This is a genomic window from Streptomyces sp. P9-2 (assembly GCF_051903975.1).
Classification (GTDB): domain Bacteria; phylum Actinomycetota; class Actinomycetes; order Streptomycetales; family Streptomycetaceae; genus Streptomyces; species Streptomyces cellulosae.
The window spans coordinates 3906592-4348246 of record NZ_CP192633.1 but is presented as its reverse complement, the minus strand read 5'-3'; the positions used below and the strand labels follow the sequence as shown (position 1 = coordinate 4348246).

414 protein-coding genes, 7 tRNA genes, 3 rRNA genes, 2 pseudogenes and 2 riboswitches (2 of these 428 running past the window's edge) are annotated in these 441655 nt (G+C 72.7%); of the genes and pseudogenes, 171 read left to right on the top strand and 255 right to left on the bottom strand.

Going from position 1 to position 441655, the window contains the following annotated elements; genetic code table 11:
- From ACQY0Z_RS20015 to ACQY0Z_RS20005, 3 genes are all read left to right on the top strand, one after another.
- Positions 1-883 carry the 3' portion of a M56 family metallopeptidase gene (locus tag ACQY0Z_RS20015; protein WP_189904766.1) on the top strand. Its footprint begins 53 nt before the window's first position, so the window shows 883 of its 936 coding nt (coding positions 54-936); its start codon lies beyond the left edge, outside the window; the stop codon is at positions 881-883.
- Positions 884-1807: 924 nt separating this feature from the next.
- The gene (locus ACQY0Z_RS20010; protein WP_189904767.1) at positions 1808-2611 is read left to right on the top strand and encodes a phosphatase PAP2 family protein; all 804 of its coding nucleotides are present in this window, start codon (positions 1808-1810) and stop codon (positions 2609-2611) included.
- Between the two features lie 86 nt (positions 2612-2697).
- Positions 2698-3375: a TetR/AcrR family transcriptional regulator gene (locus ACQY0Z_RS20005; RefSeq protein WP_347225040.1), complete on the top strand. Its 678-nt coding sequence runs from the start codon at positions 2698-2700 to the stop codon at positions 3373-3375.
- Here the strand turns inward: ACQY0Z_RS20005 and ACQY0Z_RS20000 are convergent.
- Positions 3363-4865, bottom strand: a complete 1503-nt coding sequence (locus tag ACQY0Z_RS20000) for an LVIVD repeat-containing protein (RefSeq protein ID WP_189904769.1) — start codon at positions 4863-4865, stop codon at positions 3363-3365. The two genes, ACQY0Z_RS20005 and ACQY0Z_RS20000, sit on opposite strands and share 13 nt — an antisense overlap.
- A 208-nt stretch (positions 4866-5073) precedes the next feature.
- Between ACQY0Z_RS20000 and ACQY0Z_RS19995 the strand changes: the two genes are divergently transcribed.
- Positions 5074-5736 carry a DUF305 domain-containing protein gene (locus tag ACQY0Z_RS19995; protein ID WP_189904898.1) on the top strand — a complete coding sequence of 221 codons (663 nt, stop codon included), beginning with the start codon at positions 5074-5076 and terminating at the stop codon, positions 5734-5736.
- 48 nt (positions 5737-5784) lie between these two features.
- Here ACQY0Z_RS19995 and ACQY0Z_RS19990 read toward each other — a convergent pair whose 3' ends face one another.
- Positions 5785-6264, bottom strand: coding sequence for a DUF6214 family protein (locus ACQY0Z_RS19990; RefSeq protein ID WP_189904770.1), 480 nt, complete (start codon positions 6262-6264; stop codon positions 5785-5787).
- A 203-nt stretch (positions 6265-6467) separates the two neighbouring features.
- On the opposite strand from ACQY0Z_RS19990, the gene ACQY0Z_RS19985 reads away from it, so the two are divergent.
- The gene (locus ACQY0Z_RS19985; protein WP_439812598.1) at positions 6468-7820 is read left to right on the top strand and encodes an FAD-dependent oxidoreductase; all 1353 of its coding nucleotides are present in this window, start codon (positions 6468-6470) and stop codon (positions 7818-7820) included.
- An 18-nt stretch (positions 7821-7838) separates the two neighbouring features.
- Here the strand turns inward: ACQY0Z_RS19985 and ACQY0Z_RS19980 are convergent, their stop codons facing one another.
- Positions 7839-8189, bottom strand: coding sequence for an ArsR/SmtB family transcription factor (locus ACQY0Z_RS19980; RefSeq protein ID WP_189904772.1), 351 nt, complete (start codon positions 8187-8189; stop codon positions 7839-7841).
- A 124-nt stretch (positions 8190-8313) separates the two neighbouring features.
- Between ACQY0Z_RS19980 and ACQY0Z_RS19975 the strand changes: the two genes are divergently transcribed.
- Both ACQY0Z_RS19975 and ACQY0Z_RS19970 read left to right on the top strand, forming a co-directional pair.
- A complete protein-coding gene (locus ACQY0Z_RS19975; protein ID WP_254585137.1) occupies positions 8314-9393 on the top strand; it encodes an NADH:flavin oxidoreductase/NADH oxidase in 1080 nt (359 codons plus the stop codon).
- A gap of 276 nt (positions 9394-9669) precedes the next feature.
- Positions 9670-10473, top strand: a complete 804-nt coding sequence (locus tag ACQY0Z_RS19970; RefSeq protein WP_439812597.1) for a pectate lyase — start codon at positions 9670-9672, stop codon at positions 10471-10473.
- Positions 10474-10554: 81 nt separating this feature from the next.
- Here the strand turns inward: ACQY0Z_RS19970 and ACQY0Z_RS19965 are convergent, their stop codons facing one another.
- On the bottom strand, positions 10555-11319 hold the full coding sequence (locus tag ACQY0Z_RS19965; RefSeq protein WP_439812596.1) for a PaaX family transcriptional regulator C-terminal domain-containing protein: 765 nt from the start codon (positions 11317-11319) through the stop codon (positions 10555-10557).
- Between the two features lie 114 nt (positions 11320-11433).
- On the opposite strand from ACQY0Z_RS19965, the gene ACQY0Z_RS19960 reads away from it, so the two are divergent.
- The 7 genes and pseudogenes from ACQY0Z_RS19960 to ACQY0Z_RS19930 all read left to right on the top strand — a co-directional run bounded on the left by ACQY0Z_RS19960 (position 11434) and on the right by ACQY0Z_RS19930 (position 18599).
- Entirely contained in the window at positions 11434-11961 is a 528-nt protein-coding gene (locus tag ACQY0Z_RS19960; protein ID WP_439812595.1) for a PadR family transcriptional regulator, read from the top strand.
- Between the two features lie 70 nt (positions 11962-12031).
- Positions 12032-12789, top strand: a pseudogene (locus tag ACQY0Z_RS19955) (hypothetical protein).
- Between the two features lie 62 nt (positions 12790-12851).
- Complete coding sequence (locus tag ACQY0Z_RS19950) at positions 12852-14540, top strand: acyl-CoA dehydrogenase family protein (protein WP_439812594.1); 1689 nt, start codon at positions 12852-12854, stop codon at positions 14538-14540.
- A gap of 129 nt (positions 14541-14669) precedes the next feature.
- The gene (locus tag ACQY0Z_RS19945) at positions 14670-15824 is read left to right on the top strand and encodes a WD40/YVTN/BNR-like repeat-containing protein (protein ID WP_430541729.1); all 1155 of its coding nucleotides are present in this window, start codon (positions 14670-14672) and stop codon (positions 15822-15824) included.
- A gap of 85 nt (positions 15825-15909) precedes the next feature.
- Positions 15910-16587: a uracil-DNA glycosylase gene (locus ACQY0Z_RS19940; protein ID WP_189904782.1), complete on the top strand. Its 678-nt coding sequence runs from the start codon at positions 15910-15912 to the stop codon at positions 16585-16587.
- Complete coding sequence (locus ACQY0Z_RS19935; protein ID WP_439812593.1) at positions 16584-17591, top strand: N-acetylglucosamine kinase; 1008 nt, start codon at positions 16584-16586, stop codon at positions 17589-17591. Before ACQY0Z_RS19940 ends, ACQY0Z_RS19935 begins: the two co-directional genes overlap by 4 nt.
- Before the next feature lie 84 nt (positions 17592-17675).
- Positions 17676-18599, top strand: a complete 924-nt coding sequence (locus ACQY0Z_RS19930; protein ID WP_189904786.1) for a sirohydrochlorin chelatase — start codon at positions 17676-17678, stop codon at positions 18597-18599.
- Positions 18600-19360: 761 nt separating this feature from the next.
- Here ACQY0Z_RS19930 and ACQY0Z_RS19925 read toward each other — a convergent pair.
- Entirely contained in the window at positions 19361-20848 is a 1488-nt protein-coding gene (locus ACQY0Z_RS19925; RefSeq protein WP_254585143.1) for an FUSC family protein, read from the bottom strand.
- A 204-nt stretch (positions 20849-21052) separates the two neighbouring features.
- Between ACQY0Z_RS19925 and ACQY0Z_RS19920 the strand changes: the two genes are divergently transcribed.
- The 3 genes from ACQY0Z_RS19920 (at position 21053) to ACQY0Z_RS19910 (ending at position 23137) form a co-directional block, all read left to right on the top strand.
- The gene (locus ACQY0Z_RS19920) at positions 21053-21529 is read left to right on the top strand and encodes an Lrp/AsnC family transcriptional regulator (protein ID WP_254585144.1); all 477 of its coding nucleotides are present in this window, start codon (positions 21053-21055) and stop codon (positions 21527-21529) included.
- A 19-nt stretch (positions 21530-21548) separates the two neighbouring features.
- The gene (locus ACQY0Z_RS19915) at positions 21549-22244 is read left to right on the top strand and encodes an HAD family hydrolase (RefSeq protein ID WP_347225048.1); all 696 of its coding nucleotides are present in this window, start codon (positions 21549-21551) and stop codon (positions 22242-22244) included.
- Positions 22245-22387: 143 nt separating this feature from the next.
- Positions 22388-23137, top strand: a complete 750-nt coding sequence (locus tag ACQY0Z_RS19910) for a DUF4142 domain-containing protein (RefSeq protein ID WP_189904790.1) — start codon at positions 22388-22390, stop codon at positions 23135-23137.
- Positions 23138-23158: 21 nt separating this feature from the next.
- Here ACQY0Z_RS19910 and ACQY0Z_RS19905 read toward each other — a convergent pair whose 3' ends face one another.
- Positions 23159-23962, bottom strand: a complete 804-nt coding sequence (locus tag ACQY0Z_RS19905) for a LysR family transcriptional regulator substrate-binding protein (protein ID WP_439812592.1) — start codon at positions 23960-23962, stop codon at positions 23159-23161.
- A gap of 37 nt (positions 23963-23999) precedes the next feature.
- Between ACQY0Z_RS19905 and ACQY0Z_RS19900 the strand changes: the two genes are divergently transcribed.
- Together ACQY0Z_RS19900 and ACQY0Z_RS19895 are read left to right on the top strand one after the other, a co-directional pair.
- Entirely contained in the window at positions 24000-24422 is a 423-nt protein-coding gene (locus tag ACQY0Z_RS19900; protein ID WP_189904902.1) for a DUF5997 family protein, read from the top strand.
- A gap of 186 nt (positions 24423-24608) precedes the next feature.
- Positions 24609-25097 (top strand): hypothetical protein, encoded by a 489-nt coding sequence (locus tag ACQY0Z_RS19895; protein WP_254585146.1) that lies wholly within the window; start codon positions 24609-24611, stop codon positions 25095-25097.
- Here the strand turns inward: ACQY0Z_RS19895 and ACQY0Z_RS19890 are convergent.
- On the bottom strand, positions 25063-25488 hold the full coding sequence (locus ACQY0Z_RS19890; RefSeq protein WP_381728254.1) for a hypothetical protein: 426 nt from the start codon (positions 25486-25488) through the stop codon (positions 25063-25065). The genes ACQY0Z_RS19895 and ACQY0Z_RS19890 overlap by 35 nt on opposite strands.
- 157 nt (positions 25489-25645) lie before the next feature.
- Between ACQY0Z_RS19890 and ACQY0Z_RS19885 the strand changes: the two genes are divergently transcribed.
- The gene (locus tag ACQY0Z_RS19885; protein ID WP_439812591.1) at positions 25646-26719 is read left to right on the top strand and encodes a MerR family transcriptional regulator; all 1074 of its coding nucleotides are present in this window, start codon (positions 25646-25648) and stop codon (positions 26717-26719) included.
- A gap of 85 nt (positions 26720-26804) precedes the next feature.
- Here ACQY0Z_RS19885 and ACQY0Z_RS19880 read toward each other — a convergent pair whose 3' ends face one another.
- Positions 26805-28052, bottom strand: a complete 1248-nt coding sequence (locus tag ACQY0Z_RS19880; protein WP_189904798.1) for a cation:proton antiporter — start codon at positions 28050-28052, stop codon at positions 26805-26807.
- 4 nt (positions 28053-28056) lie between these two features.
- Positions 28057-28527, bottom strand: coding sequence for a cation:proton antiporter regulatory subunit (locus tag ACQY0Z_RS19875; RefSeq protein WP_189904800.1), 471 nt, complete (start codon positions 28525-28527; stop codon positions 28057-28059).
- A 305-nt stretch (positions 28528-28832) separates the two neighbouring features.
- Between ACQY0Z_RS19875 and ACQY0Z_RS19870 the strand changes: the two genes are divergently transcribed.
- From ACQY0Z_RS19870 to ACQY0Z_RS19850, 5 genes are all read left to right on the top strand, one after another.
- A complete protein-coding gene (locus ACQY0Z_RS19870; protein WP_189904802.1) occupies positions 28833-29666 on the top strand; it encodes a universal stress protein in 834 nt (277 codons plus the stop codon).
- Between the two features lie 223 nt (positions 29667-29889).
- The gene (locus ACQY0Z_RS19865) at positions 29890-30768 is read left to right on the top strand and encodes a carbon-nitrogen hydrolase family protein (protein ID WP_347225051.1); all 879 of its coding nucleotides are present in this window, start codon (positions 29890-29892) and stop codon (positions 30766-30768) included.
- A gap of 27 nt (positions 30769-30795) precedes the next feature.
- Complete coding sequence (locus ACQY0Z_RS19860; RefSeq protein WP_189904805.1) at positions 30796-31716, top strand: polysaccharide deacetylase family protein; 921 nt, start codon at positions 30796-30798, stop codon at positions 31714-31716.
- Positions 31717-31847: 131 nt separating this feature from the next.
- Positions 31848-33476: a GAF domain-containing sensor histidine kinase gene (locus ACQY0Z_RS19855; RefSeq protein WP_254585149.1), complete on the top strand. Its 1629-nt coding sequence runs from the start codon at positions 31848-31850 to the stop codon at positions 33474-33476.
- Positions 33473-34099, top strand: coding sequence for a response regulator (locus ACQY0Z_RS19850; protein WP_189904809.1), 627 nt, complete (start codon positions 33473-33475; stop codon positions 34097-34099). Before ACQY0Z_RS19855 ends, ACQY0Z_RS19850 begins: the two co-directional genes overlap by 4 nt.
- A gap of 137 nt (positions 34100-34236) precedes the next feature.
- Here the strand turns inward: ACQY0Z_RS19850 and ACQY0Z_RS19845 are convergent, their stop codons facing one another.
- Positions 34237-34659 carry a secondary thiamine-phosphate synthase enzyme YjbQ gene (locus tag ACQY0Z_RS19845; RefSeq protein WP_189904811.1) on the bottom strand — a complete coding sequence of 141 codons (423 nt, stop codon included), beginning with the start codon at positions 34657-34659 and terminating at the stop codon, positions 34237-34239.
- A 91-nt stretch (positions 34660-34750) separates the two neighbouring features.
- On the opposite strand from ACQY0Z_RS19845, the gene ACQY0Z_RS19840 reads away from it, so the two are divergent.
- Positions 34751-35827, top strand: coding sequence for an NAD(P)-binding domain-containing protein (locus ACQY0Z_RS19840; protein ID WP_439812590.1), 1077 nt, complete (start codon positions 34751-34753; stop codon positions 35825-35827).
- Between the two features lie 7 nt (positions 35828-35834).
- Here ACQY0Z_RS19840 and mltG (ACQY0Z_RS19835) read toward each other — a convergent pair whose 3' ends face one another.
- Both mltG (ACQY0Z_RS19835) and ACQY0Z_RS19830 read right to left on the bottom strand, forming a co-directional pair.
- Positions 35835-36692 carry an endolytic transglycosylase MltG gene (gene mltG / locus ACQY0Z_RS19835; RefSeq protein WP_189904815.1) on the bottom strand — a complete coding sequence of 286 codons (858 nt, stop codon included), beginning with the start codon at positions 36690-36692 and terminating at the stop codon, positions 35835-35837.
- Positions 36693-36735: 43 nt separating this feature from the next.
- Positions 36736-38538 carry an ABC transporter ATP-binding protein gene (locus ACQY0Z_RS19830; RefSeq protein WP_254585188.1) on the bottom strand — a complete coding sequence of 601 codons (1803 nt, stop codon included), beginning with the start codon at positions 38536-38538 and terminating at the stop codon, positions 36736-36738.
- Between the two features lie 106 nt (positions 38539-38644).
- Between ACQY0Z_RS19830 and ACQY0Z_RS19825 the strand changes: the two genes are divergently transcribed.
- From ACQY0Z_RS19825 to ACQY0Z_RS19805, 5 genes are all read left to right on the top strand, one after another.
- Positions 38645-39133: a MarR family winged helix-turn-helix transcriptional regulator gene (locus tag ACQY0Z_RS19825; RefSeq protein ID WP_381724840.1), complete on the top strand. Its 489-nt coding sequence runs from the start codon at positions 38645-38647 to the stop codon at positions 39131-39133.
- 213 nt (positions 39134-39346) lie between these two features.
- Positions 39347-41191, top strand: a complete 1845-nt coding sequence (locus ACQY0Z_RS19820; protein ID WP_254585153.1) for an ABC transporter transmembrane domain-containing protein — start codon at positions 39347-39349, stop codon at positions 41189-41191.
- Positions 41188-42969 (top strand): ABC transporter ATP-binding protein, encoded by a 1782-nt coding sequence (locus ACQY0Z_RS19815; protein ID WP_189904821.1) that lies wholly within the window; start codon positions 41188-41190, stop codon positions 42967-42969. The genes ACQY0Z_RS19820 and ACQY0Z_RS19815 overlap by 4 nt, the downstream gene beginning before the upstream one ends.
- Before the next feature lie 992 nt (positions 42970-43961).
- Positions 43962-44432: a DUF5709 domain-containing protein gene (locus ACQY0Z_RS19810; protein WP_189904823.1), complete on the top strand. Its 471-nt coding sequence runs from the start codon at positions 43962-43964 to the stop codon at positions 44430-44432.
- A gap of 50 nt (positions 44433-44482) precedes the next feature.
- Positions 44483-44755, top strand: a complete 273-nt coding sequence (locus ACQY0Z_RS19805) for a type B 50S ribosomal protein L31 (protein ID WP_189904826.1) — start codon at positions 44483-44485, stop codon at positions 44753-44755.
- Positions 44756-44772: 17 nt separating this feature from the next.
- On the opposite strand, the gene ACQY0Z_RS19800 is transcribed toward ACQY0Z_RS19805, so the two are convergent.
- Positions 44773-45567, bottom strand: coding sequence for a metal-dependent hydrolase (locus ACQY0Z_RS19800; protein ID WP_189904828.1), 795 nt, complete (start codon positions 45565-45567; stop codon positions 44773-44775).
- Positions 45568-45652: 85 nt separating this feature from the next.
- On the opposite strand from ACQY0Z_RS19800, the gene ACQY0Z_RS19795 reads away from it, so the two are divergent.
- Both ACQY0Z_RS19795 and ACQY0Z_RS19790 read left to right on the top strand, forming a co-directional pair.
- Positions 45653-48226, top strand: a complete 2574-nt coding sequence (locus ACQY0Z_RS19795; protein WP_189904830.1) for a DUF3516 domain-containing protein — start codon at positions 45653-45655, stop codon at positions 48224-48226.
- Positions 48227-48245: 19 nt separating this feature from the next.
- The gene (locus ACQY0Z_RS19790) at positions 48246-49112 is read left to right on the top strand and encodes an acyl-CoA thioesterase (RefSeq protein ID WP_439812589.1); all 867 of its coding nucleotides are present in this window, start codon (positions 48246-48248) and stop codon (positions 49110-49112) included.
- A gap of 63 nt (positions 49113-49175) precedes the next feature.
- On the opposite strand, the gene ACQY0Z_RS19785 is transcribed toward ACQY0Z_RS19790, so the two are convergent.
- Positions 49176-50309, bottom strand: a complete 1134-nt coding sequence (locus ACQY0Z_RS19785; protein ID WP_439812588.1) for a DUF6397 family protein — start codon at positions 50307-50309, stop codon at positions 49176-49178.
- 139 nt (positions 50310-50448) lie between these two features.
- A complete protein-coding gene (locus tag ACQY0Z_RS19780; protein WP_189904836.1) occupies positions 50449-50859 on the bottom strand; it encodes a roadblock/LC7 domain-containing protein in 411 nt (136 codons plus the stop codon).
- Positions 50860-50974: 115 nt separating this feature from the next.
- On the opposite strand from ACQY0Z_RS19780, the pseudogene ACQY0Z_RS19775 reads away from it, so the two are divergent.
- A pseudogene (locus ACQY0Z_RS19775) lies at positions 50975-51401 on the top strand (PPOX class F420-dependent oxidoreductase).
- A gap of 48 nt (positions 51402-51449) precedes the next feature.
- On the opposite strand, the gene ACQY0Z_RS19770 reads toward ACQY0Z_RS19775, so the two are convergent.
- From ACQY0Z_RS19770 to ACQY0Z_RS19750, 5 genes are all read right to left on the bottom strand, one after another.
- Complete coding sequence (locus tag ACQY0Z_RS19770; RefSeq protein WP_254585158.1) at positions 51450-52055, bottom strand: GTP-binding protein; 606 nt, start codon at positions 52053-52055, stop codon at positions 51450-51452.
- A gap of 86 nt (positions 52056-52141) precedes the next feature.
- Positions 52142-52552: a DUF742 domain-containing protein gene (locus ACQY0Z_RS19765; RefSeq protein ID WP_189904840.1), complete on the bottom strand. Its 411-nt coding sequence runs from the start codon at positions 52550-52552 to the stop codon at positions 52142-52144.
- Positions 52553-52574: 22 nt separating this feature from the next.
- Positions 52575-53009: a roadblock/LC7 domain-containing protein gene (locus tag ACQY0Z_RS19760; protein ID WP_254585159.1), complete on the bottom strand. Its 435-nt coding sequence runs from the start codon at positions 53007-53009 to the stop codon at positions 52575-52577.
- Positions 53006-55807, bottom strand: a complete 2802-nt coding sequence (locus tag ACQY0Z_RS19755; protein WP_439812587.1) for a nitrate- and nitrite sensing domain-containing protein — start codon at positions 55805-55807, stop codon at positions 53006-53008. Before ACQY0Z_RS19755 ends, ACQY0Z_RS19760 begins: the two co-directional genes overlap by 4 nt.
- Positions 55808-55967: 160 nt before the next feature.
- Complete coding sequence (locus tag ACQY0Z_RS19750; protein WP_254585161.1) at positions 55968-56741, bottom strand: MHYT domain-containing protein; 774 nt, start codon at positions 56739-56741, stop codon at positions 55968-55970.
- A gap of 149 nt (positions 56742-56890) precedes the next feature.
- On the opposite strand from ACQY0Z_RS19750, the gene ACQY0Z_RS19745 reads away from it, so the two are divergent.
- Together ACQY0Z_RS19745 and ACQY0Z_RS19740 are read left to right on the top strand one after the other, a co-directional pair.
- Positions 56891-57490 carry a class I SAM-dependent methyltransferase gene (locus ACQY0Z_RS19745; RefSeq protein WP_347225060.1) on the top strand — a complete coding sequence of 200 codons (600 nt, stop codon included), beginning with the start codon at positions 56891-56893 and terminating at the stop codon, positions 57488-57490.
- Between the two features lie 178 nt (positions 57491-57668).
- Positions 57669-58511, top strand: coding sequence for a hypothetical protein (locus ACQY0Z_RS19740; RefSeq protein ID WP_189904848.1), 843 nt, complete (start codon positions 57669-57671; stop codon positions 58509-58511).
- 207 nt (positions 58512-58718) lie between these two features.
- Here ACQY0Z_RS19740 and ACQY0Z_RS19735 read toward each other — a convergent pair whose 3' ends face one another.
- From ACQY0Z_RS19735 to xylA, 3 genes are all read right to left on the bottom strand, one after another.
- A complete protein-coding gene (locus ACQY0Z_RS19735) occupies positions 58719-58901 on the bottom strand; it encodes a hypothetical protein (RefSeq protein ID WP_037638333.1) in 183 nt (60 codons plus the stop codon).
- 192 nt (positions 58902-59093) lie between these two features.
- A complete protein-coding gene (locus tag ACQY0Z_RS19730) occupies positions 59094-59498 on the bottom strand; it encodes a hypothetical protein (RefSeq protein WP_439812586.1) in 405 nt (134 codons plus the stop codon).
- Between the two features lie 405 nt (positions 59499-59903).
- Positions 59904-61070 (bottom strand): xylose isomerase, encoded by a 1167-nt coding sequence (gene xylA, locus ACQY0Z_RS19725; protein WP_439812585.1) that lies wholly within the window; start codon positions 61068-61070, stop codon positions 59904-59906.
- A gap of 114 nt (positions 61071-61184) precedes the next feature.
- Between xylA and xylB the strand changes: the two genes are divergently transcribed.
- A complete protein-coding gene (xylB, locus tag ACQY0Z_RS19720) occupies positions 61185-62630 on the top strand; it encodes a xylulokinase (protein ID WP_439812584.1) in 1446 nt (481 codons plus the stop codon).
- A gap of 97 nt (positions 62631-62727) precedes the next feature.
- A complete protein-coding gene (locus tag ACQY0Z_RS19715) occupies positions 62728-63936 on the top strand; it encodes an ROK family transcriptional regulator (protein ID WP_189904854.1) in 1209 nt (402 codons plus the stop codon).
- A gap of 28 nt (positions 63937-63964) precedes the next feature.
- On the opposite strand, the gene ACQY0Z_RS19710 is transcribed toward ACQY0Z_RS19715, so the two are convergent.
- The 7 genes from ACQY0Z_RS19710 to ACQY0Z_RS19680 form a co-directional block, all read right to left on the bottom strand.
- Positions 63965-64771 carry an MBL fold metallo-hydrolase gene (locus ACQY0Z_RS19710; protein ID WP_439812583.1) on the bottom strand — a complete coding sequence of 269 codons (807 nt, stop codon included), beginning with the start codon at positions 64769-64771 and terminating at the stop codon, positions 63965-63967.
- A 177-nt stretch (positions 64772-64948) separates the two neighbouring features.
- Positions 64949-65143: a hypothetical protein gene (locus ACQY0Z_RS19705; protein WP_189904856.1), complete on the bottom strand. Its 195-nt coding sequence runs from the start codon at positions 65141-65143 to the stop codon at positions 64949-64951.
- 102 nt (positions 65144-65245) lie between these two features.
- Positions 65246-66109 carry a phosphatidylinositol-specific phospholipase C/glycerophosphodiester phosphodiesterase family protein gene (locus ACQY0Z_RS19700; RefSeq protein WP_189904858.1) on the bottom strand — a complete coding sequence of 288 codons (864 nt, stop codon included), beginning with the start codon at positions 66107-66109 and terminating at the stop codon, positions 65246-65248.
- A 170-nt stretch (positions 66110-66279) separates the two neighbouring features.
- Positions 66280-67356, bottom strand: coding sequence for an acyl-CoA dehydrogenase family protein (locus tag ACQY0Z_RS19695; protein WP_254585168.1), 1077 nt, complete (start codon positions 67354-67356; stop codon positions 66280-66282).
- Positions 67353-68534, bottom strand: a complete 1182-nt coding sequence (locus ACQY0Z_RS19690; protein ID WP_439812582.1) for an acyl-CoA dehydrogenase family protein — start codon at positions 68532-68534, stop codon at positions 67353-67355. The genes ACQY0Z_RS19695 and ACQY0Z_RS19690 overlap by 4 nt, the downstream gene beginning before the upstream one ends.
- The gene (locus ACQY0Z_RS19685; RefSeq protein WP_189904863.1) at positions 68531-69508 is read right to left on the bottom strand and encodes an NADPH:quinone oxidoreductase family protein; all 978 of its coding nucleotides are present in this window, start codon (positions 69506-69508) and stop codon (positions 68531-68533) included. The genes ACQY0Z_RS19690 and ACQY0Z_RS19685 overlap by 4 nt, the downstream gene beginning before the upstream one ends.
- Before the next feature lie 115 nt (positions 69509-69623).
- Entirely contained in the window at positions 69624-70196 is a 573-nt protein-coding gene (locus ACQY0Z_RS19680) for a helix-turn-helix domain-containing protein (protein WP_019524714.1), read from the bottom strand.
- 78 nt (positions 70197-70274) lie between these two features.
- On the opposite strand from ACQY0Z_RS19680, the gene ACQY0Z_RS19675 reads away from it, so the two are divergent.
- The 5 genes from ACQY0Z_RS19675 (at position 70275) to ACQY0Z_RS19655 (ending at position 75123) form a co-directional block, all read left to right on the top strand.
- Positions 70275-71231 (top strand): NAD(P)/FAD-dependent oxidoreductase, encoded by a 957-nt coding sequence (locus ACQY0Z_RS19675; protein ID WP_189904865.1) that lies wholly within the window; start codon positions 70275-70277, stop codon positions 71229-71231.
- Positions 71232-71377: 146 nt separating this feature from the next.
- Positions 71378-72916, top strand: coding sequence for an ATP-dependent DNA ligase (locus ACQY0Z_RS19670; RefSeq protein ID WP_189904867.1), 1539 nt, complete (start codon positions 71378-71380; stop codon positions 72914-72916).
- Complete coding sequence (locus ACQY0Z_RS19665; RefSeq protein WP_381724867.1) at positions 72913-73377, top strand: NUDIX domain-containing protein; 465 nt, start codon at positions 72913-72915, stop codon at positions 73375-73377. Before ACQY0Z_RS19670 ends, ACQY0Z_RS19665 begins: the two co-directional genes overlap by 4 nt.
- A gap of 98 nt (positions 73378-73475) precedes the next feature.
- A complete protein-coding gene (locus ACQY0Z_RS19660) occupies positions 73476-74861 on the top strand; it encodes an NADP-dependent succinic semialdehyde dehydrogenase (protein ID WP_439812581.1) in 1386 nt (461 codons plus the stop codon).
- 25 nt (positions 74862-74886) lie between these two features.
- Positions 74887-75123, top strand: coding sequence for a DUF6213 family protein (locus ACQY0Z_RS19655; protein WP_026243794.1), 237 nt, complete (start codon positions 74887-74889; stop codon positions 75121-75123).
- A 4-nt stretch (positions 75124-75127) separates the two neighbouring features.
- Here the strand turns inward: ACQY0Z_RS19655 and ACQY0Z_RS19650 are convergent, their stop codons facing one another.
- Together ACQY0Z_RS19650 and ACQY0Z_RS19645 are read right to left on the bottom strand one after the other, a co-directional pair.
- Positions 75128-75790 (bottom strand): transcriptional regulator, encoded by a 663-nt coding sequence (locus ACQY0Z_RS19650; RefSeq protein ID WP_189904871.1) that lies wholly within the window; start codon positions 75788-75790, stop codon positions 75128-75130.
- Between the two features lie 90 nt (positions 75791-75880).
- The gene (locus ACQY0Z_RS19645) at positions 75881-77107 is read right to left on the bottom strand and encodes an acyl-CoA dehydrogenase family protein (protein WP_347225068.1); all 1227 of its coding nucleotides are present in this window, start codon (positions 77105-77107) and stop codon (positions 75881-75883) included.
- Between the two features lie 171 nt (positions 77108-77278).
- Between ACQY0Z_RS19645 and ACQY0Z_RS19640 the strand changes: the two genes are divergently transcribed.
- Complete coding sequence (locus ACQY0Z_RS19640; RefSeq protein ID WP_189904875.1) at positions 77279-77920, top strand: TetR family transcriptional regulator; 642 nt, start codon at positions 77279-77281, stop codon at positions 77918-77920.
- A gap of 19 nt (positions 77921-77939) precedes the next feature.
- Here the strand turns inward: ACQY0Z_RS19640 and def are convergent, their stop codons facing one another.
- On the bottom strand, positions 77940-78485 hold the full coding sequence (gene def, locus ACQY0Z_RS19635) for a peptide deformylase (RefSeq protein WP_381724871.1): 546 nt from the start codon (positions 78483-78485) through the stop codon (positions 77940-77942).
- A 146-nt stretch (positions 78486-78631) separates the two neighbouring features.
- On the opposite strand from def, the gene ACQY0Z_RS19630 reads away from it, so the two are divergent.
- From ACQY0Z_RS19630 to ACQY0Z_RS19610, 5 genes are all read left to right on the top strand, one after another.
- The gene (locus tag ACQY0Z_RS19630) at positions 78632-79870 is read left to right on the top strand and encodes a Mur ligase family protein (RefSeq protein ID WP_019524724.1); all 1239 of its coding nucleotides are present in this window, start codon (positions 78632-78634) and stop codon (positions 79868-79870) included.
- A gap of 24 nt (positions 79871-79894) precedes the next feature.
- Positions 79895-80623, top strand: coding sequence for a type 1 glutamine amidotransferase (locus ACQY0Z_RS19625; protein WP_189904879.1), 729 nt, complete (start codon positions 79895-79897; stop codon positions 80621-80623).
- Positions 80624-80834: 211 nt separating this feature from the next.
- The gene (locus ACQY0Z_RS19620; protein ID WP_189904882.1) at positions 80835-81860 is read left to right on the top strand and encodes a 6-phosphofructokinase; all 1026 of its coding nucleotides are present in this window, start codon (positions 80835-80837) and stop codon (positions 81858-81860) included.
- 140 nt (positions 81861-82000) lie between these two features.
- Entirely contained in the window at positions 82001-82954 is a 954-nt protein-coding gene (locus ACQY0Z_RS19615) for a cytochrome c oxidase assembly protein (RefSeq protein ID WP_189904884.1), read from the top strand.
- 85 nt (positions 82955-83039) lie between these two features.
- Positions 83040-83216 carry a hypothetical protein gene (locus ACQY0Z_RS19610; protein WP_189904886.1) on the top strand — a complete coding sequence of 59 codons (177 nt, stop codon included), beginning with the start codon at positions 83040-83042 and terminating at the stop codon, positions 83214-83216.
- A 24-nt stretch (positions 83217-83240) separates the two neighbouring features.
- Here the strand turns inward: ACQY0Z_RS19610 and ACQY0Z_RS19605 are convergent, their stop codons facing one another.
- The 4 genes from ACQY0Z_RS19605 to ACQY0Z_RS19590 are packed head-to-tail and all read right to left on the bottom strand — an operon-like array spanning position 83241 to position 87361.
- Positions 83241-84446, bottom strand: coding sequence for a sensor histidine kinase (locus tag ACQY0Z_RS19605; RefSeq protein ID WP_189904888.1), 1206 nt, complete (start codon positions 84444-84446; stop codon positions 83241-83243).
- Positions 84443-86155: a sodium/solute symporter gene (locus tag ACQY0Z_RS19600; protein WP_189904890.1), complete on the bottom strand. Its 1713-nt coding sequence runs from the start codon at positions 86153-86155 to the stop codon at positions 84443-84445. The genes ACQY0Z_RS19605 and ACQY0Z_RS19600 overlap by 4 nt, the downstream gene beginning before the upstream one ends.
- A gap of 21 nt (positions 86156-86176) precedes the next feature.
- Entirely contained in the window at positions 86177-86572 is a 396-nt protein-coding gene (locus ACQY0Z_RS19595) for a hypothetical protein (protein ID WP_189904892.1), read from the bottom strand.
- 18 nt (positions 86573-86590) lie between these two features.
- Positions 86591-87361, bottom strand: coding sequence for a LytR/AlgR family response regulator transcription factor (locus ACQY0Z_RS19590; RefSeq protein ID WP_019524732.1), 771 nt, complete (start codon positions 87359-87361; stop codon positions 86591-86593).
- Between the two features lie 133 nt (positions 87362-87494).
- Between ACQY0Z_RS19590 and ACQY0Z_RS19585 the strand changes: the two genes are divergently transcribed.
- The 5 genes from ACQY0Z_RS19585 (at position 87495) to ACQY0Z_RS19565 (ending at position 94060) form a co-directional block, all read left to right on the top strand.
- Positions 87495-87998 carry an Lrp/AsnC family transcriptional regulator gene (locus tag ACQY0Z_RS19585; RefSeq protein WP_189906808.1) on the top strand — a complete coding sequence of 168 codons (504 nt, stop codon included), beginning with the start codon at positions 87495-87497 and terminating at the stop codon, positions 87996-87998.
- A 123-nt stretch (positions 87999-88121) separates the two neighbouring features.
- Positions 88122-88934 carry a dimethylargininase gene (gene ddaH / locus ACQY0Z_RS19580; protein WP_254585177.1) on the top strand — a complete coding sequence of 271 codons (813 nt, stop codon included), beginning with the start codon at positions 88122-88124 and terminating at the stop codon, positions 88932-88934.
- The gene (gene rocD / locus ACQY0Z_RS19575; RefSeq protein ID WP_254585178.1) at positions 88931-90157 is read left to right on the top strand and encodes an ornithine--oxo-acid transaminase; all 1227 of its coding nucleotides are present in this window, start codon (positions 88931-88933) and stop codon (positions 90155-90157) included. Before ddaH ends, rocD begins: the two co-directional genes overlap by 4 nt.
- 189 nt (positions 90158-90346) lie before the next feature.
- Positions 90347-92824: a SpoIIE family protein phosphatase gene (locus ACQY0Z_RS19570; RefSeq protein ID WP_254585179.1), complete on the top strand. Its 2478-nt coding sequence runs from the start codon at positions 90347-90349 to the stop codon at positions 92822-92824.
- A 9-nt stretch (positions 92825-92833) separates the two neighbouring features.
- Positions 92834-94060 carry a PP2C family protein-serine/threonine phosphatase gene (locus ACQY0Z_RS19565; RefSeq protein ID WP_381724879.1) on the top strand — a complete coding sequence of 409 codons (1227 nt, stop codon included), beginning with the start codon at positions 92834-92836 and terminating at the stop codon, positions 94058-94060.
- A gap of 12 nt (positions 94061-94072) precedes the next feature.
- Here ACQY0Z_RS19565 and ACQY0Z_RS19560 read toward each other — a convergent pair whose 3' ends face one another.
- Entirely contained in the window at positions 94073-94528 is a 456-nt protein-coding gene (locus ACQY0Z_RS19560; protein WP_189906798.1) for an RpiB/LacA/LacB family sugar-phosphate isomerase, read from the bottom strand.
- A 197-nt stretch (positions 94529-94725) separates the two neighbouring features.
- Between ACQY0Z_RS19560 and ACQY0Z_RS19555 the strand changes: the two genes are divergently transcribed.
- A complete protein-coding gene (locus tag ACQY0Z_RS19555; protein ID WP_189906812.1) occupies positions 94726-95451 on the top strand; it encodes a lysophospholipid acyltransferase family protein in 726 nt (241 codons plus the stop codon).
- A gap of 76 nt (positions 95452-95527) precedes the next feature.
- On the opposite strand, the gene ACQY0Z_RS19550 is transcribed toward ACQY0Z_RS19555, so the two are convergent.
- The 8 genes from ACQY0Z_RS19550 to ACQY0Z_RS19515 form a co-directional block, all read right to left on the bottom strand.
- Positions 95528-97147 (bottom strand): alpha/beta hydrolase, encoded by a 1620-nt coding sequence (locus tag ACQY0Z_RS19550; RefSeq protein WP_439812580.1) that lies wholly within the window; start codon positions 97145-97147, stop codon positions 95528-95530.
- A 102-nt stretch (positions 97148-97249) separates the two neighbouring features.
- Positions 97250-98038, bottom strand: a complete 789-nt coding sequence (locus ACQY0Z_RS19545; RefSeq protein WP_439812579.1) for an urease accessory protein UreD — start codon at positions 98036-98038, stop codon at positions 97250-97252.
- Positions 98026-98709, bottom strand: coding sequence for an urease accessory protein UreG (ureG, locus tag ACQY0Z_RS19540; protein ID WP_439812578.1), 684 nt, complete (start codon positions 98707-98709; stop codon positions 98026-98028). Before ureG ends, ACQY0Z_RS19545 begins: the two co-directional genes overlap by 13 nt.
- Positions 98710-98927: 218 nt before the next feature.
- Positions 98928-99602 (bottom strand): urease accessory protein UreF, encoded by a 675-nt coding sequence (locus tag ACQY0Z_RS19535; protein ID WP_189906790.1) that lies wholly within the window; start codon positions 99600-99602, stop codon positions 98928-98930.
- Entirely contained in the window at positions 99602-101323 is a 1722-nt protein-coding gene (locus ACQY0Z_RS19530) for an urease subunit alpha (RefSeq protein ID WP_347225078.1), read from the bottom strand. Before ACQY0Z_RS19530 ends, ACQY0Z_RS19535 begins: the two co-directional genes overlap by 1 nt.
- The gene (locus tag ACQY0Z_RS19525) at positions 101316-101627 is read right to left on the bottom strand and encodes an urease subunit beta (RefSeq protein WP_254585185.1); all 312 of its coding nucleotides are present in this window, start codon (positions 101625-101627) and stop codon (positions 101316-101318) included. The genes ACQY0Z_RS19530 and ACQY0Z_RS19525 overlap by 8 nt, the downstream gene beginning before the upstream one ends.
- A gap of 13 nt (positions 101628-101640) precedes the next feature.
- Positions 101641-101943, bottom strand: coding sequence for an urease subunit gamma (locus tag ACQY0Z_RS19520; RefSeq protein WP_189906778.1), 303 nt, complete (start codon positions 101941-101943; stop codon positions 101641-101643).
- 142 nt (positions 101944-102085) lie between these two features.
- A complete protein-coding gene (locus ACQY0Z_RS19515) occupies positions 102086-102706 on the bottom strand; it encodes a TetR/AcrR family transcriptional regulator (protein ID WP_254585186.1) in 621 nt (206 codons plus the stop codon).
- A 105-nt stretch (positions 102707-102811) separates the two neighbouring features.
- Here ACQY0Z_RS19515 and ACQY0Z_RS19510 point away from each other — a divergent pair, with 105 nt between their 5' ends.
- Positions 102812-103813, top strand: a complete 1002-nt coding sequence (locus ACQY0Z_RS19510; protein WP_439812577.1) for an ABC transporter permease — start codon at positions 102812-102814, stop codon at positions 103811-103813.
- 184 nt (positions 103814-103997) lie between these two features.
- Here ACQY0Z_RS19510 and ACQY0Z_RS19505 read toward each other — a convergent pair whose 3' ends face one another.
- Positions 103998-104270, bottom strand: a complete 273-nt coding sequence (locus ACQY0Z_RS19505) for a type II toxin-antitoxin system Phd/YefM family antitoxin (RefSeq protein ID WP_189906771.1) — start codon at positions 104268-104270, stop codon at positions 103998-104000.
- Positions 104271-104336: 66 nt separating this feature from the next.
- On the opposite strand from ACQY0Z_RS19505, the gene ACQY0Z_RS19500 reads away from it, so the two are divergent.
- The 3 genes from ACQY0Z_RS19500 (at position 104337) to ACQY0Z_RS19490 (ending at position 106264) form a co-directional block, all read left to right on the top strand.
- Positions 104337-104930 (top strand): ATP-dependent Clp protease proteolytic subunit, encoded by a 594-nt coding sequence (locus ACQY0Z_RS19500; RefSeq protein ID WP_254588254.1) that lies wholly within the window; start codon positions 104337-104339, stop codon positions 104928-104930.
- A gap of 7 nt (positions 104931-104937) precedes the next feature.
- Positions 104938-105243 carry a hypothetical protein gene (locus ACQY0Z_RS19495; RefSeq protein ID WP_019524750.1) on the top strand — a complete coding sequence of 102 codons (306 nt, stop codon included), beginning with the start codon at positions 104938-104940 and terminating at the stop codon, positions 105241-105243.
- A 547-nt stretch (positions 105244-105790) separates the two neighbouring features.
- The gene (locus ACQY0Z_RS19490; RefSeq protein WP_189906768.1) at positions 105791-106264 is read left to right on the top strand and encodes a C40 family peptidase; all 474 of its coding nucleotides are present in this window, start codon (positions 105791-105793) and stop codon (positions 106262-106264) included.
- Positions 106265-106437: 173 nt separating this feature from the next.
- Here ACQY0Z_RS19490 and ACQY0Z_RS19485 read toward each other — a convergent pair whose 3' ends face one another.
- Positions 106438-106923 (bottom strand): ATP-binding protein, encoded by a 486-nt coding sequence (locus ACQY0Z_RS19485; RefSeq protein ID WP_381724894.1) that lies wholly within the window; start codon positions 106921-106923, stop codon positions 106438-106440.
- Positions 106924-107135: 212 nt separating this feature from the next.
- Between ACQY0Z_RS19485 and ACQY0Z_RS19480 the strand changes: the two genes are divergently transcribed.
- On the top strand, positions 107136-107996 hold the full coding sequence (locus ACQY0Z_RS19480; RefSeq protein WP_189906764.1) for a helix-turn-helix domain-containing protein: 861 nt from the start codon (positions 107136-107138) through the stop codon (positions 107994-107996).
- Between the two features lie 9 nt (positions 107997-108005).
- Positions 108006-108230, top strand: a complete 225-nt coding sequence (locus ACQY0Z_RS19475; RefSeq protein WP_189906762.1) for a DUF397 domain-containing protein — start codon at positions 108006-108008, stop codon at positions 108228-108230.
- Between the two features lie 88 nt (positions 108231-108318).
- On the opposite strand, the gene ACQY0Z_RS19470 is transcribed toward ACQY0Z_RS19475, so the two are convergent.
- Entirely contained in the window at positions 108319-109446 is a 1128-nt protein-coding gene (locus ACQY0Z_RS19470; protein ID WP_189906759.1) for an 8-amino-7-oxononanoate synthase, read from the bottom strand.
- 147 nt (positions 109447-109593) lie between these two features.
- Here ACQY0Z_RS19470 and bioB point away from each other — a divergent pair, with 147 nt between their 5' ends.
- The 4 genes from bioB to ACQY0Z_RS19450 are packed head-to-tail and all read left to right on the top strand — an operon-like array spanning position 109594 to position 113587.
- Entirely contained in the window at positions 109594-110820 is a 1227-nt protein-coding gene (bioB, locus tag ACQY0Z_RS19465; RefSeq protein WP_189906757.1) for a biotin synthase BioB, read from the top strand.
- A complete protein-coding gene (locus ACQY0Z_RS19460) occupies positions 110813-112099 on the top strand; it encodes an adenosylmethionine--8-amino-7-oxononanoate transaminase (protein ID WP_189906755.1) in 1287 nt (428 codons plus the stop codon). Before bioB ends, ACQY0Z_RS19460 begins: the two co-directional genes overlap by 8 nt.
- Position 112100: 1 nt before the next feature.
- Positions 112101-112829, top strand: coding sequence for a dethiobiotin synthase (gene bioD, locus ACQY0Z_RS19455; RefSeq protein ID WP_189906753.1), 729 nt, complete (start codon positions 112101-112103; stop codon positions 112827-112829).
- Between the two features lie 56 nt (positions 112830-112885).
- Positions 112886-113587 carry a class I SAM-dependent methyltransferase gene (locus ACQY0Z_RS19450; RefSeq protein WP_254588260.1) on the top strand — a complete coding sequence of 234 codons (702 nt, stop codon included), beginning with the start codon at positions 112886-112888 and terminating at the stop codon, positions 113585-113587.
- Here ACQY0Z_RS19450 and ACQY0Z_RS19445 read toward each other — a convergent pair whose 3' ends face one another.
- The gene (locus tag ACQY0Z_RS19445; protein ID WP_189906748.1) at positions 113588-113962 is read right to left on the bottom strand and encodes a fic family toxin-antitoxin system, toxin component; all 375 of its coding nucleotides are present in this window, start codon (positions 113960-113962) and stop codon (positions 113588-113590) included.
- Between the two features lie 3 nt (positions 113963-113965).
- Entirely contained in the window at positions 113966-114205 is a 240-nt protein-coding gene (locus ACQY0Z_RS19440; RefSeq protein WP_189906746.1) for a toxin-antitoxin system HicB family antitoxin, read from the bottom strand.
- 58 nt (positions 114206-114263) lie between these two features.
- On the opposite strand from ACQY0Z_RS19440, the gene ACQY0Z_RS19435 reads away from it, so the two are divergent.
- The 7 genes from ACQY0Z_RS19435 (at position 114264) to mug (ending at position 121089) form a co-directional block, all read left to right on the top strand.
- Positions 114264-114554 (top strand): hypothetical protein, encoded by a 291-nt coding sequence (locus tag ACQY0Z_RS19435; RefSeq protein ID WP_189906814.1) that lies wholly within the window; start codon positions 114264-114266, stop codon positions 114552-114554.
- A gap of 613 nt (positions 114555-115167) precedes the next feature.
- Complete coding sequence (locus ACQY0Z_RS19430; protein ID WP_189905084.1) at positions 115168-115605, top strand: GNAT family N-acetyltransferase; 438 nt, start codon at positions 115168-115170, stop codon at positions 115603-115605.
- Positions 115606-115764: 159 nt separating this feature from the next.
- Complete coding sequence (locus tag ACQY0Z_RS19425) at positions 115765-117156, top strand: hemolysin family protein (RefSeq protein WP_254588445.1); 1392 nt, start codon at positions 115765-115767, stop codon at positions 117154-117156.
- Positions 117153-118166, top strand: a complete 1014-nt coding sequence (locus ACQY0Z_RS19420; protein ID WP_189905080.1) for a hemolysin family protein — start codon at positions 117153-117155, stop codon at positions 118164-118166. Before ACQY0Z_RS19425 ends, ACQY0Z_RS19420 begins: the two co-directional genes overlap by 4 nt.
- A gap of 70 nt (positions 118167-118236) precedes the next feature.
- Positions 118237-119028 carry an SGNH/GDSL hydrolase family protein gene (locus tag ACQY0Z_RS19415; RefSeq protein WP_254588446.1) on the top strand — a complete coding sequence of 264 codons (792 nt, stop codon included), beginning with the start codon at positions 118237-118239 and terminating at the stop codon, positions 119026-119028.
- 73 nt (positions 119029-119101) lie between these two features.
- Positions 119102-120544 (top strand): adenylosuccinate lyase, encoded by a 1443-nt coding sequence (gene purB, locus ACQY0Z_RS19410; RefSeq protein ID WP_347225086.1) that lies wholly within the window; start codon positions 119102-119104, stop codon positions 120542-120544.
- A gap of 44 nt (positions 120545-120588) precedes the next feature.
- Positions 120589-121089, top strand: coding sequence for a G/U mismatch-specific DNA glycosylase (gene mug, locus ACQY0Z_RS19405; protein ID WP_254588448.1), 501 nt, complete (start codon positions 120589-120591; stop codon positions 121087-121089).
- A gap of 19 nt (positions 121090-121108) precedes the next feature.
- Here the strand turns inward: mug and ACQY0Z_RS19400 are convergent, their stop codons facing one another.
- The 3 genes from ACQY0Z_RS19400 to ACQY0Z_RS19390 are packed head-to-tail and all read right to left on the bottom strand — an operon-like array spanning position 121109 to position 123250.
- Positions 121109-121546 (bottom strand): hypothetical protein, encoded by a 438-nt coding sequence (locus ACQY0Z_RS19400; protein ID WP_254588449.1) that lies wholly within the window; start codon positions 121544-121546, stop codon positions 121109-121111.
- Between the two features lie 55 nt (positions 121547-121601).
- On the bottom strand, positions 121602-122327 hold the full coding sequence (locus ACQY0Z_RS19395) for an ABC transporter permease (RefSeq protein ID WP_254588450.1): 726 nt from the start codon (positions 122325-122327) through the stop codon (positions 121602-121604).
- Positions 122328-122329: 2 nt separating this feature from the next.
- A complete protein-coding gene (locus ACQY0Z_RS19390) occupies positions 122330-123250 on the bottom strand; it encodes an ABC transporter ATP-binding protein (RefSeq protein ID WP_254588451.1) in 921 nt (306 codons plus the stop codon).
- A gap of 108 nt (positions 123251-123358) precedes the next feature.
- Between ACQY0Z_RS19390 and ACQY0Z_RS19385 the strand changes: the two genes are divergently transcribed.
- From ACQY0Z_RS19385 to ACQY0Z_RS19375, 3 genes are all read left to right on the top strand, one after another.
- On the top strand, positions 123359-124516 hold the full coding sequence (locus ACQY0Z_RS19385; protein WP_439812576.1) for a sensor histidine kinase: 1158 nt from the start codon (positions 123359-123361) through the stop codon (positions 124514-124516).
- Positions 124517-124530: 14 nt separating this feature from the next.
- Positions 124531-125193, top strand: coding sequence for a response regulator (locus ACQY0Z_RS19380; RefSeq protein WP_254588116.1), 663 nt, complete (start codon positions 124531-124533; stop codon positions 125191-125193).
- Between the two features lie 110 nt (positions 125194-125303).
- Positions 125304-126461: an ROK family transcriptional regulator gene (locus tag ACQY0Z_RS19375; RefSeq protein ID WP_189905062.1), complete on the top strand. Its 1158-nt coding sequence runs from the start codon at positions 125304-125306 to the stop codon at positions 126459-126461.
- A 78-nt stretch (positions 126462-126539) separates the two neighbouring features.
- Here ACQY0Z_RS19375 and ACQY0Z_RS19370 read toward each other — a convergent pair whose 3' ends face one another.
- Both ACQY0Z_RS19370 and ACQY0Z_RS19365 read right to left on the bottom strand, forming a co-directional pair.
- On the bottom strand, positions 126540-127301 hold the full coding sequence (locus tag ACQY0Z_RS19370) for a GntR family transcriptional regulator (RefSeq protein ID WP_254588117.1): 762 nt from the start codon (positions 127299-127301) through the stop codon (positions 126540-126542).
- Positions 127302-127478: 177 nt separating this feature from the next.
- Positions 127479-128366 carry an RNA polymerase sigma-70 factor gene (locus ACQY0Z_RS19365; RefSeq protein ID WP_439812575.1) on the bottom strand — a complete coding sequence of 296 codons (888 nt, stop codon included), beginning with the start codon at positions 128364-128366 and terminating at the stop codon, positions 127479-127481.
- Between the two features lie 141 nt (positions 128367-128507).
- On the opposite strand from ACQY0Z_RS19365, the gene ACQY0Z_RS19360 reads away from it, so the two are divergent.
- The 3 genes from ACQY0Z_RS19360 (at position 128508) to ACQY0Z_RS19350 (ending at position 132384) form a co-directional block, all read left to right on the top strand.
- Complete coding sequence (locus tag ACQY0Z_RS19360; RefSeq protein ID WP_189905055.1) at positions 128508-129344, top strand: alpha/beta fold hydrolase; 837 nt, start codon at positions 128508-128510, stop codon at positions 129342-129344.
- Between the two features lie 132 nt (positions 129345-129476).
- Positions 129477-131027 (top strand): alkaline phosphatase D family protein, encoded by a 1551-nt coding sequence (locus ACQY0Z_RS19355; protein ID WP_347225089.1) that lies wholly within the window; start codon positions 129477-129479, stop codon positions 131025-131027.
- Positions 131028-131124: 97 nt separating this feature from the next.
- On the top strand, positions 131125-132384 hold the full coding sequence (locus tag ACQY0Z_RS19350) for a GNAT family N-acetyltransferase (protein WP_189905052.1): 1260 nt from the start codon (positions 131125-131127) through the stop codon (positions 132382-132384).
- 67 nt (positions 132385-132451) lie between these two features.
- On the opposite strand, the gene ACQY0Z_RS19345 is transcribed toward ACQY0Z_RS19350, so the two are convergent.
- Positions 132452-133627 (bottom strand): trans-sulfuration enzyme family protein, encoded by a 1176-nt coding sequence (locus ACQY0Z_RS19345; protein ID WP_439812574.1) that lies wholly within the window; start codon positions 133625-133627, stop codon positions 132452-132454.
- A gap of 72 nt (positions 133628-133699) precedes the next feature.
- On the opposite strand from ACQY0Z_RS19345, the gene ACQY0Z_RS19340 reads away from it, so the two are divergent.
- Both ACQY0Z_RS19340 and ACQY0Z_RS19335 read left to right on the top strand, forming a co-directional pair.
- Positions 133700-134191, top strand: coding sequence for an Lrp/AsnC family transcriptional regulator (locus ACQY0Z_RS19340; protein ID WP_347225092.1), 492 nt, complete (start codon positions 133700-133702; stop codon positions 134189-134191).
- Positions 134192-134223: 32 nt separating this feature from the next.
- On the top strand, positions 134224-135912 hold the full coding sequence (locus ACQY0Z_RS19335) for a DUF885 domain-containing protein (RefSeq protein WP_347225093.1): 1689 nt from the start codon (positions 134224-134226) through the stop codon (positions 135910-135912).
- 58 nt (positions 135913-135970) lie between these two features.
- Here the strand turns inward: ACQY0Z_RS19335 and ACQY0Z_RS19330 are convergent, their stop codons facing one another.
- The 3 genes from ACQY0Z_RS19330 to ACQY0Z_RS19320 form a co-directional block, all read right to left on the bottom strand.
- Positions 135971-136816 (bottom strand): SDR family oxidoreductase, encoded by an 846-nt coding sequence (locus tag ACQY0Z_RS19330; protein WP_189905045.1) that lies wholly within the window; start codon positions 136814-136816, stop codon positions 135971-135973.
- 140 nt (positions 136817-136956) lie between these two features.
- Positions 136957-137469, bottom strand: coding sequence for an Imm21 family immunity protein (locus tag ACQY0Z_RS19325; RefSeq protein WP_254586779.1), 513 nt, complete (start codon positions 137467-137469; stop codon positions 136957-136959).
- Positions 137470-137514: 45 nt separating this feature from the next.
- Positions 137515-137991: a rhodanese-like domain-containing protein gene (locus ACQY0Z_RS19320; RefSeq protein ID WP_439812573.1), complete on the bottom strand. Its 477-nt coding sequence runs from the start codon at positions 137989-137991 to the stop codon at positions 137515-137517.
- A gap of 94 nt (positions 137992-138085) precedes the next feature.
- Here ACQY0Z_RS19320 and ACQY0Z_RS19315 point away from each other — a divergent pair, with 94 nt between their 5' ends.
- Positions 138086-138532, top strand: coding sequence for an AsnC family transcriptional regulator (locus ACQY0Z_RS19315; RefSeq protein WP_189905039.1), 447 nt, complete (start codon positions 138086-138088; stop codon positions 138530-138532).
- 13 nt (positions 138533-138545) lie between these two features.
- On the opposite strand, the gene ACQY0Z_RS19310 is transcribed toward ACQY0Z_RS19315, so the two are convergent.
- The 5 genes from ACQY0Z_RS19310 to ACQY0Z_RS19290 form a co-directional block, all read right to left on the bottom strand.
- Positions 138546-141536: an AAA family ATPase gene (locus tag ACQY0Z_RS19310; RefSeq protein WP_439812572.1), complete on the bottom strand. Its 2991-nt coding sequence runs from the start codon at positions 141534-141536 to the stop codon at positions 138546-138548.
- Complete coding sequence (locus ACQY0Z_RS19305; RefSeq protein WP_439812571.1) at positions 141533-142696, bottom strand: exonuclease SbcCD subunit D; 1164 nt, start codon at positions 142694-142696, stop codon at positions 141533-141535. The genes ACQY0Z_RS19310 and ACQY0Z_RS19305 overlap by 4 nt, the downstream gene beginning before the upstream one ends.
- A 118-nt stretch (positions 142697-142814) precedes the next feature.
- On the bottom strand, positions 142815-143441 hold the full coding sequence (locus ACQY0Z_RS19300) for a YigZ family protein (RefSeq protein WP_381729679.1): 627 nt from the start codon (positions 143439-143441) through the stop codon (positions 142815-142817).
- 23 nt (positions 143442-143464) lie between these two features.
- On the bottom strand, positions 143465-144004 hold the full coding sequence (locus ACQY0Z_RS19295; RefSeq protein ID WP_347225096.1) for a SixA phosphatase family protein: 540 nt from the start codon (positions 144002-144004) through the stop codon (positions 143465-143467).
- A complete protein-coding gene (locus ACQY0Z_RS19290; RefSeq protein WP_254586777.1) occupies positions 144001-144723 on the bottom strand; it encodes a hypothetical protein in 723 nt (240 codons plus the stop codon). The genes ACQY0Z_RS19295 and ACQY0Z_RS19290 overlap by 4 nt, the downstream gene beginning before the upstream one ends.
- A gap of 183 nt (positions 144724-144906) precedes the next feature.
- Here ACQY0Z_RS19290 and ACQY0Z_RS19285 point away from each other — a divergent pair, with 183 nt between their 5' ends.
- Positions 144907-145314 carry a CoA-binding protein gene (locus tag ACQY0Z_RS19285; RefSeq protein WP_019524811.1) on the top strand — a complete coding sequence of 136 codons (408 nt, stop codon included), beginning with the start codon at positions 144907-144909 and terminating at the stop codon, positions 145312-145314.
- 49 nt (positions 145315-145363) lie between these two features.
- The gene (locus ACQY0Z_RS19280; protein WP_254586775.1) at positions 145364-146584 is read left to right on the top strand and encodes a 4-hydroxybenzoate 3-monooxygenase; all 1221 of its coding nucleotides are present in this window, start codon (positions 145364-145366) and stop codon (positions 146582-146584) included.
- Between the two features lie 27 nt (positions 146585-146611).
- Here the strand turns inward: ACQY0Z_RS19280 and ACQY0Z_RS19275 are convergent, their stop codons facing one another.
- The 3 genes from ACQY0Z_RS19275 to ACQY0Z_RS19265 all read right to left on the bottom strand — a co-directional run bounded on the left by ACQY0Z_RS19275 (position 146612) and on the right by ACQY0Z_RS19265 (position 148689).
- Positions 146612-147175 carry a YbaK/EbsC family protein gene (locus ACQY0Z_RS19275; RefSeq protein WP_347225097.1) on the bottom strand — a complete coding sequence of 188 codons (564 nt, stop codon included), beginning with the start codon at positions 147173-147175 and terminating at the stop codon, positions 146612-146614.
- Between the two features lie 43 nt (positions 147176-147218).
- Complete coding sequence (locus tag ACQY0Z_RS19270) at positions 147219-147791, bottom strand: helix-turn-helix domain-containing protein (RefSeq protein WP_189905026.1); 573 nt, start codon at positions 147789-147791, stop codon at positions 147219-147221.
- Between the two features lie 85 nt (positions 147792-147876).
- Positions 147877-148689, bottom strand: coding sequence for an acyltransferase (locus ACQY0Z_RS19265; RefSeq protein ID WP_189905023.1), 813 nt, complete (start codon positions 148687-148689; stop codon positions 147877-147879).
- 106 nt (positions 148690-148795) lie between these two features.
- On the opposite strand from ACQY0Z_RS19265, the gene ACQY0Z_RS19260 reads away from it, so the two are divergent.
- Positions 148796-149326 carry a gamma carbonic anhydrase family protein gene (locus ACQY0Z_RS19260; protein WP_254586774.1) on the top strand — a complete coding sequence of 177 codons (531 nt, stop codon included), beginning with the start codon at positions 148796-148798 and terminating at the stop codon, positions 149324-149326.
- Between the two features lie 126 nt (positions 149327-149452).
- Here the strand turns inward: ACQY0Z_RS19260 and ACQY0Z_RS19255 are convergent, their stop codons facing one another.
- Positions 149453-150100, bottom strand: a complete 648-nt coding sequence (locus ACQY0Z_RS19255) for a DedA family protein (RefSeq protein WP_254586773.1) — start codon at positions 150098-150100, stop codon at positions 149453-149455.
- Between the two features lie 210 nt (positions 150101-150310).
- Here ACQY0Z_RS19255 and ACQY0Z_RS19250 point away from each other — a divergent pair, with 210 nt between their 5' ends.
- From ACQY0Z_RS19250 to ACQY0Z_RS19240, 3 genes are all read left to right on the top strand, one after another.
- Positions 150311-150775: a cyclic nucleotide-binding domain-containing protein gene (locus ACQY0Z_RS19250; protein ID WP_189905017.1), complete on the top strand. Its 465-nt coding sequence runs from the start codon at positions 150311-150313 to the stop codon at positions 150773-150775.
- 105 nt (positions 150776-150880) lie between these two features.
- Entirely contained in the window at positions 150881-151891 is a 1011-nt protein-coding gene (locus ACQY0Z_RS19245) for a hypothetical protein (RefSeq protein ID WP_189905015.1), read from the top strand.
- A gap of 73 nt (positions 151892-151964) precedes the next feature.
- Positions 151965-153251: an MFS transporter gene (locus tag ACQY0Z_RS19240; protein ID WP_189905013.1), complete on the top strand. Its 1287-nt coding sequence runs from the start codon at positions 151965-151967 to the stop codon at positions 153249-153251.
- 368 nt (positions 153252-153619) lie between these two features.
- Here ACQY0Z_RS19240 and ACQY0Z_RS19235 read toward each other — a convergent pair whose 3' ends face one another.
- From ACQY0Z_RS19235 to ACQY0Z_RS19225, 3 genes are all read right to left on the bottom strand, one after another.
- Positions 153620-154465 carry a fused MFS/spermidine synthase gene (locus ACQY0Z_RS19235; protein ID WP_189905011.1) on the bottom strand — a complete coding sequence of 282 codons (846 nt, stop codon included), beginning with the start codon at positions 154463-154465 and terminating at the stop codon, positions 153620-153622.
- A gap of 51 nt (positions 154466-154516) precedes the next feature.
- A complete protein-coding gene (gene tuf, locus ACQY0Z_RS19230; protein ID WP_254586772.1) occupies positions 154517-155686 on the bottom strand; it encodes an elongation factor Tu in 1170 nt (389 codons plus the stop codon).
- Between the two features lie 300 nt (positions 155687-155986).
- Positions 155987-156715, bottom strand: a complete 729-nt coding sequence (locus ACQY0Z_RS19225) for a DNA alkylation repair protein (RefSeq protein ID WP_189905007.1) — start codon at positions 156713-156715, stop codon at positions 155987-155989.
- A 49-nt stretch (positions 156716-156764) separates the two neighbouring features.
- Between ACQY0Z_RS19225 and ACQY0Z_RS19220 the strand changes: the two genes are divergently transcribed.
- Positions 156765-157553: a TVP38/TMEM64 family protein gene (locus tag ACQY0Z_RS19220; protein WP_189905005.1), complete on the top strand. Its 789-nt coding sequence runs from the start codon at positions 156765-156767 to the stop codon at positions 157551-157553.
- Between the two features lie 531 nt (positions 157554-158084).
- Here ACQY0Z_RS19220 and ACQY0Z_RS19215 read toward each other — a convergent pair.
- Entirely contained in the window at positions 158085-159254 is a 1170-nt protein-coding gene (locus ACQY0Z_RS19215; RefSeq protein ID WP_439812570.1) for a thiolase family protein, read from the bottom strand.
- Between the two features lie 138 nt (positions 159255-159392).
- On the opposite strand from ACQY0Z_RS19215, the gene ACQY0Z_RS19210 reads away from it, so the two are divergent.
- The 3 genes from ACQY0Z_RS19210 (at position 159393) to ACQY0Z_RS19200 (ending at position 161245) form a co-directional block, all read left to right on the top strand.
- Positions 159393-159863: a winged helix-turn-helix transcriptional regulator gene (locus ACQY0Z_RS19210; RefSeq protein ID WP_189905001.1), complete on the top strand. Its 471-nt coding sequence runs from the start codon at positions 159393-159395 to the stop codon at positions 159861-159863.
- 179 nt (positions 159864-160042) lie between these two features.
- Complete coding sequence (locus ACQY0Z_RS19205; RefSeq protein WP_189904999.1) at positions 160043-160918, top strand: undecaprenyl-diphosphate phosphatase; 876 nt, start codon at positions 160043-160045, stop codon at positions 160916-160918.
- Positions 160919-161065: 147 nt separating this feature from the next.
- The gene (locus ACQY0Z_RS19200; RefSeq protein WP_063823437.1) at positions 161066-161245 is read left to right on the top strand and encodes a hypothetical protein; all 180 of its coding nucleotides are present in this window, start codon (positions 161066-161068) and stop codon (positions 161243-161245) included.
- A 37-nt stretch (positions 161246-161282) separates the two neighbouring features.
- Here ACQY0Z_RS19200 and ACQY0Z_RS19195 read toward each other — a convergent pair whose 3' ends face one another.
- Entirely contained in the window at positions 161283-162023 is a 741-nt protein-coding gene (locus ACQY0Z_RS19195; protein WP_189904996.1) for an SDR family NAD(P)-dependent oxidoreductase, read from the bottom strand.
- 160 nt (positions 162024-162183) lie between these two features.
- Between ACQY0Z_RS19195 and ACQY0Z_RS19190 the strand changes: the two genes are divergently transcribed.
- Together ACQY0Z_RS19190 and lnt are read left to right on the top strand one after the other, a co-directional pair.
- The gene (locus tag ACQY0Z_RS19190; RefSeq protein WP_254586770.1) at positions 162184-162672 is read left to right on the top strand and encodes a nuclear transport factor 2 family protein; all 489 of its coding nucleotides are present in this window, start codon (positions 162184-162186) and stop codon (positions 162670-162672) included.
- A 50-nt stretch (positions 162673-162722) separates the two neighbouring features.
- Positions 162723-164291 carry an apolipoprotein N-acyltransferase gene (gene lnt / locus ACQY0Z_RS19185; RefSeq protein WP_347225100.1) on the top strand — a complete coding sequence of 523 codons (1569 nt, stop codon included), beginning with the start codon at positions 162723-162725 and terminating at the stop codon, positions 164289-164291.
- Here the strand turns inward: lnt and ACQY0Z_RS19180 are convergent.
- Together ACQY0Z_RS19180 and ACQY0Z_RS19175 are read right to left on the bottom strand one after the other, a co-directional pair.
- On the bottom strand, positions 164215-165120 hold the full coding sequence (locus ACQY0Z_RS19180; protein WP_439812569.1) for a Gfo/Idh/MocA family protein: 906 nt from the start codon (positions 165118-165120) through the stop codon (positions 164215-164217). The two genes, lnt and ACQY0Z_RS19180, sit on opposite strands and share 77 nt — an antisense overlap.
- A 332-nt stretch (positions 165121-165452) precedes the next feature.
- The gene (locus tag ACQY0Z_RS19175) at positions 165453-166313 is read right to left on the bottom strand and encodes a DUF3626 domain-containing protein (protein ID WP_347225101.1); all 861 of its coding nucleotides are present in this window, start codon (positions 166311-166313) and stop codon (positions 165453-165455) included.
- A 118-nt stretch (positions 166314-166431) separates the two neighbouring features.
- On the opposite strand from ACQY0Z_RS19175, the gene ACQY0Z_RS19170 reads away from it, so the two are divergent.
- On the top strand, positions 166432-166944 hold the full coding sequence (locus tag ACQY0Z_RS19170; RefSeq protein WP_189904986.1) for a DinB family protein: 513 nt from the start codon (positions 166432-166434) through the stop codon (positions 166942-166944).
- Positions 166945-167090: 146 nt separating this feature from the next.
- Positions 167091-167564, top strand: a complete 474-nt coding sequence (locus ACQY0Z_RS19165; RefSeq protein WP_254586780.1) for a hypothetical protein — start codon at positions 167091-167093, stop codon at positions 167562-167564.
- Positions 167565-167577: 13 nt separating this feature from the next.
- Here the strand turns inward: ACQY0Z_RS19165 and ACQY0Z_RS19160 are convergent, their stop codons facing one another.
- The 5 genes from ACQY0Z_RS19160 to fabG all read right to left on the bottom strand — a co-directional run bounded on the left by ACQY0Z_RS19160 (position 167578) and on the right by fabG (position 172414).
- Positions 167578-168087: a hypothetical protein gene (locus tag ACQY0Z_RS19160; RefSeq protein WP_189904983.1), complete on the bottom strand. Its 510-nt coding sequence runs from the start codon at positions 168085-168087 to the stop codon at positions 167578-167580.
- A 154-nt stretch (positions 168088-168241) separates the two neighbouring features.
- The gene (ung, locus tag ACQY0Z_RS19155; RefSeq protein ID WP_026244003.1) at positions 168242-168925 is read right to left on the bottom strand and encodes a uracil-DNA glycosylase; all 684 of its coding nucleotides are present in this window, start codon (positions 168923-168925) and stop codon (positions 168242-168244) included.
- A gap of 91 nt (positions 168926-169016) precedes the next feature.
- On the bottom strand, positions 169017-170603 hold the full coding sequence (locus tag ACQY0Z_RS19150) for an ABC transporter substrate-binding protein (protein ID WP_254586767.1): 1587 nt from the start codon (positions 170601-170603) through the stop codon (positions 169017-169019).
- 279 nt (positions 170604-170882) lie between these two features.
- Positions 170883-171641 (bottom strand): SDR family oxidoreductase, encoded by a 759-nt coding sequence (locus tag ACQY0Z_RS19145; RefSeq protein ID WP_189904980.1) that lies wholly within the window; start codon positions 171639-171641, stop codon positions 170883-170885.
- Positions 171642-171652: 11 nt separating this feature from the next.
- A complete protein-coding gene (fabG, locus tag ACQY0Z_RS19140) occupies positions 171653-172414 on the bottom strand; it encodes a 3-oxoacyl-ACP reductase FabG (protein ID WP_347225102.1) in 762 nt (253 codons plus the stop codon).
- Between the two features lie 275 nt (positions 172415-172689).
- Here fabG and ACQY0Z_RS19135 point away from each other — a divergent pair, with 275 nt between their 5' ends.
- Positions 172690-173256, top strand: a complete 567-nt coding sequence (locus ACQY0Z_RS19135; RefSeq protein WP_439812568.1) for an excalibur calcium-binding protein — start codon at positions 172690-172692, stop codon at positions 173254-173256.
- 743 nt (positions 173257-173999) lie between these two features.
- On the opposite strand, the gene ACQY0Z_RS19130 is transcribed toward ACQY0Z_RS19135, so the two are convergent.
- Both ACQY0Z_RS19130 and ACQY0Z_RS19125 read right to left on the bottom strand, forming a co-directional pair.
- Positions 174000-174383, bottom strand: coding sequence for a DUF3037 domain-containing protein (locus ACQY0Z_RS19130; protein ID WP_254588316.1), 384 nt, complete (start codon positions 174381-174383; stop codon positions 174000-174002).
- Entirely contained in the window at positions 174380-175144 is a 765-nt protein-coding gene (locus tag ACQY0Z_RS19125; protein WP_189904975.1) for a HipA family kinase, read from the bottom strand. Before ACQY0Z_RS19125 ends, ACQY0Z_RS19130 begins: the two co-directional genes overlap by 4 nt.
- A 201-nt stretch (positions 175145-175345) precedes the next feature.
- Here ACQY0Z_RS19125 and ACQY0Z_RS19120 point away from each other — a divergent pair, with 201 nt between their 5' ends.
- A complete protein-coding gene (locus ACQY0Z_RS19120; RefSeq protein WP_189904974.1) occupies positions 175346-175840 on the top strand; it encodes a Rieske (2Fe-2S) protein in 495 nt (164 codons plus the stop codon).
- 71 nt (positions 175841-175911) lie between these two features.
- On the top strand, positions 175912-176382 hold the full coding sequence (locus ACQY0Z_RS19115) for a pyridoxamine 5'-phosphate oxidase family protein (RefSeq protein WP_189904973.1): 471 nt from the start codon (positions 175912-175914) through the stop codon (positions 176380-176382).
- Here the strand turns inward: ACQY0Z_RS19115 and ACQY0Z_RS19110 are convergent.
- Entirely contained in the window at positions 176357-177340 is a 984-nt protein-coding gene (locus tag ACQY0Z_RS19110; RefSeq protein ID WP_189904972.1) for a LysR family transcriptional regulator, read from the bottom strand. The genes ACQY0Z_RS19115 and ACQY0Z_RS19110 overlap by 26 nt on opposite strands.
- Positions 177341-177415: 75 nt before the next feature.
- Between ACQY0Z_RS19110 and ACQY0Z_RS19105 the strand changes: the two genes are divergently transcribed.
- Positions 177416-178369 carry a DMT family transporter gene (locus ACQY0Z_RS19105; RefSeq protein ID WP_347225106.1) on the top strand — a complete coding sequence of 318 codons (954 nt, stop codon included), beginning with the start codon at positions 177416-177418 and terminating at the stop codon, positions 178367-178369.
- Positions 178370-178409: 40 nt separating this feature from the next.
- On the opposite strand, the gene ACQY0Z_RS19100 is transcribed toward ACQY0Z_RS19105, so the two are convergent.
- Positions 178410-179747, bottom strand: coding sequence for an aminotransferase class I/II-fold pyridoxal phosphate-dependent enzyme (locus ACQY0Z_RS19100; RefSeq protein ID WP_189904970.1), 1338 nt, complete (start codon positions 179745-179747; stop codon positions 178410-178412).
- Positions 179748-179782: 35 nt separating this feature from the next.
- On the opposite strand from ACQY0Z_RS19100, the gene ACQY0Z_RS19095 reads away from it, so the two are divergent.
- Together ACQY0Z_RS19095 and ACQY0Z_RS19090 are read left to right on the top strand one after the other, a co-directional pair.
- Complete coding sequence (locus ACQY0Z_RS19095) at positions 179783-180466, top strand: pyridoxamine 5'-phosphate oxidase family protein (RefSeq protein ID WP_189904969.1); 684 nt, start codon at positions 179783-179785, stop codon at positions 180464-180466.
- Positions 180466-181101, top strand: coding sequence for an FMN-binding negative transcriptional regulator (locus ACQY0Z_RS19090; protein ID WP_189904967.1), 636 nt, complete (start codon positions 180466-180468; stop codon positions 181099-181101). Before ACQY0Z_RS19095 ends, ACQY0Z_RS19090 begins: the two co-directional genes overlap by 1 nt.
- A gap of 45 nt (positions 181102-181146) precedes the next feature.
- Here the strand turns inward: ACQY0Z_RS19090 and ACQY0Z_RS19085 are convergent, their stop codons facing one another.
- The 4 genes from ACQY0Z_RS19085 to ACQY0Z_RS19070 form a co-directional block, all read right to left on the bottom strand.
- The gene (locus ACQY0Z_RS19085; RefSeq protein WP_189904965.1) at positions 181147-182112 is read right to left on the bottom strand and encodes a DMT family transporter; all 966 of its coding nucleotides are present in this window, start codon (positions 182110-182112) and stop codon (positions 181147-181149) included.
- A gap of 221 nt (positions 182113-182333) precedes the next feature.
- On the bottom strand, positions 182334-183305 hold the full coding sequence (locus tag ACQY0Z_RS19080) for an EamA family transporter (protein ID WP_254588319.1): 972 nt from the start codon (positions 183303-183305) through the stop codon (positions 182334-182336).
- Positions 183306-183476: 171 nt separating this feature from the next.
- A complete protein-coding gene (locus ACQY0Z_RS19075; RefSeq protein WP_189904961.1) occupies positions 183477-184016 on the bottom strand; it encodes a Clp protease N-terminal domain-containing protein in 540 nt (179 codons plus the stop codon).
- A gap of 187 nt (positions 184017-184203) precedes the next feature.
- The gene (locus ACQY0Z_RS19070; RefSeq protein WP_254588550.1) at positions 184204-184845 is read right to left on the bottom strand and encodes a PadR family transcriptional regulator; all 642 of its coding nucleotides are present in this window, start codon (positions 184843-184845) and stop codon (positions 184204-184206) included.
- Between the two features lie 162 nt (positions 184846-185007).
- Here ACQY0Z_RS19070 and ACQY0Z_RS19065 point away from each other — a divergent pair, with 162 nt between their 5' ends.
- Complete coding sequence (locus ACQY0Z_RS19065; RefSeq protein ID WP_189904956.1) at positions 185008-185817, top strand: PhzF family phenazine biosynthesis protein; 810 nt, start codon at positions 185008-185010, stop codon at positions 185815-185817.
- 76 nt (positions 185818-185893) lie between these two features.
- Here ACQY0Z_RS19065 and ACQY0Z_RS19060 read toward each other — a convergent pair whose 3' ends face one another.
- Positions 185894-186697, bottom strand: coding sequence for a CPBP family intramembrane glutamic endopeptidase (locus ACQY0Z_RS19060; protein WP_254588551.1), 804 nt, complete (start codon positions 186695-186697; stop codon positions 185894-185896).
- A 100-nt stretch (positions 186698-186797) separates the two neighbouring features.
- The gene (locus tag ACQY0Z_RS19055; RefSeq protein WP_189904952.1) at positions 186798-188318 is read right to left on the bottom strand and encodes a glutamate-cysteine ligase family protein; all 1521 of its coding nucleotides are present in this window, start codon (positions 188316-188318) and stop codon (positions 186798-186800) included.
- Positions 188319-188883: 565 nt separating this feature from the next.
- Between ACQY0Z_RS19055 and ACQY0Z_RS19050 the strand changes: the two genes are divergently transcribed.
- The 7 genes from ACQY0Z_RS19050 (at position 188884) to ACQY0Z_RS19020 (ending at position 194525) form a co-directional block, all read left to right on the top strand.
- A complete protein-coding gene (locus tag ACQY0Z_RS19050; RefSeq protein WP_189904950.1) occupies positions 188884-189468 on the top strand; it encodes a hypothetical protein in 585 nt (194 codons plus the stop codon).
- A 329-nt stretch (positions 189469-189797) separates the two neighbouring features.
- Positions 189798-189998, top strand: a complete 201-nt coding sequence (locus ACQY0Z_RS19045) for a DUF5999 family protein (protein WP_026244008.1) — start codon at positions 189798-189800, stop codon at positions 189996-189998.
- A gap of 240 nt (positions 189999-190238) precedes the next feature.
- Positions 190239-191264 carry a LacI family DNA-binding transcriptional regulator gene (locus ACQY0Z_RS19040; protein WP_439812567.1) on the top strand — a complete coding sequence of 342 codons (1026 nt, stop codon included), beginning with the start codon at positions 190239-190241 and terminating at the stop codon, positions 191262-191264.
- A gap of 41 nt (positions 191265-191305) precedes the next feature.
- The gene (locus tag ACQY0Z_RS19035; RefSeq protein WP_189904946.1) at positions 191306-191701 is read left to right on the top strand and encodes a TOBE domain-containing protein; all 396 of its coding nucleotides are present in this window, start codon (positions 191306-191308) and stop codon (positions 191699-191701) included.
- Between the two features lie 158 nt (positions 191702-191859).
- On the top strand, positions 191860-192633 hold the full coding sequence (gene modA / locus ACQY0Z_RS19030; RefSeq protein ID WP_254587665.1) for a molybdate ABC transporter substrate-binding protein: 774 nt from the start codon (positions 191860-191862) through the stop codon (positions 192631-192633).
- Positions 192630-193463, top strand: coding sequence for a molybdate ABC transporter permease subunit (gene modB, locus ACQY0Z_RS19025; RefSeq protein WP_189904942.1), 834 nt, complete (start codon positions 192630-192632; stop codon positions 193461-193463). The genes modA and modB overlap by 4 nt, the downstream gene beginning before the upstream one ends.
- 3 nt (positions 193464-193466) lie before the next feature.
- On the top strand, positions 193467-194525 hold the full coding sequence (locus ACQY0Z_RS19020; RefSeq protein ID WP_189904932.1) for an ABC transporter ATP-binding protein: 1059 nt from the start codon (positions 193467-193469) through the stop codon (positions 194523-194525).
- 69 nt (positions 194526-194594) lie between these two features.
- Here the strand turns inward: ACQY0Z_RS19020 and gcvP are convergent, their stop codons facing one another.
- Positions 194595-197480, bottom strand: a complete 2886-nt coding sequence (gene gcvP / locus ACQY0Z_RS19015) for an aminomethyl-transferring glycine dehydrogenase (RefSeq protein WP_254587664.1) — start codon at positions 197478-197480, stop codon at positions 194595-194597.
- Between the two features lie 174 nt (positions 197481-197654).
- Positions 197655-197750: riboswitch (glycine riboswitch) on the bottom strand.
- 113 nt (positions 197751-197863) lie between these two features.
- On the opposite strand from gcvP, the gene ACQY0Z_RS19010 reads away from it, so the two are divergent.
- Positions 197864-198238 (top strand): PRC-barrel domain-containing protein, encoded by a 375-nt coding sequence (locus tag ACQY0Z_RS19010; protein ID WP_189904927.1) that lies wholly within the window; start codon positions 197864-197866, stop codon positions 198236-198238.
- A gap of 676 nt (positions 198239-198914) precedes the next feature.
- Here the strand turns inward: ACQY0Z_RS19010 and ACQY0Z_RS19005 are convergent.
- The 13 genes from ACQY0Z_RS19005 to ACQY0Z_RS18945 all read right to left on the bottom strand — a co-directional run bounded on the left by ACQY0Z_RS19005 (position 198915) and on the right by ACQY0Z_RS18945 (position 214535).
- Positions 198915-200315, bottom strand: a complete 1401-nt coding sequence (locus tag ACQY0Z_RS19005) for a DNA polymerase IV (RefSeq protein ID WP_189904925.1) — start codon at positions 200313-200315, stop codon at positions 198915-198917.
- A gap of 64 nt (positions 200316-200379) precedes the next feature.
- A complete protein-coding gene (locus tag ACQY0Z_RS19000; protein ID WP_189904924.1) occupies positions 200380-201063 on the bottom strand; it encodes a MerR family transcriptional regulator in 684 nt (227 codons plus the stop codon).
- 219 nt (positions 201064-201282) lie between these two features.
- On the bottom strand, positions 201283-201756 hold the full coding sequence (locus ACQY0Z_RS18995; RefSeq protein WP_004934251.1) for a bifunctional nuclease family protein: 474 nt from the start codon (positions 201754-201756) through the stop codon (positions 201283-201285).
- Between the two features lie 120 nt (positions 201757-201876).
- Complete coding sequence (gene ftsR, locus ACQY0Z_RS18990; protein WP_254587663.1) at positions 201877-202620, bottom strand: transcriptional regulator FtsR; 744 nt, start codon at positions 202618-202620, stop codon at positions 201877-201879.
- A gap of 40 nt (positions 202621-202660) precedes the next feature.
- The gene (locus tag ACQY0Z_RS18985) at positions 202661-203587 is read right to left on the bottom strand and encodes an FHA domain-containing protein (protein WP_254587662.1); all 927 of its coding nucleotides are present in this window, start codon (positions 203585-203587) and stop codon (positions 202661-202663) included.
- A gap of 61 nt (positions 203588-203648) precedes the next feature.
- Positions 203649-204692 carry a DUF881 domain-containing protein gene (locus tag ACQY0Z_RS18980; protein WP_439812566.1) on the bottom strand — a complete coding sequence of 348 codons (1044 nt, stop codon included), beginning with the start codon at positions 204690-204692 and terminating at the stop codon, positions 203649-203651.
- A gap of 5 nt (positions 204693-204697) precedes the next feature.
- A complete protein-coding gene (locus ACQY0Z_RS18975; protein ID WP_006134295.1) occupies positions 204698-205030 on the bottom strand; it encodes a small basic family protein in 333 nt (110 codons plus the stop codon).
- A complete protein-coding gene (locus ACQY0Z_RS18970; protein ID WP_189904916.1) occupies positions 205027-205929 on the bottom strand; it encodes a DUF881 domain-containing protein in 903 nt (300 codons plus the stop codon). Before ACQY0Z_RS18970 ends, ACQY0Z_RS18975 begins: the two co-directional genes overlap by 4 nt.
- 111 nt (positions 205930-206040) lie before the next feature.
- Positions 206041-208536, bottom strand: a complete 2496-nt coding sequence (locus ACQY0Z_RS18965) for a mannose-1-phosphate guanyltransferase (RefSeq protein ID WP_189904913.1) — start codon at positions 208534-208536, stop codon at positions 206041-206043.
- Positions 208537-208650: 114 nt separating this feature from the next.
- Positions 208651-209259, bottom strand: coding sequence for a CDP-alcohol phosphatidyltransferase family protein (locus ACQY0Z_RS18960; protein ID WP_189904911.1), 609 nt, complete (start codon positions 209257-209259; stop codon positions 208651-208653).
- Positions 209260-209367: 108 nt separating this feature from the next.
- Positions 209368-209484, bottom strand: a 5S ribosomal RNA gene (rrf, locus tag ACQY0Z_RS18955).
- A gap of 89 nt (positions 209485-209573) precedes the next feature.
- Positions 209574-212699 (bottom strand): 23S ribosomal RNA (locus ACQY0Z_RS18950).
- Between the two features lie 308 nt (positions 212700-213007).
- Positions 213008-214535: ribosomal RNA gene (locus ACQY0Z_RS18945) — 16S ribosomal RNA — on the bottom strand.
- The 16S, 23S and 5S rRNA genes sit together here, the layout of an rRNA operon.
- A gap of 567 nt (positions 214536-215102) precedes the next feature.
- Here ACQY0Z_RS18945 and ACQY0Z_RS18940 point away from each other — a divergent pair.
- Positions 215103-215552, top strand: a complete 450-nt coding sequence (locus ACQY0Z_RS18940; protein ID WP_189905913.1) for a PTS sugar transporter subunit IIA — start codon at positions 215103-215105, stop codon at positions 215550-215552.
- Between the two features lie 94 nt (positions 215553-215646).
- Positions 215647-217317 (top strand): phosphoenolpyruvate--protein phosphotransferase, encoded by a 1671-nt coding sequence (ptsP, locus tag ACQY0Z_RS18935; RefSeq protein ID WP_254586877.1) that lies wholly within the window; start codon positions 215647-215649, stop codon positions 217315-217317.
- 88 nt (positions 217318-217405) lie between these two features.
- Here ptsP and ACQY0Z_RS18930 read toward each other — a convergent pair whose 3' ends face one another.
- Positions 217406-218296, bottom strand: a complete 891-nt coding sequence (locus tag ACQY0Z_RS18930; protein ID WP_254586876.1) for a hypothetical protein — start codon at positions 218294-218296, stop codon at positions 217406-217408.
- 89 nt (positions 218297-218385) lie between these two features.
- The gene (locus ACQY0Z_RS18925) at positions 218386-220353 is read right to left on the bottom strand and encodes an acetoacetate--CoA ligase (protein ID WP_439812565.1); all 1968 of its coding nucleotides are present in this window, start codon (positions 220351-220353) and stop codon (positions 218386-218388) included.
- Positions 220354-220566: 213 nt separating this feature from the next.
- Here ACQY0Z_RS18925 and ACQY0Z_RS18920 point away from each other — a divergent pair, with 213 nt between their 5' ends.
- Complete coding sequence (locus ACQY0Z_RS18920) at positions 220567-222687, top strand: glycoside hydrolase family 31 protein (protein WP_439812564.1); 2121 nt, start codon at positions 220567-220569, stop codon at positions 222685-222687.
- Here the strand turns inward: ACQY0Z_RS18920 and ACQY0Z_RS18915 are convergent.
- Positions 222678-223208 (bottom strand): NUDIX domain-containing protein, encoded by a 531-nt coding sequence (locus ACQY0Z_RS18915; protein WP_189905923.1) that lies wholly within the window; start codon positions 223206-223208, stop codon positions 222678-222680. The two genes, ACQY0Z_RS18920 and ACQY0Z_RS18915, sit on opposite strands and share 10 nt — an antisense overlap.
- A gap of 48 nt (positions 223209-223256) precedes the next feature.
- Positions 223257-224066, bottom strand: a complete 810-nt coding sequence (locus ACQY0Z_RS18910; RefSeq protein ID WP_439812563.1) for a M15 family metallopeptidase — start codon at positions 224064-224066, stop codon at positions 223257-223259.
- Positions 224067-224393: 327 nt separating this feature from the next.
- Between ACQY0Z_RS18910 and ACQY0Z_RS18905 the strand changes: the two genes are divergently transcribed.
- A complete protein-coding gene (locus tag ACQY0Z_RS18905) occupies positions 224394-225119 on the top strand; it encodes an MIP/aquaporin family protein (protein ID WP_189905927.1) in 726 nt (241 codons plus the stop codon).
- A 27-nt stretch (positions 225120-225146) separates the two neighbouring features.
- Positions 225147-226658, top strand: a complete 1512-nt coding sequence (glpK, locus tag ACQY0Z_RS18900) for a glycerol kinase GlpK (protein ID WP_189905929.1) — start codon at positions 225147-225149, stop codon at positions 226656-226658.
- Positions 226659-226741: 83 nt separating this feature from the next.
- Here glpK and ACQY0Z_RS18895 read toward each other — a convergent pair whose 3' ends face one another.
- From ACQY0Z_RS18895 to ACQY0Z_RS18875, 5 genes are read right to left on the bottom strand one after another with little or no spacing between them, the layout of a single operon-like run.
- A complete protein-coding gene (locus ACQY0Z_RS18895) occupies positions 226742-227347 on the bottom strand; it encodes a GTP-binding protein (RefSeq protein WP_254586872.1) in 606 nt (201 codons plus the stop codon).
- A complete protein-coding gene (locus tag ACQY0Z_RS18890; RefSeq protein WP_439812562.1) occupies positions 227328-230972 on the bottom strand; it encodes a hydantoinase B/oxoprolinase family protein in 3645 nt (1214 codons plus the stop codon). Before ACQY0Z_RS18890 ends, ACQY0Z_RS18895 begins: the two co-directional genes overlap by 20 nt.
- Positions 230973-230996: 24 nt before the next feature.
- Positions 230997-231392 carry a DUF742 domain-containing protein gene (locus ACQY0Z_RS18885; protein ID WP_189905934.1) on the bottom strand — a complete coding sequence of 132 codons (396 nt, stop codon included), beginning with the start codon at positions 231390-231392 and terminating at the stop codon, positions 230997-230999.
- 9 nt (positions 231393-231401) lie between these two features.
- On the bottom strand, positions 231402-231833 hold the full coding sequence (locus ACQY0Z_RS18880; RefSeq protein WP_006136686.1) for a roadblock/LC7 domain-containing protein: 432 nt from the start codon (positions 231831-231833) through the stop codon (positions 231402-231404).
- Positions 231830-234760 (bottom strand): nitrate- and nitrite sensing domain-containing protein, encoded by a 2931-nt coding sequence (locus ACQY0Z_RS18875; protein WP_254586870.1) that lies wholly within the window; start codon positions 234758-234760, stop codon positions 231830-231832. The genes ACQY0Z_RS18880 and ACQY0Z_RS18875 overlap by 4 nt, the downstream gene beginning before the upstream one ends.
- A 418-nt stretch (positions 234761-235178) precedes the next feature.
- Here ACQY0Z_RS18875 and ACQY0Z_RS18870 point away from each other — a divergent pair, with 418 nt between their 5' ends.
- Positions 235179-235724, top strand: a complete 546-nt coding sequence (locus tag ACQY0Z_RS18870) for a hypothetical protein (protein WP_439812561.1) — start codon at positions 235179-235181, stop codon at positions 235722-235724.
- Between the two features lie 106 nt (positions 235725-235830).
- Entirely contained in the window at positions 235831-236625 is a 795-nt protein-coding gene (locus ACQY0Z_RS18865; protein ID WP_189905940.1) for an IclR family transcriptional regulator, read from the top strand.
- 98 nt (positions 236626-236723) lie between these two features.
- Here the strand turns inward: ACQY0Z_RS18865 and ACQY0Z_RS18860 are convergent, their stop codons facing one another.
- From ACQY0Z_RS18860 to ACQY0Z_RS18845, 4 genes are all read right to left on the bottom strand, one after another.
- Positions 236724-241349 carry a hypothetical protein gene (locus ACQY0Z_RS18860; protein ID WP_439812560.1) on the bottom strand — a complete coding sequence of 1542 codons (4626 nt, stop codon included), beginning with the start codon at positions 241347-241349 and terminating at the stop codon, positions 236724-236726.
- Between the two features lie 33 nt (positions 241350-241382).
- Entirely contained in the window at positions 241383-242264 is an 882-nt protein-coding gene (locus tag ACQY0Z_RS18855; protein WP_189905944.1) for a hypothetical protein, read from the bottom strand.
- A 79-nt stretch (positions 242265-242343) separates the two neighbouring features.
- Positions 242344-243870, bottom strand: coding sequence for a hypothetical protein (locus tag ACQY0Z_RS18850; RefSeq protein WP_347225700.1), 1527 nt, complete (start codon positions 243868-243870; stop codon positions 242344-242346).
- Positions 243871-243972: 102 nt separating this feature from the next.
- Positions 243973-244668, bottom strand: a complete 696-nt coding sequence (locus ACQY0Z_RS18845; RefSeq protein WP_254586866.1) for a GntR family transcriptional regulator — start codon at positions 244666-244668, stop codon at positions 243973-243975.
- A 134-nt stretch (positions 244669-244802) separates the two neighbouring features.
- Between ACQY0Z_RS18845 and ACQY0Z_RS18840 the strand changes: the two genes are divergently transcribed.
- The 5 genes from ACQY0Z_RS18840 to ACQY0Z_RS18820 are packed head-to-tail and all read left to right on the top strand — an operon-like array spanning position 244803 to position 249261.
- Positions 244803-246125: an MFS transporter gene (locus ACQY0Z_RS18840; protein WP_189905950.1), complete on the top strand. Its 1323-nt coding sequence runs from the start codon at positions 244803-244805 to the stop codon at positions 246123-246125.
- Positions 246122-246967, top strand: a complete 846-nt coding sequence (locus tag ACQY0Z_RS18835) for a putative hydro-lyase (RefSeq protein ID WP_439812559.1) — start codon at positions 246122-246124, stop codon at positions 246965-246967. Before ACQY0Z_RS18840 ends, ACQY0Z_RS18835 begins: the two co-directional genes overlap by 4 nt.
- Before the next feature lie 34 nt (positions 246968-247001).
- On the top strand, positions 247002-247760 hold the full coding sequence (locus tag ACQY0Z_RS18830; RefSeq protein WP_254586865.1) for a LamB/YcsF family protein: 759 nt from the start codon (positions 247002-247004) through the stop codon (positions 247758-247760).
- Entirely contained in the window at positions 247757-248386 is a 630-nt protein-coding gene (locus ACQY0Z_RS18825) for a 5-oxoprolinase subunit B family protein (RefSeq protein WP_254586864.1), read from the top strand. The genes ACQY0Z_RS18830 and ACQY0Z_RS18825 overlap by 4 nt, the downstream gene beginning before the upstream one ends.
- Positions 248383-249261, top strand: a complete 879-nt coding sequence (locus ACQY0Z_RS18820) for a biotin-dependent carboxyltransferase family protein (protein ID WP_189905959.1) — start codon at positions 248383-248385, stop codon at positions 249259-249261. Before ACQY0Z_RS18825 ends, ACQY0Z_RS18820 begins: the two co-directional genes overlap by 4 nt.
- A 175-nt stretch (positions 249262-249436) precedes the next feature.
- Here ACQY0Z_RS18820 and ACQY0Z_RS18815 read toward each other — a convergent pair whose 3' ends face one another.
- Positions 249437-250855: a HEAT repeat domain-containing protein gene (locus ACQY0Z_RS18815; RefSeq protein WP_189905961.1), complete on the bottom strand. Its 1419-nt coding sequence runs from the start codon at positions 250853-250855 to the stop codon at positions 249437-249439.
- Between the two features lie 300 nt (positions 250856-251155).
- Positions 251156-251548, bottom strand: a complete 393-nt coding sequence (locus ACQY0Z_RS18810; protein WP_189905963.1) for an ankyrin repeat domain-containing protein — start codon at positions 251546-251548, stop codon at positions 251156-251158.
- A gap of 258 nt (positions 251549-251806) precedes the next feature.
- On the opposite strand from ACQY0Z_RS18810, the gene ACQY0Z_RS18805 reads away from it, so the two are divergent.
- On the top strand, positions 251807-252001 hold the full coding sequence (locus tag ACQY0Z_RS18805) for a hypothetical protein (RefSeq protein ID WP_006136669.1): 195 nt from the start codon (positions 251807-251809) through the stop codon (positions 251999-252001).
- 49 nt (positions 252002-252050) lie between these two features.
- Complete coding sequence (locus ACQY0Z_RS18800; protein WP_189905965.1) at positions 252051-253718, top strand: hypothetical protein; 1668 nt, start codon at positions 252051-252053, stop codon at positions 253716-253718.
- A 454-nt stretch (positions 253719-254172) separates the two neighbouring features.
- Here ACQY0Z_RS18800 and ACQY0Z_RS18795 read toward each other — a convergent pair whose 3' ends face one another.
- Positions 254173-255672 carry a PLP-dependent aminotransferase family protein gene (locus tag ACQY0Z_RS18795; RefSeq protein ID WP_439812558.1) on the bottom strand — a complete coding sequence of 500 codons (1500 nt, stop codon included), beginning with the start codon at positions 255670-255672 and terminating at the stop codon, positions 254173-254175.
- Between the two features lie 99 nt (positions 255673-255771).
- Between ACQY0Z_RS18795 and ACQY0Z_RS18790 the strand changes: the two genes are divergently transcribed.
- The 4 genes from ACQY0Z_RS18790 to ACQY0Z_RS18775 all read left to right on the top strand — a co-directional run bounded on the left by ACQY0Z_RS18790 (position 255772) and on the right by ACQY0Z_RS18775 (position 259255).
- Positions 255772-256437, top strand: a complete 666-nt coding sequence (locus tag ACQY0Z_RS18790) for a hypothetical protein (protein ID WP_189905969.1) — start codon at positions 255772-255774, stop codon at positions 256435-256437.
- Positions 256434-257201 carry a glycerophosphodiester phosphodiesterase gene (locus ACQY0Z_RS18785; RefSeq protein WP_189905971.1) on the top strand — a complete coding sequence of 256 codons (768 nt, stop codon included), beginning with the start codon at positions 256434-256436 and terminating at the stop codon, positions 257199-257201. Before ACQY0Z_RS18790 ends, ACQY0Z_RS18785 begins: the two co-directional genes overlap by 4 nt.
- A gap of 53 nt (positions 257202-257254) precedes the next feature.
- Positions 257255-258601: an MFS transporter gene (locus ACQY0Z_RS18780; protein WP_189905972.1), complete on the top strand. Its 1347-nt coding sequence runs from the start codon at positions 257255-257257 to the stop codon at positions 258599-258601.
- A 279-nt stretch (positions 258602-258880) separates the two neighbouring features.
- Positions 258881-259255 (top strand): RNA polymerase-binding protein RbpA, encoded by a 375-nt coding sequence (locus ACQY0Z_RS18775; protein WP_003977404.1) that lies wholly within the window; start codon positions 258881-258883, stop codon positions 259253-259255.
- A gap of 108 nt (positions 259256-259363) precedes the next feature.
- On the opposite strand, the gene fxsA is transcribed toward ACQY0Z_RS18775, so the two are convergent.
- From fxsA to ACQY0Z_RS18755, 4 genes are all read right to left on the bottom strand, one after another.
- A complete protein-coding gene (fxsA, locus tag ACQY0Z_RS18770) occupies positions 259364-259942 on the bottom strand; it encodes an FxsA family membrane protein (protein WP_347225693.1) in 579 nt (192 codons plus the stop codon).
- A 67-nt stretch (positions 259943-260009) separates the two neighbouring features.
- Complete coding sequence (locus ACQY0Z_RS18765; protein WP_189905976.1) at positions 260010-260882, bottom strand: polyprenol monophosphomannose synthase; 873 nt, start codon at positions 260880-260882, stop codon at positions 260010-260012.
- A 539-nt stretch (positions 260883-261421) separates the two neighbouring features.
- On the bottom strand, positions 261422-263035 hold the full coding sequence (locus ACQY0Z_RS18760) for an amidohydrolase family protein (RefSeq protein ID WP_189905978.1): 1614 nt from the start codon (positions 263033-263035) through the stop codon (positions 261422-261424).
- Between the two features lie 524 nt (positions 263036-263559).
- Positions 263560-264000, bottom strand: a complete 441-nt coding sequence (locus ACQY0Z_RS18755) for an Lrp/AsnC family transcriptional regulator (protein ID WP_030867874.1) — start codon at positions 263998-264000, stop codon at positions 263560-263562.
- Positions 264001-264214: 214 nt separating this feature from the next.
- Here ACQY0Z_RS18755 and ACQY0Z_RS18750 point away from each other — a divergent pair, with 214 nt between their 5' ends.
- Positions 264215-264649: a hypothetical protein gene (locus ACQY0Z_RS18750; RefSeq protein ID WP_019523697.1), complete on the top strand. Its 435-nt coding sequence runs from the start codon at positions 264215-264217 to the stop codon at positions 264647-264649.
- A gap of 141 nt (positions 264650-264790) precedes the next feature.
- Positions 264791-265045 (top strand): hypothetical protein, encoded by a 255-nt coding sequence (locus tag ACQY0Z_RS18745; RefSeq protein WP_189905980.1) that lies wholly within the window; start codon positions 264791-264793, stop codon positions 265043-265045.
- On the opposite strand, the gene ACQY0Z_RS18740 is transcribed toward ACQY0Z_RS18745, so the two are convergent.
- Complete coding sequence (locus ACQY0Z_RS18740; protein WP_189905982.1) at positions 265008-266180, bottom strand: acyl-CoA dehydrogenase family protein; 1173 nt, start codon at positions 266178-266180, stop codon at positions 265008-265010. The genes ACQY0Z_RS18745 and ACQY0Z_RS18740 overlap by 38 nt on opposite strands.
- A gap of 333 nt (positions 266181-266513) precedes the next feature.
- On the opposite strand from ACQY0Z_RS18740, the gene ACQY0Z_RS18735 reads away from it, so the two are divergent.
- A complete protein-coding gene (locus ACQY0Z_RS18735; protein WP_439812557.1) occupies positions 266514-267752 on the top strand; it encodes a glycoside hydrolase family 18 protein in 1239 nt (412 codons plus the stop codon).
- Positions 267753-267836: 84 nt separating this feature from the next.
- Here ACQY0Z_RS18735 and ACQY0Z_RS18730 read toward each other — a convergent pair whose 3' ends face one another.
- The 3 genes from ACQY0Z_RS18730 to ACQY0Z_RS18720 all read right to left on the bottom strand — a co-directional run bounded on the left by ACQY0Z_RS18730 (position 267837) and on the right by ACQY0Z_RS18720 (position 270242).
- Positions 267837-268493, bottom strand: a complete 657-nt coding sequence (locus tag ACQY0Z_RS18730) for a TetR/AcrR family transcriptional regulator (protein ID WP_189905986.1) — start codon at positions 268491-268493, stop codon at positions 267837-267839.
- 91 nt (positions 268494-268584) lie between these two features.
- Positions 268585-268725, bottom strand: coding sequence for an SCO1431 family membrane protein (locus ACQY0Z_RS18725; RefSeq protein WP_381728801.1), 141 nt, complete (start codon positions 268723-268725; stop codon positions 268585-268587).
- 143 nt (positions 268726-268868) lie between these two features.
- Positions 268869-270242: a peptidase C39 family protein gene (locus ACQY0Z_RS18720; protein ID WP_439812556.1), complete on the bottom strand. Its 1374-nt coding sequence runs from the start codon at positions 270240-270242 to the stop codon at positions 268869-268871.
- 294 nt (positions 270243-270536) lie between these two features.
- Between ACQY0Z_RS18720 and ACQY0Z_RS18715 the strand changes: the two genes are divergently transcribed.
- Positions 270537-271094, top strand: coding sequence for a uridine kinase family protein (locus ACQY0Z_RS18715; RefSeq protein WP_381730085.1), 558 nt, complete (start codon positions 270537-270539; stop codon positions 271092-271094).
- Positions 271095-271545: 451 nt separating this feature from the next.
- Complete coding sequence (locus tag ACQY0Z_RS18710; protein ID WP_439812555.1) at positions 271546-273411, top strand: AAA family ATPase; 1866 nt, start codon at positions 271546-271548, stop codon at positions 273409-273411.
- A gap of 38 nt (positions 273412-273449) precedes the next feature.
- On the opposite strand, the gene ACQY0Z_RS18705 is transcribed toward ACQY0Z_RS18710, so the two are convergent.
- The 9 genes from ACQY0Z_RS18705 to ACQY0Z_RS18665 all read right to left on the bottom strand — a co-directional run bounded on the left by ACQY0Z_RS18705 (position 273450) and on the right by ACQY0Z_RS18665 (position 280888).
- Entirely contained in the window at positions 273450-274526 is a 1077-nt protein-coding gene (locus ACQY0Z_RS18705) for a hemolysin family protein (protein WP_189901218.1), read from the bottom strand.
- Complete coding sequence (locus ACQY0Z_RS18700; protein ID WP_254586284.1) at positions 274523-275854, bottom strand: hemolysin family protein; 1332 nt, start codon at positions 275852-275854, stop codon at positions 274523-274525. The genes ACQY0Z_RS18705 and ACQY0Z_RS18700 overlap by 4 nt, the downstream gene beginning before the upstream one ends.
- A 255-nt stretch (positions 275855-276109) precedes the next feature.
- Positions 276110-276571, bottom strand: a complete 462-nt coding sequence (locus tag ACQY0Z_RS18695) for a PH domain-containing protein (RefSeq protein ID WP_189901221.1) — start codon at positions 276569-276571, stop codon at positions 276110-276112.
- Between the two features lie 19 nt (positions 276572-276590).
- The gene (gene hisG / locus ACQY0Z_RS18690) at positions 276591-277439 is read right to left on the bottom strand and encodes an ATP phosphoribosyltransferase (protein WP_019523709.1); all 849 of its coding nucleotides are present in this window, start codon (positions 277437-277439) and stop codon (positions 276591-276593) included.
- A gap of 46 nt (positions 277440-277485) precedes the next feature.
- Entirely contained in the window at positions 277486-277758 is a 273-nt protein-coding gene (locus ACQY0Z_RS18685) for a phosphoribosyl-ATP diphosphatase (RefSeq protein ID WP_189901222.1), read from the bottom strand.
- A gap of 34 nt (positions 277759-277792) precedes the next feature.
- Positions 277793-278278, bottom strand: coding sequence for a 6,7-dimethyl-8-ribityllumazine synthase (gene ribH, locus ACQY0Z_RS18680; protein ID WP_189901224.1), 486 nt, complete (start codon positions 278276-278278; stop codon positions 277793-277795).
- A gap of 20 nt (positions 278279-278298) precedes the next feature.
- The gene (locus ACQY0Z_RS18675; RefSeq protein WP_254586283.1) at positions 278299-279639 is read right to left on the bottom strand and encodes a bifunctional 3,4-dihydroxy-2-butanone-4-phosphate synthase/GTP cyclohydrolase II; all 1341 of its coding nucleotides are present in this window, start codon (positions 279637-279639) and stop codon (positions 278299-278301) included.
- Positions 279636-280277, bottom strand: a complete 642-nt coding sequence (locus ACQY0Z_RS18670; RefSeq protein WP_254586282.1) for a nicotinamide mononucleotide transporter family protein — start codon at positions 280275-280277, stop codon at positions 279636-279638. Before ACQY0Z_RS18670 ends, ACQY0Z_RS18675 begins: the two co-directional genes overlap by 4 nt.
- A complete protein-coding gene (locus ACQY0Z_RS18665) occupies positions 280274-280888 on the bottom strand; it encodes a riboflavin synthase (protein WP_019523713.1) in 615 nt (204 codons plus the stop codon). Before ACQY0Z_RS18665 ends, ACQY0Z_RS18670 begins: the two co-directional genes overlap by 4 nt.
- A 143-nt stretch (positions 280889-281031) precedes the next feature.
- Positions 281032-281162: riboswitch (FMN riboswitch) on the bottom strand.
- Between the two features lie 413 nt (positions 281163-281575).
- On the opposite strand from ACQY0Z_RS18665, the gene ACQY0Z_RS18660 reads away from it, so the two are divergent.
- The gene (locus ACQY0Z_RS18660) at positions 281576-282334 is read left to right on the top strand and encodes an SDR family oxidoreductase (protein WP_439812554.1); all 759 of its coding nucleotides are present in this window, start codon (positions 281576-281578) and stop codon (positions 282332-282334) included.
- Between the two features lie 589 nt (positions 282335-282923).
- Here the strand turns inward: ACQY0Z_RS18660 and ACQY0Z_RS18655 are convergent.
- A complete protein-coding gene (locus ACQY0Z_RS18655; RefSeq protein ID WP_254586280.1) occupies positions 282924-284111 on the bottom strand; it encodes an ROK family transcriptional regulator in 1188 nt (395 codons plus the stop codon).
- 154 nt (positions 284112-284265) lie between these two features.
- Here ACQY0Z_RS18655 and ACQY0Z_RS18650 point away from each other — a divergent pair, with 154 nt between their 5' ends.
- A complete protein-coding gene (locus tag ACQY0Z_RS18650; protein ID WP_189901233.1) occupies positions 284266-285471 on the top strand; it encodes an MFS transporter in 1206 nt (401 codons plus the stop codon).
- Here the strand turns inward: ACQY0Z_RS18650 and ACQY0Z_RS18645 are convergent.
- On the bottom strand, positions 285431-285892 hold the full coding sequence (locus ACQY0Z_RS18645; RefSeq protein ID WP_381728129.1) for an acyl-CoA thioesterase: 462 nt from the start codon (positions 285890-285892) through the stop codon (positions 285431-285433). The two genes, ACQY0Z_RS18650 and ACQY0Z_RS18645, sit on opposite strands and share 41 nt — an antisense overlap.
- A gap of 174 nt (positions 285893-286066) precedes the next feature.
- On the opposite strand from ACQY0Z_RS18645, the gene ACQY0Z_RS18640 reads away from it, so the two are divergent.
- On the top strand, positions 286067-287470 hold the full coding sequence (locus ACQY0Z_RS18640; RefSeq protein ID WP_254586279.1) for a uracil-xanthine permease family protein: 1404 nt from the start codon (positions 286067-286069) through the stop codon (positions 287468-287470).
- On the opposite strand, the gene ACQY0Z_RS18635 is transcribed toward ACQY0Z_RS18640, so the two are convergent.
- Positions 287452-288555 (bottom strand): glycoside hydrolase family 6 protein, encoded by a 1104-nt coding sequence (locus ACQY0Z_RS18635; protein WP_381728131.1) that lies wholly within the window; start codon positions 288553-288555, stop codon positions 287452-287454. The genes ACQY0Z_RS18640 and ACQY0Z_RS18635 overlap by 19 nt on opposite strands.
- A 174-nt stretch (positions 288556-288729) precedes the next feature.
- Here ACQY0Z_RS18635 and ACQY0Z_RS18630 point away from each other — a divergent pair, with 174 nt between their 5' ends.
- Positions 288730-289416: a DUF5995 family protein gene (locus ACQY0Z_RS18630; protein WP_189901241.1), complete on the top strand. Its 687-nt coding sequence runs from the start codon at positions 288730-288732 to the stop codon at positions 289414-289416.
- A gap of 2 nt (positions 289417-289418) precedes the next feature.
- On the opposite strand, the gene ACQY0Z_RS18625 is transcribed toward ACQY0Z_RS18630, so the two are convergent.
- From ACQY0Z_RS18625 to fmt, 14 genes are all read right to left on the bottom strand, one after another.
- On the bottom strand, positions 289419-291116 hold the full coding sequence (locus ACQY0Z_RS18625; RefSeq protein WP_189901243.1) for a flavin monoamine oxidase family protein: 1698 nt from the start codon (positions 291114-291116) through the stop codon (positions 289419-289421).
- Positions 291117-291155: 39 nt separating this feature from the next.
- Entirely contained in the window at positions 291156-291944 is a 789-nt protein-coding gene (locus tag ACQY0Z_RS18620; RefSeq protein WP_347225686.1) for a carbon-nitrogen hydrolase family protein, read from the bottom strand.
- A gap of 618 nt (positions 291945-292562) precedes the next feature.
- Positions 292563-293777: an MFS transporter gene (locus tag ACQY0Z_RS18615; RefSeq protein ID WP_439812553.1), complete on the bottom strand. Its 1215-nt coding sequence runs from the start codon at positions 293775-293777 to the stop codon at positions 292563-292565.
- A 112-nt stretch (positions 293778-293889) separates the two neighbouring features.
- Positions 293890-296076: a bifunctional polysaccharide deacetylase/glycosyltransferase family 2 protein gene (locus tag ACQY0Z_RS18610; RefSeq protein ID WP_439812552.1), complete on the bottom strand. Its 2187-nt coding sequence runs from the start codon at positions 296074-296076 to the stop codon at positions 293890-293892.
- Positions 296076-296804, bottom strand: coding sequence for a hypothetical protein (locus ACQY0Z_RS18605; protein WP_439812551.1), 729 nt, complete (start codon positions 296802-296804; stop codon positions 296076-296078). Before ACQY0Z_RS18605 ends, ACQY0Z_RS18610 begins: the two co-directional genes overlap by 1 nt.
- Positions 296805-296883: 79 nt before the next feature.
- Positions 296884-297336: an Lrp/AsnC family transcriptional regulator gene (locus ACQY0Z_RS18600; protein ID WP_019523726.1), complete on the bottom strand. Its 453-nt coding sequence runs from the start codon at positions 297334-297336 to the stop codon at positions 296884-296886.
- Between the two features lie 10 nt (positions 297337-297346).
- Positions 297347-298825: an amino acid permease gene (locus ACQY0Z_RS18595; protein WP_439812550.1), complete on the bottom strand. Its 1479-nt coding sequence runs from the start codon at positions 298823-298825 to the stop codon at positions 297347-297349.
- A 245-nt stretch (positions 298826-299070) separates the two neighbouring features.
- Positions 299071-300513 carry a GuaB1 family IMP dehydrogenase-related protein gene (locus tag ACQY0Z_RS18590; RefSeq protein ID WP_439813371.1) on the bottom strand — a complete coding sequence of 481 codons (1443 nt, stop codon included), beginning with the start codon at positions 300511-300513 and terminating at the stop codon, positions 299071-299073.
- A 92-nt stretch (positions 300514-300605) separates the two neighbouring features.
- Positions 300606-300974: a barstar family protein gene (locus ACQY0Z_RS18585; RefSeq protein WP_189901253.1), complete on the bottom strand. Its 369-nt coding sequence runs from the start codon at positions 300972-300974 to the stop codon at positions 300606-300608.
- Complete coding sequence (locus ACQY0Z_RS18580) at positions 300971-301375, bottom strand: ribonuclease domain-containing protein (protein WP_347225680.1); 405 nt, start codon at positions 301373-301375, stop codon at positions 300971-300973. Before ACQY0Z_RS18580 ends, ACQY0Z_RS18585 begins: the two co-directional genes overlap by 4 nt.
- A 40-nt stretch (positions 301376-301415) precedes the next feature.
- Positions 301416-302459 (bottom strand): sugar-binding transcriptional regulator, encoded by a 1044-nt coding sequence (locus ACQY0Z_RS18575; RefSeq protein WP_019523731.1) that lies wholly within the window; start codon positions 302457-302459, stop codon positions 301416-301418.
- A gap of 78 nt (positions 302460-302537) precedes the next feature.
- A complete protein-coding gene (gene rpe / locus ACQY0Z_RS18570; RefSeq protein ID WP_347225679.1) occupies positions 302538-303224 on the bottom strand; it encodes a ribulose-phosphate 3-epimerase in 687 nt (228 codons plus the stop codon).
- 275 nt (positions 303225-303499) lie between these two features.
- A complete protein-coding gene (locus tag ACQY0Z_RS18565; RefSeq protein ID WP_189901258.1) occupies positions 303500-304927 on the bottom strand; it encodes a transcription antitermination factor NusB in 1428 nt (475 codons plus the stop codon).
- A 73-nt stretch (positions 304928-305000) separates the two neighbouring features.
- The gene (gene fmt / locus ACQY0Z_RS18560) at positions 305001-305933 is read right to left on the bottom strand and encodes a methionyl-tRNA formyltransferase (protein WP_189901260.1); all 933 of its coding nucleotides are present in this window, start codon (positions 305931-305933) and stop codon (positions 305001-305003) included.
- 294 nt (positions 305934-306227) lie between these two features.
- On the opposite strand from fmt, the gene ACQY0Z_RS18555 reads away from it, so the two are divergent.
- Positions 306228-306779, top strand: a complete 552-nt coding sequence (locus tag ACQY0Z_RS18555) for a hypothetical protein (protein ID WP_189901262.1) — start codon at positions 306228-306230, stop codon at positions 306777-306779.
- A gap of 298 nt (positions 306780-307077) precedes the next feature.
- On the opposite strand, the gene ACQY0Z_RS18550 is transcribed toward ACQY0Z_RS18555, so the two are convergent.
- From ACQY0Z_RS18550 to pyrR, 14 genes are all read right to left on the bottom strand, one after another.
- Complete coding sequence (locus ACQY0Z_RS18550; protein WP_189901263.1) at positions 307078-309225, bottom strand: primosomal protein N'; 2148 nt, start codon at positions 309223-309225, stop codon at positions 307078-307080.
- 436 nt (positions 309226-309661) lie between these two features.
- Positions 309662-310870 (bottom strand): methionine adenosyltransferase, encoded by a 1209-nt coding sequence (gene metK / locus ACQY0Z_RS18545; RefSeq protein ID WP_189901265.1) that lies wholly within the window; start codon positions 310868-310870, stop codon positions 309662-309664.
- Positions 310871-311107: 237 nt separating this feature from the next.
- Positions 311108-312310, bottom strand: a complete 1203-nt coding sequence (gene coaBC, locus ACQY0Z_RS18540) for a bifunctional phosphopantothenoylcysteine decarboxylase/phosphopantothenate--cysteine ligase CoaBC (protein WP_347225678.1) — start codon at positions 312308-312310, stop codon at positions 311108-311110.
- Positions 312311-312432: 122 nt separating this feature from the next.
- The gene (gene rpoZ / locus ACQY0Z_RS18535) at positions 312433-312705 is read right to left on the bottom strand and encodes a DNA-directed RNA polymerase subunit omega (RefSeq protein WP_006131222.1); all 273 of its coding nucleotides are present in this window, start codon (positions 312703-312705) and stop codon (positions 312433-312435) included.
- Between the two features lie 62 nt (positions 312706-312767).
- Entirely contained in the window at positions 312768-313361 is a 594-nt protein-coding gene (gene gmk / locus ACQY0Z_RS18530; protein ID WP_189901268.1) for a guanylate kinase, read from the bottom strand.
- A 60-nt stretch (positions 313362-313421) separates the two neighbouring features.
- Complete coding sequence (locus tag ACQY0Z_RS18525; protein WP_189901270.1) at positions 313422-313745, bottom strand: integration host factor; 324 nt, start codon at positions 313743-313745, stop codon at positions 313422-313424.
- Positions 313746-314003: 258 nt separating this feature from the next.
- Entirely contained in the window at positions 314004-314849 is an 846-nt protein-coding gene (gene pyrF, locus ACQY0Z_RS18520; RefSeq protein ID WP_189901272.1) for an orotidine-5'-phosphate decarboxylase, read from the bottom strand.
- A complete protein-coding gene (locus tag ACQY0Z_RS18515; RefSeq protein ID WP_439812549.1) occupies positions 314846-315952 on the bottom strand; it encodes a quinone-dependent dihydroorotate dehydrogenase in 1107 nt (368 codons plus the stop codon). The genes pyrF and ACQY0Z_RS18515 overlap by 4 nt, the downstream gene beginning before the upstream one ends.
- Before the next feature lie 48 nt (positions 315953-316000).
- Positions 316001-319315, bottom strand: a complete 3315-nt coding sequence (gene carB, locus ACQY0Z_RS18510; protein WP_254587031.1) for a carbamoyl-phosphate synthase large subunit — start codon at positions 319313-319315, stop codon at positions 316001-316003.
- Positions 319308-320450, bottom strand: a complete 1143-nt coding sequence (gene carA, locus ACQY0Z_RS18505; RefSeq protein ID WP_189901277.1) for a glutamine-hydrolyzing carbamoyl-phosphate synthase small subunit — start codon at positions 320448-320450, stop codon at positions 319308-319310. Before carA ends, carB begins: the two co-directional genes overlap by 8 nt.
- Positions 320447-321007, bottom strand: coding sequence for a PH-like domain-containing protein (locus tag ACQY0Z_RS18500; RefSeq protein WP_189901279.1), 561 nt, complete (start codon positions 321005-321007; stop codon positions 320447-320449). The genes carA and ACQY0Z_RS18500 overlap by 4 nt, the downstream gene beginning before the upstream one ends.
- Positions 321004-322290: a dihydroorotase gene (locus ACQY0Z_RS18495; RefSeq protein WP_381727604.1), complete on the bottom strand. Its 1287-nt coding sequence runs from the start codon at positions 322288-322290 to the stop codon at positions 321004-321006. The genes ACQY0Z_RS18500 and ACQY0Z_RS18495 overlap by 4 nt, the downstream gene beginning before the upstream one ends.
- 2 nt (positions 322291-322292) lie before the next feature.
- A complete protein-coding gene (locus ACQY0Z_RS18490) occupies positions 322293-323291 on the bottom strand; it encodes an aspartate carbamoyltransferase catalytic subunit (RefSeq protein ID WP_439812548.1) in 999 nt (332 codons plus the stop codon).
- Between the two features lie 106 nt (positions 323292-323397).
- On the bottom strand, positions 323398-323982 hold the full coding sequence (gene pyrR, locus ACQY0Z_RS18485) for a bifunctional pyr operon transcriptional regulator/uracil phosphoribosyltransferase PyrR (RefSeq protein ID WP_189901285.1): 585 nt from the start codon (positions 323980-323982) through the stop codon (positions 323398-323400).
- A 262-nt stretch (positions 323983-324244) separates the two neighbouring features.
- On the opposite strand from pyrR, the gene bldD reads away from it, so the two are divergent.
- On the top strand, positions 324245-324748 hold the full coding sequence (gene bldD, locus ACQY0Z_RS18480) for a transcriptional regulator BldD (RefSeq protein ID WP_006131213.1): 504 nt from the start codon (positions 324245-324247) through the stop codon (positions 324746-324748).
- A gap of 154 nt (positions 324749-324902) precedes the next feature.
- Here the strand turns inward: bldD and nusB are convergent, their stop codons facing one another.
- The 19 genes from nusB to ACQY0Z_RS18385 form a co-directional block, all read right to left on the bottom strand.
- Entirely contained in the window at positions 324903-325337 is a 435-nt protein-coding gene (nusB, locus tag ACQY0Z_RS18475) for a transcription antitermination factor NusB (RefSeq protein WP_189901287.1), read from the bottom strand.
- Between the two features lie 2 nt (positions 325338-325339).
- Positions 325340-325906, bottom strand: coding sequence for an elongation factor P (efp, locus tag ACQY0Z_RS18470; RefSeq protein ID WP_006131211.1), 567 nt, complete (start codon positions 325904-325906; stop codon positions 325340-325342).
- Positions 325907-325976: 70 nt separating this feature from the next.
- Positions 325977-327083, bottom strand: coding sequence for an aminopeptidase P family protein (locus ACQY0Z_RS18465; RefSeq protein ID WP_189901289.1), 1107 nt, complete (start codon positions 327081-327083; stop codon positions 325977-325979).
- 103 nt (positions 327084-327186) lie between these two features.
- Positions 327187-328032 (bottom strand): Pro-rich N-terminal domain-containing protein, encoded by an 846-nt coding sequence (locus tag ACQY0Z_RS18460; protein WP_189901291.1) that lies wholly within the window; start codon positions 328030-328032, stop codon positions 327187-327189.
- Positions 328033-328163: 131 nt separating this feature from the next.
- Positions 328164-329312, bottom strand: a complete 1149-nt coding sequence (aroB, locus tag ACQY0Z_RS18455) for a 3-dehydroquinate synthase (protein ID WP_254586545.1) — start codon at positions 329310-329312, stop codon at positions 328164-328166.
- A complete protein-coding gene (locus ACQY0Z_RS18450; protein ID WP_254586544.1) occupies positions 329309-329821 on the bottom strand; it encodes a shikimate kinase in 513 nt (170 codons plus the stop codon). Before ACQY0Z_RS18450 ends, aroB begins: the two co-directional genes overlap by 4 nt.
- Positions 329818-331002 (bottom strand): chorismate synthase, encoded by a 1185-nt coding sequence (aroC, locus tag ACQY0Z_RS18445; protein ID WP_439812547.1) that lies wholly within the window; start codon positions 331000-331002, stop codon positions 329818-329820. The genes ACQY0Z_RS18450 and aroC overlap by 4 nt, the downstream gene beginning before the upstream one ends.
- A 181-nt stretch (positions 331003-331183) precedes the next feature.
- Positions 331184-331519 carry a hypothetical protein gene (locus ACQY0Z_RS18440; RefSeq protein ID WP_254586543.1) on the bottom strand — a complete coding sequence of 112 codons (336 nt, stop codon included), beginning with the start codon at positions 331517-331519 and terminating at the stop codon, positions 331184-331186.
- Between the two features lie 53 nt (positions 331520-331572).
- On the bottom strand, positions 331573-332400 hold the full coding sequence (locus ACQY0Z_RS18435; RefSeq protein ID WP_189901295.1) for a shikimate dehydrogenase: 828 nt from the start codon (positions 332398-332400) through the stop codon (positions 331573-331575).
- Positions 332400-334127, bottom strand: a complete 1728-nt coding sequence (mltG, locus tag ACQY0Z_RS18430) for an endolytic transglycosylase MltG (protein WP_254586542.1) — start codon at positions 334125-334127, stop codon at positions 332400-332402. The genes ACQY0Z_RS18435 and mltG (ACQY0Z_RS18430) overlap by 1 nt, the downstream gene beginning before the upstream one ends.
- 127 nt (positions 334128-334254) lie before the next feature.
- Positions 334255-334719 (bottom strand): Holliday junction resolvase RuvX, encoded by a 465-nt coding sequence (gene ruvX / locus ACQY0Z_RS18425; RefSeq protein ID WP_026243667.1) that lies wholly within the window; start codon positions 334717-334719, stop codon positions 334255-334257.
- A 35-nt stretch (positions 334720-334754) separates the two neighbouring features.
- A complete protein-coding gene (gene alaS / locus ACQY0Z_RS18420) occupies positions 334755-337427 on the bottom strand; it encodes an alanine--tRNA ligase (protein ID WP_189901296.1) in 2673 nt (890 codons plus the stop codon).
- Entirely contained in the window at positions 337427-337795 is a 369-nt protein-coding gene (locus ACQY0Z_RS18415; RefSeq protein ID WP_019523759.1) for a hypothetical protein, read from the bottom strand. Before ACQY0Z_RS18415 ends, alaS begins: the two co-directional genes overlap by 1 nt.
- 7 nt (positions 337796-337802) lie before the next feature.
- Entirely contained in the window at positions 337803-338255 is a 453-nt protein-coding gene (locus ACQY0Z_RS18410; protein ID WP_086020138.1) for a DUF948 domain-containing protein, read from the bottom strand.
- A 209-nt stretch (positions 338256-338464) separates the two neighbouring features.
- On the bottom strand, positions 338465-339079 hold the full coding sequence (rpsD, locus tag ACQY0Z_RS18405) for a 30S ribosomal protein S4 (protein ID WP_439812546.1): 615 nt from the start codon (positions 339077-339079) through the stop codon (positions 338465-338467).
- A gap of 302 nt (positions 339080-339381) precedes the next feature.
- Positions 339382-340737, bottom strand: a complete 1356-nt coding sequence (locus ACQY0Z_RS18400) for a replication-associated recombination protein A (protein ID WP_028960950.1) — start codon at positions 340735-340737, stop codon at positions 339382-339384.
- Between the two features lie 42 nt (positions 340738-340779).
- Complete coding sequence (locus ACQY0Z_RS18395; protein WP_189901301.1) at positions 340780-341448, bottom strand: vitamin K epoxide reductase family protein; 669 nt, start codon at positions 341446-341448, stop codon at positions 340780-340782.
- 265 nt (positions 341449-341713) lie between these two features.
- Positions 341714-342976, bottom strand: coding sequence for a histidine--tRNA ligase (hisS, locus tag ACQY0Z_RS18390; RefSeq protein WP_189901302.1), 1263 nt, complete (start codon positions 342974-342976; stop codon positions 341714-341716).
- 11 nt (positions 342977-342987) lie between these two features.
- Complete coding sequence (locus tag ACQY0Z_RS18385; RefSeq protein ID WP_026243669.1) at positions 342988-343698, bottom strand: MBL fold metallo-hydrolase; 711 nt, start codon at positions 343696-343698, stop codon at positions 342988-342990.
- Between the two features lie 183 nt (positions 343699-343881).
- Between ACQY0Z_RS18385 and ACQY0Z_RS18380 the strand changes: the two genes are divergently transcribed.
- Entirely contained in the window at positions 343882-344703 is an 822-nt protein-coding gene (locus tag ACQY0Z_RS18380; RefSeq protein WP_439812545.1) for a peptidylprolyl isomerase, read from the top strand.
- A 137-nt stretch (positions 344704-344840) separates the two neighbouring features.
- Entirely contained in the window at positions 344841-346070 is a 1230-nt protein-coding gene (locus ACQY0Z_RS18375; protein ID WP_189901306.1) for a DUF349 domain-containing protein, read from the top strand.
- A gap of 72 nt (positions 346071-346142) precedes the next feature.
- Here ACQY0Z_RS18375 and relA read toward each other — a convergent pair whose 3' ends face one another.
- From relA to pgsA, 15 genes are all read right to left on the bottom strand, one after another.
- On the bottom strand, positions 346143-348668 hold the full coding sequence (gene relA / locus ACQY0Z_RS18370) for a GTP pyrophosphokinase (RefSeq protein ID WP_347225672.1): 2526 nt from the start codon (positions 348666-348668) through the stop codon (positions 346143-346145).
- A 194-nt stretch (positions 348669-348862) separates the two neighbouring features.
- Positions 348863-349411 carry an adenine phosphoribosyltransferase gene (locus ACQY0Z_RS18365; RefSeq protein ID WP_254586537.1) on the bottom strand — a complete coding sequence of 183 codons (549 nt, stop codon included), beginning with the start codon at positions 349409-349411 and terminating at the stop codon, positions 348863-348865.
- Positions 349408-350520: a protein translocase subunit SecF gene (gene secF / locus ACQY0Z_RS18360; protein WP_254586536.1), complete on the bottom strand. Its 1113-nt coding sequence runs from the start codon at positions 350518-350520 to the stop codon at positions 349408-349410. Before secF ends, ACQY0Z_RS18365 begins: the two co-directional genes overlap by 4 nt.
- Positions 350521-350523: 3 nt before the next feature.
- Positions 350524-352320 (bottom strand): protein translocase subunit SecD, encoded by a 1797-nt coding sequence (secD, locus tag ACQY0Z_RS18355; RefSeq protein WP_439812544.1) that lies wholly within the window; start codon positions 352318-352320, stop codon positions 350524-350526.
- Between the two features lie 135 nt (positions 352321-352455).
- Positions 352456-352926: a preprotein translocase subunit YajC gene (gene yajC, locus ACQY0Z_RS18350; protein WP_439812543.1), complete on the bottom strand. Its 471-nt coding sequence runs from the start codon at positions 352924-352926 to the stop codon at positions 352456-352458.
- A 165-nt stretch (positions 352927-353091) separates the two neighbouring features.
- The gene (gene ruvB / locus ACQY0Z_RS18345; protein WP_189901313.1) at positions 353092-354162 is read right to left on the bottom strand and encodes a Holliday junction branch migration DNA helicase RuvB; all 1071 of its coding nucleotides are present in this window, start codon (positions 354160-354162) and stop codon (positions 353092-353094) included.
- 61 nt (positions 354163-354223) lie between these two features.
- Positions 354224-354829: a Holliday junction branch migration protein RuvA gene (ruvA, locus tag ACQY0Z_RS18340; RefSeq protein ID WP_254586534.1), complete on the bottom strand. Its 606-nt coding sequence runs from the start codon at positions 354827-354829 to the stop codon at positions 354224-354226.
- Positions 354826-355404 (bottom strand): crossover junction endodeoxyribonuclease RuvC, encoded by a 579-nt coding sequence (gene ruvC, locus ACQY0Z_RS18335; protein ID WP_189901317.1) that lies wholly within the window; start codon positions 355402-355404, stop codon positions 354826-354828. The genes ruvA and ruvC overlap by 4 nt, the downstream gene beginning before the upstream one ends.
- Positions 355405-355510: 106 nt before the next feature.
- On the bottom strand, positions 355511-356263 hold the full coding sequence (locus ACQY0Z_RS18330; protein WP_189901319.1) for a YebC/PmpR family DNA-binding transcriptional regulator: 753 nt from the start codon (positions 356261-356263) through the stop codon (positions 355511-355513).
- A 48-nt stretch (positions 356264-356311) separates the two neighbouring features.
- Positions 356312-356917: a pyridoxal 5'-phosphate synthase glutaminase subunit PdxT gene (gene pdxT / locus ACQY0Z_RS18325; RefSeq protein ID WP_189901321.1), complete on the bottom strand. Its 606-nt coding sequence runs from the start codon at positions 356915-356917 to the stop codon at positions 356312-356314.
- The gene (pdxS, locus tag ACQY0Z_RS18320) at positions 356917-357828 is read right to left on the bottom strand and encodes a pyridoxal 5'-phosphate synthase lyase subunit PdxS (protein ID WP_439812542.1); all 912 of its coding nucleotides are present in this window, start codon (positions 357826-357828) and stop codon (positions 356917-356919) included. The genes pdxT and pdxS overlap by 1 nt, the downstream gene beginning before the upstream one ends.
- A 143-nt stretch (positions 357829-357971) precedes the next feature.
- Positions 357972-358514 (bottom strand): hypothetical protein, encoded by a 543-nt coding sequence (locus ACQY0Z_RS18315; RefSeq protein ID WP_189901323.1) that lies wholly within the window; start codon positions 358512-358514, stop codon positions 357972-357974.
- A gap of 151 nt (positions 358515-358665) precedes the next feature.
- Positions 358666-359829 (bottom strand): glycosyltransferase family 4 protein, encoded by a 1164-nt coding sequence (locus ACQY0Z_RS18310; protein WP_189901325.1) that lies wholly within the window; start codon positions 359827-359829, stop codon positions 358666-358668.
- A complete protein-coding gene (locus ACQY0Z_RS18305; protein WP_189901326.1) occupies positions 359826-360755 on the bottom strand; it encodes a phosphatidylinositol mannoside acyltransferase in 930 nt (309 codons plus the stop codon). Before ACQY0Z_RS18305 ends, ACQY0Z_RS18310 begins: the two co-directional genes overlap by 4 nt.
- The gene (gene pgsA / locus ACQY0Z_RS18300) at positions 360752-361480 is read right to left on the bottom strand and encodes a phosphatidylinositol phosphate synthase (RefSeq protein WP_189901537.1); all 729 of its coding nucleotides are present in this window, start codon (positions 361478-361480) and stop codon (positions 360752-360754) included. The genes ACQY0Z_RS18305 and pgsA overlap by 4 nt, the downstream gene beginning before the upstream one ends.
- Before the next feature lie 255 nt (positions 361481-361735).
- On the opposite strand from pgsA, the gene ACQY0Z_RS18295 reads away from it, so the two are divergent.
- Complete coding sequence (locus ACQY0Z_RS18295) at positions 361736-363934, top strand: elongation factor G-like protein EF-G2 (RefSeq protein WP_189901328.1); 2199 nt, start codon at positions 361736-361738, stop codon at positions 363932-363934.
- Positions 363935-364151: 217 nt separating this feature from the next.
- Positions 364152-365807: a hypothetical protein gene (locus ACQY0Z_RS18290; protein ID WP_189901330.1), complete on the top strand. Its 1656-nt coding sequence runs from the start codon at positions 364152-364154 to the stop codon at positions 365805-365807.
- Between the two features lie 58 nt (positions 365808-365865).
- Here the strand turns inward: ACQY0Z_RS18290 and ACQY0Z_RS18285 are convergent, their stop codons facing one another.
- The 4 genes from ACQY0Z_RS18285 to ACQY0Z_RS18270 all read right to left on the bottom strand — a co-directional run bounded on the left by ACQY0Z_RS18285 (position 365866) and on the right by ACQY0Z_RS18270 (position 370425).
- A complete protein-coding gene (locus tag ACQY0Z_RS18285) occupies positions 365866-366414 on the bottom strand; it encodes an HIT family protein (protein WP_026243670.1) in 549 nt (182 codons plus the stop codon).
- Positions 366415-366568: 154 nt separating this feature from the next.
- Positions 366569-368545: a threonine--tRNA ligase gene (thrS, locus tag ACQY0Z_RS18280; protein ID WP_254586531.1), complete on the bottom strand. Its 1977-nt coding sequence runs from the start codon at positions 368543-368545 to the stop codon at positions 366569-366571.
- A gap of 93 nt (positions 368546-368638) precedes the next feature.
- Positions 368639-369862, bottom strand: a complete 1224-nt coding sequence (locus tag ACQY0Z_RS18275) for a hypothetical protein (RefSeq protein ID WP_439812541.1) — start codon at positions 369860-369862, stop codon at positions 368639-368641.
- Complete coding sequence (locus ACQY0Z_RS18270; protein ID WP_019523789.1) at positions 369859-370425, bottom strand: DUF4365 domain-containing protein; 567 nt, start codon at positions 370423-370425, stop codon at positions 369859-369861. Before ACQY0Z_RS18270 ends, ACQY0Z_RS18275 begins: the two co-directional genes overlap by 4 nt.
- A gap of 169 nt (positions 370426-370594) precedes the next feature.
- Here ACQY0Z_RS18270 and ACQY0Z_RS18265 point away from each other — a divergent pair, with 169 nt between their 5' ends.
- The gene (locus ACQY0Z_RS18265; protein ID WP_189901337.1) at positions 370595-371320 is read left to right on the top strand and encodes an exonuclease domain-containing protein; all 726 of its coding nucleotides are present in this window, start codon (positions 370595-370597) and stop codon (positions 371318-371320) included.
- Between the two features lie 138 nt (positions 371321-371458).
- Here ACQY0Z_RS18265 and ACQY0Z_RS18260 read toward each other — a convergent pair.
- From ACQY0Z_RS18260 to ACQY0Z_RS18220, 9 genes are all read right to left on the bottom strand, one after another.
- Positions 371459-371530, bottom strand: a tRNA-Val gene (locus ACQY0Z_RS18260).
- A 39-nt stretch (positions 371531-371569) separates the two neighbouring features.
- A complete protein-coding gene (locus ACQY0Z_RS18255; protein WP_189901339.1) occupies positions 371570-372019 on the bottom strand; it encodes an SRPBCC family protein in 450 nt (149 codons plus the stop codon).
- A gap of 35 nt (positions 372020-372054) precedes the next feature.
- The gene (locus tag ACQY0Z_RS18250; RefSeq protein WP_439812540.1) at positions 372055-374790 is read right to left on the bottom strand and encodes an exo-rhamnogalacturonan lyase family protein; all 2736 of its coding nucleotides are present in this window, start codon (positions 374788-374790) and stop codon (positions 372055-372057) included.
- Between the two features lie 100 nt (positions 374791-374890).
- On the bottom strand, positions 374891-375469 hold the full coding sequence (locus tag ACQY0Z_RS18245; RefSeq protein WP_189901343.1) for a hypothetical protein: 579 nt from the start codon (positions 375467-375469) through the stop codon (positions 374891-374893).
- Positions 375470-375480: 11 nt separating this feature from the next.
- A complete protein-coding gene (locus ACQY0Z_RS18240; RefSeq protein WP_189901345.1) occupies positions 375481-376371 on the bottom strand; it encodes a carbohydrate ABC transporter permease in 891 nt (296 codons plus the stop codon).
- Positions 376368-377369 carry a carbohydrate ABC transporter permease gene (locus ACQY0Z_RS18235; protein WP_439812539.1) on the bottom strand — a complete coding sequence of 334 codons (1002 nt, stop codon included), beginning with the start codon at positions 377367-377369 and terminating at the stop codon, positions 376368-376370. Before ACQY0Z_RS18235 ends, ACQY0Z_RS18240 begins: the two co-directional genes overlap by 4 nt.
- A complete protein-coding gene (locus ACQY0Z_RS18230; protein WP_439812538.1) occupies positions 377369-378658 on the bottom strand; it encodes an ABC transporter substrate-binding protein in 1290 nt (429 codons plus the stop codon). The genes ACQY0Z_RS18235 and ACQY0Z_RS18230 overlap by 1 nt, the downstream gene beginning before the upstream one ends.
- Positions 378659-379015: 357 nt before the next feature.
- A tRNA-Val gene (locus ACQY0Z_RS18225) sits at positions 379016-379087 on the bottom strand.
- Between the two features lie 105 nt (positions 379088-379192).
- On the bottom strand, positions 379193-379651 hold the full coding sequence (locus ACQY0Z_RS18220) for a TIGR02611 family protein (RefSeq protein WP_189901350.1): 459 nt from the start codon (positions 379649-379651) through the stop codon (positions 379193-379195).
- A 191-nt stretch (positions 379652-379842) separates the two neighbouring features.
- Between ACQY0Z_RS18220 and ACQY0Z_RS18215 the strand changes: the two genes are divergently transcribed.
- Together ACQY0Z_RS18215 and ACQY0Z_RS18210 are read left to right on the top strand one after the other, a co-directional pair.
- Positions 379843-380256 carry an SsgA family sporulation/cell division regulator gene (locus ACQY0Z_RS18215; protein WP_004002642.1) on the top strand — a complete coding sequence of 138 codons (414 nt, stop codon included), beginning with the start codon at positions 379843-379845 and terminating at the stop codon, positions 380254-380256.
- Between the two features lie 476 nt (positions 380257-380732).
- Entirely contained in the window at positions 380733-381293 is a 561-nt protein-coding gene (locus ACQY0Z_RS18210; RefSeq protein WP_189901352.1) for a CGNR zinc finger domain-containing protein, read from the top strand.
- Positions 381294-381377: 84 nt separating this feature from the next.
- Here ACQY0Z_RS18210 and ACQY0Z_RS18205 read toward each other — a convergent pair whose 3' ends face one another.
- Both ACQY0Z_RS18205 and ACQY0Z_RS18200 read right to left on the bottom strand, forming a co-directional pair.
- Positions 381378-381530 carry a hypothetical protein gene (locus ACQY0Z_RS18205; RefSeq protein ID WP_019523797.1) on the bottom strand — a complete coding sequence of 51 codons (153 nt, stop codon included), beginning with the start codon at positions 381528-381530 and terminating at the stop codon, positions 381378-381380.
- Between the two features lie 108 nt (positions 381531-381638).
- Positions 381639-382085: a hypothetical protein gene (locus tag ACQY0Z_RS18200; RefSeq protein ID WP_381727453.1), complete on the bottom strand. Its 447-nt coding sequence runs from the start codon at positions 382083-382085 to the stop codon at positions 381639-381641.
- A gap of 217 nt (positions 382086-382302) precedes the next feature.
- Here ACQY0Z_RS18200 and ACQY0Z_RS18195 point away from each other — a divergent pair, with 217 nt between their 5' ends.
- Positions 382303-382818 (top strand): DsbA family protein, encoded by a 516-nt coding sequence (locus ACQY0Z_RS18195; protein ID WP_439812537.1) that lies wholly within the window; start codon positions 382303-382305, stop codon positions 382816-382818.
- A 27-nt stretch (positions 382819-382845) separates the two neighbouring features.
- On the opposite strand, the gene ACQY0Z_RS18190 is transcribed toward ACQY0Z_RS18195, so the two are convergent.
- From ACQY0Z_RS18190 to ACQY0Z_RS18180, 3 genes are read right to left on the bottom strand one after another with little or no spacing between them, the layout of a single operon-like run.
- Positions 382846-383670: a GNAT family N-acetyltransferase gene (locus ACQY0Z_RS18190; RefSeq protein WP_254587261.1), complete on the bottom strand. Its 825-nt coding sequence runs from the start codon at positions 383668-383670 to the stop codon at positions 382846-382848.
- Between the two features lie 52 nt (positions 383671-383722).
- Positions 383723-384544 (bottom strand): aminotransferase class IV, encoded by an 822-nt coding sequence (locus ACQY0Z_RS18185; protein WP_189901359.1) that lies wholly within the window; start codon positions 384542-384544, stop codon positions 383723-383725.
- Positions 384541-385593 (bottom strand): chorismate-binding protein, encoded by a 1053-nt coding sequence (locus ACQY0Z_RS18180; RefSeq protein WP_189901361.1) that lies wholly within the window; start codon positions 385591-385593, stop codon positions 384541-384543. Before ACQY0Z_RS18180 ends, ACQY0Z_RS18185 begins: the two co-directional genes overlap by 4 nt.
- 153 nt (positions 385594-385746) lie before the next feature.
- On the opposite strand from ACQY0Z_RS18180, the gene ACQY0Z_RS18175 reads away from it, so the two are divergent.
- The 5 genes from ACQY0Z_RS18175 to ACQY0Z_RS18155 all read left to right on the top strand — a co-directional run bounded on the left by ACQY0Z_RS18175 (position 385747) and on the right by ACQY0Z_RS18155 (position 386230).
- A tRNA-Gly gene (locus ACQY0Z_RS18175) sits at positions 385747-385819 on the top strand.
- Positions 385820-385856: 37 nt separating this feature from the next.
- Positions 385857-385930, top strand: a tRNA-Cys gene (locus ACQY0Z_RS18170).
- 1 nt (position 385931) lies between these two features.
- Positions 385932-386003 (top strand) — tRNA-Val (locus ACQY0Z_RS18165).
- Between the two features lie 40 nt (positions 386004-386043).
- A tRNA-Val gene (locus ACQY0Z_RS18160) sits at positions 386044-386115 on the top strand.
- Between the two features lie 43 nt (positions 386116-386158).
- A tRNA-Val gene (locus tag ACQY0Z_RS18155) sits at positions 386159-386230 on the top strand.
- Between the two features lie 49 nt (positions 386231-386279).
- Here ACQY0Z_RS18155 and ACQY0Z_RS18150 read toward each other — a convergent pair.
- The 4 genes from ACQY0Z_RS18150 to ACQY0Z_RS18135 all read right to left on the bottom strand — a co-directional run bounded on the left by ACQY0Z_RS18150 (position 386280) and on the right by ACQY0Z_RS18135 (position 388682).
- Positions 386280-386576, bottom strand: a complete 297-nt coding sequence (locus ACQY0Z_RS18150) for a zf-TFIIB domain-containing protein (protein ID WP_189901364.1) — start codon at positions 386574-386576, stop codon at positions 386280-386282.
- A 101-nt stretch (positions 386577-386677) separates the two neighbouring features.
- Positions 386678-387604 carry a phosphotransferase family protein gene (locus ACQY0Z_RS18145; protein WP_439812536.1) on the bottom strand — a complete coding sequence of 309 codons (927 nt, stop codon included), beginning with the start codon at positions 387602-387604 and terminating at the stop codon, positions 386678-386680.
- Positions 387605-388028: 424 nt separating this feature from the next.
- Positions 388029-388208: a hypothetical protein gene (locus tag ACQY0Z_RS18140; protein WP_019527115.1), complete on the bottom strand. Its 180-nt coding sequence runs from the start codon at positions 388206-388208 to the stop codon at positions 388029-388031.
- Positions 388209-388406: 198 nt separating this feature from the next.
- Entirely contained in the window at positions 388407-388682 is a 276-nt protein-coding gene (locus tag ACQY0Z_RS18135) for a hypothetical protein (protein WP_093768330.1), read from the bottom strand.
- A 204-nt stretch (positions 388683-388886) separates the two neighbouring features.
- Here ACQY0Z_RS18135 and ACQY0Z_RS18130 point away from each other — a divergent pair, with 204 nt between their 5' ends.
- Complete coding sequence (locus ACQY0Z_RS18130) at positions 388887-390161, top strand: serine/threonine-protein kinase (protein ID WP_189901367.1); 1275 nt, start codon at positions 388887-388889, stop codon at positions 390159-390161.
- A gap of 225 nt (positions 390162-390386) precedes the next feature.
- On the opposite strand, the gene ACQY0Z_RS18125 is transcribed toward ACQY0Z_RS18130, so the two are convergent.
- The 10 genes from ACQY0Z_RS18125 to ACQY0Z_RS18080 all read right to left on the bottom strand — a co-directional run bounded on the left by ACQY0Z_RS18125 (position 390387) and on the right by ACQY0Z_RS18080 (position 403876).
- A complete protein-coding gene (locus ACQY0Z_RS18125; protein WP_439812535.1) occupies positions 390387-391694 on the bottom strand; it encodes an eCIS core domain-containing protein in 1308 nt (435 codons plus the stop codon).
- A 118-nt stretch (positions 391695-391812) separates the two neighbouring features.
- A complete protein-coding gene (locus ACQY0Z_RS18120; RefSeq protein ID WP_381727448.1) occupies positions 391813-392631 on the bottom strand; it encodes a TrmH family RNA methyltransferase in 819 nt (272 codons plus the stop codon).
- Position 392632: 1 nt separating this feature from the next.
- Positions 392633-393868, bottom strand: coding sequence for a uroporphyrinogen-III C-methyltransferase (gene cobA, locus ACQY0Z_RS18115; protein WP_189901375.1), 1236 nt, complete (start codon positions 393866-393868; stop codon positions 392633-392635).
- Between the two features lie 210 nt (positions 393869-394078).
- A complete protein-coding gene (cobT, locus tag ACQY0Z_RS18110) occupies positions 394079-397681 on the bottom strand; it encodes a nicotinate-nucleotide--dimethylbenzimidazole phosphoribosyltransferase (RefSeq protein ID WP_439812534.1) in 3603 nt (1200 codons plus the stop codon).
- 369 nt (positions 397682-398050) lie between these two features.
- On the bottom strand, positions 398051-399262 hold the full coding sequence (gene cbiE / locus ACQY0Z_RS18105) for a precorrin-6y C5,15-methyltransferase (decarboxylating) subunit CbiE (RefSeq protein WP_254587960.1): 1212 nt from the start codon (positions 399260-399262) through the stop codon (positions 398051-398053).
- Positions 399263-399389: 127 nt separating this feature from the next.
- Positions 399390-400028: a GNAT family N-acetyltransferase gene (locus tag ACQY0Z_RS18100; protein ID WP_439812533.1), complete on the bottom strand. Its 639-nt coding sequence runs from the start codon at positions 400026-400028 to the stop codon at positions 399390-399392.
- A gap of 129 nt (positions 400029-400157) precedes the next feature.
- Entirely contained in the window at positions 400158-400985 is an 828-nt protein-coding gene (locus ACQY0Z_RS18095) for a MetQ/NlpA family ABC transporter substrate-binding protein (RefSeq protein ID WP_254587959.1), read from the bottom strand.
- Between the two features lie 78 nt (positions 400986-401063).
- On the bottom strand, positions 401064-401801 hold the full coding sequence (locus ACQY0Z_RS18090) for a methionine ABC transporter permease (protein ID WP_439812532.1): 738 nt from the start codon (positions 401799-401801) through the stop codon (positions 401064-401066).
- Positions 401798-402835: a methionine ABC transporter ATP-binding protein gene (locus ACQY0Z_RS18085; protein WP_189901387.1), complete on the bottom strand. Its 1038-nt coding sequence runs from the start codon at positions 402833-402835 to the stop codon at positions 401798-401800. Before ACQY0Z_RS18085 ends, ACQY0Z_RS18090 begins: the two co-directional genes overlap by 4 nt.
- Before the next feature lie 390 nt (positions 402836-403225).
- Complete coding sequence (locus tag ACQY0Z_RS18080; RefSeq protein WP_439812531.1) at positions 403226-403876, bottom strand: HAD family hydrolase; 651 nt, start codon at positions 403874-403876, stop codon at positions 403226-403228.
- A 94-nt stretch (positions 403877-403970) separates the two neighbouring features.
- Here ACQY0Z_RS18080 and ACQY0Z_RS18075 point away from each other — a divergent pair, with 94 nt between their 5' ends.
- Complete coding sequence (locus tag ACQY0Z_RS18075) at positions 403971-404330, top strand: hypothetical protein (protein WP_019527127.1); 360 nt, start codon at positions 403971-403973, stop codon at positions 404328-404330.
- A 1-nt stretch (position 404331) separates the two neighbouring features.
- The gene (locus ACQY0Z_RS18070; protein WP_189901391.1) at positions 404332-404760 is read left to right on the top strand and encodes a hypothetical protein; all 429 of its coding nucleotides are present in this window, start codon (positions 404332-404334) and stop codon (positions 404758-404760) included.
- Between the two features lie 30 nt (positions 404761-404790).
- Here the strand turns inward: ACQY0Z_RS18070 and ACQY0Z_RS18065 are convergent, their stop codons facing one another.
- From ACQY0Z_RS18065 to ACQY0Z_RS18055, 3 genes are all read right to left on the bottom strand, one after another.
- Positions 404791-405288, bottom strand: a complete 498-nt coding sequence (locus ACQY0Z_RS18065; protein WP_189901540.1) for a GNAT family N-acetyltransferase — start codon at positions 405286-405288, stop codon at positions 404791-404793.
- 57 nt (positions 405289-405345) lie between these two features.
- The gene (locus ACQY0Z_RS18060) at positions 405346-405858 is read right to left on the bottom strand and encodes a sigma-70 family RNA polymerase sigma factor (protein ID WP_439812530.1); all 513 of its coding nucleotides are present in this window, start codon (positions 405856-405858) and stop codon (positions 405346-405348) included.
- Positions 405859-405933: 75 nt separating this feature from the next.
- Positions 405934-407112: a glycerophosphodiester phosphodiesterase gene (locus ACQY0Z_RS18055; RefSeq protein WP_189901394.1), complete on the bottom strand. Its 1179-nt coding sequence runs from the start codon at positions 407110-407112 to the stop codon at positions 405934-405936.
- Between the two features lie 413 nt (positions 407113-407525).
- On the opposite strand from ACQY0Z_RS18055, the gene ACQY0Z_RS18050 reads away from it, so the two are divergent.
- The gene (locus ACQY0Z_RS18050; protein ID WP_137210160.1) at positions 407526-408200 is read left to right on the top strand and encodes a lysophospholipid acyltransferase family protein; all 675 of its coding nucleotides are present in this window, start codon (positions 407526-407528) and stop codon (positions 408198-408200) included.
- 59 nt (positions 408201-408259) lie between these two features.
- Here the strand turns inward: ACQY0Z_RS18050 and ACQY0Z_RS18045 are convergent, their stop codons facing one another.
- The 5 genes from ACQY0Z_RS18045 to ACQY0Z_RS18025 form a co-directional block, all read right to left on the bottom strand.
- Positions 408260-409786, bottom strand: a complete 1527-nt coding sequence (locus ACQY0Z_RS18045) for an MFS transporter (protein WP_381727440.1) — start codon at positions 409784-409786, stop codon at positions 408260-408262.
- Positions 409783-410352: a TetR/AcrR family transcriptional regulator gene (locus ACQY0Z_RS18040; protein WP_347225998.1), complete on the bottom strand. Its 570-nt coding sequence runs from the start codon at positions 410350-410352 to the stop codon at positions 409783-409785. The genes ACQY0Z_RS18045 and ACQY0Z_RS18040 overlap by 4 nt, the downstream gene beginning before the upstream one ends.
- A gap of 100 nt (positions 410353-410452) precedes the next feature.
- Positions 410453-411430: an aldo/keto reductase gene (locus ACQY0Z_RS18035; protein ID WP_189901400.1), complete on the bottom strand. Its 978-nt coding sequence runs from the start codon at positions 411428-411430 to the stop codon at positions 410453-410455.
- Positions 411431-411882: 452 nt separating this feature from the next.
- Positions 411883-413313 (bottom strand): argininosuccinate lyase, encoded by a 1431-nt coding sequence (argH, locus tag ACQY0Z_RS18030; RefSeq protein ID WP_254586049.1) that lies wholly within the window; start codon positions 413311-413313, stop codon positions 411883-411885.
- A 103-nt stretch (positions 413314-413416) separates the two neighbouring features.
- Positions 413417-414610, bottom strand: coding sequence for an argininosuccinate synthase (locus ACQY0Z_RS18025; RefSeq protein WP_189901404.1), 1194 nt, complete (start codon positions 414608-414610; stop codon positions 413417-413419).
- 213 nt (positions 414611-414823) lie between these two features.
- Here ACQY0Z_RS18025 and ACQY0Z_RS18020 point away from each other — a divergent pair, with 213 nt between their 5' ends.
- The 6 genes from ACQY0Z_RS18020 to ACQY0Z_RS17995 all read left to right on the top strand — a co-directional run bounded on the left by ACQY0Z_RS18020 (position 414824) and on the right by ACQY0Z_RS17995 (position 420194).
- Positions 414824-415660: a hypothetical protein gene (locus ACQY0Z_RS18020; RefSeq protein WP_439812529.1), complete on the top strand. Its 837-nt coding sequence runs from the start codon at positions 414824-414826 to the stop codon at positions 415658-415660.
- A gap of 153 nt (positions 415661-415813) precedes the next feature.
- The gene (locus ACQY0Z_RS18015) at positions 415814-416401 is read left to right on the top strand and encodes a pyridoxamine 5'-phosphate oxidase family protein (protein WP_254586051.1); all 588 of its coding nucleotides are present in this window, start codon (positions 415814-415816) and stop codon (positions 416399-416401) included.
- Positions 416402-416404: 3 nt separating this feature from the next.
- Entirely contained in the window at positions 416405-417109 is a 705-nt protein-coding gene (locus ACQY0Z_RS18010; RefSeq protein WP_439812528.1) for a L,D-transpeptidase family protein, read from the top strand.
- Positions 417110-417197: 88 nt separating this feature from the next.
- Entirely contained in the window at positions 417198-418580 is a 1383-nt protein-coding gene (locus ACQY0Z_RS18005) for a ferredoxin reductase family protein (protein ID WP_189901410.1), read from the top strand.
- A 53-nt stretch (positions 418581-418633) separates the two neighbouring features.
- Complete coding sequence (locus ACQY0Z_RS18000; protein WP_439812527.1) at positions 418634-419401, top strand: FMN-binding protein; 768 nt, start codon at positions 418634-418636, stop codon at positions 419399-419401.
- A gap of 55 nt (positions 419402-419456) precedes the next feature.
- Positions 419457-420194, top strand: coding sequence for an FAD:protein FMN transferase (locus tag ACQY0Z_RS17995; RefSeq protein ID WP_439813370.1), 738 nt, complete (start codon positions 419457-419459; stop codon positions 420192-420194).
- Between the two features lie 82 nt (positions 420195-420276).
- Here ACQY0Z_RS17995 and ACQY0Z_RS17990 read toward each other — a convergent pair whose 3' ends face one another.
- The 6 genes from ACQY0Z_RS17990 to ACQY0Z_RS17965 all read right to left on the bottom strand — a co-directional run bounded on the left by ACQY0Z_RS17990 (position 420277) and on the right by ACQY0Z_RS17965 (position 427154).
- Positions 420277-420852: an arginine repressor gene (locus ACQY0Z_RS17990; RefSeq protein ID WP_189901414.1), complete on the bottom strand. Its 576-nt coding sequence runs from the start codon at positions 420850-420852 to the stop codon at positions 420277-420279.
- 7 nt (positions 420853-420859) lie between these two features.
- The gene (locus ACQY0Z_RS17985; RefSeq protein ID WP_439812526.1) at positions 420860-422065 is read right to left on the bottom strand and encodes an acetylornithine transaminase; all 1206 of its coding nucleotides are present in this window, start codon (positions 422063-422065) and stop codon (positions 420860-420862) included.
- Complete coding sequence (argB, locus tag ACQY0Z_RS17980) at positions 422062-422964, bottom strand: acetylglutamate kinase (protein WP_028961817.1); 903 nt, start codon at positions 422962-422964, stop codon at positions 422062-422064. The genes ACQY0Z_RS17985 and argB overlap by 4 nt, the downstream gene beginning before the upstream one ends.
- Positions 422961-424112, bottom strand: a complete 1152-nt coding sequence (argJ, locus tag ACQY0Z_RS17975; protein WP_189901418.1) for a bifunctional glutamate N-acetyltransferase/amino-acid acetyltransferase ArgJ — start codon at positions 424110-424112, stop codon at positions 422961-422963. The genes argB and argJ overlap by 4 nt, the downstream gene beginning before the upstream one ends.
- Before the next feature lie 112 nt (positions 424113-424224).
- On the bottom strand, positions 424225-425253 hold the full coding sequence (gene argC / locus ACQY0Z_RS17970; RefSeq protein ID WP_439812525.1) for an N-acetyl-gamma-glutamyl-phosphate reductase: 1029 nt from the start codon (positions 425251-425253) through the stop codon (positions 424225-424227).
- Between the two features lie 119 nt (positions 425254-425372).
- Positions 425373-427154 (bottom strand): PucR family transcriptional regulator, encoded by a 1782-nt coding sequence (locus ACQY0Z_RS17965; protein WP_439812524.1) that lies wholly within the window; start codon positions 427152-427154, stop codon positions 425373-425375.
- 318 nt (positions 427155-427472) lie between these two features.
- Between ACQY0Z_RS17965 and trxA the strand changes: the two genes are divergently transcribed.
- The 7 genes from trxA to ACQY0Z_RS17930 all read left to right on the top strand — a co-directional run bounded on the left by trxA (position 427473) and on the right by ACQY0Z_RS17930 (position 433798).
- Positions 427473-427931 carry a thioredoxin gene (gene trxA, locus ACQY0Z_RS17960; RefSeq protein ID WP_020700181.1) on the top strand — a complete coding sequence of 153 codons (459 nt, stop codon included), beginning with the start codon at positions 427473-427475 and terminating at the stop codon, positions 427929-427931.
- A gap of 6 nt (positions 427932-427937) precedes the next feature.
- On the top strand, positions 427938-428198 hold the full coding sequence (locus tag ACQY0Z_RS17955) for a UBP-type zinc finger domain-containing protein (protein WP_189901423.1): 261 nt from the start codon (positions 427938-427940) through the stop codon (positions 428196-428198).
- On the top strand, positions 428198-429970 hold the full coding sequence (locus ACQY0Z_RS17950; RefSeq protein ID WP_189901425.1) for an FAD-dependent oxidoreductase: 1773 nt from the start codon (positions 428198-428200) through the stop codon (positions 429968-429970). Before ACQY0Z_RS17955 ends, ACQY0Z_RS17950 begins: the two co-directional genes overlap by 1 nt.
- A 43-nt stretch (positions 429971-430013) precedes the next feature.
- Positions 430014-430511 carry an Hsp20/alpha crystallin family protein gene (locus tag ACQY0Z_RS17945; protein ID WP_189901427.1) on the top strand — a complete coding sequence of 166 codons (498 nt, stop codon included), beginning with the start codon at positions 430014-430016 and terminating at the stop codon, positions 430509-430511.
- A gap of 469 nt (positions 430512-430980) precedes the next feature.
- Positions 430981-432885, top strand: coding sequence for an MFS transporter (locus ACQY0Z_RS17940; RefSeq protein WP_347225992.1), 1905 nt, complete (start codon positions 430981-430983; stop codon positions 432883-432885).
- Between the two features lie 44 nt (positions 432886-432929).
- Positions 432930-433322: a DUF2267 domain-containing protein gene (locus ACQY0Z_RS17935; protein WP_254586059.1), complete on the top strand. Its 393-nt coding sequence runs from the start codon at positions 432930-432932 to the stop codon at positions 433320-433322.
- Between the two features lie 47 nt (positions 433323-433369).
- A complete protein-coding gene (locus tag ACQY0Z_RS17930; protein ID WP_254586060.1) occupies positions 433370-433798 on the top strand; it encodes a DUF2267 domain-containing protein in 429 nt (142 codons plus the stop codon).
- A 24-nt stretch (positions 433799-433822) separates the two neighbouring features.
- Here ACQY0Z_RS17930 and ACQY0Z_RS17925 read toward each other — a convergent pair whose 3' ends face one another.
- The 3 genes from ACQY0Z_RS17925 to ACQY0Z_RS17915 form a co-directional block, all read right to left on the bottom strand.
- Positions 433823-435016 carry a PP2C family protein-serine/threonine phosphatase gene (locus tag ACQY0Z_RS17925; RefSeq protein ID WP_439812523.1) on the bottom strand — a complete coding sequence of 398 codons (1194 nt, stop codon included), beginning with the start codon at positions 435014-435016 and terminating at the stop codon, positions 433823-433825.
- Between the two features lie 24 nt (positions 435017-435040).
- Positions 435041-435490 (bottom strand): DUF1931 family protein, encoded by a 450-nt coding sequence (locus ACQY0Z_RS17920; protein ID WP_189901435.1) that lies wholly within the window; start codon positions 435488-435490, stop codon positions 435041-435043.
- 203 nt (positions 435491-435693) lie between these two features.
- On the bottom strand, positions 435694-438183 hold the full coding sequence (locus ACQY0Z_RS17915) for an alpha-L-arabinofuranosidase C-terminal domain-containing protein (RefSeq protein ID WP_439812522.1): 2490 nt from the start codon (positions 438181-438183) through the stop codon (positions 435694-435696).
- Positions 438184-438336: 153 nt separating this feature from the next.
- Between ACQY0Z_RS17915 and ACQY0Z_RS17910 the strand changes: the two genes are divergently transcribed.
- Positions 438337-438786, top strand: coding sequence for a DUF6314 family protein (locus ACQY0Z_RS17910; protein WP_254586063.1), 450 nt, complete (start codon positions 438337-438339; stop codon positions 438784-438786).
- 2 nt (positions 438787-438788) lie between these two features.
- Here the strand turns inward: ACQY0Z_RS17910 and ACQY0Z_RS17905 are convergent, their stop codons facing one another.
- From ACQY0Z_RS17905 to ACQY0Z_RS17895, 3 genes are all read right to left on the bottom strand, one after another.
- Positions 438789-439382: a histidine phosphatase family protein gene (locus ACQY0Z_RS17905; protein WP_254586064.1), complete on the bottom strand. Its 594-nt coding sequence runs from the start codon at positions 439380-439382 to the stop codon at positions 438789-438791.
- Between the two features lie 133 nt (positions 439383-439515).
- Positions 439516-439959, bottom strand: a complete 444-nt coding sequence (locus ACQY0Z_RS17900; protein ID WP_254586065.1) for a GNAT family N-acetyltransferase — start codon at positions 439957-439959, stop codon at positions 439516-439518.
- Between the two features lie 40 nt (positions 439960-439999).
- The gene (locus ACQY0Z_RS17895; RefSeq protein WP_189901444.1) at positions 440000-441436 is read right to left on the bottom strand and encodes a PLP-dependent aminotransferase family protein; all 1437 of its coding nucleotides are present in this window, start codon (positions 441434-441436) and stop codon (positions 440000-440002) included.
- Between ACQY0Z_RS17895 and ACQY0Z_RS17890 the strand changes: the two genes are divergently transcribed.
- Positions 441435-441655, top strand: partial view of a DMT family transporter gene (locus ACQY0Z_RS17890; protein ID WP_189901446.1) — the 5' portion only. It continues 697 nt past the right edge of the window; 221 of the gene's 918 nt are visible here — the first part of the coding sequence; its start codon is at positions 441435-441437; its stop codon lies off the right edge, out of view. The genes ACQY0Z_RS17895 and ACQY0Z_RS17890 overlap by 2 nt on opposite strands.

The following is a 441655-nucleotide window of genomic DNA, read 5'->3' as shown; positions in this document are numbered from 1 at the left end:
TCCCCGGCTGCTCGCGCGGGCGGACTGGCCGGACCGTGAACCGGTGGTGGCCCTGTGGGCCTGGCAGTGCGTGATCGCGGCGGTGCTGCTGTGCTGCGCCCTGTCGATGACGTTCAGCGCGGCGGCGGCCTGGCGGGCGGTCGGCGGGCATGTGTTCACCGGTGCGCCGGTCGCGGTCGTGGAGGCGTACACGCTGGGCACGGCGGGCCTGTGGGCGCATGTCACCGCGGTGGTGCTGGCGTGCGGCGGGCTGTGGAGCGGGGCGATGCTGGTCCGGGAGATCGCGCGGGCCCGTGCCCGGCGCCGGGCACGCCGCGCGGAACTGAGGCGCCGTGCCCCGCTGCTGCCCGGCGAGGAGCCCGGCTCCGATCGGCTCGTGGTGCTGGAGGGCGACCGTCCGGACGCCTGGTGGCTGCCCGGCACCCCGCCCCGACTGGTGGTGACGACAGCCGCGTTGCGGCGTCTGAAGGGACGGCAGCTGGACGCCGTGCTGGCACACGAGCGCGGTCACGCGCGCGCCCGGCACGACTGGCTGCTGCACTGCTCGTCGGCGCTGGCGGACGGCTTCCCGCAGGTGCCGGTGTTCTCCGCGTTCCGCGACGAGATGCACCGGCTGGTGGAACTGGCCGCCGATGACACGGCGTCCCGCCGTTTCGGCCGGCTCACCACCGCCCTGGCCCTGGTCGAACTGAACGAGGACCGCGGGGTGTTCGGCCCCTGCCCCGCCGCACACGCGCACGTCCCGGCCCGGGTGCACCGCCTGCTCACCCCGGGCGACCGGCTCCCGCCGAGCCGCCGCCTACGCCTGACCGCCACGGCGTCCCTGGTGCCGGCACTCCCCGTCGTGGTGGCGTTCCTGCCGGGCCTCAGGGCACTGGGGTAGGCCCCCTCACGGCCGGACCGTCGTGGCATCCTCACCGGCGTCACGGACACCGGGCCGGCCCGCCCCAGCGGCTGCGGCCGGCGCCGGTCGCCGCACCCTCGGTCCCCCTACGGGTGCGGTGCTTCGGGGCGACGCGCCGGCCAACGTCTCCCGGACCCGACGCCGCCCGCGACTGGCGCCCGTCGCCGCGCCCGCGATTTCCCTACCGGAGCCGTGTGCCAGGACGCACGGCACGCTGGCCGATGTCACCCAGACCCCGACGACCGCAGCTCGCGTCCCGTCGCCACGCCCACGGTTCTCCGTACCGGAGCCGTATGCGGGGCTCACGGCGCACCGGCGAACATCTCCCGGACCCGACCACCGCGGTCCGCGTCCGTCGCCACACCCACGGTTCTCCGTACCGGAGCGTGTGCCGGGGCGCAGGCGCGGAGGCGAACGTCTGCCCGATCCCGGCGCTCGGCTCCCCACAACTCGGCTGCGGCCGACCGCCATCGCGGCGGTAGCGGCGCTTTCCGCCGTCGCGGCGCGCCACCCCCGTGGAGCGCGGCTATGGCGTAAGCCCCGCCCACCAGGCACGCCTCCCGGCGCAAGTGCACCGAGTGCCCGTCGCTGTCACCTTCGGGGACCGGCACTCCCCACACTCCCGGCGTGTCCCCAGGACAACAGGCCCCGGGCGGTCTCGCCCCCCGCCGTCCAGGCTCCCCTCCCGACACGGCCGTAACGGCCACCGATCTCCGGCAATCGGCACCCCGCCCCCACCGGTCACAATCAACCGGCACCGCATCACCCGCCCCGTCACTCGCCGCCCTCCCCCTGGCGTTCCCTCCCCGATCGCGGGCACTGGGTCAGCGACAGCTCCCACACGGCAGAACCGGGCGCGCCGGGTACTGGCCCGACGTGCCCCCGGTCGGCGAGGATCAGCCCATGCGCACCCCCCATGCCCCCGCACCGCCCGCGCCCCCCGAACCCCGTACGCCGGACCGGCCGGCGCTGGCGCCGACCATGCTGCTCGGTGTCGCCTCCGCACTGCTCCTCGCACTGGTGGCCGCCGAGTGGCGGCCGCTGCTGGACCTGGACGGCGGCATCTCCCGGACCACGCACCGCTGGGCGGTGGCGGAGGACGGGCTGACGCAGACGGCCCGCGTCCTGACGGACTGGGTGTGGGACCCGTGGACGATGCGTCTGCTGTGCGCGGTGGCCGTGATCCTGCTGCTCCGACGGCCGGCCGCGCGGTGGACCGCGGGGTGGCTGGTCGTGGTGGTGGCTCTTGCCACGGCCGTGCAGCAGGGGCTGAAGGCGGCGCTCGGACGGGAGCGCCCGGTGTGGACCGACCCGGTGGACTCGGCGCACTACGCCGCCTTCCCCTCGGGACACGCCATGACCGCGACGGTCGTCCTGGGGCTGCTGCTGTGGCTGCTGCACCGCCACGGCGTGGGCCCCCTGCTGTGGCGTACGGCGCTGGTGGCAGCGGTGATCTCGGTGACCGGTGTCGGTCTCACCCGGGTCTGGCTCGGCGTGCACTGGCCGACGGACGTGCTCGGCGGCTGGCTGTTCGGCACGCTGACGGTGCTCGCGGCGGTCGCGGCGCACCGGCGGCTGCGTCCGGCGGACGGAGCCGCGACGCCGGGCAGGTCAGGCGAGGCGCGCCGCCCGTCGACCCCGTCGCACCCGTCGTCCCCCTCGCCCGAACCGTCCACCTCGGACGATCCCCCGCGTCGCCCGAGGTGAACGGCAGCCCGAAAAGGACCCGCCGGGGGCCCTTCCAGGTGCGCTGAGTATAGTTGGCTGGCAGCCAGTCAACGCAGGAGTCCAGCATGTCCCCGCGCAGCGCCCTGGTCAATGAAGAGTTGCGTCGGCGTTCCAAGGAGCGGCTGCTGCACGCGGCGGTCGAACTGGTCGACGAGCGCGGGTACGAGGCGACGACGCTGGGCGACATAGCCGACCGGGCGGGCTCGGCGCGGGGGCTGGTGTCGTACTACTTCCCGGGGAAGCGCCAGCTCGTGCAGTCCGCCGTGCACCGGCTGATGCACCGCAGCCTGGAGGAGGCGCTGGAGCGGGAGCCGCGCACCGACGACGGCAGGGAGCGGATGGCGCGGGCGATCGACGCGATCCTGGGCCTGGCGCGGGACCGGCCGGTGCTGATGCGCCAGCACATGGCGGGGCTGCTGCAGGCGGAGGGATTTCTGCCGTGTCCCGAGCAGCGGCGGCTGGCCGAGCTGCTGAGCGACACGGTCGCCCGGCACGGCTCCCAGGACGTCGAGTCGGACTATCCGATGCTGCGGGCGCTGCTGATGGGCGCCGTCTACGCGGCGGTGATGCCGGGGGCGCCGATGTCCGTGCCGGTGCTGCGCGCCGAACTGTTCAAGCGCTACCGGCTGGACTGGGAGATGGGTGTCCCGCCGGACCCCGAGGGGACCGGCGGGACGAAGGAGAAGGACCGGACGGACATGGCCCGGTTCTTCGCGACGGGCCACGAGACTCAGTCGAAGTAGTCCGGCTGCGTCTGCACGTTGAGCTCCTTCACGTGGACCTTGCGGGCCGGGTCCGTGCGCTTGTCGTCGATCTTCAGGACGTCGAGGCCCTTGGCGATGTCGTTGGAGTAGATGTAGCCGTTGTAGTAGTACGCCGACCACGAACCGGCCACGTTGAGCTGGTCGGTGGTGAGCGGACCACGCTCGAAGTAGGCGATCTCCTTCGGCTTGGACGAGTTGGTGAAGTCCCACACCGAGACGCCGCCCTGGTACCAGGCCTGGACCATCAGGTCACGGCCGCGGACCGGGATCAGCGAGCCGTTGTGGGCCACGCAGTTCTCGGTGTCCGCCTGGTGGCGGGGGATCTTGAAGTAGCTGCGGAAGACCAGCTTGCTGCGCTCGCCCTTGCCGACGATGTCGTAGATGCCGTCCGCGCCGCGGTTGGGGCCGATCTCCGCGCTGCAGGTGGCCGCGCCGCCGCCGCCCAGCTCGTCGGTGAAGACGACCTTGTCGGCCTTCTGGTTGAACGTCGCCGAGTGCCAGAACGCGAAGTTCACGTTGTCCTGGACGCGGTCGATCACCCGCGGACGCTCGGGGTTCTTGATGGAGAACAGGATGCCGTCGCCCATGCACGCGCCGGCGGCCAGGTCCTTCGAGGGCAGCACGGTGATGTCGTGGCAGCCGGTGGTCTTGGAGACGCCCGGGTTGGTGGGCGCGCCCGGGTTGCCGCCGCCGTCCGGGCCCTCACCCGGGAACAGCACGGGGAACCCGACCACGGCGGCCTTGTGCGGGGCCTTGCGCGGGACCTTGATCACGGAGATGCCGTCGTGCGGCGGCTGGCAGTCCGGGTAGGCCGCGTTGGGCGAGTAGGACGAGACGTAGATGTAGACGTTCTTGCGGTCGGGCACCAGCGTGTGGGTGTGCGAGCCGCAGGCGGTCTCGACCGCGGCGACGTAGCGCGGGTTGCGCTTGTCGCTGATGTCGAAGACCTTCATGCCCTCCCAGGAGGACTTCTCGGTGGCGGGCTGCGTGGTGCTGTTGCAGCTGCTGTCGCTGCGCGAGGAGTCCGTCGACAGGAACAGCAGGTTGCCGGAGACGGAGATGTCGTTCTGCGATCCGGGACACAGCACCTGAGCCACCGTCTTGGGCTTCTTCGGGTTGCTGATGTCGAAGATGCGGAAGCCGTCGTAGTTGCCGGCGAACGCGTACGTCCCCTGGAAGGCGAGGTCCGAGTTGAAGCCGGACAGCACGTCCTTGGGGATGTTGGTGACGTGTTCGATGTTTGCGGAGTGGACGATCTCGTCCTGGCCGGGTATCTCGCCGCTCCTGATGGCGGCGCGCGCCTCGGCCTGGTCGCTGCGGGACACTTCCTTCGAGGCGGCGGGCGAGTCCCCCGGGTCCGGGATCGCCGCGGCGGGCGCGGCGGTGAGCAGCGCGGCCAGCAGGCCGCCGGCGGCTGCTGCAACTCCCAGCCGTCTCCGCCGGGTTCGGGAAACGCTCAACAGGATCACTGTTTTCCTCCCTGGTTCCGTTCACGTCGGAACGGTGTGGCACCGGCAGTATCGTCTTCGACATGCACATACCAACAGGGGCTCCACACCATCGCAACAAAGTTTTTTGATCGAAGTTGCGCGGAAGCGTGCTAGGACGGTCATCGACACTCACGAGGTGTTCCGCACCACTGCCGAGCGGGAATACCGCCAGTCACAGGAGGTCCATGTGCACAACCGCCGCGTGCCACGCCTGTCCGCCGTCGCCGCCGGGCTGACCGCGCTGGCCGTACTCGGGCTCGTGGGCTGCGACTCCGGCGGCGACGACGCCAAGTCCGCCCCCGCGAGCGGCCCTTCGGTGATCGCGCCCGGAGCGCCCGGGGAGGAGAACCGCACCCTGTCGGCCGAAGAGGCCCAGAAGGAGCGCAAGGAGGACGACTCCCCCAACGCCGCGGACGTGTCGTACGCGCGGATGATGATCCAGCACCACGCACAGGCACTGGAGATGACCGAACTGGTGCCGGGGCGCGCCGAGTCGCCGAAGGTGGTCAAGCTGGCCGAGCGCATCGCCGCCGCGCAGAAGCCCGAGATCGGCTCGATGAAGGGATGGCTGCGCACGCACGGCAAGTCCGAGGAGGACGCCGGCCACGGGCACGACCACGCGACGATGCCGGGCATGGCGACCGAGGCGCAGCTGCGGCAGCTGCGGGCGGCCGAGGGCAAGGCGTTCGACCAGCTGTTCCTCACGCTGATGATCACGCACCACCAGGGCGCGATCACCATGGCCACCGAGGTGAAGGGCCAGGGGAACAACATCCAGATCGAGGAGATGGCGGACGACGTGGTCGCGCAGCAGACCAGCGAGATCAACCGGATGCGCGACCTGCTGTGACGTTCCGTCCGTTTCCGGCTGCGGCGTACCGCCTGGGCGGCGGTCCGGTCAGGGGCGCTCCGCCCGGCGGGCGTGGCGCGGGGAGAGCAGCCCCGCGTCGCGCGTCCGCCCGATGAGACGGAGCGCCCCGCGCCGGCTGTAGCCGGTCCGGTCCATCACGGCGAGCACCGGGTCGGCGCCCCGCTCCTGCGCGGCCCGGTAGGCCTGGGCCACGACGGGCCACTCGGCCCGCCCGCCCGAGGGCTCCTCCCTCTGATGTGTGCCGCCGGTGTCCTCCCCCGCACCTTGCTCCGGCTCGGGCCCGGCGCCGCAGGCCCGCGCCAGCGGACCCTCGATCCAGTCGGCGAACACGGCCAGGTCCTCCAGGGCCAGCGCGGGGCGGGCCTGGACGTCCTCCAGACAGACCCAGCCGTCGCCCACGGACGCCAGCGCCTCGACCGTGGCCCCGTCGCGGAAGGCCAGCCGCACATGGAGCCACCGGGTGGAGCGCTCGCCCTCCCGCACCTCCCACGCGGGCCACACGGACACCGCACCCTCCGCAGGAGAGCGATCGGAAAGTTGAAGAAAAGATGCCTCGAGCACACAGGCAACGTAACGGGATGATCAGTTTCCCTCCGTAGGAACACGCACCCCGGACGGCGGACGGCACCCTGTCAGCGGAGCGCGGGCGGTGCCATGCTGGAAGACGCCGGCGGTGTTCCGCCGGTCCCCCTCGGGGTGAGGAGTTCCCCGTGCTGCGTGTCGCCGTCGTCGGAAGCGGACCCAGCGGGTGCTACACCGCCCAGCATCTCGTCCAGCTCGATCCCGGGGTGCGGGTCGACGTCCTCGACCGCCTGCCCTGCCCCTACGGCCTGGTGCGCTACGGCGTCGCCCCGGACCACGAGAAGATCAAGTCCCTGCAGGGCAGTCTGCGCACGGTGCTGGAGCACGAGCGGGTGCGGTTCCTCGGCGCCGTGCCGGTCGGGCCGGGCGGGGTGCCGGCGGCCCGGCTGCGGGAGCTGTACCACGCGGTGGTGTACTGCGTGGGCGCCGCCACGGACCGGCATCTGGGCGTCCCGGGCGAGGACCTTCCGGGGAGCTGGTCGGCGACCGAGTTCGTGTCCTGGTACAGCGCGCACCCGGACGCGTCCGACGCCGGGTTCCTGCGCGGGGTGCGGTCGGCGGTGGTGGTCGGCGTGGGGAACGTCGCCGTGGACGTGACGCGCATGCTGGCGCGCGGGGCGGGCGAACTGCGCCCCACCGACGTGCCGCACGCGGCGCTGACCGCCCTCGCGGCGAGCGAGGTCACGGAGATCCACATGGTGGGCCGCCGCGGACCGTCGCAGGCGCGCTTCACCACCAAGGAGCTGCGCGAACTGGGCACCCTGCCGGGCACCGCCGTCCACGTCGATCCGGCCGAGGCGGCGCTCGACCCGGCGTTCGCCGACCCGTCCGGCCTGCCTCCGCCCCGGCGCCGCAACGTCGAGGTGCTGCGCGACTGGACGGCGCCGCCGCGCCCGGACGCCGGGCGCCTGATCCGTCTGCGGTTCTTCCTCCGCCCGGCCGAACTGCTCGCCGCCGACGGCCGGGTGGGCGCCGTGCGCTTCGAACGGACGGCGCCGGACGGCGCGGGCGGGGTCACGGGGACGGGCCGCTTCGAGGAGGTCGAGGGCCAGTTGGTGCTCCGCTCGGTCGGGTACCGGGGCGTGCCTCTGGAGGGGCTGCCGTTCGACGCGGCGACGGGCACGGTGCCGCATCTCGCGGGACGGGTGCTGCGCGGGGGCGCCGCCGCGCCGGGCGAGTACGTCGCAGGCTGGATCAAGCGCGGCCCGACGGGCGTCATCGGCACCAACCGCTCCTGCGCGAAGGAAACGGTGACGTCCCTGCTCGAGGACGCCCCGTCCCTCACCACGCGCCCCCTCCCCGACGACCCGCTCCCGGCCCTGCGCGCGGAGGGCGTGGACCCGGTCCCGTGGCAGGGCTGGGAGTCCATCGAACAAGCGGAGTCCCGCCTGGGCGCGTCCCTCGGCAGGGGTGTGGTCAAGCTCCCGGACTGGGAGTCACTGCTGGGTGCGGCGCGGAGCGGGGTGGTTCGTCGGCCGTAGCAGCGCCGCCTGCGCCCTTCAGGCCCCGTCCCGTGCCGCCTGGCCTCGCGCCGCGGTGAGGAGCGCGTCCAGGAGGCCCGGGAACAGGGCGTCCAGGTCCTCGCGGCGGAGGCCGTTCATCTTGGCGGTGCCCTCGTACACCTGCTGGATCACGCCGCTCTCGCGCAGCACGCGGAAGTGGTGCGTGGTGGTGGACTTGGTGACCGGGAGGTCGAAGCGGGAGCAGGACAACGCCGCCTCGGCTTCGGCGAGTTCGCTGACGATGCGCATCCGGACGGGGTCGGACAGCGCGTGCAGCACTGACTCCAGCCGGATCTCGTCCCGCGCGGGGTGCGGCAGGACGCGGGGGCTGGGAGGGGCGGTCGTCACGGCGGCTCCATGGTGCTCCGGGAACCGTCATTGTACGAGAACCATCGTAGTTTGACATCCCCCGTACTACGATGTCTATCGTACGAGCCGCACCCCCGTCGTCCCCCTCCGAACGGAGTCCACCGTGAGCACGCTCTTCGAGCCGTACACCCTGCGCGCCCTGACGATCCCCAACCGTGTGTGGATGGCGCCGATGTGCCAGTACTCGGCCGCGCCGGAGGGCCCGGAGGCCGGCGTGCCGAACGACTGGCACTTCGCGCACTACGGCGCCCGCGCCACCGGCGGCACGGGGCTGATCCTCGTCGAGGCCACGGCGGTGTCGCCGGAGGGCCGCATCTCGCCGTACGACCTCGGGATCTGGAACGACACCCAGGTCGAGGCGTTCCGCCGGATCACCCGCTTCCTCTCCGCGCAGGGCACCGTGCCGGGCGTCCAGCTGGCGCACGCCGGACGCAAGGCGGCGACCGACCAGCCGTGGAAGGGCGGGGCGCCGGTCGACAAGGACGGCCTCGGCTGGCAGCCGGTCGCGCCCAGCGCGGTCCCGTTCAGCGAGCGCCACCAGGTGCCGGACGAGCTGAGCACGGAGGAGATCCGGGAGATCGTCGGCCAGTTCCGCGCGGCCGCCCGCCGCGCCCTCGCCGCCGGTTTCGAGGTCGCCGAGGTCCACGGCGCGCATGGCTACCTGATCAACGAGTTCCTCTCGCCGCACTCCAACCACCGCACCGACGCCTACGGCGGTTCGTACGAGAACCGCACGCGGTTCGCGTTCGAGGTGGTGGACGCCGTGCGCGAGGTGTGGCCGGACGACAAGCCGCTGTTCTTCCGTGTCTCCGCGACGGACTGGCTGGACGCGGACGGCTGGACTGCGGACGACACCGTCCGTCTCGCCGCCGACCTGCACGAGCGGGGCATCGACCTGATCGACGTCTCCACCGGCGGCAACTCCCCCGGCGTCCGCATCCCCGTCGGCCCCGGCTACCAGGTGCCGTTCGCCGCGCGGGTGCGCCGGGAGACGCCGATGCCGGTCGCGGCCGTGGGTCTGATCACGGACCCCGGGCAGGCGGAGAAGATTCTCGCCAACGGCGAGGCGGACGCCGTCCTGCTGGGCCGTGAGCTGCTGCGCAACCCCTCCTGGGCCCGCCAGGCCGCCCGCGAACTGGACGCCGAGGTCCGCGTGCCGGACCAGTACCACCTCTCCGTCTGACCTGCTCACCCCTCCCCCGTGTCGCGCCGGCGGCCCGGAATCCCGTACCGGGGTTCCGGGCCGCCGGCGTCTGTCGTTCCCGGTGTTCCTGGCCGAATGCGGACCACGCGAAGCGTTGACCAGAAAGCGCTTTCCCTCTACGTTCCGTTCATCGACATGACCGGGTCGTGACCGTTGAACGAATTCGGCCCGCATGTCGCGCAGAAACATGAACGTGGTTCATCCACATGGCTTGCCACTGGCTCGACACCCCCACACCACGACAGAAGGAACGACATGACATCCGCGACACGACCGCGCACCCCACGGCGCACACTGACGGGCGCGCTCGCCACCCTCGGCCTCTCGGTTGGCATGATCCTGACGACCGCGGCACCGTCCGCGCAGGCCGCCACCTGGCCGACCCCCAACGGCAGTCAGGGCGTCTCCTCCACCATCTCCGTGTCCGGCACCAAGGACTACGGCATGAAGCGCCTCTACGGCACCGGCGACCTGGGCTCCGGCAGCCAGGACGAGGATCAGGGCCCGATCCTGAAGCTGTCCGACGGCGCGGTCCTCAAGAACGTGATCATCGGCGCCCCGGCCGCCGACGGCATCCACTGCGAGGGCTCCTGCACCCTGCAGAACGTCTGGTGGGAGGACGTCGGCGAGGACGCGGCCACGTTCAAGGGCAAGTCGTCCGGGGCGGTGTACACCGTCAGCGGCGGCGGCGCGAAGGAGGCCAGTGACAAGGTCTTCCAGTTCAACGGCGCGGGCACGCTGAACGTGTCCAACTTCGCCGTCCAGAACTTCGGCACCTTCGTCCGCTCCTGCGGCAACTGCTCCTCGCAGTACAAGCGGACGATCAACCTCAACTCCATCGAGGTGACCTGGAAGGGCGGTCGTATCGCCGGCATCAACACCAACTACGGCGACAGCGCGACCCTGCGGAACATCACGATCGTCGGCGACAGCAGCAAGAAGATCGTGCCGTGCCAGAAGTACATCGGCAACAACACCGGCAAGGAGCCCAGCAGCAACGGCTCCGGCCCCGACGGGACGTACTGCAAGTACAACTCGTCCGACATCACTTACCGGTAGCCCCCCACGGGCAGCGGTCGTACGGGACGTCCGCGTGGCGTCCCGTACGACCGCCGGCCTTCTCCGGGGCCGCCCGCGCGGTCAGCTCCCGCCCACCAGCGAGCGGACCTCGCCCTCCAGCTTTCGCCGGTACTCCGCGTACGCGGCCCGCAGTGCGTCGCCCGGCCAGTGCGCGGGGAGCAGGGAGGGCGGCAGCACGGGGTCGGCGAGCAGATGGCGCACCACGGCCGCGAAAAGGGTCAGCCGCTCGGCCGGACGCCCGCTGCGTCCCACCTGCCCGAGCAGCGCGCGTGCCTCGTCCGCCCAGGCGTCCAACGGCCACAGGCGCGCGGCCAGTTCGGCGGCGGGGCGTGCGGGGCGGGTCGTACCGCGTTCGGCCACCTCGTCCAGAGCGGCGGGCAGGGGGCGGTCCAGGTTGGCGGGGCGCAGCCACACCCCTTCGCGCAGCTCGGCGAGGCGCAGTGTGGTCAACCGGGTGCGCAGCTCCGCCCGTTCGGCGGGGCCGCGTCCGGTCGCGGTGACGACCACCAGCTCCCAGTCCCCGTCCCACGGGCGGGTGCGCGGCTGGACCGACTCGTCCTGGCGGCGCTGGCGTTCCAGCAGGCGGTCGCTGAGGCGGTAACCGGTGTCCGTGCGGCGCAGGTCCCCTGCGGCCACCATCCGGCTCAGCGCCGCCCGCAGTGTCGACCCGCCGAGGTCGAAACTCTCCACCAGCCGTCCGAGCTCCCGCGCCGGCAGCTCCGGCGGGTGCGTGCCCAGCAGCAGGCTGAGGACGACCGACCGCGCGGACAGCGGACGCAGCCGCGGCCCGTCCGGTGCCGGCTCCGCCGGGTCGTCGCTCCGCATGAGCCGTACTTTAGGCCCCCGGTCAGGACCGGTTCCCCTCAGGTGATCCCGCACGCTGCCGCGCCGTTCACGTACGGCCGTCAAATAGTCCATTCGGACTGACAGAGTTCGACCATGCCTCGTCGTGCTCTCGACAATCCGATCGTCCTGCCCGTGCTGGGCCTGCTGCTGGAACAGCCCACGCACCCGCACCAGATGCTCGCCGAGCTGCGCAGACGCAGCGACGCGCACGCCGCCGCGATCACGCGCGGCACTCTCCGCAACACCGTCGCCGCGCTGACGGAGGGCGACTGGCTCGCCCCGCTGGAACGGCAGCGGTCGGGCAACCGCCCGGAGCGGACCGTGTACGCGCTCACGGACGCGGGACGCGAGGAGCTGGTGCGCCGGCTGGACTCCCGGATCCGCACGCCCAAGCGTGGGTTCTCCCGGTTCCTGGGCGCGGTCGCCCGTCTCGGCGCCCTCGGCCGGGACGGCTCGGTGGAGGCGCTGACCGAGCGCGGGCGGCGGCTGCGGGAGCGCACGGCGGAGGACGAGCGGCAACTCGGGAACGCCTGGCGGCGGGCGTCCCGCGCATGCACGTCATCGAGGCCGAGTACGCGCCGAGCCTGGAGCGCGCCGAGACCGCGTGGGTCGACTCGGTGATCGAGGAGCTGCGGAGCGGGGCATCGGCGTCGCCCACGGGGGCCGCGCGTGCGCGGGAGAAGGACGCGTGATGTCGCAGCGCCTGTTGTTCGGTGTGTATCCGGGTGGGGTCACCGGTGACGACTCCGGGGGCCTGGCGAGCGGGCCGCCCGACGCTCCGGAGCGGGTGACGGAGGCCCTGGGTCTCCTGCAAGGGCGGCCGGGGCGGCCGTCCCTGGTCCGCGCCTACACCGCGTTCGACGACAGCACGAGTCCCGGAGGGCCGCATCCGACGGCCGCACCGGAGGACGCGGCGCGGTACACCGTACGGGGGGCGACGTCTGGACCTGGTGGCGCAGTACCAGTCATCGGGCGGGGACGTCGACGGCTACTGCCGGTTCCTGCGCGAACTGGTCGACCGGTACGGCGCGGTGACAAGCACCCTCCAGGTGACGGAGGAGCCCGACGACACCACCAACCCTGTCCCCGACGTCTTCCGGCCCGTCGCCGCGGCCGACCTCCCGTCCGCCGTCGAGGGGCTGCTGCGTCATCACCGCGACGCTGGCGCCCGCCGGCCTTGGGCATCTGCCGCCGCACATCACCGAGCACGGCTGGCCCACCGGCGAGGAACGCCCTCCGCACCGGCAGGCCGAGGTCGTCGACACCGTGGTGTCGGCCGTCGCAGAGCCGGCGGAGGAGCTGCGGCTGAGCGGTTACACGCACGTCGCGCTGCGGGACGCCGCCAGCTCCCGGCCGGGGCTGTTCCACCGCTTCGGGCCCACCACGGACGACCACACACCCAAGCCCGTCTTCGAGACGTACAGGGCGCTGATCGACCGGCACGGCTGAACGCGCGCGTGGCGACGTGTTGCACTATTGCCGCGCCTGCAGAAATAGTGCAACACTCAGCCATGACCATCACGCGCGCTGACGAGCTGCAGCAGACCCCGTACGCACTCGGCGCCCTCGGCGGCGCCACCCACGACGTCACCAACCAGCCTCCTTTCCCGTCCCCGTACGACGCCTCGGACGACGTCGCCCTGCTCGAAGGGGTGCGGCGGGAGGGCGCCGGCTGGGCCGAGGAGGACCTGCGGCGGCTGGGACGGCTGGCGGGCAGTGAGGAGGCGCAGGAGTGGGCCGACCAGGCCAACCGTCACGAGCCCGGACTGCGCACCCACGACCGGTACGGGCACCGCGTCGACGAGGTCGACTTCCACCCGAGCTGGCACCACCTCATGCGCACCGCCGTCGCGGAGGGGCTGGCCGGCGCACCCTGGGCGGACGACCGGCCCGGCGCGCACGTCGCCCGCACCGCCGGCGGACTCGTCTGGGGCCACACCGACGCCGGACACGGCTGCCCCACGTCGATGACGTACGCGGCGATCCCCGCCCTGCGCAAGCAGCCCGAACTGGCGAAGATCTACGAGCCGCTGCTGACCAGCCGTGAGTACGACCCCGGGCTGCGCGTGCCGACGGAGAAGCGCGGGCTGCTGGCCGGCATGGGGATGACCGAGAAGCAGGGCGGCTCCGACGTCCGCACCAACACCACCGCCGCGACGCCGACGGCCGAGCCCGGCGTGTACACCCTGCGCGGCCACAAGTGGTTCACCTCGGCGCCGATGTGCGACGTGTTCCTGGTGCTCGCGCAGACGCCGGGCGGTCTGTCCTGCTTCCTCGTGCCGCGCGTCCTGCCCGACGGCACCCGCAACACCTTCCGCATCCAGCGCCTCAAGGAGAAACTGGGCAACCGTTCCAACGCCTCCTCCGAGCCGGAGTTCGACGGGACGGTCGCCTGGCTGGTCGGGCCCGAGGGGCAGGGTGTGAAGACCATCATCGAGATGGTCAACTGCACGCGCCTCGACTGCGTGATGATGTCGGCGGCGCTGATGCGCAAGACACTCGTCGAGGCGGGCCACCACGCCCGTCACCGCAGCGCCTTCGGGGCGCGCCTGCTCGACCAGCCGCTGATGCGCAACGTGCTGGCCGACCTCGCGCTGGAGTCCGAGGCCGCGACGACGCTCACCCTGCGGCTGGCGGGTGCGGCGGACCGCGCGGTGCGCGGGGACGCCGGGGAGGCCGCGTTCCGGCGGATCGCGACGGCGGTCGGCAAGTACTGGGTCACCAAGCGGGGCCCCGCCTTCACCGCCGAGGCGCTGGAGTGCCTGGGCGGCAACGGGTACGTCGAGGACTCGGGGATGCCCCGCCACTACCGGGAGGCGCCGCTGCTCTCCATCTGGGAGGGCTCGGGCAACGTCAACGCCCTGGACGTGCTCCGGGCGCTCGGCCGTGACCGGGCGACCGCGCAGACGCTGTTCGACGAGCTGGCGCTGACGCGCGGGGCGGACGCCCGGCTGGACGCGGCCGTGGCCGGGCTCAAGGACCAGCTGGCCGAGGGGTCGCAGGTGACGGCCCGCCGGCTGGTGGAGCGGATGGCGCTGACGCTGCAGGCGTCCCTGCTCGTGCGGCACGCCCCGGCCGCGGTCGCCGACGCGTTCTGCGCGACGCGGCTCGGCGGCGACTGGGGGCACGCCTTCGGCACGCTGCCGGCGGGGGCGGGGCTGGACGCGATTCTGGAGCGGGCGCTGCCCGGGCGGGAGTAAGGCGGGGGTTCCTGGCGCGGGTGACGCGGGGGCTTTTCGCCGAGCGGGCGGACGGTCGTCGGATCGTCCGCCCCGGACCCGCCGCACCGCCGTGACCTGCGGTCATGCAGCGTTCGACCGTGACTGTCAGTGGTGGGGTGCACACTGACCGGTGTCCTGATCGAGGACGTCGAAGACGATGTCACGGAGGTGATCGGCATGACCGAGGTACTGCTGGCCGTGGGCACCCGCAAGGGCCTGTTCATCGGGCGCCGGCGAGGCGGCTCCTGGGAGTTCGACGAGTCCCCCTACTTCAAGGCGCAGGCCGTGTACTCGGTCGCGATCGACACCCGGGGGCGGAGCCCCCGGCTGCTGGCCGGCGGGGACAGCGCGCACTGGGGGCCGTCGGTGTTCCACTCCGACGACCTGGGCCGCACCTGGACCGAACCGGCCCGGCCCGCCGTCAAGTTCCCACCCGACACCGGAGCTTCGCTGGAGCGGGTCTGGCAGCTGCACCCGGCCGCGGCCGAGCCGGACGTGGTGTACGCGGGCACGGAGCCGGCAGCACTGTACCGCTCGGAGGACCGCGGGGAGTCCTTCGAGCTGGTCAGGCCGCTGTGGGAGCATCCGACGCGCTCCAAGTGGGTGCCGGGCGGCGGCGGTGAGGGCCTGCACACCGTGCTGACCGACGCGCGCGACCCCCGGGCGGTGACGGTGGCCGTCTCCACCGCGGGTGTGTTCCGCACCCTGGACGGCGGCGCGAGCTGGGAGCCGGCCAACCGCGGGGTGTCCGCGGTGTTCCTGCCGGACCCGGACCCGGAGTTCGGGCAGTGCGTGCACAAGGTCGCCCGGGACGCGGCGGACCCGGACCGGCTGTATCTGCAGAACCACTGGGGGGTCTACCGCAGCGACGACGCCGGCACGCGGTGGACGGACATCGGCGAGGGGCTGCCCTCGACGTTCGGGTTCGCGATGGTGACGCATCCCCACCGCGGCGACACGGCGTACGTCTTCCCGATCAACGCCGACGCCGACCGGGTCCCGGCGGACCGGCGATGTCGTGTGTACCGGACCGGGGACGCGGGGCGCAGCTGGGAGCCGCTGTCGGCGGGGCTGCCGCAGGAGGACCACTACGGCACGGTGCTGCGCGACGCGATGTGCAGCGACGACGCCGACCCCGCGGGCGTCTACTTCGGCAACCGCAACGGCGAGGTGTACGCGTCCGCGAACGACGGTGACAGCTGGAAGCAGTTGGCCGCGCATCTGCCGGACGTGCTGTGCGTGCGGGCGGCGGTCGTCGGATGAGGGCCCGGACGGGGGCCGTGCGGATCCCGCCGGGTTCGGGCCACGGGTTGATAGCCGCTGTCGTCGCGGCAGTAGGGTGACGCCCGTGGCACCACGACCCTTGAACGAGATCGTCGAAGCGGGCTGGGCGCAGGCCCTCGAACCGGTGGCGGGGCGGATCGCCGCGATGGGGGACTTCCTCCGCGCGGAGATCGCCGCGGGACGCACCTACCTCCCGGCGGGGGCGAACGTCCTGCGGGCCTTCCAGCAGCCCTTCGACGAGGTACGCGTCCTGATCGTCGGACAGGACCCGTACCCCACGCCGGGGCACGCGGTGGGCCTGAGCTTCTCCGTCGCCCCCGACGTGCGCCCGCTGCCCGGCAGCCTGATCAACATCTACCGCGAGCTGAACAGCGACCTGGGCCTGCCCCAGCCGTCGAACGGCGACCTGACCCCGTGGACCGAACAGGGCGTGCTGCTGCTCAACAGGGCGCTGACGACCGCCCCGCGCAAGCCGGGCGCCCACCGCGGCAAGGGCTGGGAGGAGGTCACCGAGCAGGCGATACGCGCGCTGGCCGCACGCGGCAAGCCGCTGGTCTCCATCCTGTGGGGACGGGACGCCCGCAACTGCCGTCCCATGCTGGGTGATCTGCCGGCCGTGGAGTCGGCGCACCCGTCGCCCATGTCGGCGGACCGCGGGTTCTTCGGCTCGCGTCCGTTCAGCCGGGCCAACGACCTGTTGATCCGTCAGGGCGGGCAGCCGGTGGACTGGCGCCTGCCGTGACCGGGGCCGGCTACCTCGCCGTGGACTCCGGGGGGTCCGGGCTGCGGGCCGTCGTCGGGGCGCCCGGGCGCGGTCCGCTGGCCCGGGCCTCCTCGGACGTGCCGGTGCGCACGGGCGAGCGGGGGATCGACCCGGCGCACTTCCTCGAGCAACTGGTGCCGATGGCACGGGCGTTGTGCGCCGAAGTGGGGCTGGAGCGGCTGGACACGGCCGCGATCGGGGCGGCGGGGATGGCCAGCCTGGGCGACGCCCTGCGCGCGGAGCTGCCGGACGCGCTGGCCCAGGAACTGGGCGTCGTACGGGCGGCGTTGGCGGCCGACGCGGTCACGGCGTACGTGGGCGCGCTCGGGCCGCGGCGCGGTGCGGTGATCGCGGCGGGCACCGGCCTGATCACGATCGGCACGGACCTGGCCGGGTGGCGGCGGGCGGACGGCTGGGGGCATCTGCTCGGCGACTGCGGCGGAGGCGCCTGGATCGGGCGGGCCGGGCTCGAGGCAGCGCTGCGCGCACACGACGGGCGGGCCGGGGGTTCGGCGCGGCTGCTGGCGGACGCGGAGGAGATGTTCGGTCCGGTGAGCGGGCTGCCGGGGCAGGTGTACCCGCGCGCGGACCGGACGGCGGTGCTCGCCTCGTTCGCCCCGCGCGTGGGCGCGTGCGCGGAGGACGGGGACCCGGTGGCCCTGGGGATCGTGCGGGAGGCGGCCCGGCACATGGCGGACTCGGCGGCCGCGGTGTGCCCGGCGGAGGGGGCGCCGGCGGTCGGCTGCACCGGCGGGCTTCTCGGGCTCGGCGAGGTGCTGCTGGCGCCTTTGGAGGAGCGGCTGGCGGAGCTGCTGCCCCACGCGCGGCGGGTGCCCGCCGAGGGCGGTCCGCTCGACGGGGCGGTGCGGCTCGCCGAGGATCTTTCCGCTGGTCCGCTCGCTCTTCCGAGTGACGGGAGGATGCTGTGCGTGACGAGCACGGGGGGAACGGGCGTCACCCTCACGGCCGACACCCGTACGTAACTCATCCGACAAAACCGGACGGATACCGCTCACCTGCACCCTCCCCGAACAGGAGCCCCCCGGAAGCCACTAACATGCGGCAACATGAGCACCCCCACTGGGCCCGCGTCCGGCCTGCCCGTACGAATGCCGCGCCCCCGCCAGCCCGGACGGCACCGCCGTCCCGAACCCCTGGTGGCTCCCGAGGACGCGCCCGCGCTCGTCCTCGCCGTGCCGGGTACGCCCAGTAGTGCCACCCGCTCGCTCGCCGACGAGGTCGTGAGCATCGCACGGTCCGAGCTGCCCGGTCTCGACGCCCGGATCGGCTACCTCGACGGGGACAACGAGGAGTTCCCCTCGCTGGCCTCCGTCCTCGCGCACGCGGCCGAGGAGCGCACCGCCCGCTACGAGCAGGCGCGTGCCGCCGGTTCCGACGTCAAGGAGCCCGACGGCCCCGTCGCCGTCGTCGTTCCGCTGCTCGCCGGCCCGGACAGCGCGCTGCTGCGCCAGGTCCGCCAGGCCGTCATGGACAGCCGCGTCGCCGCCGAGCTGACCGACGTCCTCGGCCCGCACCCGCTGCTCGCCGAGGCGCTGCACGTGCGGCTCTCCGAGGCCGGCCTGGCCCGCGCGGACCGCGCCCGCCTGTTCACCGTGGCGACCGCCGCGGACGGCATCATCCTGGCCTCCGTGGGCGGCGACGAGGCGGTGCAGGCGGCCGGCATCACCGGCATGCTGCTCGCCGCGCGCCTCGCCGTGCCGGTGATGGCCGCGGCGCTCGACCAGGAGGGCTCCATCGCCTCCGTGGCCGAGCAGCTGCGCAACGCCGGTTCGCAGCAGCTGGCGCTGGCGCCGTACCTGATCGGCCCGGAGATCGACGCGTCGCTCGTCGAGGAGGCCGCGAAGGAGGCGGACTGCCCGGCGTCCGAGCCGCTCGGCCCCTACCCGGCGATCGGCAAGCTGGCCCTGGCCAAGTACACGACCGCCCTGGGGATCGCCCCCCAGCAGCCCCAGAGCACCCCGGCCCGCTGACGCGGCCGCCTCATCCGCAGGACGCCTGAAGGGCCCGCCCCGGTTAACCGGGGCGGGCCCTTTGGCGTGGGGGGTCACGCGGCCGGGCAGGGGGCGCCCTCCTAGCCGTCACTGGTCTGTGCGGCCAGCCGTCGGCGGCGTCGGCACGGGTTCGCCGGGACCGCGACGGATACCGGCGGGGACGCATCGGGATCGTGCGAACCGCCCATCGGCCATCCCCGGTTCTCCGGCGGGCGGCACCGTCGGAGGAGGGGGCGCCGGAGCGCCGGCACAGCGCCCTGAACCCGGCCGGGCCGGCCGGCTTGCGCGACGGGCCGCTGGGAACGGCCCCCCACCCCGCCAGAGCTGCGGCGCACGGAGCCGCCCGGCAAGGGCACGCCGAGTCCACCGGCCGACACGGCGTAACGACCGCGGGGCTGGATGGGCCAACGGGTAGTGCGCCCGGCCCACCCGATTCCCACGCCTCATGCGGCCGACCCGGCTGCGCTCAGCACCCGGCGGCGCGGGAGGGGGAGCCGCCCCTGCCGGCTCACGGGCCCGTGGGGTGAGGTGCGGCGCCCCGGCCTCGGGATGGGCGGGTGGCGCGGGCCGGCGCCGGACGGCCGCGGCGACATGGCTCGCCCTCCGACGGGCGGCACCGTCGGTCGAGGGGCGCCGCGTGCCCGCGTACGGGGGCCGGCCGGCGTGGATGGGCGGGTGCGAGCCGGCGGCTGACCGAGCCGCATCCCGCGCCCCCGCTCAGCCGGCGGCCACGCCACCCCTCACGCGCCCACCAGCGGCGAGCCCGACGGCGTCCGCAGGGGCGTGGACAGTTCCGCGAGCGTGCGCTCCAAGGTGTGGAGGTGGGCCAGGGCCGGTTCCGTGGCGGAGGGCGCCGTGCGCAGTTCGATGTCCCGGCCCGTCGTGAGGGCCTCCACCGCCGCCTCGACGCGCCAGCAGGCCGCGGCCAGGCGGGCGTCGTGGGAGGCCTCCGGGTCGGCGGCGACGGCGACCAGGCCGCGGATCTCGCGGGCGCAGTCGTCGAGGAGGGCAAGCACCCGGCGGGCCCGCCGCTTGCGGCCGAGCATCGGGTTCAGCGGGTGGACGAGGGGCGCCACGGAGAGGCGTACCCGGGCGAGGAGCTGCTCCAGTTCCGTGACCATGGGCGCCGGGTCCGCGTCGGGGTCGCCGGCCAGCCGTGCGGCCGTCTGCGCCGTGCAGGCGTGCACACAGCGCAGCGCCCGCTGGATCCAGGCGTCGGTGACGCTGTGCGTGGACACGGGCAGCACGAAGACCACCGCGAGCGCCGCGCCGAGCGCGCCGACGCCGGTCTCCGCCATCCGCAGGGCCAGCAGGGACGGGGTGAGCACGCCCAGCAGGCCGTAGAGCATGGCGGCGAGCACCGTCACCCAGAGCATCATCCAGGTGTACGAGAGGGCCGCCGTGTAGAAGATGCCGAAGACCGAGACGGCGACGACCAGCACGGTGAGCGCCGCGTCACCGTGCGCGGGAAGGGCGACGAACAGGGCGAGACCGGCTCCGATGATCGTGCCCAGCACACGGCGGAAGCCGCGCACCAGGGTCTCGCCGCGCGAGGTGGTGTTGACGAACGCCCACCACGTCGCGCCGACGGCCCAGTACCAGCGCTCCCCGGACACCAGCTGCCCCACGAGCAGGGCGAACCCGGCGCCGGCCGTCGCCTGCACGGCCTGACGGGTGGTGATGCGGGCGAGCCCGGTGCCGCCGGGAGGCGCGGGCACGGCCACCGGGGGCAGCCGCCGCTCGTAGCACCACAGGCCGAACCGCACCGCGCCCGCGGTCGCCACGGACAGCAGCACGGAGGCGGACAGCTCGAGAAGCTGTCCGGTGCGGGCGTGCAGGAACTGCGCCGCGAAGAAGAGCATGAAGGCGAAGATGCCGAGGGCGTGCCCGCGCGGCCCCCAGCGCCTGGCGTACACGCCGAGCCCGACCACGGCGAGGAAGGCGGCGTCGCGGGCCACGGGGTGGTCCTGGAGCGCCGCGGCGACGGCCAGCACGGGCAGGCCGACGGCGGGCATGAGTGCCGTGGTGACGGCCTGCCCGCGGACGGTGGCGTCGGTGACGGTGAACAGGGCGAGGAGCGCGGCGAGTCCACCGGTGATCGCACCGGTGAGGGAGTGCCCGGCGAGCCCGCAGGCGACGACGGCCAGCCCGATCCCGAGCACGGCCCGCGTCGCGAACCGCAGCCGGATCCGTCCCGGATCCGGAGCCATGAACACCTTCTTCAGCACCTACCGCCCCCTGGCATCTCGTACGACCTGTGTCGTGGCATGAAAAAGGCGCCGCGGGTCCCGCAGCGCCATCGACGCACCCATATCAGCATCCTTGCCGCCAGTGGCTCAACCGAGGCTCACTGGAGTGAGCCATTGGTACAGTCATGACGGCATCCCCTGGGCCATCGCCGTGCCAATGGCCGACTCCGGAGCGACGACCTCGTGGCCGTGGACGAACTCGACACCCGCATCCTGCGGCTGCTGCTGGAGCAGCCCCGCACCTCCGTGCGCGAGTACGCGCGCATCCTCGGCGTGGCGCGCGGCACGCTCCAGGCGCGGCTCGACCGCATGGAGCGCGACGGTGTGATCACCGGCGTCGGCCCCGCCCTCTCCCCCGCCGCGCTGGGCCACCCGGTGCTGGCGTTCGTGCACATCGAGGTCACCCAGGGACACCTGGACGAGGTGGGGGACGCCCTCGCCGCGGTGCCGGAGATCGTGGAGGCGTTCTCCATCACGGGCGGCGGCGACCTGCTGACCCGGGTGGTGGCCCGCGACAACGCCCATCTGGAGGACGTGATCCAGAAGTTGATCGGGTTGCCCGGCGTGGTCCGCACCCGTACGGAGGTGGCGCTGCGGGAGCGGGTGCCGCACCGGCTGCTGCCGCTGGTGGAGTCGATCGGCCGGTCGGCGCGCGCCTAGCCCCTGCCATGCTGGTCACATGAGCGCACTCGACACCCTCTCGGTCGTCTTCGATCTCGACGGAACACTCGTGGACAGCGAGCCGAACTACTACGAGGCCGGGCGCCGCACGCTCGTCGAGTACGGCGTCCCGGACTTCTCGTGGAAGGAGCACGAGCGGTACGTCGGGATCAGCACCCGGGAGACGATCGCGGACTGGCGCCGCCGGTACCGCCTGTCCGCGTCGGTGGACGAACTGGTCGCGGTGAAGAACCACCACTACCTGGAGCTGGCCCGGACGAAGACGACGGTGTTCCCCGAGATGCGCGCGTTCGTCGAGCGGCTGGCGGACGAGGGCGTCCCGATGGCCGTGGCGTCGGGGTCCTCGGCGGAGGCGATCGACCTGATCCTGGCCGGCACCGGCCTGGACGCGCATCTGCGCACCGTCGTGTCGGCCGACGAGGTCGCGCACGGCAAGCCGGCCCCGGACGTGTTCCTGGAGGCGGCCCGGCGGCTCGGCGCGGACCCGGCGGACTGCGTGGTGGTCGAGGACGCGGCGCCGGGAGCTGCCGCCGCGCACGCGGCCGGGATGCGCTGCATCGCCGTCCCGTACGTCGCCGCGCAGGCCGACGCGCCGGAGTTCGCCACGGCGGGCCTGCTGCTGCGGGGCGGCCAGCCGGAGTTCACGGCGCGGGCCGCCTGGGAGTGGCTGACCGGGACCGCCCGCCGGGGCTGACCTGCACCGGACGGGGAACCGCCGCACGCCGTGCACCGAGCCCGCTTCCCGAAGCCGCCGAAAATTCTTTCAAGAACGGTGATTGTTACGCGCTCCGCGTCCGTACTTCCTGGTGTTGGGCCGTTCTTAACCCAGGAGGCACGATGCGCATCTCGCGCAGCACGGCAGGAACCGCGTTCGTGGGCGGAGCCATGATTCTGACCCTCACCGCGCTCGCCTATCCCACCATGCTGGGCGTACAGACCACATCCACCCAACAGGACCGGGTGGTGGCCAACACGAACTACGGACCCCTGACGGAGGCTGACCGTGACTTCGTGGTGAAGGTGCGTGCGGCCGGACTGTGGGAGCACCCGCTGGGGCTGCTGGCGATGGAGCGCGGTACGACGCCGGAGATGAAGGAGGCGGGCGAGCACCTGGTGGTCGGGCACGGCCGGCTGGACGCCAGCTGCCGCAAGATCTCCCTGGAGCTCGGCATCACCCTGCCGAACCAGGCGTCGCCCCAGCAGCAGGGGTTCGTGGAGACGGTGAAGGCCACCAGCGGCAAGGAGTTCGACTCCACGGCGGTCAACATCATGCGCGTGACGCACGGGCAGATCTTCCCCGCGATCGCCAAGATCCGCGCGAACACCCGCAACACGCTGATCCGGCAGCTGGCGGACCAGGCCAACGACACCGTGCTGGACCACATCACGGTGCTGGAGAAGACGGGTCTGGTCAATCATGAACAGGTGAACTTCCAGCAGACCAGCCCGCCGAAGCTGCCGAACGAGCAGGTGACGCCGCCGGCGCCGCAGGCGGGCGCGCCGGTGCTCGCCCTGCCGATCCCCAAGGAACTGGAGGACCTCAACACGGCCTCCCCGGCGCCGTCGCCGTCCGGCACGGTGCGCTGACGCGCGTCCGCGGACCGCGGTTCAGGACCTGCGGCGGGGCTTGCCCCGTCGCGGCTTCTTCGCCGTTCCGCCGCCGCTCTTCGCCGTCCCGCCGCCGGTTGCCCGCCGGGCACGGCCCGCGGCACCGGCGGACGGCTGCCGGCGGCGTCCGCCGTCACCCTGGCCAGGCTGGGCCTTCTTCTGGTTGGCCTGCTTCTCCCGCACGGGCTGCGGGCGGCGGCCGCGCGTGCTGTTGACGGTCCGGCCGCGCACGATGCCGATGAAGTCCTCGACCAGGTCCGTGGTCGCCGCCTCCGGCCAGGCCAGACCCACGCTCGAGGCGGGGCCGTCCTCCAGGGGGCGGTGGGTGAGGTCCTTGCGGTGGTGCAGCCGGGCCAGCGACAGGGGCACCACGAGCACACCGATCCCGGCCGCGACCAGCTCGATCGCGTCGGCGGTGGTGGCCGGGCGTTCCAGCGCGGGGCGGCCGGGCAGGGTCTCCCAGGCGAGCACGTCGTCGAAGGGGTGCAGCACGATGTCGTCCGCGAGGTCCTCGACGGTGACGGTGTCGGCGGCCGTGACCAGGTGGTCCTTGGGGACCACGACGACGGTCTGCTCGGTGTAGAGGGGGATGGCGCTGAGCACCGTCCGGTCGACGGGGAGCCGGACGAGCCCCGCGTCGGCCTCGCCGTCCAGCAGCATCCCGTGCGCCGGCTGGGCGGGCGCCTGGGTGAGGGTCAGCGGGACGTCGGGCTGCCGCTCGTTCCACACGCGCACCCACTTGTCGGGCATCACACCGGGGACGTACACGAGGCGGAACGAGGGGGACACTTCCGGGCCGGTCACCTGGCCAGGTTACCGGCCGCGGTCGGCGGCCGTGCACATGCTCGATACCCTGGACGCCATGACGCAGCACCAGAGCACCCAGACGATGAAGCCCGCGACCGCGGCGAAGAAACTGGGTGTGTACCTCGAGGCCACCCCCGCCGAGTTCCGGGAGGGCGTGGTCTCGCGCGCGGAACTGAACGCGCTCCAGGCGGATCCTCCGCAGTGGCTGCGGGACCTGCGGCGCGACGGCCCGCACCCCCGCCCGGTGGTCGCCGCCAAGCTGGGCGTCTCGATCTCCGGTCTGGCCCGTAACGGCGTGACCGAACCGCTCACCACCGAGCAGATCGAGGCGCTGAAGGAGGAGCGTCCCGAGTGGCTGGAGCGGGAGCGCGCCACCCAGGCCGAGGTCCGCAAGGAGGCGGCCCGGCTGAAGCAGCGGGAACGCGAGAGCGCGGAGAGCGCGAAGAACGGCGATTGAGGTCGCCCCTCCGACCGCACAGACACCCCCGGCCGGGTCTCCGGTCCGGGGGTGTTCCGCGTGCGATTCCGTATGTCGGGGAATCGGGCGCCGTCCCACCCCTTCCGGAGAACAGATATATGCACCACCATGTGGCGCTATCGCACGCGCCCGTGGCGGCGCGCCCGACCGTGCCCGGGGTGGGACATGCACGACACCAGGTGGAAGCAGGCCGTCGAATGGCTGGCCGCGGCGGCCACGGACCCGCAGGAGTGCAAACGCCAGTGGGACCACGGCCAGGGCACGGCGCTGCTCGCGGCCGGACGGTACTGGGACGTGCTGAGCGTCCCCGACCGCCTTGGGCTGCTGGCCCTGGACCTGCTGTGGAGCGATCCGCTGGAGTTGCCCGGTCCGACGCTGGTGGACGTCACCGCCCGCCGGGTGGGCTTCTTCCTGCCGCCCGACCCGGACAGCGAGTGGGTGGGGTTCGGGGTACGGCACGTGGGACGCGGGTCGTGGATCGCGGTGCCGCCGCCGTACCGGCCCTCCGGGCGGCTGGAGTGGCTGGTCCCGCCGGACGGCACCGGCACGCTGCACGCGGCGGAGCCGCTGGAACGGGCGCTGCGACGGGCGACGGGCACGCTGGCGGTGCTGGCGCCGGTCAGTGCGGAGGCGGCGGCTCCGGACTGTTGGTGAGGTTCGGTTCGGGCGACTCCTGGGGCGCGGCTTCCTCGGTCGCCGCCTCGGGCTCTTCCTCAGGCGTCTCGCCGGACGGAACGGCCTCGGCCGTCTCCTGGGAGGCCGCCTCCTCCGAGCCCCCGTCTGTCGCCCCCTCCGGAGCCAGCAGGGGAACAGGAACACGGAAGGGTACGGCAGGCGCCGGACGGTGGTCGCCCGCCGTCACCACGGCGAAGGACGCCCACAGCCCCTCCCGGTGCCCCGGGACGGTGTGCCCCTTCGCCCGCCACTCCGCGACGAGTTCCGCGTAGATCGGTGTGTTCGTCACATGGCCGCCGGTCAGTTGCGCGTACGGCCGGCTCGCGGCGCCGTGCCCGAGAAGGCGCCGCGCCGTCTCAGTGCTGTCCATGCCGGAGCAACGCGCCGCCGCGCGCCGGTGGTACGCCGTGGGCTCCACCTCCGCCCGCGGGGGTGACATCGTCACCCGGTCGGCCGTACGCGTCGGAGAGGCGGGGTTTGACCCTCGACCTGGTCGAGGCGGCAGGGTCCGGGGAGTGGAGAGCGAGATGCGCAGCATTGGTGAGATGGCCCGCGAGAGCGGGCTGGGCGTCAGCGCCCTGCGGTTCTACGACCGTGCCGGGGTCCTGGTCCCCGACCAGGTCGACCCGGTCACGGGCTACCGCTGGTACGCCCCGGAGCAGCTCGGTGAGGCACGGGTGCTGGCCCGGCTGCGCCGTGCGGGCATGCCGCTGGCGGACGTCCGGCTGGTGCTGGCGGGCTGGACGGCCGCCGACACCGATCTCGTACGGCGGCTTCTGGAGGCGCATCTGCGCCGGCTGGACGAGGGGCTGTCGGCCGCTCGCGTCGAGTTCTCCGCGCTTCGTGACCTTCTCGACGACAGGGAGAACCTCCTCATGAGCTCACTCCGTTCCGCCGCCCGGCTGTCCGTGTCCGGTCCCGGTCTGGCCGCCGCGCTCGACGCGGTCCGTTTCGCGGCCGGGACCGACCCGGGGCTGCCGGTGCTGGCCGGTGTCCATCTCGACGCCGAGGGCGACGCGCTGCACGTGGTGGCGACCGACCGCTACCGGATGGCGGTGGCCCGCACCGCGGCCGGCGGAAACGGGGGCGGCCGGGTGCAGGCGACCGTGCCGCTGCCGCTCGCCGACGCGATGCGGGTGCTGCTGGACGGCGAGGACGAGGCGCGTCTCGCCGTGGAGGACGGGCGCGTGACCCTGGAGGCCGGTGACCGGCAGACGGGCGGCCGGTGTCTGGAGCAGGACTTCCCGGACTACCTTCGCCTGGTGCGGCTGCCCGCCGGGCGCCGTGCCGAGGTGGACGTGCCCGCGTTCACGGAGGCGGTGCGCACGGGTCCGGTGCGGCTGCACGAGGACGGAGGTACGAAGGCCGAGCTGACGGTGCTCGAGGTGTCGGGGGACGGCCGGGTCGCGCCGGTTCCGGAGAGCGCCGAAGGCCCGGACCTCGTCGCGGTGAACCGGGCGTTCCTGCTGGACGCGCTCGCCGCGCCGGCCGGTGACCGGCTGGTTCTGGAGTTCGGCGCCCCGACGGCCCCGCTCGTGATCCGCCGGCCCGGCGACGCGCACACGTTCTCGCTGCTGATGCCGGTGCGGCTGACCGACTGAGACACGGCCCCGGTAAGCACGACGGCCCGGGCGGCTCCCTCGTGGGGGGGGCTGTCCGGGCCGTACGTGTACAGGCGGCTGGGGGTCAGCGGTCGCGGCCGCTGTCCTCCATCGGCTCCAGCGTCTCCGCGGCGGGCGTGGAGCGCTGGGCGAGCAGGGTGTCGGGCGCGGGCGTCCGCCGTCCGGCCAGCCACATCGCGATCGGCTCGGTGTAGCGGGCGGTGAGCGGACCGATGATCACCAGGACCAGGACGTACGCGGTGGCCAGCGGGCCGAGCTGGGGCTCGATGCCGGCGGTGACGGCGAGTCCGGCGATGACGATGGAGAACTCGCCGCGCGCCACCAGGGTGCCGCCCGCCCGCCAGCGGCCCTTGGCGGAGATGCCGGCGCGGCGGGCCGCCCACCAGCCGGTGGCGATCTTCGTCAGGGCGGTGACGACGGCCAGGCCGAGCGCCGGGAGGATGACCGGCGGGATGGACTGCGGGTCGGTGTGCAGGCCGAAGAAGACGAAGAACACCGCGGCGAACAGGTCGCGCAGCGGGGCGAGCAGGTTGTGCGCACCTTCCGCGACCTCGCCGGACAGGGCGATGCCGACGAGGAAGGCGCCGACGGCGGCCGACACCTGGAGCTGCTGGGCGAGGCCGGCGACCAGCAGGGTCAGGCCGAGCACGACGAGCAGCAGCTTCTCCGGGTCGTCGCTGGACACGAAGCGGGAGATCACGCGGCCGTAGCGGACTGCGACGAAGAGCACGAGGCCGGCGACGCCCAGCGCGATGGCGAGGGTGACGCTGCCCGCGGCGAGGCTGACGCCGGCCAGCAGGGCGGTGATGATCGGCAGGTAGACGGCCATCGCCAGGTCCTCGAGCACGAGGATGCTGAGGATGACCGGGGTCTCCCTGTTGCCGAGCCGGCCGAGGTCGCCGAGGACCTTGGCGATGACGCCGGAGGAGGAGATCCAGGTGACGCCCGCGAGCACCACGGCGGCGACCGGGCCCCAGCCCATGAGCAGGGCGAGGGCGGCGCCGGGCAGGGCGTTGAGCGTCATGTCGACGAGACCGGCCGGGTACTGCGTCTTCAGGTTGGAGACGAGGTCGCTGGCCGTGTACTCGAGGCCGAGCATGAGGAGCAGCAGGATGACGCCGATCTCGGCGCCGATCGCGACGAACTCCTCGCTGGCGCCGAGCGGCAGCAGGCCGCCCTCGCCGAACGCGAGGCCGGCCAGCAGGTAGAGGGGGATGGGCGAGAACTGGAGGCGTCCGGCGAGGCGGCCCAGCAGGCCGAGACCGAGGATGATCGCGCCGAACTCGATGAGGAAGATCGCGGAAGAGTGCACGCGCTCACTCCCGCCCGAGGATCTCGGCGGCGGCGTCGATTCCCTCGCGGGTGCCGATGACGATCAGGGTGTCCCCGCCGGCGAGCCGGAAGTCCGGCGCGGGCGACGGGATCGCCTCCGCGCGGCGCAGGACGGCCACGATGGACGCGCCCGTGTCGGTGCGCATCCGGGTCTCGCCCAGGAGGCGGCCGTTCCAGTGGGAGACCGAGGACAGTTCGATGCGTTCGGCGACCAGCCCCAGGTCGGTGGTGTGCAGCAGGTTGGGGCTGTGGTGGGCCGGCATCAGCGCGTCGATGAGCGCGGCCGACTCGGCGACGCTGAGCCGCAGGGAGCGGGCGCAGGCGTCCGGGTCGTCGGAGCGGTAGACGTTGACCGTCCGGGTGCCGTCGCGGTGCGCGATGACGGACAGGTGCTCGTGCTCACGCGTGGTGAGGTCGTATTTGACACCGATGCCCGGCAACGGTGTCGCGCTCATCCGTGGAGCAGGCACAGCCCGTCCCCTTCCCGTCTTCTTTTCGAGTCGTCCGATGTGCGGGGCCGAACGGACCGTCGTACGGCACCGGGTGGCAACCCTCACTGCCGTAATGGTGCCATCCCGCCATTCGGCCGGAACATGGGTGTTGCCACGGATGGACAGGTTCCGGCGCCGTCCCGAGGATCGTCGAGGCCATCGTGTCGTCGCAGGTCAGCGGGGTGCACCGGACAAAGCGTGGGAATCGGGCGCGTAGTGGCGCTCCCGCGTGGGTACTCGGTGGCACCTTCCGGGGACGGGAGTGTGTGGTGGACGACACGGTGATCGTGGGAGTGGACGGCTCCTCCTCCAGCCTCGCGGCCGCCGACGTGGCGGCCGAGGAGGCGCGGCTGCGCGGGGCCCGGCTGCGGATCGTGCACGCGTTCGCCCGGCCGTCGGATCTGGATCCGATGATCCACGGGGTGCTGGCCGAGACGGAGCAGCGGCTCCATGAGCGGTTCCCCGGGCTGGAGATCACGCGGACCGTGGTGTCCGGTGACGCGCTGACGGTACTGCGGACCGAGTCGCGGCACGCGGTGCTGACCGTGCTGGGGCGGCGTGGCCGGAGCCTCTTCGGCGATCTGCTGCTGGGTTCGACGACCATGCAGCTGGCGACGCATGGGCACGGTCCGCTGATGGTGGTGCGCGGGCGGCCCGACCCGCAGGGCCCCGTGCTGCTGGCCGCGGACGGCTCACCGGCCGGGAACGCCGCCGCGTCCTTCGCGTTCACGGAGGCCGAACTGCGCGGGGCGCCGCTGACGGCCATGCACGTCTGGAACACCTGGAGCGAGCCCACGCCGTACGAGGAACCGGGTGATCCGTTGAGCGTGGTGGTGGACCTCGACCAGCTGGAAGTGCGTCACCGGCGGCTGCTGGAGGACGTGATGAAGCCCTGGATGGCCGCGCACCCGGACGTCATCGTCCAGCCGCGCCTCGAACGGGGCCGCGTCCGCCAGGCGCTGCTGGAGGCGACGGGCGAGGCGCAGCTGGTGGTGGCCGGGGCGCGCGGCCACGGCGGGGTGACCGGCATGCTGCTCGGCTCGGTCAGCCAGGCGCTGCTGCACCACGCGGAGTGTCCGGTGACGGTGGTCCGGGCGCTGTGAGCTGAGAGCACGTCAGCCCCGGGGACGGCTCGGTGCATCCGGCGCGGCCGCACGCGCTGGACCTCAGCGGCACCTGCCCGTTCGGGTAGTCATCACCCACCCTTACGGTGAGTGATCTTTGACCACCCGTCGTGACGGATCTGTAGAACACTGCCCAGACACCGTCGACGACGCCGGCTTCTCTCTCCAGCGTCGTTTCCACGTTCGACGAGGGGATTCACCCATGCCTGACACCGTCTCCATCGCGGCGATCAACTTTCTGGTCCGTCCGGTGCACGACTTCGACGAATTCGCCCAGCACGTACGTGGGCTGCTCGATCAGGCCGAGGGTGCCGATCTGGTCCTGCTGCCCGAACTGTTCACAGTGGAGCTCTTCACGACCGAACCGACGTGGCGTACGGACGACATCGCCGACCTGACCAGGATCGACGCCTACACCGACGACTACCGCGCCCTCTTCACCGAGGAGGCGCGCCGCCGCGGCCAGCACATCGCCGCCGGTTCGCACCTCATGAAGCGCGGCGATCGCCACCTCAACGTGGCCGGCCTGTTCACCCCCGAAGGCACCGTCCACGAGCACGAGAAGACGCACATCTTCCCGGGCGAGGCGGCATGGTCCACCTCCGAGGGCGACGAGCTGAAGGCGATCGACCTGCCGTTCGCCAAGGTCGGCTTCGCCGTCTGCTACGAGGCGGAGATCCCGGAGGTCTCCTCCAGCCTCGCCGAGCAGGGCGCGGAGATCATCCTGTGCCCCTCGTACACCTTCACCGAGCACGGCTTCTGGCGGGTACGCCACTGCGCCGCCTCCCGGGCGATCGAGAACCAGGTGTACTTCGTGCACTGCTCGACCGGCGGTTCGCCCGGCGCTCCCCTGCCGAACGGCTGGACCCGCAGTTCCATCCTCGGCCCGTGTGACCAGCCCTGGGCCGCCAACGGTGTCATCGCCGAGGCCGGGGAGAACACCGAGACCCTCGCACGGGGCGTCGTCGACCTCGACGCGCTGCGCCGGAACCGTGAGGACGGCGCCGCGACGACGTTTCGTGACCGCCGTCGCCGGGCCGGTACGTACGCCGAGTGGCCCTCTCACATCAAGACCGCCTGACCCCGACCTCCTCGGAAGGAATACTCCATGGGACATCTGCAACTTCCCCCGGGCAAGAAGATCGCCGTCAACCTGGGCACGGACTTCGACGCACAGTGTCTGTGGCTGGGCGGCTTCAACAAGCCCAGCCCGTCGTACATGTCACGCGGTGAGTACGGCGCCGAGGTCGGGGTGCCGCGACTGCTGGAGCTGTACCGGCGCTTCGACGTCAAGAGCACGTTCTTCACCCCCGGTCACTCGGTGGACACCTTCCCCGAGCGCTGCCGGGAGATCGCCGACGACGGCCATGAATTCGGCCACCACGGGTACTTCCACGAGAATCCGACACTGATCAGCAGGGACACCGAGAAGCGGCTGATCGACCTCGCGTTCAAGACGTACAAGAATGTGCTGGGAATCCGCCCCACCGGGTACCGGTCGCCGTACTGGGACTACAGCGAGAACACCCTCGACCTGATCGAGGAATTCGGCTTCGACTACGACACCAGCCTCATGGGCCGCGACGTGGTGCCGTACCGGCCGCGCCGCTGGGAAATCAACTGGGAGACGGGCAACCGGGCGGGCAAGGCCAGCAAGGTGCTGGAGATCCCGGTCAACTGGTACCTCGACGATTTTCCCCCGCTGGGCTATGTCACGGGCGGGCAGACCGGCATGCAGGACTCGGACACCATCTACAAGCGGTGGAAGGACATCTTCGATTACGCCTACGACCGCGTACCGAACCCGGTCTACGCCACCTGCGTGCACCCGCAGATCATCGGCCAGCCGCACCACATGATGTGGTACGAGCGCCTGGTCGAGTACATCGCCGGCAAGGAGGGCGTCTGGTTCGCCACGTGCGCCGAGATCGCGGCGTGCTGGGTGGACGACGACCGGGACCGCGAGCTGATGAACGCCGAGGACATCCGCGGCGTTTCCCCCAAGCCCGCCGACTACCCGATCGCCTGACGCCGCCTCCGGCCATCGAGCCCCTGACCCCCTCCGGCTGCCCGACCGCGTCGGCCGGGCAGCCGGAGGCCGTGGGGTACGGTCGAAGGGGTAACTGTCCAGGTGAATGACCTCGTCAGGGCGGAGTTGTTATGAGCTGGACCCGGTCGTCGTACGCGTGGGACGCGGGGCGCAGCACCGCCATCCACGACGCGCTCGGCCCGCTCGTCGCGGACATTCGCAGTCTGCTCGGCGCCGGGACCGGACTGGTCGTCTACGAGCCCAGCTCCGGCCCGCCGCTGCTGCTGGCGTCGGACGTCACCGACGACTCCGCCGACGACCCGCTCCTGCCCAACGAACCACTGCGGCTGCCCCCCGGCTTCCCCCACGGCCGGCTCGAGGTGATCTCCGACCTGGAGATCCACTCGGCCCTGCGCGACCGAGTCGTGAAACTCGGGTCGGCGGTGGCCGTTCCCTGGCGGGACGCGTTCGGCACGGGCTCACTCGTCGTCGGGAACACTGCCGGCGCTTTCACTCCGGAAGCCGCCGACCTGCGGTCCTGCCGACGAGACGCCGTCCGGCGGGTGCGGGCCGCGCTCCGCAGAGCGCGGCAAGCGGGCGGCACCCTGGTCGAGAACGATCTGAACCAGGCCTTGCGCCATATCGCGGAATCGACCGCGAGCAGTCCCGACGCCGGCACCGTGCTGGCCTCGGTGCTCGTCGCCGCACGGAATCTGTTCGACTGCGAGGTCGCCTACCTGTCCATTCCCGAATACGACGGCGTGACCTTTGCTTTCGACCAGGTGCTGAACATCCAGACTCCCGCCTTCCGGCATCTGCGCATCAAACACGGCCAGGGGCTGGGTGGACTCGCGCGCGAACTGCGATCGTCGGTGCGCTCACTCGACTACGCACGGGACCCCCGGCTGCGTGCCGCCCCGGTGGACGAAACCGCACGCGAGGGAATCGTCTCCGCGATGGCCGCCCCCCTGCTGGTGGACGACCAGATCAAGGGTGTCGTTTATGTCGGGAACCGACGTCTGAAGCCCTTCACCGAAACCGATGAGACCTTGCTCGCGGAATTCGCGGGCTACTCCTCTCTCGGACTGAAGAGGCGAGAGGCCGACGAATACCGAGACAGTGTGATCCAGCGCAAGGAGCGCGAGCGCCTGGCCCACGACCTTCACGACTCGGTCGTACGCGGTCTGCTGCGCATAGGTTTCGAGGCGGAAGCGGCACAGCACAACTGCCAGGACGACGCACTGCGCCGCAGGATGGCTGTGATCGGCAGTGCGGCCGAGGAGTGCATGGGCATGCTCCGACACCACCTCTCCGTGCTCATCGGCGACGCGGAGTACGGGCAGCCCAGCACGGGCGCCGAGGTGCTGGGCCAGATCGCGTCGGTGCGCCGCGGGCCCGGCATCGACCGTACGACCGAACTCTGCGGACCATGTCCGGACGCCCTGATCCCGCCGCCGGCCGCGAAGGCCCTCGTCCACGTCGGCCAGGAGGCGCTGACCAACGCCGAGATCCATTCGGGCTGCCGTCGTGCCCACACCGCGCTGGAGATCGACGCCGAGTCGTTCGAACTGCGGGTGGTCGACGACGGCGGCGGTCTCGATCCCACTGCCCTGGACCAGGTACTCGCCCCGACCTCGCCGCATCTGGGGTTCCGGTCGATGCGGACGGCGGTGACCCGGCTCGGTGGCAGGCTCACCGTCGAATCCGGTTCGCTCGGCGGACTCCAGGTGCGCGCCGTCCTGCCGCGGGGCCGGCTGTGATCAGATTCGCCGTGGTCGACGACCACATGATCGTGCACGACGGGTTGCAGGCGATGGCCTCCCGCGCCGACGACCTGGAGTTCGTCGGCGCGGCGGAGACTCCTGACGACGCGCTGGGCCTCCTCGAAGAGACACGGCCCGACGTCCTCGTACTGGACCTGCGGCTCAACGGTGAAAGCAGCACCGAACTGTGCGCGACCGTGCGCCGACGGCACCCGGATGTCATCGTGCTGATGTTCAGCGCCTACGGGAACACCGAATTGCTGACGCAGGCGATCCGCGCCGGCGCGGCTGGATATGTCCTCAAGGACACCAACACCGGCCGAATGCCCGAGATCCTGCGTGAACTCGTGCGAGCAGGCAGCTACTTCGACCCGAGAATCGCCGGCAGCCTGCTGCTCACCTCGATCTCGAACCCGTCGGAACCGGTCTCCTTCTCCGAGCGCGAACTGGCGATCATCCGGCTCATCGCCCGAGGGGCGAACAACCACGACATCGGTGAGGCGCTGAGCGTCAGCCCGCACACGGTCAAGTTCCACATCTCCACGATGTTCAAGCGGCACGGGGTGCATCGGCGAGCGGAACTCGTGAGGCTGGCGATGGACTTGCAGCTCCTGGACTGACCGGATGAGACCCCCGCGCCACTGCGGCTCACTGCACGGTGGCCGAGTGATGGCATGACTCACGACAGACGAGGTAGCGGTCGGCACGTCCTCGCGTGCCGCTCGACGTGGCGGTCTACGCGCCAGGACGATCTAGCTCAGCCGAGGAAGCTCAGCCGTACCTGACGGCTGACATTGTCCTTGTTGGTGTCGACGACGCACACCGACTGCCAGGTCCCCAGTTCCAGGCGACCGTTGATCACGGGGAGCGTCGCGTGCGGGGAGACGAAGGCGGGGAGGACGTGGTCGCGGCCGTGGCCGGGGCTGCCGTGGCGGTGCTGCCAGCGGTCGTCGGCGGGCAGCAGGGTGTGCAGCGCGGACAGCAGGTCGTCGTCGCTGCCGGCGCCGGTCTCGATGATCGCGATGCCGGCCGTGGCGTGCGGTACGAACACGTTGAGCAGGCCGTCCCGGCCGGACGCGGTGTCCCGCAGGAAGGCCTCGCAGTCGCCGGTGATGTCGACGACCCGCTCGGTGGAGCCGGTGGTGAGGTTCAGGACTCGGGTGGTGAAGGCGTCGGACATGCGCCCATCCTGACGCACACGGCGTGCTTCTCGCGTGTCCCGGTGGCGCGCGTCCGGGAAGATCCACCGCCTCCGGCGTGTTGGTGGAAGCGTGAACAATGTGCGCGAGGTCGAGGTGGTCGTCGTCGGCGCCGGTCAGGCCGGGCTTTCGAGCGCCTATCACCTGCGGCGGACCGGCTACGAGTCCGACCGCGACTTCGTGGTGCTGGACCACTCCCCCGCCCCCGGCGGCGCCTGGCAGTTCCGCTGGCCCTCGCTGACGTACGGCAAGGTGCACGGGATGCACGCGCTGCCCGGGATGGAGCTGACGGACGCCGATCCGCTGCGGCCCTCCTCCGAGGTGATCGGCGCCTACTTCGACCGCTACGAGCGGACGTTCGACCTGCGGGTGCGCCGCCCCGTGGACGTGCACGCCGTGCGGGAGGGGTCCGGCGGGCGGCTGCTTGTGGAGACCTCGCACGGCACCTGGGCGACCCGCGCGCTGATCAACGCGACCGGCACCTGGGACCGTCCCTTCTGGCCGCGATACCCCGGCCAGGAGACGTTCCGCGGACGGCAGCTGCACACCGCGCGGTACCCGGGGCCCAAGGCGTTCGCGGGGCTGCGGGTGGTCGTGGTGGGCGGCGGCGCGTCCGGCACGCAGCATCTGCTGGAGATCGCGCCGTACGCGGCGGCCACCACCTGGGTGACCCGCCGGCCGCCCGTCTGGCGGGAGGAACCCTTCGACGAGAACGCGGGCCGCCAGGCCGTCGCCCTCGTCGAGGAGCGTGTGCGGCAGGGGCTGCCACCGCGCAGTGTGGTCTCCGTGACGGGGCTGCCGTTGAACGACGCGATACAGCGGGGGCTCGCGGACGGTGTGCTCGACCGCGAGCCGATGTTCGACCGGATCGAGCCCGACGGTGTGGTGTGGGACGACGGGCGCCGGGTCGCCGCAGACGTCATCCTGTGGGCGACCGGCTTCCGGCCCGTGATCGACCATCTCGCGCCGCTGCGGCTGCGGGAGCCGGGCGGCGGGATCCGTGTGGAGGGCACCCGGGCGGTCGCCGACCCGCGGATCCACCTGGTCGGCTACGGTCCCTCGGCGAGCACGATCGGCGCCAACCGGGCCGGACGGGCCGCCGTACGGGACATCAGGCGGCTGCCGGCCGAGGAGCCCGCCGCCGCCTGAACGGCGGTCATGTCGCCGACGGCTGCGCGGACCTGCCCTCGGTCTTCTTCCGTTCGGCCTCCGCCTCCGCCACGTCGCGCTGGTGCTCCGCGAGGTCCGCGGTGAAGCGCGTCTCCCCCGGCCGGACCGTGACGAAGTACAGCCAGTCGCCCGGGGTGGGGTTGATCGCCGCGCGCAGGGCGTCCTCGCCGGGGTTGTCGATGGGGGTCGGCGGCAGCCCCATGCGCCGGTAGGAGTTGTACGGGCTGTCCACCTCGGTGTCGGCGGGGGTGGCGCGCGCCTTGCTGCGGTTGAGGGCGTAGTCGACGGTGGAGTCCATCTGCAGCGGCATGCCGCGCTCCAGCCGGTTGAAGATCACCCGGGCCACCTTGCCCATGTCGGCCTTGGTGGCCGCCTCGGCCTGGACGATGCTGGCGACGGTGACCGCCTGGTAGACGTTCATCGCGTTGCGCTGCGCGCCGGCGGCGACGGGGGCGCCGTTGAACTTCTTGTTGGCCGTGTCGACCATGCCGGCCAGCAGCTTCTGCGGGGTGGCGTTCTCCGGGAGCGGATACGTGTCCGGGAACAGGTAGCCCTCGGGGTTGCCCTCGGCCTCGTTCGGCAGCTTCAGGTCGGCCTTGGCGAGGGACTTCTTGGTGGTGCCCGGGGGCAGGTCGAGGGTCTTGTCGATGGCGGCGTAGACCTGGTTCGCCCGCCACCCCGCCGGGACGACGAGGGCCTCGGGGCGGGGCTCCTCCTCATCGGCCATGATCAGCAGCGGCACCGCCACGGCGGTGCCGGCCACGACGGCCCCCAGCGTCGCCAGGGCGAGACGGCCGCGGCGCGTCAGTCGGATCGAGTTCCGTGACGGAGTGTTCGTCTGCATGCGGGCACGGTAACCCGCATATCGCCATAAACCCGGCATATTTTCAGCTTGTCGGCTCCAGTCGGGCGTCCCGTCGCACGAGGGCCGCATACCGGCCCTCACGCTCCAGGAGCTCCTCGTGGGTCCCGCGTTCCACAACGCGGCCGCCGTCCAGGACTACGATCTGGTCGGCGCCGCGGACAGTGGAGAGCCGGTGGGCGATGGTGATGGTGGTGCGGTCGGCCGACAGCGCGTCGATCGCGGCCTGCACCGCCGCCTCCGTACGGGTGTCCAGCGCGCTGGTCGCCTCGTCGAGGACGAGCACCGGAGGGTCGCGCAGGATGGTCCGGGCGATGGCCAGGCGCTGCTTCTCGCCGCCGGAGAAGCGGTGGCCGCGCTCGCCGACGACGGTGTCGTAGCCGTCGGGCAGGGCAGCGACGTGGTCGTGGATCTGCGCGGCCTCCGCCGCCGCGCGCAGCTCCTCGTCGGTGGCGTCGGGCTTGGCGAAGCGCAGGTTGTCGGCGACCGACGCGTGGAAGAGGTACGTCTCCTGGGAGACGACGCCGACCGCGCGGGCGAGGGTGTCGAAGTCGAGGTCGCGCACGTCCACCCCGTCGAGGGTGACCCGACCGCCCGTGACGTCGTACAGCCGCGGCACAAGGTGACCGAGCGTGGACTTGCCGGCGCCCGTCGGGCCGACCACGGCGAGGCTGCCTCCGGGCGGGACGGTGATGTCGATGCCGTCGAGGACCGGGCCGCCCTTGCCGTCGTAGCCGAACGACACGTTCTCGAAGCGGACCTCGCCCTTCACCCGGTCCAGGCGCACCGGGTCCTCGCGCTCGGTGATGTCGACCGGCAGGTCGAGGTACTCGAAGATGCGCTGGAAGAGGGCGAGCGAGGTCTGGATCTGGACACCGGTCGACAGCAGGCTCACCGCGGGGCGGAACAGGCCCTGCTGGAGCGAGACGAACGCGACGATGGTGCCGATCGACACCCCCGGGCCGCCCGAGTGCAGGGCGAGACCGGCCGTCCAGTAGATGACCGCCGGCATCGCGGCCATGACGATCGTGATGACCGCCATCCGCCAGCGGCCCGCCATGTTCGACCGCACCTCCAGGTCGACGAGCCGCTCGGACTCGTCGGCGAATGCGGCGGTCAGCGAGTCGGAGCGGCCCATCGTGCGGCCGAGCAGGATGCCGCTGACCGACAACGACTCGGTGACCGTCGCCGCCATCGCGGCCATCTGCTTCTGGCGCCGCGTGGTGATCTTCTTGCGTTCGTTGCCGACGCGGCGGCTGATCCACACGAAGACCGGCAGCAGCGCCAGCGACACGACCGTCAGGCGCCAGTCGAGCGCGAGCATCGCCACGATCGTCGCGACCACGCTGGTGAGGTTGGAGACCAGCGAGGTCGCCGTGGAGGTGACGGTGGCCTGCATGCCTCCGATGTCGTTGGCGATGCGGGACTGCACCTCGCCGGTGCGGGTCCGGGTGAAGAAGGCGAGCGACATGCGCTGCAGACGCCCGTAGACAGCGGTGCGCAGGTCGTGCATGACGCGCTGGCCCACGGTCGTGGAGATCAGGGTCTGCAGCACGCCGAAGACGCTGGTGAGCACGGCGCTGAGGATCATGCCGAGCACCAGCAGGCTGAGCAGACCGGTGCGGCCCTCGGGCAGGGCGACGTCGAGGATCGCCTTCAGCAGGAACGGCGAGGCGACCGACACGAGCGACGACGCCCCGACGAGCAGTCCGACGATCGCGAGGCGGCCCCGGTAGGGACGGAAGAGGCGCAGGATGCGACGCACCTGCCGGGGTTCCTGCTCGGCTCCGGCGGGCGGCGTCCATGCGGGTGCGTGATCGGGGTGCATGGTCTCCTCGGGGTACGGCGTGGACGCGGACGTCGGTGACCGGACGGTGATCAGCATTCATTGTTACCTGTACTCACAATGAACGGCATCCTGATAATGTTCCCGCATGACCGCGCCCGACCCCGACGGCCTGCTGGCCGAGCAGCTGCTCCGCCTCACCCGCCGGGTGCACCGCATCCAGAAGCGGTATCTGGAGCGGCGCGAACTCGGCATCACTCCTGCCCAGTCCCGGCTGCTGCGCACCCTCGCGCACTACAGCTCACCGCCCCGCATGGCCGATCTCGCGGAGCGGCTGGAGGTGGTGCCCCGGGCGGTGACCACGCTGGTGGACGGTCTCGAGGCGCACGGCAAGGTGCGCAGGGTCCCGGATCCGGCCAACCGCCGTGTGATCCGCATCGAGCTGACCGACGAGGGCCGCGAGGCGCTCCGCGAACTGCGCGCGGCACGGCGGGCGGCCGCGGCGGAGATCCTCGCCCCGCTGGGAGAGCGGGAGCGGGAGCAGCTCGGGGAGCTGCTGAACACCCTGGTCGACGGGCCGGCGGGCCCGCCCTGCGAGGAGAGGCCGGGCGGGGGGCCGGGACCGGTGGAGGGCTGACGGTCCCGCCGGGGGGCTGACGGTCCCGGCGGTGGAGGGCTGACGGTCCCGGACTGCCGGGGCACAGAGAGGCCCGAGGCAGGGCCGGTGAGTGCCCGGGGCGTGGCCGGGAAAAACCGGTTGCCCGTGGACGCGTGACGGAGTCAACCTGTCACGGTTTGCTGCCGCCGTCCGAGGACGTCCGCGGCCCCTGCTCCGAGCCACTGGGACGCCATGCAGATTCACGACCTTCCGTACCCCGATCCGGGCGTGCCCGACGCCCGCTCGGGTCCTCGATTCCTGTGGTGGCTCTTCCGCAACCAGCTGGGCGGACAGCTGAAGGCGCTGGCCTGGGGCCTGCTGCACTTCGTGTCCGTGGCCTCGCTGCCGTTCTGCGTCGGCGTCGCCGTCCAGGCCGCGGTCGACCGCTCCGGCGGACGGCTCGCGCTGGCGGGCGGACTGATGGCGGTGGCCGGTGCGGGCGTCGCGGTCGGCGACACCTTCCTGCACCGCGCCGCCGTCACCAACTGGATCACCGCCGCCGCCCGGGTGCAGCAGCTGCTGGGCCGTAAGGCCGCCGTGCTGGGCTCCGCTCTGACGCGGCGGGTGGCCGCGGGCGAGGTCGTCGCGGTCTCCACCGGTGACGTGGAGAAGATCGGCTGGTTCGTGGAGGCGCTGTCGCGGTTCACCGCCGCCGCGGTCACCATCGTCGTCGTCACCGTCGGCCTCCTCGCCTACCAGCCCGCCCTGGGTGTCGTCGTCGCCGTGGGACTGCCCGTGCTGGCGCTCGCGGTGCTGCCGCTGCTGCCCAAGGCCACCCGGCGGGCGGACGTCCAGCGTGAGAAGGCGGGGCGGGCCACCGAACTGGCCTCCGACACCGTCGCCGGACTGCGGGTGCTGCGCGGGATCGGCGGCGAGGACCTGTTCCTCGACCGCTACCGCCACGCCTCGCAGGAGGTCCGCCACGCGGCCGTGCGCAGTGCCCGGATGTGGTCGCTGATCGCGGCCGTCCAGGTGCTGCTGCCGGGACTGCTGCTGATCACGGTGGTCTGGTACGGCGTCCGTCTGGCCCGCGACGGCCGGATCGACGTCGGCGAACTGGTCACCGTGTACAGCTCGGTGATGCTCCTGACGTTTCCTCTGCGTCATTTCGAGGAGATCGCGATGGCCTACTCCTTCTCGCGTCCCTCGGCCAGGCGGGCCGCACGGGTGCTGTCGCTGGAGCGCGCCATGGACACCGCCGGCACGCGCGCCGCCGGGACTCCGGCGGGCGACCTGTACGACCCGGAGACGGGCCTGCTCGCCCCGTCCGGGCTGCTCACCGCCGTGGTGTGCGGCGACCCGGACGCGGCGGGACGGCTGGCCGAACGGCTCGGCGGGCACGCCGCGCAGGAGGGCACCTCGGTGCTGCTCGGCGGGGTGCCCCTGGACGAACTGCCGCTGGACAGCGCCCGTACGGCCGTACTGGTGCAGGACAAGGACCCGGTGCTGCTCTCCGGCACGCTGCGGGAGCTGCTGGACGTGCCCGCGTCCGGGGCGGTGGACCCGGGGGCGGCGCTGGAGGCCGCGCAGTGCCAGGACGTGCTGGCCGCGCTGGTACAGGGGTCGGTGGGCGCCGAGGACCCGATGGACGCCCGCATCACCGAACGCGGCCGGTCGCTGTCCGGCGGACAGCGCCAGCGGCTGGCGCTGGCCCGGTCGCTGGTCACGGACCCGGAGGTGCTGGTCCTGGACGAACCGACCTCGGCCGTCGACTCGCACACCGAGGCGCGCATCGCCCAGGGCGTGCGCGGCCTGCGGTCGGGGCGCACCACCGTGGTGTTCACCTCGTCCCCGCTGCTGCTGGACCGCGCCGACCGGGTGGTGCTCCTGCACGAGGGCACGGTCGTCGCGGTGGGCGGACACCGGGAGCTGGTGCGCACCGAGCCCCGCTACCGGGCCGTGGTGACCCGCGAGACGGAGGAGGAGACGGCGTCGGCCGCCGCGCTCCTCGACGGCGACGGCGGGCGGCGTACGGACGAGGTCCCGGACGGCCTCGAAGAACTGGAAGAGCTCGAAGAGATCGAGGAGACGGCATGATCGGCGTCGCGCCACCGGCGTACGACCCGGCGGCCCCGACGGCGGCCGGCACGCTGCCGGTGGGCGCGCCCGCGACCGTACGCGCCTACGTGGCCGAGCTGCTGCGCCGGCACCGGCGGGCCTTCCTGCTGCTGGTCGCCGTCAACACGGTGGCGGTGATCGCCTCGATGGTGGGCCCGTACCTGCTGGGCGGGCTCGTGGAGCGGGTGTCGTCCGGGCAGCGGGAGCTGCACCTCGAACTCACGGCGGCGCTGTTCGTGGCCGCCCTGATGGTCCACGCGGGGTTCGTGCGGCAGGTGCGGCTGCGCGGGGCGGTGCTCGGCGAGCGGATGCTGGCGGACCTGCGCGAGGACTTCCTGGTGCGGTCGGTCGGACTGCCGCCGGGCGTGCTGGAACGGGCCGGCACCGGTGACCTGCTGTCGCGCATCACCACCGACATCGACCGGCTCGGCAACGCCATGCGCGAGGCCGTGCCCCAGCTGGCGATCGGCGTGGTGTGGGCGGCCCTGCTGCTCGGCGGCCTGGTCGTCACCGCCCCGGAACTGGCGCCGGCGGTGCTGGTCGCGGTGCCGCTGCTGGTGGCGGGGTGCCGCTGGTACTTCCGGCGGGCGCCGGGCGCGTACCGCTCGGAGGCGGCCGGGTACGCGGCGGTGGCCGCCGCGCTCGCCGAGACCGTGGACGCGGGGCGGACGGTGGAGGCGCACCGCCTCGGTCCGCGCCGCGTGGCGCTGACGGACCAGCGGGTGCGGGAGTGGACGGCCTGGGAGCGGTACACGCTGTGGCTGCGGTCGGTGCTGTTCCCTGTCGTCAACATCACCCATGTCACGGTCCTCGGGTCGGTCCTGATGATCGGCGGGGTGTTCGTGCTGCAGGGGTGGATCGGCGTCGGCCAGCTGACGACGGCCGCGCTGATCGCGCAGATGCTGGTCGACCCGGTCGGGCTGATCCTGCGCTGGTACGACGAACTGCAGGTCGCGCAGGTGTCGCTGGCCCGGCTGGTCGGCGTGCGGGACATCGAGCCCGACGCCGGGGACCCGGACGTGACGCCCGAGGGGCGGCGGGTGCGGGCGGACACCGTGCACTTCGGCTACCTGGAGGGCGTGGACGTCCTGCGCAAGGTGTCCCTCGAGGTGCCGCCGGGGACCCGGATGGCCCTGGTGGGTCCCTCGGGCGCGGGCAAGTCCACGCTGGGCCGGCTGCTCGCGGGGATCTACGCGCCCCGGGAGGGACGCGTGACGCTCGGCGACGCGGAACTGTCCCGCATGACCGCGGAACGGGTCCGCTCCCACGTCGCCCTCGTCAACCAGGAGCACCACGTCTTCGTCGGCTCCCTCCGCGACAACCTGCGGCTCGCCCGCACCGACGCGGAGGACGACGAGCTGTGGGCGGCGCTCGGCGCGGTCGACGCGGACGCGTGGGCGCGGGCGCTGGAGGACGGCCTGGGCACGGAGGTCGGCTCGGGCGGGTTCGCGCTCACCCCGGCACAGGCTCAGCAGATCGCGCTGGCCCGGCTGGTGCTGGCCGACCCGCACACGCTGGTCCTCGACGAGGCGACCTCGCTGCTCGACCCGCGCGCGGCACGTCACCTGGAGCGCAGTCTGGCCCGCGTCCTCGACGGCCGCACCGTCGTCGCCATCGCCCACCGCCTGCACACGGCCCACGACGCGGACGTCATCGCCGTCGTCGAGAACGGCCGCATCAGCGAACTGGGCAGCCACGAGGAGCTGGTCGCGGCGGACGGGGCGTACGCGGCGCTGTGGCGGAGCTGGCACGGGTGACCGAGGCCCGCGCCTCGGGGCTGTCCTGGGGCGCGGGAGCCCGTGGGGTGGCGTCGGGCAGGCAGCCCGGTGCTGCGGGGCAAGGTGCCCCGCAACCCGGCACCCTCGGGGCACTTCGCCCCGAGCCCGGTGCCTGGGACGGGTGTGCCACCGCAGCTCGGCGTCCTCGGGGAGGTGCCTCCACTGTTCGATGTGCTCGGATCAGGGTGTCCCGCGGCCAAGACCGCCCGCCTCCCGGGGCCGGGGTGCGCCACGCCGCGCCTCGGGGCGGGTGCCCCGCATTCCGGCCCCCTCGGGGCAGGATGCCGCAGCCCGGTGCCCAGGGACGGGCGCGCCTCCGCGGCCCGGCGTCCTCCGGGAAATGCCTCCGCAGGCCGATGACCCCGGAGCGGGGTGTCCCGCGGCCAAGACCGCCCGCCTCCCGGGACCGAGGTGCGCCACGCCGCGCCTCGGGGCGGGTGCCCCGCATTCCGGCCCCCTCGGGGCAGGATGCCGCAGCCCGGTGCCCAGGGACGGGCGCGCCTCCGCGGCCCGGCGTCCTCCGGGAAATGCCTCCGCAAGCCGATGACCCCGGAGCGGGGTGTCCCGCGGCCAAGACCGCCCGCCTCCCGGGACCGAGGTGCGGCGCCGCACCGCCGTCGGCGGGTGCATCCCCGCGCGCCTCGCGTGGCTCGTCGACGGGTCGGCCCCCCACCCCGCCCGACAGGCTCGGTGTGTCTCGCAGGGGCGGCCCCCCCGGGGGGCGAAGGCGCTCGCGGCTCGGCGCCCCGAACAGGAGGCGTGCGCGCCCAGGACAGCGCGGGCCGGCGTCCCGCGGTCACCGCGTGTGGCGTTGCGGGGTCGGGAGATCCGGTGGAAGGCTGGAAGCAGGCATCGGCTACGGGAGCGTATGGGGCCCGGTGATCGGGTCCTGGCGGGTCCGGTGCCCGTGGAGCCGGCCCGGTGCGGGCCACGGCGGGCGTCGCGGCCCGCCCCACCCCCTGGAGGTGTCCGTGAACAGCGGTGACGGTTGGGGAGACGACGTCTACCAGCCCGACGCGTCCGAGATCCAGGACGACGCCGGACTGCTGGACGCCGAGGACACGCTGGAGACCGACGGTGTCGCCGACCCCCTCGACCGGGGCTGGTCCCCTCCCGAGCGGCCCTGGGCGGTGGAGCACTACGGGGTGACCGCCGCCGAACAGCACGAGGGCGAGACCCTGGACCAGCGGCTGGCCGAAGAACTGCCGGACCTGCCCGTGCCGGACGGCGACGACCTCGGTGATTCCACCGGCACCGACGGGGAACTCCTGGACAACGAGGTCGGCGCGGAACGCTCCGGCCGGCTCGTCGCCCCCGACGAAGGGGCGCACGAGGACGAGGAGGAGGCGCTGGTCGCCTACGACGTCGGCATCGACGGCGGCGCCGCCTCCGCCGAGGAGGCCGCCGTGCACATCGTCGACGAGGACAGCCTGCCAGGCTGACCCTGCCGTGCCCGCCGCGGACGCGGAACCCAGTCGCCCGAGGAGCCCCTATGCAGAAGGACAAGCACCCCGACTACCACCCGGTCGTCTTCCGTGACCGGGCCGCCGGATACGCCTTCCTCACCCGGTCCACCGCGTCCAGCGAGCAGACCATCGAGTGGGACGACGGCGAGACCTATCCGGTGGTGGACGTGGAGATCTCCTCGGAGAGCCACCCGTTCTACACGGGCAAGGCCAGGACCGTGGACACAGAGGGCCGCGTCGCCCGCTTCCAGCGCCGTTACGGCGGTGAAGGCGGCGAGGGCGGCGGGAGCAGCAGCTAGACCCCTGGACCCGCCGTCTATATGACGTTGAGCGCCGCCGCGCAGCCCACCCCGCCCAGCAGCATGAACGCCGGCATCAGCACCTTCAGCTCCACCCAGCTGCCGGCGCGGAACCGCAGCGCCTTCGGCGGGCCGATCGGGTACCAGCGCTTGCGGCCCACGGGTATGGGCCACAGGACCGGGCAGCCGGAGACGGTCAGCGCGTCCCCGATGTCGTGAACGATCGCGCCGAGCACGATGGGCAGGCCGAGCCACAGGTATTCCTGGCCGGGCTCGGTGAACAGCCAGGCGGCGCCGTTGCCCGGCTGGTCGAGGATGCCCGCGATGATCCAGGCGCTGGTCGCCGCCAGCAGCCACACCAGCACGTCGCTGCTGGAGCCGCGCGTCGCCCGCCACAGCAGGCCCTCGATCGCCAGCACCATGTGCACGAAGAGGATGAAGAGGACCGCCCAGCGGCCGCCGGTGATCGCCAGGACCGAGGTGCCGCCGCCGATGAGGACCGCCCACAGCCAGGTGTGGGTGAGGGTGCGGTGGCCGCCCGAGCGGCGGGGGTCGGCCGGTTTCTTCGTCGCCTTGTAGACCGCGTAGGACAGCTTGTCGACGATCTCGCACAGCCAGCGGGAGACGGGGCCGAAGGACCGCGAGATGGTGGCGGCCTTGTGGTCCAGGTCCGGGGCGAGCGCGGCGCCGGCGCAGATCAGCGCACCGGCCAGCAGCACGGGCCAGGGCATCGGGCTTCCGGCCGCGGCCGCCGCCGCCCCGACCCCGAGCCAGGCCGCGGCGCCCGACAGTGAGTGTGCTGGTCCCATCATGACCTCTGCCCGCCCCATTCCTCTTTCGCCGCCGCCCAGTTGACCGGGGACGTTGACGCTGCGCCGGCGACACAGCGTAGCGGTAGTGATCTTCGAGCCGACAGCCGATTCCCGCATCGGGCGAGTGGGCAGGCAAGATGGGGTGGTGACCCTCATCGATCAGCTGCCGAAGACCGCCGACCCCGACGCCCTGTACGAAGCCTTCGAGTCGTGGGCGCAGGAGCGCGGTCTCACTCTCTATCCGCACCAGGAAGAGGCGCTGATCGAGGTGGTGTCGGGGGCGAACGTGATCGTCTCGACGCCCACCGGCTCCGGCAAGAGCATGATCGCCGCGGGCGCGCACTTCGCGGCGCTGGCGCGGGACGAGGTCACCTTCTACACGGCCCCCATCAAGGCGCTGGTCTCGGAGAAGTTCTTCGAACTCTGCAAGATCTTCGGTACCGAGAACGTCGGCATGCTCACCGGCGACGCGTCCGTGAACGCCGACGCCCCGGTGATCTGCTGCACCGCCGAGGTGCTCGCCTCGATCGCGCTGCGCGACGGCAAGGACGCCGACGTCGGCCAGGTCGTGATGGACGAGTTCCACTTCTACGCCGAGCCGGACCGCGGCTGGGCCTGGCAGATTCCGATCCTGGAGTTGCCGCAGGCACAGTTCGTGCTGATGTCGGCGACGCTGGGCGACGTCTCCTTCTTCGAGAAGGACCTCACTCGTCGCACCGACCGGCCCACCGCCGTGGTCCGCTCGGCGACCCGGCCCGTGCCGCTGTCGTACGAGTACCGGTACACGCCGCTCACCGAGACGCTGACCGATCTGCTCGATGCCCGGCAGGCGCCGGTGTACATCGTGCACTTCACCCAGGCTCAGGCCGTGGAGCGGGCTCAGGCGCTGATGAGCATCAACATGTGCACGCGGGAGGAGAAGGACAAGATCGCCGAGCTGATCGGCAACTTCCGCTTCACCACCAAGTTCGGCCGGAACCTGTCCCGTTACGTGCGGCACGGCATCGGTGTGCACCACGCCGGCATGCTGCCCAAGTACCGGCGCCTCGTGGAGAAGCTGGCGCAGGCCGGTCTGCTGAAGGTCATCTGCGGCACCGACACCCTCGGTGTGGGCGTCAACGTCCCCATCCGCACGGTGCTGTTCACCGCGCTCACCAAGTACGACGGCAACCGGGTGCGCACACTGCGGGCGCGCGAGTTCCACCAGATCGCGGGGCGTGCCGGGCGGGCCGGCTTCGACACCGAGGGCTTCGTGGTGGCGCAGGCGCCGGAGCACGTCATCGAGAACGAGAAGGCGCTGGCGAAGGCGGGCGACGACCCGAAGAAGCGCCGCAAGGTGGTGCGCAAGAAGGCTCCCGAGGGCTTCGTCGCGTGGAGCGAGCAGACCTTCGAGAAGCTCATCGGGTCCGAGCCGGAGCCGCTGAACTCCCGCTTCCGCGTCACCCACACCATGCTGCTGTCGGTCATCGCCCGGCCCGGCAACGCCTTCGAGGCGATGCGCCGCCTCCTCGAGGACAACCACGAGCCGCGCAAGCAGCAGCTCCGCCACATCCGCCGCGCGATCGCCATCTACCGGTCGCTGCTGGACGGCGGCATCGTCGAGAAGCTCGACGAGCCGGACGCGGAGGGACGTATCGTGCGCCTCACCGTCGACCTCCAGCAGGACTTCGCGCTGAACCAGCCCCTGTCCACGTTCGCGCTGGCCGCGTTCGAGCTGCTGGACCCCGAATCGCCGTCGTACGCGCTGGACATGGTGTCCGTGGTGGAGTCCACGCTGGACGACCCGCGGCAGATCCTCGCCGCCCAGCAGAACAAGGCGCGCGGCGAGGCGGTCGCCGCGATGAAGGCCGACGGGGTCGAGTACGAGGAGCGCATGGAGCGCCTCCAGGACATCACCTACCCGAAGCCGCTGGAGGAGCTGCTCTTCCACGCGTACAACACGTACCGCAAGTCCCACCCGTGGGTCGGCGACCATCCGCTGTCTCCGAAGTCCGTGGTCCGGGACATGTACGAGCGGGCGCTGTCCTTCACGGAGCTGGTGTCCCACTACGAACTGGCCCGCACCGAGGGCATCGTGCTGCGCTACCTCGCCAGCGCCTACAAGGCGCTGGAGCACACCATCCCCGACGACCTGAAGTCCGAGGACCTGGAGGACCTGATCGCCTGGCTGGGCGAGACGGTGCGCCAGGTCGACTCCAGCCTGCTGGACGAGTGGGAGCAGCTGGCGAACCCGGAGGAGATGACCGCCGAGGAGGCCCAGGAGAAGGCCGACCAGGTCAAGCCGGTCACCGCCAACGCCCGCGCCTTCCGCGTCCTCGTCCGCAACGCCATGTTCCGCCGCGTGGAACTCGCCGCCCTCGACCGGGTGGACGAACTCGGCGAGATGGACGGCGAGTCCGGCTGGGACGCCGACGCGTGGGGCGAGGCCATGGACAAGTACTGGGACGAGTACGAGGAGCTCGGCACCGGTCCCGACGCCCGCGGCCCCAAGCTGCTCATCATCGACGAGCAGCCGGAGAACGGGCTGTGGAAGGTCCGCCAGATCTTCGACGACCCGAACGACGACCACGACTGGGGCATCAGCGCCGAGGTCGATCTGACCGCCTCCGACGCGGAGGGCCGTGCCGTCGTGCGGGTCACCGACGTCGGCCAGCTGTGAGCACAGGAGAGACGCACCCATGACGAACCCGGCCGAGAGCCTCGTCGACCTGCTCGACCTCGAGCAGATCGAGGTCGACATCTTCCGCGGCCGCAGCCCGCAGGAGTCCCTGCAGCGGGTCTTCGGCGGGCAGGTCGCCGGCCAGGCGCTGGTCGCCGCGGGCCGGACCACGGACGGTGACCGCCCGGTGCACTCGCTGCACGCGTACTTCCTGCGCCCGGGCCGGCCCGGGGTGCCGATCGTGTACCAGGTGGAGCGCGTGCGGGACGGCAGGTCCTTCACGACCCGCCGGGTCGCCGCCGTGCAGCAGGGCCGCACGATCTTCAATCTAACCGCCTCCTTCCACAAGCCTGAACAGGGGAGCTTCGAGCGCCAGTTGCCGCCGGCCCGCGAGGTCCCGGACCCCGAGTCGCTGCCGACGGTGGCGTTCGAGATCCGGGAGCATCTGGGCGCGCTGCCGGAGCAGTTGGAGCGGATGGCGCGCCGCCAGCCCTTCGACATCCGCTACGTCGACCGGCTGCGCTGGAAGCCGGACGAGATCGAGGGCGCGGAGCCGCGCAGCGCGGTGTGGATGCGCGCGGTCGGGCCGCTCGGGGACGACCCTCTGGTGCACACCTGCGCGCTGACCTACGCCAGCGACATGACGCTGCTGGACGCGGTGCGGATCCCGGTGGAGCCGCTGTGGGGTCCGCGCGGGTTCGACATGGCGTCGCTGGACCACGCGATGTGGTTCCACCGGCCGTTCCGCGCGGACGAGTGGTTCCTGTACGACCAGGAGTCGCCCATCGCCACGGGCGGCCGCGGGCTGGCCCGCGGCCGGATCTACGACCGGGAGGGGCGCATGCTGGTCTCGGTCGTGCAGGAAGGGCTCTTCCGGGCGCTGTAGGTTTCACGGCGCGGGGGCACCGGTCCCGCCCTGCCCGAAGTGACCAATCAGGCCCCGCCCGCTTCACGGACGCCCCGCGCTCCGCACGGTTCGGTGGCGCCAGCGCGCCAGCAGACCCCGGCGTCCGGCGCGATCCGTGGCGGCCGGCGTGTCCGGGCGGGCCGGGGCGGCCGGCCGTGCGGGCGGGGCTCCCAGCACCGGCCGACGGGACGCGGGTGGCTCGACCGCGGACGCCGTCCGGTGCGAGGGGAACGGCCGGGACGTGGACGGCCGGGACGAGGACGGCCGGGACGAGAACGGCCGGGACGAGAACGGCCGGGACGAGAACGGCCGGCACGTGGACGGCCGGGACGTGGACGGCCGGGGCGCCGGACGGTGGCCCCGGGCCTCGTCCACGAGCCGGGCCAGGTCGGCCCGTAGCCAGGCGATCTCGTCCGGGTCACGCGCGGTCATGAGGTCCGCCGCGATCTGCGCCCCCGGCGAGTCGGGGTTCCCGCCCCCGGGCGGACGGCGGCGGAACCCGTTGACATGGGACCGCTCGTAGGGGTCCCGCACCACCTGCGCCACATGCAGCGGGTCGAGGAACGACGCGACCGCACCCGCGCGGGCCCAGGGTTCCTCGGCCTCCCGGAGCAGGAAACCCAGGTGTCTGCTGCGCCAGTTGCGGGGCCGCAGGTCGATCCCGGAGTCCAGCAGGCCGCGCAGCCCTTCGGACATGCGCCCGGTCAGCAGCGCCGCGTTCTTCTCGTCGTCGCCGAACAGCCTCAGCTCGTCGGCGAGATAGAGCCAGACCACGGCGCGGTAGCGGTTGAGGTGGAACGCCACCGGAACGACCAGACCCAGCCTCGCCAGCCTCGTGAAGCGGGTCTTCGCCACCCCCAGCAGGGCGGAGCCCTCCGCGGTCCCCACGGCGTGCACGCTGCGGCGCAGCGCCTCGGGGAAGTCCGGTCCGGCGCGCAGCCGTTCGATCTCGGCCCTCGCGATCCGCCGCTCCCCCGCCGTCCTGCCGGGCTCCGTGCGGATGCGGCCGAGTCGCACGGCCAGGTCGAACTCGGTACGCCGCAGTCCGAGTTCGCGGGCCGCGCGGCCGGTGGTGATCCAGGTGTCGTCCTTCGCCACGACCGGGCGGTGGGCACCCGTGTCGAAAACGGTGACCGTGCGCTGCGTCGTGGTGGCGGTCGTCGTCTGCCGGGACATGCTCGTCTCCCCCGTGGGTCCGGTGGGCCGGCGCCGGTTGCGCCCGCTCCGGGAAAAACGGTAGCCGCTCCGTCACACTCCGTGTTCAGCCTGTGGACAACTTCCGCCACACCCTCCACCCGCACGGCGAATCCGCAGGTCAAACACCCATACCCGGATCCGGCCGGCGGCGGGTGTCGACATCCAGATGCTCGCCGACCCGGTTGACGAGCAGCGTCATCTCGTAGGCGATGTGCCCGATGTCGGCCTCGGCGCCGCTGAGGACGCACAGACAGCTACCGGAGCCGGCGGCGGTCACGAAGAGGACCGCCTCGTCGAACTCCACCATCGTCTGGCGCACCCCGCCCGCGCCGAAGTGCCGCCCCGAACCCTTGGCGAGGCTGTGCAGCCCGGACGAGACGGCGGCCAGGTGCTCGGCGTCCTCGCGGCGCAGGCCCGTGCTCGCCCCCGTCACCAGGCCGTCGTTCGAGAGGATCAGCGCGTGCCGTACGTGTTCGACGCGCTGGGTCAGGTCGTCCAGCAGCCAGTCGAGTCCCTGGTTCTGCCCCATGTCGTATGTCTCCCCCTGTTGTCCCCGTGTACCCCGTGTGTCGTCCCCTCCGGTCGGGAGGGTCTCTGCGCCAGCCTTCCCCACGACCGGGCGGCGGGCAAGGAATATGAGAGCCATGGGACAGAAGATGACCGAGGAAGAGTGGCGGGCGTTTCGTCCCGCACGGCACCCCCACCGGGAAACTGGCCACCGTCCGGGCCGACGGGCGTCGCATCCGGCGCCGGTCTGGTTCGTGCTCGACGGGGACTACGTGGTGTTCGACACCGGCGCGGCGACCGTGAAGGGGCGCAACCTGGCCCGTGACGGGCGGATCACCCTCCGCGTGGACGACGACCGGCCGCCCTTCGCGTACGTGACCTGGAAGGCCGGGCGCGTCTCTCGGAGGAGCCCGGGGAGCTGCGGCACTGGGCCGCCCGGATCGGCGGGCGGTACTGGGCGAGGACCGCGCGGAGGAGTTCGGCGCCCGTAACGGCATGCCGGGCGAGCTGCTGGTCCGTGTGCGGATCGACAAGGTGCTGGCCGAAAAGGGCGTGGCGGACTGACACCCGGCTGGGAGCCGGACAAGGCGCGACGGACGGACCCCGCCGCGCTCATCCCACCGAGTCGAGCAGCCGGGCGGTGTGCATCCTCCCGGCGTACTCGACGAGCCGGATGAGCACCTCCTTGCCCGAGTCGCGCTCTCGGGCGTCGCACAGCACCACGGGCGTCCCAGGGTCGAGGTCGAGCGCGCGGCACACGTCGCGCGCGTCGTGCTGCCGGGCGCCCGCGAAGCAGTTGACGGCGACGACGAACGGGATCTTCCGGTGCTCGAAGTAGTCGACCGCCGGGAAGCAGTCCTCCAGCCGCCGGGTGTCCGCCAGCACGACCGCGCCGAGCGCGCCCTGCGCCAGTTCGTCCCACAGGAACCAGAAGCGGTCCTGGCCCGGGGTGCCGAAGAGGTACAGGGAGAGCCCGGAGCGGATGGTGATGCGGCCGAAATCCATGGCGACGGTCGTGGTGACCTTGTGGTCGACGCCGTCGGTGTCGTCCACCGTCCGCCCGGCCTCGCTGAGCATCTCCTCGGTGCGCAGCGGCCGGATCTCGCTGACCGCGCCCACCAGCGTGGTCTTCCCCACGCCGAAACCGCCGGCGACCAGGATCTTCAGCGCCAGAGCCGTCGTCTCGCCGGCGGGGGCGTCGGGGTGTTCGGGGACCATCGTTCGCTCTTTTCGTGAGGGTGTTCCAGACGCTCTTTCGTCAGAGTCGTGAGTGCGGCTCGGAGCCGGGTCACGGCACCGGCGCGCTACAGCGCCCGCAGCCCCGCGATCACCTCGCGGAGCACCCGTTCGTCGGGCAACTGGGCGGGCGGCACGGGCCGGCTGACGGTGACCCAGCCGCGTTCCAGCAGGTCGCCGAGGAGCACCCGGACGACGCCGACGGGCAGGTCGGCGCCTGCCGCGAGTTCGGCGACGGACTGGGTCTCCGGGCGGCAGAGGTCGATCAGCGCGCGGTGCTCGGGTCCGAGCGCGGGGTCGTCACCGGCGGGCGCGGCGGGGTCCAGGCTGACCAGGGCGATCAGGTCGAAGCGCACACCGGAGGGGCCGGGTGCGGTGCGTCCGCCGGTCACGGCGTAGGGCCGGACCAGGGGGCCGGCCTCGTGGTCGTACCACTGGCTGCCCGGCTCGCGCGGGGCGCCGGTCGTGTCGTCGGTCATCTGCTCGGACCGCTTTCCCGTCTCATCCGGCCGGCGGCCGTGCGGCGACGCGCGGCGCGGTGTCCAGGTGCTCGCCCACGCGCCGGACGAGCCGTGCCATCTCGTAGGCCACGAGGCCGATGTCGGCGGTGACGGAGGTGAGCACCGCGAGGCAGGAACCCTCCCCCGCGGAGGCCACGAACAGGAAGCCGTCGTCCATCTCGACCATGGTCTGGCGTACGCCCCCGGCCCCGAAGTGCCGCCCCGCTCCCTTGGCGAGGCTGTGGAACCCGGAGGCGACGGCGGCGAGGTGCTCGGCGTCCTCGCGGCCGAGGCCGCCTGAGGCGCCCATGGCGAGTCCGTCGCCGGACAGCACCACGGCGTGCCGTACGTCGGTGACGCGGAGCACCAGGTCGTCGAGCAGCCAGTCGAGTTCGCCGGAGCGCCGGCCCGTACCGGTGCGCGGTTCCTGGATCATGCGGGGTCTCCTTCGGTGCTGGGCCTCGCCGTGCCGCGGGCGGCGCCGGGCGGCCGGCCGCCGCCGCGCGTCCAGCCGTCGCGGTAGGCCGCCATGCGGTCCCGTACGAGTTCGGGGGTGCGGTCGTCGTCCCGGGTCTCGCCCCGTGCGGGCCGCGGTGTGTCCGGCCGGCCGTCGCGGAGCTGGGGCGCCAGGCTGGCCTGGCGTACCCGGCGGGGCAGGTCGTCGGAGCCGGTGGGCTCCTCCGTGCGGTGCAGGCGCAAGGTGGCGGCTCCCTGGGGACTCCGGGGGTCGGCGCCCGCGTCTACATCTACGTCGGCGCCGGTGCCCGTGCCGGTGCGTGAAACGACGTGCGGTACGGGGCGGGGTGCCGGATGCGGCGCTGCGCGCGGCTCGGACCGGGGTTCCCGGTGCGGTACGGCGTGTGATGCCGGAGGCGCCACGGCGTCCGGCGCGCGTCGCGGCTCGGGCCCGGATCGCGGTCCAGGCGCGGACCGGGGCCCCGGCTCGGATTGCGGTCCCGGCCCCGATCGCGGTCCCGGCCCGGAGCTCGGTCCCGGCGCGGGTCCGGGTTCGGGTGGCAGGTCGGCGACGGGGGCCACCAGGGCGCGCCGGGTGTCGGCGGCGGCGACCGCGCGAGGCTGCCGCGGCACCTGGACAGGACCGGGGTGCGGGGCGCGGGCGGGTTCGCGCGCCTCCCGGCCGTCCGCGGCGGGTGCCTCGGCCGGCGTGCCGGGACGTTCCTGCTCGGCGCGCTCGTCGAGCAGCGCGGTGGGGAGCAGGACGACCGCGGTGGTGCCGCCGTACGGCGAGGTCTTGAGGTGCACCTTGACGGCGTGGCGGGCGGCGAGCCGGCTCACCACGAAGAGGCCGAGTCGGTCGCTGTCGAACAGGTCGAGCGCCTCGGACTCGGTGATGCGGCGGTTGGCCTCGGCGAGTGCGTCCTTGCCCATGCCGAGGCCGCGGTCCTCGACCTCGACGGCGTAGCCGTTGCCGACGGGTTCGCCCGTGACGCGCACCCGGGTGTGGGGCGGGGAGAACTGCGCCGCGTTCTCGATGATCTCCGCGAGGAGGTGGGTGAGGTCGGCGACGGCCGCGCCCGCGACCGACGTCTCGGCGAGCTGCCGTACCTCCACGCGCGCGTAGTCCTCCACCTCGGAGACGGCCGCGCGCACCACGTCGGTCAGTGGCACGGGCTTGCGCCAGGCGCGGCCGGGGGCGGCGCCGGAGAGGATGATCAGGCTCTCCGCGTGGCGGCGCATGCGGGTGGTGAGGTGGTCCAGGCGGAAGAGGTCGCTCAGCTCGTCCGGGTCGTCGGAACGGCGTTCCATGCTGTCGAGCAGGCTGAGCTGACGGTGCACCAGAACCTGGCTGCGCCGGGCGAGGTTGACGAAGACGCCGCTGATCCCGCCGGCCAGTTCGGCGCGTTCCACGGCGGCGCGCAGGGCGGCCCGGTGGACGGTGCCGAGGGCCTGGGCGACCTGGCCGGTCTCGTCCTGGGCGGGCGGTCCGTGCGGGGCCTCCGCCCGGATGTCGATCTCCCCGCCTCCGCGTAGTTTCCGCATGGCCTCGGGGAGTTTGCGGTGGGCGATGTCGAGGGCGTCGTCGCGCAGGGCGACCAGTTCGATCACCAGACCGCGTCCGATACGCACCGAGATCACGAGCGAGGCCGCGGCGGCGAGGAGGCCGAACAGCACAGCGGCCCCGGCCGGTCCGAACAGACCCCGCTCCACGGGGTCGGCGCGTCCGGCGACCGACGCCGCCGCGAGCCGTTCCACGGTGCGCAGTTCGTCCCTCACGCGCGCGTGGGCGGCGTCCCAGGTGGCGCGGGGGACGGCTTCCGCGGCCCGTGCCCCTGGGTCGGCGTCGAGGATCTTGTCCTCCGCCGTGTACAGGACGGCGTAGGGGCGGCTGTCGGCGACGGTGGTCCACGCGGTGCGGGCCGCTCCGGGCAGGTCGGGCGCGGCGGAGACGGTGAGGGTGCGGCGCAGTTCGACCGCGCCGGTGAACAGGCGCAGGCGGTCGCCGCCGAGGCTGCCGTGCAGCCGGGCCGCGGCGAGGATCGCGTCCTCCTGGGCGAGGGCCTCTCCCGCGCGGGAGAACTCGAGCAGTACGCGCGCGTCGGCGCCGAGTTCGGCGTCCTGGACGCCGGTGAGGGCGCCGCCCACGCGGAAGGCGCCGTCGATGGCGGCGGTGTACCGCTCGTACGTGCGGGCCCAGCCCGCACGGCCTTCGCGGACCTCGTCGCGCAGGGGGCGCAGCCGTTCGGCGGCGGTGACGAAGGCGTCGAGCCGCTCGGCAACCGCGTGGGGCAGCGCCTGCCCGTCGGCGACGGTGCGGTCGTCGCCGAGCCGCAGCCGGGCCACGGCCCCGTCGGTGACCTGCGCCAGACGGGTGAACTCGGCGTCCCCCACGGCCGCTTTGTCGGACGCGCGGCGCACGGCGGCCGCCCGTTCGGCCTGGAGAGCGGTGACCGCCTCGGCGACCGGGGTGCGTACGGCGGAGTCGGCGCGCTGCACCTGGCGCAGCCGGGAGACGTCCTGGGCGGTGGTGACGGTGGCGTACCCCCACAGGGCGAGCAGGGAGACGACCGGCACCATCAGCAGGCAGATGATCTTGGCGCGGACGGTCCGGGGACCGGACGGGCCGCGCAGACGCGGTACGCCCGCACCGCCCGGGCCCGCCGGAGGCATCGGTCCCTCGTCGGCGGGCGGTCCGGCGTGGGCGCGCCGGCCGCGGACGGGCGGCGGGGACGGCGCCTCGGCGCGGGCGCTCGGGGTCCTCCGGGGTGTGCGCATGGACTCCTCGCTCGTAGGGGCGTGCGGGCGGCGGCGGTCAGTGGGCGGGACGCTCCGCCGGCCGCCGGGCAGCGGCGGTCAGTGGGCGGGACGCTCCGCCGGCCGCCGGGCAGCGGCGGTCAGTGAGCGGGACGTTCCGCCGGCCGCCGGGCAGCGGCGGTCAGTGGGCAGGGCGCTCGGCCGGCCGCCGGGCGGAGGCGGACGTGTGGCGTTCCCCGGCCGCCGGGGACAGCGCCACGAAGGCGGACGTGATGAAGAGGTAGGCGCCGAGGCCGACGGCGAGCGGGAAGACGAACGACATCGCGCTCGCCCCGGGCAGCGGCTCGCCGGACGGCGTGACCCGCACGCTGACCGCGTACATGCCCGTGTAGTGCATGCTGCTGACGGCCGCGCCCATGATCAGGCTGGCGACGGTGACGGCGGCCGGGGAGTGGATGGCGAGGGCCGCCCACAGCGCGGCCGTGGCGGCGACGACGGCGATGAGGACGGACAGCGCGACGCGCACGGGGTCGTAGCTCACCTCGCCGTGCAGCCGGACCGCCGCCATGCCCAGGTAGTGCATGCCGGCGACGCCGAACCCGGTGGTGAGCCCGCCGAGCAGCAGGGCCTGGACCCGGTCGGGGTGACGGCCGACGGCGAACACGCCCGCGCAGACGAACAGCATGGCGACCACCAGGCTCAGCAGGGTGAGCGGCACGTCGTAGCGGATGTCGGTGCCGCTCACGCCGAAGCCGAGCATGGCCGTGAAGTGCATGGTCCAGATGCCGGTGGCGATCGCGGAGGCGGCGGTGAGCAGCCAGTTGCGCCGCACGCGGCCGGTGGCGGCGAGCGCGCGGACGGTGCAGCGCAGCCCGAGGGCGGCGCCTGTGCAGGCCATCGCGTACGACAGCACGGGCGTGAGCCACCCGAGGGTGGCGTGGTCCAGATGTCCCATGACCCGGGGACGCTAGGGGGCGCAGGCGCGTGGAGGGGGCGCGTTTCGAAAGCGGCGCAAAGTTGGCGCACCGGTGGCGTGGTGCGACCGCATCGCGCTCGAACATGCGCACACGATGTCGCCGGTTCCGGTGAGGGATCATGCGGTGCATGAGCGACGACCACACACATGTGCAGGAGTTCTTCGGCGCCCGCGCCGCCGGCTGGGACCGCCGCTTCCCCGACGACGATCCCGCCTACGCCGCCGCGGTCGCCGAGCTCGGGCTGCGCGAGGGCGGCCGGGTGCTGGACGCGGGCTGCGGCACGGGGCGGGCGCTGCCCGCGCTGCGCGCGGCGGTGGGACCGTCCGGGGTCGTGCTGGGCGCGGATCTGACGCCGGAGATGCTGCGGGAGGCCGCGCGGGCGGGCCGGGACCGGGACGGGACGCTGCTGCTGACGGACGTGGCGGCGCTGCCGTTGCGGTCGTCCTCGCTGGACGCGGTGTTCGCGGCCGGGCTGATCGCGCATCTGCCGCACCCGGCCGAGGATCTGCGGGAGATCCGGCGCGTGGTGCGGCCGGGCGGGGTGCTCGCCCTGTTCCACCCGATCGGACGGGCCGCCCTCGCCGCACGCCAGGGGCGCGAACTCACCCCCGACGACCTGCGCGCCGAGCCGAACCTGCGGGCGCTGCTCACGGCCGCGGGCTGGCGCATGACGTCGTACGTCGACGAGGACACGCGGTTCCTGGCGCTGGCGGTGCGGGACGCCTGAGGCGGGTCCGGTGTGTGCGGGGCTCTCGTGCAGGGTCCGCGAACAGGCCCGCGCACAGGGTCGATTCGCCCCGTCCGACCGGAAACCTGCAGCTCCGGGCGCGGGTGCGGGGTCGTGACAACGGGCGCGGGGTCGGCATATGGTGCGCGCCGACGGACGAACCGATGGGGAGGCTGGGATGGCCGGGACGGACCAGGAAGCCGTCGCCGCCGACGACGACGCGCTCTATGTGCTGACGGCGGCGCTGCTGACGCCCGCGAAGTTCCCCAGCGTGCTGGGCGACGACTACCCCGAGGCGTGCGCGGCGCTCGGCCTTCCGCCTGTGGCCGACGGCTACGGGCTGGTGCTCGGCCAGGACGGGGAAGGCGCCCGGTGGACCGTGGTCGTCGACGACGTCTCGCTGGTCGCGGTCGCGATCGCGTCCTGGGACTGCGGCATGGAGCACGACCTGTCGCCGGACGAGCGCACGGTCGTCGCCGCGCTGCCCGGCTGGCCCCTCGCGGTGGCCGTGGCCGCGCCGAACGTGCCCGCGCCGCACGACCCCTCCCCCGACGTGGCGGACATGCCGCCGCTGACGCCGCCGGACGCGGAGGTGTGGGGGCCGGCCCAGCGGCGGCTGGGGGCCGATGAAATCGCCTTGCAGTGGGCTACCTGGCGGGAGCAGGTGGACGACTCGGCGTTCCCTGCGCCGGACTCCGCGGCGTCGGCGGCCGACAAGGGTGACGGCGAGGGCGGGGCTGCCCCGGCGGGCGGGCACAGCGGGATCCGCCGGGTGCTGGCCGAGGCGCGCGCCTACATCGACTCGCCGCCGCCGCTGGGGCGGGTTCGGTCGTCCTTCGCACCGGGCGGTGCGCGGACGCTGCGCGCGGACGGGCCCGGGTGGTCGCTGGTGGCGCGGACCGACGACATCGCCTTCGTCCTGCTCGACGACGAACCCGGCGAGGTGCTTCCGGTGGGGAGGGGGCCGGAACTGCCGGGGCTGCTGAAGGGGCTGGACGAGATGGCCGTACGGCCGCTGTGAGGCGCGGGATGGGGCAGGACGCCCTCCCCTTCGGGCCCAGCTCGGTCGGCTGTACGACCGCCCGGGCGCGGTGTGCGCCCCGCTACGGCCCTTCCGAGCCGGTGTGTCCTCGGCGCACGGCGGGACGCGCGGTGCCGCCCGCGCCTCGGACGTCCGGTGCCTCGGGCGCTCGCCCCTTCCTCGGGGCGGGCCAGCCCGTACTCCTCCTCAGCGGCCCAGCTCCTTGCGGGTGGCCCGGCGCAGGCGTCGCCTCTGGGACGGGTCCAGGGCGAGGTAGGCGGCTGCCGGGACTCCCAGGATGATCAGGAGCGCGGCCCACCAGGGCAGCCATATCAACAGGATGAGCCCGACCGCCACACCCCCTGCGGCGATCTTCGCGTTCTTCGACATCTGCGTCGCCTCCTTCGCGGCCACTGCCGCTCTCTGACGTGAAAACGGGTCCGCGTCTGCGGCGGTTCCAGGCCGCCACCCTGAGACGTCCCTGAGATACGCCCCCTAAGGTCTCGGGCGGCGCACGACCTCCTCCCTCACCATGGTGACCCACCTCACAGCGCAGGGGTACCCACGGGACGCCTTCGGGCCTCAGGAGGCGTCCACGCCCTCCAGCCCCGGCAACAGCGACTCCAGCCCGCTGGGCAGCGCGGTGGGCAGACCGCTCGGGAAGTCGCTGGGCAGCGCGGTCGGGAAGCCCGAGGGCAGTTCCGTGGGGAAGTCCGAGGGCAGCAGCCCGGTCGGGAACTCCGACGGAAGGTCCAGCGAGGGGCCGCCGGTGGCGGTCTCGGCGGGCTCCGTGTCGGGACCGTCCTCGTCCGACGTGACGAGCACGGCGATGGTGACGACCAGGGCCGCCACGATGACCGCGAGCACCAGGATCACCAGGCGGCGCCGTCCGGGACCGCCTCCGCCGTCGGGCGGACGGGACGAGGACTCGTCGCCGTAGGGAGGCGGGCCGGGCGGCTGCTGGGGCGGTTCGGGTGGCGTGGCCATGAACACATCGTCGCCGCGGGGGCGCGGCCGCGCGAGAAGACGGCGGTGAAGCCGCCCGCCAGTCGTGGCACGCGGGGGCGCACATCAGGCGCGCGGGGGTGTTTATGCCCCGGGTCGGGTGCGGGTCGTTATGGGCCGCTCGCGCAGTTCCCCGCGCCCCTGAGCGTGCCGCGACGAGCACGCCCCCAAAAGGACACGAGGAACTGCGCGCCAAACCCCCACCCCGCCGCGGACGGCACGACCACCCGCCCGGAACCGCCCAAGGGACTCAGCACCGCGCCCCTGAGCGTGCAACGGCGAACGCGCCCCACAGGGGCGCGGGGAACTGCGCGCCCGGCCCCCATCCCGCCGCGGAGCCGCGACGACAGCCGGGGCCCGCCCGCAGAAGAGCGGGCCCCGAGGGGGTCAGCCCCTCGCCCCCAGCAAGTGGTCCATCGCCAGCTGGTCCAGCCGCTCGAAGGCCATGCCCCGGGCCGCCGCCGCGTCCGGGTCGAAGTCCTCGAAGGCCGAGCGGTCGGCCAGCAGGGACTGGAGGCCGTCGCCCGCCGTCGGCTGGGCGAGCTCGTCCAGGCGGGCCGCGCGCAGCGCCTCCTGCACCTCCGGGTCCGCGCGGAAGGCGGCCGCGCGCTCCTTGAGGATCAGGTAGTTCCGCATGCAGCCGGCCGCGGAGGCCCACACGCCGTCGAAGTCCTCGGTCCGCGGCGGCTTGAAGTCGAAGTGGCGCGGGCCCTCGTAGCCCGCCGACTCCAGCAGGTCGACCAGCCAGAACGCGGCGCGCAGGTCGCCCGCGCCGAAGCGGAGGTCCTGGTCGTACTTGATGCCGGACTGGCCGTTGAGGTCGATGTGGAACAGCTTGCCCGCCCACAGCGCCTGGGCGATGCCGTGCGGGAAGTTGAGCCCGGCCATCTGCTCGTGGCCGACCTCCGGGTTGACGCCGTACAGCTCCGGGCGCTCGAGGCGCTCGATGAAGGCGAGGGCGTGGCCGATGGTCGGCAGGAGGATGTCGCCGCGGGGCTCGTTCGGCTTGGGCTCGATGGCGAAGCGGATGTCGTAGCCCTGGGAGGTGACGTACTCGCCGAGGAGGTCGAAGGCCTCCTTCATGCGGTCCAGCGCGACCCGGACGTCCTTGGCGGCGCCGGACTCGGCGCCCTCGCGGCCGCCCCAGGCGACGTAGGTCTGGGCGCCGAGCTCGACCGCGAGGTCGATGTTGCGGATGGTCTTGCGCAGGGCGTAACGCCGCACGTCACGGTCGTTCGCGGTGAAGCCGCCGTCCTTGAACACCGGGTGGGTGAACAGGTTGGTGGTCGCCATCGGGACCTTCATGCCGGTCTCGTCCAGCGCCTGGCGGAACCGCTTGATGTGCTCGGCGCGCTCGCTGTCGCTCGAGCCGAAGGGGATGAGGTCGTCGTCGTGGAACGTCACGCCGTGCGCGCCGAGCTCGGCGAGGCGGCGGACGGACTCGACCGGGTCGGGGGCGCCGCGGGTGGCGTCGCCGAAGGGGTCCCGTCCCTGCCAGCCGACGGTCCACAGGCCGAACGTGAACTTGTCCTCGGGGGTGGGCTGGTAGCTCATGCCGCGGCTCCTTGCTCGCTGAGACTATTTCGTCATGGCGGTTTACAAATTAGTATGCAGGAACATTTCTGGGAAGAGACACACCCCGCCGGTGCGCGGAAGAGGGAGAGACCGATGTCAGCAGCCGAGGGTCCGCTCGTCGTCGGCGTGGACACATCCACCCAGTCCACCAAGGCCCTGGTCGTCGACGTGGCGACCGGCAGGGTCGTCGCGAGCGGCCAGGCGCCGCACACGGTGACCTCGAGCGCGGGCCGGGAGAGCGACCCGCGTCAGTGGTGGGACGCGCTGACCGAGGCGCTGCGGCAGTGCGGCGAGGCGGCGCACGAGGCCGCGGCCGTGTCGATCGGCGGCCAGCAGCACGGTCTGGTCACGCTGGACGAGCACGGCGAGCCGGTCCGCCCGGCGCTGCTGTGGAACGACGTGCGGTCCGCCCCGCAGGCGAGCCGGCTCGTGGAGGAGCTGGGCGGCGCGAAGGCGTGGGCCGAGCGGACCGGCAGCCTGCCCACCGCGTCCTTCACGGTCACCAAGTGGGCCTGGCTCGCGGAGAACGAGCCGGACGCGGTGCGCGCCACGAAGGCGGTGCGGCTCCCCCACGACTACCTGACCGAGCGGCTCACCGGCCAGGGCACCACCGACCGCGGCGACGCCTCGGGCACCGGCTGGTGGGCGTCCGCGACGGAGACGTACGACGAGGAGATCCTGGCGCACGTCGGTCTCGACCCGGCGCTGCTGCCGCGTGTGGTGCGGCCGGGCGAGGTGGCCGGCACCGTGCGCGACGGGCACGACCTGCCGTTCTCCAAGGGGACACTGGTGGCGTGCGGCACGGGCGACAACGCCGCCGCCGCGCTGGGGCTCGGGGTGCGCCCCGGCACGCCGGTGATGAGTCTCGGCACCTCGGGCACCGTGTACGCGGTGTCGGAGCACCGGCCCGCGGACCCGACCGGCACCGTGGCCGGCTTCGCCGACGCGCGCGGCGACTGGCTGCCGCTGGCCTGCACCCTCAACTGCACGCTCGCCGTGGACCGGGTCGCCGCCCTGCTCGGCCTGGACCGCGAGGCCGTCGAGCCGGGCCGGGGCGTCACGCTGCTGCCCTTCCTGGACGGCGAGCGCACCCCCAACCTCCCCCACTCCTCCGGCCTGTTGCACGGTCTGCGGCACGACACCACGGGCGGCCAGCTGCTCCAGGCCGCCTACGACGGCGCCGTGTACTCCCTGCTGGCCGCGCTCGACCTGGTCCTCGACGAGGACGCCGACCCGTCGACGCCGCTGCTGCTGATCGGCGGCGGGGCGCGCGGCACGGCCTGGCAGCAGACGGTACGGCGGCTGTCCGGGCGGCCTGTGCAGGTGCCGGAGGCGAAGGAGCTGGTCGCGCTCGGCGCGGCGGCCCAGGCGGCCGGCCTGCTGACCGGGGAGGACCCGGCCGCGGTGGCCCGGCGCTGGGGCACGGCGGAGGGGCCGGTGCTGGACGCGGTGGAGCGGGACGAGGAGACCCTGTCCCGGCTGGCCGGGGTACTCTCCGACGCGGCCCCGCTGCTGGAGCGCGCCCCGGGCAACGGCTGACGACGCCCCGGCGGGCGTCGCCCCACGGCGGCCCCGTGGCGGCCGCCGTGGACGTCCGCCGGGTGCGGACGGCACCGAACCGAGGATTGACGGAGGAATGAGCGCACCGCTGCACAAGGCCCGCCCGGCAGGTCAGGGCCGTGCCCTGCCCGACACCCAGCAGGGCATGCGCCGCCGCAACCTGTCGCGGGTGATGCACACCGTCCGGGACGAGGGGCCGCTGTCCCGGGCCGCCGTCGCCTCCCGCATCGGGCTGACCCGCGCGGCGGTGTCCACGCTGGTCGACGAACTCATCCGTACGGGGCTGCTGGAGGAGCTGGGTCCGGAGCGGCCCGGGCGGGTCGGCCGGCCCGGTTCCGCCCTCGCGGTCAGCGGGCGGGGTCCGGCCGGGATCGGCGCGGAGGTGGGCGTCGACCATCTCGCGGTGTGCGCGGTCGATCTGCGCGGGGAGGTGCGGGCGCGGGCGGTGCGGCAGGTGGCGAACCGGGACCGCTCCCCCGAGCCCGTGCTCGGCGAACTCACCGAACTGATCCACCGGGTCGTGGCCGAGGCGGACGGCGAGGGGCTGTGGCCGGCCGGACTCGCGGTCGCCGTCCCCGGCCTGGTGGCCCGCGACGCCCGCACCGTCGTCCGCGCCCCGAACCTCGGCTGGCTCGACACGGACCTCGCCCCGCTGCTCCCCGAGAAGCTGCCGCTGACGGTGGCCAACGAGGCCAACTTCGGCGCGCTGGCCGAACTGTGGCTCGGCGAGGACACCCCGCGCGACTTCCTGCACGTCTCGGCCGAGATCGGCATCGGCGCGGCGGTCGTCGTCGACGGGCGCGTGCTGCACGGCAACCGGGGCTTCGCGGGCGAGCTGGGTCACGTCCCGGTGTGGCCCGACGGCCCGTCGTGCGCCTGCGGCGGCCGGGGCTGCCTGGAGCAGTACGCGGGCGAGGAGGCGGTGCTGCGCGCGGCCGGCCTCGAACCCGGCGAGGACCGGGTGGGCCTGCTCGCGGGCCGCGCCGAACAGGGCGACGCCGCGGTACGACGCGCCCTGCACGACGCGGGCACGGCACTGGGCATCGCCCTGACCGGCGCGGTCAACCTCCTGGACCCCGAGAACGTGGTCCTGGGCGGCGCGCTGTCGGGACTCTCCCCCTGGCTGCTGCCCTCACTCCGCTCGGAACTGGCCCGCCGCACGGCGGGCCCGCCCTGCCCGGTCTCGGTCTCCACACTGGGCCCGCAGGGCCCGCTCCTCGGCGCGGCCCACTCGGTGGTCCGGGGCGTCCTGGACGACCCGGCGGCGGTGGCGGAACGGGGCTGAGGCAGGCGGGGTCGCCTGTGGGCAACCCTCAGGAGTCCCGCCGGGCGAATCTGCGGGCCTGCCCTTCGTGAATGCCGCTCGCCCACTCCCAGCCTGGCTCGGGCGTGACGACCCGTGGGTCGCCGCACTCCCGGGCGTCACGCAGGTCCTCCACGTACGCGCGGTCCAGTTCGATCCTCGCGCGTATCTCCTCGCCCCGGGCGACGGATCCGTGTCCGGGGACGAGGACGTCGGCGTCTTCCGCCACGCTTTCGAGCACTCGCAGCCCCGCGAGGTAGTCCTCGATCGGACTGCCGGTGTCGTCGAGCATGGGTACGAAGACGTCGGAGAGCATGTCGCCGGCGACGAGAACCCGGCGTTCCTCGATCCACAGCGCCGCGTGGCCAGGGGCGTGCGCCGTGTGCTCGATGATCCGCCCCTCGGGGCCGTCCCAAGGGAGCCTGGCGGTGCCGGCCGGCAGACCGGTGACGAGGCCGTACAGGGCCAGCGGTGTGTCCTCGGCGATCTCCGGCGGCAGCCCCTCGGAAACGCCTGCCCGCCAGTCGGGTTTCGACAGCAGGTCCCGCAGGACGGCCGCGCAGCGGGCCGTTCCGTAACGAGGCGCGTCGCCGAGTTCGGCGTGCCAGAGCACATGGTCCCAGTCGGGATGCGTCGAGAAGCCCGCCACCACGGGCCGGCCCAGCTCACGGAGGTCGTTCGCCAGGCAGGTCGTCTCGGGGCCGGTGATCCCGGCGTCCACGAGGAGCACGCCGTCCCCGCCGTGCACGACAACGGTGTTGTTCTGGAGCGATTCACTTCGGTGGATCAGTACACCCTCGGCGACCTGCTTCACCATGGGCAACTCGTTCGAAGGCCGCGGCCGCGTCGTGACCGGCACCGGCCGGGGCGCCGGTCCCGGCTTCTCGCCGATCACGGATTCGATCATCACACCGCGGCAGCGGCTCGGTGGGTGGAACCGAGCAACTCCTCAGCCGGCTCACGCGAGCTCGCCCCGGCCGTGAGGGCACCGCCCTCACGGCCGCAGGCTGCTGACGATGTCCGCCGTCGCCGTCAGGCCGCTGTGGATCGTGGGGGCGATGCTCGTGCTGGCCAGGTAGAAGCCCAGCAGCAGGCAGACCAGGGCGTGGGAGATCTTCAGCCCGCCGTTGCGCAGGAAGATCACCGCCAGGATCGAGAGCAGCAGCACCACAGAGATGGAAATGGCCATCGTCAACCTCCTCCGCCACACCTGTTTCGCGGCGTTCGGCCGCAAGTGTGGCGTAGCGGAGGGTTCGTCCGGGCGGCTGACCTGTCCTCCGAACGTGTGGTGTCACACCTTCCGGTGGGCGTCGAGGAACGCCTCCAGGCCCGCGAGGTCGTCGGTGTTGAGGTGGTCGACGTCCGCCGCGACCAGTTCGGTCCACAGCGCGTCCCGCGCGGGCCCTGGCACGTCCGGGGTGGCCCAGAACCGCACCCGCTGACCGCGGGCGTGGGCCGCGCCCACCAGTGTGCGCAGTTTCCGGCGTTCCGCCTCGGGGAACGCGCCGACGCCCTGCCAGGTGAAGTTCAGCGACCAGTTGTCGCTGATGAGCGGCGCGAACGAGGCCGGGGCCGGGCCGCCGAGGTCGGTGAGCCGGCCGTCGTAGAAGGCGTGCCGGACCCGCTGCGCCTCCATGGGCGCGCGGGCGGCGCGGTCTCCCGAGATGACCGCGGTGACCGGCCCGGGGTGCACCCTGCCGTGGGCGTACGTCGTGAACAGGCCCTTGTAGCGGCGCAGTCGGCGGTCGAGTTCCGCGTACGTCGACGCGCCCTCCGTCTTGAGGTCGATCAGCAGCTGGAGCGAGCCGCGGTCGCCGCGGTGGACCGTGCCGTGGTTGGCGCGGACGCGGGCGGCGAGCGGGTCCAGGTACAGCGACTCCAGGGTGCGGGCGGGGTCGAGGTCCTCGGGGTCGTGGGCGACCAGCAGTTGTCCGCCGACGAGGTAGATGTCCGCCTCGACGCTGCCGAAGCGGTGGTCGAGGGCGTCGAACAGGGGGCGGGGGTGCTCGTAGTCGTTGTGGGCGTGCGCGCGCCACAGCGGGCGCGGGCGGGGCGGGTGTTGGCCGGCGAGGGCCCGCGTCGCGGGGAGGGCGAGAGGGCTCGCGAGGGCGACGCCGAGGGCGGTGAGGGCTCCGCGACGGGTGGTGAGGGCCATGCTCTGCCTCCCTGAAGTGCCGTACGGGGTCCCCGCGAGTATGGGGTCCCGTGGCACGCAAGGAGCAGAGGCGTGCGAGGAGTTGGCCGGTTCGCCGTCGTCCGTTCACCCACGTGCGAGCGGCCCGCCCGCCCCGGACGGGGAGGACGGGCCGCCGGTGCGACATCCCGTCAGGGCGCGCGCAGATCCACCAGTTCCGCCAGCGCCTCCCGGTGGGCGCCCGCCGTGCCGTAGGCGATGGAGTCGGCCTTGGCACGCTTGAGGCGCAGCTGCACCGGGTGTTCCCAGGTCATGCCGATGCCGCCGTGCAGTTGCAGGGCCTCCTCGGCGGCGCGGACGGCGACGGGCGCCGCGTAGGCCTGCGCCACGGCGACCGACACGTCCGTGTCCTCGCCGGTCGCGAGGGCGTCGGCTGCGGCCCTCGCGGCGGCGCGCAGGCTGACGGTCTCCAGCCACAGCTGGGCGAGCCGGTGCTTGAGCGCCTGGAAGCCGCCGACGGGCCGGTTGAACTGCTTGCGGTCCTTCAGGTACCGCACGGTTTCGGTCAACGCCCACTCGGCGACGCCGAGTTGTTCCGAGGCGAGCAGTCCCGCCCCCGCGCGCAAGGCGCGGCGCACGGCGGGCTCCGCGTCGCCGACGCGGCGGCCCGGGGCGGCGTCGAGGGTGACGCGGGCGAGGGGGCGGGTCAGGTCGAGGGACGTCTGCGGGGTGACGGTGACCGCGTCGGCCGCCACCGCGTACAGCCCTCCGTCGTCCGCCGGGACGAGCAGCACGTCGGCGACGGCGGCGTCCGCGATGCCCGTCAGCTCACCGTGCAAGGAGCCGCCGTCCGCGCGAACGGCGGCGTACGCGGCGCCGGGTGCGGTGTGCAGGCCCACGGCGAGCGCGCCGATCACGCGTCCGGACGCCAGGCCCTCGAGCAGGTCCCCGCCGTCCGCGCAGGCCAACAGCGCCTCGGTCGCGACGACGGCGCTCGTCAGGTACGGCACGGGAGCGACCGCGCGCCCCAACTCCTCCAGCACGACCGCTGCTTCGCGGTGGGTCGCGCCCTGGCCGCCCCGGTCCTCGGGGACCAGCAGCCCGGCGAGGCCCATGCCGTCGGCGAGGGTCTTCCACAGGGCCGGGTCGTGCGGGGCGTCCGACTCGGCGCGGGCGAGCACGGACGTCGTGTCGCAGTGGTCGGTGAGCAGGTCCCGGACGGCGGCGCGGAGCGCCTCTTCCTCCTCCGAGTACAGAAGATCGCTCATCGGGCGAGGTCCTTCCAGGCGACGTCCTTGTCGGTGCGCGGCTCGGCCGGCAGGCCCAGGACGCGCTCGGCGACGATGTTCAGCAGGACCTCGCTGGTCCCGCCCTCGATGCTGTTGCCCTTGGAGCGCAGATAGCGGTAGCCGGCGTCGCGGCCGGTGAAGTCGACCAGTTCGGGGCGGCGCATGGTCCAGTCGTCGTACAACAGCCCCTCCTCGCCGCGCAGTTCCACCTCCAGGCCGCTGATCTCCTGGTTGAGGCGGGCGAAGGCGAGCTTCATGCCGGCGCCCTCCGGACCGGGCTGTCCGGCGACGAGCTGCTGGCGGAGGCGTTCGCCGGTGAGCCGGGCGACCTCCGCCTCGACCCACAGCTTCAGCAGCCGCTGGTGCAGGTCGTGGGTGCGCAGTTCGGGGCGTTCGCGCCACGTCCTCGCGACCGGGCCGATCATGCCGCCCTCGCGGGGCAGCCGCATGCCGCCGATGGCGACGCGCTCGTTGTTGAGGGTGGTCTGGGCGACCCGCCAGCCGTCGCCGACCTCGCCCAGGCGGCGGTCGTCCGGGATGCGGACGTCGGTGAGGAACACCTCGTTGAACTCGGCCTCGCCGGTGATCTGGCGCAGCGGCCGCACCTCGACGCCGGGGTCGGTCATGTCGCACACGAAGTACGTGATGCCCCGGTGCTTGGGCACGTCCGGGTCGGTGCGGGCGATGAGGATGGCCCAGCGGGCGAGGTGGGCGCTGGACGTCCACACCTTCTGCCCGTTGACCACCCAGTCGTCGCCCTCACGCACCGCGCGCGTGCCGAGCGCGGCCAGGTCGGAGCCGGCGCCGGGCTCGCTGAAGAGCTGGCACCAGACCTCCTCCCCGGTCCACAGCGGCCGCAGGAAGCGCGCCCTCTGCTCGTCGGTGCCGTACTGGAGGATCGTCGGAGCGGCCATGCCCAGACCGATGCCGATGCGGCGCGGGTCGTTGTCGGGGGCGCCGGCGGCCTCCAGCTCGGCGTCGACGACGGCCTGGAGGGAGCGCGGCAGGCCGAGCCCGCCGAGCCCTTCGGGGAAGTGCACCCAGGCGAGTCCGGCGTCGAAGCGGGCGCGCAGGAAGTCCAGGCGCTCCGTCCCGGCGGGCGGATGCGCCGCCAGGAACTCCCGGGTGAGGCGGCGCAGTTCGTCCGCGTCGGTCATGCTGCGGCTCCGTTCTCCAGCGACGGCAGCACGGTGACGCGGCCGGTGGTGACGCCGTCGGCGACCCGCTGCACGGCGTCGGCGGCCCCGGCGAGCGGGACGCGCTCGCTCACCAGCGGCTTGATCGCGCCCCGGGCGGCCAGCTCGGTGAGCTGCTCGTGGCAGTGCTGGACCAGCTTGGGGTTCTTCGTGTTGTACAGGCCCCAGTGCAGGCCGAGGATGGCGTAGTTCTTGATCAGGGCGTGGTTGAGGCCGGGGTTCGGGATGGTCCCGCTGGCGAAGCCGACGATCACGATGCGGCCCTCGAAGGCGACGGTCTTGGCGGACTGGGTGTACGCCTCGCCGCCGACCGGATCGAAGATCACGTCGGCGCCGCGTCCGCCGGTGGCCTCCTTGACGGCGGCGACGACGTCCTGCTCGCGGCGGTCGATCACCACGTCGCAGCCCAGTTCGCGGGCCACGGCGGCCTTGTCGGCGCCGCCGGCCACGCCGATGACGGTGGCGCCGGCCGCCTTGCCGAGCTGCACGGCGGCGCTGCCCACCCCGCCCGCGGCGGCGTGCACGAGCAGCGTCTCACCGGCCTCGAGGCGGGCTCGACGGTGCAGGGCGAACCAGGCGGTCTGGTAGCCGATGTGCAGGGCGGCGGCCTCGGCGTCGTCCAGCGCGTCCGGGGCGGGCAGCAGAGCCGCGGCGTCCGCGAGGGCGTACTCGGCGAAACCGCCGTACGGCAGGGCCGGGTTGGCGATGACGCGGCGGCCGTCCTCGGTCTCCCCGCAGATCTCCACGCCCGGCGTGAACGGCAGCGGCGGCCGCACCTGGTACTGGCCCCGGCACATCAGGGCGTCCGGGAAGTTGATGTTGGCGGCGCGCACCCGGAGCAGCACCTGCCCCTCGCCGGGGGTCGGCCGTCCGACGTCCGCGAGGCGCATCACCTCGCGCGGCTCGCCGAGTTCGTGCACTTGCCATGCCTGCATGCGGGGCCTCCACGGGACGGTGAACGTCGTCTTCGCTGACCGGGTCCCCGCATACTAAGCGGTCGCTTGCCTCAAGGGAACCGTCCAGGAACCGTCCCGTGTCCCGGACCGCACCTCACCCCCTCTTCGGCCGCGCCCGCACATGCATCCGCTCCCCCTGCGGCCCGAAGAGGCTGAGGAACTCCACCGGCCCCTCCCCCGTCGACCCGAACCAGTGCGGCACGCGGGTGTCGAACTCGGCCGCCTCCCCCGCCGCCAGCACCACGTCATGGTCGCCCAGTACCAGCCGCAGCTTCCCGGAGAGCACGTACAGCCACTCGTAGCCCTCGTGCGTGCGCGGTTCCGGCTCCAGCTTCCGCTTCGGCTCGAGCACCTTGTACGCCTGGAGCCCGCCGGGCTGCCGGGTGAGCGGCCAGTGGGTGCGGCCGCCGTGCACGATCGGCCGGGAGCGCACCCGCGGATCGCCCACCGGGGGCGCGCCGACCAGCTCGTCCAGCGACACCTGGTGGGCCTGCGCGATGGGCAGCAGCAGGTCGAGGCCGGGTTTGCGCTGCCCGGACTCCAGCCGGGACAGGGTGGACACGGAGATGCCGGTCGCCTCCGCCAGCGCCGCGAGTGTCACCTCCCGCTCCTTCCTGATCCGGCGCAGCCGGGGGCCCACTTCCGCGAGAACGTCGTCCGTCACCATGCGGACATTGCAGGTTCGGCAAACTTGTTTGTCAATTCGCCGGGTTCGGAGCGACCGTCGTCGGTGGAGGTGGTCACGATGACCGAGCAGGACCTGAACGAGCCGAGCGACAGCCGTTACGACGTGGTCGTGGTGGGCGGTGGCGCCGCGGGGCTGTCCGCCGCGCTGGTGCTGGGGCGGGCCCGGCACCGCACGCTGGTGGTCGACGCGGGCGAGCCGCGCAACGCCCCGTCGGCGCACATGCAGGGCTATCTGAGCCGGGACGGCATGCCGCCGGCGGAGTTCCTGGCGACCGGCCGGGAGGAGGTCGCGCGCTACGGCGTGGAGCTGGTCCGGGACCGGGTGACGGACGTGGCCCGGGGCGGGGACTTCACGGTGACGCTGGAGCGGGGCGGCAGGGCGCGCGCCCGGCGGATCGTCGTGGCGACGGGGCTGAAGGACGAGATGCCGGACGTGCCCGGGGTCGCCGAGCGGTTCGGGCGGGACGTGCTGCACTGCCCGTTCTGCCACGGCTGGGAGGTGCGCGACGAGCCCTTCGGGGTGCTGGCGTCGAGCGCGGCGGGCGTGCACCAGGCGCTGATGGTGTCCCGGTGGTCGAAGGACGTCAGGTTCTTCCTGCACCGGGTGGCCGAGGAGGAGCTGGCCGACCTGGACCTGCGCCGGCTGGCCGCGGCGGGCGTGGACGTGGTGCCGGGCGAGGTCGCCGGTCTGGTGGTCGAGGACGACCGGCTGACGGGCGTACGGATGGCCGACGGGACCGTGCACTCCCGGTCGGTGGTGTTCGCCGCGCCGCGTCCGGTGCCGCGGACGGGGCTGCTGGAGCGGCTGGGCGCGGAGATGGACCGGACCCCGTTCGGGACGTACCCGGTGGTCGACGGGAACGGGCTGACCAGCGTGCCGGGCGTGTGGGCGGCGGGCAACGCGATCGGGTTCAGCGAGCAGGTGGTGCACGCGGCGAGCGGCGGTTACCGCGCGGCGACGGCGATCGTCGGGGACCTGCGGATGGCGGACCTGGACGCGGCGCTGGACGGCTGACCGGCCGGTCCGGCACCCGGCGCCCCGGAGCAACGCCGATCGGCTCGGCGGCTGACCGAACGGTCCACCGCCCGGCCGCCCGGAGCAGGGCCGGTCCGGAAGAATCCGGAGGTGTGGAAAGCCCGCCTTCGTAGCACTCTGACTGCATGTTGCTGTCCCGGCTGGCCCAGGTGTCGCAGGAGGTGGCCGCCACCTCGGCGCGGTCGCGGAAGACCGCGCTGCTCGCCGAGCTGTTCCGGGAGGCCGAGCCGGACGACGTCCCGGTCGTCATCCCGTATCTGGCGGGCCGGCTGCCGCAGGGACGGATCGGGGTCGGCTGGAAGGTGCTCGGCAACCCGGTCCCGCCCGCCGACGAGCCGGCCCTGACCGTGCGTGAGGTGGACGCGCTGCTCACGCGGCTGGCGAAGGTGTCGGGGCCGGGCTCGCAGGCCGAGCGGGCCCGGCTGGTCGGCGAGCTGCTGGGCGCGTCCACCGAGGCGGAGCAGCGGTTCCTGCGGGGGCTCCTGACCGGCGAGGTGCGCCAGGGCGCCCTGGACGCGGTGGCCGTGGAGGGGCTGGCCCGGGCGACCGGCGCGGCCTCGGCGGACGTACGGCGGGCGGTGATGCTCGCCGGGTCGTTGCAGCCGGTCGCCGGGGCGCTGCTGGCGGAGGGTCCGGAGGCGCTGGGGCGGTTCCGGCTGACGGTCGGGCGTCCGGTGCAGCCGATGCTGGCGCACAGCGCCTCCTCGGTCGCGGAGGCGGTGGAGAAACTGGGCGTCTGCGCGGTCGAGGAGAAGCTCGACGGCATCCGCGTCCAGGTGCACCGCGACGGCGGCACCGTGCGGGTGCACACCCGCACCCTGGACGACATCACGGACCGGTTGCCCGAGGTGACCGAGGCGGCGCGCGCGCTGGACGTGGAGCGGTTCGTCCTCGACGGCGAGGTGATCTCCTTCGACGACACGGGTCGCCCGAGGTCCTTCCAGGAGACGGCCGGACGGGTCGGGTCCCGGGTGGACGTGGCGACGGCGGCCCGGGAGACGCCGGTCTCCCCCGTGTTCTTCGACGCGCTGTCGGTGGACGGCCGGGACCTGCTGGACCTGCCGTTCGCCGAGCGGCACGCCGAGCTGGCCCGGCTGGTGCCCGAGCCGATGCGGGTACGGCGCACGGTGGTGAACGGCCCCGGCGACCTGGAGGCGGCGGAACGGTTCCTCACCGAGACGCTGGAACGCGGCCACGAAGGCGTCGTGGTGAAGGGCCTGGAGGCCCCGTACAGCGCGGGACGGCGCGGCGCGTCCTGGCTGAAGGTCAAGCCGGTGCACACGCTGGACCTGGTGGTGCTGGCCGCCGAGTGGGGGCACGGCCGGCGCACCGGCAAGCTGTCCAACCTGCACCTGGGCGCCCGCACCGCCGACGGCGGGTTCGCGATGCTCGGCAAGACCTTCAAGGGCATGACCGACGCGATGCTGGAGTGGCAGACGAAGCGGCTGCGGGAGATCACCGTCGACGAGAGCGGCTACACGGTGACCGTGCGCCCCGAACTCGTCGTGGAGATCGCCTACGACGGCCTCCAGCGCTCCAGCCGCTACCCGGCCGGCGTCACCCTGCGCTTCGCCCGGGTCGTCCGCTACCGCGAGGACAAGCGCCCGGAGGAGGCGGACACGGTCGAGACGGTGCTCGCCGCCCACCCGGAGGTACGGCCGTGACGGCGTCCCGCAGCGCGGGCCTGCTGCTGTTCCGGCGCACCGATGAGGGCGTCGAGGTGCTGCTCGGCCACATGGGCGGCCCGTTCTTCGCGCGCCGGGACGCGGGGGCGTGGACGGTGCCGAAGGGCGAGTACGACCCCGCCGAGCCCGCCTGGGACGCGGCGCGCCGCGAGTTCGAGGAGGAGCTGGGGCTGCCCCCGCCGGAGGGTGAGGCGGTGCCGCTCGGGGAGGTCCGCCAGTCGGGCGGCAAGGTGGTCACCGCGTGGGCGGTGGAGGCCGACCTGGACCCGGCGTCCGTCGTACCCGGCACGTTCACCATGGAGTGGCCGCCCAGGTCCGGGCGTACCCAGGAGTTCCCGGAGCTGGACCGGGTCGCGTGGTTCCCCCTGGACCGGGCCCGCGAGGTGATCGTGTCGGCACAGACCGCGTTTCTGGACCGCCTGGCGGAGCACTCGCCCTAGGGGGCCGACCGACCGCAGCCCCTCCGGCCCTCCCGCGTTGCGCGGCCCATCGGCGCGCGGGAAGGTCGTAAGCGCAGCCCGTCCCATGGAGGCCAGTGATGCACATCGCCACGGTGAATCCGGCGAACGGCGAGACCGTCAAGACGTACCACCCCATGGACGAGGACGAGCTGGAGCGCCGGCTCCAGCTCGCGGAGGCCACCTTCCGCACGTACCGGACGACCAGCTTCGAGGAGCGGTCGCGTCTGATGCACCACGCCGCCCAGATCCTCGACGAGGACCAGGACGCCGTCGGCCGGATGATCACCACGGAGATGGGCAAGCCGGTCGCGCAGGCCCGCGCGGAGGCCGCGAAGTGCGCCAAGGCGATGCACTGGTACGCCGACCACGCGGCCGGGCTGCTCGCCGACGAGGAGCCCGCCGCGTCCGACGTGAAGGACTCCGGCGCCTCCCGGGTCCTGGTGCGGTACCGGCCGCTGGGCCCGGTGCTCGCGGTGATGCCGTGGAACTTCCCGCTGTGGCAGGTGGTGCGGTTCGCCGCCCCCGCCCTGATGGCGGGCAACGTCGGGCTGCTGAAGCACGCGTCGAACGTGCCGCAGACCGCCCTGTACCTGGAGGACCTGTTCCACCGCGCGGGCTTCACCGAGGGCACGTTCCAGACCCTGCTGATCGGCTCCGCCGCCGTCGACGAGCTGCTGCGCGACGACCGGATCAAGGCGGCCACGCTCACCGGCAGCGAGCCGGCCGGGCGTGCGGTCGCCTCCACGTGCGGCGAGATGATCAAGAAGACGGTGCTGGAGCTGGGCGGCAGCGACCCGTTCGTGGTGATGCCCTCGGCCGACCTGGACCGGGCCGCCGAGGTCGCGGTGACGGCCCGGACGCAGAACGCGGGCCAGTCCTGCATCGCCGCCAAGCGGTTCATCGTGCACACGGACGTCTACGACGCCTTCGCCGAGCGGTTCGTCGCCGGGATGAAGGCGCTGAAGGTCGGCGACCCGATGGACGAGGACACCGACGTCGGCCCGCTCTCCAGCGAGCAGGGCCGCCAGGACCTGGAGGAGCTCGTCGACGACGCGGTCCGGGTCGGCGCCACGGTGCTGTGCGGTGGCGAACGCCCGGACGGGCCGGGCTGGTTCTACCCGCCGACCGTGCTGGCCGGGATCGACCGGGAGATGCGCATCCACCGCGAGGAGGCGTTCGGCCCGGTCGCCACCCTGTGCCGGGCGGACGATCTGGACGAAGCGGTACTCATCGCCAACGACACACCGTTCGGGCTGAGTTCGAATGTGTGGACCCGTGACGAGGCGGAGATCGACCGGTTCGTCCGGGATCTCGAGGCGGGCGGCGTGTACGTGAACGGCATGACGGCGTCCCACCCCGCGTTCCCCTTCGGCGGGGTCAAGCGGTCGGGTTACGGGCGTGAGCTGTCCGGGCACGGAATCCGGGAGTTCTGCAACATCACCACGGTTTGGCACGGCGCGTGACGCCCGCACGGCTACGATCCCGACTGTGAACCGCGAAGTGACACTGCCTCTGATCGTCGACGACCGCGGCACCCTTCAGGTGGCGGCCGCCGACGTCAGCAAGCTGCTGCGCACGGTCGGCGGCCGGTGGGTCCGGCTCGTCGAGTCCGGCGAGGGCGGGCTCGACGAGGACACGGTCGCCGCGCTGACGATCGAACTCGCGAAGCTCGCCGACCGTATCGACGTGGCGTGCATCGCCCACAGCAGCGGCACCACCCCGTAGGACGTCAGGCCGGCCGCTGGAGGGTCCGCCAGAACAGCGCTTCGTAGCTCTGCAGCAGGTGTCCGTAGGCGCGGGCGCGGCTCTCGTCCAGGCGGCCGGCGTCCAGGGCCGCCTGGACGGCGCGTTCGGCGGCGCGGTCCAGGTGCTCGGCGGGTTCCGCGAAGAAGTCGAAGAAGGCGCAGGCCTCGTCACCGAAACCGTAGTGGGTGCGCAGGGCGCCGGCGATGGTGGCGCAGTAGCCGCCCCAGGCGGAGAAGTTGGCGGTGATCGCGAGGACGGCGTCGGCCGGGGCGGCGTTGAGGGCCAGCCAGGCGACGTAGGACGGGTAGGCCTGACAGCCCGGGAGCGGGGTGCAGGCGGCGGCGCGGGCCTCGTCGACGCCGCAGGCCGCGGCGAAGGAGGGCAGCTTCTGCCGGGCGAGCGCCTCGCCCTCGGCCAGGGCGGTGAAGTACGCGTCGGCCTCGGGTTCGTCCGAGGACCGCACGGCCAGCTGCAGGAAGGCGCGGCGGTCGGCGGGGATCACCCGCAGCTGCTCCAGGGCCAGGACGGCCAGCACCTCCCGGTCCGCCTCGCCGGAGGCGATCAGCGGCACCAGGGGGTTGGAGCGCGGGTCGGGGGCGAGCTCCGCGGTGACGGTCTTCAGCAGGTCCCGGGCGTTGCGTGTCATCGCGTCCTCCGAGGCGTCGGTCACCCCGAGGTTGGCCCGGACGCCGTGCGGGGGCAACCCGGTGGACCGGACCGCCCCCGCACGGGTGGGTCAGCGGATGGGCATGCCCGAGAGGGTGCGGGCGATCACCAGGCGCTGGATCTCGCTGGTGCCCTCGAAGATCGTGTAGATCGCGGCGTCGCGGTGCATCCGCTCGACCGGGTACTCGCGGGTGTAGCCGTTGCCGCCGAGGATCTGGATGGCCTGGGCGGTGACCTTCTTCGCCGTCTCGCTCGCGAAGAGCTTGGACATCGAGCCCTCGGCCGCGGTGAACGGCTTGCCGTTGACCGCCATCCAGGAGGCGCGCCACACCAGCAGGCGGGCCGCGTCGATCTGGGTGCGCATGTCGGCGAGCTGGAAGGCGACGCCCTGGTTGTCGATGATCGGGCGGCCGAACTGCTCACGCGTCCTGGCGTAGTCGAGGGCGACCTCGTACGCGGCGCGGGCGGTGCCCACGGCCATGGCGCCGACGGCCGGGCGGGAGGCCTCGAAGGTGGCCATGGCGGCGTTCTTCACACGCTCGCCGCCCTTCTTGGCCCTCTCGCGGGCGCGGGCGAGGCGCTCGTCCAGCTTCTCCTTGCCACCGAGCAGGCAGGAGCCGGGGACGCGCACGTCCTCGAGGACGACCTCGGCGGTGTGCGAGGCGCGGATGCCGTGCTTCTGGAACTTCTGGCCCTGGGAGAGGCCGGGGGTGTTCGGCGGGATGATGAAGGACGCGTGACCCTTGGAGCCGAGCTCGGGGTCGACGACCGCGACGACGACGTGCACGTTGGCGATGCCGCCGTTGGTCGCCCAGGTCTTGGTGCCGTTGATGACCCACTCGTCCTTGGCCTCGTCGTACACCGCGCGGGTGCGCATCGACGCCACGTCGGAGCCGGCGTCGGGCTCGGAGGAGCAGAAGGCCGCGACCTTCACGTCGTTCACGTCGCCGTACATCTGGGGGATCCAGGTGCCGATCTGCTCCTCGGTGCCGTTGGCGAGGACGCCGACGGCGGCGAGGCCGGTGCCGACGATCGACAGCGCGATGCCCGCGTCGCCCCAGAACAGCTCCTCCATGGCCATGGGGATGCCGAGACCGGTTGCGTCGAAGTACTGCTGGGCGTAGAAGTCCAGGGAGTAGATGCCGACCTTGGCCGCCTCCTGGATCACCGGCCAGGGAGTCTCCTCACGCTCGTCCCATTCGGCGGCGGCGGGGCGGATGACGTCGGCGGCGAAGCCGTGCAGCCAGTCCCGCACCTCCTTCTGTTCGTCGTTGAGCTCCATGGTGAACTCGGCCATGACCCCTCCAGCGGCGGCGCACATGCATGTTACTTGCGGTAACCCCAGTCTGTTACCAGCAAGTAGGAAAAGTCAACTCCCCAGGCAGGCCGGTATCCCGTTCGATGTCGGGGCCGTGATCAGTGTTAGTTTGCGCAGGCGTCACCGATTCAGCACGGGTGGGGAGAGCACATGGACACCACACAGCGGACCGAGCAGCAGCGGTCCGCCGACCGACGCCGGCGCGAGCTGCTGGAGGCCGCCGACCGAGTGGTGCTGCGCGACGGGCCCGGGGCCTCGATGAACGCCATCGCCGCGGAAGCCGGGATCACCAAGCCCATCCTCTACCGGCACTTCGGCGACAAGGGAGGACTCTACGCCGCGCTCGCCAAGCGCCACACCGACGCCCTGCTCGACTCGCTGCGGGCCGCGCTGGACGCGCCCGCGGAGCGGCGGGAGCGGGTCGAGGCCACCTTGGACACCTACCTGGCGGCGATCGAGGCGCGGCCCCAGGTCTACCGCTTCCTGATGCACCCGGCGGAGGGCTCGCCCAGCGAGCAGGGCTTCGACGTGGGCAAGCACTCGGCGCCGCTGCTGCGACGGATGGGCGAGGAGCTGGCCCAGGTGATCGAGGACCGTCTGGATCTCGGCCCCGGCAGCCACCAGCTGGCCCGGGTCTGGGGCCACGGCATCGTCGGCATGATGCACGCCGCCGGCGACTGGTGGCTGGGCGAACGCCCCTGTTCCCGCGCGGAGTTGGTGCGCAGCCTGGCCGACCTGCTGTGGGGCCGGCTGGCCGCGGCGGGCGACAAGGCGGGCGGCCCGGGCTTCTGACCCCGGGCCGGCGCCCGGCTCAGTCGGGGCGGTGCCAGGAGGCGCGCGCCACCCGGCGCATCAGTGTGCGGTGACGACGGCCTTCGAGGCGGTCGGCGTAGACCGTGCCGTCCAGGTGGTCGCTCTCGTGCTGGAGGCAGCGGGCGAAGAACCCGGTGCCGTGCACGGTGACCGGCTCCCCGGTCACCGTGAAGCCCTCGACCACCGCGTGGTCGTACCGCTCCGTGCCCGCCTCCAGGCCGGGCAGCGACAGACAGCCCTCGGGTCCGCGCACCACCACCCCGTCGGTCACCGCCGGCCGCGGGTTCACCACGTGCCCGAGGTGCCGTACGTCCTCGTCGTCGGGGCAGTCGAAGACGAACACCCGCAGCGGCACGCCGATCTGGTTCGCGGCCAGACCCACGCCCTGGGCGGCGTACATGGTCGCGAACAAGTCCTCCACCAGATCCGCCAGTTCCGGACCGAAGTCGGTGACCTCCCCGCACGGCGTGTGCAGGGCAGGGTCCCCGAACAGGGTGAGGGGCCGAACGCGTCCGTGGACGCCGGGGAGTGAGCCGTGTCGCATGGCCGCAAGGGTACGGTCCTAGCAGCACCGCCCGTCCCACGACGGAGCCGCGGTACTGGAGGGCGAACGGATCTCGATAGGCTGAGCCCACACCACGTGGCCGTCAGGCACAGATGCGGCGCGTACGCAAGGAGGATCGAGAACTGATGGCAGGCAACTCGGACCCGCTCACGCCGCGGGCCAAGCTGGCCGTGACCGCGGGCAAGGCGGTCGCGGCGGCATCCCGCGCCGCAGGGCGCGGCAGCGGTTCGGTGATCGGCGGCCGGGTGGCCCTGAAACTCGACCCCGAGCTTCTCCACCGGCTCGCCGCGCACCTGGACGTGACCCTCGTCTCGGCGACCAACGGCAAGACCACCACCACCCGGCTCATCGCCGAGGCGCTCAAGGCGGCCGGGCCGGTCGTCTCCAACGCGCTCGGCGCCAACATGCCGGCCGGCATCACCTCGGCCCTCGCGGCCGGCGAGGACGCCCGCTACGGCGTCATCGAGGTCGACGAGAAGTACCTGGTCGGCGTCGCGCAGGCCACCGAGCCCAAGTGCATCGCACTGCTCAACCTCTCCCGCGACCAGCTCGACCGCGCCGCGGAGACCCGCATGCTCGCGGAGGCCTGGCGCGAGGGTCTGGCCGGCTCCAAGGCCGTGATCGTGGCCAACGCCGACGACCCGCTGGTGGTGTGGGCCGCGTCGTCCTCGCCCAACGTGATCTGGGTGGCCGCCGGCCAGATGTGGAAGGACGACGCCTGGTCCTGCCCGTCCTGCGGCGGTGTGATGCAGCGCCCCGGCGACGACTGGTTCTGCGGCGAGTGCGGGTTCCGCCGCCCGACCCCGAGCTGGGCGCTCTCCGGCGACCACGTGCTCGACCCGCACGGCTCCGCCTGGCCGATCCACCTCCAGCTGCCGGGCCGCGCCAACAAGGCCAACGCCGCGTCCTCCGCGGCCGTCGCCGCCGTCTTCGGGGTGCCGCCGCAGGTGGCCCTGGAGCGCATGTACCAGGTGCAGGCCGTGGCCGGCCGCTATGACGTCGTCCAGTTCCAGGGCCGTGACCTGCGGCTGCTGCTTGCGAAGAACCCCGCGGGCTGGCTGGAGACGTTCTCGCTGATCGACCCGCCGCCGACCCCGGTGATTTTGTCGGTGAACGCGCGCTCCGCCGACGGCACCGACACCTCCTGGCTGTGGGACGTCGACTACACCCGGCTCACCGGTCACCCGATCTGCGTCATCGGTGACCGGAAGCTGGACCTGGCGGTGCGCCTCGAGGTCGCCAACCAGCAGTTCCAGGTGTGCGAGAACCTCGACCAGGCGGTCCAGATGTCGCCGCCGGGCCGGATCGAGGTCATCGCCAACTACACCGCGTTCCAGGACCTGCGCCGCCGCGTCGGCAACTGACCACGACACCTCAGGGGACTTGAAGTGAGCGACAACCAGCTGCGGGTCGTCTGGATCTACCCGGACCTGCTCAGCACCTACGGCGACCAGGGCAACGCCCTCGTCGTCGAGCGCCGGGCGCGGCAGCGCGGCCTGGACGTGGCGCGGCTCGACGTGCGCAGCGACCAGCCGATCCCGACGTCCGGCGACATCTACCTGATCGGCGGCGGCGAGGACCGCCCGCAGCGGCTGGCCGCCGAGCGGCTGCGCCGCGACGGCGGGCTGCACCGGGCCGTGGAGAACGGCGCGATCGTCTTCTCGGTCTGCGCCGGCTACCAGATCCTCGGCCACGAGTTCATCAACGACCTCGGCCAGCGTGAGCCCGGCCTCGGCCTGCTCGACGTGGTGTCGGTGCGCGGCGAGGGCGCGCGCTGCGTGGGCGACGTCCTCGCGGACATCAACCCGCAGCTGGGCCTGCCCCCTCTGACCGGGTTCGAGAACCACCAGGGCATCACCCATCTGGGCCCCACGGCGCGCCCCTTCGCGCAGGTGCGCTTCGGCAACGGCAACGGCACCGGGGACGGCACCGAGGGCGCGTTCAACGACACCGTGTTCGGCACGTACATGCACGGTCCCGTGCTGGCGCGGAACCCGCAGATCGCGGACCTGCTGCTGAAGCTGGCGCTGGACGTCAACGCGCTGCCGCCGACCGACGACCGCTGGTACGAGGCCCTGCGCAACGAGCGCATCGCCGCCGCCCAGCAGCCCGCGTAAGGCGCGGGAACAGCACGGAACAGCACGCCCCGAGGAGGCGTCGGAAGGGCCTGACAGGGCCCGTCTGACGCCTCCTCCGCACAGGTGAGCGGCGTCGTCCAGCAGGCGGACGCGGGATGCGGCACAGGCCCCTTCAGCGGCTAGGGTGGCGGGGATCGAGCCGGACAGCGCGGTCCGGTCCCGGCCCACTTCGAGAAGGTTGTTTCGGGCTATGCGCATTGGTGTCCTCACGTCCGGCGGTGACTGCCCCGGCCTGAACGCCGTCATCCGGTCCGTCGTGCACCGCGCCGTCGTCGACCACGGCGACGAGGTCATCGGCTTCCGCGACGGGTGGAAGGGCCTCCTGGAGTGCGACTACCTCAAGCTCGACCTCGACGCGGTGAGCGGCATCCTCGCCCGCGGCGGCACCATCCTCGGCTCCTCCCGGGTGCGTCCGGAGCATCTGCGGGACGGTGTGGAGCGGGCCCGGGGCCATGTCGAGGAGCTCGGTCTCGACGCGATCATCCCCATCGGCGGTGAGGGCACCCTCAAGGCGGCCCGGCTGCTGTCCGACAACGGTCTGCCGATAGTCGGCGTGCCCAAGACCATCGACAACGACATCGCCGTCACCGACGTCACCTTCGGGTTCGACACGGCCGTCGGCGTGGCCACCGAGGCGCTGGACCGGCTGAAGACCACCGCCGAGTCGCACCAGCGCGTGCTGATCGTGGAGGTCATGGGCCGCCACACCGGCTGGATCGCGCTGCACTCCGGCATGGCGGCCGGCGCGCACGCCATCGTGGTGCCCGAGCGGCCCTTCGACATCGAGGAGCTGACCGCGAAGGTCGGCGAGCGGTTCTCGGCCGGGAAGCGGTTCGCCATCGTCGTCGCGGCGGAGGGCGCCAAGCCGAAGGCCGGGACCATGGACTTCGACGAGGGCGGCAAGGACGTCTACGGCCACGAGCGGTTCGCGGGCATCGCCCGGCAGCTCTCCCTGGAGCTGGAGGAGCGGCTCGGCAAGGAGGCCCGCCCGGTGATCCTCGGCCACGTGCAGCGCGGCGGCACGCCCACCGCGTACGACAGGGTGCTGGCCACCCGGTTCGGCTGGCACGCTGTGGAGGCGGTGCACCGCGGCGACTTCGGGCAGATGACGGCACTGCGCGGCACCGACATCGTGATGGTGTCGCTGGCGGAGGCCGTCGAGACGCTGAAGACGGTGCCCGAGGAGCGGTACGCCGAGGCGGAGTGCGTGCTCTGACACCGCTGGCGCCGCGCGTGTGAAACAGGCGCGTTGAGACCGGCTTCACAGACCCGCCCCCGGTGACGGACGTCGCCGGGGGCGGTTCTAGTCTGGTGCGGACCGATTGCGTACAACCTGGACGAAAATGGAGCCGGCGGATGGATCACAGCGGGCACGGCACGACCATGGATCTGCCGCCGTTCACGCTGGGCCGAGGGCTCGCCTGGTCGGCGGACCCGTTCTTCCTCGTCGCCTGTCTGCTGGCGCTCGCGCTGTACGGCTGGGGCGTGGTGCGGCTGGTCCGGCGCGGTGACAAGTGGCCGGTGGGACGGACGGTCGCGTTCGTCGCCGGTGTGCTGAGCATCGGGCTCGTGATGTGCACCGCGCTGAACGACTACGGCATGGTGATGTTCAGCGTGCACATGGTGCAGCACATGGTCATCAGCATGGTCTCGCCGATCCTGATCCTGCTGGGCGCCCCGGTCACCCTGGCGCTGCGGGCGCTGCCCCCGGCGTCGGTGCGCGGCACCAAGGGGCCGCGCGAGCTGCTGCTGATGCTGCTGCACAGCCGCTACATGCGGGTCGTGACGCACCCGCTGTTCACCATCCCGATGTTCATCGCGAGCCTGTACGCCCTGTACTTCACCCCGCTGTTCGACTTCCTGATGGGGTCGGCGGTCGGGCACGCGGCGATGATGGTGCACTTCCTGGCCGTGGGCCTGGTGTTCTTCTGGCCGATCATGGGCGTGGACCCGGGTCCGCACCGGCCGGGTCATCTGATGCGGATGCTGGAGCTGTTCGCGGGCATGCCGTTCCACGCGTTCTTCGGCATCGCGCTGATGATGGCCTCCACTCCCATGGTCACCACCTTCCAGGACCCGCCCGCGTCGCTGGGCGTCGACGCCCTGTCCGACCAGAACGCGGCCGGCGGCATCGCCTGGGCGTTCAGCGAGGTCCCGTCGGTGCTGGTGCTGATCGCGCTGCTGTTCCAGTGGTACGCCTCGGACCAGCGGCAGGCCCGCCGCAAGGACCGCGCGGCCGACCGGGACGGCGACAAGGAACTGGAGGCGTACAACGCCTACCTGGCCTCCCTCAACGCGCGCGGCAACTAGAACGCCTCGGGTTCCGTCCCGCACCGCCCTGCTTTCCCTGAACCGGGGCACCATGGAGGGAACGGACCTGGAGGAGGGTGTCGCGATGCCCGGTACCACGAACGGTTCCACCTCGACGAAGACCATGGGCGTGCTCACCGTCGGCGGCCTGGTGGCCGTGACGGCCTACACGGTGGCGCTCGGCAGCAACGGCTGGCTGTGGTTCATCTGGGTCGTCCTGGGCCTGCTCACCCTCGGGATGGTCGCCACCAGCAACAGCTGACCGGCACGTGTGTACGGGGTCGGCTCACCGCGGGGTGAGCCGGCCCGCCAGATGGACGCCCGGCTGGTACTTCGGCAGCCGGACGGTGATCTTCATGCCCGCGCCCGCGGCCGTCTCGATGACCAGGCCGTGGTCGTCGCCGTAGACCTGGCGGAGCCGGTCGTCGACGTTGGACAGGCCGATGCCGCCGGTGGGGCTGACCTCGCGGGCGAGGATGCGGCGCAGCAGGCCGGGGTCCATGCCGGCCCCGTCGTCCTCGATGACCACGAGCGCCTCGGCGCCCGCGTCCTGCGCGGTGATCTGGATGTGGCACTTGTCGGCCTTGCCCTCCAGGCCGTGCTTCACCGCGTTCTCCACCAGCGGCTGGAGGCACAGGAAGGGCAGCGCGACCGGCAGCACCTCGGGGGCGATCTGGAGAGTGACGGAGAGCCGGTCGCCGAAACGCGCCCGGACCAGCGCCAGGTAGTGGTCGATGGCGTGCAGCTCGTCGGCGAGGGTGGTGAAGTCGCCGTGCCTCCGGAACGAGTAGCGGGTGAAGTCGGCGAACTCCAGCAGCAGCTCACGGGCGCGCTCGGGGTCGGTGCGCACGAAGGACGCGATCACGGCGAGCGAGTTGAAGATGAAGTGCGGGGAGATCTGGGCGCGCAGGGCGCGGATCTCGGCCTCGATCAGCCGGGTGCGGGACTGGTCCAGGTCGGCCAGCTCCAGCTGGACGGAGACCCAGCGGGCGACCTCCCCCGCGGCCCTGACCAGCACCGCGGACTCGCGGGGGGCGCAGGCGACGAGCGCGCCGTGCACCCGGTCGTCGACGGTGAGCGGGGCGACCACCGCCCAGCGGACCGTGCAGTCGGGGGTGTCGCAGGTCAGCGGGAACGCCTCGCCGCGGCCGGTGTCCAGGGGGCCGGTGAGGCGCTCCATGATCTCGGTGCGGTGGTGGGCGCCGACGCCGTCCCAGACGAGCACCTGCTCGCGGTCGGTGAGGCAGAGGGCGTCGGTGCCGAGCAGGGAGCGCAGTTTGCGGGCCGCCTTGCGGGCGGTCTCCTCGGTGAGGCCGGCCCGCAGCGGGGGCGTGGCCAGCGAGGCGGTGTGCAGGGTCTCGAAGGTGGCGTGCTCGACGGGGGTGCCGAGCCCGGCGAGGCTCGTGGGACGTGCCGTGCGCCGGCCCAGCCAGAACCCGGCGGCCAGCAGGGGCAGCACGGCGACGAGCAGTCCGGCGAGGAAACCGCTCATGCGGACACCTCCGTACGCAGCTCTTCCGGCAGGTGGAAGCGGGCCAGGACCGCGGCCGTGCCGGGCGGCACCCGGCCGGGTGTGGCGAGGGAGACCAGCACCATGGTGAGGAAGCCGAGCGGCACCGACCAGAGGGCGGGCCAGGCGAGCAGCGCGTGCCAGGGCCCGGCGCCCGGGTAGCCGGCCATGGTCGCGGCCACGGCGAGGAACGCGGAGCCGCCGCCGACGAGCATCCCGGCGGCCGCGCCCGGCGGGGTGAGCCGCCGCCACCAGATGCCGAGGACGAGCAGCGGGCAGAACGAGGAGGCGGACACGGCGAAGGCGAGGCCCACGGCGTCGGCCACGGGCAGCCCGCCGACGATGATGCTCGCGGCCGTCGGGACAACCATGGCGAGCACCGTGCCGAGCCTGAAGTGGCGCACGCCCCGGGAGGGCAGCACGTCCTGGGTGATGACGCCGGCGACGGCCATGGTGAGTCCGGAGGCGGTGGACAGGAACGCGGCGAACGCTCCCCCGGCGACCAGCGCCCCCAGCAGGTCGCCGCCCGTGCCGCCGATCATCCGCCCGGGCAGCAGCAGGACGGCGGCGTCCGCGTCCCCGGTGAGGGTGAGCTCGGGGGCGTAGAGGCGGCCGAGGGCGCCGTAGACGGGGGGCAGCAGGTAGAAGGCGCCGATCAGGCCGAGGACGGCGACGGTGGTGCGGCGGGCGGCGACGCCGTGCGGGCTGGTGTAGAAGCGCACCACCACGTGCGGGAGACCCATGGTGCCGAAGAACGTGGCGAGGATCAGCCCGTACGTGGCGTACAGCGGGCGTTCCGCCCGGCTCTCGGCGCGGGACGGCGACAGGGCGTCGTCGGCGCCGTTCCCGGTGGCGGGGACCTCGGAGCCCTCGGCGAAGGTGAGGCGGGTGCCGCCGTCGATGCGGTGCGTGCCGGCGGGGAGGGCGACCTCCGCGTCCTTGTGTTCCAGGCCGTCGACGGTGCCGTCCACGGTGACGGTGAGCGGGGCGGTCAGGCGCAGGTCGACGGTGTCGTCGACGCGCACCACGCGCTGTTCGCGGAACTCGGCGGGCTCGTCGAAGGCGTGGCTGGGGGTGCCGTCGCTCTGCCAGGCGATCACCAGGAACAGGGCGGGCACCAGCAGGGCGGTCAGCTTCAGCCAGTACTGGAACGCCTGGACGAAGGTGATGCTGCGCATGCCGCCGGCGGCCACGATCACCGTGACGACGACGGCGACGACGACCCCGCCGAGCCAGTCGGGCGCGCCGGTGAGCACGGTGAGGGTGAGTCCGGCGCCCTGGAGCTGGGGCAGCAGGTAGAGCCAGCCGACGCCGACGACGAGGGTGCCGGCGAGCCGTCGTACCGCGTGCGAGGCGAGCCGGGCCTCGGCGAAGTCGGGCAGCGTGTAGGCGCCGGAGCGGCGCAAGGGCGCGGCGACGAAGAGCAGGAGCACCAGGTAGCCGGCGGTGTAGCCGACCGGGTACCAGAGCATGTCCGGGCCCTGGACGAGGACGAGGCCCGCGATGCCGAGGAAGGAGGCGGCGGAGAGGTACTCGCCGCTGATGGCGGCCGCGTTGAGGCGGGGGCCGACGGTGCGGGAGGCGACGTAGAAGTCGGAGGTGGTGCGGGATATGCGCAGGCCGAAGGCGCCGACGAGGACGGTCGCGACGGCGACGAGCGCGACGGCGGTGACGGCGTAGGCGGAGTTCACGGCGGTGCGGTTCCCGGGGTCTCAGCGGTCCTCGACGAGCCGCACGAAGTCGCGTTCGTTGCGTTCGGCGCGGCGGACGTACCAGCGGGCGAGCAGGACCAGCGGGGGGTAGAGCCCGAAGCCGAGGACGGCCCACTCCAGCCGGCGGGCGTCCGGGGCGGCGGCGAAGACCAGCGGCAGCGGGCCGACGAGCAGGGCGAGGACGGCGAACACGGTGAGCCCGGTGCGCAGCTGGATGCGCATCAGGGAGCGCACGTAGGTGTGGCCGAGGGTGGTCTGCTCGTCGATCTCGGTGCGCGGGCGGTAGTAGCCGGAGGTGTGGGGGTACCGCCCGCGCGAGCGGTGTCGAGCGTGGGGGAGGGCGCGGCGGGGCGGGCCGGTGACGACCACCCGGCGCTCGGCGGGTTCCTGGGGCATGTGCGGCTCTCCCCCCGCCTAACCGGTGGTCCGGCGCATCAGCAGGTCCCGCAGTTCGCGGGCGTGGCGCCTGCTGACCTGGAGTTCCTCGGTGCCGATCAGGACGCTGACGGAGCCGGCGTCGAGCCGCAGCTCGCCGATGTGGCGCAGGGCGACCAGGTGACGGCGGTGGATGCGGACGAAGCCGCGGGAGCGCCAGCGCTCCTCCAGGGTGGACAGCGGGATGCGCACGAGGTGGCTGCCGCGGTCGGTGTGCAGACGGGCGTAGTCGCCCTGGGCCTCGACGTGGGTGATGTCGTCGACGGCGACGAAGCGGGTGACGCCGCCCAGCTCGACGGCTATGTGGTCGGGGTCGGGCTCGTGCACGGGGATGCGCGGGGCGGGCTCCGGCGGGGCGGTGCCGCGCTGGGCGGCGGCCCGCCGTACGGCTTCGGCGAGGCGTTCCTTGCGGACGGGTTTCAGCACGTAGTCGACGGCCTTGAGGTCGAAGGCCTGGACGGCGAAGTCCTCGTGGGCGGTGACGAACACGACCAGCGGCGGCCGGGCGAAGCCGGTGAGGAGCCGGGCGAGGTCGAGTCCGTCGAGGCCGGGCATCTGGATGTCGAGGAAGACGACGTCGATGGCGTCGGGCCCGTCGGGCCCCGACTCCAGGGCGCGGTTGATGCGGCGCAGAGCCTCGGTGGCGTCGCCGGCGCCTTCCGCGCTCCCGATGCGCGGGTCGGCGTTCAGCAGGTACAGCAGCTCCTCCAGCGAGGGGCGTTCGTCGTCGACGGCGAGGGCGCGCAGCATGAAGGTGGAGTGTAGGGGGATCTCCGGATCGGGACCACGTGCCGGACCAGGCCGTTTCACCCGGTTCCGCGCCGGTCCTCCTCCTGGGGCGCATCCGGGGTGACCGTGGGGCGGCCGTGGATACAGTGCCCGCATGAACAGCAGTCCCGCGCCGTTCGACGAACTCGACCGGAAGATCGTCACCGCGCTGATGGCGAACGCCAGGACGTCCTTCGCGGAGATCGGCGCCTCCGTCGGGCTGTCGGCGACGGCCGTGAAGCGCCGGGTGGACCGGCTGCGGGAGACCGGGGTGATCACCGGGTTCACCGCGACCGTGCGGCCGTCCGCGCTGGGCTGGCGCACCGAGGCGTACGTGGAGGTGTACTGCGAGGGGGCGGCGCCGCCCCGGCGGCTGGCGGAGGTGGTGCGCAACCATCCGGAGATCGCGGCGGCGATGACGGTGACCGGGGGCGCGGACGCGCTGCTGCATGTGCGGGCGCGGGACGTGGAGCACTTCGAGGAGGTCCTGGAGCGCATCCGCCAGGAGCCGTTCATCCGGAAGACGATCAGCGTGATGGTGCTGTCGCACCTGCTGCCCGACAGTCCTGAGGCGGGAGTGACGCAGCCCGCCCCGGACGACGCACCGGACGTGCGCTGAGGCCCGGAAAGACGCAGCATTCCTGCGTGGACACGCAGGATCCGTCGCTTGTCGGCCGTAGGGCCGCGTTCCTACCGTGGACTCACCCCTAGTCGGCACCGTGTGAAGCGGAGGAACCCCTTCGTGCCCGAATCACGTGTGGCGCGCCCACGGCGTTTTCTCGTCTGCGAACCCAGATTCTTCGCCGTGCGGTACGCGATCAATCCCTGGATGCGTCCGGAGCAGCCCGTCGACGTCTCACTCGCCCGGCGGCAGTGGCTGTCGCTGGTCGACGCCTACCGCCGCCACGGCCATACCGTGGAGACCGTGGAACCGCTGCCCGGTCTGCCCGACATGGTGTTCGCCGCGAACGCGGCGGTCGTCGTGGACGGGCGTGTGTTCGGCTCCCGGTTCCACGCGCCGGAGCGGCGCCCGGAGTCGGTGCCGTACGTCGCCTGGTTCAAGGCGCACGGGTTCGACGTCCAGCATCCGGAGTCGGTGTGCGAGGGCGAGGGCGACCTGGTGCCCGCCGGGCGCTGGATCCTCGCCGGGACCGGGTTCCGCACCACGCCCGAGGCGCACCGGGAGGCGCAGGAGTTCTTCGGGGTGCCGGTGATCGGCCTGACCCTGGTGGACCCGTACTTCTACCACCTGGACACGGCGCTGTTCGTGCTGGACGAGGAGAACGTCGCGTACTACCCGGAGGCGTTCTCGCCGGGCAGCCGTGAGGTGCTGGAGCGGCTGTACCCGGACGCGGTCCTCGCCACCCGGGAGGACGCGAGGGCGTTCGGCCTGAACTCGGTCTCGGACGGCCGTCATGTGTTCATCTCGCCGGGGGCGACGGAGCTCGCCGACCGGCTCGCCGACCGCGGTTACGTCCCCGTCCCCGTCGACCTGTCCGAGTTCCGCAAGGCGGGCGGGGGCATCAAGTGCTGCACTCAGGAGATCCGCTCATGACCTCTGCCCCCCGTACGCGTTCGTCCGCCGAGCTGATCGCGGCGGAGGAGCCGGTCCTCGCGCACAACTACCATCCGCTGCCCGTGGTCGTCGCCCGCGCGGAGGGCGCCTGGGTGGAGGACGTCGAGGGCCGGCGCTACCTGGACATGCTGGCCGGCTACTCGGCGCTGAACTTCGGCCACCGGCACCCGGCGCTGATCGAGGCGGCCCACCGCCAGCTGGACCGGCTGACGCTGACCTCGCGCGCCTTCCACAACGACCGTCTCGCGGGCTTCGCGGAGCGGCTGGCCGCGCTGACCGGCCTGGACATGGTGCTGCCGATGAACACCGGTGCCGAGGCGGTGGAGAGCGGCATCAAGGTGGCCCGCAAGTGGGCCTACGACGTGAAGGGCGTCCCCGCCGACCGGGCGACGATCGTGGTGGCGGCGGACAACTTCCACGGCCGCACGACGACGATCGTCGGCTTCTCCACGGACGAGACGGCCCGCGCCGGGTTCGGCCCGTTCACCCCGGGGTTCCGGGTGGTGCCGTACAACGACCTCGCGGCGATGGAGGAGGCCGTCGACGAGACGACGGCGGCGGTGCTGATCGAGCCGATCCAGGGCGAGGCGGGCGTGGTGATCCCGGACGACGGCTATCTGGCCGGGGTGCGGGAGCTGACCCGGCGCGCCGGGTGCCTGTTCGTCGCGGACGAGATCCAGTCGGGGCTCGGCCGCACCGGGCGCACGCTGGCGGTGGAGCACGAGTCGGTGGTGCCGGACGTGGTGCTGCTCGGCAAGGCGCTGGGCGGCGGCATCGTGCCGGTGTCGGCGGTGCTGGCCCGGCGCGAGGTGCTCCAGGTGCTGCGTCCGGGTGAACACGGGTCGACGTTCGGCGGGAACCCGCTGGCGGCCGCCGTGGGCACGGCCGTGGTGGAGCTGCTGGAGACGGGCGAGTTCCAGCGGCGCGCGGCCGAGCTGGGCGTGGTGCTGCGGGAGGGACTGGAGGCGCTGGTCGGCAAGGGCGTCACCGGGTTCCGCAGCCGCGGCCTGTGGGCGGGCGTGGACGTGGACCCGGCCCTCGGCACCGGCCGGGAGGTCAGCGAGCGTCTGATGCGCGAGGGCATCCTGGTCAAGGACACGCACGGCTCGACCGTCCGGCTGGCCCCGCCGCTGACCGTCACCGCGGACGAGCTGCGGGAGGCGCTGCGCACGCTGGAGAAGGTGCTCAGCCGCCAGGTCTGACCGCCCGCTCAGCCGCCCCCGCCGGACCTTCCCGGCGGGGGCGGCGGCGTGTCCGGGACCGTGCCGGACGACGGGCGCGGTGCACCGCTGGCCCACCTCCGGGAAGCCCCCGGCCGGTCATCGGGGTGAAGATGGGGTCTAGCGGGGACATAAGGTGACAGAACACTCTCAGCGACAGAGAGGCCGTCTGTGGGCGGACAGAAGGAGCAGGGAGGAGCCCGGCAGGGGTTCGACGTGGCCGACGCCGCGCCGCTGCTGCTGGACCCGCACGGTCTGGTGACGGGCTGGACGGTGCACGCGGAGCGGCTGCTGGGCCACGGCGCGGCGGAGGCGGTGGGCCGGAAGTTCGCCGATCTGCTGGTGAACGAGGACGCCGAGCGGATGGAGGACCTGCTCGACCGGTGCCGCGCCGGCAAGGACTGGACGGGGTTGATGACGGCCGTCCGCCGGGACGGGCACCCGGTGGAGGTGGGGGTGCGGGTCACCCCGACCACGGCGCCGCAGGGCCGCCCGGCGGTGCTGGTGCTGCTGTCGGAGCTGGAGGAGGGCACGCGGGGCTGGGACATGAGCCGCGGCGTGCTGGAGCAGATCGTCGTCGGCAACCCCATCGGCATCGCCATCGTGGACACGGAGCTGCGCTACGTGTGGTCCAACGCGGCCCTGGAGCAGTGGGGCGGCGGCCAGGGCCGGACCCGTCTCGGCCTGCGGGTCGCCGACGTCCAGCCCGGCATGGACAGCGAGGCCGTCGAGGAGCGGATGCGGCACGTGCTGGAGACGGGCGAGCAGGTGGTCGGCTACGAGTACGTCGGCCGGGTGCGGTCGGCGCCGCTGCGGGAGACCGCGCACATGCTGTCGTTCACCCGCCTCGAGGACGACCGGGGCGACCCGATGGGCCTGTACTACACGGTCGTGGACGTCACCGACCGGCACCGGGCCCGGCAGCGTCTCGCCCTGCTCGACCGGGCCGGCCAGTACATCGGCCGCACCCTCGACGTGATGACCACCGCGCAGGAACTGGCCGACGTCGCTGTGCCCGGCCTCGCCGACTTCGTCACCGTGGACCTGCTGGAGACGGTGCTGCGGGGCGCCGAGCCGGCCCCGCTCACCGGGTCGGAGCGGGTGCCGCTGCGCCGCGCGGGCCACCGCTCCCTGTACGAGGACCTGCCGCGGACGGTCGTGGACAGCGGCGCGGTCGTCTCCTACCTGACGGACTCCCCGCCCGTGTGGTGCCTGACCACGGGGCGGTCCTGGCGGCAGGAGCAACTGGACCCGCTGGCCATGGAGTGGGCCGAGGGAGCGCCGGGCGGCCGGGAGTCCACGTTCCTGGAGCTGGGCCTGCAGAGCGTGATGATCGTCCCGGTCCGGGCGCGCGGCGTCACCCTGGGCCTCACCACGTTCTTCCGCCGCCGGCAGAACCCCTTCGACGCGGACGACCTGCACCTCGCCGAGGACCTGGTGTCGCGCGCCGCCGTCTGCGTGGACAACGCCCGCCGCTACACCCGCGAGCGGGACGCGGCGCTGGTGCTCCAGCGCAGCCTGCTGCCGCGCCGGCTGCCCGACCAGGACGCCGTCGAGGTGGCCGCCTGCTACCGGCCCGCCGACGAACTGACCGGGCTGGGCGGCGACTGGTACGACCTGATCCCGCTGTCCGGCGCCCGGGTCGCGCTGGTGGTCGGCGAGGTGCCGGGGCACGGCATCGACGCCGCCGCGGCCATGGGGCGGCTGCGCACGGCGGTCCGCACGCTGGCCGCGATCGACCTGCCGCCCGAGGAGGTGCTGGCGCACCTGGACGACCTGGCCCTCCGCTCGGCGCGGGACGACGGTGACGTGGAGGGTGACGACGGCGAGGGCGACAGCGACGGCGGGGGCGGTCAGGCCAACACCGTCGGCTCCGCCTGCGTGTACGTGGTGTACGACCCGGCGGACGGGCGGTGCACGATGGCCGCCGCGGGTCATCCCGCGCCCGCCGTGGTCGCGCCGGACGGCACGGTCGGCTTCGTGGACCTGCCGCAGGGTCCCGCGCTCGGGGTGGGCGGGCCGCCGTTCGAGGCGGTGGAGGTGTCCCTGGCCGAGGGCAGCACGCTGGTGCTGCACACGGACGGACTGCTGGCGCACGGCGACGACGGCGCGGATCAGGCCGGACGGGAGCGGCTGCGGCGGGCCCTGGAGGGCACGGAGCGGGAGCTGCGGCCCAGCTGCCGGGCCGTGGTCGACGCGCTGGTCCCGTCCCGTCCGGAGGACGACGTGGCGCTGCTGATGGCGCGGACCAAGCGGCTCGCGCCGGAGCAGATAGCGGCCTGGGAGCTGCCGCCCGACCCGGCGGTGGTGGCGGACGCCCGCAGGACCACCCAGGACCAGCTGTCCCGCTGGGGTCTCGACGAGGAGCTGAAGTTCACCACGGAGCTGCTGGTGAGCGAGCTGCTGACGAACGCGATCCGGCACGCCTCCGGGCGGGTGCGGCTGCGGCTGATCCGGGAGCGGACGCTGGTGTGCGAGGTGCTCGACGGCGGCGCGAGCGCCCCGCATCTGCGGCATCCGCGCGCGATGGACGAGGGCGGCCGGGGGCTGCTGCTGGTGTCGCAGCTCGCGGAGCGCTGGGGCACGCGCTTCGTGCCCGACGGGAAGATCATCTGGGCGGAGCAGCCGCTGAACACTCACCCGGAGTGAGGCGGGGCGATGGCAGGCACGACGATCGACTTCGAGGCGGTGTACCGGGCGCTGCCGGGCATGGTGGCGCTGCTGACCCCCGACCTCGTGTTCGCCGACGTCAACGAGGCGTACGTGAGCGGCACCGGGCGTTCGCGCGAGTCCCTGCTGGGCCGCTACGTGTTCGACGTGTTCCCGGAGTCGGTGAACTCCCCCGCCGCGCAGCACTCGCACCAGCTGCGGGCCTCGCTGCTGCGGGTGCTGGCCAGCGGCGAGCGCGACGCGATGGCCCTGCAGCGCTACGACGTCGAGTCCCCCGAGCACTCGGGGAACTGGCACGAGCACTACTGGTCGCCGGTGAACAGCCCGGTCCTCGGCCCTGACGGCCGGGTGCGGCTGATCGTGCACCGGGTCGAGGAGGTCACCGAGTTCGTGCGGGCCCGGGGGCTCGGCGGCGACACGGCGGGCCGGGTGCTGGAGGCCGAGCTGTACACGCGCGCCAGGGAGCTGCAGGAGCTGAACAACCGGCTGCGCGAGGCGCACGCCCGGGAGCGCGAGGTGGCCCTGGTGCTGCAGAAGGCGATGCTGCCGGCGAACCGGCAGGTGGGTCACCGGGCCGCGGTGCGCTACCGGCCGGCGGTGGGCGCGCTGAACGTGTGCGGCGACTGGTACGACCTGGTCGACCTGGTGGGCGGCCACCGTATCGGCGTGTCGGTGGGCGACGTGGTGGGGCACGGTCTGGAGGCGGCCGGGGTGATGGGCCAATTGCGCAGCGCGCTGAGCGCCGCGTCCCGGGTGGCGGACGGGCCTGCCCAGGCGCTGAACGTGCTGGGCCGGTACGCGAACGTGGTGGACGGCGCCGAGTCGGCGACGGTCGTGACGACGTTCATCGACTTCGACCGGAACAGCATCACCTACAGCAGCGCCGGCCATCCCCCGCCGGTGCTGCTGCACGACGACGGGCGGGTGGAGTTCCTGGACCGGGCGACGGACCCGCCGCTGGACGCCCGTCCGGATCCGCGGCCCCGGCCTGAGGCGTCGACGGTCTTCTCGCCCGGGGCGACCCTCGTGCTCTACACGGACGGGCTGATCGAGCGGCGGCGGGAGGACATCGACGTGGGGCTGCGGCGACTGGCGGAGTCCCTGCGCCGGCACCGGACGCTGGACCCGGAGCCGCTGGCGGACACGGTGCTGCGGGAACTGCTGCCGCCCGGCGGCGCCACGGACGACACGGCACTGGTCGTCGTACGGCTGTGACGGGACCCGCCGTCAGGCCCGGGTGCGCTCGCGGTCGAGGCGGGTGGTGCGCTCCACGTTCGCCCGGTCCTCGGGGTCGTCGCTGGGCCGCCCGGCGAACCAGGCGTCGAGGATCTCCTGGAGCACCGGGACCGAGGTGAGCCGCAGGCTCAGCGCCAGCACGTTGGCGTCGTTCCAGCGGCGGGCGCCGTCGGCGGTGTACGCGTCGGTGCACAGGGCGGCCCGGACGCCGGGCACCTTGTTGGCGGCGATCGAGGCGCCGGTGCCGGTCCAGCAGCACACCACCGCCTGGTCGGCCCTCCCCTCGGCGACGTCGCGGGCGGCGGCCTCGGAGCACACGGCCCACTGCGGGTCGTCGCCGGGGCTCAGGGCGCCGAGCGCGCGCACCTCGTGGCCGCGCTCGCGCAGGGCGTCGACCAGGGCTCGGGCGACGGGTTCGTCCATGTCGGAGGAGACGGAGATCCGCATACCGTCGAGCGTACTTGGCGGTGCGTGGACGGCGACCGGGCGGCGTGCGGGCGGCTGTCCGGCGCGGTGGGTTCCGGTTCCCGTCGAACCTGGTGCCGGTGCCCGTCACCCGGTCCTAGACTGACAGTTCACGACGTGCCGGATGACCTGCTGGAACGCGGCGATCCCGTCGTTTCCCAGAGTCGAGGAGCGTGCTTTTGTTCTACTACCTGCTCAAATATGTGCTGTTGGGCCCGCTGCTCAGACTGGTCTTCCGGCCCCGGATCGAGGGCCTGGAGCATGTCCCGTCCTCCGGCGCCGCGATCGTGGCGGGAAACCATCTGTCGTTCTCGGACCACTTCCTGATGCCGGCCGTGCTGAAGCGCCGCATCACCTTCCTCGCCAAGGCCGAGTACTTCACCGGCCCGGGTCTGAAGGGGCGGCTGACGGCGTTCTTCTTCCACAGCGCCGGCCAGATTCCCGTCGACCGCTCCGGCAAGGAGGCCGGGCAGGCGGCCATCCGCGAGGGGCTCGGGGTGCTGAGCAAGGGGGAACTGCTCGGCATCTACCCGGAGGGCACCCGCTCGCACGACGGCCGCCTCTACAAGGGCAAGGTCGGCGTGGCGGTGATGGCCCTCAAGGCGGGCGTCCCGGTGGTGCCCTGCGCGATGATCGGCACGTTCGAGGCGCAGCCGCCCGGCCGGAAGATCCCCCGCATCCACCCGGTGGTGATCCGCTTCGGCGAGCCGCTGGACTTCTCGCGCTATGAGGGCATGGAGAACGAGAAGGCGGTCCTGCGGGCGATCACGGACGAGATCATGTACGCCATCCTCTCCCTCTCCGAGCAGGAGTACGTGGACCAGTACGCGGCCGATGTGAAGGCGGCGGAGGCCGAGCGCAAGGCGGAGGAGAAGCGGCGGGCGTCGCGCCTGCCGCAGCGGTGAGCCGCGCGGGACGCGGGTGACTGGTCATGGGTGAGGGGCGGCCGGGGAGTTCCGGCCGCCCCTCACCCGCGTGCGGTCACGGCTTCGGCGTGGCGTGCGGGGCGCAGGTCACGTCGGAGCGGTCGAGCTTCCCGGTGAGCAGGTAGGTGTCGACCCGGTCGTTGACGCAGGAGTTGATCAGCCCGGTCACGCCGTGGGAGCCGGCGTCCCGCTCGGTGATCAGACGGGAGCCCTTGAGCCGCTTGTGCAGCTCGACGGCGCCGCCGTACGGGGTGGCCGCGTCACGCTCGGACTGGACGATCAGCACGGGCGGCAGACCCTTGTCGGTCTTCACGTCGACCGGGGTGCGCTGGGGTACCGGCCAGGTGGCGCAGGGCAGGTTCATCCAGGTGTTGGCCCAGGTCAGGAACGGGTGGTCGCGGTGCAGCCGGGTGGTGTCGCGGTCCCAGGTGCGCCAGTCGGCGGGCCACTTGGCGTCGGTGCACTCGACCGCGTTGTAGACGGCGTTGCCGTTCTCCGCGGCGGCGTTGCCCGCCGTGTCGGACAGGTCGGGGGCGGCGGCGTCGACCAGTGCCTGGGTGTTCCCGGCGGCGGCCTGGCTGAACACCTCGGCGACCGGGGCCCACGCGGAGTCGTAGTACGGGGCGCTCTGGAAGAAGCCGATCAGCTCCGCGGGCCCGACCACCCCGCCGAACGGCTCCTTCGCGGCCGCCGCGCGCAGCTTCAGCCACTGCTCCTGGACGGCGGCGCGGGTGGTGCCGAGGTGGTAGGCGGCGTCGTTCTTCGCGACCCAGTCCTGCCAGTCCTGCCAGCGGGTCTCGAAGGCGACGTTCTGGTCCAGGTTCGCCTGGTACCAGATCTTCTGACGGGACGGGTTGACCACGCTGTCCACGACCATGCGGCGCACGTGGTCCGGGAACAGGGTGGCGTAGACGGCGCCGAGGTAGGTGCCGTAGGAGACGCCCAGGTAGTTGAGCTTCTTCTCGCCGAGCGCCGCGCGGATGACGTCGAGGTCGCGGGCGGTGTTCGGGGTGGTCATGTGGGGCAGCATCGTGCCGCTGCGCTCGAGGCAGCCCTCGGCGTACTCGCGGGCGAGCTTGCGCTGGGCCCGCTTGTCGGCCTCGGTGCGGGGCACCGGGTCGGCCTTGGGCGCCTTCACGAACTCCTGCGGGTCGCCGCAGGAGATGGGCGCGGACCTCCCCACGCCGCGCGGGTCGAAGCCGACGAAGTCGTACGCCTTGGCGGTGTTGGCCCAGACGGGATTCTTCGAGGTGACCCGGGCCGGGAAGCGCAGGCCGGAGCCGCCGGGGCCGCCCGGGTTGTAGAGCAGCGCGCCCTGCCGTTCGGCGGGCGTGCCGGTGCTGGCGACACGGTCGACGGCGAGCTTGATCCGCTTTCCGTTCGGCTTCGCGTAGTCAAGCGGCACGGAGACCCAGCCGCACTGGATGGGCCGGGGCAGGTTCCAGTCGGCGGGGCAGTCCTGCCAGTCGATGCCGGCCTTGGCGGCCCGGGCCGCGGCGACGGCCACGCCCTGGGCCTCACGGTCCTTGCCGTGGCGGGTGTCCGCCGTCGCGCTCGCGGTGGGCGCCGCGACGGCGCCGGCTATGAGCGCGGATGCGACGAGCACGCCGGCCGAACCGAGCGCCGCCACCCGCCTCTTCGGTCTGCTGTCCCTCAAGGGGGCCTCCCCGTACATGGTTTCGATGCGTACGGAGGAGGATCCTCGTCTCCCGGAGGTCATGGGCGACAGAGGGGATACTCCTTCTTTGCCAATCCGATAAGCGGACGCGGAGTGGCGTCATGCGGACGCCGGGGCCGCTGGGGCGAAGGCGGAGGGCGCCCGGTCGAGGAGCCGGCGCAGTCGCAGGGCGTCCGGCGCCACGGCGCTGACCAGGACGGCGGGTCCGGTGAGCGGCAGGACGGCGAGACCGTCGGCGGGCACGCCGGGCGCGACCGGTTTGTCCTCGAACTCCGGGTCGACTGCGACGAGTTGCCCGACCGCGCGGTGTCCGCCCAGCACGGCGGGACCGTCCCAGCCGCCCTCCGCGCCGGGGCCGCAGTCGAGTTCCTGGTCGAGGACGGGGCGTCCGTCGACGCGCACGGTCAGCCGGGAGGTGAGCCGTCCGGGGTCCTCCCCGGTCCGGCCCAGCACGAGTTCCTCGCGGAGCACCAGACGGGCGCCGGGGGCGAGGTCGACATGGGTGTGCACGGCCAGCTCGCTGCCCGTGACGGAGATCAACGGCTCGGGCATCCACTGCAGTTCGCCTCCGGCGGCGACGGTGAGCCGCACGTCCTGGCGCGCCTGTCCCCCGTGCTGGCCCGGCAGGGCGAGCGTGGCGGCGGCCGAGCCGACCCGCAGCCGGGCGTCCGGCCCGACGTCGGCGCGGACGGTGAAGTGGTCCCCGCCGTGCGGGCCGCTCATCGCGCCGACGAGCGTGACGTGCGCGGTGGCGCCGCTCCCCCGCGTGCGCCGCACGGCGAGCGGGCCCCGGCTCTCCAGCACGGGCAGGGCGGTGCCGCCCCGGCCGTCAGCGCGGGCGCGGATCTCCGCCTCCGCCCGGACGCCCGCGGTGTTCACACCGCCCACGCGGCGAGCCGCTGCCGCACCCAGGCCGCCACCGCCGCGATCCCCTCGTCCTCACGCAGCGACTGGAACACCACGGGCAGATCGGCACGTTGTGCCTTGGCGTCCACCGCCATCCGGCCGAGGTCCGAGCCGACGTACGGGGCGAGGTCCGTCTTGTTCACGACCAGCAGGTCGGCGGTGGTCACGCCGGGGCCGCCCTTGCGCGGGATGTCGTCCCCGCCGGCCACGTCGATCACGAAGATCTGCGCGTCGACCAGCCCCTTGGAGAAGGTGGCGGTGAGGTTGTCCCCGCCGGATTCGAGGAGCACGAGGTCCAGCGGGCCGACGGAGTCCTCCAGGTCCTCGACCGCTTCGAGGTTGGCGGAGATGTCGTCACGGATCGCGGTGTGCGGGCAGGCGCCGGTCTCCACGGCGGTGATCCGCTCGGGAGGCAGCACGGCCTCCCTGAGCAGGTACTCGGCGTCCTCACGGGTGTAGATGTCGTTGGTCACGACGGCCAGCGACACCTCGTCCCGCAGCACCCGGCAGAGCGCGGCGACGGTAGCGGTCTTCCCGGACCCGACGGGCCCCCCGAGCCCGATCCGCAGGGCACGGCGCGCCCCGTCAGGTCTCCGGGCGTCACCACCGAGGGCGGCAGGGCCGGGGTGAGGGTCGATGTGATCACGATGCATGAGGCACCTCCGGACGATTGGGGTGGACATATCGGATGGGGGCCGGACAACCCCCAAGGGGCGCGGGGAACTGCGGGAACAGCCCGCACAGCGCCGCACCCAGCAACGAACCGAACCCGCAGGCCCGGCGAGCTGACGAACTCCGGGACGGCCAACCGCCTCAGGGGCGCGGGGAACTGCGCGAACAGCCCCCGCGAACCCGCACCCGCCGACGAACCTCATGACGCGAACAACCGCCCCGCCCGCCCCGCATGCGCCTCGGCATGAATCTCCAGCAGAGGCGCCGACGCCGCAGGCAGTGCGCCGGTACCTTCCCGCACGACCCGCCGCGCCGCCCGCACCGCCGCCTCCGCCACCCGGTCCGCCTCCGGCGCCAGCCGAGCCAGGACCGCCGTGGCGTCGAACGGGTCCAGGCTCAACAGCCGTACCGTCGCCGTCGCAGGACCACCGACACTCTCGTACACCGCACAGTGCGCCGCATCCTCCGCCCCGAGCCCGGCCGCCCGAGCGGCCGCCCCCAGCACCACCGGCTGGTGCGCCCCCTTGGGGAACCGACGCCCCAACGCGTCCAGTTCATCCCCGGGCCAGGCGGCCCGGACCGCCCGCAGCAACTGCCGCCCCAGCCTGCGTGCGGCCGCCCGCAACGCCGGTGACGGCGTCCGTGCGTCGGCGGCCGCGTCCAGAGCCACCGGGTCCACGCCCAGCGCTGCGGACGCGGCCAGCGCCGCCCCCACCAGCCCCGCCGTATGCAGCCGCCCCCTGCAGAACGACTCCAGACTCTCCGCACCGGTGATCCGCCCGGCGTGGACCGCGGCCTCCGCCCCGCCGGAGTGGGCATGCCCTCCGGCGGGAAAACGGCCGTCGGCCAGGACGAGCAGCGCTGCCCTGGACATCAGAAGAGGAAGTAGCGCTGGGCGAGAGGGAGTTCCTCGGCCGGCGTCGCCTCGACCAGCTCCCCGTCGATGCGTACGGCGAAGCTGTCGGGGTCGATCCGCACGTCCGGCAGGGCGTCGTTCTCCCGCATGTCCGCCTTGGTCACCGCGCGCGTGGAGTCGATGACCGCCCACCTCTTGCCCAGCCCGAGCCGGTCGGGCAGCCCCGCGTCGAGGGCGGCCTGGGCGACGAAGTTGACCGAGTTGGCCGCGGGCGCCCGCCCGGTCGCGCCGAACATGGGCCGGGGCAGCACCGGCTGCGGGGTCGGGATGGACGCGTTGGCGTCCCCCATCTGCGCATAGGCGATCTGCCCGCCCTTGATGACGAGGTGGGGCTTGACCCCGAAGAACTTCGGCTCCCACAGCGCCAGATCGGCCAGCTTGCCGCTCTCCACCGAGCCGATCTCGCCCGCCATCCCCTGCGCCACCGCCGGGTTGATGGTGTATTTGGCGACATAGCGACGGACCCGGTGGTTGTCGGCGCGCCCGTCGCCGGGCAGGGCGCCGCGCCTCCGCTTCATCACATGGGCCGTCTGCCAGGTCCGCATGATCACCTCGCCGACGCGTCCCATCGCCTGGGAGTCGGAGGAGATGACGGAGATGGCGCCGAGGTCGTGCAGCACGTCCTCGGCGCCGATGGTGGACGGCCGGATCCGCGACTCGGCGAAGGCGAGGTCCTCCGGCACGGCGGGGTTGAGGTGGTGGCACACCATCAGCATGTCGAGGTGCTCCTCGACGGTGTTGACGGTGAACGGCCGCGTCGGATTGGTGGAGCTGGGCAGTACGTTCGGCTGGGAGACCACGGTCATGATGTCCGGCGCGTGCCCGCCTCCCGCCCCCTCGGTGTGGTACGCGTGGATGCCGCGCCCGGCGATCGCGGCGAGCGTGTCGCCCACGAAACCGGCCTCGTTGAGGGTGTCGGTGTGAATGGCGACCTGGACGCCGGTCCGGTCGGCCGCGGTCAGCGCCGCGTCGATGACGGCCGGGGTGGACCCCCAGTCCTCGTGCAGCTTCAGCCCGACGGCGCCGCCCCGGATCTGCGACAACAGGGCGTCCTGCGACACGGTGTTGCCCTTGCCGAGGAGCCCGATGTTCAGCGGGTACGCCTCCATCGACTCCAGCATCCGCGCCAGATGCCAGGAGCCGGGCGTGACGGTGGTCGCCTTGGAGCCCTCGGCGGGTCCGGTGCCGCCGCCGACCAGTGTCGTGATGCCGGAGGCCAGCGCCTCGTCGGCGATCTGCGGGCAGATGAAGTGCACATGCGCGTCGATCGCCCCGGCGGTCAGGATGCGCCCGTTGCCGGCGATGACCTCGGTCTCCGGGCCGATCACCAGGTCGGGGTGGACGCCGTCCATGGTGTCGGGATTGCCGGCCTTCCCGATGCCGGTGATCCGGCCGTCGCGGATGCCGACGTCGGCCTTGACGACACCCCAGTGGTCGACGACGACCGCGCCGGTGATCACCGTGTCGGGAGCGCCCTCGGCGCGGGTGACGGTGGCCTGGCCCATCGACTCGCGGATGACCTTGCCGCCGCCGAACACCGCCTCGTCACCGGCGCGTCCGGGACCGCCCGAGCGGTCCTCCTCGATCTCGACCAGCAGATCGGTGTCGGCGAGCCGGATCCGGTCGCCGGTGGTCGGCCCGAACAGGTCGGCGTACGCCTCGCGGGAGATCTCAGGCATCGAGCGGGCCTCCCGTCTCCCCGCGCAGCCCGGGCACGATGCGCGCCCCGGCGAGCGGCACCAGGTCCACCTCGACGGGGATGCCGGGCTCGAACCGTACGGCGGTGCCGGCGGGGACGTCGAGCCGCTTGCCGCGGGCCGCCGAACGGTCGAACTCCAGGCCGGGGTTGGCCTCGGCGAAGTGGTAGTGCGAGCCGACCTGGACGGGCCGGTCGGCCGCGTTGAGGACGGTCAGCCGGGTGGTCCCGCGGCCCTCGTTGTAGACGATCGGGCCCTCGGCGAACAGGATCTCTCCGGGTGTCACGGCGCTCCTCCCGTCAGACGATGGGGTCGTGGACGGTGACGAGCTTGGTGCCGTCCGGGAAGGTGGCCTCCACCTGCACGTCCGGGATCATCTCGGGGACCCCCTCCATCACGTCGTCCCTGGTCAGCACCTTCCGCCCGGACGCCATGAGTTCGGCGACGGTCCGGCCGTCGCGGGCGCCCTCGAGGATGTGCGAGGTGATGAGCGCGACCGCCTCGGGGTGATTGAGCTTCAGACCGCGGTCGCGGCGCTTCGCCGCCACGTCGGCCGCCACATGGATGAGCAGCCTCTCCTGCTCGTGCGGGGTCAGTTGCACGGCATCCCCCTCACCGTCCTCGCTCCGGGCCGTGCGGGGCCCGGTGGCCGCGGCCACGGGAAGGATCCCCGGTGGCGTGGACCCGGAGGCTAGCCGGGCGGCGTTTCGAGGACGTTAACCGCGCGGCGGCCGGAGCAAGGGTCTACCGGCCGCGGCCGACGGTCATCAGGGCGCGGGTGCCGTGGGCGAGGACCTGCGGCGGGATGTCGCCGAACAGGGCCATCTGGGCGGCGAACCCCTGCACGAGCGCGATCATCGCTCGGGCCATCGCGTCCACGTCGGCGTCCTCGGGCAGCAGTCCGGCGTCCTTGTAGCTCTGCGCCATGCCGCCCCACGCCTGACGGATCTTCGCGTACCCGTCCGCCAGCACGGCCGTCAGCGCCGGGTTGCGCGTGGACTCGGTCCACACCTGGATCATCAGCCGCGGGAACAGCCACTCCCCCGTCTCCAGGGTCGCCGGCCGCAGCTCCCGCATCGTCGCCAGGGCGCGCGGGACCAGTACGTCGGGAGTGGGCGGCGGGCTCTCCTGGGCCGCCTGCTCCAGGGTGGCGCGCACCGTCTCGAGCACCTCGGAGGCGATGGCCGCGATCAGCTCCTCCTTGCCGCTGAAGTACCGGTAGACGGCGCCGGCGGAGAGATCCACCTCCTTCAGCACGTCCTGCATCGACGTGGCGTGGAAGCCGTTGCGGGCGAAGCAGACCGCGGCGCCGTCGAGGATCTGCCTGCGGCGGGCGTCGAGGTGTTCCTGGGATACGCGAGCCATGCCGTCAACTTAAAACGAACATTCCTTCTTGACAAGAGAGGAGGACGGCGGGACGGTGTGGTCGAGGTCAAAACGAACGATCCTTCTTTTTCAGAGGAGCCCCTCATGTCTCCCACGTCCCTGCCGACGCACCGGCGGATCGCGGCCGTCCTGGTGCTGATCCCGACCCTGGTGGCGCTGGCCCTATGGGCCTTCGCCTGGCCCGCGGCGCGTACGGCGCCGCGCGATCTGCCGCTCGGTGTGGCGGGCCCGCCCGCCGCGACGGCGCCGGTCGCACAGCAGCTGGAGCAGCGGAAGGGCGCGTTCGACCTCCATCGGTACGCCGACGAGGCCGAGGCGCGGGACGCGATCGAGGAACGTGAGGTGTACGGGGCGGTCGTGGTGAGCCCGGAGGGTCCGAAACTGCTGACCGCGTCGGCGGCGAGCCCGGCGGTGGCGCAGCTGCTCCAGCAGGCGGTCGCGCACCAGGCCGCCGCCTCCGGTCAGGAGATCGTCACGGAGGACGTGGTGCCGGCCGCGGCGAGCGATCCGCGCGGGGCGGTGCTGAACACGAGCGTGCTGCCGCTGGCGCTGGCCGGGATCGGTGCGGGGGTCGCGGTGACGCTGCTCGGGCTGCGGGGGCCGGTCGCGGCGGGTGCGCTGGTCGGGTCCGCGGCGTTGGTCGGCGGCGTCGCCGCCGGTCTCTCGCAGAGCTGGCTGGAGGCGCTTCCGGGTGACTGGTGGGCCGTGGCGGGGACGTTCGCGCTGGCCACGCTGGCGGTGAGCGGGGCTGTGGCCGGTCTGGCGGCCCTGCTGGGGCGGCCCGGGCTGGGCCTCGGCGCCCTGCCGGTCATGCTGATCGGCAACCCGTTCTCGGGCGCGGCGTCGGCCCCGGAGATGCTGCCGGAGCCGGCCGGGGTGATCGGCCAGTGGCTGCCGCCGGGGGCGGGGGTGTCGCTGCTGCGGTCGGCCGCGTTCTTCGACGGGGCGTCGGCGGTGGGGTCCGCGCTGACGCTTACGTGGTGGGCGGTGCTCGGGTTGGGGGCGGTGCTGGTGGGACACGCGGCGCGGGGGCGTACGGCGGCGGCGGAGAACACGCCCGAGCACGAACCGGCCCTGGCGGGCTGACCCGCCCTTCGTTCGACCGCGCACCTCCGCTGCAGCGGACGGGGTGCGCGGTTTCTTTGTGGGCGCGGCGCCCGCATCGCCCTCGCACAGCTCCGCGCAGCCGCGCCCACCCGTGCCGCCCTGCGGCACGACTGCCCGCGACCGGGGCGAGGCTGCGCACCTCACGCGACCGGCCCGCCGGAAATCAAGAAGGCCCCGCCCCCCGGTGTTCCGCGGCGATGCCGAAGCGGCCCGGTTCCCGGGGTGTGGACGCCACCTCGCGTACGCCCGAGACCGCGCTGACCGCCGCCCCCTCCCCCGCGACCTCCTCCAGCCGCCGCAGGTCCTCCGCGGAGACGAGGGCGACGAGCGGCTTCCCGTGGCGGGTCACGACGACCCGCTCACCGCCGTACACCACGCGGTTGATCAGGTCGGCGAGCTCGGCCCTGGCCTGGGTCACCGGAATCTCGTAAGCCATACGGCCATCATAACGTCACGTACGTCCTGTACATTTTTTACAGACGGCAGAGACAGGAGGGGCACCATGACGACGCGACCGCCCGACCGGACCCCCGATCCGTACACCCGGCTGCTGGAGGAGCGGATCGTCGTCCTGGGCACGCGGATCGACGAGACCGCGGTGAACGACGCGACGGCCCAGCTCGTGTACCTCGAGCACCACTCCCCCGACCGCGACATCTCGCTGTACGTGAACTCCCCCGGCGGCCCCTTCCACGCCATGTCCGCCCTGCACGACGCCCTGACGTACGTCACGTGCGACGTGGAGACGGTCTGCCTGGGCCGCGCGGAGGGCACGGCCGCGCTGCTGCTGGCCGCCGGCACACCCGGCAAGCGGTACGTCCTGCCCGGCTCCCGGCTGGTGCTCCGTCAGCCCGCCCTCCCCGAGCCGGTGGAGGGCAGCGCGAGCGACCTGGCGATCCGGGCCGACGAGCTGGCCCGGATCAGGGCCCGCACGGAGGAGCTGCTGGCCCGGCACACCGGCCGGCCCATGGACCGGGTGCGGGCGGACCTGGAGCGGGATCTGGTCCTGGACGCGCAGGCCGCCGTGGACTACGGCCTCGCCGACCGGATCGTGCCGCACCACCGGGCCGCCCGTACCGCGACCGGCGGGAGGTGAGCCGAGGATGCTGCCGGAACTGCCGCCGCTGCCCGCGCTGACCCGGGCGGAGGCCGAGCTGATCGACCGATACCTCGAGGTCGTCGACCTGCTGGGCCGGGTCAACCCGGCCCAGGGCGGCGACACCTACCGCGGCCTGCGCGCCGCCCAGGCGCTGGTCGGCAAGGCGGTCGCGCTGCGCGACGCGCTGACCCTGATGCACCGGCGGGGCGAGAGCGAACTGCACGCCGAGACCCTGGCCCGCGCCCTGCGGGTGCTGGACGGCGAGCGGCGTACCGCGAGGGTCACGCTGCCGCCGCAGACGGGACGTTGACCGGAGCGGGCCCGGAGCGACGGGCCCGCTCGACGACACACCCCGCGACGAGTTGAAACGGACCGAACGGCGTACCCCTGTCCGGCGTAGACGAACCTCCTTTTTTGAGGCCGTCGAACTTGCGCACCCCTCCTCTCCGGAGGGCGGAATTGACCATTCCACCCCTGGTCCTGGCCTCACACGCCCTCTTGACGGCGACTCGAACGGACGACTGTCCACCCGAACGGGTGAGTGGTGAGTAACAACACAAACCCCCCGTTCCGTTGGGAAATCGCTCACCCCATGGGTCAAGATCCCTGACTGACGACAAGACCCCGCCGCCGCGGCGGGGCGATCCGGGCGGACGCCGAGTCCTGCCGCCGCCCGGATGACCGGTCGACAGGAGTGGATCGGCAGGAGTGGAGGACCCAGGCACGACGGGTCGCCGGTACGCGCGCAGTGCGCGTCCCGAGCAGCCCTTGGGGTGAAGCCGCGTCAGCGGCCGGGCTACTTCGCCAGCCCGAATCCGACAGGTCATCCTTCACAGGCGGCTGACGAAGGGTTGCGCATGAGTGCGCTCAATCGTGTCCCGTCTCTCATGGCCCGGGCCGGCACGGCCTCGGCCCTCACCCTCGCCGCCGTGGGCGGCTCGATCGTGGTACCGGGAGCGGCCGGGGAGGCCGCGGCGGCGACCGTGGGCACCAAGGCCCTGAAGGTCGCGGCGTCCAAGAAGGGGGCGCCGTACCAGTGGGGGGCGACCGGACCGAACCGGTTCGACTGCTCGGGCCTGACGCTGTACTCGTTCAAGAAGGCGGGGAAGAAACTCCCCCGCACGGCCGCCCAGCAGTACAACAAGACGCGCCACATCTCCAAGAGCAGCCGTAAGGCCGGGGACCTGGTGTTCTTCCACTCGGGCAGCTACGTGTACCACGTCGGGATCTACGCGGGTAAGAACAAGATCTGGCACGCCCCGAAGACCGGGGACGTGGTGCGGCTGCAGAAGATCTGGACCAGCAGCGTCTGGTACGGCCGCGTGAAGTGACGGGCGGAGGCGGCGGCGCCCGCGGGAGCGCCGCCGCCGGGCCGCTACCGGCCACCCGGGCCCGGCGCCCGCGTGGCATCCCGCAGGGGCCCGGCGGGGCCGCCCTCAGGACGACGACCGCCCGGGCCCCTCACGCCGTCCACCGCCTGTGCCCGTAGGCGTGTGACGTGGCCTCAGGGCTCTGTCCGGGCCGCCGCGACGACCGTCTCCGTCGGCTCGACGGTGGCGGTCGCGGTGGCCGTGCCCGGCCACGGGAGCTCGACGGCGACCGTCTTGCCGCCCTCCCGGGTGGGACGGATCCTCAGCCGGCCGCCGCACTCCGCGGTGAGCCAGCGGATGATGACCAGGCCGCGCCCGTTGTCCTGCTGGACCGCCGCGGGCAGCCGCTTGGGAAAACGCGGGTGACTGTCCGTCACGCCGATGTGCACCAGCTCGTCGCGGACCAGGACGACGTCCACCGTGAACGTGGGCGACTGGCCGAAGGTGTGCTGCACCGCGTTGGTCGCCAGCTCGGAGACGATGAGCCGCACGGTGTCGCAGAGTTCGGCGTCCGGTGGCAGCCCCCATTCCTCCAGCGCACCGGCCACATGGGCCCGCGCGGCGGAGACCGAGGCGGGATCGCTCGGCAGAGTGACGGATGCTTCCAGATGGTCTGCCATGGCGACGTCGTCCCTTTCCCACGGGACCGCAGTCCGACACGGAGCGGTTGGTTCGAGTACGGTCCCGCACTGGTGCTTCGTCGCCAGAGTGCCATCACCACAGGGTGCCGCGCGGCGATCCACCAAGATATGCATATATCTGTCGCTCAAAGCGGTGAACTCTGCGACGGGAGACCGTATCCGGGCGGCCCGGAAGGAGTAAGGAGAAGCCCATGCAGCACGGTCCCGCGGTGCGCCGCAGGAAACTGGGCGCCGAACTGCGCCGGCTGCGCACGGCGGCCGGACTCACGAGCGGCGACGCGGCCCGGCTGGCGGGCTGGCACCAGTCGAAGGTGAGCCGGATCGAGACGGGCACGAGCGGCACGAAACCGGCCGACGTACGGTTACTCCTCGACGTCTACGGCGTGCACGACCCGCAGTTGCGGGAGTTGCTGCTGGTGCTGTCGGGCACCGGCGACGGCGACGGGCGGCACCACTGGTGGCACGCGTACCGGGGGGTTCTGCCCCCGACGTACCGGGACTTCATCAGTCTGGAGTCGCAGGCGAGCGCGATGCGCACCCTGGAGACCACGGTGGTCCCGGGGCTGCTGCAGACGCCCGCGTACGCGCGGGCGGTGACGGAGGCGGCCCTGGAGGGCGAGTCGGAGGAGCGGCTCGACGCGCTCGTGGAGGTGCGGCTGGCCCGGCAGGACGTGCTGCGCGCCGAGCCCCCGCTGGAGCTGTGGGCGGTGCTGGACGAGGCCGTGCTGCGCCGGGAGGTGGGCGGTCCCGAGGTGATGGCACGTCAGCTGAACCGGCTGGTCGAGGCGTCCCGGCTGCCCCAGGTGCGGCTGCAGGTGCTGCCGTTCAGTGCGGGCGCGCACATCGGCGTCACAGGCCCTTTCGTCATCTTTTCATTTCCGCGCACTTCTGACCTGGATGTGGTGGTGCACGACCACTTGACGACTAGTCACTACTTGGAACGGAAAGAAGACCTCCGGGCGTACTCGGAGGCCTTCGAGGCCCTGGCGAGCCACGCCCTCTCTCCCGAGGAATCGTCGGAATTCATCGCCGGCGCAGCGGCCGGCGCGTAAGGAGGCATGATGCCTGCACCGCCTCGGACCATCCCTTCCAGCCTCGCCCTGCAGGGCGTGTGGTGGCTGCGCAGCAGCTACAGCACAGGGGCGAACAACTGTGTGGAGACGGCCCGGCCGGCCGCCGGCCCGTCGGCCGGACTGCTGGCCGTGCGCGACAGCAAGGATCCGGTCGGGCCCGCGCTGCTCTTCTCGCCCGACGCCTGGGCGCGCTTCGTGACGGCGGTCCACTGATCCGGCGTCCCCGTCCATGAACGGGACGAGTCCCGTCGTCCCACCGACCATCCGTTCCTCGCGCGACGCACGGCCGTGCCCCGCCGACTCATGGCCGCGTTTCGCCGATCACCCGTACAGCGCGTTCGATCTCCGCCCCGGACAGGTCCGCCCGGGCGGTCAGTCTGAGCCGTGAGATGCCGTCGGGCACGGAAGGAGGACGGAAGCAGCCCACGGACAGACCGGCCGTCCGGCAGTCGGCCGCCCAACGCACGGCCTGCTCCGGGGAAGGAGCGCGCACGGAGACGACCGCGGCGTCCGGACGCACCGCTTCCAGACCCGCGGCCGTCAGCCGGGCGTGCAGCTCGCGTGCGACCTCGTGCGCGCGCGCCGCACGCCCGGGTTCGCGCCGCAGCAGGCGCAGGGCGGAAAGGGCCGCGCCCGCCGCCGCGGGGGCCAGACCGGTGTCGAAGATGAACGTCCGCGCCGCGTTGACCAGATGGCCGATCACCCGTTCCGGGCCCAGCACCGCGCCGCCCTGGCTGCCGAGCGACTTGGACAGCGTCGCCGTCACCACCACGTCGTCGGCGCCCGCGATGCCCGCCGCGTGCGGGGCGCCCCGGCCGCCGTCGCCCAGGACGCCGAGCCCGTGCGCGTCGTCGAGCACCAGGCCCGCGCCGTACTCCCGGCACGCCTCCGCCAGCGCGGCCAGCGGGGCCGCGTCGCCGTCCACCGAGAACACCGTGTCCGACACCGCCACCGCCGGGCCCTCGTGGCCGTCCAGCGCCTTGCGCACGGCGTCCGGGTCGCGGTGCGCCACCACCTGGGTGGTGCCCCGGGCCAGCCGGCAGCCGTCGATCAGCGACGCGTGGTTGCCCGCGTCGGAGACGACCAGCGAGCCGTGCGGGGCGAGGGCGGTGACGGCGGCCAGGTTGGCCGCGTACCCGGAGGAGAAGACCAGAGCCGCCTCGAAGCCGCAGAAGTCGGCCAGTTCGCGTTCGAGTTCCGCGTGCAGCTCGGTGGTGCCGGTGACCAGCCGGGAGCCGGTCGCGCCGCCGCCCCAGGTGCGGGCCGCCCGCGCGGCCCCCTCGGTGACCTCGGGGTGACGGGCGAGGCCCAGGTAGTCGTTGCTCGCCAGGTCGAGAAGCGGCGTGTCGGCCGGCCGGGGCCGCAGGGTGCGGACGAGCCCGGCCTGGCGGCGCAGTTCCGCCTGCTCGTCGATCCAGCCGAACGCCATGGGTCCTCCGCGGAATTTGTAGGCAGTGCACAGACATTAGCGGCAGGGCGTCCGGGCCACGGTGTGGTGATACCCACACCGCCGGACGGCTCTGTTGTACGAACTCTCCTTGGCCCGGACGGCCCCGGTAGGACAGGATCGGCTTCCATGGACCTGCTGAACACGCTGGTGGACAAGGGGCTTCGGCGCGAGACGCCGACACGGGCCGAGGCGCTGGCCGTCCTCGCGACGACCGACGACGAGCTGCTCGACGTGGTGGCGGCGGCCGGGAAGGTGCGCAGGCACTGGTTCGGCCGCCGGGTGAAACTCAACTATCTGGTGAACCTCAAGTCGGGGCTGTGCCCGGAGGACTGCTCCTACTGCTCCCAGCGGCTCGGCTCGAAGGCCGACATCCTCAAGTACACGTGGCTGAAGCCGGACGAGGCGTCCCAGGCGGCCGCCGCGGGGCTGGCCGGGGGCGCGAAGCGGGTGTGCCTGGTGGCGAGCGGCCGGGGCCCGACGGACCGGGACGTGGACCGGGTGTCCGACACCATCAAGGCGATCAAGGAGCAGAACGAGGACGTCGAGGTGTGCGCCTGTCTGGGCCTGCTCTCCGACGGCCAGGCGGAGCGGCTGCGCGAGGCGGGCGCGGACGCCTACAACCACAACCTCAACACCTCCGAGTCGACGTACGGCGAGATCACGACCACGCACACCTACGCCGACCGGGTCGACACGGTGCGCAAGGCGCACGCGGCCGGTCTGTCCGCCTGTTCCGGGCTGATCGCGGGCATGGGCGAGACCGACGAGGACCTGGTCGACGTGGTGTTCTCGCTGCGTGAGCTGGACCCGGACTCGGTGCCGGTGAACTTCCTGATCCCGTTCGAGGGGACCCCGCTCGCCAAGGAGTGGAACCTGACGCCGCAGCGCTGCCTGCGCATCCTGGCGATGGTGCGGTTCGTCTGCCCGGACGTCGAGGTGCGGATCGCGGGCGGCCGTGAAGTCCATCTGCGCACGATGCAGCCGCTCGCGCTGCACCTGGCCAACTCGATCTTCCTCGGCGACTACCTCACCAGCGAGGGCCAGGCCGGCAAGGCGGACCTGGAGATGATCGCGGACGCCGGCTTCGAGGTGGAGGGCGCCGGGGAGGTCACCCTGCCCGAGCACCGGGCGAGCGGCGGCTGCGGCTCCCACGCGGGCGGCGGGGCGTGCGGGTCCCACGACGGCGCCGGGTGCGGTTCCCACGAAGACGCCGGCTGCGGCTCGCACGAGGGCGGCGGCGTCTGCGGGTCGGCGCCCGCGCCCGCGCCCGCCGCCTCCGCCGACGAGCCGCGTCCCGACCTGGTGGCCGTGCGCCGCCGGGGCGCCGGAACGGACCTCGCGCCCAATGCCTGAGCCGGACACCTCCGTCGCCGCGCTGCTGGAGCTCGACCGGCGGCACGTGTGGCATCCGTACGGCCCCATGCCGGGGCGTCAGGAACCGCTCGTCGTCGCGTCGGCGAGCGGGGTCCGGCTGACCCTCGCCGACGGGTCGGGCGAGCTGGTCGACGGCATGTCGTCCTGGTGGTCGGCGATCCACGGCTACAACCACCCGGTGCTCAACGAGGCCGCGCGCGACCAACTGGGCCGGATGAGCCACGTGATGTTCGGCGGGCTCACGCACGAGCCCGCCGTACGGCTGGCGAAGCTCCTAGTCGACATGTCGCCCGACGGCCTCGAGCACGTGTTCCTGGCCGACTCCGGGTCGGTGTCGGTCGAGGTCGCGGTCAAGATGTGCCTGCAGTACTGGCGTTCGCTGGGCCGGCCGGAGAAGCGGCGGCTGCTGACCTGGCGGGGCGGCTACCACGGGGACACCTGGCAGCCGATGTCGGTGTGCGACCCCGAGGGCGGGATGCACGACCTGTGGTCCGGGGTGCTGCCCCGCCAGGTGTTCGCGGACGCCCCGCCCGCCGAGTACGAGGAGTCGTACGCCGACCGTCTGCGGGAGTTGATCGGGCGGCACGCGCATGAGCTGGCCGCGGTCATCGTGGAGCCGGTGGTGCAGGGCGCGGGCGGGATGCGGTTCCACTCCCCCGCGTATCTGCGGGTGCTGCGGGAGGCGTGCGACGCGCACGACGTGCTGCTGGTGTTCGACGAGATCGCGACCGGGTTCGGGCGTACGGGCGCGCTGTTCGCGGCGGAGCACGCGGCGGTGACGCCGGACGTGATGTGCGTGGGCAAGGCCCTGACCGGCGGTTACCTCACGATGGCGGCGACGCTGTGCACCTCGCGGGTGGCCGAGGGCATCTCGCGGGGCGAGGTGCCGGTGCTGGCGCACGGCCCGACGTTCATGGGCAACCCCCTGGCGGCGGCCGTGGCCTGCGCCTCGGTGGAGCTGCTGCTCGGGCAGGACTGGCTCGCGGAGGTCAAGCGGATCGAGTCCGGGCTGCGCGAGGGGCTGGCCGAGGCGGCCGGGCTGCCCGGCGTGCGGGACGTCCGCGTGCTGGGCGCGATCGGGGTGGTCCAGCTGGACCACGACGTCGACATGGCCGCGGCGACCCGGGCGGCCGTGCGGGAGGGCGTGTGGCTGCGCCCGTTCCGCGACCTGGTGTACACGATGCCGCCGTACGTCACGGGCGACGCGGACGTCGCACGGATCACCCGCGCGGTGTGCGCGGCGGCGAAGGAGGGATGACATGCCGGTGCTGGTGGTGACGGGGACGAACACCGAGGTCGGCAAGACGGTGGTGACGGCCGCGGTCGCCGCGGCGGCGCTGGCCGGCGGCCGTTCGGTGGCGGTGCTGAAGGCCGCGCAGACGGGTGTCGGCCCGGACGAGGACGGGGACGCGGCGGAGGTCGCGCGGCTCGCCGGGGCGGTCACCTCCGCCGAACTGGCCCGCTACCCCGAGCCGCTGGCCCCGGCCACCGCGGCCCGCCGGGCCGGGCGGGCGCCCGTGCATCCGCACGAGATCGCCGAACGGGCCGCCAAGCTGGCCACCGAGCACGATCTGGTGCTGGTGGAGGGCGCGGGCGGTCTGCTGGTGCGGTTCGACGCGGCCGGCGGGACGCTCGCGGACGCGGCGGAGCTGCTGCGCGCGCCGGTCCTCGTCGTCGCGTCCGCCGGGCTCGGCACCCTCAACTCCACGGAGCTGACGGTCCGGGAGCTGCGCGGGCGCGGTCTGGACCCGGCGGGTGTGGTGATCGGGAGCTGGCCCGCGGACGCCGGGCTCGCGGAGCGCTGCAACCTGCTGGACCTGCCGGACGTCACCGGGGTGCCGCTGCTGGGCGCCGTTCCGGAGGGCGCTGGACGTCTCGACCCGCCCGCCTTCCGGGCCGCCGCCCCGCACTGGCTGGCGCCCCGGCTGGACGGCGTCTGGGACGCGGATGCCTTCCACACGCGCGAGGCGCCGTCCCGTACGCGGTGATTCGCCGGGCGGGCCGACGGGGAGAATCGCCGTAGGCCCGACCCGGGGAGGTCCCCATGCAGTTGCGGTCCCTCCGCTCCGCGCAGGCGGTGCGGGATCCCGTGCACCACCCGGTCTTCGCCCGCTGGTACGCCCGTGTCAGCGTCGCCGCCGAGAGCCGCGCGGGGATGGCGGACGTACGGCGCCGGCTGCTCGGCGGTCTGTCCGGGCGGGTGATCGAGATCGGCGCGGGCAACGGCCTGAACTTCGCCCACTACCCGGGCACGGTGGCCGAGGTCGTCGCCATGGAGCCGGAGCGTGCGCTGCGCGCGCTGGCCGTGGAGGCGGCGCTGAGGGCGGACGTGCCGGTGGACGTGGCGCCGGGGGTGGCGGAGGCGCTGCCCGTGAAGAGCGAGGCGTTCGACGCGGCGGTGCTGTCGCTGGTGCTGTGCAGCGTGCGGGACGTGCCGCGGGCGCTCGCGGAGGTGCGGCGGGTGCTGCGTCCTGGCGGCGAGGTGCGGTTCTTCGAGCACGGCGCGGGCGGCGGGCGCGTCATGCACGCCACCCAGCGGGCGCTCGACCGGACGCTGTGGCCGCCGCTGGCGGGCGGCTGCCATCTGTCCCGGGACCCGGTCGCGGCGCTGCGGGAGGCGGGCTTCGAGCTGGGCCCCTACCGGCGCATGACGATCCCGGAGAACGGGCCCGCGCTGCCCCAGTCGTTCTGCTGCATCGGCACCGCGTGGCGGCCCCTCACGGACGCGGGTGCCGGCGACGGGTGATCAGGCGCACCAGCGGCGCAGTTCGGCCGCGATCGCCTCGACGTCCGCGTCGCCCGTCTTGACCAGGCGGGCCAGGTCGCGCACCTGCTCGGGCGAGGTGACGACCTTCAGTCCGCCGGCCACCAGGTAGGCGTACGCCACGGCGGAGGCGAACAACGCGTTGGAGCGCTCCAGCGCGGGGACGTGGATCAGCAGCTGGAGCAGCGCGGCGGCGCGGCTGTGCGGGGTGTCGTAGACGGGCACGTCGAATATCTCGGCGTCGTGCCGGGCGACGGCGGCGATCAGGGCGCCCCAGTCGGTGACCTGGGGGTCGCCGGGGGTCTGCTGCTCGGCGAGCATGAGCAGCCAGGCGAGGTCGATGCGTACGTGGTCCAAGGGTCAGCCGCGGCCTTCGCGCGTGCCCTCGCGGTCCCGCCCGAACTCCTCGGCGAAGACGCTCTCGTACTGCTTCATGAAGTCGGCGGCGGCCTCGACGAAGGCGCGCCCGGCCTCGCCGGTGTCCTGCCGGACGAGTTCCTCGATGTAGCGGTTGACGCTGATGCCTCGCGCCAGGGCACGCTCACGGGCCGCGCGGGCGGTGCCCTCGTCCACGCGCACGTTCAGCTGAGTCTTCGCCATACCTCGAAGCTAGCGCCGGGACGCTAGCAGCGGCAAGCTCACCGGCCCGCGACCTTACGTGCCCCGCACACCGGTGTCCGGATCCGGCACCGCCGCCGGGTACGACGACGGCGTCGACGACGTCGCCCGGGTGACGTACGCCGAGGGCGGCACGGCGGCCGCGCTGGCCGACGGCGGGATCGCCATGGACGCGGTGCTGGCGCTGGAAGGCATGACCGCCTTCGCGGTCCCGTGGGGCACCGTGGTGGCGGTGGTCGTCGGATCGGCGGTGGTGGGCGTGGCGGCGGCGCGGCTGCCGGCGCTGCGGGCGTCGCGGATGAACGTGCTGGAGGCGATCGCCCACGAGTGAGCCGCCCCTGCCGGGGCTGCGTCGCCGGGGCCCGCGTCGCCGGAGATCTGCCCCGCCGCGGGCCCCCACCCGGCCGGAGGCCCGCCCCGGCGCACACCCACCCCACCGGGGGTCCACCCCGCCGCAGGCCACCACGCCACGGGCCCACCCGGCCGGAGGCCCGCCCCGCTGGGGGTCCGCCCGCCGCAGGTCCACCCCACCGCGGGTCCGCCCGGCCGAAGGCCCACCCCAGCGCGGGCCCACCCCGCTGGGGCTCAACACGCATGCCCACCCCACCGGGGTCCCCCCGCCTGGGGAAGCCACCGCAGGCCCACCCCAACCGGGGCCCACCCGGCCGGAGGTCCGCCCCCCCCGGGGCCCACCCCGCTGTGGGCCCACCCCGCCGCAGGCCCGCCCGGCCGGGGGCCCGCACCCCCTGGCTACCCCGCTGTGGGTCCGCCCCGGCCGGACGCCGACCCCACCGCAGGCCCACCCGGGCGCAGACCCACTTCGCCGCAGGCCCGCCCGGGCCCAGACCCCCAGGCAGATCCGCCCGCCGGGGCCCACCCCGGCGGGCGGTCCGCATCGTGGAATTCCGTGATCACCCCCCTTCGGCCGTGCTGGGATCGGCCGTATGAGTGAACTCACGAGCGCACTTCGGATCCGGGCCGCCGGCCCCGGCGACCTCGACGCCGTGCTGGCCTTCTGGAGGACGGCCGCCGAGGGCACGAGCATCAGCGACGACCGGGCCGGCGTGGAGCGGCTGGTCTCCCGCGACCCCGAGGCGCTGATCCTCGCCGAGCTGGACGGTGAGCTGGCCGGCACGGTGATCGCGGGCTTCGACGGCTGGCGGTGCCATCTGTACCGCCTGGCCGTGCACCCGGGCCACCGCCGCCAGGGCGTCGCCACGGCGCTGCTGGCCGCCGCGGAGGAGCGGTTCACGGCGCTCGGCGGGCGCCGCGCGGACGCCATGGTGCTGCAGCGCAACGAGACCGCCCATCATGCGTGGGGCGCGGCGGGGTATGCGCCCGAGGAACGCTGGCGGCGCTGGGTGAAGCACCTCACCGGGTGATCCACGGCCCGCCGGCCGGTCCCTGCCCCTCCTCCGTCCCGCGAGAGCCGCCCGGCCCTCCGTGAAAGGTCGTGTCACCGCCCGTGGGCCCGCCTCCGATTGCCGCCGACACCGCGCGTCCGACCCCGTCGTGTCCGACGATGGGACGGAGGTGACCCGATGACCGAAGTGCTCCTCCTGCTGGCGGCGATCCTGCTGTCGCTGCTGTGCGGGGCGTTCGTGGCGGCCGAGTTCTCCCTCACCACGGTCGAGCGGGCCGAGCTGGAGCGGGCGGTGGAGCGCGGCGAGCGCGGCGCCGCCGGCGCGCTCAAGGCCGTACGCAGCCTGACCTTCCAGCTCTCCGGGGCGCAGCTCGGCATCACCGTCACCAACCTGGTGGTCGGCATGCTCTCCGAGCCGTCGATCGCCGCGCTGATCAGAGGCCCGCTGCGGGACCTCGGCGCCTCGGAGTCGCTGGCCCGCTCGCTGGCGCTGGTGATCGGCACCGGCCTGTCGACGGTGTTCCTGATGGTCGTCGGCGAGCTGGTGCCGAAGAACTGGGCGATCTCCTCGCCTCTCGCCGTCGCCAAGCGGGTGGGCAACGCCCAGCGCTGGTTCAGCTCCGCGTTCCGCCCGTTCATCACCCATTTGAACAACTCGGCCAACCGGATGGTGCGCCGGATCGGGCTGGAGCCCGCCGAGGAGCTGGAGTCGGCGCGCAGCCCCCAGGAGCTGGCCGCGCTGGCCCGGCACTCCGCCAAGGAGGGCGCCCTGGAGCCGGACACCGCGGAGCTGTTCGTCCGCACGCTGAACCTGGCCGACCTGACGGCGGAGAACGTGATGACGCCCCGCGTCCAGGTCATCGCCCTGGAGGAGAGCGCGACCTGTGAGGACGTCGCCAACGCGACCCGGGCGACCGGGTTGTCCCGGTTCCCCGTGTACCGCGAGACGCTGGACCGGGTCGTCGGCACGGCGCACGTGAAGGACGTGCTCGCGCTGCCCGCCGAGCGCCGTCCCGAGGTGCCCGTGTCGGAGGTGATGCGCGAACCGCTGCTGGTGCCCGAGTCGCTCACCGTCGACCGGCTCCTCGACCGGCTGTCCGGTCGCCGCACCATGGCCGTGGTCATCGACGAGTACGGCGGCACGGCGGGCGTGGCCACCCTGGAGGACATCGTGGAGGAGGTCGTCGGCGAGGTCCGCGACGAGCACGACCCGCACGAGACGCCCGACCTGGCCCGGGCGGGTGTGGACGAGGACGGCCGCGAGCTGTTCTCCGCCGACGGCTCCGCGCGCCTGGACCAGTTGGCCCGGGTGGGGCTGCGCGCCCCGGAGGGGCCGTACGAGACGCTGGCCGGGCTGGTCGCCGCCCAGCTGGGCCGGATACCGGAGACCGGGGACGCCGTGGAGGTGGCCGGCTGGCGTCTGGAGGTCGCGGACGCCTCGGGCCGCCGCGCGGCGCGCGTGCTGCTGCGGGCGCCCCTCCACGACGGGACTTCGGACGGCGACGGAAAGCCCGACGGCGACGGGACCTCGTCCGCCGACGCCCATGACGACCCGGGGACCCGCCGATGACCGCCGTGCAACTGCTGATCGGCCTGGCCACGCTGGTCGCCAACGCCTTCTTCGTCGGCGCCGAGTTCGCCCTGATCTCGGTGCGCCGCAGCCAGATCGAGCCCTACGCGGACGAGGGCGACCGGCGCGCCAAGCGGGTGCTGTGGGGGCTCGAGCACGTGTCGGCGCTGCTGGCGGCGGCGCAGCTGGGCATCACGCTGTGCACCCTGGTGCTCGGCATCGTCGCCGAGCCGGCCATCGCGCATCTGCTGGAACCGGTGTTCCACGCGGTGGGCGTCCCCGAGGGCGCCGGGCACGCGGTGTCGTTCGTGATCGCGCTGACGCTCGCCACGTATCTGCACATGCTGCTGGGCGAGATGGTGCCGAAGAACATCGCCCTCGCCGAGCCGGTGCGCAGCGCGCTGCTGCTGGGCCCGCCGCTGGTGGCGCTGTCCCGTGCGCTGCGCCCGGTGATCTTCACGATCAACGCCTTCGCCAACACGCTGCTGCGGCTGCTGCGGGTGGAGACGCGGGACGAGGTGGCCGCGTCCTTCTCGGACGCCGAGCTGGCGCAGATCGTGAAGGACTCCGGGGAGGCGGGCCTGATCGACGACCGGGCCCGTGAGCGGCTCCACGACGCGCTGGAACTGGGCCGGCGTCCGGTGCGGGACGTGGTGCTGCCGCTGGAGCGGGTGGTCTACGCGCGCGTGGGCATCACCCCGGAGGAGCTGGAGCGGCTCTCGGCGGAGTCCGGCTTCTCGCGGTTCCCGGTGGTGGACGAGCAGCGGCGGATCGTCGGCTACCTGCACGTCAAGGACGCCCTGGACGCCTCCCCCAGGGACATGCCGTTCCGGCTCCGGGACATGCGGGCGATCGCGCGGGTCCGCGAGAGCACGCCCCTGGACGACGTCCTCACCGCGATGCGCCGCAGCCGCACGCATCTGGCGGCCGTGATCGGCGACGACGGGCGGATGGCGGGGCTGGTGACGATGGAGGACGTCCTGCGGGAGCTGTTCGGACAGCGGACCTGAGGGGCTGTGCCCGTCGAACGGAAGGCGACCGACCGGCGGGTATGTGCCAGGGGCTACCATTTCTGTCGCCATGCAGACGAACCCCACCCCCAGCACCCCCGCCCACACCAGCCTCGTGGCCCTGGGTGACTCCTTCACCGAAGGCATGTCGGACCTGCTGCCCGACGGCACCTACCGCGGCTGGGCCGACCTGCTCGCGGCCCGGATGGCCGCGGTCACGCCCGGCTTCCGGTACGCCAACCTCGCGGTGCGCGGCAAGCTGATCCAGCAGATCGTCGACGAGCAGGTCGGCCGGGCGGCGGCCATGGGCGCCGACGTGATCACCCTGGTCGGCGGCCTGAACGACACCCTGCGCCCCAAGTGCGACATGGGGCGGGTGCGCGACCTCCTCACCGAGGCCGTGGAGCGGCTGGCCCCGCACTGCAAGCAGTTGGTGCTGATGCGCAGCCCGGGCCGCCAGGGACCGGTGCTGGAGCGCTTCCGCCCCCGCATGGAGGCGCTGTTCACGGTCGTCGACGAGCTGGCGGCCCGGCACGAGGCGGTGGTGGTCGACCTGTACGGCGCGCCCGCGCTCGGCGACCCACGGCTGTGGGACGTGGACCGGCTGCACCTCACCGGCGAGGGGCACCGCAGGGTCGCGGAGGCGGTGTGGCAGAGCCTCGGCTACCCGGCGGAGGACCCCGAGTGGCACCTGCCCCCGGAGGCGACGCTGCCGCCGCACTGGGTGGCGCGCCGCGCCGAGGACGTACGGTTCGCGCGGCGGCACCTGCTGCCGTGGATCGGCCGCCGGCTCACCGGCCGCTCCTCGGGCGACGGCCTGCCGCCCAAGCGCCCCGAACTGCTGCCGTACGAGACGGCGTAACGGTCCGTTCGTACGTTCCTCCAGGTCACCCCGTGGCACGGGCCTGCACGAATCGCCAGTAGACTCCCTGTACGTGACTGCTGCGCCCGCCAAGCCCCGTATCCCGAACGTCCTCGCCGGACGCTACGCCTCCGCCGAGCTCGCCACGCTCTGGTCGCCCGAGCAGAAGGTGAGGCTCGAGCGTCAGCTCTGGCTCGCCGTGCTGAAGGCGCAGAAGGACCTCGGGATCGAGGTGCCCGACACGGCGATCGCCGACTACGAGCGGGTCCTCGACACCGTGGACCTGGCCTCGATCGCCGAGCGGGAGAAGGTCACCCGCCACGACGTGAAGGCGCGGATCGAGGAGTTCAACGACCTCGCCGGGCACGAGCACGTGCACAAGGGCATGACCTCCCGCGACCTCACCGAGAACGTCGAGCAGCTGCAGATCCGGCTGTCGCTGGAGCTGATGCGCGACCGCACGGTGGCCGTGCTGGCCCGCCTCGGCAAGCTGGCCGGGGAGTACGGCGAGCTGGTCATGGCCGGCCGTTCGCACAACGTGGCCGCGCAGGCCACCACCCTCGGCAAGCGGTTCGCGACCGCCGCCGACGAGCTGCTGGTGGCGTACGGCCGCGTCGAGGAGCTGCTGGGCCGCTACCCGCTGCGCGGCATCAAGGGCCCGGTCGGCACCGCGCAGGACATGCTGGACCTGCTCGGCGGGGACGCCGGAAAGCTGGCCGAGCTGGAGAACCGGATCGCCGGCCACCTGGGCTTCTCCCAGGCGTTCACGTCGGTCGGCCAGGTCTACCCGCGGTCCCTGGACTACGAGGTCGTCACCGCGCTGGTGCAGCTGGCCGCCGCGCCGTCCTCGCTGGCGAAGACGATCCGGCTGATGGCCGGGCACGAGCTGGTCACCGAGGGCTTCAAGCCGGGCCAGGTCGGCTCGTCGGCGATGCCGCACAAGATGAACACGCGCTCCTGCGAGCGGGTCAACGGCCTGATGGTGATCCTGCGCGGCTACGCCTCGATGACGGGCGAGCTGGCGGGCGACCAGTGGAACGAGGGCGACGTGTCCTGCTCGGTGGTGCGCCGGGTCGCGCTGCCGGACGCGTTCTTCGCGCTCGACGGGCTGCTGGAGACGTTCCTGACCGTGCTCGACGAGTTCGGCGCCTTCCCTGCCGTCGTGGCCCGGGAGCTGGACCGCTACCTGCCGTTCCTCGCCACCACCAAGGTGCTGATGGGCGCGGTCCGCGCGGGCGTCGGCCGCGAGGTCGCCCACGAGGCGATCAAGGAGAACGCCGTCGCCACCGCGCTCGCCATGCGGGAGCAGGGTGCCGAGCGCAACGACCTGCTCGACAAGCTCGCCGCCGACGAGCGGCTGCCGCTCGGCCGGGACGAGCTGGAGGCGCTGATGGCGGACAAGCTGTCCTTCACCGGCGCCGCGAGCGACCAGGTCGCCACCGTGGCCGCCCGGATCGAGGAGATCGTGAAGCAGCACCCGGAGGCCGCCGGCTACACCCCTGGGGCGATCCTCTGAGGCGCTTCACCCAGGAGGAGCTGGAGGCCGCCCGCGACCGCCTCGTGCCGGACGTGGTCGCGGACGGTCTGCGGGTGCTGTTCTGCGGCATCAACCCGGGCCTGATGACGGCCGCCACGGGCCACCACTTCGCGCGCCCCGGCAACCGCTTCTGGCCCGCGCTGCACCGCTCCGGCTTCACCCCGCGGCAGCTTCCGCCGTCGGAGCAGGCGGAGCTGCTGTCGTACGGGCTGGGCATCACCAACGTGGTGGCGCGGGCGACCGCGCGGGCCGACGAGCTGACCGCCGAGGAGTACCGGGAGGGCGGGCGGAAGCTCGCGGTGAAGGTGGCCCGGCTGCGTCCGCGCTGGCTGGCCGTGCTGGGCGTGACCGCGTACCGGGCGGCGTTCGACGACCGTACGGCCACGGTGGGGCCGCAGGTGCGGACCATCGGCGAGTCCCGGGTGTGGGTGCTGCCCAATCCCAGCGGGCTGAACGCGCACTGGACACCGGCGACGCTCGCGGAGGAGTTCGCGCGGCTGCGGGAGGCGGCGGAGCAGGAGTGACCCCTGGGATCCGCGCGTCCTAGGGCGGCGCCGTCTCCGTGACCACGGCGAGGAGCTGCACGGAGCCGCTCGGGTCCCGGTCGGCGAGCGCCACCGCGACCCAGCGGCCCGTCCCGTGCACCTCCCACAGCCAGGCCATGCCCGCGTGATGACTCAACCGGGCCCACGGCTCGGGTATGTCCTCCCGCTCCGTCCGCAGCCGCACCGTCCCCAGGTTGTACGGGTCGGTGTCGCCCCAGCGGGAGGCGAGCAGTTCGTACACCGCGTCGCGGTCCTTCTCGAACTGGTCCACCGTCACCGCCCAGCCCGCCGGATCGAGGTCCGGGCGCTCTCCGGTCTCCAGCACGGCGACATGGTGGCCCGGGCCCGAGAAGCCGACGTCCGACGGGCCGTGCTCCGCCGGGAAGGGCCGGAAGCACAGCTCGTCGATGAGGGCGATGTGCCGGGCGAGGTTCATGGCTCCAGTAAACCCGCCGCCACTGACAGTTGGCGGCGGGTCAACCGGCCACCCCTCAGGCGTCCTGACGGCGCAGCCGCCACGCACCGGCCAGCAGGGCCGCGGCCGTCCAGCACGCGGTGACGGCAAGTCCCGTCCACGGGCCGAGCGTTCCGTCGGGCTCGGCGCGCAGCACCGCCTGTCCGGCGCGGTCCGGCATGAAGTCGGCGACGGCGCCGAGCGCGTCGCCGACCACGAACGACACGATCAGGATGAACGGGATGAGCACCGACAGGGTGGCCACCCCGCTGCGCAGCAGCGTCGCGAGTCCGGCCGCGAACAGCGCCATGAGCGTGAGGTAGACGGCACCGCCGCCCACACCGCGCACCGATTCGGCGGTGGTCGGACCGTCGGCCGCGTCGCCGAGTCCGGCCAGGCCCGCGAAGAGCGCCGCCAGGGACGTCACCAGGGCGACGACGAGCACGACGGCGGCGATCGCGGCCGTCTTGGCGCCGAACCACAGCCCGCGCCGCGGGACCGCCGTCAGCGACAGCCGTACGGCCGCGCCCTCCCGGTACTCGGCGGACACGGCCAGGGAGCCGAAGGCGACGGCGGCGACCTGCCCCAGAGCGGTGCCGGACAGGGCCGTGAACAGCGGGTCGGCGCCCTGGTCCTCGGGCTCCAGGCTCGCGAGCGCGGAGAACGCGGTGGTCACCGCGAACAGCGCGAACAGGGTCGCGAGCAGCGAGCGGACGGTGCGGATCTTCAGCCACTCGGAACGGAACACGGGGGCGAACGGCACGGTCAGGCCTCCTGGGGCCGGGCGGTGAACTCGGTGTCGGCGGCGGTCAGGTCCAGGTAGGCCTGTTCCAGGGTGCCCTCGTCGGCGGTGAGTTCGAGGAGCGGCACTCCTTCGGCGGAGGCGAGGCGCCCGATGTCGTCCACGCGCGCGTCGGGCACGGTCCAGTGGCCCTCGGGGTGGTGCACCGCCTGATGACCGTGGCGGGCAAGGGCGTTCTCCAGGGCGTCGGAGTCGGAGGTACGGACGCGTACGGCGGGCCGTACGCGCGCGTCGATGAACTCCCGCATGGGTGTGTCGGCCAGCAGCCGGCCCCGGCCGAGGACGACGAGGTGGTCGGCGAACGAGGCGGTCTCGTTCATCAGATGACTGGACACCAGCACGGCCCGCCCCTCGTCGGCGAGGCGCCGCAGCAGTCCGCGGATCCACACGATGCCCTCCAGGTCGAGGCCGTTGGACGGCTCGTCGAGCATCAGCACCTCCGGGTCGCCGAGCAGCGCGGCGGCGATGCCGAGGCGCTGCCGCATGCCGAGCGAGTACGTCCGCACCCGGCGGCTGGCCGCCGGGGTCAGCCCGGTCTCCTCCAGCACCTCGTCCACCCGGCGGTCCGGGATGCGGTGGGTCGCCGCCAGGACGCGCAGATGGTCGCGGCCGGTGCGAGAGCCGAGCGCGGCGTCCGCGTCGAGCAACGCGCCCACCGTGCGCAGGGGTTGGGGCAGGGACGCGTACGGCCGGCCGCCGAGGCGGGCGGAGCCGGAGGTGGGGCGGTCCAGGCCGAGCACCAGGCGCATGGTGGTGGACTTGCCGGCGCCGTTGGGGCCGAGGAAGCCGGTGACGCGGCCGGGCGGCACGGTGAAGGTGAGGTCGTCGACGGCTCGTCGGGTGCCGTACTCCTTGGTCAGGTCGCGGACGTCGATGCTGGTCATGCCCTCAGCGTGGCGGACCGGCCCTGCGCGGGGCCTCCCCCGCGGGTGGAGAGCGTCTCCCCCGGGCGGGGGAGGCGGGCTGTCCGGGGGCGCTGGCACCATGGCGGAGTGATCCGCCTGCTGCGCCCGCTGCGGAGCGGGACGACGTACACCCGCGTGCTGCACCTCTGGGTGCCCGCGCTGCCGTTCAGCGTGTGGATGTTCGTCGATCCGGACACTCCGTGGGTGCCGCTCCTGGTGCTGGTCCCGCTGGGGCTGGTCGCCACGGTGCGCAAGGGCGAGGGGGTCCAGGCCCGTTTGCTGCTGACCCCGGCCGAGGCGGATCCGGGCATCTCCGAGGAGCCGTCGGCGAACCTCCGGGACCGCGCGCGCACCTCGCTCTGGATCCTGGTGCGCGCCGTCCTGGCCGCGGCCGCCTGGTGCGCCACGGTGTGGCTGCCGGTGCTGGTTCACTCCCTGGTGCGGCTGGCCACGGGCTCGGCGCCCACCGAGGTGCCGGTGCTGGAGGACCTCCCCGGCCACTGGGCCTTCGCGCTGCTCGTCCCCGTCCCCCTGGTGCTGCTGTACGCGGCACTGGTGGGGCTCGGGTCCCTCGCGACGGCGGCGGCGCGCCGGCTGCTGGGCCCCTCACCGGCCGAACGGCTCGCCGCGCTGGAGGCGCGGACCGAACTCCTCCTGGAGCGCACGCGCATCGCCCGCGAGCTGCACGACTCGATCGGCCACGCGCTGACGGTCGCCGTCGTGCAGGCGGGCGCCGCCCGCGCCGCGAACTGCCCGGAGTTCACCGCGCGAGCCTTGGCGGCCATCGAGGAGACGGGCCGCACGGCGCTGGAGGACCTGGAACGGGTCCTGGGGGTGCTCCGCGAGTCGGAGCGGCCCGCGAGCACCCGGCCCACGCTCACCGACGCCGGCCGGCTGCTGGAGTCCGCGCGGGCGTCGGGCGCGAAGGTCGACGCCGAGGTCACCGGCCCGCTGGAGACCCTGCCGGGCCCCGTCTCCCGCGAGGGCTACCGCATCCTCCAGGAGGCGCTGACCAACGTGCTGCGGCACGCGGGCGCGGTGCCCGCCCGCGTGCGGGTGGCCGCCCGGGACGGCCTGCTGACGCTGGAGGTGCGCAACCCGCTGCCGGACGAACGGCCCTCCCCCGGCCGGGGCAGCGGCCTGCGCGGCATACGCGAGCGGGCGGCGCTGCTCGGCGGGCGCGCGCACACCGGCCCGGACGGCGACGGCGACTGGCAGGTCCGGGTCGAACTGCCCCTGGGCTGATCTACGCTGGGCGGATGCCGGTCAGAGTGCTCCTCGTCGACGACGAACCCCTGGTGCGCGCGGGGCTCCGGGCCGTGCTGGAGGCGCAGCCGGACATCGAGGTCGCCGGGGAGGCGGCCGACGGCGCGGCGGTGATCCCGCTGGTGCGGCAGCTGCGTCCTGACGTGGTCGCCATGGACGTACGGATGCCGCTGCTGGACGGCATCGAGGCCACGCGCGCGCTGCTGCGGACGGTGGCGGAGCCGCCGAAGATCCTCGTGGTGACGACGTTCGAGAACGACGAGTACGTGTACGAGGCGCTGCGCGCCGGGGCGGACGGGTTCCTGCTGAAGCGGGCCCGTCCCGCTGAGATCGTGCACGCGGTGCGGCTGATCGCGGAGGGCGAGTCGCTGCTGTTCCCCGCCTCGGTGCGGCAGCTGGCCGCGGAGTACGGCGAGGGCCGCGGGAACCGCGCGGCCCGTGCCGAGCTGGAGCGCGCCCGGCTCACCGAACGGGAGGCCGAGGTGCTCCGCTTGATGGCGCGCGGGCTGTCGAACGCGGAGATCGCCGCGCGCCTCGTGGTCGGCACGGAGACGGTGAAGTCGCATGTGAGCGCCGTGCTGGCGAAGCTGGGCGCGCGGGACAGGACGCAGGCGGTGATCACGGCGTACGAGTCGGGGTTCGTGGCGCCGGGCTGAGCGGGCCGTGTGAAAAGGCGGGCCGGCCGGGGTGCGCGCCCGGTGGTCGCCGGGGTGCGCCGCGCCGAGTACGATCCGCCCAACACGCGCACGAGCTGGGAGGACGGACGGTGGGGCGGCTGACCGGCGGGGATCCCTCGCTGCTGCGGAGGATCAACTCCGCGGTGGTGCTGCACGCGTTGCGGGCCACGGACTGCGCGACGCTGACCGAGGTGACCCGGGTGACGGGGCTGTCCCGGCCGACCGTCGAGGGCGTCGTGGAGGGGCTGATCGAGGCGGGTCTGGTCGTGGAGGCGGCGGCCGACGAGGGCGCCGCACGCCGTCAGGGGCGCCCGGCGCGGCGGTTCCGCTTCCGCGCGGAGGCGGGTCATCTGCTGGGCCTGGAGATCGGCGTGCACCGGGTGGCGGCGTTGCTGGCCGACCTGGACGGCCGGGTGATCGGCGCGCAGGTGCGGGACGTGGACGAGACGGTCGACGCGGACGAGCGTCTCGACCGGCTGCGGACTGCCGTCGCGGAGCTGCTGCGGCGGGCCGGGGTGCCGCGCGGTTCGCTGCGGGCGGTCGGCGTCGGCACACCCGGTATCGTCGACGCGGACGGCACGGTGCGGCTGGGCACGGCGCTGCCCGGCTGGACGGGGCTGAGCCTCGGCGAGCGGCTCAGCCGCTCCTTCAAGTGCCCGGTGCTGGTGGAGAACGACGCCAACGCGGCGGTGGTCGCGGAGCACTGGAAGGGCTCGGCGAAGGGCCGCGACGACGTGGTGTTCGTGCTGGCGGGCCTGAGCCCGGGGGCCGGTTCGCTGATCGGCGGGCGGCTGCACCGCGGGTACGGCGGCGCGGCCGGGGAGATCGGGGCGCTGCATCTGCTGGGGCGCGAGGCGACGCCGGAGACGCTGCTGTCGACCACGGACGAGCCGCTGCACCCGCTGGACGAGCAGGCCGTGGCGCAGGTGTTCGCGCAGGCGCGTCAGGGCGACCAGCGGGCGCTGGCGGCGATGGACCGGTTCATCCAGCGGCTGGTGCACGACGTGGCGGCGCTGGTGCTGGCGCTCGACCCGGAACTGGTCGTGATCGGGGGCTGGGCGGCCGGTCTCGACGGTGTGCTGGAGCCCCTGCGCCGCGAGTTGTCCCGCTACTGTCTGCGCCCGCCGGAGGTCACCCTGTCCCTGCTGGGCGAGGCGGCCGTGGCGACGGGCGCGGTGCGGCTGGCGCTCGACCATGTGGAGGAGCAGTTGTTCGCCGTGGAGGGCACGGTCACGGCCCGGCGGTGACGGCAGGGCCCTGACGTACGCGCGCGCCGTGGGGCGGACCCCCACGGCGCGTCGACGGTGCGTCAGGAAACCCCCGGGTCAGGACGCCTGGCGCTCGGGCCCGTGGTGTATCTCGACACCGCCGGAGTCGCCGAAGGTCAGACGGCAGGTGTCCGCGCGGTAGGTGGCCACCGAGAGCGCGGCGGTGCGGCCGCGGGCGATGTAGCGGGTGGTGACGACGAGGACGGGCGCGCCGGGCAGGCGGTCCAGCTCCCTCGCCTCGTCCGCGCCGGCCGAGCCGAGCTCCACCGCGTTCTCCTGGCGCTCCAGTTCCAGGCGCTGCAGTTCGCGCAGCACCGCGCGGGCGCGCGCCGCGCCGGACGGGGCGTCGATGCCGGACAGGTCGGGCACGGAGGCGGCCGGGATGTACAGCAGCTCGGACGCTACGGGCTGGCCGCGGGAGACACGGGAGCGGCGCACGATGTGCACGGCCTCGTCGCCGCCGATCACCAGGGGCTCGGCGAGCGCGGCGGGCGGCGCCTCGAGCCGGCAGTCCACGGCGTGCCACGCGTCGTGCGGGCCGCCGGGCCAGGCGTGCTGCTCGCTGCCGACGGAGACGCCCATACGGGGCGGGGCGACGGTGGTGCCGACGCCACGGCGGCGCTGCAGCCGGCCCTCCAGCTCGAGCTGCTCAAGGGCCTGCCGGAGCGTGGCACGCGCGACGCCGAAGCGGGCGGCCAGGTCGCGCTCGTTGGGCAGGATCTCGCCCACGGAGAACTCCGAGTCCAGCGCCTCGGTGAGCACGGTCTTCAGATGCCAGTACTTCGGCTCCGGCACCGTTTCCAGCTGCGTGGTCCCCACCCTGTCCTCCACGATCGCCGTGTCCGGCGGCGTTTTAGCGCCCTTGTTTATTAAAGGTTGTTTCACTTCTCTGCGACCATAGGGCGGCCACAGGACTTGGTCAATACCAATCGGCGGCGCGCCGCAGGGCCCCCGTGCGCGCTGCGGCGGGGCCCGCACGGATGGGGCGTGACGCGCCTACGGAAGCGCGATGAGGGCGGCGAGCTTGTCGGGGTTGCGGACCACGTAGACCGTGCGGATCCGGCCCCCGTCGGCGTCGATCTGCACGACCGTGTCGGGCTTCCCGCCGGACAGCACGAGCACGGCGGGACCGCCGTTGAGCTCGACCATGCGGACGGACACGTCCGGCAGTCCCTTGCCGGCCACCCCGACGAAGAAGCGGCCCACGTGATCGGCGCCCTCCAGCACCCGCAGCGGGGCGCGCGCCTTGCCGCCGCTGTCGCCGACGAGACGTACGTCCGGGGCGAGCAGCTCCATCAGGCCCGCCAGGTCTCCCCCGGCGGCCGCGTCCAGGAAGCGTGCGGTGAGGTCGCGGCGGCGGGCGGGGTCGACGTCGTAGCGGGGGCGCCGCTCGTCGACATGGCGGCGGGCGCGGGCGGCGAGCTGGCGTACGGCCGCCTCGCCGCGGTCGAGCATCGCCGCGATGTCGGCGTACGGATGGCCGAACGCCTCCCTGAGCACGAACACCGCGCGCTCCAGCGGGGAGAGCGTCTCCATGACGACGAGCACCGCGAGGGACACGGACTCGGCGAGCACGGCCCGGTCCGCGGTGTCCGGCACGGTGTCGCCGAAGTCGGTGACGTAGGGCTCGGGGAGCCAGGGGCCGACGTATGTCTCGCCGCGCGCCTTGATCCGCCGGAGCCGGTCGAGGGCGAGGCGGGTGGTGATCCGCACGAGGAAGCCGCGTGGTTCGCGGACGTCGGTCCGGTCGGCGGCGGACCAGCGCAGCCAGGCGTCCTGGACGACGTCCTCGGCGTCGGCCACACGGCCCAGCATGCGGTAGGCGATGCCCATGAGGACGGGGCGGTGTTCCTCGAAGAGGGCGGTCGCGGTGTCGGCGGTCACCTGGCCATCCCAGCGGACCGGTGGTGAAGTGTCCAGGCATGACGGGCTACCCGTCGGTAGCAATTGCTGACAAGCTGTCTACGGCGTCCGGTGCGACGTCCCTTTCCGCTCGTCCATGCTCGTCCGAACGAGGAGCACTCGATGTCCGCGACCGTCACCTACCAGGTCCCCTCTGCGCGAGGCCCGCAGTCCGTGACCCTCTCCTACGCGCGCGTAGGGCGCGGGGAACCGCTGCTTCTGCTGCACGGCATCGGGCATCACCGGCAGGCCTGGGACCCGGTCGTGGACATCCTGGCCACCGAGCGCGAGGTGATCGCCGTGGACCTGCCCGGCTTCGGCGCCTCGCCCGCCCTGCCCGACGGTCTCGACCACGACCTGCCCACCGTGACCACCGCCCTCGCGGGCCTGTGCGAGGCGCTGGAGCTGGACCGTCCGCACGTCGCCGGCAACTCCCTCGGCGGGCTGCTCGCCCTGGAGATGGGGCGGGCCGGGCTGGTGCGCTCGGTGACGGCGCTGTCCCCCGCGGGATTCTGGACGCAGGCCGAGCGGCGGTACGCGTTCACCGTCCTGTCCGCCATGCGGGGCATCGCGGAGCGGATGCCGGTGCGGGTGGTCGAGGGGCTGTCCCGGTCCGCGGTCGGGCGGGGCGTGCTGACCAGCACGATCTACGCCCGGCCAGGGCGGCGTTCCCCGGAGGCGGTGGTCGCCGAGACGCGGGCGCTGGCCGAGGCGACCGGGTTCGCGCGGACGCTGCGGGCGGGCGGTTCCGTGCAGTTCACGGAGGATGTGCGGGGCGTGCCGGTGACGGTGGCGTGGGGAGCGCGGGACCGGTTGCTCATCCCCCGGCAGGGGGTGCGGGCGAAGCAGATCATTCCGCGGGCGCGACTGGTTCGGCTGCCGGGGTGTGGGCATGTGCCGATGAACGACGATCCGGCGTTGGTGTCGCGGGTGTTGCTGGACGGGAGTCGTGGGGTCTGATGTTCACCGCGGGCCGGTGGGGACTTGACGCGCAGTTCCCCGCGGCCTCCTGAGGTGTGTTGTTCATCCGGAGTTCGATGAGTGGGCGTAGGTGTGGGTGTGCACACCCACCGCACCCTCGGAGGCGTACTCATGGCACACCGTCGCTCCTTGCTGAAGGGGTCCCTCGCCCTGTCGGCGGGGCTGGCCCTGCCCGCGTTCACCCGGTCGGGGCGGCCCTCCGCCGAGTGGGGCGTCCAGACCGGGGACGTCACCCGTGACTCCGCGCTGGTGTGGGTGCGGTCGGACCGGCCGGCGCGGATGATCGTCGAGACCTCGGCGACGGAGTCGTTCCGCAACGTCCGCCAGGTGCGCGGGCCGTTGATCGGTCCCGGCACCGACTTCACCGGCACGACCCGGCTGCGCGGGCTGCCGTCGGGCGAGCAGGTCCACTACCGGGTGCTGCTCGCCGACCCCGACGACCCGCGCCGTACGGGCGCGCCGGTCGCCGGGACCTTCCGCACCGTGCCGGACCGGCGGCGGGACGGGGTGCGGTTCGTGTGGTCGGGCGACCTGGCCGGGCAGGGCTGGGGCATCAACCCGGCGTTCGGCGGCTACCGCGTCTTCGACGCGATGGAGCGGCTCGACCCGGACTTCTTCCTGTTCAGCGGGGACACCGTCTACGCCGACGGGCCCATCGCGGCGACCGCCGAACTGCCGGACGGCAGCCTCTGGCGGAACGTCACCACCGAGGAGAAGTCCAAGGTCGCGGAGACCCTCGCGGAGTTCCGCGGCAACTTCCGCTACAACCTCCTGGACGAGCACCTGCGCCGGTTCAACGCCCGGGTGCCGTCGATCGTCCAGTGGGACGACCACGAGGTGCGCAACAACTGGTACCCGGGGCAGCGGATCGCGGACACGGACACCCGGTACACCGTGAAGGACGTCGACGTGCTCGCGGCCCGCGCCCGGCGGGCGTTCGGCGAGTACTACCCGGTGTCCACGCTGCGGCCCGGCGCCCGGGAGGGGCGTATCCACCGCGTGCTGCGGCAGGGGCCGCTGCTCGACGTGTTCGTGCTGGACATGCGGACGTACCGGAACGCCAACTCGCCCGGCGACCGGACCGTCGACCCGCAGGGCATCCTCGGCCGGGAGCAACTGGACTGGCTGAAGCGGGAGCTGACGCGGTCGCGGGCGGTGTGGAAGGTGATCGCCGCCGACATGCCGGTCGGGCTGGTCGTGCCCGACACCACCGAGGGGCGCCCGCATGTCGAGGCGGTGGCGCAGGGCGACCCGGGGGCGCCGCTGGGGCGGGAACTGCAGATCGCGGAGCTGCTGCGGTTCGTCAAGCACCGGAGGATCACCGGGACGGTGTGGCTGACGGCCGACGTGCACCACACCTCGGCGCAGCACTACCGGCCCGAGCGGGCCGGGTTCGGCGATTTCGAGCCGTTCTGGGAGTTCGTCTCGGGGCCGCTCAACGCGGGCGCGTTCCCGGCGACGGAGCTCGACGGGACGTTCGGTCCGGAGCGGGTGTTCCTGAAGGCGCCCGCCACCGCCAACGTCTCCCCCGCCGGTGGGTACCAGTTCTTCGGCGAGGTGGACATCGACGGCGGAAGCGGTGAACTGACCGTGCGGCTCCGGGAGATGGACGGCACGGTGCTGTTCAGGAAGACGCTGCAGCCGGGCCTCGTCGGTCAGTAACACAGCATTTCGGACAGAAGCGGGCTTTACCCGTCAGTCACAGTACGTTCGTGATCACGAAACACGATTCCTTCACAGTGACTGTATGAGTCGAGACATGTTTGACGTGACGAACGACCGTGACGGAGGGCGCACGCCCCGCCGCTGGAACCCGCTCGCCCGCGCCGCGCGCTGCGGGGAGGCCCTGCACGCATGGCGCGCACGCCGCCACGGCCACGCGCCGCCGGCGCACGATACCGGCGGCGCTCCGCCGTCGCCCGAGCCGGCGGCGGTCGAGAGCGTGCTGTGGCGGATGCGGACGACGGTGCGGGACGAGCCGGGCGCGCTGGCCGCCCTGTGCACGGCGCTGGCCGAGCGGCGGGTCGACATCCTGAGCCTGCAGACGCACCCGCTGGGCGCGCACACCGTCGACGAGTTCCTGCTGCGCGTCCCGGCCGGCACGGATCTCACCGCGGCGGTCGAGGCGGGCGGCGGTACCGACACCTGGGCCGAGCGGGCCGACGCCCACGACCTGGTGGACGGCCCGACCCGGATGCTGGGGCTGGCCGCCCGCACCGCGACGGACGCGGCCGAACTGCCGCTGGTCCTGCGCCAGTTGCTGGGGCGTTGCACGATCCGCTCCCAGCCCGCCACCGCGTTCGGCGCCGGGCCGGGGGCCGTGCCTCCGGAGGGCGTCCTGGAGGACACCGTGATCCGGCTGCGCGACCCGGAGGGCGGGGTGCTCACGGTCGAGCGGCCGTATCTGCCGTTCACGCCCACGGAGTTCGCCCGTGCGCGGGCGCTGGTGGAGCTGGACGCCCGGCTCGGCCGGCGGCTGCCTGGCGGCCGTGACCTGCTGGCGCTGTCCGAGGGCGGTCATGTCTCCGTGCGCCGCGCGGACACCGCGGACCTGGACGCGGCGCGGGCGATGCACGGGCGGTGCTCCGCCGAGACGCTGCGGCGCCGGTACCACGGCCCGGTCGGCGACGCGACGCGCTACCTCAACCATCTGCTCAGCCCCCGCTTCGGCCGTACGCTCGCCGCGCAGACCGCGTCCGGCGACATCGTCGCCCTCGGTCATCTGCTGTGGGACGGCGACGAGACCGAGGTGGCGCTGGTCGTCGAGGACGCCTGGCAGCGGCGGGGCATCGGCGCGGAACTGCTGTCCCGCCTGGTGGGCATGGCGGTCGAGGCCGGCTGCGCCCATGTCTACGCCGTGACGCAGGCGTCCAACACGGGCATGGTCGCCGCGATGCGCGGCCTGGGCCTCCCCCTCGACTACCAGATCGAGGAGGGCACGCTCGTCATCACCGCCCGACTGACCCCCGCCCCGGCGCCGCGCCCGACGGAGGCCGGCGAGAGGGCCGCCCGGTACTGACCCGCCGACGGAACACGGCCCGGCACGCGACCGCGTGCCGGGCCGTCCCCCGTTCACGGGCGGTCCGTCAGCCCTGGGCCATCGCCTCCGACCGGGCCGGCCGTTCGGACCGCGCGCCCAACGCCTGGTCCAGGTCGGACCACAGGTCGTCGACGTCCTCCAGGCCGACCGAGAGGCGGAGCAGGCGGTCGGAGACGCCCGCGTCCCTGCGGTCGTCGGCGTCGACGATGCGGTGGCTGATGGACGCCGGGTGCTGGATCAGGGAGTCCACGCTGCCGAGGCTCACCGCCGGGGTGATCAGGCGGACGCCGGCGATCACCGCGTGCGGGTCGCCGTGGACCTCGAAGGCGACCATCGCGCCGCCGATGCGCGGGTAGTGCACCTTGGCCACGCGCGGGTCCGCGGCGAGGCGCGCAGCGAGTTCGGCGGCGTTCGCGGACGCGGCCCGTACCCGGACCGGCAGCGTCGACAGGCCGCGCAGCAGCAGGTAGCCGGCCAGCGGGTGCAGCACCCCGCCGGTGGCGAACCGCACCTGCCGCAGCCGCCCGGCGAACTCCTCGTCGCAGGCCACCACGCCGGCCAGCACGTCGCCGTGCCCGCCGAGGTACTTGGTGGCGCTGTGCAGCACCAGCCGCGCCCCCTGCTCGACGGGCCGCTGGAGCACCGGCGTGGCGAAGGTGTTGTCGACGAGCAGCGGCACGGAGCCGCAGGCGTGGGCGACGGCCCGCAGGTCGATCTCGGCGAGCGTCGGGTTGGCGGGCGACTCCACCAGCACCAGGCCGGTGTCCGGGCGGAGCGCGTCGGCGACGCCGGCCGGGTCGGTCCAGGTGACCTCGGAGCCGAGCAGTCCGGCGGTCAGCAGATGGTCGCTGCACCCGTACAGCGGGCGTACGGCGACGACGTGCCGCAGGCCCATGGAGGCGCGGACCAGCAGGACGGCGCTGAGCGCGGCCATGCCGCTGGCGAAGGCGACCGCGGACCCGGTGCCCTCCAGGCGGGCGAGGGCGGTCTCGAAGCGGGCGACGGTGGGGTTGCCGAGCCGTCCGTAGACCGGCGGGCCGTCGGGTTCGGCGCCGGTGGTGGCGAAGGCGTCGATGCGGGCGGCCTCGGCCCGGCTGTCGTAGGAGGGGTAGGTGGTGGACAGGTCGATCGGCGGGGCGTGCAGTCCGAGTCCGGCGAGATCGTCGCGGCCGGCGTGCACGGCCTCGGTGGCGAGTGCTCTGGTGGTGCGTCGCGTGTCCATGCCGTTGTCCATGGCGCTCAGGGTGAACACCGGCCGGTTCTGTGCGGCAGGATCCCGTGCTACGTTCGACCGATGGTCGCATCTGTCGTACTGGATCCGGTGGACCTCCATCTGCTGCGACTGCTGCAGAACGACGCCCGGACCACCTACCGGGACCTCGCCGCGCAGGTCGGGGTCGCGCCGTCGACCTGCCTGGACCGGGTGACCAGGCTGCGCCGCTCCGGCGTGATCCTCGGGCACCGCCTGCAGCTTGACCCGGCGAAGCTCGGCCGGGGTCTCCAGGCGTTGCTGTCGGTGCAGGTGAGACCGCACCGGCGGGAGCTGGTGGGGCCGTTCGTGGAGCGGATCCGCGCGCTGCCGGAGTCGCTGACGGTGTTCCATCTGACCGGCCCCGACGACTATCTGGTACATGTCGCGGTCGCGGACATGGCGGATCTGCAGCGGCTGGTGCTGGACGAGTTCACCGCCCGCCGTGAGGTGGCGCGGGTGGAGACGCGGCTGATCTTCCAGCAGTGGGACTGCGGTCCGGTCATGCCGCCTTCGCCCTCGGCTCAATCCGCGTGACGTGCGGCGGACGTCGTACCAGGATGGTCCGCATGTCACCAACCAACAGCGCGCTTCCCCGTCAGGTCGCCGACGCCTACGTCGACGAGCTCATCGCCCTCGACCCGATCACCGGGACGTACCTCGGCGTCAAGGAGAGTTCCTCCCGGCTGCCCGATCTCTCGCCCGCCGGTCAGGAGGCGGTCGCCGATCTGCTCAGGGCGACCCTGGCGCGGCTCGACGAGGCCGAGCGGCTGCCCGGCGCGGACAGCGACGCCGAGCGGCGCTGCGGCCGGCTGCTGCGGGAGCGGCTGACCGCCGAACTCGCGGTGCACGAGGCCGACGAGCACCTGCGCGCGGTCGGCAACCTGGGCACGGTCGCGCACGCGGTGCGCGAGGTGTTCACGGTGACCCCGGCGGAGACGGAGGAGGACTGGCGGGCGATCGCGGAGCGGCTGCGCGCGGTCCCGGCCGCGCTCGCCGGGTACCGGGAGTCGCTGGCGCTGGGCCTGGAGCGCACGCTGTACGCCGGGCCGCGCCCCACGGCGACGTTCGTCGGGCAGCTCGGCGAGTGGGCGGACACCGGCGAGGGCCGCGGCTGGTTCGAGGACTTCGCCGCCGCGGGCCCGGACGCGCTGCGCGCGGAGCTGGACGAGGCCGCCCGCGCGGCGACCGCGGCCGTGGCGGAGCTGCGGAACTGGCTGCGGGACGTGTACGCCCCGGCGGTCGAGGGCGCGCCGAACACGGTGGGCCGGGAGCGCTACGCCCGCTGGTCGCGCTACTACAACGGCACCGACCTGGACCTGGACGAGGCGTACGCGTACGGCTGGTCCGAGTACTTCCGGCTGCTGGGCGAGATGAAGAAGGAGGCCGAGAAGATCCTGCCGGGCGCCGACACCCCGTGGGTGGCGCTGGCGCACCTCGACGAGCACGGCCGGCACATCGAGGGCGTGGACGAGGTCCGCGACTGGCTGCAGGGTCTGATGGACCAGGCGATCGAGGCCCTGCACGGCACTCACTTCGACCTGGCCGAGCGGGTGCGGAAGGTGGAGTCGCGGATCGCCCCGGCGGGCAGCGCGGCGGCGCCGTACTACACGCCACCGTCGGAGGACTTCTCCCGGCCGGGCTGCACCTGGCTGCCCACGATGGGCATGACCCGCTTCCCGGTGTACGACCTGGTGTCCACCTGGTACCACGAGGGCGTCCCCGGCCACCATCTCCAGCTGGCGCAGTGGGTGCACGTGGCGGAGAACCTGTCGCGCTACCAGGCGAGCGTCGGCATGGTCAGCGCCAACTGCGAGGGCTGGGCGCTGTACGCGGAGCGGCTGATGGACGAGCTGGGCTTCCTCACGGACGCGGAGCAGCGGCTCGGGTACCTGGACGCGCAGATGATGCGGGCGACCCGGGTGATCGTCGACATCGGCATGCACCTGGAGCTGGAGATCCCCGCGGACTCGCCGTTCCACCCGGGTGAGCGGTGGACGCCGGACCTGGCGCAGGAGTTCTTCGGCGCGCACAGCAGCCGCCCGGCGGACTTCGTGGAGAGCGAGCTGACCCGCTATCTGACGATCCCGGGCCAGGCCATCGGTTACAAGCTGGGCGAGCGGGCCTGGCTGCTGGGCCGGGAGAAGGCCCGCGAGCGGCACGGCGACGCGTTCGACCTGAAGGCCTGGCACATGGCCGCGCTGTCCCAGGGGTCGCTGGGCCTGGACGACCTGGTGGACGAACTGGCGGCGCTGTAGGGCGGATTCGGCGGTGGGACCGGTTCAGCTGTAAGGCCGATTCGGCGCCAGGACCGGTTCAGCGCCGGAAGCCTCCCTCGGAGTCGATGACCTGACCGGTGATCCAGCCCGCCTCGTCGGTGGCCAGCCATGCGAGGAGGCGGGCCGGGTCGTCGGGCATGCCCCAGCGTCCGGCGGGGAAGAGGGCGGCGATCGCGTCGTAGACCTCGCCGGTCAGGTAGTCGGTGTCGACGGGGCCGGGGTTGACGGTGTTCACGGTGACCGCGTGCTCGGCGAGCGCGGTGGCCAGGGAGCGGGTGATGGAGGCCAGGGCGCCCTTCTGGAGGGCGTAGGCGATCTCGCCGGGCATGCCGCCGGCGATGTCCTGCCCGGAGGTCATCATCAGCACGCGTCCGCCCGGGGTGCCCGGCGGGAGGGCGGCGCGGTGCCGGGCGTGGGCCTGGACGAGCAGCAGCACGGAGCGGGCGTCGACGGCCCAGTGCGCGTCGAGCATGGCGGCGTCGACGGTGTCGAGGTCGCCGTCGGAGCCGCTCAGGGCGTGGTTGGCTACGAGGATGTCGAGCCGCCCGCCGAGCGCCTCGACGACGCGGGTGTGCAGGGCTGCCGGTTCCGCCGGGTCACTCAGATCGCCTGGTCCGGCGAGGACGCGCGCGTCGGGGTCGCCGAGCGCCTCGCGTACGGAGGCGGTGACGTCCTCGATCCGGTCGGCGCCCCAGGGCATGGCGGCGTCGTGCTCCACGTGGTGGTGCAGATAGACGCTCGCGCCGTACGCGGCGAGCCTGCGGGCCACGGCGTGACCGATGCCGCCGCGCCGGCTCGCCCCGGTCACGAGGGCGGTGCGGCCCCGCAGCGGCAGGGGGTCACGGCGGAGTTCCTCGGGCGGGGGCGGGGGAAGCTTCGGCATGATCCCCATGATGGGCCGGGCCGGCCGTGGGGGCACGCGAATAAACCCCCCACTCGTCCTGGGCCGCTCGCGCAGTTCCCCGCGCCCCCAAGGGTGCCTCGGCGAACGCGCCCCAGCAGCGCGGGGAACCGCGCGCCGGTTCAGGGCAGCGAGCGGAGCTGCACCAGGACCAGCCAGGTCTCCGGGCCGGGGCTGACCTGCGCGGCGCGCACGGCATAGCGGCCGGGGCCGAGGGCGAGGCGGGCGTGGTCGGTGCCGGCGGCGTGGGTGCCGGGCCACGTCGCGTCGAACAGGACGACCGGGCCGGGCACCTTCCACTGTGTCTCCTGCTGCCACTGCGCGGCGGCGAGCGCGGCGGGGACGCTCGCCAGAAGGTCGTGCTCGGTGTGGCCGGCGACCCAGCGGACGAGGAGGGAGTGTTCGGGGAGATAGGCCGTCGCGGCGGGTTCGTCGCCCAGGACGAGGGCGGCGGCGTCACCGACCGGGAGGAGCCCGACGAGTCCGTCGACCTCACAGGCCCGGTCGTAGTCCGAGGCGAACTCCTCGCCGTCGGCCCCTGTCCAGAACGGCAGCACCGTCTCCGGCACCGCGACGAGCGGCCCGCCGCCCGACTCCACCCACTCGACCGTCCCCGGCTCCGCGTATCGCTCCATGGCGGAGAAACCTATCGGCTCGACGCCCTTACCGGACGGGCGGGTTCAGCATCCGCACACGGCGGAGTCCACCACGGTGGTCAGCGGGTCGGCGGCCCCGCGTTCGAGACCCCGCGGTGTCTCGTAGGCGAAGCCCTCCCGCACCCAGTACTCGAAGCCGCCGAGCATCTCCTTGACGCGGTGACCGAGTTCGGCGAGGGCGAGCGCGGCGCGGGCGGCCCCGTCGCAACCGGGTCCCCAGCAGTACGTCACGACCGGCACGGCCGGGTCGAGGAGGTCCGCGGCCCGCTCGGCGATCCGCGCGGTGGGCAGGTGCAGGGCGCCGGGCACATGGCCCTGGTCCCAGGCGTCGGCCGACCGTGAGTCCAGCAGGACGAAGCCGGGATGGTCGCCGGACGCGAGCGCGGCGGCCACGTCGGACACGTCGGTGTACAGGGCGAGGCTCGCGCGGAAGTGCGCGGCGGCCACGGCCGGGGAGGCGGGGGCGGTCCGCAGGACGGGGTTCACGGCGGTCGTCGTCATGACAGGAAAACTACGGGCGCGCACAGCCGTCCTGAAGGGGCGAATCCCGGTGCCGGCCTTGCTCCGCCGGGGATTTCCCTGCTACTTCTCGGCGATGACCGAGTATTCCCCGGACGCCACCGACTGGCGCATCCTCGACCTCCTCCAGCGGGACGGACGCGCCGGCTACGCCGAACTGGCCCGCGCCGTCTCGATGTCCGCGAGCGCCGTCACCGAGCGGGTGCGGCGGCTGGAGGAGGCCGGGATCATCCAGGGCTACGCGGCGGTGGTGGACCCGGAGCGGATCGGGCTGCCGGTCCTGGCGTTCGTCCGGCTGCGCTACCCGACCGGCAACTACAAGCCGTTCCACGACCTGGTCGCCGTCACGCCGGAGATCCTGGAGGCGCACCACGTCACGGGCGACGACTGCTTCGTCCTGAAGGTGGCCGCACGGTCGATGCGGCACCTGGAGGAGGTGTCGGGGCGGATCGGCGCGCTCGGCTCGGTGACCACCAGCGTGGTGTACTCCTCGCCGCTGCCGCGCCGTCCCGTCGGGCGGTGACCCGGACGCCCGGTCAGGTCCCCCGCTGCCGCAGCCGGGAGCCGGTGCGGTCCTTGTGGACCTCCAGTTGGGCGTGTATGCGGCGGCGCAGGTCGGGGACGTGGCTGACGATGCCGACGCTGCGGTCGCGTTCGCGCAGCGAGTCGAGGACGTCGAGGACCTCGTCGAGGGTCTGGTCGTCGAGGCTGCCGAAGCCCTCGTCGATGAAGAGCGTGTCCAGCCGCACCCCGCCCGCCTCGTCGGTCACCACGTCGGCGAGTCCGAGTGCGAGGGCGAGGGACGCGAAGAACGTCTCGCCGCCGGAGAGGGTGGCGGTGTCGCGCTCCCGGCCGGTCCAGGCGTCCACGACGTGCAGTCCGAGGCCGCTGCGGCCGCGGCCCGCGCGGTCGTCGGAGTGGACGAGGGTGTAGCGGCCGGACGACATGCGGCGCAGCCGGACCGTCGCGGCGGCGGCGACCTGCTCCAGGCGCGCGGCGAGGACGTACGACTCCAGGCGCATCCGGCGTTCGTTCTCCGCCGAGGTTCCGGCGGTGAGGGCGGCCATGCGGGCCACCCGGTCGTACTCCTCGCGCAGCGGTCCGAGACGGCGCACGGAGGCGGCGGCGCGGGCGGAGAGCCGGTCGAGCTCTGCGCAGCGGCGGGCGGCCGCGTCGCGCGCGGAGGCGGCCTCGCGGACGGCACGGTCGGCGTCCTCGGCGGCGCGCTGGGCGGCGGCGAGGTCCACGGGGGGTTGCTGGGCGGCGGCCGCCGCCCCGGGTTCGGCCAGGACGGCGCGTACGGCGGCCTCCTCGTCGTGCCAGGCGTCCAGCCGGCGCTGCAACTGCCGGTGGGCGTCGTCGTCGAGGAGGGCGTCGGCGGCGGCCCGCGGGGTGTCGAAGCCCGCGCGGAAGGCGGCGTCGGCGAGGCGGGCGTCGGCGTCCTTGAGCCGCCGGGCGGCCTCCTCGGCGGTGCGAGCGGCGCCGGCGGCCTCGGTGAGCAGCGCCGCCTCGCGTTCGAGCTGCCCGGCGCGCGCGGCGACGCTGGGGGCGTCCCCGCGCGCCTGCGCCAACTCCTGCTCAAGCGTGGCCCGTTCGAGGTCGAGGCGTTCGCGGTGGCCGACGCGGGCGGCGGCGCGGACGGCCGCGTCGCGCTGGGCGGCGGTGCGCAGTTCGTGTTCGCGTTCGGCGGCGCGCAGCTCCTCCTGGGCGGAGTGCAGCGCGGAGGCGGCCTCCCGCACGCGGGCGTACTCCCGCTCCGCCTCCTCGAGTTCACGGGCGAGCTGCTCGGCCGGGGTGTCACCGGCCCCGGCGCCCGCGGCGGCCAGCTCCTCCCGTACGGCCGCGAGCCGGCGGTCGGCCTCGGCGCGCCGCTCCTCGGCGTCCTGGTGGTCGGCGAGGGCGCGTTCCTCGGTGTCGCGGTCGACGTGTCCGGCGACCCTGCGGGCGGGGGCGGGGTGTTCGGTGGCGCCGCAGACCGCGCAGGGGGCGCCGTCGGTGAGACCGGCGGCGAGTTCGGCGGCGATGCCGTTGAGGCGCTGTTCCTTGAGGTCGAGCCAGTGCTGCCGGGCGGCGAGGGCCTGTTCCCGGGCGGCCTCGGCCTGCTCGGCGGCGGCCTCGGCGTCCCGGGTGAGCCGGTCGCGGGTGCGGGCGGCCTCGAGCCGGTGGCGGGCGGCGTCGCGCCGGGCGGCGAGCTCACCTGCGCGGGTCGCGGCCTGCTGGGCGGCCGCGATGCGGTCCTGGAGGGCGGTGCGGGTGGCCTCCCAGCCGGCGAGCCACGCCTCGGCGTCCTCGCGGACCTCCTCGTCGGCGCGCTCCTGGCGGTCCAGCCGGGCCCGCTCGTCGAGGAGTTCGGTGAGGCGGCGCTCGGCGCGGCGGGCCGACTCCAGTCCGCCCAGCTCCTCGGCGGCGCGGCGGGCCGCCGCCGCGAGCCCGTCCGGTCCGGCGTCCGCGAGGGACGTGGGGAGGAGGGCGCGGGCGCGCTGCTCGGCGGCGGACGCGCGTCGGTGCTCGGCGTCGGCGGAGTCCCGCAGCTCCAGGGCCGGGGCGACGGTCTCGGCCTTGCGGGCCCGGTCCATGCGGGCCTGGTCCTCGTCGTGGGCGCCGGACCGCTCCCGCAGCCGCTCCGCCCGCTCCCTGGCCTCGGCGAACCGGCGCTGCAGCCGGTGCCGTTCGCGCGCCTCGTCCAGGGCGCGGCCCGCCTCGGCGCGGACGGACTCGGCGGTGGCGAGGCGGCAACGGGCGGCGGTGAGCTGCTCGCGGGCGGTGCTGCGGGCGACGGCGGCCGCGGTGAGCACGGCGTCGGCGAGGCCGGGCTCCCCCGGCGACAGCTCGGGCAGCTCCATGGCGCCGCCCGCTGCCTGCTGCATGCGGTGCGCGTCGGCGAGCAGCTCGGCGTCGCCGTCGCGCACGCGGGCCTCGGCGGCGCGGCGGCGGTCGGCGAGACGCTTCTCCACCTCGGCGAAGCGGTGGGTGTCGAAGAGGCGGCCCAGCAGCTTGCCCCGGGCCTCTGCGTCGGCGCGCAGGAAGCGCGCGAAGTCGCCCTGCGGGAGCAGCACGACCTGGCAGAACTGCTCGCGGCTCATGCCGAGCAGCTGGGTGATCTCCTCGCCGATCTCCTGGTGCGAGCGGCTGAGGTCCTTCCAGGCGCCGGTGACGGCGTCGCGCTCCCGCAGCCAGGTCTGCGCCTTGTCGGTGGTGGTGCCGCTGCCGCGCTTCTTGGGGCGCTCCCACGGGGGCTGCCGGGTGACCTCCAGGCGGCGTCCGGCGACGGTGAGTTCGAGGGTGACGGAGGTGCGGGTGGCGGGCGCGGCGTGGTCGCTGCGCAGGGTGGTGCCCTGGCCGCCCTGGCGGGCGCCGGGGACGGAGCCGTAGAGGGCGTAGCAGACGGCGTCCAGCACGGAGGTCTTGCCGGCGCCGGTGGGGCCGTGCAGCAGGAACAGGCCGGCGGCGGACAGGGCGTCGAAGTCGACGCTCTGCGTGGTGCCGAACGGGCCGAAGGCGGTGATGTCCAGGCGGTGCAGTCTCACCGGGCCACCTCCCGCTGCGCCTCGTCGGCGCGGACGGCGTCGAAGGCGTCCCGCAGCACGGTGCGCTCGTGCGCGTCGGGTACGGCGCCGCGCACATGGGCGACGAAGTCCTCGGCGATCTGCTGGTCGTCACGGCCGGCGAGGCGGCGGGCGTAGGACACGTCGGGGGCGTCCGGGGGCCGGTCCGGGTCGAAGACGAGGGCCAGGGTGTGCGGGAAGCGCTCGGCGAGGCGGGCCATGGGGTCGGCGGGGCGGACCGGGTCGGTGAGGGTCGCCTCGACCCACGCCTCCTGGTGCGGGGCGAGCGCGGGGTCGGCGAGCAGCTCCTCCAGGGTGCCGCGGATGCGGGCGAGGGGGCGCGGCACGGGGCAGTCGACGCGCTCGGCGGTGACGCTGCCGTCGGCGTCCAGGTCGACCAGCCACATGGACTTGCGGTGCCCGGCCTCGGAGAAGGAGTACGGCAGGGGGGAACCGGAGTAGCGGACGCGGTCGGTGAGGGTCTGGCAGCCGTGCAGATGGCCGAGCGCCACGTAGTCGACGCCGTCGAACACGGCGGCCGGCACGGACGCGACACCGCCGACCGCGATGTCCCGTTCGCTGTCGCTGGGTTCGCCGCCGGTGACGAAGGCGTGGGCGAGGACGACGGAGCGGGTGTCGGCCGGGCGGGCGGCGAGGTCGGCGCGCACCCGGTCCATGGCGGCGGCGAGCACCGTCTCGTGCCCGGCCCGCTCCACGCCGAACTCGTCCCGCACCAGGGCGGGCTCCAGGTAGGGCAGGCCGTAGAAGGCGACGTCCCCGTGCGCGTCGGAGAGCAGCACGGGCGTGCCGCACGCGGAGGGCTCGGTACGCAGATGGATGCCGGCGCGGCCCATGAGTCCCGCGCCGACGCCGAGGCGGCGGGCCGAGTCGTGGTTCCCGGAGATCATCACCGTGGGCACGCCGAGGTCGGCCAGCCGGTGCAGCGCGTCGTCGAACAGCTCGACGGCGGACAGCGGCGGCACCGCCCGGTCGTACACGTCCCCCGACACCACCACCGCGTCCACCTCGCGCTCGCGCACCGTGGAGACGAGGTGGCCGATGAAGTCGGCCTGGGCGCCGAGCATGCCGACCCGGTGGAAGGACCGGCCGAGGTGCCAGTCGGAGGTGTGCAGGAATCTCATGGTCCCGGCAGGGTATCGGGCGCCTCCGACAGCGCGGGCGGTTGCTCCCGTATCACCCGTCACATCCCGGTGTCGTATCGCCCGTTATCGACCCGATCGCGGCGAAACGGTCAGGCCGTCAGGCGTCCCCGTAGGCCTCCCCGCCCAGTTCGAGGCGGGCGGTGCCGGAGGTGGCGTCGGCGAGCCAGGCGCGGAAGGCGTCCACGTCGGCGTCGGGGAGGCCGATCTCGATGGTGACCTCCTCGCCGTAGCGCACGTCGCGCACCTCGCGGCCGGTGGAGCGCAGGTCGTTCTGCACCTTGCCGGCCCGCTGGTGGTCGACGGTGACGGTGGCCAGCCGGAAGCGGCGCCGGGTGATCGTGCCGAGCGAGTCGAGGGCCTCGCCGACCGCGCCGCCGTAGGCACGGATGAGGCCGCCCGCGCCGAGTTTCACGCCGCCGAAGTAGCGGGTGACGACGGCGACGACGTAGCGCATGTCGCGGCGCAGCAGCATCTGCAGCATGGGGACGCCGGCGGTGCCGCCGGGCTCCCCGTCGTCGCCGGCCTTCTGGACGGAGGCGTCCGCGCCGATGACGTAGGCCCAGCAGTTGTGGGTGGCGTCGGCGTGCTCCTTGCGGACGGCGGCGATGAACTCCTGCGCCTCCTGCTCGGTGGCCGCCGGGGCGAGGGCGCACAGGAAGCGGGAGCGGTTGACCTCGGTCTCGTGCACACCCGCGCGGGCCACGGTGCGGTACTCGTCCTGCATCCGGCCAGCCTATGCCGCCAAGGTCAGCGTCTGCCGCGGGGGACGGTGACCGAGGTGAGGAGGGCGGCGCCGGGGAGCAGGGCGTGCCAGGTGGGGCCGCGCCAGGCGAGGACGGCGACGGCGGAGGTCGGGAACTTGGCGCGGACCCGGTCCAGGAGGTCGTCGAGGCCGTCGTCGGCGAGGGCGAGGACCAGGTCCTCGAGACCCGGGTTGTGACCGACGAGCAGCAGTGTCTCGACCTCGGCGGGCGTCTCGCGGATCACCTTCAGCAGGCCGGGGACGTCCGCGTGATAGAGACGCGGGTCGAACCGGACCGGCGGGGGCGTGCCCCACTGGGCGGCGGCCAGCTCCCAGGTGCGGCGGGCGCGCACGGCGGTGGAGCACAGGGCGAGGCCCGGCAGGCAGTCCATGTCGGCGAGGGCCCGCCCGGCGGCCGGCGCGTCCCTGCGGCCGCGTGCGGCGAGCGGGCGCTCGTGGTCGGCGACGCCCTCGGGGCGGGCGGACTTGGCGTGCCGCAGCACCACCAGCCGGCGCAGGGGTCCGGCCGCCGCGCGCTCGATCATGCGGGGTTTCCGAGGTCACGGGCGAGGTCGAGGCCGAGCAGCCGGTCGGCGTAGGCGTACGTCTCGAAGCGGGCGCCGTCCACCAGGCCGGGGTCCGCCTCCGCCGCACGGAGCGCGCCGAGCACCCCGGCGGTGTCCAGGTCGTCCTCCCACGCGGCGCGCAGATCCGCGCGCACCTCGTCGGGCACGGGGCGTGACGGCCGCCGCGCCCAGTCGGCGACCGCGCTCCGCCAGCGGCCCAGGGTGTCGCCGGCTCGCTCCAGCGCGTCCGCGTCGATCACCACGGGCGCATGCCTCGGGTGGATGAGCAGCGCGAGGCGCAGGGCGGCCTGGTCGGTCTCGTCCGGGGCGCTGGGGGCCGACCAGGTCACGGGCGCGACGGCGACCCGTACGCCGTCGGGTTCGGCGCCGCCCTCGTCGACGACGTGCAGCACCTGGGCCTCGCCCAGTCCGGCGGCGCCCTCGCCGTCCTCGAAGGGCCGGATGCCGAGCGCGTCGGCCGCCGCGCGCAGCTCCGCGTGCTGCCGTTCGGCGGCGAGCAGCCCCCACACCGGGGTGCCGCCGAGTTCCAGGGCGCGCACGAGCAGGTCGGCGGCCAGTAGCACCCGCAGGCCGGTGGGGTCGAGCCCGCGCGGGTGCGCCTCGACACGGGTCAGGCCCCGGCGGGCGGGGGCGGCGTCCACGAGCTCGCCGGTTCGGGCGTCGGTGATGCGCAGCACGAGGCGAGCGTAGGCGCGCGAGCGGGCGCACGCAGGTATCTCGCACGCTTTTCGCGGCGTCGCTTGCGTGGAGTCGCCCGTACTGGCAGGCACCGGCGGCAGTGCGGCGCCGGGAATCACCGTGCCGTGGGCCTGGTTGAAGGGGACACCAACATTCGTTTCAGAACCTCCGGGAGGCCGACGGTGTACGGCGACGACGCAACGGTCCGCAAGATCCTCACCGAGTCCGGTGACACCTGGGCCGTGGTCGGCCTGTCCTCCAACCGGCAGCGCGCCGCGTACGGGGTCGCGCAGGTGCTCCAGCGGTTCGGCAAGCGCGTGGTGCCGGTGCACCCCAAGGCGGAGACGGTGCACGGGGAGCAGGGGTACGCCTCGCTCGCGGACATCCCCTTCGACGTGGACGTGGTGGACGTGTTCGTCAACAGCGACCTGGCGGGCGCGGTCGCGGACGAGGCGGTCGCCAAGGGCGCCAAGGCCGTGTGGTTCCAGCTCGGCGTGGTCGACGAGGAGGCGTACGGGCGTACGCGTGCGGCGGGTGTGGACATGGTCATGGACCGCTGCCCCGCGATCGAGATCCCGCGCCTCGCCTGAGGGGCGCGCCCGCGCTTCCGGGCGGGCGGGGTGACGCCATAATGGCGCGGTGACCGAGACTCCGGTATCCCTCAACTCCCCTTCCCCGCAACGGTTTCCGGTCGTCGTGGTCGGCGCCGGGCCCGCCGGGCTCACCGTGGGGTGCGTGCTGCGGGCGGCCGGGATCGACTGCCTGGTGCTGGAGACCGGGACGCGGGAGTTCGTCGAGCAGCGGCCGCGGGCCGGGGTGATCGAGGAGCCGGTGGTGCGCGGCCTGGAGCGGCGGGGTCTCGCCGGGAACCTTCTGGAGCGGGCCCGCCGGGACACCGCCTGCGAGTTCCGTTTCGACGGCGAGCGTCACACCTTCGGCTACCACGAGCTGACGGGCCGTCACCACTGGGTGTACCCGCAGCAGTTCCTGGTCACGGACCTGGTGCGGGAGTACGCGGACGTGCGCGGCGGGGCCGTGCGGTTCGGGGTGCGGGACGTGCGGGTGCACGACCTGGAAGGGGACCGGCCGTCGGTGTCGTACGTCCGCCCGGAGAGCGGGCGGCGGGAGGTCGTCGTCTGCGAGTTCGTCGCGGGCTGCGACGGCGCGCGCGGGGTGACCAGGACGGCCGTCGCCGGGCGGGCCCGGGTGGCGCGGCACGACTACGGCATCGGCTGGCTGGCCCTGCTGGCGGAGGCGCCGCCGTCGGCCGACCGTGTGCTGTTCGGCTGCCATCCGGACGGGTTCGCCGGGCAGATGCCCCGCAGTCCCGACGTCACCCGTTACTACCTCCAGTGCCCGGCCGGGGACGACCCGGAGAACTGGCCGGACGAGCGGGTGTGGGCGGAGCTGCACCGCCGGCTGGCCGCGGCCGGGGCGGAGCCGCTGACCGAGGGGCGGCTGATCGAGAAGCGCGTGCTGGACATGCACGACTATGTCACCGAGCCGATGGCCTTCGGCCGTCTCCACCTGGCCGGGGACGCGGCGCACCTGGTCGCGCCGATCGCCGCCAAGGGCCTCAACCTGGCGCTGCACGACGCGTTCGCGCTGGCCGACGCGCTCGTCGCGTGGCTGCTGAAGGGCGACGGGAGCGGTCTGGACGGCTACTCGGAGGACTGTCTGCGGCGGGTGTGGGACTACCAGGAGTTCTCGCAGTGGGTGTCCGAGCTCTACCACGGGGGCGCGGCGGGCGATCCGTTCCGTTCGGGCACCGCCCGGGCCCGGCTGCGCCGGCTGTTCAGCTCGCCGGCCGCGGCGGCGGCCTTCGCGGAGCGGTACCTGGGGACGGCCGCGCGGTACTGACGCCCGCACGGCCCGCCCCGGCGGGGTTCAGGCGGCGGGCTTGCCCAGTCCCTCCAGCACGACCGCGCCCGGCAGTTCCGCGAACGTCTTGCCCGGCACCAGCAGCTTCCCGCGCCGCCGCCCGCTGCCGACGAGCACGTACGGCAGGTCCACGACGGCCGCGTCCACCAGCACGGGCCAGCCCTCGGGCAGCCCGACGGGCGTGATGCCGCCGTACTCCATGCCGGTCTCGCCCGTCGCCGTGTCCATCGGCGCGAAGGACGCCTTGCGGACGCCGAGGTGGCGGCGCACCACCCCGTTCACGTCGGCGCGGGTGGTGGACAGCACGACGCACGCGGCGAGCGTGGACCCGCCGCCGCGCTTGCCCGCCACCACGACGCAGTTCGCGGACCGCTCCAGCAGGTCGTGGCCGTAGTGCTCGACGAAGACGGCGGTGTCGGCCCACCGCGGGTCGGTCTCGACGTAGAGGATCTGGTCGGCGGGGACGCTGCCGCTCCAGGCGCGGACCGCGGCGGCGACGGGAGCGGTCAGCTCGTCGAGGCAGTCGGGGGCGGGGATGGCCTGGTCGAAGTTTCCGATGGGTGCGCGCATGGCGGCACGGTAGCAGCGGGCGGCGCCGCCGTCGGAGGGTGTCTCACTGCACGGGCGGCACCGACACCGTCATGTACATCCGCACCGGTTCGTCGCCCGCGTTGCCGTACGTGTGGGGCGTGTTGGCCTCGAAGGAGGCGCTGGCGCCGGCCGGCACCCGGTGCTCCTCGCCGTCGACCGTGAGGGTCAGCTCCCCGGCGGTGACGTGGACGAGTTCGACCGTGCCGGCGGGGTGCGGGTCGGACTCGCTGCTCTCGCCCGGCATCAGCAGCCACTCCCACATCTCCAGCGGGCCGGGCGCCTCGGTGCCGGCGAGCAGCCGGTTGTAGCTGCCCCCCTCGCTCTCCCACAGGCGGACCGTCTGGTCGGCGGGGACGATCCGGACCTGCGGGCCCCGCTCGTAGTCGAGCAGCGTGGGCACGCTGACGCCGAGCGCGTCGCCGATCTTGACGATCGTGCCGATGCTCGGGTTGGTGCGGGCCTGCTCGATCTGGATGAGCATGCCGCGGCTGACGCCCGCCCGGGCCGCGAGCATGTCGAGCGTGAAGCCGCGCTCGGTGCGCCAGCGCTTGACGTTGCGCGCCAGGGACCGGGTCAGCAGGTCGAGGTCCGCCACGTTCCGTCCGTTTCGACTGTCCGGATGTCGCACCCGGTGGTGCACCGCACTGTACTGCGACGACGCGGGCGGGACGGCGTGGGCCTCAGGCGCCGGGTTCCATCTCGGCCAGCCTCGGGGCGCCGGCCTGGTCCAGTTCCGCCTGGTCCAGTTCCGCGAGGCGGGCCACGCTCTCCTCGTCGAGCCGCGACAAAGCCCGCAGCTGGTCGGGCGTGACGTCGTCGGGGAGCGGCACGGGCGGGGGCGTGCGCAGCGGCGGCTGCCAGCCCTCGTCGGGCGTCCAGCGGCGTACGACCCGGGCGGGCGCGCCCGCGACCACGCAGTGGTCGGGCACCTCGCCCCGGACGACCGCGCCCGCGGCCACCACCACGTTCCGCCCGACGCGGGCGCCCGGCAGGATCACCGCGCCGGTGCCGATCCAGCAGCCGGGGCCGATCTCCACCGGCTCCATCCGCGGCCACTGCTTGCCGATGGGCTCGTGCGGGTCGTCGTAGGAGTGGTTGGTGGAGGTGACGTAGACGTACGGGCCGAAGTAGCAGTCGCTGCCGATGGTCACGGTGGTGTCGGCGATGACGTGGCTGCCGCGGCCGAGGACGACACCGTCGCCGATGCGGAGGATCGGCTCGGGGCCGAGGTCGAGGCCGGGCATCAGGCCCGCGGTGAGGGTGACCTGCTCGCCGACGATGCAGTGGGAGCCGATCCGGATCCACGGCTCGCCGAAGATCGTGCCGAGCGGGAAGGCGAGCCGGGTACCTGTTCCCATGGCGCCGAAGCGGAAGCGGCCGGGGTGGTCGGCGGTCACCGAGCCCGTGCGCTGCACCCAGGCCCAGCCCGCGTGGACCGCGCGCTGGGCGAGGCGGCGCGGCCAGGACGAGAACGTGTTCTTGCGCTTCGGCACCCGCTCACCGTAGTCCGCGGGCGTGACGGGTACGGGCCGACGCCCCTGTGATCTTCACCCCACCGGGTGGCGTACCGTTCCCCCGACGTTCGACTAGGAGGCGACGATGACGCACCAGGCTCTGATCACCGGCATCGGCGGCAGGGAGCCGCGGATCGACCAGGGGGCGTTCGTGGCGCCCACGGCGAGCGTGATCGGTGACGTGACGCTGCACGCGGAGGCGAGTGTCTGGTACGGGGCGGTGCTGCGGGGCGACGTGGAGTCGATCGCCGTGGGCGCCGGCAGCAACGTGCAGGACAACTGCACGCTGCACGCCGACCCCGGGTTCCCGGTGAGTGTGGGCGAGCGGGTGTCCATCGGGCACAACGCGGTGGTGCACGGGGCGACGGTGGAGGACGACTGTCTGATCGGGATGGGGGCGACGGTGCTGAACGGGGCGGTGATCGGGGCGGGGTCGCTGGTCGCCGCGCAGGCACTGGTGCCGCAGGGGATGCGGGTGCCGCCGGGGTCGTTGGTCGCGGGGGTCCCGGCGAAGGTGCGGAGGGAGCTGACGCGGGAGGAGCGGGAGGGGCTGACCCTCAACGGGACGATGTACGCGGAGCTGGCGAAGGCGCATCGGGATCAGCACGGGGACTGAGGCCGGTGGTGGTTGTTCGCGCAGTTCCCCGCGCCCCGGGGGGTGTTCGTCGCAGACCTTGGAAGTGCCGGTCGGGCAGCCGACCCAGGGGCGTGGGGAACTGCGCGACCGGCCCACCGCCGAGGGTCAGTCGGCCACCGGCGCCGGTGTGGGCGTGGATTCCGCGGCCGCCGCCGTCTTCTTCGCCTTCCGCTTCAGCACCAGCATCGACGTCACCCCGATCAGCACGGCCGCCACCAGCCCCAGCCAGGAGAACCTCTTCAGCCAGGACTCCGCGACGATCCCCACGTAGTAGATGACCGCCGTCGTACCGCCCGCCCACACGATGCCGCCCAGCACGTTGGCGATCAGGAACTTCCAGTACGGCATCCGCAGCACACCCGCCAGCGGGCCCGCGAAGATCCGCAGCAGGGCGACGAAGCGGCCGAAGAAGACCGCCCACATGCCCCACTTCTGGAAGGATCGCTCGGCGGTCGCGATGTGGGCCTCGCCGAAGTGGCGGGGGAACTTCGCGCCCAGCCACGCCAGCAGCGGGCGACCCCCCTTGCGCCCGATCGCGTAGCCGATCGAGTCGCCGATGATCGCGCCGGCGGTGGCGCACGCGCCGAGGATCACCGGGTCGATGTCGCCGTGCTGGGAGGCCAGCAGCGCCGAGGAGACCAGGATGATCTCGCCGGGCAGCGGGATGCCCAGGCTCTCGAGGCCGATGACGATCCCCACCAGCGCGTACACGGCGACCGCGGGTACGGTCTCGAGCCATTCCTGGACGTGCAACGCCTCTTCCTCCGGTCCGCCGATGCCGTGTGTCCGTGCGTGTGCGCCCGCTACCGGGGCACGGTCGGGAAGCCTACCGGGTCGGGGGAAGCCGTCCGTTCAGGGCCGTATGCCGTGCCGCCGGGGCCGGTCGGCCCATGCGGGCCGGGGCGCACCGGAGCGAGTCTGGGAGGAGACGAAGTCCCGCACCTCGCGACCGGGAGGCCCGCCATGTTCGCTCCCCCGTCCCCCAGCCTGCCCCGTGCCCTGCCCGCAGAGCACCGGGAGCGGCTCTTGGCCGCCGCGCGCGAGGTGTCCTTCCCGCAAGGGACCCGGCTGTTCGAGGAGGGCGGCCGGGCGGACCGGTTCTTGGTGATCAGGACCGGCACCGTGGAGCTGGACATGCGGGTGCCGGGCCGCCGTCCGGTGGTCATCGAGCGACTCGGGCACAACGAGCTGGTCGGCTGGTCGTGGCTGTTCCGTCCGCACGTCTGGCACCTGGGCGCCGAGGCGGCCACCCCGGTGCGGGCGTACGAGTTCGACGCCGCGTCCGTCCTCGCGCTGTGCGACGGGGACCCGGAGCTGGGCCGTGAGGTGACCCGCTGGGTGGGTGAGGTGGTGGCCCACCGGCTGCACTCGGCCCGGGTCCGGCTGCTCGACCTGTTCGGTCCGTACGGCGCCGGCGCGGCCGTGTGAGGGAGGCCGCCCGCGCCGTACCGGTTCTCCGCGGGCGGCGGTTGCTACGTCCCCGTCAAAGGGCAGTGACCGAATCGTGTCGGGGCGCGGCTAGGGTGGCTGCCCATGTGGCCAGGACAGCAGCCGCCCGGGGGCGAGCAGAACCCGCAGTCGAACAATCCGTACCAGCAGCCGGGGTACCAGCAGCCGAATCCGTACCAGCAACCCGGCTACCAGCAGCCGAACCCGTACCAGCAGCAGCCGCAGTGGGGCGAGCCCACCACTGTCGGCATGCCGCAGCCGGGTGGCGGCGGCGGTAACGGGAACCGTACGAAGTTGGTGGCGATCATCGCGGCGACGGCGGTGGTCGTGGCCGCGGGCGTGACCGGCTTCCTGGTGCTCGGCGGTGACAAGGACGACGAGGCGGACGGCAAGGAGCCCGCCAAGCCGTCCGCGACCGCGTCCAAGGATGCCTCCGCAGATCCGACCCCGTCGAGCTCGGGGGGCAACCCGCGCGGCGGTGAGGGCGAGAAGGCGACGATCCCTGGCTGGCAGGTCGTCGTGAACACCCGCTTCGGCACCAAGTTCGACGTCCCTGCCGACTGGGAGATCGAGTCGCCGGGCACCTCCGTGGGCTTCGAATGGGAGGAGAAGGACGGTGAGATGGGCCGCACCACCGTCACCGCTCCCGCGTATCTGAAGTCCAAGTGGTGCACCGACGACGAGAACAAGGACGGCCGCACCGAGGACACCGCGCTGGTCACCGCCGGCACCCGCGGTGAGAACGGCGCGAAGGACACCAAGGAGGCGGCCGAGACCCGCGTGCCGTGGTGGATCTTCGGCGGTTACACGCAGCCCGACAAGAAGAGCGTGAAGTTCGACGCGCCGAAGCCGTACACCACGAAGTCCGGCATCAGCGGGCACGTGGCCACGGCGCACTCGGAGGGCACGCCGCAGAAGGGGAAGTGCGACAGCGAGGGCAAGGCGATCACGTTCGGGTTCAAGAACGGCGCGGGCGACTTCGTCACCTGGAACCTGTTCGGCGCGGCGGGCGTGAAGGACGAGATTCCCGAGGCGACCGTGCAGAAGATCCTCAGCACGGTGCGGCTGACCGAGGAACCTCCGACGGAGTCGTGACGGTCCGGGCCCGCAGGTGAGCGGGCCCGGAACCCATTTGGCAAGTCGGCCTTCTCCCGGCGATAGTCACCAGGTGCCGACCTCCGCCGAGCGCCGCCGTCCCGCCTGGGCCGGCCGCAACTACACGCTGCTGACCGCCTCCGCCGTGGTGACCAATCTGGGCAGCCACGGTGCGCTGATCGCCTCCGCGTTCGCCGTGCTGGGCGCGGGTGGCGACGGCGGGGACGTGGGCCTGGTGGCCGCCGCCCGCACCTTGCCGCTCGTGCTGTTCCTGCTGATCGGCGGCGCGGTCGCCGACCGGCTGCCGCGACACCGGGTGATGGTCGCGGCCAACGTCCTGAACTGCGGCTCGCAGGCCGCGTTCGCCGCGCTGGTCCTCGCGGGCGAGCCGCAGTTGTGGCAGATGATGCTGCTCAGCGGGCTCGGCGGCGCCGGGCAGGCGTTCTTCAACCCCGCCGCCGAGGGGATGCTGCTGTCCTCCGTCGACGGCGAGCAGGCGGGCCGCGCGTTCGCGGTGTTCCGGATGGCGATGCACGGGGCGACCCTGGGCGGCGCCGCCCTCGGCGGGGCGATGGTCGCCGCGATCGGGCCCGGCTGGGTGCTGGCGGCGGACGCGGCGGCCTTCGCGGTCGCGGCGGTGCTGCGGGCGTTCCTCGACGTGAAGCACATACCGCCGCGCGAGCCGGGCGGGGGGATGCTCGCGGATCTGCGGGACGGGTGGCGGGAGTTCACCGGGCGGCCCTGGCTGTGGGGCATCGTCGTGCAGTTCTCCATCGCCAACGCGGTCGTCGGCGCGGCCGACGCGGTCTACGGTCCGCTCGTCGCCCGCGACCACCTGGGCGGGGCGGCGCCCTGGGGCATCGCGCTGGCCTTCTTCGGCGGCGGCACGGTTTCGGGCGCGCTGCTGATGACGCGGTGGCAGCCGCGGCGGCTGTTGCTGGTCGGCACCCTGTGCGTGTTCCCACTCGCCCTGCCCTCCGCGGCGCTCGCGGTGCCCGTGCCGGTGGCGGTGCTGTGCGCGGTGATGTTCCTGACGGGGTTGTCGGTGGAGGTGTTCGGCGTCTCCTGGATGACCGCGCTGCACCAGGAGATACCGGAGGAGAAGCTGTCGCGGGTGTGCGCGTACGACTGGTTCGGGTCGGTCGCCCTGGTCCCGGCGGCGATGGCCCTCGCCGGGCCGGCGGAGACGGCGTTCGGGCGGCCGGAGGCGTTGTGGGGCTGCGCGGCGCTGGTGGTCGTGGTGACGGCGGCGGTCCTGACGGTCCCGGACGTGCGGAACCTGCGCCGGCGTACGAAAGAGGTCACGGGCGCTGTGAAGGGTGCGGAGGAGCAGGTCGGGGACGGTACGGCTGTCGGGTAGCTGCGGGCCGGTGGGGGCTGGTCGCGCAGTTCCCCGCGCCCCTAGGTGTGCGGTCCTCACGTCGCCTTCCATGGCCCGGGATTCCGGAGACCCATGAGGGGCGCGGCGCCACCATCACCCTCAGGGGCGCGGGGAACTGCGCGAACCACCACGACGGACCCGCAGCCGACAACACCGCCGCCCACCGGACTCCCTGGGAGCGCGGGGAACTGCGCGAACGGCCACGACGGACCCGCAGTCGACGTCACCGCCGCCCAGTGGGGGCTGAGCGCAGTTCCTCGCGCCCTTGAAGGGCAACACCGTCACCCCAAAAGGGGCGTGGGGAACTGCGCGAGCAACCACGACGGCGCCGCGGTCGCCCCTCACCCTCAACCGACCGCGAACGCCCCCGAAGGCGGCAGGGGTGACGGCACAGCCGTCACCTCAGACACCGGCCGCGCCTCCCCCACCCACCGCCGCAGCGCCTCCCCACACTCCACCCGCGCCGGAAACGGATCCCCCGCGACCGCGCGGGTCAACGTGGGGAGATCCAGAGCCCGGTCCGACGCCGCCAGAACCACGTTCCCGAACCGCCGCCCCCGCAACACCCCCGGCTCGGCGATCACCGCGATCTCCGCGAACCGCGTCCCCACCGTCGCCACCTGCGACCGCAGGAACGCGAACGGCGCCGCGTCCGCCAGATTGGCGAGGTACACGCCGCCGCTCCGCAGCACCCGCGCGACCTCGTCGACGTACCCGACGGTGGTCAGATGCGCCGGCACCTGCGACCCCCCGAAGACATCCCCCACGACGACGTCCGCGCTGCCGTCGGGCGCAGCCTCCAGCCACGCCCGCGCGTCCACCGTGCGCACGGCGGCACCGGCCCCCGCCGGCAACGGCAGAACCTCGGCGACCAGCGCCGCCAGCCCCGCATCGGCCTCCACCACGACCTGACGCGACCCCGGCCGGGTGGCGGCCAGATACCGGGGCAACGTCATCGCCCCGCCCCCGAGATGCACCGCGTCCAGCGGAACCCCCGGCTCCCCGACGACATCCAGCACATGCCCCAGCCGCCGCGCGTACTCGAACTCCAGATGCGTCGGCTCGTCCAGGTCGACGTACGACTGCGGGGCGCCGTCGACGGTCAGCAGCCAGGCCCGTTCCCGGTCGACGTCGGGCATCAGCTTGGCGGTGCCGTGGTCGACGGCGCGGGACACGGGGATCGGCTCGTTCACCGTCCCATTGTGCCGCCGCGCCGCCGGCCCACCCGCATCAGCGACGGAGGCTCACACGACCTCCGTCACCGTCCCGGCCCCCACCGTCCGCCCGCCCTCGCGGACGGCGAAACCGAGCCCCGGCTCGAGCGGCACGTCGCGCCCCAGCTCCACGGTGACGGTCACCGTGTCCCCGGGCCGCGCCACCCCCGCCCCGCCGAGGTCGACGTTCCCGACGACGTCCGCGGTGCGGATGTAGAACTGCGGCCGGTAGCCGGTCGACAGCGGTGTCGTCCGGCCGCCCTCGCGGGCGGACAGCACGTACAGCCGCGCCGTGAACCGCCGGCTGGGCGTCACGCTGCCCGGCGCGGCCACCACGTGCCCGCGCCGGACCGCGTCGCGCGGCACCCCGCGCAGCAGCAGCGCCACGTTGTCCCCGGCCTGCGCCTCCTCCATGGGCTTGCCGAAGGTCTCCAGGCCGGTCACCACGGTCTCGGTGTCCGCGCCGAGGACCTGCACCTTGTCGCCGACCCGGACCGTGCCCCGCTCCACCGCGCCGGTGACGACGGTGCCGCGGCCGGTGATGGTGAGCACGTTCTCCACCGGCAGCAGGAACGGCGCGTCCAGATACCGCTCCGGCACGGGCACATAGGTGTCGACCGCGTCGAGCAGCGCCTCGACGGACGCGGTCCACCGCGGGTCGCCCTCCAGCGCCTTGAGTCCGGACACCCGGACGACGGGCGCCGCGTCACCGCCGTAGCCGTGCGCGGTGAGCAGTTCGCGGACCTCCAGCTCGACCAGGTCGGTCAGCTCCTCGTCGCCCGCGTCGGCCTTGTTGAGGGCGACGACGATGTGGTCGACGCCGACCTGCCGGGCGAGCAGCACGTGCTCGGCGGTCTGCGGCATGATCCCGTCCAGCGCGGAGACGACGAGGATGGCCCCGTCGAGCTGGGCGGCGCCGGTGACCATGTTCTTCACGTAGTCGGCGTGGCCGGGCATGTCGACGTGCGCGTAGTGCCGGGTGTCGGTCTCGTACTCGACGTGCGCGATGTTGATGGTGATGCCGCGGGCGGCCTCCTCCGGGGCCCGGTCGATGCGGTCGAACGGCACGAAGGCGCCGCCGCCCCGCTCGGCGAGGACCTTGGTGATGGCGGCGGTCAGGGTGGTCTTGCCGTGGTCGACGTGGCCCATCGTGCCGATGTTGAGGTGCGGTTTGGTGCGGATGTACGCCGTCTTGGACATGGCGGTACCTGGAAGCCTCTCAGGTGATGACGCGTCAGGCCCCGGGCGCGGCGGATCGGCGCGGCCGGGACGGGGACCCCCAGGAACCTGCCCGACCCTCCCCCTGCGGGGTCCGCCGGGCGATCCGGGGAGGGTCAGCTTCGGGCGCCGTCGACTGCGGCGACGAGAACGGTGACGGCAGCCTTCGGGGCATCCGCGACGGCGGATGCTGCGAGAGGGAAGGCGTACCGGAACATGAGGACGATCCTCGCCGACCCCGCGCCCGGCGTCGAACGATTTTCCCCGCTCACCCCGCGAGGTTCATGCCCCGATGTTCTTCAGCGCCTCCCGCACCGACAGCGGCGCGAACCGGTCGCCCTCGCGCGCGAGGAGATCCCGTACCGCGTCCGGGTCGGTCTTGGCGTACTCGCGCAGGGCCCAGCCGATGGCCTTGCGGACGAAGAAGTCGGGGTGTCCCGACTGGCGCAGGCAGTAGTCGAAGAGCCGGTCGCTGTCGGTGCGTTCCTTGTGGCGGAGCTGGTGGAGCAACGCGGTGCGCACGAGCCACATGTCGTCGTCGGCGCTCCACCGGTCCATCTCGGCGGTGAGCGCGGGGTCGGCTGCGACGAGCGCCCCGACGACGTGCGCGGCGAGCAGGTCGACGGTGTCCCACCAGGGCACGGTGGTGACGAGGTGCCGGGTCACGGGCAGGAAGCCGGAGGAGCACCGTCGTACGTGCCGGCGCAGGTAGTCGACGGCGAAGTAGTGGTACTCGCGCTCGGGCAGCTCCCAGCAGCGCAGCGCGACCGCCGTGCAGTCGGCCTCGGTCGGGCGGGGCAGTCCGGCCTCGACGGTGCGGGACAGGGCGCGGCGCACCGGTGTCTTCAGGCCCAGGAAGGGCGCGACGTCCTTCATGTACGCCCGCATGGCGTCGGCCGCGACGGGGTCGGCGGCGGACGCGTACGCGGCGACGAGCCGTTCCAGCACCGTGTCGGCCGGCGTGCTGTCCGGCACCCGCGGCGGCGCCGGACGGTCCTCTGTGACGCGCATGAGACGAACACTACGGCGATCTCGCACATATGTCGGTTAGTGTCACCGGATGCTCGATGCCACCAACCGCTCTGGGGGCACCGCCACGGCCCGTCCCCGGGCCGGCTCGTCCGACCTAGCGGTCGCCGTCCCCACGGCCGCTCCCGTTCTCGCGCCCGCTCCCGGTCTCGCCGGCCGGTGCGTGAGAGTCCTGCTGTCGCCGTGGTCCCGGCTGTCGCTGCTGGTCGTGCTGCTCGCCTCGGCGGCGGCGGTCATGGTGGTGCTGGAGCCGCAGCAGCTGCTGACCGACGGCCTGCCGGCCCGGCTCGGCGGCGTCCTGGGCGTCGTCGCCTACGCGGTGGCGTACGGGGCGTGCACGGTGGCGTTCGTGCCGCGTCCGCTGCTGAACCTGGCCGCGGGGGCGCTGTTCGGCTCACAGTTCGGTCTGGTCGCGGCGCTGGGCGGGACGGTGCTGGGCGCCGGTCTGGCGTTCTGCCTGGGCCGGGTGCTCGGCCAGGAGGCGCTGCGGCCGCTGCTGCGCGGGCGCTGGCTGAAGGCCGCGGACAACCAGCTCAGCCGGCACGGTTTCCGGTCGATGCTGGCGGCGCGGCTGTTCCCCGGGATCCCGTTCGCCGCCGCCAACTACTGCGCCTCGGTCTCCCGTATGGGCCTGCTGCCGTTCCTGCTGGCGACGGCGCTCGGCTCGATCCCGAACACCGCCGCCTACGTGGTGGCGGGCGCCCGCGCCTCCACCCCGACGTCCCCGGCCTTCCTGATCGCACTGGCCTGCATCGCCCTGCCGGGTCTGGCGGGCGCGGTGGTGGCGTGGCGCAAGCGGAACCGGCTGCGCGCCAGATAGCGGGCCAGGCACACCCCGGACCCACTCCGGCTCGCGCTACGACAGCCCGCCCGCCGTGACCGCCCCGTTGCCGTGGCACGACGGACGGCCCGCCATCTCGCCCGCGGCCCACGCCGGCACGCCTCAGCGCGCCCGTCACAGCCGTCTCGGGGCCGCGGCCCGACGGACGGCCCGTCACATCCACCCCGACCGTGGCGGGACGGAGCGCGGCCCGACCCGGAGCCGTGTCCGGACGAGCGCTCGCCCTGCCCGCCCCGGGGCTGCGGCACGGCGGACCCGTCCGCCGTCCCCGCCCCTGGCGGCAGCGGGCCGCAGCGTCCGTCAGCCCGCTCCGCGACGTGGCGCGATCGATCACCGTGCCCGTCCCGAGGGCGTGCGCGACCGATCACCGTGCCCGTCCCGAGGGCGTGCGCGACCGATCACCACGCCCGTCCCCAGGGCGTGCGCGACCGATCACCACGCCCGTCCCGAGGGCGTGGCGCGACGGGGATCACCCGCCGCACCGACCACCCCGCCCGCGACGGGGTCCCGTCAGACCCGCTCCAGGATCATCGCGTTGGCGAGCCCGCCCGCCTCGCACATGGTCTGCAACGCATAGCGCGCACCGCGTTCCCGCATGGCGTGGACCAGGGTGGTCGTCAGGCGGGTGCCGCTCGCGCCGAGCGGGTGGCCGAGGGCGATGGCACCGCCGTGGACGTTGACTTTGGCGAGGTCGGCGCCGGTCTCCTGCTGCCAGGCGAGGACCACGCTGGAGAACGCCTCGTTGACCTCGAAGAGGTCGATGTCGCCGAGGGGGATCCCGGCCCGGCGCAGCACCTTCTCGGTGGCCGGGACGACACCCGTGAGCATCAGCAGCGGGTCGGAGCCGGTGACGGCGAAGCTGTGCAGCCGGGCGAGGGGGCGCAGGCCGAGCTTCGCGGCCGTCTCCCCCGCCATGACGAGGACGGCGGAGGCGCCGTCGTTGACGGGGCTGGCGTTGCCCGCGGTGACGTTCCACTCGATCTGCGGGAAGCGCTCGGCGAAGACCGGGTCGTGGTAGGCGGGCCTGAGCCCGGCCAGGACCTCGGTGCTGGTGTCAGGTCGCACGCACTCGTCGCGCGTGACGCCCTCCAGCGGCGCGACCTCCGCGTCGAACAGCCCCGCGTCCCAGGCCGCGGCGGCCTTGCGGTGCGAGGACACCGCGAAGGCGTCCATCTGCCCGCGGCCGATGGACCACTTGGCGGCGATGAGCTCGGCGCTGATGCCCTGCGGGACGAGCCCCTCCGGGTAGCGCGCGGCGATGCCGGGACCGAACGGGTCCTTGCCCTCGGGCACGTTGGACCACATCGGAACCCGGCTCATGGACTCGACCCCGCAGGCGACGGCGATGTCGTACGCGCCGGAGATGACGCCCTGGGCGGCGAAGTGCACCGCCTGCTGGGAGGAGCCGCACTGGCGGTCGACGGTCGTGGCGGGCACGGACTCGGGGAGTCCGGCGGAGAGGGCGGCGTAGCGGGTGGTGTTCATGGCCTGCTCGCCGACCTGGTCGACGGTGCCGCCGATGACGTCGTCGATCAGCTCCGGGTCCACGCCGGAGCGTTCGACGAGGGTGCGCAGGGTGTGGGCGAGCAGTTCGACGGGGTGGACGTGGGCGAGGGCGCCGTTGGGCTTGCCCTTGCCGACGGGTGTGCGCACGGCTTCCACGATGACTGCGTCACGCATGGTGCGGGCCTCCTTGGCCGGACCGGTTCAGGACGGTCACCCGGGATGGGCTACCGGTGAGTAGGAAATCCGAACTCACCATAACCCTGTACGTTGGAAACTCAAACCCACTTCCGGTCATGCCCGTAAACTGATCCCATGGCCGTCTCCAAAGATCCGCGCCCCTGCTCGATCGCCGACACGCTCGCCCTCGTCGGCGAGAAGTACTCCCTGCTCGTGCTGCGCGAGGTGTGCCTCGGCAACGGCCGCTTCGACCAGCTCGTGCGCAACATCGGCGCGCCGCGCGACATCCTGGCCACGCGGCTGCGCCGGCTGGTCGACGCCGGGATCCTCACCAAGCGCCCGTACAGCGAGCGCCCGCAGCGCTTCGAGTACCGGCCCACCGAGGCGGGTCTCGAACTGGAGCCCGTGCTGTGGACCCTGAAGGAGTGGGGCGACCGGCATCTGCGGGCGGACAGCGGCACGCCGATGGTGCTGGAGCATCACTGCGGCCACGAGTTCGTGCCGGTCGTCACCTGCCGGGCCTGCGGCGAGGAGGCGAAGCACCGGGAGCTGACCGCGCACCCGCGGGTGCCGGGCTGGACGGTGGGTGGCCCGGCGGCGGCCTGAGCGTCACCCGTACGGACGCGGCGGGTCACCGCACCTTCGCCGGGACTTCATCTCCGGGCGCTACAGTTCGCCTCCGGCACGCCCGAAGATCGCACGTCCGATGATCGACAGCACCGCAGCCGGCGGTGGGGGTGGGCCCTTCGACCTTTCCGCGATCGGCACTTGGACCCCGCTGCCCCATGTCTTGGTTCGAATCCCTGATCCTCGGCCTCGTCCAGGGTCTGACCGAGTTCCTGCCCGTCTCCTCCAGCGCGCATCTGCGGCTGACCGCGGCCTTCTCCGGCTGGGAGGACCCCGGCGCCGCCTTCACCGCGATCACGCAGATCGGCACGGAGGCCGCGGTGCTGATCTACTTCCGCAAGGACATCGGACGCATCCTGTCCGCGTGGTCCCGCTCGCTCACCGACAGGGAGATGCGCCGGGACCAGGACGCCCGCATGGGCTGGCTGGTCATCGTCGGCTCGATCCCGATCGGCGTGCTCGGGGTGACGCTCAAGGACCAGATCGAGGGCCCGTTCCGCGATCTGCGGCTGACGGCGGCGATGCTGATCGGCATGGGCGTCGTCCTGGGCGTCGCCGACCGGCTCGCGGCGCGCGCGGAGAGCGGCGGCCGGCACCGGGTGGCCGCGCCCCGCAAGGAGCTGGGCGACCTGACGGTCCGGGACGGCCTGATCTACGGCGTGTGCCAGGCGCTGGCCCTGATCCCGGGCGTCTCCCGCTCCGGGGCCACCATCAGCGGCGGCCTGTTCATGGGCTACCGGCGTGAGGCGGCGGCCCGTTACTCGTTCCTGCTCGCGATTCCCGCCGTGCTGGCGTCCGGCCTGTTCGAGCTGAAGGACGCGGCGGACGGCGGGCACGTCTCCTGGGGCCCGACGCTCTTCGCCACGGTGATCGCGTTCGCCACCGGGTACGCGGTGATCGCGTGGTTCATGAAGTTCATCTCGACCAAGAGCTTCATGCCGTTCGTCTGGTACCGGATCGCGCTCGGCATCGTGATCATCGCCCTGGTCGCCACGGGCGCGCTCAGCCCGCACGCGGCGGAGTCGGCGGGCTGATCGCCCGCAGGGGCGGGCCGGGCATGCGGAAACGGTTCTGCAGGTGAACGTACGCCCGGGACGTGTCCGCGGCACGTGACCGAACCCATACGGGTCCCGTAGCCGTCCGGTAGCGCACCGTCAGTCCATGGCCCTAGGCTTGTCCGCATGTCCCCCGATTTAACGCCCCCTGGTTCCGTGCGGTCCGCCGCCGAGGTGAACGAGCAGATCCGCGCCCTGTGGCTGCGGGCGGGCGGCTCCCTGTCCGCCCAGGAGCGTGAGGAGTACGAGATGCTGGTCGTCGAGTGGGCGGCCGCGATCCGCGGGCGGGTCGTCGAGGCGGCCTGACGCCCGCGCCGGACCGCGGTTCCTTTCAGTTGTTCTTTCAGCGTCCGCCCGCGACCCTCAGCACCGTCCCCGTGGTGTACGAGGCCTCCGGCGACATCAGCCAGGCGACCGCCGCGGCGATCTCCTCCGCCTGTCCCGCCCGCCGGAGCGGAATGGTCCCGGCCATCTCACGGACCCGGTCCGGCGCCCCCATCGCGGCGTGCATCTCCGTGTCGATCAGACCCGGGGCGACCGCGTTGACGCGCACACCGGCCGGGCCGAGTTCCTTCGACAGCCCCATCGTCAGCGCGTCCACGGCCGCCTTGGTCGCCGCGTAGTGCACGTACTCGCCGGGGCTGCCCAGGGTGGCGGCGCCGGAGGAGATGTTCACGATCACACCCGCGCCGCGCGGCGTCATCAACTGGGCGGCCCGCCGCGCGCACAGCAGCGTGCCGGTGACGTTGACGTCGACGACCCGCCGCAGGGTGTCCGTGCTCACCTCGGTGAAAGGACCGAGCGGCCCGGTCACCGCCGCGTTGTTCACCAGCCCCGTCAGTGGCCCGAGTTCGCGCTCCGTCACCTCGAACAGCCGCTCCACGTCGGCCTCGACGGAGGTGTCCGCCCGCACGGTCACCGCCCGCGCCCCCGCGGCCCGCACATCCTCGGCCACCTTCTCGGCGGCGTCGGCGTCCCGGACGTAGTTCACCGCCACGTCGTGCCCCTCGGCCGCCAGCCGACGGCAGGTCGCGGCGCCGATGCCCCGGCTCCCCCCGGTGACCACCGTGACCAGACGCTTCATGGATACCTCCTGGCGCAGAACGCGGTACGAAGATCCCCAGACTCGCAGACGCCCCCGCCGGCCTCGCGCCCGGGTCCGCGGGCCGGGGAGAAGTCCGCGGACCGGGGAATGTCCGCGCACGCCCCTTGGCTGCGCTCCCCGCATGGTCAACACTGAGCCGATGACGCAGCGTGTGGAGCTCGCGACCGTACGGGACCGGCTGGACCTGGACGGGCTCGTCACCGACTACGCGGTGGCCGTGGACGACGGCGACTGGGCGGCGTACCGGCGGCTGTTCACCCCGGACGGCCGGGCGGACTACCGCGCCGCCGGCGGCATCGAGGGGGACGCCGGGACGGTCGCCGGATGGCTGGCCGAGCGGTGTGCGGAGTACCCCGTGCGGCAGCACCTCTTCGTCAACCGGCGGATACGCCTCGGGACGTGGGAGCGGGACACCGGCGACACGGCCGAGGTGCGGACCGACTACGTCAGCCCCGCCTCCCGGGGCGACGGGGAGGGGGACGGAGCCGCCGTGCTCGATCTGCTGAGCGGCGGCCGGTGCGTGTTCACCGCGCTGCGCACGCCCGACGGCTGGCGGCTGAGCCGGGTCGTCGTACGGGAGAGGTGGCGGCGCCCGACCGGCGGACGGCCGGACGGTGTGATCGACTGAACCCGCGTCCGGGACGCACACTGGAGCCATCACGGGGTAGGGAGGCGCCCATGAGCAATCTCGGCCACCACCTCGCCTCCCCATGGCGCCGCTCGGTCGTCGCCGCGGTCGCGGGCGCGCTGCCCGTCCTGGCGTTCCCCGCCCCGAACCTGTGGTGGATCGCCTACGTCGCCCTGGTCCCCTGGCTGCTGCTGATCCGCTCCGCGCCGACCGGGCGCCGGGCCGCGTTCGACGGCTGGTGGGGCGCGTTCGGGTTCATGCTCGCCATGCACCACTGGCTGCTGCCCAGCCTGCACGTGTTCACGTTCGTCATCGCCGCGCTGCTGGGCGCGCTGTGGGCGCCGTGGGGGTGGCTGGTGCGCCGGACGCTGGGCGGCTCGCCGTCCGCGCGCCGGGTGGCGGCCGCGCTGCTGGTGGTGCCGTCGGGCTGGCTGGCGATCGAGCTGATCCGCTCCTGGCAGGGGCTCGGCGGGCCGTGGGGAGTGCTGGGCGCGAGCCAGTGGCGGGTGGAGGCGGCGCTGCGGCTGGCGTCGGTGGGCGGGGTGTGGCTGCCGAGCTTCCTGGTGGTGGCACTGAACGTCGCGGTGGCCGTGCTGGTCGCGATACGCCGGGCGCGGGTGCCGGCGGTGGCGGGGCTGGTGGCCGTGGCCGCCGCGGGGTCGGCCGCGTGGGCGGGGGCGCCGCGCCCGGAGCAGACCGGGGAGCGGACACGCATCGCGCTCGTGCAGCCGGGGGTCGTCGCGGGCCCGGACAGCGCCGACCGCCGCTTCGACCGCGAGGAGCGGCTGACCCGTGAGCTGGCCGGACAGGGCGTCGACCTGGTCGTCTGGGGCGAGAGCAGTGTCGGCTTCGACCTGGGCGACCGCCCCGACCTGGCCCGGCGGCTGGCCGCGCTGTCCCGGGCGACGGACGCGGAGATCCTGGTCAACGTGGACGCGCGGCGCTCGGACAAGCCCGGCATCTACAAGAGCTCGGTTCTGATCGGCCCGGACGGCCCGACCGGTGACCGGTACGACAAGATGCGGCTGGTGCCTTTCGGGGAGTACATCCCGGCCCGCTCGCTGCTGGGCTGGGCGACGTCCGTCGGCAAGGCGGCCGGCGAGGACCGCAGGCGCGGCTCCGAGCAGGTCGTGATGGACGTGGGCGACGGTCTGCGGATCGGTCCGATGGTGTGCTTCGAGACGGCGTTCCCCGACATGAGCCGCCATCTCGTGCAGGACGGCGCGGGCGTGCTGCTCGCGCAGTCGTCCACGTCGACGTTCCAGCAGAGCTGGGCGCCCGGGCAGCACGCCTCGCTGGCCGCGCTGCGCGCCGCCGAGACCGGCCGCCCGATGGTGCACGCGACCCTGACCGGGGTGTCCGCCGTGTACGGCGCGGGCGGCGGGCGGATCGGCCCGTGGCTCGGCACGGACGCCTCGGCCGCGCACGTGTACGACGTGCCGCTGGCCCGGGGCACCACACTGTACGTGCGGTTCGGCGACTGGCCCCCGCAGGCGGCGCTCGTCGTCCTCGCGGTCTACGGGGTGGTGGAGCTGGTGCGGTCTAGGCGAGGCGTTCGTCGACCGCTCGGACCACCCGTTCGCACAGCTCATGGGTCGCCAGTGCGTCACGGGCGCTGAGCGTCTTCCCGGCGCGCACCGCGTCCAGGAAGGCGAGCGTCACCTGCTCGATGCCGCGCTGCCGGGACACCGGCACCCAGTCGCCGCGCCGCCGCACGGTCGGCTGGCCCTTGTGGTCGATCACCTCGGCGAGGTTGACCACCTGGCGCTTGGTGTCCTGGCCGGACACCTCGAGGATCTCCTCCGTGGAACCGCTGAGCCGGTTCATCACGCCGAGGGCGGTGAAGCCGTCGCCGGCGAGCTGGAGCACCACGTGGTGCAGCAGCCCGTCCTCGGCGCGGGCGCGGACGGTCACGTCGTCGACCTGGCCGGGCACCAGGAAGCGCAGGGTGTCCACGACGTGGATGAAGTCGTCGAGGATCATCCGGCGCGGTTCCTCGGGCAGCCCGACCCGGTTCTTCTGCATGATGATCAGCTCGCGCGGATGGTCGGCGCACTGCGCGTAGCCGGGGGCGTAGCGGCGGTTGAAGCCGACGGCGAGGCTGACGCCGCGCTCTTCGGCGAGCGCCACCAGCCGCTCGGAGTCGGCGAGTTCGTAGGCGAGCGGCTTGTCGACGTACGTCGGCACGCCCGCCTCGAGCAGCCGGGTCACGATCTGCGGGTGGACGTCGGTCGGGGCGTGCACGAAGGCCGCGTCGAGGCCGGCGGCGATCAGTGCGTCGAGGTCGGCGTGGCGCTGCGCGGCCGGCAGATGGAGAAAGTCGCCGACCTGGGCCAGGGTGGCCGGGGTGCGGGTCTGCAGATGCAGCTCCACGCCGAGCTGGACGGCGAGCACCGGAAGATAGGCCTTCTGCGCGATGTCGCCGAGCCCGATGCAGCCGACCTTCACGGTGTGTTCTCCTCTGGTCCTCGCCTGCCGTGGTCCGCAGCGAGCATACGGGGTGCCCCGGAGCCGTCCAGGTCCGCACCGGAGGGCCTCCCCGGCGGCCGCCGGTCGGCGACCCCGTCGGAACCCGCGCAGGAACAGCGACGGCGCCGCCTTCGACAGCACGGCCGGCGCGGCGTCCCGTACGGCGAGGCCGACGCGGCCGGTCATCAGGTTGAGGCGGGCCGCCCGCACCGCACGGCGGGAAACGGCCGGCCCCCTCTTCTCCTGCCTGGCGGGCCCGTACCACTCCGAGATCCCGTCGGTCCCGGACATCCGCAGGGACCTGCGGGAGATCAGCGAGGGGATGCCGGGGACGGAGCCGGCGCTCCGAAGCGCGCCAGGCAGTGCCACACCTTCTTGACCGCCTGCGGGTCGTGCCGTCCCGTCGCGGCCGCCTCTCCGACCACGCGTGGATCGAGCACCCCGGCGACGGCGATCTCCGTGCCCAGTTCCACGGTTTCCGGGCCCCGGTAGCCGGGGTGCCGACGCAACTCCTCGACGGTCAGCGTGAATCCGGGGTGCCATTCCACGGGGCAGGACAGCCGACGGGCGGCGTCCTCGACGTCCGTGCCCCGGTAGCAGGGGTCGAGGACCAGGGCCTCGACGTCCCGGTCGAGACGCACCGGGCCGTGCACATGCGCCTCCACGCAGTCGTCCAGGGCGTCCCGCCGGTCGGCGAGCGCGAGTTCGACGAGCGCCATGTGCTCGGCGGTGCCGAAGTCCGAGGGGTCGAGACAGCTGTCCGGGTAGCAGAACGTGGTCCGTTCCAGGGCCGCCGCGGTGAGCCGGAAGTGGGAGGAGCCGAACCGCGGTGCCGCGCCGACCGGACGGCGCCGGTGGTCGAGGGCGCCGTAGACGGGCCGCTCGGACGCGGGCGCCTGGTCGTAGGCGCCGCCGAAGAGCCTGCTCTCCCACCGCCACCGGTCGCCGCCCGGGTAGGCGGTCAGGCCGCCGTTGCCGGTCCCGGTGACGAACTGCGAGACGTAGACACCGCTGTCGGCGAGGGAGCGGAGGATCGGCCTGCCCCGGGAGACGCGGTCGGGATGGAAATTGAGGGTCACCCGCAGGTCCCGGTTCAGGGGCGGGCCGGACGACAGCCGGGCCACATGCGCGAGGGCCCGTTCCTGCGATGCCCGGAGGATGCCACGGCTCATGCGCCGCAGTGTCCTCGGGGCGAGGCGGCCCACGCACGCGGATTTCGGCGCCCCCGCGACACAGCGGCACCGTACACCCCCTGGTGTGACCCCCACGTCAGCAGGAAAGGATGCCCGGATGACGACCCAGCGCAGTGAACCCCCGCAGAACGCCGACGAACGGACCATGCTCGAAGGGTGGCTCGACTACCATCGCGCGACGCTCGCCTGGAAGTGCGAGGGGCTGAGCGACGAGCAGTTGCGGGCCGCCTCCGTGGCTCCGTCGGCGTTGTCGCTGATGGGGCTGGTGCGGCACATGGCGGAGGTGGAACGCTCCTGGTTCCGGCGGGTGTTCGCCGGTGAGGACGCGCCGCCGATCTACTTCGGGGAGCACGACCCGGACGGGGAGTTCCACCCCGGCGAGGCGGACACCTGGAAGGACGCCTACGAGACCTGGCAGGCGGAGATCGCGGCCGCCCGGCGCAACGCGGCCGGCCACTCCCTCGACGAGCGCTCCCGGAACCGGCATCACTCGCACGCCGAGCCGTGCTCCCTGCGCTGGATCCACACGCACATGATCGAGGAGTACGCACGGCACAACGGACACGCGGACCTGATCCGGGAGGCGATCGACGGCGCCACCGGCGAGTGACGTCACCCGCCGCACCGGCGGGGCCCTCGAAGGTGGGCGGACATCACCCGTGCGGGGGACCGTCGTGCCTGTCCGTCCACCGGCCGGCGGGCCGAGCCAGCAAAGTGGCGGGGGTGCAGCGAACGACGACCACAGCAACGCTTCTGGTGACCGTGGCGGTCGCCGCCCTCTCGGGCTGTGTGACGGTCCAGCGTCCCCTCGCACCGGGCCCGGCGACCGCGCCGCCGCCGGGTGCCGGGCACGAGGCGGCGGGGCGCGACGCCTCGCCGGTCGTGCAGGCCCCGGCCCGCGAGGCCCTGCAGCGGGTTCCGGCCGACTCCCCCGAGGCGTCGCCGTCGAAGCGGCCCACCCCGAAGACCGAGCCGCCGAAGAGGGACGTGCCCTCCGACGCGCGCAACGGGCAGGCGCCGCGCATTCAGCAGCCCCGCGGCCCTGAGCGGTCGCAGCCGACCCGGCGCGCCCCGGCGCCGCGTCCGCCGGCCCAGCTCCCGGGCGGCGGCGGGTCCCTGCCCGGGGGCACCTCCGGCGGCTCGGACGTCTGCGCTCTGGGCAGGGAGTACGGAGGCTGGCCGGCGGACAGCCCGCAGGCGCGCATCTGCCGGGACACCTACGGCCGCTGAGCCGCGCCCCGCCTCACCTCTGCCGGGGCGGTCCCTGTCCCCCGGGCGGCATCCCGTCCTCCCCCAGCCGCGCCTCCAGCCGTCGGATCGCGGCCCGTACGCCCTCGCCGTAGCGGTCGTCGGCGAGGGTGCGGGCGGCGCCCCGGGCCCGGTCCAGATGGGCGCGGGCGGCGTCGGGGCGGCCGAGGCGGACATAGTCGGCGGCCAGATTGAGATGCAGCGACGGGTACAGGGCACGCGCCGCCGGGGCGTTGTCGTGGGCCGGGGTGCCGCCGGCCTCCTCGGCCGCCGTGAGCGCCCGCAGGTCCCAGGCCAGTTCGTCCTCGGGGTCGTCCTGGGTGTCGGCGAGGTAGTGGGCGAGGGTGCAGCGGTGCAGCGGGTCGCCGTGCTCGCCGATCTCCGCCCACAGGCCGAGGAAGCGGTGCCGGGCCTCCTCCCGGTCCCCCGCGTGGTGCAGCATCACGACCTGGCCGATCCGGGTGAGCAGGGCGTCCGGCGCCGCCTGTTCCTGTCGCTCCGTCACCGCGTCCTCCGCACCGTCACCCGCTGTCGCCCGCCGTCGTCCCCGACGCTAACCGCAGACGGGGACGATTCCGGACAGGCAGGCCGCCCCCGCGACATACGGGGTGCGGTCGGGTGCGAAGGCGCGGTACCCCGGTGTCACCGGCCGGGGCGGATCAGCCCAGGTTCGGGATGGTCCAGTCGATCGGCTGGTGCCCCTGCGCCGCCACCGCCTCGTCGATCTGCGAGAACGGCCGCGAGCCGAAGAACTTCTTCGCGGACAGCGGCGAGGGGTGCGCCCCCTTCACCACCACGTGCCGGCTCTCGTCGATCAGCGGCAGCTTCTTCTGCGCGTAGTTGCCCCACAGCACGAAGACCGCCGGGTCGGGACGGTTCGCCACCGCGCGGATCACCGCGTCGGTGAACAGCTCCCAGCCCCGCCCCTTGTGCGAGTTGGCCTCGCCCGCGCGGACCGTCAGCACCGCGTTGAGCAGCAGCACGCCCTGCCGGGCCCACGGCATCAGATAGCCGTTGTCCGGGACGGGCGTGCCCAGGTCGGCGTGCAGCTCCTTGTAGATGTTCCGCAGGGACGGCGGGATCTTCACCCCGGGCCGGACGGAGAAGCACAGCCCGTGCCCCTGGCCCTCCCCGTGGTACGGGTCCTGGCCGAGCACCAGGACCTTCACCTCGTCGTACGGCGTCGCCTCCAGGGCCGCGAAGACCTCCTCGCGGGGCGGGTAGACGGGACCGCGCGCCCGCTCCTCCTCGACGAACTCGGTCAGCTCCTTGAAGTAGGGCTGCTGCAGCTCGTCACCCAGAACCCCGCGCCAGGACTCGGGCAGCATGGCGATGTCGGTCACGTCGATTCCCTTGCTCACTTGGTCGTTTCCGGTTCTCCGAACCTACCGGCGACCACTGACAGCCGGCCTCGCGGCCGGCTGTCCGCGCGCTCTACCAGCTCGTCTTCCGGTAGAGCTGCCACATCATCATGATCGTGGAGGGGTCCAGGGCGCGTTCGGCGCCCGAGATCTCCCGGCTCGCCGCCACGTACTGCCGGCCCTGCCACAGCGGGAGCAGCCGCGCGTCGTTCACGAGGAGCTGCTGGGCCTCCTCGAACTGCTTCACCACGTTGCCCCGGTCGCTCTCGCGGCGGGAGCTGGGCAGCAGGTCGTTGACGATCTTCTTGTTCTCGTACGGCGTGCCGAGCGCGTTCTGCTTGCCGACGAACGGGGCGATGAAGTTGTCGGCGTCCGGGAAGTCGGGGAACCAGCCGCGGCCGAACACCGGGTACTCGCCCTTCTGGTAGCCCTCGACGTAGGTCTTCCAGGGGCGGCTCTTCAGCGTGACGTCGAACAGCCCGGACGTCTCCAGCTGCCGCTCGAGCTCCTTGAACTCCAGGGCGGTCTCGGAGCCGTAGCGGTCCGAGGTGTACCAGAGGGTGAGCGGCACCTTCTCGGTGATGCCGGCGTCGCGGAGGATCTCCTCGGCCTTGCCGGCGTCGGGCTCGCCGAAGTCGTCGAAGAAGCCGGTGGTGTGTCCGGTCAGGCCTTTGGGGACCATCGAGTACAGCGGGTCGACGGTGTCCTTGTAGACCTTGTGCGCGATGGCGGCGCGGTCGACGAGCTGCGCGATGGCCTGGCGCACGGCCTTCTTGCCGGCCCACGGGTCCTTCGGGTTGAACACCAGGTAGTTGATGTCGGTGCCGGTGCCGTCGATGAGCTGGATCTCCTCCTCCTTGGAGGTCCTGCCCTGCAGCTCGACGATGTCGCCGGCGGCCAGACCGCGGTAGGTGAGGTCGATGCGCTTGTCGCGCAGCGCCTGGACCATCTCGCCGGAGTCCTGGTAGTAGCGGATGGTGACCGCGTCGTTCTTCCGCTCGGCGTACCCCTTGTACTTGTCGTTGCGAACCAGCCGGGCCTCCTTGCCCTCCTCGTACGACTGGAGGGTGTACGGGCCCGATCCGACGACGCTCTTGTCCTCGCGGAGCGCTCCGGCGGGGTAGGAGTCGGGGTCGACGATCGACATCGCGGGGGTCGCGAGCACGAACGGGAAGGTGGCATCGGGCTTGTTGAGGTAGAAGACCACCTCGCGCTCGCTGGGCGCCTGGACCCGCTCGAGGCTGCCCAGCAGACCGGCGGGACCGCCGTTGACGTTGATCTGTCGGATGCGGTCGATCGAGTGCTTGACCGCCTTCGCGTCCAGTGTGCCGCCGTCGGAGAAGGTGAGGCCCTCGCGCAGCTCGCAGCGGAACACCTGGTTGGAGGTGTCGGAGAACTCGCAGTTCTCCGCCGCGTCCGGCTGCGGGGTCGTCGCGCCGATCGGGTAACTCAGCAGTGTCTGGTAGATGTTGCGGAACAGCTCCCAGGAGCTGTCCCAGGACGCGGCAGGATCCAGCGTGCTCGGCGAGCTGGTGGTTCCCACGACGATGGGGCCCTCGTCCTCAGGGCTGTCGGACGACAGAACTCCGCATCCGGTCAGCAGGGACGATATGGACGCGATGGCCGCCACCCGCCGCAGGCATCGATTCCGGTTGAACACGCGCACGCTCCTCGATCTGCCATACCAAGGGTCGGCGAACGATACCGCAGTGACACACCGGCTGACCCTCCTGGGAACGGGCCGTGAGATCAACTGGCGGATGACTACGTTGTCAGGGGCGTTTCGTGCCCACATCGCCGCCACGGACGCCGTTTTCGTCAACGGCGTCCGTGGCGGACGGGGCGGTGGTGACCGGTGCGCACGCGTGGTGCGCGGATCCGGGCGTACGAAGGCGGGCGCACCGATCCGGGCGTACGCCCGCGCATCCGGATGTACGGGTCAGCCGACGCCGGCGTTGAGGAAGATGCCGCCGTCGACGACCAGGTTCTGGCCGGTGACCCAGGCCGACTGCTCCGAGGTGAGGAACGCGGTCGCGCCGCCGATGTCGGACGGCACGCCGAGCCGGCCGAGCGGGTAGGACGCGGCGGCCTCCTCCTCCCGGCCCTCGTACAGCGCCTGGGCGAACTTGGTCTTCACCACGGCCGGGGAGATGGAGTTGACCCGCACCTTCGGCGCGAACTCGTGCGCCAGCTGCTGGGTGAGGTTGATCAGCGCGGCCTTGCTGACGCCGTACGCGGCGATGAAGGGCGAGGGGGCGACGCCCGCGACGGAGGCGATGTTGACGATCGTGCCGCCGTTGTCCTTCTGCCAGGCGTGCCAGGTCTTCTGGGCGAAGCCCAGCGCCGAGATCACGTTGGTCTCGAAGACCTTGCGCGCCACGTTCAGGTCGAGGTCGGCGACGGGGCCGAACACCGGGTTGGTGCCCGCGTTGTTGACCAGGTGGTCGACCCGGCCGAAGGCCTCCATGACACGCTCGACGGCGAGCGCCTGGTGGGCCTCGTCGTGCGCCTTGCCGGCCACGTAGATCGCCCGGTCGGCGCCGAGCTGCTCCACGGCCTCCTTCAGGGCGTCCTCGTTGCGTCCGGTGATGCAGACCCGGTCGCCGCGGGCGACCAGCGCCTCCGCGACGCCGTAGCCGATGCCGCGGCTGGCGCCCGTGATCAGGGCGACCTTGCCGGTGGGTTCCACTGTCGTCATGTCCAGGTCCTTTAGTCGAGCGGTCCGCCGGCCACGTACAGCACCTGGCCGGAGACGAAGCCTGCCGCGTCCGCGGTGAAGAAGGCGATGGCGTTGGCGACGTCCTCCGGCTCGCCGACGCGGGCGACGGGGATCTGGGTGGCGGCGGCGGCCTTGAAGTCCTCGAAGCCCATGCCGACGCGGTCGGCGGTGGTCTTGGTCATCTCGGTGGCGATGAAGCCGGGGGCGACGGCGTTGGCGGTGACGCCGAACTTGCCGAGCTCCTTGGCGAGGGTCTTGGTGAAGCCCTGGAGACCGGCCTTGGCGGCGGAGTAGTTGACCTGGCCGCGGTTGCCGAGCGCGGAGGAGGACGACAGGTTGACGATGCGGCCGAAGCCGGCGTCCACCATGTGCTTCTGACAGGCCTTCGACATCAGGAAGGCGCCGCGCAGGTGCACGTTCATGACGGTGTCCCAGTCGGAGACGCTCATCTTGAACAGCAGGTTGTCGCGCAGGACGCCCGCGTTGTTGACCAGGATCGTCGGCGCGCCGAGTTCCTCGGCGACGCGCGCGACGGCCGCCTCGACCTGCGCCTCGTCGGAGACGTCGCAGCCGACCGCGATCGCCTTGCCGCCGGCGGCGGTGATCTTCTCGACGGTGTCCTTGCAGGCGGCCTCGTCGAGGTCCAGCACGGCGACCGCGCGGCCCTCGGCGGCCAGTCGTACGGCGGTGGCGGCGCCGATGCCGCGCGCGGCGCCGGTGACGACCGCGACCCGCTGCTCAGTGGTGGACATTGCTGCTTCTCCTCGCCCTTGGGATGCGGCTCCTGCGGCCGGCTCGAATCGGTGAGCGACCGCTTAGTACCTTCAGCAGACGTGACGCTAGAAGCCCTGGCACCCGGTGTCAACGGCGCACCGCGCGTGTGTGATCCATTCCCCGCGGCGGGGTGGGCCCGTCCGGGGTCCCGTTCGCCTCCCCGGTACCCGATCGGCCCAGCGCTGCGCGCCGTCGGGGCGGGCGGAACCTAGCGTCGAAGCGCGAGCTCCCGCGGCCGGAAAGGAGGCGCCCGATGCGCCGTCGCACCGGTGCCATAGGCACGTTGATCGCGCTCGCCGCGATCGTGCCGATGGCCGACATCGCCCACGCCCAGGACCTGGACTGCGCCGACTTCACCTACCAGGAGGACGCGCAGACCTTCTTCGACATGGACCGCAGTGATCCGCACCGCCTCGACGAGGACCCGGGCCCGGACGACGGCATCGCCTGCGAGGCGCTCCCGCGCCGCGGCCTGACGTCCTCGACGTTCCGCCCGGCCCCGACCACCCGCCCGCCGACGCCGACACCGACCCGCACGCCTACCGCCACGGCCTCACCGACCCGGCCCACGGCGACGCCGACGCGGACGGTCACACCGACGCGAACGGTGACGCCGACGAGGACCGCCACACCCACGGCCACCGCGACGGCGTCCCCGGCGCCCACCTCCGCCGCCCCCACGCCGACGCGCGGCGTCCAGGGCGGCCTGGGCGGCGCCTCGACGGACGGCCCGACGAACTGGGACCTCGGCATCGGCGCGACGTTCGCCGGCGGCGCGCTGCTGGCCACGGGATGGGTGATCCGGCGCCGGCGCAGCTGAAGGCGGGGCGCGGCACTTCGGGCCGCCCCGACGCAATGCCCGCGCCGTGCGCGGCGTCGAGGCCGACCGGTATCGGCACTCCGGCGGCCGGTGCGGTGTCCCAGGCCCTCTCGAGCCGATGGCGTCACCGGCTGCCTGGGCGGGGCGCGAACGCGCGGCGTCGGAGCCGCCCGGGCGCGGCCACAGCGGGTACTCGTCGGGCGAGACGCCTGCCGTCGGTGACCCGTCAGCTCCGGAGCACAGCGCGAACGCGCGGCCCCGGAGTCACCCCTCCGCACCGCGGCCCAGCCTTCGTGCAGCGGCGCCTGCCCTCGGCAACACCGGCTTTCGAGCCGGGCTCAGCCACACGGCCTCACAGCCGCCCAGGCAGCGCGACCCGGCCGCCTGAGCAACGACGCCCGTCGGCGGCAATGCCAGCTCCTGGAGCAGGGCGCGAACACGCCACTCCGAAGCCGTCCGGGCATCACACCCACGCGTACAGCCCGCCGGGGATGCCATCTGCCGCCGACGACAGCGCGTCCCCGGCAGAGCGCGACCGCGCGGCGCCTCGCTCTCCGGTGCAACAGCGGCCGCGCCCAGCGCGCCGGCGCATCCGACGCGCCCGCGGCAGCCCACTGACCGCCCGCGACAGCAGCGGGCTCCGGGGCCGGCGGGCCGCCCGCCTTCGGGGAACCGGGCGGCACCGCCCGAAAGGCACGCCTTCCGGCCCCCGCCGGCGCAGCGACCCCGCAGCGACCCCGCCCCTACCGGACCAGCAGGTCCAGCAGCCGCTCCGTCTCCGCACCCGGGTTCGCCGTAAGCCCCGTGTGGACCGGGCCCGGCTGGACGATCGTCGAGCGGGGGGCGATCAGCCAGCGGAAGCGGCGGCCGGGGTCGTCGTGGGCCGCCTGGCCCGCCGCGTCGCCGCCCGCGCAGACGCCCTCGACGGCACGCAGGGCGGCCCGTACGCCGGGGACGTCGGCGGCGGGGTCGAGGGCGAGCAGGCGCCCCTCGTCGAGGTGGGTGCGGGCGCCGACGTAGGAGAGGGGCCGGCAGTACACCAGCACCCCCGCGTTGATGCGTTCGCCGCGTTCGATGCGCGGCACGACGTGCAGCACCGCGTACTCGTAGACGTGCAGGTCGCTCACCGGTCCCCCTCGAGGCCCTCGATGCGGTCGTGGATGCCGGCGACGCGGGCGAGCAGCGGGCGGGCGTAGGCGCGCCGGAGCTCGTCGGGGTTGTCGAAGCCGGGTTCTCCGGCCAGCCACACGTCGGGGACCTGGGCGGTGACCTCGGCGAGCAGCTCCTCGGTGACGCGCGGGGCGAGGTCGGCCGCCGCGGCGGCGACGTCCGGCGCGCACCCCCGCAGCGCGTGGTCGGAGGCGTCGTAGGGGCGGGCGGCGGAGGCCTCGGCGCCGGGCCAGTTGTGGTGCCAGATCATGGTCGCGCCGTGGTCGATGAGCCACAGTTCGCCGCGCAGGCGCAGCATGTTGGGGTTGCGCCAGGAGCGGTCGACGTTGTTGACCAGCGCGTCGAACCAGACGATCCGCCCCGCCTCCTCGGGGCTGACCTCGAAGGCGAGCGGGTCGAAGCCGAGGGCGCCGGAGAGGAAGTCCGTCCCGAGGTTGGTGCCGCCGCTGGACTTCAGCAACTGCTGCACCTCCGGGTCGGGTTCGCCGAGCCCGAGCACCGGGTCGAGCTCGACGGTGACCAGGCGAGGCACCCGCAGCCCCAGCCGGCGGGCCAGCTCCCCGCAGACCACCTCGGCGACGAGCGTCTTGCGGCCCTGTCCGGCGCCGGTGAACTTCAGCGCGTAGGTGCCGAGGTCGTCCGCCTCGATCAGTCCGGGGAGCGAGCCGCCCTCGCGCAGCGGCGCGATGAATCGGGTCGCGATGACTTCCTTGAGCATCGCCCCAGGCTACTGGCGTGTCGCCGCACGTCGGAGGCGGCCCGGCGACGCGCCGCCGACGAGCGACAGGCAACCGACAGCTGTGGCTTACGCCCCTCCGACCGCACGCAGGCGAAGCTCTCGGCACTGCCTGAACGGTCCGGGCCCGCCGACCGTACCTGTTTCCAGATCACGCTTCATCCCCGGAAGGGACACACCGGCATGACCGTATCGTTCCAGCCCGCATCGGGACCCGCCCGCCGCACGGTGGTGGCGGCCGCGGGGGCCGCCGGCCTCGCCGTGGCGCTCACCGCGTGCGGAGGTTCCGACGACGACGCGTCCGCCGCCCCGGCACCGTCCGGCGGCGCGGCCGACGACGCCGCGAACGGCGGCGGCACGGGCGGGAGTTCCGGCGGCGACGCCGCCGGCGGCACGCCGCTCGCCTCGACCGCCGACATCCCCGAGGGCGGCGGCAAGGTGTTCGCCGACCAGAAGGTGGTGGTCGTGCAGCCGTCGGCGGGCGAGTTCAAAGCGTACTCCGCGACCTGCACCCACCAGGGCTGCGCGGTGAAGAGCGTCTCCGACGGGCTCATCAACTGCCCTTGCCACAACAGCAACTTCTCCGTCACCGACGGCAGCGTCAGCAGCGGTCCCGCGACCAAGCCGCTGCCGGAGGTGCGGATCACCGTCGACGGCGACTCCATCACCCTCGCCTGAACCGCCGGACCCGTGCACGATGGGGGAATACGTGCACGGCACACGCACAGCACGACAGCAGAAGGGGCCGTATGACCGCCACACAGCGCCGGGGTCGCAAGATCATGATGACGCCCGGGGAGCTGGACGACTTCCTCACCGAGCAGCGCACCTGCCGGGTCGCCACGGTGTCCGCCGACGGCATGCCGCACGTGAGCACGCTGTGGTTCGTGTGGGACGGCGTCTCGATGTGGCTGTACTCCGTGGTGCGCAGCAGGCGGTTCGCGGACCTGCGGCGCGACCCGAGGGTGGCGATCGTGGTCGACACGGGCGAGGAGTACGACGAGCTGCGCGGCGCCGAGCTGTCGGGGCGGGTGGAGTTCGTGGGCGAGATCCCGCGCACCGGCGAGCTGCGGGCGGAACTGGACGTGCCGGAGACGCTGTTCGCCCGTAAGAACTTCGGGATGGACGAGATGCCGCACGACGGACGGCACGCGTGGCTTCGGCTGACCCCGGAGAAGATCGTGTCCTGGGACTTCAGGAAGCTGGCGCAGCCGTCCTGACGGCGGCCGCCTGAGGGACCCCGCCGGCGGACTCGGGCGCGCCGCCCGCCGGAGTGCCCCCGACCCGCTCCCCCGCCGCCCGCAGCGCCCGTACCGCCGCCCGGATCGACGGGCGGCGGTCCGCGTCGGCGCGCCAGACGACGAACACGTGCCGCCGGACCCGCTGCCGCAGCGGCACGGTCACCACCCCGCCGGGCAGCGGGTCGCGTCCCAGCAGGGGTGCCACGCACACCCCGAGCCCCGCCGCGACCAGGTTGAGCTGGGTGTGGCTCTCGGCGGCGCGGTGCGCGACGATCGGCTCGACGCCCTTGGAACGCAGGGTGAACATCAGCCACTCGTGGCAGAACTCGCCCTCGCCCCAGGTGATCCACTCGTCCTCGGCCAGCTCGGCGAGGTCGATCTCGTCCCGTCCGGCGAGCGGATGGTCGGCCGGCAGGGCCACGTCGGCCGGGTCGTCCAGCAGCAGCGCCTTGACCAGCCCGTCGGGCAGCGGCATCGGCTTGTTGTACCAGTCGAGCACCACCGCGAGGTCGAGGTCGCCGCGGACGACGCCCCGGATGCCGTTCTCGGGCTCCAGCTCCCGCGACCGCACCCGCAGCGCCGGATGGCGTTCCTTCAAGTCGGCGAGCGCGGCCGGGAACAGCCCGCGCGCGGCGGTCGGAAAGGCGGAGATCCGCAGCTCGCCCGCGACCTGCCCGCGTTGGGCTTCCAGGTCGGCCTGGGCCAGCTCCACCTGGGACAGGATGCGCGCGGCGTGCTCGGCGAGCAGCCGGCCGGCGTCCGTGAGCCGCACCCCGCGCCCGTGCTTGGCGAGGAGCCGCTGTCCCACCTCGCGCTCCAGCTTGGCCATCTGCTGCGAGACGGCGGAGGTGGTGATGTGCAGCCCCTCCGCCGCACCGCTGACCGAGCCGTGCCGGGCGAGGGCGTCGAGGGTGCGCAGGCGCTCCAGATTCAACATGTAAGCGATGCTACGAGTTACCGCGTGCGATTTCTCGATTGTGCTACGAGGTGACTCTGCCGCATCGTTACCGGCATGAGCAGTGTCACCGCGACCACCACCGCGCCGGATCCCACCGGATCCGCAGGCGTCCCCGCCCCTTCCCGCCCGCGCCTGGACTGGCGCCTCCGTTTCGCCGCCCTCTCCCTGATCTGGGGCTTCAGCTTCCTCCTCATCAAGGTCGGCACCCAGGGCTACGCCCCCTTCCAGGTCACCCTGGGACGCCTGGCGTTCGGCACGGCCGTGCTGGCGGTCGCCATGGCGGTACGGCGGGAGGGGCTGCCGCGGGGTGCCCGTACCTGGATGCATCTGGCGGTCGCCGGTTTCCTGCTCAACGCGCTGCCGTTCTCGCTGTTCGCCTTCGCGGAGCTGACCATCCCGTCCACCCTGGCCGGCATCTGCAACGCGACCTCCCCGCTGTGGGGCATGGCGCTGTCCCTCGTCGCCCTGCGCGAGGACCGGCCGACCCGGGTGCGGGTGGCCGGCCTGGGCCTCGGCTTCCTGGGGGTGCTGACCGTGCTCGGGGCCTGGCAGGGCTTCCACGGCCTGGACGCACGCGGCACGGCCCTCGCCCTGCTCGCCTCCCTGAGCTATCCCGTCGGCTGGATCTACGTCCGCCGCACCCTCGCCGGCAGCAGCGCGTCGCACCTCTCCCTGACGGGCGGCCAGTTGCTGCTCGCGACGGTCCAACTGGCGGTGGTGACCCCGCTGTTCACGTCGGTGCCGTCGAGCCTGTCGCTCGGCCCGCTGCTCGCGATCGCCGCCCTGGGCACGCTCGGCACGGGCCTGGCGGTCCTCATCCAGTACGGCATCGTCGCCGAGGTCGGCCCGACGACGGGCCAGATGGTCACCTACTTCGTCCCGGTGATCGCGGCAGCGGCGGGCATCCTGCTGCTGGGCGAGACCCTGACGTGGTCGACACCGGTGGGGGCGGCGGTGGTGCTGGCGGGTGCGGCGCTGACGCAGGTGAAGCCGAAGCGGAGGGGGTGACCGGGGCGGGGTGCCCCGGGTCCGGGAGTGGGGGCGCGCCTCACGCGTACGTCCGCCGGCCCCCGTCCCCCGGCCGCACGGCCGCCGCGATCGCCTCCGCCAGCGGCTCGATCTCCGCGTCCGTCAGGGTGGACACGGTGACGCGGATGCCCGGGGGCGTGTTCATCCGGAAGCGGGCTCCGGGGGCCACCGCCCAGCCGGCGTGCAGGAGGCGGGCGACCGCGCCCGTCTCGTCGGGGACCGGCACCCACAGGTTCATGCCGCTGCACCCGTGCGCCTCGACCCCGCGCCGGCCGAGCGCCGCGGCCAGCGCGTCCCGGCGTTGCCCGTAGCGGGCCGCGACGGCCGTCGGGTCCACCGCGCCGCCGGCCCACAGCCGTGCCACCGCGCGCTGGAGGGTCAGGCTGACCCAGCCGGGACCGAGGCGCTGCCGGCCGCGTACCCGGTCGAGGGTGAGCGCGTCGCCGGTGAGGATCCCGAGGCGCAGGTCGGGACCGTACGCCTTCGCGGCCGAGCGGGAGAAGGCCCAGCGGTGGGTGACGCCCGCGAGGGGGTGCAGCGGGAGGTCGACGATGTGGTGCCCGTGGTCGTCCTCGATCAGGAGCGTCTCGGGATGTTCGGCGAGCACCGCCCGCAACGCGTCCGCCCGCTCGGCGCTCAGCGCGGCACCCGTCGGGTTCTGCGCGCGGTCGGTGACGATCAGCGCCCGCGCCCCGCCCTCCAGCGCCCTGCGTACGTCCACCGGCAGCGGGCCCTCGTCGTCCACGGCCACCGGCACGGTGCGCAGGCCGAGCGCCGGCACCAGGTCCAGCAGGCTCCCCCACCCCGGGTCCTCGACCACCACCGCGTCCCCCGGCCGCAGATGGGCGGCGAGCACCCGCTCCACCGCGTCCAGCGCACCCGAGGTGACGGCGATCGGCCCGCCCGGCACCCCGTCCGCGTCCAGTCCGGCCCGCGCCAGCCGTTCCAGCTCGGGGTCGACGGGCGCGTGCCCGTACAGCACCGGCTCCTTGTCGCCCTGCGCCGCGGCCGCCGCGAACGCCCCGGCCAGCGGGGGCAGCAGCGCGGGGTCCGGGTTGCCGTCGGACAGGTCGCGTACACCCGGCGGGACCTCGACCCGGATCATCTCGCGGGCGGTGGTGGCCGGCTTGGGCCGCACCCGGCTGCCCCGCCGGCCGGCCGTCTCGATGACCCCGCGCTCGCGCAGGGTCCGGTACGCGGCCGCCACGGTGTTCGGGTTCACCCCGAGCCGCTCGGCCAACTCCCTCATGGGGGGCAGCAGTTCGCCCGGCTGCAGGGCGCCCTCCCCCACCGCCCGCTCGATGCTCGCGGAAATCTCCGCTGCACGCCGCCCACTGATCCGATACTCTCCTAGCACAAACCACATTATGCACTAGTGCAATGGAGTTGGCCATGCAGGGGCCCCAGCCGCAGCAGGAAACCGAGACCTCCTACACGCCCACCGAGCGCACCGTCCCCACCCGCGCCCCGCAGCGCGCGTCGTACGACAAGGACCTGGTGCACGCGATACTCGACGAGGCCTACGTCTGCCATCTCGGCTTCGTCCGTGACGGCGCCCCGGTCGTCCTGCCGACGCTCTACGGCCGCGTCGGCGAGGTCCTCTACGTCCACGGCTCCACCGGCTCCCGCCCGCTGCGCACGGCCGGACGGTCCGCACAGGGGCTCCCGGTATGCCTCACGGTCACCCATGTCGACGGCCTGGTGCTGGCCCGCTCCGCCTTCCACCACTCGATCAACTACCGCTCCGTGGTGGTGCACGGCACGGCATACGACGTGACCGACCCGGAGGAGAAGCGGCAGGCGCTCGACGCCCTCGTCGACCATGTCGTACCGGGCCGCGCCGCCGACTCCCGCCCCGCCGACAAGAAGGAACTGGCCGCCACGGCCGTGCTCCGCCTGCGGCTGGACGAGGTCTCCGCCAAGGTGCGCACGGGCGGCGTCAACGACGAGCCCGAGGACCTGTCCCTGCCCCATTGGGCGGGCGTCCTCCCGGTCCGCACGGCCTACGGCACCCCCGAGCCCGCCCCGGAACTGGCCCCCGGCACGGAGGTCCCCGGCTACCTCAAGGCCCTGTGATGCTGATCCACCCCTGGGACGCGCCCCACGACGACACCTGGCAACGGTGGCTCACCACCCACGACTTCGGCCAGCTCGCCGTCAACGGCCCACCCGGCGAACCGCCGTTGGTCCAGCCCCTGCATTTCGCCTACGACGCCGAGCGCGGCGAGGCGGTCACCCACCTGGCCCGCCCCAACCCCCTTTGGTCCGCGATCGAGGCGGCCCCGGACGTCCTGCTGAGCGTGGTCGACGACTACGCGTTCGTCCCCGGCCCCTGGCAGGCGGACCCGGGTACCCCGCCCGAACACGGCGTACCGACAAGCCTGTACGCGGCGGTCCAGCTCCGCTGCCGCGCCCACGTCGTGGACGGCCCGGCGGAGAAGGCGACCCTCCTGAACCGCCAGGTCGGCCACTTCCAGCCGGAGGGCGGCTCGGCGAAGGCCGCGGCCGGCGAGGCCCCGTACGGCAGGCTCCTGCCCGGCATCCGCGGCCTGCGTCTGGAAGTGACCGAGGTGCGGGCGAAGTTCAAGTACGCGGGCAAGCGGTCACAGGCGGTCCGCGACCGCATCGCGGTCGGCCTGGCGGACCGGGGGCGAGCCCGGGACGCGGCAGCCCGGGGGCACGTCCTGAGGGTCGGGCCGACGGGCGGTTGAGCGCGCCGGTGCCCCGGTCGACGGCAGGGGCGCCCCTCGCTCACCTCACGCCGGCACGGTCTCCCCCGGCGCCCTGCGGGCCGCCCGCGCGTCCCGGGCCTCCCCCGCCGCCAGGCCCGCCACCGAACCCAGCATCAGCAGGGTGCCGGTCACCGTGGCCGGCGTGAGCCGCTCGCCCAGCACCGCCACAGCCAGCACAGCCGCGCTGACCGGCTCGAGGAGCATGATCACGGAAACGGTTGCCGACCGTACGACCGCGGCGCCCGCGAAGTAGAGGCCGTAGGCCAGCGCGGTCGGCACGGTCGCGACGTAGGCGAGCAGAAGCAGCAGCGCACCGGGCGCGTCGGTGTGCGGCACCAGCCCTTCCACCGCCGCGAGCGGCAGCAGCACCACGCTGGTGACGGCGAACGCCCCGACGGTCGCGCCGGAGGAGTCGGTGCCGCCGCCCCGCCCCCACCACCGCGTGAGCAGGGTCATCGCGGAGTAGCCGGTGGCGGACAGCAGGGCGAGCAGGACGCCGAGCGGGTCCACTGTCGCGTCCCCGCCGCCGAGGACGAGCACCACGAGCCCGGTGAGCGCGCCCGCGACGGAGGCGAGCCCGCCGCGTCCGAGTCGCTCGCCCATGGTGAGCCGGGCCCCGACGGCGATCAGCACAGGACCGGCGCCGAGGGTGACGACGGTGGCGACGGCGAGTCCGGTCGCCGACACGGCGGCGAAGTAGGCCGTCTGGAACACCGCGAGTCCTACGCCGGTGGCCGTCGCCCGGCCGACCCGGCGGCCCAGCGGCGCCGGAGCGGTAGCCACCCGGGAACGCCGCCCGACCAGCAGGCGCGCCGCGTACAGCACGGCGAGTCCGACGGCGCAGCGCCAGAAGGACAGGGCGATGGGACCCATGTCGCTGGTGCGGTACACCAGCGAGGCCGCGGCGCCCGCGGTGCCCCAGGCGGCGCCGGCGACGACGAGGTAGATCAGGCCACGCCCGACGGGCAGGTTGGAGACGTTGTTCGACACGTGTTCTCTCTCCGCAGAGGCGCGCACCACGCGTCGGCGTGGGCGCGGAAGTTCGGAAGGGAGCCCGGCTCAGGCCCCACAGGGGCCGGATCGGGGTCCGGGGACCTCGTCTGCGGGCAGCACCGCGAGGCCCGGCTCGCTGCCGGGCGCAGGCGCCGGAGGGCCCGCCTCAGGCGGCCGGAGGCGGAAGAACACGTGCGTGCGTATGCATGATCAGCACCTTAGGCGGTGGTTCCGGGGGCGGACAACTCCCGTTCGGGACCGCCGCTCGCGACGGGTTCCTCGGGGGTCTTCGCGGGGGCGGAGGACTGGGCGATGAGGGCGCCGGCGAGGACGACCACGCCGCCGGCGATCTGCGGCGCCGACAGGTGCTCGCCGAGCAGCACCCAGGCGAGGACGGTCGCGATGACCGCCTCCAGACAGGCGACGACGCCCGCCACCTGCGGCGAGAGCCGGCGGACCGAGAGCACGCCGGTGACGTACGCGGCGACCGTGGCGACGAGCACGATCCACCCCAGCAGCAGGAACGCGGCGACGGGCGTGCCGTCCATCGCGGCGGTGCCGGTGAGCACGGACCAGTCCATGGACCAGGGCCGCGCCACCACGGTGAGCACGGCTGCGCCGATCAGCAGTCCGTACGCGATGACGCCGAGCGGGTCGGGGGACTCCTCGCTGTCGCTGCCCTGGTCGGAGAGGACGAAGTAGCCGACCTGGCAGCACGCTGCGCCGAGCGCGAGGGCGAGTCCGAGGGCGTCGAAGCCGAGCCCCGCCCACACCTCGACGACGCAGGCGAGGCCGCCCACGGCGAGCACCACGCCGACGGCGGCGGCACGCGTCACCGGTCGCCGCTGCACGAACCGCACCCAGCCGAGGACGAGAGCGGGCGCGAGGTACTCGACGAGCAGCGCGACGCCGACGGGGATGCGGGAGATGGCGGCGAAGTAGCACGCCTGGACACCGGCCACGGCGAAAAGACCGAACCCGGCGAGCAGCGCGGGCCGACGCCTGAGCAGCGCGCGGTGGCGCACGGCGAGCGGCAGCATCACGAGGGCCGCGCCCGCCACCCGCAGCCAGACGACGTGCAGCGGGTCCAGGCCGGCCTCGATCAACGGCTTGGCGGCGACACCGGACCCGCCGAAGGCCACGGCGGACACCAGCGCGAGGGTGAGCCCCATGCCCTTGGGGTGAGTCATGAACACCGCCACATGATGCCACCCCGAGACAGCACCGTCACCCCCGAAGACACCTGACGGAAACCCCCTCCGGGGCGCGGGGAACTGCGCAAAGGGGGGTCCGGGGGCGAAGCCCCCCGAGGGACGGGAAGGGAAGGGGCGGAGGGGGCGAAACCCCCCAGACCTCACCCCCTAACCCGCCGCACTCCCCTCCAACCGCCCCACCAACTCCCCCGGCTCCACCCCGACCCGCCGCACCACCTCAACGGCCCGCGCCCGCGGATCGGACACCAGCGCGGCAAGCAAATCGGTCCCCCGGACGCGGACGCCACCACCACCCCGCCGACCGGCCCGCTCCCGCGCCCGCGCCACACACACCGCCGCCAACGGCGAGAACCCGGTCACCCCCTCCACGACCGGCAGCCCACCCGAGTCCTCGACGCTCCCCTGCCACTTCAGCCCGTACCCGATGCTCCGCTGCACCAGGTACCCGAGCAGCCGCGCCGCCGTGGCCCCGTCGCCGAAGGCGGCCCGCACCTCGGGGTCGGACTCGAGGAGGGAATGCAGCAGATGGGCGGTGTCGATGTGCCGGTCGCCGCCCCGGACGACCCTGCGCCGGGCGCCGGCCACGACCTCCGCCAGTTCCGCGCCGAGCCCGGCGTCGTCGTCCGCGCCGCGGGCGGCCTGCGCCTGGGGCCACTGGGCCTGCTGCCGGGGGATACGGGATCGCACATCCCCCACCTCATCAGCCCCGGGAGCCCGGCACATCGGCGCCGGGACGCATCTTGGCGTCCCGCAGGAAGTGGACATCGCGTGGCGAAATCTCCTCCCTGGGAACGAGATCAGGGCACGCACGCCCAAGGGGCGCACGCCTCACGACACACGCCCCTCAGCCTCTGCACAGCCGGCGACAGACGCCTCAGTGCTCGTCCGCGAGAATCAGATACAGCTTCTTACGGGCCTCGTTGATGACCGCGAGGGCCTTCTCCCGCTGCTCCTTGTTCCCCGTCTTCCAGACCTGCCCGAAGGCCTCCATCAGGCCGAACCCGGCCTGCCGGATCTCGCTCAGCGCCTCCCAGTCGACCCCGCGCGAGGCCTCCTCCCAGGGCGCCTCGGGGCCGTCCTCGGCGGCCGTGCGGCCGGCCTCGGTGAGGGAGAACAGCTTCTTGCCGCCCTCGGACTCGCTGACGATCAGGCCCTCGTCCTCCAGCAGCTGGAGGGTGGGGTAGACCGAGCCGGGGCTGGGCTTCCACGCCCCGCCGCTGCGCTCGGCGATCTCCTGGATCATCTCGTAGCCGTGCATCGGGCGGTCCTTCAGCAGCGCCAGGATCGACGCGCGGACGTCACCGCGCCGCGCCCTCCCCCTGGGCCCGCCGCGCCCTCGGCCGCCCCAGGGGCCGCCGTGACCGAAGCCGGGGCCCCAGGGTCCGCCGGGACCACCGGGACCACCGGGACCGAACGGGCCGAAGGCCGCACGCAGGCGCTCGAAGTCGCCCCGTCCGCCGCCGCGCGGTCCGCCGTGCCCATGACCGTGTCCGTGCTCATGACCGTAGCCACGCATCGCAACCACTCCATTCCATCGTTGATCTATTGCGATGCTTCAACGATATATCGGAACCGATCGCGCGACAAGCCGCTGTTCCGGCGAGCACCCCCCGAAACCAGGCCGCCTCCCGCGAATTGGCCCGATCCCCGCCCCCCGCCCGCCCTCTACCGTCAGGTCATGCGCATCCGAATCGTCGACGCCTTCTCCGACCGTCCCTTCTCCGGCAACCCGGCCGGAGTGCTGCTGCTCGACGCCTTCCCGGAGGACTCCTGGCTGCAGAACGTCGCCCTGGAGGTCAACCACCCCGAGACTGCCTTCGCCCACCCGCTGCCCGAGGGCGGCGAGGCCGACTGGGCGCTGCGCTGGTTCACGCCCGTCACCGAGGTGGCCATGTGCGGCCACGCCACGCTCGCCGCCGCGCACGTCCTGCACACCACCGGCGCCCACAAGGGCCCGGTGCGGTTCGCCACCCGCAGCGGCGTGCTGGTCGCCGAGACCGCCGAGGACGGCACCGTCACCCTGGACTTCCCCACCGCCCCGCTCACCGCCGTCGACGTGCCCGAGGGCGTCGCGGAAGCCCTCGGCGCGCCCGTCCTGGCGGCGTTCGACACCGGCCCGAACGTCGGCGACCTGCTGGTCGAGCTGGCCGACGAGGGCACCGTGCGTGCCCTGCGTCCCGACCACAAGGCCCTGATGACCTACTCGGAGCGCGGCATCATCGCCACCGCCCGCGCCGAGGACCCGGCGTCCGCGTACGACTTCGTCTCCCGCTGCTTCTTCCCGAACGTCGGCGTCGACGAGGACTCGGTCACCGGCAGCGCGCACACCGCACTCGCCCCGTACTGGTCACAGCGGATCGGCCGCGCCGCCCTCACGGGGCTCCAGGCCTCACCGCGCTCCGGTCTGGTCAGCACCGAGGTGCGCGGCGACCGCACCCTGCTGGGCGGCCGCGCGGTGACGGTCGTCGAGGGCGAGCTGCTGGTCTGAGCCCAGGCATGGCGAAGGGGGCGTACATCAAGGTGTACGCCCCCTTCGCCTCAGCTCACGCCGTCTTCGCCTCAGCTCACGCCGTCGGCAGCCAGCCCACCTTCCCGGCCAGCAGCGCGTACCCGACGAACGCGCCGACGTCGAGCAGCGTGTGCGCCGCCACCAGCGGCCCGACGCGCCCCCAGCGGCGGTACAGGTGGACGAAGACCACGCCCATGACCATGTTGCCGACGAAGCCGCCGATGCCCTGGTACAGGTGGTACGACCCGCGCAGCACCGCGCTGCCCGCCATCGAGGCGGTGGGCGACCAGCCGAGCTGGTCGAGCCGGCGCAGCAGATAGCCGACCACGATCACCTCTTCGAGGATCGAGTTCTGCGCGGCCGACAGGATCAGCACGGGGTACTTCCACCACACCTCGGGCAGCGCCTCCGGCACCACGGTGAGGTTGAAGCCGAGAGCGCGCACGGCCAGGTAGAAGGCGATGCCGCTGCTGCCGATGACCGTGGCGATCGCGGCGCCGCGGCCGAGGTCGGACCAGGGGCGGGTACGGTCGAAGCCGAGGGCGCGCAGTCCGGAGCCCTCGCGCAGCAGCAGGTGGGCGACCAGGGCCACCGGCACCAGCGCGGTGGTGATGCCGAACAGCTGCCAGGCGAGGTCCAGCCAGGGGCGTCCCGGCGCGGCCGAGGCGTTGAGGGTGGCCGCCTGGTCCTTCAGTCCGCCCGGCCGGGTGACCGAACCGATGAAGCTGATCAGCGCCGACACCCCGCTCGCGCCGAGGGACAGCGCGAGGACGAGCAGTGTCTCGTCGCGCAGCGTCCTCCGCGAGAGGGTCCGCTCCGGATACGCATCGGCCCCCGGGCCCGCCGCCTCCGCCTGCACACCTGCCTCCACATCCCCGATCGGTCCGATCAGTATGAAGGCAGTACCTGTGCGGCGGGCCGGGGGCCCGGAGCGCCGGTCCGTCCCTCCTGCGTCCTGGTCAGGCCGTCGTCGGCACCGGGTCCGGCAGCCCGACCGGCCAGGTGTGGACGGGCTCGCCCTGCTTGGTCAGGTCGCGGTAGCGGCGGGTGGTGGCCGCCAGCGCCTCCTCCCGGCCGAGTCCCGCGTCCAGCGCCCGGTGGAAGGTGGCGGCCTGCCAGGACGCGCCGTTCACCCGGAGCCGGCAGCGCTCCTCGATCACCCCGAGGTACCGGTCCCGGTCGGCGGGCTCGATCCCCCACGCGTCCAGTCCGGCCGCGGCGAGCGGCAGCAGCTCCTCCCGCACGAGGGTGACCGCGTCCACCTCGCCCAGGCCGCCGAGGCGTCCTCGCCGGGGCCAGGTGAAGCGGGCGTCGATGCCGTCCTTGCAGGCGGCGTCGAAGTTGGCGGCGGCGGCCTCGAAGGGCAGCCGGCTCCACACCGGGCGGGCGTCCTCGGCGAGCGCGCGGACCACGCCGTAGTAGAAGGCCGCGTTGGCGATCACGTCGGTGACGGTGGGCCCCGCCGGCAGCACGCGGTTCTCCACGCGCAGGTGGGGCACGCCGTCGGCGATGCCGTACACGGGGCGGTTCCAGCGGTAGACCGTGCCGTTGTGCAGGACGAGTTCGGAGAGCGAGGGGACGCCCCCGCGGTCCAGCACCTCGAGCGGGTCCTCCTCGTCGCAGATGGGCAGCAGGGCCGGGAAGTAGCGCAGGTTCTCCTCGAAGAGGTCGAACGCCGAGGTCACCCAGCGCTCACCGAACCAGGTGCGCGGCCGCACACCCTGCGCCTGCAGCTCGGGCGGGCGGGTGTCGGTGGACTGCTGGAACAGCGGCGGCCGGGACTCGCGCCACAGCTCGCGCCCGAACAGGAACGGCGAGTTGGCGCCGACCGCGATCTGCGCGGCGGCGACGACCTGCGCCGCGTTCCACACGTCCGGGAAACGTTCCGGCGTGACCTGGAGGTGCAGCTGCACCGAGGTGCACGCGGCCTCCGGGGCGATCGACTTCGAGGTGCACCTGAGGTGCTCCACGCCGTCGATGTCGAGGGTGAAGTCCTCACCGCGCGCGGCCACGATCTGATCGTTGAGCAGGGCGTAGCGGTCGACGTCGGAGAGGTTGGACGACACGAGGTCGTCGCGGTCGAGCGTCGGCAGGATGCCGATCATCACGATGCCGGCGTCCACCTCCCGGGCCTTGCGGTCGGCGTAGGAGAGCGAGGTGCGCAGTTCCTCGTCCAGCCGGTCGAAAACCCGCCCCCCCAGCCGGTGGGGCGCGATGTTCACTTCGAGATTGAACATCGCGAGTTCCGTTTGGAAGTCCCGGCTCGCGATGCGTTCGAGGACTTGCGCATTCAACATTTTCGGCATGCCGTCGGCGCCCGCGAGATTGAGTTCGATCTCCAGCCCCATGAGGTTCTTGGGGCGGTCGAACCGCTTCTCCGCCAGGAGTCGCTCCAGGCCTGTCAGGCACCTGCGGAGCTTCTCGCGGTAGCGCTGGCGATCGGACAGGTCGAACTGACCCGCCACGACCTTTTCCCCCATCGAAGCGTCCCTCCTCGGATGGCGTACCGAAGATCGGCCGCCGGGGTCCCGGTCCACAAGCAAGGATGCCCCGCGGATGCGATCGATAACGCCCCGGATCCGTGTGGCGCCCGCTACTCTGGTCGAGGTGTCCATTGGCACATTCACGGGGCAATACGCGGGAACGCGTATCACGGCGCGGTTGCGAACTCGTGAAAAACGCCGACCGGAATGGGCCGACCGCTCGGCGGTCATTGCCCGAGGTCAGTGCGGTGAACCCTTTGAGAAATCGCCATCTTTTTCGCATATCGCCGACCGGAAATACCCTTGCCGGAGCCGCCGGGGAGAGCTAGACGAAACATAGTCTCAACCCGTGTCGTATAAACTCCCTTCACAAGGCAGAACCAGGTTGGCGCCCGCGGTCGAGTGATCCAGCCGTGAGACGGCGTGCGGCTCTCCTCACCCCCGTCTCCCGCCCAGACCCTCCGGACCCCCGCCTCTCTGACCTTCGCGAGCTGACAGCGCCGTCCGCACCGCCACGCCCCGCCCTCGCGCCACTGTGCCTTCGAATGAGAGGCGACCCACCATGCCGCTGCACGTACCCCCGGCTCCCGCGCCCGCACTGCGTTCCGTCCTGACCGCGCTCTCGTCGCCGACCGCCGTGCGCGACGCCCGAACTCCCTCCCTGCTCCGCGCACAAGGGCCCGCCTCGGCCGAACTCCCGCTGCCCGTGCATGTCCTCGACCGGGTCACCGCCGACGGGGAGACCTCGACGACGCTCGCCGGGTGGCGCTTCCTGATCCGCACCGGCGACCGCCCGGTGGCCGCCGCCGACACCGTGCTCACCGCGGACGGCTGGGCCTTCTCCCGCTTCTTCGAGGGCCCGTACATCGCGTCCACCGAACTGGCCCTGCGCCAGGCGGAGACCATGACGCAGCCGTACCAGCCGCGCCTGCTGTCGGTGCCCGGCCTCTACATGCTGGCGCTCTGGCTGCACGGCGACACCGAGGCGGACGGCGCCGCCGGTGTCCCGGCCCCCACGGATCTGCTGGTGCCGCTCGCGCCCGCCCCGCCCGGCATCGCCGCCCACCGGCCGCACCAGGTCACCGATCTGCTCCCGGTGCTCACCCACCGCGTGACGCCCACCCGGCTGCTCGGCTCACCCGCCTGAGCCACCCGCTTCCGCACCCCGTCGCCCCCACCCGGGCGGCGGGGTGCGCGCATCGGGTGACAGGGCGTACGGATGTGCGGACTAGTCACCTCCGGCCACTGCGAACCACCCGAAAGGACAGAGCAGTTGGGATGAACCGTCCGCGTGGGTGACGCGTCATGAACCTGTGAGGAGCGGTGCCGCGAAATGCCTGCGGATCCTCGTCCGTGGGGCAACACTGGATCCCGACCGACTCATCACCACGGGGGGCGGCCATGAACGACGATTCACGCCGCGCAACTGACACGACAGCCCACACACAGGTCATCACAGAGCGAAAGAACCCACCCATGTGCCAGCACCAGCCACCGTGCCCCTCAGCCGACTCCGCCGACCGGGAATCCGCCCGTCTCGTGGCGCACCACCCGGAGCAGGGCTGGAGCCTGCTGTGCAACGGTGTCGTGCTCTTCGAGGACACCGGTGAACTCCTGCCCGACGGCAGGATCATCGCCCCGCAGCGGTCCCGGGACGTCACGCTGACGTCCGCCTGAGCGCGACCGGGCGGGACGGGGCCGCCCGGGGAATCACAGGGGCCGGACCGCGGGGCGACGCCTCCGCGACCCGGCCCCGAAGCGTGTGCACTGCTCCTCACCCACCGTGGCCCGGCGGAAGGGCACGGTGACCGCCGCCAGGCGAGGCCCGCGGTGTGACCGGTGCCGCCTTTCCCCATGCGCCCGCTTTCCGGAAGACTTCTGGAAGTTTCGCGGGATCCCGTCTCGGAGGAGGGGCAAGTGGCAGCACAGGAGGCCGACGCCGGGAGCAGGGTCACCATCACCGAGATCGCCCGGCAGGCCGGGGTCTCCGTGCCGACCGTCTCCCGCGTGGTCAACGGCCGCTCCGACGTCTCCCCGCAGACCCGCGCCCGCGTCGAGGACCTGCTGCGCCGCCACGGCTACCGCCGGCGCCCCGCCTCGTCCCCCACCCGGCCCGCCCTGCTCGACCTGGTCTTCAACCAACTCGGCAGCCCCTGGGCCGTGGAGATCATCCGTGGCGTCGAGGAGGAGGCCCACACCGCCGGCGTGGGCACCGTGGTGTCGGCGATCCACGGGCGTTCCGGCGACGCCCGCGAGTGGGTCCGCGGCCTGCGGGCGCGCGCCTCGGACGGCGTCATCCTCGTCACCTCCGCCCTGTCCTCCCTCCACGAGGAGTTGAGCGTCCTGGGCGTACCCCTGGCCGTCGTGGACCCGGACGGCTCCCCCGGCCTGGACGTCCCCACCATCGGCGCCGCCAACTGGTCCGGAGGCCTCGCCGCCACCCAGCATCTGCTGTCCCTCGGGCACCGCAGGATCGGTCTGATCGCCGGCCCGCCCCGCCTGCTCTGTTCCCGCGCCCGCCTCGACGGCTACCGCGCCGCGCTGGAGGGAGCGGGCGTCACCCCCGACGAGGCACTCGTCGTGCCCGGCGACTTCCGCCCCGAGGCCGGCTACGCGGGCTGCCACGCCCTGCTCGACCTGCCCGAGCCGCCCACCGCGGTCTTCGCCGCCAGCGACCAGATGGCGCTCGGGGCCATCGAGGCGCTGCGCGGCCGGGGACTGCGGGTGCCGCAGGACATGAGCGTCGTCGGCTTCGACGACCTCCCGGAGGTGCGCTGGTCGGCCCCGCCGCTCACCACGGTCCGCCAGCCCCTCGCCGACATGGGCGCCCTCGCCGTCCGCACGGTGCTCCGCCTCACCCGCGGCGAACAGCCGGACTCGCCCCGTGTGGAGCTCGGCACCGACCTGGTGGTGCGGGCGAGCACGGCGCCGCCCGCGTCGTAGCCGGCACGCCCCGGCGGGCGCGGCACCCTATCGTGACCGGCATGCAGTCCTACACGATCGGTCAGGCAGCGCGGCTGCTCGGCGTCAGCCCGGACACCGCACGCCGCTGGGCGGACGCGGGACGCCTCACCACCCACCGCGACGACGCCGGACGCCGGGTGGTCGACGGCCGCGACCTGGCGGCGTTCTCCGTCGAACTGGCCAAGGCGGCCACGCCCGAGGAGGACACCCCGTACACCTCGGCCCGCAACGCGTTCCCCGGCATCGTCACGGCGATCAAACTCGGCGACGTCGCCGCCCAGGTGGAGATCCAGGCGGGCCCGCACCGCCTGGTCTCCCTGCTGACACGGGAGGCGGTCGAGGAACTGGGCCTGGAGGTCGGGGTCGAGGCGACGGCCCGGGTGAAGTCGACAAACGTTCATATCGACCGGACGTGAGGGTGCTCTTCATAGAAGCGCACATGCAAGGCTGAGTCTTCGTGAAACCTCGCTCACACGAAGAGACAGGTGCACTGTGCCTCGCAGATGCGCCATGATGAGGAGGCGCGGGGTGAGCGTCCCCGCGGACGCCCGCCGATGTCAGGGAGTGCCTTCGCATGATCCGTTCCGCCCGCCTCACCGTCGGCACGGCCGCCCTCGCGTTCCTCACCGCTCTCGGGCTCACCGCCTGTTCCTCGTCGTCCTCCTCGTCGGAGAGCGGCACCGTGACCGTGTTCGCCGCGGCCTCGCTGAAGGAGAGCTTCACGGAGCTGGGCGAGCTGTTCGAGAAGGAACACCCGGGCACCGAGGTGACCTTCAACTTCAACGGCAGCGACTCCCTGGCCGCCGGCATCGTGGGCGGCGCCCCCGCCGACGTCTTCGCCGCCGCCAACACGTCCACGATGGCGCGCGTGACGGACGAGAAGCTCACGGCGGGCGATCCCGTCACCTTCGCGCGCAACCGCCTGACCATCGCCACCGCCCCCGGCAACCCGCACGGCATCGACTCGCTGAAGGACCTGACCGCGCCTCGTCTGAAGGTCGTGCTCTGCGACGTGCGCGTGCCGTGCGGCAGCGCCGCCCTGAAGGCCCTCTCAGCGGCCGGGGCCGACGTCACGCCCGACTCCTACGAACAGGACGTGAAGAGCGCCCTCACCAAGGTGCAGCTCAACGAGGCGGACGCCGCCGTCGTGTACCGCACGGATGTGAGGGCGGCCGGTGACAAGGTGGACGGCGTGGATTTCCCGGAGGCCGCGCAGGCCGTCAACGACTATCCGATCGCCCGGCTCGAGAACGCCCCCAACGCCTCGGCCGCGGACGACTTCGTCGCGCTCGTGACGTCGGCGGAGGGGCGGAAGGCGCTCGCGAAGGCCGGTTTCCTCGCGCCGTGACCAGCACCGCCCAGGACGCCCCTCGCAAGGCCCGTCGCCCCCGCGCGCCCGGCCGCCGTGTCCCGCTCGCCCTCCTCGCGCCCGCCCTGATCGGCCTGGCGTTCCTTCTCGTACCCCTGCTGGCCCTCGTCGTACGGGCGCCCTGGAGCGACCTGCCCGAGCAGCTGACCAGCCCGGCCGTGTGGGACGCGCTGCGTCTGTCGCTGATCTGCGCGACCACGGCGACCGCGCTGAGCCTGGTGGTCGGGGTGCCGCTGGCCTGGCTGCTGGCCCGCACCGACTTCCCCGGGCGGAGTCTGGTGCGCGCCCTGGTGACGCTGCCGCTGGTGCTGCCGCCGGTGGTGGGCGGTGTCGCCCTGCTGCTGGCGCTGGGCCGCAACGGCATCGTGGGGCAATGGCTGGACGAGTGGTTCGGGATCACCCTGCCGTTCACCACCGCCGGGGTCGTGCTCGCCGAGACCTTCGTCGCGCTGCCGTTCCTGGTGATCAGCGTCGAGGGCACGCTGCGTGCCGCCGACCCGCGGTTCGAGGAGGCGGCCGCCACCCTCGGCGCGTCCCGCTTCACCGCGTTCCGCCGGGTCACCCTGCCGCTGATCGCCCCGGGCGTCGCGGCGGGCGCCGTGCTGGCCTGGGCCCGCGCGCTGGGCGAGTTCGGCGCGACGATCACCTTCGCCGGGAACTTCCCGGGCCGCACCCAGACCATGCCGCTCGCGGTCTACCTCGCCCTGCAGAACGACCCGGCCGCCGCGATCGCCCTCAGCCTCGTGCTGCTCGCGGTGTCGGTGGCCGTGCTGGCGGGGCTGCGGGACCGCTGGACGAGGGCGGTCTGACGCATGACGGCACACCCCTCATCGCAGGGCCTGGACGCGCACCTCGTCGTCGAGCGCGGCTCGTTCCGCCTCGACGTCGCGCTTTCGGCCGCGCCCGGTGACGTGGTCGCCCTGCTCGGGCCGAACGGGGCGGGCAAGACCACCGCCCTCCGGGCCCTCGCCGGGCTCTCCCCCCTCACCGGCGGCCATCTGCGCCTGGACGGCACGGACCTCGCCCGCACCCCGCCGGAGTCGCGTCCGGTGGGCGTCGTCTTCCAGGACTACCTGCTCTTCCCGCACCTCACCGCCCTCGACAACGTGGCGTTCGGCCCGCGCTGCCGGGGCACCGGCAAGAGCGAGGCCCGCGCGCGGGCCGCCGCGTGGCTGGAGCGGATGGGCCTGGCCGAGCATCTGGGCGCCAGGCCCAAGCGGCTCTCCGGCGGCCAGGCCCAGCGTGTGGCGCTCGCCCGCGCCCTGGCCACCGACCCGCGTCTGCTGCTCCTGGACGAGCCCCTCGCCGCCCTCGACGCCCGCACCCGGCTCGAGGTCCGGGCGCAACTGCGCCGCCACCTGGCCGACTTCGAGGCCGTCGCCGTCCTGGTGACGCACGATCCCCTGGACGCGATGGTGCTGGCCGACCGCCTGGTCGTCGTGGAGCGCGGCCGCGTGGTGCAGGAAGGCGCCCCCGCGGACATCGCCCGCCACCCGCGCACCGAGTACATCGCGCAGCTCGTCGGGCTGAACCTCTACCGCGGCCGGGCGGACGGCCACACCGTACGGCTCGACGCGGGGCCGGAGGTGAGCACCACGGAGGACTTGTCGGGGCCCGCGTTCGTCGCGTTCCCGCCGGGCGCGGTCACCCTGTACCGGAACCGGCCCACCGGCTCGAGCGCGCGCAATCTGTGGCGCTGCGAGGTGGCGGGGCTGGAGAGCCACGGCGACCAGATCCGCGTGGAGCTGACCGGCGAACTGCCCCTGGCCGCCGACCTCACCGCCGTCGCCGTGGCCGAACTGGGCCTGCACCCGGGCGCACCGGTCTGGGCGGCGGTGAAGGCCACGCAGACGCACGCCTACCCGGCCTGACGCGGCCCGTACGACGCGGAGGGGCCCCGCCCGGGCGAACCGGGCGGGGCCCCTTCACGGGCATGCGGATCAGTCCTCGTACGCGTCCGGCGGCGGGCAGGAGCAGACCAGGTTGCGGTCGCCGTAGGCCTGGTCGATGCGGCGCACCGGCGGCCAGTACTTGTCGGCGGCGTTCACCTCGCCCGGGAACACGGCCTCCTCGCGGGTGTAGGCGTGCTCCCACTCCCCGCCCAGCACCGTCGCCGTGTGCGGGGCGTTGCGCAGCGGGTTGTCGTCCGCGGGCCACTCGCCGGAGCCGACCTTCTCGATCTCGGCGCGGATGGCGATCATCGCCTCGCAGAACCGGTCGAGCTCGGTGAGGTCCTCGGACTCGGTGGGCTCGATCATCAGCGTGCCGGCCACCGGGAAGGACATGGTCGGCGCGTGGAAGCCGTAGTCGATGAGGCGCTTGGCCACGTCGTCGACGGTCACGCCGGTCGCCTTGGTGAGCGGGCGCAGGTCGATGATGCACTCGTGCGCGACGAGGCCGCCGGGGCCGGTGTAGAGCACGGGGTAGTGCGGCTCGAGGCGCTTGGCGATGTAGTTGGCGCTGAGCACGGCCACCTGCGTGGCGCGCTTCAGGCCCTCGCCGCCCATGAGGCGGACGTACGCCCAGGAGATGGGCAGGATACCCGCCGAGCCCCACGGGGCGGCCGAGATGGGCCCCACGCCCGTCTCCGGGCCGGCCTCGGGCTGCAGCGGGTGGTTCGGCAGGTACGGGGCGAGGTGGGCGCGGACGCCGACCGGGCCGACGCCGGGGCCGCCGCCGCCGTGCGGGATGCAGAACGTCTTGTGCAGGTTCAGGTGAGAGACGTCGCCGCCGAAGTGGCCCGGCTTGGCGAGGCCGACCAGGGCGTTGAGGTTGGCGCCGTCGACGTAGACCTGGCCGCCGGCCTCGTGCACCTGGGCGCAGATGTCGGCGACGTGCTCCTCGAAGACGCCGTGCGTCGACGGGTAGGTGATCATCAGCACGGCCAGCTCGTCGCGGTGCTGCTCGATCTTGGCGCGCAGGTCGTCGACGTCGACCTCGCCGTTCTCGGCGGTCCTGACGACGACGACCTTCATTCCGGCCATCACGGCGGACGCGGCGTTGGTGCCGTGCGCGGAGGACGGGATGAGGCAGACGGTGCGCTGCTCGTCGCCGTTGGCGCGGTGGTAGCCGCGGACGGCGAGCAGTCCGGCCAGCTCTCCCTGGGAGCCGGCGTTGGGCTGGAGGGACACCTTGTCGTAGCCGGTGACCTCGGCGAGACGTTCCTCCAGCTCGCGGATGAGCGTGAGGTAGCCCTCGGCCTGCTCGGCCGGGACGAACGGGTGCAGCTGGCCGAACTCGGGCCAGGTGACCGGCTCCATCTCGGTGGTCGCGTTGAGCTTCATGGTGCAGGAGCCCAGCGGGATCATGCCGCGGTCCAGCGCGTAGTCGCGGTCGGCGAGGCGGCGCAGGTAGCGCAGCATGGCCGTCTCGGAGCGGTGCTGGTGGAAGACGGGGTGGGTGAGGAAGTCGTCGGTGCGCAGCAGCGCGTCCGGCAGGGCGTCCCCGGCGGAGGCGTCCAGGGCCTCGACGTCGGCCTCGACGCCGAAGGCGCGCCACACGGCGGCGAGCTGGTCGCGGGTGGTGGTCTCGTCGCAGGCGACGGAGACGGTGTCGGCGTCGACGAGGCGCAGGTTGACGCCGTTGTCGCGGGCGGCGGCGACGACCTCGGCGGCCCGGCCCGCGACGCGCACGGTGAGGGTGTCGAACCAGGAGCCGTGGACGACCTCGGCGCCGCCTGCGCGCAGGCCCTCGGCGAGGATCGCGGCGTAGCGGTGGGTGCGGCGGGCGATGGTCCGCAGGCCCTCGGGGCCGTGGAAGACGGCGTACATGCCGGCCATGACGGCGAGCAGCACCTGGGCGGTGCAGATGTTGCTGGTGGCCTTCTCGCGGCGGATGTGCTGCTCACGCGTCTGCAGGGCCAGACGGTAGGCCTTGTTGCCGTCGGCGTCGACGGAGACGCCGACGAGGCGGCCGGGCAGGCTGCGGGCCATCTTGTCCTGGACGGCCATGTAGCCGGCGTGCGGACCGCCGAACCCCATGGGGACGCCGAAGCGCTGCGTGGTGCCCACCGCGATGTCCGCGCCCAGCTCCCCGGGGGACTTCAGCAGGGTGAGGGCGAGCAGGTCGGCGGCGACGGTGACGAGCGCGCCGCGCTCGTGCGCCTGGTCGATCACCGGCTTGATGTCCCGGACGGCGCCGGACGCGCCCGGGTACTGGATCAGGACGCCGTTGATCTCACGGCCGTCGAGCTCGGCGGGGATGCCGTCGCTCAGGTCGGCGACGACGACCTCGACGCCGGTCGGCTCGGCGCGGGTCTGGATGACGGCGATCGTCTGCGGGAGGGCGTCCGCGTCGACGAGGAAGAGGCCCTTCTTGTTCTTGCCCATGCGCCGGGACAGCGCCATCGCCTCGGCGGCGGCGGTGCCCTCGTCCAGCAGGGAGGCGCCGGACGTGGGAAGGCCGGTGAGGTCGGCGACCATCGTCTGGAAGTTCAGCAGCGCCTCGAGCCGGCCCTGCGAGATCTCCGGCTGGTACGGCGTGTAGGCCGTGTACCAGGCGGGGTTCTCCATGACGTTGCGCAGGATGACCGGCGGAGTGAAGGTGCCGTGGTAGCCCAGGCCGATCATGGAGCCGAGGACCTGGTTGCGGCCGGCGAGGCCGCGCAGCTCGGCGAGCACCTCGGCCTCGCTGCGGGCGCCGGGCAGGTCCAGCGCGTCGGCGTTCTTGATCACGTCGGGCACGGCGGCGGCGGTCAGCTCGTCGAGCGAGCCGTAGCCCACCTGGGCCAGCATCTTCGCCCGGGCCTCGTGGTCGGGGCCGATGTGGCGCTGCTCGAACGGGATTCCCTGTTCGAGCTCGGAGAGCGGGGTACGGGGGGCAGTCATTGAGGAGGCCTCCTGGTCCGACGACCTTCGAGGGGCACCACGGCGCAGGTGCCCGGACGGCCTCCCCCTCTGTCATCTCGACCTGAGAGCTTCACCGGAACGCCGCTGGCGGTCCGGTTTTCACCGTCGGTGAGAGCGGAAGCCGTCGACACCCGCCCTGCTTTCCAGAGTGACCTCGTCCGTGCGGTACGTGTGCCTGAGAGATTCCGGGGAGGATTTGCTCCTTCGGCGCCTCCGGTGGTGCCTGGAGGACTCTCCCGCACGGGGTCAGCGGCCGTTGCCAGCGTACCAGCGAGGTCAGGACCCCGGCCTTCGAGTGGCCGTTCCGCCGATTGTGCCTTTTTGTAGTGCTATCGGATGAGTTTGCTACGAGTGGAGGGCCCGTGCAGACCGACATCGACCCGCGTCACCTCATCGGCCGCAAGGCGTACGACCGCAACGGCACCCGCATCGGCACGATCGACGAGGTCTACCTCGACGACGCCACCGGCGTGCCGGAGTGGGCGGCGATACGCACCGGCCTGTTCAGCCGGGACGCCTTCGTCCCCCTGGAACCCAGCGAGCTGATCGACGGGGCCCTGCACGTGCCGTTCGAACGGTCCCTCGTCAAGGACGCCCCGGACTTCGGCGTCGGCCGCCACCTGTCGCCCGAGCAGGAGCTCCAGCTGTACCACCACTACGGCCTGGACGTCGGCTCCCCTCCCCCACTCCCGGACAGGGACTTCGGCAAACTGGCGGGCCAGGAGGAACACACCTGACACCACTGGGGGCGGCGGTCTATCGGTCCCTCCTCCCCACGGGCCCGGACCGCCCGCCCGAGCCACGACGTCCGCCTCACACCGCCGGGGACCGGCCCACAGCCCTGTTCCTATGCCCGGCCGCGCGGCCGTGTCGGCCCAGGAGCCGCCGGGCCGCAGCCGACGGGCAAGCCGTGAGCCACACGCCGAGGTGGTCTCCGCCAGTAGGAGCGCGCCTGGCGCCTCACGGCACCGGCGGATCCCGTTGGTCCGGCGGCTCACGGGCCCCGCCCGAACAATCGGGCTTCCGACGGTCGAGACGGAGACAGCGCCTCCGACCAGACCGGTCGCTCCGCCAGGCCGCGCCTGACGGCGAGCCGCCGAGACGCAGCCTGCGGTAAGCCGTCAGCCATGCGCCGAGCGGTCTCCGCCACCTCGGGCGCGTCGAGCCCGCACGGCAGCGGCGGATTCCCACTGGTCCGGGGGCTCACGGGTCCCGCCCGCGCCGTCGGGCTTGCAACGGCCGCGACGGAAGCCGCGGCACCCCCGGCCGGACCGGTTGCTCCGTCAGGCCGCGCCTGACGGCCAGCCGCAGGGGCGCAGCCTGCGGTAAGCCTCGGCCATGGGCCGAGTTGTCTCGCGTGCGCGTCCGGCGTCGCACGGCACCGGCCCGTTCCCTCGGGCACCGCCCGCCCCCTCACGCTTCCAGCGGCCGAGGCGGCTCCGCCTCCCCCGTCCCCATCGGCTCGGGCAACTCCGGTGGTGACTCCACCAGCGGCAGCGGGTCCGTTGCCTCCAGCTCCGGGTCGTCGACGCGGAACGTCTTCACTCGGCCCGGGGCCGAGCCGGGGGTTTCGAAGCGGACCGTTACGCGGCCCAGGCCGCTGCCCTGCACCCACCCGTGCCCGTACTCCGTGTGCCGGACGTCGTGGCCGGCGGGCCAGCGCCGCTCCGCCGGGACCTCCGGGCGCGGCTCGGGCGCCGGCTCGGACTCCGCGCCCTCGGCGACGTCCTCCCCCGCCCCGCCCACCGCCTGGGCGAACAGGTCCTCCTGCGTGTAGTCGGCCAGCCCGCTGACGCCGACGCCGAGCAGCCGTACGCCGCCCGTGGTGTCCACCGAGTCCAGCAGCCGCGCCGCCGCCTCGCGGACGACGGCCGGGTCGTCGGTGGGTCCGCGCAGGGTCTCGGAGCGGGTCAGCGTGGAGAAGTCGTACCGCCGTACCTTCAGCACGATCGTGCGCCCGGACAGCCCCGCGCCCCGCAGCCGCCGCACGCAGCGGTCGGCGAGCCGCTGCACCTCCAGGCCGACCCGCACCCGGTCGTGGATGTCCACGTCGTACGTGTCCTCGACGGACACCGACTTGGTCTCCCGCTCGGCGACGACGGGCCGGTCGTCGCGGGCCAGCGCCATCGCGTACAGCGCGTGCCCGTGTGCCTTGCCCAGCAGCCGCACCAGTTCGTCCTCGCCCGCCTCGGCGATCTCGCCGACCGTGTGGATGCCGGCCCGCCGCAGATGGTCGCCGGTGGCGGGTCCGACACCGGGGAGGGTCCGCACCGGCATCGGTTCGAGCATCGCCCGCTCGGTGCCGGGCTCGATGACGACCAGCCCGTCCGGCTTCGCCTGCTCCGAGGCGATCTTCGCCAGCATCTTGGAGGCGGCCAGCCCCACGGACCCCGTCAGCCCGGTGACCGCGCGGATGTCCGCGCGCAGCTTTGTGCCGACCAGCCGCGCCGACCGCTCGTCCCACGCCCTGCCCCCGGCCTCGAGGTCGACGAACGCCTCGTCGAGGCTGAGCGGCTCCACCAGCGGCGACAGGGCACGCAGCAGCGCCATCACCTGGTCGCTGATCGAGCGGTACAGCGCGAACCGGGGCACCAGATACGCGGCGTTCGGTGCGAGCCGCCGCGCCTGCGACATGGGCATCGCGGAGTGCACACCCAGCACACGCGCCTCGTAGGAGGCGGTGGCGACCACACCACGCGGGCCGAGCCCGCCCACGATCACGGCCTTGCCGCGCAGACTCGGCTTGGACGCCTGCTCCACCGAGGCGTAGAAGGCATCCATGTCGAGATGCAGGATCGTGGGAGCGGATCTCACATCTCCGATGCTGCCCTACGCCACTGACAACGCCCTTGTCGGGCCGGTTCCCGCGCGCCGCCGCTCAGACCGCGCGGTTCCTGCGCCGGGCCAGCTCGTCCATCGGGTTGTGGCCGACCAGGGTCTCCCCCGTGTCGACCCGCTCGCCGTGCAGTTGCGACAGGGCGCTCTCGACGTCCCGCCACACCACGCCCACGGCGATGCCGAAGACGCCCTGGCCGCCCTGGAGCAGGGCGTGGACCTCGTCGGGCGAGGTGCATTCGTAGACCGTGGCGCCGTCGCTCATCAGCGTCATGCGCTCCAGGTCGCTGAAGCCGCGCTCGCGCAGATGCTGGACGGCGGTGCGGATGTTCTGCAGGGACACACCCGTGTCCAGGAACCGCTTCACGATCTTCAGCACGACGACGTCGCGGAAGCTGTACAGCCGCTGCGTCCCCGACCCGTGGGCGGGCCGCACGCTCGGCTCGACCAGTCCCGTGCGCGCCCAGTAGTCGAGCTGGCGGTAGGTGATGCCGGCCGCGGCGCAGGCCGTCGGCCCCCGATAACCGATCTCCTCGGACGCCATGGCCACCGCCCCTCCACCGCTCGGCACAGCCGCCGGCCGCTGCGGAGCGGGATCGATCGCACCGCCGCGCGCGGGATGGCCCCCGCCCGAGCGGAGCGGAGAGCTCTGGGGAGGATACGGCCCGCCCGCCCCGAAAACGCGTCCGGGGGCACCCCCAGCCGTACCGTCGCCGCTGCTTCTCACGCCGACCTCCGTCCTTGACCTGCCTCCCCGACGGTAGGCAGTCACCAAGGGTGCGTCAACGATCGCCACACTCGGCACGCCGAGTGATAATCACCCTAAGGGTGGTTTCCCGTGCCCCGTCGCGGGGAAAGGCTAGCCGAATGTCCTCGGCGCGGGCCGCGACCGACGCCGGGCCGGGGCCCCGGGGCCGCGACCGACGCCGGGGCCCCGGGAAACGGCTCACTGGTTGCTGGTCCCGAAGTCCTCGGGCGAGATCTGGTCGAGGAACTCGCGGAACTTCTCCACCTCGTCCTCCTGCTCGTCCGGAATGGCGATGCCGGCGTCGTCCAGCACCGTGTCGCTTCCGTAGATCGGGGTTCCCGTACGCAGGGCGAGTGCTATGGCGTCGGAGGGACGGGCGCTCACCTCTACGCCGCTGGCGAAGACCAGCTCGGCGTAGAACACGCCTTCCCGCAGGTCGGTGATGCGCACTTCCGTGAGCTCCTGTCCCACGGCCTCCAGCACGTCCTTGAACAGGTCGTGGGTCAGCGGCCGTGCGGGCGCCATGCCCTGCTGGGCGAAGGCGATGGCCGTCGCCTCCCCGGGGCCGATCCAGATGGGGAGGTAGCGGTCGCCGCCCACTTCACGCAACAGCACGATCGGTTGGTTGGAGGGCATTTCGACCCGGACACCTACGACATCGAGCTCGTTCACACAGCAACCCTAGGCCGTGCCCGGGACGTTTGGGTAGTCGGGCCGGGATCGGGTGGCCGATCAGGCCCCGTTGTGCTGGTCCACCGAGGTCCCGGGCCCCAGGGCCGAGGTCCCGGGGCCTCAGGACTGCCGCACCCCGAGCGCCGACCGCACCAGCGCGGCGTGCAGCTTCATGGTGAGACCGGCCAGTTCCCTGGTGCGGTCCTCGGCATGCGCCCTGGTCTGCGGGTTGCGGTGGCGCCGCAGCGGCGCGACGACCTGCTCGACCAGCCCGGCCTCGCGCTCGGCGGCCGCCTTCATGGCGCGCAGATGGCGGGGCTCGATCCCGTGCCGCCCCAGTTCCATGAGGAGCCCGGCGACGGTGACCGCCTCCGCGTCGTACACCCCGTCCTCCACCGGGGCGAGCAGTCCGTACGACTCCCACTCGGCGAGCACCCGCTCGTCCACCCCGGCGGCGGCGAGCAGCTTGCAGCGTCCGATGCGGGCGGCGGTGGGCGTCTCCGGGGCGCTCCCGTCGGCGGGGTCCTCGCCGTCACCCGGACGGCTCAGCGCCGGCAGGGGCGGGGCCTCGCCGCGCTCCATGGCCGCCAGGTGCTCCCGGATCACCTTCAGCGGCAGGTAGTGGTCGCGCTGCATGCGCAGCACATGGCCGAGACGATCGACGTCCTCGGCGCTGAACTTCCGGTACCCCGAAGGGGTGCGGCGCGGCTCGACGAGCCCCTCCGACTCCAGGAAGCGGATCTTGGAGATGGTGACCTCGGGGAACTCCTCGCGCAGCACGTTCAGCACCGCGCCGATGCTCAGCAGTCCGGCGTCCGTGACGGCGGCGCCGTGGCCGGCGCCGCCGCTCGGTGTCTGCACCATCGACCCTTCCTGGAGTCCCCCGGTCCGCGGCCGGGGGCGGTCAGTAGTTCTGCTGGCTCGCGTAGAAGACCAGCCGGTACTTGCCGATCTGCACCTCGTCGCCGTTGGACAGGGCGACCTGGTCGATCCGCTCACGGTTGACGTAGGTGCCGTTCAGGCTGCCGACGTCGGCGACCGTGAACGAGCCGTCCGGGTTGCGGCGGAACTCCACATGGCGCCGGGAGACCGTCACGTCGTCGAGGAAGATGTCGCTCTGCGGGTGACGGCCGGCCGTGGTCAGGTCGCCGTCCAGCAGGAAGCGGCTGCCCGAGTTCGGCCCGCGGCGCACGACCAGCAGGGCGGAGCCCACCGGCAGCGCGTCGACGGCGGCCTGCGCCTCCGGGGAGAGCGCGGGCACCTGGTGCTGGCCCGTCGCCTCGGAGTCGTAGGCCTCGATACCGGAGATGGAGATCGTGGACGTCGTCTCGGAGGGGCGCTCCGGGGTGACGCCCGGCTTCAGAGGCGCACCGCAGTTGGAACAGAAGCGGCTGTTCTCCGCGTTGCGGTTGCCGCACCTCGAACACACCAGGGCCGACATGGACGGATCCTCCTGCCGCGGCTGCCCGCCGGGGGCGTGGGACGCGTACGGACCGGAGTGACCTCCGCCCGCACCTGGGCTCGACGGCTGCCCAGAACCTATGCCGCCCGACTGCGCAGGGTCAACGGAGGCCCCGCCCGTCTCGTCCCGGAACAGCGGACGCTGGTCTTCCGCACCGGGCTGTGCGCGGTGACGAGCGGTCGCGCTGTCGCCGTCCTCTCGCCGCGCGCTCTTGCCGAACAACTTCCCAAACAACTTCACGGGCGATTCCCCTTGACCGAAACAGACCCGCCCGTGGGGCAGGACGAACCCTGACTGAACACATTGGCCGACCCGGACATCTTCACAACGTCCGCCTCCGCCAGACAGTTTCCACCACGCACCACCCATTCGGTGCGCCGACCCCCCGCAACCTCATGCCCTGGCCGGTCGCCCCCCATGCACCCCCGGTTCACTGGGAGGACGACCGAGCGTAGTCAGGCCGCTCCGGCGCTCGCAAGGCGTCCACAACGATCTTGTCCGACCGCTCCACGGTAACGGTGGCCTGTTCCTTCTCGAGCGTCTGCACCACGCCTCCGGGGATGTTGAGCGCCGGTTCCAGGTCCTGAGGCTTGCCGATGACCTTGAAACGATACGGGGACTTGATCTTGTTCCCGTCCACGGAGACTCCGCCGTCCGCGTCCGACAGATACGTGCCGGCCACCACCCGCACCCCGTTCACCTGGATCGCCTCCGCGCCCGCGGCGCGCAGCTCCTGGATGGCGTCGAGCAGCATGTCCGACTCGACCGTCCCCTTCGTGTCCTCGATGGTCATCTCGATGCCGGGCCCCTGCGCGGCCACGGTGCCCGCGAGGACGCCGAGTTGCCGTTCCTTCTCGATCGTCTGCCTGCGCGCCTCCTCGGCCTGGTCGGAGCTGTTCTCCAGCTCCTCCCGCTGCTTCTCGAGACCCTGCTTCTCGTCTTCAAGACGCTCGGTCCGGTCGTCGAGTTCATCGAGGATGCGAACAAGATCTTCCTGGCGTGCGCCGCGCAGCGCGCTGTCGGTGTCGCTGGTGGACGCGACCTGGACGGCGAGACCGAAGCCGAGGCCGAACAGCAGCACGGCGACGATGAGTTGGGCGCGGGTCACACGCGGCGGCCACAGCCCGTTGACGAGCCGCCGCCGCCCGGTCAGCGCGGGCTCGCCCGGCCCGTCGGCGGCGGGCGCCTCGGCTTTCTGCGGCTCCTGGGGCGTCCGGGGCTGCGGAGACGCTTGAGGCGTGGAGGGCCGAGGCGCGGGATTCTGGCGGGGCGCCTCGCTCGCGCCGGTCCTCTCGGAGGCACTCCGCAGGGCGGCCGGGGGCACCTCGGCGGGCAGTTCCCTGCGCAGCCCGGCCGACGGCGGCGTCTCGGGGGCGGACGCGGGCGTCTCGGGGGCGGACGCGGGCGTGTCGGGGGCGGACCGCGGCGGGGTGACCGCCGGGCGCGTCGTCTCGGGCTGTTCGCGCTCGCTCATCGGCCTCACGCCCGGAACACATGGCGGCGGATCGCCGCGGCGTTGGAGAAGATGCGGATGCCGAGGACGACCACCACACCCGTGGACAGCTGCGCCCCGACGCCCAGCTTGTCGCCGAGGAACACGATCAGCGCGGCCACGACGACGTTCGACAGGAACGACACCACGAAGACCTTGTCGTCGAAGATCCCGTCGAGCATGGCCCGCAGACCGCCGAACACGGCGTCCAGCGCGGCGACGACGGCGATCGGCAAATAGGGCTCGACGACCGCCGGCACCTCGGGCCGGACCAACAGGCCGGCCACCACTCCCACAATGAGGCCCAGTACGGCGATCACGATGTGCCCTTCTCGGTTATCGGCTGTGCGGTTCGTACGGTCACGCTCGGTGCGGCGGGCAGCCGGACGTCGTCCTCCACGGACAGGGCCGTCCGGATGCCGTAGTTCTCCTGCAGGACATGCAGATACACCCCGTCGGCGCTGTTCTGGAACCGGTCCCCCAGTTCTTCGCCGTCCCCCACCGCCAGCACCGTGTACGGCGGCACCAGCGGCTTGTTGTCGACCAGTATCGCGTCTCCCGCGGCCCTGATCGCCGACAGGGCGGTCAACCGCCGCCCGTTGATCGAGACGGCCTCCGCGCCGGACTCCCACAGCCCGTTGACGACCCGCTGGAGATCACGGTCCCGGACCCGGCCGGTGTCGGAGAAGCCGGACGTGGACCGCGCGTCGCCGTCGCCGCCGTCGGCGGTGTCCTCGGCGTCGTTCACCACGAGCCGTACGCCCGGTCCGTGGACGGGCGTGGCGCCGGAGAGGATGCCCATGAGCGTCGACCGGTCGCCGCCGCTGTCCCGCAGCGCCTCCCGCTGCCGGGCGCTGACCTCCTCGCGCAGTTCGTCGACGCTCTTCTCGAGACGGTCGGCGGCCGCGGTCTCCTCGTCGATCCGGTCGATCAGTTCCTCGCGCTCCTTGGCGACGACCGGAGCGGCGACCTGGGCCTGGGCCGCGCCGAGGGTGACGATGCACGCGGCGAGGACGAGTCCCGCGGCGAGACCGAGCTTCGCCCGCAGGGTCCTCGGCAGACCGCCGGTCCCCTCGCGCCGCTTCCGGGCGGCCGCCTCGGCGTAGCCGTCGTCGAGACTGTGGTCCATCACGTTGGTGATCAACGACATGGACGCGTCCGGGCGCGCGGGCCGCGCGGGTGTGCTCCGAACGGGGGGTTGCTGCGGCATGCCGCACATAGTCGCACGCCACGCCCCCGACCTCCGAACGACCCCGGCGGCGTGCCGGACGGGCCCCTTCCGGGGTCCCGGGCCGGTACGCCGCCGGTCGTCGCTTCTACTGCGGGAGGGTCACCTGCCGGCGCTGTCCACGACCGCCGACCACTCGTCGAGCAGTGCCTGCGCGGAGGCGTCGTCGGGACCCTCGGCCCACAGATGGGTGACGGCCTCGGCCGGGTCGGGCAGCACCATGACCCAGCGTCCGTCGGCCTCCACCACGCGCACGCCGTCGGTGGTGTCCACGTAGCGGTCCCCGGCCGCCTCGACGACGCGCCGCATGACCAGGCCCTTGACGGCCCACGGGGTCGCCAGGTCCCGCTTGAGGACGTGCGCCCGCGGAATACGGGCGTCGATCTGGCTCAGCGTCAGCTGGGTGCGCGCGACCAGCCCGATGAGCCGGACGAACGCCGCCGTGCCGTCGTAGACGCTGCTGAACTCGGGGACGATGAAGCCGCCCTTGCCGTCGCCGCCGAAGATCGTGCCTTCCTCACCGCCGACGCGGGTGAGGTCGTCGGGCGAGGTGGTCGTCCACTCGACCTGCGTGCCGTGGTACGCCGCGACCTGCTCGGCGATGCGGGTGGTGGTCACCGGCAGGGCGACACGGCCGCTGCGCCGCTCGGAGGCGACCAGGTCGAGCATGACCAGCAGAGCCCGGTCGTCCTCGACGATCCGCCCCTTCTCGTCGACCAGCGACAGCCGCTCGCCGACGGGGTCGAAGCGGACGCCGAAGGCGGCGCCGGAGGACGCCACGATCTCCCCGAGCCGCACCAGGCCGGCGCGCCGCATGTCGGCCGTCTCGGTGGGCCGGGACTCGTCCAGACCGGGGTTGATCGTCAGCGAGTCGACGCCCAGCTTGCCGAGCAGACTGGGCAGCACCAGGCCGGCGCTGCCGTTGGACGCGTCGACGACGACCTTCAGCCCGGCCTCGGCGATACCGGTGATGTCGACGTTCCGCAGCAGCGACCCGGTGTAGGAGTCGAAGACGCTCGCCGGGAAGTGCAGGTCGCCGATCTCGCCGGGGAAGGCACGCCGGTACTCCTGCCGCGCGAACACACGGTCCAGCTTGCGCTGGCTGCCCTGCGACAGGTCGGCGCCCTGCCCGTCGAAGAACATGATGTCGACGGAGTCGGGCACGCCGGGTGTGGTGCGGATCATGATGCCGCCGGCGCTGCCCCGCGCGGTCTGCTGCCGCGCCACGGGCAGCGGCACGTTCTCCAGGTCGCGTACGTCGATGGCGCTGGCCTGCAGCGCGGAAATCACCGCGCGCTTGAGGGCGCGGGCGCCTCGGGAGTGGTCGCGGGCCGTGGTGACGGTCGAGCCCTTCTTCAGGGTCGTCGCGTAGGCGCCGGCGAGGCGGACGGCGAGCTCGGGGGTGATCTCGACGTTCAGGATGCCGGAGACGCCCCGCGCGCCGAAGAGGTGCGCCTGACCGCGGGACTCCCAGATGACCGAGGTGTTGACGAAGGCGCCGGCCTCGATGGTTTTGAAGGGGTAGACCCGGACGTTGCCCTGAACGATCGATTCTTCACCGATCAGGCATTCGTCGCCGATGACGGCGCCGTCCTCGATCCGCGCGGCGCGCATGATGTCGGTGTTCTTGCCGACGACGCAGCCGCGCAGGTTGCTGTGCGGGCCTACGTACACGTTGTCGTGCACCACGGCCTTGTGCAGGAAGGCGCCGCTCTTGACGACGACGTTGGAGCCGACGACCGTGTGTTCGCGGAGCTCCGCGCCGGCTTCGACCTTCGCGTAGTCGCCGATGTACAACGGCCCGCGGAGCACGGCGTCGGGATGCACCTCGGCGCCCTCGGCGACCCACACGCCGGGAGCCATCTCGAACCCGTCGATGTCGACGTCGACCTTGCCCTCGAGGACGTCGGCCTGGGCCTTGACGTAGCTCTCGTGGGTGCCGACGTCCTCCCAGTAGCCCTCGGCGACATAGCCGTAGACCGGCTTGCCTTCCTTCATCAGCTGCGGGAAGACGTCACCGGACCAGTCGACGGGAACGTCGGGCTCGACGTAGTCGAAGACCTCGGGCTCCATCACGTAAATGCCGGTGTTCACCGTGTCGGAGAAGACCTGGCCCCAGGTCGGCTTCTCGAGGAAGCGCTCGACCTTACCCTCTTCGTCGACGATGGTGATGCCGAATTCCAACGGGTTGGGCACGCGGGTCAGGCAGACCGTGACCAGAGCGCCCTTTTCCTTGTGGAAATTGATCAGCTCGGTGAGGTCGAAGTCCGTGAGGGCATCGCCGGAGATGACGAGAAAGGCATCGTCCTTCAATGCCTCCTCGGCGTTCTTGACGCTCCCGGCGGTACCGAGTGGCTTCTCCTCATTGGCATAGGTGAGCTCCATTCCGAGCTCCTCGCCGTCACCGAAGTAGTTCTTGACGAGCGAGGCAAGGAACTGGACAGTCACAACGGTTTCGTTGAGCCCGTGCCTTTTGAGCAGCCGCAGAACGTGCTCCATGATCGGCCGGTTGGCCACCGGCAGGAGCGGCTTGGGCATGCTTGAGGTCATGGGGCGAAGACGGGTGCCTTCGCCCCCGGCCATCACGACGGCCTTCATGTCGGAAGCGTCCTCCTCGAAGAGACGACGGTCTGGCCGACTTCACCCGCCAGGATTGCCGCACGCTTATTCAGCGTGGGACATCGCGCGCCACGTTGCGCGTGAAGAAGCGAGTCAATCGGCCATGGCGTCCGCACGGATCAAGCGGCGGACTTGGACCACATAGAGCACTCCTGCCCACCAATAGAGGGTTGTACCCCATCCGGCGAACGCCCAGCCGAAAATTTCAGCGAGTGACGAGATCCAGCCACTACCGTCACTGAGCAGGAGCAACGGGAAGGCATACATCAGGTTGAAGGTGGCGGCCTTCCCCAGGAAGTTCACCTGCGGCGGCGGATAGCCGTGGCGCCGCAGGATGCCCACCATGACCAGGAGGACCAGCTCCCGGGCCAGCAGCACGACGGTCAGCCAGAGCGGCAGAATCTCCCGCCAGGTGAGCCCGACCAGGGTCGAGAGAATGTACAGCCGGTCGGCCGCGGGATCGAGCAGCCGGCCGAGGCTGCTGATCTGGTTCCACCGACGGGCGAGCTTGCCGTCCAGGTAGTCGCTGACGCCACTGAAGGCCAGCACCAGGAGCGCCCAGCCGTCGCTCTTCGGCCCGCCGAACTCCGGCCTGAGGATCAGCCAGAGGAACAGGGGTACGCCGACGAGCCGCGCCATGCTGAGCACGTTCGGGATGGTGAGGACACGGTCTGTCTGGACCCGTGTCTCCTGGACCTCCACCCGGGATCCTCCTGTGGGAAACGTTTCTACGATGCTCCTCGACCCTACCGCAACGCGAAAAAGCTCCGGCTCTCGGGCGGGAGCCCAAGAGCCGGAGCTGTAAAAGGAGTTCGGCGGCGTCCTACTCTCCCACAGGGTCCCCCCTGCAGTACCATCGGCGCTGTAAGGCTTAGCTTCCGGGTTCGGAATGTAACCGGGCGTTTCCCCTACGCTATGACCACCGAAACACTATGAAACTGACAACCGGCACCACACCATGACCCGGCATGGGGTTGTTCATGGTTTCAGAACCAACACAGTGGACGCGAGCAACTGAGGACAAGCCCTCGGCCTATTAGTACCGGTCAACTCCACACGTTACCGTGCTTCCATATCCGGCCTATCAACCCAGTCGTCTACTGGGAGCCTTACCCTCTCATGGAGGTGGGAGTCCTCATCTCGAAGCAGGCTTCCCGCTTAGATGCTTTCAGCGGTTATCCCTCCCGAACGTAGCCAACCAGCCATGCCCTTGGCAGAACAACTGGCACACCAGAGGTTCGTCCGTCCCGGTCCTCTCGTACTAGGGACAGCCCTTCTCAAGACTCCTACGCGCACAGCGGATAGGGACCGAACTGTCTCACGACGTTCTAAACCCAGCTCGCGTACCGCTTTAATGGGCGAACAGCCCAACCCTTGGGACCGACTCCAGCCCCAGGATGCGACGAGCCGACATCGAGGTGCCAAACCATCCCGTCGATATGGACTCTTGGGGAAGATCAGCCTGTTATCCCCGGGGTACCTTTTATCCGTTGAGCGACGGCGCTTCCACAAGCCACCGCCGGATCACTAGTCCCGACTTTCGTCCCTGCTCGACCCGTCGGTCTCACAGTCAAGCTCCCTTGTGCACTTACACTCAACACCTGATTGCCAACCAGGCTGAGGGAACCTTTGGGCGCCTCCGTTACTCTTTAGGAGGCAACCGCCCCAGTTAAACTACCCATCAGACACTGTCCCTGATCCGGATCACGGACCCAGGTTAGACATCCAGCACGACCAGACTGGTATTTCAACGACGACTCCACCCGAACTGGCGTCCGAGCTTCACAGTCTCCCAGCTATCCTACACAAGCCGAACCGAACACCAATATCAAACTGTAGTAAAGGTCCCGGGGTCTTTCCGTCCTGCTGCGCGAAACGAGCATCTTTACTCGTAGTGCAATTTCACCGGGCCTATGGTTGAGACAGTCGAGAAGTCGTTACGCCATTCGTGCAGGTCGGAACTTACCCGACAAGGAATTTCGCTACCTTAGGATGGTTATAGTTACCACCGCCGTTTACTGGCGCTTAAGTTCTCAGCTTCGCCCACCCGAAGGTGAGCTAACCGGTCCCCTTAACGTTCCAGCACCGGGCAGGCGTCAGTCCGTATACATCGCCTTACGGCTTCGCACGGACCTGTGTTTTTAGTAAACAGTCGCTTCTCGCTGGTCTCTGCGGCCACCCCCAGCTCGAGCAGCACGTGCTCTCACCAGGAATGGCCCCCCTTCTCCCGAAGTTACGGGGGCATTTTGCCGAGTTCCTTAACCATAGTTCACCCGAACGCCTCGGTATTCTCTACCTGACCACCTGAGTCGGTTTAGGGTACGGGCCGCCATGAAACTCGCTAGAGGCTTTTCTCGACAGCATAGGATCATCCACTTCACCACAATCGGCTCGGCATCAGGTCTCACCCTTATACGAGTGGCGGATTTGCCTACCACTCGGGCTACACCCTTACCCCGGGACAACCACCGCCCGGGATGGACTACCTTCCTGCGTCACCCCATCACTCACCTACTACCAGCTCGGGTCACCGGCTCCACCACTCCGACCTCGTCCGAAGACTCAGCCGGCGGCTTCACGGGCTTAGCATCACTGGATTCGATGTTTGACGCTTCACAGCGGGTACCGGAATATCAACCGGTTATCCATCGACTACGCCTGTCGGCCTCGCCTTAGGTCCCGACTTACCCTGGGCAGATCAGCTTGACCCAGGAACCCTTAGTCAATCGGCGCAAACGTTTCTCACGTTTGTATCGCTACTCATGCCTGCATTCTCACTCGTGAACCGTCCACAACTACCTTCCGGTGCTGCTTCACCCGGCACACGACGCTCCCCTACCCATCCACACAGGCGTTGGCCCTATTGTGTGAATGACACGACTTCGGCGGTACGCTTGAGCCCCGCTACATTGTCGGCGCGGAATCACTAGACCAGTGAGCTATTACGCACTCTTTCAAGGGTGGCTGCTTCTAAGCCAACCTCCTGGTTGTCTGTGCGACTCCACATCCTTTCCCACTTAGCGTACGCTTAGGGGCCTTAGTCGATGCTCTGGGCTGTTTCCCTCTCGACCATGGAGCTTATCCCCCACAGTCTCACTGCCGCGCTCTCACTTACCGGCATTCGGAGTTTGGCTAAGGTCAGTAACCCGGTAGGGCCCATCGCCTATCCAGTGCTCTACCTCCGGCAAGAAACACACGACGCTGCACCTAAATGCATTTCGGGGAGAACCAGCTATCACGGAGTTTGATTGGCCTTTCACCCCTAACCACAGGTCATCCCCCAGGTTTTCAACCCTGGTGGGTTCGGTCCTCCACGAAGTCTTACCTCCGCTTCAACCTGCCCATGGCTAGATCACTCCGCTTCGGGTCTTGAGCGTGCTACTAAAAACGCCCTGTTCGGACTCGCTTTCGCTACGGCTTCCCCACCCGGGTTAACCTCGCAACACACCGCAAACTCGCAGGCTCATTCTTCAAAAGGCACGCAGTCACGACGCAAGGACAAAGTCCTTGCGCGACGCTCCCACGGCTTGTAGGCACACGGTTTCAGGTACTATTTCACTCCGCTCCCGCGGTACTTTTCACCATTCCCTCACGGTACTATCCGCTATCGGTCACCAGGGAATATTTAGGCTTAGCGGGTGGTCCCGCCAGATTCACACGGGATTTCTCGGGCCCCGTGCTACTTGGGTGTCTCTCAAACGAGCCGCTGACGTTTCGACTACGGGGGTCTTACCCTCTACGCCGGACCTTTCGCATGTCCTTCGCCTACATCAACGGTTTCTGACTCGTCGACCAGCCGGCAGACTGATCAAGAGAGATCCCACAACCCCCACGACGCAACCCCTGCCGGGTCTCACACGTCGTAGGTTTGGCCTCATCCGGTTTCGCTCGCCACTACTCCCGGAATCACGGTTGTTTTCTCTTCCTGCGGGTACTGAGATGTTTCACTTCCCCGCGTTCCCTCCACACTGCCTATGTGTTCAGCAGCGGGTGACAGCCCATGACGACTGCCGGGTTTCCCCATTCGGACACCCCCGGATCAAAGCCTGGTTGACGACTCCCCGGGGCCTATCGTGGCCTCCCACGTCCTTCATCGGTTCCTGGTGCCAAGGCATCCACCGTGCGCCCTTAAAAACTTGGCCACAGATGCTCGCGTCCACTGTGCAGTTCTCAAACAACGACCAACCACCCATCACCCCCGGAAAAACCCGGAGTTCACTGGGGCCGGCACTGAAGGCGACCACACGGCCGTACCCTCAGACACCCAACAGCGTGCCCGACACAGTCAGTTGACCAGATCAGCGTTCCACGCCCCGAAGAGCAGTACTAGCGCCTGGTCCATCCTGGACCGTGCCGAGTAGTCAACGTTCCACCCATGAGCAACCAGCATCAGACGTTCGCTGATGAACTGGCCTCTGACCAACCGAAGTTGGTGAGAAGTGCTCCTTAGAAAGGAGGTGATCCAGCCGCACCTTCCGGTACGGCTACCTTGTTACGACTTCGTCCCAATCGCCAGTCCCACCTTCGACAGCTCCCTCCCCACAAGGGGGTTGGGCCACCGGCTTCGGGTGTTACCGACTTTCGTGACGTGACGGGCGGTGTGTACAAGGCCCGGGAACGTATTCACCGCAGCAATGCTGATCTGCGATTACTAGCGACTCCGACTTCATGGGGTCGAGTTGCAGACCCCAATCCGAACTGAGACCGGCTTTTTGAGATTCGCTCCACCTCGCGGTATCGCAGCTCATTGTACCGGCCATTGTAGCACGTGTGCAGCCCAAGACATAAGGGGCATGATGACTTGACGTCGTCCCCACCTTCCTCCGAGTTGACCCCGGCGGTCTCCCGTGAGTCCCCAGCACCACAAGGGCCTGCTGGCAACACGGGACAAGGGTTGCGCTCGTTGCGGGACTTAACCCAACATCTCACGACACGAGCTGACGACAGCCATGCACCACCTGTACACCGACCACAAGGGGGACCCTGTCTCCAGGGTTTTCCGGTGTATGTCAAGCCTTGGTAAGGTTCTTCGCGTTGCGTCGAATTAAGCCACATGCTCCGCCGCTTGTGCGGGCCCCCGTCAATTCCTTTGAGTTTTAGCCTTGCGGCCGTACTCCCCAGGCGGGGCACTTAATGCGTTAGCTGCGGCACGGACGACGTGGAATGTCGCCCACACCTAGTGCCCACCGTTTACGGCGTGGACTACCAGGGTATCTAATCCTGTTCGCTCCCCACGCTTTCGCTCCTCAGCGTCAGTATCGGCCCAGAGATCCGCCTTCGCCACCGGTGTTCCTCCTGATATCTGCGCATTTCACCGCTACACCAGGAATTCCGATCTCCCCTACCGAACTCTAGCCTGCCCGTATCGACTGCAGACCCGGGGTTAAGCCCCGGGCTTTCACAACCGACGCGACAAGCCGCCTACGAGCTCTTTACGCCCAATAATTCCGGACAACGCTCGCGCCCTACGTATTACCGCGGCTGCTGGCACGTAGTTAGCCGGCGCTTCTTCTGCAGGTACCGTCACTTTCGCTTCTTCCCTGCTGAAAGAGGTTTACAACCCGAAGGCCGTCATCCCTCACGCGGCGTCGCTGCATCAGGCTTTCGCCCATTGTGCAATATTCCCCACTGCTGCCTCCCGTAGGAGTCTGGGCCGTGTCTCAGTCCCAGTGTGGCCGGTCGCCCTCTCAGGCCGGCTACCCGTCGTCGCCTTGGTGAGCCATTACCTCACCAACAAGCTGATAGGCCGCGGGCTCATCCTGCACCGCCGGAGCTTTCGATCACCAAGGATGCCCAAGGCGATCAGTATCCGGTATTAGACCCCGTTTCCAGGGCTTGTCCCAGAGTGCAGGGCAGATTGCCCACGTGTTACTCACCCGTTCGCCACTAATCCCCACCGAAGTGGTTCATCGTTCGACTTGCATGTGTTAAGCACGCCGCCAGCGTTCGTCCTGAGCCAGGATCAAACTCTCCGTGAATGTTTACCCGTGATCGGGTGCACACATCACGAGAGCGGAACATCGGGAGGAATAATCCCGACGTTCACAGCGTCCTCGCTGTGTATTTCTTCAAAGGAACCTCGTCTCAGAGAGACGGGGTATCAACATATCTGGCGTTGACTTTTGGCACGCTGTTGAGTTCTCAAGGAACGGACGCTTCCTTTGTACTCACCCTCTCGGGCTTTCCTCCGGGCGCTTCCCTTCGGTCTTGCGTTTCCGACTCTATCAGTGTTTTTCCGGCCCTCTGACCACCGTTCCGCAGGCATGCGGAAGATGATCCAAAGTTAGGATCTGACGAGTTGGATTGCTGCCGGGTCCTGGATGCGTGACTGCACCCCTCAGCCCCAGGCAGGTTTAAGACTGTACACGGGGTCGCAGACCGCGTGCAAATCCATTAGGGTGGGTGGTCTAGACCTCTTGTCTGGACCATGGATCTGGATCTGTCCCCCGGAACCGGTACGTCTCATGACATACCCTGCTGAACAGCACGCCGGAGACAGCCAGTGACGGCGCTCGTACAGATCTCCATCTCCTGGGAGGACTCCCATGACCACCGTGACGTCCCCGCTTGCAGGACGGGCCATCGGACTGGCGTCCGTGCCCGATCCGGTCTTCTCCGGGGCCATGGTCGGCCCGGGCACCGCGATCGACCCCGTGCGGGAGCCTTCCGAGGCCGTCTCCCCCGTCGACGGCGTGATCGTCTCTCTACACCCGCACGCGTTCGTCGTCGTCGACGAGAGCGGGCACGGCGTGCTCACCCACCTCGGCATCGACACCGTCCAGCTCAACGGCGAGGGCTTCGAGCTGCTCGTCAACAAGGGCGACACCGTCACACGCGGGCAGAGCATCGTGCGCTGGAACCCGGCCGCCGTCGAGGCCGCCGGCAAGTCCCCGGTGTGCCCGGTCGTGGCGCTGGAGGCCACGGCGGACGCCCTCTCCGAGCTCCGTGAGGACGGCGACGTGAAGGCGGGCGACACCCTCTTCCTCTGGAAGTGACGTGACGCCGTCCCCTGACTGACGGCACAGGGCGACGGCACAGAGACATCGGACGCTGCGGCGCGACCCGCCGCTTTTACCGGAGACGGGTGAGATGGAGACAACGCTGCGAGGCGTCGGCGTGAGCCACGGTGTGGCGATCGGCGAGGTTCGGCACATGGGCACGGCGGTGCTGGAGCCGCCGGCCAAGCAGATCCCGGCGGAGGAGGCGGAGCGCGAGCAGCAGCGCGCCCGTCAGGCCGTGGAGGCGGTCGCGGCCGATCTGACCGCGCGCGGGAACCTCGCGGGCGGCGAGGCCCAGGCGGTGCTCGAGGCGCAGGCCCTGATGGCGCAGGACCCCGAGCTGATGGCCGACGTGGACCGGCGCATCGCCGTCGGCAGCTCCGCCGAGCGCGCGGTGTACGACGCGTTCGCCGCGTACCGCGAGCTGCTGGCGAACGCGGGCGAGTACCTGGCGGGCCGGGTCGCCGACCTGGACGACGTGCGCAACCGCATCGTGGCGCGGCTGCTCGGCGTGCCGATGCCGGGCGTGCCGGACAGCGACGAGCCGTACGTGCTGGTGGCGCGGGATCTCGCGCCGGCGGACACCGCGCTGCTGGACCCCACGCTGGTGCTCGGTTTCGTGACCGAGGAGGGCGGGCCGACCAGTCACAGCGCCATCCTGGCGCGTGCGCTGGGTGTGCCGGCGGTCGTGGCCCTGCCGGGGGCCGGTGAGATCGCCGAGGGCACGCTGATAGCGGTCGACGGGAGCTCGGGCGAGATCTTCGTGAACCCGACCGAGGAGCGACGGGCCGCCCTGGAGGCCGCGGCGGCCGAGCGGAAGGCCGCTCTCGCTGCGGCGACCGGCCCAGGTGCGACCGCTGACGGGCACAAGGTGCCGCTGCTGGCGAACATCGGCGGGCCGGCGGACGTCCCGGCGGCGGTCGAGGCGGGCGCCGAGGGCGTCGGCCTGTTCCGTACCGAGTTCCTGTTCCTGGACGACAGCAAGAACGCTCCGTCCGAGGAGAAGCAGGTCGAGGCGTACCGGCAGGTGCTGGAGGCGTTCCCCGAGGGGCGTGTCGTGGTGCGGGTGCTGGACGCGGGCGCGGACAAGCCGCTGGACTTCCTCACGCCGGGCGACGAGCCGAACCCCGCGCTGGGCGTGCGGGGTCTGCGGACCCTGCTCGACCACCCGGAGGTGCTGCGCACCCAGCTGACGGCGTTGGCCAAGGCCGCGGAGGGGCTGCCGGTCCACCTCGAGGTGATGGCCCCGATGGTGGCGGACCGGGCCGACGCGAAGGCGTTCGCGGACGCGTGCCGTGCGGCCGGGCTGCGGGCGAAGTACGGCGCGATGGTGGAGATCCCGTCGGCGGCGCTGCGGGCGCGTTCGGTGCTGCAGGAGGTGGAGTTCCTGTCGCTGGGCACGAACGACCTCGCGCAGTACACGTTCGCCGCGGACCGTCAGGTGGGTGCGGTCTCCCGGCTGCAGGATCCGTGGCAGCCGGCGCTGCTCGACCTGGTGGCGCTGTCCGCGGAGGCGGCGCGGGCCGAGGGCAAGAGCTGCGGTGTGTGCGGTGAGGCCGCGTCGGATCCGCTGCTGGCGTGTGTGCTGACGGGGCTGGGTGTCACCTCCCTGTCGATGGGTGCGGCGTCCATTCCTTATGTGCGTGCCTCGCTGGCGAAGTTCACGCTGGCGCAGTGCGAGCGGGCCGCCGCCGCCGCGCGGGCCGCGGACGGCGCGGACGAGGCGCGGAACGCGGCGCAGGCGGTGCTGTCGGGCGAGTAGTCCTCGCCCGGCATCGACAACGCGGTGTCCCGAGGGGCGCCCCACTCCGGTGGGGCGCCCCTCGTGCTGTCCCCGTTCCCGGCCCCGGTCAGTGGCGGTGGTCCGGGCCGGGGTCGGCGTCCGTGAGGTCGGGTGACGCGCAGTAGTCGACGTTGGATTCGGGCGGGATGATCTCGCCGGTCTCGGTGTCGGTGCAGTAGGCGTCGAAGACCTCTCCCGCGGTGAGGGGGATCAGTCCGTGGCTGCGGATGCGCCAGCCGTGGATGCGGTCGGGTTCGCCGGGGGTGCTGGTGCGCATCACGAGGCCGCCGGGGCCCGCGGTGGCGAGGCCGACGGCCAGGACGGTGGTGAACTCCAGGGCCTCGGTCTCGTCGAGGTGCACGCCCTCGTCGGTGTCGTCGGCGTGCAGCACGGCGACCAGGGATTCGGGTGGTCCGGAGACGCTGCAGACGAGATGTCGGTCGCCCGGCGGCGCGCTGTCGAGGATGCGGGAGACCAGGCGGGAGGCGCGGCTGAAGGCGGCGTGTCCGAGGTCCTCGCCGCAGGAGGCGCAGGGGCCGAGGCGGGCGAGGAGCATCGTGGCGTACTCCCAGGTGGCACGGCGGACGGCCTCGTCGACGAGGGTGGTCATCAGGTCCGACAGGGGCCGGCCGTCGTAGGGGACGGCGGGTCCTGTGGCGGCGCGCTCGGCGGTGAAGCGGGTGCGGCTGAGGTGGCTGTCGGGGTCGAGGCCGTGCTGCGCGCACCAGTCGGCGTACTCCTCGGGGTCGAAGAGGGCCACCGTGGTGTGGCCGCCCTGGAGGGCGCGGGTGCGCAGCACGGCTTCGACGTGTTTCAGGTAGGTGGCGTGGTCGTCGAAGACGAAGCTGTCGTAGCGCCGCATGGCGCGGAAGTCGTGTTCGTCGGTGAGCACGCCGATGGTGCCCACGATCTCGCGGCGCAGGACGCGTCGCAGGGTCCGGTGGTCGGTGTACGCCATGTCTCCCCCTCTGCACGGTCGATCAATGCTCACTCACCGTAATCGGCGGCACTGACAACGGGTGCGGAGGAGGAGACTGGCGTGACGGGTCAGGGGCGGGTGCGGGCCAGCTCCTGGTAGTGGGCGAGCAGGTCGAGGTTGTCGATGGAGCCGGGGTTGACGGCCTTCTCCAGGGGGGTGCCCTGGAGGAGTCGCTTGACCGGGACCTCGATGCGCTTGCCGGTGAGGGTGTGCGGGATGCCGGGCACCTCGATGATCTCGTCGGGGACGTGCCGGGGCGAGAGCTGGGTGCGGATGGTCTTCTTGATGCGGTCGGTCAGGTCGTCGTCGAGGGTGGCGCCAGGCGCCAGGTGGACGAAGAGCGGCATCCAGTAGCCGCCGTCGGGCTGTTCGATGCCGACGACCAGGGACTCCTTGATCTCGGGGAGGCGTTCGACGGCCTCGTAGATGTCGGCGGAGCCCATGCGGACGCCCTGGCGGTTGAGGGTGGAGTCGGAGCGGCCGTGGATGACGACGGAGCCGTGCGAGGTGAGGGTGATCCAGTCGCCGTGGCGCCAGACGCCGGGGTAGGTGTCGAAGTAGCTGTCGTGGTAGCGGCTGCCGTCGGGATCGTTCCAGAAGTGGATGGGCATGGACGGCATGGGGTTGGTGACCACGAGTTCGCCGACCTCGTCGGTGAGGGGCTTGCCGCTGGGGTCCCAGGACTGCAGGTCGGTGCCGAGGCAGGGGGCCTGGAGCTCGCCGACGTGCACGGGGAGGGTGGGGACGGCTCCGGCGAAGCAGGAGCAGACGTCGGTGCCGCCGCTGACTGAGGCGATCCACAGGTCATCGCGGACCTCGTCGTGCAGCCAGCGGAATCCGTCGGGCGGCAGCGGGGAGCCGGTGGTGGCCACGCACGTCACGGCGGACAGGTCGTGGTCACGCGAGGGGTGGACGCCGGCCTTGCGGCAGGCCATCACGTACGCGGCGGAGGTGCCGTAGAGGGTGGCTCCGGTGCGTTCGGCGATGCGCCACTGGGCGCCGGTGTCGGGGTAGCCGGGGCTGCCGTCGTAGAGGACGACGGTGGTGCCGGTGAGGAGGCCGGAGACGAGGAAGTTCCACATCATCCAGCCGGTCGAGGTGTACCAGAAGAAGCGGTCGTCGGGACCGAGGTCGCAGTGCAGGCCGAGCTGCTTGAGGTGCTCGACGAGGATGCCGCCCTGGGACTGGACGATGGCCTTGGGCAGTCCGGTGGTGCCGGAGGAGTAGAGCACCCACAGGGGGTGGTCGAAGGGCACCTGCTCGAAGACCGGTTCGGTGTCGCCGGCGGTGAGGGCGGACCATTCCAGGGCGCCGTCGGGGGCGTCGGTGCCGAGCAGCGGGATGTGCACGACGGCGCGCAGGGTGGGCAGTTCGCGGCGGAGTTCGGCGACGATCTCGCTGCGGTCGTGCTCCTTGCCGCCGTAGCGGTAGCCGTCGACGGTGAACAGGACGACCGGTTCGACCTGCTGGAAGCGGTCGAGGACGCTGCGGGCGCCGAAGTCGGGGGCGCAGGAGGTCCACACGCCGCCGACGGCAGCGGTGGCGAGGAGGGCGACGACGGCCTCGGGGATGTTCGGCAGGTAGCCGCTGACCCGGTCGCCGGGGCGTACGCCGAGGGCGCGGAGTTCGGCGGCGAGGGACCCGACCTGGCGGCGCAGTTCGGCCCAGGTGACGGGCCGGGGGTCGTGGGTCTCGTCGACGTGGACCAGGGCCGGCTCGTCCGCGCGGGAGGCGGCGGCGCGCAGGGCGTGCTCGGCGTAGTTGAGGGTCGCGCCGGGAAACCACTGGGCGCCTGGCATGGAGCGGTCGCCGAGGACGCGCTCGTACGGCGTGGTGAAGCGGACGTCGAACCACTCGGTGACCGCTTTCCAGAAGGTCTCCAGTTCCTCGACGGACCAGCGGTGCAGTGCCGGGTATCCGCCGTCGGCGGGGGCGCCGTGGTGCTCCGCCGCCCAGGCCTGGAATGTGGTCACCTGTGCCTGAGCGATGCGTTCCGGATCGGGCTGCCAGAGCGGCTGGGGGTTCACGGTCGACATGGGGCGGCTCCCGGACTGTGCGCGTCGTGTGCGTCCTCCGCGCACGGGCTGGGGTGTGCGCGTGACGCGGCTGACAGGGACGATGCCACGTGATCGACTTCCGCACCAGGGTGCCCCCCACATAGTCCCCGTCGTGAAGATGTGGTCCGATCACGGGTGAACGGGAGTTGAACGCCACGCTTGCGGGGCGCGGTCGATGGCAGGGTGAGCAACATGAACGGTCGTGACCTGGTGCGTTCGTGGTGGTCGGTCGGTGTGGCGGGAGCGGCACGAGGGTTGCGTACCGTACGAGCAGCGTGGCGCAGGCGGGGTGCGGACGCCACCGGGCCGGGGCCGGTGCGGGCGCGGGTGCCGGGGGCCGTGCGGGAGGTGGAGCCGGGTCCCGGCGGGGGTGTGATCCGGTTCGCCCGCTCGGAGCTGCGGATCCTCGTCGCGGTGAACGGCGCGGTGTTCTGGGGGTGGGACGGGACCGGTCCGGAGCCGTCGTACGCGCTGGCCGGCGCGTGTCCCGAGCCGGATCCGCGGGCCGAGCTGGAGCCGGACACGGACGGCGGCTGGCGTGTGGTGGCCGAGCGGGTGACGGTCGCGGTGTCGCGGCACGGCGCGCTGGAGGTGCTGACGCCCGGCGGTGTGATGCTGCGGCGGGATCTGCCGCCGCGGTGGTGGGAGGCGGAGGATCGAGGTCCGGCGCGGTGGTTGCTGCGGTCGGAGGTTCCGGCGGACGCCCGTTTCTTCGGTCCGGGCGGCCGGGCGGAGGCGCCCCGGTCGCGGGAGGGGAAGGGGGTGAGCGCGGCGCCGGTGACCGTGCCCGTGCAGCTGGTGGTGGCGGACGCGGGCACGCATCTGCTGTTCGTCGACAACCCGTGGGACGGCACGGTGACCGTGCGGGAGGGCGTGGAGGGCGCCGGTTCCGGCCACGACCGGGTGGGCACGAGCGAGCTGCGCATGGAGGGCGGTCCGGTGCGCGGCTGGGTGATGGTGGGCACACCTGCGCGGGTCCTGCTGATGTGGGCGTCGCTCACCGGGGCGCCGGCGCTGCCGCCCGCGTGGGCGTTCGGCCACCACCACGTCCGGGAGGGGTGCGGCGGCGAGGACGAGGCGCGGCGGGTGGTCGCCGGTCACCAGGAGCGGGGGCTGCCGCTGGACGCGGTGCATCTGGGGGACGGTCATCTGGACGGCGGGCGTGCGTTCACGGTCGACCAGGACCGTTTCCCGAAGCTGCCGGTGCTGGCGGACGAGCTGCGGCGGGAGGGGATACGGCTGGTGTCGGCGGTGCCTGCGGAGAGGTGGCCCGTCGAGGCGCCCCGCCCGGATCTCACCGACGCGCGCGTGGGGTACGCGGGGCAGGCGGCGCAGGGCTTCGCCGGGGTGTGGCACACGGGCGACGCCTCCGTGCGGGGCGGGCGCGTGGACGCACTGGGACTGGCCCGGGCCGCGTACGAAGGGCTGCGGGACGAGGTGCCCGCCGACGAGCGGCCGTGGGTGCTGTCACGCTCCGGGTGGGCCGGGCTGCAGCGGTACGGCGGGGTGTGGCTGGGCGAGGGCGCCCCGGGGTGGGCAGGACTGCGGGCGTCGCTCGCGCGGGTGTTGGGGCTCGGGCTGTGCGGTGTGCCGTTCTCCGGGCCGGACGTCGTGGGCGACGACAGGAACGGCTCCTCCGAACTGTACGTACGGCAACTCCAGTTGGCCGCGTATCTGCCCTTGCTGCGCACGGGCTCCGGGCCGTGGGAGTACGGCGCGGTCGTCTTGGGTTACGCGCGCGTGGCGCTGGGCGAACGACGGCGGCTGATGCCGTACTTCGTGACGCTGGCGCATCTCGCGCAGCGGACCGGGGCGCCGATGGTGCGGCCGTTGTGGTGGCCGGCGCCGGAGGAGCGGGAGGTGCGGGACTGTGAGGACGCGTTCCTGCTGGGGGACGCGCTGCTGGTGGCGCCGGTGCTGGAGCCGGGCGCGGTGCGGCGTGAGGTGCGGTTGCCGCGCGGGCGGTGGTACGACACGGCGACGGGGCGGGCGTACGAGGGGCCGGCGAAGGTGCTGGTGGACGCGCCCTTGGAGCACATACCCGTGTTCGCGCGGGCAGGCGCGGTGGTGCCGGTGCGCGGGGAGGGCGGCGGGACCGAGCTGGAGGTGTGGGCGCCCGCCTCGGGCCGGAGCGGGGGCGGGCTGGTGGTGCCGGACGACGGGGACGGCGGGGACGGACCGCAGGTCGAGCGGTACTCGGTGACCCGCTCGGGCCCGCGGGTCGTCGTACGGCGCGAAACGGAGGACGGCGCCCTGGAGCCGTCCCGGCCGGTACGGGTCCGCGGGCTCGACGGACCGGGCGGTCAGATGTAGCGGCCCTCGAAGAAGGCGCGCACCGCCACGGTGTGCAGGGGGAAGGCGAGTTCCTCGGGGCGGCGCAGCAGGTGCGTGCCCTCGGTCTCGTCGGTGGGCGCGGAGGCGGGCAGGTCGGCCGCCGGGCGTTCGGGGAGCAGGCCGAACAGCAGCAGATGGCCGTCGGGTGCGCTCATGGCGTCGACGAGGCGGACGTCGCGGCTCTCCGCGTCGAGGCCGGTCTCCTCCTTGAGTTCGCGGACGACGGCCTGGCGCCAGTCCTCGCCGTGGTCGATGTAGCCGCCGGGCAGGGCGGTGCCGCCCTTGGCGGGCGGGATCGCGCGGGTGACGACGACCAGGGCGGTGCCCTGGGTGTCGTACACGGGCTGGAGGGCCACGGCGACCGGGAGCGGGTTGCGGTAGGCGACGGCGCCGCAGGCGGGGCAGGTGCGCGGCCAGCCGGAGACGCCCTCTCCGTAGGGCGCGCCGCAGGACGAACAGTGGCTGCCCGCCGCGGAGTTGGAAGCGTGATTATCGGACACGCGCGGGACTGTATCCGATGACGGAAGGGGCGTCTCCGTTAGGGCGGTCTAGCGGTGGCCGGCGAGGGACCGGCGGGACACCGGGAAGTCGAAGTAGGTGTCCGGGTAGGCCTCGGGCTTGAAGGTGTAGTGCCACCACTCCTCGGCGAGGTTCACGAAGCCGAGGTCCTCCAGGGTGTTCTTGAGCAGCATCCGGTTGGCGCGCTGTTCGCCCGTGATGCGCGGGTCGAGGGTGTGGCTGAGGGTGTCGAAGCAGTCGTAACCGGTGCCCATGTCCACGGAGTTGTCGGGGAACCGCTCGTCCTGGGGCGCGAAGCAGGGGGTGAGGGGCTCGCCCGGGCGGTAGGGGCGTGTGGGACGGGCGGGGAGTTTCACCACGGTGAGGTCGACCGTGGAGCCGCGGCTGTGGCCGGACTTCTCGGCGATGTACCCGTCGGCGAACAGGCGGGTCTTGTCGACGTTCGGATAGAACTCGGCCTTCATGGTCTGGTCGTCGAGGTCCTCGGCCCAGCGGACGAAGTGGTCCACGGCGCGCTGCGGGCGGTAGCAGTCGTACACCTTGAGGGAGTAGCCCTGCGGCAGCAGCCGGCGCTGGGCGGTGCGGAGGGCCTCGGCGGCGGGGCGGGTGAGGATGCACAGGGGCTGCCGGTAGCCGTCGATGCGCTCGCCGGTGAAGTTGTGCGGGGTGACGTAGCGGATCTCGTGGAGGATCGTCGGGTCGACGCTGTGGAGGGCCACGAAGTCGCGGGGCGCCTTGGGTTCGGGGGTCGCCCGGGCGGGTGCGGCCACGGCGGTCGCGGTGAGCAGGGCGGCGAGGGTGGTGACCAGGGCGCGTACCGCGCGGGAAGAACGTGTCATGTCCCCTGCATCTATCAGACGGGGGCCACCGCGCGGAAGCAGGCGCCCCGACCCGTTCTGTCACCGACCTTGACGCTTCCTGACCGCCGGTGAACACTTCCGGTGTCAGTCGACATCGCCGTACATCTCGGCGCATTTTGGTGCGCCACGGCAGGCGTTCACCACGCCAGGACTCCCCCACGGGCGATGCGGCTGCGACGGCACGCTCGTCACGGACGCCGGGCGGGGCGCGGATCCTCCCTGCCTTCGGCTGAAGTCGCCACGGGAAACGCACCCTGCACGTGAGGTCCGGGGCCGACCGTCCTGGGCCCCGGCCCAGGAGCCGCCATGAGCAACGGAGACATATTCGTCGGCGAGGTCATCGGCACCGCCATCCTCATACTCTTCGGCGCCGGCGTGGTCGCCGCCGTCGTCCTCAACTACTCGAAGGCGAAGGACGCCGGCTGGGTGGTCATCGCGTTCGGCTGGGGCTTCGGCGTGATGGCCGGGGCGTACACCGCGGCCCCGTTGTCCGGGGGCCATCTCAACCCGGCGGTCACCCTGGGGATCGCCATCGACACCGGCGAGTGGGACAAGGTCCACGTCTACGTGGCCGGGCAGATGGTCGGCGCGATGCTGGGCGCCCTGCTGTGCTGGCTGGTCTACTACGCGCAGTTCGAGGCCAACGCGGAGGAGGACATCTCCCAGCCGACGCTGGGCATCTTCTCCACCACCCCGGCGATCCGTCGCCCGGTCGCCAACCTCGTCACCGAGATCATCGCCACCATGGGCCTGGTGCTGCCGATCCTGGCGTTCGGGCTCACCAAGGGGCTCGGCGAGTCGGGCACCGCGATCCTCATCGTGTCGTTCCTGGTGGTCGGCATCGGCCTGTCGCTCGGCGGCCCCACCGGATACGCCATCAACCCGGCCCGTGACCTCGGCCCGCGCATCGTGCACGCGCTGCTCCCGATCCCCCGCAAGGGCACCTCGGACTGGGGGTACGCCTGGGTCCCCGTCGTGGGGCCGCTCATCGGCGGGGCGCTGTCCGGGCTCGTGTTCAACGCAGCGTTCTGATCCCGCAGCACCGACGAAGGGGACGCCATGACGGACAAGTTCGTCGCCGCGATCGACCAGGGCACCACCTCCAGCCGTTGCATCGTCTTCAACCAGCACGGCGCGATCGTCGCCGTCGACCAGCGCGAGCACCGCCAGATCTTCCCGAAGCCGGGCTGGGTGGAGCACGACGCCACGGAGATCTGGTCCAAGGTGCAGGCCGTGGTGGCCGGCGCGCTCGCCAAGGCGGGCCTGCGCGCCGGCCGGCTCAGCGCCCTGGGCATCACCAACCAGCGTGAGACGACGGTCCTGTGGGACCGGTCCACGGGCAAGCCCGTGCACAACGCCATCGTGTGGCAGGACACCAGGACCGCCGGACTGTGCGCGCAACTCGGCGGCTCCGACGGGCAGGACCGGTTCCGCGACCGCACGGGGCTGCCGCTGGCCAGCTACTTCTCCGGGCCCAAGGCGGCCTGGCTGCTGGACAACGTGCCCGGGCTGCGGGCCCGCGCCGAGAACGGCGAGATCGCCTTCGGCACCATCGACTCCTGGCTGATCTGGAACCTCACCGGCGGCACCGACGGCGGACGGCACGTCACCGACGTGACCAACGCCGGGCGGACCATGCTGATGAACCTGGAGACCCTCCAGTGGGACTCGTCCATCCTGGAGGCGATGAACGTCCCGGAGGCGGTCCTCCCGGAGATCAGGTCCTCCGCCGAGGTCTACGGCACCGCCGTGGGCCAGCTCGCCGGGGTGCCCGTCGCCTCCGCGCTGGGCGACCAGCAGGCGGCGGTCTTCGGACAGGCCTGCTACGACGTCGGCACCGCCAAGAACACCTACGGCACCGGGAGTTTCCTGCTGCTCAACACCGGCGACCGGCCGGTGCCGTCGAAGCACGGGCTGCTCACCACCATGGGCTACAAGATCGGCGACGAGGCGCCCGTGTACTGCCTGGAGGGGTCGATCGCCATCACGGGCGCGCTGGTGCAGTGGTTCCGCGACCAGCTCGGCATCATCCGCTCCGCGGACGAGATCGAGCCGCTCGCGGCGAGCGTGGAGGACAACGGCGGCGCGTACATCGTGCCCGCGTTCTCCGGCCTCTTCGCCCCCTATTGGCGCTCCGACGCGCGCGGTGTCGTCACGGGTCTGACCCGTTACGTCACCAAGGCGCACCTGGCGCGGGCGGTGCTGGAGGCGACGAGCTGGCAGACGCGTGAGGTCGTCGACGCCATGTACCAGGACTCCGGGGTGCGCATCACCACCCTGAAGGTGGACGGTGGCATGACGAAGAACGGCCTGCTGATGCAGCACCAGGCGGACGTGCTCGGGGTACCGGTGATCAGGCCCCGGGTGTCGGAGACGACCTGTCTGGGCGCCGCCTACGCGGCCGGGCTCGCCACGGGTGTGTGGAACGGTCTGGACGAGCTGAAGTCGCACTGGCAGAGGGACGCCGAGTGGACGCCCGCGATGGAGACGTCCGTGCGGGACCGTGAGTACCGCAACTGGCGGAAGGCGGTGGAGAAGAGCCTCGGCTGGGTCGAGGAGGGCGAGGACTGAGGCACGCGCGCGTGGTGCCTGTCCGTCGTGCGGCGGCTCGTGCTCCTGTCGGCGGGAGCACGGGCCGCGTCCTCGCGGCCGGGTCAGGTGGTGACCGCGCTGCGCCGCCGCGCGGCCTGGGTCATGGCGTGCTGGACGACGCCGACCAGGACCTCCTTGACCGACTCGCGGTCGCGCGCGTCGCACAGCACCAGCGGTACGTCGTCGTCGAGGTCGAGGGCCCGGCGTACCGCGTCCTCCGGGTAACGGGCGGAGCCTTCGAAGCAGTTGACGCCGACCACGAAGGGTATGGCGCGCCGCTCGAAGTAGTCGACGGCGGCGAAGCAGTCCTCCAGGCGCCGGGTGTCGGCGAGGACGACCGCGCCGAGCGCGCCCTCGGACAGCTCGTCCCACATGAACCAGAACCGCTCCTGGCCGGGCGTGCCGAACAGGTACAGCACCAGGTCCTCGCGCAGGGTGATGCGCCCGAAGTCCATGGCCACGGTGGTGGTGCTCTTCGCCTCGACGCCGCTGGTGTCGTCGACGGGCCGCCCGGCCTCCGTGAGGAGTTCCTCGGTGCGCAGCGGCCTGATCTCGCTGACCGCGCCGACGAGCGTGGTCTTGCCCACGCCGAAGCCGCCAGCCACCAGGATCTTGAGCGTGACGGGCTCGACCGGGGGCTTGCCGCGCTCAGAACGCCCGAAGATCATCGGTCTCTTCTCCTGCTCGATGGTGGTCGGGCGGCGGGCCGTATCCCCCGCCGCCGGGGGTTTCGATGACGAGGACGTCGCCGGGGCCGACGTCCGCCGAGTCGCTGCCGGCGAGCCGGGTGACGGTGCCGTCGGCGCGTTCGATCCGGTTGGCGCCCGTGGCTCCTGGGAGTCCGCCCGCCATGCCGTAGGGCGGGACCCTGCGGTGCTGGGACAGCGTGGAGACGGTCATGGGCTCCAGGAAACGGATGCGGCGTACGCCTCCGTCGCCGCCGCGCCACCGTCCGGCGCCGCCGCTGCCCCGGCGCACGGCGAACTCGTCGAGCCGGACCGGCAGTCGCCACTCCAGGATCTCCGGGTCGGTGAGCCGGGAGTTGGTCATGTGGGTCTGGACGACGGGCGCGCCGTCGTACCCGTCCCCCGCGCCGGAGCCGGACGCCACGGTCTCGTAGTACTGGTGGCGGGCGTTGCCGAAGGTCACGTTGTTCATGGTGCCGGACCCCTCGGCCTGGACGCCGAGCGCCGCGTAGAGGGCGCCGGTGACGGCCTGTGAGGTCTCCACGTTGCCCGCGACGACGGCGGCCGGGGGTTCGGGCGCCAGCATGGAGCCGGGCGGGACGACGATGCGCAGCGGCCGCAGACAGCCGTCGTTGAGCGGGATGTCGTCGGCGACGAGGGTGCGGAAGACGTACAGGACGGCCGCGTTGACGACGGAGAAGGGCGCGTTGAAGTTGGTGGCGAGCTGCGGGGAGGTGCCGGTGAAGTCGATGGTCGCGGAGCGTGCGGCGCGGTCCACGCCCACCTTGACGCGGATGACGGCGCCCGCGTCGGTCTCGTAGGCGTACTCGCCGTCGTCCAGGGCGTCGACGACGCGGCGCACCGCTTCCTCGGCGTTGTCCTGGACGTGCCGCATGTAGGCCTGGACGACGTCGAGTCCGTAGGTGTCGATCATGCGGCCGACCTCTTCGACGCCCTTGTGGTTGGCGGCGATCTGGGCGCGCAGGTCGGCGAGGTTGGTGGCCGGGTTGCGGGAGGGGTGGCGGGCCTCGGTGAGGAGGCGGACGGTCTCCTCCTCGCGGAACCGGCCGTTCTCGGTGAGCAGCCAGTTGTCGAAGAGGACGCCCTCCTCGTCGATGGTGCGGCTGTTCGCGGGCATGGAGCCGGGGGCGATGCCGCCGATCTCGGCGTGGTGGCCGCGGGAGGCGACGTAGAAGAGGACTTCGGGGTCCGTGCCGTCCTGAGGGGTGCCGAAGACGGGGGTGATGACGGTGACGTCGGGCAGGTGGGTGCCGCCGTGGTACGGATCGTTCACGGCGTAGGTGTCGCCGGGGCGCATGGAGGCGCCGCGCCGCCGGATGACCTCCTTGACGCTGGTCCCCATCGAGCCGAGGTGGACGGGGATGTGCGGGGCGTTGGCCACCAGGTTCCCGTCGGGGTCGAACAGGGCGCAGGAGAAGTCCAGCCGTTCCTTGATGTTGACGGACTGGGCGGTGGACTCCAGGCGGGCGCCCATCTGTTCGGCGATGGACATGAAGAGGTTGTTGAAGATCTCCAGCAGGACCGGATCGACGTCCGTGTCGACTTCGGAACTCTGCGTGACGGCCACGCGTTCCATGACCAGGTGTCCGTCGTCGGTCGTCGCTGCCTGCCAGCCGTCGTCGACGACGGTCGTGGAGCCGTCCTCGGCGATGATCGCGGGGCCGGTGACGGTCTCGCCGGGAGGGAGGTCATCGCGGCGGTGGAGGGGGACGTCGCGCCAGGCGCCGCCGGTGTGGAGGCGGACGGTGACGGGTGCGGCGGGCCGGCCCGACCAGGTGGCGAGGGCGGAGAGATCGGGGGGTTGAGTGGTGCCGGTGGCCTCGACGGAGAGGGCCTCGACGACGACCGGGCGGTCGAGGATGAAGGAGTAGGTGGCGCGGTGCCGTTCCTCGAAGGCGCGCCGCATGGTGTCCGGGTCGGTGAGCCCGACGGTGAGGGTGGTGTCGGTGCCGTCGTAGCGGAGCTGCGCCCGCCGGGTGACCTCGACGCGCTCCTCGGGGACGTCCTCGGCGAGGAGTTCGGCGCGGGCCGCCGCCTCCAGCTCGTCGGCGGTCGCGTGGACGCGAGGCATGGCGGCGGGCTCCAGCGGGGCCTCGACGGAGCGTTCGCGCATGGCGGTGGTGTCGGCGAGGCCGATGCCGAGGGCGGACAGCACGCCCGCCATGGGCGGCACCAGGACGGTGCGGATGCCGAGGGAGCCGGCGACCATGCAGGCGTGCTGGCCGCCGGCCCCGCCGAAGGTGGTGAGGGCGTACCGCGTGATGTCGTGGCCCTTCTGCACGGAGATCCGCTTGACCGCGGCCGCGATGTTGGCGACGGCGATCTGGAGATAGCCCTCGGCGACCTGTTCGGGGGTGCGGTCGTCGCCGGTGCTCTCGTGGATCTCGCGGGCGAGAGCCGTGAAGCGGGCGCGGACCACGTCCGCGTCGAGCGGCTGGTCGCCGCCGGGGCCGAACACGGCGGGGAAGTGCGCGGGCTGGATGCGGCCCAGCATGACGTTGGCGTCGGTCACGGCGAGCGGGCCGCCGCGCCGGTAGCAGGCGGGGCCGGGGTCGGCGCCCGCGGAATCGGGTCCCACACGGTAGCGGGAGCCGTCGAAGTGCAGGACCGAGCCCCCGCCGGCGGCGACGGTGTGGATGTCGAGCATCGGCGCGCGCAGCCGCACCCCGGCGATCTGCGTGGTGAACACCCGCTCGTACTCGCCGGCGAAGTGGGAGACGTCGGTGGAGGTGCCGCCCATGTCGAAGCCGATGACCCGGTCGAACCCGGCGAGCTGCGACATGCGGGCCATGCCGACGATCCCGCCGGCCGGCCCGGACAGGATGGCGTCCTTGCCGCGGAACTGACTGGCCTCGGTGAGCCCGCCGTTGGACTGCATGAACATCAGCCGTACGCCTTCGAGCGCGTCGGCGACCTGGCGCACGTAGCGGCGCAGCACGGGTGAGAGGTAGGCGTCGACGACGGCGGTGTCCCCGCGCGGCACCAGCTTCATCAGCGGGCTGACCTCGCTGGACAGGGAGATCTGCGGGAAGCCGACGCGGGCGGCGAGTTCCCCGACGCCCTGTTCGTGGGCGGGGTGGCGGTCGCTGTGCAGGCAGACCACGGCGACGGCCCGGATACCGTCGTCGTACGCCTGCCGCAGCGGGCCTTCGAGGGCGTCGAGGTCGGGGGCGCGCAGCACGGTGCCGTCGGCGGCGACGCGTTCGTCCACCTCGATCACCCGCTCGTGGAGCGGTAAGGGCAGGTCGATACGGCGCGCGAAGAGGTGCGGGCGGTTCTGGTAGGCGATCCGCAGGGCGTCGCGGAAGCCCCGGGTGACGACCAGCAGGGTGCGCTCGCCCGTGCGTTCGAGGAGGGCGTTGGTGGCGACGGTGGTCCCCATGCGAACGGCCTCGACGGGGTCGCCGGACCCGTCGAGCAGCGCGCGGACGCCGATCACGGCCGCGTCGGCGCCGGGCGGGCCCGAGCGGTCCGGGTCGGGGTTGTCGGAGAGGACCTTGCGGGTGAGCAGCCTGCCGTCGGGGCGGCGCGCGACGATGTCGGTGAAGGTGCCGCCTCGGTCGACCCAGAACTGCCAGCCTGTCACGTCACTACCCCGCTTCCGCGCCGGTCACAGCGCCCGGAGGCCGTTGATCACGTCGCGCAGAATACTCTCGTCCGGCAGCTCCGCCGGGGGTACCGGCCGGTTCACATGGACGAATTCCGCGTCCACGAGATCGCCCACGAGGACCCGGACCACGCCCACCGGCAGGTCGAGCCCGGCGGCGAGTTCGGCGACCGTCTGGGGGGTGTCGCGGCACAGCCCGACGATGTCGACGTGCTCCGGGGACAGGGAGGGGTCGTCCTCCGCGTCGTCCGCGTGCGGCTCCACGACGACCACGGCGATCAGGTCGAGGCGGTGCTGGGCCGCACTGGTGGTGCGGCCCCGCGTCATGGCGTACGGACGGACGACCGGTCCGGCCTCGTCGTCGAACCAGTGGCTACTACCCTGACCGTGATCGCTCATGTCGGTCCACTACCCACCCGAGGGCAGATCGGTGCGTGGCGCGGCGCCCAGGTGCACGCCGACACGCTTCACCAGGAGGGTCATCTCGTAGGCCACCTGGCCGACGTCCGAGTCGGCGTCCGCGAGGACCGCGAGGCAGCTGCCGTCCCCTGCGGCGGTGACGAACAGGAACGCCTCGTCGAGCTCGACGACGGTCTGGCGGACCTCACCGGCCTCGAAGTGGCGGCCGACGCCCTTGGCGAGGCTGTGGAAGCCGGAGGCGACGGCGGCCAGGTGCTCGCTGTCCTCCCGGGTGAGGTCCTTGGACGCCCCCGTGGGCAGGCCGTCGCCGGAGAGCACGATCGCCTTGCGGATGCTGGCGACGCGGTCCACCAGGTCGTCGAGGAGCCAGTTGAGCTCGCCCTTGTCGTTCGTGTGGCCGGTGGCGCTCGGTTCGGTCATCGACCGTCCCCCTTTGTCCTTCGTCGTGGTGCTGTGCCGCTGCCGGCGTCGTCGCCCGCGGCGTTCTCCTCCCGGCCGCGCTGCCAGCCGCGCTGGAGCGAGGCCATGCGGCTGCGTACTTCGTCCGCGTCCCGTTCGGCGGGCCGGGCCCGGTCGGTCTTCCGGGTCGCGGCGTCGCGCTTGAGCTGCGGGGCCAGGCTGGCCTGCCGCACTCGGCGGGGCAGTGGTGCGGTGTCGGGCTGCGGTGTGCCGGTGTCCGTGTCGTGGGTGACCGGAGAGGAGTCGTCAGGGCCGCCGGGCATGGTCGCGGGGCGGCGGTCGGGGGCGCCGGACGCGGGGCCTGCGGGCGCTTCGGGCGCGGGCGTGTCGAGTGCGGGCGCTTCGGGCGCATCGGGCGCTTCGGGCGCGGGCGCGTCGGCGTGCTCGGGGCCGGTGGTGCGGCGGCGGCTGGGCAGGGGCGGCGGTGTCTCCGCGCCCGGCTGCTCCGCGTCGCGCGCGGGCAGCTCCGGCACGGGTTCCGCGCCGGCGCGTCCGATGGCCCGGCGGCCGGTGTCGCCGCGGCGGCGGGACGGCAGCGGAGGCGGCTCGTCCGCGTCGGGGCGGGTGTGCGGGGCGTCGTCGTCGGTGCGTCCGCCGCGGGCCCGCTGGTCGCGGACCGGGCGGCCGTGGGAGCTGACCAGCTTGGGGGTCGCCCGGCGGGTGAGCGGCACGGGTCCGCTCCCCCGCTCGCCGGCCTCCTCCGTGTCCTCGTCGGCGGCGGTCTCGGGCCGTGCGGTGTCGCGGGCGGCCCGCTCGTCGTCGGTGAGGGAGCGGCGGGGCCGGAACAGGCCGCCGTCCCCGTCGTCCAGGGCGGGGAAGCCGTCGAGGGCGTCGAGGTCGACGGGCCCCTCGAGTTCGACCGGCCCGTCCAGCACGGAGGCAGGCAGTCCGGGCAGGGCCACGGGCACCTGGGAGAGCGCGGCACGGCGGCTGTCCGCCGGTTCCTTCTCCGTACGGCGCGGGCGGTCGAGGCGGAACCCTACGCCGTTGGTGTCGGGCACGTCGTCGGTGAGCAGCGCGTCCGGGATGAAGACGACGGCCGTGGTGCCGCCGTACGGGGACGGCTGGAGGGAGACGCGGACGTTCTGCCGCTGGGCGAGCCGGCTGACCACGAACAGGCCGAGCCGGTCGGTGTCGGACAGCTCGAACTCCGGTGTCTCCGCGAGCCGCAGGTTGGCGTCGAGCAGCGCGTCGGCGGCCATGCCGAGGCCCCGGTCGTGGATCTCCAGGGTGAAGCCGTTGCCGACGCGCTCGCCGACGACCTGGACGGCTGTGTGCGGCGGGGAGAACACCGTGGCGTTCTCCAGCAGTTCGGCCACCAGGTGGGTGAGGTCGGCGACGGCGGGACCGGTGACCGCGACGCGGGGCAGCCGGCGGACCTCGATGCGCTCGTAGTCCTCGACCTCGGCGACGGAGGCCCGGACGACGTCCATGAGCTGGACGGGCTTGCGCCACTGCCGGGAGGGGGCGGCGCCGGACAGGATGACCAGGCCTTCGGCGTGCCGCCGCATACGGGTCGTCAGGTGGTCGAGGCGGAACAGGTCGGCGAGTTCCTCGGTGTCGTCGGTGCGGCGCTCCATGGCGTCGAGCAGGGTGAGCTGCTTGTGCAGCAGCACCTGGCTGCGGCGGGCGAGGTTGACGAACACCTCGGAGACGCCGGCGCGCAGTTCGGCCTGTTTGACGGCGGCCTCGACGGCGGCGCGCTGGAGGGTGTTGAGGGCCTGGCCGACCTCGCCGATCTCGTTCTTGTCGTACTCGAGCTGCGGGACCTCGGTCTCGACGTCGACCTGTTCGCCGGCCGAGAGGCGGCGCATCACGCTGGGGAGCCGCACGCCGGACGCCTCGTGGGCCTCCAGGCGCAGCTGCCTGAGGTCGCGGATGAGTTTCCGGCCGACGCGCACGGAGAGGTACAGCGAGAACAGCAGGGCGGCGAGGCCGAGCACGCCGGCGACCACGGCCTTGGCGATGACGCCCAGGGCGACGGGCCGGACGCGTTCCTGGTAACGGTCGGTCGCCTGGTCGTTGAGGGCGCCGAGTTCGTCGAGCACCTTGCCCGCCGCGGTGTCCCAGCTCTTGGCGGTGACGCCGCGGGGCTCGCCGTCCTCGGCGAAGACGGCGGCCTGCTCGCCGACCCGCAGCGGGGCGGTCGTGGCGTTGCCCCAGAACGTGTCGTAGCGGTCGCGCTCGTCGGCGGGGAGCTGCGGCAGGGCGGTCTCGTAGAGCAGGGTGCGCTGGGCCATCAGGTCGGAGACGTCCCGCACCTCGGTGGGGGCCAGCTTGCCGACGATCAGGGCGGAGCCGAGCAGGGCGTCCTCGCGGGAGAGCAGTTCGCGGGCGCGGGAGAGGTTCACCAGGGCGCGGTACTGCTTGTCCAGGCCGACGTCCTCGACGACGTGCAGGTCGGACAGCAGGACGTAGCAGGGGTCGACGAGGCGGTTGTAGAGGTCGAGCGCCTGGCGGCGGTCGACGGTGCCGTCGTCGACGCTGCGGCGGAGGGACTCGATGCCCTCGAACGAGTCGAGCGCGGCGTCGAGTTTGTCGGTGCTGCCGTGCATGGCCTCGCGCACGTCCCTGGCGGACGCGCTTGTGCGGACGGCGGCGACGGCCCTGTCCGTGGCGGCGCGGCTCGCCTTGAGGGCGGTGAGGCCGTCGGAGGCGCGGGGGTCGGCGAGGTGGACGAGGGTCTGCCGGCGCTCCTGCTGGAGGACGCGGACGGTGTCCTCGACGGGGTAGCCGACCTCCTCCATCACGGACGACACGTCGAACAGGTGGCTCGCCTCACGGCCCGTGATCACGGTGGTGAAGGCCCAGAGCGTGGTCAGGGACACCAGCGGCACGAGGAGCAGCGCCACGATCTTCCGGCGGATGGACTTCCCGCGAAAGCGCATGGCCTCCCCCAGCTCGGCCCCCGGGCGACCGGGGGCACACATGTGCGTCAACAAACGGCGCGAGCCTACTACCGCCCCAGGGGCAACTCGAAGACCTGTCCGGAGGGTTCGATTCCGGCACGCGGTCGGTTCGGGCGGAGTTGTCCGGTCATTGCGGGAGATTGCCTCCCGGAATCCGGGACGAGTTCCCCGGCCCTTTGTCCCAGGTTTCACACACTGGTTGGCCTGAATCTTTCCCGACCGGGAATCTTCACGAGTCCCCGCGCGTCCTAACCTGCGGGACATGGGGGCGGAATCGGCCACAGGAGCCGTGTCCCGCACCTGGGCGGCGTAAAACAGCGCATCCCGGGCAGCCAATGGGGAGCCGGGTCTTCGGACAGCAGCAGCGGGCTGGCGGCGGTGGGGAGTGACACGGGTGATGGGCACGGCGGAGCGGCGGCGTGAGGCGTCCGAGGACGGTGCGGCGGCGCGGGAGGTGACGCGGCGGCAGGCCACGGAGGCGGAGCGTGCGGGGCACATGGCCGGGCCGGCGGACGCCGGGCGCGTCCGGGAGGCGGCCGGTGCGCGGCAGGCCTACAGGCCCCTGTGGGTGGAGGAGCCGGCCAAGCGGCGCAGGCTGCCCGACCCGGTGCGGACGGCCGCGGTGCGGGCGGTGCTGGTCATCGCGGTGACGCTGATCCAGGCCACGGTGGCCGTGCTGTGCACGCTGGCCGGGTCCTGGCTCGCCTTCCCGATGGTCATCAGCAGCGTCGTCAGCACGATCGCGGCAACCTGGGCGGTGCTCGACGTGTGGGTGACCCGCCAGGTCTGGAACCAGCGGCACGGCGTGGTGTCCACGCCCGCCAGCACGGCCCGGGCGCTGCGCCGTGAGCGTCGCCAGGCCCGCCGGGCGGAGCGGGCCGCCGAGCGCGAGCGGGCCCGCATACGCCGGCGGGGCGGCGCCGGGCAGCTGTCGCACTCGTAGGGCTCGCCGTCGGTAGGGTGGCGTCTCCGCGACGCGCAGGTGAGCGCGGTGCGCGACGGCCCGCCGGGCGGCGCGCACCGGGTGTACGGAGAGATGGGGGCCGGCCATGACCCGTGCGGGGCGGCCCGGAGAGCGGCGGAACAGCCCGAGCGGCGCCGTGCAGTCCGTGGACCGGGCCGTGAGCGTGCTGGAGATCCTCGCCCGGCGCGGCGAGGCCGGGGTCACGGAGATCGCCGACGAGCTGGGAGTGCACCGCTCCACCGCGTTCCGGCTGCTGGGCGTCCTGGAGAACCGGGGCCTGGTCGGACAGGCGGGCGACCGGGGCAAGTACCACCTGGCCGCCGGTGTGCTGCGCCTCGCGGGCGCGGCGGCCGTACGGCTGGACGTCTCGCAGGAGGCCGTCCCCGTCTGCCGGGACCTCGCCGACGAACTGGGCGAGACGGTCAACGCCGCGGTGCCGGACGAGGACGCGGCCGTCAACATCATGCAGGCGCGCGGCACGGCCGCGGTGACGGCACAGGACTGGCTGGGCCGGCGCACGGCACTGCACGCGACGTCCAGCGGCAAGGTGTTCCTGGCCCATATGACGCCCGCCCGCCGCGAGGAACAACTGGCCCGCCCCCTGCGCCGCTTCACCGAACACACCGTCACGGACCCGGCGGCGCTGCGCCGCGAACTGGAGCAGGTGCCCGAGCAGGGGTACGCGGCGACGCGTGAGGAACTGGAACTCGGCCTCGTCGCCGTCGCGTCACCGGTCCGCTCGCACGACGGCACGGTGATCGCCGCGATCAGCGTCTCGGGGCCGGTGTTCCGGATGACCCCGGACCGGATTCCGCTACTGGGGGCGAGGACGACCGCGGCCGCGGAGGAGCTGTCTCGGCGCATGGGGTACGGGTTCTAGAGGCGCGCGGGCCGACGAGGCGTTCCGGCACGCGCCCTCGACACCGAGGTGCGGCTCCCTTCTCGGGGCAGGGTGTGGCACAGTCCGCCCCCCGCGCCTTACGTCGTCGTCGCCGGCCGTTTGAACATCCGGGTCGCCGTGATCTCGCTGTGGGTTTCCTCGCCCGGGTCCGGCTGCGGCAGGCCCGGGCGGAGGTGTTCCTCCACGCTGATGTACTTCAGGCCCGCCCGCAGGTCGGCGTCGTTGCGGAGGCGGATGACCAGGGGGAACTCGGCCAGGGCCGTGGTGTCGAACAGGCCCGTGGTGTACAGCAGCTGGACGCCTAGCGCGTCGGCGACCGCCCGCTGGAGCTCCAGCAGATAGGTCGCGTTGGCGCGGCCGATGGGGTTGTCCAGGAACAGCGTGCCGGCGTGCCGGTGCTTGTCGCGGCCCCGGTCGTTGGAACGCAGCGCGGCCATCGTGCAGTAGAGGGCGATGGCGGCGGTGAGCAGCTGCCCGCCGGAGAACACGTCGCCCATCTGCCCGACCGGCACCCGCTCGGCGCGCAGCACCGCGTCCGGCTTGAGGATCTCGACCGCGACGCCCTTGGGCCGCAGGGCGGCGCCGACGCCGCGCAGCAGCAGGGACATGCCGTCGCGCCGCAGGTCCGAGTTCTTCTTGACGGCCGCGCGGGTGGCCTCGTCGATGACCTCGCCGAGGCGCTCGGTGAGCGTGGCCTGGTCGGGCTCCTCGAAGCGGATGCGCAGGAACTCCTGCCCCGACCACTCCCCCAGTCCCTCCGGCAGCCGGGAGAGCCGCTGGGCGGAGCGCAGCGTGGCGAGGGCGGACTCGACCAGACCGCGCAGCCGGTCCACGATCGAGTCGCGGTTGCGCTCCAGCTGCTCCAGCTCGTCGGTGAGGACGCGCAGCCGGGGGGCGAAGGCGTCGGCCCACTTCTTGGCGTGCTCCGGCAGCGCGGAGGCGGGCAGTTCACGGATCTGCTGGCGGGCCGGCGTGCGCACCTGCTCGTAGCGGGTGGAGTTGGCGTGCCGCACCAGCACGTCGCTCGCCTCGCGCACGGCGGCCTCGGCGGCGGACAGGTCGGCGGCGCAGCCGCGCAGCGAGCGACGGGCCTCGGCGGCGGACCGCCGGGCGTCGTCCAGGTCGCCGGGGTACGGCTCGGGCCGCTCCTGCTCCTCCTCTGTGGCGTGCTCGCGCAGCAGGTCGCGGAGCATGGCGGCGATCTCGTCGAAGCCGCCGGCCGCGTCCTCGGCGGCCCGGTGGGCGGCGAGCAGCTCGGCGTGCGTCTCCCGGGCCTGGCTCAACTCCTCCTCGCGGGTGGCGAGTTCGACGGTGGCCGTGCGCAGGAGCGCCTGGGCGTGCTCGGCGTCGCGCGGCTCCAGCTCCTCGGGGAGGTCGGTGTGCGCCTCGCCGTCGGCGGGGGCGAGGCGCTCGGCCTCGCCTCGAAGCCGGCCGAGCTGCTCGCTCGCGCCGGACATCCGGGTCTCCAGAAGCTGCACCAGCTCCTCGGCGCGCGCGGCGGCCGCCTGCCGGCTGGGCCCGTCGGAACCGTCGGGCGACCGGAGCAGCTGCTCGGCGCGGGTGCGGACCTTGTTGCTGAGCCGGTCCAGCTCGGCGCGGGCGGCGCTCTCGTCGCTCTCCGCGCGGGCCTGCTCGGCACGCAGGTCGGCGCCGACGCCGACCTTCTCGTACACCTGGGACGCGGCCCGGTAGGCCTCGCGCAGGGCGGGCAGGGATGCCTGCGGGGCGCCGTCGCCGTCCTCGGGCAGGTCGTCGGGGGCGCCGGCGATCTCGGAACGCTCGGCGCGCAGGGTGCGCGCGGTGCGGCGGGCGTCGTCGGCGGCGCGCTGGGCGGCGCGCCGGTCCTCGTCGGCGGCGCGGGCGCGCTCCAGGCAGGACTGGGCGCGCGCCTCCGCCTCGGCGGCGTCGTCGGCGAGTTCGCGCAGCTTGGCCTGCCAGCCTGCGCGTTCACGCAACCGGAAGGCGAGTCCTGCGAGGGCGTCGGCGGCGCGCCGGGCCTTCTGGGCGGCCTCCTGCCGTTCGTCGCGGACCCGGACCGCCTCGGCGGCCGCCTCCTCGGCCTCCGCCCGCAGGCTGCGCGCCTCGGCCAGCTCGGCCTCGGTCTCCTCGGCGAACGCCCGGGCCTGCTCGGCCGTCGCGGCCAGTTCGGCGAGGCGTCCGGCGGGGCAGCCGGTGCGCCAGGAGGCGAGCCGGGCGGCGAGTTCGCGGTCCTTGCCGAGCCGTGCGGCGAGGGCGCGGATCTCCTCGTCCCGCTCGGCGGCGCGGGCGCGCAGCGCCTGCCGCTCCTCGTCGGCGGCGTGCTCGTCGTGCATGGCCGGGTTCGGCGGTACGAGGAACACGTCGCCGGAGTCGGACTCGGGCGTGGGTGCGAGCAGCGCGGCGGCCGTGCCGACGGCGACGGCGGACCGGGGCAGCAGGGCGGCGTCGCTCAGGGCCTCGCGGGCGCGGACGTGGGAGTCGGGGTCGGTGATGACGACGCCGTCGACCAGCTCGGGGCGGGCGGCCAGGACGCGCGCGTGGTCGGCGGGGTCGACGGCCTGGGCGAGGTAGCGCCACCCGGGGAGGGCGGGGATGCCGTGCTCGCCGAGGAACTCGACGGTGGCCAGCACGTCCGGGCCGGGCGGCAGCAGTCCGCCGTCGCCGAGGGCGCCGAGAATGCGGGCGTCGTCCGCGGCGGCGGTGCGCAGCTCGAACAGCTGGCGCTCGGCGGAGGACACGGCGTCGTCGAGCAGCTCGCGCAACTCGTCGGCGAACCGGTCGAGTTCCTCCGCGCTCAGCCCGCCCTCACGGGAGCCGTCGGCCCCGGCGTCGGAGTCCGTGCGCTGGCCGGGTACGGCGCTCCGGCGCTTGGCGGAGGCGCCGGGCAGGCTGAGCAGTTCCGCGAGGCGCTGCTCGGCGGCGAGGCCCTCGGCGGTGCGGCGCTCGCTCTCGTGGGCGCGCTCGGCGGCCGTGGCCGCGTCGGCGGCGCGGGCGGCGGTGAGTTCGGCGCGGCTCTCGGCGGCGGCCGCCTCACGGGCGTGTTCGGTGGCGCGCCGGGCGGTCTCGCGGGCGGTGTCCCAGGCGGCGACGGTGGTCTTCTCGGCGTCGCTGGCCGCGAGGGCGGCGCGGGCCGGGTCGGCGTCGGGGGCGCTGTCGTCGAGCCAGCCGGCCCGGACGGCCTCGGCGGTCTCCTGCTCGACCTCGGCGAGCCGCTGGCGCAGATGGCCGATCTCGCTGCGGGCGCGCTGTGCCTCGGTGGCGGCGGCGGTGGAGTCGCGGTAGGCGCCGTCGCTGACCTCCTGGAGGGCGGCGGACCGCTCCTCCTCCTCGTTGGCGAGGTTCTCGGCGTTCTGCGCGGCGGCGTGCAGGGCGCGGACCAGGTCGACGGCGGCCTTGGCGCGGGCGGCGAGGGCCGGGGCGGCGTCCCGCTCGGCCTCCTGGATCGCGGCGGACACGCGGGCGACCCGGTCGGCGGCGGCGCGGTGCCGCAGCACGGACTCGGCGGCCTGCCAGGCGGAGTACAGGGTGCGCGCGTCGGCCAGTTCGCGCTTCTGTGCGGCGGCGGACTTCTCGGCGGCGGCGAGCGCCAGGGAGGCGTGCCGGTAGGCGAGTTCGGCGGCGATGGACGCGCTGTGCTCGCGGGCGGTCTCGGCCCGGGTGACGGCGTGGGCGGCGGCGGTGACACGGTGGGCGAGGTCGGCGGCGCGCTCGCGCTCCTGGGCGCCGCGCGCGGAGAGCCGGCGGGCGAGGGTGCGGGTGCGGCGCTCGGCGGAGGCGTGGATCTCGCGGGCGCGGGTGCGGGTGTCGGCGGCCTCGACGATGCGGCCGAGGAGGTCCACCGAGCCCGCGGTGAAGTCGCGTTCGGCGATGAGTTCGGCGCGCCGGCCCAGCTTGTTGCCGAAGCCGCTGACCAGGTCGGCGAGTCCGTCGGTGTCGCGGGTGTCGGTGACGGCACGCAGCAGCAGGTCGGTGAAGTCGGAGTCCTTCTTCACCGCGAAGAGGCCGGCCGCCTCGCCCTCGTCGGCGTTCATCTCCCGCTGGTAGCGGAAGAGTTCGGGGTCGAGTCCGAGGTCGCCGAGGTGCTCGGTCCAGCGCTCGTGGATCTCCTCCCAGTGGACCTCCAGGTGCGGGTAGGTCTTGCCCGCCTCGGTGAGGGCGTCGCGGAAGCCCTTCATGGTGCGGCGGCGGCCGCGCGCGCCGGACTGGCCCTCGGCGGGCGGGCGCACGGAGGTGGCCTCGGCGACGGGGAGGTTGTCGAGGCTGAGGCCGGGTCCGGGGCGGAAGGAGTACCAGGCCTCGGCGAACTTCCGCGGGTCGTTGGAGACCTGACGGCCCCGCCATTCGCTGACCTTGCCGACGACGACGCACTCGCCGGTCTGCACGTGCTGCCATTCGAGCGCCACATGGCCGCAGTCGTCGGCGAGGAGGAACTTGCGCAGGACGCCGGAGCTGGCGCCGCCGAGGGTGTTGCGGTGGCCCGGGAGCATCACGGAGAAGATCAGCTTGAGCAGGACGGACTTGCCGCCGCCGTTCTCCAGGAAGAGCACGCCCGCGGGCGCGGGGCGGCGGGGCGGGCCGACGGGCTCGTCCGCGAAGAACTCCGCCTGCGTCGGCGCCGGGTTGGGCACGGTGGCGCCGACGCCGCGCAGGTCGAGCACGGTGTCGGCGTAGCGTGCGCCGGCCGGTCCGATGGAGTAGAGGCGGACCCGGGACAGCTCGTACATGGCGGACTCTCGTGAGGCTTCGTGGGGTGGGGGTCAGGCGGAGTGGAAGGGCAGGCCGGCGTCGGCGGCCAGGTCGAGGGCGTCGCCGTCCTCGGGCGGCAGCAGGGTGGGGGTGCCGTCGGTGACGGGGACGACGCCGAGCTCGAGCAGTTCGGCCATGGCCGCGCTGCCCGCCATGTCGCGGACCTGGAGCTGGTAGCGGGCGGTGGTGCGGTAGGTGCCGCCGTTGTCGTCGCCGGTGCGCTGAAGGAAGCCGGAGTCGGTGAGGAAGGAGACGGCCTTGGCGACGATGCCGGTGGTGGACCCGGCGAGGCGGCGGGCGTCCTTGGTGGCGCCGGTGGCGCTGCGCCGGGACCAGATCCGCCAGGCGGCCTCGAGTCCGGGGGCGTCGGTGGCCGGGTCGGTGTTCTCGCCCTGTTCGGCGGCCCGCTCCTCCAGGCGGTGGCAGGCCTGGCGGACGAAGGCGTCGACGCCGTTGACCGTGACGCGCCCGATGTAGCCGTCGTCGGCGAGGTCCTCGGGGCGGGGGAACGCCATGGCGGCGACGGCGAGATGGGCGAGGCCGTGCAGGAAGCGGTCGCCGCCGTCGGCGGAGGCGCGGCGGGCGTAGTCGCCCATGCGGACGGCGAAGACGGAGTCCTCGGCGGCCGTGACGGCCATGCCGGCGCGCGGGGACACCTCCAGCACGATCAGTCCGAGCCCGGTGGCGACGGCGTCGGCGAGCCGCGCGAACGGCGGGTCCTCGCGGTAGCGGCGCAGCAGGTCGGCGTACTCCTGGTCGCGGGCGGGCTGCAGCTTGGGCTGGAGGCCGAACGCGACGAGCCGGGCCGCGTCGGCTGCGTCGGCGGGCGTGACGGCGGTGCTCGCCGGCGTCGCGGCGGGCTCCGGCTCGCTCCAGTCGGCGTGCTCGGTCACGGTCGGGGCTCCTCGGTGCGGGCGGTGTCTGTGGGGGTGTGGCGGCGCGGCGCGCGGATGCGGGGTGCGGGCGTCGCGGTCATGCCGCCTCCGTACGGTCCGCGGCCATGCCCGCGGCGTCCAGCAGGGCCGTGCCCACGATGAGGTCGGCGCCGCCGAATTCGGGGTCGTCGAGCTCGGTGCCGTCGTCCACGGCGAACAGCAGCTTCCGCTCGCCCTGGCGGTAGGCCGTGCCGACGGGCGGGCTGGCGGCGTGGACGGCCAGCAGGGCGACCAGGTAGGGCAGCTCGGGGTCCTTGCGGCGGGCCTCGGCGAGCAGTCCGGACAGCCGGCGGGGCGCGTCTGCCGGGAGGTCGAGCAGCTCGGTGGCGGCGGCGAGCTGCTCCTCGCTGAAGCGGCTGTCGTCGGGCGTGGCGATGAGGTCGGGCTCGGGCATCTCGGCGCCGAGGTGCTCCCGCTCCACGGGCGGGGTGAGCAGGATCTCCACGAGGTCGGCGACCCGGACGGACACGGGTGTGCGCAGTCCGGTGCCGTGGGCGAAGAACGCGTCGGTGACGCGGGACGCCTGCTCCACGGGGAGCGGCAGCAGCGGGGAGAGGAGCTGGCCGTAGAGGTCGGTGCCGGCGGCCGCGGCGGGCGTGGCGAAGGCCTGCCGGTCCTGCTCGGCGCGGAACAGCGGGCCGGCCTCCAGGAGCCGGGACTGGAGCTGGGTGTGGCGCCGGATGCAGTCCTTGACGATGTCCACCAGCTCGGCGGCGCGGCGCTTGTGCTCGGGGTCCTCGGACTCGTCGCGGGCCTTGCGGATGTTGGTGAGGATCGCGTTCTCGTGCCGGTAGCGGTCGGCGACGTGGTCGAGGGCCTCGGCGATCATGTCGGGCACGGCGCTGAGCCAGTCGACCGCGCGGACGTTGCGCCGGGTGGCCTCCAGGGCGCGGCGCAGGGTCTCGGAGTACTGCACCGTGCGGTAGCGGGCCTGCTCGGCGGCGAGCTGGGCGTCGGCGAGCCTGCCCCGGCTGATCAGCACCTCGAGCTTGACCTCGGCGGCGATCTGGGCGCTGGTGACGTCGGTGTCGAGGGCGCCGACCAGGACGTTGACCGCCTCGTCGGTGGTGCGCAGGTACACCGTGCCGCCGGGGCCCGGGACCTCCTCGATCAGCTTGAAGTCGTAGTCACGGCGGACGTACGTGCCGTCCGGGCCGAAGACGCCGTACACCGCGCGGAAGCCGCGGTCGACGCTGCCGACGTTGATCAGGTTCTCCAGGACCCAGCGGGCCACGCGCTCGTGCTCGGCGGCGGGGCGGTCCGGGGCCTGGGCGGCGACGCGCGGGAGGAGCCGGGCGACGATCTGCTCGTGGTCCGCGCCCGTGTCGAAGTCCATGTTCAGCGTGACGAGGTCGATGGCCGCGAGCGCGACCTCCGCCATGCCGTACACCGAGTACTCGCCCGCGAGATTGGCCTTGCGGGTGTCCAGGTCGTGCAGCGGAGCGGTGCACGCGAGCGCGCGCAGCCGCCGCGCCAGTCCCTCGTCGGCGGCCGGCCCCGGCGCGGGGCGCGGCCCCGCGCTGAGCTGGGGCGGAACGCTGTCCGTCGTTGCAGGCGAAGTCACGGTGCACAGACTAGGTCCTCGGTCCGACAACGGCCCAAACGAGGCAGTTGCGCCCCTGCGCCGTGACCTGCGGACCGCCCGCGGGGACCGGTCCGTACGGGCCTAGTCCCCGTCGCCGACCCGGCGCCGGTAGACCTCGACCACCCGTTCCAGCGACACGTCGAGGTAGGCGGCGAGCATGCGTTCGGCCGCGTCCCGGTGGCCCGCCTCAAGAGCCTGGAGAATCTCGACATTCCGGGCGATGTACGGCTCGTGCAGCCGCTGCGGCTCGTCCACCACGTGGAAGGCGAGCCGGAGTTCGGCGAAGACGCTGCGCATCAGCTCGGCGGTGCGCTCGCCGGAGGCCAGGGCGACCAGTTCCTGATGGAAGTGGATGTTGGCCGTACCCACCGCTTTCCAGTCACCTTCGCGGGCCGCCCGCTGTCCCTCCTCGACCGCCTCGGCGAGCCCGTCGAGGGCGTAGGGCGGCTCGCCGAGCCCCCGGACGACGGCGCACTCGACGAGCCGGCGGGTGCGGTAGATGTCCTCGACGTCCTCGACGGTCAACACCCGCACGAACACGCCCCGGTTGAGCTCGTGAACGAGCAGCCGTTCGTGCGTGAGCAGCCGGAACGCCTCACGGAGCGTGTTGCGGGAGACCCCGAGGGCGCCGCCGATGCTGTCCTCCGAGAGCCGGGTGCCGGGCGGGAAGAACCCCTCGGCGATGCGGCTCCTCAGGATGTCCGCGACACGCTCGGCGGTGCTGGTCCTCCCCAGCAGGGCACGGTCCCCGGCCAGTCCGCTCATCTGCTCTGCCATGCCGGAATTCAAGCGCACACGAAAGAACGACACAACATAGGTATTGAAGGATCGTTCAACGATCCCCTACGTTGCTCAGGCATTGGCACGGCTCATTCCTTCCCTGCACCCCCGTCCCCCTCTGCGAGGTGCCCATGAGCACGACCCCTCCACCACCGAGCGCCCTGACCGGAACCCCACGCCCCGTCAATCCCGAACCCCCCTCCGAGGACGGGGCGTTCGGCTGGCTGCGCGCGCTCGGCCCGCGCGGCCGGCGCGCCTTCGGCGGCGCTTTCGGCGGCTATGCCCTGGATTCGTACGACTACTTCACGCTGCCGCTGACGATGGTGGCGCTGTCCGCGTACTTCGGCCTGAACAGCGGCCAGACCGGGCTGCTGACCACCGTGACCCTGATCGTCTCGGCGGTCGGCGGCGCCCTCGCCGGCGTCCTCGCGGACCGTATCGGCCGGGTCAAGGCGCTGCTGCTGACCGTGATCACCTACGCGGTGTTCACCGTGGCCTGCGGTTTCGCCCCCAACTACGAGACGCTGCTGGTTTTCCGCGCCCTCCAGGGCCTCGGATTCGGCGGCGAGTGGGCGGTCGGCGCGATCCTGGTCGCCGAGTACGCCGGCGCCAAGCACCGGGGCCGCACCCTCGGAGCGGTGCAGAGCTCCTGGGCCGTGGGCTGGGGTCTGGCCGTGATCGTCTACACGGCGGTCTTCTCACTCGTCGACGGCGACCTGGCCTGGCGCGTGATGTTCTGGACCGGCGCGCTTCCCGCGCTGCTCGTGGTGTGGGTGCGGCGCAGCGTTCAGGACGCGCCGGAGGCGGCAGCCGCGCGCGAGAAGAGCGCCGGCAAGGGGTCGTTCGCGGCGATCTTCCGGCCCTCCCGTGCGGGCTCCCCCGGGCTGCTGCGCACCACCCTGTTCGCGGTACTGCTCTCCACCGGTGTGCAGGGCGGCTACTACACCCTCGCCACCTGGGTGCCGACCTACCTCAAGAGCGAGCGCGACCTGTCGGTCGTGGGCACCGGCGGCTATCTCACGTTCCTCATCTCGGGCGCCTTCATCGGCTATCTGACGGGCGGTTACCTCACCGACCTGCTGGGCCGCCGGCGCAACATCTGGCTGTTCGCCCTGCTGTCGGCGGTGTGCATCGTCGCGTACACGAACATCCCCAGCGGCGCGAACACCCTGGTCCTCGTGCTCGGCTTCCCGCTCGGATTCTGCATGTCGGCCATCTTCAGCGGCTTCGGCTCCTACCTGAGCGAGCTGTACCCGACGGCCGTGCGCGGCACCGGACAGGGCTTCACCTACAACACCGGCCGCGCCGTCGGCGCCGTCTTCCCCACCACCGTCGGCTTCCTCGCCGACAGCTGGGGCGTCGGCGGCGCCCTGGTCTTCGGCGCGATCGGCTACGGCCTGGCCGCGCTGGCGCTGCTGGGGCTGCCGGAGACCCGCGGAAAGGAGCTGGAGTGACACCCTCCGACGACGGCGCCCGCACCGCCGTGGACGAGCGCCCCGTGGTCCTCGCCGACGACACCACGCGCGCGTGGAGCCCGCGGACGGCCCGCGCCCGCTTCCGGGAGGGCCTGGCGATCCCCACGGCGGGCGTGGCCGCCGGGTACGCCCAGGCCAACCTGGTCTCCGTGCCCGCGGACTGGGCGTACGACATGCTGCTGTTCTGCCAGCGCAACCCGCGCCCGTGCCCCCTTCTCGACGTCACCGACGCCGGTTCGACGTCCACGGTGCTCGCCCCCGACGCCGACCTGCGCACCGATCTGCCGCGCTACCGGGTGTGGGAGGACGGCGAGCTGGTGGACGAGCCGACGGACGTACGGGCGTACTGGCGGGACGACCTGGTGTCCTTCCTCATCGGCTGCAGCTTCACCTTCGAGTGGGCGATCGCGGCGGCCGGGGTGCCGCTGCGCCATGTCGAGCAGGGCCGGAACGTCCCGATGTACCGGACGACGTGGCAGTGCCGTCCGGCGGGGCGGCTGAGCGGCCCGATGGTGGTGTCGATGCGCCCGGTGCCGCCGGAGCACCTCGACGCCGCCATCCGGGAGAGCGGTCTGATGCCGGCCGTGCACGGCGCCCCGGTGCACTGCGGCGATCCGTCCGCGCTCGGCATCGAGGACCTGGACCGCCCCGACTTCGGCGACCGGGTGGAGCCGCGACCGGACGACATCCCGGTGTTCTGGGCGTGCGGGGTCACCCCGCAGGCGGCGGTCATGGCGTCCCGGCCGCCGTTCGCCCTCACCCACGCGCCGGGCCGGATGTTCGTCGGCGACGCCCGGGACGAGCAGTTCCGCGTGGTCTGACCGGCGCCCACCCTCACGGAGAGACGAAGGACCCATGACCTCGATCGATCTCAACGCCGACCTCGGCGAGGGCTTCGGCCACTGGCGGCTCACCGACGACGAGCGGCTGCTTGCGGTGGTGACCAGCGCCAACGTGGCCTGCGGCTTCCACGCGGGGGACGCGCCCACCATGCGCCGGGTGTGCGAACTCGCCGCCGCCCGCGGGGTGCGGATCGGCGCCCAGGTCTCCTACCGGGACCTGGCGGGGTTCGGGCGGCGGGCGATGGACGTGCCGCCCGCCGAGCTGACGGCCGAGGTGGCGTACCAGATCGGCGCCCTCGAGGTGTTCGCCCGCGCGGCCGGGACCCGCGTCGCGTACGTCAAGCCGCACGGCGCGCTCTACAACCGGGTGGTGCGCGACGAGGAGCAGGCGCGCGCGGTGGTCGACGGGGTGGTCCTCGCCGACCCCACCCTGCCCGTGCTCGGGCTGCCCGGCTCACGGCTGCTGGAACTGGCCGCGAAGGCGGGCCTCCCGGCGGTCGAGGAGGCGTTCGCGGACCGCGCGTACACCGACGAGGGCACGCTGGTGGCGCGCGGTCAGGAGGGCGCCCTGGTCACCGACCCGGGGGCCGTCCTGGAGCGTTCGGTGGACCTGGCCCGGAGCGGGGAGGTCGTGACGCTCTCCGGGCGGCGCATCGCGATGAGGGCCCGCTCCTTGTGCCTGCACGGCGACACCCCCGGCGCGGTGGAGCTGGCACGGCGGGTGCGGGACGCCCTGGAGGCGTCCGGGGTGCGCGTGGAGGCGTTCACATGAGGACGCTGCCCGTCGGCACGGACGCGCTGCTCGTCGAGGTCGCCTCGGGAGAGGATGCGCAGGCGCTCCTCGCCGACCTGCTGCGCCGACGGGCGGAGGGGTTCCTGACGGCCCGTGAGATCGTCCCGGCCGCGCGCACGGTCCTGCTCGACGGCCTGCCCGAGCCCGCCCGCCTGGCCGCCGAACTCACCTCCCGCCCGGTGCCGCCCGTGCCCCCGCGCGCGGGCGGGACGGTCGAGATCCCGGCGCGGTACGACGGTCCGGACCTGGCGGACGTGGCGGCGCACTGGGGCGTCGGGGAGGCGGAGGTCGCGCGCATCCACGCGGGCGTCGAGTTCCGTGCGGCCTTCTGCGGCTTCGCCCCCGGCTTCGGCTACCTCACGGGCCTTCCCGCCCCCTACGAGGTGCCCCGCCGGTCCGCCCCGCGTACGTCCGTCCCGGCGGGCTCGGTGGCCCTTGCCGGGCCGTACACGAGCGTCTACCCGCGTCCCTCCCCCGGCGGGTGGCAGCTCATCGGCACCACGGACGCCGTGCTGTGGGACCACACCCGGGAGCCGGCGGCGCTGCTCTCGCCGGGCACGCGCGTGCGGTTCGTCCCGGTCCCCTCGACGGGGCCGGCGACATGACGGACCGCGCGCTCTCCGTCGTCCGCGCGGGCGCCCTGACGACCGTTCAGGACCGCGGCCGGCCCGGCCACGCCCACCTGGGCGTCCCCCGCTCCGGCGCGCTGGACGGCCCGGCCGCCGCGCTCGCCAGCCGGCTCGTGGGCAACGGGCCGGACGCGGCCGTCCTGGAGACCACCCTCGACGGCTGCTCCCTGCGGCCACGGTCCGCCGTCACCGTGGCGGTGACCGGGGCGCCGTGCCGGGTGACGGTGGACGGGCGCCCTGCGGCGTGGGGAGCGCCGGTGCGGGTGCGGGCGGGGGCCGTGCTGGACGTCGGGCCCGCGGTGCTGGGGGTACGGGCGTACGTCGCCGTGTCCGGTGGGGTGGCCGTCGAGCCGGTGCTCGGGAGCCGGTCCACGGACCTGCTGTCCGGGCTGGGGCCCGCGCCGTTGACGGACGGGGCGGTGCTGCCGCTGGGGGCGCCAACGGGGGTGCACGCGTGCGTGGATGTGGCTCCTCAGGTGGGGCCGCCGGCGGAACTGGTGCTGCGGGTCGTTCTTGGGCCACGGGACGGCTGGTTCACGGCGGGGGCCGTGCGGCGGTTCCTGTCGGCGGTGTTCTTTGTCTCGCCGGCGAGCAATCGCATCGGGGTGCGGACGACGGGGCCGGTGTTGGAGCGGGCTCGGGGGGAGGAGTTGGCGAGTGAGGGGGTGGTGTGGGGGGCTGTGCAGGTGCCTCCGGCGGGGGTGCCGGTGATCTTTCTCGCCGATCATCCGACGACCGGGGGGTATCCGGTGATCGGGGTGGTGCACGCGGCGGATCTGCCGGCGGCGGGGCAGGCTCGGCCGGGGACGGCTGTGCGATTCGTGGCGGGGCGGGGGTGTGGGGGTCTCTGAGGAGGTTCCTCGCCCCCGCCGCCCCTTCCCGTCCCGTCCCTGGGGCTGCGCCTCAGATCCCCAATCGGCCCTTCGGACCTCGTCCTCAAGCGCCGGACGGACTGGAATTGCCCTGCCGGGCAACACTCCGGCCCCTCCGGCGCTTGAGGAGCGGGGTTCGGGGCGGAGCCCCGGGTCATACAGCCGTGCCCTCCGGGCCGATTCTGCTGCGGACCGCTGTCTGGACCTCCGCCTCCTCCGCCGGGTCGGCGGCCAGGCGGCGGAGGCGGTCCACCACGCGCGCGTCCCCCGTCTCGGCATGGCGGGCCGCGATCTCGCGGGTGGTCTCCTCGCAGTCCCACAGGCATTCGACGGCGAAGCCCGTGGGGAAGGACGGGTCGGTGGCGGCGAGGGCGCGGGCGGCGCGGCCGCGGAGGTGGGAGGAGGCGGTCTCGCGGTAGATGTGCCGCAGGACTGGTGCGGCACAGACGATGCCGAGGCGCCCGGCGCCGTCGACGAGCGTCCACAGGGTCGTCGCGTCGGGACCTTCGCCCCGTACGGCCTCGCGGAGCGCCGCGAGGACCAGGTCGCGGTCGCGTGTGCCGCCCCGGCAGGCGAGGACGCGGGCGGCGGCCTCGCCGAGGGCGTCGGGCCGCCGGGCCCAGCCTCGCGCCCGGTCGACGGCGGCCACGCTGCGCATGCGTTCGAAGGCGTCGACGGCGGCTTCCACGACGGCCGTCGAGCCGTCGGCCGCGGCGGTCTCGATCAGGTCGAGGGCGTCGGGATCGGCTGTGTCGGCGAGGTAGCGCAGGGCCGTGCAGCGGGCGCCGTCGGAGCCGTCCCGGGCGGCGCGGACGATCTCCGCGCGGTCCTCGGGCCCCGCCACGGCGGAGAGGCAGCGGGCGGCCGGCACATGGAGGGCGGCGCCGCGGTCCATGCCCTGCTGGGCCCAGTCGAACACGGCCTGGACGCTCCAGCCGGGGCGTGGCCCGGCGGGCCGCATCTGCCGTTGCCAGCGGTCGAAGGAGCCGGCCTCCTGGGCGGCCCGTACGCGCGTGGCGACGGCGGGGCGCGGATCGTCGGCCCACAGGCGCCAGGGACGGGGTTCGAAGGCGTCGCGGACGGTCGCGGCCAGTTCGGCCTCGCCCTCGGCGTCGGTGGCGAACCGCGCGAGCACCGGGGCGGCGAGGGAGCGCAGGCCGGCGTCGTCGTCGCGGAGGGCGAGTTCGTCGAGGGCCCAGGCCCAGTTGGTGCCCTGGGCGGCGTACCTGCGCAACAGGTGCAGGGCGTCCTGCCTGCTGTAGGAGGCGAGGTGGCCCAGGACGGCGAGGGCGAGTCCGGTGCGTGACTCGTCGGTGTCGAGGACGTCCTCGGGGTCGAAGAGGTGCGCCTCGATCGCCTCGAGTCCGCCGTGCAGGTCGAGGTAGAGGCGGGCGTAGTACAGGGAGCGGTTCTCCACCTGCCAGTCGTGGCGCGGGTCGCGCAGCACACAGTGGTTCAGCGCCGCGAGCGCCTCGGACCGCGGGGCGGTGAGCGCGTGCAGTGTGCCGTCGCCGCGGCCCCGCTGGAGCAGGCCGAGCAGCGTGCCGCTGGGCGCTATGACCGGATCGAACATGGGAAACAGCCTCACATCAAGCGTCGACGCAACCGGGAGTGTGGATTACCTGGCCGCGTGACAACACGTCGGGGCGCCCGCCGTTTCCTGCTTGTTGTAGACCATCTCTCTCTGCCTCTCGTCGGTGGCCCATGCGGACCGCGTCACGGCCCGCGCGGTGCGGCAACACCTGCCCAGCCATCGCGTCCGTGAATCACGTCGTCATGATGACCCGGCGGTCACATCTACCGCGACCGTATTTCGGCGGCCCTGTACCGCCTCCCCCGTTTTCCGTGTCGTCGCTGGTCGGAGCGGAGTCGCTCAGCTCTTGCCGAAGAGCTCGAGCAGCTCCGTGCGGGCGAACATCCTGGCCGTGTCGACGGCCGAGGGGGTGCCCGCGGAGGGGTCGGCGCCGCCCTCGAGGAGGGCCTTGACGACGTCGGTCTCGCCCTTGAAGACCGCTCCCGCGAGTGGCGTCTGGCCGCGGTCGTTGACGCGGTCGGCGTCGGCGCCGCGGGCGAGCAGGGCGCGCACCGCCTCGGCGTGACCGTGGTAGGCGGCGAGCATCACGAGGGAGTCGCCGCGGTCGTTGGTGAGGTCGGCGGGGACGCCCGCGTCGACGTAGGCCACGAGTTCCTCGGTGCGGCCCCTCCGGGCCAGATCGAAGATCTTGGTCGCGAGCTCCACGACCTCGGGGTCGGGGGCTTCACTCATCGCCGGACCGCCTCTCACTGCACAGGTACACGCATCGGGAACAGGACGTACGTCTGCTCGTGGGGCAGCCGTACGGGTGAATCGCCAGGGTACTGGCTCGCGCGGCACATGAGCCGACACGGCCGCGGTAATGATCACCGCGGACACGGCCCGGCATTCGGGCGGATATCCACCCAGTTGCACCTTTTATCGTATAGACACATGCTGTGATCAGGGAAGTACTCATGGTGACTGCCCCCGTGAACCAGGAGAACTCACATGATCATCTCGATCTCATGCGTGGTGCTGCTCGGCATCGTCGTCTTCATCTTCTTCCGCAAGGACGGACTGAAGCTGTCGCACGCACTGGTGGCGATGCTGTTCGGCTTCTATCTGGCCAGCACGGCCATCGCGCCGAGCATCAAGGCGGGCGGCGAGAGCCTCGCCGGCCTCCTGGGCGGGTTCAAGTTCTGACCCGTCCGACCACGCCCCGCCCGCCCGTACGCACCCTCTGGAGACAGTAGTGGCCCGGCGTCCCCTTCCCCGCATCCTCAGCAACGGCAGCGCCCAGCTCGCCCGGAGCCGGGAGCTGGCCAGGACGGCGGCCGACAGCGCCACGGACGTCCTCCACCCGCTGATCACCATCACGCGCGGTCTGCGCCGGCTGGCCTCGGCCGGACGGCGCAGGTGGGTGGACACGCCCAAGGACCGGCGCGGCGCGCTGCTCTTGGGTGTGGCGGCGGTGCTGCTGGCCGTGGCGCTCGCGCCGTACGGCCCGCTGCTCGCCGTCGTCGCGCTGATGGCGGCGGCGGCCTGGCACGGCCGGGACCGCACGCCCGCGGCCCCCGCCGGACCCGCCCCCGGCCAGCTGCAGCGACTGAAGTCCCTCTACGAGGCCCTGGTGCCGTACTTCTCGGCGAACGACGACCCCGAGCCGCTGTACGTCCGCGGCGGCGACTGGGGGAAGGTCTTCTCCGACTACGAGTTCGACGGCGACGGCCGTCTCGCGCACCTGGTGATCTCCTACCCGGCCTACTTCACCGACGCCGAGCCCGAGTCCCGGGCGCGGATCGAGCATCTTCTCGGCGCCAAGTGCGGGCGCGGCCGGGAGTACCACTTCTCGTGGGACGAGGAGGCGAACCAGCTCACCGTGCGCGTTCTCGCCCCGCTGCCCACCGACATCGCCGCGCAGCCCTTCGTCACGGCGCCCGGCGAGACGGTGCTGGGCTTCACCGACCCTACGCGCGTGCAGCGGACGCTGCCGCTCACGCACGGCGCTCACGGCGAGGAGCGGACCGACGTCCCGCCGGTCGTCTGGCGCACCGGCGTCCGCTCCACCGAGCCGCACCTGCTCGCCGTCGGCCAGCCGGGCAGCGGCACGTCCACCCTGCTGCGGTCCATCGCCCTTCAGGCGCTGCACCACGGCGACGTGGTGATCGTCGACGGCGGCGGGACCGGCGAGTACGCCTGCCTCACCGGGCGGGACGGTGTCCTCGCCGTCGAGTGCGCCCTGTCGGGCGCGGTGACCAGCCTGGAGTGGGCGGCCGCCGAGACGGAGCGGCGGCTGGCGGCGGCGAGCAAGGCCCACCAGGCGGGTGATCCGCCGCCCGAGGACACGAAGCGGCCGCTGTGGCTGCTGCTGGACCGGCCGAGCGTCTTCACCCACCTGGCGGCGGGGGACGACGGCACGGATCCGCAGTCCCTGCTGCTCGCGCCGCTGCGGCACGGGCGGGCGGCGAACGTGACCGTGGTCGTCGCGGAGCAGTTCGACGGGCTGGACGCCTTGAGCGCGCCGGTACGGCAGCACACGCGCGCGCGTGTCGTTCTCGGCCCCGCCACGGCGGAGCAGCTGGAGGCCGTGCTGGGGGCTCCGCCGCACACCACGCGGATCGACCAGATGCCGCCCGGGCGCGGGTACGCGCGGCTGGGCAACGGGCCTGTGCACCGTCTCCAGGTGCCGGCCACGCCGGACCCCTACGACGACGCGACGAGCGAGGCCCACCGCCAGGCGGTCCTCGACCTCCTCCCGCCCCGCACGACCCCGGCGGACGAGGAGCCGGGGCCTGTGCCGGAGGCCGTACGGCTGGACAAGGCGGCGACGGAGAAGGTCGCGGCGGCGGTTGTGGCGGAGGCGGAGGTGTCGAAGCCCGCGGCTTCGGAGGGGGCGGCGGTGGCGGAGTCGTCGTCGTGACGAGGGCAACGCCGGTGCGGGCTGTCGGTGCCTGAACGCGCAGTTCCCCGCGCCCCTTCGGGACGCACAGCCTGCGGGCAGTCGTGCCGCCGGGGCGGCACGGGTGGGCGCAGGCGGCACCCTTCAGCGGGCCTCGGCTGCAGCGCCGTACTTGCGGCCAAGAAGGTGCCTCGCCTTCTCGTTCGCCGGGTGCAACCCGTCGGGGACTGGTCGCGCAGTTCCCCGCGCCCCTTACGGCGTTCACCCCGCCGCACTCTGCGCAAGCCACTGCCGTCCGGGCAACTCCCCGCCGTCTGCGGGCAATCGTGCCGCCGGGGCGGCACCGGTGGGCGCAGGGGGCACCCTTCAGCGGGCCTCGGCTGCAGCGCCGTACCTTCGGGCCACCACCCCGTACGCCGGGTGCAGCCCGTCCGGGGCCGGTCGCGCCGTTCCCCGCGCACCCAGGGCGCTGCCCTCACGCGACAAATGTGCGCGGCGCCTCCCCGCCCGACGTTCCCCCCGTCTCCACGATCCGCGCCGCCGCCGCCAGGCGCACCGCCGCCTCCTCCGCGACCGCGCCCCCCACCGTGAACGGCAACCGGACGTACCCCTCAAAGGCGCCGTCCACCCCGAAGCGAGGCCCCGACGGGACGCGGACCCCCACCCGCTCCCCCGCCTCCGCCAGCCGCGAGCCGGACAGGCCGCCCGTGCGGATCCAGAGGGTGAGGCCTCCGCGGGGGACCTCGAACTCCCAGCCAGGGAGTTCCCTCCGCACCGCGCTCACCAGTTCGTCCCGGTTCTGCCGGGCCTGCACGCGGCGCAGTTCGACCGCCTCCTCCCAACCCCCCGTGCCGAACAGCCAGTTCACGGCCAGCTGCTCCAGCACGGGCGTACCGAGGTCGGCGTACGCCCGCGCAGCGACCAGGCTGCGGATCACGTCCGGCGCCGCCCGCACCCACCCGATCCGCATCCCCGCCCAGAACGCCTTGCTCGCCGAGCCGACCGTGATCACCGTCGACCCCGCCGGATCGAACGCGCACACCGGCCGCGGCATCTCCACGTCCTCGTCCAGCCACAGCTCGCTCATCGTCTCGTCGGCGACCAGCACCGTCCCCGCCGAGCGGGCCCCGTCGACGAGCCGGCGCCGCTGGTCGTCGTCGGCGAGCGCCCCGGTGGGGTTGTGGAAGTCGGCGACGACGTACGCGATGCGCGGCGCGGCCTCCCGCAGCACCTGGCGCCAGCGGTCGAGGTCCCACCCCGTGAGGCCCTCGGCCATGGCGACGGGGACGAGGCGGGCGCCGGCCTCGCGCATCAGCTGGAGGATGTTGGCGTAGGAGGGCGACTCCACGGCGATGCGCTCGCCGCGTCCGCCGAAGAGATGGCAGATGGCGTCGATGGCTCCCATCGCGCCGGTGGTGACCATGATCTGTTCGGGCATGGTGGGGATGCCCCGCTGGGTGTAGCGGTCGGCGATCATCGCGCGCAGCGCGGGCAGCCCCGCCGGGTAGTCCCCGTGGGTGTGCGCGTACGGCGGCAGCTCCTCCAGCGCGCCCTGGACGGCCCGGGTGAGCCACGGCTCGGGGGCCGGCAGGGCGGCGCAGCCCAGGTCGATCATCGAGCCGAGCGCCTCGGGCGGCAGCGGCTCGAGACCCCGCGCCGGCACCGGGTTCCCCGCCGGTACGGCGGTCCAGCTTCCGGCGCCGCGCCGTGACTCGAGGAAACCCTCGCCGCGCAGCGCCTCGTAGGCGGCGGCGACGGTGGTGCGGCTGACGGAGAGGGCGAGGGCGAGTTCCCGCTCGGCGGGCAGCCGCGCGGCGACCGGCACGCGCCCTTCGAGCACCAGCAGCCGGATGCCGTCGGCGAGGGCGCGATAGGCGGGCGGACGCCGGGTGCCGGGCCCGGCCGGGCGGTCCTGCTGGGAGCTGAGCAGCCGTGCCAGCTGGGCGGCACCCACTGCGGAAGTCCACTGCGCCATATGATTCAGTCCACCTTCCCCGGATTGGCCATGGATGGCATGACCAGTCTGACTCCAGGGTGGCACGCGTCGGTCCACTTCCACCACAGGGGGCACCTCTTGGCCAGAAACGCGCTCGGCGAGCGCCATGTCGTGCGGCGGCTGTTCCAGCTCTACGCGGGCCTGGCCCTGTACGGGGCGAGTTCGGCGCTGCTGGTGCGGTCCGGTCTCGGGCTCGAGCCGTGGAACGTCCTGCACCAGGGCCTGTCCGAGCGCACCGGGCTGTCCATGGGCGTGGTGCTGACCGCGGTGGGCGCGCTGGTCCTGCTGCTGTGGATCCCGCTGCGGCAGCGGCCGGGCCTCGGCACGGTCTCCAACGTGCTGGTGATCGGCGCGGCGATGGACGCGACCCTGGCCGTGGTGCCGGACGCGCACAACATGGCCGTGCGGGTGGCGCTGACGGTGTCGGGGATCGTGCTGAACGGCGCGGCGACCGGGCTCTACATCGCGGCCCGGTTCGGTCCGGGTCCGCGCGACGGGCTGATGACCGGGCTGCACCAGCGCACAGGGGTCTCGGTACGCCTGGTCCGTACGGCCATCGAGATCACCGTGGTGGTCACCGGCTTCCTGCTGGGCGGCACGGTCGGCGTCGGCACCCTGCTCTACGCGGTGGCCATCGGCCCGTTCGCCCAGCTGTTCCTGCGCGTCTTCGCCGTCCCCGCTCCGGGCGAGGGCAGCACCGTCGTTGCGGGGCGCACACCCCGGCGGGCGATACTGCGGTCGTGACCCCGCGGATACGCCACCCCTACCTCGACCATCCAGGCCCGCTCGCCTTCGCCCACCGGGGCGGGGCGGCGGACGGTCTGGAGAACACCGTCCGGCAGTTCCGGAGCGCCGTCGAGGCGGGTTACCGGTACATCGAGACCGACGTCCACGCCACGCGCGACGGCCGGCTCGTCGCCTTCCACGACGACACCCTGGACCGGGTGACGGACGGCGCGGGCCGGATCGCCGACCTTCCGTGGGCGGAGGTGGCGCGGGCGCGGGTGGCCGGCCAGGAGCCGGTCCCGCTGTTCGAGGAGCTGCTGGAGACCTTCCCCGAGGTCCGCTGGAACGTGGACGTGAAGGCCGAACCGGCGCTGCTCCCCCTGCTGGACCTGGTCGGGCGCACCGGCGCCTGGGACCGGATCTGCGTCGGCTCCTTCTCGGAGGCGCGCGTGGTGCGCGCCCAGCGGCTGGCCGGCCCCCGGCTCGCCACGTCGCTCGGCACGCGGGGCGTGCTGAACCTGCGGCTGCGCTCCTGGGGGCTGCCCGCCCCGCTGCGCCGGTCGGCCGTCGCCGCCCAGGTGCCCGAGGAGCAGTCGGGCGTCCGCGTGGTCGACGAGCGGTTCGTGCGGACGGCCCACGCGCGCGGGCTCCAGGTGCACGTGTGGACCGTGAACGAACCGCAACGCATGCACCGGCTCCTCGACCTGGGGGTGGATGGCATCATGACCGATCACATCGACACACTGCGCAAGGTCATGGAGGACCGCGGCACCTGGGTCTGAGACCCCCGCAGCCCCCGTCGCCTCGGCGCGCACACGGGGAAGCGAGGGCACGGGTGGACACCGACACCGTGCGGTCACCGGCGGCGGACGACAGCGCCGGACGGCGGCGCGAGCAGCGCGGCTGGTACTTCTACGACTGGGCCTGCTCCGTGTACTCCACGAGCGTGCTCACCGTGTTCCTCGGCCCCTACCTGACCACGGTCGCCGAGGCCGCCGCGGACGCGGACGGGTTCGTGCATCCGCTGGGCGTGCCGGTGCGCGCGGGCTCCTTCTTCGCGTACGCCGTGTCCCTGTCGGTGGTCGTGGCGGTGCTGGTGATGCCGCTGGTGGGGGCCGCCGCCGACCGCACCGGGCGCAAGAAGCCGCTGCTCGCGGCGGCCGCGTACACGGGCGCCGCCGCCACCGCCGGGATGTTCTTCCTCGACGGCGACCGCTATCTGCTGGGCGGTCTGCTGCTGGTGGTGGCGAACGCCGCGCAGTCGGTCGCGATGATGCTCTACAACTCCTACCTGCCGCAGATCGCGAAGCCGGAGGAACGCGACGCCGTCTCCTCACGCGGCTGGGCCTTCGGCTACGCGGCCGGCGCGCTGGTGCTGGTGGCGAACCTCGTCCTCTACACGGGGCACGACAGCTTCGGTGTGTCCGAGGGCATGGCGGTGCGGATCTGCCTCGCGTCGGCCGGGCTGTGGTGGGGCGCGTTCGCGCTGATACCGCTGCGCCGGCTGCGGGACCGCCGTACCCCCGCGCGCGAGGCGGCCCTGCCGGGGTTCCGGCAGCTGGCGGCGACGGTCCGCGACATGCGCCGGCACCCGCTGACGCTCGCCTTCCTGCTGGCGTACCTGGTCTACAACGACGGCATCCAGACGGTGATCTCCCAGGCGTCCGTGTACGGCTCGAAGGAGCTGGGGCTCGGGCAGTCGACGCTGATCGTGGCCGTGCTGCTGGTCCAGGTGCTCGCGGTCGCGGGCGCGCTGCTGCTGGGCCGGCTCGCCCGGCGGTACGGGGCGAAGCGCACGATCCTCGGCTCGCTGGTCGCCTGGACGGTGACGCTGGCCGCCGGGTACTTCCTGCCGGCCGGCGCGCCGGTGTGGTTCTTCGTGCTGGCCGCCGGGATCGGCCTGGTCCTCGGCGGCAGCCAGGCCCTGTCCCGCTCCCTCTTCTCCCAGCTGGTTCCGCCCGGCAAGGAGGCCGAGTACTTCTCCGCGTACGAGATCAGCGACCGGGGGCTGAGCTGGCTCGGGCCGCTGCTGTTCGGGCTGACGTACCAGCTCACCGGCAGCTACCGGGACGCGATCGTCTCCCTGGTCGGCTTCTTCGTGCTGGGATTCGTCCTCCTCGCGCGGGTACCCGTACGGCGGGCGATCACCGACGCGGGCAACGCGGTGCCCCAGCGGATTTAGCGTTCGACGTGAAAGGGCGGTAGTGTACGCGTTTGGCCTGCCAGGCGTACCGTTACTGCGCGTCAAAGATGCCGAACCGCTGTGTGACATCTGTGACTAGATGTGACAAACCGGGCGTCGGTGGGTACTGCACTGGTTGACAAAGGCTGCGGCCACGACGGCGACACATGACCCGGAACGGGACTCGGAACGGGAATCTTTACCGCCGACCGGACGTTGACCGGATGACGACGACAGCGACACCTGTCCTGTGGGCGACAAGCCCGGGAGGCACGATTCATGAGTGAGCGAGCTCTTCGCGGCACGCGCCTCGTGGTGACCAGCTACGAGACGGACCGCGGCATCGACCTGGCCCCCCGCCAGGCCGTGGAGTACGCATGCGAGAAGGGGCACCGCTTCGAGATGCCCTTCTCGGTCGAGGCGGAGATCCCGCCGGAGTGGGAGTGCAAGGTCTGCGGTGCCCAGGCACTCCTGGTGGACGGAGACGGTCCGGAGGAAAAGAAGGCCAAGCCTGCGCGTACGCACTGGGACATGCTGATGGAGCGGCGCACCCGTGAGGAGCTCGAAGAGGTCCTCGAGGAGCGTCTCGCCGTTCTGCGTTCCGGTGCGATGAACATCGCGGTGCATCCGCGGGACAGCCGCAAGTCGGCCTGATCCCGGCGGGAGCCCCGCCAGGACGCACAGAGACAGGACCGAGGGCGCCGTACGAGTACGGCGCCCTCGGTCCTGTCCGCGTGCCCGGGCTCCTGCCCAGGGCGGGGCCTACTTGGTCAGCGGGGGCCGCGGTCCCTCCGGGGTGCTTCCGGGCTCGTCCTTGATGACCTCGCCCTGGACCACCTTGCCGTCCGGATGCCGCATCCGGGCCCGGGTGAAGGCGTCCCCCAGCGGGCTCTGCGCGGCGGCCTCACGGAGCTTGCGCTCGAAGGTGCGCTCCGCGTAGCGGCTGACGGCCCTCTGGACCGGCGGCACCAGCAGGAGCAGCCCCAGCGCGTCGGAGACCAGACCGGGCAGGACGATCAGCAGACCGCCCAGCATCGTCAGGCCGTTGCCCTCGCTGTCGGGCCGGGCGCCCGGGATCAGCGGTCCGCCGCCCTGCCGCTGTTGCACGGTCTCGGTGAGGTTCTTGAAGGCGCGGCGGCCCGCCCGCTTGATCACGTACGAGCCGAGGACGAGGCCGGCCAGCAGGATCAGGAAGACGACGAGGCCGTTCGTCGCGCCGGCGACCAGGGTCAGCAGCCAGATCTCCAGTACGAGCCATGCGGCGACGCCGAGCGGCAGCAGCGTGCGCAGCCGGGAGCGCCGGGGCCGGGCGGGGTACGGACTCTGAGCACCAGTCGTCATACCCCCAGTGTGCCTGGGCGCGGCTCAGCACGGGATAAGCGGGCCCGGCGGCCCGCGGGGCCCGGGACTACGGCTCGGAGCGCCCGGTATCCGGGGGCGTCGTCTCCTTGACCGGGACGGCCTTGCCGGCGCGGGGCCGGCTGGGCTTGTTGTCCTCGGCCCGGCCGAGGACCTTGCCGACCCTCTCCCCCACGCCCCAGGCGGTGACCCGCCACAGCGCCTCGACGAGGATGTCCTTGCTCATCTTGGAGTCGCCGAGCTCGCGCTCCACGAAGGTGATGGGCACCTCGACGACGTGGTAGCCGGCCTTCACCGCGCGTCGGGCGAGGTCGACCTGGAAGCAGTACCCCTGGGAGGCGACCTCTTCGAGGCCGAGGCCCTCCAGCGTCTCGCGGCGGAACGCGCGGAAGCCGCCGGTGATGTCGCGCAGCGGCAGGTCGAGCGCCATGCGGGAGTAGAGGCTGCCGCCGCGGGAGATGAACTCGCGGGACTTCGGCCAGTTGACCACCCGGCCGCCGGGCACCCAGCGCGAGCCGAGCACCAGGTCGGCGCCCTTGAGGGCGGTGAGCAGCCGGGGCAGCTCCTCGGGCTGGTGGGAGCCGTCGGCGTCCATCTCGACCAGCACGCCGTAGCCGTGCTCCAGGCCCCAGCGGAAGCCCGCGAGGTAGGCGGCGCCGAGGCCCTCCTTGCCCTTGCGGTGCAGCACCCGGACGTGGTCGTCCTCGGCGGCCAGTTCGTCGGCGAGCTTGCCGGTGCCGTCGGGGCTGTTGTCGTCGGCCACGAGGACGTGCGCCTCGGGGACGGCCTTGCGCACGCGTCCGACGATCGCCTTGATGTTCTCCGCCTCGTTGTACGTGGGGATGATCACCAAAGCCGTACCGAGCGGGCCGAATTTCCGCCCCTGGGATCCTGCCGCGAGGGTCCCGTCGCCGTCGTTCACTGCTGCCCCTTCATGTCCTGTGCGCAGGATCCCACCTTAGTGTGCACGGACTGTCGTGACGTGACAGGACGTACATATGGTGGTGTCGTTTCCCGATCATCGGGTCGGCACAGTTTCTTCCACCGGGTACGCGGGGACGGCGGATGGGGGCCCGGCGCCCTTCGGGCCGGCCCGGGACCCGCCGGCTGCGGATCACCTGGAGCCGTTGTCTACTGAGCGCCCGGGCCCCACCCGGGGTCGCACCTCCCCGACCGGCGAACGCGTCCCTCGGTCCCGCGCCGCGCTGAGCCTGGCTCCCAGCGACGGTGCCCCGGTGCGGCACACCGTCCCTGACCCAGCGGCGCCGGCCCGAGTGGCCGGACGGTCTCCGGTCGGGCGTCCGGTGGTGGACCCGGCCGAACCTACCGGCCCCCCGCGGCCGCCTGTCAACAGCCGTTCCACCTGCGCGGTGTGCGGCAAATGCCTGGTCAGGGGCGAGGATGCGCAGGTCGCGCGACGGGGGCGCGGTGCATGATCGCCCACCGCGCCGCCCGCGCAGATCACTCGCCCGGCCGTACGAAGACCGTGCGGCCGCCGACCACCGTGCGGAGGCAGACGGGCAGGTCACTGCCGGGGGTGAGGTCCGGCAGGCCGGGGGTGCCGGACCGCGGGTCGGTGGACCAGCGGGCCACCCGGTCGTCGGGCGCCTGGACGACGAGTGCGCCGGTGCGCCAGACGGCGTAGTCGGCGGGGGCGCCGGGGACCAGGACGCCCGCGTCGTCCCGTCCGGTGGCGCGCCAGCCGCCGCGGGTGTGGGCGGTGAAGGCTGCGCGGACGGAGACGCGGTGCTCGGGGGTGCGGTGGAAGGCCGCGGCACGGACGGTGCCCCAGGGGTCGAGCGGGGTGACCGGGCTGTCGGAGCCGAAGGCGAGGGGGACGCCGGCGCGCAGCAGGGCGGCGTACGGGTTGAGCGTGCGGGCGCGCTCCGCGCCGAGACGCTGGGCGTACATGCCGTCCTCGCCGCCCCACAGGGCGTCGAAGGCGGGCTGGACGGAGGCGGTGAGGCCGAGCTCGGCGAACGCGGCGATCGTCTCCGGGGTGACCATCTCGGCGTGCTCGACGCGGTGCCGGGCGGCGCGCACGCGCGCGAGGCCGAGCTTCTCGGCGGCCGCGCGGACGCCGTCCACCACGGTGCTCACGGCGGCGTCGCCGATGGCGTGGAAGCCCGCCTGGAGGCCCGCCTCGGTGCAGGCGACCACATGGGCGGCGACCGCGTCCGCGTCCAGGTGGGCGGTGCCGGTGTGGGCGGCGTCGGCGTACGGCTCGTGCAGGCAGGCGGTGTGCGAGCCGAGGGCGCCGTCGGCGAAGAGGTCGCCGGCCGCGCCGAGCGCGCCCAGTTCGCGGGCCTTGGCGACGTCCTGCTCGGCCCAGTACCCGACGACGCGGGGGCCGGGCTCCTCGCGGGCGAGGCGCAGCAGGCCGGTGAAGTCGTCCTCGGAGGAGATCTCGGGGCCGCCGCACTCGTGCACGGTGCCGATGCCCAGGGACGCCGCGTGGGCGAGGGCGGCGCGCTGGGCGGCTTCGCGCTGGGCGGGGGTGACGGCGCCCAGGGCGGCGGCGCGCACCGCGTGGTGGTCGTCGCCGGTGAGGGGGCGGTCCTCGCGGGTCACGCTGGTCGTGCGGCCGGAGAGGAGGTCGAGCAGCGCGGTGGAGACGACGGCGGAGTGCACGTCGATGCGGCTCAGGTAGAGCGGGCGGCCTCCGGTGGCCTCGTCGAGCTCCGCGCGCGTCGGGGGCCGGCCGCCGGGCCAGCGGGCGGCGTCCCAGCCGTGCCCGAGGAGCACGCGGTCGTCGGGGCGGGCGGCGGCGAACTCCCGCACCCGGGCGAGGGCGTCTTCCAGTGAGGCGGCGGTGGACAGGTCCAGGCCGGTGAGGGCGAGGCCGGTGGCGGTGGTGTGGACGTGCGCGTCGGTGAACGCCGGGGTGACGAGCGCCCCGTCGAGGTCGACCACCTCGTCGACACCGTCCGCGAAGGCGTCGGCGGCGCCCTCGGAACCCACCCAGGCGACCTGGCCGCGCTCGACGACCATCGCGGTGGCGAAGGGGTCGGCGGGGCTGTGCACCTCTCCACGGCGGAGCAGGACGGTGGGCGGCGGGGCGGTACGTTCACTCATGCCCTTAGTCTCGCGCGCCGCGCGCACGATCCGGCACGCAGGTCCGGCTCGGGGCGCGGAGGGCGGGAGGGGTGGCTTCCCCTCCCCGCACCTCGCGGCGCACGCCGGGGCGCGGGTGCGCCCTGGACACACCCGCGAGGGAGGCCGCCACCGGCGCCGTAGCGCCCACGCGCGCGGCGACGCCGCCGGCGCGGAGACGTCCCGTGCCACGGGACGCAATCGCCGGAGACCGTCCGTCCGCCCGCGGCGCGGCTCCGTCGCGACAGACGCCCCGCCTGCTGCCGCCGCCGTCCCACTCGGACGCCGCCCGCGGGCGGTTCCGAGCGCCGGCCCCGGGAGGCGGCTCCGCGCTGCCCGCGGTCCGGCCCACGGCAGCGGCCGCCAGGCACGACGACCGCCGCCGCCGGCGCCGAGCCACCCGATACGGCCCGGGCCCGGCCGCACCGTGCGGAGGTTCACGGCGCCTGCCCGGTCCATCGAGCCCGCCGAGTCCGCCGCGAACGAGCCGAGCGAGCCCGCAGGGCTCAGATGCGCGGCGGCCGTGCCTCGTACGGCGTCGAGAGGACCACCGTCGTGCGGGTCGACACTCCCGCCAGGGAGCGCACGCGCGCGAGGAGTTCCTCGAGTTCGTGCGGGGTCGACACGCGGACCTTGAGGATGTAGTTCTCGTCGCCCGCGACGCTGTGGCACGCCTCGATCTCGGGGACGCCGGCCAGGCGGTCCGCGATGTCGTCGGGGGCGCTGGGGTCGAACGGTTTGACCGAGATGAACGCGGTCATCGGCAGGCCGACCGCCTCCGGGTCGACCACCGCCGCGTAGCCGCGGATGACGCCGCGCTGCTCCAGCCGTCGCACCCGCTGGTGCACGGCCGACGTGGACAGGCCCGTGGCCTTGCCCAGGTCCGTGTAGCTCATCCGCCCGTCCTTGACGAGCAGCTGCACGATCTGTCGGTCCAGCTCCTCCATGGCGCTGAACCTACAGGGCGCTTGATCGCCTCGGATACCGGAACGGCCGCGCGGGAGGCCCAGGTACGGCACCCGCGAGCGGCATGTGACGAAGACCACACTCCTTGCGCCGTCTCCGTGATGTTCTCGTGATTACCCCCCGGGGGTGGAGGGAAGTGCTTGCTGTGGTCGAGGCCGCAGCGCCTGAACGGCCCAGCCCGAGGGGGAGAACCCAATGCAGAGTCTTAAGCGCCCTGGTCGTACCACGTCCAAGCGGCAGCAGCCCGTCGTCACGCCCGAGCCGGAGTACGTCGAACCCGGAACCCCGGACGACGACTTCGACGCGTACGACACCTTCGAGATGTTCCGGGTCGTGTGCCCGGACTGCTCGCAGCCCATCGCCCTCCTGGCGGACGAGGAGATCCTGCCGGAGCACGCCCTGTGCGCCTCGCCGTGGAACCCGTTCGGGCTCACGGTCTGCCCCGGCACGGGCCGCCGGGCGTCCGAGGCCCGCCCCGCGGACGAGACCGTCACGCCCCAGGAGCAGGACACGGCCCTGCTCCTGACGCTCCCTCAGGGGCTCGACTGGCGGACCCAGCCCTTCTCCCACGTGGGCGGACCGGGATCGCGTCCGATCCGGTTCCCGGTGATGCGGCGCGAGGCCGCCTGATTCAGGGCCGGGGTGAGGCAGCGGCGGAGAGCCGCCGCGTCGCCCCGGCCGGCGCCGGTGTCCGCCGCACGGGGCATCGTTGAACGCACGCTCTATTCGGCACGCCGGTGACCCGGCCGCCCGTTCGCGCGTTGGCCGGGCATGACGACCCCCACGTACTCGACGACCGGGCGTCAGCGCCAGGTGTTCGTGCCGCCGCCCGTCGAAGCGGCCGTGACCGTCCCGCCGCCGCAGCCCCCGGACCCGCCGATCTACCGCGAGATGATGCGGACGTGGACGGACCGGGGCCGCACGGTGCCGGGGCGGCACGACCCGGAGTGGGCGCGGCTCGCCGAGCCCTGGCGGGGCTTCGGCCGGTTCAGCGCGTCTCAGGCCCCGCGAGGTGGCGGGCGATGACCATGCGCTGGATCTGGTTGGTGCCCTCGACGATCTGCAGCACCTTCGCCTCGCGCATGTAGCGCTCGGCGGGGAAGTCGGCGGTGTAGCCGTAGCCGCCGAGGATCTGCACGGCGTCGGTGGTGACCCGCATCGCGGTGTCGGTGCAGTGCAGCTTGGCCATGGCGGCCTGCTTGCCGAACGGCCGGCCCGCGTCGCGCAGCCGGGCCGCCGCCAGGTACAGCGCGCGTCCCGCTTCGATCTGGGTGGCCATGTCGGCGAGCATGAAGCGCAGTCCCTGGAAGTCGGCGATCGGCCGGCCGAACTGGCGCCGCTCGGTGGCGTAGCCGACGGCCTCGTCGAGCGCCGCCTGAGCCACGCCGATGGCGCACGCGGCGATGCCGAGCCGGCCGCCGTCGAGCGCGGACAGGGCGATGGCGAAGCCCTGGCCCTCCTCGCCGATGCGGCGCGCGTCGGGCACCCGGACCCCGTCGAAGTGGACCTGGGCGGTGGGCGAGCCCTTCATGCCCATCTTCTTCTCCGGCGCGGCGGCGCTGAGCCCCTCCGCGTCCCCGGGCACCAGGAACGCGCTGACGCCGCGCGCCCCCTCGCCGCCGGTGCGCGCCATGACCGTGTAGAAGTCGGCGACGCCGCCATGGGTGATCCACGCCTTGGTGCCGTCGATGACCCAGTCGTCCCCGTCACGGACCGCGCGAGTGCGCAGGGAGGCGGCGTCGGAGCCGGAGGAGGGCTCGGAGAGGCAGTAGCCGCCGAGCAGCCCGCCGCCGAGCATGGCGGGCAGATGCTCCGCGCGCTGCTCCTTGGTGCCGTAGGCGGCGAGCGGATAGGTGGCGAGGGTGTGCACGCTGACGCCGAGGGCGACGGTGAGGCGGGCGCGGGCCAGCTCCTCCAGTACCTGGAGGTAGACCTCGTAGGGCTGGTCGCCGCCGCCGTGCTCGGAGTCGTAGGGCAGGCCGAGCAGGCCGGACTCGGACAACAGGGTGAACAGCTCGCGCGGGAAGCGGCCGGCTTCCTCCTCCTCGGCGGCCCCGGGGGCGACCTCGCGCTGCGCGATGTCGCGGACGAGCGTGAGCAGGTCCCGGGCCTCGTCCGTGGGCAGTAGCCGGTCCACCGGCTGCGGGGCGCGGTCGGGCATGACGTCGCTCTCCTCCCTGTTGGGGCACACGGCGTGCGCCTTGGGTGGAGGCGGCTCCGCCGGGGTCGTTCCGGTGCCGGGCCGATGCTCGCACTCCCGGGTCTCGGAAGCTGCTGACCAGCGGCTGTGCGCAGTGAGTATGCCCGATCGGCGGCATCGCGTCACCAGTTAACGACCGCTTACTTCGCAACACCGTACGGCGCCCCCTCCGCGATCACATTGGTCCGCACCATTGACCAACTGGTCTAGTCCTTCTAGGGTTTCGCTCCAACCCGAGTCACCGCGTTCATGCCAATCGACGCGGCTCTCCCCTCCCCCACGAGGAGACACCGGATGCCATCCCCCCACCGCCCCCGCACCCTGCGGGCGCTCCTGTCCGCAGCGTGTACCGCCGTGCTCGGCGCCGGGCTGCTCGCCGGCACGGGCGCCCCGACCGCCACCGCGGCGACCTCGGCTCAGGAGGCCGCCGCCGGTTCGAAGGTCGTCGGCTACTTCACCGAATGGGGTACGTACGACCGGAAGTACTACGTCAAGAACATCGAGACCTCCGGTTCCGCGGACCGGCTCACGCACATCAACTACGCCTTCGGCAACGTCACCGGCGGCAAGTGCGCCCTCGGCGACGCCTACGCGGCCACCGACCGGGCCTACACCGCCGAGGAGTCCGTCGACGGGGTCGCCGACACCTGGGACCAGCCGCTGCGCGGCACCTTCAACCAGTTGCGGAAGCTGAAGGAGAAGCACCCCGGCCTCAAGGTCGTCTGGTCCTTCGGCGGGTGGACCTGGTCCGGCGGCTTCGGCGAGGCCGCGAAGAACCCGGCCGCCTTCGCGCAGTCCTGCCTCGACCTGGTGGAGGACCCGCGCTGGGCCGACGTCTTCGACGGCATCGACATCGACTGGGAGTACCCCAACGCCTGCGGCGCCACCTGCGACACCAGCGGCCGTGACGCCTACCGCGAGCTGATGTCGGCGCTTCGCTCCACGTTCGGCCCCGACGCCCTGGTCACCGCCGCCATCCCGGCGGACGCCACGGACGGCGGCAAGATCGACGCGGCCGACTACGCGGGCGCCGCCCAGTACGTCGACTGGTACAACCCGATGACGTACGACTTCTTCGGCGCCTGGGACACCACCGGGCCGACCGCCCCGCACTCACCGCTGACCTCGTACGACGGCATACCGAAGGCCGAGTACCACAGCGCCGCCACCATCGCGAAGCTGACCGGCCTCGGCATCCCCGCGAACAAGCTGCTGCTCGGCATCGGCTTCTACGGCCGCGGCTGGACCGGCGTCACCCAGGCGGAGCCGGGCGGCACCGCGACCGGTCCCGCGCCGGGCACGTACGAGGCGGGCATCGACGACTACAAGGTCCTCAAGGACACGTGCCCCGCGACCGGCACGGTCGGCGGCACCGCCTACGCCAAGTGCGGCGACCAGTGGTGGAGCTACGACACTCCCGAGACCGTCGCCTCCAAGACGGAGTGGAAGAACCAGCAGGGTCTGGGCGGCACGTTCTTCTGGGAGCTCAGCGGCGACACCGCGAACGGTGAGCTGATCAAGGCCATCCGGTAGCCGCCGGCTGCCGGACGCGCGCGGGGCGGGGGTTCCACGGGGGGACTCCCGCCCCACGCGTGTCCCGGGCGGCCCGCCCGCGCGTCAGCCGTCGCGGCGCGCGGGCTCCGGGGCCGGGTAGGCGGGGTCCAGTTCCTCGACGGCGCGCATCGCCCCGCCGAGCGTCTTCACCAGCAGCTCGCACATGGTCTCGCGGGACAGCTCGGGCCGGTCGATCCAGGCCAGCACCGCGCCCTCCACGCTGCACACCCAGGCCAGCAGCCCCATCCGGGCCACCGGGGCGATGTCGGAGCGGCCGTAGGCACCCTCGGCGATGGTGGCGACGATCGCCTCGCGCACCCCGTCCCTGACGGCGTGCACCTCGGCGTCGAAGCCGACGCCGCCGCTGACGATCGCGCGGTAGGCGGCCTGGTTGTGCTCCGCGTACCGCAGATAGCTGTCGATGGTGCGCTGCACCCGCTCCACGGGCGGCAGTTCGTCGCCGCTCGCGGCCATCGTGACCAGGCCGGTCACCGAGTCCTCGATGATGGCCAGGTAGTAGCCGCGCTTGGACTGGAAGTAGTAGTAGATCAGGCCCTTGGCGACCCCCGCCTGACGTGCGATGTCGTCCATCGACAGCGCGTCGTAGGACCGGTCGGCGAACAAGCGGCGTCCGATGGCGATGAGTTCGGCGCGCCGGGCCGACGCTCGCCGGGTGCCGCGGGCTGAGGGAGGCACGGCGGACTGCTGGCTGATGTTCAATTCGGCCCAGGTCTCCTGCGGGGGGCGGGACGGTCCCGCAGGAGTATGGCAGGTCGGCCCGCGCCGCGGCAGGGCCGCCCGTACCTCGGGACTACAGCAGTCCCAGCTGCGTCACCAGCATCGCAAGGACCACGACGAGGGTCCAGCCCAGGACGTGCTCGAGGACTTTCGGACCGTCCTCACGGGGTCCGCCGGTACGGGCACGGGTGACGGTGGCTGCGTTGGCGCTCATGACTTCTACCTGGTCTCCGTGGTGCGTGGATCCCCCCACAACCGACGTCGTCCACCTTGCCACCGGAAACGGCCGGTCCGGCCGAGAGGTTGCTCACACGCGGCGGGCCCCGGTGGCGGCCGGGGCCCGCCGCGCGCAGCGGATCAGCGCACGCCCACCGCCGCGAGCGCCTTGCGCTGGCGGGAGGTCGGGCGGGCCGGGAAGTACAGGTAGCAGACGCCGCCGGTGCCGGAGACGACCTTCCCGGAGGCGTTGTACCGCTTGGTCCTCAGCCAGATGTTCTCCCACTCGCGCCGCTGGTAGATCCGGCGCACGGCCTCGTTGTCGTCCGAGGCGGGGTCGTTGGCGATCACGTCGCCGTCGGCGGTGAAGCCGATCACCGTCATCAGGTGCCCGGAGGTGCCGTAGCCCGCCCCCGTCAGCTCCTCCTTCAGGAACGACTGGGACGTTATGGCCGGGATGCCCGCCGCGATCAGCGTCTCCAGGTCGGTCAGCGACCGCAGCCGGGTGACCACACCCTGGAGGCCGGGGAAGGTGGCCGCGTAGGCCGCGTTGAACGGCCAGTTGCCGCACCCGGCGTACTGGTAGTCGTAGGTGTGGCGGGCCGCGTGGCAGATCTGCGGGTCGGCGTAGGCCGGGTCGACCCAGGAGAGCTGCTCCTGGGTGAGCCGGCCGCCCCAGTACTCGATGATCATCTGCGAGGAGGTGGGGCTGCACCATGCCTCGCCGCCGTTGTCGTACTCCGGGTACTGGCCCTTGTGGACCTCCTGCGAGTAGCGCGGGACGAGGAGTTCCTTCGCGAGACCGGGCGTCGAGGCGGGCACGGTGAACCGGTCGGGGATGTCGGAGCCCATCACGCCGAGGCGCCACACGGTCGGGGTGAGGCGGGTGCCGGGGCGGCGGTACAGGGTGAGGCGCAGCCGGACGGCGGTGATGCGCAGCCCGGAGGCCGCGTCGTCGACGGCGAGCGTGTCCGTCCAGACGCTGCTCCTGCCGTCCTCCTGGTCGTCCACGGAGGTGCGCCGGATGTCGCCGTCACCGGCGGCCCAGCGGCCCACCACGTACCAGGGGGTGTCGGTGCCGTCGGAGTAGGTGCCCTTCAGCTCGACCTGGATCCAGGTGCCCTCGGGGGTATGCGCGTTCCAGGAGGCGATCGCCTCGGTGGAGGGGACGGTGAGCCGGTGGACGGGCGAGGTCCAGGTCGCGTACTCCCAGGCGGCCGTGCGGCCGGTGTGCGGGTCGGTGTAGTCCGTGGTGCCGGCCGCCTCGGCGATCACCACGCCGGGGCGGAGACCGGCCTGGGCGCGGGTGCCGGCGGCGCTGCCGGAGCGCCAGTCGGGGTACGTGGTCCAGGCGCGGTTGTCGACGGTGCGGGCGGCGGCCCGCCCGGGCGCCGCGGGCCGGGTGGCGCCGGCGGTCGGGACGGCCGCGGACGCCGTCGCCGCGCTTCCGGCGACGGCGGCGACGACCGCCGCGGCCAGAAGGGTTCTGCGGGACGGCAGTTCGGCTCTGCTCATGGGTGGGGGACCCCCAGGTTTTCGGAGTCGGGACAGGACCGGTGCACGGCCGCCGGACGGTGTGCGTCCGGCGGATGGAGCGGGTGTGCGCCCCACTATGAACGCAGCCGGGCGGGTCTGCCAGCATCCGGGCCGCGCCGCGTCGACCAACATGGGAGTGGACCAATGGCGAAAGCGCCGCAGGTGGGCGACGGGCCCTAGAGTGCTCCCGTCCGTCCATCGCCACAGCCCCGGGAACCAGCCATTCACCCACTCGCCTCCCGCATCCTCCGGCTCCCTCCCTCGTGCGGCCCGGTGCGGCTCGTCGCCGTCGACGGGCACGCCGGGTCGGGGAAGTCGACGTTCGCCGGGCTGCTGGCCGAGCGGCTCGGCGGCGCCCCGGTGCTGCACCTCGACGACATCGCCCGCCACGACGAGCTGTTCGACTGGACCACGCGGCTGCACGACGAGGTGATCGGCCCGCTCTCCCGCGGGGAGACCGCGCACTACGCCCCCTACGACTGGCGCGCCCGCCGCCCCGGACCGCCGCGCCCGCTGCCCGCCGCGCCGGTGGTGCTGGTGGAGGGCGTCGGTGCGGGACGCGCGGCGCTGCGGCCGTATCTGGCGCTGCTGCTGTGGATGGACGTGCCGCGTGAAGAGTCCTGGGCGCGGGGGCGGGCGCGGGACGGCGAGGAGCAGCGGGAGTTCTGGAACGGCTGGGAACGGGCGGAGCGCGCGCACTTCGCGGACGATCCCTCGCGCCCCTTCGCGCGGCTGCTGGTACGGCAGCGACACCAGGGGTACGACGTGGTCCCCGGGCCTGCCGGGACAGGTGAGACACCGTGTGCGATCACGCACGGTGACTGGTCATAGGCGATGTGGTGAACCTGTGAAGAGCGGTCCAGGACAAGTTGCCGCAGTCCCCCAACTCGGCTTGACCGAGGGCCCGTACAGGTCTTACGTTCTGAATGTGCGGCCCTACGGGAGCCGCCGGCAGACACGAAGCCCCCGGTTGTTCCCCCGTGATCGGGGGCTTCGTTCTGCCCTTTTCACGTTTTCCGGGCGCGCAGCGGCATATGACGATCACCCTCGGTGAGGATCAAGTTCCGCGCCCCTCCCGCGCGCCCCCTTTCCCTCTCCGTTTCACCCGCTCCGCACCCTGCGGACACCGCGCCCCCGCAGGTACGATGCCCTCGGTGCGACCGACGACGAAGCTTCGCGCACCTTGCAACTCCGGTCCGCGGCACAGCGGTTCGGCCACAGGGCGCCGGCGGCCGAGGGGCCGGCCGGCACACCGACGGGGGCACGGTTTGTGGGGGACGTGATGGACTTCGGCACGCAGGGCCCGCAGGCCCCGGCCGACCTCGCCTGGCTGCGAGGCGTGGACGCCTACACGATGGGCGCCTATCCGCAGGCGGAGGAGGAGTTCCGCACCGCCGTACGCATCGACCCGGGAATGGCGGACGGCTGGCTCGGACTGCACGCGCTGCGCGTCGACACGACGACCGCGCTGCTGCGGATGTTCCGCCACCGCGACCGCTTCGGCGAACAGCGCACCCGGCACCACCGCACCCTCAACTCCTGGTACTGGCTGGGCTGGTGGGTGCAGCCCGTGCTGGAGACCCCGCGCGACCTGCTGCTCGCCCACGCCTCGCACTGGCTGGACGGCCGGCACGTGCCCGAGCTGGACCGCGCGCTCGCCGGGCTGCCCCCGGTGGACGCCGACCCGCAGGTGCGCTTCCTGCACGCCTGCCGCGCCTACCTCGTCAAGGACTGGGAGCAGCTGGTCCGGCACACCGATCCGCTCGTCGACGACCCGCTGCTGGGCATCGAGGCGGGCCTGTTCGGCGGGATGGCGCGAGTGCGCCTGGAGATGTACGGGCAGGCGGAGCCGCTGCTGGCGGCGGCGCTGATGCGGTGCCGCAGCGAGCAGCCGCAGCGCAAGGAGCTGCGCTACTGGCTGGCGCGCGCCCGTGAGGGCACGGGCCGCAGCGCCGCAGCGCTCCCCCTGTACCGGGCCGTGCACCGGGTGGACCCGGCCTTCATGGACACCTCCGCCCGGCTCGCGGCGATCGCCGAGGGCGACGGCTACGACGACGACTCCGCGGACCTCGCCGCGATCACCCTGACCGGTGCCGGGCAGGACAGCGTCGACGGCCCCGACACGCTGGACCCGCTCTTCGGGACGGAGGGCCGCGACCTGCGGCTGTCCGATCCCGACCCCGCCCCTCCCCCGATGCCCTCGTTCGGCGGGTCCGGGGTCCGCGAGCGCTCCGGCGGCTCCGGCCCTGTGCTGCCCCCGGGGCCCACCGACCCGGCACTCCTTGAGGAGGCGCTCGCGGAGCTGGAGCGGATGGTCGGGCTCGAACCGGTGAAGCGCCAGGTGAAGGCGCTGTCCGCGCAGTTGAACATGGCGCGGCTGCGGGCGGGGCAGGGGCTTCCTGTGCAGCCGCCGAAACGGCACTTCGTCTTCTCCGGCCCCTCCGGTACGGGCAAGACCACGGTCGCCCGGATCCTCGGCCGGGTCTTCTACGCCCTCGGCCTGCTCGGCGGCGACCACCTGGTGGAGGCACAGCGGGCGGACCTGGTGGGCGAGTACCTGGGGCAGACGGCCGTGAAGGCCAACGAGCTGATCGACTCCGCGCTCGGCGGGGTCCTCTTCGTCGACGAGGCGTACTCCCTGTCGAACTCGGGGTACGGCAAGGGCGACGCGTACGGCGACGAGGCGCTGCAGGTGCTGCTGAAGCGGGCGGAGGACAACCGCGACCACCTGGTGGTGATCCTCGCCGGCTACCCGGAGGGCATGGACCGGCTGCTGGCGGCCAACCCGGGGCTGTCGTCCCGGTTCACCACCCGCGTGGACTTCCCGTCGTACCGGCCGCTGGAGCTGACGAGGATCGGCGAGGTGCTGGCCGCGGAGAACGGCGACGTGTGGGACGAGGAGGCCCTGGACGAGCTGCGTTCCATCGCCGGGCACGTGGTGGACCAGGGCTGGATCGACGAGCTGGGCAACGGCCGGTTCCTGCGCACCCTGTACGAGAAGAGCTGCGCCTACCGCGACCTGCGGCTGTCCGTCTACCCGGGGCCGCTGTCCCGGGACGACCTGGCGACCCTGCGGCTGCCGGACCTGATGCAGGCGTACGGGGAGGTGCTGTCGGGGCGGGGCCCGTCGGACCCGTCGGGGCCCTAGGACCCCGACGGGCGTCCCGGCGTACGGCCGCCTGCGGTTCAGGTGGCCATCGCCTCCTCCGGCGCCCCGCTCGCCCGCTGCGGGGTGAGCGTGACCTCCCGGTGGGCTGGGTCGCGCACCTCGCCGACCAGCATCTCCAGCACGTCCTCCAGGGCGACCAGGCCCAGCACCTTGCCGGACGCGTCCGCCACCTGCGCCAGATGGGTGGCCGCCCGGCGCATCACCGTGAGGGCGTCGTCCAGCGGGAGTTCGGGCCGCAGCGTCGTCATCGGGCGCCACAGATGCTGCGGGACGGCACGCTCGGCGTCCTCCAGGTCCAGGACGTCCTTGACGTGCAGATAGCCCATGAAGGCGCCGCCCTCGGCCGCCACCGGGAAGCGGGAGTAGCCGGTGCGGGCGGTCAGCTCCACGATCTGGCCCGGGGTGACCGCCGGGGTGACCGTCACCAGGGACTCGCGGCGCAGCAGGACGTCCGTCACCGGGCGCGAACCCAGCTCCAGGGCGTCCTCCAGACGCTCCGCCTCCTCCGGGTCGAGCAGCCCGGCCTGGCCGGCGTCCTCCACCAGCCGGTTGAGCTGCTCGCTGGTGAAGACGGCCTCCACCTCGTCCCTGGGCTCCACGCGGAAGAGCCGCAGGACGCCTTGGGCGCAGGCGCCGAGGGCGACGGTGACCGGCTTGCACAGGCGGGCGAACCACACCAGGCCCGGGCTGAGCCACAGGGCGGCCTTCCCGGGCGCGGCCATCGCCAGGTTCTTCGGGACCATCTCGCCGATGACGAGGTGGAAGAAGACCACGGCGGCGAGCGCGATGACGTAGCCGAGGGGGTGGATCACCCCGTGCGGCAGGTGCATCCACGTGAACACCGGCTCGAGCAGCCGGGCGACGGTCGGTTCGGCGACCGCGCCCAGGGTGAGCGAGCAGACGGTGATGCCGAACTGGGCGGCCGCCATCATCTGCGGCAGATGCTCCAGTCCGTACAGCACCTGACGGGCGCGGGCGGTGCCGAGCGGTTCGATCTGGCTGCGGCGAACCGACACCAGGGCGAACTCGGCGCCGACGAAGAAGCCGTTGGCCAGCACCAGCAGTGCGGCGAACAGCAGTTGCAGGACGCTCATCCGGCGGCCTCCACGACAGGGACCCGGGCGGTGCGGACCAGGCGGACGCGTTCCGCGCGGTAGTGGCCGACGCGGCGCACCGAAAGCCGCCAGCCCGGCAGTTCCGCGCGGTCCCCCACGGCCGGGATACGGCCGAGGAGATCGGCGACCAGGCCGGCCACCGTCTCGTAAGGGCCCTCGGGGACCTCGAGGCCTATGCGGCGCAGGATGTCGACCCGGGCGCCGCCGTCGACGTCCCAGGCCGGGTTGCCGTCCTCCGGCGGGGCCGGGGCGAGTTCGGGCACGTCCTGCCCGTCGTGCTCGTCGCGTACCTCTCCGACGATCTCCTCGACGATGTCCTCGAGGGTGACGACGCCGGCGGTGCCGCCGTACTCGTCGACGACGACCGCGATGGGCTGCTCGCTGCGCAGCCGGGTGAGCAGCGGGCGCACCGGCAGCGTTTCGGGGACCAGCAGCGCCGGGCGGGCGATGCGGGTGACCGGGGTGCGCAATCGTTCGTGCGCGGGGACCGCCAGGGCGTCCTTGAGGTGGACCATGCCGGCGATCTCGTCGATCCGCTCCCGGTAGACGGGGAAGCGGGACAGGCCGGTGGCGCGGGTCAGGTTGACCACGTCCTCCGCGGTCGCGGACGCCTGGAGGGCGCTCACTTTCACGCGCGGGGTCATGACGTGCTGGGCGGTCAGCTCGCCCAGGGACAGGGTGCGGACGAAGAGGTCCGCCGTGTCCTGTTCCAGGGCGCCCGCGCGGGCCGAGTGCCGGGCCAGGGAGACCAGTTCGCCGGGGGTGCGCGCGGAGGCGAGCTCCTCGGCGGGCTCGAAGCCCATGGCGCGCACCAGCCGGTTGGCCACGGCGTTCAGTCCGGCGATGACCGGGCGGAACAGGCGGGCGAAGGCGTGCTGCGGGCCGGCGACGAAGCGCGCGACCTGCATCGGCCGGGACACCGCCCAGTTCTTCGGCACGAGTTCGCCGATCACCATCTGCACGGCGGACGCGAGCAGCATGCCGATCACCACGGACACGCCGGAGACCGCGCCCTCGGGTATGCCGGCGCCGGTGAGCGGGCCGTCCAGCAGCTGGGCGAGGGCCGGTTCGGCGAGCATGCCGACCACCAGGGAGGTGATGGTGATGCCGAGCTGGGTGCCGGAGAGCTGGAAGGACAGTTCGCGCAGGGACGCGACGACCCGGCGGGCGCGCCGGTCGCCGGCCGCTGCGGCCTCCTCGGCGTCGGCCCGTTCGACGGTGACCAGGCCGAATTCGGCGGCCACGAAGAAGCCGTTGGCGAGGATCAGCAGAAAGGCGGCTGCGAGGAGCAGCAGAGGGGTGCTCATGGTGCCGCCGCCTCCGCATGGGCGCCCACCGGACGGTGAGCGCTATGACGGCAGGGGGCGGCGCAGGTACTACAGGACGATCCGTCCATCGCCGGAGAGGGTCACTCCTCGGATAGCTGGGGCCCCTCGGCGCACCGGGCGGGGCGGCAGGGGCGGAGGCGCTGTCGGCGCGCCTCCGCCCAACAGATTAATCAAGACAGGGGCGACTGCGGCAGGTGCGTTTTTGCCCGTGAGACAACGCCCGGCATGTCCGTGTCAGTCGCGGGGCGCCTCGGCCTCGGGTGCGGAGTGCGCCTCGGCGAGGGCCCGCAGGGCCCGGGCGTCGGCGACCGCGCGCTGCCGGGCGATGCCGGGCTGGATGCCGAGGGCGGGCAGGCTGGTGCCGTCGCTGAGGTCGAGGAAGACCCAGGGATCACCCGAGCGGAGGTTCACCTGAAGGATCTCCGCCCACTCCAGACGGCGCCGGTTCACGATGTTGACCACCGTGACGCCGGCCTCGTCGGCGACGATTTTCGGCCGGGCCAGCAGGAACAGCACACCGGCGAGCAGCGCGGCGGTGAACACGAAACTGATCCGCTCCCCCGGGCCCAGCCCGTCGAGGAGCAGCCCGATCAGGCTGACCACGACGAACAGCGCGACGCCCGCGGTGAGCAGCACGGCGCGGGTGCGGCCGGGCCGGAACGTGACGGGCAGCTCGGGCAGCTCGGTGCCGGACATGGTGGCTCTCCCCGCCCCGTCAGAGACGGCAGGCGTGGATCGCCGTGGTGAGGATGGCGCGGGCCCCGATGTCGTAGAGGTCGTCCATGATGCGCTGCGCCTCCTTGGAGGGGACCATCGCGCGGACGGCGACCCAGCCCTCGTTGTGCAGCGGGGAGACGGTCGGGGACTCGAGGCCGGGGGTCAGCGCGACGGCCTTCTCCAGCTGCTCGACCCGGCAGTCGTAGTCCATCATCACGTAGGTGCGGGCGACGAGGACGCCCTGGAGGCGGCGCAGGAACTGCTGCACCTTGGGGTCCTCGCCGTCGGTGCCGGTACGGCGGATGACGACGGCCTCGGACTGCATGATCGGCTCGCCGACGACCTCGAGGCCCGCGTTGCGCAGGGAGGTGCCGGTCTCGACGACGTCCGCGATGACCTGGGCGACGCCGAGCTGGATGGCGGTCTCGACCGCGCCGTCGAGGTGGACGACGGAGGCGTCGATGCCGTGCTCCGCGAGGTGCGCGGCGACGATGCCCTCGTAGGAGGTGGCGACGGTCTTGCCGGTGAGGTCGGCGGGGCCGGTGATCGTGCCGGGCTTGGCCGCGTACCGGAAGGTGGAGCGGGCGAAGCCGAGCGGCAGGATCTCCTCGGCCTGGGCGCCGGAGTCGATCAGCAGGTCACGGCCGGTGATGCCGATGTCGAGCTGCCCGGAGGCGACGTAGATCGCGATGTCGCGGGGGCGGAGGTAGAAGAACTCGACCTCGTTGACCGGGTCGACGATCCGCAGCTCCTTGGACTCCCTGCGCTGCTGGTAGCCGGCCTCATGCAGCATCTCCGCCGCAGGTCCTGACAGGGAACCCTTGTTGGGGACGGCGATGCGCAGCATGAGGTCGGCTTCCTTTGCGTGGAGGGTGGTGCGGTGCGGTGGTGGCTTACAGGTGGGCGTAGACGTCGTCGAGGGAGATGCCGCGGGCGACCATCATCACCTGGACGTGGTACAGCAGCTGCGAGATCTCCTCGGCGGCCGCCTCCTTGCCCTCGTACTCGGCGGCCATCCAGACCTCGGCGGCCTCTTCGACGACCTTCTTGCCGATGGCATGGACGCCCTGGTCCACCAGCTCGGCGGTGCGGGAGGTGGCGGGGTCCCCGTGGGCGGCCTTGTGCTGGAGCTCGGTGAAGAGCTCCTCGAACGTCTTCTTGGACATGGTGGTCCTTACCCTACGCGGTGACGGGGACTGCTCACCGCCAGGGTTCGGACACCGAGCGCAGGCAGGCGGCGGTGGCGACGGCCGCGGTGACCGCCTCGTGCCCCTTGTCCTCGCGGGAGCCGGGCAGTCCGGCGCGGTCGAGGGCCTGCTGTTCGTCGTCGCACGTGAGGAGGCCGAAGCCGACGGGGACACCGGTGTCGACGGACACCTGGGTGAGCCCCTGGGTGACGCCCTGGCACACGTAGTCGAAGTGGGGCGTGCCGCCGCGGATGACGACGCCGAGGGCGACGATCGCGTCGTAGCCCCGGCCGGCCAGGACCTTGGCGACGACGGGCAGTTCCCAGCTGCCGGGGACCCTCAGCAGGGTCGGCTCGTCGATGCCGAGGTCGTGCAGGGCGCGCAGGGCGCCGTCCACCAGTCCGTCCATCACCTTCTCGTGCCACTGTGCCGCGACGACGGCGACCCGCAGATCACCCACATTGCGTACCGTCAGCTCCGGTGCACCCTTGCCGCTCACGTCTCTCCTCGTGGTTCTTGTTACTGGTTGCCGCAGGCGGGCACGGTCGGCGTGTCCAGCCAGGGCAGGTCGTGGCCCATCCGGTCCCGCTTGGTGCGCAGGTAGCGGAGGTTGTGCTCGCTCGCGGTGACGGGCATCGGCTCGCGCCGGACGACGTCGATGCCGTGGCGGGCGAGCGCGTCGGACTTGTCGGGGTTGTTGGTCAGCAGGCGGACGCTGCGGACGCCGAGGTCGGCGAGGATCTGCGCGCCGGCCGCGTAGTCCCGGGCGTCGGCGGGCAGGCCGAGTTCCAGGTTGGCGTCGAGGGTGTCACGGCCGCGCTCCTGCAGTTCGTAGGCGCGCAGCTTGGACATCAGGCCGATGCCGCGCCCCTCGTGGCCGCGCAGGTAGACGACGACGCCCCGGCCCTCGGCCTGGATGCGGTCCAGGGAGGCGTCGAGCTGGGGGCCGCAGTCGCAGCGCTGGGAGCCGAAGACGTCGCCGGTGAGGCACTCGGAGTGCATCCGGACGAGGACGTCCGCGCCGTCGCCGATCTCGCCGTGGACCAGGGCGACGTGCTCGACGCCGTCGACGGTGGAGCGGAAGCCGTACGCGGTGAAGGTGCCGTGGGCGGTGGGCAGCCGGACCTCGGCCTCGCGGCGGACGGTGGGCTCGCTGCTCCGCCGGTAGGCGATCAGGTCCTCGATGGAGATGATCGACAAGCCGTGCTTGCGGGCGAACGGGACCAGTTCGGGCAGCCGGAGCATGCGGCCGTCCTCGCCGGCGATCTCCACGATGGCGCCGGCCGGGCGCAGTCCCGCGAGGCGGGCCAGGTCGACGGCGGCCTCGGTGTGGCCGTCGCGTTCGAGCACGCCGCCGGGGCGGGCGCGGAGCGGGAAGATGTGGCCGGGACGGACGAGGTCGTCCGGCGTGGCCGTGCCGGAGGCCAGCAGCTGGAGGGTGGTGGCCCGGTCGGAGGCGGAGATGCCGGTGGTGACGCCGTGCGCGGCGGAGCCGTCGACGGTGACGGTGAACGCGGTCCGCATGGACTCGGTGTTCTGCTCCACCATCTGCGGGATGCGCAGCCGCTCGAGCTCCTCGCCCGTCATGGGCGCGCAGATCATGCCGCGGCACTCGGTCATCATGAAGGCGACGATCTCCTCGGTCACCTTCTCGGCGGCGACGATCAGGTCGCCCTCGTTCTCCCGGTTCTCGTCGTCGACGACCACCACGGGGCGGCCGGCGGCGATGTCGGCGATCGCCTGCTCGACGGGGTCGAGCCGGAGGTCGAGATCCTCTGTGTCATAGAGGATCGGCGGGATCGAAGGGGTGGCGCGCAGCGCCTCGTTCGGGGTGGTGGCGGGTGACGGGCGGGCGGTCATGCGGGCGCTCCTTCCAGTGCGGGCCGCGCGTCGCGGGAGCGCAGCCACCAGTCGCGCATGCCCCACAGGACGAGTGCGCCGTAGATGACGTAGACGAAGCCGGAGAAGGCGAAGCCGTTGGCGAAGTTCAGCGGGACGCCGACGAGGTCGACGAGCAGCCAGGCGAACCAGAACTCGACCATCCCGCGGGCCTGGGCGTACATCGCGACGATGGTGCCGACGAAGATGTAGGCGTCCGGCCAGGGGTCCCAGGACAGGGACGGGTAGGCGGTGAAGAGGCCTCCGACGGCGAGGGTGCCGAGGGCGGCCCCGGCGAGCAGCACGCCCCGCTCGCGCCAGGTGGCGAACCGTACGGCGACGGAGCCGTCCTGCGCCCGCTGCCGGCCGCGGTTCCACTGGAGGAAGCCCCAGACGGCGACGAGCATGACGACGACCTGCTTGCCGGCGCTGCCGGAGAGGTGGGCGGTGGCGAAGGCCGTGAACAGGATGAGGCCGGAGACGAACTGGGCGGGCCAGGTCCACAGGGAGCGGCGCCAGCCGAGGGCGAGGCCGATGAGACCGACCACGTTGCCGATCATGTCGGCCCACTTGATGTGCTGGCCGAAGAGGGTGAAGGCCTCGGAGTTGAGCCAGTTCACCGGGTGGCCCCCTCGCCCGCGACGCGGTCGCCGAGCATGCGCTCGACGTACTTGGCGATGACGTCCACCTCGAGGTTGACCGGGTCGCCGGGCTTCTTGATGCCGAGGGTGGTCAGGGCGAGGGTGGTGGGGATGAGGCTGACGGTGAAGTGGTCGCGTCCGGCGTCGACGACGGTGAGGCTGATGCCGTCGACGGTGATGGAGCCCTTCTCCACGACGTAGCGGCTGAGGTCCGCCGGGAGGGAGATCGTGACGATCTCCCAGTGCTCGGAGGGGGTGCGGTCGAGGATCTCGCCGGTGCCGTCGACGTGGCCCTGCACGATGTGGCCGCCGAGGCGGTCGCCCACGGCGGTGGGCCGCTCGAGGTTGACGCGGGAGCCGACGGCGAGGGCGCCGAGGCTGGAGCGCTTGAGGGTCTCCGCCATGACGTCGGCGGTGAATTCGTCGCCCTCGTGGTCGACGACGGTGAGGCACACGCCGTTGACGGCGATGGAGTCGCCGTGTTTCGCGCCCTGGGTGACCACGGGGCCGCGCAGGCGGAAGCGACAGGCGTCGTCGAGGGTCTCGACGGCGGTGACCTCGCCCAGCTCTTCGACGATTCCGGTGAACACTTCCCGGGTCCTCCTGCCTCTTCGGGCACGGACTCCGGGGCTGTCGATGACGACAGATCACGAGCGAGGACACCAGGGGCGACGCCGGACAGGGCTCGCCCTGAGGGCGAACCGGTACGGCGGCGCGCATGGATGCCCGCCCGCCGCGCACTGCCTCCCATCCGGACTTTAACCGTCGGTCCAGGAATTTCACCTGGTCAACCGGCCGCTGGAAGCGACCGGGTCGCGGACTGTAACCGCCGGTTCGGACTTTCACCGACCCCGGAGTGCGCTGCTACTGGTACAGCCCCAGTCTGCCACGGCCCCGACTCGGCCACGCGGGTGAGGTGTGTGGAGTGAGTCACAGCGGGCGACGTGGAGGCAACCGAGGGTCGCACGATGCACAACTGCCCCGGGTATGCGCCCCGTTGGCGCCCCCTCCCGCCTCCGGCGAGTGGTCCATACCCATTGACCCGGGTGGTCTAGTCCTCTTAGGGTCCGAGCCACCTCCGCGGAGCGCCGGCCGGACCAGAATCCGCCGCGCTCCTCCTCCGACCGGCCCGGCGGCGGTGACGACGGCCCTTGCCCGCCGCCGGGTCCCACCACGCGCGCGGATGCGCCCGGCGCCCGCCCCGGCGAAGCTGGACCCCGTACGGCGCCACGCGTACGACACCCCAGGGCGCCCGTGTCCGGAGGGACTTGAGCAGCATGACCACGATTCTGGTGACCGGCGGTACCGGAACCCTCGGCCGGCATGTCGTCACGCGGCTGCGGGCGGGCGGCCACGACGTGCGGGTGCTCACCCGTCACACCCCGCCCTACGACGTCGACCTGCGCGAGGGCGACGACGGGCTGGACCGCGCCCTGGACGGCACGGGCACCGTCGTGCACTGCGCCACCTCGGCGCGCGGCGGCGACGAGCAGGCCGCGCGGAACCTGATCGCGGCGGCGCGGCGGGCCGGAGTGGAGCATCTGGTCTACATCTCGATCGTCGGCGTGGACCGGGTGCCGTACCCCTACTACCGCACCAAGCTGGCGGTGGAGCGGCAGTTCGAGGACTCCGGGACCGGCTGGACGGTGCTGCGCGCCACCCAGTTCCACGACCTGCTGTTCCGGCTGTTCCAGGGCCTGTCGAAGTCACCGGTGATGCCGCTGCCCGCCCGGGTGAAGGACCAGCCGGTGGACGTCAGGGAGGTCGCGCACCGCCTGGCCGAACTCGCCCAGGGCGCCCCCGCCGGCCGCGCGGAAGACATGGGCGGTCCCGAGATCCGCACGCTCCACTCCCTGGCGCGCGGCTACCTGGACGCGTCGGGCCGCCGGCGCGCCGTGGTGAAGATCCCGCTCCGCGGCTCGGCGTACGAGGCGTTCCGCGCGGGGGGCCACCTGGCCCCGGAACGGGCGGTCGGGAAGCGGACGTTCGAGGAGTACCTGGCGGAACGGTTCGCGGTGACGGGGGGTCCGCGATAGGCGCCCAAGGGCGCCGGGCGAGGCCCGGCCCTGCTCGCCGCTGGACGCCAGCTGGCAACACCGGGTTCAGGGCGGCCTGGCCCGCCGGGAAACCCCTGCTCGCCGCCGGGCGGCCACCCGGAGCGCGGGGCAGCAGCCCGACCCGCCGGAACCACTGCCCGCCGCCAGGCGGGAGACGCGGCGCAAGGCGGGGCGGCCAGCCGGGCCCCGCACGCCACCGGGCGGCCACCCGAAGCACGGGACAGCAGCCCACCCCGCCGGAAACCCCTGCCCGCCGCCGGGCGACCACCCGCAGCGACCCTGCCCGCCGGAAACCCCTACTCACCGCCAGGCGGGAGACGCGGCGCAAGGCGGGGCAGCCAGCCGGGCCCCGCACGCCACCAGTCGGCCACCCGAAGCACGGGGCAACAGCCCACCCCGCCGGAACCACTGTCTGCCACCAGGGACCACCCACGGCGACCCGACCCGCCGGAAACCCCTACTCGCCGCCAGGCGACCACCCGCAGACACCAGGCAAGGCGGCCCCGCCCGCCGCCCGGCGGCCACCAGCAGACCCCGGGCAGAGCAGCCCGGCCCGCCGGGACCCCCGTCAGTGCTCCGGCACCCCGAACAATTCGTCCTGGGCGTGGTCGCGGGCCGTGAGCAGTGCCCCCCGCAGGACCGCCCCTCCGCCCAGGGTGCTGGGGCGTACCTCGACCGGGAGTGGGGACATCGCCGTCAGGCGGGCATGGACGCGGGACGCCAGTGTCTCGCCGCCCGCCCGGCCGATCTCGCCGCCCAGGACCACGCACCCGGGGTCCAGCAGCGCGACCACGGAGGCGACGCCCACCGCGACCCGGTCGGCCAGGGTGTCGAGGAAGCGCGTGTGCGCCGCGGTCTCCGGTGACGACACGGCGGCGAGAACCGCGCCCGCCGCCTCCGGGTCGGACCCGGGCTCGGGTACGACCCCGCATTCCGTCGCGAGCTGCGCGACCGCCGCCGCGCCCGCCAGGGAGTGGAAGCCGCCCGCGCAGTCGGTGGCCGAGGGCAGGCCCCGGGTGCCCGGGACGGGGAGGAAGCCGATCTCGCCGGTGCCGCCGGAGGCGCCCCGGCGCAGCGTGCCGTCGAGGATCACGGCGGCGCCCGTGCCGTGGCCCAGCCACAGCAGGACGAAGGTGTCCCGGTCATGGGCGGCCCCGTCGCGCTGCTCGGCGAGGGCGGCGAGGTTGGTCTCGTTCTCCACGCTGACCCGGGCCTCGGGCAGCCGTTCCTGGAGGGCGGCGACCAGGCGCCGGTGCCATTCGGGCAGGCCGGTGGAGTCGCGGAGTTCGCCGGTCGCGGGGTCGATCAGGCCGGGCGCGCCGATGCCCACCGTGTGCAGCCGGTCGGCGCCGGCCTCCTTGGCCGTCCGCTCGACCAGGGCGACGGCCTGCTCGACGGCGGGACCGGTGCCCGTGTCGTCGGCGACGGTCAGGGACGCCTCGGCCAGCACCCGGCCGACGAGGTCGGACACGGCCAGGGCGACGCCCTCGGTGCGCACGTCCAGGGCGGCGAGGTGCGCGCGGCCCGCGACGATGCCGTAGAGCTTGGCGTTGGGGCCCCTCCGGGGGGCGCGGGCCTCGCCGGCGACCTCGATCAGGCCTGCGGCGGTGAGGCGTTCGACCAGGTCGGCGACGGTGGGCCGGGACAGTCCGGTGAGCTCCTTCAACTGCCCGGCGGTGAGCGGGCCCTCCTGCTGGAGCAGGCGCAGGGCGAGCCGGTCGTTGATGGCTCGGGCGGTGCTCGGGGATGCGGCCATGCCGGGATCCTTCCAGATCAGCGGGCCCGGCCGGCGGGGGCCGTCTCCCGGGATACCCCGTTTCTTTCAGGCAGGGTTCCTGATAGTTTACGGCGGCGCGCACAGCAGGGGGGAACGCGCACACGACAGCGGTGGATCAGGGAGGGGCGGGTCGATGAGTGCAGTGGTTCACACGCCACGCGAGGTGAAGCGGGCGCGGTACGCGGTGGCCGCGGTGTTCGCCGTGCACGGCGCGGTCACCGGTTCGTTCGCGACCCGGGTCCCCTGGATCCAGGACCACGCGGGGGTCAGCGCGGGCCAGCTGGGCCTGGCGCTGGCCTTCCCCGCGCTGGGCGCGTCCCTGGCGATGCCGCTCGCGGGCGGCATCTCGCACCGCTTCGGCGCCCGCAACGCGCTGCGCGGACTGCTCGCCCTGTGGACGCTCGCGCTGATCCTGCCGTCCCTCGCCCCGAACCTGCTGACCCTCTGTCTGGCGCTGTTCGTCTACGGCGCCTCGGCGGGCATGTCGGACGTGGCGATGAACGCCCTGGGCGTCGAGGTGGAGAACCGGCTCGACCGGTCGATCATGTCGGGCCTGCACGGCATGTGGAGCGTCGGCGCGGTCGTCGGCTCGGCGGCCGGCACGCTGGCCGCGCACCTCGGCTCGGACGCCCGGCTGCACCACGCGCTGGCGGCCGCCGTGCTGACGGTCGTGGGCTTCGCGGCCTGCGCCTGGGTGCTCGACCTCCAGCCGGCCGAGGACGAGGAGCCGCCGCCGCGCTTCGCGCTCCCGCCCCGCTCGGCGCTGCTGATCGGCGCGATCGGCTTCTGCGCGGTGTTCGCAGAGGGGGCGAGCCTGGACTGGTCGGCGGTCTATCTGCGCGACCAGCTGGAGACGTCGGCGGGCCTCGCGGCGGCCTGCACCACCGGTTTCACGCTCACCATGGCGGTCGCCCGGATCGCGGGCGACCGGGTGGTGGACCGCTACGGGGCGGTGCGCACGGTCCGCGCGAGCGGTGTGGTCGCCCTCCTCGGAGGCCTGCTGATCGTGTTCGCCGGCCATCCGGCCGTGGCGATGACCGGCTTCGCGCTGATGGGCCTGGGTATCGCGGTGGTCGTCCCTCTCTGCTTCGCCGCCGCGGGCCGCAGCGGCTCCAACCCGAGCCTGGCCATCGCGGGCGTGGCGACCATCACCTACACCTCGGGACTGATCGCCCCGAGCGCGATCGGGATGCTGGCCCAGGCGACCAGCCTGATGGTGTCGTTCGTACTGGTGACGCTGCTGACGTGCGGCATCGCGGGCTTCGCCGGGGTGCTGCGCGCGGGCGACCGGGTGAAGGTCACGCGTCCGGACGCAGCAGTTCCCGAGCCGCGCCCCTGAACGCCTCGCTCCAGGGCGCCGGGCGCAGGGTCGTGGCGTCCAGCCGCACCAGCACCCGGCTGCCCCGGGCGTAGGTCACGGCGCCGTCCGGCGAGCAGAACCGGAAGCCGTAGGTGAGCCCGGTCGTGCCGAGCCGGTCCAGCCAGAGGTGGACGGCGTAGGGACCGGGCCGGGTGACCGGGGTCTCGTAGGTGAGGCGCAGTTCCTTGACCGCGTTGCAGGCGTCGCCCGCGGCCACCCAGTCGCCGTCGAAGGTGACGCCGTGGGCCTGCCACAGCTCGGCCCAGGCGCGCTCGACGAGCAGCGGGTAGCGGGCGTTGTGCAGCAGCCCCAGCGCGTCGAGGTCGTCGAAGTGGACGGTCACGGGGATCAGCCGGCCGTAGGAGAGGGCGGGCGTCGCGGGCGGGGCTTCGGCGGTCACGGGCGGTGCTCCTGGGACGTACGGGATCGGTGCCATGTGCATCGATCGACGGCGTGCCCTCATCCTAAGCGGACGCTCAGCAGCGCCCGGGTGCCCGCCCACCTGTGCGAACCACTCCTCTGCGGGCCGCACAATGGTGCGGACACGCTGGCCGCACGACGAAAGCGACAACCCATGGATCTCGGCGTCCGCTGGAAACTGCACGGAGACGGACGCACTCCGGCACCCGGGGCGGTGGTCCGTCCCGACGAGCGCCTCTCCTGGCCGCGCACGGCGGGCCTGGGCGCCCAGCACGTGGTCGCCATGTTCGGCGCGTCCTTCGTGGCGCCCGTCCTCATGGGCCTGGACCCCAACCTCGCGATCATGATGTCGGGCGTCGCCACCATGGTCTTCCTGCTGGCCACCCGCGGCCGGGTGCCCAGCTACCTGGGCTGTTCGCTCTCCTTCGTCGGCGTCGCCGCGGTGATCCGGGCGGACGGCGGCTCCAGCGCCACGGTGACGGGCGCGGTGTTCGTGGTGGGCGGCGCGCTGTTCCTGGTGGGCCTCGCGGTGCGGAAGTTCGGCGCGCGGATCATCCACGCGGCGATGCCGCCCGTGGTGACCGGCGCGGTGGTCATGCTGATCGGCTTCAACCTGGCGCCGGTGACCGCCTCGACGTACTGGCCGCAGGACCAGTGGACCGCGCTGTTCGTGATGCTGTTCACCGGACTGGCCGTGGTCTGCCTGCGCGGCTTCTGGTCCCGCATCGCGATCTTCCTCGGCCTGATCTTCGGGTACGTGCTGTCCTGGGCGCAGGACCGGGTCTTCGGGCAGATCCACTCGGCCGACGCGAGCGGCAAGGTCACCGACCACTGGCGTCTGGACCTGTCCGGCGTGGGCCGGGCGGACTGGATCGGCCTGCCGGACTTCCACGGGCCGTCGTTCGAGTGGTCGGCGATCCTGGTCGCCCTGCCGGTGGTCATCGCCCTGATCGCCGAGAACGCGGGCCATGTGAAGGCGGTCGGCGAGATGACCGGCGACAACCTGGACGACAAGCTCGGCACGGCCATCTCCGCCGACGGCGTCGGCTCCATGCTGTCCACCGCGGTCGGCGGCCCGCCCAACACCACCTACTCCGAGAACATCGGCGTGATGGCCGCGACCCGCGTCTACTCCACGGCCGCCTACTGGGCCGCCGCCGGCTTCGCCCTGCTGTTCGGCCTGTGCCCCAAGTTCGGCGCGGTCGTGGCGGCCGTCCCCGGCGGGGTGCTGGGCGGCATCACCGTCATCCTGTACGGCATGATCGGCCTGCTGGGCGCGCAGATCTGGCTCAACGCCAAGGTGGACCTGCGCAATCCGCTGAACCTGGTGCCGGCCGCGGCGGGCATCATCATCGGTGTCGGCAACGTCTCGATGGAGTTCACCGACACCTTCTCGCTCAGCGGCATCGCCCTCGGCACGGTCGTCGTCATCACCGGCTACCACGCGCTGCGCGCCTTCGCGCCCGCCCACCTGAAGACGCAGAAGCCGCTGCTCGACGAGGGCACGTCCTCCTACGACACGGGCGGCTCCGACGAGGATCAGCGCGCCAAGTCGTAGGCGTACGACGGGCTGAAGGTCCCCGGCGCGCCCTTGCAGCCGTCGGACTCGCCGGGGAGCTTCACCCACAGGTAGGCGTCGATCCGGGCCTCGCCGGTGCTGAGCGTGGGGGCCCGGCCCAGGGTGCGGCCGGCGGGGTCGCACCATTCGCCGTCGGCGGGGGCGCCGTTGCCGTTGCGGCTGGTGTCGATCACCGCGCCGAGACCCGAGCCGCCGAGGGCGTCGAGCACGGCGCGGTCGTAGGCGATCTCGTCGGCGGTGGCGTGGAAGTTGGACACGTTGCTGAAGACGCCGTCCGACGACGCGGGCGAGGCGGCCCCGGCCTGACGCAGCAGGTCCGCCTGTTCGGCGGGCGTGCGCCAGCCGGAGTGCCCGGCGTCGTAGTAGACGCGGGCGCGGGGGTTGGCCTGCTTGAACACGCGCCCGGCGCGGGCCAGCGAGGCGAACCGCTCGGCACGCTGCCCGGCGGACAGACAGTCGGCCTGCGCGACCGAGTCGGGCTCCAGGATCACCACGGCCTCCCCGTTGCCGAGCCCGGCGGCGAACCGGTCGATCCAGTCGTCGTAGGCGTCGAGATCCGGGGCGCCGCCCTCGGAGTAGCCTCCGCAGTCCCGCCCGGGAATCGCGTACGGCACGACGACGGGCACCCGCCCCTGCGCGGCCCCGCCGGACGTCACCGCCCTCACCCGCGCGGTCACGGTGTCGGGCGACCAGTCCGCGAACCACACGGCCGCCGGCTGATCGGCGATCCGCGCCTCGATGACGGGCCGGCGCGGGTCGTCGGGATGCGCCCGCACCCAGTCGAGCACGCGGGAGGCGGGGTGGCGGTAGAGCCGTGACGAGGCCGCGGTCCTCTTCACCCGCGGCGACGCGGAAGCCGGCGCGCTCGTCCGCTTCGGGCTGACGGTCGGCGACGCGGACACGCTGACCGATGGGGAAGCCGAAGGCACAACAGGCAGCGGAACGACACTGGGTGACGCGGACGGCACGGGCCGCGCCTCGGGCACGTCCGGCCCCTCCCCCGTCGCCGAGATCACCCCGGACACGGTGCCGGCCGCGACCACGACCGAGGCCGCCGCGACCATCGTGGCCCTCCGTGCGGCACGCCGGCGTTCCGCGCGGCGCGCCGACAGTTTCCGGGCACGCGAGCCTGCCACCTTGTGCTTCCCCCCTCCCCCACGGCGGGCGCGTTCCCCCGTTCCGGGGAAGCGCCGGGCCCGCCGTCACTGGAGTCAGACTAAAGGTGTCACCCTGCGCTCATGGCGCAATGCGAACAAGTCCTCACCCCGGTCGACGGGGTCGTCGCCCGTCTGCGCGCCCTCGACGCGGCCCTGCCCGCGCGGGACGGGGTCGCGGTCTTCAACCGTGTCTACCTCGCCGTGACACAGGCGGTGGACCGGAGCGTCGACGCCGGTCTGTTCCCCGACGCCCGTGCGGTGATCACCCTGGACGTCCGCTTCGCGGAGTACTACCTCGCGGCCGTCGACGCGGCGGCGGACGGCCGGCGTCCCCCGGCCTGCTGGCGTCCGCTGTTCCAGCTCCGGCGCCATCCCGGCGTGCGTCCGGTGCAGTTCGCGCTGGCGGGCATCAACGCGCACATCGGGCACGACCTCGCGCTGGCCGTCGTGGACACCTGCCGTACGCTCGGCTGCGAACCCGCCGACCTGGAGGACGAGTTCGAGGCGGTGGGCGAACTCCTGCTTACGCTGGAGGAGCGCATCCGCGACGAGCTGGTGCCCGGCCCCGAGTCCCTGCGCATCGCCGATCCGCTGACCCATCTGCTCGGCGCGTGGAGCCTGGACCGCGCCCGGGACGCGGCGTGGACGGCGGCGCGCGCCCTGTGGGCGCTGCGCCGACTGCCCGACGTGGCGGCGGAGTTCACCGAACGGCTGGACACCGCGGTGGGGTTCGCGGGCCGCATGCTGCTGACTCCGCTGCCCGACTGACGTCAGTCCTCCGGGAGTTCGACGGGCGCGATCTCGTCGTACAGGTCGCCGGGACCCGGGTTGGTCGGGTCGGTGGCGCCGCCGAACTGGTGCATCACGCCCCACACCGCGTTGAGCGCGGTCTGCACGGCGCCCTCGGCCCAGCCGGCCGTCCACGAGATGTCGTCACCGGCGAGGAAGATGCCCCGCTTGTCCTCGGGCAGCCGGTCCTGCATGAAGTGGGTGAACAGCCGCCGCTGGTAACGGTAGTGGCCCGGCAGGTTGGCCTTGAACGCGCCCATGAAGTACGGCTCGTTCTCCCAGGAGACGGTCACCGGGTTGCCGATGATGTGCTTCCTGATGTCGACCTTCGGGTAGATCTCGCCGAGCGACTTCAGCATGACCTCCATCCGCTCGTTGGCGGACAGCGGAAGCCACTTCAGACTGTCGTCGCACCAGGTGTACGACAGACAGATGACGGCCGGCTTGTCGGGCCCGTCGTCCAGCAGATACGTACCGCGGGTCATGCGGTCGGTGAGCGTCATCGACATGACGTCCCGCCCGGTCTCCTCGTCCTTGTCCAGCCAGAACGGCCGGTCCACGGGCACGAAGAGCTTCGAGGACTCCATGTAGTGGGTGCGCTCGATGGCGGTCCAGTGGTCGATCGGGAAGAGCGAGTCGTCGCAGTCGATCTTCGACAGCAGCATCCAGGACTGGGCGGTGAAGACGGCCGCCTTGTAGGTCCGGATGTCACCGTTCGCATCCGTCACGGTGATGCGGTTCCCGGCGGTCCGCCCCAGCCGCGTCACGGCGGGCCGCGGCTCACCATCGGCATGCAGGGACTTCAGCGAGGTCCCGTAAGGCCAGTGGACGATCTTCTCGGGCTCCCTCTCCCACATCCTCAACGGCAACTGCTGCGAGCCACCAACGATCCCCCGATGATGGTCATCGGCCTCGGTGTAGACGACCCGCAGAATCTCGAGAATCGAATTGGGGAAATCGGTGTCCCATCCCCCGGTCCCGAACCCGACCTGCCCGAAGATCTCCCGGTACCGGAAGGACTTGAAGGCCTCGGACTCGCACAGGAACCCGTAGAACGTCTGGTTGTCGAGCTTCTCGACGAGCCGCGACCAGATCTCCCGGATCCGCGGCACGTCCCGCTCGCGCAGGGCGCGGTTCATGTCGGAGAAGTCGGCGCCCTCCTCCAGGCACCGGTTCCACGCAGCAGCCACGTCACGGTAGACCTGCGGCAGATCGTCCATGGTCTCGGCGTAGTGCGACTCGCCCTTGAGGTCGACGACGGTCGACGGGGTCGCCTCGGCCAGCGGGTTCGGGAAGGGCCGGGTCTCCAGCCCCACGAGGTCGATGTAGTGCTGCAGGGCCGTGGACGACGGCGGGAACCGCATGGCGCCCATCTCCGCCGTCAGCGACGGGTCGCACCCCTCGAACCCGACGGTCCGCAGCCGCCCGCCGATCCGGTCGGCCTCGTACACGACGGGCTTGAGCCCCATCTTCATCAGCTCGTACGCGGCGACGATCCCGGACAGCCCACCGCCGATGACGGCGACCTCGGTGCCGTGCTCGGTGGCCGGCACCTGCCCGATCCCGGCGGGGTGGGCCAGGAAGTCGTCGTACGCGTACGGGAAGTCAGGGCCGAACATGGTGATCGGCGGCTGCTGCTCGTCGGCGTGCTCGACGGCGTTGGGCACCGTGGACGTCATGGGGCGGGGACTCCTTGCAGTGGTGGTACGAGGGGAAGATCAGACGAGGGACCCGTAAAGGGGCGTCCGGCGGTCCCGCAGATACGGGTTGGCCTCGCGGGACGCGGCGAGAAGCACGGGGTCGACGTCGGCGAGGAGCAGTTCCTCAGTACGTCCACCCCGAACGCGGGCGGTCCCGTCGGGCCCGGCCAGCGTGGACAGGCCCACGAACTCGAACTCGCCCTCCGGGCCCACCCGGTTGACGTACGCGATGTACATCTGGCTCTCGAAGGCGCGCACGGGCACGACGGACTCGGCGACGAACTGGTACGGGTGCAGCTGGGCCGTGGGCACGAGCAGCAGATCGGTGCCGGCGAGGGCGTGGGCGCGGACGTTCTCCGGGAACTCCACGTCGTAGCAGATCATCAGCCCGACGGTGAGGCCGTTGAGCTCGGCCTGCACGACCGTGTTGTCACCCGGGGTGAAGTGGTCGCGCTCGAAGCAGCCGTACAGATGCGTCTTGCGGTAGTTCGCGAGACGAGCCCCGCTGGGGCCGACGAGCTGGACGGAGTTGTACACCGCGTCGCCGGTGCGCTCGGGGTAACCGTAGGCGACGGCGAGCCCGTGCCGGTCCGCGATCTCGGCGACCGCGTCCGCGGAGTCGCCGTCCTCCGCCTCGGCGAGACGGCCGAGGTCGTCGCCGATGGCGTAGCCGGTGAGGAAGAGCTCGGAGGTCACCAGCAGATCCGCGCCTGCCGCGGCCGCGCGTGCGGCCGCGTCGTCGAGAACCTTGAGGTTCCGGACGACGTGACCGGGGTGGCCGGAGCTTTGGAGCAGGGCGGTGCGCATGGGTGATCCTCACCGGGGAGGCGGGGGGTCGGGGTCAACCTTGAAGGTACGGGCGGGTACCTGTACGGGACAAGGAGAAGCTGTTGCGCACCGGGGCGGTGGTTGTTGCGTCTCGGACGCGGTTTTCGGCGATTTGTTGCGTGGAGGCCCTTGCGCATCTGGCTATGACGGGGTGCCGCCGCACACGGGGGAACAGGCACCGGCGCTGGTGCGGGCCGGAGGGTGTTGGCGCACCTGGCGCCAACAGGGCACCGCCGCGCCCACCCGCCCCCACTCTCGGCTTCGCTCGAGCGGGAGGTACCCCCATCGCCCTGGGGGCACCTCCCAGGCCCTTAAGGCACTGGGGGAGGCACGAATGCCCGCAGATCGCGGCAGCCGCCCGCGGATTGGGGGACGGGTGCCCGCCACTGGTGCCGATGTAGCCGCCCGCGGCGGGGAGGGGACGGGGTGGGGGTGGGCGCCCGCAGCGGCTGGCGCGTCCGCGCCCTTCACGTACAAACACGCACTCTCGCGCCAGACCGAGGACGACCACCCCCACCGCGGCCCCGCACCACCCACCACCCGTAGGCGCTACACCCGCCCCCACCGGACAGGACGATGCGCCGCAGGCGTCAGACCTCAGCCCCCACCGGACACAAACCTGCGTCGAACCTCAGCCACCCCCAACCCCGCCGCCAGCACCACATACGGCACCGAGGCCACCGCGAAAGCGGCCCCGTGCCCATGCCCCGACGCGACCACCGCATAACCCGCGAACACCGTCAGCGTCACCACCTCCGTCCCCAGCCCCGCCACCGACGTCAGGGTCGCCCGCCCCGCCGACTCGATCCGGTGCTGCAGCCGCGCCTCCGCCAGCACCGTCGCCGCCTGGAACGCACCGAACGCCACCGCCACCAGCAGCACCACCCCCGCCACACTCCCGACAACAGCCCCCACCGCCAGAGCAACCCCACCCCCACCCAGCAGCACAGCCAGCCCGACCGTGCCGAACCGCTCCCCCTCCCCCGCCAGCAGGCTCCCCGCCGTGGCCCCGCCCCAGATCACCAGCAGCACCCCCGGCACCGCCGCATCGCCGACCCCCGCCTCCCGCACCAGCAGCGGCGCGTACTCGTCCAGCGCCCCCCACACCGCGGCGACAACCGGCACCAGCAGCACCGCACCCCGCACCGACCGGTCCCGCCGAGCCTCACGCACCCCGGCCCGCAGCACGGCACCCCAACCCTGACGCCCCGCACCTTCGCCCGCGCCCCGATGCTCAGGAAACCTCAGCGCCGTGACGGAGGTCAAAACGCACACCAGCACACTCGCCGCCCCCACGGCCGCATGCCCGCCCCACGCCAGCACAGGCCCGGCCGCCCCCATCGCAGCCATCACGGCGACCAGCCCCGCCGCCCGCGCCCGCCCCAGCACACGCGCGTACCGGTCCGCAGCCCCGCCCCGCTCCAGCTCGTCGTAGACGAGAGCCTCCAGCGCTCCGGAGCACAACGCCCCGCCGATCCCCCACAGCACGAACCCCACCGCGAAGGCGCCGTACGACGGCACAAGCACCCACACAGCGAACCCGGCGCCCGTCAGCAACGGACCAAGAACGAGCAACAGCCGACGCGACACCGCGTCGGCCCACGCCCCCGACGGCACCTCAAGGACCACGGCGGTGACGGACCACAGGGCGAACAACGACGAGATCTGCCACACGGACAGCCCGGCGTCGCTGAAGAGCAGCGCGTACACCGGGTACAGCAGAACGAATTCTTCGAGGAACGAGTAGCCGTACAGCGTGGTCGTGAGCCGACGCACGCGCACGTCGACGGCACGCGTGGGCGTGAGAGTCATGAGGCCTTCCCGTAAGGGCGGTTCGGACACCGGACGCTGAGGTCGAACGGCGCCCGAGGCGGCCCTCGGGAAGCACTACGCGTGGATCCGCTCGTGGATCAATGTCGCCAGGTCATACCCCCGAGGGTAGCCCCCCACCCCTCGGCGGCACCACGACGTTCCCCTTCCGCTTGAGCCGCTGCCACGGCAGCCGGTACCCGCTCAGCGCGGTCAGACAGGCCTGCACCAGCACCAGGTACATCACCTGCCGGTACACGACCTGCTGCACCGGCAGCGCCCACAGCGGCCGCAGCGACTCCCCGTCCAGCCGGAAGGCGTACGCGGCGCACACCCCCTGCACCGCCAGCACACCGCACCAGGCCAGCAGCGTGAGCGCCGCGTTCCCGAACACCAGCCCGTACACGGTCAGCAGGTCGATCAGCGGGGCGAGCAGCGGTGTCAGGATCTGGAACACCGCCAGCAACGGCAGCCCCACCCGCCCGAACCGCCCGGCGTGCCCCCGCTCGACGAGGGCGTGCCGGTGCTTCCACGCGGCCTGCATGGTGCCGTAGCTCCACCGGTACCGCTGCCGCCACAGCTGTCGCAGCGAGTCCGGCGCCTCGGTCCAGGCGACGGCGTGCTCGGCGTAGCGCACCTCCCAGCCGGCCCGGTGCAGCGCCATCGTCAGGTCGGTGTCCTCGGCGAGGGTGTCGCCGCTCAGCATGCCCGCCTGCCTCAAGGCGGTGACGCGGAAGGCCCCGACGGCCCCGGGCACGGTCGGCATGCAGCGCAGCAGGTCGTACATGCGCCGGTCGAGGTTGAAGCCCATGACGTACTCGATGTGCTGCCAGCGGCCGAGCATGCCGTGCCGGTTGCCGACCTTGGCGTTGCCGGCGGCGGCGCCGACGGACGGGTCGGCGAACGGCTGGACGAGACGCCGCACGGTCGAGGGCTCGAAGACGGTGTCGGCGTCCAGCATCACGACGATCTCGTGCGAGGCGCGCAGCACACCGGTGTTGAGCGCGGCGGCCTTGCCCCGGTTGGGGGTCCGCACCACGGTCACACCGGGCAGCCCCAGCGCCTCGGCGGCGTCGGCGGTCCCGTCGTCGGAGCCGTCGTCCACGACGACGATCTCCACGGGGTGGTCGCTCGCGACCAGCGACCGCAGCGTCTTCCCGATGCACACGACCTCGTTGTACGCGGGCACGACGACGGACACCGGCCCTACGACAGCCGACCCCGGCCCCGCCCGTCCCCGCCGCCGCGCGAGCCGCGCATGCCGGTGCGCCAGCCCCAGCATCACCACGCACCGCCCAAGCACCAGCCCCCCGACCACCAGCAGCAGCGCCCCCAGCACGGACACCGTCGTCCCCGACACGGTCACGGCGGTCACGAACACCCACCCCCGCCACCGCTCCGGGGTGTCGACACCGCCCGTGAGGCGTTCGACGCCCACCACCTCGGCGACCGTGGAGAAGCGGTAGCCGTCGGCCTTGAGCCGCGGCACCAGCATCTCCAGCGCCCGCACGGTCTGCGAGCGGTCGCCGCCGGAGTCGTGGAGCAGCACGATCGTGCCCCGGCCGGGGACCTCGGGGACGGCCGCGTCGGCGATGGCCCGGGCGCCGGGCCGGCTCCAGTCGCGGGTGTCCTGGTCGACGAAGGCGAGCACATACCCCTTCTCGCCGAGGTACCGGGCGACGGACCACGAGGGCCCGTCCAGCGCGCCGATGGTCGAGGAGTACGGCATCCGCACGAGCGAGCTGTGGACGCCGGCGGCCCCGGCGAGGGCGAGCTGCGTGAAGGCAAGCTCCCGGTCGACCGCGTCCTCGGACTGCGCGGCCAGGTCGGGATGGGAGAAGGTGTGCACCCCGATCTCGTGTCCCGAGCGGATGAGGTCCCGTACGAGATCGGGGTGGCGGGCGGTCTGCCGTCCGGTGACGAAGAAGGTGCCCGGCACGTCGTGCCGGTCGAGGACCTCCTGGATGCGGGGCGTCCATGTGGGGTCGGGTCCGTCGTCGAAGGTGAGCACGACGGTCCGGGCCGGCGCCCGGTACGTATGCGGCGGGTCGTGGCCGGCGTCGACGACCGGTCCCCCGCCCGCGACCTCCCCGGGCACGCCCACCCCGCTCCGTCCGGCCCGCTCCCCGCGGCCCTCCTGGTCCCCGGCGAAGCCGCGGGAGGTGTATCCCTCGACGGCGAGGACGGAGACGACGAAGGCCAGCAGGAGCAGGGGCACCACGATGCGGAACCAGCGCCGCCGCGGCACGGGCGTCGCGGGCGCGGACGGTGGGCCGACCTGCCGGTGCGGTCGCCGCCGCATCAGGGGGTCCCGGCGGCCGGCGGGTCGTCGGGCGGGGTGGTGCCAGGGTTGTCGGACGGCGCCTCGGGGGTGGACTGCGGGGACCCGGGCGGCTCGGACGGGTTGTCCGTGCCGGGTGCCGACGGTTCGTCGGTGCCGGGCGGCGGGGCCTCGGAGTCACCGCCGTCGTCAGGCGCGGACGGCTCGCCGCCACCCGGCTCGCCCGGCTCCTCGGGCTCGCCCGGCTCCTCGGGCTCGCCCGGCTCCTCCGCGCCACCGGGCTCCTCGGACTGCTCCGACCCGTCCGTGACCTCGACCCCGCCCGGCTCCGGCGGCTCCGGCGGCTCCACCGGCACCCCGGCGACGCTCCCGGGATCGGCGCCGGGCGGCAGAAGCAGCACGCCCGCCGGGTCGTCCCCGGCCCCAGCGATCAGCGGGACGACCGGCATGCCCGGACCCACCCCGGCCCCGGCGTCCTCGGGCGACCGCTCGTCACCCTCCGCGTCCTGCCGCAGGGGCGCCGTCGGCGAGGACTCACCGGGCAGCGGCGGCAGCAGGGCCTCCGGGGCGAACGGGGTCGCCCCCATCAGGCTCAGCGCGAGCACACTCAGATATCCGGCCGCCAGGCCTGCGGCCCCGTACCCCGTGCGCCGCAGCAGCCGGGCCCGACGGCCGGAGGCGTCGACGAAAACCGGACCCGGCCCCTCGGGCTCACCGGTCACCGCACCGGAATCGGAGGGCTGCCGCATATGCCCCAGATTACGCCGATTCAGCGACCCTCACGCGGGGACGACCGCCGCACGCGGCAGAGGACTCAGGTCCCGCACCCTACGTCGGCGACCCCGACGAGAACCGCCGCAGCAGCGGCGACAGCACCAGCACGGACTTGGTCCGCTCCACGAACGGCTCGCCCGCGATCCGCTCCAGCACCCGTTCGAAGTGCCGCATGTCGGAGGCGAAGACCTGGGCGACCGCGTCCGCGTCCCCGGTGACGGTGGACGCGGACACGACCTCCTGGTACCGCTCGAGACCCCGCTGGATGGTCTCCGGGGAGGTGTTGCTGCGGCAGTAGATCTCGACGAACCCCTCCGTCTCCCAGCCGAGGGCTGCGGGGTCCACCCGCACGGTGAAACCGGTGATGGCCCCGGTGGCGCGCAGCCGGTCCACGCGCCGCTTGACGGCGGGCGCGGAGAGGCCGACGAGCTGCCCGATGTCCGCGTAGGAGCGGCGGGCGTCCTCGGCGAGGGCGTGCACGATGCGTTCGTCGAGATCGTTCAGCACTGCGGGTCGTTCACTTCGCTTCCGACGGGGCGGGGGCGGCGAGCCGGGAGCGGCGGTAGCCGTAGAGGAAGTAGAACACGAGCCCGACGGCCATCCAGACACCGAAGACGACCCAGGTGACGGTGGACAGGCTGCCCATCATCCACAGGCAGAAGCCGAAGCCGAGCGCGGGCAGCAGCGGGGACAGCGGGACCCGGAAGGAGCGCGGCATGTCGGGGCGGCTGCGGCGCAGCACGACCACGGCGACGTTGACCAGGGCGAAGGCGAAGAGGGTGCCGATGCTGGTGGCGTCGGCGAGCTGGCCGAGCGGGACGGCGGCGGCGAGCACACCGCAGAACAGGGAGACGATCAGGGTGTTGGCGCGGGGCGTGCCGGTGCGCGGGCTGACCTTGGCGAACACCTTGGGCACCAGTCCGTCGCGGGACATGGCGAACAGGATGCGGGTCTGGCCGTAGAGGACGGTGAGGACGACGCTGGCGATGGCGATGACGGCGCAGAACGCCAGCAGGGTGCCCCAGAAGCTCTGGCCGGTGACCTCGCGCATGATCTGGGCGAGGGCGGCCTCGGAGTCGGTGAACTGCCGCCACGGCTTGGCGCCCACGGCGACGGCGGCGACCAGGACGTACAGCGCGGTGATGATCGCGAGGGACAGCAGGATCGCGCGGGGCAGGTCGCGCTGCGGGTTCCTGGCCTCCTCACCGGCGGTGGAGGCGGCGTCGAAGCCGATGTACGAGAAGAACAGGGTGGCTCCGGCGGCGCTGACGCCGGCCATGCCGAGCGGCATGAAGTTCTCGTAGTTGCCGGAGCGGAAGCCCTGGACGCCGATGGCGCAGAACAGGATCAGGGCGCCGATCTTGACGACGACCATCACGGTGTTGGCGCGGGCGGACTCGCGGGCGCCGCCCAGCAGGAACGCCATGGCCAGCAGGACGACGATCAGCGCCGGGGCGTTGAAGACGCCGCCGTCGCCGGGCGGGGCGGACAGCGCGGCGGGCAGGGTGACGCCGATGGTGCCGTCGAGGAACTCGTTGAGGTACTCGCCCCAGCCGACGGCGACGGCCGCGACCGAGACGCCGTACTCCAGCATCAGACACCAGCCGCAGACCCAGGCGATCAGTTCGCCCATCGTTGCGTACGCATACGAGTACGAGGAGCCGGAGACGGGGATCGTGCCGGCCAGTTCCGCGTAGGAGAGGGCGGAGAAGAGGGCCGTCAGACCGGCGATGACGAAGGACAGCGTGACCGCAGGTCCGGCCTTGGGGACGGCCTCGCCGAGGACGACGAAGATGCCGGTGCCGAGGGTGGCGCCGATGCTGATCATGGTCAGCTGCCACAGTCCGAGGGAGCGGCGCAGATTGCCGCCCTCTCCGTGGCCGCCCTCGGCGACCAGGCGTTCCACCGGTTTGCGGCGCATCAGGCGCATGACCGTGCCCTCGGAGTGCGGGGCGGAGGGACCGCCGTTGTGCGGGGGTGCGCCATGGTCGAGCACGCGGTGACTCCTTGATCGCTGCCGGTCTTCCGCGGCCGGGGACCGACGGCATCCCGCGACAGCCGGGACCCGTCGAGCGGGGTCCCCGCCACACACGTACAGCGCGTAACCCTACGAGGTTCTTCGTTGCTGCTGAAATGCAGCAACCTTGCGCACCACCGCAAGATCATTGCGTTCCTCGAGGTGAGGCGGGTGTTCGTTGCGCCGGCCGTGTGGGCCGTTCCACACCCGCCCCACCGGACGGGTCAGCTCCAGCTGGCGTGGAGCGGCTTGCCCTCGGCGTAGCCGGCCGCGCTCTGGACGCCGACGACGGCCTTCTCGGCGAACTCCTCCAACGAGGCGGCGCCCGCGTAGGTGCAGGAGGAGCGGACGCCCGCGATGATCGAGTCGATCAGGTCCTCGACGCCGGGGCGCTCCGGGTCGAGGAACATGCGGGAGGTGGAGATGCCCTCCTCGAACAGCGCCTTGCGGGCGCGGTCGTAGGCGGACTCCTCGGAGGTGCGGTTGCGCACGGCGCGGGCGGAGGCCATGCCGAAGGACTCCTTGTAGGGGCGGCCGTTCGCGTCGTGCTGGAGGTCGCCCGGGGACTCGTAGGTTCCGGCGAACCAGGAGCCGATCATCACGTTGGAGGCGCCGGCCGCGAGGGCCATGGCCACGTCGCGCGGGTGACGGACGCCGCCGTCGGCCCACACGTGCCTGCCGTACTTCCTCGCCTCGGCGGCGCACTCCAGCACGGCGGAGAACTGCGGCCGGCCGACGCCGGTCATCATGCGGGTGGTGCACATGGCGCCGGGGCCCACGCCGACCTTCACGATGTCCGCGCCGGCCTCGATCAGGTCGCGGACGCCCTCGGCGGAGACGATGTTGCCGGCGACGACCGGCACCTGCGGGTCGAGCCCGCGGACCAGCCGGACGGCGTTGATCATCGACTCCTGGTGGCCGTGCGCGGTGTCGATGACGAGGGTGTCGACGCCGGCATCGAGGAGCTGCTTGGCCTTGCCGGCCACGTCGCCGTTGATGCCGACGGCGGCGGCGATGCGCAGCCGTCCCTGGGCGTCCGTCGCGGGCGTGTACAGGGTGGCGCGCAGGGCGCCCTTGCGGGTGAGGATGCCGGCCAGGCGGCCCTCGGCGTCCACGGCGGGCGCGTAGCGGCGGTTGGCGCCGTCGAGGGTGTTGAAGGCCTCGCGCGAGTCCATGCCGGCGTCGAGGAGGAGCAGGTCCTTGGACATGACCTCGTCGAGCTGGGTGAAGCGGTCCACGCCGGTGAGGTCGGCGTCGGTGACCACGCCGACCGGGCGGCGCTCCTCGTCGACGACCACGCCCGCGTTGTGCGCCCGCTTCGGCAGCAGGGACAGCGCGTCGGCGACGGTCTGGTGCGGGGCCAGCACGATCGGGGTGTCCAGCACCAGGTGGCGGGACTTCACCCAGGAGACGACCTCGGCGACGACCTCGATCGGGATGTCCTGCGGTATGACGACCAGTCCGCCGCGCCGGGCGACCGTCTCGGCCATGCGGCGGCCGGCGATCGCGGTCATGTTGGCGACGACCAGCGGGATCGTGGTGCCCGTGCCGTCGGGCGAGGTGAGGTCCACACCCTGCCGCGAGCCGACCGCGGAGCGGCTCGGCACCATGAAGACGTCGTCGTACGTCAGGTCGTACGGGGGCTGGATGTCGTTGAGGAAACGCACGTGCTGCACATCCCAGTCGATCAGAGGTGGCCCCCGGACAGGTCAGCCAGGGGGAAGAGCACGTACTTCATTCTCCCACGGCGACCGGAATGTCAGTCCCGGTCGGATCGTCCAGCCCGGTCGGGAAGGTGCTCGGCGGATCCTCCAACGGCGAGCGCCACGGTGAGCGCGGGGTCGCGTTCCGCGGCCTCGGCGAACACCTCCTGGGCGGTCGCCCACTCCTCGGGGCGGGCGTCGGCGTAGGCCCGCCAGCCGCGGACGACGAGCAGCAGTCCGCGTCCGTCGGCGCCCTCGGGCCAGACGGTACGGTCGGAGAGGGAGTCGGCGAGGGCGTCCCAGTTGCGGCCGAACCAGTCGGGCAGGCCGAGCGCGCGGGCGCAGCGGTCCATCAGGCCCGCCTTGTCGGTCACCCCGTCGAGGTCGAGGGGGACGACGAGCCGGCCGGTGAGGTCGTGGGTCATCTCAGTACCGCCGTGAACGATGCGTAGTGGTCGTCGGTGTAGTACGTCTCGCCGTTCCGGCCGGTGACGATGCGCCGGGCGCCCCGGTCGTCGGATCCGGGCGTGGGCACCGTGTACTCGCGGTAGTAGCCGCGCTCGTGCCGGGGCAGGAGCCCTTCGAAGTTGCCGAACACGGAGCCGTCCCGTTCGTAGGGGAACGGGCCGCCGTCGTCGACGAGTCGGAGGGTGCGGCGGGCCTCTGCGGGCAGCTCGGACGCCTCGGTGACGGGCATCCCCTCGGCCCAGGCGGGGATGCCGGTGCGGTCGTCTCCGGTGTCACCGCCGGACGAGCAGCCGGCCGCCGGCAGGGCGAGGAGCAGGCAGGCCAGGAGACGCGGGAGGAGGACCCGGAGCGGCGTCATGCGGCCGATGCTGCCAGTCTCCTCCCGGTCCCACACCCCGTCAGGGGCCGTCCGGGTCCGCGCGGTTGAGGGCGGAGCGCGGGGTGGGTCCGGCGGTCATCAGGTAGTCGGCGGCCGAGGTGTCGGTCACCAAACTGGTGACGAGGCCGGAGCGGAGCACCGCGTCGATGGCCGGTCCCTTGCGCTGGCCGCCGGCGATGGCGACGACCTCGGGCACCTTGCGCAGCTGGTCGGTCTTGACGGTGATGCAGCGCTCCCCCAGGTCGCGGCCGACCCGGCGCCCTTCGGCGTCGAAGAGGTGCGCGGACATCTCGGCGGCCACGCCGAGGGAGGCGTAGTGGGCGCGTTCCTCGTCGCTGAGCATGTCGTGCACCGTGGAGATGCCCGGCTCCCAGGAGCCGATGGACACGCAGGCGACGGTGACCTTGTCGAAGTACTCGAAGGCCCGCGCGATGCCCGTCTGGTGGCGCAGCGCCTCCGCGGTGGCGGCGTCCGGGAGCAGCATCGGCGCGTAGATGGGGTGGGCGTCGCCGCCCGACACCTGCGCGGCGCGGCGCACGGCCTCGACCGAGCCGCGCTCGGCCGTGCCCGCGTCGTAGACGCCGGTCAGCTGGACGACCGTGCAGGGCGGGAGCCGGTCCAGGGCCGCCGCCATGTGGATGGTGGAACGTCCCCAGGCGAGGCCGAGCACGTCGCCCTCGTTGACCAGCTCGCCGAGCAGGTCGGCGGCCACCTCGCCCAGGTTCTCGGGGTCGGGCGTCTCCTCGGCCTCGGCCGGGGACTCGACCACGACGGCGTGCCGCAGGCCGTAGCGGGCGCGGAGCGCGTCCGAGCGCTCGGCGTCCAGCTCGGCGGGCACACGGATCTCGATGCGTACCAGATCACGCTCGAGGGCGGTCTCCAGGACCCGGGCCACCTTGAAGCGGCTGACGCCGAACTCCTCGGCGATCTGGATCTTGGATTTGCCCTCGAGGTAGAAGCGGCGGGCCATGGCCGCCGCCTGCACCAGCTCAGCGGGTCCCATCCGCATGGCTGACCGGCCCGCCGACATACCCGACACGGCGATCTCCTCACTGCTGTTCACACTCTGGACTCGCCGTTCATCCTTGCAGATCCGGCGCTGTCGATCAGCCCTGCTGGCCGCCGTTCACGTATATGACGCTCAGTGGTCGTGCAACCACGACGCCTTCGACGTCGCCGCCTCGGCCTGCTTGCGCAGGGCACGGACCGCCTCGGCCGGGTCCGACGCCCCGTACACGGCGGATCCCGCGACGAAGACGTCCGCGCCGGCGTCGGCGCACTGCTCGATGGTCGAGGCCGACACACCGCCGTCGACCTGCAGCCACAGCTCCAGACCGTGCCTGCTGATCAGCTCACGGGTGCGGCGGATCTTCGGCAGCATGATGTCGAGGAACGCCTGCCCGCCGAAGCCCGGCTCAACCGTCATGATCAGCAGCATGTCCAGCTCGGACAGCAGATCCTCGTACGGCTCGATCGGCGTCGCCGGCCGCAGCGCCATGGAGGCGCGGGCGCCCTTGGCGCGGATCTCCCGGGCGAGCCGGACGGGCGCGGTGGCCGCCTCGACGTGGAACGTGACGGAGCCGGCCCCCGCCTCCACGTACTGCGGGGCCCAGCGGTCGGGCTCCTCGATCATCAGATGACAGTCCAGCGGCGTGTCCGTGGCCCGGGCGAGCGACTCCACGACCGGCACGCCGAGCGTCAGGTTCGGCACGAAGTGGTTGTCCATGACGTCGACGTGGAGCCAGTCGGCTCCCTCCACGGCCTTCGCCTCCTCGGCGAGCCGGGCGAAGTCGGCGGACAGAATGCTGGGACTGATCTGCGGGGCCATGCCCCAAGCGTATGCGCTGCGCCGCGCGGCGGTACGGACGGTCCGGGGACTGGGCAACGGCGGGCGGGGGCGCGGAGATCCGCGCCGCCTCACGCCGTCGTCAGGGTCCGCCCGTCGGCCTCCCGCACGGTCGAGCCGGCCGGGTCCGCCGGCCGATCGCAGGCGGGCTGCCCGGCCACCGCGCGCGAGATGCTGCGCGGGACCGCAGCCGGGTGGGCCCGACGGCACGGCATCTTCCGCCGGGGTCGCAGGGGCGGCGCCTGCGCCACCCTGTATCAGGCAGTACGGCGCAACAGCGCCAGATACATCGCGTCCGTGCCGTGGAGGTGGGGCCAGAGTTGGATGTCCGGGCCGTCGCCGAGGTCGGGGACGTCGGGAAGGAGGGGGCGGGCGTCGATCAGTTCGGCGTCCGGGAACTGCTTGAGAAGGTCCGCCACCACCGCCCGGGTCTCCGCGAGGTGCGGCGAGCAGGTCGCGTAGCCGACGACGCCGCCGACCCGTACGGACTCCAGGGCGGTGCGCAGCAGCCCGCGCTGGAGCGGCGCGAAGCCGTCCAGGTCCTCGGGGCGGCGACGCCAGCGCGCCTCGGGACGGCGGCGCAGGGCGCCGAGGCCGGTGCACGGCACGTCGACCAGCACGCGGTCGAAGCTGCCGGGCCGCCACGGCGGACGCGTCCCGTCGGCGGCGACCACCTGGTACGGGCCGGGGTTCCCGGCGAGCGCCTTGGCGACGAGGCCGGCCCTGTGCGGCTGCTTCTCGGAGGCGAGGAGAGAAGCCCCCCGCTCCGCGGCGAGCGCGCCGAGCAGCGCGGCCTTGCCGCCGGGGCCCGCGCACGCGTCCAGCCACCGCCGGTCCGGCCCCTCCACGGGCGCCGCCGCGAGCGCGAGCGCCACCAGCTGGCTGCCCTCGTCCTGGACCCCGGCCCTCCCCTCGGCGACCGCCGGGACCGCGCCGGGCTCCCCGCCCTCGGTGAGCCGCACCGCGTACGGGGACCAACGGCCGGGGACGGCCGCCTCCTCGGTGAGCAGCTCGTCGGTGGTGGACCGCCCGGGACGGGCGACCAGCGTCACCTCGGGCCGCTCGTTGTCGGCGCGCAGCAGCTCCTCCACGCCGGCACGTCCGCCGCCGAGGGAGTCCCACAGCGCGGAGACGACCCAGCGCGGGTGGGAGTGCACGACGGCGAGATGGTCCTCGGGGTCCTCGTCGTACGGCGGCGCGACCCGCTCCAGCCAGCCGTCCAGGTCGTCCTGGGCGATCTTCCGCAGCACGGCGTTGACGAACTTGGCGCGCCCGTCACCGAGCACCACCCGGGCCAGCTCGACGGTGGCCGACACGGCTGCGTGCGTCGGGATCCGCGTGCCGAGGAGCTGGTGCGCGCCGAGGCTCAGCACGTCCAGCACCGGCGGGTCCACCTCGCGCAGCGGCCGGTCCACGCAGGCCGCGACGATCGCGTCGTACGTGCCCTGGCGGCGCAGGGTGCCGTACACCAGCTCGGTGGCCAGCGCCGCGTCCCGCGCGTCGAACTTCTCGGGTCCCTCGCTCTCCCGCGCCTTGCGCAGCAGCGGGGGCAGGACGAGGTTGGCGTACGCGTCACGTTCGTCCACGGCCCGCAGCGCCTCGAAGGCGAGGATGCGGACGGGGTCCTTCTTGGGCCGGCGGTAGGGCTTGGCGGGCCTGCGGGGCCGACGGGGCTGGTCGCTCACGAAAAAGGTGCTCCGGATGTGGGTGGAAGTGCGCACTCCAGCCTACGGCTTGTGCGGGGAGGCGCCGGGGCCGTCAGTCGCCGAGGGTCTCCCCGGCCGCGATCCGCACCCCGCGGGCCCAGTCCGCGCCGCGCATCGGCTTCTTGCCCTGCGGCTGTACCCACAACAGCTCCACCGCGTACGAACCGGTCCCGACGTACACGTTGTTCTTCCCCGCGGAGAGCTGCCCGGGCGCCAGGTCCGTCCGCTCCGGTACCGGCCTGGCCTGGACGATCTTCAGCCGCTCGCCGCGGAAGGTGGTCCAGGCGCCGGGCGCGGGCGTGCAGCCGCGCACCACCCGGTCGACGCGCAGCGCCGGGGCGCGCCAGTCGACGCGCGCGTCCTCGACGTTGACCTTCGGGGCGAGGCTGATGCCCTCCGAGGGCTGCGGAACGGCCTTGAGCGTGCCGTCCTCGATGCCGTCCATGGTCGCGGCGAGCAGTCCGGCGCCGGCGAAGGCGAGCCGGGTGAGCAGGTCGCCGCTGGTGTCGGTGGGGCGGATCTCCTCGGTGACGGTGCCGTAGACGGGCCCGGAGTCCAGCCCCTCCTCGATGAGGAAGGTGGTGGCGCCGGTGATCTCGTCGCCCGCCATGATCGCGTGCTGCACGGGGGCCGCGCCGCGCCAGGCCGGGAGCAGAGAGAAGTGCAGGTTGACCCAGCCGTGGGCGGGGATGTCGAGGGCGGCCTTGGGCAGCAGCGCGCCGTAGGCGACGACGGGGCAGCAGTCGGGGGCGATCTCCCTCAGCCGCTCCAGGAAGTCGGGGTCCTTCGGCCTGTTCGGCTTCAGCACCTCGATGCCGGCCTCCTCCGCCCGCTCGGCGACCGGCGAGGCGACCATCCGGCGGCCGCGTCCGGCAGGCGCGTCGGGCCGCGTGACGACGGCGGCGACCTCGTGCCGCCCGGAGGCGAGAAGAGCGTCCAGTGCGGGAACGGCGACCTCGGGGGTACCGGCGAAGACGAGCTTCATGGGGTGCGGAGGGCCTCTCGGGCGGGAACGGTTCGGGCGACGCACCAGTCTATGGGGCGGGCCTCGGGCGTGGACGCAGGGAGAGGCCGTCGCGTCCGGGCGGCCGGGCTCACGGTGCAGGAACGTTCCGAGCTGGGGACCGTCCCGTGCGCGCCGATTCCGGCGGGGGCGTACGCATATGCCGCCGCGCCCCAGCCCGTGACCCGGGGACCGAAACGGCGTTGGTCAAGAAAGAGTTGACCACGGGCCCCGACGGGGTCCATTCCTTTCAACGCCGGTTCGAGAGGCTTGTTCATGGCCGACCACGCAACCCACGACGCCCAGGCTCGGGCCAGCCTGCACTTGCTGGTGCGGGACATCGAGCGGGTCCGCCGGCAGGTGGACGCACTGCGCACGCTCACCGCCCAGCTCGGCAACGTCTACCGCCCGCGCCGCTCCGGTCCCTCCACGGGCTTCGTCGTCTACGGACGAGCCCCCGCCCCGACCGTCCGTCTCGCCCAGGAACTGCGGGACAGCGTCGAGACCCTGGTCACGGCCGCGGTGGACTTCGACCGCTCCCTGGGCTTCTCGTGGGACGCGGTGGGCTCGGCGCTCGGGGTCACCAAGCAGGCCGTCCACCGCCGGTACGGCGCGCGGCGCGCCGCCGCCGCGCAGGCGGCGGCCACCGCCGAGGGCGAGCGGGCGCCGGAGTCGTCGGGGTCGCGCACGGTCAACGTCGGGTCCGGCGTGACCACGGTGCCGACCGTACCGGCGGCCCGTGCGATGCCGACCCAGCCGACGGCGGGCAGCCCGTCCCTCCGGGACGACCCGCGCCCCACGGCCTTTCCGACCCCCCGCAACGGCTGACCTCGCCGACGCCCTCCCACCGCCGTCCTGGGAGGGCGTGCAGGCTTTTCCGGGGCAGTCGCAGCGCCGGGTGCGGGTAGTCCGTGGCTGGTCGCGCAGTTCCCAGCGCCCCTGAGGGGCGCTGCCCCCGCCGCCGTCGCGGGCAGTAGTGCCTCCCCCAGTGCCTTAAGGGTCTGGGAGGTGCCCCCAGGGCGATGGGGGTACCTCCCGCTCGAGCGAAGCCGAGAGTGGGGGAGGGTGGGCGCGGCGGCACCCCGACGGAGGGCCAGCCGAGTAGCCCCGGCCAGCCACACACGCGTTACCCGATGTCCGCCGGATCGATCCGCACCCACACCGGTGTGCTCCCGCCCCGAGCCATCCTCGCCGCCTGCGCAGCCTTCAGCGCGCTCGCCAGCGCAGCCCCATGCCCCGGGGGCACGCGGATCAGCGCACGCTCCCACTGCTCGCCCGGCGGAGGCGCCCCCGGCCGACGCGGCCGCCCCGCCGGAGTCACCGGCACCGGCACAGGCCCCAGCACCTCCGCGCTGGCCGGCAGCTCCACCGCGCCGAGGAACTCGGCCACCGCCTCCCCCGGCCCCGCCACCGCCGCCATCCGCGACACGGGCGGAAACCCGAGCTCCCCCCGCTCCGCCAACTCCCGCACCGCGAATCCCGCCGGATCCCACCGCACCAGCGCCTGCACCGGCCGCAGCGTCGGCTCGGCGACCACGACCACCGTCCCGCCCGCCGTCTGCGGCCGCACGAGCGCCGCCGCGCCCATCCACCGCCGCAGCGCGTCCTCCCCGGCCCGCAGGTCGGGCCGGCTCAGCATGGCCCAGCCGTCCAGCAGCAGCGCCGCCGCGTACCCGCCTTCCGCGACCGGCTCCGCGCCCGGCGTGCTCACCACGACCGCCGGCGCCCCCGGCACCGTGTCCAGCACATGCTCCCGCCCCGACGTCCGCACCGGCACCGCCGGGAACGCCCGCCCCAGCTCCTCGGCGGTCCGCCGCGCCCCCACCACCTGCGCCCGCAGCCGGAACCCCCCGCACTCGGGACAGTGCCAGCCGCCCTCGGTGCGCCCGCACCATCCGCACCGCAGATCGTCCGAGCCGTGCGCCTCCAAGGGCCCCGAGCAATGGCGGCACCGCGCCGGCGCCCGGCACGTCGCACACGCCATCCGCGGGACGTAACCACGCCTCGGCACCTGGACCAGCACCGGCCCGTGCCGCAGTCCCTCCCGAACGGCCTGCCAGGCGAGCGTCGGCAGCCGGGCGGCGCGGGCGGCCTCGTCCCGCGCGAGGTCCTGGTCGCCGACCGTCCGCACCAGCGGCGCGGCCGCCCGCACCCGCTCCCGCGCTGCCTGCAAGGGCCGCGCCCAGCCGGTGTCCACGAGCTGCGCCGCCTCCACCGTGCAGCTCCAGCCGCCCAGCAGGAAGCCGCACCGGTCCTGCGCGGCCCGCAGGAGCAGCACCTCCCGGGCATGCGGCTGTGGCGCGTGCTGCTCGCTGAGGTTGTCGTCGCCGTCGTCCCACACCGCGACCAGCCCGAGGTCCCGCACCGGGGCGAACATCGCCGCCCGCGTCCCGATCACCGCCCGCACCGACCCGCGCCGTACGGCGAGCCACTGGGCGTACCGCTTCTCCGGTCCCGCGTCGGCGGTGAGCACCGCGTGCCGGCCCTCCCCCAGCAGCTCGGTCAGCGCGGCGTCGAGCCGGGCCACGGCCCGCCCGTCCGGCAGGACGACCAGCGCGCCGCGCCCCGAGGACAGGGTCGCCGCGACCGCGCGGGCGATCTCCTCGCACCACAGCGGCCCGGGCAGGGCGTTCCACACCGCGCGCGGGCTGCCGCCCGTGGCCAGGGACTCCAGGAAGGCCGGACCCTGCTCATACCGCTCCCAGGACCCTGCCGCCGGAGCCGGAGGCGGGGGCAGCGGGTCCGGTGAGCGGCGCTGCTCGGCGCGGGCGTTGCGCGGCGGCACCGCGAGCTGGAGGACGTCGGCGAGGCTGCCCGCGTACCGGTCGGCGACCGCGCGGGCGAGGCCCAGCAGCTCCTCGTCGAGGACCCGCTCGGGCGAGACGACCTGGGCCAGCGCGGCAAGGGGGCCGGAGTAGTCGGACTCGGCGCGGCGCTCGATCAGGAACCCGTCGATCAGGCCGCCGCCCTCGCGCCGCCCGTCCCGCACGCGGTGCCGGCCGGCGCCGAAACGCACCCGCACCCGGACACCCGGCTGGGCGTCCGCGTCCAGCTCCTCGGGGACGGCGTAGTCGAAGTAGCGGTCGAGGTGGAGGACGCCCTTGTCGACGAGGACGCGGGCGACGGGGAGGTTCTTGGCGAGGGCGGCGCCGCGCCAGGTGCGGGGTTTCGCGCGGGGGGCCTTGGACTGCCGGACGGTCTCCCGGATGAGCGCGAGCTGCTCGGGGGGCGCGCCTTGCGCGTCCCCGCCGGTGTGTCCGTCCTCGCTGCTCACCCCTGCATTGTTCCAAACCCGACTGACAACACCGCCGCCCGCAGCGACCACCCCTCAGGGGCGCGGGGAACTGCGCGACCGGCCACCTACGACCCGCACCCGGCGTTGAAGGGGTGCCGCTGCGCCCCCTCCCCCACTCTCGGCTTCGCTCGAGCGGGAGGTACCCCCGTCGCCCTGGGTGCACCTCCCAGGCCCTGAAGGCACTGGGGGAGGCACGACTGCCCGCAGCTAGGGCGGCCGGCCAGCCCGCAGCGGCGGCGGGGCCTTGTCAGCGGGCCGCGGCGAAACCCCTCAGGGGCGCGGGGAACTGCGCGACCGGCCACCTACGACCCGCACCCGGCGTTGAACGGCCGCGGCCCGTACGCGAAACGCAGCGAGGCCCGGAACGCTCCCCAAAGGGAGCCGTACCGGGCCTCGGCCGAAAACAGCCCGTGGGCTACAGCCCCGCGGCCTTCCGCAGCGCGTCCACGCGGTCCGTCCGCTCCCACGTGAAGTCCGGCAGCTCACGGCCGAAGTGACCGTAGGCAGCGGTCTGCGCGTAGATCGGACGCAGCAGGTCCAGGTCGCGGATGATCGCGGCGGGGCGCAGGTCGAAGACCTCGTCGATCGCCCGCTCGATCCTCTCCACGTCGACCTTGGCCGTGCCGAAGGTCTCCACGAACAGACCCACCGGCTCGGCCTTGCCGATCGCGTACGCGACCTGCACCTCGCAGCGGGCGGCCAGGCCGGCCGCGACCACGTTCTTGGCGACCCAGCGCATCGCGTACGCGGCCGAGCGGTCCACCTTGGACGGGTCCTTGCCGGAGAAGGCGCCGCCGCCGTGGCGGGCCATGCCGCCGTAGGTGTCGATGATGATCTTCCGGCCGGTGAGGCCGGCGTCGCCCATCGGGCCGCCGATCTCGAAGCGGCCGGTCGGGTTCACCAGCAGGCGGTAGTTCTCGGTGTCGAGCTTGATCCCGTCCTCGAGCAGCGCCTTCAGCTCCGGCTCCACGACGAACTCACGGATGTCGGGGGCGAGCAGCGACTCCAGGTCGATGTCGGAGGCGTGCTGCGAGGAGACGACGACGGTGTCCAGACGGACCGCCTTGTCGCCGTCGTACTCGATGGTGACCTGGGTCTTGCCGTCCGGGCGCAGGTAGGGGATGGTCCCGTTCTTGCGGACGTCGGACAGGCGCTTGGACAGGCGGTGCGCCAGGAAGATCGGCAGCGGCATCAGCGTCGGCGTCTCGTCCGTCGCGTAGCCGAACATCAGGCCCTGGTCGCCCGCGCCCTGGCGGTCCAGCTCGTCGTCGTCGCCCTCGACCCGGGTCTCGTACGCCGTGTCGACGCCCTGGGCGATGTCCGGGGACTGCGCGCCGATCGACACGGAGACGCCGCAGGAGGCGCCGTCGAAGCCCTTCTTCGAGGAGTCGTAACCGATCTCCAGGATCTTGCTGCGCACCAGCGTCGCGATGTCCGCGTACGTCTTGGTGGTGACCTCGCCGGCCACGTGCACGAGGCCGGTGGTGATCAGGGTCTCGACGGCGACCCGGGAGGTCGGGTCCTCGCGGAGCAGCGCGTCGAGAATGGTGTCGCTGATCTGGTCAGCGATCTTGTCGGGGTGACCCTCGGTCACGGACTCCGAGGTGAACAGACGACGGGACACAATGCTCCCTGGGGTTGCAGCGGCTGCTGGCTGATCATGGGCGAACGGCGGGGGCTGCACCCGACGCCGTCGGTGGAACAGTTTATCGGTCGTACGTCGCCACGGGTCCCCCCGTCTCGCCTCGCGAGAGCGCTGTGACCTGCGGCACGGGCATTCTCTCCGGGCGGGGCGCGGTTCGCCAGAGGCGCCACACCCCGGATGGAGGCGTTCCGGGGAGCCGGGTCACGGATGAGCCATTCATGCGAGACGCTCGGCGACGAGGTCCCACACCGTGTCGGCGAGGGCTTCTTTCGGCCCGTGCGGCACGGGCGTCTCACTGCCGTCGGCGCCCAGCACCACGGCCTCGTTGGTCTCGGAACCAAAGGTCTTCGCCTCGCCCACCTCGTTCACCACGAGGAGGTCGCACCCCTTGCGCTTCAGCTTGGCGCGGCCGTTGGCGAGGACGTCGTCGGTCTCCGCGGCGAAGCCCACGATCACCTGTCCGGACCTCACCCGGTCGCCGGACACCTCGGCGAGAATGTCCGGATTCCGTACCAGGGTGATGGGCGCCGGCTCCTGGTCGTCCTTCTTCTTGATCTTCCCGGCCGCGTACACGGCGGGACGGAAGTCGGCGACGGCGGCGGCCATGACGATCGCGTCGGCGTCGCGTGCGGCGCCGAGGACGGCCTCGCGCAGCTCCACGGCCGTGCCGACGCGGACGACGTCGACGCCGGCCGGGTCGGGCAGCGCGGTGTTGGCGGCGATCAGGGTGACGCGGGCGCCGCGGGCGGCGGCGGTGCGGGCGAGGGCGTAGCCCTGCTTGCCGGAGGAGCGGTTGCCGAGGAAGCGGACCGGGTCGAGGGGCTCGCGGGTGCCTCCGGCGCTGACGACGACGTGCCGTCCGGCGAGGTCGGGGGCGGTGGCGCCGCGGGCGAGGACGCGGCGGCAGACCTCGAAGATCTCGGTCGGGTCGGGCAGCCGGCCCTTGCCGGTGTCGACGCCGGTGAGGCGGCCGACGGCGGGCTCGACGACGACGGCGCCGCGGGCGCGCAGCGTGGCCACGTTCTCCTGGGTGGCCGGGTGCTCCCACATCTCCGTGTGCATGGCGGGGGCGAAGACCACCGGGCAGCGCGCGGTGAGGAGGGTGTTGGTGAGGAGGTCGTCGGCGAGGCCGTGGGCGGCCTTGGCGAGCATGTCGGCCGTGGCGGGCGCGACGACGACCAGGTCGGCGTGCTGTCCGATGCGGACGTGTGGCACCTCGTGGACGTCGTCCCAGACCTCGGTGGAGACCGGGTTGCCGGACAGGGCGGACCAGGTGGCGGCGCCGACGAAGTGCAGCGCGGAGGCGGTGGGGACGACGCGCACGTCGTGTCCCGACTCGGTGAGCCGCCTCAGCAGCTCACAGGCCTTGTAGGCGGCGATGCCGCCGCTGACCCCCAGAACGACCTTGGGCTTGTCCACCGTCTCTCCCCGCACTCCGGAATCCTGCTTCCCTCACCCATGAGAACACCACAGGCCCGGCAGACGTCTGCCGGGCCTGTGGAAAAGTCAGCTGCGAGCTGATGGTACGACGTACTGACCGATCACTGGTTGGGGCCGTCGACGGCCTCGGAGGTCAGCAGTCCCGCGTTGATCTCGCGCAGCGCGATCGACAGCGGCTTCTCGTGGACGTGGGTGTCGACGAGAGGACCGACGTACTCGAGCAGGCCTTCGCCGAGCTGCGAGTAGTACGCGTTGATCTGGCGGGCCCGCTTGGCCGCGTAGATCACGAGGCTGTACTTCGAGTCCGTGGCCTCGAGGAGCTCGTCGATCGGCGGGTTGATGATGCCCTCGGGCGCGGAGATGGAAGAGGACACGCTCTACCTTCCGATGGATGGGAAAGATTCAGTCGTTCCGACCGGTGGACGGTCGTCCACGATCACACGACGTTCATCAAGGCTAGCAGCTCGCGGGCTACCTCCTCGACGGAGGTGTTGACCAGGGTCGTGTCAAACTCCGGTTCGGCCGCGAGCTCGGTCCGGGCGGCCTCCAGCCGGCGCTCGATGACCTCGGGCGACTCGGTGCCCCGGCCGGTGAGCCTGCGGACCAGCTCCTCCCAGGAGGGAGGGGCCAGGAACACGAGCAGGGCGTCGGGCATGGACTCGCGGACCTGCCGCGCGCCCTGGAGGTCGATCTCCAGGAGCACGGGCACACCCGCCTCCAGGTGCTCCAGCACCGCCGCGCGGGGCGTGCCGTAGCGGTTCCCCGCGAACTCCGCCCACTCGAGCAGCTCGCCGTTGGCGATCAGCTTGTCCATCTCCTCGTCGGTGACGAAGAAGTAGTGGACGCCGTGCTGTTCTCCGGGGCGGGGCTTGCGGGTCGTCGCCGACACCGAGAGCCAGACCTCGGGGTGCTCCTTGCGCATATGCGCGACGACCGTGCTCTTGCCGACCCCGGAGGGGCCGGAGAGCACGGTCAGTCGCGGACGTTCGTCCGGGGGTACGGGGGTCGCCCCCCGGGGTGTTGCTGCCATGCGGCGATTATTCCAGCAATCGCGGGGTGCCCGGGACGCCGGTCCCGGGACGCCCGTGACTCAGGAGCCGGCGCCGCCGAACTCGCGCTCAAGGGAGGCGATCTGGTTCGAACCGAGACCCCGCACGCGGCGGCTCTCGGAGATCCCCAGACGCTCCATGATCTGCTTGGCGCGGACCTTGCCCACGCCCGGCAGGGACTCGAGCAGGGCGGAGACCTTCATCTTGCCGATGACGTCGTTCTCCTGGCCCTGCTTGATGACCTCGTGCAGGGAGGCGCCGGAGTGCTTGAGTCGATTCTTGACCTCGGCCCGCTCCCGGCGAGCCGCGGCGGCCTTTTCGAGCGCGGCTGCGCGCTGTTCAGGGGTAAGGGGCGGAAGAGCCACGCCTACGTCACCTCGGATGTCGAACTGTCGGATACGGACCGGTGAGGAACCTAGTCGCCCCACACCTGGGGAGTCACGAGCAACACGTGCCGCCCGTTCACTCTCCGTCGGAGACTAGCGGCCATCGCGCCCTGAGTCAGCGAGAACAGCGGAAAAGTCCTGGTCAGCCTCCGCCAGGACCGACATTTCGGACATAATTCCTCGGATTTGAGGGTGTATCCAGAGTGCGACGACCACGGACTCCCCTTGTGGGGCCTCTCAGGCGGACGTCAGCGCGGCGCGGATCTCGTCCGCGAACCGCTCCGAGGCGTCACGCAGAGCGACCGTCTCGGGACCGTGGCGCAACACTCCCCGGCTGACGTTCGGCACGACGTTGCGCACCGCACGCCCGAACACCGACGGAAGGTCCCCCGGCGTCGCCCCCTGCGCCCCGATACCCGGCGCCAGGATCGGCCCTCCCATGTCGAGGTCGTACGAGGAGAGGTCGCCGAGGGTGGCGCCGACCACCGCGCCGAAGGAGCCCAGCGGCTCCTCCCCCGCGTTCTCCAGCGCGAGGTGGCCGAGGACCGTCGCGCCGACCGTGCGCCCGTCGGCGCGCACCGCGTGCTGCACCTCGCCGCCCTCCGGGTTGGAGGTGAGCGCCAGCACGAAGAGACCGGCGCCGGACTCCCGCGCCAAGGCGACGGCGGGGCTCAGCGAGCCGTAACCGAGGTACGGGGAGACGGTCAGCGCGTCGGAGAAGAGCGGCGCGTCCTTGTGCAGGAACGCCTCCGCGTAGGCGGCCATGGTCGAACCGATGTCGCCGCGCTTGGCGTCCATGACGACCAGCGCGCCGGCCTCCCGGGCCTCCCGCACGGTGGTCTCCAGCACGGCGAGGCCGCGCGAGCCGAACCGTTCGAAGAAGGCGCTCTGCGGCTTGAGCACGGCGACCCGGTCGGCCACTGCCTCGACCACCGTGCGGCTGAAGCGCTCGAGGCCGTCGACGTTGTCGCCCAGGCCCCACTCGGACAGCAGGGAGGCGTGCGGGTCGATGCCCACGCACAGCGGGCCCCGCTCGTCCATCGCGCGGCGCAGCCGTGCGCCGAAGGGTTCGAGTCCGGTCATGCGGAGGTCCTCACGTCGGCGCCCACCGCGTCGGCGAGCGTGGTGTAGGGGCTGGTGCGCAGCCGCGCGGCGAGCCCCTTGTGGATGGAGCGGGCCCAGAAGGGGCCCTGGTAGATGAAGGCGCTGTACCCCTGGACCAGCGTGGCGCCGGCCAGGATGCGCTGCCAGGCGTCCTCGGCGTTCTCGATGCCGCCGACCCCGACCAGGGTGATCCGGTCGCCCACGCGCGCGTAGAGGCGGCGCAGCACCTCCAGGGAGCGGGCCTTGAGGGGCGCGCCGGACAGTCCGCCGGTCTCCTGGACCAGGGCCGGGTCGGAGGTCAGGCTGAGGCCCTCGCGGGCGACGGTGGTGTTGGTGGCGATGATCCCGTCGAGACCGAGTTCCACGGCGAGGTCGGCGACGGCGTCGATGTCCTCGTCGGCCAGGTCGGGGGCGATCTTCACCAGGAGCGGCACCCGGCGGGCCGGGACCGCGCGGTCGGCGGCCTCGCGCACCGCGGTGAGCAGCGGGCGGAGCTGGTCCACGGCCTGGAGGCTGCGCAGGCCCGGGGTGTTCGGGCTGGAGACGTTGACGACGAGGTAGTCGGCGTGGGGCGCGAGCCGCTCGGCGGACTTCACGTAGTCGGCGGCGGCCTCGGACTCCGGGACGACCTTGGTCTTGCCGATGTTGACGCCCACGACCGTCCGGAACACCGGCCTGCGCGAGGCCAGGCGGGCGGCGACGGCGAGCGAGCCGTCGTTGTTGAAGCCCATGCGGTTGATCAGCGCGCGGTCGGGGACCAGGCGGAACAGCCGCTTCTTGGGATTGCCGGGCTGCGGCTCGCCGGTCACGGTGCCGATCTCGACATGGTCGAAGCCGACCATCGCGAGGCCGTCGATGCCGACGGCGTTCTTGTCGAAGCCGGCGGCCAGGCCGAAGGGGCTGTGCAGGCGCAGTCCGAGCGCCTCGGTGCGCAGTTCCTCGTACCGGGGGGCGAGCAGGGCGGCGACGAAGGTGCGCAGCACGGGGACGCGGGCGACGCGGCGGATCCAGCGGAAGGCCAGGTGGTGGGCCTCCTCCGGGTCCATCCGGGAGAAGAGCAGGGTGAAGAGAATCCTGTACATGGTGTCCTCATGGAGAGGGGGACACCGTTTCCGGTGTCCCCCTTCGGGCTACTGGTCCTCGCGGGCCGCGGTCAGATGTTCCGCGTGTTCCTGGAGCGAGCGGACTCCCACGTCGCCCCGGTTGAGCGCGTCGATGCCCTGGACGGCGGCGGCGAGCGCCTGGACCGTGGTGAGGCAGGGCACCGAGCGGGCCACGGCCGCGGTGCGGATCTCGTAGCCGTCGAGCCGGCCGCCCGTGCCGTACGGGGTGTTGACGATGAGGTCGACCTCGCCGTCGTGGATGAGCTGGACGATGGTCTTCTCGCCGTTGGGCCCGGTGCCCTCGAACTGCTTGCGCACGACGGTGGCCTTGATGCCGTTGCGCTTGAGGACCTCGGCGGTGCCGGAGGTGGCGAGCAGCTCGAAGCCGTGCGCCACCAGCTCGCGCGCCGGGAAGATCATCGAGCGCTTGTCCCGGTTGGCGACCGAGATGAAGGCGCGGCCCTTGGTGGGCAGCGGGCCGTAGGCGCCGGCCTGCGACTTGGCGTAGGCGGTGCCGAAGACGCTGTCGATGCCCATGACCTCGCCGGTGGAGCGCATCTCCGGGCCGAGGACCGTGTCGACGCCGCGGCCGTGGATGTCCCGGAAGCGGGACCACGGCATGACGGCCTCCTTGACGGAGATCGGCGCGTCCAGCGGCAGCTCGCCGCCGTCGCCCTTCGCCGGGAGCAGGCCCTCGGCGCGCAGCTCGGCGACGGTGGCGCCGAGCGAGATGCGCGCGGCGGCCTTGGCGAGCGGCACCGCGGTCGCCTTCGAGGTGAAGGGGACGGTGCGGGAGGCGCGCGGGTTGGCCTCGAGGACGTAGAGGATGTCCCCGGCCAGCGCGAACTGGATGTTGATCAGACCGCGCACACCGACACCGCGCGCGATGGCCTCCGTGGAGGCGCGCAGCCGCTTGATGTCGAAGCCGCCGAGGGTGATCGGGGGCAGGGCGCACGCCGAGTCGCCGGAGTGGATGCCGGCTTCCTCGATGTGCTCCATGACGCCGCCGAGGTAGAGCTCGGTGCCGTCGTAGAGGGCGTCGACGTCGATCTCGATGGCGTCGTCGAGGAAGCGGTCGACGAGGACGGGCCGGGAGGGGCTGATCTCGGTCGACTCGGCGATGTACGCCTCGAGCCGGTTCTCGTCGTAGACGATCTCCATGCCGCGGCCGCCGAGCACGTAGGACGGGCGGACGAGGACCGGGTAGCCGATCTCGTCGGCGATGGCCTTGGCCTCGGCGAAGGTGGTGGCGGTGCCGTGCTTGGGGGCCGGCAGGCCCGCCTCGGCGAGGACGCGGCCGAAGGCGCCGCGGTCCTCGGCGGCGTGGATGGCCTCCGGCGAGGTGCCCACGATCGGCACGCCGTTGTCCTTGAGCGCCTGTGAGAGGCCCAGCGGGGTCTGGCCGCCGAGCTGGACCACGACGCCCGCCACAGGACCGGCCTGCTGCTCGGCGTGCACGATCTCCAGCACGTCCTCGAGCGTGAGCGGCTCGAAGTAGAGGCGGTCGGAGGTGTCGTAGTCCGTGGAGACGGTCTCCGGGTTGCAGTTGACCATCACGGTCTCGTACCCGGCGTCGCTCAGGGCGAAGGAGGCGTGGACGCAGGAGTAGTCGAACTCGATGCCCTGGCCGATGCGGTTCGGGCCGGAGCCCAGGATGATCACCGCGGGCTTCTCGCGGGGCGCGACCTCGGTCTCCTCGTCGTAGGAGGAGTAGAAGTACGGCGTCTGCGCGGCGAACTCGGCGGCGCAGGTGTCGACCGTCTTGTAGACCGGACGGATGCCGAGCGCGTGCCGGACCTCTCGGACGACGTCCTCGCGCAGGCCGCGGATCTCGCCGATCTGCTGGTCGGAGAAGCCGTGCCGCTTGGCCTCGGCGAGCAGCTCGGGGGTCAGCTCGGGGGCGGCGGCCAGCTCGTCGGCGGTCTCCTTGATGAGGAAGAGCTGGTCGACGAACCACGGGTCGATCTTCGTGGCGTCGAAGACCTCCTCGGGGGTGGCGCCCGCGCGGATGGCCTGCATGACGGCGTTGATGCGGCCGTCGGTGGGGCGGACCGCCTCGCGCAGCAGCTCGGCCTTGTCGCCGGGCTCGCCCACGAAGGTGAACTGGCTGCCCTTCTTCTCCAGCGAGCGCAGCGCCTTCTGGAACGCCTCGGTGAAGTTGCGGCCGATGGCCATGGCCTCGCCGACCGACTTCATGGTGGTGGTGAGGGTGGAGTCGGCGCTCGGGAACTTCTCGAAGGCGAACCGCGGGGCCTTGACGACCACGTAGTCGAGCGTCGGCTCGAAGGAGGCCGGGGTCTCCTGCGTGATGTCGTTCGGGATCTCGTCGAGGGTGTAGCCGACGGCGAGCTTGGCGGCGATCTTGGCGATGGGGAAGCCGGTCGCCTTGGAGGCGAGCGCGGAGGAGCGCGAGACGCGGGGGTTCATCTCGATGACGATGACCCGGCCGTCCTCGGGGTTCACCGCGAACTGGATGTTGCAGCCGCCGGTGTCGACACCGACCTCGCGGATGATCGCGATGCCGACGTCGCGCAGCACCTGGTACTCGCGGTCGGTCAGGGTCATCGCGGGGGCGACGGTGATCGAGTCGCCGGTGTGCACGCCCATGGGGTCGAAGTTCTCGATGGAGCAGACGACCACGACGTTGTCGTTCTTGTCGCGCATCAGCTCCAGCTCGTACTCCTTCCAGCCGAGGATGGACTCCTCCAGGAGCACCTCGGTGGTCGGCGAGAGGGTGAGGCCCTGGCCGGCGATGCGGCGCAGTTCCTCCTCGTCGTGCGCGAAGCCGGAGCCGGCGCCGCCCATGGTGAAGGACGGGCGGACGACGACGGGGTAGCCGCCGAGCTCCTCGACGCCCTTGAGGACGTCGTCCATGGAGTGGCAGATGTAGGAGCGGGCGGACTCGCCGTGGCCGATCTTGGCGCGGACGGCCTCGACGACATCCTTGAACTGGTCGCGGTCCTCGCCCTTGTGGATCGCCTCGACGTTGGCGCCGATCAGCTCGACGCCGTACTTGTCGAGGACGCCGTTCTCGTGCAGGGAGATCGCCGTGTTGAGGGCCGTCTGGCCGCCCAGGGTGGGCAGCAGGGCGTCCGGCTGCTCCTTGGCGATGATCTTCTCGACGAACTCGGGCGTGATCGGCTCGACGTAGGTCGCGTCGGCGATCTCCGGGTCGGTCATGATCGTCGCCGGGTTGGAGTTGACCAGGATGACGCGCAGGCCCTCGGCCTTGAGCACGCGGCAGGCCTGGGTGCCGGAGTAGTCGAACTCCGCGGCCTGGCCGATGACGATCGGGCCGGAGCCGATGACCAGGACGGACTGGATATCGGTGCGCTTAGGCACGCTGGCCCTCCATGAGCTTCACGAAGCGGTCGAACAGGTAGGCGGCGTCGTGCGGGCCCGCTGCCGCTTCGGGGTGGTACTGGACGCTGAAGGCCGGCTTGTCGAGCAGCTGGAGGCCCTCCACCACGTTGTCGTTCAGGCAGACGTGGGACACCTCGGCACGGCCGAACGGGGTGTCGGAGACCTGGTCGAGCGGCGCGTCGACGGCGAAGCCGTGGTTGTGCGCGGTGACCTCGACCTTGCCGGTCGTACGGTCCTGCACCGGCTGGTTGATGCCTCGGTGGCCGTACTTCAGCTTGTAGGTGCCGAAGCCGAGGGCGCGGCCGAGGATCTGGTTGCCGAAGCAGATGCCGAACAGCGGGGTGCCCCGCTCCAGCACGCCCCGCATCACGGAGACGGCGTGGTCGGCGGTGGCGGGGTCGCCGGGGCCGTTGGAGAAGAACACGCCGTCCGGGTTCACCGCGTACACGTCGTCGACGCTCGCGGTGGCGGGCAGCACGTGCACCTCGATGCCGCGCTCGGCCATCCGGTACGGGGTCATGCCCTTGATGCCGAGGTCGACGGCGGCGACGGTGAACTTCTTCTCGCCCTGCGCGGGGACGACGTACGCCTCCTTGGTGGCCACCTCGGCGGAGAGGTCGGCGCCCGTCATCTCGGGGGCCTGGCGGACCTCGGCGAGCATGGTGCCCTCGTCGGGCAGGGCGTTGCCGGAGAAGATGCCGACGCGCATGGCGCCGCGCTCGCGCAGGTGCCGGGTGAGGGCGCGGGTGTCGACGCCGCAGATGCCGACGACGCCCTGGGCGGCCAGCTCCTCGTCGAGGGTGCGGCGGGAGCGCCAGTTGGACGGCACGCGCGCGGGGTCGCGCACGACGTAGCCGGAGACCCAGATCCGCTTGGACTCGGCGTCCTCGTCGTTCACGCCGGTGTTGCCGACGTGCGGGGCGGTCATCACCACGACCTGGCGGTGGTACGACGGGTCGGTGAGGGTTTCCTGGTAGCCGGTCATGCCGGTGGAGAACACCGCTTCGCCGAAGGTCTCCCCCACCGCCCCGTAGGCACGGCCGCGGAAGATCCGGCCGTCCTCCAGGACGAGTACGGCGGGAACCTTGGCGGTTCCCCTGGTGGAGGTTGTCATCGTGCGCCTTCCGTCTTGTTGATCATGTTCGTGAGGGCGTCGACCCACTCCGTGTGCTCCGCCGCGTGGTCGGACCGGAACCCGGAGTCGATGAGCCGGTCGCCGTGCTTCCAGGTGATCACCAGCAGGCCGCCCTCGGTGAGGACCTTGCCGGCGATGCCCTTGTCGAGCCGGGCCTCGCGCAGTGCGTCCGCCGGGACGAAGAAGTCGTCCGCGCCGGGGCGCACCACGTCCAGTCCGGCGTCGCTGAGCGTCAGCTCGGCACGGCTGCGGGTGCCCAGGCCGTGCGCCACGATGCGGTCCAGCCACTGACCGGCGGTGGTCGAGCCGTGGTAGCGGCCGCTCATGGTCAGTGTCGCCGGGCCGGGGTCGTCCGGCGCGCTGTGCAGCTCGGGCAGGTCGCTCTGGAGCGTGCCGCGCCACTTCCAGCCTTCGCGCATCAGCCAGTAGACGAGCGCGACGAAGAGGGCGAGGCCGACGACCCAGCCGATCCGGGCGGCCCAGTCGGTCACTTCCGCCGATTCCTTCTCGGCGGCCAGCAGGATGAGAGATGTCACGTGAGCTTCCCGTCGACGAGCGTGGCCTTGCCCCGGAGCCAGGTGTGGGTGACACGGCCCGGCAGCTCGCGGCCCTCGTAGGGCGTGTTGCGGCTGCGCGAGGCGAAGCCCGCGGGGTCCACCGGTCCACGGTATGCCGTGTCGACGAGGGTGAGGTTGGCGGGCTCACCTGCCGAGACGGGCCGGCCGTGGCCCTCGGCGCGGCCGATGCGCGCGGGCGTGAAGGACATGCGCTCGGCGACGCCGGCCCAGTCGAGCAGGCCCGTGTCGACCATCGTCTCCTGGACCACCGACAGGGCGGTCTCCAGGCCGACCATGCCCATGGCGGCCGCGGCCCACTCGCAGTCCTTGTCCTCGTGCGGGTGCGGGGCGTGGTCGGTGGCGACGATGTCGACGGTGCCGTCGGCGAGCGCCTCGCGCAGGGCCAGCACGTCGCGCTCGGTGCGCAGTGGCGGGTTGACCTTGTAGACCGGGTTGTACGAGCGCACCAGCTCGTCGGTGAGGAGCAGGTGGTGCGGGGTGACCTCGGCGGTGACGCGGATGCCGCGGGACTTGGCCCAGCGGACGATCTCCACGGAGCCGGCGGTCGACAGGTGGCAGATGTGGACGCGGGAGCCGACGTGGTCGGCGAGCAGCACGTCGCGGGCGATGACCGACTCCTCGGCGACGGCCGGCCAGCCGCCGAGGCCCAGCTCGGCGGAGACGACGCCCTCGTTCATCTGGGCGCCCTCGGTGAGGCGGGGCTCCTGGGCGTGCTGGGCGACGACGCCGTCGAAGGCCTTCACGTACTCCAGGGCGCGGCGCATGATCACGGCGTCGTGGACGCACTTGCCGTCGTCGGAGAAGACCGTGACGCCGGCCGCGGACTCGTGCATGGCGCCCAGCTCGGCGAGCTTCCTGCCCTCCAGGCCGACGGTGACGGCGCCGATCGGCTGCACGTCGCAGTAGCCGTGCTCCTTGCCGAGGCGCCAGACCTGCTCGACGACGCCGGCGGTGTCGGCGACCGGGAAGGTGTTGGCCATGGCGAACACGTTGGTGTAGCCGCCGCTGGCCGCCGCGCGGGTGCCGGTCAGGACGGTCTCGGAGTCCTCGCGGCCGGGCTCGCGCAGATGGGTGTGCAGGTCGACCAGGCCCGGCAGCAGCACCTTGCCGCCGGCCTCGACCACCTCGGCGCCCTCGGCGGACAGGCCGGTGCCGACCTGAGTGATCGTTTCGCCGTCGATCAGGACGTCCTGGGGCTCGCCGCCGAGCACCTTCGCACCACGGATCAGGGTCTTGCTCATCGCTATCGGTTCTCCTCGGCGGTACGGGCGGGGGCGGCGGGCGTGCTCGGCGTCTGGAACTCGGCTCCGCCGAGCAGCAGGTACAGGACGGCCATCCGGATGGAGACGCCGTTGGCGACCTGCTCGACGACGGTGCAGCGGTCGGAGTCGGCGACCTCGGCGGTGATCTCCATGCCGCGGACCATCGGGCCGGGGTGCATGACGATGGCGTGCTCCGGCATCCGTGCCATGCGGTCGCCGTCGAGGCCGTAGCGGCGGGAGTACTCGCGCTCGGTGGGGAAGAACGCGGCGTTCATCCGCTCGCGCTGGACGCGCAGCATCATCACCGCGTCGGACTTGGGCAGCGTGGAGTCCAGGTCGTAGGAGACCTCGCAGGGCCAGGTCTCGACGCCGACCGGGAGCAGGGTGGGCGGGGCGACGAGGGTGACCTCGACGCCGAGGGTGTGCAGCAGGTCGACGTTGGAGCGGGCGACCCGGCTGTGCAGGACGTCGCCGACGAGGGTGATGCGGCGGCCGTCGAGGTCCTGGCCGAGCCCGGCGTCCCGGCCGACGAGGCGGCGGCGCATGGTGAACGCGTCGAGCAGCGCCTGGGTGGGGTGCTGGTGGGTGCCGTCGCCGGCGTTGATGACGTGGGCGTCGATCCAGCCGGAGGTGGCGAGCCGGTAGGGGGCGCCGGAGGCGCCGTGCCGGATGACGACCGCGTCGACGCCCATGGCCTCCAGGGTCTGGGCGGTGTCCTTCAGGGACTCGCCCTTGGAGACGCTGGAGCCCTTGGCGGAGAAGTTGATGACGTCCGCGGACAGCCGCTTCTCGGCGGCCTCGAAGGAGATCCGCGTGCGGGTGGAGTCCTCGAAGAAGAGGTTGACGACGGTACGGCCGCGCAGGGTGGGGAGTTTCTTGATCGGCCGGTCGGCCACCCGGGCCATCTCCTCGGCGGTGTCGAGGATGAGGACGGCGTCGTCGCGGGTGAGGTCGGCGGCCGAGATGAGATGACGCTGCATCTGTCAGGCTCCGTAAAGACAGTTCAATGAGGCGAAATCGGGCAGACGGGTACGCGCGTGGGCGTGCCGCGCCGGCGCACACCCGTCCGGCGTGCGCTTCGCGGTGCTACTGGGGGGTCTGCTTGGCGCCGAGCAGCACGGTGTCGCGCCCGTCCTCCTCGGCGAGCAGGACCTTGACCGTCTCCCGCAGCGACGTGGGGAGGTTCTTGCCGACGTAGTCGGCGCGGATGGGCAGTTCGCGGTGGCCGCGGTCGACGAGCACGGCCAGCTGGACCGCGCGGGGGCGGCCGATGTCGTTCAGCGCGTCGAGGGCGGCGCGGATGGTGCGGCCGGAGAAGAGCACGTCGTCGACGAGGACGACCAGCTTGCCGTCGATGCCGTCACCGGGGATCTCGGTGCGGGCCAGGGCGCGCGGCGGCTGCAGACGCAGGTCGTCGCGGTACATGGTGATGTCGAGCGAGCCGACCGGGACCTTGCGCTCGGTGATCTGCTCGAGCTTGTCGGCGAGCCGCCGGGCGAGGAAGACGCCTCGCGTCGGAATGCCGAGGAGCACCACGTCGTCGGCGCCCTTGGCGCGTTCGACGATCTCGTGGGCGATGCGGGTCATGACCCGGGCGATGTCGGGGGCCTCGAGAACGGGCCGTGCGTCCGCCTGGGACGCGGGCAGTGGTTGCGGATCGTGCGTGTCCATACGAAACGGACCTCCTTCTCCGCCTCACGGGACGGACCTTAAAGGACGTCGGATTGCGCCCCTCAGGCTAGCAGGTCGTTTTCCGGCCGCAGCGACACCCCCGATCACCCGGATGGAGCAACCGATCTTCGCTACCACGGAAGAGTCGGTGTGGACCATTCGGCTTGACGCACAAGAGTAACGCTGCGTAACCTCACAGTGAGTTACCAGCCGCGCGGCATGGAATCCAGCCATCCGCGTCGACACAGTGCCGGGGAGCTATATGTCCAGCGAATACGCCAAACAGCTCGGGGCCAAGCTCCGGGCGATCCGCACCCAGCAGGGCCTTTCCCTCCACGGTGTCGAGGAGAAGTCCCAGGGCCGCTGGAAGGCGGTCGTGGTCGGTTCGTACGAGCGCGGCGACCGCGCCGTGACCGTACAGCGCCTCGCGGAGCTGGCGGACTTCTACGGCGTCCCGGTGCAGGAGCTGCTGCCGGGCACGACCCCGGGCGGCGCCGCCGAGCCGCCGCCGAAGCTGGTCCTGGACCTGGAGCGGCTGGCCACGGTGCCGGCCGAGAAGGCGGGCCCGCTGCAGCGCTACGCGGCGACGATCCAGTCGCAGCGCGGTGACTACAACGGCAAGGTGCTGTCGATCCGCCAGGACGACCTGCGCACGCTCGCCGTGATCTACGACCAGTCGCCCTCGGTCCTCACCGAGCAGCTGATCAGCTGGGGCGTGCTGGACGCGGACGCGCGGCGTGCGGTGGCGTCCCACGAGGACGCGTAGGCGCTCCGCGGGGGCGCAGAAACGTGCCGCCGGGGTGCCGGATCCTTATGGGTTCCGGCACCCCGGCGGTTTTTGTCTGCGGGTTGCGGTCGGACGTCGGCCGCTGGCCGTTCGGGGCTGAGCGCGCAGTCCCCCGCGCCCCTGACGGGGCGCCCTACTGCTCGTCGCGGCGCAGGGAGGGCTTGAGTTCCTTCAGGCGGCCGAGGAGGCCGTTGACGAACGAGGGGGACTCGTCCGTGGAGAACTCCTTCGCCAGCTGCACCATCTCGTCCAGCACGACCGCGTCCGGGGTCTCGTCGACCCAGATCAGCTCGTACGCGCCGAGCCGCAGGATGCTGCGGTCCACCACGGGCATCCGGTCGAGCGTCCAGCCGACCGAGTACTGGGAGATCAGCTCGTCGATGCGCTTCGCGTGCTCCGCGTAGCCCTCGACGAGCTGCATCGTGTACTCGCTCACCGGCGGCTGCCGGGGGTCGGTCCGGGAGTGCCGGATCCAGTCGGCGAGGACCGTCAGGACCTCCGTGCCGCGCTGGTCGCCCTCGAAGATGATCTGGAAGGCGCGCTTGCGGGCCGTGTTGCGGGCAGCCACGGTTAGCTGTTCACCCGGCCGAGGTAGTCGCTCGTACGGGTGTCGACCTTGATCTTCTCACCGGTGGTGATGAAGAGCGGGACCTGGATCTGGTGGCCGGTCTCCAGCGTGGCGGGCTTGGTGCCGCCGGTGGAGCGGTCGCCCTGGACGCCGGGCTCGGTCTCCTGGATCGTCAGCTCGACGGCGGCCGGGAGCTCGACGAAGAGCACCTCGCCCTCGTGCTGCGCGACGGTGGCGGTGAAGCCCTCGACGAGGAAGTTGGCGGCGTCGCCGACGGCCTTGCGGTCGACCATGAGCTGGTCGTAGGTCTCCATGTCCATGAAGACGAAGTAGTCGCCGTCCATGTAGGAGAACTGCATGTCGCGCTTGTCGACGGTGGCCGTTTCGACCTTGACGCCGGCGTTGAAGGTCTTGTCGACGACCTTGCCGGAGAGCACGTTCTTGAGCTTGGTGCGCACGAAGGCCGGGCCCTTGCCGGGCTTGACGTGCTGGAACTCGACGACGGACCAGAGCTGGCCGCCTTCGAGCTTGAGCACCATGCCGTTCTTGAGGTCGTTCGTGGAAGCCACGGTTGCGGAATCTCCTGGACTGGACTGACGTGGACGACGGCCGGGGCGAGGGCAGGCGCACTGCGCGAGGTCAGAGCGCGAGCAGCTCCTTGGTCGTGATGGTGAGTAGCTCGGGTCCGCCGTCCGCCTCGGGGCGCACGACGAGCGTGTCATCGATCCGGACGCCGCCCCGGCCGGGGAGGTGGACCCCCGGCTCGACGGTGACCGGCACGCAAGCGTCCAGTTTACCCATGGCCGCCGGGGTCAATTGAGGGTCCTCGTCGATTTCCAGTCCGACGCCGTGACCTGTGAGGACGGGAAGCGCCTCCGCGTACCCGGCGGAGTCCAGCACCTGGCGGGCCGCGCGGTCCACGTCACGGCACGCGGCGCCGGGCGCCAGGGACTCGCGTCCCGCGCGCTGGGCGGAGAACACCAGGTCGTACAGCTCGATCTGCCAGTCGGCCGGGGCGGTGCCGATGACGAAGGTGCGGCCGATCTCGCAGCGGTAGCCGCGGTAGGTGGCGCCGAGGCAGACGGAGAGGAAGTCGCCCTCCTCCACCCGGCGGTCGGTGGGCCGGTGGCCGGGGCGTCCCGCGTGGGGTCCGGTGGCGACGGAGGTGGGGAAGGCCGGGCCGTCGGCGCCGTGGTCGACCAGGCGGCGCTCCAGCTCCAGGGCGAGGTGGCGTTCGGTGCGGCCGACCAGGATGGACTCCAGGAGTTCGCCCAGGGCCTGGTCGGCGATCTCCGCGCCGATGCGGAGACAGGAGATCTCCTCCTCGTCCTTGACCACACGCAGCTGTTCGACCGCGCCGCCGACGCCGGTGAGGCGCAGCCGGGGGGCGGACTCGCGGATGGCGCGGTGCCGGGTGACGGTGAGGTGGTGCTCCTCCACGGCGAGCGCGTCGACGCCCTGGCCGACCGCGAGGTTCGCGGCCTCCACGGCGGGGTCGCCGCCGATGCCGGTCATGACGTGCAGGCGCAGCGCCTCGTCGGGGCGGTTGTGGGGGACGCGGTCGTCCGGGGGCTCCGCGCACACCAGTACGTCCTCGGTCCTGCCGAGCAGCAGCACGGCGTTCTCGGGGGCGGCGCCGGACAGGTAGCGGACGTTGGCGGGCCGGGACACCAGCGCGGCGGTGCTGCCGCTCGCGTTGCAGCGTTCCCGGAGGCGCGTCCGGCGGACCGCGTAGACCTCAGACATGGTTCGAGCGTAGGAGCGGCCGCGGGATGTCGCCGGTCGAGCGGGGCCGACCGGGGGCAGCGCGGCCGCTCCGCGCCGGGCCTGGTGCCCTGGGAGACGCGTGTCACCACTTCGGGGGGCTGGCGATCGCCCGGGTGAGGACGTCGTCGAGGACGCGGGCCGTCTCCGGCACGTCGAGCTGGGAGTTGTCGATGATCGGCAGCCCCGAGCCGTACCAGCCGGCCATGCGGCCGTGGATGCGGGCGACCTCCTCGTCGCCGAGGCGGCGGTTGCCGGTGCGCTCCGCGTTGCGCTCCAGGACGACGTCCAGGCCGGGCAGCAGGACGACGGGCAGCAGCCCGGGGCCGACGTGCCGCTTCCAGCCGCCGAGACCGACGACCGGACGGTCCGGGAAGACCGCGTCGTCGAGGATGCAGGAGATGCCGTTGGCGAGGAAGTTGCGGGCGGCGAAGCCGCAGGTGCGGCGGGCCAGCCGGTACTGCGCCTCGGAGTTGTCGTTCCACCCGGTCTGCGGGTCGGCGAAGCCGGAGCGAACCCATTCGCGGACGTCGTCGAGGCTGATGTGCGCCGTGGGTACGCGCCGGTGGTCCGCCCAGTACTTGGCGACGCTCGTCTTGCCGGCGCCCGCGGGGCCGATGAGCAGCACGGCGAGGGTCGTCGCGGTCGGGTCGGGGGTGGCCGGGGCCTGCGGCGCGCTCGGTATGCCGACCGGGCCGCCGGGCGGCAGCGTGACATGGCCGGTGGTGTCCGGCGGCGGGGGCATGGAGGCGTGCCGGGGGCCCGCCGGGGGCGGGGGCGCCGGGTAACCGGGGGGCTGGGTGTGCGCCGGGGCCGCGGGGCCCTGCTGCTGATGCTGACCTGGGTGGTGCGCGGCCGGTGACCAGCCGGCGGCCGGTCCGTGCCCCGGCTGGTGGGGCGGCGGCAGCGGAGAACCCACTGCGTGCTGCATCCGGTGCCACTCCGTCTCGTACAGGCAATGGGTCACTGACAGCGGGGACCGTCCCCGCGTTACCGAACGGTACCGCCCCCTGCCGTCGTTGTGGGAACGGCCGGGGGCGGTGATGAGTGCCCGTCAGGCGGTTACTGCCCCACCTCGCCGTAGGCGGCCAGCAGGACGGCCGGGTCGGGGCCCTCCAGCACGGTGGGCTTGGCGAGCCCGTCGAGGACGACGAAGCGCAGCAGGCTGCCACGGGACTTCTTGTCGACCTTCATGTTCTCGACCAGCTTGGGCCACTGGTCGTGGCGGTAGTGCAGCGGGAGCCCGACGGACTCGAGGACCGTGCGGTGGCGGTCGGCGGTGGCGTCGTCCAGGCGGCCGGCGAGGCGGCCCAGTTCGGCGGCGAAGTGCATGCCGACGGCGACGGCGGCGCCGTGCCGCCACTTGTACCGCTCGTTCTTCTCGATGGCGTGGCCGAGGGTGTGGCCGTAGTTCAGGATCTCGCGGAGGCCGGACTCCTTGAGGTCGCTGGAGACCACGTCGGCCTTCACCTTGATCGAGCGTTCGATCAGCTCGGCGGTGTGCGGTCCGGCGGGGGTGCGGGCGGCCTCGGGGTCTGACTCGATCAGGTCGAGGATCACCGGGTCGGCGATGAAGCCGGCCTTGATGACCTCGGCGAGCCCGGACACGTAGTCGTGGACCGGGAGGGAGTCGAGGGCGGCGAGGTCGCAGAGGACTCCGGCGGGCGGGTGGAAGGCGCCGACGAGGTTCTTGCCCTCGGCGGTGTTGATGCCGGTCTTGCCGCCGACGGCCGCGTCGACCATGCCCAGCACGGTGGTCGGCACGGCGATCCAGCGCACGCCCCGCAGCCAGGTCGCGGCGACGAAGCCGGCCAGGTCGGTGGTCGCGCCGCCGCCGACGCCGACGACGACGTCGGTGCGGGTGAAGCCGGACTGGCCGAGCGCCTTCCAGCAGTAGGCGGCGACCTCGGCGGTCTTGGCCTCCTCGGCGTTCGGCACCTGGATGGCGACGGCCTCGTACCCCTGTCCGGCGAGGTCCGCGCGGAGCGCCTCACCGGTCTCGGCGAGCGCCTCGGGGTGGATGACGGCCACCCGCTGGACCTCGGTGTGGCGCGAAGCGCCTCCGTTGAGGGTGGTGGCGGGCGACGGGTGGGCCTTGTCGCCGATCAGGCCGGGGAGTTCGCCGAGCAGGTGCCGGCCGACCAGGACGTCGTAGGGCTCGGTGCCCGCCGTGCCCGCGACGTGGATGCGGGTCACTGCCTCGTTGCTCATGCTTCCTTCAGCTCCAGTGCGTCAAGGACCGCCTCGGCGACCTCTTCGGGCGTACGGCCGTCGGTCGGCACGACGGCCGTCGCGGTCTCCTCGTACAGAGGGCGGCGGGCCTCCATCAGCTCGCGCCACTGCCTGCGCGGGTTGACCGCGAGGAGCGGGCGGGCGGCGCCGAGGCCGGTGCGGCGGACCGCCTCCTCGACGTCCATCGACAGGTAGACGACCCGCTCCCCGGCGAGCAGCGCGCGGGTGTCCGCGTCGAGGATCGCGCCGCCGCCCAGGGAGAGGACGCCGTCGTGCGAGGCGAGCGCCTGCCGCACGGCCTCCTTCTCCAGGGCGCGGAAGGCGGGTTCGCCGTCCTCGACGAAGATGTCGGAGATCTCGCGGCCATCGGCGGCGACGATGTCGTCGTCGGTGTCCCGGTAGCCGACGCCGAGACGCTCGGCGAGGAGCTGTCCGACGGTGGACTTGCCGACGCCCATCGGACCGGTCAGGACGACGCGCGGGCTCACCGGATCGCCAGGTTGTCGAGGTACGAGGTGACGTTGCGGCGGGTCTCGGCGACGCTGTCGCCGCCGAACTTCTCCGCGACCGCGTCCGCCAGCACCAGGGCGACCATGGCCTCGGCGACGATGCCGGCCGCCGGGACGGCGGAGACGTCGGAGCGCTGGTGGTGGGCCTGAGCGGCCTCGCCGGTGGTGACGTCCACGGTCTTCAGGGCGCGGGGCACGGTGGCGATGGGCTTCATCGCGGCGCGGACGCGCAGCAGTTCGCCGGTGGACAGGCCGCCCTCGGTGCCGCCGGCCCGGCCCGAGACCCGCTTGATGCCCTCGGGCGTGTTGACGATCTCGTCGTGGGCCTTGGAGCCGGGCACGCGGGCCAGCTCGAAGCCGTCGCCGATCTCGACGCCCTTGATGGCCTGGATGCCCATGAGGGCGCCGGCCAGCCGGGCGTCCAGCTTGCGGTCCCAGTGCACGTGCGAGCCGAGGCCCACGGGGACGCCGTAGGCCAGCACCTCGACGACGCCGCCGAGGGTGTCGCCGTCCTTGTGCGCCTGGTCGACCTCGGCGACCATCGCCTTCGACGTGTCCGCGTCCAGGCAGCGCAGCGGGTCGGCGTCCAGCTTCTCCACGTCGGCCGGGGTCGGGTACACGCCCTGCGGCGCCTTCACCGAGCACAGCTCGACGACGTGGGAGACGATCTCGATGCCGGCCGTCTCCTTGAGGTAGGAACGGGCCACCGCGCCGAGGGCCACGCGGGCGGCGGTCTCACGGGCGGAGGCGCGCTCCAGGATCGGGCGGGCCTCGTCGAAGCCGTACTTCTGCATGCCGGCGAGGTCGGCGTGGCCGGGACGCGGGCGGGTCAGCGGCGCGTTGCGCGCGAGGCCGGCCAGCACGTCGGGGTGGACCGGGTCGGCCGCCATGACCTGCTCCCACTTGGGCCACTCGGTGTTGCCCACCATGATCGCGACCGGGGAGCCCAGGGTCAGTCCGTGCCGGACGCCGCCCAGGAACGTGACCTCGTCCCGCTCGAACTTCATCCGGGCACCGCGACCGTAGCCGAGCCGCCGCCTCGCCAGGTGGTCCGCCACCATGTCCGTGGTGATCGGCACGCCGGCGGGAAGGCCCTCCAGCGTCGCGACGAGTGCGGGACCGTGGGACTCCCCCGCGGTCAGCCAGCGCAACCTGCTCAACGGTGCTCCTCCGTGTTCGCGCCCCGGTACTGCCCTGCGCACGCTCTTGTTCGCGTACGCGCGCGGCGGGACGGGGTGCGCGGGTCCCGGTCCGCCGTCCTCCGATCCTCCCACGTCGGGCGCTCCGTCCGGCCGCCGGTCCACCTGACGGACGACTCGGATCACCAGGCGGCCGCGGTGGTCAGCCCCGCCCGCCGTCCTCACGGCGCGGGGCACAGGCGCCGAGGAAGTCGGCCCCGCTGGGCTCGCGGCCGCCCGACCGGGCGGCTCCGCCTGCCCGGTTCCGCGGCGCGTACGGGCCGAGGAAGTCGGCCCCGCTCGCCTGTGTGCGGACGGGCGCGCCCGCGCGCAGAACGCGGCGGGCGGCGATCCGCCGCTTGAGCTTCAGCGCCCAGGCCGTCAGGACGGCGAGCAGCACCAGCGCCGGCACGGTGATCTGCACCCAGTCGGGCAGAAAGCCCAGCAGCGACTCGAACATCTGCGTCTTCCAGGACGCCAGCGGCACGCCTGCGGACATGAAAAGGGTCCCCCTCCCCCAAGGTTCCGCCCCCTGCGGAACGAGGAGGGATCCTACCGGGCGGCCAGGGCCTCCTCGCCCGCGCGGCGCATGGCCTCCAGCGGGGCCGGGGAGCGGCCGGTCATCTGCTCCACCTGGAGCACCGCCTGGTGCACCAGCAGGTCGAGTCCGCCGACCACCGCACCGCCGTACGCGGACCAGCGGGCGGCGAGGACCGTCGGCCACGGGTCGTAGAGCACGTCGAACAGGGCCGCCGGGCGCTCGGGCACGGCGTGGGCGAGGGCGTCGGTGACGCCGGCCGGGGTGGTGCTGACGACCAGGGGCGCGTGCAGGGCGTCCTCGGCGTCGTCCCAGGAGGCGATCCGCACGGCGACGTCGAGGCGCTCCGCCCACTCCCGCATCTCGTCGGCGCGGGCCTCGCTGCGCACGTGGACGACGATCTCCCCGGTGCAGACGCGGGACAGCGCGGCGAGCGCGGAGGAGGCGGTGGCGCCGGCGCCGAGGATGGCGGCGGTGTCGACCTTGTCGATGCCGTGCTCGTGCAGGGCGGCGACCATGCCGGGGATGTCGGTGTTGTCGCCGGTGCGGCGGCCGTCCTCGGTGAACACCACCGTGTTGACCGCGTCGACGGAGGCCGCCGTCTCGCTGATCCCGTCGAGCAGCGGGATCACGGCCCGCTTCAGCGGCATGGTCAGCGACAGCCCCGCCCACTCCGGACCGAGCGTCTCGAAGAAGCCGGGCAGCGCCTTCTCGTCGACCTCGAACCGGTCGTACGTCCAGCCCTTGAGGCCCAGCTCTGCGTAGGCGGCGCGGTGCAGCACCGGGGAGAGGGAGTGGGCGATCGGGGAGCCGAGTACGGCGGCGCGGCGGGCGCCCTCCATCAGTTCCCCCTCGACGCGTTGAACTTGTCGACGAGCTTCTGGTGCTCCTCGATGTTCCTGGCGAACTCGGTCTTGTCCATGCCGTCCGTGGCCACGAAGTAGATCCAGCCGTCCGAGGTGGGGTTCAGCGCCGCCTTGATGGCGTCGTCACCGGGGTTGCCGATGGGACCGGGCGGCAGTCCCTTGTTGGTGTAGGTGTTGTAGGGGTCGGTGTTGCTGTTGATCTCCGACTCGGAGATGTCGATCTTGCTCTGACCCTTGAGGTAGTTGAAGGACGAGTCGAACTGGAGCTTCTGGTTCGTCTCGGTGTTGGTCGGCTTCAGCCGGTTGTAGATGACCTCCGACATCTTGCGGAAGTCGTCGTGCGTCTTGCCCTCCGCCTGCACCAGGCTGGCGACCGTCACCAGTTCCCACGGCCCTTCGAGACCGAGGCTCTTCGACTTGGTCTCGAAGCCCAGGGACTCGTACTTCTCGGTGGCACGAGCCACCATCTGCCTGAGCACGTCCTCCGGCGTCTGCCCCTTCGCGACGGCGTAGCTGGAGGGGAAGAGGAAGCCTTCGAGCGGATCCTTCACGTCCGGGTGGTTCACGGCCCAGTCGGGCAGTCCGAGGGTCTTCCACTTGGTCTCGGCGACCTTGGCCGTGGTGCCCTTCTTGACCTCGAGGCGCGCGTCGATCATCTCGTAGACGGCGGCGTTGCGCTTGCCCTCGGCGATGATCAGGTTGTTGCGGCTCTTCGGGCTGAGCATCAGTTCGACCGCGCTCGCGGCCGACATCTCCTTCTGGAGCGTGTAGACGCCGTCCTGGATGGTCTTGCCGTCCGGGTTGGCCGCCTGGGCCGCGACGAACGCGTCGACGCTCTTGACCACGCCCATCTTCTTGAGCACCTGGCCGATGGCGTAGCCGCCGGAGCCCTTGGGGATGGTGACGGTGACCTGCTCGCCGTTGCCGGAACCCGCGAAGTCCGGGGCGCTGCCGAAACGATCCTGATAGAACTGGTAGCCGAAGTAGCTCACCCCTGCCAGTCCGCCGCCGAAGACGGCGACGACCACGAGGCAGGCCACTCCGCTGCGCCGCTTCTTCTCCTTGCCGCCGCCCCTGCGGTCCCCGCCGCCCCGGCGCTCGCCGCGTCCGCGCCGGTCGTCCCTCCCGCCGTCGCGGCCGTCCTCGTCGTCGCCCGCGAAGAACGCGTGCTCGCCCTGGTCCGGCCCGGGGTCCCAGTCGGTCTGCGGCTCGGGCTCACGCTCGGGCTCGGGCCGCCGCCGGCCGGGAGGCTCGGGCGGCGGGTAGGCCTCGGGGGTGCCGTAGTAGTCGGACTGCTCGCCGCCGTAGGGCGCGGGCTGCTGCGCGTACGGGTCCTGGGGGCCGCCGGCGTACGGGTCCTGGGGATACGACCCGGTCGGCCAGCCGTTCTGGTCGTACTGCGACTGCTGGTGCTGCTGGGGTGCCTGGTGCTGATGCGGGTGCTGCTGGTGCTGCGGCTGCTGGGGCGCGTACTGCTGACCGTACTGGTCGTACTGCGGGTACGACTGATCGCCGTACCCGTGCTGCTCACCCGTGCCCCAGTCGCCGTACTGCTGCTGCGGCTGCTGCGGGTACTGCTGCTGGCCGCCGTAGGACTGCTGGGCCTGCTGGGCGGCCTGCTGTCCTCCCCATCCGCCGTCCCCGTACAACGGGTCGTCCGGATGCCACGGTTCGGAGCCTTGGCCCCGGCCATACTCAGTCATCGATCCCCTAGAGCCGCGAGGCGGCGGCAGCCCGGCCACCTGAAGACCGAGGCGTCCGTTCCGCCTCTCTCTGTGCGGCGGCTGTTCGAACACCGCCCGCATCGCGCGGAACGTTACCGTATCGCGATCAGATGACCACTTCGACGCCCTCGCCGGGTGGTCTGCCTGACACCCGTTCGGATTCCAGGGCCTGCTGGAGGATGATCACAGCGGCGGCCTGGTCGATGACGGAGCGCCCCTTCTTGGATTTCACGCCCGAGGCACGCAGTCCCTGACTGGCCGTCACCGTGGTCATGCGCTCGTCCACGAGCCTGACCGGGACGGGGGCGATCACGCGCGCCATCTCCTGGGCGAAGCCGCGGACCTTGGCGGCGGCGGGGCCCTCGCCCCCCTTGAGGGAGCGGGGGAGACCGACGACGACCTCGATGGGCTCGTACTCCTCGACGAGCTGCCTCAGCCTGCGGTGCGCGGCCGGGACGTCCCGGCCTGGGACGGTCTCGACCGGGGTGGCGAGGATGCCGTCGGGGTCGCAGGAGGCGACCCCGATCCGGGCGTCCCCGACGTCGACCGCGAGGCGGCGGCCGCGGCGCATGGCCGGGCCGTCCGCCTGCTCGTGCGCGGGACCGTTCACTTGGCGGTGTCCGCCACGAGACGCTCCACCGCGTCGATGGCCTCGCCGACGGCGGCCGGGTTCTGACCGCCGCCCTGGGCGACGTCCGGCTTGCCGCCACCGCCGCCGCCGAGGGCCTTGGCGGCGGTGCGCACCAGCTCACCGGCCTTCAGTCCGCGCTCGCGGGCGGCCTCGTTGGTGGCGATCACGGTGAGCGGCTTGCCGTTGACCGTGCTGAACAGGGCGACGACGGCGGGCCGTCCGCCCTGGATGCGGCCGCGCACGTCGAGCACCAGCTTGCGCAGGTCGTCGGCGGTGGTGCCGTCGGGGACCTGACCGGTGACCACGGCGACGCCCCTGATGTCCTTGGCGGACCCGGCGAGGCCGGCGGCGGCCTGGAGCACCTTCTCGGCGCGGAACTTCTCGATCTCCTTCTCGGCGTCCTTGAGCCGGCCGAGCATGGCGGAGACCTTCTCGGGCAGTTCCTCGGCGCGGCCCTTGAGCAGCTCGGTGAGCTGGTTGACGACCGTGTGCTCGCGGGCGAGGAAGTTGTAGGCGTCCACGCCGACGAGGGCCTCGATGCGGCGCACGCCGGAGCCGATGGAGGACTCGCCGAGCAGCTTCACCAGGCCCAGCTGGGCGGTGTTGTGCACGTGGGTGCCGCCGCACAGCTCCTTGGAGAAGTCGCCGATGGTGACCACGCGCACGCGGTCGCCGTACTTCTCGCCGAACTCGGCGATGGCCCCCTGCTTCTTGGCCTCGTCGATGCCCATGATGTCGGCGCGCACGTCGAGGTCGCGGGCGAGCACCTCGTTGATCTTCTGCTCGACGTCCGTCATGACCGTCTGCGGGACGGCGGACGGGGATCCGAAGTCGAAGCGGAACCGGCCGGGCTGGTTCTCGGAACCGGCCTGGGCGGCCGTCGGGCCGAGGGCGTCGCGCAGGGCCTGGTGGGTGAGGTGGGTGGCCGAGTGGGCGCGGGCGATGGCCTTGCGCCGGCGGTCGTCGATGGCGGCGTGGGCGCGGGAGTCCACGGTGACCTCGCCGACCTGGACGACGCCCTTGTGCACGTAGACGCCGGGGACGGGCTTCTGGCAGTCGCGGACCTCGATCACGGCGCCGGACTCGGTGCGGATGCGGCCGGTGTCGCCGATCTGGCCGCCGCCCTCGGCGTAGAAGGGGGTGCGGTCCAGCACGATCTCGACCTCGTCGCCCTCGGTGGCGGCGGGCGAGGGAACGCCGTTGACAAGGATGCCGACGACGGTGGACTCGCCCTCGGTGTCCGTGTAGCCGATGAAGTCGGTGGCGCCGGCCCGGTCGGCGATCTCACGGTAGGCGCCGAGGTCGGCGTGGCCGGTCTTCTTGGCCTGGGCGTCGGCCTTGGCGCGCTCCCGCTGCTCCTTCATCAGGCGGCGGAAGCCCTCCTCGTCCACGGAGAGGCCCTGCTCGGCGGCCATCTCCAGGGTGAGGTCGATCGGGAAGCCCCAGGTGTCGTGGAGCAGGAAGGCCTTGTCGCCGGGCAGCACGGTGGAGCCGGACGCCTTGGTCTCGGACACGGCGGTGTCGAGGATGTTGGTGCCGGCCTTCAGCGTCTTGAGGAAGGCGTTCTCCTCGGCGAGGGCGACCTTCTCGATGCGCTCGCGGTCGGTGATCAGCTCCGGGTACTGCTGGCCCATCATGCCGACGACGACGTCGATGAGGTCCTTGACGACCGGGCCGGTGGCGCCGAGGAGGCGCATGTTGCGGATGGCGCGGCGCATGATGCGGCGCAGCACGTAGCCGCGGCCCTCGTTGCCGGGGGTGACGCCGTCGCCGATGAGCATGGTGGCGGTGCGCATGTGGTCGGTGACCACGCGCAGGGAGACGTCGGAGCTCTGGGCGTCGCCGTAGCGGACGCCGGTCAGCTCGGTGGCCTTCTCGATGACGGCCATGGAGGTGTCGATCTCGTACATGTTCCGCACGCCCTGCAGAATCATGGCGAGCCGCTCGAGGCCGAGGCCGGTGTCGATGTTCTTGCTGGGCAGGTCGCCGAGGATCTCGAAGTCGTCCTTGCCGGTGCCCTCGCCCCGCACGTACTGCATGAAGACGAGGTTCCAGATCTCCACGTAGCGCTCGTCGTTGACGGCGGGGCCGCCCTCGGCGCCGAACTCGGGGCCGCGGTCGTAGTTGATCTCGGAGCAGGGGCCGCAGGGGCCGGGGACGCCCATGGACCAGAAGTTGTCCTTCTTGCCCAGGCGCTGGATGCGCTCCTTGGGCACGCCCACGACCTCGTGCCAGATCTGCTCGGCCTCGTCGTCGTCCTTGTAGACGGTGATCCAGAGCTTCTCCGGCTCCAGGCCGTAACCGCCCTTGTCCTGGGGCGTGGTGAGCAGCTCCCAGGCGAGCTTGATGGCGCCCTCCTTGAAGTAGTCACCGAAGGAGAAGTTGCCGCACATCTGGAAGAACGTGCCGTGGCGGGTGGTCTTGCCGACCTCTTCGATGTCGGGGGTGCGCACGCACTTCTGCACGCTGGTGGCGCGGGAGAAGGGCGGCTTGACCTCGCCGAGGAAGTAGGGCTTGAAGGGCACCATGCCGGCCGGGACGAGGAGCAGAGTCGGGTCGTCCGCGATGAGCGACGCCGACGGGACGACGGTGTGCCCGCGCTCCTCGAAGAAGCTCAGCCAGCGGCGGCGGATCTCGGCCGACTCCATCAGTGGTCCTCATTCCGGTTGTACGGGTACGTCGGGTACGTCGACTTCTTCGGGCCCTCGACGTACGGGGGGCTGTTGCGGTTCTCGATCACGGCGTAGCCGCGGGGGGCGGGCAGTTCACGGTCGACGGGGGCGCCCAGCCCGAGCGCGTCGCCGAGTTCGGCCTCGCGCCGGTCCATGTGGTCGCGGACCTCGAGGGCGAAGTCCACCGCCCGGTCCTTGAGCCGACCGCCGGCCTCGATCGCCTTGTTGGCCGCGGCGACGGCGAGGTGCTCGGGGGTGAGCTGCTTGAGCTTGCGGTTGACCTTGGTGGTGGCCCACACGCCGGCGGCGACGCCGGTGGTGAACCAGAACGTACGGCGGAACATCGTCGGGTCAGTCCCTCTTTCCCCGGGTCCGCTTGTCGCGCCGCGCGCCCGGGACGGTGCGGCCCACGATCACGTCGCGCCGCGTCCTGGCGGCCGGCGCGTCCTCCTTGCGGCCGCCGAGGGCCCGGCGCACGCCGTAGCCGAAGGCGGCGACCTTGACCAGGGGGCCGCCGAAGGTGGAGGCCACGGTGGTGGACAGCGCGGAGGCGTTGGAGGTGACCTCCTGGACGTCGGAGGCGATCGCGTCGACCCGTTCGATCTGGGTCTGCGCGGACCGGACCGCCGTGGAGGCGTCCGCCAGCAGCGGGACGGCCTGGTCGGTCACGTCCGCCACCAGCTTGGTGGTCGCCCGGAGCGTCTGGGCCAGCCTCGCCAGTGCGACGGCGAGGAAGGAGACCAGGATCGCCCAGAAGACGGCCACCAGGATTCCGGCCACCTCGCCACCGGACACTGTGTGCACCCGCTCCCTTGAAACGCGCCTGAACATCGAGAAAGTCGTGTGACCGAGCCTATCGCGCCGGTGACGGGTCTCCGTACCGGATTACCGCCCGCCACGGCGCGGGTCCCGGCGGACGGCGGCGGAAGGGTCCCGGGCGAGGACGAGCCCGCCGCCTCCCCGCCCCGGAGGGCGGAGGGACGACGGGCTCGGGATACCGCGCGCCTGCTGGATCAGCGGGCGTAGAACTCGACGACGAGCTGCTCGTCGCAGATCACCGGGATCTCCTTGCGGTTCGGCTCGCGGTCCAGGCGGAACGCCAGGGCCTTGAGGTTCACCTGCAGGTAGCGCGGGATCTCACCGTCGGGGGCGAAGCCACCCTCACGAGCGATCGTGAAGAGGGTCTTCTCCTTGCTGCGCTCGCGGACCTCCACGACGTCGTCCGGGCGGACACGGAAGGAGGGCTTGTCGACCTTCTTGCCGTTCACCTGGATGTGGCCGTGGGTGACCATCTGGCGGGCCTGGTAGATCGTCCGGGCGATGCCCGAACGCAGGACCAGCGCGTCGAGACGGCGCTCGAGCTCGATGACCAGGGCCTCGCCGGTCTTCATCGAGGTCTTGGAGGCGCGCTCGTAGGCACGGACGAGCTGGCGCTCGGAGAGGTCGTACTGCGCGCGCAGACGCTGCTTCTCCAGCAGACGGACCTTGTAGTCCGAGTTCTGCTTGCGGCCACGGCCGTGCTCACCCGGGGGGTACGGGCGGGCCTCGAAGTACTTGACGGCCTTCGGGGTCAGCGCGATACCGAGGGCACGCGACTTCTTGACCTTGGGGCGGGACTGGTTCGCCACTTCTTTTCCTTGTCTCCTGTCGGCTGCCTCAGGGTTACGGGAGGTCGCATCCGCAGCCCGGGAATCCCGGCAGGTCCGCGAAGGACGAGCCAGGCAGCCGCTCCCTGGTCTGGGCACATACGTGCAGCACACGAACGGCCCACCGACCGGTCCCCTGGACTTACGGGGTGGTGGTGGGCTGCCCGCGACACCTACAACGGTGCGCGACGCTCCTGGATCGAAGATCCGGCTGGTCGTCCCGCCTGAGGCGCCGACCGGAGCCGGACACGGGACACAGCACTTCGCGTGATTCTACAGGGTGCTCAGGACCGCCTGCGACCGAGGTGCTTCCTCGTCCACTCCACCGCGTCCGCGTACCGCGCCTCGGCGCCGTGCCGCGTCGGCTCGTAGTACTCGCGGTCCTTCAGGGCGTCCGGGGCGTACTGCTGCTCGGCGATGCCCTCGGGCAGGTCGTGCGGGTAGGTGTAGCCCTTGCCGTGGCCGAGCTTGCCGGCGCCCTTGTAGTGGCTGTCGCGCAGATGGGAGGGCACCGGTCCCGCCAGTCCCTTGCGGACGTCCTCCAGGGCGGCGCCGATCGCGGTGGTGGCCGCGTTGGACTTGGGGGCGAGCGCCAGGGCGATGGTCGCGTGGCTGAGGGTGAGGGCGGCCTCGGGGAAGCCGATCATGGCGACGGCCTGGGCGGCGGCGACCGCGATCTGCAGGGCGTTCGGGTCGGCGAGGCCGATGTCCTCGCTGGCGGAGATCATCAGCCGGCGGGCGATGAAGCGGGGGTCCTCGCCGGCCTCGATCATGCGGGCCAGGTAGTGCAGGGCGGCGTCCACGTCGGAGCCGCGGATGGACTTGATCAGGGCGCTGGCGACGTCGTAGTGCTGGTCCCCGTCGCGGTCGTACTTCACGGCAGCCCGGTCGACCGTCTCCTCCAGGGTCGCCAGGCTCACCTCGGACTCGCCCTTGTCGAGCGCGGCGCCGGCGGCGGCCTCCAGCGCGGTGAGGGCGCGGCGGGCGTCCCCGCCGGCGATGCGCAGCAGGTGCTCGGCGGTGTCGTCGGGGAGGGTGACGGCGCCCTTGAGACCCCGCTCGTCGGTGAGGGCGCGTTTCAGCAGGCCCCGGACGTCGTCGTCGGTGAGCGGCTCGAGGGTGAGCAGCAGGGAGCGGGAGAGCAGCGGGGAGATGACCGAGAAGTACGGGTTCTCGGTGGTCGCCGCGATGAGCGTGACCCAGCGGTTCTCCACGGCGGGAAGCAGGGAGTCCTGCTGCGCCTTGCTGAAGCGGTGGATCTCGTCGAGGAAGAGGACGGTCTCCTGGCCGTACCCCCCGGAGGCACGGCGGGCGCCGTCGATGACCGCGCGGACCTCCTTGACGCCCGCGGTGATCGCGGACAGCTCCACGAAGCGCTTGTTGGTGGCCTTGGAGACCACGTAGGCGAGGGTCGTCTTGCCCGTGCCGGGCGGGCCCCAGAGGATCACCGAGGAGGGTCCCGCGGGGCCCGAGGAGCCTTCGCCGACCAGTCTGCGCAGGGGGGAGCCCGGCTTCAGCAGGTGCTGCTGGCCCACCACCTCGTCGAGGGTGCGCGGGCGCATCCGGACCGCCAGGGGGCTCCCGGCGGGGTCCTTCTCCTGGCGTTCTTCTGCTGCGGCGGTGAACAGGTCGGGCTCCACGCTGAAACCCTAAGGCACCGCGCCGACAGCCCGGGCGGGCGGTCAGCTGGTCCAGAAGTCCCACCAGCGGGTCAGGATCAGCATGCCGATGATCCCGATGTGCAGCACGGGCAGGACCCAGGTGAACTCGCCGAAGAAGCCCCTGAGCCAGGAGGGCGCGGGCAGGAAGCCCTTGCGGACGTTGAAGGACGTCACGTACCAGAACATGACGATCGTGGCGACCCAGGCGAGGCAGCACCACAGGCACAGGGCGTTGATCCGGTACAGGGACTGGACCATCAGCCAGGCGCAGAAGGCGACGCCGAAGAGGGTGCCCGCGTTGAAGGTGAGCCAGTACCAGCGGGGGAAGCGGGCCCGGGCGAGCAGGCTCATGCCGACGCAGACCACGATGCCGTAGGTCACCAGGCCGAGCATCGGGTTGGGGAAGCCGAAGACCGAGGCCTGGTCGCTCTCCATGACGCTGCCGCAGGAGACCACGGGGTTGAGGCTGCAGCCGGGGACGAACGTCTCGCCCTTGACCTTGGCCTCGAGCAGCTTGAACTTGTCGAGCGTGATCACCCAGGCGGCGAGCACGCCGGCCGCGCCGGTGATCACCAGGAGCAGCGCGAGGGCGCGGCCGGCGCCCTCGGTGCGCGGTGCGTCCGCGGCCCGCTGCTGCGAGGCGGAGGGTTCTGGCTCCATGTCGACGTCCCTGACTGTCGTCCTGCTCATACGCCGATTCCGTCACTGGTGAGTCTGGACCTGCTTCGGGCAGGGGTCATTGTGCCGTACGGCCCCGTGAACGCGCCGTTGGACCCGCATAAGGACGGACGGGCGTTCGACCCCGGGCACGGGGTTTCGGCCGGTCCTCGCGGGCCCTTCGCACGCGCGTCCGGCCAAAGGTCCCCCGCCGGGGTGGCACCGGGATCTGTGCCGTTGACGACACGGGCGCCGGGCCCCTCGGAAGGGGACCCGGCGCCCGGGACGGGACGACGTCTCAGCCGAGGCGGGACTCGAGCTCCGCCACGATCTCGTTCATGCCGACCGCGGTCTGCTCGCCGGACTCCATGTCCTTGAGCTGGACCACGCCCTGCTCGATGTCGCGCTCGCCGAGCACCAGCGCGTACCGCGCGCCCGAGCGGTTGGCCGCCTTCATCGCGGCCTTGAGGCCCTTGCCGCCGAAGGCGAAGTCCGCGGCCACGCCGTTCTTGCGCAGCTCGGTGACCTTCGCGAACAGGACCCGGCGGGCCTCTTCGCCGAGCGGCACGGCGAACACGCTGGTGGTGGCGGGCAGTTCGAGCTCGACGCCCTCCGCCTCCAGGGCCAGCACCGTGCGGTCGACGCCGAGCGCCCAGCCGACGGACGGCAGCGCGGGGCCGCCGATCATCTCGGACAGGCCGTCGTAGCGGCCGCCGCCGCCCACCGCGGACTGGGAGCCGAGGCCGTCGTGGACGAACTCGAAGGTGGTGCGGGTGTAGTAGTCCAGGCCGCGTACCAGCTTGGGGTCGTCCTCGAAGACCACGCCCGCCGCCGTGACCAGCTCGCGCACCTCCTCGTGGTACGCCTTGCAGGCGTCGCACAGGTAGTCGCGCAGCAGCGGGGCGCCGCCGAGCTGCTTCTGCACCGACTCGCGCTTGTCGTCCAGGACGCGCAGCGGGTTGATCTCCGCGCGGCGCAGGGTGTCCTCGTCCAGGTCCAGGCCGCGCAGGAAGGTCTGCAGGGCCTCCCGGTAGACGGGACGGCACTCCTTGTCGCCCAGGCTGTTGAGCAGGATGCGGAAGTTCCGCAGCCCCAGGGAGCGGTACGCCTGGTCGGCCAGGATGATCAGCTCGGCGTCCAGCGCCGGGTCCTCCGCGCCGATCGCCTCGGCGCCGACCTGCGAGAAGTGGCGGTAACGGCCCTTCTGCGGGCGCTCGTAGCGGTAGTACGAGCCGGAGTACCACAGCTTGACCGGGAGGTTGCCCGCCTTGTGCAGGTTGGCCTCGAGGGCGGCGCGCAGCACGGAGGCGGTGCCCTCGGGGCGCAGGGCGAGCCTGTCGCCGCCCTTGGTCTCGAAGGCGTACATCTCCTTGGTCACGATGTCGGTGGACTCGCCGACGCCGCGCGCGAACAGCTCGACGTTCTCGAAGCCGGGCGTCTCGATGTAGCCGTAGCCGGAGCCGCGCAGCGGGGCGGCGATCGCCTCACGGACGGCCAGGTACTTGGCGGAGTCCGGCGGCAGCAGGTCGTAGGTGCCCTTGGGGGCCTTGAAGGTGCTCACGGAAGTACTCGTCACATTCCTCGTCGGGGAGCCTCGGTCCGGGCTCCCGGGCCGGCGGCCACCTGCCGCAGATAGGGGTTGGTGGCGCGCTCCTGGCCGATGGTGGTCTGGGGGCCGTGGCCGGACAGCACCACGGTCGAGTCGTCGAGCGGCAGGCACACGCGGGCCAGCGAGTCGAGCATCTCGGCCATGTCACCGCCGGGCAGGTCGGTGCGTCCGATGGAGCCGGCGAACAGCAGGTCGCCCGAGAACATGACCGGCGGGATGTCGGCCGACTCGGGCAGGCTGAAGGTCACCGACCCCTTGGTATGGCCCGGGGCGTGCGCGACGGAGAACTCCAGACCGGCCAGCTTCAGCGCGGCGCCGTCGGTGAGCTCCTTGACGTCGTCCGGCTCCCCCACCGTCAGCTCCCCCATGAGCGGCATGCCGATGGCGCGGCCTATGCCCTTCTCCGGGTCGCTCATCATGTACCGGTCCTCGGGGTGGATCCAGGCGGGCACGTCGTGCGCGCCGCAGACCGGGACCACCGAGGCGACGTGGTCGATGTGGCCGTGGGTGAGGACGACGGCGACGGGCTTCAGCCGGTGCTTGCGGACCGCCTCCGCCACACCGTCGGCGGCCTGGTGGCCCGGGTCGATGATCACGCACTCCTCGCCGGCGGCGGGGGCGACGAGATAACAGTTCGTCCCCCATGCCCCGGCGGGGAACCCGGCAATGAGCACGATCGTCCTTCGTTTGTGTCGGTACGGGAGGCTTGCGACGGGCTGCGCCCGTGGTCAGAGCCTACCGGCGCTGCCGATTCCTCAGCGAACCCATATACGGTACGGGGCACACGCAGGCGGTCGGCTCACCGCACGCACGCACGCGTACCGGCCGGCACACGAGACGCATGAGGAGAGAACCCGGTGGTCAGCCAGGAGCAGCGGCGGCGTCAGCTCGCCCGGGAGAAGTTCTTGCGGCAGCAGCAGCGGCGTACCGAGGCGCGGCGCAAGGCGCGCGTCCGCAACGCGGTCATCGCGTCGGTGCTCGGTGTGACCCTGATCGGCAGCCTCGCGCTGTACACGACCGGGGTGCTCAAGCAGGACGACGACAAGACCAACGCGGCCGCGGAGGTCACGCCCGAGGCCGAGGAGCCCGGCAAGGCCCCGGACCCGTGCGAGAAGCCGGCCGCGGGCGAGGCCGGGAAGCAGACGTGGAAGAAGGAGCCGGCGATGTCGATCGACAAGTCGGCCGACTACACGATGAAGCTCGAGACCACCTGCGGGACGATAGACGTCGCGCTGAAGGCGTCGGCCGCCCCGCACACGGTCAACTCGTTCAACTTCCTCGCCGGCAAGGGCTACTTCGACCACACCAAGTGCCACCGGCTCACCACCGACGGCATCTACGTCCTGCAGTGCGGCGACCCCACGGGCACCGGCACCGGCGGTCCCGGCTACACGATCCCGGACGAGAACCTGAAGGACGCGAGCCTCAAGAACAACACCTACCCGGCGGGCACGGTCGCGATGGCCAACACCGGGCAGAAGGACAGTGGCGGCAGCCAGTTCTTCCTGGTCTACGAGGACAGCCAGCTTCCGCCCAGCTACACACCGTTCGGCACCGTCTCGGACGCGGGCCTGAAGGTTCTGAAGAAGATCGCCGACGCCGGGGAGAGCACCGGGGCCGGCGACGGGGCGCCCAACGCGACGGTCGTGATCGACAAGGCGACCGTCACCGCATCCTGAGCCCCAACTGCGTAATTTCGGTCGCGCGGGATGCGGACAGGCATCCCGTCGGTCGCCTATGTTGGCCGTGACGAAACTGTGGACGATGCCCGGGGGAGCACACAGGCCCCTCGACGGCATCATGTGGAGGAGGCGCTGTGAGCAGCGACCCGTGGGGCCGCGTCGACGAGACGGGGACCGTGTACGTGCGTACGGCCGACGGCGAGAAGGTCGTCGGTTCCTGGCAGGCCGGCTCCCCTGACGAGGCGCTGGCCTACTTCGAGCGCAAGTACGAGGGCCTGGTTGTCGAGATCGGCCTCCTCGAGAAGCGGGTGAGGACGACCGACCTGTCGTCCAAGGACGCCATGGCCGCGATCGACCATCTGCGCGAGCAGGTCGACGCCCATCACGCGGTCGGTGACCTGGACGCCCTCAGGGTCCGGCTGGACAAGCTCGTGGAGCTGGTCGAGAAGCGCCGCGAGGAGCGCAAGGCGCAGCGGGCCCGTCAGTCGGAGGAGGCGCGGCAGGCCAAGGAGGCGCTGGTCGCCGAGGCCGAGGAGCTGGCGCAGTCCGACCAGTGGCGGGCGGCCGGCGAGCGGCTGCGGGCCCTGGTGGACACCTGGAAGGGTCTGCCGCGGCTGGACCGCAAGTCCGACGACGAGCTGTGGCACCGGTTCTCGCACGCGCGGTCGGCGTTCTCCAAGCGGCGCAAGCAGCACTTCGCGCAGCTGGACGCGCAGCGCGAGGATGCCCGCCGGATCAAGGAGCAGCTGGTCGCCGAGGCCGAGGCGCTGTCCGGTTCGACGGACTGGGGCCCGACCGCGGCCCGGTACCGCGATCTGATGGCGCAGTGGAAGGCCGCGGGCCGTGCCCAGCGCGAGCACGAGGAAGAACTGTGGAACCGCTTCCGCGGCGCCCAGGACGTCTTCTTCGCGGCCCGTTCCTCGGTGTTCGCGGAGCGTGACGCGGAGCAGGCGGAGAACCTCAAGCTCAAGGAGGAGCTGGCCGGCGAGGCGGAGAAGCTCCTCCCGATCACGGATCTGAAGGCCGCCAGGGCCGCGTTCCGCGCGATCAACGAGCGCTGGGAGGCCATCGGCCATGTGCCGAGGGACGCCCGCCCGAAGGTCGAGGGCCGGATGCACGCCGTGGAGCGGGCGATCCAGGAGGCCGAGGAGGCCGAGTGGCGCCGGACCAACCCGGAGGCCCGTGCCCGGGCCGAGGGTCTGACCGGTCAGCTGCAGGCCGCCGTGGACAAGCTGAAGGGCCAGATCGAGCAGGCCCGCGCGCAGGGCAACACCGCGAAGGCGGAGAAGCTGGAGCGCGAGCTGGAGGGCCGCCAGGCCCTGCTGGACCAGGCCCTGAAGGGTCTCCAGGAGTTCGGCGGCTGACCCGGGCGACGAACACGAAGGGCCCGCCGTACCTCGGGTACGGCGGGCCCTTCCGTGTGTCTTCCCCGCGTCCTAGCCGCGGTTGCGGGCCGAGGTGACGCGGTAGACGTCGTAGACGCCCTCCACTCCGCGTACGGCCTTCAGGACGTGGCCCAGGTGCTTGGGGTCGCCCATCTCGAAGGTGAAGCGGGAGGTGGCGACCCGGTCGCGGGAGGTCTGGACGGCCGCGGACAGGATGTTGACGTGCTGGTCGGACAGCACGCGCGTGACGTCCGACAGCAGCCGGGAGCGGTCCAGCGCCTCGACCTGGATGGCGACGAGGAACACCGAGGACTGGGTGGGCGCCCACTCGACCTCGAGGATCCGCTCCGGCTCACGGGACAGCGAGTCGACGTTCACGCAGTCGCTGCGGTGGACCGAGACGCCGCTGCCGCGGGTGACGAAGCCGATGATCGGGTCTCCGGGCACCGGGGTGCAGCAGCGGGCCAGCTTGACCCACACGTCCTCGACGCCCTTGACGACGACGCCCGGGTCGGCGCTGGAGCGGCGCTTGCGGCGGCTGCGGGTGGGCGGGACCGACTCGTCGATCTCCTCGGTGGCCGCCTCCTCGCCGCCGAGGGCCTGCACCAGCTTCTGCACGATGTTCTGCGCGGAGACGTGCCCCTCGCCGATCGCCGCGTACAGCGCGGAGATGTCCGAGTAGCGCATCTCGTGGGCCAGCGTGACCAGCGAGTCGCCCGTGAGGATGCGCTGGATCGGCAGGTTCTGCTTGCGCATGGCGCGGACGATGGAGTCCTTGCCCTGCTCGATCGCCTCGTCGCGGCGCTCCTTGGAGAACCAGGCGCGGATCTTGTTGCGGGCGCGGGGCGACTTCACGAAGCCGAGCCAGTCGCGGGAGGGGCCCGCGCCGGCCGCCTTGGAGGTGAAGACCTCCACCAGGTCGCCGTTGTCCAGGGTCGACTCCAGCGGCACCAGACGGCCGTTGACCCGGGCGCCTATGGTGCGGTGGCCGACCTCGGTGTGCACCGCGTACGCGAAGTCCACCGGGGTGGCGCCCGCGGGCAGCGCTATGACGTCGCCCTTGGGGGTGAAGACGAAGACCTCGTTGCGCGAGAGGTCGAAGCGCAGCGACTCCAGGAACTCTCCCGGGTCCTCGGTCTCCTTCTGCCAGTCGAGGAGCTGCCGCAGCCACGCCATGTCGTTGAGGTGGTCGTCCTTGCTCTTGCCGGACGACTTGGGCGCGTCGGTGCGGATCTTGGAGGCGCCGGCGACGGCCTCCTGCTTGTACTTCCAGTGCGCGGCGATGCCGTACTCGGCGCGGCGGTGCATGTCGAACGTGCGGATCTGCAGCTCGACGGGCTTGCCGCCGGGGCCGATGACCGTCGTGTGCAGCGACTGGTACATGTTGAACTTGGGCATCGCGATGTAGTCCTTGAACCGGCCGGGGACCGGGTTCCATCGCGCGTGCACCGTGCCGAGGGCCGCGTAGCAGTCGCGGACGGTGTCCACGAGGACGCGGATGCCCACCAGGTCGTAGATCTCCGCGAAGTCACGGCCGCGGACGATCATCTTCTGGTAGACGCTGTAGTAGTGCTTGGGGCGTCCCGTGACCGTCGCCTTGATGCGGGCGGCCCGCAGGTCCTGCTGCACCTCGTCGGTGACGATGGCGAGGTACTCGTCGCGCTTGGGGGCGCGCTCGGCGACCAGGCGGACGATCTCGTCGTACATCTTGGGGTAGAGGATCGCGAAGGCGAGGTCCTCCAGCTCCCACTTGATGGTGTTCATGCCCAGGCGGTGGGCGAGCGGCGCGTAGATCTCGAGGGTCTCGCGCGCCTTCTTCTCCTGCTTCTCGCGCTTGAGGTAGCGCATGGTGCGCATGTTGTGCAGGCGGTCCGCGAGCTTGATGACCAGGACGCGGGGGTCCTTGGCCATGGCGACGACCATCTTGCGCACGGTCTCGGCCTGGGCGGCCTCGCCGAACTTGACCTTGTCCAGCTTGGTGACGCCGTCGACGAGCAGCGCGACCACGTCGCCGAAGTCGCGGCGCAGGTCCTCCAGGCCGTACTCGGTGTCCTCGACCGTGTCGTGCAGCAGGCCCGCCATCAGCGTGGCCGGGTCCATGCCGAGCTCGGCGAGGATGGTGGTCACCGCGAGCGGGTGCGTGATGTACGGGTCGCCGCTCTTGCGCTTCTGGCCGCGGTGCCAGCGCTCGGCGACCTGGTAGGCCCGCTCGATCTGGCGCAGCGTGGCGTTCTCGATCTTCGGGTCGTTGCTCCGGACGATCCGCAGCAGCGGCTCCAGCACCGGGTTGTACGGGTTGGCCCGCTGGACGCCGAGCCGGGCCAGGCGGGCGCGGACGCGGTTGGAGGAGCCGGAGCGGGGCTGGCCGGTGTTGGGCCGGGCCAGGGACGCGGAGCGCTCGGGCGGGGACGGCTTGGGATGCGGCTGCTCGGGCTTGTCCACGGGAGCCCCCTGGGCACGCTGGACCGGCCCGCGGGTGTCGTTCTTCGCCTGGGGCGTGTCCGGCGCGGGCTTGGCCGCCGGCGCCGAGGCGGGCTCGGGCTTGGCGGCGGTCAGGTGCTGGGCCTCGTCTGGCAAGAGGGCTCCTCGTGCGCGATCCGGGTCCCCCGGTCAGGCTCCGGAGACCCCATGGTAGCGAGCCCGGGCCCGCCGAACGTCTCCGGAGCGGTGTGAGGACCGTCAACAGGAGAAACGCACGAGGCGGACGCCGGATTCCTCCGGGTCCGCCTGCGTGCTGTTTCCGGGGCCGTCTCCGGCGCCCCAGGGGTTTCTCAGACCGTGAGCAGCGCCTCCAGCGGGGCGCCCGCCAGGGCGGGCTCGAGCCGGGCCCGGCCGTCGAGGAAGCCGAGCTCCATCAGCACCGCGAGGCCCGCGACCTCGGCGCCCGCCCTGCGGATGAGCTGCACGGACGCCTCGGCGGTGCCGCCGGTGGCCAGGACGTCGTCGACGACCAGGACGCGGTCCTCGGCGCCGAGGTCCTCCGCGTGGACCTCGATCTCCGCCGAGCCGTACTCCAGGTCGTACGACTGCCTGAGGGTGGCCCCGGGGAGCTTGCCCGCCTTGCGGACGGGGATGAAGCCGAGGCCGGCGCGGACGGCGACCGGGGCGCCCAGGATGAACCCGCGGGCCTCCAGGCCGACGATCTTGGTGGCGTCGGCCCGGCGGGCGACGTCCGCGAGGGCCTCGGTGAGCGCGTCGAACGCCTTGGGGTCGGCCAGGAGCGGGGTGATGTCCTTGAACATCACGCCCGGCTCCGGGTAGTCCGCCACGTCCCGGATGCGGCTCAGCAGCAGGGCGGACAGGTCGGCGTGGTCGCTCATCGGCGCTTCCCCGAGGGTCGGCCGCGGCCACGGGCACGGGACGCGGGCTGGTTGCGGGGCCCGACGACCGCCGCCGCGACGTCGGGCTCGTCCTGGTCGTCATCGGTCATGAGGGCGTCTTGGCCCTCGTCCGGGTCGCCGCCCTGGGCGCGCTTGGCCAGCACGCGCTTCTTCAGGCTCTTCATGGCCGGCTCGCGCTCCTTGAGGTCGGCGACGAGCGGGGTGGCGATGAAGATCGAGGAGTACGCGCCTGCGGCGAGGCCCACGAACAGCGACAGGGAGATGTCGTTCAGCATGCCGGCGCCGAGGACGCCGCCGCCGATGAACAGCAGGCCCGCCACCGGGAGCAGCGCGACCACCGTGGTGTTGACCGACCGCACCAGGGTGCTGTTGATCGACCGGTTGGCGATCTCGCTGTAGGTCCAGCGGGTCTGCTTGGTGATGTCCTTGGTCTGTTCCTTGAGGCTGTCGAAGACGACCACCGTGTCGTACAGCGAGTAGCCGAGGATGGTGAGCAGACCGATCACCGTACCGGGGGTGACCTCGAAGCCGACGAGGGCGTAGATCCCGACCGTGATGGTGATGTCGTGGATCAGCGCGACGAACGCGGCCAGCGCCATGCGCCACTCGAAGGCGATCGCCAGGTAGATCACCACCAGGATCAGGAAGATCCCCAGGCCCTGCCAGGCCTTGTTGGCGATCTGCTCACCCCAGCTCGGGCCGACCAGTTCGGCGTTGATCTTCTCGGCGTCGACCTTCAGGTCCTCGGCGAGCCGCTCCTTGATGGTGTCCGAGGTCTTGGTGTCGATGCCCGCGACCTGGATGCGCATGCTGCCGTCGCCGAGCTTCTGGACGATGGCGTCGTGGCCGGAGGCGTCCTCCGCGTAGTCCTCGGCGGTGGACACCGAGACGCTCATGTTCTTCGGGGTGGTGAAGACCGCGCCGCCCTGGAACTCGATGCCCATGTGCAGGCCGCGCACCGCCAGGCCGACGATGGCCGTGATGGTGATGAGGATCGAGATGCCGTACCAGATCTTGCGGTTCTTGACGAAGTCGTAGCCGATCTCGCCGTGGTGCAGTCGGGCGCCGAGGGTGCCGAGCTTCGACATCTCTCACGCCTCCTTCGTCTGGGCAGGGGCGGAGGGACGACGGGTGCGGCGCAGCGGCGGTTTCGCGCCCAGCGCCTTCGGGTCGAGACCGGACCACTTGTGGCCGCTCGCGAAGAACGTGCGGCGGGCCATCAGCGTCAGCAGCGGCTTGGTGAAGAGGAACACCACCACGACGTCGAGGACGGTGGTCAGACCCAGGGTGAACGCGAAGCCCTGCACCTTGCCGACGGTGACCACGAAGAGCACCGCGGCGGCGAGGAAGGACACGAAGTCGGAGACCAGGATGGTGCGCCGGGCGCGCGGCCAGGCCCGCTCCACGGAGGGGCGCAGGGAGCGGCCCTCGCGGATCTCGTCCCGGACCCGTTCGAAGTAGACGATGAACGAGTCCGCCGTGATGCCGATGGCGACGATGGCGCCGCAGACGGCCGGCAGGTTCAGCGCGAAGCCGATGGTCGGGCCGAGCAGCGCCATGATCACGTAGGTGAGGGCCGCGGAGACCATCAGCGACGCGATCGCGATGAACGACAGACCGCGGTAGTAGAAGAGCAGGTACAGGATCACCAGCGCGAGGCCGATGGCGCCGGCGATCAGACCGGCCTGGAGCTGCTCGCCGCCGAGGGCGGCGGTGACGGTGGTGACGCTGTCCTCGCGGAAGGTCAGCGGCAGGGCGCCGTAGGACAGCATGTTGGCCAGTTCCTGCGCCGACTGCTGGTTGAAGTTGCCGGAGATCTCGGCGTTGCCGCCGGTCAGGGCCTGCCGGACGTACGGGTCGGAGACGACCTCGCCGTCCAGGACGATCGCGAACTGGTTCTGCGGGGACTGCTTCTGCGCGAGCTGGCCGGTGATGTCGGCGAACTTCTTGGAGCCCTCACCCGTGAACTTCATGGTCACGGTCCAGCCGGCGCCGGAGGTGGTGTTCAGGACGGCGTCGGCCTCGTCGACGTCGGTGCCGTCGACGGCGGCCGGGCCGAGGATGTACTTCTGCCACTGGCCCTGGCTGTTCTGGCCGCAGGCGACGGTGGAATCGGTCGCCTTGGCGCCGTCGCCGGCCGTGGCGCGGACGCTCTCCTTGGTGCAGTCGAGCTTGGCGTACGCGGCCTGGAGCTCGGCGTCGGGGTCGTCGGACGCGCCGCCCGTCGCGGACGGGGAGGGGCTGGCCTTGTCCGTGGCGGCGGGGCTCTCGTCGGCCTTCAGGGCGTCGGTGACCGCGCGGCCCTGGGTGGTGGCGCTCGCCGAGGGGTCGGCGGACGCGGAGGAGCCGTCGGTGGCCTCCTCGCTCGCGCCGTCCGTCGCCTTGTCCCCCTTGTCGCCGGCCTTGTCGTCGGCCTTGTCGCCGGAGGGGGCGGCGGAGGGCTCACCGGTCGCGCTGGGCTGCGGGGCGGCGCCGCCGTCGGCCAGCTCGGTGGCGATCACGGGACGGAAGTAGAGCTTGGCGGTGGTGCCGACCTGTTCCCGGGCCTGCTTGGAATTCGTGCCCTTGGGAATGTTGACGATGATGTTGCGGTCGCCCTGCGTCTGGACCTCGGCCTCGGAGACGCCCAGACCGTTGACACGCCGCTCCATGATGGAGACCGCGGTGTCCATGTTGGTCTTGTTGATCGCGGACTCCTGGCCCGCCTCGGGGACCGCTGCCAGCGTGATGCTCGTTCCGCCGGCCAGGTCGATGCCGAGACGCGGAGTGGTGTGCCCGGAGGCGAACATCCCTCCGGTGAGCGCCACGATGGCGATAAGGATCAGAGCCAGCGAGCGCCACGGCTTGCTTGTGGCGCTCGCGTTCCGTCCCTTTTTGAGTGCTGCCACCTTCTCGTACTCCCTCTCGGGCCGCCTCGTCCCCGGTCGGGAGGCCGGCGGCCATGACATGGTGTCGGGATGATCCCGTGCGAGCCGGGCATGGCCCGGGGCGCGCGGGCTTCACCCGCGCGCCCCGGAACGCGGCTACTTCGCGTCGGAGTCGCCCTCGGACTTCTTCGCGCGCGCGTCCGCCGTGGCGTCGGCCGGCTCGTCCTCCGCGTCCTTCTTGCCGAGGTCGACAGGCGTGTCGTCGGAGTCGGAGGCGTCGTCGGTCTCGGTGAGGGAGGAGGCGTCGTCGGGGACGACGTCGGCGTCGGACTTCAGGTCGTGCTCGATGCCGTGCACGATCCGGTTGTACTCCTCGTCGGTCAGGACGGCACCGATCGAGTTCTTGGCGAACAGCAGCTCCACACCAGGCCCGGCGTCGAGGAGGACGGTGTCCTCGTTGACCTCCTTGACCGTGGCGTACATGCCCCCGATCGTGCGGACGCCGGAACCGGGCTGCATCTGGTTCCGCATCTCGATGGCCTGCTGCTGCTTCTTCTTGGCCGACCGGGTCATCAGGAACATGGCCCCGATGAGCACAATGAACGGGAGGAGGGTCAGGAGACTCACGGGTCGGAACTTCCTTCACACGACCGCGTTGGTGAACGGCCTGATGGTTGGGGGTATGTGGTGCCGCCGGCAAGGGCGGCATCGGCGGAGTCTAAGCGAGTCCGCACCAACGGAACAACGCTCAGCATGGCACCGGGGTTCCTGCCCGGGCCAGCGTGCTCGCCGTCACGCCCCGAACAGGTCCCCTTGTCCGTTTCCGGCGGCCTGCGGGCGCGGCGGCGTGAGGCCGAGATGCGACCATGCCGCGGGCGTCGCCACCCGTCCCCGCGGGGTACGGGCGAGCAGCCCCTCCCGGACCAGGAAGGGCTCGGCCACCTCCTCCACGGTCTCACGCTCCTCCCCCACCGCGACGGCGAGCGTGGACAGGCCGACCGGGCCGCCGCCGAACAGCTTCAGCAGCGCCTCCAGCACCGCCCGGTCCAGCCGGTCCAGGCCCCGGGCGTCCACCTCGTACACCGCGAGGGCCGCGGCGGCGACGTCCTTGGTGATCCGGCCGTCCGCCTTGACCTGCGCGTAGTCCCGGACGCGGCGCAGCAGGCGGTTGGCGATGCGGGGCGTGCCGCGGGAGCGTCCGGCGATCTCGGCGGCGCCCTCGGCGTCGATCTCCACGTCGAGCAGGCTCGCCGAACGGTGGACGACCCGCTCCAGCTCCCCGGGCTCGTAGAACTCCATGTGCGCGGTGAAGCCGAAGCGGTCGCGCAGCGGGGGCGGCAGCAGGCCGGCCCGGGTGGTGGCGCCGACCAGGGTGAAGGGCGGCAGCTCCAGCGGGATGGCGGTGGCGCCGGGGCCCTTGCCGACGATCACGTCGACGCGGAAGTCCTCCATCGCCATGTAGAGCATCTCCTCGGCGGGCCGGGACATGCGGTGGATCTCGTCGAGGAAGAGGACCTCGCCCTCCTGGAGGGAGGAGAGGATCGCGGCGAGGTCGCCGGCGTGCTGGATGGCCGGTCCCGAGGTGATGCGGATGGGGGCGCCCATCTCCGCTGCGATGATCATGGAGAGGGTGGTCTTGCCGAGGCCGGGGGCGCCGGAGAGCAGCACGTGGTCGGCGGTGGCGCCGCGGGCGCGGGCGGCGCGCAGCACCAGGTCGAGCTGCTCGCGGACCTTCTCCTGGCCGATGAACTCGCCCAGGTCCTTGGGGCGCAGCGCGGCCTCGACGGCCTGGTCCTCGCGGTCGGCGACCGATTCCACCAGCCGCTCGGAGGCGGCGGTGTCGTTCGTGTCGTCCCAGTTCATGTGCGTGTGCCTCAGCTCTCCGTACGGACTCGGGCGCGGTCGTGGGCCGGCGGGCGGCGGTCTATCGGGCGCGGTTCAGCGTCTGCAGGGCGGCCTTGAGCAGCTGCCCCACCGGTACGGCGCCCTCGGCGGCCTCCGCCTGGGGGGTCACTGCGGCCACCGCCTCGTCGGCCTCGCGGGTCGCGTACCCCAGGCCGATGAGGGCCGCGTGCAGCTGGTCGCGCCAGCCGGAGGCGACGGGCGCGCCGACCGCGGGGGCGCCGATGGGCTCGCCGAGCCGGTCCTTCAGTTCGAGGAGGAGCTTCTGGGCGCCCTTCCTGCCGATGCCGGGGACGGCCGTGAGCGCCTTCTCGTCGCCCGTGGCCACCGCGCGGCGCAGGGCGTCGGGGCTGTGCACGGCGAGCATGGCCTGGGCGAGCCGGGGGCCGACGCCGCTGGCGGTCTGGAGCAGCTCGAAGACCTGGCGGCCGTCCTCGTCGGCGAAGCCGTACAGCGTGAGGGAGTCCTCGCGGACGACGAGGGAGGTGGCGAGCTTCGCGGGCTGTCCGACGCGGAGCGTGGACAGCGTGTCCGGCGTGCACCGGACGGCCATGCCGACGCCGCCGACCTCGACCACCGCGGTGTCGGGGGTGAGGGCGGCGACCGTGCCGCTGACGAAGGCGATCATGCCGTACGGCCTTTCGATGCGTGACGGGCCGCGGGGGCCCGGGGTGTGGTCGGCGGGGTGCGCGCCGCGTGGGCGGCGACGGCCTGCTGGAGGCGGTTCTGGGCGGGGGCGCGCCAGATGTGGCAGATGGCGAGCGCGAGGGCGTCGGCGGCGTCGGCCGGCCTGGGCGGGGCGTCGAGCCGCAGCAGGCGGGTCACCATGGCTCCGACCTGGGCCTTGTCGGCGCGGCCCGAGCCGGTGACGGCGGCCTTGACCTCGCTGGGCGTGTGCAGCGCGACGGGGATGCCCCGCCGGGAGGCGCAGAGGATGGCGACGGCGCTGGCCTGGGCGGTGCCCATCACCGTGCGCACGTTGTGCTGGCTGAAGACGCGCTCCACGGCGACGAACTCCGGGCGGTGCTCGTCGAGCCACCGCTCCAGGCCCTGCTCGACGGCGACCAGGCGGTGCCCGAGGTCGGCGTCGGCGGGCGTGCGGACGACTCCCACGCCGAGCATGGTCAGCGGGCGTCCCGCGACCCCTTCGACGACGCCGACACCGCACCGGGTCAGCCCCGGGTCCACCCCCAGTACGCGCACGCGTCGCCCCCTTGCTCGATCACCTGTTTGTGCAGGCTATCGGGTGCCACCGACAAAGCGGCGGGCCGACGGGGTGTGTCCCGTCGGCCCGCCGCCGCGATACGCGTCAGGCGTCGACCTTCTCCATGATCTCGTCGCTCACGTCGAAGTTGGCGAAGACGTTCTGCACGTCGTCGCTGTCCTCCAGCGCGTCGATGAGCTTGAAGATCTTCTTCGCGCCCTCCTCGTCCAGCTGGACCTGCATGGTCGGGACGAAGTTGGCATCGGCCGACTCGTAGTCGATGCCGGCGTCCTGGAGCGCGGTGCGGACCGCGACCAGGTCGGTCGGCTCGCTGATCACCTCGAAGCTCTCACCGAGGTCGTTGACCTCCTCGGCGCCCGCGTCGAGCACGGCGGCGAGGACGTCGTCCTCGGTCAGCTCGCCCTTGGGGACGATCACCACGCCCTTGCGGTTGAAGAGGTACGACACCGAGCCCGGGTCGGCCATGGAGCCGCCGTTGCGGGTCATCGCGACGCGGACGTCGGAGGCGGCGCGGTTGCGGTTGTCGGTGAGGCACTCGATGAGCACCGCGACGCCGTTGGGACCGTAGCCCTCGTACATGATCGTCTCGTAGTCGGCGCCGCCGGCCTCGAGGCCCGCGCCGCGCTTGACCGCGGAGTCGATGTTCTTGTTGGGAACCGACTGCTTCTTCGCCTTCTGGATGGCGTCGTACAGCGTCGGGTTGCCGTCGGGATCGGCTCCGCCCATCCGGGCCGCGACCTCGATGTTCTTGATGAGCTTCGCGAAGAGCTTGCCGCGCTTGGCGTCGATCACGGCCTTCTTGTGCTTCGTCGTGGCCCATTTAGAGTGGCCGGACATCTGCCTGTCTCCTTCGCGTAACCCATCTCTGCAACGAACGCAGGAATCCTACAAGGACTCGCCCCGCCGGCTGGCCCGCACCATGTCGGTGAAGAGGCGGTGCACCCGGTGGTCGCCGGTCAGCTCCGGGTGGAACGACGTCGCCAGCGCGTTGCCCTGGCGGACCGCGACGATGTGACCACCGTGCTCGGCGAGCACCTCGGCGGACGCGCCGACGGACTCCACCCAGGGGGCGCGGATGAAGACGCCCTCGACGGGATCCCCGGAGATCCCCTTGACCTCGACGGCGGCCTCGAAGGACTCGTTCTGCCGTCCGAAGGCGTTGCGGCGCACGATCATGTCGATGCCGCCGACGGTCTCCTGCCCGGAGCGCGGGTCGAGGATCTTGTCGGCGAGCATGATCATGCCGGCGCAGGTGCCGTAGACGGGCATGCCGGCGCGCACGCGGGCGCGCAGGGGCTCCATCAGGCCGAAGAGCACGGCCAGCTTGGAGATCGTGGTGGACTCCCCGCCCGGGATCACCAGGCCGTCGGCCTCGGCGAGCTCCTCGGGGCGGCGGACGGGCCTGGCCACGGCGTCCGCCGCGGCCAGGGCCACCAGATGCTCCCGTACGTCACCCTGGAGTGCGAGCACTCCGATCACGGGAGCGGTCATCACCAGCCCCGGCTGGCGTAGCGCTCGGTCTCGGGCAGGGTGTCGCAGTTGATGCCGACCATGGCCTCGCCGAGGTTGCGGGACGCGTCCGCGATGATCTTCGGGTCGTCGTAGAAGGTGGTCGCCTTCACGATGGCCGCGGCGCGCTTGGCGGGGTCGCCGGACTTGAAGATGCCGGAGCCGACGAAGACGCCCTCGGCGCCGAGCTGGCGCATCAGCGCGGCGTCGGCGGGGGTGGCGACACCGCCGGCGGAGAACAGCACGACGGGCAGCTTGCCCAGCTCGGCGACCTCCTTGACCAGCTCGTACGGGGCGCGCAGCTCCTTGGCGGCGGCGTACAGCTCGTTGTTGTCGTAGCCGCGCAGCCGGGCGATCTCGTTCTTGATCTGGCGCAGGTGGCGGACGGCCTCGACGACGTTGCCGGTGCCGGCCTCGCCCTTGGAGCGGATCATCGCGGCGCCCTCGGCAATGCGGCGCAGGGCCTCGCCCAGGTTGGTGGCGCCGCAGACGAAGGGGGTGGTGAACGCCCACTTGTCCGAGTGGTTGACCTCGTCGGCCGGGGTGAGGACCTCGGACTCGTCGATGTAGTCGACGCCGAGCGACTGGAGCACCTGGGCCTCGACGAAGTGGCCGATGCGGGACTTCGCCATCACCGGGATGGACACGGCGTCGATGATGCCCTCGATCATGTCCGGGTCGGACATACGGGCCACACCGCCGTCCTTGCGGATGTCGGCCGGGACGCGCTCCAGGGCCATGACGGCGACGGCGCCCGCGTCCTCGGCGATCTTCGCCTGCTCCGGCGTGACGACGTCCATGATCACGCCGCCCTTGAGCTGCTCGGCCATGCCGCGCTTCACGCGCGCGGTGCCGGTCTCGGGACCCTGGTTTTCGGAGAGCGTGCTGGACACGAATGACCTCGCTGGGATGAGGGGGATTCTGCAGCACCGAGGAAACGTGACCGGAGCAGGCCACAGCAAGGGCCAATGATGAGCCGGTGGCCCGTTTTCGGTCGGGAGAGGGGTGCCGGGTGGCCGGAAACCGCCGGCAGGCCTCAGGCGGCGCGCTCGATCAGCGCGGCCGGGGGTTCGTCGTCCATCTCGAACGCCATCGGGAACGGGGCGTGTCCGGCCAGCCGGAACCAGCGGACCTTGCGGTGCAGGCGCAGGGCGCGGGCGGCGCGCACGGCGTCGTTGTGGAAGCGGCGGGCCATGGGGACCCGGCGGACGGCCTCGGCGAGTTCGAGGGCGGCCTCCTCTCCCCCGGGGGCCTCCTTCACCGCGTCCACCTGCTGGGGGTCGGCGAAGACCGCCCGCAGGGCCTGGCTCAGCTCGCTCTCGGCGACCTCGCGCTGCTCCTCGACGGCCTGCCTCGCGGCGTGGGCGGCCTCGTACAGCACGATCGACGCGGCGGGGTCGAGCACACCGGAGGTGGCCAGTTCCTGCGCCACGGAGGCACGGCGCAGGAGTTGCGCGTCGAGCGCGGCCCGGGCGGCGTCGATCCGGGCGTGCAGCCGGTCCAGCCGGCCCGCCGTCCAACTGAGGTACAGCCCTACGGCGATGAGGACGACGAGGATCCAGATGAGGGTTGGGGTCACGGGCGGCAAGGCTAGTACCGGCCGCGCCGGGTTCCTGTCGTGGGGCTGCGCCCCGGGGCGCGGTTGCGACGCCGGGTGCGGCCCGTCGGGGGCCGGTCGCGCAGTTCCCCGCGCCCCTCAGGGCGTTCACCCCGCCGGTGTCGGCGAGGGCTCAGTCCCGGGCCAGGCCCAGGCGGGCCCTCAGGCCCGTCGCCCTGTCGTCCGTCGCCACCGCCGCCGCGCCCGCCGTCACCGTCTCGTAGACCGACAGGATGTCCGCCCCCACCGTCGACCAGTCGAAGCGCCGTACATGCGCGCTCCCCCGCGCCCGGAGTTCCTCCCGGCGCTCCGGGTCGCCCAGCAGCCGCACCGCCGCGTCCGCGAGCGCGTCCGCGTCCTCGTTGGTGAAGAGCTCCCCCGCCGCCCCCTGATCCAGGACCTGGGCGAAGGCGTCCAAATCAGACGCCAGCACCGGCGCCCCCGCCGACATCGCCTCGACGAGGATGATCCCGAAGCTCTCCCCTCCCGTGTTCGGCGCCACGTACAGGTCCACGCTCCGCAGCAGCCGCGCCTTGTCCTCGTCGCTGATCATGCCGAGGAACTCGACGCGGGAGCGGAGTTCCCTCGGCAGGTCCTCCACGGCCTCCTTCTCGTCGCCGCGGCCCGCGACCAGCAGCCGCGTCTGCGGCCGGGCCGCGAGGATCTTCGGCAGGGCCCGCATGAGCACCGGCAGCCCCTTGCGCGGCTCGTCGATGCGGCCGATGAAGCCGATGGTGTCGCCCTGCCACTCGGGCCTGGGCTCGGCCTTGGCGAAGAAGTCGACGTCGACGCCGTTGGGGATGACGACGGCGTCCCCGCCCAGGTGCTCCACCAGCGTGCGCCGGGCGTACTCGCTCACCGCGATCCGCGCGCTGATCTTCTCCAGGGCGGCCTGGAGGATGGCGTACGCGGCGATCATCGCCTTGGAGCGCGGGTTGGAGGTGTGGAAGGTCGCCACCAGCGGCCCCTGCGCCGCCCAGCAGGTCAGCAGGCCCAGCGACGGCGAGGACGGCTCGTGGATGTGCACCACGTCGAAGGAGCCGTCGTGCAGCCAGCGCCGTACCCGCGCGGCGGACAGGAACCCGAAGTTCAGCCGGGCCACCGAGCCGTTGTACGGCACCGGCACCGCGCGCCCCGCGGAGACGACGTACGGGGGCAGCGGGGTGTCGTCGTCGGCCGGGGCGAGGACGGACACCTCGTGCCCCTGGCGGATGAAGTACTCGGCCAGGTCGCGGATGTGGAACTGGACGCCGCCCGGCACGTCCCAGGAGTACGGGCAGACGATGCCGATCCTCACGCCGTGCCCTCCCGGTCCCGCCCGGGGGCGCGCGCGGGGTCGAGGTCCTCGGTCCACAACCGCTGCAGCATGTGCCAGTCCTCCGGATGCTCGGCGATTCCCGTGGCGAAGGCGTCGGCCAGCGCCTGTGTCATCACAGACGTCTTCTCGGCGCGCGTACCTGACGCGGGAACCTCGACCGGGGGATGCACGCGGCCCTGCATCACGGGCGGCTCGTCGTACCAGAGGGTCACGGGCAGCAGCCGCGCGCCGGTCTGCTGGGCCAGCAGGGCGGGCCCCGCGGGCATGCGGGCGGTGTGGCCGAAGAAGTCCACCTCGACACCCGAGGCGGACAGGTCGCGGTCGGCGACCAGACAGACCAGGCCGCCGTCGCGCAGCCGCCGGGCGAGCGTGCCGAAGGCGGAGCCGCCGCTGTGCGGGAGGACCTCCATGCCGAGGCCCTCGCGGTAGGCGACGAACCGGTCGTACAGCGTCTCCGGCTTCAGGCGCTCGGCGACGGTGGTGAACGGTATTCCGAGCTGGGTGGTGACCCAGGCGCCGGCGAGGTCCCAGTTGGCGAGGTGCGGCAGCGCAAGCACGACGCCCTTGCCTGCCTCCATGCCTTCGTTGAGGTGGTGCAGGTCCTTCGGCGAGAAGGACTCGGCGATCCGCTCCGGGCTCCAGACGGGCAGCCGGAAGGACTCCATCCAGTACCGCAGGTACGACCGCATCCCCGCGCGGGACAGCTCCGCGAGCCGCTCGGGGGTCGCGTCGGGCACCACGCGCGCGTAGTTGCTCTCCAGCCGCCGCACCCCCTTGCCGCGCTGCTTCCAGGCGGCGTCGGCGATGGTCCGGCCGAGGCGTCCGGCGACCGGCTCGGGCAGCTTCTTCACGGTGCCCCAGCCCGCGCCGTACAGGGCGTCGGTGAGCCTCTCCCCGGCGCTCACTGGGCGGCCTCGCTCCCCTGCTGCGCCTGCTGCTCCGCGGCCTCCGCCTCGGCGGATTCGCGGCGCACGGTGACCACGCGCTGGACCAGCGTGACGAGGCTGCCGACGGCGACCGCCCACAGGGCGACCGGCAGCAGGTACTGGATGCCGGGCACGCCGAACGCGTGCATGCCCGCGAGCCCGGCCGCGACCAGCGAGATCACCAGCCGCTCGGCCCGCTCCACCAGCCCGTTGACGGCGACCGGAAGCCCGATCGACTCGCCGCGCGCCTTGGTGTACGACACCACCTGGCCGCTGGCGAGGCAGAAGATCGACACCGCGCACAGCACGTTGTCGTCGCCGGAGCCCGCGTACCAGAGGGCGAAGCCGCCGAAGACCGCGCCGTCGGCGACCCGGTCCAGGGTGGAGTCCAGGAAGGCGCCCCAGCGGCTGGAACGGCCCAGCTGCCGGGCCATGTTGCCGTCGACCAGGTCGGAGAACACGAACAGCGTGATCACGACCGTGCCCCAGAAGAACTCGCCGCGCGGATAGAACACCAGCGCGCCGGCCACCACGCCCGCGGTGCCGATGAGCGTGACCGTGTCCGGGCTGACCCCCCGCCGGATGAGAAACGCGGCGAACGGTGTGAGGACACGCGTGAAGAATGCACGCGCGTACTTGTTCAGCATGGCCTTCCCGACGGTCGGTGTGGCCGTGCGGCCCCTGCTGGCCACCGGCGGGCCCATCGTAGTCACCGAGCGCGGGCGTGGCTGCGGGGCACCCGGACCGCCGCGCACGGGCCGCCGCGGCGCCACGCCGGGACCGGGGCCACGGCGGGGATCACGTCCTTCGTATGGACGCGCCGTGACGGGAGTGGAAAGCTCGAAGAACCGCGGGCGCCGCCGGAGCCGCACCGCAGGCGATGCCCCCGGACGGGGTCCGGGGAAGGCTTCCACGGGTCCGCGCCCACAGTGACCTCACCGTGCACGGGAGGCAGGATCATGGGCGACAAGGCGCACACACACCCCGGGGCCGCCGGCAGGGCACAGGCGGCCGACCGCCCCACGTCCGTACGGAACGTGGTGCTGGTCGGCCACTCCGGATCGGGCAAGACGACTCTGGTGGAGGCCCTCGCGCTGACCGCGGGGGCGGTGAACCGGGCGGGCCGCGTGGAGGACGGCGGCACCGTCTCCGACTACGACGAGATCGAGCACCGGCAGCAGCGTTCGGTGCAGCTCTCCCTGGTGCCGGCGGAATGGAACGGCATCAAGGTCAACCTTCTGGACACCCCCGGCTACGCCGACTTCGTCGGGGAGCTCAGGGCCGGTCTGCGAGCGGCGGACGCGGCCCTTTTCGTCGTCTCGGCCGCGGACGGCGTGGACGGCTCGACCCGCATGGTGTGGGACGAGTGCGCGGCGGTCGGCATGCCCCGCGCCATCGTGATCACGCACCTGGAGGCGGCCCGCGCCGACTTCGAGGAGATGACCCGGGTCTGCGCGCGGACCTTCGGCGGGGACGACCCGGACGCGGTGCTGCCGCTCTACCTGCCGCTGCGCGGCCCCGAGGGGCCGGACGGACACGCGCCGGTGACCGGTCTGATCGGGCTGCTGACACGCAAGCTGTTCGACTACTCCAGCGGCGAGCGCGTGGCCGACGAGCCGGTCGGGGACCAGGTGCCGCTGATCGAGGAGGCACGCGGCCGGCTGATCGAGGGGATCATCTCCGAGAGCGAGGACGAGACCCTCATGGACCGCTACCTCGGCGGTGAGGACGTCGACGTCAAGACGCTGATCGACGACGCGGAGCGCGCGGTGGCGCGGGGTGTCTTCTTCCCCGTCCTGGCCGCCGCGCCCGCCGCCCCCGGAGCCCGCCAGGGACTCGGCACGGTGGAGCTGCTCGACCTGATCACGGGCGGCTTCCCGACCCCGCTGGAGCACGGCACCCCGCAGGTGACCACGCCCGACGGCAGGCCGCGCGAGCTGACGCCGTGCGACCCGGACGCCCCGCTGGTCGCGGAGGTCGTGAAGACGTCCTCCGACCCCTACGTGGGTCGGCTGTCGCTGGTGCGGGTCTTCTCCGGGACGCTGCGCGCCGACCAGACCGTGCACGTCTCCGGGCACGGGATGACCGACCGGGGTCACGAGGACCACGACGTCGACGAGCGGGTCGGCGCGCTGTCCACGCCGTTCGGCAAGGTGCAGCGGCCCGTGTCGCACGTCATCGCGGGCGACCTGGCATGCGTGGCGAAGCTGTCCCGCGCGGAGACCGGCGACACCCTGTCCTCGAAGGACGATCCGCTCCTCATGGAGCCGTGGGAGATGCCGGACCCGCTGCTGCCGCTGGCCATCGAGGCGCACAGCAAGGCCGACGAGGACAAACTGTCCCAGGGGCTGTCCCGCCTGGTGGCCGAGGACCCGACGATGCGGCTCGAACAGAACCAGGACACCCACCAGGTGGTGCTGTGGTGTCTCGGCGAGGCGCACGCCGACGTGGCGCTGGAGCGGCTGCGCAGCCGGTACGGCGTGCAGGTCGACGTGGTGCCGCACCGGGTGTCGCTGCGCGAGACGTTCGGTACCGAGGCGTCCGGGCGCGGACGGCACGTCAAACAGTCCGGCGGGCACGGGCAGTTCGCGATCTGCGAGATCGAGGTGGAGCCGCTGCCGAACGGCTCCGGCATCGAGTTCGTGGACAAGGTCGTCGGCGGCGCCGTGCCGCGGCAGTTCATCCCGTCGGTGGAGAAGGGCGTAAGGGCCCAGGCGCAGAAGGGAGTCGCGGCGGGGCATCCGCTCGTCGACGTACGGGTGACGCTGCTGGACGGCAAGGCGCACTCGGTGGACTCCTCGGACGCCGCGTTCCAGACGGCGGGCGCGCTGGCGCTGCGTGAGGCCGCGGCGGACACGAAGATCCATCTGCTGGAGCCGGTGGCCGAGGTGTCCGTGCTGGTCGGCGACGACTACGTGGGCGCCGTGATGAGCGATCTGTCCGGGCGCCGCGGCCGGGTGCTGGGCACCGAGCAGTCGCCCGGCGGGCGCACGCTGATCCGGGCGGAGGTGCCGGAGATCGAGATCGGCCGGTACGCGGTCGACCTGCGGTCGCTGTCGCACGGCACCGCGCGCTTCAGCCGCCGCTACGTCCGCCACGAACCGATGCCGCCGCAGGTCGCGGAACGGGTCAAGAGGGAGGCGCACGCCGCCTCCTGACGCGCCGGGCGCCCGCCGGTCACTCCGGCGGGCGCCCGTGTGCGCGGGCGCGCCTCCGCTTCACTCCCCGACGCCTCCCCCGTACCGGAGAACGGCTTGGAACGACCCCCGGCGGACGGCGGTGGCTGCCTATACGCTGAACACCTGATCAACAGGTGTGCGCAGCACGGAAGTCGGGAAGGCCGCAAGACGACAGTCGCGGCGATCGGGGGCGGGAATGACCGTTGAGAGCGGTTACGCGGAGTTCTTCGGTCCGCAGGTACCGCGCACGGGCGACGAGGGCCAGACGCCCACGTTCGCGCTGGCCTCGGCGGCGTACCGGGACAACGAGGCCGAGGAGATACTCAAGGCCAACAGCGAGTGGCACAAGTCGGAGGTGGGCAAGCCGCGGATCAAGCTGTTCCGGCCCAACCTGGGCGAGGCGTTCTCCCGGGCGATCATCGACCGGATGCTGGGCTCCGGCCGCGCCCCGCTCATCCAGTCCTTCGGCACCCAGCCCCAGGTGGTCGTGGAGCACGCGCTGGCGGCCCACCGCATCCGCCGCGAGCGCGACAACTGGCTGACCGCCGTGATGGTGCTGTGCGGGCTGCTGTTCCTGCCCGGCCTGCTCGTCTGGCTGCTGGTGTTCCAGATCCGCACGACCATGGCCAAGCGCGACGACAAGCGGGCCGGAGCGCTCGCCACCGCCCTGCTGGTGGGCGTCGGCGCGCTCGCCGTGCTGTTCCTGCTGCGCATGCCGTTCACCGGGTTCTGGGCCTGGTACGCGCGCGCGGCGGTCGTGGCCCCGGTGCTGGGCTGGTTCTGGGCCAAGCAGATCTGCGAGCGCACGGCCCGCGACCTGCGGGAACGCTGGGACAGCCTGCTGTCCGGCAGCAGCATCGGCGCCAAGGTGCCCGAGGCGGTGCCGAGCAGCCCCGGCGAGACGGCGGCCGAGCAGCTGCGCCAGTCGCTTGCCCGGCTCAGCGCCGAGCAGCAGTCCAACTCCGTCTTCTACGCCGGCCCCAAGGGCATTCTCGGGATGGGCACCCGCTGGGGCAGCTGGCAGCTCGCCGAGGACCTGGTGCCCGCCGACCCCGGCCGGGAGATCCACCCGTTCCGCAGCTGGGACGTCATCAAGGCCATCCACGACCGTTTGCGCATGCTGGAGCGCGGTCCGCTGAACACGGGCGGCTTCCCCAAGCCGTCGATACGCCACTGGATCGTCACCCCCGTCGGGGAGAACGCCACGGCGGTCACCCGGCCCGAGGGCACGGACGTCGAGGCGTACCAGGTGAAGCAGCACGCCGTGCAGGAGATCTGCAACAAGCAGCAGTTCGGCGCGGGCGACCGGCACTACCTGGGCGTGCAGTGGACCCTGTGGGACGGCCAGCTGGTGATCACGATGCTGATCACGGTGACCGTGCTGCACGAGACGCTGCGCATCGAGGTCACCGGACACGCCCTGGGCCCGGTGCACTCCCTGTTCACCACCAAGCCGGCGGCGAAGGAGAAGGAGGTCCAGAAGTCGATCAAGTTCTGGGAGACCCGGAAGATCAAGCTCCCGCTGGTCGACTCGGACGAGGTGGTACGCCTGGCCGCCCGCGCGCCCCTGACCAAGTACCCGCCGCTGCTGTACTGGCTGGGCGGCAAGCTGACCCTGCCCGAGCCGTTCGGGCTGCGGCACGCCTGGGCGGACAAGCCCTGGCGGCACCGGTTCATGGCGGACGACGCGCTGCGGGCGGCGACGCCGGTGCTGCGCGTGGTGCACTCCGCGGCGATCAAGGTGCTGGAGGAGAACGGCGTGGACACCACGAAGTTCGGCTCCCGCTCGTCGTCCTTGTCCACGGCGGTCCAGGAGGCGACGCCGAGCAAGGCCGACCTGTACGACGCGTAGCCGGAAGACGGGCGGGGTGTGCCGCTGCGGGGCCCCGCCCGTCTTCCGGTACAGGGGGTCAGGCCGCCGGCCAGGCCTCCGCGAGCATCTTGCGGGTGTCGGCCAGCAGCTGCGGCAGCACCTTGGTGTGGCCGATGACCGGCATGAAGTTGGTGTCGCCGCCCCAGCGCGGGACGACGTGCTGGTGGAGGTGGGCGGCGATGCCCGCGCCCGCGACCGTGCCCTGGTTCATGCCGATGTTGAAGCCGTGCGCGCCCGACGCCGTGCGCAGCGCCGTCATCGCCTGCTTGGTGAGCGCGGCGAGCTCCGCCGTCTCCTCGACGGTCAGCTCGGTGTAGTCGGCCACGTGCCGGTACGGCACGGTCATCAGATGGCCGCCCGTGTACGGATACAGGTTGAGCACCGCGTACACCAGCTCACCGCGGCGCAGGATCAGCCCGTCCTCGTCGGACGCGGCCGGGAGGGAACAGAAGGGGCAGCCGTCGCCGGCACCGGGGCCGCTCGGCTTGTTCTCGCCCTGGATGTAGGCCATCCGGTGGGGCGTCCACAGACGCTGGAACGCGTCCTGCGTGCCCACTCCCAACTGCTGCTCCGGCTCACTCGTCATGCGTGCAGCATATGGCGTGACCGCGGGGAGGCGGCAAAAAGGCCCCCGGGTCGTACCCGGGGGCCTCGAAGCCCCGCTGCGGCGGCGAGCACGGCACCTTGTGCTTGTGGGCCTTCCGCATCTTCGGGCCATCCCCGCTGACGCGGGGAGTGGATCACACGTGCACGCGGCGCTCCACGACGTCAACGAGCTTCGCCAGCGCTTCGTCACGCGGGATGCCGTTCTCCTGCGAGCCATCGCGGTACCGGAACGACACCGTGCCCGCGTTCATGTCGTCGTCACCCACGATGATCATGAACGGGACCTTCTGCCGCTGCGCCGTCCTGATCTTCTTCTGCATACGGTCCGAGGAGGAGTCGACCTCCACGCGCAGGCCCTTCTGCTTGGCCTCGGCGGCGAACTTCTCCAAGTACTCGACGTGGGCGTCACCCACGGGGATGCCCACCGCCTGCACCGGCGCCAGCCACGCCGGGAACGCGCCCGCGTAGTGCTCCAGGAGCACCGCGAAGAACCGCTCGATGGAGCCGAACAGCGCGCGGTGGATCATGACCGGGCGCTGCTTGGAGCCGTCCGGACCCGTGTACTCCAGGTCGAAGCGCTCCGGCAGGTTGAAGTCGAGCTGGATGGTCGACATCTGCCAGGTGCGGCCGATGGCGTCCTTCGCCTGCACGGAGATCTTCGGGCCGTAGAAGGCGGCGCCGCCCGGGTCCGGGACCAGCGGCAGGCCCTGCTTCTCGGCGACCTGGCGCAGCGTCTCGGTCGCCTCCTCCCAGGCCTCGTCCGAGCCGACGAACTTCTCCGGGTCCTTGGTGGACAGCTCCAGGTAGAAGTCGGTGAGGCCGTAGTCGCGCAGCAGGTTCAGGACGAAGGTGAGGGTCTTGTCGAGCTCCTCGGACATCTGCTCACGCGTGCAGTAGATGTGCGCGTCGTCCTGGGTGAAGCCGCGGGCCCGGGTCAGGCCGTGCACGACGCCCGACTTCTCGTACCGGTACACGGTCCCGAACTCGAAGAGGCGCAGCGGCAGTTCGCGGTAGGAGCGGCCTCGCGCGTCGAAGATCAGGTTGTGCATCGGGCAGTTCATGGGCTTGAGGTAGTAGTCCACGCCCTCGTCGAGCTGCATGGGCGGGTACATGCCGTCGGCGTACCAGTCCAGGTGGCCCGAGGTCTCGAAGAGCTTCCCCTTGGTCGCGTGCGGGGTGTAGACGAACTCGTAGCCCTCCTCCTCGTGCCGGCGGCGCGAGTAGTCCTCCATGACCCGGCGGATGATGCCGCCCTTGGGGTGGAAGACGGCGAGGCCGGAGCCGATCTGCTCGGGGATGGAGAACAGGTCGAGCTCGGCGCCCAGCTTGCGGTGGTCGCGCTTCTCCGCCTCGGCGAGGAACTCCAGGTGCGCCTTCAGCTCCTCCTTGGAGGGCCAGGCGGTGCCGTAGATGCGCTGGAGCATCGGGTTCTTCTCGCTGCCGCGCCAGTAGGCGGCCGCGTTGCGCATCAGCTTGAACGCCGGGATGTTCCGGGTGGTGGGCAGGTGGGGACCGCGGCAGAGGTCCTTCCAGCACAGCTCGCCGGTCTTGGGGTCGATGTTGTCGTAGATCGTCAGCTCGCCGGCGCCGACCTCGACGTCCGCTCCGTCGTCGTGCGAGGCGGAGCCTTTGAGGCCGATCAGCTCCAGCTTGTACGGCTCGTCGGCGAGCTCCTCGCGGGCGGCCTCGTCGGTCACCACACGGCGGGAGAAGCGCTGGCCGCGCTTCTGGATCTCCTGCATCTTCTTCTCGATGGCCTTGAGATCCTCGGGCGTGAACGGCTTCTCCACGTCGAAGTCGTAGTAGAAGCCGTCCTTGACCGGCGGGCCGATGCCCAGCTTGGCCTCGGGGAACAGCTCCTGCACGGCCTGGGCCATCACGTGCGCGGTGGAGTGGCGCAGGATGTTGAGGCCGTCCTCGGAGGAGATGTCGACGCCCTCGACGGTCTCGCCGTCCTGGACCTGGTACGAGAGGTCCTTGAGTTCGCCGTCCACCCGCGCGGCGATGATCGAGCGCTCGCCGGCGAAGAGCTCGGCGGCCGTAGTGCCCGTCGTCACCACGCGTTCTTCCCGCTCGGAATCGCGCTGGATGATCACACGGACGTCTGACACCGGTCTCTCCTGACTGAAGGCTGTGGTCGCGGCGCCATACCGGAGCGCACGCATGGGTGCGATCGTACCGACCCGGGACCGGTGCAGGCGAAATCAGCCGTCGCAGGACGGGCCGAAGGCCTCCCCGAAGTCGTCCGCGCTCTCCTGGATCGCCTTGAGCAGCCGGTCGCGTTCGGCCTCGTCGACCTGGACCGGCGCGACCTGCCGGACCTCGGTGAGGCGCCGGAACCCGCCGCGTCCGGCCAGACGGCCGCGCATCCGCACCGGCAGCCCCATGAGGTGGGCGTGTCCGGCGATCCGGTAGTCCTCCTCGCCGAGCGTGACCCTGAGGTGCCCGACCTCGGCGCCCGCCAGCACCCGCAGCCGCACCATGCCCTCGCCCCGGGGCTGCGACCGGTACATCCGCACGACCGCCCCGGTGACCGTGACGGTGACGGAGGGCTCCGCGCGCTGGCAGCGGCGGCCGGCCTCCAGCAGGGCGGGCAGGTCGCCGGGCGAGAACTCGACGGGTCCGGCGGCCGCGCACCCCTCGGGCACCCCGGCCGCCGGGGCCCAGTCCACGCCGACCCGGGCGCCCTCGGTGTCCCGGACCAGGACGACGAGGGCCTCGGTGAGCTCGTGGCTGACGCCCGCGCCGACGGCGCCGGCGAAGGCGTCCATGGAGCCGGTGGCCCGCCGGTGGTCGACGGCCTCGCGGGCGGCGTGCAGGGCGTGGAAGAGGCACACGGCGAGCGGGCGGCCGGTGGCGACGGGCACGAAGGCGGTGAGGCCGCGGCCGTCCGGCGCGGGGCCCACCAGCACGCCGTCCAGGGCGGCGGCGGCCGGGCGGCGGTGGCGGGCGCCGTGGTAGCCGGCGCGGGCGCGGGTGGCGAGCGCGGCGGCGAGCAGGGTGCGGCGGGCGGCGGTCCTGAGCTGTTCCTCCGCGGCCCAGGGGACGGCATCGCCGGGGCCTGGCGGCAGGTCGCGGGACCAGCGGATCTCGTCGCTGGGCACGGCGAGGGCGAGCAGGATCTCGCGGGCGGAGGGCGTGCCGCTGCGGGACAGCGCGTCCAGGGCCTCGGCGAGCAGGTCCTCGCTGTCGGGGAAGGTCCGGCCGGCCGGCACGAGCAGGCTGGTGCCGGTGCCCGGCCCGGGCGGGGCCCAGCGGCCGTAGCGTCCGGGGGCGCCGCCGCGCCGCTCCCAGCCGTGCCGGCGGAGCAGGGCGGTGAGCACGGCGGGGTCGGCGCCGGATGCCTCGGGCGGCGGTGCGTCGGGGAAGGCGTCGGCGGGGTGCGGGCGTACGGGCCGGGCGGGTTCGCCGGTGGGGCGGTGGGTCATGGTCTGCCTCCCCTGCCGACCCGCGTCATGATCTCGCACAGCGCCCGGTCGTCGAAGATGCGTGAGGTGGGGATCCGTACGGTGGTGCGGCGGCGGCCGGTGACGGGGTGTCCGGCGAGGTTGACCCAGTAGCAGCAGTGGCGCAGGTCGAGCCGGTCGTGTCCGGCGCGCAGCCAGTCGTCCTGGGAGCGCGGCAGGATCATCACGACGAGGATCTTGTGCACGGTGACCGGGGTGCGGGCGAGCTTCTCCAGATGGGCGTTGTCCAGGGTGAAGGAGAAGGAACGTCCCCGGGGGTGCGGGGCGATCTGCGAGGTGGCCTTGAGCTGCACCTTGATGGTGACCTCGTCGTCGACGAGGTGGCCTGGGGCGCTGTGACTGACGTGCCAGTCGATGCCGTTGTCCGGGAAGGGCTGGGACAGCGAGCAGCCGGCCGCCGCGGCGACGGCGTGGAGGTAGCCGACCTGCAGGGTCTCCATGCAGGCGGTGGTGGCGAGGGTGCCGCGAGCGGCAGGTGTGCGCTCCGGCAGCAGCCCGCCCCGTTCGGGCTGCGCGATGGCCATGACCAACAGCCTTCCAGAACAGTCGAAATCCCATGCGCGGGTCGCTGAACTGCAAAGACCCGTACTCCTGTTGTCTCCTCCCGGCGTAGTGCGCAAACAGGGCGGGTATCACCGGTCCGAGCAGTGGACGGCACGTCAACTGCTGGTGGTGAGCGAGGGGTTGGTGGGTATGACGTGCTGGTACGAAGGGCCGCTGGCCGCCTTCGACACGGAGACCACGGGTGTGGACGTCGAGACCGACCGGATCGTGTCGGCCGCCCTCGTCGTCCAGGACGCTCCGGGCACCCGGCCGCGGGTGACGCGCTGGCTGGTGAATCCGGGCGTGCCGGTGCCGGCCGCGGCGACCGAGGTGCACGGGCTGACGGAGGAGCATCTGCAGCGCAACGGCCGCTGGCCGGCGCCGGTGATGTACGAGGTGGCGCAGGCGCTGGCGGAGCAGGCGGCGGTGGGCCGGCCGGTGGTGGTGATGAACGCGCCGTTCGATCTGACGCTGCTGGACCGGGAGTTGCGCCGGCACCGGGCGTCGTCGCTGAACCGCTGGTTCGAGCGGTCACCGCTGCTGGTGCTGGATCCGCGGGTGCTGGACAAGCATCTGGACCGCTACCGCAAGGGCCGCCGCACGCTGGCCGACCTGTGCGCGCACTACGAGGTGGAACTGGAGGAGGCGCACGACGCCGCGGCGGACGCGGTGGCCGCGCTGGAGGTGACGCGTGCGGTGGGCCGCCGGTTCGCGTCCCGCCTCGAGCGGCTGTCCCCCGGTGAGCTGCACACCCTGCAGGCGGTGTGGCACGCGGCACAGGCGCGGGGCCTGCAGGCGTGGTTCGCGCGCACGGGCACGGAGGAGATCGTCGACCCGGCCTGGCCGCTCCGCCCGGACCTGCCGGCGGCGGCGTGACCTTGCGTCTCCGGCCCACGAAGACACCGTGGGCGGGGGTGCGGGTGGCGAAGCCCCCACAACGCGCGGCGAAGCCGCGCAAAACCGAAGAGAGCGACGTGGTCCGTCTTTGACGGACACACGTCGCTCTCCCGAGCGTGGGCGATACTGGGTTCGAACCAGTGACCTCTTCGGTGTGAACGAAGCGCTCTCCCACTGAGCTAATCGCCCGGGAACGCACTGAACAATACAGGGGTCAGGACGCTTCGTTCAAACCGCTTGAAGGTGCGCCTCCAGTCCGCGCCGCCCCGCCCGCAGCATCAGCGCGTGGTTGGCGCGGAAGAGCGGCCGGCCGGGCACGGCGAGCAGCCGCAGCAGCCGCGCCCGGACGTCGACCTCCTGCTCGTAGTGGGCGGCGCAGCCGTGGGCGCCGAGATCGGTGACGGTCCACCGCGCCCAGCCGTCGATGTCGCCGGACAGCCCTGCCTCCAGCACGCCGTTCTCCCGGTCCCGCCGCCCCTCCCGCAGGGTGAAGGTGAGGTCGTACGGGAGGACGGAGCGGATCGTGACGATGCCGGTGGTGTCGTCGAGGCGGGCGACCTCCCGCACCTGCGGCCACCACCGGGGGTAGTCCTCGATCCGCTCCAGCGCGCCGTACACGGTCGCGGCGGGCGCGGACAGCGTCCACACGGTGCGGAAGCGGTAATGGTTCCTGTCCATGTACGGAGTGTGCCCGCCCGCGCCCTCGTCGTGCGTCACGGCATGCGGTCCCCCAGCAGGGCGAGGTTCTCGATGGCGGCGAGTCCGTAGAGCGCGGTGTCGTTGGTGGAGACCCAGGAAGCCTCGCTGCCGGCGACCAGGGCGCTGGGGCCGCTCACCTTCTCGGTCTTCCAGGGCGCGGACTCCTTGTAGCCGTCGGAGTCGTAGAACTTGGCCCACGCCCGCTTCGCCAGCGCCTCGTCGCCGGTGCGGACGGCGGCGTAGGCGTCGAGGCGGGAGTGGCCCTGGAAGAGGATCAGGCTGCCGAAGTCGGAGCCGTAGCGGGCGGCCTGTTCGGCCTTGGTGGCGTTGAAGTAGCGGCAGTAGTCGTAGTACGCCTCCTCGAACTCGGGCATGTCGACGAGGTCGATCAGTTCGGCGCACAGTTCGTTGAGGCCGAAGACGGCGGACAGGTGGGAGACCTCCACCTTCGGGGTGTCGGCGACGGCGAACCGGCCGGTGTCGAGGTCGTACAGACCGCTGCCCTGGACGAAGCCGTTGGGCTGGGCGGCGATGGTCTCCATGGTGGAGAGCACGCGCGCCCGGGCCTTCTGCCACTTGGGGCCCTTGCGTTCCCACTCGGTGAGCCAGGCCGAGACCAGGCCGCTCCAGTCGGTGCCGAAGCCGATGGACAGGGCATTGCGGTCGGGGGTGTAGGGCTCGGTGCGGATCTTGCGGAGCGGGTCGAGGGCGAGGAAGGTCTCGTCGCTGTCGACGTTGGCGTGCATGAGGTCGCCGGTGCGTTCGTCGGCGGTGAGGAAGTAGTAGAAGCGCCGGTAGGTGGTGTTGGCGATGCGCTGCTGCTTGGCGCTGTCGGCGTAGTGCTGGACGCCGTGGCGGGTGCCGAGTCCGGCCCATTCGCCGAGGTGGTAGACGTCGACCTCGCCGGTGTGGCGGGTCATGGCCTCGGCGAAGCGGAAGATGTCGGCGCGTCCCGAGCGCAGGTAGGCGTACCAGAGCCACAGGTCGGGCGAGAGTTCGCTGTTGTCCCAGGCGTAGCCGCCGACGTCGTAGCGCCATTGGTGCCGGACGGTGTCGTAGGTGTGCATGATGTCGCCGTAGTCCCAGAAGCCGTACCAGCGGCGCTGCTCCACCTGGTCCTTGTAGTAGGTGAAGAGGAAGTCGAGGTGGTCCTCGATCTTCTGCTTGGCGGGGGTGGAGCGGTCGGGTTCGGCGAAGAGGCCCTTGCCGAAGACGCCGGCGGTGACGAGCTGCCGGGGCGGCGCGGTGAGCTGCGGCAGCACGCGTACGGCGCGGGCGCGGGCGGCGAGCCGCCCGGCGTCCGGGGTGGCGGCCTCGGCCCAGAACAGCAGCTCGGAGGTGCGGGCGATGCCGTAGGGGGTGCCGAAGCCGGGCTCGTAGTCCTCGTAGGTGATGTTGAGGCCCTCGAGCTGCTCGGGGAAGGTGTCCTGGCCCATGCCGTCGTGGTAGAAGCGCAGGTCCATGGGCTGCGCCTCGGGCGACCAGAGCCAGAGCGTGACCTCGGCGGTGTCGGTGTGGGCGTCGCGGACGTCGAGCTGGGCCGGGTGCTTCTCCCAGAAGTCGCGCAGCCCGAAGGAGAGGCCGCCGCTGACGCCGCCGACGTAGCCGAAGCCGGAGGCGCGCCGTCCGCCGCCGGCGCCGATCCAGCCGTGGCCCTTCGTGGTGCGCTTGCGGACGGTGAAGCCGTCGGCGGAGAGCTGGGAGAGGGTGTGGTCGCCCCATTCGGGGATGTACTGCAGCCGGCTGGTGACGCGCTGGTCCCAGGTGGTCGGGTCGGGCAGCTTGCGGCCCTCGAACTGGGCCTCCTGCACGGCGATGCCGGGGTCGCGGCGCAGCCCGGTGATGCCCTTGACCGCCTCCCGGAGCATCCCCTCCCCCTCGCCGCCGAGCCGGACGTGCCGGTCGTACGTCGCGTCGCGCAGCGGGACGGAGAAGCGGACGCCGATGCCGCGGACGAAGTCGCCCCTGGCCCGGCCGGGTTCCTGCTTCCCGTCGTAGGTGACGGTGTGCACCATGCGGAAGGACTCGGCGCCCGCGTAGAAGTAGAGGCGTACGGAGAAGGGCAGCAGGGTGTCGCGGCCCTTGCGGTGGGTGCCGTCGACGCGGACGACCGCCCGGACGGGGCCGTCCTGTTCGACGGCGACGCCGGAGACGGTGCCGTCGAACGGCTCGGTGCGGACGGTGGTGCGGTCGCCGTCCTCGATCTCGGGCTGGCGCAGCACGACGAGTCGTCCGTCGCGGGCGATCTCGGTGGAGCCGCGGGTGACGGAGCGGACCAGGATGTCGCCGCCGGTGGCGATCCGGGCGGTGACGACGCCGGTGGAGACGGTGACGGTGGCGCCGCGCCGGGTGACGGTGACCTTCTTGTCGGGCGCGGCGGGCGTGCCGGCCTTCAGGGTGAGCCGGCCGGTGCCCGAACTGACGGCGTGGGCGGTCCACTTGAGGGAGCCGTCGGGCCAGTAGGCGAGCGGCCAGGTCTGCACGGGGACGTCGTTGCCGTCGGCGTCGGTCACGGCGAAGGCGCGGTCCTGCGGGTGGGCGCCGCGGGGCCAGGGGACGCCGACGGTGGAGCCGGGGGCGGCGCCCAGGCCGCCCTCCTCCAGCCAGTCCAGGGTCACCGGGTCGGCGCCGCCGGGCGCGGCTGCGGGCGCCGCGGAAGCTTCCCTCGCACCGAGGGTCCAGCCGGCCTGGGTGGCTGCTGCGGCGACGGCGGTGGCCTTGATGAGGGTTCTGCGGGGGATGGGGGACATGGCCCGTCCTTTCCATGCTGCGGAGACGCACACTGATGTCAGGGGCATGACAGAAAAAGGTGCGGCGCCGAAGCGCCCACCCCGGTGGGGGCACCGCCCGTCAGCGGTGCCGGTGACGCTCCTCCACGGCGACGGCGGCCGCCGTGACGGCCCCCAGCACGGGGACCGCGAGGGGGGTGCTGAACCAGGCGGAGCAGACCACGACGGCCAGCCCGCCGATGAGCAGGAAGGATCCGGCGGGGTCACGGACCGTGTGCCGCCCGGCCCGCGCCATCAGCGTTCGCCAGGACACTCCGGGCCGCCACAGCGCCGCCGCCCGCAGCAGCGCGGCCGCCGCCCCGATGAGCGCCAGCACCCCGACGGCCCCGACCAGCGGACCGCCCGGCAGACCGGCCCGTACGGCCCGCAGGTCGGTCCATACGACGGCGACGGCCGCCCATCCGGCGAGCCCGACGGCCCAGCCGCCGCGCACCGCCGTCCGGAGGTCGGCCGTGAACTCCCGCCATCCGCCCTGCTCGTGGGCCAGATGGCGGCGCAGGTGCCGGGCCCCCGCCGCGAGCGCGGCGGGGTAGGTGACCAGCGGCAGCGCGGCCAGCGTGATCCAGACGCCGGTCAGCAGGCACTCGGCGAAGAGCGCGAACCTCCCCCAGGCCCTCGATTCCGTGCGTGCCAGGGACATCGTCAGCTCACTCAGCCCTTCAGTCCGGAGGTCGCCATGCCGTCGATGAGATGGCGCTGGAAGGCGAGGAAGAAGGCCAGCACGGGCAGCAGCGCGACCAGGGACATGGCGATCATGCCGCCGTAGTTGGCGAGTCCCTCCTGGTCGACGAACATCTTCAGCCCGAGGGAGACCGTGTACTTCCCGGGCTCGTTGAGGTAGATCAGCGGGCCCATGAAGTCGTTCCAGGCGTTGATGAAGGTGAAGATGGCGCTGGTGATCAGCGCCGGCCGGCACAGCGGCAGCACGATCGACCAGTAGATGCGCAGATGCCCGCAGCCGTCGAGCCGCGCCGCCTCGTCCAGTTCCCGCGGCAGATTCCGCATGAACTGCACCATCAGGAAGACGAAGAACGCCTCCGTGGCCAGGTACTTCCCCAGCAGCAGCGGGGTGTACGTGTTGATCATGTCGAGGTTGCGGAACAGCACGTACTGCGGGATCAGCAGCACGTGGTACGGGAGCAGCAGCGTGCCGATCATCAGCGTGAAGAGCAGATTGCGGCCAACGAACCGGATCTTGGCGAAGGCGTACGCGGTGAGCGAGCAGGAGATCAGGATGCCGATCACCGAACCCACCGCGAGGAACAGCGAGTTGAGGAAGAAGGTGGAGATCGAGATGTCGGCGATGCCGTCGGTGAGGCTGGTGTAGTTGGACACGATCGGGTCGGCCGGGAACAGGTCCAGACTGCCGACGATGTCCTCGCTCCGCTTGAACGACCCGCCGACGACCCACACCACCGGGTAGAGGATCACCGCGAGGAGCGCCAGCGCCCCGATGTGCCAGGCGAGCGAGCCGGGCAGCCGGCGCCGCAGGGCGCCCCTGGTCTTCGGGGCGCGCGTGATGTCGGTGGCCTGTGCGGTCATCGGCCGCCCTCCTCGTAGTGCACCCAGCGCTTCTGGGACCAGAACAGCACCGCCGTGACCAGGGCGACCGCGACCAGCAGCATCCACGCCATGGCGGAGGCGAGGCCCATCCGGCTGTTCTCGAAGCCCTGGACGTACAGATAGCAGGTGTAGACCATGGAGCCGTCCGCCGGACCGCAGGCGTTGCCGCCCGCGCCGCCGCCGACGATGTAGGCGGAGCTGAAGATCTGGAACGAGTGGATCGTCTCCAGCAGGACGTTGAAGAACAGCACCGGCGAGATCATCGGCAGGGTGATGTTCCAGAACTGCCGCAGCCTGCCGGCCCCGTCGACGTCGGCCGCCTCGTACAGCTCCCGCGGCACCTGCTTCAGCCCGGCCAGGAAGATGACCATCGGCGCGCCGAACTGCCAGACGGTCAGGGCGACCAGGCTGTAGATGATGAGGTCCGGATCGCCGGTCCAGCCGCCCGCGTCGATACCGAAGGCCTTCTGCGTCCGGTCGACGACGGCGTCGTCCGAGAAGATCGCCTTCCAGACGATGGCGACGGAGACGCTGGCCCCGATCAGCGACGGCGCGTAGAAGGCGGCCCGGTAGAAGGCCTGCCCGCGCCGCTTCTGCGCGAGCAGCAGGGCGACGCCGAGCGCCACGAGCAGCTTGACGGGCGTGCCGACGACGACGTACCAGAGGGTGACGCGCACCGAGTGGCGCCAGCGCGGGTCGCCGAACATCTCGGAGAAGTTGTCCAGGCCGATCCAGCGCGGGGCGTCGAACAGGTTGTAGTCGGTGAACGCGAAGTAGAGCGAGGCGGCCATCGGGCCCGCCGTCAGCAGCAGGAACCCGGCGATCCACGGGGACATGAAGAGATAGCCGGCCAGGTTCTCCCGGCGGCCCCGCCGCTTGATTCCGGCGGGACGCGGGGGCGTGTCCGGACCGTGCCGCGGCCCGGGGTCCTTCGCCCGGACCTCCGTCGCGGGGGCGTGTGTCACGGCGGTTCCCATCAGCTGCTGAGGGCGGTCTTCGACTCGTTGAAGAACTGCTCGACGGCGTCGGACACCGACCGCTTGCCCAGCCCCAGCTCCTCGCCGATGCGCAGGAACGCGGCCTCGCAGATGTCGGCGCCGTTCGGGTGCGGGGTGATGGGCTCCAGCACGCCGGCCTTCACCAGGGACTCCTCGTAGGCGGCGATCGCCTTGTTCACCGGGTCGGTCGGCCGGTACGCCTCGTACTGGGCGGTGGTGGCGGGGACGCCGCGGTCGTAGCCCATGATCGTGGCGACCTCGGGGTCGTGCACCATGAAGTCGATGAACTTGGCGACCTCGACCGGGTGCTGGGTGCGCTTGGAGGCGCTCAGCATCAGCGAACCGAGGTACTGGCCGGTCCGCTTGCCGTCGGTGGTGGGGACGGGCGCGAGACCGTACTCGCTCCTGCCCTCGGAGGTGTAGCGGACGGTGAAGTTGTCCCAGGTGAACTCGGAGCCCGCGAGTTCGGCGGAGAGCGCCGACTTGGGCTTGATCTGGGCGACCTTCTTGGGGTCGGCGAAGAGACCGGACCGCACGCCCTTCTCGGCCTTCGTCCACCACTGGGTCAGATCAGCCTCGGTGAAACCGAGACCGTCCTCGGTGAAGAACGCCTTGCCGTTCTGACGCAGGTACAGGTCGTAGAGGTACATGACGCCGTACATGCCGCTGTCGCCGGCGCGGCCCGTGCGGTCGCGCACCCGGGCCATCGCCTCGTCGAAGTCGTCCCAGGTCCAGCCCATTTCGGGGGTGATGCCGGCACGGGCGTAGACGGGCTTGTCGATGACGAGGGCCATCGAGTTGGAGCCCACGGGAACGCCGAGGAGCTTGCCGTCGATCTCGCCGAACGCGTCGAGGCCCGCCCGGAATCCCTCCATGCGCAGGTTGCCTGCCTTCACCTGCTCCTTGAGGTCCAGGAGCACATTCTTCGCATCGTATTTACGGAGGAATCCGATGGCATTCTGGAAGACGTCCGGCGGATTCCCGCCGGAGGCCTGCGTGTTGAACTTCTTCCAGAAATCGGTGTACGGCTGGAAGTCGGTCTTGACCTTGATCTTCGGGTACTTCTTCTCGAAGAGATCGATGGTCTTGTTGATGCGCTGCGCCCGGTCCTCGGCGCCCCACCACGCATAACGGATCGTCACCGTTCCGTCCCCGGAACCGCTTCCGCCACCGCAGGCGGTCGCCGTCGCACCGAGCCCCGTGACGGCGAGCGAGGCCCCCGCCGCTTTGAGGACCGTCCGCCTCTCCACACCCTTGCCCTGCTGCATACGAGCCTCCCCGCGACGGTCCCGGCCGCCTCATGAATCGTTTCAAGTAAGCGCTTGCTGGCACAAGGTACGGAGGGCCCGGGGGCGCGTCAATGATTCGGACAGGAATTGATGGCGGGGGCTCGCGGGGGCCGTCCGGCGGGGGCGACCGGGGATCGCGCCGGGCGGGACGGAAAGCGGCAGGTCTCCGGCGTCGCGGCCGACGGGTCGAACGGGGTGGCGGCTGCCGTGGCGGGGCGCCGGGGAGGTCACGGTTGGGTGAAGCGCCGGCCAAGCGGAACGAGGCGGAGGCGGGCCGTCCCTGGAACGACGAAGCGGCCCGGCTCACTGTTGGTGAGCCGGGCCGCTTGATCCCGGTGGGCGATACTGGGTTCGAACCAGTGACCTCTTCGGTGTGAACGAAGCGCTCTCCCACTGAGCTAATCGCCCGGGCGCAGGAAGAACATTACCCCATGTCAGGGGGTGGCTGTGACCAGCCCCGGCGGCGGGCGGCCGTGGCCGACGGGGGCCGGGCGGACCGGCCCCCGGACCGTGTCACTGGTCCTTGATCTTCCAGGGCATCTGCAGGCCGAACTTCCACAGGTAGAAGCCGGCCAGCGCGGCCACGATCACCAGGCCGACCGACGTCAGGATGATGTTGCGGCGGCGGACCCGCGGGTCCAGCGCCTTCTGGGCCGCCTCGGTGACCTTGCGCTTGGTCCAGCGCAGCACCAGCTGGGCCCAGACGAACTCGGTCGCCCAGATCGCCATGCCGCCGAAGATCACGACCCATCCCGGGCCGGGCAGCGGCAGCATGATCACGCCGGCCACCACCACGGCCAGACCGACGACGAAGACCCCGACCTGCCAGCTCAGATGCAGCGCACGCCGCGCCTTGACGAACTCGGGCGCCCTCGACCCGAGTCCCCGTTCGTCCCGACGCTCGCTCTCGTCCACCGTCACCCCGTGGGCCGCGGTCACGGCCTCGCCGGACTCGTTACTCCCCGTGTTCATGCAGCCCAACACTACCCGAGCGAATGACATCACCGGAATGGACGCAGGGCGCGAACGATCTCTCGGCCGGAAGAGTTACGTAATCCCACGCAAAACACTCAGAGGGGTTTACAACGGCACCGTAGGTGGCATGTCGATTTCGCCGACGTGCGAATCCCCGAGCGCACACTGAGCGAAAGGCCCTGGCGCTTATGAACACCACGGTCAGCTGCGAGCTGCACCTGCGCCTCGTTGTGTCGAGCGAGTCCTCCCTGCCTGTCCCCGCAGGCCTGCGGTACGACACGGCCGACCCCTACGCCGTGCACGCCACCTTCCACACCGGAGCCGAGGAAACCGTCGAGTGGGTGTTCGCCCGCGACCTCCTCGCCGAGGGACTTCACCGCCCCACGGGCACCGGCGACGTCCGCGTCTGGCCGTCGCGCAGTCATGGTCAGGGCGTCGTGTGCATCGCCCTGAGCTCTCCGGAGGGGGAAGCCCTGCTCGAGGCCCCGGCACGGGCTCTGGAGTCCTTCCTGAAGCGCACAGACGCCGCTGTGCCTCCCGGCACGGAGCACCGGCACTTCGATCTCGATCAGGAGCTGTCGCACATCCTGGCGGAGAGCTAGCGCGCCGCGCTCCGCCGTGAAGTTGTTCGGCGCCGTCGACTCGGGGTGACGGCGCCGGCCTGGACAGTCGATGCAGGGGCGTCGGCCCGCGGGGTTTTTGCCGTGGGCCGACGCCCGTGTGTTCGTGCGGGGGGTTCGGTGTGAGTGTGGGCGCGTAGGGGGTGGGGGCTGGGATTCGTTGGCGACTGCGGGCCGTCGGGGGCTGGTCGTGCAGTTTCCCGCGCCCGTCAGGGGCGCTTCCCTGGGGCTGGTCGCGCAGTTCCCCGCGCCCCTCAGGGGCGCTTCCCTGAGGCACGGGCACGGCGCGGCCCCTCAGGCCTCCCCCGCAGCCGTGTCCCGGACGGGAACCCTTGGGGGTCGCTCCGCGTTGGAATCGAAGCCGTGTGCGGAGCGGGGAGGTGCTCGGTGAGGTCGAGCCACTACCATCGGCCAGCATCGGCGGGCGCCCGCCCGACCCCCAGGCCAGGGAGCGAATCGTGCTGATCACCCATGACACCCGGTGCGCGCTGGACACCGTGGTGGATCTGGTGAACACCGCACCGGAGGACGACGCGACTCCGGACGGGCTGGCGGACGTCGCCGCCCTCGAGGCGTTCGTGCGGGACCACAAGGTCAGCGAGGTCGGGGTGCTCACCGAGTTCGACCTGGCGGCGGTGCGCACGATCCGCGGCCGGTTCGCCGCGGTGTTCGCCGCTCCCGACGCCCGCAGCGCCGCCACGATGATCAACGAGCTGATCGCGGCCGCCGGCACCACGCCCCGGCTCACCGACCACGACGGCTACGACTGGCACGTGCACTACTTCGCCCCGGGCGCCTCCGTGGCCGACCACCTGGCCGCCGACTGCGGGATGGCTCTGGCGTTCTTCGTGGTCGCCGGTGAGCAGGAGCGTCTGCGCCGCTGCGAGGCGCCGGACTGCCGGCACGCCTTCGTCGACCTGTCCCGCAACCGCTCGCGCCGCTACTGCGACAGCCGCACCTGCGGCAACCGGCTGCACGTCGCCGCCTACCGGGCACGCCGCAAGGAGGCGGCGGGCTGATCCGCCCTTCCTGTCACGGACGGTGACGGGAGATACCGGGCCGACGCGGTCCCGACGGGTGACGCCGGGAACCGCGGGTACGGCTCACAGCCACAGCAGGTCGTGCAAGGCGGCCGTGAGCAGCAGACACCCGATCACCGCAAGGAAGATCATCAGCGGTGGCTGGGATAGGGCGAAGAGGCATCCGCGCGGCTCGTCCTGCTGCGGCGCGGCATCGCTCTGTGTCGTGTCCAGCATCTCGCCGCGATGATGACGCATCGGACGGGCCGGACGCGATCAACACCCAGGGAAAACATCCGCGCACACGGAAAGCGCGGTCTACCGGTCAGGGCGTGATCACTTCGGTCAGATTCCGTGCTTCTTGAGGATGGCCTCGATGTCGCTGAAGTCGTCGTCGCCCTGCGCGGCCGGCTTCTGCCGGGGCGCGGGGCTCTGCGTGCGGGCGGACTGTCCCAGGGCGGGCGCGGAGGCGCCGGGCGAGGTGGCGGCGGGGGCGGCCGCCTCCCGGGCCGCCTTGCGTTCCTTGCGGGTGCCGCCGCGCCGGCGCTCCACCGTGCGGGTCGTGGCGAACATCAGCCAGGACAGGCCCAGCACGCCGAAGCCCGCCCACGCGACGGGACTGAAAGCGGTGTCCGCGAGCCACTCGACGACGCCGGTCATCACCAGGCCGAGCGGCACCAGCGCGTACGCGGCGATACGGGTCGCCGTGAGGTAGCGCTTGCGGTAGGCCGTGACCACCGCGATGCCCAGGCCTGCCGCGGCGACGGCGGAGCAGACGGTCTCGGCAATCATCCGGTCCTCCAGGGCAGCGTGCGTGCGGTCACGACGGGCTTGGCCTCCGTCCCTTCCATCCTGCACCCACGGCGCTCCGGGCGGCCATGGTCCGGGCGGACATCAGGGACATCTCCGGGTCCCCGCTCCTCCGCAGGTGCCGGTCGGCGCATCTCGGTGATCCGGGGCTCCGGGCCGGATTGGGTGGTGCCGGGGCGCTGCTGGAAGACTGTCGGCCATGAGTGACTCCTCCCCCGCCGCCCCCGTCCTCGACGTGTGGTGCGAGCTGCAGTGTCCCGACTGCCGGACCGCCCTGGACGACCTCCGCGCCCTGCGGGCCCGGTACGGCGACCGGCTGGACGTCCGGCTGCGGCACTTCCCGCTGGAGAAGCACAAGCACGCCTTCGCCGCCGCCCAGGCCGCCGAGGAGGCATGGGAGCAGGGGCGGGGCTGGGAGTACGCGGAGGCCGTGCTCGGCCGGGTCGAGGAGCTGGAGCGCCGGGGCGAGGGCGTCCTGGTCGAGGTCGCCCGGGAGCTGGGCCTCGACGCCGACGAGGTCGACACCGCGCTGATCGACGGCCGGCACATCCTGGTGGTCGACGCCGACCAGGCCGAGGGCAAGGCGATCGGCGTGACCGGCACGCCGACGTACGTCATCGGCGGGGAGCGGCTCGACGGCGGCAAGAGCCAGGAGGGGCTGCGCGGGCGGATCGAGGAGATCGCGGACCGGCTGCTGGCCGGCCAGGACGCCTGACCTGCACGTCCCGTCCTCCCCCGGCGGCTACACCAGCGGCTTGTACAGCGAGTACCGGGTCGTGGTGTAGCCGAGCGAGTCGTAGAGCCGCTCGGCCGGGGTGTTGTCCGCGAAGACGTTGAGGCCTATGGTCCGGTTGCCCGCGGCGGCGGCCTGGCCCTCGGCGAGCAGCATGAGGCTGCGTCCGTGGCCCCGGCCCCGGTGGGCGGGCCGGGTCTCCACGTCGAAGACGAACGCGCGCTCCCCGCGCACCGCGAGCCACAGCGTGCCGACGACCGCGCCCTCGTGTTCGAGGACGCTGAGGAGCATGTCCTCCGTGACGAGGCCGTCGGGCAGCAACGCCGCCTGGTCGGCGGCGGCCTTGGCCAGCGCCTCCGTCTCCGGCACCCCGCGCCGCGTCCAGTCCCGCGCGTACGCGGCGGAGCTCTCGGCATGCCAGGTGACGTACTCCTCCTCGGTCATGGGCCGTGCGCGGGTGCCGTCCGGCAGGGCGGGCGGGGTGGCGCCGAGGGGTTTCTCCATGTTCCGGTTGCGGACGACGTAGCCGAGGGCCGTGGCGAGGGCGAGGGCGGCGCCCGGTTCGGCGGGGACGGTGACCTCGACGCGGCGGCAGCCCCAGCCGCGCGCCACCTCCTCCGCCGCGAGGGCGGCCACCGTGCCCCGGCCGCGCCGGCGGTCGGGTTCGTCTATGCGCAGGCTGACGATCCTCGCCACGGCGTCGCCGAAGACGGGGTCCGTGCCGAGGTGCACCTCCCCCACGGGACGGCTGTTCACGCAGACGTGGAAGCGACGCGAACGCGTCCCGTCGGGGTTCCGCTGGAGCGGCTCGGCCGGCCGCAGGGTGGTGGTCATCACGGCTGTTCTACCCCGCAGCGGCCCCGTCTTCAGCCGGTTTTCCGGTCCCTCACGGGTCGATGTCCGCCGCGGACCGCTCGTCGAAGATCCGCATGGCCTTGGCCGTCACCGGGCCGGGCGCGGCGGACAGTTCGCGGTCGTCGACGCGGTGCACGGCCTGCACGTCGCGCAGGGTGGAGGTGAGGAAGATCTCGTCGGCCTCGCGCAGGACGTCCAACGGCAGGTCGGTCTCCTTGGCCCCGGTCCACTCGGCGACCAGCCGGCGGGTGATGCCCGCGAGGCAGCCGGAGTGGAGCGGCGGGGTGTGGATCTCGCCGTCGAGGACGACGAAGACGTTGGACCCGGTGCCCTCGCAGAGCTGTCCGACGGTGTTGCCGAACAGCGCCTCGGTGGCGCCGTGTTCGTGCGCGCGGGCGAGGGCGACGACGTTCTCGGCGTACGAGGTGGTCTTCAGGCCGGTGAGCGCGCCGCGCTCGTTGCGGGTCCAGGGCACGGTGACGACGGCCGTGGTGTCCGGGCGGCGGGTGGTCTCCCCGAGGGCGACGACGAGGGTCGGGCCCTTGTCGCCGCGGTCGGAGCCGAGCGGGCCGTGTCCGCCGGTGTAGGTGAGGCGCAGCCGGCCGAGCGGCGCGGGGTTGGCCTCGAGGACGGCGGCACAGGCGCGGCGGACCTCGTCGAGGTCGGGGTCGGGCAGTCCGAGGCCCCGGGCCGATCGGGTCAGCCGGTCGAGATGCCGGGTGAGGGCGAACGGCCGGCCGTCCACGGCCTTCACCGTCTCGAAGATGCCGTCGCCCACGGTCAGTCCGTGGTCGAAGACGGAGACGCGGGCGGAGTCGGAGTCCCGCAGCGCGCCGTCGAGCCAGATCTTCACGTCTGGATCCTTTCGCTCACCTGGTACGTCCCCGACGCTACCGCGAGCAGCCGGGAAGCCTTCAGTTCGGTCTCCCGCCACTCCCCCTCGGGGTCGGAACCCCAGGTGATCCCGGCGCCGGTGCCGAAACGGAGCACGGCCGGACCGTCCGCGTCCCGGTCGATCCAGAAGGTGCGGATGCCGACGGCGAGCACGCCGGTGCCGCGGTCGGCGTCGACCCAGCCGATCCCGCCGCAGTACGGGCCGCGCGGGGCGGTCTCCAGGGCGTCGATGATCCGCAGCGCGCTGGACTTGGGGGCCCCGGTGACGGAGCCGGGCGGGAAGGCGGCGCGCAGCAGCCCGGGCCAGCCCTCGCCGTCGCGCAGCTCGCCGCGGACCGTGGAGACGAGGTGGACCAGGCCGGGGTGCTTCTCGACGGCGCACAGGTCGGGCACGGTGACGGTGCCGGTGGCGCAGACCTGTCCGATGTCGTTGCGGACCAGGTCGACGATCATGACGTTCTCGGCGTAGTCCTTCTCCAGCAGGTCCGCCTCGGTCCGCCCGGTGCCCTTGATCGGCCCGGACTCGACGACCCGCCCGTCCCGGCGGAGGAACAGCTCCGGCGAGGCGGTGGCGATCTCCACGCCGTGCCGCGGAAGCCGAATCGTTCCTGCGTAGGGCGCCGGGTTGCCGCGAGCCAGCAGGGCGGTGAGGGCGTCCACGTCGGCGTCCGGGGGCACCGGCGCGGACAGGACGCGGCAGAGGTTCGCCTGGTAGACCTCGCCCGCCGCGATGTGGTCGCGGATGCGGCGCACGCCCGCCGTGTACGCGGCGCGGTCGAGGGAGGACGTCCAGTCGCCGGCCACCGGTCCGCGCCAGGCGCCCGGGGCGGGCGGCGGCACCGGCTCGGTGCGGACGTCCCGGAACCGGGCGCAGGTCAGACGCCCCTCGAAGTCGGCGGCGACGGCCCAGAAGCCCGAGGAGTCCAGGGCGGCGGGGTCGTCGGTGACGTCGGCGAGGCCGGTGGCGACGCGGTCACCGAAGCGCGCGAGAGGTGGCAGGTCGTGCACGCCACGAGTCTATGGCGGGGGCGGACGGGTGACGTGGCCACGCCCGTGAGCAGCCGCAGCGCAGCACGCTGCGCAAACGGGTTTTTGTACTGGCCCCGGAATCCGCTAGAGTTCAGTTCGTCGCCGGGACGCGGAAGCGGACCGAAACGACAGGCGGACGTAGCTCAGTTGGAAGAGCGCAACCTTGCCAAGGTTGAGGTCGCGAGTTCGAGCCTCGTCGTCCGCTCGAAGGAAGAGGGGGCTTCCCGGTCCCCTACACTCCTGGTGGAGTGGCCGAGAGGCGAGGCAACGGCCTGCAAAGCCGTCTACACGGGTTCAAATCCCGTCTCCACCTCCAAGGACGATTAGCTCAGCGGGAGAGCGCTTCCCTGACACGGAAGAGGTCACTGGTTCAATCCCAGTATCGTCCACTGGATCTCCGGATCCTGGATCTGCGAAGATCCGAACCCCGCGCGATTAGCTCAGCGGGAGAGCGCTTCCCTGACACGGAAGAGGTCACTGGTTCAATCCCAGTATCGCGCACGCAGTGCCCATGATCCGCTCCGTGGAGTGGTCGTGGTCCCGAGGACGATTAGCTCAGCGGGAGAGCGCTTCCCTGACACGGAAGAGGTCACTGGTTCAATCCCAGTATCGTCCACACGGCTCGAAGCCCCCGGTCCCGCGACTGGGGGCTTCGTCGTGCGTCCTCAGCTGGAGAAGAGCATGTGGCCGAAGCTCTTGTGACGGCGGTGACCGCCGTAGTGGCCGCCGTGGTGGCCGCCCTGCGGCGCTCCCCACGCCGGGGCCTGCGGGGCCGCGGCCGGGTAGGCCTGGGGCGCGGCCGGCGGGGGCGGTGCGGGCTGCGACCACTGGGACTCGAGCCGGGTCAGCGCCTCCAGCTCGCCGTAGTCGAGGAAGATCCCCCGGCACCCGCTGCACTGCTCGATCTGGACACCGTTGCGGTTGTACGTGTGCATCGGGGCACGGCACTTCGGACACTGCATGGTCGGGTCAACTCCTCGCCGGTCGTACCTGCTTCGCGTATCAGCTGGACAGACTCTGTCCGGCTGTGGGCCGGTTGCACCCTACGTCGGGGAAATTCGTCTCAGTCCGCCGGGGCGGCGGCCGGCACGGACCGCATGCGGGCGCAGGCGTCGACCAGCCACTCCTCCACCTCGTCCAGCGCCCGGCCCGCCTCGGCCGCCTTGGTGACGGCGCGGGCGGCGGTCTGCGCGGTGAGCGCGCGGGCCGGGACGTCCAGCACAGGCCAGGGGTCGCCGTCGGCCGGTACGGCGGGACCGCCGGCGGCGCGGTAGGCGGTGAGGAAGCGGTGCCAGGCGTCGGTGTCGAGCATCCCCACCGCGTACCAGGCGGCGGGGCGGGCCAGGTCCCAGACCGGCGGGCCCGCGCCGAGGTCGTCCACGTCGATCAGCAGCCAGGGGCTTCCCGGTGCGGGGTCGCGTACGAGCTGGCCGAGGTGGAAGTCGCCGTGGCAGAGGCGTGCGGGTCCCGGCGCGGGCGCCTCGCCGCGGGCCCACGGCGGGAGGTCCGCCCACGCGTCCAGCACGGGGGCGGCGGCCGGGTGGGGCGGGGCGAGGTCCCGGAGGAGCGCGACGGCGCGGGCGGCCTTCTCGGGTCCGCGCATGGGAGGGACGGCCCCGGGGAGCGGGGTGCGGTGCAGGCGGGCGAGGAGGACGCCCGCCTCCTCCCAGGGGGCGGCGTCCGGGTCGTCCGGGTCCACGGGCGTGCCGTAAGGCCAGTACGTGACCGGGCGGCCGTACAGCTCGGCCGGGGCCGGGGTGAGCGGAGGCAGCAGGATGCCGGGGAGGCGGGCGGCGACGGCGGTGCGCACGGCGAGCGCGGCGGTGTCCGTGTCCGGGGCGTGCGCCTTGGCCACGGCGGCGCCGTGCCGGACGACGGTGGTGTCCTCACGGTGGGCGAGGGTGCCCGCGACGCAGGAGCAGACGGGGTCGCGGGAGTGGGCCGCCTCCGCGGCACGGGCGGACAGGGCGGGGAGGAGGTCCTCGGTCACGGGAGGAGGCTACGCGGGGCGGACGGGCGGCCTGGCGGGCGCGGGTGGAAGACGGGCGTCCCAGCGGGGGACGGTGCAAGTCGGGCGTCCACGCAGGCGCCGGCGAAGAAGGAGCGTCCCAGGCAGGCACCGGTGCAGGACGGACATCCACGCCGACGCCGGCGAAGGACGGGCGTCCCAGGCAGGCACCGGTGCAGGACGGGCGTCCCAGGCAGGCACCGGTGCAGGACGGACATCCACGCCGGCGCCGGTCAGGGACAGGCGTCCTCACGGGTGCCGGCCGAAGACGCCCGGGGAAAAGCAATGCCGGCGCAGCTCCCCAGCTGCGCCGGCATCTTGCCGTCCGCCGCACCCCCGTCCCCACGGGGTTTCATGGGTGGATGTCCCCGCCCGGACCGCTCTTCCGGGCCTGGGGTCGCCTAAGTCAGCGCCCCAGCATCTCGCCCACGGACGACGCCTGTGTGGTCACCAGCTCCCACCCGTCGAAGACGAGGAGGAGCAGGACCGCCAGGGGCAGGGCCATGAGCGTCGCCACCAGCGGGTGCCGGCGGCCCTCGCCGCGATCCCGCGTGCGGAGCAGTGTCCGCGGTGCCGTGTAGGCCATGGCCCCTTCTCCTGACCGTTTCTGTTGTCTTTGGCAGCGGCGGGCGTCCGACCTCGGGGGACGAGTGCTGCACCCGCCGCTCGACATCGAATCTAGGGGTTTCCGGCTTCCCGCACGTCATGCCCTCGTACCGATCGGTGGGCCTCCCCGAGGATGAGCGGGGCGGCGCGCCGTACTCCCCTGGGTGGAGACGGCGTCCTACGCCTCGGGGACATCCCCGAGGGGACGGCCGCCGCGGCCCGCTCCCTCCGAGGTGTCCTGGCGCGGGACGGGCTGCTCCACCAGGGCCAGCACCCGGTTCGCCATGAAACGCGCCGTCCGCACCACAGCACCGGTTCGGGTGACTTCGCTCACTTCGACCACCCCTCGTCGCACCGCCGTCTCGACCCTGCGGCCCGCCCGCGAGGCCACCACCTCGTACGTCCGTGTCGTGTCCCCCGCGTCCACGACGATCTCGACCCGGTCACCCTTCACGCGATCAATCCCCCTCCCGCGTCGCGTGGTTGGGACGGGGCGGGTCCGCCCCGGCGTGAACCCGGCCTGTTCACGCCCTCCCTGACCACTCTTCAAGTCTCCCACCGGCCACTGACAATCCGTCGAGCGGAGAGGGCGCGGCCTCTGCGCACGGACGGCTGTGGAAACGTAAGCTGTGGCACGTCACAGGACCGGGCAGCGGGGATGAACATGGCGATGATGCGCCTGAGGCGCGAGGACCCGCGCGTCGTCGGCTCTTTCAGGCTTCACCGACGGCTCGGCGCGGGCGGGATGGGCGTGGTCTATCTGGGCTCCGACAAGAAGGGGCAGCGGGTCGCGCTGAAGGTCATCCGCCCCGATCTCGCGGAGGACCAGGAGTTCCGCTCACGTTTCGCCCGTGAGGTGTCGGCGGCCCGGCGCATCCGCGGCGGCTGCACGGCCCGGCTGGTCGCCGCCGACCTGGAGGCGGACCGCCCCTGGTTCGCCACCCAGTACGTGCCCGGCCCCTCCCTGCACGACAAGGTCGCCGACGAGGGCCCGCTCAGCGCCGCCGAGGTGGCCGCCGTGGGCGCCGCGCTCTCGGAGGGGCTGGTCGCGGTGCACGAGGCGGGGGTGGTGCACCGGGACCTCAAGCCGTCCAACATCCTGCTGTCCCCGAAGGGGCCGCGGATCATCGACTTCGGCATCGCCTGGGCCACCGGCGCGTCGACGCTCACGCACGTGGGCACGGCCGTCGGCTCGCCCGGCTTCCTCGCGCCCGAGCAGGTGCGCGGTGCGGCGGTCACTCCCGCCACGGACGTGTTCTCGCTGGGCGCCACGCTCGCGTACGCGTCCATGGGTGACTCGCCCTTCGGGCACGGCAGTTCCGAGGTGATGCTGTACCGGGTGGTGCACGAGGAGGCCCAGCTGCAGGGCGTCCCCGACGCGCTGGCCCCGCTGGTGCGGGCCTGTCTGGCGAAGGACCCCGAGGAGCGGCCGAGCACGCTGCAACTGTCGCTGCGGCTGAAGGAGATCGCCGCGCGGGAGGCGCAGGGGCTCGCCGACGTGCGTCCGCCGGCGCCGCGCAGCCCGGATTCCGAGCGGGCGAGTGGGCGGCTCGCCGACGCCTACCCCGACCGTGAGCCGCGCCGCCAGGGCGGCCGGGCCACGCCCCCGCGCGGCGCCTCCGCCTCCCGGAACGGCGGCCCCTCGTCCTCGCGTGGCGGCCGCAGCGTGCCCCCGTCCCGGGGCAACGGCTCCGGGCGGAACGGGGCGCCCCGCCAGGGCACACCGGCCCGCCCCCGCCCGCGTACCGGAACCTCGTCGCGCGGCGGCACCCGCCCGGGCACGGGCGCCCGCCGACCGGCGCCCCGCACCGGCTCAGGCCTGCGTCCGGCGAATCCGCGGCTGCTGAGGCAGCGGCTGTTCGTGTTCGTGGTGGTGACGCTGGTGGTGGCGTTCGGTATCGCGCTGGTGCAGGGGTGCCAGGGGCCGTCCTGAGCGGACGCTCTCGGGCCGGTGCCGGCCCGGTCGCCTCCTCACCCGCCGCCCGGCGCCCCGCACCGGCTCAGGCCTGCGTCCGGCGAATCCGCGGCTGCTGAGGCAGCGGCTGTTCGTGTTCGTGGTGGTGACGCTGGTGGTGGCGTTCGGTATCGCGCTGGTGCAGGGGTGCCAGGGGCCGTCCTGAGCGGACGCTCTCGGGCCGGTGCCGGCCCGGTCGCCTCCTCAGTCGAACGACTTGTCGCCCTCCCAGTGCACGGTCACGACCTCGGGCAGCAGGGCGTTGATCACGACACGCCCGACGTCCGTCTTGAACCGGTCGATGATGCCGGGGATGTCCCCCGGCGGGAACCGGTTCTGCAGCGCCGCCAGGAGCAGCTCCGCCGGTACCCCGGCCTTGTCCGCGAGGGCGCGGGTGTTCGCCGGGTTGTTGCCCCATCCCTTGTCGGCGTTGCTCCGCCCGATGTGGATCGACTCCCCGGCCGTCAGGATCGAGGCGCCGTGCTGCTCGATGCTCGACTGGCTGCCGGCCAGGCGGGCCGTCAGGTGGAAGAGCGAACCCTCTATTTTCACCGAGGACGAACCGCTCCTGCGGTCGACGACCTCGCCACCGGTGTTCAGGACCACGTTGAGGTGGACCGCCAGTACGGCCGTCGTCGTCCCGTCCTGCACCCGCACCTCCAACGGGCGGGAGATGAGGTTCTTGCCACCGTTGTTGCGGGATTCCGGTCCGAACTGGAAGCCGCCGAGGGTGCGGTTGTGGCCGACGACGATGTCGAGCAGCTGATTGCCGTCCACCGTGGCGGAAGCGGTGGCCTGCCCGCCCCTGGCGCGTTGGACGACGGCCCCCCGCTGCGCGGGGGCGTGGCCGCCGGCCACCGTCCCGGATGCCGCGACGGCCGGGGCGTCCGTCGCGCGCTGGACGGGTGACGCCGCCGCTGCCCGGGCGCCGACCTCGGCCGCCTCGCGTTCGGCGTGGTCGTTCTCGTCGGAGACCTTCAGGCCGTTGCCCATGTCGGTGCCGGGGACCGCGCCCCGCCGTTGCTGCACGACGTGGTGCAGCTCGTGGTACAGGGTCTGCGGCTGAGAGACGTCACCGACGATGTCGCTGCCCGAGGTGAAGGCGACGGCGCCCAGGGCGCGGGAGACCTCGATGTCCTTCGGGCCGTCATGAATCCGCACCGCGCTGTAGGTGTCCCTGGGGGTGCCCAGTCTGGCCTCCGCGTCCCGCTGGACCGACGTCGGCAGGGAGCGGCCGGGCGAGCCGAGGACGCTCTTCACCGCCGCGCCGGTCGCCTCCTCGGTGGTCTGCGTCCCGTGCCCGCAGTCGGCGCCGTGCCGGTGCGCCTCCCGTTGCAGGGCGCGTGAGACGGCCCTGTTGCCGGCGGTCCGCTGGAGCGCGGTGACGTCACCCGGCGTGAGACCGGCGCCCCGGGAGAGCAACGCCCGGTCCGGGTCCGCCGACGGGTTCCTGGTGACAGGGACGCGCGGTCTCGTCCCGTCCTGCGCCTTCTCCGAGTCCTGCGCGCGCATGCGACGAAGCCCCTCCGGTGAACGTACGTGGTCCCCACCATGCATACGTCACGGAAGCGCGCGGCCATAAGGACGAAAAGGGCACCGCTGGCTGCCCTTTGGGACGCGCGTGGCCTGCCTACTCCTGCGGTCGCCCCGCCGTCACCGCGTAGAAGGCGACCGCCGCCGCCGCGCCCACGTTGAGGGAGTCCACGCCGTGGGACATCGGGATGCGGACCCAGGTGTCGGCGGCGGCGAGGGCGCGGCGGGACAGGCCTGTGCCTTCCGCGCCCAGCATCAGGGCCACCCGGTCCATGCGGTGCGGGGCCGTCTCGTCGAGGGTGTGGGCGCGTTCGTCCGGGGTGAGGGCGAGGACGGCGAAGCCCAGTTCCTGGACCGTCGTCAGGTCCTTGGGCCACGTTTCCAGGCGGGCGTACGGGACGGAGAAGACGGCGCCCATGGAGACCTTGACGCTGCGGCGGTACAACGGGTCGGCGCAGTCCGGGGAGAGCAGCACCGCGTCCATGCCGAGCGCGGCGGCCGAGCGGAAGATCGCGCCGATGTTGGTGTGGTCGTTGACCGACTCCATGACGACGACGCGGCGGGCCGTGCGGAGCACGTCGGCGGGGTCGGGCAGCGGCCGGCGCTGCATGGAGGCGAGCGCGCCGCGGTGCACGTGGTAGCCGGTGACCTGCTCGGCGAGGGCGGGTTCGACGACGTACACGGGGGCGTCGGAGCGGTCGATGACGTCCTTCATGACGTCGACCCACTTCTGCGACAGCAGCATGGAGCGCATGCCGTAACCCGCGTCGCCCGCCCGCCGGATGACCTTCTCGCCCTCGGCGATGAACAGGCCCTCGGCGGGTTCGCGGCGGCGGCGCAGCTCGACGTCCGTGAGGTTGGTGTAGTCGTGCAGGCGCGGGTCGGCGGGGTCGTCGACGGTGATGATCTCGCCCATCTCAGGCGGCCGTCCCGTCCGGGCCCACGGCCACGACGTCGCCGATGACGATGACCGCCGGGGGCTTCACGTCCTGGGCGACGACCGTCTCGCCGACCGTGGCGAGGGTGGCGTCGACGCGGCGCTGGGCGGCGGTGGTGCCCTCCTGGACGAGGGCGACCGGGGTGTCCGGGGACTTGCCGTGCGCGACGAGGGTCTCGGCGATCCGGCCGATCTTGTCGACGCCCATGAGGATCACCAGGGTGCCGGTCAGCTTGGCCAGGGACGGCCAGTCGACCAGGGAGCGCTCGTCGTCAGGGGCGACATGGCCGCTGACCACGGTGAACTCGTGCGCCACACCGCGGTGGGTGACGGGGATGCCGGCCGCGCCCGGCACGGAGATGGAGCTGGAGATGCCGGGGACGACGGTGCAGGGGATGCCGGCCTCGGTGAGGGCGTGCAGTTCCTCCATGCCGCGCCCGAAGACGTACGGGTCGCCGCCCTTGAGGCGGACCACGGCCTTGCCCTGCTTGGCGTGCTCGATCAGCGCGTCGTTGATGGCCTCCTGCGCCATGAACCGCCCGTAGGGGATCTTCGCCGCGTCGATCACCTCGACATGCGGCGGGAGTTCGGCGAGGAGGTCGCGCGGGCCGAGGCGGTCGGCGATGACGACGTCGGCCTCGGCGAGCAGACGGCGGCCGCGCACGGTGATGAGGTCCGGGTCGCCGGGGCCGCCGCCGACGAGGGCGACGCCCGCCGTGCGGGTGCGGTGGTGCGGGGCGACGAGGGTGCCGTCGCGCAGTCCTTCGACCACGGCGTCGCGGACGGCCGCGGTGTGCCGGGGGTCGCGTCCACGCGCGTCGGTGGTGAGCACGGCGACGGTGACGCCCTCGCTGTGTCCGGTCGCCGGGGTCCAGGCGGTGGCCTGGTCGGCGTCGTCGGAGCGGACGCACCAGACGCGGTGTGCCTCGGCCTCGGCGGACGCGGCGGTGTTGGCGTCGGGGTCGCTGGTGGCGATCAGCGCGTACCAGGCGTCGGCGAGGTCGCCCTCGGCGTAGGGGCGGCGGTGCCAGGTGATCTCACCGGCGTCCGCCATGGCCTCCACGGAGGGGGTGGCCTCCGGTGACACGAGGTGGATGTCGGCGCCCGCCCTGATCAGGGCGGGGAGACGCCGCTGGGCGACCTGACCGCCGCCGAGGACGACGACCCGGCGTCCGGTGAGGCGGAGGCCTACGGGGTAGGGCGGGTGTTCGGCCATCAGCTGGGGCTCCTCGGACGAGCGATGGGTCAGCGGGCACGCTGCGGCGTCGGAGCGGGCCTGACGTGGCATTTTATGCCCGCGGGCGGCGAAGGTGGGGTGGGTCCGGGGAGTGGGACGGGTCTCACCCGGGACCGGCGCGCCGTACGCGGCCGCCACGGGCGGCGTCCCCGCCCGCCCGTGGCGATGCGGGCGGGGACGTCCGTGCTTCTACTTCTCCGTCACGCCCGCCGAGTCGAACGTGGCGACCTCGTGCATGGCGCGGGCCGTGCTCTGCACGAGCGGGAGCGCGAGCAGCGCTCCCGTGCCCTCGCCGAGCCGCAGGTCGAGATCGACCAGCGGGCGCAGGCCCAGCTTGTTGAGCGCGGCCACATGGCCGGGTTCCGCGCTGCGGTGGCCGGCGATGCAGGCCGCGAGGACCTCCGGCGCGATGGCGCGGGCGACCAGGGCGGCGGCGCCGGCGCTGACGCCGTCCAGGATCACCGGCGTACGCAACGACGCACCGCCGAGCAGCAGGCCCACCATCGCCGCGTGCTCGAACCCTCCGACCGCGGCCAGCACGCCGAGCGGGTCGGACGGGTCCGGCTGGTGCAGGTCCAGGGCGCGGCGCACGACGTCGGTCTTGCGGGCGAGCGTCTCGTCGTTGATGCCGGTGCCGCGGCCCGTGACCTCGGCCGGGTCGGCGCCGGTGTACACGGAGATGAGGGCCGCGGACGCCGTGGTGTTCGCGATGCCCATCTCACCGGTGAGCAGGGCCTTGTTGCCGGCCGCGACCAGGTCGCGGGCGGTCTCGATGCCCACCTCGATGGCCTGCTTGGCCTCCTCGCGGGTCATGGCGGGCCCGGCGGTCATGTCGGACGTGCCGGCGCGGATCTTGCGCGGCAGCAGTCCGGGCGTGGCCGGCAGGTCGGAGGAGACGCCCACGTCGACCACGCACACCTCGGCGCCGACCTGGGCGGCGAAGGCGTTGCACACCGCTCCGCCGCCGAGGAAGTTGGCCACCATCTGGGCGGTGACCTCCTGCGGCCAGGGGGTGACGCCCTGGGCGTGCACCCCGTGGTCACCGGCGAAGATCGCGACGGCGGCGGGCTCGGGGATCGGCGGCGGGCACTGCCGGGACAGCCCCGACAGCTGGGCGGAGATGATCTCCAGCATGCCGAGCGCTCCGGCCGGCTTGGTCATGCGCTTCTGGCGCTCCCACGCCTCGCCGAGCGCCTTGGCGTCCAGCGGGCGGATCTGCGCGACGGTCTCGGCAAGCAGGTCGTGGGGGTCCTCTCCGGGCAGGGCGCGGCGGCCGTACGTCTCCTCGTGCACCACCCAGGACAGGGGGCGCCGCTTGGACCAGCCGGCCTGCATCAGCTCGGGCTCGTCCGGGAACTCGTCGACGTAGCCGACGCACAGGTAGGCGACGACCTCCAGGTGCTCGGGCAGGTCCAGGGCGCGGACCATCTCCCGCTCGTCGAAGAAGCTGACCCAGCCGACGCCGAGGCCCTCCGCGCGGGCGGCGAGCCAGAGGTTCTCCACCGCGAGCGCCGAGGAGTACGGCGCCATCTGCGGCTGGGTGTGCCGGCCGAGGGTGTGGCGACCGCCGCGCGTGGGGTCGGCGGTGACCACGATGTTCACCGGGGTGTCGAGGATGGCCTCGATCTTCAGTTCCTTGAACTGCTTGGCCCGGCCCTTGGGGAGCGTCTTGGCGTAGGCCTCGCGCTGGCGCGTCGCCAGTTCGTGCATCCGGCGCCGGGTCTCCTCGGAGCGGATGACGACGAAGTCCCAGGGCTGCGAGTGCCCGACGGAGGGCGCGGTGTGGGCGGCCTCCAGGACGCGCAGCAGCACCTCGTGCGGGATGGGGTCGCCGCGGAAGCCGTTGCGGATGTCGCGGCGCTCGCGCATCACCTTGAGCACGGCCTCGCGCTCGGCGTCCGCGTAACCGGGGGCGGCGGGACCGGCCGGCTCGGGCTGCCGCGCGGGCTCGGGCTCGACGCCGGCGCCCTGGGTGTCCAGGTCGTCGGGGGTCTGGGCAAGTTCGGCGTCGGCGGCGGGGGCGTCGGGAACGGCGGGGGCCTCGGGGGCCGTCTCCTCGGGGACCGGCACGCCCTGCGGCGGGGTCGGGGCGAGGTGGGGCGCGGTGGGCACGGTGCCGTCCACGGGGACGAACTGGCCCAGCGGCTGGTCCGCCTCGGGCTCCAGCGGCAGGGTGCCGGGCAGCGGGGTCGCGTGCGCGGGCGTCTGCTGGGGGCCCTGGACGGGCTCGGAGGCGGCAGGGGGCTCGACCGCGGACGCGGGGCCCGGGGCGGGCTCGACGGCCTCCGGGGCGGCCGGTTCGGCGGGCGCGGGGGCCACGTCGGGGACCAGTTCCGCCGTGGGGGCGACGGCCTCGGGCGCGGGGGCAACGGCTTCGGAGGCGGGGGCAAGGGCCTCGGGCGCGGGGGCAAGGGCCTCGGGCGCGGGGGCAACGGCTTCGGGCGCGGGGGCAACGGCTTCGGGCGCGGGGGCAACGGCTTCGGGCGCGGGCGCCTGCTCGTCGGCCGGGGCCTGGTCTGGGGCCTGGGCGGCCACGGTCTCCGGTTCCTCCGCTGCCGGTACGGCGGTGTTGGGCGCCTCGGCGGGTGGGGCTTCCGGTGCCTGTGCGTCCTGCGGCTCTACGGCCTCCCGCACGGGGGCGGGCTCAGGCGCCTCCGGGGCCTGCACGTCCTGCACGTCCTGCACGTCCTGTACGGGCGCAGGCTGCTCGGGCGCCTCCGCCACCTGAACCGCCTCGGGCGCGACCGCCTCCGCCACGGGGGCGTCCTGAGCCACCTCGGCGGCAGCCTCCGCGTCCGGCGTACCGGCAGTCTCCTCAGTGGCCGCCTGCGGCACGTCAGCGTCGGCGACAGCGGCCTGAGCGGCCTCGCCCTCCGGTGCCTGCGCCTGCTCCGGCACGACCACCGCCGCGTCGGCGTCCTGCGCCTCCTGAGCCACAGGCTCGTCAGCGACAGGCTCGTGAGCGGCGGGCGGCACCTCCGCACCCTGGCCCTCGGCCACGGGCACGCCACCGTCCCCCGCCTCATCCGCGTCCGGAACGACAGCAGCCGCGTCCACCGGAGCCGACGCGCCCGCGTCACCGCCCGTCACGCCACCAGCCGCCACGCCCCCGGGCACACCCTGCCCAGGAACCACCGGCGTCCCCTGCTCCCCGTACGCCGCCGCAGGCGTCTGCTCGCCCTCCGGGGCGACCGCCGTGCCGACCGCCTGGGTGGCTACCCGGGCGACGGCAGCCTGGGCCGGGTCCGCCGGTCCCGCGGCCGGAACCTGGGCGACCCAGGGCGCGGCCTGCGGCGCCGCCGCCTCGCGCGTGCGCGGGACGTCGAGGTACTCGGGGCCGAGGGTCGGCGGGCCCGGCTGGCGGGCCGGGAGGTCGGCGGGGCCGCGGTCGGCGAGGGAGCGGACCGGGCTCGCGGACAGGTCGGGCAGCGGCGGGCCGAGGTGCAGCGGACGGCGCGGCGGGGCCGGAGCCGGCGAAGGGGCGGGCGCCGGCGCCTGCGGCTGCGGCTGCGGCTCGGGCGGGCGGACGCCGCCGAGGTCGACGGAGCCGCTGTCACGGCCGTCCGTCTCGTGCGGGCCCGGCTGGTGGACGGTCTCGACGACCGGCGCGGGCGCGGGCGGCGCGATCTCGTTGCCCCAGGCGCCCTGGGCGCCCGGCAGCAGCAGGTCTTCGTCCTCGGCGGGACTGTCGGAGAGGTAGGTGTACGCGTCCGGCGCGGCGACGCCCGGCTGCTCCACCCTGCCTGCGTTCTCCGGCAGTCCCTCGCCCGGGACCTGGCCGGTGTCGGTCATGCGTACCCCTCGCCCATCGGTTAGTGCTCCTACGACCAGCTCACCCGGAACGGCGCACCGACCGCCCCACACTGAAGAACGAGCGTGCGTCCCCAGCGGCACGAACGGCCCGCCCGAAAAAGGCGACAAAGCCATTCACTGGCATTGTCGCGGGCGCACCGCCGTCGCGTCAGCTTGATCGGCGACGGTTCCGCTGTGGACTGCGCCACGTTGCGCGTCCTCCGGTTCCTGCCGTACCACGACCCACCCCAAAACGGGCGCGCTTTTTGGACATTGGCCGACGAAGCGCCGGGTGACCAGTGCGGTACAACGATCGGCCAGCCTACCGCGCGCAGTACGACAAACCGATCACGGGGACGGCTATGGGGGTCAGCGGCCGCGGGCGGGCAGCACCCCGCTGAGCAGGAACGCGACGCTCCGTTCCTTCTCCGTCCAGGCCCTGGTGTCGAGTTCGACGGACTGGAGCAGGGAGCACTCGACGCGGTAGCCGTGTTCCGTCAGGTTCCGGCCGATCAGTTCGGCGTCGTCGCGGGTGGCGGCGTGGGTGACGATGCGCTGCGGGCGCCGGTCGGCCACGGCGGAGACCACGGCCGCTCCCCCGCCGCCGACCCGCACCACGTCGGGTTCGGGGAGGTTCTCCAGGATCTGCGGCGCGGCGCCGTGGACGATCTGGATCTGGACGCCCTGGCGACGCGCGGCGGCGTCGGTGCGGGCGCAGGCGTGCCGGTCGCGGTCGACGGCGATGACGGCGGCCCCGGCCCGCGCGGCGTCGGTGGCGAACGCGCCGGAGCCGCAGCCGATGTCCCAGACGAGGTCGCCAAGGCCCGGTCCCAGGCGGGCGAGTTGGCCGACGCGCACGGGTTCCCGCTCGCCCTCGCCGAGGTCGCCGCCGTACTCGCCGGCGGGCAGGGTCCAGCCGCGCGGCCCCGCCGACGGGTTGCGTCCGGCGATCCAGCCGGCGGAGTCGCCGGAGGCCACGGGACCGCCGATGACGATGACCACGTTGGGGTCGCGCCAGGTGTGGTCGGCGGCCTTGTCGGAGGTGACGACGGTGACCTGTTCGCGCTCGGTGCCGAGTTCCTCGCAGATGACGAAAGAGCGGTGGACGCCCTCCATCAGCAGGCCGAGTTCGGCGGGTCCGGCGCCGGGCGAGGTGAGAACCGCCACTTTGGTGTGGGCGCGGCACACGTTCACCGCGCGGCGCAGGGTGCGGGGGTGGGCGACGACCACTTCGGCGTCGTCCCAGGGCATCCCGGCCCGGGCGAAGGCGGCGGCGACCGAGGAGACCGCGGGCACGACCTCGACCTCCAGGCCGAACTCGGGTGCGCGCAGGGTGCGTACGACGCCGAAGAAGCCCGGGTCGCCGTCGGCGAGCACGACCGCGGTGCCGCGGTGGGCGGCGATGCGGCGGGCGGCGAGGGAGACGGAGCCGAGGCGGATGCGCTCGGCCGCGGCGGGCACCTCGGGGAGCGCCAGGTGGTGTGCGGCGCCGGCGACCAGCGTGGCGGCGCCGAGTGCGGCGCGTGCCGCGTCGGTCAGCGGCGAGCCGTCCCAGCCGATCACCGTGACCCGGTCGGCCATCGTCGTCAGTCTCCTGAGGTTTGCGCAGGTAGTCGTCGGCTGTTCCGCCCGGAGGCGGTCTGCTGAGATTACCTGGTGCGGTCACGGGCCGCCGCGCCGGTGCGGGCCGTCGTACGCCCCTCGGTCGTCAGTTCCAGTCGGTGTAGCCGGGGAAGCCGCCGCTGTCGGCCAGTTGTCCGTCCGCGCCCTCGATGTCCTCGGGCAGCAGGCTCCACACGATGTAGTCGGTGCGGACCTCGCTCCAGCCGCCGTCCTCGCCGCGGACCCTGGCTATACAGGCGTTGCGCAGGACGCCCTCGCTGATGCAGCCGATCTTCTGGGCGACCTGCTGGGCGGCGGTGTTGTCGGCGGCGGTGCGCAGTTCGATGCGCTGGAGCTTCTGGTCGCCGAAGAGCCACTGGGCGGTGGCGAACGCGGCCTCGGAGGCGTAGCCCTCGCCGCGCGCCCAGGGGGCGACGATGTACGACAGTTCGGTGGAGCGGACGTGCCAGTTGGTGCGGGTGAGCCGGATGAGGCCGACCAGGCGCTGGGTGAGGAACTCGGCGACGGCGAGGTCCAGGCCGTGTCCGGCGGCCCGTTCGGCGGGGGCGTACTCGGTGATCCAGGTGCGGGCGGTGTCCTCGGTGAACGGCTGAGGGACGCCGGTCCAGGCGCCCACCTGCTCGTCGTTCATCATCGCGGCGAGGGCGGGGACGTCGTCCGCGTCGAGGGGACGCAGCACCAACCGCTCCGTGCTGAGGGAGATGTCGGGGAAGGTGCTCGTCATGCGCCGCTCCGTAACTGAGAGACCGTCGGGTGCTGCTGAACTGCCCAGCATGCAGCATGAAAGCACCGGTACGCACCACGGGGTCCACCCCTTGCGCGGAGTGGACCCCGTGGCCGGTGCGAGGCCGGTTCAGAAGGAGGCGAGCACCGAGCCGGCGTACGTGTCCTCGATGAACTTCTTCACCTCGGGCGAGGTGAGGAGCTTCGCGAGCTTCTTGACGCGCGGATCGTTCTCCTGGCCCTCCTTGACGGCGAGCAGGTTGCTGTTCGGGTTGTCCTTGGCCTCCTCGAGGACCAGGGCGTCCTCGGCGGGCTTCAGGTCGGCCTCGATGGCGTAGTTGCCGTTGACCACGGAGGCGTCGACGTCGTTCAGGACGCGCGGGGTCTGGGCGGCCTCGAGCTCCTTGAACTTGAGCTTCTTGGGGTTCTCGGTGATGTCCGCGGGGGTGGCCGAGGTGCCGACGCCGTCCTTGAGGGTGATCAGGCCGTTGGCGGCGAGCAGCTGCAGCGCCCGGCCCTCGTTGACCGTGTCGTTCGGGATCGCGATGGTGGCACCGCTCTTCAGCGCGTCGGCCTTCTTCACCTTCTGCGAGTAGAGGCCGAGCGGCTCCAGGTGCACGTCGACGACCGACACGATGTGGGTGCCGTTCTTCTTGTTGAAGTCGTCGAGGTACGGCTGGGTCTGGAAGAAGTTGGCGCCGACCGAGCCGTCCTCCGTCGCGGTGTTCGGGGTGACGTAGTCGGTGAACTCGCGGACCTGGAGGTCGAGGCCGGCCTTCTCGGCGAGGTTGTCCTTGACGAAGGTCAGGATCTCGGCGTGGGGCACGGGGCTCGCGGCGACGACCAGCGGGCCGGAGGTGTCGGTGGCGGCGTCCTTGTCCGAGCCGCAGGCGGAGAGCCCGAGGGTGAGGGCTCCGGCGGCGAGGACGGCGGTGGTGATCTTGGCGGTGTTACGCACGAAAAGTGCCTTTCCTTGGGTGGTGCGACCCCGTCTTGGTGCACGGGGAGTCTGGGGAGTGCGGGTGGCAGGGCCGGGTCAGGCGACCTTGCCGACCTCGGCGGGAGCGGGCTCCTCGCCCTTCAGCAGCCGCAGCTTCGGACCGGGTCCGGAGCGGGCGCCGCGGCGGTGCAGGGCGCGGGCGGCGAAGTCGCCGGCGAACTGGATCAGCGAGATGACCACGGCGAGGACCGCCACGGTGATCCACATCAGTCCGGTCTCGAAGCGCTGGTAGCCGTAGCGGACGGCGAGGTCGCCGAGTCCGCCGCCGCCGACCGTGCCGGCCATGGCGGAGTAGCCGATGAGCGCGATGACCGTGGTGGTCGTGGAGGCGATCAGTGAGGGCAGCGCCTCGGGGACGAGGACCTTGCGGACGATGGTCCAGGTGTTGCCGCCCATCACCTGCACGGCCTCCACGAGCCCGTCGTCCACCTCGCGCACGGCGGTCTCGACGAGCCGCGCGAAGAAGGGGATGCCGCCGATGGCGAGCGGCACGATCGCGGCCTCGCTGCCGATGGTGGTGCCGGTCACCCAGCGGGTGAAGTTCATCAGGGCGACCATGAGGATGATGAACGGCAGCGAGCGGCCGATGTTCACGATCTGCCCGATGACCTTGTTCACCACGGTGTTCTGCAGCAGTCCGCCCTTGTCGGTGAGGACCAGCAGGATGCCGAGCGGAAGGCCGCCGACGACGGCGATCAGGGTGGACCAGCCGACCATGATCAGCGTCTCGGTACAGGCCTGTTCCAGCAGCGGCTGCATCTCGGACCAGGTCACTTGGCGCCCTCCTTCACCAGCGCGGGCTCGTCGTGGCCGACGACGTCGATCTGCAGGCCCTGCTCGCGCAGGAAGCCGATGGGCACGACGTTGTCCTCGTAGCGGCCGGGCAGTTCGATGCGCATCCGGCCGACCTGGAGTCCGCCGACGGTGTCGATGGCTGCGCCGAGGATCGATATGTCGATGTTGTAGGTGCGGGAGAGCTGGGAGATGACCGGCTGGGTCGCGCTCTCGCCCTGGAAGGTCACGTCGACGACGGTGCGGTCGTCGCCGCTCGCCTCGCCGCCGACGGGGAACAGCGCGGCGGCCAGTTCCGAGCCGGGGGAGGCCAGCAGGTCGGTGACCGTGCCGGACTCGACGATGCGGCCCTTCTCCATGAGGGCGGCCGAGTCGCAGATCGACTTCACGACGTCCATCTCGTGCGTGATGAGCAGGACGGTGAGGCCGAGCTGGCGGTTGAGGTCGCGCAGCAGCTGGAGGATCGAGCGGGTGGTCTCCGGGTCCAGGGCGCTGGTGGCCTCGTCGGAGAGCAGCACCTTGGGGTCGCCTGCGAGGGCGCGGGCGATGCCGACGCGCTGCTTCTGGCCGCCGGAGAGCTGGGCCGGGTAGGCCTTGGCCTTGTCGGCGAGGCCGACCAGGTCGAGCAGTTCCAGCGCCTTGCGGGAGCGTTCCTTGCCGGACTTGCCGAGGATCTCCAGCGGGAGTTCGACGTTGTCCTGCACGGTGCGCGAGGACAGCAGGTTGAAGTGCTGGAAGACCATGCCGATGCGGCTGCGCGCCTGGCGGAGCTCCCGGCCGGCGCGGGGGCCGCGGCCGGCGAGCGCGGTGAGGTCCTGCCCGGCCACGGTCACGGTGCCCGAGGTGGGACGCTCCAGCAGGTTGACGCAGCGGATCAGGGAGGACTTGCCGGCGCCGGACTGACCGATGACGCCGTAGACCTCGCCTTCGCGGACGTGCAGGTCGACGCCGTCCAGGGCGGTGACCTCGCGGCCGCGCGAGCGGTAGACCTTGGTGAGGCCCGAGGTGGTGATCACGTGGGTTTCCGTACTGTCGAGTGCGCGGCGCGTCGTGGGCGCCGGGCACGTGGCATGCAGGGAATGGCGGCAGGGCGGCACGGATCTCGCGGACATGCGGAAGACCGGGGAGAAACGTGCGCGGGGCGTGGCTCGGTCGCGCGTGCGGGGCACGCGGGCGGACGCGAGCCGGCTCTCGCTTCGGGGCGCGAGGCTCAGGCGGTGCGGGGGCCCTCTAGAAGGCGCGCATTCGGAGGGGACACATACAACGAGCACCGGGCGTCATGGTCGCCTCGGTCGCAGGGGTGCGGTCGCTCGTCGTGGTCATGTTCGCCAGTAAAGCAGACGTTCACTTCTGAACGGACCCGGCCGTCCGCATAGTGGACAGTCGTGGACACCCCCGCCGGCGTGTCAGGGCCGTACGGCGATCTCGATCCCGGCATCCGTGACCAGCGCGGACAGGGCCGACAGGTCCTTCACGACCAGGTCGGCGGTCAGCTCCTCGGCACGGTGGGTTGTGGCCAAGGCCACGGTCGTCATGCCGGCGGCGCGGCCCGCCTGAAGCCCGGCGGGGGCGTCCTCGAAGACCACGCAGTCGGCGGGGTCGACGCCGAGCAGGCGCGCGGCGAGCAGATAGGGCTCGGGGTCGGGCTTGCCGCGGGTGATGTCGTCGGCGGCGACGAGGGTCTTGGGCAGGATGCCGGCGGCGCCCAGCCGGGCCTCGGCGAGCCGCCGGGTGGCGGAGGTGACCACGGCCCAGCGCTCGGCGGGCAGTGCGGCGAGGAACTCCTTCGTGCCGGGCAGCAGGCTGACGCCGCCGTCGGTGACGTCCTCCACCTCCAGGTCCTCGATGCGCGCGACGGCCTGCGGCACGACGTGGGCGGGCAGCAGGTCGGCGGCTATCTCGGCGGCCGGCCGTCCGTGCAGCTCGATCCGCGCGAAGTCCTCGGCCGTCAGCCCGTATTCCACGGCCCACCGCGTCCAGCAGCGGTTGACGGAGTCCAGGGAGGACACGAGAGTGCCGTCGTTGTCGAAGAGCAGGGCGCGCGCATGGATGGTCATGCCATCGACCCTACGGGGGGCGGGGCCCGGACCGGGAACGACGGCCGCGGGGCCGACGTCGGCGCCGCTTTTCCGGCGTAATAGGCTCCCTGCCATGCTGGATGTCCTGACCGTGGTGACCGCTGTCGCCGCGCTGCTGCTCGCCGCCTGGTGCGGCTGGGCCGCCTATCGTGACCAGCCGACGAAGGACTGGCATTTCATCGGCATGGCCGTGGTGACGCTGCTGGCTCTGGTGCAGCTGGTGGTCGGGATCGTGCAGCTGGCCCGGGGCGAGAAGCCGGAGCAGGGCACGACGATCTTCGTGGCGTATCTGCTGGGCTCGTTCGCCTGCGTCCCGGCGGCCGGTTTCCTGTCGCTGGGCGAGCGCACCCGCTGGGGTTCGGTGACCGTCGCCGCGAGCGGCGTGGTGCTGGCCGTGCTCGAGGTGCGGCTGTTCGACATCTGGGGAGGCTGAGGTGACCGCGACGCAGGAGAGGCCGAAGCGGACGCGGCTGGCGAGCGGCCCCGGACTGCTGCTGGTCTGGCTGTACGGCGTGATGGTGGTGGGCGCGGTGTCGCGCTCGGCGTACCAGATCGCCACCGAGTTCGACCGGGCGCCGCTCGCCTACACGCTGTCCGCGCTGGCCGGCCTGGTCTACGGCTTCATCACCTACACGCTGGTGCGCGGCGGGGAGAAGGCCCGCAGGGCGGCGCTGGTGTGCTGCGCCGCCGAGCTGGTGGGCGTGCTGACCGTCGGCACCTGGACGCTGGTGGAGCCGTCCGCCTTCCCCGACGCGACCGTGTGGTCCGACTACGGGATGGGTTACCTCTTCATCCCGGTGCTGCTGCCGCTGACCGCCGTGTACTGGCTGCGCCGGTCGCGCGCCCAGGAGCCGGCCGCCTGACGGGCGGCCGACCCTGTCACGCCGTCACGGTCAGGCGGTCGTCGCGTACGTCTCCGCGTTCTTCTCCAGCACGATCATCGGTACGCCGTCGGCGCCGCGGGACGTGCCCACGCGCTGGTAGCCGACCTTGCTGTAGAGGCGGAGGTTGCTCTCGCTGCGGTGCCCTGCGTGCAGCCGGAACGTGCGGGCGCCGCGCTCGCCGGCGAGGGCGGACTCGGCGGCCTTGAGGAGCCGGGCGCCGATGCCGTGGCCCTGGAGGCGGGGGTGGACGCAGAGCTTGCCGATCGCGGCGGCGCCGTCCTCGGTGATCCTGCCGTGCACCGACCCGACGATCTCGTCGCCGAGGCGCGCGACGAACACGCAGTCCTGGACGACCTCCTCGCGGACCGAGTCGAGGGTCTGGACCAGGGGATCGATGCGGTAGTTGCCGTAGAGGGCCGCTTCGCTCTGGAAGCACAGGTACTGCAACCTGAAGATCTGCTCCGCGTCCTGCTCGGCCGCCGCAGAGATGGTCACGCTCATGCCCATGTGCGCACGCCTCCCGCTCACCTGATCACCTGTCGTCCCCCACTCCTATCCCCGTCCTCAGCCCGCCGCAACCTCCGCCGCGAGTAAACGACGCAGACATCCCAGGCATCTGGAGCGTTCCGGACCGAGACTGCCCTGTGAGATACCCAACTCCCCTGCGATTTCCCGGTATGTCGGTTCGCGCGGGGACAGCAGCGCGGCGAGCAGACCGGGGCAGCGGCCGGGGAGCCGGCGCACCGCGTCACGCAGCGCGCGGCGGTGGGCGGCGACGAGCGCCAGCCGTTCCGGGTCGTGCCGGCCGACGTCGGCGGGTTCGCAGGTCAGCGCGGTTTCGCGGCGGGCGGTGCGGCGGATGCGGCGGGCCTCGGCGCGGATCGCGCGGCGCAGCCAGAGCGGAGGGTCGGCGGGCGGTCCCCCGCGGCGGAGCCGCTCGAGGAGGCGGAGCCAGACCGCCTGTTCCAGGTCGCCCGGTTCGGCGCCGCTGCCGGAGGTCTCGGCGGCGGCCTCGGCGGCGAGGAGGGGGCCGAGCAGCAGGATCAGGTCGTCGGCGGGAAGCGCGTGGGTGCTCACACGCGCATCGACACGTGCGCCCCGGGCGGGGTTGCCCGGGGCGCGCGCAGCTCACCCTTTCCAGGGCGGTGCGGGTCAGTCGTTGACGAAGTCCTCCCGGGCCAGCAGGCCGGTGTCGGGGTGGTCGGTGAAGACGCCGTCGATGCCGGTGGCGAAGTAGGCGCGGTAGGCGCCGAAGACGTCGCCGTAGGCGTCGGCGTCGGCGCCCTTGCGGAACTCCGCGGGCAGGAACGGGTTTTCGTTGCGCATGGTGTAGGGGTGCAGGATCAGGCCCGCGCGGTGGGCGTCCGTGACCAGGGTGGTGGGCTCGGTGAGCCGGCCCTCGGAGTCACGCGGAATGACCAGGTTCAGGGTGGGGCCGATGCCCTGCGCGTAGGAGGCGATCTCCTTCAGGCCCTTGGGCGTGATCAGGTCGTCGACGGTGCGCGGGTCGCCGGCCTCGATGAAGTCATAGGGGCGGGTGCCCGCCGCGTCGAGCAGGACGACGAGCGGGTTGCCGACCAGCCGGCTCAGCCGCTCGACGGCCGTGGGCTCGAACGACTGGAGGATGACGGGCGAGTTCCGGCGGTCCTTGCCGTGCCGGCGCAGCACCTTCGCCACCCGCTCCTCCAGGCCGAGGCCCAGCTTGCGGAAGTAGGTGGGGTGCTTGAGCTCGGGGTAGATCCACACCTGCTTGCCGCGCCTGCGGGTCTGCTCGTCCTGCCAGCGCAGCACCTCCTCGAAGGTGGGGATCTCCCAGCGGCCGTTGTAGAGGGTGTTGTGCGGGCGGTTGGCCGGGATGCGCTCCACGGCGCGCAGCCGCTTGAGCTCGGCGAGCGTGAAGTCCTCGGTGAACCAGCCGGTGACCTGGACGCCGTCCAGCGTCTTGGTGGTGCGGCGGCCGGCGAACTCGGGGTGCTCGGCGACGTCGGTGGTGCCGCCGATCTCCGGCTCGTGGCGGCAGACGAGGTGACCGTCCTTGGTGGGGACGAGGTCGCCGGCCTCGACGATGTCCGCGCCCATGTCGAGGGCGAGCTGGTACGAGCCGAAGGTGTGCTCGGGCCGGTAGCCGCTGGCGCCGCGGTGACCGATGATCGTCGGCACGGGCAGGCTGTCGAGACCCCGGCCGCGTCCGCTCCCCCGTCCGGCGCCCTGGGCCGCGCGGGCCGTGCCGGCGAGCCCGAGGACGGTGCCGCCCGCGCCGAGGACCGCCGCCCCGAGCACGGCCCGCCGGCCGGTCCGGCTCGCCTGTTCGTTCGACTCCGGTGTCGCCATGAACGCCTCCTGTGTCGGCTGGTGCGGTGCGGGCCGATCGTAGGTGTGTCCGGTTGACGCACGGGAGACCTCGGGCCGAACACACGGGTGGTGTCGCATGACGTACATCCCTCCTGCGGATGACGTACGTCTGTCGTATTCCGGCGGGGATGTGACGGCGCGTCCGGTTCGTGTCCGCGGGCTCGGGTACCCGGGCGGTGCGCGGGTCCGGGCGAGCCGCGTCACAGCGTGACGGCCGTGTTGCGCGCCGCCCGCGGACACGGTCGCGCAGGTGAACCCGGGTCAAGAGTCCGTAAGACCTCGGTTAACTGCCACGAGCCCGATGTGCGCGACTCCCCGGACCGCGAGTAATGTCCTCACCTGCACAGACTCATACGGCATTCGTCGACGTCCGCTTCCCACCGGAGGGCCCGTTGTCCCGCTTCGCGCTCATCAAGGCAGTGCTCGGTCCGATCATGCGCCTGATGTTCCGCCCACGGGTGGAGGGCGCGGAGCACATCCCGGGCGACGGTCCGGTGATCCTGGCGGGCAACCATCTGACGTTCATCGACTCGATGATCCTGCCGCTGGTGTGCGACCGGCAGGTCTTCTTCATCGGCAAGGACGAGTACGTCACCGGCAAGGGCCTCAAGGGGCGGCTGATGGCGTGGTTCTTCACCGGCGTCGGCATGATCCCCGTGGACCGCGACGGCGGGCGGGGCGGCGTGGCCGCGCTGATGACCGGGCGCCGGGTGCTGGAGGAGGGCAACGTCTTCGGGATCTACCCGGAGGGCACCCGCTCCCCCGACGGCCGCCTCTACCGCGGCCGCACCGGCATCGCCCGGCTGACGCTGATGACCGGCGCGCCGGTGGTGCCGTTCGCGATGATCGGCACGGACAAGCTGCAGCCGGGCGGGGCGGGGCTGCCCCGGCCCGGGCGGGTCACCGTCCGGTTCGGTGAGGCGATGGAGTTCTCCCGTTACGAGGGGATGGACCGCGACCGGTACGTGCTGCGGGCGGTCACCGACTCGGTGATGGCGGAGGTCATGCGGCTGTCGGGGCAGGAGTACGTGGACATGTACGCCAGTAAGGCCAAGGAAGCGGCCTAGTTTCGGCGCCGTTGTTCTCTGCGGGTGCGTGGGGGTTTCTCGGGCAGTTCCCCGCGCCCCTACGGGGTGTTGTCCAGGCGTTCGTTCTTCAGCATGAGCCAGGCTGCTGCTGAGGCCATGAGGAGTACTGCTGCTCCTGTGCCTGCTGCCAGGGTGAGGCCGTTGACGAATGCTTCGCGGGCCGCTTCCAGCATGGGTTCGGCTGTGGCGGGGGGCATGTGGGTTGCCGCTTCGACCGCGCTGCCCAGGGATTCGTGGGCGGTCGGTGGGGTGCCCTGCGGGGCCGGGAAGCCGCGGTAGACGCCTGTGACGATCGAGCCCAGGACCGCAATGCCCAGGGCCGCGCCCAGTTCGTAGGCCGTCTCCGAGACGGCCGAGGCCGCTCCCGCCTGTTCCTTCGGGACGCTGGAGAGGATCACGTCCGCCGTCACCGTGAAGGAGAAGCCCGCGCCCGCGCCGACCACCAGCAGGGCCGTGCCCAGCAGGGGGTAGCCGGTGGACTGGCCGATGACGGTGAGGGCGGCCAGGGCCAGGCCGATCGCCGCCAGGCCCCCGGCGACGACCGAGCGCACCGAGAAGCGGCGTGCCGTCCGGCCCGCGACCAGGCCGGCCGCCACCGCGCCGATCGCGGCGGGGAGTTCCGCGAGGCCCGCCTCGAACGGGCGCCTCCCCTGGACCAGTTGCAGGTACTGGGAGAGGAAGAAGACCAGGCCGGACAGGCCGAGGATGGTCAGGAGGTCGGCGAGCACGGCCCCGCTGAAGCCCCGGCTGCGGAACAGCCGCATGTCCAGGAGGGGCTTCGGGAGCGACAGCTGACGGCGGACGAACAGGTACAGGGCCGTCGCGCCCAGCAGACCCGCCGCGAGGGCGGCCGCGCCCGTGCCGTGGCTCGCGGTCTCCTTCACCGCGTAGACCACGCCGATCATCCCGGCGAGGGACAGGGCCACGCTGGTCAGGTCCCACGGGCCCGGTTCGGGGGTGCGGGACTCCGGAAGGAGCTTGACGCCGACGAGCACCAGGACCGCCATGACCGGCAGGTTGATGAGGAAGACCGAGCCCCACCAGAAGTGTTCGAGAAGCAGTCCGCCGAGAATCGGGCCGACCGCCGTGCCCGCGGAGGCGGTCGCGCCCCAGATGCCGATGGCGAGGCTGCGCTCGCGCGGGTCGTGGAAGAGGTTGCGGATCAGCGCGAGGGTGGCCGGCATCAGCGTGGCCCCCGCGACGCCGAGCAGGGCGCGCGCCGCGATCATCACCTCGGGCGTGTGCGCGTAGGCGTTGAGCACGGAGATCAATCCGAACGCGGCGGCGCCGTACAGCAGGATCCGCTTGCGGCCGATGCGGTCGCCGAGGCTGCCCATCGACACGAGCAGTCCGGCGAGGACGAAGGAGTAGACGTCGCCGATCCACAGCAGTTGCGAGCCGGTGGGAGCCAGGTCCTCGCTGATGTACGGGGTGGCGAGGCCGAGAACGGTCGCGTCGACGGCCACCAGCAGGACGGCGAGCACGAGGACCGACAGGGCGAGCCAGCGGCCGGGGCGGGGCGCCGTGTCCTCGGCCGGGGCTGCCGTCGGTATGGCGCTGGTCATGATTCCTTCCCTGCCGCCGGTTCCGCCGGCCGTCGTACGCCGCCGAGCAGCAGCTCGACGATCATGTGGGTGAAGTCCTTGGGGGCGACCCTGCCTTCGGCGACCGCCCAGGCTGCGGAGGCGAGCAGGCCGTAGAGGGCCTCGGTGAGCCAGGCCGGGGTGAGGTCGATGCGGAACTCGCCGCTCGACTGGCCGCGCCGGAACAGCGCGGCGATGCGCTCGTCGATCCTCGCCCAGCCCTCGTTCTGCTCCTCGCCCTCGAAGAGCTGGTTCTCGGAGTAGAGGAAGGCGAGCAGGCCCGCGTGCGGTTCGATCTCGGCGACCAGGCGCCGTACGGCGTCGGTGGCGGGGCCTTCGTCGGTGCGGGCGGCGGCGAGGGCGGCCTCGCACTCGGCGATGCCAAGCGCCTCCAGCGCGCGGACCAGCGCGTCCCGGCCGGCGAACTGCCGGTGCAGGGTGGCGCGGCTGATCCCGGCGGCCCTGGCGACCTCGTCCATGGTCGCGGTGGATTTGCGGGTCAGCAGGGCGGCGGCGGTACGCAGCACCCGGTCTCGGTCGACAGCCATGAGACGACGGTACCCCATGTGAGACATTCATGTCTCACTAGGGGCGCGTTCGTCTCATGACTGCGGCGGGGTGCAGGGGGCGCGGGATACGCCGCCGCGGTCAGTGCCAGGGCAGCGTTCCCCGGTGCTCCCAGTACGCCTCGGGGGTCTCCGCCAGCGGGACCAGGCGGGCGAGCTGGTCGTCGGTGAGGTCGACGGCCGCCGCGTGCAGGTTGGAGGTCAGCTGGACGACCGTCGCCGCGCCGGAGAGGACGACGCCGGCCCAGGGCTGGCGCAGGATGACCGCGAGAGCTACGGCGTCGCAGCCCAGGTCCGTTTCCTCGGCGACCGTGCGCAGCGGCTCGGGGGCGTGCGGGGCGGCCAGGCGGCCGTTGGCCATGCCCTCCTTCACGATCACCGTGAGTCCGGCGTCGTGGGCCTCGGCCAGCGCGGGGCCCGCGGAGGTCTCCAGGATGTTGTACGTGGACTGCACCGTGCGAAACAGGGGTTCGCCGTCGACGGTGACCTCGAGAGCCGCGCGGATCGCGTCCGCCTGGCGCGGGCCGCTGGTGGAGAAGCCGACGGTCACGCCCCGCGCCGACTCCTCGGCGAGACGGGCGTGCAGGTCCTTGTCGGTGAGGGCGGGGCTGTCCGGGGTGACCGAGTGGATCTGGTAGAGGTCCAGGCGGTCGCCGAGGATCGCCTCGGTCTCGGCGCGCTGGCGTTCGTACGCGGCGAGGGAGTGGTCCTTGACCTCGTGACGCTCCGCGTCGGTGGTCCAGCCGCCGGTGTAGGTGTAGCCCCATTTGCTGCCGACGACCACGTCGGTGACGTCGGGGCGGCTCTTCAGCCAGTCCGCGAGGAACTCCTCGCTGCGGCCGTAGGAGCGGGCCGCGTCGATGTAGCGGACGCCTTGGGCGTAGGCGGCGTCGAGGAGTTCGTGGGTGCGGGTGCGGAGGTTCTCGACCGTGCGGTCGTCTTCTTCGCCCAGGGCTTCGGTTCGGTCGAGGGTGATGTAGGCGGGGCGGCCTACCGCGGCGAGGCCCAGGCCCAGGTGGGCGGTGGGGGTGGTGGCGGTGGCCAGGCGGGAGAAGGGCATGGCGACTCCGTCGGTTGGCTGCGGGGTGGCTGTGCCAACGTAACCCGTGGGGTGGGTGCGGGGTCGCCTATGGGCTCGGGACTTGCCGGGGTGCGGCGGGTGCGGCGGGGTGGGGGCTTGGCGCGCAGTTCCCCGCGCCCCTGAGGGGGGTCGGTCCTCCGGAGGCGCGGTGCCTGCGGGTGCGTGGGGGTTTCTCGCGCAGTTCCCCGCGCCCCTGGAGGGGGTGGAGCCTTCGGAGGCTCGGAGCGTGCGGGTGCGTGGGGGTTTCTCACGCAGTTCCCCGCGCCCCTGGAGGGGGTCGGTCCTCCGGAGGCGGAGTGCGTGCGGGTGCGTAGGGGTTTCTCACGCAGTTCCCCGCGCCCCTGGAGGGGGTCGGTCCTCCGGGGGCTCGGAGCGTGCGGGTGCGTGGGGGCTTGGCGCGCAGTTCCCCGCGCCCCTTTGGGTGTCCTGCTCTACTGCTTCTTGGCAGTCGACCACTTGTGCTGGAGGGACACGTTCTCTTTGAGCTCCGCGAGCTGGACTGCCACCGCGCTCGGGGCCGTGCCTCCTCGGCCGTTGCGGGAGGCCAGGGCGCCGGGGACGTTGAGGACCGTGCGGACCTCGGGGGTGAGGTGGGCCGAGATCTTCGCGAACTGGTCGTCCGTGAGGTCGTTCAGTTCCTTGCCCTCCGACTCGGCGACCTTCACGCACTCGCCGGCCACCTCGTGGGCGACACGGAAGGGGACGCCCTGGCGGACCAGCCACTCGGCGATGTCCGTGGCGAGGGAGAAGCCGGCCGGGGCCAGTTCCTCCATGCGCTCCCGGTGGACCGTGAGGGTGGCCATCATGCCCGTGAAGGCCGGCAGCAGGATCTCCAGCTGGTCGATGGAGTCGAAGACCGGCTCCTTGTCCTCCTGGAGGTCGCGGTTGTACGCGAGCGGGAGGGCCTTGAGGGTGGCCATCAGGCCGGTGAGGTTGCCGATGAGACGGCCCGACTTGCCGCGCGCCAGCTCGGCGATGTCCGGGTTCTTCTTCTGCGGCATGATCGACGAACCGGTGGAGAAGGCGTCGTGGAGGGTGACGAAGGAGAACTCCTTCGTGTTCCAGATGATGACCTCCTCGGCGATCCGGGAGACGTTCACGCCGATCATCGCGGTGATGAAGGCGAACTCGGCGACGAAGTCCCGGGAGGCCGTGCCGTCGATGGAGTTGCCGGCGCTGCCGTGCTGGAAGCCGAGGTCCTTGGCGACCGCCTCCGGGTCCAGGCCGAGGGAGGAGCCCGCGAGGGCGCCGGAGCCGTACGGGGAGACGGCGGTCCGCTCGTCCCACTGACGCAGCCGCTCGGCGTCCCGGGAGAGGGACTGCACATGGGCGAGCACGTGGTGGGCGAAGAGGACCGGCTGGGCGTGCTGAAGGTGGGTGCGGCCGGGCATCGCGACGTCCGGGTGGGCCTCGGCGAGGCCGATCAGCGCGTCCTGGAGGTCGGCGATCAGACCGCCGATGGTGCGGGCGTGGTCGCGCAGGTACATCCGGAAGAGCGTGGCGACCTGGTCGTTCCGGGAGCGTCCGGCGCGCAGCTTTCCGCCGAGGTCCGGGCCGAGCCGCTCCAGCAGCCCGCGCTCCAGGGCGGTGTGGACGTCCTCGTCGGCGATGGTGCCGGTGAAGGCGCCGGAGGCGACGTCGGCCTCAAGCCGGTCGAGCCCTTCGAGCATGCGGGTCAGCTCGTCGTCGGTGAGCAGGCCCGCCCGGTGGAGCACGCGCGCGTGGGCGCGGGAGCCGGCGATGTCGTAGGGGGCGAGCCGCCAGTCGAAGTGGACGGACGCGGACAGCTTCTCCAGGGCCTCGGCGGGACCGTCGGCGAAACGGCCGCCCCAGAGCCGGACGTCACCGCTGTTGCTGCTCACTGCGTGCTCCTCGAGGGTTCCGGATGTGCCGCCGCCTCCCCACGGGTGTGTGAGGAGGCGGCTGTCAGGCTAGTGCGTGTGAGGGTTCGTCAGGCGCTACGGCTCAGGCGAGGTCGCGCTTGGCCGCGATCTTCGACGACAGGCTGTAGATGTCGATGAAGCCCTTGGCCGCGGCCTGGTCGAAGGTGTCGCCCGTGTCGTAGGTGGCCAGGTTGAAGTCGTACAGGGACGACTCCGAGCGCCGGCCGGTGACGACGGCGCGGCCGCCGTGCAGCGTCATCCGGATGTCGCCGTTGACGTGCTGGTTGGCCTCGGCGATGAAGCCGTCGAGGGCGCGCTTCAGCGGGGAGAACCACTGGCCGTCGTAGACCAGCTCGCCCCAGCGCTGCTCGACCTGCCGCTTGTAGCGGGCCAGCTCGCGCTCGACCGTGACGTTCTCCAGCTCCTGGTGGGCGGTGATCAGGGCGATCGCGCCGGGAGCCTCGTAGACCTCGCGGGACTTGATGCCGACGAGACGGTCCTCGACCATGTCGATCCGGCCCACGCCCTGGGCGCCGGCGCGCTCGTTGAGCTGCTGGATCGCCTGGAGGACGGTGACGGGCCTGCCGTCGATGGCGACCGGGACGCCCTCCTTGAAGGTGATGATCACCTCGTCGGGCTCCCGGGCCACGGCGGGGTTCTGCGTGTACTCGTACACGTCCTCGATGGGCGCGTTCCAGATGTCCTCGAGGAAGCCGGTCTCGACGGCGCGGCCGAAGACGTTCTGGTCGATGGAGTACGGGGACTTCTTGGTGGTGGCGATCGGCAGGCCCTTGGCCTCGCAGAAGGCGATGGCCTTGTCACGGGTCATCGCGTAGTCGCGGACCGGGGCGATGCACTTCAGGTCGGGGGCGAGGGCGACGATGCCGGCCTCGAAGCGGACCTGGTCGTTTCCCTTGCCGGTGCAGCCGTGGGCGACGGTGGTGGCGCCGTGCTTCTGCGCGGCGGCGACGAGGTGCTTGACGATCGTCGGCCGGGACAGCGCGGAGACCAGCGGGTAGCGGTCCATGTAGAGGGCGTTGGCCTTGATCGCCGGGAGGCAGTACTCCTCGGCAAACTCGTCCTTGGCGTCCGCGACCTCGGCCTCGACGGCACCGCAGGCGAGCGCGCGCTTGCGGATGACATCCAGGTCCTCGCCGCCCTGGCCGACGTCGACCGCAACGGCGATGACCTCGGCGCCCGTCTCCTCGGCGATCCAGCCGATGGCGACGGAGGTGTCCAGACCGCCTGAGTAGGCGAGTACGACGCGCTCGGTCACGGGTTTCTCCTCACAGTGCATTCGCTGACATGCATGAGTATGCAGGAGTCCGCATGATTCGTCAATTCCCCTGGTCGCGGCCGCCTGCCGGGACGGCACCGGGGCGATGTCGCACGGAAGTTGAACGCGGGAAACCGCTTGCGCGTACTGCTCACCGGACGCAGGCGCCGCGTCGCTCCACCCGAGACACCCCCGACCCGAGTGAGGCATCGCATGTCCAGGGCTCTTCCGAAGTACAACAAGCGCCGCGTCGGCCTGGTCGGCGGCGCCGCCGCGGTGGCGCTGACCGGCGCCGTGATCGCGGGCTCCGCCCTCGCGGGCGAGTCGTCCGACGGCGGCGGCGCGGACGCCCGGACCCTGGCAGGACCGGGCACGATCTCCTGCCCGGACGTCGCCTCGCAGCTCCCGGCCGTCCCCGCCTCCGCGCAGGCCGAGGTCACCCGGAACCTGGAGCAGCTCGACCAGCAGGTCGCCGAGGCCAACAAGCGCCTGGTCGACACCGTCGGCCAGGGCGGACCCAACTTCGTCCGGAACGCCATCCTCGGCCCCCTCGAGGACAAGCGGATCGCCACCGTCAACCGCATCGCCACGGCCGTCGGCCGCACCGCCGACCGCCCGGCCGGTCTCGACTCCCTCGCGACCTGCTCGCTCGACGCGCAGGGCGACCCGGCCGCTCCGGGGCAGGAGCAGAACGGTGGCGACGTGGGCGCGGGCGGCAGTGACGCGGGCGCCGGTCAGGGCGGGGGCGCCTCCGGCGTCGGCACGATCTCCTGCCCGGACGTCGCCTCGCAGCTCCCGGCTGTCCCCGCCTCCGCGCAGGCCGAGGTCACCCGGAACCTGGAGCAGCTCGACCAGCAGATCGCCGAGGCCAACAAGCGCCTGGTCGACACCGTCGGCCAGGGCGGACCCAACTTCGTCCGGAACGCCATCCTCGGCCCCCTCGAGGACAAGCGGATCGCCACCGTCAACCGCATCGCCACCGCCATCGGCCGCACCGCCGACCGCCCGGCCGGTCTCGACTCCCTCGCCGCCTGCACGCTCACCAAGTGACGTGACAGGTGCTGTGGCCGCCCCGTTCAAGCGCCGGCCGGGGCGGCCACGGTCATTCCCGTCCGGTGGCCGTGGCCACCGGACGGGCCGCCTCCGACGCCGGGCCGTCAAATGCTTAGACAGGCGAAAGATCTGCCCGAATAATCGGTGGACATGGGAAAAACGTATGAGCGCATCGACGGGCGGCTCCGCACCTTCATCGAGGAGCAGCCGGTCTTCTTCACCGCCACCGCTCCGCTCTCCGCCGACGGCACGGTCAACCTCTCCCCCAAGGGCCTCAAGGGTTCCTTCGCGGTCCTGGACGACCTCACCGTGGCCTACCTGGACTTCGCGGGGTCCAACGCCGAGACCGTCGCCCACCTCCGGGAGAACGGCCGGATCACCCTGATGTGGTGCGCCTTCCAGGGCCCGCCGAACATCGTGCGCGTGCACGGGCGCGGGGAGCCCGTGTTCCGTGACGACCCGCGCTTCAAGGAACTGCTCGCCCACTTCCCCGCCATCGACCCGTGGACCCACGGACTGCGCGCGGTCGTGGTCGTCCGCGCCGAGCTGATCCGCGACACCTGCGGCTACGCCGTTCCCTACATGGCGTACGAGGGTGAGCGGGACCTGCACGAGAGGCGGTTCGCCAGGGAGGACGACGCCTCCCTGGACGCGTACTTCACCAAGAAGGAGCACGTCGCGACGAGCCTGGACGGGCTTCCCGGGCTGCCGTTGCCGCTGCCCCCGTCCACCATGTGAGCCATGCGCCCACGCCACGTCACCGTCGCCGTCCTCGTGTCCCTGTCCCTGCTCTCGCTCGGCACCGCGCAGCGCCCCGCGTCGCCGCTGCCGGAGCGGATGGCGGACACCGGGGGCGGCAGCCAGCTGATCACGGCGGTGGCGGCGCGGACCGGGTCCACCACCGGCACGGTCACCTGGTGGGACCGTAAGGGCGGGCGCTGGGTGGCGGCCGGGTCCGCGAAGGCCCGCTTCGGCGCGAACGGGCTCACCGAGGGCACGGCCCGTAAGCAGGGCACGAACACCACCCCGACCGGGCTGTACGGCCTCCCGTACGCCTTCGGCATCGAGGCGGCCCCCTCCGGCACCCGCTCGGCCTACCGGCGTGTGCGGCAGAACTCCTGGTGGTGCCAGGACGACAACTCCCGCGTCTACAACCGCTGGACCGAGCCCCGGGCCGCCGACTGCCGGGCCAGCCAGGCCGAGCACCTGATCACCTACCGCACGCAGTACGCGCACGCCCTGGTCGTGGACTTCAACTACCGCCGCCCGGTGCGCGGCCGGGGCGCCGGCATCTTCCTGCACGTCAACGGCCGTGGCGCGACCGCCGGTTGCGTGTCCGTGCCGAAGAGCGCGATGCGGAAGATCCTGCGCTGGGCGAACCCCGCGCGGGCTCCGCACCTCGCGATCGGCACCACCGGCGGGCGCACCGCGATCACCCGCTACTGAAAGGGGCGACGAATCCACGGTTTCCGCTGAACACTCCCGCGTGGCGGCACGTATGTGAGGGCCAAGGGCCGAGTCCCACGGAGGAACCGTGACCACCACGCTCGCCGGCGGCCGTGCCGCCCGCCGCCAGACGATGCGCCGCATCCGTCCGCGCCGCTCCCCCGCCGTCCCGCTGCTGCTCGCCGTGGGTGCGGGCGCGGCGGCCGTGCTGTGGCTCTGGTGGACGAGCACGCCGTCCATCGCGGACACCACCGGGAAGATCATCGCGGCGGGCCGGATCACGGGCCTGCTCGCCGGTTATCTGATGGCCCTGGTCGTGCTGCAGATGGCGCGGGTGCCCGCACTGGAGCGGCGGGTCGGCTCGGACCGGGTCGCCCGCTGGCACGCGATGAGCGGCCGGTACACCGTCAGCCTGGTCGTCGCCCATGTCTTCCTGATCATGTGGGGCTACGCCCGGCAGGCCGGGAAGACCCTCTCCGGCATCGTGTCGCAGACGCTCACCTCCATCGACACGCTGCCGGACATGGGCAAGGCCGCCGTCGGCACCGGCCTGCTCTTCGTGATCGCCTTCCTGTCCATCGGCCCGGTCCGGCGCCGGATGCCGTACGACGGCTGGTACCACGTGCACCTGCTGACGTACGCGGCGGTGTTCCTGACGTTCTGGCACCAGATCACCACCGGGAACGAGTTCGCCGTCACGCCGTCCGCGAAGACCTTCTGGTACGGGCTGTACGGCGCGGTGACCGTGCTGGTGCTGTGGTACCGGATCTTCACCCCGATCCGGCTGAACCTGCGGCACCGGATGCGGGTCCAGGCGGTCATCGAGGAGACCCCGGGCGTGGTGTCGGTGCTGATCAGCGGGCACCGGCTGCACCGGATGGGCGCCGAGGCGGGGCAGTTCTTCCGCTGGCGTTTCCTGGCTCCCGGAATGCGGTTCAGCTCCCACCCGTACTCGCTGTCCGCGGCGCCCCGCCCGGACATGCTGCGGATCACCGTCAAGGCGATCGGCGACCACAGCTCCCGGCTGCGCGAGCTGGAGCCCGGCACCCGGGTGTGGGCGGAGGGCCCCTACGGGGCGCTGACCGCGCAGCGCCGCAGCCGCGGCAAGGTGCTGCTGGTCGCGGGCGGGGTGGGCATCACCCCGATGCGCGCCCTGTTCGAGACGCTGCCCGGCGCCTCCGGCGACATCACCCTGCTGTACCGGGCGAACAGCACGCAGGACCTGGCGCTGTGGGGCGAGCTGGCGAAGATCGCCGACGAGCGCGGTGCCCGGCTGATGTACGCGGTGAACAGCCCCGACGGGGAGCGCCCGGACATCTCGGCGGAGAGCCTGCGCCGCAAGATCCCCGACGTCGACCGCCACGACGTCTTCATGTGCGGGCCGCCCGGGTTCGCCCAGCAGGTGTACGCGGCCTTGCGGGACGCCGGGGTGCCCGCGCGCCGGATCCACCACGAGTCGTTCGAGATGTGAGCGGCGGGCCGTCGGCCCCGATCGCCCGTTACCCATCAGGAGCTTGAGAAGCGATGAGGAAGAGTCACCCCGTCCGGCGCGCCGTTCTGGCGACCGCCGCCACCGTCTCCGGGATCGTGCTGCTGCTGTCGCTGAAACCCGCGTCCGACCCGGGGTCGGACGAGGCGGCGGGCGGCGCCCCGCCCGCGGCGGAGTCCGTGCAGGGCGGCGCCCGCCCCGTCGGGGACGGCACGGTCACCGGCGACGCGGCGCAGACCCAGTACGGGGCGGTGCAGGTGCGGCTGACCGTCAGCGGCGGAAAGATCACCAAGGCCGAGGCCGTCCAGGCCCCCAAGGGCGGCCAGAGCGACCAGATCACCTCCAACGCCGTGCCCAGGCTCAACCAGGCGGTCGTGCGGGCGCAGGGCGCCGACATCGACGCGGTGTCCGGCGCGACGTACACCAGCAACGGCTACAAGGAGTCCCTCCAGTCGGCCATCGACAAGGCCCGCGCCTCCGCTCCGGCCGACACGGGCAACGGCGCCGGCGGCGGCGACGACGCGGCCCAGGCGCAGACCGTCACGGGTGACGTCGCGCAGACCCAGTACGGCCCGGTCCAGGTACGGATCACCGTCAGCGGCGGAAAGATCACCAAGGCCGAGGCCGTCCAGGCCCCCAAGGGCGGCCAGAGCGACCAGATCACCTCCAACGCCGTGCCGAAGCTGAACCAGGCGGCCGTGCAGGCCGGCACCGCGGACATCGACGCCGTGTCGGGCGCGACCTACACCAGCGAGGGCTACAAGGAGTCCCTCCAGTCCGCCCTGGACAAGGCCGGTGGCTGAGACGGTGGCGGAACCCGTTGAGGCGCCCGCCGCGGAGCGTCGTGTGGTGGAGACGATGGGGACCGTCTTCTCGCTCGACGTCCGCGGCGGGGAACCCGGCGCGGTGCGCGCGGCGCTGGAGGAGGCCGCCGCCGGACTGCGCCGGGTCGACGAGGTGTTCAGCACCTACCGCGGGGACACCCAGATCTCCCGTCTCGCGCACGGCGAGCTGGACGTCGGGCAGTGCGACCCCGAGGTCGCCGAGGTGCTGGAGCTGGCCGCGGAGGCGGAACGGGTCAGCGACGGCTGGTTCAGCACGCGGTACCGGGGGCAGCTCGACCCGACGGGGATCGTGAAGGGCTGGGCCACGGAGCGCGCGGCACGCCGGCTCCTCGCGGCCGGGGCGTCCGGGGTGAGCGTCAACGGCGGCGGCGACGTCCAGCTGCTCGGCTCACCGGGCACGGGGCGCCCTTGGCGGGTCGGCGTGTCGGACCCGCTGCGCCCGGGCGGCCTCGCCGCGGTGGTCTCGGCGGCCGGGGCGCGGGAGCTGGCGGTGGCCACGTCCGGCACGGCGGAGCGCGGCGACCACGTCGTCGACCCGCGCACGGGCCGCTCCGCGGTGACCGACCTGGTCGCGGTGACGGTGATCGCCCCCCGCCTGACCTGGGCGGACTGCTGGGCCACGGCGGCCTTCGCGATGGGCTCCCGGGAGGGCCTGCGCTGGCTGGATTCCCTCCCCGACACGGAGGCCCTCCTGATCACAGCAGGGGACGAGGTCCGCTGCACAGCGAACCTGGCCACCTGGCTGGGCTGAGGAAAACACCCCGGAGGGGCGCGGGGAACCGCGCGACCAGCCCCCACCGGGCCGCACCCGGCGACGAACCGGACAAGCTCCCTCAGTGGCCGTTCTGAGCCAACCGAAGCAGGTGATCGGCGAGAGCCTGCCCACCCGTAGGCTCCCGGCTGATCAACAACAGCGTGTCATCCCCGGCAATGGTGCCGAGAATGTCGTGCAATTCGGCCTGATCGATGGCGGACGCCAGGAACTGCGCCGCCCCTGGAGGCGTCCGAAGCACGACAAGATTCGCGGAGGCCTCCGCGGAGATCAGCAGCTCCTGCGAGAGCCGCCGCATCCGCTCCTCCTTCGCCGACTCCCCCAGCGGCGCCCGTGGCGTGCGGAACCCGCCCTCGCTCGGCACGGCGTAGATCAGATCCCCGTCGTTGTTGCGGATCTTCACCGCGTTCAGCTCGTCGAGGTCGCGGGAGAGCGTCGCCTGGGTGACGCTCAGCCCGTCGTCGGCGAGCAGCTTCGCGAGCTGGCTCTGCGACCGCACCGGCTCCCGGTTGAGGATGTCCACGATCCGGCGGTGCCGCGCGGTACGGGTCTGCGGCACGGCAGGCCCGGCCTGCGCGGACTGTCCGCCCTGGCCGCCCTGCCCCGCCGTACGCCCCTGGTCCTGCTCCTGGCTCATCGTCGTCTCATTCTCCGGATCGTCCTTCCCCACCCGCGCGTCCGGCGGCGTCCAGGATGCCGGGCAGCGCTCCGAGGAGCGCGGCCACCGCGTCGTCCCCGAGGTTCAGCGGCGGCATGAGCCGTACGACGTCGGGGGCGGCGGCGTTCACGAGGAACCCGGCGTCCTGAGCCGCCTGTTGCGCCTCGGGCGCGAGCGGCTCGGTGAGCACGATACCCAGGAGCAGGCCCGCTCCCCGGACGTGGTCGATCAGGGCGTGCCCGAGTCCCTCGACGCCCTCGCGCAGCTTCTCGCCCTGCCGCTTGGCGTTCTCCAGCAGTCCGTCGCCGGCGATGGTGTCGAGCACCGCGAGTCCGGCGGCGCAGGCGACCGGGTTGCCGCCGAAGGTGGTGCCGTGGTGGCCGGGCTCGAACAGCTGGGCGGCGCGGCCGAAGGCGACGGTGGCGCCGAGGGGCAGTCCGCCGCCGAGCTGCTTGGCGAGGGTGACGACGTCCGGCAGGACGCCCTCGTGGGCCTGGTAGGCGAACCAGTCGCCGGTCCGGCCGACGCCGGTCTGCACCTCGTCCAGTACGAGCAGCGCGCCCTTCGCGGCCGTGATGGCGCGGGCCGCCTTGAGGTAGCCGGTCGGCGGGACGACGACGCCGCGTTCGCCCTGGATGGGTTCGAGGATGACGAGGGCCGTGTCCTCGGTGACGGCCGCGTCCAGCGCCTGCGCGTCGCCGAACGGCACGTGGGTGACGTCCCCGGGCAGCGGCAGGAACGGCTCCCGCTTGCCGGCCTGCCCGGTGAGGGCGAGGGCGCCCATGGTGCGGCCGTGGAAGGCGCCCTCGGTCGCGACGACGTGGGTGCGCCCGGTGAGCCGGCCGATCTTGAAGGCGGCCTCGTTGGCCTCGGCGCCGGAGTTGCAGAAGAAGACCCTGCCGTCCCGGCCGAAGAGCTGGAGCAGCCGCTCGGCGAGGGCGACGGTCGGCTCGGCGAGGAAGAGGTTGGAGATGTGGCCGAGGGAGGAGATCTGCCGGGTCACGGCCTCGACGATCGCCGGGTGGCCGTGGCCGAGGGCGTTGGTGGCGATGCCGCCGACGAAGTCGAGGTACTCCTTGCCGTCGGCGTCCCGGAGCCGCTGGCCCTCGCCGCTCACGAGGGGGAGGCGGGGCGTGCCGTAGTTGTTCATCAGCGCGCCCTGCCACCGGGCGGTCAGTTCCGCGTTGCTCACGACTCCCCCTGTTCGTCGGGCACGACCATGGTGCCGATGCCCTCGTCCGTGAAGATCTCCAGCAGGATCGAGTGCTGGACCCGGCCGTCGATGACGCGGGCGGTGTTCACGCCGCCCCGCACGGCGTGCAGGCAGCCCTCCATCTTGGGCACCATGCCCGAGGACAGCTCCGGCAGGAGCTTCTCGAGCTGCGACGCGGTGAGACGGCTGATCACCTCGTCGGAGTGGGGCCAGTCCTCGTAGAGTCCCTCGACGTCCGTGAGGACCATGAGGGTTTCGGCGCCCAGTGCAGCAGCGAGTGCCGCAGCCGCCGTATCAGCATTGACGTTGTAGACATGGTGGTCGTCCTGGGAGCGGGCGATCGACGAGACGACCGGGATGCGGCCGTCGGCGAGCAGGGCCTCGATCGCGCCCGTGTCGATCTCGGTGATCTCGCCCACCCGTCCGATGTCGACGAGCTCTCCGTCGATCTCGGGCTGGTGCTTGACCGCGGTGAGGGTGTGCGCGTCCTCGCCGGTGAGGCCGACGGCGAGCGGGCCGTGCCGGTTGAGCAGGCCGACCAGCTCGCGCTGGACCTGCCCGGCGAGCACCATCCGTACGACGTCCATGGCGTCCTCGGTGGTGACGCGCAGGCCGGCCTTGAACTCGCTGACGATGCCGTGGGTCTCGAGGGCGCGGCTGATCTGCGGGCCGCCGCCGTGCACGACGACGGGCTTCAGTCCGGCGTGCCGCAGGAAGACGACGTCCTGGGCGAAGGCGGCCTTGAGATCCTCGTCGACCATGGCGTTGCCGCCGAACTTGATGACGACGGTCTTGCCGTGGTGCCGGGTCAGCCAGGGCAGGGCCTCGATGAGGATCTGCGCCTTGGGCAGCGCGGTGTGCTTACGGGTGACGGTCATGAGGAATAGGCGCTGTTCTCGTGGACGTAGTCGGCGGTGAGGTCGTTGGTCCAGATGGTGGCGGTGGCGTCGCCGGCGGACAGGTCGGCGACGATGTGCACCTCGCGGTAGCGCATGTCGACCTTGTCGCGGTCCTCGCCGACGCCGCCGTTCTTGCACACCCAGACGCCGTTGATGGCGACGTTGAGCCGGTCGGGCTCGAAGGCGGCCTTGGTGGTGCCGATGGCGGAGAGGACGCGGCCCCAGTTGGGGTCCTCGCCGTGGACGGCGCACTTGAGGAGGTTGTTGCGGGCGATGGAGCGGCCCACCTCGACGGCGTCGTCCTCGGTCGCGGCGTTGATCACCTCGACCTTGATGTCCTTGCTGGCGCCCTCGGCGTCCCGGATGAGCTGCTGGCCGAGGTCGTCGCAGACCTGCCGTACGGCCTCGGCGAAGTCGGCGTCCTCGGGGGTGAGGCCGGAGGCGCCGGAGGCGAGCAGCAGCACGGTGTCGTTGGTGGACATGCAGCCGTCGGAGTCGACGCGGTCGAACGTGACCTTGGTGGCGGCTCGGAGCGCCTTGTCCAGGGTCGCGCTGTCGAGGTCGGCGTCGGTGGTGAGGACGACGAGCATGGTGGCGAGGCCGGGGGCGAGCATGCCCGCGCCCTTCGCCATGCCGCCGACGGTCCAGCCGTCCTTGGTGACCACGGAGGTCTTGTGGACGGTGTCCGTCGTCTTGATGGCGATGGCGGCCTTCTCGCCGCCGTGCTCGGAGAGCTGTCCGGCGGCGGTCTCGACGCCGGGGAGCAGCTTGTCCATGGGGAGCAGGACGCCGATGAGGCCGGTGGAGCAGACGGCGACCTCGCCGGCGCCGACGCCGAGCACCTCGGCGGCCTTCTCGGCGGTGGCGTGGGTGTCCTGGAAGCCCTTGGGGCCGGTGCAGGCGTTGGCGCCGCCGGAGTTGAGGACGACGGCGGCGAGCTGCCCGCTCTTGAGGACCTGCTCGGACCAGAGCACGGGGGCGGCCTTCACACGGTTGGACGTGAAGACGCCGGCGGCGGCGCGTCGGGGGCCGTTGTTGACCACGAGGGCCAGATCGGGGTTGCCGTTCTCCTTGATCCCGGCGGCGATGCCCGCCGCCGTGAATCCCTTTGCTGCCGTCACACTCACTGTGTCTCCTCGTTCGCCCCGCCGCGGTAGCGGCTGATGTCACGGCCGCCCGTGCAGCGCAGAGGTGCGGGCATCGTGCTCGTCTGCGGCCCGGCGGCTGCACGTGCGTCGCTCACGGCGCAACTCCGATCGTCGAAAGTCCCGTGGTCTCGTCGAGACCCAGGGCGATGTTCATGCTCTGGACGGCACCGCCCGCGGTGCCCTTGGTGAGGTTGTCGAGGGCGCTGATCACCACGATCCGCCCGGCCGCCGTGTCGTGGGCGGCCTGCACATGGACGGCGTTGGAGCCGTACACGGAGGCGGTGGCGGGCCACTGTCCCTCGGGGAGGAGGCGCACGAACGGCTCGTCGGCGTACGCCTTCTCGTAGGCGGCGCGCACGGACTCGGCGGTGACGCCGGGCTTCGCCTTCGCGGAGCAGGTGGCGAGGATGCCGCGGGGCATCGGCGCCAGGGTGGGCGTGAAGGACACGGTGACGCGCTGGCCGGCCGCCGCGCTGAGGTTCTGGATCATCTCGGGCGTGTGCCGGTGCCCGCCGCCCACGCCGTACGGCGACATGGAGCCCATGACCTCGCTGCCCAGCAGGTGCGGCTTGGGCGACTTGCCCGCGCCGGAGGTGCCGGACGCGGCGACGACCACGGCCTCGGCCTCGGCGAGCCCGGCGGCGTAGGCCGGGAACAGGGCGAGGGAGACGGCGGTGGGGTAGCAACCGGGCACCGCGACACGCTTGGACCCCTCCAGCGCGGCGCGGCCACCCGGCAGTTCGGGCAGGCCGTAGGGCCAGGTGCCGGCGTGCGGGGAGCCGTAGAACGCCTCCCAGTCGGCGGCGTCCTTCAGGCGGAAGTCGGCGCCCATGTCGATCACGAGCACCTCGTCGCCGAGCTGCTCGGCGACGGCGGCGGACTGGCCGTGCGGCAGCGCGAGGAAGACGACGTCGTGCCCGGCGAGCACCTCGGGCGCGGTGGGCTCCAGCACCCGGTCGGCCAGCGGCAGCAGGTGCGGCTGGAGCGCGCCCAGGCGCTGTCCGGCGTTGGTGTTCCCGGTCAGGGCGCCGATCTCGACCTCGGGGTGTGTCAGGAGCAGACGCAGCAGCTCACCGCCCGCGTACCCGCTCGCTCCGGCCACCGCCGCACGTACCGCCATGGAAAACCCTCCTCCTGGATGGCATGACTATACGTTTCTCTGCACGTTTATGCAACGTGCCGCCCGGCGGGCGGTCCGGGCCGCGGCCGACCGGTCGCGGACCCGCCGTCATGGGCTGCTCAGCCGGGTTCGCCCAGCATGACCTTCCACACCCGGGTCGCGACCTGGAGGTTGAGGCGGTCCTCCACGTTCGTGAGGTCGCGGCCGCTGATCTCACGGATGCGCTGGAGCCGGTAGCGCAGGGTGCTGCGGTGGATCGTGAGGGACTCGGCGGTCTCGGCGTAGTTGCCTCCGCAGTCGAAGTACCGGGACAGGGTCTCCACGAGCGCCGCGCGGTGCCGGCCGTCGTAGTCGACGAGCCGGCCCAGCCATTCCCGGACGAACCCCTCCAGCTCCTGGTAGTCGCCGCCGGGTCCCAGGATGCGGTAGAGGCCCAGGTCGTCGAAGAACGTCGTGCCGTACCGGCAGCGGGAGCGCCGGCGCACCTCCAGGGCGCGCAAGGCCTCCTGGTAGCCGCCGGGGATGCCGTCGAGGGTGTCGCATCTGGCGCTCACCCCGATCGTCCCGTCGTGCGTCCCGGTCTCCCGGACGAGCGCCTCGTACAGGGCGCGGTCGGGGGGCCTGCCCTCGGCGACCAGGACCACGTGGCCGGAACGCCGGGTCACCAGTGACCGCATGCCCACGGCCGAGGCCGCCCGGCCCACGGTCCGCGCGAAGGCGTCGTCGGGGGCCTGGCTGCTCCACCGCACGACGACCACGTACTGATCGCGGCGCAGGTCGTGCCCCAGCGCCTCGGACCGGGCGTAGGCGCTCGTCTCGTCCGTCCCGGCCAGCAGGTCGTCGACCAGTTCGCGGCGCAGCCGCAGCTCCACCTCCGCGAGATGCCGCAGGTGCGACAGTTCCATGGCGAGCGACATGGCGGCGTGCTCCAGGGCGAACTCGGCGTAGTGGTCGGCCTCCTCCCGCGGATCGACCAGCGCCAGCACGCCGAGGACCTCGCCGCGGGGGCGTATCACGCGGATGAGCCGGTCCTTGACCCGCACGGGTCCGCCCCGCCGGGCGGCCTGCTGCAGCACCTCCTCGTGGCGTGCGGGGTCGGGGTCCGGGTAGGGGTCGGGCCGGCCGGGGCCGGTCCAGGACCGCAGCCGGCCGAAGCGGTCCTCCAGCAGGACCGGGAATCCGGTGAGCTCGTGCAGCACGCCGGTGATGGCCTCCTGGCCGCCGCCGGAGGCCGCGACGTCGGCGAGCGCCTGGTGCACGGCCCGCTGGTGTCCCGCCTCGACCACGAGTGAGATCATCCGCTGCTGGAGGGTCGCCCGTTCCCGTCGCAGCCGGTGCAGCTCCAGCGCGTCCTCCTGCCGGCGGCGGTGCGCGACGGCGGCCGAGAGGGCCGCGGCGGTGAGGCGTACCAGCATGGCGAGCAGGACGTCGTGGGCATCGGTGGGCCGGGAGCGGCACGTCACCACCAGGTAGCCGTGCACGCCGCCGGGTCCGCGCAGGGCCAGGGCCCGGCCCGGTGACCGGCCGGGAACGTCCACGGGGCCGTCCCGCCCCGCCAGCTCCCGCACCGCCCGGTCGACGGCCGGCGGGTGGTCCGTCCCGGCTCGCGGGACGGGGGCCAGCCGGCCGTTCACCCTGAGGTATCCGGCCTCGGCCGTGTACGGGCCGACGGCAGGCACGTGCTCCATCGCCAGGCGCAGGATCTCGTCCTCGTTCCGGGCTTCGGTCAGGGCGTGGGAGACCGTCAGCAGTTCGCGGGGGAGTTCGGCCGGGCCCGGGCGGTGCGGGCCGGCCCCTTGCCACGGGGCGGTCGGGTGCCGCACGGAACGGCTCCGTGGAAGGCTGCCGTCCCGGGCGGGACGGCCTCGCCCCATGTTCCGGGTGACCCGGCGATCAACCATGGGATCACTCCCATCGCGTGCTGTCACAGGGGTGAACAGATGCCGCGTACCCCTCACCGCTTTCCGCTCACCTGAGGCTTCAGCCGGTTTTGTCCTCGTGCTCATGGGGCGACCGGTTCCGCCGTTCTTCGACCTGCCGGGCGCATGCACGGGGCTGCCCGGTTCGCGAGTCTGGGGCGTGCTGGTGCCGGAGCGCATGACGCAGGAAGGACCGGGCGATGACCGAACAGCCTCGCGGGCGCGTTGCCGCGTACGGGACGTACCAGGAGACCGGACGCGCCGTCGGCCGCCTCCCGGAGCAGAGGGTGTGAGAGCGGCATGAGCACTGTGCGAGCCACCGACGTCACATGCCCGCGCTGCGGGCGCACCAACCGGGTGCCCGTGGCCGCCGCGGGCCGGCCCAGGTGCGGCAACTGCGAGGGGCCTCTGCCGTGGATCGCCGACGCGGGCGACGACGACTTCGCCGAGGTCGTCGAGCGGGCGACCGTTCCTGTCGTCGTGGACCTGTGGGCCACCTGGTGCGGTCCCTGCCGCATGGTGAGCCCGGCGCTGGAGAAGGTCGCCGCCGATCTGGCGGGACGGATCAAGCTGGTCAAGGTCGACGTCGACAGGAATCCGCGTCTGGCGCGGCGCTTCGAGGTCCAGGCGGTACCGACCCTGCTGGTCCTGGACAAGGGGCGGACCGTCGCCCGGCAGACGGGGGCCGCGCCTGCACCCGTCCTGCGGCGGTGGGTGGAGCAGTCGATCGCCGGCCGTGCGCCTGCGGGGAAAGGGTGATCGGCCATGCCCGTACGGACCGACCCCCACCTCGCCCTCGTACGCCCCGTGACCCCGCGCGCCGCGGGATGCGAGGAATGTCTGGCCACGCGTTCGTCCTGGGTCCATCTCAGGGTCTGCCTGACCTGCGGTCACGTCGGCTGCTGCGACTCGTCGCCGAACCGGCACGCCCGTCGTCACGCGGCCGCCCAAGGGCATCCGATCGCGGCGTCGCTCGAGCCCGGTGAGGACTGGCGGTGGTGTTTCGTCCACGAGGCGTTCGTGTGATGCCCGGCGACGAGACGCGGCCGGACACCACGCCTGTGCCGGACGAGAGCGTCCCCCTCGAGACGCCCGACATCCACGGCGCCTATCCCCGGCTGTCGGAGGAGCAGACGGCCCGCCTGGCGGAGCAGGGTTGGCGCCGCGCCGTCGGCCCCGGTGACGTGCTGATCCGCGAGGGTGAGCGGTGCGAGACGTTCTACGTCATCCTCAGCGGCGCGGTGGCCGTCGTGGAGGGGTACGGCACGCCCGACGAGCACCTGCTCCGGGTGCACGGCCCCGGCCGCTTCATCGGCGAACTCGGCCTGTCGAGCGGGCAGGTGGCCTTCTACACCGCCGTGGTCCGGGACCCCGGCGAGATCCTCGCCCTGTCCATGGACCAACTGCGTGACCTGGTGACCCGGGACTCCCTCCTCGGTGACGTGGTGCTGCGCGCCTGTCTGTGCCGCCGTGCCCTGCTCGTCGGGCAGGGTGCGGGCTTCCGCATCATCGGCTCACGCTATTCGCCCGACACACGGCGGCTGCGTGAGTTCGCCGCCCGCAACCGGCTGCCGTACCGCTGGATCGATCTGGAGACGGACCAGGAGGCCGAGGCGCTGCTGCGCCGCTTCGCCGTCGGTCCGGAGCAGACGCCGCTGGTGATCTGGCGGGACACGACCCTGCTGCGCAACCCGAGCAACGCCGAACTGGCCCGGCTGATCGGCCTGCCGCCCCTGCCGTCGGGCAACGGCCGCGGCGATCTCCTCGTCGTCGGCTCCGGTCCCGCCGGTCTCGCCGCCGCGGTGAACGCCGCCTCGGAGGGCCTCCGCACGACCGTGGTCGAGTCCCTGGCCACGGGCGGGCAGGCCGGGACGTCCTCCCGCATCGAGAACTGCTTCGGCTTCCCCTCCGGCATCTCCGGCGCCGAACTCACCGAGCGCGCCGTGCTCCAGGCGGAGAAGTTCGGCGCCCGGATCAGCGTCCCGGCGGAGGCGGCCCGGCTCGAAGCGCGGGACGACCACCTCGCCGTCGGGTTCGCCGACGGCAGCGAGATCACGGCCCGTGCCGTCGTCCTGGCCACCGGCGCCCGCTACCGCCGCCTCGACGTGCCCGGCATCGAGCCGCTGGAGGGCTCGAGCGTGCACTACTCGGCCACGGTCCACGAGGCCCAGCAGTGCCGTTCCGCCCCGGTCGCGGTGGTCGGCGGCGGCAACTCCGCGGGCCAGGCCGTGCTCTTCCTCGCGGGATTCGCGCCGGAGGTGTATCTGCTGGTCCGCGGGCCGAGCCTCGAGGCCCGCATGTCCCGGTACCTGATCGACCAGATCGAGCGCCATCCGCGGGTGCGCGTGCTGCTGCACACGCGGCTGACCGAGGCGTTCGGCGACAAGGCGCTGGAGCGGGTCACCGTCGCCGATCTCCGCACGGGCCGGCACCGCGACCTCACGGTGCGGGCCCTGTTCGTCTTCACCGGGGCCGACCCCCACACCGCGTGGCTGTCCGGCGCTGTGGCGCTCGACGCACGGGGCTACGTGCTCACCGGGGCCGAGGCACAGGCCTGCTCCGTGCCCGGACTGTGGCAGAGCCAGGGCCGCGACTGCCTGACCCTGGAGACCAGCCTTCCCTGCGTGTTCGCGGCAGGCGACGTCCGCAGCGGCTCGGTGAAACGTGTGGCCTCCGCGGTGGGCGAAGGCGCGATGAGCATCCACTTCGTGCACCGCTGCCTCGACCGCACGGCCACCCCCGGCGGCGCCGGCAGCTTCCCGCTCGTCCGACCGAAGGAGTCCGCTTGGCTCGCATGACACCCAGGCCGCGAGGAGATCACCGAAAGAGGAGGCAAGGGGAATGACCACGCCCGTACGGCGTCACCCCGGTGGCGCGACGCAGGACAGGACCGTCGGCTGGGCCCGCAATCCGCTCACGGAGTTCGACCAGCTGATCAACGAGATGACCGGGCTGCTCGAGTCCACCGTGGGAAGCGCGGCGCCCGCAGCGGCGTGGACGCCCATGGCGGACGTCACGGAGTCCGACGACGCCTTCCACGTCGAGATCGAACTCCCCGGCGTCAAGACCAAGGACGTCGACGTGGAGGCCAACAGCCAGGAGCTGGTGGTCACCGGAGAGATCAAGGAGAGGGAACGCAAGGGCGTCCTGCGCCGGAGCACCCGCCGCACCGGAGCCTTCGAGTACCGGCTGCGGCTGCCCGGAGAGGTCGACATGGACAAGATCACCGCGCGGATGTCGGACGGCGTGCTCAGCATCACCGTCCCCAAGGCCGACGTCGCCAGGCCCCGGCACATCGAGATCAGCGACACGAGTGAGAGCTCGGGGAACAGCTCCTGAGACGCCACCGCGGTTCCGGACGGCGTCCGGAACCGCGGCCGGCCGGACGAGGCTCGAACATCCGGCGGTGACTCATGAACAGGCGTCCCCTGCCACACCTTCCTACCGCGACCGGGGCACGGTACGGGGTCCGCCGTCGCCCCTGTCACCGCGCCGGCGCCAGGCGCGCAACAGGCGGAGGGGAAGGAGACCCAGCGGCGCGCGCCGGCCCAGGTCGGCCTGGTCCTCGCGGTCGAACGCCCGCGCGTAACGCTCCGCGTCCCGCGCCGTCGGATATCGCTTGCTTCCCTCAGCCCCGCACCCGCGCGCGCAATGCCAGCGCATCGACTCGCCCTCGTGGAAGAAGCGAAAACGGTGTCCCAGCAGGTGGCAGCGCAGCATAAACGACCACATTATCCGTATAGGTGCCTTTCGTCCTGTTCCGCTCCCCCAGGCATCAGCCCGTCAACCTGATCGAGGAGACATGCGCATGACCAGCACCTCCGAACTCGGCGTGGTGACCACCAAGGTTCCCGCCCGGCTGGACCGGCTGCCGTGGTCCCGCTTCCACTGGAGGATCGTCATCGGCCTCGGCACCGTCTGGATCCTGGACGGACTCGAGGTGACGATCGTCGGGGCGGTCGCCGCCCGCATGACGGAACCGGGCAGCGGCATCGACCTGACCAGCGCCGACATCGGCACCGCCGCCGCCATCTACGTGGCGGGCGCGTGCCTCGGAGCCCTCCTGTTCGGCAGGCTCACCGACCGTTTCGGGCGCAAGAAACTGTTCATGGTCACGCTCGGCATCTACGTCCTCGCCACCGTCGCGACCGCGTTCGCCCGTGACCCCTGGTACCTATACCTCGCCCGTTTCGTCACCGGCATGGGCATCGGCGGGGAGTACGCCGCGATCAACTCGGCCATCGACGAGCTGATCCCCGCCCGCAACCGCGGGCAGGTGGACCTCGCCATCAACGGCAGTTACTGGGTCGGTTCGGCGATCGGCAGCCTGGTCGCCGTGCTGCTCCTCAACGAGAGCCTGCTGGCGGCCGACCTCGGCTGGCGGCTGGCCTTCGGCCTGGGCGGCGTCCTGGGCCTGGCCATCATGCTGGTACGCCGCCATGTGCCCGAGAGTCCACGCTGGCTGTTCATCCACGGGCACGAGGACGAGGCCGAACGCATCGTCGACGGGATCGAGGCCGAGGTGCGTCAGGAGACCGGCCAGGAGCTGCCGGAGCCGGGCGAGGCGGTCACCGTGCGGCAGCGCAAGGTCATCCCGTTCCGGGAGATCGCCGGCGTGGCCCTGCGGCGGTACCCGCGTCGCGCCCTTCTCGGCCTGGCGCTCTTCGTCGGACAGGCGTTCCTGTACAACGCGATCGTCTTCGACCTCGGCACGCTGCTGAGCGGATTCTTCGACATCGGGTCCGGCACGATCCCGTACTTCCTCGCCCTGTTCGCGATCGCCAACTTCCTCGGGCCGCTCCTCCTCGGACGGCTGTTCGACACCGTGGGCAGGAAGCCGATGATCACCGCCACCTACTTCGGATCGGCGGTCGTGGCCACCGTCCTCGCGGTCCTGCTGATGACCGGGTCCCTGACCACGCTGTGGTTCTTCCTGCTGGTGTCGCTGACCTTCTTCGTGGCCTCCGCGGGAGCGAGCTCGGCCTATCTGACGGTGAGCGAGGTCTTCCCCATGGAGACCCGCGCCCTGTCCATCTCGCTGTTCTTCGCCATCGGCACGGCCGTGGGCGGGATCACCGGGCCGCTGCTGTTCGGCCACTTGATCCACACGGGCAACGCCGACCTGGTGGCCATCGGCTTCCTCGTCGGAGCTGCGGCCATGGCGCTGGGCGGTCTCGCCGAGGTCTTCTTCGGCGTGCGCGCCGAACAGCAGTCCCTGGAGAACATCGCCCGGCCGCTCACCGCCGAGGAGGTGGAGGCGGACTGGCGCGGCGAGCCCGCGCCGCAGACCGAACGGGACCTCGGCCGGCCGGCCGAGGTGCAGCAGGCGGCGCACGAGCGCGACCGGCGGATCGCCGACCGCACCGCCCGCCGCCGGGAGCGGCAGCGCGCCGGACTCCGCCGCTACCGCCCGGGCACCGGGCAGGGCAACAGGATGTACTCGCCGGGGATGGCCGGCACCGCGGGCGCGGCGAGCCGTACGTCCGCCATGGCCGAGCAGCGCCTCGACGACGAGATCGAGCAGATCACCCACGCCCTCCAGGAATCCGGCCCGACGAGCCGTGATGAGCTCAAGAAAGCCGTGGGCGGCCATTCCTGGGGCCCCCGGCGCTTCCGGCGCGCCCTGCGGGAGTCCGAGCGGGAGTCCAGGGTCAGGGACGTCGGCCACGACACCTACGCGCCGGCGGACGGACGCGACAGGTCCGGCAGCTAGCCGGACACCCCCGCCGGCGGTGACCGGAACAGAAGGAGGCCGCAGTGAAGTACGACGAATTCCTCGCCCGTGTACGGGAGCGCGGCGAGTACAAGGACAACGACGAGGCCGCGCACGTCACCAACGCCGTGCTGGAAGTGCTGGCCCAGCGGATCAGCCCCGGAGAGGTCAGGGATCTGGCGTCGCAGCTGCCCGGCCCGCTCGGGCAGGTGCTGGAGGACGCCGCGCCTCAGCAGGCGCGGAGCTTCGGGATCGAGGAGTTCCTGCGCCGGGTCGCCGAGCGCACCGACGCCCGGCCGCGTACGGCGGAATGGGACGCGGGCGCGGTCCTGTCCACCCTGGGCGACGCCGTGACCGGCGGAGAACTGAACCAGATCATCAGCCAGCTCCCCTCGAGCTACGCGGCCCTGTTCGGCAAGGCCGACCTCGCGGGCTGAGCCCGTGGCACCCGGAACGTAGCACCCGGAACGAAAGGCCCACACAAATGGTCGACACAGGCTTTTCCTCGTTCGACACGATGGTGGACAAGGCCAACCGGCTCCTCAAGGACATCGAGGATGCCTTCGGATGGCCCAAGGACCGGCGCAAGCAGTCCTACGCGGCGCTGCGGGCGGTGCTGCACCCGCTCAGGGACCGGCTCCCGGTGGAGACGGCCGTGCAGTTCGGCGCGCAGCTGCCGACTCTCGTCAGGGGTGTCTACTACGACGGCTGGAAACCGGCCGAATCGCCCGTGCGGATGAGCAACGACGAGTTCATGGCGCGGGTCAGGAGCGAATTCCCCTACGCGGTCGAGGGCGGCCCCGAGAAGCTGGTGCGCACTGTCCTGAAAACCATGGCGCTCCATGTGAGCGCCGGTGAGTGGGAGCACGTCAAGGCCCGCGTGCCGAACGCGTTCGCCGCGCTCCTGCCGTGACTCCGCCACGACGCGGTCCCCTGGTCACGGATCAGGGGGCTGCCACTCGAACATCAGGATGGTGGCGTCGTCGCTGAGCTTGTTGTGCCGGTGGTCGAGGATGGAGTGGATGAGCAGGCGCAGCACTTCCGGGGCGTTCTGCCCCGCGGCGGTGGACCGGATGATGTAGTCGGTGAAGCGCTCCAGGCCGAACTGCTCGCCCTCCTCGTTGCGCGACTCGACGACGCCGTCCGAGTAGAGGAGGATGCGGTCGCCCGGTTCCAGGCGGACCTCGTGCACCTGACGGGCGGTCCCGGCGAGACGTGCGGGCAGTCCCAGAGGGGGCTCGGACGGCCGCTCCAGCGCCTTGTGGAGCAGGCGGTGGCGGCGGATGAGCAGCGGGGCCGGATGACCGCAGTTGCACCACCTCAGCACGCCGGTGCGCATGTGCAGTTGCGTGAAGACACCGGTGCAGAACTGCTCCGGGAGCCACTTCGCCAGCGCGTCGTCCACGGTGCCCACGAGTTCGTCGAGGCCCGCCCCGCTGCGCCGGGCGTTGCGGCAGCCCGCCATGGCGACGGAGGTGGCGAGTCCGGACGCCAGGTCGTGCCCCATGCCGTCGAGGACCGTGGTGTGCAGGATGTCCTCGGTGAACACGTGGTCGAAGGCGTCGCCGCCCAGTTCGTACGCGGGCTCCAGGGCCGCCGTCGACACCACCCGACCGGTTCCGATCGACCGGGGAGGGAGGAAGGCGCGCACCATCTCCGTGGGGAGATGCATCGGCCTGGTCCGCATGCGCTGCGCGATGGTGTCGCTGTAGGTGCGCTGGGACGTGATGATCAACGCGAGGAGCGACGCCGCCGTGCGGCAGCGCCGCAGGGTGACCCCGTCCAGCGAGTCCATGGTCAGTTCCAGAACGCCCAGCCGCTCCGCTCCGTTGGCGAGGGGCAGCCATACGTTCAGCTGGCCGGACGGAGTCTCCTCCACGCGGAGGGAGTCGGTGCGGTAGGTCCAGCCCGCCAGCGACGTCTCGAGGTCCAGGTCCGGCTCGCCCTCGACGAACGGCACCAGCAGTCTCTGCTGGATGTCGACCAGGTAGATCGCGGCCGTCCCCAGGCCCATGGCCTCGGCGTACCGGTTCAGGACGACGGGCAGCTCCGCGGGGGACGCCAGCTGGGCCGCCCCGACGAATTCTTCCAGCAGGAGCTCTCCCGACCCGACGGACGCGTTTCTCTCCATACCTTCGAGGATCCCTGCCACCGCTCACAGAAGCAGGTCGAAGACGGCTCGGGCCTCGTCCCAGTGCTGGGTCTGCGGGTTCTTCAGGTCGGGGTGGAGGATCTTGAAGCTCTGGGCGAGGGCGAGGCTGAGTCCGCCGATGATCTCCGGGTAGGCCGCCTCGGTCTCCTCGTCGGGCGTGCGGTCGAGAGCGGGGTGGGTGGCGAGCTGTTCGAGGATCGGCTCGAGCTCCACCTCCTCGTCGATCTCCCGGAAGCGGTGGATGCTCTCCTGCAGGCCCTTCGTGATCGGCAGGTCCCAGGTCCGGACGACGTCCCGCCCGTTGGCCTTGGCCGTGGCCTGGGCGACGGTGAGCAGATCGTAGAGCTTGGCGTCGACGAAGTCGCTGTAGCGCTTGAGATCGTTCTTGTCGACGTCCAGCCCCGCGGCCGCACGGAAGAACCTCTCGAACCTGGCGATGGACATCACGGTCATGACGGCAACCTCCGGCTGCGGGGGCCGGGCGAGTCCCGGCCCCCAGTCCTCCAGCCAGCGTGGCCGACGGGGCATCCGAACGCTTGCGCATGCCGGGCCGAACCGGCCCGTCCCGCATTGCCCTGCCAGGCCCATGAGGCCGACGGGCTTCCCCCGGGGCCGGCCGGCCCGGCCGGCCCCGGGGGATCACGCGTTCCGCGTCGTCACCTCCGGGCGATCCTCATGAACGTCACCGAGTGCGGCGGGAAGGTGTACTCGAACGTCGGCGCCACTCCGCGGAACGTCGAGGTCACCGGGGTGACCGGGGTGTCCGTCTCGGTGTTCGTGTCGTCCGGGTCGGCGGCCAGGGTGGTGACCCGGGCGCGGGAGGAGACGCGGGCGGTGCCGAGGCCGACGGAGGTGCGGGCCTCGGACGGCTGGGCGTTGACGACCTTGAGGAGCAGGTCGCCGGTGCGGGCGTCCTCGGTGACCACCTGGCGGAACGGCTCGGCCGGCTTGTCGTCGGTGAAGCTCCCCCACTCCTCGCCGTCGAGGTACAGGGTGACCCTGCGGCCGCGCACCTCGACCTCGATGTCGTACGCACGGCCCGTCTCGATCGAGCCCGGCCTGGAGATCAGGGTGGACTTGCCGCCGTCCACGGCCTGCTCCACCGCGGACTGCGTGTTGTTCCAGCCGCCCAGGTTCCACCAGTAGTAGTTCCCGGTGTCCTTCACGCCGAAGGCGACCAGGAAGCCCTCCTTGCCGGAGCGCTTGACCGCCCTGACCCGCAGGTCGTAGTCGCGCCACTCCGGGTCGCCCGCGGTGACCAGGGTGTTCTCGGCGGCCTCGTCGGTCTGGACGTAGCGGCCGTCCTGGACGGTCCAGCTGCCGCCGCCGACGTGGCTCCAGCGGCCGGCGCCGGCCGAGAAGTCGTCGCTGAGCAGCGTGGTGCCGTCGGCCGCCGTCACCTCGACGTCGTCGTACGCGGCGCTCGTCGCCCAGGTGGAGAGACCGACCGCGCCGGTGATGGGGCCGCTGACGTCGGGCGTGGTACTGGCTCGTGAGGGGATCACCCGGTCGCCGACGTTGGTCATGAACAGCTTCTGGACCTCGTAGTTCGCCGAGCCCCAGGAGGCGCGGTTGTTGAACCAGATCATGTCCGGCCGCCACTGCACGTGGTCCTCGTTGGCCAGCAGCGGCGCGTACGAGGCGAGCTTCACGACGTCGGCGTTGCGCTCCAGGCCGGTCATGTACGCCGCCTCGGCCAGGGCGTTCTTCCAGGCGTTGCCCTGGGAGGCGTACTCGCCGAGGAAGACCTTCGGGCCCTGCCGGTCGTAGGAGTCGTAGCGGTCGTTGTTCTGCAGGAACCACTGCGGGCTGTTGTAGTAGTGCTCGTCGACCATGTCGACGCCGCCCTCGCGGTTGAGCCGCCAGGCGGTGTCGAAGACCGTGCCGGTGTCGTCCGGGCCGGAGTTGGAGATCACCGTGATCTCCGGGTGCTCCGCCTCGATGGCGGCGCGGAACCGCTGGAAGCGGGCGAAGAACTCGTGCGGCAGGTTTTCCTCGTTGCCGACGCCGATGTGGGTGAGGCCGAAGGGCCTGGGGTGGCCCATCTCGGCGCGCAGGGCGCCCCACTTCGACGTCCTCGGGCCGTTGGCGAACTCGATCAGGTCGAGGGTGTCCTGGATGTGCCGCTTCAGCAGCGCCTCGTCGTCGGTGGCCCTGTTCTGGCCGCAGCCGGTGACGAGCGCGGGGACGACCGGGAGCGGCATCGCGCCGACGTCCTCGGCGAAGCGGAAGTACTCGTAGTAGCCGAGTCCGTAACTCTGGTTGTATCCCCAGAAGTTGGCGTTGGTGGCGCGTTCCTCGACCGGGCCGACGGTGTCCTTCCACTGGTAGGCGCGCCTGCGCTGCCAGCCGGAGGCCTCGCTGTAGTCCTCCATGGAGCCGGTGTTGACCAGGCAGCCGCCGGGGAAGCGGAGGAAGCCGGGCTGCAGCGCGGCGATCTTCTCTGCGAGGTCCTTGCGCAGCCCGTTGGGCCGGTTCTTGTACGTCTCGCGCGGGAACAGCGACACCATGTCGAGGGCCGCGTCGGCGGAGGTGGCCACGGTGAGGCGGCCGCGGCTGCTGGTGCGGGACGCGGTGAACGTGGCCTTGTACTGCGTCCAGCCGCCCCGTACGGCGACCGTGCGGCTGTCGGCGAGGGTGCCCGCCGCGTCCTTGAGCGTGACGGTGAGGGCGGCGCCGGCCTCGGCGCGGGCCCACACCGAGAAGTCGTACCGCTTGCCCTGCTCGACCCGGATGCCGGTGTTGTGGCCGGCGTTGGTGACGGAGGAGCCGGCGCCGAGGGACAGGTAGGTGCGGTTGCGCTCGTTGAGCCGCCCGGAGTCGTCCCGCGCCTCGGCCGTGCCGGAGGTGGTCCAGGAGGTCAGGGGCGTGTAGGAGGCGTGGTCGGCGGTGGAGTACTCGAAGGAGCGGTTCTGGACGAGTTCGGCGTACAGACCGCCGTCGGCGGCCCGGTTGATGTCCTCGAAGAAGACGCCGTACATCGTGTCGCCGATCGCCGGGCCACGGGCGCCGGTGTCGACGGTGATCGTGTAGTCGGTGACGTCCTCCGCGTGGGCGGGGACCGGGAGCAGAACGGCGGCCGTCAGCAGGGCGGTGCCGGCGAGGACGGCTCTGCGGCGGGTGCGGTGCCGGGCGGTGCGTGACATGGATACTCCGCGGCTCTTGGGGGGAGTGGGCGGTCGTTCGTAATGTCGGACGCTGTGCAGCACTTCGAACGGCAAGATAGGGAGGGGGCAGGAGCACGTCAATGGGGCGTGCGGCACCGCGGAGCACGAGAGAGCACGGGAGAACGGGACGCCATGGGCGAGTTCTGGCCGGTACCCGACGTACTGGCGTATCTGGGCGGCGCCTGGCGGGCCGAGCGCGTGGTGCGGGACCTGGCGGGCGGGGACGAGGGGCGGTTCAGCGGGACCGTGGTGTTCGAGCCGCTCGACGACGAGGACGGCTTGCTGCAGCGGGAGTCCGGCGACTTCACCTGGCGCGGCGCCACGCGACCCGCCGAGCGCACGCTCCGCTTCCTGCGCGGGCCCGACGGCACGGCGGACGTGCGGTTCGCGGACGGCCGCTTCTTCCACGGCCTGGACCTCGGGTCCGGCCGGCACACCGCCGACCACCCCTGCTCGGCGGACCTCTACCGGGGCGAGTTCACCGTGCGGGACGCGGACCACTGGCGGGTGGTCTGGCGGGTGCGCGGCCCGGCGAAGGACCTGGAACTCGTCACGGAGTACGCACGCACTCCCGTCACGTGAGGTCAGGCGCGCAGGGGCTGGGCCGAGACGCTTTCGAGCCGCAGGCTCCAGCGGCCCGGCCGCCCGGCGACGCTGATCGTCGACAGCGAGCGGACGTCGATGTTCCAGTAGGTGCCGGGCGGCGCCTTCAGCGCGTAGACGAGCGCCGCGCGGATCACCGACGGCTCGGCCACCGCGACCACCCGGCAGCCGTCCTCGGCGGGCCGCGTGTCGAGCCAGTTGCCGACGCGTCCGATGAAGTCCAGCAGGGACTCCCCGCCGTGGGGTGTGGACCGTGGCTCGGCGAGCCAGGCGTCCACCGCCTCCGGCTCCCGGGCCATCGCCTCACCGAGGGTCAGTCCGCGCCAGCGGCCCATGTCGCAGTCGCGCAGGGCGAGCTGGACGAGCGGCGCGTACCCGAGGCCCTCCCCGGTGGCGCGGCTGCGGGGCGCCGGTGAGCAGTAGCGCAGGTCGGCCGCGGCCAGGGGCAGCAGTTCGTGCGCGACGCGTTGCACCTCGCTCCATCCGGCCTGGTCCAGCGGCCGGGAGTCCTCGAAGCGCTCGGACAGCACCGTGGAGCTCCCCGCCGCTGCGACGAACGTGACCCGAAGTGCCATGCGGCGATGGTCAGCCGCCGGGGTCGGCTGGTCAAGGGGTGTCGGCCGGCCATGACGCTTGGTGGCGCGGGCCTCACCCTCCGCCGAGGGCATACGGCACAACCCCGGCCCTATGCGCCCACCGGATCGGGCCTCACACCTGCTCGAAGATCAGCGCCATCCACTGGTCCGGCCGCTCCAGTGGCCGGAACCCGAGGGGCGCGTACACCTCGTGCGCGTCGTGCGTGGCGAGCAGGACGCGCCGTACGCCGTACTCGCGCACGTCGTCCCGTACGGCGGTGACGAGCGCGGTGCCGATCCCCTTGCCGCGGACGGCGGGGTCCACGTACACGTCGCACAGCCAGGCGAAGGTGGCCCTGTCGGTGATGACGCGGGCGTACGCCACCTGCGCGCCGGTGACCGTGTCGTACACGCCGAAGTTGAGGGAGCCGCGGATCGCCCTGTCCTGTGTCTCGCGGGGGCGGCCGAGGGCCCAGTACGCGTCGGTGGACAGCCAGCGGTGCACCGTGCCGGCGTCGATGCGGGCGGGGTCGGCGGAGATCTCGTAGCCCTCGGGCAGGCGGGGATCGGCAGTCATGCGCCGATGCTGGCAGCCGGTGACGGCGGGCGTCGAGCCGTTATCCCACCACCTGGGACCAGGCCGCGCGCAGCCGGTGCACGCCTTCCGTGATCTCGCCGGCGCCGGCCACGGCGGCGAAGCTCAGGCGCAGGTGCCCTGCGGGCGGTTCGGCGCTGAAGTAGGGGCGTCCGGGGGTGACGGCGACGCCCGCGCGCAGTGCGGCGGCGGTCAGGGCGGACTCGGACGCGCCGTCGGGGAGGCGCAGCCACAGGTGGTAGCCGCCGGAGGGGATGTGCGGCAGGGAAAGGCCGGGCAGCTGGAGGCGGAGGGCGGCGGTCATGGCGTCTCGGCGGGTGCGCAGGGCGGTGGAGACGGCACGCAGATGGCGGGGCCAGGCGGACGAGCCCACCAGCTCCAGAGTGGCCTCCTGGAGCGGGCGCGGCACGAAGAAGGTGTCGACGATCTGGATGGCGCGCAGCCGCTCCAGCACCGGGCCGTGCGCGGCGAGGGCGCTCACCCGGAAGCTGGGCGAGGTGGCCTTGGTCAGCGAGCTGACGTGCACCACCACGCCGTCGGGATCGTCGGCGGCGAGCGGGCGCGGCAGCGGGCCCGCGTCCTCGTGCACCAGCCGCCGTACGAAGTCGTCCTCGACGACGAACGCGCCGGCCCGCCGGGCGATGCGCAGCACCTCGGCGCGCCGCTCGGGGGCGAGGACGGCGCCGGTGGGGTTCTGGAAAAGGGGCTGGCAGACGAAGACGCGGGCGCCGGTGGCGCGGAACGCGTCGGCGAGGAGGGACGGGCGTACGCCGTCGGCGTCGACGGGTACGGGCACCGGGCGGAGTCCGGCGGCGCGGGCGATGGCGAGCATGCCGGGGTAGGTGGGCGACTCCACGAGGACGGGGGCGCCGGGCGGGGCGAGGGCGCGCAGGGCGGTGGTGAGCGCGGACTGTCCGCCCGCGGTGACCAGCACACCGGCCGCCGTCACAGGTCCGCCGATGGCGCGCGCGAACCATTCGCGCAGCTCGGGCAGCCCCTCCATGGGCGGCCTCCCCCAGGCGCCCGGTCTGCGTCCGGCGCGGGCGAGCGCGGCGGCCATGGCGCGCTCCGGCTGGAGGGAGGGGTGCAGGTAGCCGCCGTTGAACTCGATCACTCCGGGCGCGGGGGCGGCCAGCGAGACGAGGACGCCGGACGCGTCGACCGAGCGCGGGACGAGGTCGGCGGCGCCGTCGGCGCTGAGGGCGACCTCCTGCCAGGAGGTGTCCCCGGTGGGAGCGGCCGGTGTGCGGGGCACGGCACGGAAGGCTCCGGCGCCGGGGCGGGTGACGACGAGTCCCTCGGCGGCGAGCCGCGCCAGCGCGCGGGAGACGGTCACAGGGCTGACCCGGAACCGCTCGACGAGGGCACGGCTGGACGGGAGCTTCTCACCGGGAGAGTAGCGGTCCAGCTCCTGCCGCAGCTGTTCCGCCAGTTCACCGACGCTGTTACGCTCTTGCATGAGAGCACAGAGTAGCGCTACTACCTCCGAGCCGATAGCGGTTGCCGCTCCCCCGCGCGGCCGTGGCTTCGGCACCGTCCAGGCCGCCCTCGGGGTGGTCGCCTTCTCCCTGACCTTCCCCGCCACCGCCTGGGGTTTGGAGGGCTTCGGGCCCTGGTCGCTGGTGGCGGTGCGCAGCGTGCTCGCGGCGGTGATCGGCGGGGGCTGTCTCCTGGCCCT

What these genes read in the sequence shown, in the direction of transcription:
- ACQY0Z_RS18830 (WP_254586865.1), top strand. Translation starts at nt 247,002, where the DNA reads ATGACCTCGATCGATCTCAACGCCGACCTCGGCGAGGGCTTCGGCCAC.
- lnt (WP_347225100.1), top strand. Translation starts at nt 162,723, where the DNA reads ATGAGCAATCTCGGCCACCACCTCGCCTCCCCATGGCGCCGCTCGGTC.
- ACQY0Z_RS19055 (WP_189904952.1), bottom strand. Translation starts at nt 188,318, where the DNA reads ATGGGGGAAAAGGTCGTGGCGGGTCAGTTCGACCTGTCCGATCGCCAG.
- ACQY0Z_RS19885 (WP_439812591.1), top strand. Translation starts at nt 25,646, where the DNA reads ATGCGCAGCATTGGTGAGATGGCCCGCGAGAGCGGGCTGGGCGTCAGC.
- ACQY0Z_RS18805 (WP_006136669.1), top strand. Translation starts at nt 251,807, where the DNA reads ATGATCATCTCGATCTCATGCGTGGTGCTGCTCGGCATCGTCGTCTTC.
- ACQY0Z_RS18795 (WP_439812558.1), bottom strand. Translation starts at nt 255,672, where the DNA reads ATGGCGCAGTGGACTTCCGCAGTGGGTGCCGCCCAGCTGGCACGGCTG.
- ACQY0Z_RS19605 (WP_189904888.1), bottom strand. Translation starts at nt 84,446, where the DNA reads ATGAGCGGTTTCCTCGCCGGACTGCTCGTCGCCGTGCTGCCCCTGCTG.
- ACQY0Z_RS19965 (WP_439812596.1), bottom strand. Translation starts at nt 11,319, where the DNA reads ATGCGGAGCGACGACCCGGCGGAGCCGGCACCGGACGGGCCGCGGCTG.
- ACQY0Z_RS18895 (WP_254586872.1), bottom strand. Translation starts at nt 227,347, where the DNA reads ATGATCTTCGGGCGTTCTGAGCGCGGCAAGCCCCCGGTCGAGCCCGTC.
- ACQY0Z_RS18660 (WP_439812554.1), top strand. Translation starts at nt 281,576, where the DNA reads ATGACCACGATTCTGGTGACCGGCGGTACCGGAACCCTCGGCCGGCAT.
- ACQY0Z_RS18865 (WP_189905940.1), top strand. Translation starts at nt 235,831, where the DNA reads ATGACCCGTGCGGGGCGGCCCGGAGAGCGGCGGAACAGCCCGAGCGGC.
- ACQY0Z_RS18625 (WP_189901243.1), bottom strand. Translation starts at nt 291,116, where the DNA reads ATGACGTCCACGGTGCCCAACGCCGTCGAGCACGCCGACGAGCAGCAG.
- ACQY0Z_RS18980 (WP_439812566.1), bottom strand. Translation starts at nt 204,692, where the DNA reads ATGAGCGAGCGCGAACAGCCCGAGACGACGCGCCCGGCGGTCACCCCG.
- ACQY0Z_RS19335 (WP_347225093.1), top strand. Translation starts at nt 134,224, where the DNA reads ATGTCACCAACCAACAGCGCGCTTCCCCGTCAGGTCGCCGACGCCTAC.
- ACQY0Z_RS18515 (WP_439812549.1), bottom strand. Translation starts at nt 315,952, where the DNA reads ATGTACAGGATTCTCTTCACCCTGCTCTTCTCCCGGATGGACCCGGAG.
- ACQY0Z_RS18365 (WP_254586537.1), bottom strand. Translation starts at nt 349,411, where the DNA reads ATGAGCGACCACGCCGACCTGTCCGCCCTGCTGCTGAGCCGCATCCGG.
- ACQY0Z_RS19080 (WP_254588319.1), bottom strand. Translation starts at nt 183,305, where the DNA reads ATGACTCACCCCAAGGGCATGGGGCTCACCCTCGCGCTGGTGTCCGCC.
- ACQY0Z_RS19190 (WP_254586770.1), top strand. Translation starts at nt 162,184, where the DNA reads ATGACGCAGCGTGTGGAGCTCGCGACCGTACGGGACCGGCTGGACCTG.
- modA (WP_254587665.1), top strand. Translation starts at nt 191,860, where the DNA reads ATGATCCGTTCCGCCCGCCTCACCGTCGGCACGGCCGCCCTCGCGTTC.
- ACQY0Z_RS18880 (WP_006136686.1), bottom strand. Translation starts at nt 231,833, where the DNA reads ATGACCGAACCGAGCGCCACCGGCCACACGAACGACAAGGGCGAGCTC.
- ACQY0Z_RS18970 (WP_189904916.1), bottom strand. Translation starts at nt 205,929, where the DNA reads ATGTGCGGCATGCCGCAGCAACCCCCCGTTCGGAGCACACCCGCGCGG.
- ACQY0Z_RS19780 (WP_189904836.1), bottom strand. Translation starts at nt 50,859, where the DNA reads ATGGGGCAGAACCAGGGACTCGACTGGCTGCTGGACGACCTGACCCAG.
- ACQY0Z_RS17925 (WP_439812523.1), bottom strand. Translation starts at nt 435,016, where the DNA reads ATGGAGAGAAACGCGTCCGTCGGGTCGGGAGAGCTCCTGCTGGAAGAA.
- ACQY0Z_RS19900 (WP_189904902.1), top strand. Translation starts at nt 24,000, where the DNA reads ATGCTCGATACCCTGGACGCCATGACGCAGCACCAGAGCACCCAGACG.
- ACQY0Z_RS19620 (WP_189904882.1), top strand. Translation starts at nt 80,835, where the DNA reads ATGCGCATTGGTGTCCTCACGTCCGGCGGTGACTGCCCCGGCCTGAAC.
- ACQY0Z_RS19950 (WP_439812594.1), top strand. Translation starts at nt 12,852, where the DNA reads ATGACCATCACGCGCGCTGACGAGCTGCAGCAGACCCCGTACGCACTC.
- ACQY0Z_RS18010 (WP_439812528.1), top strand. Translation starts at nt 416,405, where the DNA reads ATGCGCCCACGCCACGTCACCGTCGCCGTCCTCGTGTCCCTGTCCCTG.
- ACQY0Z_RS18610 (WP_439812552.1), bottom strand. Translation starts at nt 296,076, where the DNA reads ATGCGGCGGCGACCGCACCGGCAGGTCGGCCCACCGTCCGCGCCCGCG.
- ACQY0Z_RS19740 (WP_189904848.1), top strand. Translation starts at nt 57,669, where the DNA reads ATGGCCGGGACGGACCAGGAAGCCGTCGCCGCCGACGACGACGCGCTC.
- ACQY0Z_RS19745 (WP_347225060.1), top strand. Translation starts at nt 56,891, where the DNA reads ATGAGCGACGACCACACACATGTGCAGGAGTTCTTCGGCGCCCGCGCC.
- ACQY0Z_RS19970 (WP_439812597.1), top strand. Translation starts at nt 9,670, where the DNA reads ATGACATCCGCGACACGACCGCGCACCCCACGGCGCACACTGACGGGC.
- ruvX (WP_026243667.1), bottom strand. Translation starts at nt 334,719, where the DNA reads ATGCGCCGCGGCCGCCGCCTCGCGGTCGACGTCGGGGACGCCCGGATC.
- ACQY0Z_RS19930 (WP_189904786.1), top strand. Translation starts at nt 17,676, where the DNA reads ATGAGCACCCCCACTGGGCCCGCGTCCGGCCTGCCCGTACGAATGCCG.
- ACQY0Z_RS18615 (WP_439812553.1), bottom strand. Translation starts at nt 293,777, where the DNA reads ATGACTCTCACGCCCACGCGTGCCGTCGACGTGCGCGTGCGTCGGCTC.
- alaS (WP_189901296.1), bottom strand. Translation starts at nt 337,427, where the DNA reads ATGGAGTCGGCCGAGATCCGCCGCCGCTGGCTGAGCTTCTTCGAGGAG.
- ACQY0Z_RS18285 (WP_026243670.1), bottom strand. Translation starts at nt 366,414, where the DNA reads ATGACGAGTGAGCCGGAGCAGCAGTTGGGAGTGGGCACGCAGGACGCG.
- ACQY0Z_RS20010 (WP_189904767.1), top strand. Translation starts at nt 1,808, where the DNA reads ATGCGCACCCCCCATGCCCCCGCACCGCCCGCGCCCCCCGAACCCCGT.
- ACQY0Z_RS18710 (WP_439812555.1), top strand. Translation starts at nt 271,546, where the DNA reads ATGGACTTCGGCACGCAGGGCCCGCAGGCCCCGGCCGACCTCGCCTGG.
- ACQY0Z_RS18265 (WP_189901337.1), top strand. Translation starts at nt 370,595, where the DNA reads ATGACGTGCTGGTACGAAGGGCCGCTGGCCGCCTTCGACACGGAGACC.
- ACQY0Z_RS19960 (WP_439812595.1), top strand. Translation starts at nt 11,434, where the DNA reads ATGCCTCGTCGTGCTCTCGACAATCCGATCGTCCTGCCCGTGCTGGGC.
- pyrR (WP_189901285.1), bottom strand. Translation starts at nt 323,982, where the DNA reads ATGGACACGCACGATCCGCAACCACTGCCCGCGTCCCAGGCGGACGCA.
- ACQY0Z_RS19750 (WP_254585161.1), bottom strand. Translation starts at nt 56,741, where the DNA reads ATGGGACATCTGGACCACGCCACCCTCGGGTGGCTCACGCCCGTGCTG.
- ACQY0Z_RS19145 (WP_189904980.1), bottom strand. Translation starts at nt 171,641, where the DNA reads ATGACGACAGTGGAACCCACCGGCAAGGTCGCCCTGATCACGGGCGCC.
- ACQY0Z_RS19800 (WP_189904828.1), bottom strand. Translation starts at nt 45,567, where the DNA reads ATGATGGGACCAGCACACTCACTGTCGGGCGCCGCGGCCTGGCTCGGG.
- ACQY0Z_RS18230 (WP_439812538.1), bottom strand. Translation starts at nt 378,658, where the DNA reads ATGCAGCAGGGCAAGGGTGTGGAGAGGCGGACGGTCCTCAAAGCGGCG.
- ACQY0Z_RS19225 (WP_189905007.1), bottom strand. Translation starts at nt 156,715, where the DNA reads ATGCGCGTCACAGAGGACCGTCCGGCGCCGCCGCGGGTGCCGGACAGC.
- carA (WP_189901277.1), bottom strand. Translation starts at nt 320,450, where the DNA reads ATGACAACCTCCACCAGGGGAACCGCCAAGGTTCCCGCCGTACTCGTC.
- ACQY0Z_RS18885 (WP_189905934.1), bottom strand. Translation starts at nt 231,392, where the DNA reads ATGAGCGATCACGGTCAGGGTAGTAGCCACTGGTTCGACGACGAGGCC.
- ACQY0Z_RS18075 (WP_019527127.1), top strand. Translation starts at nt 403,971, where the DNA reads ATGCTGGATGTCCTGACCGTGGTGACCGCTGTCGCCGCGCTGCTGCTC.
- ACQY0Z_RS19710 (WP_439812583.1), bottom strand. Translation starts at nt 64,771, where the DNA reads ATGGTGAAGCAGGTCGCCGAGGGTGTACTGATCCACCGAAGTGAATCG.
- ACQY0Z_RS18205 (WP_019523797.1), bottom strand. Translation starts at nt 381,530, where the DNA reads ATGCTGGACACGACACAGAGCGATGCCGCGCCGCAGCAGGACGAGCCG.
- tuf (WP_254586772.1), bottom strand. Translation starts at nt 155,686, where the DNA reads ATGTCCAAGACGGCGTACATCCGCACCAAACCGCACCTCAACATCGGC.
- ACQY0Z_RS19295 (WP_347225096.1), bottom strand. Translation starts at nt 144,004, where the DNA reads ATGATCGAGCGCGCGGCGGCCGGACCCCTGCGCCGGCTGGTGGTGCTG.
- ftsR (WP_254587663.1), bottom strand. Translation starts at nt 202,620, where the DNA reads ATGGTGCAGACACCGAGCGGCGGCGCCGGCCACGGCGCCGCCGTCACG.
- mltG (WP_189904815.1), bottom strand. Translation starts at nt 36,692, where the DNA reads ATGCAGACGAACACTCCGTCACGGAACTCGATCCGACTGACGCGCCGC.
- ACQY0Z_RS18465 (WP_189901289.1), bottom strand. Translation starts at nt 327,083, where the DNA reads ATGTCTGAGGTCTACGCGGTCCGCCGGACGCGCCTCCGGGAACGCTGC.
- ACQY0Z_RS18235 (WP_439812539.1), bottom strand. Translation starts at nt 377,369, where the DNA reads ATGGGAACCGCCGTGACACACGCCCCCGCGACGGAGGTCCGGGCGAAG.
- gcvP (WP_254587664.1), bottom strand. Translation starts at nt 197,480, where the DNA reads ATGACTGCCCCCCGTACCCCGCTCTCCGAGCTCGAACAGGGAATCCCG.
- ACQY0Z_RS19300 (WP_381729679.1), bottom strand. Translation starts at nt 143,441, where the DNA reads ATGCAGGACGAGTACCGCACCGTGGCCCGCGCGGGTGTGCACGAGACC.
- ACQY0Z_RS19415 (WP_254588446.1), top strand. Translation starts at nt 118,237, where the DNA reads ATGCAGACGAACCCCACCCCCAGCACCCCCGCCCACACCAGCCTCGTG.
- ACQY0Z_RS19400 (WP_254588449.1), bottom strand. Translation starts at nt 121,546, where the DNA reads ATGAACCTCGCCCGGCACATCGCCCTCATCGACGAGCTGTGCTTCCGG.
- ACQY0Z_RS19855 (WP_254585149.1), top strand. Translation starts at nt 31,848, where the DNA reads ATGAGCTGGACCCGGTCGTCGTACGCGTGGGACGCGGGGCGCAGCACC.
- ACQY0Z_RS18630 (WP_189901241.1), top strand. Translation starts at nt 288,730, where the DNA reads ATGGCGCAATGCGAACAAGTCCTCACCCCGGTCGACGGGGTCGTCGCC.
- ACQY0Z_RS19325 (WP_254586779.1), bottom strand. Translation starts at nt 137,469, where the DNA reads ATGGAGCGATACGCGGAGCCGGGGACGGTCGAGTGGGTGGAGTCGGGC.
- ACQY0Z_RS19070 (WP_254588550.1), bottom strand. Translation starts at nt 184,845, where the DNA reads ATGCGTGGCTACGGTCATGAGCACGGACACGGTCATGGGCACGGCGGA.
- ACQY0Z_RS18190 (WP_254587261.1), bottom strand. Translation starts at nt 383,670, where the DNA reads ATGACCACCACCCTGCGGCCGGCCGAGCCGCTCCAGCGGAACCCCGAC.
- ACQY0Z_RS18655 (WP_254586280.1), bottom strand. Translation starts at nt 284,111, where the DNA reads ATGGCCGCATCCCCGAGCACCGCCCGAGCCATCAACGACCGGCTCGCC.
- ACQY0Z_RS19645 (WP_347225068.1), bottom strand. Translation starts at nt 77,107, where the DNA reads ATGGCCGAGTTCACCATGGAGCTCAACGACGAACAGAAGGAGGTGCGG.
- ACQY0Z_RS19200 (WP_063823437.1), top strand. Translation starts at nt 161,066, where the DNA reads ATGTCCCCCGATTTAACGCCCCCTGGTTCCGTGCGGTCCGCCGCCGAG.
- ACQY0Z_RS19500 (WP_254588254.1), top strand. Translation starts at nt 104,337, where the DNA reads ATGACGACGCGACCGCCCGACCGGACCCCCGATCCGTACACCCGGCTG.
- ACQY0Z_RS18440 (WP_254586543.1), bottom strand. Translation starts at nt 331,519, where the DNA reads ATGTCCGCAGGCGTGCCGCTGGCGTCCTGGAAGACGCAGATGTTCGAG.
- ACQY0Z_RS19910 (WP_189904790.1), top strand. Translation starts at nt 22,388, where the DNA reads ATGCGCATCTCGCGCAGCACGGCAGGAACCGCGTTCGTGGGCGGAGCC.
- ACQY0Z_RS18255 (WP_189901339.1), bottom strand. Translation starts at nt 372,019, where the DNA reads ATGGACAGGAACCATTACCGCTTCCGCACCGTGTGGACGCTGTCCGCG.
- ACQY0Z_RS18120 (WP_381727448.1), bottom strand. Translation starts at nt 392,631, where the DNA reads ATGGGCGAGATCATCACCGTCGACGACCCCGCCGACCCGCGCCTGCAC.
- ACQY0Z_RS19675 (WP_189904865.1), top strand. Translation starts at nt 70,275, where the DNA reads ATGACCGAGCAGGACCTGAACGAGCCGAGCGACAGCCGTTACGACGTG.
- rocD (WP_254585178.1), top strand. Translation starts at nt 88,931, where the DNA reads ATGACCTCTGCCCCCCGTACGCGTTCGTCCGCCGAGCTGATCGCGGCG.
- ACQY0Z_RS18215 (WP_004002642.1), top strand. Translation starts at nt 379,843, where the DNA reads ATGAACACCACGGTCAGCTGCGAGCTGCACCTGCGCCTCGTTGTGTCG.
- ACQY0Z_RS18220 (WP_189901350.1), bottom strand. Translation starts at nt 379,651, where the DNA reads ATGAACACGGGGAGTAACGAGTCCGGCGAGGCCGTGACCGCGGCCCAC.
- ACQY0Z_RS19050 (WP_189904950.1), top strand. Translation starts at nt 188,884, where the DNA reads ATGCCGCTGCACGTACCCCCGGCTCCCGCGCCCGCACTGCGTTCCGTC.
- ACQY0Z_RS19110 (WP_189904972.1), bottom strand. Translation starts at nt 177,340, where the DNA reads ATGTTGAATCTGGAGCGCCTGCGCACCCTCGACGCCCTCGCCCGGCAC.
- ACQY0Z_RS18015 (WP_254586051.1), top strand. Translation starts at nt 415,814, where the DNA reads ATGGGAAAAACGTATGAGCGCATCGACGGGCGGCTCCGCACCTTCATC.
- ACQY0Z_RS18040 (WP_347225998.1), bottom strand. Translation starts at nt 410,352, where the DNA reads ATGGCTGTCGACCGAGACCGGGTGCTGCGTACCGCCGCCGCCCTGCTG.
- ACQY0Z_RS19560 (WP_189906798.1), bottom strand. Translation starts at nt 94,528, where the DNA reads ATGCGGATCTCCGTCTCCTCCGACATGGACGAACCCGTCGCCCGAGCC.
- ACQY0Z_RS17955 (WP_189901423.1), top strand. Translation starts at nt 427,938, where the DNA reads ATGCCCGTACGGACCGACCCCCACCTCGCCCTCGTACGCCCCGTGACC.
- ACQY0Z_RS18810 (WP_189905963.1), bottom strand. Translation starts at nt 251,548, where the DNA reads ATGAGTGAAGCCCCCGACCCCGAGGTCGTGGAGCTCGCGACCAAGATC.
- ACQY0Z_RS18650 (WP_189901233.1), top strand. Translation starts at nt 284,266, where the DNA reads ATGAGTGCAGTGGTTCACACGCCACGCGAGGTGAAGCGGGCGCGGTAC.
- ACQY0Z_RS19760 (WP_254585159.1), bottom strand. Translation starts at nt 53,009, where the DNA reads ATGATCCAGGAACCGCGCACCGGTACGGGCCGGCGCTCCGGCGAACTC.
- ACQY0Z_RS18760 (WP_189905978.1), bottom strand. Translation starts at nt 263,035, where the DNA reads ATGAGTGAACGTACCGCCCCGCCGCCCACCGTCCTGCTCCGCCGTGGA.
- ACQY0Z_RS18640 (WP_254586279.1), top strand. Translation starts at nt 286,067, where the DNA reads ATGGATCTCGGCGTCCGCTGGAAACTGCACGGAGACGGACGCACTCCG.
- ACQY0Z_RS18460 (WP_189901291.1), bottom strand. Translation starts at nt 328,032, where the DNA reads ATGCAGCACGCAGTGGGTTCTCCGCTGCCGCCGCCCCACCAGCCGGGG.
- ACQY0Z_RS18875 (WP_254586870.1), bottom strand. Translation starts at nt 234,760, where the DNA reads ATGCGCTTTCGCGGGAAGTCCATCCGCCGGAAGATCGTGGCGCTGCTC.
- ACQY0Z_RS19770 (WP_254585158.1), bottom strand. Translation starts at nt 52,055, where the DNA reads ATGGTCCCCGAACACCCCGACGCCCCCGCCGGCGAGACGACGGCTCTG.
- ACQY0Z_RS19340 (WP_347225092.1), top strand. Translation starts at nt 133,700, where the DNA reads ATGGTCGCATCTGTCGTACTGGATCCGGTGGACCTCCATCTGCTGCGA.
- ACQY0Z_RS19320 (WP_439812573.1), bottom strand. Translation starts at nt 137,991, where the DNA reads ATGACGACGACCGCCGTGAACCCCGTCCTGCGGACCGCCCCCGCCTCC.
- ACQY0Z_RS19510 (WP_439812577.1), top strand. Translation starts at nt 102,812, where the DNA reads ATGTCTCCCACGTCCCTGCCGACGCACCGGCGGATCGCGGCCGTCCTG.
- ACQY0Z_RS18860 (WP_439812560.1), bottom strand. Translation starts at nt 241,349, where the DNA reads ATGTACGAGCTGTCCCGGGTCCGCCTCTACTCCATCGGACCGGCCGGC.
- ACQY0Z_RS19260 (WP_254586774.1), top strand. Translation starts at nt 148,796, where the DNA reads ATGACGCACCAGGCTCTGATCACCGGCATCGGCGGCAGGGAGCCGCGG.
- ACQY0Z_RS18330 (WP_189901319.1), bottom strand. Translation starts at nt 356,263, where the DNA reads ATGTCCGGCCACTCTAAATGGGCCACGACGAAGCACAAGAAGGCCGTG.
- ACQY0Z_RS19220 (WP_189905005.1), top strand. Translation starts at nt 156,765, where the DNA reads ATGCTCGATGCCACCAACCGCTCTGGGGGCACCGCCACGGCCCGTCCC.
- ACQY0Z_RS17895 (WP_189901444.1), bottom strand. Translation starts at nt 441,436, where the DNA reads ATGCAAGAGCGTAACAGCGTCGGTGAACTGGCGGAACAGCTGCGGCAG.
- ACQY0Z_RS19815 (WP_189904821.1), top strand. Translation starts at nt 41,188, where the DNA reads ATGATCGGCGTCGCGCCACCGGCGTACGACCCGGCGGCCCCGACGGCG.
- cobA (WP_189901375.1), bottom strand. Translation starts at nt 393,868, where the DNA reads ATGGCCGAACACCCGCCCTACCCCGTAGGCCTCCGCCTCACCGGACGC.
- ACQY0Z_RS17940 (WP_347225992.1), top strand. Translation starts at nt 430,981, where the DNA reads ATGACCAGCACCTCCGAACTCGGCGTGGTGACCACCAAGGTTCCCGCC.
- ACQY0Z_RS19425 (WP_254588445.1), top strand. Translation starts at nt 115,765, where the DNA reads ATGACCGAAGTGCTCCTCCTGCTGGCGGCGATCCTGCTGTCGCTGCTG.
- ACQY0Z_RS19125 (WP_189904975.1), bottom strand. Translation starts at nt 175,144, where the DNA reads ATGCTCAAGGAAGTCATCGCGACCCGATTCATCGCGCCGCTGCGCGAG.
- pyrF (WP_189901272.1), bottom strand. Translation starts at nt 314,849, where the DNA reads ATGACCGGACTCGAACCCTTCGGCGCACGGCTGCGCCGCGCGATGGAC.
- ACQY0Z_RS18150 (WP_189901364.1), bottom strand. Translation starts at nt 386,576, where the DNA reads ATGCAGTGTCCGAAGTGCCGTGCCCCGATGCACACGTACAACCGCAAC.
- ACQY0Z_RS19245 (WP_189905015.1), top strand. Translation starts at nt 150,881, where the DNA reads ATGTGGCCAGGACAGCAGCCGCCCGGGGGCGAGCAGAACCCGCAGTCG.
- ACQY0Z_RS18775 (WP_003977404.1), top strand. Translation starts at nt 258,881, where the DNA reads ATGAGTGAGCGAGCTCTTCGCGGCACGCGCCTCGTGGTGACCAGCTAC.
- ACQY0Z_RS17910 (WP_254586063.1), top strand. Translation starts at nt 438,337, where the DNA reads ATGGGCGAGTTCTGGCCGGTACCCGACGTACTGGCGTATCTGGGCGGC.
- ACQY0Z_RS18825 (WP_254586864.1), top strand. Translation starts at nt 247,757, where the DNA reads ATGAGGACGCTGCCCGTCGGCACGGACGCGCTGCTCGTCGAGGTCGCC.
- ACQY0Z_RS18080 (WP_439812531.1), bottom strand. Translation starts at nt 403,876, where the DNA reads ATGACCATCCATGCGCGCGCCCTGCTCTTCGACAACGACGGCACTCTC.
- ACQY0Z_RS19895 (WP_254585146.1), top strand. Translation starts at nt 24,609, where the DNA reads ATGCACGACACCAGGTGGAAGCAGGCCGTCGAATGGCTGGCCGCGGCG.
- ACQY0Z_RS19105 (WP_347225106.1), top strand. Translation starts at nt 177,416, where the DNA reads ATGAGCAGTGTCACCGCGACCACCACCGCGCCGGATCCCACCGGATCC.
- argB (WP_028961817.1), bottom strand. Translation starts at nt 422,964, where the DNA reads ATGACCGTCACCCGTAAGCACACCGCGCTGCCCAAGGCGCAGATCCTC.
- ACQY0Z_RS19705 (WP_189904856.1), bottom strand. Translation starts at nt 65,143, where the DNA reads ATGGCCATTTCCATCTCTGTGGTGCTGCTGCTCTCGATCCTGGCGGTG.
- ACQY0Z_RS18055 (WP_189901394.1), bottom strand. Translation starts at nt 407,112, where the DNA reads ATGGCGACACCGGAGTCGAACGAACAGGCGAGCCGGACCGGCCGGCGG.
- ACQY0Z_RS19530 (WP_347225078.1), bottom strand. Translation starts at nt 101,323, where the DNA reads ATGCCTGAGATCTCCCGCGAGGCGTACGCCGACCTGTTCGGGCCGACC.
- ACQY0Z_RS18870 (WP_439812561.1), top strand. Translation starts at nt 235,179, where the DNA reads ATGGGCACGGCGGAGCGGCGGCGTGAGGCGTCCGAGGACGGTGCGGCG.
- ACQY0Z_RS19065 (WP_189904956.1), top strand. Translation starts at nt 185,008, where the DNA reads ATGCGCATCCGAATCGTCGACGCCTTCTCCGACCGTCCCTTCTCCGGC.
- ACQY0Z_RS19690 (WP_439812582.1), bottom strand. Translation starts at nt 68,534, where the DNA reads ATGACCGACGCGGACGAACTGCGCCGCCTCACCCGGGAGTTCCTGGCG.
- ACQY0Z_RS19830 (WP_254585188.1), bottom strand. Translation starts at nt 38,538, where the DNA reads ATGCACCCCGATCACGCACCCGCATGGACGCCGCCCGCCGGAGCCGAG.
- pdxT (WP_189901321.1), bottom strand. Translation starts at nt 356,917, where the DNA reads ATGACCGCTCCCGTGATCGGAGTGCTCGCACTCCAGGGTGACGTACGG.
- ACQY0Z_RS19535 (WP_189906790.1), bottom strand. Translation starts at nt 99,602, where the DNA reads ATGTCCAGGGCAGCGCTGCTCGTCCTGGCCGACGGCCGTTTTCCCGCC.
- ACQY0Z_RS19590 (WP_019524732.1), bottom strand. Translation starts at nt 87,361, where the DNA reads ATGCTGCGCGCCCTCGCCGTCGACGACGAACGCCCCTCGCTGGAGGAG.
- mltG (WP_254586542.1), bottom strand. Translation starts at nt 334,127, where the DNA reads ATGACTGAGTATGGCCGGGGCCAAGGCTCCGAACCGTGGCATCCGGAC.
- ACQY0Z_RS19205 (WP_189904999.1), top strand. Translation starts at nt 160,043, where the DNA reads ATGTCTTGGTTCGAATCCCTGATCCTCGGCCTCGTCCAGGGTCTGACC.
- ACQY0Z_RS18700 (WP_254586284.1), bottom strand. Translation starts at nt 275,854, where the DNA reads ATGAGCACCCCTCTGCTGCTCCTCGCAGCCGCCTTTCTGCTGATCCTC.
- xylA (WP_439812585.1), bottom strand. Translation starts at nt 61,070, where the DNA reads ATGAGCTACCAGCCCACCCCCGAGGACAAGTTCACGTTCGGCCTGTGG.
- ACQY0Z_RS19120 (WP_189904974.1), top strand. Translation starts at nt 175,346, where the DNA reads ATGACCGTATCGTTCCAGCCCGCATCGGGACCCGCCCGCCGCACGGTG.
- ACQY0Z_RS19550 (WP_439812580.1), bottom strand. Translation starts at nt 97,147, where the DNA reads ATGTACGGGGAGGCCCCCTTGAGGGACAGCAGACCGAAGAGGCGGGTG.
- ACQY0Z_RS19440 (WP_189906746.1), bottom strand. Translation starts at nt 114,205, where the DNA reads ATGGCGAAGACTCAGCTGAACGTGCGCGTGGACGAGGGCACCGCCCGC.
- ACQY0Z_RS19825 (WP_381724840.1), top strand. Translation starts at nt 38,645, where the DNA reads ATGACCGCGCCCGACCCCGACGGCCTGCTGGCCGAGCAGCTGCTCCGC.
- ACQY0Z_RS19390 (WP_254588451.1), bottom strand. Translation starts at nt 123,250, where the DNA reads ATGACCAGCATCGACGTCCGCGACCTGACCAAGGAGTACGGCACCCGA.
- bioB (WP_189906757.1), top strand. Translation starts at nt 109,594, where the DNA reads ATGGACCTGCTGAACACGCTGGTGGACAAGGGGCTTCGGCGCGAGACG.
- pgsA (WP_189901537.1), bottom strand. Translation starts at nt 361,480, where the DNA reads ATGGGCCCGCCGGTGGCCAGCAGGGGCCGCACGGCCACACCGACCGTC.
- ACQY0Z_RS19305 (WP_439812571.1), bottom strand. Translation starts at nt 142,696, where the DNA reads ATGAGATTCCTGCACACCTCCGACTGGCACCTCGGCCGGTCCTTCCAC.
- secF (WP_254586536.1), bottom strand. Translation starts at nt 350,520, where the DNA reads ATGTCGAAGCTCGGCACCCTCGGCGCCCGACTGCACCACGGCGAGATC.
- ACQY0Z_RS19890 (WP_381728254.1), bottom strand. Translation starts at nt 25,488, where the DNA reads ATGGACAGCACTGAGACGGCGCGGCGCCTTCTCGGGCACGGCGCCGCG.
- ACQY0Z_RS18250 (WP_439812540.1), bottom strand. Translation starts at nt 374,790, where the DNA reads ATGTCCCCCATCCCCCGCAGAACCCTCATCAAGGCCACCGCCGTCGCC.
- ACQY0Z_RS18675 (WP_254586283.1), bottom strand. Translation starts at nt 279,639, where the DNA reads ATGACCGCCCGCCCGTCACCCGCCACCACCCCGAACGAGGCGCTGCGC.
- ACQY0Z_RS17995 (WP_439813370.1), top strand. Translation starts at nt 419,457, where the DNA reads ATGGGGACCGTCTTCTCGCTCGACGTCCGCGGCGGGGAACCCGGCGCG.
- ACQY0Z_RS18035 (WP_189901400.1), bottom strand. Translation starts at nt 411,430, where the DNA reads ATGCCCTTCTCCCGCCTGGCCACCGCCACCACCCCCACCGCCCACCTG.
- ACQY0Z_RS18685 (WP_189901222.1), bottom strand. Translation starts at nt 277,758, where the DNA reads ATGTCCAAGAAGACGTTCGAGGAGCTCTTCACCGAGCTCCAGCACAAG.
- ACQY0Z_RS19250 (WP_189905017.1), top strand. Translation starts at nt 150,311, where the DNA reads ATGTTCGCTCCCCCGTCCCCCAGCCTGCCCCGTGCCCTGCCCGCAGAG.
- ACQY0Z_RS18195 (WP_439812537.1), top strand. Translation starts at nt 382,303, where the DNA reads ATGAGTGACTCCTCCCCCGCCGCCCCCGTCCTCGACGTGTGGTGCGAG.
- fxsA (WP_347225693.1), bottom strand. Translation starts at nt 259,942, where the DNA reads ATGACGACTGGTGCTCAGAGTCCGTACCCCGCCCGGCCCCGGCGCTCC.
- ACQY0Z_RS18740 (WP_189905982.1), bottom strand. Translation starts at nt 266,180, where the DNA reads ATGCCCGACCGCGCCCCGCAGCCGGTGGACCGGCTACTGCCCACGGAC.
- ACQY0Z_RS19460 (WP_189906755.1), top strand. Translation starts at nt 110,813, where the DNA reads ATGCCTGAGCCGGACACCTCCGTCGCCGCGCTGCTGGAGCTCGACCGG.
- ACQY0Z_RS18745 (WP_189905980.1), top strand. Translation starts at nt 264,791, where the DNA reads ATGACGACCCCCACGTACTCGACGACCGGGCGTCAGCGCCAGGTGTTC.
- ACQY0Z_RS18845 (WP_254586866.1), bottom strand. Translation starts at nt 244,668, where the DNA reads ATGGCAGAGCAGATGAGCGGACTGGCCGGGGACCGTGCCCTGCTGGGG.
- ACQY0Z_RS19035 (WP_189904946.1), top strand. Translation starts at nt 191,306, where the DNA reads ATGCAGTCCTACACGATCGGTCAGGCAGCGCGGCTGCTCGGCGTCAGC.
- rpe (WP_347225679.1), bottom strand. Translation starts at nt 303,224, where the DNA reads ATGGCCCCGCAGATCAGTCCCAGCATTCTGTCCGCCGACTTCGCCCGG.
- ACQY0Z_RS18275 (WP_439812541.1), bottom strand. Translation starts at nt 369,862, where the DNA reads ATGACCCACCGCCCCACCGGCGAACCCGCCCGGCCCGTACGCCCGCAC.
- ACQY0Z_RS19470 (WP_189906759.1), bottom strand. Translation starts at nt 109,446, where the DNA reads ATGGCGTTCGGCTGGATCGACGAGCAGGCGGAACTGCGCCGCCAGGCC.
- ptsP (WP_254586877.1), top strand. Translation starts at nt 215,647, where the DNA reads ATGGAGACAACGCTGCGAGGCGTCGGCGTGAGCCACGGTGTGGCGATC.
- ACQY0Z_RS18930 (WP_254586876.1), bottom strand. Translation starts at nt 218,296, where the DNA reads ATGGCGTACACCGACCACCGGACCCTGCGACGCGTCCTGCGCCGCGAG.
- ACQY0Z_RS19685 (WP_189904863.1), bottom strand. Translation starts at nt 69,508, where the DNA reads ATGCAGGCATGGCAAGTGCACGAACTCGGCGAGCCGCGCGAGGTGATG.
- ACQY0Z_RS17965 (WP_439812524.1), bottom strand. Translation starts at nt 427,154, where the DNA reads ATGGTTGATCGCCGGGTCACCCGGAACATGGGGCGAGGCCGTCCCGCC.
- ACQY0Z_RS18695 (WP_189901221.1), bottom strand. Translation starts at nt 276,571, where the DNA reads ATGTCCGGCACCGAGCTGCCCGAGCTGCCCGTCACGTTCCGGCCCGGC.
- ACQY0Z_RS17930 (WP_254586060.1), top strand. Translation starts at nt 433,370, where the DNA reads ATGGTCGACACAGGCTTTTCCTCGTTCGACACGATGGTGGACAAGGCC.
- ACQY0Z_RS18555 (WP_189901262.1), top strand. Translation starts at nt 306,228, where the DNA reads ATGGCCGACCACGCAACCCACGACGCCCAGGCTCGGGCCAGCCTGCAC.
- ACQY0Z_RS19480 (WP_189906764.1), top strand. Translation starts at nt 107,136, where the DNA reads ATGCAGCACGGTCCCGCGGTGCGCCGCAGGAAACTGGGCGCCGAACTG.
- ACQY0Z_RS19805 (WP_189904826.1), top strand. Translation starts at nt 44,483, where the DNA reads ATGCAGAAGGACAAGCACCCCGACTACCACCCGGTCGTCTTCCGTGAC.
- ACQY0Z_RS19090 (WP_189904967.1), top strand. Translation starts at nt 180,466, where the DNA reads ATGCTGATCCACCCCTGGGACGCGCCCCACGACGACACCTGGCAACGG.
- ACQY0Z_RS18140 (WP_019527115.1), bottom strand. Translation starts at nt 388,208, where the DNA reads ATGGCCTACACGGCACCGCGGACACTGCTCCGCACGCGGGATCGCGGC.
- ACQY0Z_RS19715 (WP_189904854.1), top strand. Translation starts at nt 62,728, where the DNA reads ATGAGCGCACCGCTGCACAAGGCCCGCCCGGCAGGTCAGGGCCGTGCC.
- ACQY0Z_RS18490 (WP_439812548.1), bottom strand. Translation starts at nt 323,291, where the DNA reads ATGCAGCGTCATCTCATCTCGGCCGCCGACCTCACCCGCGACGACGCC.
- ACQY0Z_RS17945 (WP_189901427.1), top strand. Translation starts at nt 430,014, where the DNA reads ATGACCACGCCCGTACGGCGTCACCCCGGTGGCGCGACGCAGGACAGG.
- ACQY0Z_RS18920 (WP_439812564.1), top strand. Translation starts at nt 220,567, where the DNA reads ATGAACGGTCGTGACCTGGTGCGTTCGTGGTGGTCGGTCGGTGTGGCG.
- ACQY0Z_RS18605 (WP_439812551.1), bottom strand. Translation starts at nt 296,804, where the DNA reads ATGCGGCAGCCCTCCGATTCCGGTGCGGTGACCGGTGAGCCCGAGGGG.
- ACQY0Z_RS19700 (WP_189904858.1), bottom strand. Translation starts at nt 66,109, where the DNA reads ATGGCCCTCACCACCCGTCGCGGAGCCCTCACCGCCCTCGGCGTCGCC.
- ACQY0Z_RS19765 (WP_189904840.1), bottom strand. Translation starts at nt 52,552, where the DNA reads ATGACCGACGACACGACCGGCGCCCCGCGCGAGCCGGGCAGCCAGTGG.
- ACQY0Z_RS18435 (WP_189901295.1), bottom strand. Translation starts at nt 332,400, where the DNA reads ATGGAGGGCGCCCGCCGCGCCGCCGTACTCGGCTCCCCGATCGCCCAC.
- ACQY0Z_RS18905 (WP_189905927.1), top strand. Translation starts at nt 224,394, where the DNA reads ATGAGCAACGGAGACATATTCGTCGGCGAGGTCATCGGCACCGCCATC.
- trxA (WP_020700181.1), top strand. Translation starts at nt 427,473, where the DNA reads ATGAGCACTGTGCGAGCCACCGACGTCACATGCCCGCGCTGCGGGCGC.
- ACQY0Z_RS18290 (WP_189901330.1), top strand. Translation starts at nt 364,152, where the DNA reads ATGACCGTTGAGAGCGGTTACGCGGAGTTCTTCGGTCCGCAGGTACCG.
- bldD (WP_006131213.1), top strand. Translation starts at nt 324,245, where the DNA reads ATGTCCAGCGAATACGCCAAACAGCTCGGGGCCAAGCTCCGGGCGATC.
- ACQY0Z_RS18725 (WP_381728801.1), bottom strand. Translation starts at nt 268,725, where the DNA reads ATGAGCGCCAACGCAGCCACCGTCACCCGTGCCCGTACCGGCGGACCC.
- cobT (WP_439812534.1), bottom strand. Translation starts at nt 397,681, where the DNA reads ATGACCGACACCGGCCAGGTCCCGGGCGAGGGACTGCCGGAGAACGCA.
- ACQY0Z_RS18585 (WP_189901253.1), bottom strand. Translation starts at nt 300,974, where the DNA reads ATGACCCACGACCTCACCGGCCGGCTCGTCGTCCCCCTCGACCTCGAC.
- ACQY0Z_RS19170 (WP_189904986.1), top strand. Translation starts at nt 166,432, where the DNA reads ATGACGACCCAGCGCAGTGAACCCCCGCAGAACGCCGACGAACGGACC.
- ACQY0Z_RS19630 (WP_019524724.1), top strand. Translation starts at nt 78,632, where the DNA reads ATGGCAGGCAACTCGGACCCGCTCACGCCGCGGGCCAAGCTGGCCGTG.
- ACQY0Z_RS18940 (WP_189905913.1), top strand. Translation starts at nt 215,103, where the DNA reads ATGACCACCGTGACGTCCCCGCTTGCAGGACGGGCCATCGGACTGGCG.
- ACQY0Z_RS19175 (WP_347225101.1), bottom strand. Translation starts at nt 166,313, where the DNA reads ATGAGCCGTGGCATCCTCCGGGCATCGCAGGAACGGGCCCTCGCGCAT.
- ruvB (WP_189901313.1), bottom strand. Translation starts at nt 354,162, where the DNA reads ATGAACTGGGACGACACGAACGACACCGCCGCCTCCGAGCGGCTGGTG.
- ACQY0Z_RS19860 (WP_189904805.1), top strand. Translation starts at nt 30,796, where the DNA reads ATGGGACATCTGCAACTTCCCCCGGGCAAGAAGATCGCCGTCAACCTG.
- ACQY0Z_RS18720 (WP_439812556.1), bottom strand. Translation starts at nt 270,242, where the DNA reads ATGAGCAGAGCCGAACTGCCGTCCCGCAGAACCCTTCTGGCCGCGGCG.
- ACQY0Z_RS19430 (WP_189905084.1), top strand. Translation starts at nt 115,168, where the DNA reads ATGAGTGAACTCACGAGCGCACTTCGGATCCGGGCCGCCGGCCCCGGC.
- ACQY0Z_RS19505 (WP_189906771.1), bottom strand. Translation starts at nt 104,270, where the DNA reads ATGGCTTACGAGATTCCGGTGACCCAGGCCAGGGCCGAGCTCGCCGAC.
- aroB (WP_254586545.1), bottom strand. Translation starts at nt 329,312, where the DNA reads ATGAGCAACGAGGCAGTGACCCGCATCCACGTCGCGGGCACGGCGGGC.
- ACQY0Z_RS19615 (WP_189904884.1), top strand. Translation starts at nt 82,001, where the DNA reads ATGGATCACAGCGGGCACGGCACGACCATGGATCTGCCGCCGTTCACG.
- ACQY0Z_RS18820 (WP_189905959.1), top strand. Translation starts at nt 248,383, where the DNA reads ATGACGGACCGCGCGCTCTCCGTCGTCCGCGCGGGCGCCCTGACGACC.
- ACQY0Z_RS19095 (WP_189904969.1), top strand. Translation starts at nt 179,783, where the DNA reads ATGCAGGGGCCCCAGCCGCAGCAGGAAACCGAGACCTCCTACACGCCC.
- ACQY0Z_RS20005 (WP_347225040.1), top strand. Translation starts at nt 2,698, where the DNA reads ATGTCCCCGCGCAGCGCCCTGGTCAATGAAGAGTTGCGTCGGCGTTCC.
- fabG (WP_347225102.1), bottom strand. Translation starts at nt 172,414, where the DNA reads ATGTCCACCACTGAGCAGCGGGTCGCGGTCGTCACCGGCGCCGCGCGC.
- ACQY0Z_RS18840 (WP_189905950.1), top strand. Translation starts at nt 244,803, where the DNA reads ATGAGCACGACCCCTCCACCACCGAGCGCCCTGACCGGAACCCCACGC.
- ACQY0Z_RS18815 (WP_189905961.1), bottom strand. Translation starts at nt 250,855, where the DNA reads ATGTTCGATCCGGTCATAGCGCCCAGCGGCACGCTGCTCGGCCTGCTC.
- ACQY0Z_RS19670 (WP_189904867.1), top strand. Translation starts at nt 71,378, where the DNA reads ATGTTGCTGTCCCGGCTGGCCCAGGTGTCGCAGGAGGTGGCCGCCACC.
- ACQY0Z_RS19115 (WP_189904973.1), top strand. Translation starts at nt 175,912, where the DNA reads ATGACCGCCACACAGCGCCGGGGTCGCAAGATCATGATGACGCCCGGG.
- ACQY0Z_RS17990 (WP_189901414.1), bottom strand. Translation starts at nt 420,852, where the DNA reads ATGAGCCAGGAGCAGGACCAGGGGCGTACGGCGGGGCAGGGCGGCCAG.
- hisG (WP_019523709.1), bottom strand. Translation starts at nt 277,439, where the DNA reads ATGCTGCGCATCGCCGTCCCCAACAAGGGTTCCCTGTCAGGACCTGCG.
- ACQY0Z_RS19215 (WP_439812570.1), bottom strand. Translation starts at nt 159,254, where the DNA reads ATGCGTGACGCAGTCATCGTGGAAGCCGTGCGCACACCCGTCGGCAAG.
- ACQY0Z_RS19330 (WP_189905045.1), bottom strand. Translation starts at nt 136,816, where the DNA reads ATGCCGAAGCTTCCCCCGCCCCCGCCCGAGGAACTCCGCCGTGACCCC.
- ACQY0Z_RS17900 (WP_254586065.1), bottom strand. Translation starts at nt 439,959, where the DNA reads ATGACTGCCGATCCCCGCCTGCCCGAGGGCTACGAGATCTCCGCCGAC.
- ACQY0Z_RS19020 (WP_189904932.1), top strand. Translation starts at nt 193,467, where the DNA reads ATGACGGCACACCCCTCATCGCAGGGCCTGGACGCGCACCTCGTCGTC.
- ACQY0Z_RS18240 (WP_189901345.1), bottom strand. Translation starts at nt 376,371, where the DNA reads ATGACCGCACAGGCCACCGACATCACGCGCGCCCCGAAGACCAGGGGC.
- ACQY0Z_RS19585 (WP_189906808.1), top strand. Translation starts at nt 87,495, where the DNA reads ATGAACAGCAGTCCCGCGCCGTTCGACGAACTCGACCGGAAGATCGTC.
- ACQY0Z_RS18985 (WP_254587662.1), bottom strand. Translation starts at nt 203,587, where the DNA reads ATGGGTGGTGCGTGGTGGAAACTGTCTGGCGGAGGCGGACGTTGTGAA.
- ACQY0Z_RS19420 (WP_189905080.1), top strand. Translation starts at nt 117,153, where the DNA reads ATGACCGCCGTGCAACTGCTGATCGGCCTGGCCACGCTGGTCGCCAAC.
- ACQY0Z_RS19490 (WP_189906768.1), top strand. Translation starts at nt 105,791, where the DNA reads ATGAGTGCGCTCAATCGTGTCCCGTCTCTCATGGCCCGGGCCGGCACG.
- ACQY0Z_RS19515 (WP_254585186.1), bottom strand. Translation starts at nt 102,706, where the DNA reads ATGGCTCGCGTATCCCAGGAACACCTCGACGCCCGCCGCAGGCAGATC.
- ACQY0Z_RS18270 (WP_019523789.1), bottom strand. Translation starts at nt 370,425, where the DNA reads ATGGCCATCGCGCAGCCCGAACGGGGCGGGCTGCTGCCGGAGCGCACA.
- ACQY0Z_RS18000 (WP_439812527.1), top strand. Translation starts at nt 418,634, where the DNA reads ATGAGGAAGAGTCACCCCGTCCGGCGCGCCGTTCTGGCGACCGCCGCC.
- ACQY0Z_RS19360 (WP_189905055.1), top strand. Translation starts at nt 128,508, where the DNA reads ATGTCCGCGACCGTCACCTACCAGGTCCCCTCTGCGCGAGGCCCGCAG.
- ACQY0Z_RS19380 (WP_254588116.1), top strand. Translation starts at nt 124,531, where the DNA reads ATGCCGGTCAGAGTGCTCCTCGTCGACGACGAACCCCTGGTGCGCGCG.
- ACQY0Z_RS19345 (WP_439812574.1), bottom strand. Translation starts at nt 133,627, where the DNA reads ATGGACACGCGACGCACCACCAGAGCACTCGCCACCGAGGCCGTGCAC.
- def (WP_381724871.1), bottom strand. Translation starts at nt 78,485, where the DNA reads ATGCGACACGGCTCACTCCCCGGCGTCCACGGACGCGTTCGGCCCCTC.
- gmk (WP_189901268.1), bottom strand. Translation starts at nt 313,361, where the DNA reads ATGGCAGCAACACCCCGGGGGGCGACCCCCGTACCCCCGGACGAACGT.
- ACQY0Z_RS18065 (WP_189901540.1), bottom strand. Translation starts at nt 405,288, where the DNA reads ATGGGCATGAGCGTGACCATCTCTGCGGCGGCCGAGCAGGACGCGGAG.
- ACQY0Z_RS19785 (WP_439812588.1), bottom strand. Translation starts at nt 50,309, where the DNA reads ATGTCCCGGCAGACGACGACCGCCACCACGACGCAGCGCACGGTCACC.
- ACQY0Z_RS18045 (WP_381727440.1), bottom strand. Translation starts at nt 409,786, where the DNA reads ATGACCAGCGCCATACCGACGGCAGCCCCGGCCGAGGACACGGCGCCC.
- ACQY0Z_RS19610 (WP_189904886.1), top strand. Translation starts at nt 83,040, where the DNA reads ATGCCCGGTACCACGAACGGTTCCACCTCGACGAAGACCATGGGCGTG.
- ACQY0Z_RS18580 (WP_347225680.1), bottom strand. Translation starts at nt 301,375, where the DNA reads ATGACGCCGCTCCGGGTCCTCCTCCCGCGTCTCCTGGCCTGCCTGCTC.
- ACQY0Z_RS18705 (WP_189901218.1), bottom strand. Translation starts at nt 274,526, where the DNA reads ATGAGCGTCCTGCAACTGCTGTTCGCCGCACTGCTGGTGCTGGCCAAC.
- ACQY0Z_RS17920 (WP_189901435.1), bottom strand. Translation starts at nt 435,490, where the DNA reads ATGACCGTGATGTCCATCGCCAGGTTCGAGAGGTTCTTCCGTGCGGCC.
- ACQY0Z_RS18910 (WP_439812563.1), bottom strand. Translation starts at nt 224,066, where the DNA reads ATGACACGTTCTTCCCGCGCGGTACGCGCCCTGGTCACCACCCTCGCC.
- bioD (WP_189906753.1), top strand. Translation starts at nt 112,101, where the DNA reads ATGCCGGTGCTGGTGGTGACGGGGACGAACACCGAGGTCGGCAAGACG.
- ACQY0Z_RS19495 (WP_019524750.1), top strand. Translation starts at nt 104,938, where the DNA reads ATGCTGCCGGAACTGCCGCCGCTGCCCGCGCTGACCCGGGCGGAGGCC.
- ACQY0Z_RS19210 (WP_189905001.1), top strand. Translation starts at nt 159,393, where the DNA reads ATGGCCGTCTCCAAAGATCCGCGCCCCTGCTCGATCGCCGACACGCTC.
- ACQY0Z_RS19755 (WP_439812587.1), bottom strand. Translation starts at nt 55,807, where the DNA reads ATGCGCACACCCCGGAGGACCCCGAGCGCCCGCGCCGAGGCGCCGTCC.
- ACQY0Z_RS19475 (WP_189906762.1), top strand. Translation starts at nt 108,006, where the DNA reads ATGCCTGCACCGCCTCGGACCATCCCTTCCAGCCTCGCCCTGCAGGGC.
- fmt (WP_189901260.1), bottom strand. Translation starts at nt 305,933, where the DNA reads ATGAAGCTCGTCTTCGCCGGTACCCCCGAGGTCGCCGTTCCCGCACTG.
- ACQY0Z_RS19045 (WP_026244008.1), top strand. Translation starts at nt 189,798, where the DNA reads ATGTGCCAGCACCAGCCACCGTGCCCCTCAGCCGACTCCGCCGACCGG.
- ACQY0Z_RS18415 (WP_019523759.1), bottom strand. Translation starts at nt 337,795, where the DNA reads ATGTTCCGCCGTACGTTCTGGTTCACCACCGGCGTCGCCGCCGGCGTG.
- ACQY0Z_RS19275 (WP_347225097.1), bottom strand. Translation starts at nt 147,175, where the DNA reads ATGCGCGCACCCATCGGAAACTTCGACCAGGCCATCCCCGCCCCCGAC.
- argC (WP_439812525.1), bottom strand. Translation starts at nt 425,253, where the DNA reads ATGGCGGTACGTGCGGCGGTGGCCGGAGCGAGCGGGTACGCGGGCGGT.
- ACQY0Z_RS19485 (WP_381724894.1), bottom strand. Translation starts at nt 106,923, where the DNA reads ATGGCAGACCATCTGGAAGCATCCGTCACTCTGCCGAGCGATCCCGCC.
- ACQY0Z_RS19195 (WP_189904996.1), bottom strand. Translation starts at nt 162,023, where the DNA reads ATGAAGCGTCTGGTCACGGTGGTCACCGGGGGGAGCCGGGGCATCGGC.
- ACQY0Z_RS18100 (WP_439812533.1), bottom strand. Translation starts at nt 400,028, where the DNA reads ATGACGAGCACCTTCCCCGACATCTCCCTCAGCACGGAGCGGTTGGTG.
- ACQY0Z_RS17915 (WP_439812522.1), bottom strand. Translation starts at nt 438,183, where the DNA reads ATGTCACGCACCGCCCGGCACCGCACCCGCCGCAGAGCCGTCCTCGCC.
- cbiE (WP_254587960.1), bottom strand. Translation starts at nt 399,262, where the DNA reads ATGGCCGACCGGGTCACGGTGATCGGCTGGGACGGCTCGCCGCTGACC.
- ureG (WP_439812578.1), bottom strand. Translation starts at nt 98,709, where the DNA reads ATGCATCGTGATCACATCGACCCTCACCCCGGCCCTGCCGCCCTCGGT.
- ACQY0Z_RS18735 (WP_439812557.1), top strand. Translation starts at nt 266,514, where the DNA reads ATGCCATCCCCCCACCGCCCCCGCACCCTGCGGGCGCTCCTGTCCGCA.
- glpK (WP_189905929.1), top strand. Translation starts at nt 225,147, where the DNA reads ATGACGGACAAGTTCGTCGCCGCGATCGACCAGGGCACCACCTCCAGC.
- ACQY0Z_RS19350 (WP_189905052.1), top strand. Translation starts at nt 131,125, where the DNA reads ATGTTTGACGTGACGAACGACCGTGACGGAGGGCGCACGCCCCGCCGC.
- ACQY0Z_RS18495 (WP_381727604.1), bottom strand. Translation starts at nt 322,290, where the DNA reads ATGAGCAAGACCCTGATCCGTGGTGCGAAGGTGCTCGGCGGCGAGCCC.
- ACQY0Z_RS19845 (WP_189904811.1), bottom strand. Translation starts at nt 34,659, where the DNA reads ATGTCCGACGCCTTCACCACCCGAGTCCTGAACCTCACCACCGGCTCC.
- ACQY0Z_RS18020 (WP_439812529.1), top strand. Translation starts at nt 414,824, where the DNA reads ATGTCCAGGGCTCTTCCGAAGTACAACAAGCGCCGCGTCGGCCTGGTC.
- ACQY0Z_RS19660 (WP_439812581.1), top strand. Translation starts at nt 73,476, where the DNA reads ATGCACATCGCCACGGTGAATCCGGCGAACGGCGAGACCGTCAAGACG.
- ACQY0Z_RS18125 (WP_439812535.1), bottom strand. Translation starts at nt 391,694, where the DNA reads ATGCGCGCGCAGGACTCGGAGAAGGCGCAGGACGGGACGAGACCGCGC.
- ACQY0Z_RS18750 (WP_019523697.1), top strand. Translation starts at nt 264,215, where the DNA reads ATGCAGAGTCTTAAGCGCCCTGGTCGTACCACGTCCAAGCGGCAGCAG.
- ACQY0Z_RS18965 (WP_189904913.1), bottom strand. Translation starts at nt 208,536, where the DNA reads ATGAAGGCCGTCGTGATGGCCGGGGGCGAAGGCACCCGTCTTCGCCCC.
- ACQY0Z_RS19695 (WP_254585168.1), bottom strand. Translation starts at nt 67,356, where the DNA reads ATGAGCGATCTTCTGTACTCGGAGGAGGAAGAGGCGCTCCGCGCCGCC.
- ACQY0Z_RS19730 (WP_439812586.1), bottom strand. Translation starts at nt 59,498, where the DNA reads ATGGCCACGCCACCCGAACCGCCCCAGCAGCCGCCCGGCCCGCCTCCC.
- ACQY0Z_RS19640 (WP_189904875.1), top strand. Translation starts at nt 77,279, where the DNA reads ATGGACACCACACAGCGGACCGAGCAGCAGCGGTCCGCCGACCGACGC.
- ACQY0Z_RS18295 (WP_189901328.1), top strand. Translation starts at nt 361,736, where the DNA reads ATGGGCGACAAGGCGCACACACACCCCGGGGCCGCCGGCAGGGCACAG.
- ruvA (WP_254586534.1), bottom strand. Translation starts at nt 354,829, where the DNA reads ATGATCGCCTTCGTCAGCGGCACGGTCGCCGCCCTCACCCCCGACACC.
- ACQY0Z_RS19650 (WP_189904871.1), bottom strand. Translation starts at nt 75,790, where the DNA reads ATGACACGCAACGCCCGGGACCTGCTGAAGACCGTCACCGCGGAGCTC.
- ACQY0Z_RS19135 (WP_439812568.1), top strand. Translation starts at nt 172,690, where the DNA reads ATGCGCCGTCGCACCGGTGCCATAGGCACGTTGATCGCGCTCGCCGCG.
- ACQY0Z_RS19915 (WP_347225048.1), top strand. Translation starts at nt 21,549, where the DNA reads ATGAGCGCACTCGACACCCTCTCGGTCGTCTTCGATCTCGACGGAACA.
- ACQY0Z_RS19450 (WP_254588260.1), top strand. Translation starts at nt 112,886, where the DNA reads ATGCAGTTGCGGTCCCTCCGCTCCGCGCAGGCGGTGCGGGATCCCGTG.
- ACQY0Z_RS19595 (WP_189904892.1), bottom strand. Translation starts at nt 86,572, where the DNA reads ATGCCCCAGGAACCCGCCGAGCGCCGGGTGGTCGTCACCGGCCCGCCC.
- ACQY0Z_RS19735 (WP_037638333.1), bottom strand. Translation starts at nt 58,901, where the DNA reads ATGTCGAAGAACGCGAAGATCGCCGCAGGGGGTGTGGCGGTCGGGCTC.
- ACQY0Z_RS17905 (WP_254586064.1), bottom strand. Translation starts at nt 439,382, where the DNA reads ATGGCACTTCGGGTCACGTTCGTCGCAGCGGCGGGGAGCTCCACGGTG.
- ACQY0Z_RS19355 (WP_347225089.1), top strand. Translation starts at nt 129,477, where the DNA reads ATGGCACACCGTCGCTCCTTGCTGAAGGGGTCCCTCGCCCTGTCGGCG.
- ACQY0Z_RS18620 (WP_347225686.1), bottom strand. Translation starts at nt 291,944, where the DNA reads ATGCGCACCGCCCTGCTCCAAAGCTCCGGCCACCCCGGTCACGTCGTC.
- ACQY0Z_RS18395 (WP_189901301.1), bottom strand. Translation starts at nt 341,448, where the DNA reads ATGAGCAGGACGACAGTCAGGGACGTCGACATGGAGCCAGAACCCTCC.
- ACQY0Z_RS17950 (WP_189901425.1), top strand. Translation starts at nt 428,198, where the DNA reads ATGCCCGGCGACGAGACGCGGCCGGACACCACGCCTGTGCCGGACGAG.
- ACQY0Z_RS19790 (WP_439812589.1), top strand. Translation starts at nt 48,246, where the DNA reads ATGACGAACCCGGCCGAGAGCCTCGTCGACCTGCTCGACCTCGAGCAG.
- ACQY0Z_RS19820 (WP_254585153.1), top strand. Translation starts at nt 39,347, where the DNA reads ATGCAGATTCACGACCTTCCGTACCCCGATCCGGGCGTGCCCGACGCC.
- ACQY0Z_RS18635 (WP_381728131.1), bottom strand. Translation starts at nt 288,555, where the DNA reads ATGGTCGCGGCGGCCTCGGTCGTGGTCGCGGCCGGCACCGTGTCCGGG.
- ACQY0Z_RS18925 (WP_439812565.1), bottom strand. Translation starts at nt 220,353, where the DNA reads ATGTCGACCGTGAACCCCCAGCCGCTCTGGCAGCCCGATCCGGAACGC.
- xylB (WP_439812584.1), top strand. Translation starts at nt 61,185, where the DNA reads ATGTCAGCAGCCGAGGGTCCGCTCGTCGTCGGCGTGGACACATCCACC.
- ACQY0Z_RS19315 (WP_189905039.1), top strand. Translation starts at nt 138,086, where the DNA reads ATGACCGAGTATTCCCCGGACGCCACCGACTGGCGCATCCTCGACCTC.
- ACQY0Z_RS18200 (WP_381727453.1), bottom strand. Translation starts at nt 382,085, where the DNA reads ATGATTGCCGAGACCGTCTGCTCCGCCGTCGCCGCGGCAGGCCTGGGC.
- ACQY0Z_RS18130 (WP_189901367.1), top strand. Translation starts at nt 388,887, where the DNA reads ATGAACATGGCGATGATGCGCCTGAGGCGCGAGGACCCGCGCGTCGTC.
- ACQY0Z_RS19865 (WP_347225051.1), top strand. Translation starts at nt 29,890, where the DNA reads ATGCCTGACACCGTCTCCATCGCGGCGATCAACTTTCTGGTCCGTCCG.
- ACQY0Z_RS18245 (WP_189901343.1), bottom strand. Translation starts at nt 375,469, where the DNA reads ATGTCCCTGGCACGCACGGAATCGAGGGCCTGGGGGAGGTTCGCGCTC.
- ACQY0Z_RS18755 (WP_030867874.1), bottom strand. Translation starts at nt 264,000, where the DNA reads ATGGAGGAGCTGGACCGACAGATCGTGCAGCTGCTCGTCAAGGACGGG.
- ACQY0Z_RS19875 (WP_189904800.1), bottom strand. Translation starts at nt 28,527, where the DNA reads ATGAGCGCGACACCGTTGCCGGGCATCGGTGTCAAATACGACCTCACC.
- ACQY0Z_RS19680 (WP_019524714.1), bottom strand. Translation starts at nt 70,196, where the DNA reads ATGGTGACGGACGACGTTCTCGCGGAAGTGGGCCCCCGGCTGCGCCGG.
- ACQY0Z_RS19565 (WP_381724879.1), top strand. Translation starts at nt 92,834, where the DNA reads ATGGCAGGCACGACGATCGACTTCGAGGCGGTGTACCGGGCGCTGCCG.